414 protein-coding genes, 1 tRNA gene, 2 other RNA genes, 3 pseudogenes and 1 riboswitch (2 of these 421 running past the window's edge) are annotated in these 461373 nt (G+C 58.6%); of the genes and pseudogenes, 252 read left to right on the plus strand and 168 right to left on the minus strand.

Features of this window, described 5'->3' with window-relative positions:
* Positions 1–700, minus strand: partial view of a LysR family transcriptional regulator gene (locus AC1ME2_RS10865; RefSeq protein ID WP_480441045.1) — the 5' portion only. It extends 185 nt beyond the left edge of the window; only the first 700 of its 885 coding nucleotides appear in the window; it begins with the start codon at positions 698–700; the stop codon falls past the left edge of the window.
* 93 nt (positions 701–793) lie between these two features.
* Here AC1ME2_RS10865 and AC1ME2_RS10870 point away from each other — a divergent pair, with 93 nt between their 5' ends.
* The 4 genes from AC1ME2_RS10870 to AC1ME2_RS10885 all read left to right on the plus strand — a co-directional run bounded on the left by AC1ME2_RS10870 (position 794) and on the right by AC1ME2_RS10885 (position 4178).
* The gene (locus AC1ME2_RS10870; RefSeq protein WP_480441046.1) at positions 794–1126 is read left to right on the plus strand and encodes a DMT family transporter; all 333 of its coding nucleotides are present in this window, start codon (positions 794–796) and stop codon (positions 1124–1126) included.
* Positions 1127–1203: 77 nt separating this feature from the next.
* Positions 1204–2367 (plus strand): NAD(P)/FAD-dependent oxidoreductase, encoded by a 1164-nt coding sequence (locus AC1ME2_RS10875; protein WP_480442090.1) that lies wholly within the window; start codon positions 1204–1206, stop codon positions 2365–2367.
* Positions 2364–3173 (plus strand): aldo/keto reductase, encoded by an 810-nt coding sequence (locus AC1ME2_RS10880; RefSeq protein ID WP_480441048.1) that lies wholly within the window; start codon positions 2364–2366, stop codon positions 3171–3173. The genes AC1ME2_RS10875 and AC1ME2_RS10880 overlap by 4 nt, the downstream gene beginning before the upstream one ends.
* Positions 3174–3212: 39 nt before the next feature.
* Entirely contained in the window at positions 3213–4178 is a 966-nt protein-coding gene (locus AC1ME2_RS10885; protein WP_480441049.1) for a metal ABC transporter ATPase, read from the plus strand.
* A gap of 26 nt (positions 4179–4204) precedes the next feature.
* Here the strand turns inward: AC1ME2_RS10885 and AC1ME2_RS10890 are convergent, their stop codons facing one another.
* From AC1ME2_RS10890 to AC1ME2_RS10915, 6 genes and pseudogenes are all read right to left on the minus strand, one after another.
* Positions 4205–5023 (minus strand): hypothetical protein, encoded by an 819-nt coding sequence (locus AC1ME2_RS10890; RefSeq protein ID WP_480441051.1) that lies wholly within the window; start codon positions 5021–5023, stop codon positions 4205–4207.
* A 74-nt stretch (positions 5024–5097) separates the two neighbouring features.
* Positions 5098–5802 (minus strand): annotated as a pseudogene (locus AC1ME2_RS10895) (hypothetical protein).
* A complete protein-coding gene (locus tag AC1ME2_RS10900; protein WP_480441053.1) occupies positions 5802–6779 on the minus strand; it encodes a glycosyltransferase family protein in 978 nt (325 codons plus the stop codon). Before AC1ME2_RS10900 ends, AC1ME2_RS10895 begins: the two are co-directional and overlap by 1 nt.
* 83 nt (positions 6780–6862) lie before the next feature.
* Entirely contained in the window at positions 6863–8284 is a 1422-nt protein-coding gene (hldE, locus tag AC1ME2_RS10905; RefSeq protein ID WP_480441054.1) for a bifunctional D-glycero-beta-D-manno-heptose-7-phosphate kinase/D-glycero-beta-D-manno-heptose 1-phosphate adenylyltransferase HldE, read from the minus strand.
* Between the two features lie 335 nt (positions 8285–8619).
* Positions 8620–10428 carry a lipid A export permease/ATP-binding protein MsbA gene (gene msbA / locus AC1ME2_RS10910; protein WP_480442091.1) on the minus strand — a complete coding sequence of 603 codons (1809 nt, stop codon included), beginning with the start codon at positions 10426–10428 and terminating at the stop codon, positions 8620–8622.
* Positions 10429–10692: 264 nt separating this feature from the next.
* Positions 10693–11616: pseudogene (locus tag AC1ME2_RS10915) on the minus strand (O-antigen ligase family protein); the annotation flags it as partial.
* A gap of 110 nt (positions 11617–11726) precedes the next feature.
* On the opposite strand from AC1ME2_RS10915, the gene AC1ME2_RS10920 reads away from it, so the two are divergent.
* Entirely contained in the window at positions 11727–12338 is a 612-nt protein-coding gene (locus tag AC1ME2_RS10920; protein WP_480441055.1) for a BUD32 family EKC/KEOPS complex subunit, read from the plus strand.
* A gap of 18 nt (positions 12339–12356) precedes the next feature.
* Here the strand turns inward: AC1ME2_RS10920 and AC1ME2_RS10925 are convergent, their stop codons facing one another.
* The 14 genes and pseudogenes from AC1ME2_RS10925 to glnE all read right to left on the minus strand — a co-directional run bounded on the left by AC1ME2_RS10925 (position 12357) and on the right by glnE (position 28504).
* On the minus strand, positions 12357–13457 hold the full coding sequence (locus tag AC1ME2_RS10925; RefSeq protein ID WP_480441056.1) for a glycosyltransferase: 1101 nt from the start codon (positions 13455–13457) through the stop codon (positions 12357–12359).
* A gap of 55 nt (positions 13458–13512) precedes the next feature.
* Positions 13513–13767 (minus strand): hypothetical protein, encoded by a 255-nt coding sequence (locus AC1ME2_RS10930; RefSeq protein WP_480442426.1) that lies wholly within the window; start codon positions 13765–13767, stop codon positions 13513–13515.
* On the minus strand, positions 13740–14696 hold the full coding sequence (locus AC1ME2_RS10935) for a glycosyltransferase family protein (RefSeq protein ID WP_480441057.1): 957 nt from the start codon (positions 14694–14696) through the stop codon (positions 13740–13742). Before AC1ME2_RS10935 ends, AC1ME2_RS10930 begins: the two co-directional genes overlap by 28 nt.
* A gap of 95 nt (positions 14697–14791) precedes the next feature.
* Positions 14792–14944: pseudogene (locus tag AC1ME2_RS10940) on the minus strand (PIG-L family deacetylase); the annotation flags it as partial.
* A 2-nt stretch (positions 14945–14946) separates the two neighbouring features.
* Positions 14947–15819 carry a DUF6625 family protein gene (locus AC1ME2_RS10945; protein ID WP_480441059.1) on the minus strand — a complete coding sequence of 291 codons (873 nt, stop codon included), beginning with the start codon at positions 15817–15819 and terminating at the stop codon, positions 14947–14949.
* 171 nt (positions 15820–15990) lie between these two features.
* Positions 15991–17121, minus strand: coding sequence for a glycosyltransferase (locus AC1ME2_RS10950; protein ID WP_480441061.1), 1131 nt, complete (start codon positions 17119–17121; stop codon positions 15991–15993).
* On the minus strand, positions 17105–18862 hold the full coding sequence (locus AC1ME2_RS10955; RefSeq protein ID WP_480441062.1) for a carbamoyltransferase family protein: 1758 nt from the start codon (positions 18860–18862) through the stop codon (positions 17105–17107). Before AC1ME2_RS10955 ends, AC1ME2_RS10950 begins: the two co-directional genes overlap by 17 nt.
* Before the next feature lie 249 nt (positions 18863–19111).
* On the minus strand, positions 19112–20554 hold the full coding sequence (locus AC1ME2_RS10960) for a lipopolysaccharide kinase InaA family protein (protein ID WP_480441064.1): 1443 nt from the start codon (positions 20552–20554) through the stop codon (positions 19112–19114).
* Entirely contained in the window at positions 20554–21306 is a 753-nt protein-coding gene (locus tag AC1ME2_RS10965) for a lipopolysaccharide kinase InaA family protein (protein WP_480441066.1), read from the minus strand. Before AC1ME2_RS10965 ends, AC1ME2_RS10960 begins: the two co-directional genes overlap by 1 nt.
* A 72-nt stretch (positions 21307–21378) precedes the next feature.
* On the minus strand, positions 21379–22185 hold the full coding sequence (rfaP, locus tag AC1ME2_RS10970) for a lipopolysaccharide core heptose(I) kinase RfaP (protein WP_480441067.1): 807 nt from the start codon (positions 22183–22185) through the stop codon (positions 21379–21381).
* Positions 22182–23306 carry a glycosyltransferase family 4 protein gene (locus tag AC1ME2_RS10975; protein ID WP_480441069.1) on the minus strand — a complete coding sequence of 375 codons (1125 nt, stop codon included), beginning with the start codon at positions 23304–23306 and terminating at the stop codon, positions 22182–22184. Before AC1ME2_RS10975 ends, rfaP begins: the two co-directional genes overlap by 4 nt.
* Positions 23306–24367 carry a lipopolysaccharide heptosyltransferase I gene (waaC, locus tag AC1ME2_RS10980; protein WP_480441070.1) on the minus strand — a complete coding sequence of 354 codons (1062 nt, stop codon included), beginning with the start codon at positions 24365–24367 and terminating at the stop codon, positions 23306–23308. Before waaC ends, AC1ME2_RS10975 begins: the two co-directional genes overlap by 1 nt.
* A 1-nt stretch (position 24368) precedes the next feature.
* On the minus strand, positions 24369–25403 hold the full coding sequence (waaF, locus tag AC1ME2_RS10985; RefSeq protein ID WP_480441072.1) for a lipopolysaccharide heptosyltransferase II: 1035 nt from the start codon (positions 25401–25403) through the stop codon (positions 24369–24371).
* A gap of 155 nt (positions 25404–25558) precedes the next feature.
* Complete coding sequence (glnE, locus tag AC1ME2_RS10990) at positions 25559–28504, minus strand: bifunctional [glutamate--ammonia ligase]-adenylyl-L-tyrosine phosphorylase/[glutamate--ammonia-ligase] adenylyltransferase (RefSeq protein WP_480441074.1); 2946 nt, start codon at positions 28502–28504, stop codon at positions 25559–25561.
* 382 nt (positions 28505–28886) lie between these two features.
* Here glnE and aceE point away from each other — a divergent pair, with 382 nt between their 5' ends.
* From aceE to msrA, 5 genes are all read left to right on the plus strand, one after another.
* Positions 28887–31532, plus strand: coding sequence for a pyruvate dehydrogenase (acetyl-transferring), homodimeric type (gene aceE / locus AC1ME2_RS10995; RefSeq protein ID WP_480441076.1), 2646 nt, complete (start codon positions 28887–28889; stop codon positions 31530–31532).
* 154 nt (positions 31533–31686) lie between these two features.
* Entirely contained in the window at positions 31687–33321 is a 1635-nt protein-coding gene (gene aceF / locus AC1ME2_RS11000) for a dihydrolipoyllysine-residue acetyltransferase (protein WP_480441078.1), read from the plus strand.
* A 241-nt stretch (positions 33322–33562) separates the two neighbouring features.
* A complete protein-coding gene (locus tag AC1ME2_RS11005; RefSeq protein WP_480441079.1) occupies positions 33563–34999 on the plus strand; it encodes an alkaline phosphatase D family protein in 1437 nt (478 codons plus the stop codon).
* Positions 35000–35271: 272 nt separating this feature from the next.
* On the plus strand, positions 35272–37965 hold the full coding sequence (locus AC1ME2_RS11010) for a putative bifunctional diguanylate cyclase/phosphodiesterase (RefSeq protein WP_480441081.1): 2694 nt from the start codon (positions 35272–35274) through the stop codon (positions 37963–37965).
* Between the two features lie 152 nt (positions 37966–38117).
* Positions 38118–38765 carry a peptide-methionine (S)-S-oxide reductase MsrA gene (msrA, locus tag AC1ME2_RS11015; RefSeq protein ID WP_480441083.1) on the plus strand — a complete coding sequence of 216 codons (648 nt, stop codon included), beginning with the start codon at positions 38118–38120 and terminating at the stop codon, positions 38763–38765.
* Between the two features lie 92 nt (positions 38766–38857).
* Here the strand turns inward: msrA and AC1ME2_RS11020 are convergent, their stop codons facing one another.
* Complete coding sequence (locus tag AC1ME2_RS11020) at positions 38858–39694, minus strand: 23S rRNA (adenine(2030)-N(6))-methyltransferase RlmJ (RefSeq protein WP_480441084.1); 837 nt, start codon at positions 39692–39694, stop codon at positions 38858–38860.
* 285 nt (positions 39695–39979) lie between these two features.
* Here AC1ME2_RS11020 and AC1ME2_RS11025 point away from each other — a divergent pair, with 285 nt between their 5' ends.
* Positions 39980–40246, plus strand: a complete 267-nt coding sequence (locus tag AC1ME2_RS11025) for a hypothetical protein (protein ID WP_480441085.1) — start codon at positions 39980–39982, stop codon at positions 40244–40246.
* Between the two features lie 186 nt (positions 40247–40432).
* A complete protein-coding gene (locus AC1ME2_RS11030; RefSeq protein WP_480441087.1) occupies positions 40433–40891 on the plus strand; it encodes an REP-associated tyrosine transposase in 459 nt (152 codons plus the stop codon).
* Between the two features lie 121 nt (positions 40892–41012).
* On the opposite strand, the gene gbdR is transcribed toward AC1ME2_RS11030, so the two are convergent.
* Both gbdR and AC1ME2_RS11040 read right to left on the minus strand, forming a co-directional pair.
* The gene (gene gbdR, locus AC1ME2_RS11035) at positions 41013–42116 is read right to left on the minus strand and encodes a choline metabolism transcriptional regulator GbdR (RefSeq protein WP_480441089.1); all 1104 of its coding nucleotides are present in this window, start codon (positions 42114–42116) and stop codon (positions 41013–41015) included.
* A 481-nt stretch (positions 42117–42597) separates the two neighbouring features.
* Positions 42598–43974 (minus strand): L-serine ammonia-lyase, encoded by a 1377-nt coding sequence (locus AC1ME2_RS11040; protein WP_480441091.1) that lies wholly within the window; start codon positions 43972–43974, stop codon positions 42598–42600.
* A gap of 486 nt (positions 43975–44460) precedes the next feature.
* On the opposite strand from AC1ME2_RS11040, the gene AC1ME2_RS11045 reads away from it, so the two are divergent.
* The 13 genes from AC1ME2_RS11045 (at position 44461) to yccS (ending at position 62039) form a co-directional block, all read left to right on the plus strand.
* Positions 44461–45408, plus strand: coding sequence for a choline ABC transporter substrate-binding protein (locus tag AC1ME2_RS11045; RefSeq protein WP_480441093.1), 948 nt, complete (start codon positions 44461–44463; stop codon positions 45406–45408).
* Positions 45409–45475: 67 nt separating this feature from the next.
* Positions 45476–46321: a choline ABC transporter permease subunit gene (gene choW, locus AC1ME2_RS11050; protein WP_480441094.1), complete on the plus strand. Its 846-nt coding sequence runs from the start codon at positions 45476–45478 to the stop codon at positions 46319–46321.
* A complete protein-coding gene (gene choV / locus AC1ME2_RS11055; protein WP_480441095.1) occupies positions 46318–47496 on the plus strand; it encodes a choline ABC transporter ATP-binding protein in 1179 nt (392 codons plus the stop codon). Before choW ends, choV begins: the two co-directional genes overlap by 4 nt.
* 215 nt (positions 47497–47711) lie before the next feature.
* A complete protein-coding gene (gene betI / locus AC1ME2_RS11060; RefSeq protein WP_480441096.1) occupies positions 47712–48305 on the plus strand; it encodes a transcriptional regulator BetI in 594 nt (197 codons plus the stop codon).
* Positions 48306–48414: 109 nt separating this feature from the next.
* Entirely contained in the window at positions 48415–49887 is a 1473-nt protein-coding gene (betB, locus tag AC1ME2_RS11065; RefSeq protein ID WP_480441098.1) for a betaine-aldehyde dehydrogenase, read from the plus strand.
* Between the two features lie 126 nt (positions 49888–50013).
* Positions 50014–51717 carry a choline dehydrogenase gene (betA, locus tag AC1ME2_RS11070; RefSeq protein ID WP_480441100.1) on the plus strand — a complete coding sequence of 568 codons (1704 nt, stop codon included), beginning with the start codon at positions 50014–50016 and terminating at the stop codon, positions 51715–51717.
* A 273-nt stretch (positions 51718–51990) separates the two neighbouring features.
* Complete coding sequence (locus tag AC1ME2_RS11075; protein WP_480441102.1) at positions 51991–52644, plus strand: RraA family protein; 654 nt, start codon at positions 51991–51993, stop codon at positions 52642–52644.
* A 127-nt stretch (positions 52645–52771) separates the two neighbouring features.
* Positions 52772–54214: a TldD/PmbA family protein gene (locus tag AC1ME2_RS11080; RefSeq protein WP_480441103.1), complete on the plus strand. Its 1443-nt coding sequence runs from the start codon at positions 52772–52774 to the stop codon at positions 54212–54214.
* 8 nt (positions 54215–54222) lie between these two features.
* Positions 54223–55548 (plus strand): TldD/PmbA family protein, encoded by a 1326-nt coding sequence (locus tag AC1ME2_RS11085; protein ID WP_480442092.1) that lies wholly within the window; start codon positions 54223–54225, stop codon positions 55546–55548.
* A 7-nt stretch (positions 55549–55555) separates the two neighbouring features.
* Positions 55556–56992, plus strand: a complete 1437-nt coding sequence (gene mdtD / locus AC1ME2_RS11090; protein WP_480441105.1) for a multidrug transporter subunit MdtD — start codon at positions 55556–55558, stop codon at positions 56990–56992.
* Between the two features lie 54 nt (positions 56993–57046).
* Positions 57047–58426, plus strand: coding sequence for an ATP-dependent RNA helicase DbpA (gene dbpA, locus AC1ME2_RS11095; RefSeq protein ID WP_480441107.1), 1380 nt, complete (start codon positions 57047–57049; stop codon positions 58424–58426).
* A 126-nt stretch (positions 58427–58552) separates the two neighbouring features.
* A complete protein-coding gene (locus AC1ME2_RS11100; protein ID WP_480441108.1) occupies positions 58553–59731 on the plus strand; it encodes a BaiN/RdsA family NAD(P)/FAD-dependent oxidoreductase in 1179 nt (392 codons plus the stop codon).
* 124 nt (positions 59732–59855) lie between these two features.
* Positions 59856–62039: a YccS family putative transporter gene (gene yccS, locus AC1ME2_RS11105; protein ID WP_480441110.1), complete on the plus strand. Its 2184-nt coding sequence runs from the start codon at positions 59856–59858 to the stop codon at positions 62037–62039.
* Positions 62040–62057: 18 nt separating this feature from the next.
* Here the strand turns inward: yccS and AC1ME2_RS11110 are convergent, their stop codons facing one another.
* Positions 62058–62795, minus strand: a complete 738-nt coding sequence (locus AC1ME2_RS11110; RefSeq protein WP_480441112.1) for a substrate-binding periplasmic protein — start codon at positions 62793–62795, stop codon at positions 62058–62060.
* 436 nt (positions 62796–63231) lie between these two features.
* On the opposite strand from AC1ME2_RS11110, the gene AC1ME2_RS11115 reads away from it, so the two are divergent.
* Together AC1ME2_RS11115 and AC1ME2_RS11120 are read left to right on the plus strand one after the other, a co-directional pair.
* Positions 63232–63690 (plus strand): GNAT family N-acetyltransferase, encoded by a 459-nt coding sequence (locus AC1ME2_RS11115; protein ID WP_480441114.1) that lies wholly within the window; start codon positions 63232–63234, stop codon positions 63688–63690.
* Positions 63691–63863: 173 nt separating this feature from the next.
* On the plus strand, positions 63864–64067 hold the full coding sequence (locus AC1ME2_RS11120) for a hypothetical protein (protein WP_480441116.1): 204 nt from the start codon (positions 63864–63866) through the stop codon (positions 64065–64067).
* Between the two features lie 158 nt (positions 64068–64225).
* Here AC1ME2_RS11120 and AC1ME2_RS11125 read toward each other — a convergent pair whose 3' ends face one another.
* The 3 genes from AC1ME2_RS11125 to AC1ME2_RS11135 are packed head-to-tail and all read right to left on the minus strand — an operon-like array spanning position 64226 to position 67234.
* On the minus strand, positions 64226–64522 hold the full coding sequence (locus tag AC1ME2_RS11125; RefSeq protein ID WP_322177491.1) for a winged helix-turn-helix domain-containing protein: 297 nt from the start codon (positions 64520–64522) through the stop codon (positions 64226–64228).
* A gap of 20 nt (positions 64523–64542) precedes the next feature.
* Positions 64543–65064, minus strand: coding sequence for a M48 metallopeptidase family protein (locus AC1ME2_RS11130; protein ID WP_480441118.1), 522 nt, complete (start codon positions 65062–65064; stop codon positions 64543–64545).
* Between the two features lie 40 nt (positions 65065–65104).
* Entirely contained in the window at positions 65105–67234 is a 2130-nt protein-coding gene (locus AC1ME2_RS11135) for a putative bifunctional diguanylate cyclase/phosphodiesterase (RefSeq protein ID WP_480441120.1), read from the minus strand.
* Between the two features lie 316 nt (positions 67235–67550).
* Here AC1ME2_RS11135 and AC1ME2_RS11140 point away from each other — a divergent pair, with 316 nt between their 5' ends.
* Entirely contained in the window at positions 67551–68222 is a 672-nt protein-coding gene (locus AC1ME2_RS11140; protein WP_480441122.1) for a polysaccharide lyase family 7 protein, read from the plus strand.
* Between the two features lie 105 nt (positions 68223–68327).
* Here AC1ME2_RS11140 and putP read toward each other — a convergent pair whose 3' ends face one another.
* Positions 68328–69818, minus strand: a complete 1491-nt coding sequence (gene putP, locus AC1ME2_RS11145; RefSeq protein ID WP_480441124.1) for a sodium/proline symporter PutP — start codon at positions 69816–69818, stop codon at positions 68328–68330.
* Between the two features lie 457 nt (positions 69819–70275).
* On the opposite strand from putP, the gene putA reads away from it, so the two are divergent.
* The 5 genes from putA (at position 70276) to selO (ending at position 83237) form a co-directional block, all read left to right on the plus strand.
* Positions 70276–74229, plus strand: a complete 3954-nt coding sequence (putA, locus tag AC1ME2_RS11150) for a trifunctional transcriptional regulator/proline dehydrogenase/L-glutamate gamma-semialdehyde dehydrogenase (RefSeq protein WP_480441127.1) — start codon at positions 70276–70278, stop codon at positions 74227–74229.
* A 294-nt stretch (positions 74230–74523) separates the two neighbouring features.
* Positions 74524–76326: an acyl-CoA dehydrogenase gene (locus tag AC1ME2_RS11155; RefSeq protein ID WP_480441128.1), complete on the plus strand. Its 1803-nt coding sequence runs from the start codon at positions 74524–74526 to the stop codon at positions 76324–76326.
* Positions 76327–76584: 258 nt separating this feature from the next.
* Positions 76585–78327 carry a potassium/proton antiporter gene (locus AC1ME2_RS11160; protein WP_480441129.1) on the plus strand — a complete coding sequence of 581 codons (1743 nt, stop codon included), beginning with the start codon at positions 76585–76587 and terminating at the stop codon, positions 78325–78327.
* Between the two features lie 35 nt (positions 78328–78362).
* Positions 78363–81725 (plus strand): mechanosensitive channel MscK, encoded by a 3363-nt coding sequence (gene mscK / locus AC1ME2_RS11165; RefSeq protein ID WP_480441130.1) that lies wholly within the window; start codon positions 78363–78365, stop codon positions 81723–81725.
* 48 nt (positions 81726–81773) lie between these two features.
* Positions 81774–83237, plus strand: a complete 1464-nt coding sequence (gene selO / locus AC1ME2_RS11170) for a protein adenylyltransferase SelO (protein WP_480441132.1) — start codon at positions 81774–81776, stop codon at positions 83235–83237.
* On the opposite strand, the gene AC1ME2_RS11175 is transcribed toward selO, so the two are convergent.
* Together AC1ME2_RS11175 and AC1ME2_RS11180 are read right to left on the minus strand one after the other, a co-directional pair.
* On the minus strand, positions 83176–84003 hold the full coding sequence (locus tag AC1ME2_RS11175) for a hypothetical protein (RefSeq protein ID WP_480441134.1): 828 nt from the start codon (positions 84001–84003) through the stop codon (positions 83176–83178). The two genes, selO and AC1ME2_RS11175, sit on opposite strands and share 62 nt — an antisense overlap.
* 101 nt (positions 84004–84104) lie before the next feature.
* Positions 84105–84551, minus strand: coding sequence for a hypothetical protein (locus AC1ME2_RS11180; protein ID WP_480441136.1), 447 nt, complete (start codon positions 84549–84551; stop codon positions 84105–84107).
* 299 nt (positions 84552–84850) lie between these two features.
* Here AC1ME2_RS11180 and trxC point away from each other — a divergent pair, with 299 nt between their 5' ends.
* Both trxC and AC1ME2_RS11190 read left to right on the plus strand, forming a co-directional pair.
* A complete protein-coding gene (gene trxC / locus AC1ME2_RS11185) occupies positions 84851–85285 on the plus strand; it encodes a thioredoxin TrxC (RefSeq protein ID WP_480441138.1) in 435 nt (144 codons plus the stop codon).
* Between the two features lie 131 nt (positions 85286–85416).
* Positions 85417–85836 carry a PAAR domain-containing protein gene (locus tag AC1ME2_RS11190; protein WP_480441140.1) on the plus strand — a complete coding sequence of 140 codons (420 nt, stop codon included), beginning with the start codon at positions 85417–85419 and terminating at the stop codon, positions 85834–85836.
* Between the two features lie 37 nt (positions 85837–85873).
* Here the strand turns inward: AC1ME2_RS11190 and AC1ME2_RS11195 are convergent, their stop codons facing one another.
* A complete protein-coding gene (locus tag AC1ME2_RS11195; RefSeq protein ID WP_480441142.1) occupies positions 85874–86653 on the minus strand; it encodes a ParA family protein in 780 nt (259 codons plus the stop codon).
* Positions 86654–86986: 333 nt separating this feature from the next.
* Here AC1ME2_RS11195 and AC1ME2_RS11200 point away from each other — a divergent pair, with 333 nt between their 5' ends.
* The 19 genes from AC1ME2_RS11200 to AC1ME2_RS11290 all read left to right on the plus strand — a co-directional run bounded on the left by AC1ME2_RS11200 (position 86987) and on the right by AC1ME2_RS11290 (position 104433).
* Positions 86987–87706, plus strand: a complete 720-nt coding sequence (locus AC1ME2_RS11200) for a beta-ketoacyl synthase chain length factor (RefSeq protein WP_480441144.1) — start codon at positions 86987–86989, stop codon at positions 87704–87706.
* Positions 87682–88494, plus strand: a complete 813-nt coding sequence (locus AC1ME2_RS11205) for a lysophospholipid acyltransferase family protein (protein WP_480442094.1) — start codon at positions 87682–87684, stop codon at positions 88492–88494. The genes AC1ME2_RS11200 and AC1ME2_RS11205 overlap by 25 nt, the downstream gene beginning before the upstream one ends.
* Entirely contained in the window at positions 88469–88729 is a 261-nt protein-coding gene (locus AC1ME2_RS11210) for a phosphopantetheine-binding protein (protein WP_480441146.1), read from the plus strand. Before AC1ME2_RS11205 ends, AC1ME2_RS11210 begins: the two co-directional genes overlap by 26 nt.
* Positions 88730–88738: 9 nt before the next feature.
* Entirely contained in the window at positions 88739–89008 is a 270-nt protein-coding gene (locus AC1ME2_RS11215) for an acyl carrier protein (RefSeq protein WP_480441148.1), read from the plus strand.
* Complete coding sequence (locus AC1ME2_RS11220) at positions 89005–89550, plus strand: COG4648 family protein (protein ID WP_480441151.1); 546 nt, start codon at positions 89005–89007, stop codon at positions 89548–89550. The genes AC1ME2_RS11215 and AC1ME2_RS11220 overlap by 4 nt, the downstream gene beginning before the upstream one ends.
* A complete protein-coding gene (locus AC1ME2_RS11225) occupies positions 89547–91226 on the plus strand; it encodes an ApeI family dehydratase (RefSeq protein WP_480441153.1) in 1680 nt (559 codons plus the stop codon). Before AC1ME2_RS11220 ends, AC1ME2_RS11225 begins: the two co-directional genes overlap by 4 nt.
* Before the next feature lie 92 nt (positions 91227–91318).
* A complete protein-coding gene (locus AC1ME2_RS11230) occupies positions 91319–92056 on the plus strand; it encodes a glycosyltransferase family 2 protein (RefSeq protein WP_480441155.1) in 738 nt (245 codons plus the stop codon).
* A complete protein-coding gene (locus AC1ME2_RS11235; protein WP_480441157.1) occupies positions 92049–92999 on the plus strand; it encodes an LpxL/LpxP family acyltransferase in 951 nt (316 codons plus the stop codon). Before AC1ME2_RS11230 ends, AC1ME2_RS11235 begins: the two co-directional genes overlap by 8 nt.
* Positions 92980–94527 (plus strand): HAL/PAL/TAL family ammonia-lyase, encoded by a 1548-nt coding sequence (locus tag AC1ME2_RS11240; RefSeq protein WP_480441159.1) that lies wholly within the window; start codon positions 92980–92982, stop codon positions 94525–94527. The genes AC1ME2_RS11235 and AC1ME2_RS11240 overlap by 20 nt, the downstream gene beginning before the upstream one ends.
* Positions 94517–94942: an acyl-CoA thioesterase gene (locus AC1ME2_RS11245; RefSeq protein ID WP_480441161.1), complete on the plus strand. Its 426-nt coding sequence runs from the start codon at positions 94517–94519 to the stop codon at positions 94940–94942. The genes AC1ME2_RS11240 and AC1ME2_RS11245 overlap by 11 nt, the downstream gene beginning before the upstream one ends.
* Positions 94939–95541 (plus strand): outer membrane lipoprotein carrier protein LolA, encoded by a 603-nt coding sequence (locus AC1ME2_RS11250; RefSeq protein ID WP_480441163.1) that lies wholly within the window; start codon positions 94939–94941, stop codon positions 95539–95541. The genes AC1ME2_RS11245 and AC1ME2_RS11250 overlap by 4 nt, the downstream gene beginning before the upstream one ends.
* Positions 95525–97879, plus strand: coding sequence for an MMPL family transporter (locus AC1ME2_RS11255; protein ID WP_480441165.1), 2355 nt, complete (start codon positions 95525–95527; stop codon positions 97877–97879). The genes AC1ME2_RS11250 and AC1ME2_RS11255 overlap by 17 nt, the downstream gene beginning before the upstream one ends.
* On the plus strand, positions 97876–99036 hold the full coding sequence (locus AC1ME2_RS11260) for a cation:proton antiporter (RefSeq protein ID WP_480441166.1): 1161 nt from the start codon (positions 97876–97878) through the stop codon (positions 99034–99036). The genes AC1ME2_RS11255 and AC1ME2_RS11260 overlap by 4 nt, the downstream gene beginning before the upstream one ends.
* Positions 99023–100270 carry an NAD(P)/FAD-dependent oxidoreductase gene (locus AC1ME2_RS11265; protein WP_480441168.1) on the plus strand — a complete coding sequence of 416 codons (1248 nt, stop codon included), beginning with the start codon at positions 99023–99025 and terminating at the stop codon, positions 100268–100270. The genes AC1ME2_RS11260 and AC1ME2_RS11265 overlap by 14 nt, the downstream gene beginning before the upstream one ends.
* 82 nt (positions 100271–100352) lie before the next feature.
* Positions 100353–100841 (plus strand): DUF3261 domain-containing protein, encoded by a 489-nt coding sequence (locus AC1ME2_RS11270; RefSeq protein ID WP_480441170.1) that lies wholly within the window; start codon positions 100353–100355, stop codon positions 100839–100841.
* Positions 100838–102034, plus strand: a complete 1197-nt coding sequence (locus AC1ME2_RS11275) for a beta-ketoacyl-[acyl-carrier-protein] synthase family protein (protein WP_480441172.1) — start codon at positions 100838–100840, stop codon at positions 102032–102034. Before AC1ME2_RS11270 ends, AC1ME2_RS11275 begins: the two co-directional genes overlap by 4 nt.
* Positions 102031–102489, plus strand: coding sequence for a hotdog family protein (locus AC1ME2_RS11280; protein WP_480441174.1), 459 nt, complete (start codon positions 102031–102033; stop codon positions 102487–102489). The genes AC1ME2_RS11275 and AC1ME2_RS11280 overlap by 4 nt, the downstream gene beginning before the upstream one ends.
* Positions 102482–103210: a 3-oxoacyl-ACP reductase FabG gene (fabG, locus tag AC1ME2_RS11285; RefSeq protein WP_480441176.1), complete on the plus strand. Its 729-nt coding sequence runs from the start codon at positions 102482–102484 to the stop codon at positions 103208–103210. Before AC1ME2_RS11280 ends, fabG begins: the two co-directional genes overlap by 8 nt.
* The gene (locus tag AC1ME2_RS11290) at positions 103210–104433 is read left to right on the plus strand and encodes a beta-ketoacyl-ACP synthase (RefSeq protein WP_480441178.1); all 1224 of its coding nucleotides are present in this window, start codon (positions 103210–103212) and stop codon (positions 104431–104433) included. The genes fabG and AC1ME2_RS11290 overlap by 1 nt, the downstream gene beginning before the upstream one ends.
* A 641-nt stretch (positions 104434–105074) precedes the next feature.
* On the opposite strand, the gene AC1ME2_RS11295 is transcribed toward AC1ME2_RS11290, so the two are convergent.
* A complete protein-coding gene (locus AC1ME2_RS11295) occupies positions 105075–105731 on the minus strand; it encodes an XRE family transcriptional regulator (RefSeq protein ID WP_480441179.1) in 657 nt (218 codons plus the stop codon).
* A gap of 242 nt (positions 105732–105973) precedes the next feature.
* Here AC1ME2_RS11295 and AC1ME2_RS11300 point away from each other — a divergent pair, with 242 nt between their 5' ends.
* The 28 genes from AC1ME2_RS11300 to AC1ME2_RS11435 all read left to right on the plus strand — a co-directional run bounded on the left by AC1ME2_RS11300 (position 105974) and on the right by AC1ME2_RS11435 (position 121876).
* Positions 105974–106312, plus strand: coding sequence for a helix-turn-helix domain-containing protein (locus AC1ME2_RS11300; RefSeq protein WP_480441180.1), 339 nt, complete (start codon positions 105974–105976; stop codon positions 106310–106312).
* A gap of 2 nt (positions 106313–106314) precedes the next feature.
* Positions 106315–106755, plus strand: a complete 441-nt coding sequence (locus AC1ME2_RS11305) for a hypothetical protein (RefSeq protein ID WP_480441182.1) — start codon at positions 106315–106317, stop codon at positions 106753–106755.
* On the plus strand, positions 106748–108781 hold the full coding sequence (locus AC1ME2_RS11310; protein ID WP_480441184.1) for a Mu transposase C-terminal domain-containing protein: 2034 nt from the start codon (positions 106748–106750) through the stop codon (positions 108779–108781). The genes AC1ME2_RS11305 and AC1ME2_RS11310 overlap by 8 nt, the downstream gene beginning before the upstream one ends.
* Positions 108782–108804: 23 nt before the next feature.
* Positions 108805–109524, plus strand: coding sequence for an AAA family ATPase (locus AC1ME2_RS11315; protein WP_480441186.1), 720 nt, complete (start codon positions 108805–108807; stop codon positions 109522–109524).
* 2 nt (positions 109525–109526) lie between these two features.
* Entirely contained in the window at positions 109527–110162 is a 636-nt protein-coding gene (locus AC1ME2_RS11320) for a hypothetical protein (RefSeq protein WP_480441188.1), read from the plus strand.
* Complete coding sequence (locus tag AC1ME2_RS11325) at positions 110159–110539, plus strand: hypothetical protein (RefSeq protein WP_480441189.1); 381 nt, start codon at positions 110159–110161, stop codon at positions 110537–110539. The genes AC1ME2_RS11320 and AC1ME2_RS11325 overlap by 4 nt, the downstream gene beginning before the upstream one ends.
* The gene (locus AC1ME2_RS11330; protein WP_480441191.1) at positions 110523–110846 is read left to right on the plus strand and encodes a hypothetical protein; all 324 of its coding nucleotides are present in this window, start codon (positions 110523–110525) and stop codon (positions 110844–110846) included. The genes AC1ME2_RS11325 and AC1ME2_RS11330 overlap by 17 nt, the downstream gene beginning before the upstream one ends.
* Before the next feature lie 10 nt (positions 110847–110856).
* Positions 110857–111477: a DUF3164 family protein gene (locus AC1ME2_RS11335; protein WP_480441194.1), complete on the plus strand. Its 621-nt coding sequence runs from the start codon at positions 110857–110859 to the stop codon at positions 111475–111477.
* A 1-nt stretch (position 111478) separates the two neighbouring features.
* On the plus strand, positions 111479–111982 hold the full coding sequence (locus AC1ME2_RS11340; protein WP_480441196.1) for a hypothetical protein: 504 nt from the start codon (positions 111479–111481) through the stop codon (positions 111980–111982).
* A gap of 2 nt (positions 111983–111984) precedes the next feature.
* Positions 111985–112392 (plus strand): hypothetical protein, encoded by a 408-nt coding sequence (locus AC1ME2_RS11345; protein WP_480441197.1) that lies wholly within the window; start codon positions 111985–111987, stop codon positions 112390–112392.
* Between the two features lie 8 nt (positions 112393–112400).
* Entirely contained in the window at positions 112401–112622 is a 222-nt protein-coding gene (locus AC1ME2_RS11350) for a hypothetical protein (RefSeq protein ID WP_480441198.1), read from the plus strand.
* Positions 112621–112691, plus strand: an RNA gene (locus tag AC1ME2_RS11355) — hammerhead ribozyme type II. The genes AC1ME2_RS11350 and AC1ME2_RS11355 overlap by 2 nt, the downstream gene beginning before the upstream one ends.
* 286 nt (positions 112692–112977) lie before the next feature.
* A complete protein-coding gene (locus AC1ME2_RS11360) occupies positions 112978–113649 on the plus strand; it encodes a DUF2786 domain-containing protein (protein ID WP_480441200.1) in 672 nt (223 codons plus the stop codon).
* Positions 113648–113718, plus strand: an RNA gene (locus AC1ME2_RS11365) — hammerhead ribozyme type II. The genes AC1ME2_RS11360 and AC1ME2_RS11365 overlap by 2 nt, the downstream gene beginning before the upstream one ends.
* A complete protein-coding gene (locus tag AC1ME2_RS11370; RefSeq protein ID WP_480441202.1) occupies positions 113719–113994 on the plus strand; it encodes a hypothetical protein in 276 nt (91 codons plus the stop codon). It begins immediately after the preceding RNA gene.
* Positions 113994–114407 carry a gp16 family protein gene (locus tag AC1ME2_RS11375; protein ID WP_480441204.1) on the plus strand — a complete coding sequence of 138 codons (414 nt, stop codon included), beginning with the start codon at positions 113994–113996 and terminating at the stop codon, positions 114405–114407. Before AC1ME2_RS11370 ends, AC1ME2_RS11375 begins: the two co-directional genes overlap by 1 nt.
* Entirely contained in the window at positions 114407–114844 is a 438-nt protein-coding gene (locus AC1ME2_RS11380; protein ID WP_480441205.1) for a Mor transcription activator family protein, read from the plus strand. Before AC1ME2_RS11375 ends, AC1ME2_RS11380 begins: the two co-directional genes overlap by 1 nt.
* On the plus strand, positions 114844–115281 hold the full coding sequence (locus AC1ME2_RS11385; RefSeq protein ID WP_480441207.1) for a hypothetical protein: 438 nt from the start codon (positions 114844–114846) through the stop codon (positions 115279–115281). Before AC1ME2_RS11380 ends, AC1ME2_RS11385 begins: the two co-directional genes overlap by 1 nt.
* Positions 115282–115388: 107 nt before the next feature.
* Positions 115389–115730, plus strand: a complete 342-nt coding sequence (locus AC1ME2_RS11390; RefSeq protein WP_480441208.1) for a hypothetical protein — start codon at positions 115389–115391, stop codon at positions 115728–115730.
* Between the two features lie 38 nt (positions 115731–115768).
* Positions 115769–116020 (plus strand): putative holin, encoded by a 252-nt coding sequence (locus AC1ME2_RS11395; RefSeq protein WP_480441209.1) that lies wholly within the window; start codon positions 115769–115771, stop codon positions 116018–116020.
* Between the two features lie 65 nt (positions 116021–116085).
* Positions 116086–116643: a transglycosylase SLT domain-containing protein gene (locus AC1ME2_RS11400; RefSeq protein WP_480441210.1), complete on the plus strand. Its 558-nt coding sequence runs from the start codon at positions 116086–116088 to the stop codon at positions 116641–116643.
* Complete coding sequence (locus AC1ME2_RS11405; protein ID WP_480441211.1) at positions 116640–117275, plus strand: DNA-packaging protein; 636 nt, start codon at positions 116640–116642, stop codon at positions 117273–117275. Before AC1ME2_RS11400 ends, AC1ME2_RS11405 begins: the two co-directional genes overlap by 4 nt.
* A gap of 22 nt (positions 117276–117297) precedes the next feature.
* The gene (locus AC1ME2_RS11410; RefSeq protein WP_480442096.1) at positions 117298–117483 is read left to right on the plus strand and encodes a TraR/DksA C4-type zinc finger protein; all 186 of its coding nucleotides are present in this window, start codon (positions 117298–117300) and stop codon (positions 117481–117483) included.
* Positions 117480–117809 carry a hypothetical protein gene (locus tag AC1ME2_RS11415; RefSeq protein ID WP_480441212.1) on the plus strand — a complete coding sequence of 110 codons (330 nt, stop codon included), beginning with the start codon at positions 117480–117482 and terminating at the stop codon, positions 117807–117809. Before AC1ME2_RS11410 ends, AC1ME2_RS11415 begins: the two co-directional genes overlap by 4 nt.
* The gene (locus AC1ME2_RS11420) at positions 117809–118120 is read left to right on the plus strand and encodes a hypothetical protein (RefSeq protein WP_480441214.1); all 312 of its coding nucleotides are present in this window, start codon (positions 117809–117811) and stop codon (positions 118118–118120) included. The genes AC1ME2_RS11415 and AC1ME2_RS11420 overlap by 1 nt, the downstream gene beginning before the upstream one ends.
* Positions 118121–118123: 3 nt before the next feature.
* Positions 118124–118636 (plus strand): DUF3486 family protein, encoded by a 513-nt coding sequence (locus AC1ME2_RS11425; RefSeq protein WP_480441216.1) that lies wholly within the window; start codon positions 118124–118126, stop codon positions 118634–118636.
* Between the two features lie 130 nt (positions 118637–118766).
* Positions 118767–120320, plus strand: coding sequence for a hypothetical protein (locus AC1ME2_RS11430; RefSeq protein ID WP_480441218.1), 1554 nt, complete (start codon positions 118767–118769; stop codon positions 120318–120320).
* Positions 120320–121876: a DUF935 domain-containing protein gene (locus AC1ME2_RS11435; protein WP_480441220.1), complete on the plus strand. Its 1557-nt coding sequence runs from the start codon at positions 120320–120322 to the stop codon at positions 121874–121876. The genes AC1ME2_RS11430 and AC1ME2_RS11435 overlap by 1 nt, the downstream gene beginning before the upstream one ends.
* 11 nt (positions 121877–121887) lie before the next feature.
* On the opposite strand, the gene AC1ME2_RS11440 is transcribed toward AC1ME2_RS11435, so the two are convergent.
* Entirely contained in the window at positions 121888–122154 is a 267-nt protein-coding gene (locus tag AC1ME2_RS11440) for a hypothetical protein (RefSeq protein WP_480441221.1), read from the minus strand.
* A gap of 111 nt (positions 122155–122265) precedes the next feature.
* On the opposite strand from AC1ME2_RS11440, the gene AC1ME2_RS11445 reads away from it, so the two are divergent.
* The 22 genes from AC1ME2_RS11445 (at position 122266) to AC1ME2_RS11550 (ending at position 140690) form a co-directional block, all read left to right on the plus strand.
* Positions 122266–123534: a PBECR2 nuclease fold domain-containing protein gene (locus tag AC1ME2_RS11445; protein WP_480441222.1), complete on the plus strand. Its 1269-nt coding sequence runs from the start codon at positions 122266–122268 to the stop codon at positions 123532–123534.
* Between the two features lie 97 nt (positions 123535–123631).
* The gene (locus tag AC1ME2_RS11450; protein ID WP_480441224.1) at positions 123632–124201 is read left to right on the plus strand and encodes a phage virion morphogenesis protein; all 570 of its coding nucleotides are present in this window, start codon (positions 123632–123634) and stop codon (positions 124199–124201) included.
* 187 nt (positions 124202–124388) lie between these two features.
* The gene (locus AC1ME2_RS11455; protein ID WP_480441225.1) at positions 124389–124886 is read left to right on the plus strand and encodes a hypothetical protein; all 498 of its coding nucleotides are present in this window, start codon (positions 124389–124391) and stop codon (positions 124884–124886) included.
* Between the two features lie 125 nt (positions 124887–125011).
* Positions 125012–125983 carry a phage protease gene (locus tag AC1ME2_RS11460; RefSeq protein WP_480441227.1) on the plus strand — a complete coding sequence of 324 codons (972 nt, stop codon included), beginning with the start codon at positions 125012–125014 and terminating at the stop codon, positions 125981–125983.
* Positions 125984–126010: 27 nt separating this feature from the next.
* A complete protein-coding gene (locus tag AC1ME2_RS11465; RefSeq protein ID WP_480441229.1) occupies positions 126011–126904 on the plus strand; it encodes a Mu-like prophage major head subunit gpT family protein in 894 nt (297 codons plus the stop codon).
* Positions 126905–126913: 9 nt separating this feature from the next.
* Positions 126914–127399, plus strand: coding sequence for a hypothetical protein (locus AC1ME2_RS11470; RefSeq protein WP_480441231.1), 486 nt, complete (start codon positions 126914–126916; stop codon positions 127397–127399).
* Complete coding sequence (locus AC1ME2_RS11475) at positions 127396–127884, plus strand: phage protein Gp36 family protein (protein WP_480441232.1); 489 nt, start codon at positions 127396–127398, stop codon at positions 127882–127884. Before AC1ME2_RS11470 ends, AC1ME2_RS11475 begins: the two co-directional genes overlap by 4 nt.
* A complete protein-coding gene (locus tag AC1ME2_RS11480; RefSeq protein WP_480442098.1) occupies positions 127884–128435 on the plus strand; it encodes a phage protein Gp37 in 552 nt (183 codons plus the stop codon). Before AC1ME2_RS11475 ends, AC1ME2_RS11480 begins: the two co-directional genes overlap by 1 nt.
* Positions 128435–128650 carry a hypothetical protein gene (locus AC1ME2_RS11485; RefSeq protein ID WP_480441234.1) on the plus strand — a complete coding sequence of 72 codons (216 nt, stop codon included), beginning with the start codon at positions 128435–128437 and terminating at the stop codon, positions 128648–128650. The genes AC1ME2_RS11480 and AC1ME2_RS11485 overlap by 1 nt, the downstream gene beginning before the upstream one ends.
* Entirely contained in the window at positions 128647–129747 is a 1101-nt protein-coding gene (locus tag AC1ME2_RS11490; RefSeq protein ID WP_480441235.1) for a phage tail sheath C-terminal domain-containing protein, read from the plus strand. Before AC1ME2_RS11485 ends, AC1ME2_RS11490 begins: the two co-directional genes overlap by 4 nt.
* A 13-nt stretch (positions 129748–129760) precedes the next feature.
* Positions 129761–130132 (plus strand): phage tail protein, encoded by a 372-nt coding sequence (locus tag AC1ME2_RS11495; protein ID WP_480441237.1) that lies wholly within the window; start codon positions 129761–129763, stop codon positions 130130–130132.
* Between the two features lie 4 nt (positions 130133–130136).
* Positions 130137–130532: a hypothetical protein gene (locus AC1ME2_RS11500; protein WP_480441238.1), complete on the plus strand. Its 396-nt coding sequence runs from the start codon at positions 130137–130139 to the stop codon at positions 130530–130532.
* Between the two features lie 168 nt (positions 130533–130700).
* On the plus strand, positions 130701–132926 hold the full coding sequence (locus AC1ME2_RS11505) for a phage tail tape measure protein (RefSeq protein WP_480441239.1): 2226 nt from the start codon (positions 130701–130703) through the stop codon (positions 132924–132926).
* Complete coding sequence (locus AC1ME2_RS11510; RefSeq protein ID WP_480441240.1) at positions 132923–134248, plus strand: DNA circularization protein; 1326 nt, start codon at positions 132923–132925, stop codon at positions 134246–134248. Before AC1ME2_RS11505 ends, AC1ME2_RS11510 begins: the two co-directional genes overlap by 4 nt.
* On the plus strand, positions 134232–135350 hold the full coding sequence (locus AC1ME2_RS11515; RefSeq protein WP_480441241.1) for a phage baseplate assembly protein: 1119 nt from the start codon (positions 134232–134234) through the stop codon (positions 135348–135350). The genes AC1ME2_RS11510 and AC1ME2_RS11515 overlap by 17 nt, the downstream gene beginning before the upstream one ends.
* Complete coding sequence (locus AC1ME2_RS11520; protein WP_480441242.1) at positions 135350–135910, plus strand: phage baseplate assembly protein domain-containing protein; 561 nt, start codon at positions 135350–135352, stop codon at positions 135908–135910. The genes AC1ME2_RS11515 and AC1ME2_RS11520 overlap by 1 nt, the downstream gene beginning before the upstream one ends.
* Before the next feature lie 55 nt (positions 135911–135965).
* On the plus strand, positions 135966–136679 hold the full coding sequence (locus tag AC1ME2_RS11525; protein WP_480441244.1) for a hypothetical protein: 714 nt from the start codon (positions 135966–135968) through the stop codon (positions 136677–136679).
* Between the two features lie 82 nt (positions 136680–136761).
* Positions 136762–137112 (plus strand): phage GP46 family protein, encoded by a 351-nt coding sequence (locus AC1ME2_RS11530; protein WP_480441246.1) that lies wholly within the window; start codon positions 136762–136764, stop codon positions 137110–137112.
* Between the two features lies 1 nt (position 137113).
* Positions 137114–138181, plus strand: a complete 1068-nt coding sequence (locus tag AC1ME2_RS11535) for a baseplate J/gp47 family protein (RefSeq protein ID WP_480441247.1) — start codon at positions 137114–137116, stop codon at positions 138179–138181.
* Positions 138181–138756, plus strand: a complete 576-nt coding sequence (locus tag AC1ME2_RS11540) for a YmfQ family protein (protein WP_480441249.1) — start codon at positions 138181–138183, stop codon at positions 138754–138756. Before AC1ME2_RS11535 ends, AC1ME2_RS11540 begins: the two co-directional genes overlap by 1 nt.
* The gene (locus AC1ME2_RS11545; RefSeq protein ID WP_480441251.1) at positions 138756–140297 is read left to right on the plus strand and encodes a hypothetical protein; all 1542 of its coding nucleotides are present in this window, start codon (positions 138756–138758) and stop codon (positions 140295–140297) included. The genes AC1ME2_RS11540 and AC1ME2_RS11545 overlap by 1 nt, the downstream gene beginning before the upstream one ends.
* Positions 140298–140690, plus strand: coding sequence for a tail fiber assembly protein (locus AC1ME2_RS11550; RefSeq protein WP_480441253.1), 393 nt, complete (start codon positions 140298–140300; stop codon positions 140688–140690). It abuts the gene before it with no gap.
* A gap of 384 nt (positions 140691–141074) precedes the next feature.
* Here AC1ME2_RS11550 and AC1ME2_RS11555 read toward each other — a convergent pair whose 3' ends face one another.
* Positions 141075–141971, minus strand: coding sequence for a LysR family transcriptional regulator (locus tag AC1ME2_RS11555; RefSeq protein ID WP_480441255.1), 897 nt, complete (start codon positions 141969–141971; stop codon positions 141075–141077).
* A 151-nt stretch (positions 141972–142122) separates the two neighbouring features.
* Between AC1ME2_RS11555 and AC1ME2_RS11560 the strand changes: the two genes are divergently transcribed.
* The gene (locus AC1ME2_RS11560) at positions 142123–143361 is read left to right on the plus strand and encodes an MFS transporter (protein ID WP_480442100.1); all 1239 of its coding nucleotides are present in this window, start codon (positions 142123–142125) and stop codon (positions 143359–143361) included.
* Between the two features lie 69 nt (positions 143362–143430).
* Here the strand turns inward: AC1ME2_RS11560 and hemE are convergent, their stop codons facing one another.
* From hemE to AC1ME2_RS11615, 11 genes are all read right to left on the minus strand, one after another.
* Positions 143431–144498, minus strand: coding sequence for a uroporphyrinogen decarboxylase (gene hemE / locus AC1ME2_RS11565; RefSeq protein ID WP_480441257.1), 1068 nt, complete (start codon positions 144496–144498; stop codon positions 143431–143433).
* A gap of 131 nt (positions 144499–144629) precedes the next feature.
* A complete protein-coding gene (locus AC1ME2_RS11570) occupies positions 144630–146048 on the minus strand; it encodes an FAD-dependent oxidoreductase (RefSeq protein ID WP_480441259.1) in 1419 nt (472 codons plus the stop codon).
* 32 nt (positions 146049–146080) lie between these two features.
* A complete protein-coding gene (gltB, locus tag AC1ME2_RS11575; RefSeq protein ID WP_480441261.1) occupies positions 146081–150526 on the minus strand; it encodes a glutamate synthase large subunit in 4446 nt (1481 codons plus the stop codon).
* A 357-nt stretch (positions 150527–150883) separates the two neighbouring features.
* Complete coding sequence (locus AC1ME2_RS11580; RefSeq protein WP_480441263.1) at positions 150884–152482, minus strand: AAA family ATPase; 1599 nt, start codon at positions 152480–152482, stop codon at positions 150884–150886.
* 9 nt (positions 152483–152491) lie between these two features.
* Entirely contained in the window at positions 152492–153595 is a 1104-nt protein-coding gene (gene aroB, locus AC1ME2_RS11585) for a 3-dehydroquinate synthase (protein ID WP_480441265.1), read from the minus strand.
* 147 nt (positions 153596–153742) lie between these two features.
* Positions 153743–154261, minus strand: coding sequence for a shikimate kinase AroK (gene aroK / locus AC1ME2_RS11590; protein ID WP_480441267.1), 519 nt, complete (start codon positions 154259–154261; stop codon positions 153743–153745).
* A 4-nt stretch (positions 154262–154265) separates the two neighbouring features.
* Positions 154266–156353: a type IV pilus secretin PilQ gene (locus AC1ME2_RS11595; protein ID WP_480441269.1), complete on the minus strand. Its 2088-nt coding sequence runs from the start codon at positions 156351–156353 to the stop codon at positions 154266–154268.
* Positions 156354–156408: 55 nt separating this feature from the next.
* Positions 156409–156936 carry a type 4a pilus biogenesis lipoprotein PilP gene (pilP, locus tag AC1ME2_RS11600; protein ID WP_480441271.1) on the minus strand — a complete coding sequence of 176 codons (528 nt, stop codon included), beginning with the start codon at positions 156934–156936 and terminating at the stop codon, positions 156409–156411.
* Positions 156933–157556: a type 4a pilus biogenesis protein PilO gene (gene pilO, locus AC1ME2_RS11605; protein WP_480441273.1), complete on the minus strand. Its 624-nt coding sequence runs from the start codon at positions 157554–157556 to the stop codon at positions 156933–156935. Before pilO ends, pilP begins: the two co-directional genes overlap by 4 nt.
* Positions 157553–158119: a PilN domain-containing protein gene (locus AC1ME2_RS11610; protein WP_480441275.1), complete on the minus strand. Its 567-nt coding sequence runs from the start codon at positions 158117–158119 to the stop codon at positions 157553–157555. The genes pilO and AC1ME2_RS11610 overlap by 4 nt, the downstream gene beginning before the upstream one ends.
* Positions 158119–159183, minus strand: coding sequence for a pilus assembly protein PilM (locus AC1ME2_RS11615; protein ID WP_480441276.1), 1065 nt, complete (start codon positions 159181–159183; stop codon positions 158119–158121). The genes AC1ME2_RS11610 and AC1ME2_RS11615 overlap by 1 nt, the downstream gene beginning before the upstream one ends.
* A 208-nt stretch (positions 159184–159391) precedes the next feature.
* Between AC1ME2_RS11615 and AC1ME2_RS11620 the strand changes: the two genes are divergently transcribed.
* Positions 159392–161842, plus strand: a complete 2451-nt coding sequence (locus tag AC1ME2_RS11620) for a penicillin-binding protein 1A (RefSeq protein ID WP_480442102.1) — start codon at positions 159392–159394, stop codon at positions 161840–161842.
* 671 nt (positions 161843–162513) lie between these two features.
* Here the strand turns inward: AC1ME2_RS11620 and AC1ME2_RS11625 are convergent.
* From AC1ME2_RS11625 to rpmE, 3 genes are all read right to left on the minus strand, one after another.
* Positions 162514–163782 (minus strand): malic enzyme-like NAD(P)-binding protein, encoded by a 1269-nt coding sequence (locus AC1ME2_RS11625; protein ID WP_480441277.1) that lies wholly within the window; start codon positions 163780–163782, stop codon positions 162514–162516.
* Between the two features lie 179 nt (positions 163783–163961).
* The gene (locus AC1ME2_RS11630) at positions 163962–164765 is read right to left on the minus strand and encodes a thermonuclease family protein (protein ID WP_480441279.1); all 804 of its coding nucleotides are present in this window, start codon (positions 164763–164765) and stop codon (positions 163962–163964) included.
* A 23-nt stretch (positions 164766–164788) separates the two neighbouring features.
* Positions 164789–165025, minus strand: coding sequence for a 50S ribosomal protein L31 (gene rpmE, locus AC1ME2_RS11635; RefSeq protein WP_219063572.1), 237 nt, complete (start codon positions 165023–165025; stop codon positions 164789–164791).
* A 167-nt stretch (positions 165026–165192) separates the two neighbouring features.
* Between rpmE and AC1ME2_RS11640 the strand changes: the two genes are divergently transcribed.
* From AC1ME2_RS11640 to AC1ME2_RS11685, 10 genes are all read left to right on the plus strand, one after another.
* Entirely contained in the window at positions 165193–167412 is a 2220-nt protein-coding gene (locus tag AC1ME2_RS11640; RefSeq protein ID WP_480441281.1) for a primosomal protein N', read from the plus strand.
* Positions 167413–167639: 227 nt separating this feature from the next.
* Entirely contained in the window at positions 167640–169376 is a 1737-nt protein-coding gene (argS, locus tag AC1ME2_RS11645) for an arginine--tRNA ligase (RefSeq protein WP_480442103.1), read from the plus strand.
* A gap of 1 nt (position 169377) precedes the next feature.
* Positions 169378–170073, plus strand: coding sequence for an SPOR domain-containing protein (locus tag AC1ME2_RS11650; RefSeq protein ID WP_480441283.1), 696 nt, complete (start codon positions 169378–169380; stop codon positions 170071–170073).
* A gap of 220 nt (positions 170074–170293) precedes the next feature.
* Positions 170294–170824 (plus strand): ATP-dependent protease subunit HslV, encoded by a 531-nt coding sequence (gene hslV / locus AC1ME2_RS11655; RefSeq protein ID WP_480441285.1) that lies wholly within the window; start codon positions 170294–170296, stop codon positions 170822–170824.
* A gap of 72 nt (positions 170825–170896) precedes the next feature.
* Positions 170897–172234 carry an HslU--HslV peptidase ATPase subunit gene (gene hslU / locus AC1ME2_RS11660; RefSeq protein ID WP_480441286.1) on the plus strand — a complete coding sequence of 446 codons (1338 nt, stop codon included), beginning with the start codon at positions 170897–170899 and terminating at the stop codon, positions 172232–172234.
* A gap of 47 nt (positions 172235–172281) precedes the next feature.
* Entirely contained in the window at positions 172282–172665 is a 384-nt protein-coding gene (locus AC1ME2_RS11665; protein ID WP_480442104.1) for a gamma-butyrobetaine hydroxylase family protein, read from the plus strand.
* A gap of 339 nt (positions 172666–173004) precedes the next feature.
* On the plus strand, positions 173005–174684 hold the full coding sequence (gene phaC, locus AC1ME2_RS11670) for a class II poly(R)-hydroxyalkanoic acid synthase (RefSeq protein ID WP_480441288.1): 1680 nt from the start codon (positions 173005–173007) through the stop codon (positions 174682–174684).
* A 151-nt stretch (positions 174685–174835) separates the two neighbouring features.
* Complete coding sequence (gene phaZ / locus AC1ME2_RS11675) at positions 174836–175693, plus strand: poly(3-hydroxyalkanoate) depolymerase (RefSeq protein WP_480441290.1); 858 nt, start codon at positions 174836–174838, stop codon at positions 175691–175693.
* 39 nt (positions 175694–175732) lie between these two features.
* Positions 175733–177415 carry a class II poly(R)-hydroxyalkanoic acid synthase gene (phaC, locus tag AC1ME2_RS11680; RefSeq protein ID WP_480441291.1) on the plus strand — a complete coding sequence of 561 codons (1683 nt, stop codon included), beginning with the start codon at positions 175733–175735 and terminating at the stop codon, positions 177413–177415.
* A gap of 739 nt (positions 177416–178154) precedes the next feature.
* On the plus strand, positions 178155–178769 hold the full coding sequence (locus tag AC1ME2_RS11685) for a TetR/AcrR family transcriptional regulator (RefSeq protein WP_480441293.1): 615 nt from the start codon (positions 178155–178157) through the stop codon (positions 178767–178769).
* A 90-nt stretch (positions 178770–178859) separates the two neighbouring features.
* On the opposite strand, the gene AC1ME2_RS11690 is transcribed toward AC1ME2_RS11685, so the two are convergent.
* From AC1ME2_RS11690 to AC1ME2_RS11700, 3 genes are all read right to left on the minus strand, one after another.
* A complete protein-coding gene (locus AC1ME2_RS11690; RefSeq protein ID WP_480441294.1) occupies positions 178860–179609 on the minus strand; it encodes a phasin family protein in 750 nt (249 codons plus the stop codon).
* Between the two features lie 10 nt (positions 179610–179619).
* Positions 179620–180045, minus strand: a complete 426-nt coding sequence (locus AC1ME2_RS11695; protein ID WP_480441296.1) for a phasin family protein — start codon at positions 180043–180045, stop codon at positions 179620–179622.
* A gap of 186 nt (positions 180046–180231) precedes the next feature.
* Positions 180232–180510 (minus strand): polyhydroxyalkanoic acid system family protein, encoded by a 279-nt coding sequence (locus AC1ME2_RS11700; RefSeq protein ID WP_480441297.1) that lies wholly within the window; start codon positions 180508–180510, stop codon positions 180232–180234.
* 148 nt (positions 180511–180658) lie between these two features.
* Between AC1ME2_RS11700 and ubiE the strand changes: the two genes are divergently transcribed.
* The 11 genes from ubiE to AC1ME2_RS11755 all read left to right on the plus strand — a co-directional run bounded on the left by ubiE (position 180659) and on the right by AC1ME2_RS11755 (position 191057).
* A complete protein-coding gene (gene ubiE / locus AC1ME2_RS11705) occupies positions 180659–181429 on the plus strand; it encodes a bifunctional demethylmenaquinone methyltransferase/2-methoxy-6-polyprenyl-1,4-benzoquinol methylase UbiE (protein ID WP_219063685.1) in 771 nt (256 codons plus the stop codon).
* Entirely contained in the window at positions 181429–182052 is a 624-nt protein-coding gene (locus tag AC1ME2_RS11710) for a ubiquinone biosynthesis accessory factor UbiJ (RefSeq protein ID WP_480441300.1), read from the plus strand. Before ubiE ends, AC1ME2_RS11710 begins: the two co-directional genes overlap by 1 nt.
* Entirely contained in the window at positions 182049–183668 is a 1620-nt protein-coding gene (gene ubiB / locus AC1ME2_RS11715; protein WP_480441302.1) for a ubiquinone biosynthesis regulatory protein kinase UbiB, read from the plus strand. Before AC1ME2_RS11710 ends, ubiB begins: the two co-directional genes overlap by 4 nt.
* Before the next feature lie 69 nt (positions 183669–183737).
* Positions 183738–184139, plus strand: a complete 402-nt coding sequence (gene hisI, locus AC1ME2_RS11720) for a phosphoribosyl-AMP cyclohydrolase (protein ID WP_480441303.1) — start codon at positions 183738–183740, stop codon at positions 184137–184139.
* Positions 184132–184464, plus strand: coding sequence for a phosphoribosyl-ATP diphosphatase (locus tag AC1ME2_RS11725; protein ID WP_480441304.1), 333 nt, complete (start codon positions 184132–184134; stop codon positions 184462–184464). Before hisI ends, AC1ME2_RS11725 begins: the two co-directional genes overlap by 8 nt.
* 26 nt (positions 184465–184490) lie before the next feature.
* Positions 184491–184754 (plus strand): twin-arginine translocase TatA/TatE family subunit, encoded by a 264-nt coding sequence (locus tag AC1ME2_RS11730; RefSeq protein ID WP_480441306.1) that lies wholly within the window; start codon positions 184491–184493, stop codon positions 184752–184754.
* A gap of 10 nt (positions 184755–184764) precedes the next feature.
* On the plus strand, positions 184765–185265 hold the full coding sequence (gene tatB, locus AC1ME2_RS11735) for a Sec-independent protein translocase protein TatB (protein ID WP_480441308.1): 501 nt from the start codon (positions 184765–184767) through the stop codon (positions 185263–185265).
* On the plus strand, positions 185262–186065 hold the full coding sequence (gene tatC / locus AC1ME2_RS11740; RefSeq protein ID WP_480441310.1) for a twin-arginine translocase subunit TatC: 804 nt from the start codon (positions 185262–185264) through the stop codon (positions 186063–186065). Before tatB ends, tatC begins: the two co-directional genes overlap by 4 nt.
* Positions 186062–186769: a 16S rRNA (uracil(1498)-N(3))-methyltransferase gene (locus AC1ME2_RS11745; protein WP_480441311.1), complete on the plus strand. Its 708-nt coding sequence runs from the start codon at positions 186062–186064 to the stop codon at positions 186767–186769. Before tatC ends, AC1ME2_RS11745 begins: the two co-directional genes overlap by 4 nt.
* A 172-nt stretch (positions 186770–186941) precedes the next feature.
* Positions 186942–188858 carry a methyl-accepting chemotaxis protein gene (locus AC1ME2_RS11750; RefSeq protein ID WP_480441313.1) on the plus strand — a complete coding sequence of 639 codons (1917 nt, stop codon included), beginning with the start codon at positions 186942–186944 and terminating at the stop codon, positions 188856–188858.
* A gap of 258 nt (positions 188859–189116) precedes the next feature.
* Complete coding sequence (locus AC1ME2_RS11755) at positions 189117–191057, plus strand: methyl-accepting chemotaxis protein (protein WP_480441315.1); 1941 nt, start codon at positions 189117–189119, stop codon at positions 191055–191057.
* 158 nt (positions 191058–191215) lie between these two features.
* Here AC1ME2_RS11755 and mdoH read toward each other — a convergent pair whose 3' ends face one another.
* The 4 genes from mdoH to pip form a co-directional block, all read right to left on the minus strand.
* Complete coding sequence (gene mdoH, locus AC1ME2_RS11760; protein WP_480441317.1) at positions 191216–193795, minus strand: glucans biosynthesis glucosyltransferase MdoH; 2580 nt, start codon at positions 193793–193795, stop codon at positions 191216–191218.
* On the minus strand, positions 193788–195674 hold the full coding sequence (locus AC1ME2_RS11765; protein WP_480441319.1) for a glucan biosynthesis protein G: 1887 nt from the start codon (positions 195672–195674) through the stop codon (positions 193788–193790). The genes mdoH and AC1ME2_RS11765 overlap by 8 nt, the downstream gene beginning before the upstream one ends.
* Before the next feature lie 259 nt (positions 195675–195933).
* The gene (gene dtd, locus AC1ME2_RS11770; protein WP_480441321.1) at positions 195934–196371 is read right to left on the minus strand and encodes a D-aminoacyl-tRNA deacylase; all 438 of its coding nucleotides are present in this window, start codon (positions 196369–196371) and stop codon (positions 195934–195936) included.
* Positions 196372–196381: 10 nt separating this feature from the next.
* Complete coding sequence (gene pip / locus AC1ME2_RS11775; protein WP_480441322.1) at positions 196382–197353, minus strand: prolyl aminopeptidase; 972 nt, start codon at positions 197351–197353, stop codon at positions 196382–196384.
* Positions 197354–197590: 237 nt separating this feature from the next.
* On the opposite strand from pip, the gene AC1ME2_RS11780 reads away from it, so the two are divergent.
* From AC1ME2_RS11780 to AC1ME2_RS11810, 7 genes are all read left to right on the plus strand, one after another.
* On the plus strand, positions 197591–200044 hold the full coding sequence (locus tag AC1ME2_RS11780; protein WP_480441324.1) for a glycogen/starch/alpha-glucan phosphorylase: 2454 nt from the start codon (positions 197591–197593) through the stop codon (positions 200042–200044).
* Positions 200045–200235: 191 nt separating this feature from the next.
* On the plus strand, positions 200236–203022 hold the full coding sequence (locus AC1ME2_RS11785; RefSeq protein WP_480441326.1) for a DUF2339 domain-containing protein: 2787 nt from the start codon (positions 200236–200238) through the stop codon (positions 203020–203022).
* Between the two features lie 80 nt (positions 203023–203102).
* On the plus strand, positions 203103–204416 hold the full coding sequence (locus AC1ME2_RS11790) for a DUF3999 domain-containing protein (protein ID WP_480442106.1): 1314 nt from the start codon (positions 203103–203105) through the stop codon (positions 204414–204416).
* Between the two features lie 145 nt (positions 204417–204561).
* Positions 204562–205572: a class 1 fructose-bisphosphatase gene (locus tag AC1ME2_RS11795; protein WP_480441327.1), complete on the plus strand. Its 1011-nt coding sequence runs from the start codon at positions 204562–204564 to the stop codon at positions 205570–205572.
* A 4-nt stretch (positions 205573–205576) separates the two neighbouring features.
* Positions 205577–206179, plus strand: coding sequence for a DUF924 family protein (locus AC1ME2_RS11800; protein WP_480441329.1), 603 nt, complete (start codon positions 205577–205579; stop codon positions 206177–206179).
* A gap of 122 nt (positions 206180–206301) precedes the next feature.
* A complete protein-coding gene (gene bamE / locus AC1ME2_RS11805; protein ID WP_480441331.1) occupies positions 206302–206556 on the plus strand; it encodes an outer membrane protein assembly factor BamE domain-containing protein in 255 nt (84 codons plus the stop codon).
* A 178-nt stretch (positions 206557–206734) separates the two neighbouring features.
* Positions 206735–207304 (plus strand): lipocalin family protein, encoded by a 570-nt coding sequence (locus tag AC1ME2_RS11810; protein ID WP_480441333.1) that lies wholly within the window; start codon positions 206735–206737, stop codon positions 207302–207304.
* A 123-nt stretch (positions 207305–207427) separates the two neighbouring features.
* Here the strand turns inward: AC1ME2_RS11810 and AC1ME2_RS11815 are convergent, their stop codons facing one another.
* Entirely contained in the window at positions 207428–208792 is a 1365-nt protein-coding gene (locus AC1ME2_RS11815; protein ID WP_480441335.1) for a formimidoylglutamate deiminase, read from the minus strand.
* A 201-nt stretch (positions 208793–208993) separates the two neighbouring features.
* Here AC1ME2_RS11815 and hutC point away from each other — a divergent pair, with 201 nt between their 5' ends.
* From hutC to hutG, 15 genes are all read left to right on the plus strand, one after another.
* Entirely contained in the window at positions 208994–209704 is a 711-nt protein-coding gene (gene hutC / locus AC1ME2_RS11820) for a histidine utilization repressor (RefSeq protein WP_480442108.1), read from the plus strand.
* Complete coding sequence (locus tag AC1ME2_RS11825; RefSeq protein WP_480441337.1) at positions 209701–210270, plus strand: HutD/Ves family protein; 570 nt, start codon at positions 209701–209703, stop codon at positions 210268–210270. The genes hutC and AC1ME2_RS11825 overlap by 4 nt, the downstream gene beginning before the upstream one ends.
* A gap of 222 nt (positions 210271–210492) precedes the next feature.
* The gene (ctlX, locus tag AC1ME2_RS11830; RefSeq protein ID WP_480441339.1) at positions 210493–211410 is read left to right on the plus strand and encodes a citrulline utilization hydrolase CtlX; all 918 of its coding nucleotides are present in this window, start codon (positions 210493–210495) and stop codon (positions 211408–211410) included.
* Positions 211411–211431: 21 nt separating this feature from the next.
* Positions 211432–212478: an ornithine cyclodeaminase gene (locus tag AC1ME2_RS11835; protein WP_480441341.1), complete on the plus strand. Its 1047-nt coding sequence runs from the start codon at positions 211432–211434 to the stop codon at positions 212476–212478.
* 81 nt (positions 212479–212559) lie between these two features.
* On the plus strand, positions 212560–213339 hold the full coding sequence (locus tag AC1ME2_RS11840) for an ABC transporter substrate-binding protein (RefSeq protein ID WP_480441342.1): 780 nt from the start codon (positions 212560–212562) through the stop codon (positions 213337–213339).
* A gap of 81 nt (positions 213340–213420) precedes the next feature.
* Positions 213421–214146 (plus strand): ABC transporter permease, encoded by a 726-nt coding sequence (locus AC1ME2_RS11845; protein WP_480442110.1) that lies wholly within the window; start codon positions 213421–213423, stop codon positions 214144–214146.
* Entirely contained in the window at positions 214143–214856 is a 714-nt protein-coding gene (locus AC1ME2_RS11850) for an ABC transporter permease (RefSeq protein WP_480441344.1), read from the plus strand. Before AC1ME2_RS11845 ends, AC1ME2_RS11850 begins: the two co-directional genes overlap by 4 nt.
* Positions 214857–214859: 3 nt before the next feature.
* Positions 214860–215708: an ABC transporter ATP-binding protein gene (locus tag AC1ME2_RS11855; protein ID WP_480441345.1), complete on the plus strand. Its 849-nt coding sequence runs from the start codon at positions 214860–214862 to the stop codon at positions 215706–215708.
* Positions 215709–215720: 12 nt separating this feature from the next.
* Positions 215721–216218, plus strand: coding sequence for an Lrp/AsnC family transcriptional regulator (locus AC1ME2_RS11860; RefSeq protein ID WP_480441346.1), 498 nt, complete (start codon positions 215721–215723; stop codon positions 216216–216218).
* Between the two features lie 491 nt (positions 216219–216709).
* Positions 216710–218410 (plus strand): urocanate hydratase, encoded by a 1701-nt coding sequence (gene hutU / locus AC1ME2_RS11865; protein WP_480441348.1) that lies wholly within the window; start codon positions 216710–216712, stop codon positions 218408–218410.
* A gap of 138 nt (positions 218411–218548) precedes the next feature.
* The gene (locus tag AC1ME2_RS11870; RefSeq protein ID WP_480441349.1) at positions 218549–220018 is read left to right on the plus strand and encodes a purine-cytosine permease family protein; all 1470 of its coding nucleotides are present in this window, start codon (positions 218549–218551) and stop codon (positions 220016–220018) included.
* A gap of 203 nt (positions 220019–220221) precedes the next feature.
* The gene (gene hutH, locus AC1ME2_RS11875; protein WP_480441351.1) at positions 220222–221760 is read left to right on the plus strand and encodes a histidine ammonia-lyase; all 1539 of its coding nucleotides are present in this window, start codon (positions 220222–220224) and stop codon (positions 221758–221760) included.
* Positions 221761–221864: 104 nt separating this feature from the next.
* The gene (locus AC1ME2_RS11880; RefSeq protein WP_480441353.1) at positions 221865–223283 is read left to right on the plus strand and encodes an amino acid permease; all 1419 of its coding nucleotides are present in this window, start codon (positions 221865–221867) and stop codon (positions 223281–223283) included.
* Between the two features lie 15 nt (positions 223284–223298).
* Positions 223299–224504, plus strand: coding sequence for an imidazolonepropionase (gene hutI, locus AC1ME2_RS11885; protein ID WP_480441355.1), 1206 nt, complete (start codon positions 223299–223301; stop codon positions 224502–224504).
* A 16-nt stretch (positions 224505–224520) separates the two neighbouring features.
* A complete protein-coding gene (gene hutG / locus AC1ME2_RS11890; RefSeq protein WP_480441357.1) occupies positions 224521–225324 on the plus strand; it encodes an N-formylglutamate deformylase in 804 nt (267 codons plus the stop codon).
* A 93-nt stretch (positions 225325–225417) separates the two neighbouring features.
* Here hutG and AC1ME2_RS11895 read toward each other — a convergent pair whose 3' ends face one another.
* Positions 225418–227694: a heavy metal translocating P-type ATPase gene (locus AC1ME2_RS11895; RefSeq protein ID WP_480442112.1), complete on the minus strand. Its 2277-nt coding sequence runs from the start codon at positions 227692–227694 to the stop codon at positions 225418–225420.
* Positions 227695–227777: 83 nt separating this feature from the next.
* Between AC1ME2_RS11895 and cadR the strand changes: the two genes are divergently transcribed.
* Positions 227778–228224, plus strand: a complete 447-nt coding sequence (gene cadR / locus AC1ME2_RS11900) for a Cd(II)/Pb(II)-responsive transcriptional regulator (protein ID WP_480441358.1) — start codon at positions 227778–227780, stop codon at positions 228222–228224.
* Positions 228225–228344: 120 nt separating this feature from the next.
* On the opposite strand, the gene AC1ME2_RS11905 is transcribed toward cadR, so the two are convergent.
* Genes AC1ME2_RS11905 through AC1ME2_RS11915 form a run of 3 tightly spaced genes read right to left on the minus strand, consistent with a single transcriptional unit; the run spans position 228345 to position 231003 of the window.
* Positions 228345–229316 (minus strand): thymidylate synthase, encoded by a 972-nt coding sequence (locus tag AC1ME2_RS11905; protein ID WP_480441360.1) that lies wholly within the window; start codon positions 229314–229316, stop codon positions 228345–228347.
* A 52-nt stretch (positions 229317–229368) separates the two neighbouring features.
* On the minus strand, positions 229369–230181 hold the full coding sequence (gene lgt, locus AC1ME2_RS11910; protein ID WP_480441362.1) for a prolipoprotein diacylglyceryl transferase: 813 nt from the start codon (positions 230179–230181) through the stop codon (positions 229369–229371).
* Positions 230182–230217: 36 nt separating this feature from the next.
* The gene (locus tag AC1ME2_RS11915) at positions 230218–231003 is read right to left on the minus strand and encodes a sulfite exporter TauE/SafE family protein (RefSeq protein WP_480441363.1); all 786 of its coding nucleotides are present in this window, start codon (positions 231001–231003) and stop codon (positions 230218–230220) included.
* Positions 231004–231116: 113 nt separating this feature from the next.
* Between AC1ME2_RS11915 and AC1ME2_RS11920 the strand changes: the two genes are divergently transcribed.
* A complete protein-coding gene (locus AC1ME2_RS11920) occupies positions 231117–231863 on the plus strand; it encodes an NRDE family protein (RefSeq protein ID WP_480441364.1) in 747 nt (248 codons plus the stop codon).
* Positions 231864–231951: 88 nt separating this feature from the next.
* Here AC1ME2_RS11920 and ptsP read toward each other — a convergent pair whose 3' ends face one another.
* Complete coding sequence (ptsP, locus tag AC1ME2_RS11925; RefSeq protein WP_480441366.1) at positions 231952–234231, minus strand: phosphoenolpyruvate--protein phosphotransferase; 2280 nt, start codon at positions 234229–234231, stop codon at positions 231952–231954.
* Positions 234232–234253: 22 nt separating this feature from the next.
* Positions 234254–234733, minus strand: coding sequence for an RNA pyrophosphohydrolase (locus AC1ME2_RS11930; protein ID WP_400700387.1), 480 nt, complete (start codon positions 234731–234733; stop codon positions 234254–234256).
* Positions 234734–234875: 142 nt separating this feature from the next.
* Here AC1ME2_RS11930 and AC1ME2_RS11935 point away from each other — a divergent pair, with 142 nt between their 5' ends.
* Entirely contained in the window at positions 234876–235532 is a 657-nt protein-coding gene (locus tag AC1ME2_RS11935) for a histidinol-phosphatase (protein ID WP_480441368.1), read from the plus strand.
* Positions 235533–235617: 85 nt separating this feature from the next.
* On the opposite strand, the gene AC1ME2_RS11940 is transcribed toward AC1ME2_RS11935, so the two are convergent.
* Entirely contained in the window at positions 235618–236046 is a 429-nt protein-coding gene (locus tag AC1ME2_RS11940) for a DUF2269 family protein (RefSeq protein ID WP_480441369.1), read from the minus strand.
* Positions 236047–236109: 63 nt separating this feature from the next.
* Positions 236110–237681, minus strand: coding sequence for a threonine ammonia-lyase, biosynthetic (ilvA, locus tag AC1ME2_RS11945; protein WP_480442113.1), 1572 nt, complete (start codon positions 237679–237681; stop codon positions 236110–236112).
* A 230-nt stretch (positions 237682–237911) separates the two neighbouring features.
* Between ilvA and rpiA the strand changes: the two genes are divergently transcribed.
* Positions 237912–238583 carry a ribose-5-phosphate isomerase RpiA gene (rpiA, locus tag AC1ME2_RS11950; protein ID WP_480441371.1) on the plus strand — a complete coding sequence of 224 codons (672 nt, stop codon included), beginning with the start codon at positions 237912–237914 and terminating at the stop codon, positions 238581–238583.
* Between the two features lie 39 nt (positions 238584–238622).
* On the opposite strand, the gene AC1ME2_RS11955 is transcribed toward rpiA, so the two are convergent.
* Both AC1ME2_RS11955 and AC1ME2_RS11960 read right to left on the minus strand, forming a co-directional pair.
* Positions 238623–239288, minus strand: a complete 666-nt coding sequence (locus AC1ME2_RS11955; protein WP_480441373.1) for a fumarylacetoacetate hydrolase family protein — start codon at positions 239286–239288, stop codon at positions 238623–238625.
* A 43-nt stretch (positions 239289–239331) separates the two neighbouring features.
* Positions 239332–240726 (minus strand): FAD-binding oxidoreductase, encoded by a 1395-nt coding sequence (locus AC1ME2_RS11960; RefSeq protein ID WP_480441375.1) that lies wholly within the window; start codon positions 240724–240726, stop codon positions 239332–239334.
* Between the two features lie 160 nt (positions 240727–240886).
* On the opposite strand from AC1ME2_RS11960, the gene serA reads away from it, so the two are divergent.
* Positions 240887–242116, plus strand: coding sequence for a phosphoglycerate dehydrogenase (serA, locus tag AC1ME2_RS11965; protein ID WP_480441376.1), 1230 nt, complete (start codon positions 240887–240889; stop codon positions 242114–242116).
* 61 nt (positions 242117–242177) lie between these two features.
* Here the strand turns inward: serA and AC1ME2_RS11970 are convergent, their stop codons facing one another.
* Complete coding sequence (locus AC1ME2_RS11970; RefSeq protein ID WP_480441378.1) at positions 242178–242630, minus strand: DUF4399 domain-containing protein; 453 nt, start codon at positions 242628–242630, stop codon at positions 242178–242180.
* 138 nt (positions 242631–242768) lie between these two features.
* Between AC1ME2_RS11970 and AC1ME2_RS11975 the strand changes: the two genes are divergently transcribed.
* On the plus strand, positions 242769–243542 hold the full coding sequence (locus AC1ME2_RS11975; RefSeq protein WP_480441380.1) for a transporter substrate-binding domain-containing protein: 774 nt from the start codon (positions 242769–242771) through the stop codon (positions 243540–243542).
* A gap of 98 nt (positions 243543–243640) precedes the next feature.
* Here the strand turns inward: AC1ME2_RS11975 and AC1ME2_RS11980 are convergent, their stop codons facing one another.
* On the minus strand, positions 243641–244273 hold the full coding sequence (locus tag AC1ME2_RS11980; protein WP_480442114.1) for a 2OG-Fe(II) oxygenase: 633 nt from the start codon (positions 244271–244273) through the stop codon (positions 243641–243643).
* A 108-nt stretch (positions 244274–244381) separates the two neighbouring features.
* Between AC1ME2_RS11980 and AC1ME2_RS11985 the strand changes: the two genes are divergently transcribed.
* Positions 244382–245152, plus strand: a complete 771-nt coding sequence (locus AC1ME2_RS11985; protein ID WP_480441382.1) for a DUF2059 domain-containing protein — start codon at positions 244382–244384, stop codon at positions 245150–245152.
* Between the two features lie 735 nt (positions 245153–245887).
* Here AC1ME2_RS11985 and bipL read toward each other — a convergent pair.
* Entirely contained in the window at positions 245888–246838 is a 951-nt protein-coding gene (bipL, locus tag AC1ME2_RS11990) for a phospholipase BipL (protein ID WP_480441383.1), read from the minus strand.
* Between the two features lie 120 nt (positions 246839–246958).
* Between bipL and AC1ME2_RS11995 the strand changes: the two genes are divergently transcribed.
* The gene (locus AC1ME2_RS11995) at positions 246959–247546 is read left to right on the plus strand and encodes a DUF6436 domain-containing protein (protein ID WP_480441385.1); all 588 of its coding nucleotides are present in this window, start codon (positions 246959–246961) and stop codon (positions 247544–247546) included.
* Here AC1ME2_RS11995 and AC1ME2_RS12000 read toward each other — a convergent pair.
* Together AC1ME2_RS12000 and AC1ME2_RS12005 are read right to left on the minus strand one after the other, a co-directional pair.
* Positions 247540–248460, minus strand: a complete 921-nt coding sequence (locus AC1ME2_RS12000) for a ParB/Srx family N-terminal domain-containing protein (protein WP_480441386.1) — start codon at positions 248458–248460, stop codon at positions 247540–247542. The genes AC1ME2_RS11995 and AC1ME2_RS12000 overlap by 7 nt on opposite strands.
* Before the next feature lie 69 nt (positions 248461–248529).
* The gene (locus tag AC1ME2_RS12005; RefSeq protein WP_480441387.1) at positions 248530–249777 is read right to left on the minus strand and encodes an OprO/OprP family phosphate-selective porin; all 1248 of its coding nucleotides are present in this window, start codon (positions 249775–249777) and stop codon (positions 248530–248532) included.
* 70 nt (positions 249778–249847) lie between these two features.
* Here AC1ME2_RS12005 and AC1ME2_RS12010 point away from each other — a divergent pair, with 70 nt between their 5' ends.
* From AC1ME2_RS12010 to AC1ME2_RS12025, 4 genes are all read left to right on the plus strand, one after another.
* A complete protein-coding gene (locus tag AC1ME2_RS12010; protein ID WP_480441389.1) occupies positions 249848–250036 on the plus strand; it encodes a hypothetical protein in 189 nt (62 codons plus the stop codon).
* Between the two features lie 47 nt (positions 250037–250083).
* Entirely contained in the window at positions 250084–252483 is a 2400-nt protein-coding gene (locus AC1ME2_RS12015; RefSeq protein ID WP_480441390.1) for a penicillin acylase family protein, read from the plus strand.
* A gap of 768 nt (positions 252484–253251) precedes the next feature.
* Positions 253252–257220, plus strand: coding sequence for a DUF1592 domain-containing protein (locus AC1ME2_RS12020; protein ID WP_480441392.1), 3969 nt, complete (start codon positions 253252–253254; stop codon positions 257218–257220).
* On the plus strand, positions 257217–258578 hold the full coding sequence (locus AC1ME2_RS12025) for a DUF1552 domain-containing protein (protein ID WP_480441394.1): 1362 nt from the start codon (positions 257217–257219) through the stop codon (positions 258576–258578). The genes AC1ME2_RS12020 and AC1ME2_RS12025 overlap by 4 nt, the downstream gene beginning before the upstream one ends.
* Before the next feature lie 14 nt (positions 258579–258592).
* On the opposite strand, the gene etfB is transcribed toward AC1ME2_RS12025, so the two are convergent.
* The 6 genes from etfB to AC1ME2_RS12055 form a co-directional block, all read right to left on the minus strand.
* Positions 258593–259393 carry an electron transfer flavoprotein subunit beta gene (etfB, locus tag AC1ME2_RS12030; RefSeq protein WP_480441395.1) on the minus strand — a complete coding sequence of 267 codons (801 nt, stop codon included), beginning with the start codon at positions 259391–259393 and terminating at the stop codon, positions 258593–258595.
* Positions 259383–260603, minus strand: coding sequence for an electron transfer flavoprotein subunit alpha (gene etfA / locus AC1ME2_RS12035; RefSeq protein ID WP_480441396.1), 1221 nt, complete (start codon positions 260601–260603; stop codon positions 259383–259385). Before etfA ends, etfB begins: the two co-directional genes overlap by 11 nt.
* A complete protein-coding gene (gene dgcB, locus AC1ME2_RS12040; RefSeq protein WP_480441398.1) occupies positions 260603–262576 on the minus strand; it encodes a dimethylglycine demethylation protein DgcB in 1974 nt (657 codons plus the stop codon). The genes etfA and dgcB overlap by 1 nt, the downstream gene beginning before the upstream one ends.
* Before the next feature lie 177 nt (positions 262577–262753).
* A complete protein-coding gene (dgcA, locus tag AC1ME2_RS12045; RefSeq protein ID WP_480441399.1) occupies positions 262754–264814 on the minus strand; it encodes a dimethylglycine demethylation protein DgcA in 2061 nt (686 codons plus the stop codon).
* Positions 264815–264829: 15 nt separating this feature from the next.
* Complete coding sequence (locus AC1ME2_RS12050; RefSeq protein WP_480441400.1) at positions 264830–265360, minus strand: DUF5943 domain-containing protein; 531 nt, start codon at positions 265358–265360, stop codon at positions 264830–264832.
* 84 nt (positions 265361–265444) lie between these two features.
* Complete coding sequence (locus tag AC1ME2_RS12055) at positions 265445–266422, minus strand: dipeptidase (protein WP_480441401.1); 978 nt, start codon at positions 266420–266422, stop codon at positions 265445–265447.
* A 239-nt stretch (positions 266423–266661) separates the two neighbouring features.
* On the opposite strand from AC1ME2_RS12055, the gene AC1ME2_RS12060 reads away from it, so the two are divergent.
* On the plus strand, positions 266662–267054 hold the full coding sequence (locus AC1ME2_RS12060) for a lysozyme inhibitor LprI family protein (RefSeq protein ID WP_480441402.1): 393 nt from the start codon (positions 266662–266664) through the stop codon (positions 267052–267054).
* Positions 267055–267119: 65 nt separating this feature from the next.
* On the opposite strand, the gene AC1ME2_RS12065 is transcribed toward AC1ME2_RS12060, so the two are convergent.
* Positions 267120–268064 (minus strand): GlxA family transcriptional regulator, encoded by a 945-nt coding sequence (locus AC1ME2_RS12065; RefSeq protein WP_480442116.1) that lies wholly within the window; start codon positions 268062–268064, stop codon positions 267120–267122.
* A gap of 189 nt (positions 268065–268253) precedes the next feature.
* On the opposite strand from AC1ME2_RS12065, the gene choX reads away from it, so the two are divergent.
* The 5 genes from choX to AC1ME2_RS12090 all read left to right on the plus strand — a co-directional run bounded on the left by choX (position 268254) and on the right by AC1ME2_RS12090 (position 273055).
* Entirely contained in the window at positions 268254–269201 is a 948-nt protein-coding gene (choX, locus tag AC1ME2_RS12070) for a choline ABC transporter substrate-binding protein (protein ID WP_480441404.1), read from the plus strand.
* An 83-nt stretch (positions 269202–269284) separates the two neighbouring features.
* Positions 269285–270172, plus strand: a complete 888-nt coding sequence (gene cdhC, locus AC1ME2_RS12075) for a 3-dehydrocarnitine:acetyl-CoA trimethylamine transferase CdhC (RefSeq protein WP_480441405.1) — start codon at positions 269285–269287, stop codon at positions 270170–270172.
* Positions 270173–270303: 131 nt separating this feature from the next.
* On the plus strand, positions 270304–271269 hold the full coding sequence (locus AC1ME2_RS12080) for an L-carnitine dehydrogenase (protein WP_480441407.1): 966 nt from the start codon (positions 270304–270306) through the stop codon (positions 271267–271269).
* A 130-nt stretch (positions 271270–271399) separates the two neighbouring features.
* The gene (locus AC1ME2_RS12085; protein WP_480441408.1) at positions 271400–271870 is read left to right on the plus strand and encodes a thioesterase family protein; all 471 of its coding nucleotides are present in this window, start codon (positions 271400–271402) and stop codon (positions 271868–271870) included.
* A 24-nt stretch (positions 271871–271894) separates the two neighbouring features.
* The gene (locus AC1ME2_RS12090; protein ID WP_480442118.1) at positions 271895–273055 is read left to right on the plus strand and encodes a gamma-butyrobetaine dioxygenase; all 1161 of its coding nucleotides are present in this window, start codon (positions 271895–271897) and stop codon (positions 273053–273055) included.
* A gap of 168 nt (positions 273056–273223) precedes the next feature.
* Here AC1ME2_RS12090 and fba read toward each other — a convergent pair whose 3' ends face one another.
* From fba to tkt, 6 genes are all read right to left on the minus strand, one after another.
* A complete protein-coding gene (fba, locus tag AC1ME2_RS12095; protein WP_480441409.1) occupies positions 273224–274288 on the minus strand; it encodes a class II fructose-bisphosphate aldolase in 1065 nt (354 codons plus the stop codon).
* Between the two features lie 142 nt (positions 274289–274430).
* Positions 274431–274754, minus strand: a complete 324-nt coding sequence (locus tag AC1ME2_RS12100; protein ID WP_480441411.1) for an MliC family protein — start codon at positions 274752–274754, stop codon at positions 274431–274433.
* Positions 274755–274862: 108 nt separating this feature from the next.
* Positions 274863–275087 (minus strand): hypothetical protein, encoded by a 225-nt coding sequence (locus tag AC1ME2_RS12105; RefSeq protein WP_480441413.1) that lies wholly within the window; start codon positions 275085–275087, stop codon positions 274863–274865.
* A gap of 28 nt (positions 275088–275115) precedes the next feature.
* Positions 275116–276279: a phosphoglycerate kinase gene (locus tag AC1ME2_RS12110; RefSeq protein WP_480441415.1), complete on the minus strand. Its 1164-nt coding sequence runs from the start codon at positions 276277–276279 to the stop codon at positions 275116–275118.
* A gap of 15 nt (positions 276280–276294) precedes the next feature.
* Complete coding sequence (epd, locus tag AC1ME2_RS12115; RefSeq protein ID WP_480441418.1) at positions 276295–277344, minus strand: erythrose-4-phosphate dehydrogenase; 1050 nt, start codon at positions 277342–277344, stop codon at positions 276295–276297.
* 148 nt (positions 277345–277492) lie between these two features.
* The gene (gene tkt, locus AC1ME2_RS12120; RefSeq protein WP_480441420.1) at positions 277493–279490 is read right to left on the minus strand and encodes a transketolase; all 1998 of its coding nucleotides are present in this window, start codon (positions 279488–279490) and stop codon (positions 277493–277495) included.
* 278 nt (positions 279491–279768) lie between these two features.
* On the opposite strand from tkt, the gene AC1ME2_RS12125 reads away from it, so the two are divergent.
* From AC1ME2_RS12125 to AC1ME2_RS12140, 4 genes are all read left to right on the plus strand, one after another.
* Positions 279769–280764, plus strand: coding sequence for an ArsR/SmtB family transcription factor (locus AC1ME2_RS12125; protein ID WP_480441422.1), 996 nt, complete (start codon positions 279769–279771; stop codon positions 280762–280764).
* A gap of 19 nt (positions 280765–280783) precedes the next feature.
* Positions 280784–281974, plus strand: a complete 1191-nt coding sequence (metK, locus tag AC1ME2_RS12130) for a methionine adenosyltransferase (protein ID WP_480441424.1) — start codon at positions 280784–280786, stop codon at positions 281972–281974.
* Between the two features lie 178 nt (positions 281975–282152).
* Positions 282153–283835, plus strand: coding sequence for an NAD-dependent DNA ligase LigB (ligB, locus tag AC1ME2_RS12135; RefSeq protein WP_480441425.1), 1683 nt, complete (start codon positions 282153–282155; stop codon positions 283833–283835).
* Positions 283836–283906: 71 nt separating this feature from the next.
* The gene (locus AC1ME2_RS12140) at positions 283907–284320 is read left to right on the plus strand and encodes a DUF1090 domain-containing protein (protein WP_480441426.1); all 414 of its coding nucleotides are present in this window, start codon (positions 283907–283909) and stop codon (positions 284318–284320) included.
* Between the two features lie 408 nt (positions 284321–284728).
* Here the strand turns inward: AC1ME2_RS12140 and AC1ME2_RS12145 are convergent, their stop codons facing one another.
* The 3 genes from AC1ME2_RS12145 to AC1ME2_RS12155 all read right to left on the minus strand — a co-directional run bounded on the left by AC1ME2_RS12145 (position 284729) and on the right by AC1ME2_RS12155 (position 286503).
* On the minus strand, positions 284729–285178 hold the full coding sequence (locus AC1ME2_RS12145; RefSeq protein ID WP_480441428.1) for a c-type cytochrome: 450 nt from the start codon (positions 285176–285178) through the stop codon (positions 284729–284731).
* Positions 285179–285266: 88 nt separating this feature from the next.
* On the minus strand, positions 285267–285653 hold the full coding sequence (locus tag AC1ME2_RS12150) for an MAPEG family protein (protein ID WP_480441430.1): 387 nt from the start codon (positions 285651–285653) through the stop codon (positions 285267–285269).
* Between the two features lie 10 nt (positions 285654–285663).
* A complete protein-coding gene (locus AC1ME2_RS12155) occupies positions 285664–286503 on the minus strand; it encodes an EamA family transporter (protein WP_480441432.1) in 840 nt (279 codons plus the stop codon).
* A gap of 244 nt (positions 286504–286747) precedes the next feature.
* Here AC1ME2_RS12155 and AC1ME2_RS12160 point away from each other — a divergent pair, with 244 nt between their 5' ends.
* From AC1ME2_RS12160 to AC1ME2_RS12205, 10 genes are all read left to right on the plus strand, one after another.
* A complete protein-coding gene (locus AC1ME2_RS12160) occupies positions 286748–287911 on the plus strand; it encodes an MFS transporter (protein WP_480441433.1) in 1164 nt (387 codons plus the stop codon).
* A gap of 131 nt (positions 287912–288042) precedes the next feature.
* A complete protein-coding gene (locus AC1ME2_RS12165; protein WP_480441434.1) occupies positions 288043–288624 on the plus strand; it encodes an alpha/beta hydrolase in 582 nt (193 codons plus the stop codon).
* 129 nt (positions 288625–288753) lie between these two features.
* Positions 288754–289704 (plus strand): sigma 54-interacting transcriptional regulator, encoded by a 951-nt coding sequence (locus AC1ME2_RS12170; RefSeq protein ID WP_480441436.1) that lies wholly within the window; start codon positions 288754–288756, stop codon positions 289702–289704.
* 208 nt (positions 289705–289912) lie between these two features.
* A complete protein-coding gene (locus tag AC1ME2_RS12175) occupies positions 289913–290695 on the plus strand; it encodes a MetQ/NlpA family ABC transporter substrate-binding protein (protein ID WP_480441438.1) in 783 nt (260 codons plus the stop codon).
* Between the two features lie 231 nt (positions 290696–290926).
* The gene (locus AC1ME2_RS12180) at positions 290927–291823 is read left to right on the plus strand and encodes a TauD/TfdA dioxygenase family protein (protein WP_480441440.1); all 897 of its coding nucleotides are present in this window, start codon (positions 290927–290929) and stop codon (positions 291821–291823) included.
* A gap of 16 nt (positions 291824–291839) precedes the next feature.
* Complete coding sequence (locus AC1ME2_RS12185; protein WP_480441442.1) at positions 291840–292721, plus strand: ABC transporter ATP-binding protein; 882 nt, start codon at positions 291840–291842, stop codon at positions 292719–292721.
* Positions 292722–292790: 69 nt separating this feature from the next.
* The gene (locus AC1ME2_RS12190) at positions 292791–293645 is read left to right on the plus strand and encodes an ABC transporter permease (RefSeq protein WP_480441443.1); all 855 of its coding nucleotides are present in this window, start codon (positions 292791–292793) and stop codon (positions 293643–293645) included.
* A 52-nt stretch (positions 293646–293697) separates the two neighbouring features.
* The gene (locus AC1ME2_RS12195) at positions 293698–294717 is read left to right on the plus strand and encodes an ABC transporter substrate-binding protein (protein ID WP_480441444.1); all 1020 of its coding nucleotides are present in this window, start codon (positions 293698–293700) and stop codon (positions 294715–294717) included.
* Between the two features lie 87 nt (positions 294718–294804).
* On the plus strand, positions 294805–295833 hold the full coding sequence (locus AC1ME2_RS12200; protein ID WP_480441445.1) for an RHS repeat-associated core domain-containing protein: 1029 nt from the start codon (positions 294805–294807) through the stop codon (positions 295831–295833).
* Positions 295834–295904: 71 nt separating this feature from the next.
* A complete protein-coding gene (locus tag AC1ME2_RS12205; RefSeq protein ID WP_480441447.1) occupies positions 295905–296978 on the plus strand; it encodes an RHS repeat-associated core domain-containing protein in 1074 nt (357 codons plus the stop codon).
* A gap of 129 nt (positions 296979–297107) precedes the next feature.
* On the opposite strand, the gene AC1ME2_RS12210 is transcribed toward AC1ME2_RS12205, so the two are convergent.
* The 12 genes from AC1ME2_RS12210 to AC1ME2_RS12265 form a co-directional block, all read right to left on the minus strand.
* Complete coding sequence (locus tag AC1ME2_RS12210) at positions 297108–297734, minus strand: class I SAM-dependent methyltransferase (protein ID WP_480441449.1); 627 nt, start codon at positions 297732–297734, stop codon at positions 297108–297110.
* A gap of 63 nt (positions 297735–297797) precedes the next feature.
* Complete coding sequence (locus AC1ME2_RS12215) at positions 297798–298442, minus strand: methionine ABC transporter permease (protein WP_480441451.1); 645 nt, start codon at positions 298440–298442, stop codon at positions 297798–297800.
* The gene (locus tag AC1ME2_RS12220) at positions 298432–299553 is read right to left on the minus strand and encodes a methionine ABC transporter ATP-binding protein (RefSeq protein ID WP_480441453.1); all 1122 of its coding nucleotides are present in this window, start codon (positions 299551–299553) and stop codon (positions 298432–298434) included. The genes AC1ME2_RS12215 and AC1ME2_RS12220 overlap by 11 nt, the downstream gene beginning before the upstream one ends.
* Positions 299554–299555: 2 nt before the next feature.
* On the minus strand, positions 299556–300344 hold the full coding sequence (locus tag AC1ME2_RS12225; protein ID WP_480441456.1) for a MetQ/NlpA family ABC transporter substrate-binding protein: 789 nt from the start codon (positions 300342–300344) through the stop codon (positions 299556–299558).
* Positions 300345–300470: 126 nt separating this feature from the next.
* The gene (locus tag AC1ME2_RS12230) at positions 300471–301832 is read right to left on the minus strand and encodes an LLM class flavin-dependent oxidoreductase (RefSeq protein ID WP_480441458.1); all 1362 of its coding nucleotides are present in this window, start codon (positions 301830–301832) and stop codon (positions 300471–300473) included.
* On the minus strand, positions 301832–303037 hold the full coding sequence (locus AC1ME2_RS12235; protein ID WP_480441460.1) for an SfnB family sulfur acquisition oxidoreductase: 1206 nt from the start codon (positions 303035–303037) through the stop codon (positions 301832–301834). The genes AC1ME2_RS12230 and AC1ME2_RS12235 overlap by 1 nt, the downstream gene beginning before the upstream one ends.
* A 19-nt stretch (positions 303038–303056) precedes the next feature.
* Positions 303057–304298 (minus strand): SfnB family sulfur acquisition oxidoreductase, encoded by a 1242-nt coding sequence (locus AC1ME2_RS12240; protein WP_480441461.1) that lies wholly within the window; start codon positions 304296–304298, stop codon positions 303057–303059.
* A gap of 240 nt (positions 304299–304538) precedes the next feature.
* Positions 304539–305258, minus strand: coding sequence for a hypothetical protein (locus AC1ME2_RS12245; RefSeq protein WP_480441463.1), 720 nt, complete (start codon positions 305256–305258; stop codon positions 304539–304541).
* A 288-nt stretch (positions 305259–305546) separates the two neighbouring features.
* Positions 305547–306290, minus strand: a complete 744-nt coding sequence (gene tcyN, locus AC1ME2_RS12250; protein ID WP_480441464.1) for an L-cystine ABC transporter ATP-binding protein TcyN — start codon at positions 306288–306290, stop codon at positions 305547–305549.
* 3 nt (positions 306291–306293) lie between these two features.
* Complete coding sequence (tcyL, locus tag AC1ME2_RS12255) at positions 306294–306962, minus strand: cystine ABC transporter permease (protein ID WP_480441466.1); 669 nt, start codon at positions 306960–306962, stop codon at positions 306294–306296.
* The gene (gene tcyJ, locus AC1ME2_RS12260) at positions 306959–307756 is read right to left on the minus strand and encodes a cystine ABC transporter substrate-binding protein (RefSeq protein WP_480441467.1); all 798 of its coding nucleotides are present in this window, start codon (positions 307754–307756) and stop codon (positions 306959–306961) included. The genes tcyL and tcyJ overlap by 4 nt, the downstream gene beginning before the upstream one ends.
* Positions 307757–307989: 233 nt before the next feature.
* Positions 307990–308988, minus strand: a complete 999-nt coding sequence (locus AC1ME2_RS12265) for a D-cysteine desulfhydrase (RefSeq protein WP_480441468.1) — start codon at positions 308986–308988, stop codon at positions 307990–307992.
* 211 nt (positions 308989–309199) lie between these two features.
* Between AC1ME2_RS12265 and epsC the strand changes: the two genes are divergently transcribed.
* The 3 genes from epsC to AC1ME2_RS12280 all read left to right on the plus strand — a co-directional run bounded on the left by epsC (position 309200) and on the right by AC1ME2_RS12280 (position 311599).
* Positions 309200–310141: a serine O-acetyltransferase EpsC gene (epsC, locus tag AC1ME2_RS12270; protein ID WP_480441471.1), complete on the plus strand. Its 942-nt coding sequence runs from the start codon at positions 309200–309202 to the stop codon at positions 310139–310141.
* A 65-nt stretch (positions 310142–310206) separates the two neighbouring features.
* Positions 310207–310890: a Crp/Fnr family transcriptional regulator gene (locus tag AC1ME2_RS12275; RefSeq protein ID WP_480441472.1), complete on the plus strand. Its 684-nt coding sequence runs from the start codon at positions 310207–310209 to the stop codon at positions 310888–310890.
* Positions 310891–310927: 37 nt separating this feature from the next.
* Positions 310928–311599 carry a response regulator gene (locus AC1ME2_RS12280; RefSeq protein WP_480441474.1) on the plus strand — a complete coding sequence of 224 codons (672 nt, stop codon included), beginning with the start codon at positions 310928–310930 and terminating at the stop codon, positions 311597–311599.
* Positions 311600–311742: 143 nt separating this feature from the next.
* Here the strand turns inward: AC1ME2_RS12280 and AC1ME2_RS12285 are convergent, their stop codons facing one another.
* On the minus strand, positions 311743–312144 hold the full coding sequence (locus AC1ME2_RS12285; protein WP_480441476.1) for an acyl-CoA thioesterase: 402 nt from the start codon (positions 312142–312144) through the stop codon (positions 311743–311745).
* 216 nt (positions 312145–312360) lie between these two features.
* Positions 312361–312479: riboswitch (S-adenosyl-L-homocysteine riboswitch) on the plus strand.
* Between the two features lie 21 nt (positions 312480–312500).
* Between AC1ME2_RS12285 and AC1ME2_RS12290 the strand changes: the two genes are divergently transcribed.
* The 4 genes from AC1ME2_RS12290 to rhlE2 all read left to right on the plus strand — a co-directional run bounded on the left by AC1ME2_RS12290 (position 312501) and on the right by rhlE2 (position 318049).
* Positions 312501–313910 carry an adenosylhomocysteinase gene (locus AC1ME2_RS12290; RefSeq protein WP_480441477.1) on the plus strand — a complete coding sequence of 470 codons (1410 nt, stop codon included), beginning with the start codon at positions 312501–312503 and terminating at the stop codon, positions 313908–313910.
* Positions 313911–314084: 174 nt separating this feature from the next.
* Complete coding sequence (metF, locus tag AC1ME2_RS12295) at positions 314085–314930, plus strand: methylenetetrahydrofolate reductase [NAD(P)H] (RefSeq protein WP_480441479.1); 846 nt, start codon at positions 314085–314087, stop codon at positions 314928–314930.
* A gap of 178 nt (positions 314931–315108) precedes the next feature.
* Positions 315109–315939 (plus strand): substrate-binding periplasmic protein, encoded by an 831-nt coding sequence (locus AC1ME2_RS12300; RefSeq protein ID WP_480441480.1) that lies wholly within the window; start codon positions 315109–315111, stop codon positions 315937–315939.
* 223 nt (positions 315940–316162) lie between these two features.
* The gene (gene rhlE2 / locus AC1ME2_RS12305) at positions 316163–318049 is read left to right on the plus strand and encodes an RNA helicase RhlE2 (protein WP_480441481.1); all 1887 of its coding nucleotides are present in this window, start codon (positions 316163–316165) and stop codon (positions 318047–318049) included.
* Between the two features lie 118 nt (positions 318050–318167).
* Here the strand turns inward: rhlE2 and AC1ME2_RS12310 are convergent, their stop codons facing one another.
* Complete coding sequence (locus AC1ME2_RS12310) at positions 318168–318749, minus strand: YceI family protein (protein ID WP_480441483.1); 582 nt, start codon at positions 318747–318749, stop codon at positions 318168–318170.
* Positions 318750–318775: 26 nt separating this feature from the next.
* Positions 318776–319324, minus strand: coding sequence for a cytochrome b (locus tag AC1ME2_RS12315; RefSeq protein WP_480441485.1), 549 nt, complete (start codon positions 319322–319324; stop codon positions 318776–318778).
* A gap of 298 nt (positions 319325–319622) precedes the next feature.
* Between AC1ME2_RS12315 and AC1ME2_RS12320 the strand changes: the two genes are divergently transcribed.
* Positions 319623–321029, plus strand: a complete 1407-nt coding sequence (locus AC1ME2_RS12320) for an adenosylmethionine--8-amino-7-oxononanoate transaminase (RefSeq protein ID WP_480441487.1) — start codon at positions 319623–319625, stop codon at positions 321027–321029.
* 127 nt (positions 321030–321156) lie between these two features.
* Positions 321157–321876, plus strand: coding sequence for a 16S rRNA (uracil(1498)-N(3))-methyltransferase (locus AC1ME2_RS12325; protein WP_480441488.1), 720 nt, complete (start codon positions 321157–321159; stop codon positions 321874–321876).
* Between the two features lie 114 nt (positions 321877–321990).
* Here the strand turns inward: AC1ME2_RS12325 and trhA are convergent, their stop codons facing one another.
* On the minus strand, positions 321991–322608 hold the full coding sequence (gene trhA / locus AC1ME2_RS12330; protein WP_480441490.1) for a PAQR family membrane homeostasis protein TrhA: 618 nt from the start codon (positions 322606–322608) through the stop codon (positions 321991–321993).
* Between the two features lie 187 nt (positions 322609–322795).
* On the opposite strand from trhA, the gene AC1ME2_RS12335 reads away from it, so the two are divergent.
* The 3 genes from AC1ME2_RS12335 to AC1ME2_RS12345 are packed head-to-tail and all read left to right on the plus strand — an operon-like array spanning position 322796 to position 324871.
* On the plus strand, positions 322796–323368 hold the full coding sequence (locus AC1ME2_RS12335) for a chromate transporter (protein ID WP_480441491.1): 573 nt from the start codon (positions 322796–322798) through the stop codon (positions 323366–323368).
* A gap of 6 nt (positions 323369–323374) precedes the next feature.
* Complete coding sequence (locus tag AC1ME2_RS12340) at positions 323375–323917, plus strand: chromate transporter (RefSeq protein WP_480441493.1); 543 nt, start codon at positions 323375–323377, stop codon at positions 323915–323917.
* 27 nt (positions 323918–323944) lie between these two features.
* Positions 323945–324871, plus strand: a complete 927-nt coding sequence (locus AC1ME2_RS12345; RefSeq protein ID WP_480441495.1) for a LysR family transcriptional regulator — start codon at positions 323945–323947, stop codon at positions 324869–324871.
* Between the two features lie 99 nt (positions 324872–324970).
* Here AC1ME2_RS12345 and madM read toward each other — a convergent pair whose 3' ends face one another.
* The 16 genes from madM to pilG form a co-directional block, all read right to left on the minus strand.
* Positions 324971–325735, minus strand: a complete 765-nt coding sequence (gene madM / locus AC1ME2_RS12350; protein ID WP_480441496.1) for a malonate transporter subunit MadM — start codon at positions 325733–325735, stop codon at positions 324971–324973.
* 1 nt (position 325736) lies between these two features.
* The gene (madL, locus tag AC1ME2_RS12355; RefSeq protein ID WP_480441498.1) at positions 325737–326171 is read right to left on the minus strand and encodes a malonate transporter subunit MadL; all 435 of its coding nucleotides are present in this window, start codon (positions 326169–326171) and stop codon (positions 325737–325739) included.
* Between the two features lie 64 nt (positions 326172–326235).
* Positions 326236–327171 carry a malonate decarboxylase subunit epsilon gene (mdcH, locus tag AC1ME2_RS12360; protein WP_480441499.1) on the minus strand — a complete coding sequence of 312 codons (936 nt, stop codon included), beginning with the start codon at positions 327169–327171 and terminating at the stop codon, positions 326236–326238.
* Positions 327168–327812 (minus strand): malonate decarboxylase holo-ACP synthase, encoded by a 645-nt coding sequence (locus AC1ME2_RS12365; RefSeq protein ID WP_480441501.1) that lies wholly within the window; start codon positions 327810–327812, stop codon positions 327168–327170. The genes mdcH and AC1ME2_RS12365 overlap by 4 nt, the downstream gene beginning before the upstream one ends.
* Complete coding sequence (mdcE, locus tag AC1ME2_RS12370) at positions 327813–328616, minus strand: biotin-independent malonate decarboxylase subunit gamma (protein ID WP_480441502.1); 804 nt, start codon at positions 328614–328616, stop codon at positions 327813–327815.
* Positions 328613–329464 (minus strand): biotin-independent malonate decarboxylase subunit beta, encoded by an 852-nt coding sequence (locus AC1ME2_RS12375; RefSeq protein ID WP_480441504.1) that lies wholly within the window; start codon positions 329462–329464, stop codon positions 328613–328615. Before AC1ME2_RS12375 ends, mdcE begins: the two co-directional genes overlap by 4 nt.
* Entirely contained in the window at positions 329457–329756 is a 300-nt protein-coding gene (locus AC1ME2_RS12380) for a malonate decarboxylase subunit delta (RefSeq protein ID WP_480441506.1), read from the minus strand. The genes AC1ME2_RS12375 and AC1ME2_RS12380 overlap by 8 nt, the downstream gene beginning before the upstream one ends.
* A gap of 2 nt (positions 329757–329758) precedes the next feature.
* Complete coding sequence (locus tag AC1ME2_RS12385; protein ID WP_480441507.1) at positions 329759–330634, minus strand: triphosphoribosyl-dephospho-CoA synthase; 876 nt, start codon at positions 330632–330634, stop codon at positions 329759–329761.
* Positions 330634–332310 (minus strand): malonate decarboxylase subunit alpha, encoded by a 1677-nt coding sequence (gene mdcA / locus AC1ME2_RS12390; protein ID WP_480441509.1) that lies wholly within the window; start codon positions 332308–332310, stop codon positions 330634–330636. The genes AC1ME2_RS12385 and mdcA overlap by 1 nt, the downstream gene beginning before the upstream one ends.
* Before the next feature lie 221 nt (positions 332311–332531).
* Positions 332532–333686, minus strand: coding sequence for a Fic family protein (locus AC1ME2_RS12395; protein WP_480441511.1), 1155 nt, complete (start codon positions 333684–333686; stop codon positions 332532–332534).
* Between the two features lie 126 nt (positions 333687–333812).
* Positions 333813–334277 (minus strand): chemotaxis protein CheW, encoded by a 465-nt coding sequence (locus tag AC1ME2_RS12400; RefSeq protein WP_480441513.1) that lies wholly within the window; start codon positions 334275–334277, stop codon positions 333813–333815.
* Complete coding sequence (locus tag AC1ME2_RS12405) at positions 334270–340287, minus strand: Hpt domain-containing protein (RefSeq protein WP_480441514.1); 6018 nt, start codon at positions 340285–340287, stop codon at positions 334270–334272. The genes AC1ME2_RS12400 and AC1ME2_RS12405 overlap by 8 nt, the downstream gene beginning before the upstream one ends.
* Positions 340288–340324: 37 nt before the next feature.
* Positions 340325–342367, minus strand: a complete 2043-nt coding sequence (locus AC1ME2_RS12410) for a methyl-accepting chemotaxis protein (RefSeq protein WP_480441516.1) — start codon at positions 342365–342367, stop codon at positions 340325–340327.
* Between the two features lie 72 nt (positions 342368–342439).
* Positions 342440–342979 (minus strand): chemotaxis protein CheW, encoded by a 540-nt coding sequence (locus tag AC1ME2_RS12415; protein WP_480441518.1) that lies wholly within the window; start codon positions 342977–342979, stop codon positions 342440–342442.
* 12 nt (positions 342980–342991) lie between these two features.
* Positions 342992–343357, minus strand: coding sequence for a twitching motility response regulator PilH (pilH, locus tag AC1ME2_RS12420; protein WP_480441519.1), 366 nt, complete (start codon positions 343355–343357; stop codon positions 342992–342994).
* A gap of 51 nt (positions 343358–343408) precedes the next feature.
* Positions 343409–343819 (minus strand): twitching motility response regulator PilG, encoded by a 411-nt coding sequence (pilG, locus tag AC1ME2_RS12425; RefSeq protein WP_480441521.1) that lies wholly within the window; start codon positions 343817–343819, stop codon positions 343409–343411.
* A gap of 261 nt (positions 343820–344080) precedes the next feature.
* On the opposite strand from pilG, the gene gshB reads away from it, so the two are divergent.
* From gshB to AC1ME2_RS12460, 7 genes are all read left to right on the plus strand, one after another.
* On the plus strand, positions 344081–345034 hold the full coding sequence (gshB, locus tag AC1ME2_RS12430) for a glutathione synthase (protein WP_480441522.1): 954 nt from the start codon (positions 344081–344083) through the stop codon (positions 345032–345034).
* A gap of 192 nt (positions 345035–345226) precedes the next feature.
* On the plus strand, positions 345227–346126 hold the full coding sequence (locus AC1ME2_RS12435; RefSeq protein WP_480441523.1) for a TonB family protein: 900 nt from the start codon (positions 345227–345229) through the stop codon (positions 346124–346126).
* 65 nt (positions 346127–346191) lie between these two features.
* A complete protein-coding gene (locus AC1ME2_RS12440) occupies positions 346192–346761 on the plus strand; it encodes a YqgE/AlgH family protein (RefSeq protein WP_480441524.1) in 570 nt (189 codons plus the stop codon).
* Positions 346761–347198, plus strand: a complete 438-nt coding sequence (ruvX, locus tag AC1ME2_RS12445; protein WP_480441526.1) for a Holliday junction resolvase RuvX — start codon at positions 346761–346763, stop codon at positions 347196–347198. Before AC1ME2_RS12440 ends, ruvX begins: the two co-directional genes overlap by 1 nt.
* A 94-nt stretch (positions 347199–347292) precedes the next feature.
* Positions 347293–347808, plus strand: a complete 516-nt coding sequence (gene pyrR / locus AC1ME2_RS12450) for a bifunctional pyr operon transcriptional regulator/uracil phosphoribosyltransferase PyrR (RefSeq protein WP_480441527.1) — start codon at positions 347293–347295, stop codon at positions 347806–347808.
* Positions 347809–347831: 23 nt separating this feature from the next.
* Positions 347832–348836 carry an aspartate carbamoyltransferase catalytic subunit gene (locus tag AC1ME2_RS12455; RefSeq protein ID WP_480441528.1) on the plus strand — a complete coding sequence of 335 codons (1005 nt, stop codon included), beginning with the start codon at positions 347832–347834 and terminating at the stop codon, positions 348834–348836.
* Positions 348833–350104 (plus strand): dihydroorotase, encoded by a 1272-nt coding sequence (locus AC1ME2_RS12460; protein ID WP_480441529.1) that lies wholly within the window; start codon positions 348833–348835, stop codon positions 350102–350104. The genes AC1ME2_RS12455 and AC1ME2_RS12460 overlap by 4 nt, the downstream gene beginning before the upstream one ends.
* A 61-nt stretch (positions 350105–350165) precedes the next feature.
* On the opposite strand, the gene AC1ME2_RS12465 is transcribed toward AC1ME2_RS12460, so the two are convergent.
* Positions 350166–350585: an NINE protein gene (locus AC1ME2_RS12465; protein ID WP_480441530.1), complete on the minus strand. Its 420-nt coding sequence runs from the start codon at positions 350583–350585 to the stop codon at positions 350166–350168.
* 250 nt (positions 350586–350835) lie between these two features.
* On the opposite strand from AC1ME2_RS12465, the gene AC1ME2_RS12470 reads away from it, so the two are divergent.
* Positions 350836–351525 (plus strand): C40 family peptidase, encoded by a 690-nt coding sequence (locus tag AC1ME2_RS12470; protein WP_480441531.1) that lies wholly within the window; start codon positions 350836–350838, stop codon positions 351523–351525.
* Positions 351526–351606: 81 nt separating this feature from the next.
* Here the strand turns inward: AC1ME2_RS12470 and AC1ME2_RS12475 are convergent, their stop codons facing one another.
* The gene (locus AC1ME2_RS12475) at positions 351607–352641 is read right to left on the minus strand and encodes a type IV pilus twitching motility protein PilT (RefSeq protein WP_480441534.1); all 1035 of its coding nucleotides are present in this window, start codon (positions 352639–352641) and stop codon (positions 351607–351609) included.
* 55 nt (positions 352642–352696) lie between these two features.
* Here AC1ME2_RS12475 and AC1ME2_RS12480 point away from each other — a divergent pair, with 55 nt between their 5' ends.
* The 9 genes from AC1ME2_RS12480 to AC1ME2_RS12520 all read left to right on the plus strand — a co-directional run bounded on the left by AC1ME2_RS12480 (position 352697) and on the right by AC1ME2_RS12520 (position 359326).
* On the plus strand, positions 352697–353383 hold the full coding sequence (locus AC1ME2_RS12480; RefSeq protein WP_480441535.1) for a YggS family pyridoxal phosphate-dependent enzyme: 687 nt from the start codon (positions 352697–352699) through the stop codon (positions 353381–353383).
* 27 nt (positions 353384–353410) lie between these two features.
* Positions 353411–354229 (plus strand): pyrroline-5-carboxylate reductase, encoded by an 819-nt coding sequence (gene proC / locus AC1ME2_RS12485; protein WP_480441536.1) that lies wholly within the window; start codon positions 353411–353413, stop codon positions 354227–354229.
* A 27-nt stretch (positions 354230–354256) separates the two neighbouring features.
* A complete protein-coding gene (locus AC1ME2_RS12490) occupies positions 354257–354847 on the plus strand; it encodes a YggT family protein (protein ID WP_480441538.1) in 591 nt (196 codons plus the stop codon).
* A 102-nt stretch (positions 354848–354949) separates the two neighbouring features.
* Entirely contained in the window at positions 354950–356089 is a 1140-nt protein-coding gene (gene metX / locus AC1ME2_RS12495; protein ID WP_480441540.1) for a homoserine O-succinyltransferase MetX, read from the plus strand.
* Positions 356090–356096: 7 nt separating this feature from the next.
* Positions 356097–356717 carry a methionine biosynthesis protein MetW gene (gene metW / locus AC1ME2_RS12500; protein WP_480441541.1) on the plus strand — a complete coding sequence of 207 codons (621 nt, stop codon included), beginning with the start codon at positions 356097–356099 and terminating at the stop codon, positions 356715–356717.
* Between the two features lie 22 nt (positions 356718–356739).
* Positions 356740–357174, plus strand: a complete 435-nt coding sequence (locus tag AC1ME2_RS12505) for a DUF4426 domain-containing protein (RefSeq protein ID WP_480441543.1) — start codon at positions 356740–356742, stop codon at positions 357172–357174.
* Positions 357171–357767: an RdgB/HAM1 family non-canonical purine NTP pyrophosphatase gene (gene rdgB / locus AC1ME2_RS12510; protein ID WP_480441545.1), complete on the plus strand. Its 597-nt coding sequence runs from the start codon at positions 357171–357173 to the stop codon at positions 357765–357767. The genes AC1ME2_RS12505 and rdgB overlap by 4 nt, the downstream gene beginning before the upstream one ends.
* Positions 357764–358993 (plus strand): radical SAM family heme chaperone HemW, encoded by a 1230-nt coding sequence (hemW, locus tag AC1ME2_RS12515; protein WP_480441546.1) that lies wholly within the window; start codon positions 357764–357766, stop codon positions 358991–358993. Before rdgB ends, hemW begins: the two co-directional genes overlap by 4 nt.
* Before the next feature lie 9 nt (positions 358994–359002).
* A complete protein-coding gene (locus AC1ME2_RS12520; protein ID WP_480441548.1) occupies positions 359003–359326 on the plus strand; it encodes a DUF3392 domain-containing protein in 324 nt (107 codons plus the stop codon).
* Positions 359327–359474: 148 nt separating this feature from the next.
* Here AC1ME2_RS12520 and trmB read toward each other — a convergent pair whose 3' ends face one another.
* From trmB to AC1ME2_RS12540, 4 genes are all read right to left on the minus strand, one after another.
* Positions 359475–360122, minus strand: coding sequence for a tRNA (guanosine(46)-N7)-methyltransferase TrmB (gene trmB / locus AC1ME2_RS12525; protein WP_480442120.1), 648 nt, complete (start codon positions 360120–360122; stop codon positions 359475–359477).
* A 97-nt stretch (positions 360123–360219) separates the two neighbouring features.
* Entirely contained in the window at positions 360220–361014 is a 795-nt protein-coding gene (locus tag AC1ME2_RS12530) for a thiazole synthase (protein ID WP_480441550.1), read from the minus strand.
* A gap of 78 nt (positions 361015–361092) precedes the next feature.
* A complete protein-coding gene (thiS, locus tag AC1ME2_RS12535) occupies positions 361093–361293 on the minus strand; it encodes a sulfur carrier protein ThiS (protein WP_480441552.1) in 201 nt (66 codons plus the stop codon).
* Between the two features lie 116 nt (positions 361294–361409).
* Positions 361410–361787 carry a DUF423 domain-containing protein gene (locus AC1ME2_RS12540; protein ID WP_480441554.1) on the minus strand — a complete coding sequence of 126 codons (378 nt, stop codon included), beginning with the start codon at positions 361785–361787 and terminating at the stop codon, positions 361410–361412.
* An 81-nt stretch (positions 361788–361868) separates the two neighbouring features.
* Between AC1ME2_RS12540 and mtgA the strand changes: the two genes are divergently transcribed.
* Complete coding sequence (gene mtgA / locus AC1ME2_RS12545) at positions 361869–362579, plus strand: monofunctional biosynthetic peptidoglycan transglycosylase (RefSeq protein WP_480442122.1); 711 nt, start codon at positions 361869–361871, stop codon at positions 362577–362579.
* A 124-nt stretch (positions 362580–362703) separates the two neighbouring features.
* On the opposite strand, the gene rpoH is transcribed toward mtgA, so the two are convergent.
* From rpoH to ftsY, 4 genes are all read right to left on the minus strand, one after another.
* The gene (rpoH, locus tag AC1ME2_RS12550; protein ID WP_480441556.1) at positions 362704–363558 is read right to left on the minus strand and encodes an RNA polymerase sigma factor RpoH; all 855 of its coding nucleotides are present in this window, start codon (positions 363556–363558) and stop codon (positions 362704–362706) included.
* Positions 363559–363671: 113 nt separating this feature from the next.
* Positions 363672–364700, minus strand: a complete 1029-nt coding sequence (gene ftsX, locus AC1ME2_RS12555; protein ID WP_480441557.1) for a permease-like cell division protein FtsX — start codon at positions 364698–364700, stop codon at positions 363672–363674.
* Positions 364697–365365, minus strand: a complete 669-nt coding sequence (gene ftsE / locus AC1ME2_RS12560; protein ID WP_219062857.1) for a cell division ATP-binding protein FtsE — start codon at positions 365363–365365, stop codon at positions 364697–364699. Before ftsE ends, ftsX begins: the two co-directional genes overlap by 4 nt.
* Positions 365362–366864 carry a signal recognition particle-docking protein FtsY gene (gene ftsY, locus AC1ME2_RS12565; RefSeq protein ID WP_480441558.1) on the minus strand — a complete coding sequence of 501 codons (1503 nt, stop codon included), beginning with the start codon at positions 366862–366864 and terminating at the stop codon, positions 365362–365364. Before ftsY ends, ftsE begins: the two co-directional genes overlap by 4 nt.
* 288 nt (positions 366865–367152) lie before the next feature.
* On the opposite strand from ftsY, the gene AC1ME2_RS12570 reads away from it, so the two are divergent.
* From AC1ME2_RS12570 to AC1ME2_RS12595, 6 genes are all read left to right on the plus strand, one after another.
* On the plus strand, positions 367153–368508 hold the full coding sequence (locus tag AC1ME2_RS12570; protein ID WP_480441560.1) for a M16 family metallopeptidase: 1356 nt from the start codon (positions 367153–367155) through the stop codon (positions 368506–368508).
* On the plus strand, positions 368501–370027 hold the full coding sequence (locus AC1ME2_RS12575) for a M16 family metallopeptidase (RefSeq protein WP_480441561.1): 1527 nt from the start codon (positions 368501–368503) through the stop codon (positions 370025–370027). Before AC1ME2_RS12570 ends, AC1ME2_RS12575 begins: the two co-directional genes overlap by 8 nt.
* Positions 370027–370626: a 16S rRNA (guanine(966)-N(2))-methyltransferase RsmD gene (rsmD, locus tag AC1ME2_RS12580; protein WP_480441563.1), complete on the plus strand. Its 600-nt coding sequence runs from the start codon at positions 370027–370029 to the stop codon at positions 370624–370626. Before AC1ME2_RS12575 ends, rsmD begins: the two co-directional genes overlap by 1 nt.
* 162 nt (positions 370627–370788) lie before the next feature.
* Positions 370789–371823, plus strand: a complete 1035-nt coding sequence (locus tag AC1ME2_RS12585) for a hydrolase (RefSeq protein WP_480441564.1) — start codon at positions 370789–370791, stop codon at positions 371821–371823.
* A gap of 78 nt (positions 371824–371901) precedes the next feature.
* Positions 371902–372630 (plus strand): AzlC family ABC transporter permease, encoded by a 729-nt coding sequence (locus AC1ME2_RS12590; RefSeq protein ID WP_480441566.1) that lies wholly within the window; start codon positions 371902–371904, stop codon positions 372628–372630.
* A complete protein-coding gene (locus AC1ME2_RS12595) occupies positions 372627–372950 on the plus strand; it encodes an AzlD domain-containing protein (protein ID WP_480441567.1) in 324 nt (107 codons plus the stop codon). The genes AC1ME2_RS12590 and AC1ME2_RS12595 overlap by 4 nt, the downstream gene beginning before the upstream one ends.
* A 15-nt stretch (positions 372951–372965) precedes the next feature.
* Here the strand turns inward: AC1ME2_RS12595 and AC1ME2_RS12600 are convergent, their stop codons facing one another.
* Both AC1ME2_RS12600 and AC1ME2_RS12605 read right to left on the minus strand, forming a co-directional pair.
* Complete coding sequence (locus tag AC1ME2_RS12600; protein ID WP_480441569.1) at positions 372966–373820, minus strand: sulfurtransferase; 855 nt, start codon at positions 373818–373820, stop codon at positions 372966–372968.
* Between the two features lie 50 nt (positions 373821–373870).
* The gene (locus tag AC1ME2_RS12605; RefSeq protein WP_480441570.1) at positions 373871–374542 is read right to left on the minus strand and encodes a TetR/AcrR family transcriptional regulator; all 672 of its coding nucleotides are present in this window, start codon (positions 374540–374542) and stop codon (positions 373871–373873) included.
* Positions 374543–374734: 192 nt separating this feature from the next.
* Between AC1ME2_RS12605 and AC1ME2_RS12610 the strand changes: the two genes are divergently transcribed.
* The 6 genes from AC1ME2_RS12610 (at position 374735) to ggt (ending at position 381262) form a co-directional block, all read left to right on the plus strand.
* Positions 374735–376165: a coniferyl aldehyde dehydrogenase gene (locus tag AC1ME2_RS12610; RefSeq protein ID WP_480441571.1), complete on the plus strand. Its 1431-nt coding sequence runs from the start codon at positions 374735–374737 to the stop codon at positions 376163–376165.
* Positions 376166–376229: 64 nt separating this feature from the next.
* Complete coding sequence (locus AC1ME2_RS12615; RefSeq protein WP_480441573.1) at positions 376230–376775, plus strand: twin-arginine translocation pathway signal protein; 546 nt, start codon at positions 376230–376232, stop codon at positions 376773–376775.
* Positions 376776–376820: 45 nt separating this feature from the next.
* Positions 376821–378416, plus strand: a complete 1596-nt coding sequence (locus AC1ME2_RS12620) for a GMC family oxidoreductase (RefSeq protein ID WP_480441574.1) — start codon at positions 376821–376823, stop codon at positions 378414–378416.
* Between the two features lie 262 nt (positions 378417–378678).
* A complete protein-coding gene (coaD, locus tag AC1ME2_RS12625) occupies positions 378679–379158 on the plus strand; it encodes a pantetheine-phosphate adenylyltransferase (protein WP_480441576.1) in 480 nt (159 codons plus the stop codon).
* A gap of 82 nt (positions 379159–379240) precedes the next feature.
* The gene (locus AC1ME2_RS12630) at positions 379241–379492 is read left to right on the plus strand and encodes a YfhL family 4Fe-4S dicluster ferredoxin (RefSeq protein ID WP_480441577.1); all 252 of its coding nucleotides are present in this window, start codon (positions 379241–379243) and stop codon (positions 379490–379492) included.
* Positions 379493–379555: 63 nt separating this feature from the next.
* Positions 379556–381262, plus strand: a complete 1707-nt coding sequence (gene ggt, locus AC1ME2_RS12635) for a gamma-glutamyltransferase (protein ID WP_480441579.1) — start codon at positions 379556–379558, stop codon at positions 381260–381262.
* An 18-nt stretch (positions 381263–381280) separates the two neighbouring features.
* Here ggt and AC1ME2_RS12640 read toward each other — a convergent pair whose 3' ends face one another.
* The 3 genes from AC1ME2_RS12640 to AC1ME2_RS12650 form a co-directional block, all read right to left on the minus strand.
* Complete coding sequence (locus tag AC1ME2_RS12640; RefSeq protein WP_480441581.1) at positions 381281–381619, minus strand: multidrug transporter; 339 nt, start codon at positions 381617–381619, stop codon at positions 381281–381283.
* 126 nt (positions 381620–381745) lie between these two features.
* Complete coding sequence (gene mutM / locus AC1ME2_RS12645) at positions 381746–382558, minus strand: bifunctional DNA-formamidopyrimidine glycosylase/DNA-(apurinic or apyrimidinic site) lyase (RefSeq protein ID WP_480441582.1); 813 nt, start codon at positions 382556–382558, stop codon at positions 381746–381748.
* Positions 382559–382587: 29 nt separating this feature from the next.
* Positions 382588–383454: an HDOD domain-containing protein gene (locus AC1ME2_RS12650; RefSeq protein WP_480441583.1), complete on the minus strand. Its 867-nt coding sequence runs from the start codon at positions 383452–383454 to the stop codon at positions 382588–382590.
* Positions 383455–383616: 162 nt separating this feature from the next.
* Between AC1ME2_RS12650 and AC1ME2_RS12655 the strand changes: the two genes are divergently transcribed.
* Positions 383617–384813, plus strand: a complete 1197-nt coding sequence (locus AC1ME2_RS12655; protein ID WP_480441584.1) for a class I SAM-dependent rRNA methyltransferase — start codon at positions 383617–383619, stop codon at positions 384811–384813.
* Between the two features lie 44 nt (positions 384814–384857).
* Here the strand turns inward: AC1ME2_RS12655 and AC1ME2_RS12660 are convergent, their stop codons facing one another.
* The gene (locus AC1ME2_RS12660) at positions 384858–385598 is read right to left on the minus strand and encodes a magnesium transporter (RefSeq protein ID WP_480441586.1); all 741 of its coding nucleotides are present in this window, start codon (positions 385596–385598) and stop codon (positions 384858–384860) included.
* A gap of 518 nt (positions 385599–386116) precedes the next feature.
* Between AC1ME2_RS12660 and ilvD the strand changes: the two genes are divergently transcribed.
* Positions 386117–387964, plus strand: coding sequence for a dihydroxy-acid dehydratase (ilvD, locus tag AC1ME2_RS12665; protein ID WP_480441588.1), 1848 nt, complete (start codon positions 386117–386119; stop codon positions 387962–387964).
* 172 nt (positions 387965–388136) lie between these two features.
* On the opposite strand, the gene AC1ME2_RS12670 is transcribed toward ilvD, so the two are convergent.
* A complete protein-coding gene (locus AC1ME2_RS12670) occupies positions 388137–388649 on the minus strand; it encodes a dihydrofolate reductase (protein WP_480441589.1) in 513 nt (170 codons plus the stop codon).
* A gap of 87 nt (positions 388650–388736) precedes the next feature.
* Between AC1ME2_RS12670 and AC1ME2_RS12675 the strand changes: the two genes are divergently transcribed.
* The 3 genes from AC1ME2_RS12675 to AC1ME2_RS12685 all read left to right on the plus strand — a co-directional run bounded on the left by AC1ME2_RS12675 (position 388737) and on the right by AC1ME2_RS12685 (position 392024).
* Positions 388737–390116, plus strand: coding sequence for a DUF2868 domain-containing protein (locus tag AC1ME2_RS12675; protein WP_480441591.1), 1380 nt, complete (start codon positions 388737–388739; stop codon positions 390114–390116).
* Positions 390109–391482: a DUF3482 domain-containing protein gene (locus AC1ME2_RS12680; protein WP_480441593.1), complete on the plus strand. Its 1374-nt coding sequence runs from the start codon at positions 390109–390111 to the stop codon at positions 391480–391482. Before AC1ME2_RS12675 ends, AC1ME2_RS12680 begins: the two co-directional genes overlap by 8 nt.
* Before the next feature lie 107 nt (positions 391483–391589).
* Complete coding sequence (locus tag AC1ME2_RS12685; RefSeq protein ID WP_480441595.1) at positions 391590–392024, plus strand: YkgJ family cysteine cluster protein; 435 nt, start codon at positions 391590–391592, stop codon at positions 392022–392024.
* A 183-nt stretch (positions 392025–392207) separates the two neighbouring features.
* Here AC1ME2_RS12685 and typA read toward each other — a convergent pair whose 3' ends face one another.
* Both typA and thiI read right to left on the minus strand, forming a co-directional pair.
* Positions 392208–394028, minus strand: coding sequence for a translational GTPase TypA (typA, locus tag AC1ME2_RS12690; RefSeq protein ID WP_480441596.1), 1821 nt, complete (start codon positions 394026–394028; stop codon positions 392208–392210).
* Between the two features lie 140 nt (positions 394029–394168).
* Positions 394169–395623, minus strand: a complete 1455-nt coding sequence (gene thiI / locus AC1ME2_RS12695; protein ID WP_480441598.1) for a tRNA uracil 4-sulfurtransferase ThiI — start codon at positions 395621–395623, stop codon at positions 394169–394171.
* 331 nt (positions 395624–395954) lie between these two features.
* On the opposite strand from thiI, the gene glnA reads away from it, so the two are divergent.
* The 5 genes from glnA (at position 395955) to ntrC (ending at position 401514) form a co-directional block, all read left to right on the plus strand.
* Positions 395955–397361, plus strand: coding sequence for a glutamate--ammonia ligase (gene glnA, locus AC1ME2_RS12700; protein ID WP_480441599.1), 1407 nt, complete (start codon positions 395955–395957; stop codon positions 397359–397361).
* Positions 397362–397532: 171 nt separating this feature from the next.
* Positions 397533–398057 carry a DUF4124 domain-containing protein gene (locus AC1ME2_RS12705; protein ID WP_480441600.1) on the plus strand — a complete coding sequence of 175 codons (525 nt, stop codon included), beginning with the start codon at positions 397533–397535 and terminating at the stop codon, positions 398055–398057.
* A 1-nt stretch (position 398058) separates the two neighbouring features.
* On the plus strand, positions 398059–398700 hold the full coding sequence (locus AC1ME2_RS12710) for a DUF4124 domain-containing protein (RefSeq protein ID WP_480441602.1): 642 nt from the start codon (positions 398059–398061) through the stop codon (positions 398698–398700).
* Positions 398701–398992: 292 nt separating this feature from the next.
* Positions 398993–400078, plus strand: a complete 1086-nt coding sequence (gene glnL / locus AC1ME2_RS12715) for a nitrogen regulation protein NR(II) (protein ID WP_480441603.1) — start codon at positions 398993–398995, stop codon at positions 400076–400078.
* Positions 400075–401514 (plus strand): nitrogen regulation protein NR(I), encoded by a 1440-nt coding sequence (ntrC, locus tag AC1ME2_RS12720; protein ID WP_480441605.1) that lies wholly within the window; start codon positions 400075–400077, stop codon positions 401512–401514. The genes glnL and ntrC overlap by 4 nt, the downstream gene beginning before the upstream one ends.
* Before the next feature lie 449 nt (positions 401515–401963).
* Here the strand turns inward: ntrC and mgrA are convergent, their stop codons facing one another.
* The 8 genes from mgrA to dibA form a co-directional block, all read right to left on the minus strand.
* Positions 401964–403001 (minus strand): L-glyceraldehyde 3-phosphate reductase, encoded by a 1038-nt coding sequence (gene mgrA, locus AC1ME2_RS12725; protein WP_480441607.1) that lies wholly within the window; start codon positions 402999–403001, stop codon positions 401964–401966.
* A 49-nt stretch (positions 403002–403050) separates the two neighbouring features.
* On the minus strand, positions 403051–405051 hold the full coding sequence (gene betT, locus AC1ME2_RS12730) for a choline transporter BetT (protein ID WP_480441608.1): 2001 nt from the start codon (positions 405049–405051) through the stop codon (positions 403051–403053).
* Positions 405052–405275: 224 nt separating this feature from the next.
* Positions 405276–406244: a sulfate/molybdate ABC transporter ATP-binding protein gene (locus tag AC1ME2_RS12735; RefSeq protein WP_480441609.1), complete on the minus strand. Its 969-nt coding sequence runs from the start codon at positions 406242–406244 to the stop codon at positions 405276–405278.
* 3 nt (positions 406245–406247) lie between these two features.
* Positions 406248–407120 carry a sulfate ABC transporter permease subunit CysW gene (cysW, locus tag AC1ME2_RS12740; protein WP_480441611.1) on the minus strand — a complete coding sequence of 291 codons (873 nt, stop codon included), beginning with the start codon at positions 407118–407120 and terminating at the stop codon, positions 406248–406250.
* Positions 407121–407132: 12 nt separating this feature from the next.
* Entirely contained in the window at positions 407133–407951 is an 819-nt protein-coding gene (gene cysT / locus AC1ME2_RS12745; protein ID WP_480441612.1) for a sulfate ABC transporter permease subunit CysT, read from the minus strand.
* 91 nt (positions 407952–408042) lie between these two features.
* Positions 408043–409050, minus strand: a complete 1008-nt coding sequence (locus AC1ME2_RS12750; protein WP_480441614.1) for a sulfate ABC transporter substrate-binding protein — start codon at positions 409048–409050, stop codon at positions 408043–408045.
* Positions 409051–409126: 76 nt separating this feature from the next.
* Positions 409127–409309 carry a sulfur starvation response protein OscA gene (gene oscA, locus AC1ME2_RS12755; protein WP_322218840.1) on the minus strand — a complete coding sequence of 61 codons (183 nt, stop codon included), beginning with the start codon at positions 409307–409309 and terminating at the stop codon, positions 409127–409129.
* Between the two features lie 195 nt (positions 409310–409504).
* A complete protein-coding gene (gene dibA, locus AC1ME2_RS12760) occupies positions 409505–411424 on the minus strand; it encodes a phosphodiesterase DibA (RefSeq protein WP_480441617.1) in 1920 nt (639 codons plus the stop codon).
* A 156-nt stretch (positions 411425–411580) separates the two neighbouring features.
* On the opposite strand from dibA, the gene desA reads away from it, so the two are divergent.
* Both desA and AC1ME2_RS12770 read left to right on the plus strand, forming a co-directional pair.
* A complete protein-coding gene (desA, locus tag AC1ME2_RS12765) occupies positions 411581–412765 on the plus strand; it encodes a delta-9 fatty acid desaturase DesA (RefSeq protein WP_480441618.1) in 1185 nt (394 codons plus the stop codon).
* A gap of 140 nt (positions 412766–412905) precedes the next feature.
* Entirely contained in the window at positions 412906–413895 is a 990-nt protein-coding gene (locus tag AC1ME2_RS12770; protein ID WP_480441619.1) for a GGDEF domain-containing protein, read from the plus strand.
* A 76-nt stretch (positions 413896–413971) separates the two neighbouring features.
* Here the strand turns inward: AC1ME2_RS12770 and AC1ME2_RS12775 are convergent, their stop codons facing one another.
* The 3 genes from AC1ME2_RS12775 to gabD form a co-directional block, all read right to left on the minus strand.
* Entirely contained in the window at positions 413972–415183 is a 1212-nt protein-coding gene (locus tag AC1ME2_RS12775; RefSeq protein WP_480441621.1) for an HDOD domain-containing protein, read from the minus strand.
* Between the two features lie 133 nt (positions 415184–415316).
* On the minus strand, positions 415317–416597 hold the full coding sequence (gene gabT / locus AC1ME2_RS12780) for a 4-aminobutyrate--2-oxoglutarate transaminase (protein WP_480441623.1): 1281 nt from the start codon (positions 416595–416597) through the stop codon (positions 415317–415319).
* Positions 416598–416737: 140 nt separating this feature from the next.
* Entirely contained in the window at positions 416738–418180 is a 1443-nt protein-coding gene (gabD, locus tag AC1ME2_RS12785) for an NADP-dependent succinate-semialdehyde dehydrogenase (protein ID WP_480441625.1), read from the minus strand.
* 352 nt (positions 418181–418532) lie between these two features.
* On the opposite strand from gabD, the gene AC1ME2_RS12790 reads away from it, so the two are divergent.
* Positions 418533–418609 (plus strand) — tRNA-Arg (locus AC1ME2_RS12790).
* Positions 418610–418838: 229 nt separating this feature from the next.
* Here AC1ME2_RS12790 and AC1ME2_RS12795 read toward each other — a convergent pair.
* Positions 418839–419282, minus strand: coding sequence for a hypothetical protein (locus AC1ME2_RS12795; protein WP_480441627.1), 444 nt, complete (start codon positions 419280–419282; stop codon positions 418839–418841).
* 243 nt (positions 419283–419525) lie between these two features.
* On the opposite strand from AC1ME2_RS12795, the gene AC1ME2_RS12800 reads away from it, so the two are divergent.
* Positions 419526–420806, plus strand: coding sequence for a bifunctional O-acetylhomoserine aminocarboxypropyltransferase/cysteine synthase (locus tag AC1ME2_RS12800; protein ID WP_480441629.1), 1281 nt, complete (start codon positions 419526–419528; stop codon positions 420804–420806).
* Positions 420807–420927: 121 nt separating this feature from the next.
* On the opposite strand, the gene AC1ME2_RS12805 is transcribed toward AC1ME2_RS12800, so the two are convergent.
* The 5 genes from AC1ME2_RS12805 to AC1ME2_RS12825 form a co-directional block, all read right to left on the minus strand.
* Positions 420928–421116, minus strand: a complete 189-nt coding sequence (locus AC1ME2_RS12805; RefSeq protein ID WP_480441631.1) for a YgaP family membrane protein — start codon at positions 421114–421116, stop codon at positions 420928–420930.
* 13 nt (positions 421117–421129) lie between these two features.
* On the minus strand, positions 421130–421549 hold the full coding sequence (locus tag AC1ME2_RS12810; RefSeq protein ID WP_480441633.1) for a DUF6691 family protein: 420 nt from the start codon (positions 421547–421549) through the stop codon (positions 421130–421132).
* A 2-nt stretch (positions 421550–421551) separates the two neighbouring features.
* Positions 421552–421986 carry a YeeE/YedE family protein gene (locus tag AC1ME2_RS12815; protein WP_480441635.1) on the minus strand — a complete coding sequence of 145 codons (435 nt, stop codon included), beginning with the start codon at positions 421984–421986 and terminating at the stop codon, positions 421552–421554.
* A gap of 64 nt (positions 421987–422050) precedes the next feature.
* The gene (locus AC1ME2_RS12820) at positions 422051–422875 is read right to left on the minus strand and encodes a sulfite exporter TauE/SafE family protein (protein WP_480441637.1); all 825 of its coding nucleotides are present in this window, start codon (positions 422873–422875) and stop codon (positions 422051–422053) included.
* A 20-nt stretch (positions 422876–422895) separates the two neighbouring features.
* Positions 422896–423780: an MBL fold metallo-hydrolase gene (locus tag AC1ME2_RS12825; protein ID WP_480442124.1), complete on the minus strand. Its 885-nt coding sequence runs from the start codon at positions 423778–423780 to the stop codon at positions 422896–422898.
* A 242-nt stretch (positions 423781–424022) separates the two neighbouring features.
* Here AC1ME2_RS12825 and AC1ME2_RS12830 point away from each other — a divergent pair, with 242 nt between their 5' ends.
* The 6 genes from AC1ME2_RS12830 to AC1ME2_RS12855 all read left to right on the plus strand — a co-directional run bounded on the left by AC1ME2_RS12830 (position 424023) and on the right by AC1ME2_RS12855 (position 428801).
* Complete coding sequence (locus AC1ME2_RS12830; protein ID WP_480441639.1) at positions 424023–425339, plus strand: sigma-54 interaction domain-containing protein; 1317 nt, start codon at positions 424023–424025, stop codon at positions 425337–425339.
* Positions 425340–425496: 157 nt separating this feature from the next.
* Positions 425497–425658, plus strand: coding sequence for a cytochrome oxidase putative small subunit CydP (gene cydP, locus AC1ME2_RS12835; RefSeq protein WP_480442126.1), 162 nt, complete (start codon positions 425497–425499; stop codon positions 425656–425658).
* Complete coding sequence (locus AC1ME2_RS12840; protein WP_480441641.1) at positions 425655–427241, plus strand: cytochrome ubiquinol oxidase subunit I; 1587 nt, start codon at positions 425655–425657, stop codon at positions 427239–427241. Before cydP ends, AC1ME2_RS12840 begins: the two co-directional genes overlap by 4 nt.
* 11 nt (positions 427242–427252) lie before the next feature.
* The gene (gene cydB, locus AC1ME2_RS12845) at positions 427253–428395 is read left to right on the plus strand and encodes a cytochrome d ubiquinol oxidase subunit II (RefSeq protein ID WP_480442128.1); all 1143 of its coding nucleotides are present in this window, start codon (positions 427253–427255) and stop codon (positions 428393–428395) included.
* A 12-nt stretch (positions 428396–428407) separates the two neighbouring features.
* Positions 428408–428524, plus strand: a complete 117-nt coding sequence (gene cydX, locus AC1ME2_RS12850) for a cytochrome bd-I oxidase subunit CydX (RefSeq protein ID WP_219063702.1) — start codon at positions 428408–428410, stop codon at positions 428522–428524.
* Complete coding sequence (locus AC1ME2_RS12855) at positions 428514–428801, plus strand: cyd operon YbgE family protein (RefSeq protein ID WP_480441643.1); 288 nt, start codon at positions 428514–428516, stop codon at positions 428799–428801. Before cydX ends, AC1ME2_RS12855 begins: the two co-directional genes overlap by 11 nt.
* Before the next feature lie 753 nt (positions 428802–429554).
* On the opposite strand, the gene AC1ME2_RS12860 is transcribed toward AC1ME2_RS12855, so the two are convergent.
* Positions 429555–430508, minus strand: coding sequence for a threonine dehydratase (locus AC1ME2_RS12860; protein WP_480441645.1), 954 nt, complete (start codon positions 430506–430508; stop codon positions 429555–429557).
* A gap of 88 nt (positions 430509–430596) precedes the next feature.
* Between AC1ME2_RS12860 and AC1ME2_RS12865 the strand changes: the two genes are divergently transcribed.
* Both AC1ME2_RS12865 and AC1ME2_RS12870 read left to right on the plus strand, forming a co-directional pair.
* Positions 430597–431985 (plus strand): aminotransferase-like domain-containing protein, encoded by a 1389-nt coding sequence (locus AC1ME2_RS12865; protein ID WP_480441648.1) that lies wholly within the window; start codon positions 430597–430599, stop codon positions 431983–431985.
* A gap of 51 nt (positions 431986–432036) precedes the next feature.
* Positions 432037–432321 (plus strand): hypothetical protein, encoded by a 285-nt coding sequence (locus AC1ME2_RS12870; protein WP_480441650.1) that lies wholly within the window; start codon positions 432037–432039, stop codon positions 432319–432321.
* Positions 432322–432440: 119 nt separating this feature from the next.
* Here the strand turns inward: AC1ME2_RS12870 and AC1ME2_RS12875 are convergent, their stop codons facing one another.
* Positions 432441–433934 carry a YdgA family protein gene (locus AC1ME2_RS12875; RefSeq protein ID WP_480441652.1) on the minus strand — a complete coding sequence of 498 codons (1494 nt, stop codon included), beginning with the start codon at positions 433932–433934 and terminating at the stop codon, positions 432441–432443.
* Positions 433935–434046: 112 nt separating this feature from the next.
* Between AC1ME2_RS12875 and AC1ME2_RS12880 the strand changes: the two genes are divergently transcribed.
* The gene (locus AC1ME2_RS12880) at positions 434047–434733 is read left to right on the plus strand and encodes an HAD-IA family hydrolase (RefSeq protein WP_480441653.1); all 687 of its coding nucleotides are present in this window, start codon (positions 434047–434049) and stop codon (positions 434731–434733) included.
* A gap of 215 nt (positions 434734–434948) precedes the next feature.
* A complete protein-coding gene (locus AC1ME2_RS12885; RefSeq protein ID WP_480441654.1) occupies positions 434949–435341 on the plus strand; it encodes a hypothetical protein in 393 nt (130 codons plus the stop codon).
* An 85-nt stretch (positions 435342–435426) separates the two neighbouring features.
* On the opposite strand, the gene AC1ME2_RS12890 is transcribed toward AC1ME2_RS12885, so the two are convergent.
* From AC1ME2_RS12890 to AC1ME2_RS12900, 3 genes are all read right to left on the minus strand, one after another.
* Positions 435427–436920, minus strand: a complete 1494-nt coding sequence (locus AC1ME2_RS12890) for a TolC family protein (RefSeq protein ID WP_480441655.1) — start codon at positions 436918–436920, stop codon at positions 435427–435429.
* A gap of 32 nt (positions 436921–436952) precedes the next feature.
* Entirely contained in the window at positions 436953–445772 is an 8820-nt protein-coding gene (locus tag AC1ME2_RS12895) for an Ig-like domain-containing protein (RefSeq protein WP_480442130.1), read from the minus strand.
* Between the two features lie 160 nt (positions 445773–445932).
* Entirely contained in the window at positions 445933–446763 is an 831-nt protein-coding gene (locus AC1ME2_RS12900) for a sulfotransferase family protein (RefSeq protein ID WP_480441656.1), read from the minus strand.
* A 190-nt stretch (positions 446764–446953) separates the two neighbouring features.
* Between AC1ME2_RS12900 and AC1ME2_RS12905 the strand changes: the two genes are divergently transcribed.
* Genes AC1ME2_RS12905 through AC1ME2_RS12915 form a run of 3 tightly spaced genes read left to right on the plus strand, consistent with a single transcriptional unit; the run spans position 446954 to position 448561 of the window.
* Positions 446954–447550: a phage tail protein gene (locus tag AC1ME2_RS12905; RefSeq protein WP_480441657.1), complete on the plus strand. Its 597-nt coding sequence runs from the start codon at positions 446954–446956 to the stop codon at positions 447548–447550.
* A 48-nt stretch (positions 447551–447598) separates the two neighbouring features.
* On the plus strand, positions 447599–448195 hold the full coding sequence (locus AC1ME2_RS12910) for a phage tail protein (protein ID WP_480441659.1): 597 nt from the start codon (positions 447599–447601) through the stop codon (positions 448193–448195).
* Positions 448196–448249: 54 nt separating this feature from the next.
* A complete protein-coding gene (locus AC1ME2_RS12915) occupies positions 448250–448561 on the plus strand; it encodes a hypothetical protein (RefSeq protein WP_480441661.1) in 312 nt (103 codons plus the stop codon).
* Here the strand turns inward: AC1ME2_RS12915 and AC1ME2_RS12920 are convergent.
* Genes AC1ME2_RS12920 through AC1ME2_RS12935 form a run of 4 tightly spaced genes read right to left on the minus strand, consistent with a single transcriptional unit; the run spans position 448537 to position 453284 of the window.
* A complete protein-coding gene (locus AC1ME2_RS12920) occupies positions 448537–449058 on the minus strand; it encodes a GNAT family N-acetyltransferase (protein WP_480441663.1) in 522 nt (173 codons plus the stop codon). The genes AC1ME2_RS12915 and AC1ME2_RS12920 overlap by 25 nt on opposite strands.
* A gap of 30 nt (positions 449059–449088) precedes the next feature.
* Positions 449089–451185, minus strand: coding sequence for a site-2 protease family protein (locus AC1ME2_RS12925; RefSeq protein WP_480441665.1), 2097 nt, complete (start codon positions 451183–451185; stop codon positions 449089–449091).
* Positions 451186–452505, minus strand: coding sequence for an efflux RND transporter periplasmic adaptor subunit (locus tag AC1ME2_RS12930; RefSeq protein ID WP_480441666.1), 1320 nt, complete (start codon positions 452503–452505; stop codon positions 451186–451188).
* Positions 452502–453284 carry an efflux RND transporter periplasmic adaptor subunit gene (locus tag AC1ME2_RS12935; protein ID WP_480441667.1) on the minus strand — a complete coding sequence of 261 codons (783 nt, stop codon included), beginning with the start codon at positions 453282–453284 and terminating at the stop codon, positions 452502–452504. Before AC1ME2_RS12935 ends, AC1ME2_RS12930 begins: the two co-directional genes overlap by 4 nt.
* 177 nt (positions 453285–453461) lie before the next feature.
* Between AC1ME2_RS12935 and AC1ME2_RS12940 the strand changes: the two genes are divergently transcribed.
* Entirely contained in the window at positions 453462–454469 is a 1008-nt protein-coding gene (locus tag AC1ME2_RS12940; RefSeq protein WP_480441668.1) for an aldo/keto reductase, read from the plus strand.
* Between the two features lie 136 nt (positions 454470–454605).
* Here the strand turns inward: AC1ME2_RS12940 and AC1ME2_RS12945 are convergent, their stop codons facing one another.
* The 3 genes from AC1ME2_RS12945 to AC1ME2_RS12955 are packed head-to-tail and all read right to left on the minus strand — an operon-like array spanning position 454606 to position 459519.
* Positions 454606–455982, minus strand: coding sequence for an HlyD family type I secretion periplasmic adaptor subunit (locus AC1ME2_RS12945; RefSeq protein WP_480441669.1), 1377 nt, complete (start codon positions 455980–455982; stop codon positions 454606–454608).
* Complete coding sequence (locus AC1ME2_RS12950) at positions 455972–458125, minus strand: type I secretion system permease/ATPase (RefSeq protein ID WP_480441671.1); 2154 nt, start codon at positions 458123–458125, stop codon at positions 455972–455974. Before AC1ME2_RS12950 ends, AC1ME2_RS12945 begins: the two co-directional genes overlap by 11 nt.
* 47 nt (positions 458126–458172) lie before the next feature.
* Complete coding sequence (locus tag AC1ME2_RS12955; protein WP_480441672.1) at positions 458173–459519, minus strand: TolC family outer membrane protein; 1347 nt, start codon at positions 459517–459519, stop codon at positions 458173–458175.
* A gap of 418 nt (positions 459520–459937) precedes the next feature.
* Here AC1ME2_RS12955 and AC1ME2_RS12960 point away from each other — a divergent pair, with 418 nt between their 5' ends.
* A protein-coding gene (locus AC1ME2_RS12960) for a retention module-containing protein (protein WP_480441673.1) crosses the window boundary here: on the plus strand, positions 459938–461373 show its start. It continues 13027 nt past the right edge of the window; 1436 of the gene's 14463 nt are visible here — the first part of the coding sequence; the start codon lies at positions 459938–459940; the stop codon falls past the right edge of the window.

Here is a 461373-nt window from a genome sequence, read left to right on the forward strand (position 1 = left end):
AGCCGAGGCCACGCATGAGCAATTCGGCCATCACGTAAAAACTGTCGGCACGCCAGACCTGCGCACTGATTTGTTCGCCACCGGGATAGCCGCTTTGTTGAGGCGTGATCAATAGCTGCCGATGGCGGCCCAACTGTTGCCGACTGACCCGCGACGCGCTGACCAAGGGATGACCCACCGCGCACACCGTGACCATTTCGACACTGCCCAGCACCCGCCGCTCCAGAGCTTCGGGCATCTGCTCATGGTGAAACAGCAACCCCAGATCGGCGCGGCGTTCCACCAGTTTGCGCGCCACATCACCTTGGGCGCCGCTGGCCAGTTGCACCTCCAGGCCGGGAAACTGTTCAGCCAGCGCTTCGAGGCTGTCCAGCACCGGCTGATAAGGCATGGCTTCATCATGCGCCAGTCGCAAACGGGCTTCCTGCCCGCGCATCAAGGCCAGTGCCCGTCCGTCCAGGCGCTCACACTGGCGCAATAGCTCTCGTGCTTCTTCAAGCAACGCGCCGCCTGCTTCGGTCAAACGCGGTTGTCGGCCGCTGCTGCGGTCGAACAGGCTCACACCCAGGTCAGCCTCCAACAACGCAATACCATTGCTGACCGCTGATTGCGCGCGCTGCAGATCCCGCGCCACGGCCGAGAATGAGCGCTGTTCGGCGACGCTGACGAATAAACGGATTTGCTCGAGGTTCCATTGCAAGGCGCACCAACCTATCGAATAGAGAGATAGGTAATGACTTTACCCCATCTGATCGATCTCTAGAATGCGCGACTAACGAAGAGGATCACCATCATGACTGCCTACTACTACCTGGCCATTGCCATCTGTGCAGAAGTTATCGCCACTGTCTCGATGAAAGCGGTCAAAGGCATCAGCACGCCATTGCCGTTGCTGTTAGTGATCGTGGGTTACGGCATTGCGTTCTGGATGCTGACGCTGGTGGTGCGCAGTATTCCAGTCGGTGTTGCCTACGCTGTCTGGGCGGGGATGGGCATCGTCATGGTCAGTATTGCCGCGCTGTTCATTTACGGGCAGAAACTCGACGTGCCAGCGATGCTCGGCATGGGCTTGATCGTCCTCGGGGTGGTCGTGATTCAACTGTTCTCGAAAACCGCCGGGCATTGAAAATTCGATCCTCTATAATGGCGGCATCCGTTTAGCCACCGAGGTCGTCCATGCCATCTGTGCTCACTCCATCCCCCATGACCACTGACGTACTCATCGTCGGTGCCGGCGTTGCCGGCCTTTGGCTCAATGCGCGCCTGCAACGCCAAGGGTTCTCGACAGTATTGGTGGAAAGCGCCAGCCTCGGCGGCGGGCAAAGCACAAAGTCCCAGGGGATCATCCACGGCGGCGCCAAATACGCGCTGCACGGAGCACTGAGCGGCGCGTCCGAAGCGATCGCCGACATGCCCCGGCGCTGGCGTGATGCGCTCGCAGGTAAAGGCGAGCTGGACCTGTCCAGTGTGCGCGTACTGTCTGAAGCGCATTACTTGTGGTCGCCCGGAACCATCGCGGGCAACCTCACCAGCTTTTTCGCCAGCAAGGCCGTGCGCGGCAGGGTCGATCACGTCACCGGCGAAGACCTGCCACCGGCGCTGCAAAATCCCGGTTTCAAGGGCAAGGTCTATCGACTGGCCGAGCTGGTGATCGATGTACCCAGCCTGATCGAACGCCTCGCCGAGCTGTCGGGTGACAGCTTGCTGGCCGGCGAAAACATCGAACCGTTGCTTGAAGGCGAAGAGCTGATCGGCCTGCGGGTCGATGGCCGTGAGATTCATGCTCAGCGCGTGGTTTTAAGTGCGGGTGCGGGCAATGCGGAGCTGTTGAAATCCATGGGGGTGTCTCATCCCACCATGCAACGCCGTCCGCTGCACATGGTCATGGTCAAGGGACCGACCCTGAAGCCCTTGTATGCCCATTGTCTGGGCGGTGGGCCGAAACCCCGCGTCACGGTGACCACTCACCCGGCGGCCGACGGCCAATGGGTCTGGTACCTGGGTGGCGATCTGGCCGAAGCCGAGGGTGTCGCCCGTGAACCCGCTGCACAAATCGCGGCGGCAAAAAAAGAACTCGGCAATTTGCTGCCGTGGGTCGACCTGAGCCAAGCCCAGTGGGCCACCTTGCGTATTGATCGGGCAGAACCGGCACAGTCCGGCCTGGTCCGCCCGGACAACGCCTATCTGTCGGTGCAACAACGTCTGATGGTGGGCTGGCCGACCAAGCTGGCGCTGGCCCCCGATTTTGCTGATCGTGTATTGGCTGCACTGGTCCGAGATGACATTCATCCGACGCCGCAGTTGCCACTCGTCGGCCTGCCGAAGCCGCCCATGGCGCAACCGGTCTGGGATCAACTGCTGCCATGAATACCCTGCATGAACTGCATCGCCCGCTGGGCAGCACTGGCCTGCTTGTTTCACCCTTGGGGCTGGGCACCGTCAAGCTGGGCCGTGATCAAGGGGTCAAGTACCCCAGCGGCTTCACGATCCCCGATGATCGAGAAGCACAAATGCTGCTCAAGCTGGCCCGAGACTTGGGCATCAACCTGATCGACACCGCCCCGGCCTACGGCACCAGCGAAGAGCGGCTGGGCCCGCTGCTGCGTGGTCAGCGTCAAGAATGGGTGATTGTCAGCAAGGTCGGCGAGGAGTTCGAAGGGGGTCAGTCACGGCACGACTTCAGTGCCGAACACACACGCCTGTCAGTGGAGCGTAGCCTCAAGCGCCTGGAGACTGACTTCATCGACCTGGTGCTGGTCCATTCAGACGGCAATGATCTGGCCGTGCTTAACGACTCCGGGGTGTATCAGGCGCTGGCCGAACTCAAGCAGCAGGGCAAAATTCGCGGCTACGGTTTTTCTGGCAAAACGGTCGAAGGCGGCTTGCTGGCGTTGCGCGAAGGCGATTGCGCAATGGTCACCTACAATCTCAACGAACAAAGCGAAAAGCCGGTATTGGACTACGCCGCCCGCCATGGCAAGGCCATCCTTGTGAAGAAGGCGCTGGCCAGCGGTCACGTGTGCCTGAGCCCGGGCGTCGACCCGGTCCAGGCCAGCTTCGAGTTGCTGTTTGACCATCCGGGCGTCGCCAGTGCTATTGTCGGGACCATTAATCCGCTGCACCTGGCCCATAACGTGGCGACTGCCGCCGCCGTGATTCGCCGTCAAACCTGATTCAGGTGTCGGCCGTCGCCAACGCAAGAAGGAGCCGACATGCCGCGAACGTTGATTCGGAAAAACCCCAACAACTTTAAAACCCTGCCGCTGTCCGTCGAAGCCACACCCGAAGGCCTGAATTACCAGAGCGTCGGCATGCCGTTGAACTTCGCCCAGACCCTGCAACGTCGACGCAAGATCGAAGTGGCCGATGCAGAGCGCTTTTCTGTGGATCTGGCCAATCTCGGGGTGTCAGTGCGCTTGACCTTGAACTGGCAGAACCGCGATTACTGGGTGTTGGTCAGGCAGCGCCGGCAGGACCGTGGCGATGTGGTGCTGAAATTGATTTCCGGCTATGTCCCTGCGCATGAACTGAATCTGCCGCTGCACACCGCCATTCAGGAAGTCGCTGAAGAGTGCTTGATTGAAACGCCCCAAGGCTGGCTGAGCGGACGTTTCAACGGTGCCTGGCTCCCTGCGCCCTATGCCTCGGCGCTGCATTACCGTGAAGCCCTGCCCTTTTGTCTGACCCCGTTATCCGGCGCTGCCAGACCCGTACGCTGCGGGAGCATGACCCTGATGGAGCGCCCGCGCGCTTACGTGCACCTGCCTACGGCGTCTCTGCAACTGGTTTACGACTTGCGCTTGGAGGTGCCCAAAGAAGCAAGGCCACTGAGCCTGTTTCACGTTGATGAGCGCCTGGAAAACGATCAATTGGTCGCACGACTCAACCGCAGTCGTCCCGACCTGTATTTGATGCCTCTGGAAAATGGTTTACCCAAGCCCGAGCTGTACACGCTCAAACGCGACAAACTGCAACCCGCCAGCACCCGAGGTCTGTATCTGGCCGAGAGTTTTGCGCCACAGGAAGGCTGGATCGTGCGTGAAGAGCGGATTCGCTGGAAGGATTGGCTCAGGCAACAGGGGCTGGAGCTACCGAAAAAACCAAGGTCAGGACTAACTCGGTTGAAGGTCAAGGCGCGGCAATTGGTCCAACTGGTGCGAGGCGGACTGCAAAAATGACTGCGACCGCTCTTGCCTGAAGCCGTTTACCTCTCGGGCTTATCCGAGAGCTGCCTGTCCCTGAAGGTGCGCAACCGGGCAAACAGATGAAAGTAGCGATTCTCACGCTTGCCCATCCCGCGCTTAGGCGAGAAGGACTCTTCGGCAAATGCTCCGGTGATTCGAACACGCGAGGCCGTGGTGTCCATAGTGCAAACCTCGGCACCCGCCTGTTGCAGCACGTATTTGAGCAACCGCTCGGAATGCAGTTTTCTTCCCGTAGACTCACAGAAATCAAAGATGTGCTCGATACGCTTTCCATAAGCCTTGTAGGCATCACGGCCACAAATGGCAAATCGATCGTTCAGGCCGCCCCACCACTGCCAATCAGGGATGTAGACGTTGAAGCGTCTGGCCTTCGGGCGCTTGAACACATAGGGAGGGAGAGGTTTGTGAAAAAAATTATCGGGCCGCGCGAACACCACAAAGTCAGGCTCGAAGGATTCCATCATCGCGGTGACGCTGTGCAGCGAATTCAGCTGATAGATCAGATTCCTGAGCGATACGTGCTCATCGCCCCAGGTATCGCCGAGTGCTTTCACTCGCTCGAAGTCCCAGCGTTCAAGAACGCCTTCTGTTGAGTCAAGCAAGCCAGTCATCGGCTCGAAGACCTCGTAGTTATCCGCCTTCAGCTCTCCCTTTTCACCTGAGCGCTGGTTTTGGACTTCGTCGATTTTATAGAGGTGATAAAAACACTTTACGTTGCTGTTCGCAGGAAGCTGTGCAAGTAGATTCTCCTGGATCGAGGGAAAGCAGATTTCCGAGTTTCTTGGAATCCCAAAAAAAGCGACCGCGACATTTAACACTTGATTGCACCCTGGAAAAAAATAATCGAGCCCTGATTCCGCGCCCCGTCGACAACGGGCCGCAAACCGGAATTTCATTTGCGACTAAACAATGTCCGCCACCAACTGCGACACTGCAGACTTACGCTGACAACATCCGATTTGAGTAACCAGGCGCGCTCATAGCCCCAAGCGTGCCCACCCCAAAGCTTGCCCGCCTCATTGGAAAAACCCAATGTCAAAAGCTGATAGTTATAACCCGCATGGCCGCGCAGCCACTCGAACAGCACCAAGGCATTGAAGCCCGGTGGTAGGCCCGACATAGCGTTTTCCGCCCGGGCGATCGGTCGGGTAGTTCCACAGAGCTGATAGCGGGATGCGGTCCCAATAAAGAGCTACTTGAGGCAATGGGCACAACGCCTCGCTACAGCCCACCAGCACTGTGAAACAACGGGTGCCCGGTTGTTCAAACAGCTGTTGCACTTCAGCCCGGTAAGGAAGACCGAAAAAGTAGCAGTCCGGTGCGTTGAAACCGTGCACGAGCACGTTGACGCTGTCGGGCAGAGTAGCTCGAACTTCAAGCACGTGTTAAAGCCGACCACTACGTCATGGACGCCGATATTCAGTGCCTGGAAGTCCTCTCACGTGATGGCCGGATTATTGGCTACCAATACCACCCGCGTGGTCCTTTGCAAGCACGCCTTCAACTCCTCGGGCAGGCAATTGAGAACAATCTGATTACCGCCAGGCATCGCATCCAACGCCATTTCACTGGACGTTTCAACCTTGTCGTTACGCATCACTTCCTCAGCACATTCATTCCATAGCGCATCTTCACCCACAGTCGAGTGAGCGCTGAGGGCTGCTGCCAAGGGCGCATCTCACGCTGAATCTCGACAGCTAGGTCACGACCCACACGAGCAAAGGAATATTGGCTAACTGCGAACGCCTGCCCGCTATTGGCGATACGAGACGCCAGTGCTGGGTCGTTCTGCAGCAGCTTGAGCTTTTCCACGGCCTCATCTTCGGAGCGATAGAACACCACGTTGTGCATGTCCTGAAAGCCCAGCAAACTGTCTTCCTCACCCTGGCTCCACGCCAGCAGCACACAGCCACAGGCCATGGCTTCGAAGTTCTTGATCATGAATTCGCCCATACCGGCATCGGCGCTCACGAAAACCTTGATGCGATTGAGTGTTTGCAGATACTCGGCGCCGGACTCCGTGCGGGTCACCAACATGCCAGTACGTTGAGCCAAGGCTTCGAGGATTGCCTTGCGCTGCGCATACTCTCTGCTTTTCAGGCTACCCAGAAAACCGATTGGAATATCCCGCTCACCGCCAAAATTGCGCAGTGTCTGTTCGTCGTAACCCTTGGACACGAACACCGCGTCGATATCTTCGGCTTGCATCCGACGCGCAACGACGGCACCCGAAACCAGCGCACGAGACCATGGAAGACGCTTGTACAGGTGCGAATAAGCCTTGAAGTACTTACTGCTGGGCATGTAGTTCTGATAGGCGTCATGTTCCAGAAAAATCAGCCCCGGAATGCATTTCAATACCGAAAGTTGCGGAGCGAGGCGTTTGACCCTCGAGAAAATCACTACCCGATCAAAGTCATGATGATTGACCGACGCGAAAAACGGACCCAGATTCATGTGCTGATGTTTACTCAGCCGATAGATAACGCATTCATCGCAGTTCTGCTGCACGGTTTCATACAGGCGATCCAGGATGACTCGCTGTTCATCCATCACCAGTAGCATGACTTTCATACATTGACTTTCCCGAGTCACAACTGCACAAAAATGGCAGGTTCTCAGCGTGTGCGGAGTACCCGTAGAGAAATCCGTCTAAATTAACGGTTTCGGATTTTCTCCACAATTGCCGTAGTCGAACTGTTGGCCACCAGCCCCAGCACCTTCACCTTGCCACCATAAGCCTCAACGATTTCAGCACCGACCACTTGATCGATACCGTAATCACCGCCTTTGACCAGCACGTCAGGTTTGACATGGGACAGCAGGTTTTCCGGTGTGTCTTCAGTAAAGCTGATCACCCAATCCACGGCGCCCAACCCGGCCAGTACAGCCATGCGTCGGTCAACACTGTTGATTGGCCGTCCTGGCCCTTTCAAACGGCTGACGGACGCATCACCGTTGACCGCAACGATCAGTCGATCGCCTTGTGCGCGCGCCTGTTCCAGGTAGGTCACATGCCCGGCATGGAGAATGTCAAAGCAGCCGTTGGTGAAGACGATCGATTCGTTGTGCGCCCGCGCATCGTCGATTGCCAGCAGCAATTGATCAAGGCTCAACACCCCACGCTCCGAGCCCTCTTCACGCTGGATCGCACGACGCAATTCCGGCGCGCTGATAGCGGCTGTACCCAGCTTGCCGACCACGATGCCGGCAGCCAGATTGGCCAGCGCAACGGCGTGCGGCAGCTCTTCACCGGCAGCAATCGCCGCCGCCAGGGTTGAAATAACGGTATCTCCGGCACCGGTGACGTCAAACACTTCACGGGCGCGGGCCGGCAAATGCAGGGCCGGGCAGTCAGGGCGCAACAAGGTCATGCCGTGCTCGCCACGGGTCACCAGCAGCGCACCCAGTTCCAGCTCACTCATCAACTTAGCGCCCTTGGCGACCAGTTCAGCCTCATCGGCACAATGACCGACAATGGCTTCGAATTCACTGAGGTTAGGCGTGAGCACACTGGCGCCGCGATAGATCGCGAAATCCTTGCCTTTAGGGTCGGCGAGAACCGGGATACCCCGATCACGCGCAGCCTGAATCAACACTTGATGGTTTTTCAGCGCACCTTTGCCGTAATCGGACAGCACCAGCACCTTGATGCCGTCAAGCATGTCTTCTACATCTGCGCTGAGCGCCAAGGCATCGGTGGCGAACGGTTCTTCGAAGTCGATACGCAGCAATTGCTGGTGACGACTCATGACCCGTAGCTTAACGATGGTTGGTTGATGGGCGATGCGCTGAAAGCGCGCAGTCACACCCGCCGCTTTCAGGCTATTGGCCAGGCTTTCGGCCGCCTCATCTTCCCCGGTCACACCCACCAGCGAGGCTGGCGCACCCAGGGCAGCAATGTTCAAGGCAACGTTGGCGGCACCGCCTGGACGATCCTCTATCTGCTCGACCTTGACCACCGGCACCGGTGCCTCCGGTGAAATCCGGGAGGTACCGCCATGCCAATAACGGTCGAGCATGACATCGCCAACTACCAAGACAGGCGCTTGATCGAAACGCGGCATGGACAACTTCATCGAACAACCCGTAACTAAGAATGAACAGGGGCAGAATGTTAGCACAGGGTTGGCGTGCCACCATCTGTACAGGCTGTGTGAAAACGTAGCGAGCGAAGGCAAGACAAGGCAAAAACAGGCGAGGAAGCGGACTGGACTCGCATTTGTGTCTACGTGTTGTAAATGAGTATTCCGATCGGACTCGCGCGCGAGCCTGTTTTTAACGCAGTATTGTGTGCGTAGCGCCGAAGTCGCCCAGCCTGCAGTAGTTTTCACACAGCCTGTGTAGGTGCTGGCTTGCCTGCGATCCAGACGATGCGGCGTATTGATACGCCGCATCGCGGGCGAGGTGTGCGCTAGGCGATACCAGCGACCACAGGCTCATCCAGCCCCAAAGCATTCAATCGCGCGTAGTAGCCATTCTGAGCCAGCAGCTCGGCATGGGTCCCGCGCTCGACGATGCTTCCCTGATCCATGACCAGAATCAGATCGGCTTTCTCAATAGTCGACAGTCGGTGGGCGATGACCAGGGTCGTGCGGCCCTTCATGACTTGATCCAGCGCCGCCTGGATATGCCGCTCGGACTCGGTATCCAGAGCGGAGGTCGCTTCATCAAGGATCAACAGCGGCGCATCCTTGAGCAAGGCCCGAGCAATCGCCAGACGCTGACGCTGACCACCGGACAGCAATACACCGTTCTCGCCCACCTGAGTATCGAAGCCTTGCGGCAGCTGGGCGACGAAGTCCTTGGCATAGGCATCGGCCGCCGCTGCTTCGATATCGGCCCGTGGAGCGCTCGCCAGATCACCGTACGCGATGTTATTGGCAACACTGTCGTTGAACAGGGTCACGTGCTGCGTGACCTGAGCGATATGTCGACGCAGGTTGTTCAATCGGTAATTCTCGATTTCGACGCCATCGAGAAAAATTTCGCCTTCTGCATGGTGATAGAAACGCGGAATCAGGCTCGCCAAGGTCGACTTGCCGCTGCCAGAGCGGCCAACCAGCGCAACCATCTGCCCAGGCGCGGCGGTAAAGCTGACGTTGTTCAACACCTGCCGCTCGGTACCCGGATAAGTGAAGCTCAGATTGCGCACTTCCAGATGACCGGTAACACGGTCTCGCTCGACAGTTCCTGTATCGATTTCCGACTCGACATCCAACTGCTCGAAAATACTCTCCGCACCGGCCACGCCCTTCTGGATCGTCGAGCTGACTTCCGACAGCTGGCGGATTGGCTTGGGCAGCAGACCGGCAGCGGTGATGTAAGCCACCAAATCACCTGGCGTCGCATCGCCACGCAGATACAGCACAAGGAACATCAATACTGCCATCGCGGTGTAGATCACCAATTGCAGCATCGGCGTATACACCGCACTGGTCTTGGTCATTCTTAGCTGTTTGTCGGTGTTGCTTTGGCTGGCATTCGCAAACCGCTCCCGCTCGTAACGCTCGCCACCGAAGCTTCGCACCACGCGGTAGCCCTGAATGGTTTCCGAGGCCACATGCGTGACGTCACCCATCGCCACCTGAATTTTCTTGCTCTGCTTGCGGAATTTTTTGCTGGCACTGCTCACCATGATGGCAATCACCGGCAGAATCGCCAGCATCACTATGGTCAAGTGCCAGTTCATCCACAGCAGGTACATGAACAGAAACACCACGGTCAACCCTTCGCGAATCACGACTTTGATCGCGTCGGTTGCAGCGCCGGTGACCATGGTGACGTTGAAGGTGATGCGCGAAATCAAATGACCTGAGTTATGCGTATCGAAATAGCTGTTGGGTAGCACCAACAGCTTATTAAACAGCTCAACACGCAGGTCATGCACCAGCCCCAGCGAGACCCGGGCCAAAAAATAGTTGCCAAGGTACGAGCCCAGGCCCTGCCAAGCGGCGATCAACACGATCAGCAAGGGCACAGCCTGCAGCAATTGCAGGTCACGCAAATAGGGAACAGTGGGGAACAGCGCGGCTTCAGGGTTGCCTAGACCATCGACAAAATACTTGAGGATGCCGGCCAACATGGGCTGGGTCGAAGCGAAAATCACAAACCCGACAATGCTGAGTGCAAAGATACCGACATAAGGCATCACGTAAGTCAGCAGTCGGAAATAGATTTTCATACTGGAGCTTTGTCCCGCTTCGGACACTTTGTTACTCATCTTAAAGCTCACTGGGTTGAAAGAGCCCGGGATTTTATCACAGCCCATACCCTGAACCTTGACCCACACCAGAACACTGGCCAAACCGATCGGCAACCAGCTGATAAACCATTCCGCACGCGGAGAGCCCGTCAGACTGGCAGCATCGAACTGCATTGCCAGGGTCGAAAATAACCAGATACCTACGAATCCGCGGCCAAATATAGTGTTTCGCGCCTTCCATGCTTCACGCAAGATGGTGAACCAGACGCCAGCCCACAGCAACAACCCAGGTATACCCAGTTCGATTGCAGTATGGGTAAACAAGTTATGCGAATGATCGAACAGCATGCCGGAAGCCACTACTTTGTAATCGCTACCAAGCCCCAGGCCAGTAAAGGGATGGAGCATGATCATTTTCAAGCTTGCGGTGAAAATTTCCGGCCGGAAGGACGAACCACGAGACAATACGTAAGGCTCGAATAGCCAAAATCCAATCACGGCTACCAGCACAGCCCCACCAGCCAAGAAACAACTACGACGGTCACGACACCAGATAGGGGAGCATACAATGGTAAAAAACAGCGCGAGCACAGCGCCCCGACTTTGGGAAAGCATAACAAACGCACCGGTCGAAGCCAGCGCCAGCAACCAGACAACTATCAGCCAACGGTTGCGGGGAGGCCAAAACAACATCCAGACAGCGGCGACTCCCACGACATAAGCGCCCAGGATCGGATGAGAAAGCCCGCCAATCCCTTCAAGCCGTGCGCTCCACGCATTGCCACTGATGCCGAAAAATTTAACTATCGACACCAAGGCCGCCACCCCTAACCCAACGCCCCCCCACTGCATGAGGCGAATCACCCGTTCAGGCTGCCCAGCCGCCAAAATCGGAAAAAGCAACAAAAAAACAGCGATATACAGCATTCGCTTGAATTCATGGGAAGGATCTTCGGCCTGAGTCCAGAACAGACTCAACGCGGCCCATCCAGACAATAGAAGTAGCGCCAGACATAGCCCGCGCTGTCCACGCCAAAATTCGCCAAGCCGGACACGAGCAGACCACGCCAGAATCAGGCTCGGCAGCCAAACTAATACGACCAACCCTTGCTGATAAATTTTATTGGCGGGAGCAAACGCAATTGCCAGTAGAAACCACAACAATCCTGCGGACAACCAACCCTGCGCCCAACGACTTGCATACATCCCCAACCTCCAATAAATGGGTTATCTGACCAGCTCAGCATGGTGAAAGCTGAAATTTTTCGGCATTATTGCCAGTCAATTGCCAGCAATCCAAACAAGGCTTTCTATTGATGCAATGCTCTTGGCTCTCCAGAGCCGCTTTAAATCAACTGATTGTCGACTCCAAAATACTGGAGGCCGATAGCATTGGCGCGAAAGTGCACCTGCTGCAGGATGGAAAAATCCTTAAGCTCTTTCGCCGCAAGCGCTGGCTTTCGTCCGCGCTGCTGCGCCCTTACTCCAAACGCTTCATCGACAATGCCGCACAACTGGAAAAACTGGGGATACCAACGCTAACAGTCATCAGCTTCCATCGGCTTGAGACGCCCGGTATGACTGCGGTGCTGTACCGCCCTCTGCCTGGTGAAACCCTGCGCCAGCTCACCTACCATTCTGATTTCAGCTGGCAGCAAGCACTACCGGCGCTGATTGAATTGATCCGGCGCCTGCATGCATTGGGAATCTATTTCCGCTCACTACATCTGGGCAACATAGTCGTAACTCCAGAAAAAAAACTGGGATTGATCGATGTCGCCGACATGAGATTCTTCAAAGCTCCGCTGCCTGAGCGCTTGATTAGACGCAACCTGCAACATTTTTTCCGTTACATTGCTCGCGAAAATATCAATGAAGAATTTCCACTGCGCGCGCTGAAACAGGCCCTGCTACGCACTGGCGAGTAAATAACGGCCGGAAGTGCGTTATTTACCAGAAAATAAGGATCGAGAATCCTGACAAAACTGTTGCCATGCCTTTTCAGGGGCCAGAGCGTGATGCTGCGAGGCAGACACTCGCCCCACCTCCTGCTCAGTAAGCTGTTCAATTGCTTCGACCCAGGCGGCTACATCCGCAACGGGGGCATAGTGGCCAGAATCTCCAAGTTGCTCACGAAAAACAGCCAGATCACTAACCAGCACCGGCACGCCAGCAATGACGGCTTCCTGCAGCACTAGCCCAAGACCTTCTTCGCGGGACGGAATCACCACCCAGTCAAAAGCACGGTAAAGCTTGGCCAATCCTTGCTTGTGCCCCGGCAACAACACCTTTCCGACTAACCCCAGGGCTTTGACCTTGCGTTCCAGCATGGCTCGGTCCGGCCCTTCACCGATAATCAACAGAGAGAGATCAGGATACTGCTTGAGCGACTGAGCAAATGCGTCGAGCAGATAGTCGAACCCCTTATTTCTCACCAACCGCCCTACCGCCCCAAGTACGCGACCACTAGCAGCAGGCACATCTAAACAGACGCGCGCCTGTTCGCGACTCAGCAACTTTTGACAAAACGTTTCGGGTTCCAGTGCACTGCGTAAAGCCAGTACTGGAATTTTCAGGTCACAATGCAGTTCCGAAGCCAGGGTTTGCGACACCGCAACCACTGTAAGCCGCTCGGAGGGAAACTGTTGGAATAGGGATCGTAGCTCGGAGTGCCGGCGGGTGAGTCCATGAAAAACCACAACGACACGAATATTGGTCAGCTCTTTTAGAACCGGTAAAAGTACTCGCGCTACCCCCTGACCATCGAGCAGCACTACTTCAGCGGCGTCGTCTATCAGGGCTTTGCGAAAGCGCGCATGCATCCAAGGCGTGAACAAGCTCCAGGCATGACGCCCCTTGAGCATTCGCGACGAAAGCCGCCACTCAAGAACCTCATGGACGGGCTCGGAGCAATCACTTGCCTCGCCTTGGAGGAACCAGGTCTTAACTTTGGTTTGCGGACCGACCAGCGACACAATCTGTTGGTGCACTTTATGAACCGACGAAAACGGTGAGCCGCTGGCCCACATCACATTAATGATGCTCATCAGTTATTGAGATCCAATGCAAAAAAACGCACAACCTACACCAGCGACGGCACGATTAATAGACGAAAAAGCCGATCCACACTCCAAGCGTAGCGTAAGACCATGCTTCATTTGATCCTGGAACCACGCGCTGGCGATACTCCCAGGAACGCTCAATATGAAGCCAGAAAACAGGATCACCCTCAACGGCTATTCCTGTCAAACTCAATTGATATTGCCCTGAACAGCACTGCACTGCACAAAAAGTAGTGTGCGAAGCGGCCGGAATGATCTGCCAGCGCTTCAAACCCTCAATATGTTGCGCAGCCATTCCAGCCAGTTCAGCGGCGCGCGCTCACGCAACACTGGCTTGAGCTCCTGGACAATGCGCTGACCAATGGTGCCAAAGCTGAAGTGCGACACTGCCAGAGCCCGACCATTGACGGCAATACGCGCCGCCAGTTCTGGATCGGCCCGCAATATCGCGAGCTTTGCCTGCAATTGCGGGATGCTGCTGTAAAACACCACGTTCTGCATGTCCTGCAAACCGAGGGCGTGATTCTCGGCTTCGCCCTGATCGAACGCCAACAGCACGCAGCCGCAGGTCATGGCTTCGAAATTCTTGATCATGTACTCGCCCATGCCAACGTCGGCACTGGCGAAAAAACGGATCCGGCTCAGCGTGTCGCAATACTCTTCGCCCGACTTGGTGCGAGTCACCACCAGGTTTTCAACCTGCCCCAACTCATCGAGCAATGCCTTGCGCCCGCTGTAGGCCACTCCGTTGGTGCTGCCGACAAACGCCAACTCGATGTCCCGATCGCGCCCCAGATCCCGACACAGCGTCTGGTCGTAACCCTTGGGCACGAACACCGCATCGAAACCCTCGGCACGCAGCCGTTCGCTGACCATGAAACCCGAGCTGATCACCCGCACCCACGGCATCTTGCGGTAGTGTTCGCTGAACTTGCCGGTGTATTTACACGGGATGTAATTCTGATACGCGTCGTGCTCGAGAATCACCAGATTGGGGATCGTGCGAATGAAAGCGGCCTGACGAATTTCCTGCTTGAAGCGTAGGAAAAAGATGATTCGGTCGTAGCGAGTGACATCCACCTCTCGGCGAAAGTAGCCGCGCAGGTCACGCTGTTCATCGGAACTCAGCCAGCGCAGATCGCACTCGCAATGGGCAGCGATGCCTTCGTACAAGCGATCCAGAATGGCCCGTTGTTCCTTTTGCACCAAAAACAGCACTTTCATTGTTTTCCTCGCAGCACGGGAGCCTGCCGAATCAAATATCCCTGAGCCAGAACAATTCGTATCGGCGAACAGCCTTTCTGAAAAATTCGTTTTCGCCTTCTGTCGGCCAGCAGGTTATTCCAAGTCGGCGCGCCGTCAAAGTCGCCGGGCAAGGCCATCGGATTAAAGTGACGAAACAGCCGGGTATCGCTCAAATCGGCTTCACGCGATGCGACAGGCTGATCCCGTACGGCCTGCGTCGCCAGCAATTTCACTGAAAGCCATTTGCATCAATTACCCAGGCAGGCTCGGCGGCCAACCTCTTCATGCTCTCAGGATCGGGCTCCGGCAACTGAGGCCATTGATTGTATTTCCAGGAAACGAAGTGGAAATACGGAAACGAGCGGTCGCCATCACGGTCATTACTCAAGCGGCCATCACGCCAGTACCAGCGTTGGGGGAAATTGTCACTGCCGTCATGCCACTTGATCACGCCACCCGGCGTGCTGAACGCTTCCGTGAACTCGCTACTGCGCCGCCATGGATTGAACTTGCCGACCAGGTTGAACAACGGTTTGGGGAAGTTTTTACGCCAGAGAAATATCCGGCTGAACGCGCCTTCGTCTAACGCGTAATGTTCCTGATCAGCAAAGCGCGTACGCCAGCGCTCGATCCTCATGAACACCTCGCGCTGTCGCGCAGTGTTGCGTATCAGGCACAAATGACCCGCGACACGCCGCTCATGAGTCGAGAACAGGTCATAGCCTGCCAACCGCTCAGCCGTGAAATAGCTGCGTAAGTCGCCATACACCACATCGATATCACCGAACGCCCAAAAATCGTACCCTTCAAGGCGATCGACATGAATATAACCAAGCGCTGGCTTGATATCACACAGCTTATAAGGCGCCGTAGGTGCGAAATCGATTCCCAAACGCTGCGACACCAGTTGGCAATACTCAGTGAAGCTAATGTGCTCGATCTGAACATTAACTGGCAAGTTCTCCGGGATGCCACAGTCACTGAACAATAGCCAGTTGACATCCTGATTACGCCGGCAACTTTCAAGAAAAAACGGCATCCAGAAGGGCCATCGACCGAAGTACGGAATAATGAAAAGAATGCGAGGATTGTAATTGACCATTAAAGAACTCGACGTAAATTTAGAAAAACAGGGTCACATCACATCGCACTACAGTTTCATTTGTGCATCAGAAAGCAAAATATAGCAACTTTATGCAATAGCTCGGTCACCAGCCCGCCTCAACGGTTCATCCGAGCAGCAGGCTGGAGCATTGATCAAGCCATCCCCGCGCTACAACTCTGCCATCAGACGGGTCACTTGCGGCAGATGCCAGAAGACATCACGTACAGCTTGATCCGAAAAACGCTCGCGCAGGCGCTCCAACATTAATCTGGCACACGCCTCGCGCTGCTGAGCATCCAACGTAGCCAGATGACCGAGGCCCTGGGCCAACTGCTGGTCATCACCCAGCGGAAACAAAATACCGACGCCTTCGACCACTTCCTTGGCCCCACCCGCAGCGGTAGCCAATAGAGGAACACCTGCGGCCATCGCCTCAAGCAGGACCATACCGAACGGCTCGTGATCCGAACTCAAGGCGAAGACATCGAACGCCTTGAAATAGCGGCGCGCCTCGGGCATCTGGCCGAGGAACAGCACCTGAGAACCGATCCCAAGCTCAAGGGCCAGCGCTTTGAGTTCACGCTCCAGACGACCCTTGCCCAGAATCACCAGCTGGCTGTTCTCGGGCAGTACGGGCCGCGCAAGGGCAAACCCGCGCAGCAGTGTCGCCTGGTCTTTGTCCGGGTGCAGCCGCCCAACGTTACCGACGATAAAAGCGTCAGGCGACAGGCCCAGTGCCTCGCGAGCCTCGGCGGCAGGCAGCTGAGTCGCCTGTAACTGTTCGATATCGATGCGGTTGTACAGGGTTTGAATACGCTCGGCCGGCCACTTCGGCAGACTCTTGCGTACGTCATCGCGTACCGCATCGGACACACCCAGCAAGCTCAGGCGCTCGCGGAAGATATGCGCGAACAGCTTGCGAGTGCGACGTCGATAATCGCCAAACGCATGATGAACACCCATCACCGGCAGGCGAGTCGCCAGCATCGCGATGTACACCGGCTTGAAGCGATGGGCTATACAGAAGCTGAACGTACGGGTGGCGGCAATCTTGCGCAGATCGCGGATTGCCCCCAGCTTCAAGCCGCTTATGGCTTTGGAACTGTATTCGAGGAACAGCACTTCATCCGAGGCGCAACAGGCTGCGACGTTGGTATCAGCCGCCCCGGTCAGAAATACCGTGGTAACCCGGTACCCCTTGCCCGCAAACAGGCTGGCGTATTGCCGGGCGCAGTCGAGAAACGGCCCGTCATAGCTATGACAGAACTGCAATACATGGCGCTCAATCGAACGTGTCATAAGCCTCCACGCCGTCTTTGAGCACCAGAATGTCCTCCATAATCAGGTATTCCAGATCAGAACCGAAGAACATGTTCAGGGCGTCCGTAGGCGAGCAAATCATCGGTTCGCCACGACGGTTGAGCGAGGTGTTCAACGACACGCCGTTGCCGGTAAGGTCCTCCAGCGCTTTCATCATGTCGTAGTAACGCGGGTTGTACTTGCGCTCAAGCACCTGGGCGCGGGAAGTCCCGTCCTCATGGACCACTTCCGGCACGCGGGTTTTCCACTCGTCAGACACTTCAAAGGTGAAGGTCATGAAGGGTGCCGGATGATCGACCTTGATCATCTGCGGACCAACGGTGTCGAGCATCGACGGACAGAAAGGCCTCCAGCGTTCACGGAACTTGATTTGCTCGTTGATACGGTTGGCCACACCCGCAATGCTCGGGCAACCAATGATTGAACGTCCACCCAAGGCACGCGGACCGAATTCCATTCGCCCCTGGAACCAGGCGACAGGGTTGCCCTCGACCATGATTTTGGCGATGCGCTGTGGGGTGTTGTCGATCTTGCGCCAGACCGGTTTGCTCGGGTGGCGGGCGCAGGCGGCGATCACGTCTTCGTTACTGTACGACGGGCCGAGATAGACATGGTCCATCTTCTCCACGGGCACGCCGCGCGCGTGAGACACATAAGCGGCAGCGCCCACAGCGGTCCCGGCATCACCGGAGGCCGGTTGCACGAACAGTTCTTTGACTTCCGGACGCGCAATGATCTTCTGGTTCAATTTGACGTTCAGCGCACAACCGCCTGCGAAGGCCAGCTTGCCGGTCTCCTTGAGGATGTCGCCCAGGTAGAAGTCCATCATTTGCAGAGAAAGCTTTTCGAACAGCGCTTGCATGCTTGCGGCGTAGTGGATGTAAGGCTCGTCGGCGATGTCGCCTTCGCGCTTGGGACCCAGCCACTCGATGAGCTTTGGCGAGAAGTAGAAGCCTTTGCCCTTCTCTTTATAGCGACGCAGGCCAATGACGTTGGCGTAGTCAGTGTTGATCACTAGCTCGCCATTTTCGAACGTCGCCAAACGCGAGAAATCATATTTGCTGGCATCGCCATACGGCGCCATGCCCATCACCTTGAATTCGCCATCGAGCATTTCGAAGCCGAGGAATTCGGTGATCGCGCCGTACAGTCCGCCGAGGGAGTCCGGGTCGAAGAACTCTTTGATCTTGTGGATCTTGCCGTTTTCGCCATAGCCGAAGAACGTGGTGGCGTATTCACCCTTGCCATCGATGCCCATGATCGCGGTTTTCTCTTTAAAACCGGAGCAGTGGTAAGCGCTGGCGGCGTGAGCCAAGTGGTGCTCGACGGGCTCGATCTTGATTTTCTTCGGATCGAAGCCCAACTGCTCCAGGCAGAACACGATTTTGTTGCGATAGCGTTTGTAGCGGCGATTGCCCATCAGCAGCGCATCGAGCGCACGATCCGGGGCGTACCAATAGCGCTTGGCATAGTGCCAACGCGCCTTGCCGAACAGGCTGATCGGGGCGAAAGGAATCGCCACCACGTCAACGTCTGAAGGCTTGATGCCCGCTTGCTCCAGGCAAAACTTTGCCGACTCGTAAGGCATGCGGTTCTTTGCGTGTTTATCACGAACGAAGCGCTCTTCTTCAGCGGCCGCAATCAGCTTGCCGTCGATATACAGCGCAGCAGAAGGATCATGGCTAAGGGCGCCGGACAGGCCAAGAATCGTCAATGCCACAGGTGTCTAGCCTCTTTAGTCTGCATGCAGGCGGTAGACGCCTGAGAAAAATGTGCCCTCGCAAAAGACGCGAGGAACAGCTAAAGGGCGGGATTATAGCGTAATGAGGCTATGTGTGGTCGGGTGGCTGACAGCACACGGTCAATGATGATCATGGACCTGTCAGCGCAGGCGGCGGGGGTCGCCAGACACCTGACCCGCGCGAATCAAGCTGCGACTCAGGCCCCCGCGAACAAAAGGGGCCCGCATTTATATAGCGATTTTGGGCAAGCGCTGCTCCAGCGATTGACGCAGCACACTGCCGGCAGGCCAGTTACGCATGAACCGCGCACGGTCACGTTCGAACGCCTTCGCGAAGGATGATACTGACGTGTGCTGGCACATCGCATCGAGGTCGATCAACGCCCAGTGATCCTTGTGCCAGAGCACGTTGTGCCCTTTGAGATCGCCGTGGCTGATGTGCTCACGCAGCAGTTGTGCGAACAACAGATCCAGTGCCTGCAATTCAATGTCCGGGACATCACCCGATTCAATGTAGGGCGCAAATCGCTCGATGATATCCGGCCCTGGCAGGTACTCGGTCACCAGATAAGCCTTGCGTCGCAGCCAGAAAAATCGCTGCTCCAGCATCGCCAATGGCTTCGGTGTGGCAATACCCAAGAATGCCAATCGATTACCTTCGCGCCATGAATGCCAGGCACGACTCGGGCGCCAGAAACGCTTGAGCCAGTGAGCGAAATTTTTGATGTTGTAGCGTTTGACCACCAACGGCCGTCCGGCCACTTCCACCCGCCCCACACTGGCCGAACCGCCGGTCTTGTATAGATGCCCCTGATCGAGCAAGGCGTCGGCCTGCATCAGGACCGGCGTCATTACCGACTCTTCTTCGCGACGAATTGCACTCAAGGCAAAGGCGCTGGCCTTGACCCTGAACAGTGTGCAGTCACGACCGACCTTACCGAGGAAATCCTTCAAGCGCCAACCGCGACTCTTATCAATCTGCTTTTGCAGCGCTTCCACGGGCAAACCATGTTCACCGTTGCTCATCAGGTAATGCACCAGCAACTCTTCAGTAAATGGCTCGAAGGTCTTGGGCAACTGAGCGAAAAACACACCGAGATTTTCCAGCACCCGTGTTCGTGACAACGGCTTGCCAGCCTGTTCTGCGCGAATCCCGCCACCGTCAATCAAATACAACTGACCGTTGTGACGCAGCAGGTTGTCCAGGTGCAGGTCTTCTTGCCAGAGCCCTTTGCTGTGCAAGTGCGCGATGGCTGAAAGCGCATCACCCAGCACCGCCTGCTGCTCCTGAGCCAAGGCCGGCACGTTTTCAACTTCAGCCCAGGCCTCACCGAGGCTATGTGCGTGCTCCAGGTACTCGAACAATAACCAACCACCCTCGCCGTTTTGCAGGCCATCGGCCAACAGCAAGGGTGTAGTCATGCCTTGTTCGGCGAGCAGACGGGCGCCGGTCAGCTCGCGCTGAAAATGCCGCGCCGCTTTGGAGCCGACCAATAACTTTGCCAACACCGCACGCCCACGCCAGATACCGACGCCGACATAGCGTTGCCCCGGCAACACCCGCAACAAGGTCAACAGTTGCAACTCGGCCGGGCCTGCGGCATCAGCCAGTGCGAGGATTATTGGCAGTGCAGGCGTACGTCCCGCGTATTTGAGTTCAGACAAACGCATCAGTGAACCTCTTTATGACTGCGGCGCTTGGCCAGACGTCGCCACCACGTGTCGACCATCGCACTGGTGGCTGGCGCTTGCACGTACGCCGCCAAAAAATCACGCACCTCGGTTTCATTCCATATCGGCGCTTGACGCAGCAACGACTCAAGGTCTTTGATCCGATCACGCCAACCGAACAGTGCGGGCCGCGTTTTTTCCAGCCCCATCAACTGCGCCTGGTACGCATCAGATCGCGAACGCAGGAAGACATGCCTAGGGCAGAAACAGCCGTGAACCTGCCCGGCTGAGTGAAGGGTGCGCGCCAGTTGTCCACAGGACTGGAGGATCGCCAGGCGCTGGTGGGCATTGAGCGTCGGCCACTGCTGCAACAGAGTGTCCAGTTCGACCCAACCGTCCAGCGCCCGCGTCATCAGAATCGCCCGATGTTCGCCTTTTACTTTGCGCTCGCCGTAGAACACCGCATACAACGAGGGGATGCCCAATGACTGGTAGCGGTTGATCGTGCGAAATTCGCGAGCAAGCGTGGGCTCGCCGAACGGCCGACGCACGCTTCGGGTCAGGCAGTTGCTCTGGCGTTTCAGATAAAAACCGGACGCTTCCAGTTCCAGGCTAACCACGCCGCTCCAGCCGTCGCGCAGGGTCCCGGGCTCGTCGATGATGTCGCGTGGCACGTCCCACAACGCATCGAAATCAGCCAGACCATGGCGGTCAAGCAACCCGCGATCGGTTGCCCCTATGAAGTCAGTCATTCGCGTCCCTCGCAAAAAACGAGGATATAGCGGATGCTTTTTTGCCTAGGCGGCTCAACGTACAGCCCCCCATCAGAGCGCACCTCCGTAGCGCACTTTACGCGCGTACAGTTTACGGGCCTTGCTTTCCAGCCAACTGAGCAACGCCGATTCCCGAGCCAGTATCTGACGCAACGGTTGTTGGAAGTAACCGTGCAGAAAACGCAATGTGTCACGGCGGGTCAAGCCAATATCCAGCACCGAAAAATACAGCGCAGCCAGATCCTTGTTGCGCCAACGCATAGGGATCGTTGCCCGGACTTGAGCGCGGTGCAGGTCGATCACCGACAGCTTGAAGTCCTCAGCGGTCACTGGCTTGTCGGTGTGCAACAGAAAGTGACAGATGTAGCAGTCACGATGATTGACTCCGGCGCGGTGCATCATGCCGGTCATGCGCGCGACCTCGGCGATCAGTGCGCGCTTGAGCCTCGGCTGCGGAGGCTCCTGGCGCCAATGGATGCTGAAGTCTTCCAGGCTGACGGTCGGCGCCAATTCTTCGGTGATGATGAATGAATGCTGCGCGGCAGGATTACTGCCGCGCTCACCATAGGCGACGGCGGTCATCGTCGGCACACCGACTTCATGCAGGCGGTTGACCGCCCTCCACTCTTGACCGGCACCCAGTACCGGCAGTTTGGCGGTCATCAGGTTTTTCGCCACTTCGCCCCAACCGATGCCCCGGTGAATCTTGACGAAATACCCGCGCCCTTCAACTTCAGTACGCAAGGTGCGCCGACCTTCGAGCTCACGATAGACCTGGCCGTCCAAAGCCTCGACCTCGACGAACGCATCGCGTCCAGCCCACAGGCTTTTGAACGGTTCAGCGAGGATCAATTTCATGCGTGGTGCTCCACCAGAATCACATCAGCCGCGTGCTGCGGCATGCTATAGAGGTCCGCCGTATCGGCGAAGGCCAGACCATGACGGCTCCAGGCCGTACGTGCTGACTCATCCTTGAGCATCGTCACCAGGTAGTCATTGAGTTGCGCCTGTTCGAACGGGTCGTCCAGCACCAGCCCGCAATCAGCCTCGGTGATGTAATGCGCGTAACCACATACCGCACTGACCAGCACCGGCAAACCGGCCACCAGCGCTTCGAGTAAAACAGTGCCGGTGTTTTCGTTGTAGGCTGGGTGAATCAACAGGTCCGCACCCAACAGGAAGCGTGGAATGTCACTGCGCCCCTTGAGGAACTGCACGTGGTCGCCCAACCCCAGCGTGGCGCTTTGTAGCTGGAAAACTTTAGGGTCGTCCTGACCAATGATAAACAGCCGGGTACGCTTTTTCAGCTCCGACGGCAAAGCGGCCAGTGCCTTGAGGCTACGATCCACGCCCTTGGTCTTGAACCCCGAGCCGATCTGCACCAGCAACACGTCGTCATCCGCCAGGCCGAACTCGCGCCGGAACTCAGCCCGAATCTGCGGCGCATCGGCCGGTGCGCGACGGTCCTGAGCAATCCCCGGCGGCAACAGGTGGAAGCGTTCGAGCGGCGTGTCGTAGTGTTTGATGAACAACGGTTGCTGCACTTCGGAAATCATCAGGACTTCGGTTTTCGCATCTTTGGCGAACACCGCCCGCTCATATTCTGCGAAGTGACGATAGCGTCCCCAGCGGCGGTATAACGCGCTGCGCAAATTTTGCGCTTTGTCTTCGAAGCAACCATCTGCAGCGTAGTACACGTCCAGACCCGGCATCTTATTGAAGCCAATCAGGCGGTCCACCGGGCGCTTGGCCAGGTCCGCCTCCATCCACGCGCTGAGTTTTTCATTACGGCGATGGTTGAACAGGGCCTTGACCGGCGCCACCAACACTTCGAAGCCGGGCGGCACGTCGCCTTCCCAGATCAAGGTGTAGACGCGAATCTGATGCCCGCGCTGCTGGCATTCCAGGGCAATGCGCATGAAGTCGCGTTGCAGGCCGCCGAACGGGAAGTATTTATAGAGCACAAAAGCCAGTTGCATCAGCTTGGTTCCTTTGCCAGCAATAGCGCGCCCAATTGGCTCGCTACTCGCTCGGGATTCAAGCGAGTGAAACACAATGGCCACTCGCGGTTTAGATCGAAACGCCGCTGATCTTCAGCGGTCGGGCGATAGGTGCATTTTTTTTGCAGGCACGGCGCGCAAGGAAAATCGCTGGCGATGTGCACTTGCGACTTGCCGTATGCACCGGTCAAACCAGGGTTGGTCGGGCCAAACAGCGACAGGGTCGGCACATCCAGCGCGGCGGCCAAATGACCGAGGCCGGTGTCCACCGCCACACACGCTTGAGCGCCCGCCAATACCTTGGCAACGCCCGCCAGATTCAGCTTGGGCAGCACCTGCGTGTTATCCAGACCGTCAGCAATGCGCTCGGCACGCGCCAGCTCGGCCGGGTTGCCCCACGGCAGGCGCACCTGCATCCCACGTGCGCCCATCAGCTCAGCCAATTGCCGCCAATAGAGCTCCGGCCAGTGTTTGGTCGTCCACGTCGTGCCGTGCAAAAACAGCACGAACGGCTCGCTGGCGGGGGCATCCAGTAGCCGCGCACGATCCAGACCGTAATCGCCCAGACCGTCAGGCACCGGGTAACCCAGCGCTTGGGCGAACAACTGGCGTAAACGCTCTACCGCATGCTGCCCGCGCGCCACTGGATATTGTCGATCATAAAACCGACTGGCCAACGGCTCGCGTGCCGATTGCCGATCGAGGCCCACAATCGGGGCATGGACGTAACGCGTCAGCAACGCACTTTTCAGCAGCCCTTGAGCGTCGATGACCAGGTCGTAGTCGGTCTCGCTCAAGCGCTGTTTAAAGCGACGCCACTCCCCATTCTTGAGGGTTTGCCAAAGGTTCTTGCGCCAGCGCCGAATCGCCACCGGGATCACCTCGGCAACCGCAGGGTGCCAGGTCGGGATCTCGGCAAAGCCTTCTTCGACCACCCAATCGAACTGGATACCGGGCAGCGCCCGCGCGGCATCGGTCAGCGCGGGCAGCGTGTGAATCACATCCCCCAGCGATGAGGTTTTGATCAGCAGTACCCGCAACTCAGATAACCTCGACCGGTGTGCCGCCCAGACGCTCCAGCGCCTCGACCACAGGTGTTGGCTCCAACTGGCGCAGGCAGTTGTAATGGCCGAAGCGGCAGGTGCGGTCAAAACACGGGCTGCATTCGATGCCCAACCGGACGATTTCAACCTTGTCGGCCAATGGCGGTGTGAAGCTTGGCGACGTCGAACCGTAGACCGCCACCAGCGGGCGATTGAGCGCCGCGGCGACATGCATCAAACCCGAGTCATTGGACACCACGGCGTCAGCGCAGGACATCAGGTCAATCGCTTCGGCCAGGGACGTGTCGCCGCTGAGGTTGACCGCCTCTTCGCGCAAGCCTGGGATCAGTCGATCACGAATGGTCTCGCCCACCGCGTGATCATTTTTCGATCCGAACAACCAGACCTGCCAACCTTCGCGAATTCTGACTTCAGCGACCTTGGCGTAATGCTCGGCAGGCCAGCGCTTGGACTCACCAAACTCGGCACCGGGGCACAGCGCCAATACTGGGCGATCGAGGATCAAACCGAACTTGCTCAGCGCGACATCACGAGTGGCCGCATCGATTTGCAGGCTCGGTCGTGGATAGGGCTGGGGCAACTCGGCGCCCGCGTCATAGGCCAACGCCATGAAGCGCTCGATCATCAACGGGTAACGCTGCTTGTCCAGCGTGCGCACATCATTGAGCAGGCCATAACGGAACTCGCCACGCCAGCCCGTGCGTTTTGGAATGCCCGCGAAAAACGGTACCAGCGCCGACTTCAGCGAGTTGGGCAACAGAATCGCCTGGTCATACTGGCCCGCCAGCGATTTACCGATCCTGCGGCGGGTCGCCAGCTCGAGCGCGCCGTGGCCGAGCGGAAAACTCAAGGCCTTGCGCACTTGAGGCATGCGCTCAAGGATCGGCCGGCTCCACTCAGGCGCCAACACATCGATTTCGCACTGGGGATAACGCTGTTTCAGGCACTGGAACAGCGTTTGCGCCATGACCATGTCACCGACCCAGCTAGGCCCAACGATTAGAATTCTCATGCTTAATCCAAAAACGACCAGAAACGAGCAGGGAGGCTTATCAAATTGCGCGACCTCGCCACACAACCTGACGCCTCCCTGTCATAGCGTTATAAATTCTGCGTCACACGACGTTTAAGATCGCGAGCGCTCGCCGCATAACATTGACTCATACCTTAGCTCAAACCCAACTCAGCCCAGATCCGGCGCACTTCACGCCGTTCGGCCTGAAATTGATCACCGCTGATCACCCCAGCCTCTTTTTGCAAAGCTTGCCGGTGGGCTGCTACCCGGTAAGCTTTATAAGCCTCACGTAACAGGTCGGCATCCGTGCTGGGGATCAACCCAGCCTGCTCCAGACCTTCTAGAATGCGGATGTTATCGGTGTACCGCAGCAACGCCGGGTGCTCTCTGGACCACGCCAAGGCCGCGTATTGCACCATAAATTCGATATCGACGATACCACCGGCGTCCTGCTTGAGATCGAACGGCGCAGAGGCTTCGAACGCATTCGCGGCGGTTCCGGCGGCGGTCGACTTAGTGCCAAGATTGTCGCGCATCTTGGCACGCATCTCGCTCACTTCCAGACGCAGCGTGGGCAAATCACGCTCGCGTCCCAGCACGGCGGCGCGCACTTTTTCGAAAGCAACGCCTACCTCATGACTGCCCACCAATACACGGGCGCGCACCAAGGCCTGATGCTCCCAGGTCCAGGCTTCGTTTTCTTGATAACGCGCGAATGCCCCGAGTGAGCTGACCAGCAAGCCAGACGCACCCGACGGACGCAGGCGCATATCGACCTCATACAACTGACCGGAGTTAGTCTGGGTGGTCAGCAAATGGATAATCCGCTGGCCCAGTCGGGTGAAGAACTGCGCACTGTCTATAGGCTTGACCCCGTCGGTTTCAGCTTGCAGATCGCCATCATGAATGAACACCAGGTCCAGATCCGAACCATGACCGAGTTCAATCCCGCCGACTTTGCCGTACCCGACGATGATGAAGCCCGGATCGCACAGGCTGCCATCGGGGCGCGATGGCGTGCCGTGTTTGGCAACAGTATGGCGCCAGGCCAGGGCCAATACCTGTTCCAGAATCGCTTCGGCCAGCCAGGTCAGGTAATCGCTGACTTTCATCAAGGGCAAGCTGCCGGTGATTTCCGATGCCGCCACACGCAGCCGGTGGGCCAGTTTGAAGTGACGCAAGGCCTCCATCTGTTGCTCGAGATCGTCTTCGGGGATGCGGGTCAGCCGCTCGCGTAATTCCGCTGCCAGCTCCGGGGCCAACGGCGGGCTGAACAGGCGGCCTTCGTTGAGCAACTCATCGAGCAGCAGCGGGAAGCGTGCGATCTGTTCGGCGATCCACGGGCTGGCCGCACACAGCGTCAGCAAACGACGCAAAGCATTGGGGTTTTCCGTCAGGAGCACCAGGTAGGCGGAACGCCGGGCGACCGCCTCGACCAGTGGCAGCACCCGCTCCAACACCAAGTCGGGATTTTCATGTTCCACCACCTGCGCCATCAGCCGTGGAATAAAGGCGTCCAGGCGCTCGCGACTCAGGCGTTGCATAGAGCGCAATTGCGGACTGCCGCGCAGACCTGATAGCTGCTTCAGCGCCTTGGAGGCATCTACAAAACCGCCTTCCTGTAATTGGCGGCAGGCGGCGTCTTCGTCCTGGGACTCTTCCCACAGCGGCAACCATTCGCCGCCGACCACCATTTCACTTTCTTCGCCCTGCTCTTCATCGGGATCGGCGATCACTTGGCGGAAATGCCAATCCACCCGGCCACGCCAATGCATCAACTGTGCGTGGAAGCTCGGCCAATCGGGGAAGCCCAGCATAAAAGCGATGCGCGCCTGATCTTCCGGGCCATCCGGAAGCATCTGGGTTTGGCGATCGGCAATGGCCTGAATCGCGTGTTCGGTGTAACGCAAAAACTCATAGGCGTCGCGCAGTTCACCAATCACCGCAGGCGGCAGGTACCCCTGACCTTCCAGGGTGTGCAGCACTTTAAGCAACGGACGCTGCTGCAGGCTCAGGTCTCGACCGCCGTGAATCAGCTGGAACGCCTGGGCGATGAACTCCACTTCGCGAATCCCGCCAGAACCCAGCTTTATGTTCTCGGCCATGCCTTTACGTCGGACTTCCTGCTGAATCAGCTGCTTCATGGTGCGCAGCGCTTCAATCGCAGAGAAGTCCAGATAACGCCGATAAACGAACGGGCGCAGCATGTCGAGCAACTGCGCGCCGGCCACTTGATCACCGCCCACCACCCGCGCTTTGATCATCGCGTAGCGCTCCCAGTCACGGCCCTGATCCTGGTAATACTGCTCTAGCGCATTAAAGCTGAGCACCAGCGCACCGGACGAGCCGTAAGGCCGCAAGCGCATGTCGACGCGAAACACGAAGCCATCGACGGTAATCGGGTCCAGTGCCTTGATCAGCCGCTGCCCCAGGCGGATGAAGAACTCCTGATTGTCCAGCGGACGCTTGACCCCTTGGGTTTCGCCGCCTTCGGGATAACCGAAGATCAGATCGATGTCCGACGACAGATTGAGTTCGACCGCCCCCAGCTTGCCCATCCCCAGGATAACCATCTGCTGCGGCTCGCCACTGCGGCGCCCGGTAGGGACGCCGAACTGCTGACAATGGCGCTGATACAGCCATTTGTAGGCCAGATCGATGCAGGTGTCGGCCATGTCTGACAGGTCGCGGCAGGTTTCAACCAGGTCGGCCTGACGGGTCAGGTCACGCCAGACGATACGCACCTGATGCCGAGTACGCTGCCGACGCAGATGGTGACCCAACTCATCCTCAGTGCTGGCGAGCTGCACGGCGGCATCAATCTGCGCGCGCAACTCACCCACGCCAAAACTGCGCTCCAATTGGCCGGACGCCGCAAGGTCGAGCAGCATTTGAGGGTCACGGCACACCTGATCGGCGAAAAAGTCACTGGCCGCGCACACCCGGTCGAACGCAACGCGGCGCGCGGCGGGCCAGGTGTCCAGCGTGACGAGGGCATCGTCGGAGAGTGCGGCAACAGCGGCGCGCCACGACTGCTGCGCACGGCTGACAAAAGGCAGGAGGATGGCCGGCAGATCGGTCAGCGTTGGTAGGCTCATGGTCTATCCTTGATCGGCATGCGAAGGGTGGGCTGCCGTGATCGCAAGAAATACGCAGTGGAACGGATCGTCGAACAAAGGTTATAAATAGCTGAAAATTCATATTTCTTGGCAGCCAGCATCAAGCCATCCCTTGTTCTAGTTCACGTCACACCTACATTAACGATTTATCTCACAACACAACAGGAGCCAAAAAGTCGCTCTTCTGTAGTTTTACTACTGAGACCACTACTCGAAAGGCTGAAATGGCCGACGATTTGTAGTAAAACTACACGGCGCCGGTACAACCTCCGGTAATCCAAGAATTTATGCCGTCTGCCCACAAGGCCAGTCGCAAACTCAGGCAACCGATTCTGGAAGCCTTTCCGCCCTGGAGCAAGCCATGCAAGACCTCGATCCCGTCGAAACCCAGGAATGGCTGGACGCCCTGGAATCGGTTCTCGACAAAGAAGGCGAAGACCGTGCTCACTATTTGATGACCCGTATGGGCGAGCTGGCCACCAGAAGTGGCTCACAGCTGCCTTACGCCATCACCACGCCCTACCGCAACACGATCCCTGTCACCCACGAAGCACGCATGCCTGGCGACCTGTTCATGGAACGCCGCATTCGCTCGTTGGTGCGCTGGAACGCGTTGGCCATGGTTGTCAAAACCAATCTGTATGATTCTGACCTGGGCGGTCATATCTCCAGCTTCGCCTCCAGTGCGACGCTGTATGACATTGGTTTCAACTACTTCTTCCAGGCCCCGACCGACGAACATGGCGGCGACCTGATCTACTTCCAAGGTCACGCATCACCGGGCGTCTACGCTCGTGCGTTCATGGAAGGCCGCATCACCGAAGACCAAATGAACAACTTCCGTCAGGAAGTCGACGGCAAAGGCCTGTCGTCTTATCCACACCCGTGGCTGATGAAAGATTTCTGGCAGTTCCCGACGGTGTCCATGGGCCTTGGCCCGATCCAGGCGATCTACCAGGCACGCTTCATGAAGTACCTGGAGCACCGCGGCTACATCCCTGAAGGCAAGCAGAAAGTCTGGTGCTTCCTCGGCGATGGCGAAACCGACGAGCCTGAATCCCTGGGTGCAATTTCCCTGGCCGGTCGTGAAAACCTCGACAACCTGATCTTCGTCGTCAACTGCAACCTGCAACGTCTCGACGGTCCGGTTCGCGGCAACGGCAAGATTATCCAGGAACTCGAAGGCGTGTTCCGCGGCGCACAATGGAACGTGACCAAAGTGGTCTGGGGCCGTTTCTGGGACCCACTGCTGGCCAAAGACGTCGACGGTATCCTGCAACGCCGGATGGACGAAGTAGTCGACGGTGAGTACCAGAACTACAAAGCCAAAGACGGCGCATTCGTGCGCGAGAACTTCTTCAACTCGCCTGAACTCAAGGCGATGGTTGCAGACCTGTCCGACGACGAGATCTGGAAGCTCAACCGTGGCGGCCACGACCCGTACAAGATGTATGCGGCGTACCACCAGGCAGTCAACCACAAGGGTCAACCGACCGTGATCCTTGCCAAGACCATCAAGGGTTATGGCACCGGTGCTGGTGAAGCGAAGAACACCGCGCACAACACCAAGAAAGTCGATGTCGACAGCCTGAAAAGCTTCCGTGACCGTTTCGACATTCCGGTCAAGGATGATCAGCTCGACAGCCTGCCGTTCTTCAAACCCGAAGAAGGCAGCGCTGAAGCCCGTTACCTGAGCGAGCGTCGTGCCGCATTGGGCGGTTTCGTGCCTCAGCGTCGCGCCAAGAGCTTCACGCTACCGACCCCGCCACTGGAAACCCTCAAGGCTATCCTCGACGGTTCCGGCGATCGCGAAATTTCCACCACCATGGCCTTCGTGCGGATTCTGTCGCAACTGGTCAAGGACAAAGAGATCGGCCAGCGCATCGTGCCGATCATCCCCGACGAAGCCCGTACCTTCGGTATGGAAGGCATGTTCCGCCAGTTGGGCATCTACTCGGCCGTCGGCCAGCTCTACGAGCCAGTCGATAAAGAACAGGTCATGTTCTACCGCGAAGATAAGAAAGGGCAGATTCTCGAAGAAGGCATCAACGAAGCAGGCGCCATGTCCTCCTTCATTGCTGCCGGTACGTCCTACAGCACCCACAACCAGCCGATGATTCCCTTCTACATCTTCTATTCGATGTTCGGGTTCCAACGTATCGGCGATCTGGCCTGGGCCGCTGGCGACAGCCGCACCCGTGGGTTCCTGGTCGGCGGCACAGCCGGTCGGACCACGCTCAATGGCGAAGGTCTGCAGCACGAAGATGGTCACAGCCACATCCTGGCCTCGACCATTCCGAACTGCCGCACGTTCGACCCGACCTACGGCTATGAATTGGCGGTGATTATCCGCGAAGGCATGCGCCTGATGTTTGAAGAGCAGCAGGATGTTTTCTACTACCTCACCGTGATGAACGAATCCTACGTGCAACCGGCCATGCCGGCTGGCGTTGAAGACGGCATCATCAAAGGTATGTACCTGCTCGAAGAAGACACCAAGGAAGCGGCGCACCACGTCCAGCTCATGGGTTCGGGCACGATCCTGCGTGAAGTGCGTGAAGCGGCGAAGATCCTGCGCGAGCAGTTCAACGTTGGCGCTGATGTCTGGAGCGTTACCAGCTTCAACGAACTGCGTCGCAACGGCTTGGCCGTAGAGCGCAGCAACCGTCTGCACCCAGGTCAAAAACCTGCACTGAGCTACGTGGAAGAATGCCTCACCGGTCGTAAAGGCCCTGTGATCGCTTCGACCGACTACATGAAACTGTTCGCTGACCAGATTCGTCAGTGGGTACCCACCAAGGAATACAAAGTCCTGGGCACTGACGGCTTCGGCCGCAGCGACAGCCGCAAGAAGCTGCGTCACTTCTTTGAAGTCGACCGTAACTTCGTGGTGCTGGCAGCTCTGGAAGCCTTGGCTGATCGCGGCGATATCGAACCTAAAGTAGTGGCTGAAGCCATTGCCAAGTTAGGCATCGACCCTGAAAAACTCAACCCACTGGACTGTTAAGAGTCTGCTTTCAGATCGCACAGAGCACTGACCCGATGCGCGAAACAGCAGAGGATGCGGAATTTACATCGGTAAATGAGCATTCGACGCTGTTTTCGCCTCAACTGGAATCAGAGCAGTCGAGAGTGAACAGGTTCTCCGAAGGAGAGACATTGTGAGTGAGCTAATTCGAGTACCCGACATCGGCAACGGTGAAGGTGAAGTTATTGAGTTGATGGTCAAGGTCGGCGATCGCATCGAAGCCGATCAGAGCATCCTGACGCTGGAGTCGGACAAGGCAAGCATGGAAATCCCTGCGCCTAAAGCCGGCGTCATCAAAAGCATGAAAGTAAAACTGGGCGACCGCCTGAAAGAAGGCGACGAGCTGTTCGAACTGGAAGTCGAAGGCGAAGCAGCGGCTAAGCCTGCACAAGCCGCTTCCGCTGCTGCCGCCCCTGCCGCTCCAGAGAAAGCAGCTGCCGCCACGCCTGCACCGGCCGCGGCTCCAACTGCCGCTGCCAGCGAAACGGTTCAGGACATCCATGTTCCGGACATCGGTTCGTCGGGCAAAGCCAAGATCATCGAATTGATGGTCAAGGTCGGAGACACCATCGTCGCTGATCAATCGCTGATCACGCTCGAATCCGACAAGGCCAGCATGGAAATTCCTTCACCCGCTGCCGGCGTGATCGAAAGCATCAGCGTCAAGCTGGACCAGGAAGTCGGAACTGGCGACCTGATCCTGAAATTGAAAGTTACTGGCGCAGCCCCAGCCCCAGCGGCAGCTCCGGCAGCCGCGCCTGCTGCTCCGGCCAAGGCTGACGCAGCACCTGCACCTGCACCGAAAGCTGAAGCGGCACCGGTTGCTGCACCTCAGGCTCCGGCGAAAGACGGCGCCAAGGTTCACGCTGGCCCGGCCGTCCGCCAGTTGGCTCGTGAGTTCGGCGTAGAGCTGACGGCAGTGGGTTCAACCGGCCCACACGGTCGCGTGCTCAAAGAAGACGTGCAGGTTTACGTCCAGGCCATGATGCAGAAGGCCAAGGAAGCACCGGCCGCTGGCGCTACCGGGGGTGCGGGTATTCCGCCGATCCCGGTGGTCGATTTCAGCCGCTATGGCGAAACCGAAGAAGTGCCGATGACTCGCCTGATGCAACTCGGCGCGTCGAGCCTGCACCGCAGTTGGCTGAACATTCCACACGTGACTCAGTTCGACCAGGCCGACATCACCGAACTGGAAGCTTTCCGCATCGCCCAAAAAGCGGTTGCAGAGAAGGCCGGCGTCAAGCTGACCGTCCTGCCACTGCTGCTCAAGGCGGCTGCGCATTTGCTCAAGGAACTGCCGGACTTCAACAGTTCGTTGGCGCCAAGCGGCAAAGCGATCATCCGCAAGAAATACGTGAACATCGGCTTTGCCGTGGACACCCCGGAAGGTCTGCTGGTCCCGGTCATCAAGAACGTCGATCAGAAGAGCCTGCTGCAATTGGCCGCCGAGGCTGCCGTTCTGGCCGAAAAAGCGCGCTCCAAAAAGCTCTCCGCCGATGACATGCAAGGCGCCTGCTTCACGATCTCCAGCCTCGGCCACATTGGCGGCACCGGTTTTACGCCGATCGTCAACGCACCGGAAGTGGCGATCCTTGGCGTGTCCAAGGCCACCATCCAACCGGTCTGGGACGGTAAAGCCTTCCAGCCGAAACTGATGCTGCCACTGTCGCTGTCCTACGATCACCGCGTGATCAACGGTGCTGCGGCTGCGCGCTTCACCAAGCGTTTGAGCGAACTGCTGGGGGATATCCGCACGATGCTCCTGTAAAAAGGCCGGCAGGCCCATTTTCGCGGACCTGCCGAGCACTGTTTTCCGAGCTGCCACGCTCGTACCTCAACCCCGCCAACTTGGCGGGGCTTTTTTTTGCCCGCCGAACCAGTTTTCCTACAGCACGCATCGTCAGCGGCCGCACACGCTGGTGCCGTTGATGAGGCGATTTTTTTCCTGTCCACTCTAAAATCAAAGAGGCTCTACACACCCACCCAATTTGATTTGAACGGATTCAATCATGGAAATACTCAAGCCCACTGTCGGCCCTATCGTTGGCCATACCACTTCGCAACAATGCCGAATATTCCTTCGCAGCAAAAAAAACGACTCACAACCCCCTCACTTCAGCGTTATACGTTACCGAGTCAGACTCAGCACTGACTGGTCTGAGCCTGTGTTCAACCAACTGATGCCCTACAACGACATGACAGCGGTCATGATCCTCGATGGCCTCGATGACAACACGGTCTATGACTATCAGGCAGGCTGGTTCAGCGCCGAAACAACCCTGGACAATGTCGCCTTGCAAAGCCGCGGCAAACTGAAGTGGCCCAACAGCACCTATGCCTTCAAGACCGCCACCCGCGACCCAAAAGCCGAGCGCAACTTCATCATCGGCTCGTGCCGTTATATCCATACCCTGAGGGGCAGCGGTGGCATGGGCCTGTGGCCGGACCTGGGCGACCAGATGTTCAAAGTGATGTTCGACAAAGTCACCCGGAAGAAAATGCCCATTGATGCGATGTTCATGGTGGGTGACCAAATCTATGCCGACGACCTCAACCTGATCAACCCGGCAGCGGCGCAGGAAGACTTCTTCAGCCGTTACCGGGTCGCGTTCAGCCAGGAAGGTATCGGCAAAATGATGAACAACGTCCCCACCTACATGATCCTCGACGACCATGAGATCGAGGATAACTGGCCCGCCAAGGCTACCCCTCAGGACATAGAGACGCTCTACCCAGCGGCCATCAAGGCATACAGCATCTATCAATGCAGCCACAGCCCCCTGTACAACACCACGAAGAGCGAAAACATTTCCGGCGCTGTCATCCCGAAGAAGTTTTGGTACACCGTCACCAACGGCGTATCCGACTGGTTTGTCATGGACGTCCGAACCGAGCGCAAATTGCACACCACGCCACCCGAAATGATTGGCGCGGTGCAAATGACCGCCCTGCTCGACGGGTTGAAAACCAGTCAGGCGCGGGTCAAGTTCGTGGTCACGCCGGTCATGTTTTACCCAGACCTCCAATCAGACCATGGCGACAGCTGGAAATCGTTCCCGGAACAACGCAACCAGATTCTCGACTACATTCGCTTCAACAAAATCCAAAACGTCGTATTCGTTTCCGGTGACGTTCATTGTTCGCTGGTCAGCAAACTGACCCATTCGGCCGAACCCGACTTTAGCGTGCACACCATCGTTTCTTCGCCGCTGTACAAAATCCCGTTTTTGGCAACGTATGCTTACGCCCATAAATCGGATTTCATACTTAATGGGCCGATAAGCATTGTGGACGACGGTGCTTACAACAGCCAATTCGTCAGCAACGTTCACAGCGAAGACAACTTTGCCTACGTGAGCGCGAATGAAAAAGACGTTCAGGTGCAGTTCTTTGGCAAAAACGGCCAAGCGCTGGAAAAACAACCGGTAGTCATTGCGTTGAACTGACAGACCCCATCTGTCCTCTTTGCAGGCCCGTCCGCACCCACAGGCCAAGCGCCCGAGTGTATGCGGGCGGGCTTGCCGACCAAGGCATCAGGTCTGACACACCGCTGAAATCCCGGGTAACGCTGCAGATCCATACGCCAGCCGATAGTTTTTATAGCACTAAGCCACCGGCTCACTTGTCAGCCTGCGCTGCATGATGCAACCTTGCCGCACGCGACGTAAAAGAGGGCCTCAGCCCGTGCGTGATCAGCATCCTGAAAGCGAGCTTCTTAATGAAAAGCCAACCCGATGCCGCCGGTCGAACCGCGGTCGAGGTAGTGACGCAATTACCGGTGCCCTCGCGGCTCGGTATGCTGCGTTTCGAACGGCTTAATGAAGCTAACTGGGCGTTGCTGTACCTGGATCCCAATTGCGAAAAGCAGCTTGGCCTGCCGGCGGTAGACCTTTGCGCCCTCGTTGGCTCGCCTTATGCCAGCCTGATGGAGCCCGAAGCGCGCTATCAGATGCATGACGACATCCAGCGGCAATTGACCGACAGCCCGTTCTATCTGATCCGCTATACGCTGCACACCACCAAAGGCGCGATCAGCCTGCTGGAAATGGGTGAGGGTTATAAGCAACATAACCGCCCCCTGCTGCGCGGTTACATCATTGTGGTCGAGGGCCTGTTCGGTGACCACGAGCAAGCCTCAGGCGCGGATCTGGAAACCCAGAACAGCCGCCTGCAAACAGCCCTTGAACTCAACCAGCGTGCCCAGCATGAGCAATTGCTGCATCTGGAACGTGTTCGCGCCCAGCAAAGCCTGATCCTGCGCCTGGCCCGCCATCGCTACAGCAGCCAAAACTCGGTGCAGGAAGCGGCCCAACTAATCACCCAGAGCGCTTGCGAAATCTATGACATCGCCAGCGCCAGCATCTGGAACCTCAATGACCAACGCCTGGAGCCGATTGCTGCGTTCAATCGTGACACCGGCGACGTCCTGCTGCCGCAACCTATCGATGCCAGCGTGTTCCCGAACTACCTGGACGCACTGCACACCGGTCGAGCCATTGATGCCAATGACGTCTCGCAGGACCCACGCACCCGCGAGCTGGCCGAAACCCTGAAGCCTCGGGACATCAACGCGATGCTCGACGCCAGTATCCGCATCGATGGCAACGTCGTCGGCGTGCTGTGCCTGGAGCAAACCGGCATCGCTCGCCCTTGGCAGGCCGATGAAATCACCTTTGCCGGCGAGTTGGCCGATCAGTTTGCGCAGGTCATCAACAATCACAACCGACGCACCGCCACCAGTGCCCTGCATTTGTTCCAGCGAGCCGTGGAACAAAGCGCCAATGCCTTCTTGCTGGTCAATTGCGACGGGGTGGTTGAATACGTCAACCCGAGCTTCACCGCGATCACCCAATACACCACCGAAGAGGTTCACGGTCGTCGGCTGTCAGAGCTCACAGCGCTGGAAAACCTCAACGAATTGCTACTCGACGCCAACTCCAGCCTCGCCAAAAGCAACAGCTGGCAAGGCGAGTTCAAGAGTCGCCGCAAAAACCTGGAACCCTACTGGGGTCAGCTTTCGATCTCCAAGGTGTATGGCGATAATCGCGAGTTGACCCATTACATCGGCATTTACGAAGACATCACCCAAACCAAGCTCGCACAACAGCGCATCGAACGCCTGGCCTATACCGATAACCTCACCAGCCTGGGCAACCGTCCGGCGTTCATCCGCAACCTCGATGAACGCTTCGCCCGTGACAGCGACACGCCGATCAGCCTGTTGCTGGTGGACATCGACAACTTCAAGCGTATCAATGACAGCCTTGGCCACCAAACAGGCGACAAGCTGCTGATCAGCCTTGCCCGGCGCCTGCGCAACAGCCTGAGCCCCAGCGGCAGCCTGGCGCGGTTTGCCAGCAACGAGTTCGCGGTGCTGTTGGATGACACCGATCTAGAAGCAGGCCAGCGCATTGCTGTTCAGGTGTTGAAGACCCTGGACAAGCCGATGTTCGTCGACAACCAGTTGATCAGCGTCACCGGCTCCGTGGGCCTGGCCTGCGCGCCATTGCACGGCCGCGACCCACAAACCCTGATGAAGAACGCCGGCCTGGCGCTGCACAAGGCCAAAGCCAATGGCAAAGATCAGGTGCAGGTGTTCACCGAAGCACTCAACGCCGAGGCCAGCTACAAGCTATTCGTCGAGAACAACCTGCGACGTGCCCTGACCCAGAACGAGCTGGAAGTGTTTTATCAACCCAAGCTGTGTCTGCGCACTGGCCGACTGCTGGGGACGGAGGCGCTGCTGCGCTGGAATCACCCGGAAAAAGGCATGATCCGCCCGGACCAATTCATTAGCGTCGCCGAAGAAACCGGCCTGATCATCCCCATCGGCAAATGGGTCGCGCGTGAAGCGTGCCGCATGAGCAAAAAACTGACCGCTGCCGGACTGGGCCGTTTACAGGTCGCGATCAACCTGTCGCCCAAACAGTTTTCCGATCCGGATCTGGTGTCTTCGATTGCCAACATCCTCAAGGAAGAACGTCTGGCAGCACCGTTGCTGGAACTTGAACTCACTGAAGGTTTACTGCTGGAAGCGACCGAGGACACCCGACAGCAACTCGATTTCCTGAAAAGTCTCGGGCTGACCCTGGCCATGGATGACTTCGGTACCGGCTATTCATCGCTCAGCTACCTGAAAAAGTTCCCGATCGACGTGATCAAGATCGACCGCAGCTTCGTCAGTGACATCCCGGACAACCAGGACGATATGGAAATCACCTCGGCGGTGATCGCCATGGCCCACAACCTCAAACTCAAGGTCGTGGCCGAAGGTATCGAAACCGCCGAACAGCTAGCGTTCCTGCGTCGACATCGCTGCGACGTCGGTCAAGGTTACCTCTTCGATCGGCCGATTCCTGGCCAGGACTTGATCGATAAGCTCCAACGTTACCCTCGCGGTCCTCTGGCCTGATATCGCCGCGCGTCTCCCCTGCTGCCTCGCCTCTTCCCTCGACCCTGAACAGTCGGGCAAACTGTTGGCCTATCGTCACTCACCGCTATTAATCAGAAGCCCTCACTGACAACGCCTACCCGTTGTCTCCCTCTATTCAGAGAATATGGCTCATGGTTTTGCGCTCGGAGATACTTGTGAACAAAAACGAACTCCCTACCGCCTCGCAAGCACTGCCAGGCCGTGAAACACACATGACCGTGCCAGAAAAGCATTTCGTCAACGGCAACCCATTGCTCGGCCCGTTTCCTGGCACCGTGGATTTTGCAATTTTTGGTCTGGGCTGTTTCTGGGGTGCTGAACGGCGTCTATGGCAGCAACCGGGCGTGCACAGCACCGCAGTCGGTTACGCTGGCGGCATGACGCCCAACCCGACGTACGAAGAAGTCTGCTCCGGCCTGACCGGCCACAGCGAAGTGGTACTGGTGGTCTACGACACCGAACACACCACCTACGACGCGCTGTTGAAAGTGTTCTGGGAAGCGCACAACCCGACTCAGGGTATGCGTCAGGGCAACGACATCGGCACGCAGTATCGCTCGGTCATCTACTGCACCACCGAAGCACAACTCAAAGCGGCCCAAGCCAGCAAGGACGTGTTCCAGGCTGAGTTGGACAAAGCCAGGCTGGGCAAGATCACCACTGAAATCGAAGAAGCGCCGACGTTCTACTACGCCGAGGCGTACCACCAGCAATACCTGGCGAAGAACCCGCAGGGTTATTGCGGGCTGGGCGGGACTGGGGTTTGTTTACCCGCTTGAGGATTTGCACCCACAAGCCAGCATAAATCCCGTGGGAGCGAATTTATTCGCGAAGGGGCCAGATCAATCACCGACGATTGATCTGCCTCCCATTACTCCGCTATCAACCAATCCATGCGCCAATCACCTTGGGTTTGCCCCAATGTCTTGGCCAGCCATGGCATCAGCTCGCGCAGTTCTTCTTCCAGACCCCAAGGCGGGTTGGCGATGGCCAGGCCAGAGCCATTCAAGCTCTGCGGAGTGTCCAGCGGGTGCACGAACAGCTCCACCCGCAGCAACTTCGGCGCACCGGTCTCGGCCAGGTCTTGATAGAAGCGTTTCAACAGACGCTGGTCCTTGATCGGGTACCAGATCGCGGTCACGGTCTGACGCATGCGGCTGATGGCTTCTTTCAGCGCCACAGCACAGCGTTTCATTTCGTCGAGCTGTTCGAACGGCGGATCGATCAGCAACAGTCCCCGCTTCTCTGCCACTGGCAGCAGCGCACGCGGCACATGCCAGCCTTCGCCCAAGTGCACGGCTACTCGGCGATCGCCCCTCATGTTCTCTTTGAGCAAGCGCCCATCTTCAGGGTGTTTCTCATTGAGCAGAATGCGCTCGCGCTGGCGGGTCAGGCGACGCGCAATTTCTGGCGAACCAGGATAATAGCGCAGCTCGCCATCGGGGTTCATGTCGTGCAGTACTTGCAGGTAATCGGCCGTCAGCGCAGGCAAATCCGGCGCGTCCCAAAGACGACCGATACCCTCCAGCCATTCGCCCGTGCGGGTGGCCTGATCGCCTTTGAGGTCATACAGACCAATCCCGGCGTGGCTGTCGATATAGGCGAACGGCTGCTCCTTGCGCGCCATCAGGGCGATCAAGCGAGTCAGAATCAGGTGTTTGAACACGTCGGCATGGTTGCCAGCGTGGAAGGCGTGACGGTAATTCATGGCAACTCCTGGGTGGCAGCGAAGTTTACATGAGTTTTCGACAGACAAAAAAAAGCCCCGGTTAAGCCGTTACAAAACCGGGGCTGAGGTACTGCGCGATGCAGAGGGTGACCAAACCATGCGTCGCGCATTATCGAGTGACGCAAGTGTGCCTGCTGAGCTGAAGGGCGAGTTAGCCGAAAACGACCTGTTCATAGGTATACCGGACATTGCCGATCTGAGGCCTTGCCGACATTCGAGAGCGACACCAGAATCGACTCACATCCAATAACAGGAGCGGACGTGATGATGCATGCGGATTTGATTGACCAGGAGGACCTGATCGGCCACCTCCGGGCGCTGGGTTTCGAAATGCCAGCAGGCGCGACCGCCGAACAGGCCTGCACCCAAGCGGTCTGCGGCCTGACCGACGCCCGCGCCACGGCCCTGCGGCGCTTGATCGAACAACTACTGACAGGCAGCGCAACCATCCTGCCGGCGGTGCGCCAGGCGATTGATCAGCAATTATTGCCTGCGCTGGCGTTATACAAACAGAGCCGTGCACAGGGTTGAGCTACCGCCTATATCGTGAATAAATTCACTCCCACAACATGTGGCACCGATGCCCTCTGTGGGAGCCAATTCATTCGCGAAGAGGACCTGTCAGGTCCGACATATTTCGGCAAGCTTTAGGCCGACGCTTCGTCTTATACATGAGTAGATTCGAGCGCTGATATCCGCAATAGGGAGGGCAAAGGAATGCCCGATCACGCACGCTCCTGCCGTCTTCGCTCAGGTCGTTTTTCCAGGGTGGGGCACATTTATCTCGTAACTTCGATTGTGCAAAACCGCCGCCCTGTCTTCGATGATTGGCGTTTGGGGCGGTTAGTGGTCAATGAGTTCAGGTGTGCACAGCAGCAGGAACAAGCGCTGTCGCTGGCTTGGGTCGTCATGCCCGATCACTTCCATTGGTTACTGGAACTCAGGCACGGCTCTTTGGCTCAGCTCATAAAGCAGGTCAAGGCTCGCAGCGCCCTTGCTGTCAACAAAGCCACTCACAGCGGCGGAAGCCTTTGGCAACAGGGCTTTCACGACAAGGCGGTCCGTCGTGAGGACGACCTGCTTGGCCTGGCCCGCTACATCGTCGCCAACCCTTTGCGAGCCGGGTTGGTCAAGCGAGTAGGTGATTACCCGCTGTGGGATGCAATGTGGGTTTGAGGGGATTTACAAAATCACTGTGGGAGCGAATTCATTCGCGAAAGAGGCGTGTCTGACACACCGCCTTCGTGAATGAATTCACTCCCACAGGGTTGAGGGTTCCTACAATTTACCCTCTCAATCACAACCGCACACTCGCAAACGTCGATTCATTGCGCGCCTGGCTCAAGGCGGACAGCGGGCCGGACAGCGGTGCCAGTACCAGCGCTTGCGGGATTGGCATCATCGCTATTTGCTGAGCGGTGTTGGAGCCTACGCGTTCATCACGCGGCGGGATGCCAAAGTATTCGCGGTAGCACTTGGAGAAGTGCGGCGTGGACACGAAGCCACACACAGACGCCACTTCGATGATCGACATGGGCGTCTGCTTGAGCAGTTGCCGGGCACGGATCAAGCGCAGTTTGAGGTAATAGCGCGACGGTGAGCAGTGCAGGTATTTCTGGAACAGCCGCTCCAACTGACGCCGGGAAACGGTGACGTACACCGCCAGTTCGTCCAGATCGATGGGTTCTTCGAGGTTGGCCTCCATCAGCGCAACGATTTCCTGCAATTTCGGCTGATTGGTGCCGAGCATGTGCTTGAGCGGTACACGCTGGTGATCCTGCTCGTTGCGAATACGCTCGTAGACGAACATCTCGGAAATCGCCGCCGACAATTCGCGACCGTGATCGCGACTGATCAAGTGCAGCATCATGTCCAGCGGCGCGGTGCCGCCAGAGCTGGTAAAGCGGTTGCGGTCGAGGGTAAACAAGCGAGTGCTCATGGCGACGCGCGGGAAAGCTTCCTGCATAGAGGCCAGGCATTCCCAGTGCACGCTGCAATCAAAACCGTCGAGCAGACCGGCGCACGCCAATGCCCAACTGCCCGTGCAGACAGCGCCCAGACGACGCGATTGACGCGCCTGGCTTTGCAGCCAGCTGACGTGCTCGCGGGTCACGGTGCGCTGAATACCCACGCCGCCGCACACAATCACAGTGTCCAGAACAGGTGCTTTATGCATGGAAGCGTCGGGGGTGATCTGCAGACCATCACTGGCCCAGACTTGCCCACCGTCGACGGTCAGGGTGGTCCAGCGATACAACTCGCGACCCGACAGCTGGTTGGCCATTCGCAATGGCTCAACCGCCGAGGCGAGGGATATCAGTGTGAAATTGTCCAGCAGCAGAAAGCCGATGGATTGCGGCGCGCGGTTCTGGGGTTGGGCCCCGGAGTTGAACGAAGTCATCACGGTATCTCCTCACACAAAGCGGATAATGGCCTCAGACGAGGCTCTTGTTATTGCCCATGCGATTAGAGGGCTTAGTGATGACAACGCAATTGCCATGCCTAAAGTTGAATGGCCATTCAATAAAACCTGAAAACGACGTCGTGATGCGTCTATATAAGGACCGGTGACTAAAACGGTTATAAGCCGCAGACGCCTTATGCAGCGGGCTGATCCGGGAGATTGAGCACTTCGGTAGCACTTGTGTGAAGCCCGTGTCGAGCCAGACTAAAGGAGTGTCACTGCAGTGCACGAAGCGACCAACGGTAGGCGCTCAAAGCACCGCGCTCTAAAAGGTGGCGGTGCAAACGGACAGTGCCCACTGTAGGAGCAGGCCTACAACTACGCATCCGCTGCGATGGCAGTCTGCCTGACATACCCCGTCAAGCCAATCGCGGGCAAGCCCGCGCCTCCAAGATTTTGGCTCGCCGCAGAGGTTGTCTCAACACTCAATGGCACTGACAGCCAACCCGCCTCGCGAGGTTTCCTTGTACTTGTCGTGCATATCCGCGCCGGTATCACGCATGGTTCGGATCACTCGGTCCAGGGAGATGAAGTGCTGACCATCGCCCCGCAAGGCCATCTGCGCAGCATTGATTGCTTTGACTGCTGCGATGGCGTTGCGCTCGATGCACGGCACCTGTACCAGGCCGCCGACCGGATCGCAGGTCAGTCCCAGGTTATGTTCCAGACCGATTTCCGCCGCGTTGCACAATTGCTCCGGGGTCGCGCCGAGAATATCCGCCAGCCCGGCCGCCGCCATGGCGCACGCCGAACCCACCTCGCCCTGGCAGCCGACCTCGGCACCCGAGATCGACGCGTTCTTCTTGCAGAGGATGCCCACCGCTGCCGCCGCCAGGAAATAGTCGACCACATTGGCCTCGCTGACTTCTTCGCTGAACTTGACGAAGTAATGCAGCACCGCCGGAATAATCCCCGCCGCGCCATTGGTAGGCGCCGTGACCATGCGCCCACCGGCCGCGTTTTCTTCGTTGACTGCCAGGGCGAACAGGTTGACCCACTCCATGGCACTGAGGGTCGAACCGATCACGTTGGGTTTGCCCAACTCCAGCAAGCTGCGATGTAAACGCGCAGCGCGACGGCGCACGTTCAAACCGCCGGGCAGAATGCCTTCGTGTTTAAGGCCCTCCTCTACACACGCTTGCATGGCGCGCCATAAACGCATCAGCCCGGTGCGGATTTCTTCCTCACTGCGCCAGACCTTTTCGTTGGCCATCATCAGCTCGGACACGCGTAAGCCATGCTGCTGGCACAGGCTAAGCAATTCGGCCGCGCTGGAAAAATCGTACGGCAACACCGTGCGGTCCATGTCCAGCACGCCACTGGCAGCCTGGGCCTCATCAACGACAAAACCGCCGCCGACCGAGTAATACGTATCGCGGTGCAACTCGCCACCCTCGCCTTCGGCAATCAGGGTCATGGCGTTCGGATGGAACGGCAGGTTTTCATCGATGAGCAGCATGTCGCGCTGCCACTGGAACGGGATGGGCAGGTAACTGTCCAATAGCAGCGTATCGGTTTCCTTCAGGGCGGCGATGCGCGGCCCGATCTGCGACGGGTCGATGACGTCCGGCCATTCGCCCATCAACCCCATGATCACAGCATTGTCGCTGCCATGACCGATACCGGTGGCCGAAAGCGAACCGTAAAGCCGTACTTCAACCCTGAGCACCCGAGCCAGTTGCTCGCGTTCACGCAGCCCCTGAACAAAAAGCGCCGCGGCGCGCATGGGCCCCACGGTGTGTGAACTGGAGGGACCGATACCGATCTTGAACAGGTCGAACACACTGATAGCCATTACCGCAAACCCTCTGTAGTCGAGACTCCCGACGCCAAAAGCGCCTGGTGACGGAGCTGCTACGCTGAATCTGCTGTCCGCCGAGATGGGCGCATCATCAGGCTTTTATCGCGACGTGCGGCGTCTGACACCGACGTACCCATACCCACTAACGTCGCCATTGACAGGGAGCATCCTGGCAGGACGGTTTGTGATCGATTTGGCCATCAAGATGCCGTACCGACACCTGAAAAGTACCTTTTCGCCGGCTAAAAAATCTGTAAGCGACGTTGCCGACACTGGATACGACCCTGTATGTACTGGATGCGACGCCCCCTGTAGGCGTTTGTTTTTCCCTGTTACATGATCAGTCACGACTCGATTGCCAGGCGCAGCGGTAGAGCTGTTGCGTGAAACGCCTCGCCATTCAGCTGAATACGCTACACAACACAAACAGCGTCAGTCTTTACAGGCTGATGACGAGAAGAAAACACCAGGAGTCCATCAATGAAAGGTTCCCAAACGTTGCTGTTGGCCGCTGTGATGAGTCTGCCGCTGCTGGCGCAAGCTGCAGAGCCAGCGCAATGCTCGACCGTTAACTTCTCCGATGTCGGCTGGACCGACATCACCGTGACCACCGCGGTGACCAGTGCCGTGCTTGAGTCGCTCGGGTACAAGGCCAAGACCACCATGATTTCCGTACCGGTGACCTACAAGTCTCTGGCCGACGGCAAGAACATGGACGTGTTCCTCGGCAACTGGATGCCGACTATGGAAAACGACATCAAGGCCTATCGTGACGCGGGCACGGTGGAAACCGTTCGCCCCAACCTGGAAAACGCCAAGTACACCCTGGCCGTTCCCCAGGCGCTGTACGACAAGGGCCTGCATGACTTCGCCGACATTGCCAAATTCAAGAAAGAGCTGGACGGCAAGATCTACGGCATCGAACCGGGTAACGACGGTAACCGCCTGATCCAGTCCATGATCGACAAGGATGCGTTCGGCCTGAAAGCTGCGGGTTTCAAAGTGGTCGAGTCCAGTGAAGCCGGCATGCTGTCCCAGGTGGATCGCGCCGAGCGTCGCAACACCGACGTGGTATTCCTCGGCTGGGAACCGCACCCGATGAACACCCGTTTCAAAATGAAATACCTGACAGGTGGCGACGACTACTTCGGTCCTAACTTCGGCCAGGCCACCATTTACACCAACACCCGCAAGGGCTACACCCAGGAGTGCAGCAACGTAGGCAAGTTGCTGAAAAACCTGACGTTCACCCTGAACATGGAAAGCGCGCTGATGGGCAACGTCCTGGACGACAAGATGAAGCCTGATGTAGCAGCCAAAGCCTGGCTGAAGAAAAACCCACAGATACTTGATACCTGGCTGGCTGGCGTGACCACCATTGACGGTAAACCAGGCCTGGAGGCCGCTAAAGCCAAACTGACCCAGTAACCCGAGTGCAGGCGGGTTCGCCCGCCTGCAGTTGTAAATTTTCCCCCGCATGCGGACGTTCACTACCATGCTGACTGATCACAAAATCCCCCTTGGCCAGTACATCGCTGCCTTCGTTGAATGGTTGACGAAACACGGTGCCAACTATTTCGATTTGATCGCCTCGACACTGGAAACGATGATCCACGGCGTGACGTTCGCGCTGACCTGGTTCAACCCGCTGGCATTGATCGGCCTGATTGCTCTACTCGCTCACTTTATCCAACGCAAATGGGGCCTGACGGTGTTTGTGGTGCTGTCATTTCTGCTGATCCTGAACCTGGGTTACTGGCAGGAAACCATGGAGACCCTCGCACAGGTGCTGTTCGCTACTTTTGTCTGTGTGCTTATTGGTGTGCCGCTAGGTATCGTGGCCGCGCACAAACCGATGTTCTATACCCTCATGCGTCCGGTTCTCGACCTGATGCAGACCGTACCGACCTTCGTTTACCTCATTCCTACCCTGACCCTTTTTGGTCTGGGTGTAGTACCCGGTCTGATTTCCACGGTGGTGTTCGCGATTGCCGCGCCTATCCGCCTGACTTACCTGGGTATTCGCGATGTACCGCAAGAGTTGATGGACGCCGGCAAAGCCTTTGGCTGCTCGCGCCGTCAGTTGCTCTCGCGCATTGAACTGCCCTATGCCATGCCGAGCATCGCCGCCGGCATCACCCAATGCATCATGCTGTCCCTGTCGATGGTCGTAATCGCGGCACTGGTAGGCGCTGATGGCTTGGGTAAACCCGTGGTCAACGCACTGAACACTGCTGATATCGCCCTGGGCTTCGAAGCGGGCCTGGCGATCGTGCTGCTGGCGATCATGCTCGACCGTATCTGCAAACAACCCGACGCACAGGTAAGGGGTGACGCATGAGCATAATTAGCTTCGACAAGGTAGACGTTGTCTTCGCCAAAGATCCGCGTGAGGCCCTGAAACTGCTGGACCAAGGCCTGACGCGTGATCAAATCCTGAAAAAGACCGGCCAGATCGTCGGCGTGGAAAAAGCCAGCCTCAACGTCGAGAAAGGCGAAATCTGCGTGCTGATGGGTCTTTCCGGCTCAGGCAAATCCAGCCTGTTGCGCTGCATCAACGGCTTGAACACTGTCAGCCGTGGCGCACTGTTCGTCGAGCATGAAGGCGCGCAGATCAATATCGCGTCATGTACACCGGCCGAATTGAAACTGATGCGCACCAAGCGTATCGCGATGGTCTTCCAGAAATTCGCCCTGATGCCTTGGCTGACAGTGCGCGAGAACATCAGCTTCGGTCTCGAGATGCAGGGGCGTCCCGAAAAAGAACGTCACACGCTGGTGGATGAAAAACTTGAGCTGGTGGGCCTGACACAATGGCGCAACAAAAAACCCGATGAGCTTTCCGGGGGCATGCAACAGCGTGTCGGCCTGGCGCGTGCGCTGGCGATGGACGCCGACATTCTGTTGATGGACGAACCGTTTTCGGCCCTCGACCCATTGATCCGCCAAGGCTTGCAAGATGAGCTGCTGGAGCTGCAAAGCAAGCTGAACAAAACCATCGTATTCGTAAGCCACGACCTCGATGAAGCGCTCAAGCTCGGCAGCCGTATCGCGATCATGAAAGACGGTCGGATCGTCCAGTACAGCGTTCCCGAAGAAATCGTCCTTAATCCGGCTGATGAGTATGTGCGCACGTTCGTCGCCCATACCAACCCGCTCAACGTATTGTGCGGCCGCAGCCTGATGCGCACGGTGGACAACTGCACCCGCGTCAACGGCGAAATCTGCCTCGACCCGAGCGGTGATTCGTGGATTGGTCTGGCTGAAGGCAACACCATCAAGGGCGCACGCCAAGGCGCAACCAATCTGAACCTGCAAAACTGGACGCCAGGGCAATCCATGGAAGGCCTGGACCGTCGTCCGACACTGGTGCACTCAGACATCGGCATGCGCGACGCGCTGCAAATCCGCTATCAAACGGGCAATAAACTGGTCCTGCAAGAAAACAACCGCGTGGTCGGCATCCTCGGCGACAGCGAGTTGTACCACGCGTTACTCGGGAAGAATTTGGGCTGACACCCTCCTGTGTGGGAGCGGACGAGCCTGCTCCCACACAGCCTGCACAGCTTTCTTCCCCTTCATAGCCCAACCATCAAGAACATCAAGAGCATCACCCGATAGTCGCAGCGCCTGTTTTTTATTGATTGAACGTTCAATTAAAACAAAATAGACTGCACCCCCGTCGAATTGATCAAAACATGATCACTCGGCGACCTAAGGAGATGTTTGAAATGCCAAAGGTCGGTATGCAACCCATCCGCCGTCAGCAGTTGATCCAGGCCACGCTAGAGGCTGTCGATCAGGTTGGGATGGGAGACGCCAGCATTGCGCTGATCGCCCGCTTGGCCGGTGTGTCGAACGGCATCATCAGTCACTACTTTAAAGATAAGAACGGCCTGATCGCAGCGACCATGCGCCACCTGATGAATGCCCTGATCGTGAACGTCAGCGAGCGCCGCATGGCACTCAGCGATAACAGCCCACGGGCGCATCTTCAGGTGATAGTCGAAGGCAACTTCGACGCCAGCCAGGTCAATGGCCCGGCAATGAAAACCTGGCTGGCTTTTTGGGCCGCCAGCATGCACCAGCCGTCATTGCACAGGTTGCAGCGGATCAACGATCACCGCCTGTATTCAAACCTGTGCTGTCAGTTCCGCCGTGTGCTGCCGCTGACTCAGGCACGTAGCGCGGCCCGTGGCCTGGCGGCTTTGATCGACGGACTATGGTTGCGCGGGGCCCTGTCGGGAGATGCTTTCGACACCGGTCAGGCGCAGCAGATCGCTTACGAATATATGGACCAACAACTGGCAAAACAGGAGCGCTAGAGCACATAACAGCATCAGCCCCTGAACTGCCACTGACCCGCGCAGCCACAACTAGATGGCACCTGATCCAGTGGTAAGCGCCAAATCACACAGCACTTGCGAGGACACTATGGCCCGTTTCGAACTGCAAAAACTCTACATTGACGGCGGTTACGTCGACGCCAGTGGCGACGCCACTTTCGACTCTATCAACCCGGCTAACGGCGACGTCCTCGCCACGGTGCAGCGCGCGACCAAAGAAGACGTCGAACGCGCCGTTGTGAGCGCTGAAAAAGGTCAGAAAATCTGGGCCGCGATGACCGCCATGCAGCGTTCGCGCATCCTGCGCCGTGCCGTGGATATTTTGCGTGAGCGCAACGATCAACTGGCCGACCTGGAAACCCTGGACACTGGGAAATCAATTTCCGAAACCCGTTACGTCGACATCGTCACCGGCGCTGACGTCCTGGAATATTACGCAGGCCTGGTTCCGGCCATCGAAGGCGAGCAAATACCCCTGCGCACCTCTTCATTTGTCTACACCCGCCGCGAGCCGCTGGGTGTGGTCGCCGGTATCGGCGCCTGGAACTACCCGATTCAGATCGCCCTGTGGAAATCCGCACCGGCCTTGGCTGCTGGCAATGCAATGATTTTCAAGCCCAGTGAAGTCACGTCGCTAACCACCCTGAAACTGGCCGAAATCTATACCGAAGCGGGCGTTCCGGCCGGCGTGTTCAACGTGCTGACCGGCAGTGGCCGTGAAGTGGGCACCTGGCTGACCGAACACCCGCGCATCGAAAAGATTTCGTTCACCGGCGGCACTGATACGGGCAAAAAAGTCATGGCCAGCGCGTCGAGCTCTTCGCTCAAAGACGTGACCATGGAACTGGGTGGCAAGTCACCACTGATCATTTTCGACGACGCCGATCTAGACCGCGCGGCCGACATCGCGATGATGGCCAACTTCTACAGTTCCGGTCAGGTGTGCACCAACGGTACTCGGGTGTTCGTACCGAGTGCATTGAAAGCCGCCTTCGAAGCCAAAATCGTCGAGCGCGTCAAGCGCATCCGGGTCGGCAGCCCGCAGGATGAAAACACCAACTTCGGCCCACTGGTGAGCTTCGCCCACATGGAAAGCGTGCTGGGCTACATCGCCAAAGGCAAAGAAGAAGGCGCTCGCCTGCTGTGCGGCGGCGAACGTTTGACTGAAGGTGAATTCGCCAAAGGCGCATTCGTATCAGCCACTGTGTTTACCGATTGCACCGACGAGATGACCATCGTTCGCGAAGAAATTTTTGGCCCGGTCATGAGCATCCTCAGCTACGACACCGAGGAAGAAGTGATCCGCCGCGCCAACGATACTGAATTTGGCCTGGCCGCCGGGGTCGTCACCAAAGACCTGAACCGCGCCCACCGCGTCATTCACCAGCTCGAAGCCGGTATCTGCTGGATCAATGCCTGGGGCGAGTCGGCCGCAGAAATGCCGGTCGGTGGCTACAAGCAATCGGGCGTGGGTCGTGAAAACGGCATCAGCTCGCTGGCGCAGTACACCCGGATCAAGTCCGTACAAGTTGAACTGGGCGATTACACGTCGGTGTTCTGACATCCCACTGGCCGCTTCGCGAATAAATTCGCTCCCACAGAATAATTCTGTCCCCTGTGGGAGCGAATTTATTCGCGAAGGCGGCGTATCTGACACACCCCCGTCCATTAACAGAGGGTGCATTTAATGTCCCAAGAATTCGATTACATCATCATCGGGGCCGGCTCTGCCGGTAACACCCTGGCGGCCCGTCTGACTGAAGACCCAGGTGTCACCGTGCTGCTGCTCGAAGCGGGCGGCCCGGACTATCGCCTCGACTTCCGTACCCAAATGCCTGCGGCCCTGGCCTTCCCGCTTCAGGGCCGTCGCTACAACTGGGCATACGAAACCGATCCAGAACCGCACATGGACAATCGGCGCATGGAATGTGGTCGCGGCAAGGGCCTGGGTGGTTCTTCGCTGATCAACGGAATGTGCTACATCCGTGGTAACGCCATGGACTACGACGGCTGGTCGAAAACCCCAGGGCTGGAAGACTGGAGTTACCTCGACTGCCTGCCGTATTTCCGCAAGGCAGAAACCCGCGACATCGGCCCTAACGACTACCACGGTGGCGACGGTCCGGTCAGCGTGGCCACGCCTAAAGCCGGTAACAACCCCCTGTTCCACGCCATGGTCGAAGCGGGCGTGCAAGCCGGTTACCCGCGTACCGACGACCTGAACGGTTATCAGCAGGAAGGTTTCGGTCCGATGGACCGCACCGTGACGCCCAACGGCCGTCGCGCCAGCACCGCTCGCGGTTACCTCGATCAAGCCAAAAAGCGCCCGACCCTGACCATCGTTACCCACGCCCTGACCGACCGGATTCTGTTCAACGGCAAACGAGCGGTCGGCGTGTCTTACATGGTCGGCGACAGCGATACCCGCATCGAAGCCACCGCCCGCAAGGAAGTCTTGCTGTGCAGCGGCGCCATCGGTTCACCGCAGATTCTGCAGCGCTCTGGCGTCGGCCCGGCGGCACTGCTCAAGAGCCTCGACATCCCGGTGGTTCACGACCTGCCAGGCGTGGGCCAGAACCTTCAGGACCACCTGGAAATGTACCTGCAGTACGCCTGCACCCAGCCGGTTTCGCTCTACCCCTCGCTGTTGTGGTGGAACCAGCCGGCCATTGGCGCAGAGTGGATGTTCCTCGGCACCGGCATCGGCGCCAGCAACCAGTTCGAAGCCGGCGGTTTCATTCGCTCGCGTGAAGAATTCGAGTGGCCGAACATTCAGTACCATTTCCTGCCTGTCGCGATTAACTACAACGGCAGCAACGGCGTGAAAGAACATGGCTTTCAGGCGCACGTTGGCTCCATGCGCTCGCCGAGCCGTGGTCGCGTGCATTTGAAATCTAAAAACCCGCGCGAATACCCGAGCATCCTTTTCAACTACATGGCCACCGAGCAAGACTGGCAGGAGTTCCGTGACGGCATCCGCCTGACCCGGGAAATCATGCAGCAGCCAGCGCTTGACCCGTACCGCGGCCGTGAAATCAGCCCGGGCATCGAGGTGCAGACGGATGAGCAGCTCGACCAGTTCGTGCGTGAACACGCCGAAACTGCGTTCCACCCTTCCTGCTCGTGCAAGATGGGCACCGATGAGCTGGCCGTGGTCGATGGCAAGGGTCGCGTGCATGGGATGCAGGGTTTGCGCGTGGTCGATGCGTCGATCATGCCGTTGATCACCACCGGTAACCTCAACGCCCCAACGATCATGATCGCCGAAAAAATCGCCGACAAGATCCGTGGCCGTGCGCCCCTGTCCCGCAGCACCGCAGCCTACTATGTGGCCGGTGAAAAACCGGCACGCGGCAAACCGAAGCGTTTAGTGAGCCGTACTGCGCAGTAAGCCTGCCCGGCGCGGTGTGTCCTGCACACCGCGTCAAATCCTTCGCGAATAAATTCGCTCCCACGAGGATCGCGAAGGCTGCTTCTTTGGTACACCCACACTTCACAAACCCTTCCTGCACCTGACTGCGCTTGATCCTGACCTGTGCGCAGGCCTAATCTATCGCTACGCAAACGATCAACCCCTGCTTCAATCGACGCGCCGGCACTGACTGGCCACGAGGCTTTTTCCATGTTTGATGTAGTGTCTTCGAGCTTATGGCCCACGGGCTATATGATTAACCCAAACGCTGAACCCCTCGATCCAAAATGGCTGCAAGCCTTCAGCAAGATTCCGGCTGCAGCGGTCAGCGACTGCCTGGGTCGCAATGTCGGCGGCCTGGGGCTCAAAGCGTTCCACGGCAACACCCCAATGCTCGGCAGTGCCTTGACCGTGCGCGTTCGCCCTGGCGATAACCTGATGATCCTCAAAGCCATGCAAATGGCCCGTCCCGGCGATGTGCTGGTCATCGACGGCAGCGCCGACCTGACCCGTGCGGTGTTCGGCGGCATCATGCGCGCCATGGCACTCAAGGCCGGCATCGTCGGCGTGGTCATCAACGGCGCCCTGCGCGACCTTGATGAGTGGCAGACCGGCGAGCTTCCGGCCTACGCCATCGGCGGCGTACACCGTGGCCCGAGTACCGACGGTGGTGGCGAGATCAACGTACCGATTTCCTGCGCTGGCATGTTGGTAATGCCCGGCGACTTGATGATTGGCGACGGTGACGGCGTAGTCGCCGCAGCTCGCAATGAGCTGCCTGAACTGCTGGTGCGCTGCCTCGACCTGCTGGCCCGCGAAAAAGCGACGCTGGAATCGATCGAAGCCGGCACGCTGGACAAGGACCGCTTCGACGCGATCCTGCGCAGCAAGGGTTGCCCGGTTTAAGCACTTACCGCGTCAGGCCATTCGCGAATAAATTCGCTCCCACAGAAAAAATGAGATCTGCGTGGGAGCGAATTTATTCGCGAAGGCGTCAGTGCAAGCACCGCCCATTTACCAGGAGCTCCCCTGCATGTTCGATTTCTCCGCGCAGCTCAAGCAGCGGTTTGCCGCCTTGCAGAGTCGCGCCGAATTTTTCTCGCTGCGTTACGTCCGGCAAACCAGCCAGCATCTGTCAGTCCGCAAGAACGTCGCCGAGCCGCCACACCTGAGCAGCGACGAAGGCGCGATGTTGACGGTGCGGATCAAGGGTGTCGAAACCTACGCCGCGACTAACAATGTCTCGCAACGCGGGCTACAGGCCGCGCTGGAAAAAGCCGAGCAACATGCTCTGCGTCTGGCGCCACACGCCCTGCTGGATCTGCGCGATCAGCCCGTTTCCAGCAGCCGCGCCGATTACCTTTCGCCCAACCTCCGCGACGCCTTCCCATCGCTGAGCGAGTGCTACCAACTGCTGGGGGCCGAGTCCGCCGCCGTGCCCGCCGACAAACGCCTGGTGACCTGGCAGGTCAGCCTTGGCCTGGAGAACGTCGAACAGATTTACCTGAACAGCGCCGGTGCCGAGATTCGTCAGGCCCAACGTTATGTCTATCCGGGGATGAGCGTCACCGCTTACGACGGACAGGACAGCCAGACCCGCAGCCTCGGCCGCGACAACTTTGGCCAGCAAGGTGGCGCCGAAGTCATCGCCAACTGTGGGCTGATTGGCGCGGCAGCGCAGGTCGCCGATCAGGCGTTGCAACTGATCATGGCACCCAACACCCCCTCGGGACCGCGCGATCTGCTGCTGACCCCGGACCAGATGATTCTGCAAATCCATGAGTCAATCGGCCACCCGCTGGAGCTGGACCGTATTCTCGGCGACGAGCGCAATTACGCGGGCACCAGTTTTGTCAAAACCAGTGACTTCGGCAGCCTGCAATACGGCTCCGAACTGCTTAACGTGACCTTCAACCCGGACATACCTGAACAACTCGCCAGCTACGCGTATGACGACGACGGCACGCCCGCCAGCAAAGAGTTCCTGATCCGCGACGGCTTGCTGATTCGGCCATTGGGCGGCGCGTTGTCGCAATATCGCTCTGGCATGGAGGGTGTCGCCAACAGCCGCGCATGCAGCTGGAACCGTCCACCCATCGACCGCATGGCCAACCTGAATATCGAGCCCGGCGACCAACCGCTCGAACAACTGATCGGCGGCATCGAGCACGGCATCCTGATGTCGACCAACCGTTCCTGGTCCATTGATGACGCACGCAATAAATTCCAGTTCGGTTGCGAATGGGGTCAATTGATCGAAAACGGCGAACTCAAAGGGGTGGTAAAGAACCCGAACTATCGGGCCATTTCCGCGCATTTTTGGCGTAATCTCAGCGCCGTTGGCGACGCCAGCACCTTCAAGGTTCTGGGCACGCCCAATTGCGGCAAAGGCGAACCTAATCAGGTCGTGCGCGTAGGCCATGCCTCACCCGCCTGTGTATTCTCCCAGGTTGATGTTTTCGGAGGGGATGCGTGATGGCGCAGATGACTCAGCAACAGCAGTTCGAAGCGTTGGTCGAGTGGCTGCGCAGCGCGATCACCGGGCAAGAAGCCTTCACCCTCGGTTACAACGCCGAAGCGTCCGAGTTCATTCGCTTCAACCACGCCAAAGTGCGGCAGGCCGGGCATGTGCAGCAGGCCAGTCTGAACTTCAAATTGATCGACGACGGCCGTCATGCCGACCTGCACCTGACCTTGGCGGGTGATGCACAGGTCGATCAGGCGCGTTTGGCCGACGCGCTGCAACAATTGCGCGAAACGTTGGTGTTGCTGCCGCAGGACCCCTACCTGCTGCCCAATACCGACGCCTGGCAGATCAGCAACAGTCAGAACCCACCGCTGCCAGACACGGCGCGCGTGCTTGAGCACATCAGTGAACTGGCTGAAGGCCTGGACCTGGTGGGCTTCTACGCCGCGGGCCCGCTGTACCGTGGCTTCGCCAGTTCCTGGGGCGCGCTGGGCTGGCATCAGGCCAACAGCTTCAACTTCGACTGGAGCCTGTTCCACGCCAACGGTCAGGCCGTCAAAGCCAACTACGCGGGCCACGACTGGGACGATGCGACCTTCGCCCGACGCTTCCAGCAGGCACGCGAGCAACTTGAGTTTCTCGATCAACCCCTGCGCACCCTGGCGCCTGGCCAATATCGCGCCTATCTGGCCCCCGCCGCGCTCGATGAAATCATCGGCATGTTGTGCTGGGGTGGTTTTTCCGCCGAAGCGTTGGCCAGCAAGACCAGCCCGCTGCAACGGCTGTACAACGGCGATGCCCCTCTCAGCCCGCAGGTGTCTCTGGACGAACAGGTGACCGGCTCACTGTCACCGGCGTTCTCCCCCGAAGGTTACCCGCGTCGGGATCTTTCGTTGATCAACGCTGGCCTCGCCCAGGAGCAACTGGTCGGCTCACGTAGCGCAGCGGAGTATGGTCTGGCTGCCAACGGTGCCGGCTGGGGTGAAGCGCCGAGTGCATTGAGCATGGCGGCAGGTACGCTGGAGCTGGAGCAGGTACTCAAACAGCTCGGCACCGGGCTCTATATCAGCAACCTTTGGTACCTCAACTTCTCCGACCAGGCGGCCGCACGCCTGACCGGGATGACCCGCTTCGCCACGTTCTGGGTCGAGAATGGCAAGATTCAGGCGCCCGTCAGCACCATGCGTTTCGACGACAGTGCCTACAGCCTGCTGGGCAACGCCCTCGAAGCATTGACCCGCGAGCGGGAACTGATTCTGTCGGCCAGCACCTATAGTCAACGTCAGACAGCATCAAGCCTGCTGCCGGGCGCCTTGATCAGCCGATTGACCCTCACGCTCTAAGGATCGTATGCCGAACAGCACACCGCTTCTGGATGCCCGAACGCTGCGCTGGCTGCCGTGGGTCGTGGCCATTGCGTTTTTCATGCAAAGCCTCGACGGCACGATCCTCAACACCGCCTTGCCGGCCATGGCCCGGTCCTTGGCCGAAGACCCGTTGCGTATGCAGTCCGTGGTGATCGCGTACATGCTCACGGTGGCCTTGCTGATTCCGGCGTCGGGCTGGATCGCGGATCGGTTCGGCATCAAGCGGATTTTCTTTGGCGCGATCCTGCTGTTCAGCCTTGGCTCGCTGCTGTGTGCGCTGTCCAGCACATTGAGCATGCTGGTGGCCGCACGCGTGGTTCAGGGCTTGGGCGGTGCGTTGATGGTGCCCATCGGCCGCTTGATTGTGTTGCGCGCCTACCCCCGCTCGGAGCTGGTGCGGATCATGAGCTTCATCACGGTGCCCGGCCTGCTCGGCCCGTTGCTGGGGCCTACCCTGGGTGGCTGGATCGTCGAGTACCTGAGCTGGCACTGGATCTTCCTGATCAACCTGCCCGTGGGCCTGCTCGGCTGTTACGCGGTCAAAACCCTCGTGCCGGACCTGCAAGGCGGTGGTCGAACACGCTTCGATGGCGTCGGCTTTGCGCTGTTCGGTGCGTCGATGGTGCTGATCACCATCGCCCTCGAAGGCTTGGGCGAACTTCACCTGCCGCACATGCGCGTAGTGTTGCTGCTGTTTGGCGGCATGGCCTGTCTGGCAGCTTACTGGCTGCGGGCCGGGAATATCGATTACCCCTTGTTCGCGCCGGCGCTGTTCCGAACCCGATCCTTCGCCGTGGGGATTTTTGGTAATTTGTTCTCCCGCCTGGGCAGCGGCGCCCTGCCCTTTCTGGTACCGCTGCTGCTGCAAGTGGCCCTCGGCTACTCGCCCTCCAAGGCGGGGATGAGCATGATCCCGCTGGCGGTCGCCGCCATGATCACCAAGTCAGTGGCACGACCGCTGATTGAGCGCCTCGGGTATCGCATCGTGCTGACCGGCAACACGTTTCTGCTGGGTGCGCTGCTGGCGAGTCTGGCGCTGGTCGACGCACAGACTCAATATTGGGTGCTGCTGGTCCATCTCGGCTTGATGGGTGCGGTGAATTCGCTGCAGTTCACTGCGATGAACGCCGTGACCCTGATCGATCTCGATGATGCCAGCGCCGCCAGCGGCAACAGCCTGCTGTCCGTGGTGGCGCAGCTGTCCTTAAGCCTTGGAGTGGCCTGCGCCGCTGCGTTGCTGGGCGGTTTTACCGACGATGTGACCACCGGTGGCGGCGAAGTCACCAGTCTGTTGGCCACCTTCCAATTGACCTTCCTCAGTGTTGGCGTGCTGTCGATGCTGGCAGCGGGGATTTTTTTGCAGCTGCCACCCAAAGGGGAACAGAGTGTTCCTCGTCTGGAACCAGAGATCGAGCATTAAGGCGGGCCCGCGACCTGATACACTGCGCGACATTTTGTTTTGCAGGCCCGTCCCGTGACTAGCACCGCTTTTAACTCACTGCCTCTTTCCGCACCCATGTTGGCTAACCTGGAGTCCCTTGGTTATGCCGAGATGACGCCGATTCAGGCACAGAGCCTGCCGGTGATTCTCAAGGGTATGGACCTGATTGCCCAGGCCAAGACCGGCAGTGGCAAGACCGCTGCATTCGGCATTGGTCTGCTCAACCCGATCAACCCGCGCTTTTTCGGTTGCCAGGCGTTGGTGCTGTGCCCAACCCGTGAGCTGGCCGACCAGGTGGCCAAGGAAATCCGCCGTCTGGCGCGTTCCGAAGACAACATCAAGGTTCTGACCCTGTGCGGCGGCGTATCGTTCGGCCCACAGATCGGTTCGCTGGAACACGGCGCGCACATCATCGTCGGCACCCCAGGACGCATTCAGCAGCACCTGCGCAAGGGCTCGCTGGTACTCGACGGCCTGAACACGCTGATCCTCGACGAAGCCGACCGCATGCTCGACATGGGTTTCTACGACTCGATCGAGAACATCATCGAGCAGACCCCGAGCAAGCGTCAGACCCTGCTGTTTTCGGCGACCTACCCTGCCGGTATCAAGCAACTGTCCTCGAAGTTCATGCGCACCCCGCAAACGGTCAAGGTTGAAGCCTTGCACGCGGACAGCCAGATCGAGCAGCACTTCTACGAAATCACCCCGGAGCAACGTCTTGAAGCCGTGGTGAAGGTTCTCGGGCATTTCCGTCCTCAGTCCTGTGTCGCGTTCTGCTTCACCAAGCAGCAATGCCAGGAAGTGGTCGATCACCTGACCGCCAAAGGTATTTCCGCCGTCGGCCTGCACGGCGATCTGGAACAGCGTGATCGGGATCAAGTGCTGGCGATGTTCTCCAACCGCAGCACCTCGGTGCTGGTGGCGACCGATGTCGCGGCGCGTGGTCTGGATATCGACGCGCTGGACATGGTGCTCAACGTCGAACTGGCGCGGGACTCTGAAATGCACATTCACCGGGTTGGCCGTACCGGTCGCGCCGGTGAGAAAGGCTTGGCGATCAGCCTGGTCGCACCGTCCGAAGCGCATCGCGCACGGGCCATCGAAGACGTGCAGAAAGCTCCGCTGAAGTGGGAACAACTGGACGAACTGAAAAGCAAAGGCGGCGCACCGCTGCAACCGACCATGACCACGCTGGTGATCGGCGCGGGCCGTAAGGACAAGGTTCGCCCTGGCGACATTCTTGGCGCCTTGACCGGCGATGCCGGCATTCCCGGCACCCAGGTCGGTAAAATCGCCATTTTCGATTTCCAGGCGTATGTGGCCGTCGAAAGCGTCGTGGCCATGCAAGCGCTGGAGCGCTTGAACAACGGCAAAATCAAAGGCCGCTCGTTGCGCGTGCGGATTTTGTAAGAACCCAAAATCTTCGCGAATGAATTCGCTCCCACAGGGGTGTTGGGAACCTCTGTAGGACCGAATTCATTCGGGAAGGGGTTATGTCAGACCATAAAGATCTAACCGTTACTTGAGGATTCCGCTTTGCCCGTTACTGACGTTGTGATCATCGGCGCTGGCGCCGCAGGCTTGATGTGCGCGCTGACCGCCGCCAATCGTGGGCGCAAAGTGATGCTGATCGATCACGCGAACAAGGCCGGCAAAAAAATCCTCATGTCCGGCGGCGGGCGCTGCAACTTCACCAACCTGTACACCGAGCCCGACAACTTCCTCTCGCAAAACCCGCACTTCTGCAAATCCGCCCTGGCGCGTTATACCCAATGGGATTTCATCGCCCTGGTGGCTAAGCATGGCGTGGCGTACCACGAGAAAAAGCTCGGTCAGTTGTTCTGCGATAACAAATCCAGCGACATCCTCGACCTGCTGCTCAACGAATGCGAGCAGGCCGGCGTCAGCCTGCACCTGGACACGTCGGTGCAAAACATCGAAAAGACCGACACCGGTTACAGCCTGAACACCACGGCGGGCGTGTTGAATTGCCAGTCGCTGGTGATCGCCACTGGAGGTCTGTCGATCCCAACGCTAGGGGCTACCGGCTTCGGTTATCAAGTGGGCAAGCAGTTCGGCCATACCTTGCTGGCGACCCGTGCCGGATTAGTGCCGTTCACCATCACCGATCAGCTCAAAGTGCTGTGCACCGAGCTGTCCGGCACATCGGTGGATTGCCTGGTCAGCTGCAACGACGCCAGCTTTCGTGAAAACATCCTGTTCACCCATCGCGGCCTCAGCGGGCCAGCGATTTTGCAGATTTCTTCGTTCTGGCAACCGGGCGAAACGGTCGTCATCAACCTGATGCCGGACCACGACGTGCCTAGCTGGCTACTGCAACAGCAAGCCGAGCGGCCCAACAGCGAACTGAAAACCCTGCTCGGTGAAATATTCACCAAAAAAATGGCCAATTTGATCGCCGAACATTGGTTCGTCTCCAAACCGATGAAGCAATACACCCCGAGCGAACTCAGCGACATCGCTGAAAAACTCGCGTGCTGGCAGGTAGCGCCCGCAGGCACCGAAGGCTACCGCACGGCGGAAGTGACCCTCGGCGGAATAGACACCCGCGAGGTGTCTTCCAAGACCATGGAATCGCTGAAGTCGCCGGGCCTGTATTTCATCGGCGAAGTGCTGGACGTCAGCGGGCATCTGGGCGGTTTCAATTTCCAGTGGGCCTGGGCCTCGGCGTATGCGGCCGCGCAGTATGTTTGAAGGCAGCCCCTACTCCCACATCAGGTTGCAAGATTTTTGCTAGATCCCATGTACAGCCCGCACTTAGCGCTGTACATACTTAGCTGGATTTAGATCAATAGCGACCAAGGCCGTTAGCTCATTTATGTCATCGACTTCCTTTCGTCATACGCTCCGTCGTTTGTGGGCGCTGGATAAGTTCAGCTACAGCGTGCGGGTATTTATCGCGCTGACCGGCAGCATGGCGCTGTGCTGGTATCAGAATGAGATGGGCCTGCTGATCCCTATATTCCTGGGGATTATCGCCAGCGCCCTGGCCGAAACCGACGACAGCTGGGAAGGCCGTTTGAACGCGCTGGCGGTGACGCTGGTGTGCTTCAGCATCGCATCGCTTGCGGTCGAGCTGCTGTTCCCCTACCCCCTGATTTTTGTCTTTGCGCTGGCGCTGGCCGCCTTTGGCCTGACCATGCTCGGCGCCTTGGGCGAACGTTATGGCGCCATCGCTTCGGCCACGCTGATTCTGTCGGTGTACACCATGATCGGCGTCGATCAGCGCGGAGGCGAGGTCAGCGATTTCTGGCACGAACCCATGCTGCTGGTCGCTGGCGCCGCCTGGTACGGGCTGCTGTCGGTGCTGTGGCAAATGCTGTTTTCCAATCAGCCTGTGCAGCAAAGCCTGGCCCGACTGTTTCGTGAACTGGGGCTGTATCTGGAACTCAAGGCGACACTGTTCGAGCCAATCCGGCAACTCGACATCGAAGCCCGTCGACTGAAACTGGCACAGCAGAATGGGCGCGTCGTCGCAGCCCTGAATGCCGCCAAGGAAATCATTCTGCACCGCGTCGGCGATGGTCGGCCCGGCGCCAAAGTCAGCCGCTACCTGAAGCTGTACTTTCTCGCCCAGGACATTCACGAACGCGCCAGTTCGTCGCATTACCCCTACAACGCATTGGCCGAAGCGTTCTTCCACAGCGATGTGCTGTTCCGCTGCTTGCGCTTGCTGCGCCAACAGGGGGTCGCCTGCCGCTTGCTGTCGGAGTCGATCCAGTTACGTCAACCGTTCATCTACGACGAGGGCTTTGCCCACGCGCTGGAAGACTTGCACGCCTCGCTGGAGTACCTGCGCACCCAGAACAACCCGGCATGGCGTGGGCTCCTGCGTTCATTACGCGCTCTGGCCGCGAACCTGGGCACCCTTGATCGGTTGATCAAGGATGCCAGCAACCCCGACAGCCTGGCCGACGCAACCGACAGCAGCCTGCTCGACCGTTCGCCCCACACCCTCAAGGACGTATGGAATCGCCTACGCCTGCAAATGACCCCCACCTCGTTGCTGTTCCGCCACGCCTTGCGCCTGCCATTGGCGTTGAGCATCGGTTACGGCATGGTGCACCTGGTGCATCCGACCCAGGGTTACTGGATCATCCTGACCACATTGTTCGTTTGCCAGCCCAACTACGGCGCAACCCGGCGCAAGCTGGTTCAACGGATCAGCGGCACGGCAATAGGCCTGACCGCCGGCTGGGCGTTGTTCGATCTGTTCCCCAGCCCGCTGATTCAAGCGATGTTCGCGGTAGTGGCCGGTGTGGTGTTCTTCGTCAACCGGACCTCGCGCTATACCCTGTCGACGGCGGCAATTACCTTGATGGTGCTGTTCTGTTTCAACCAGGTAGGTGATGGTTACGGGCTGTTCCTGCCGCGGATATTCGACACCTTGCTGGGCAGCTTGATTGCTGGCCTGACCGTGTTTCTGTTCCTCCCGGACTGGCAGGGACGGCGCTTGAATAAAGTGCTGGCGAACACCCTGACCTGCAACAGCATTTACCTGCGCCAGATCATGCAGCAATACGCCAAAGGCAAAAGTGATGACCTGACGTACCGCCTGGCCCGGCGCAACGCGCACAACGCAGATGCCGCACTGTCCACCACCTTGGCTAACATGCTGATGGAGCCGGGGCATTTCCGCAAAGAAGCCGACGTGGGCTTTCGCTTTCTGGTGTTGTCACACACGTTGCTGAGCTACCTCTCAGGCTTGGGCGCACACCGCGAAACCCAGTTGCCAGCCGAAGTACGCGAGTATTTGATTGATGGTGCAGGGGCAAGCCTGGCAGCGAGCATCGATGAAATCGCACAAAGCCTGGCCAATAAACAACCGGTAGCGATCCAGAGCGACGCCGAAGAAGCGCTGGCCAGTGATCTGGAGCACATGCCCGATGAAGTGGACGAAAGTCAGCGACTGGTGCAAACCCAACTGGCATTGATTGGCCGTCAGCTAGGGCCACTGAGAACATTGGCTGCGCACCTGATCAAAGAACCCAGCGAAACCTGAAGCCCTCGAACCCGGGCTTTACAGCCCGTGCTGGTGAAGCATTCGGTCGTAACTGCCATCAGCTTTCATCGCAGCGATCTCCCTATCGAAGTTGGCAACAATCTGCGCATGATTGGGGTTCTTCAGACTGACCAGAATATGCAGGCTGTTCTCGCTCAATGACTTGGGCAGGAACTCAACGCTGTCGCGGACATGAGGCACTTCGCTTGCGAGGCTATAGCGAGCGACATATTCATCTTCCACGGTTAACGCCACCCTTCCTGCCGCCAGCATGCGCACGGCCATGGAAAAACTGTGCACAGGAATTTTTTGCAACTCGGGATCACTGTCGAAGGCAGGAGAATAGGCATAGCCGCGTACGACAGCAATCGGATAAGGATGCAAAGCCTGCAGGTCGTTGAACTCAATAGACGAATCCTTGCGCTTGAGAAAGCGCACCCGATTGAGCAGGTACTCGCTCGAAAACTCACCGATCAGCGTTCGCTCGTTATTGAACCAGGCGTTGACCAGCACGTCATAGCGCCCTTCGCCCACTCCCTGCAGCGCCCGTGCCCACGGCACTTGTTCGAACGCGGTGGTGTACCCGGCCCGCGCCAAGGCAGTACTGACTAGATCAGTCGCAAGCCCGCCGTTGACCAGATTGATGTCGGTGAACGGAGGCCAGGCATCGGCCACCAGACGTAGCTTCTCCGCTGTAGCGGCTTGCGCCAGCAACAACAAACCCAGTAAACCCATGGTTCGAAGCAGTCGCGGCATGCTCAAGATCCTGAGGCGGGCAGCTCGCCCGCCATATTGAGGGCCCGTTACGCACGGACTCTCATTAACATTGGCCCATAAGAGCCCGGAACCCAGAGGCTCGACGCAGATTACACAAATATGACATGGCAACCAATCCGAATGATTTCTACTGCCTTAATTAAGCCCTCATACCGGAGCAGACACCACTCATATGAGTGATTGACGTAAGCGCGAGATCAAGGATCTCTTTCTAACACGTTACTTGCCCACCAAGGACTGATCCCGTAGGCCATGCCACTGGATATATTGATTTTTTTTGCGCGGCGCTACTGATTTATCAAGGCATTCCGGCCTGAATCACCGCGACTGGCATTAAACCGCTACAGTTTTGTTTGGCCACCCGCACGATGCGGGCTTTAGTATTCGACCAGAATGTCTATTCAGAGTCTGCCACATGTCTATAAATTGGGTCTGCAAACATCACACCGATCTCAGCAAAGAGCAGCTATACGCCATTTTGAAACTGCGCGCCGAAGTATTCGTCGTCGAGCAAAAATGTTGCTATCAGGACGTCGACGGTCAGGATCTGGACGGTGACACCTGTCACCTGATGGCGTGGGAAAATGATCTGCTGGTGGCTTATCTGCGCCTGCTTGATCCCATCCAACAAGGCGGCGACGTAGTCATCGGTCGGGTTGTAACGGCCCCCGCTGCGCGCAATAGAGGCATGGGCCACGCGCTGATGATTCAGGCGCTGGAGCACGCTGAAAAGAAATGGCCTGACCAACCCATCTACCTTTCGGCCCAAGCGCATCTGCAAGGCTATTACGGGCGCTACGGTTTCACCCCAGTGGGCGAGGTTTATCTGGAAGACGACATCCCTCATATCGGCATGCGCCGCGACCTGGAATAGACACGCATTCGAGGATCAGGAGCAAGGAAGCACGAAAAATGCTGGAAACATGCCGCAAGACTCATGTGGCCTTAGCGGGGGACGCGACAACTATATACCGCACAGTAGGGGCCGACAGAGGTAAAAATAAGGGCGTCCAATAAGGACATCTCACCTACATAAGGAACATGTACATGACTAATCAAGAAGCCCTTCAACAGATCCAGCATTTGATCGGCAGCCGCTACGTGCCGACTGTCAAAGCCTACATCAGCGAACTGACCGGTCGACCTCGCGTGGTCGGTCTGAAGGAAGTTGCCACCCGAGAGTTTGATACACAGCGAATTGGCATGACCGGTGACGACGCAGGCATCATCACGGCTTTCAGTTTCGCCTAAGCAGGTACCCTTGAGCATTCAACTTTACCTTGGATGCTCATTGCTCCATTCGGCTTACTGACCGACACGCTCCAAAGATGAGAGCCAAACGCGATAGCGTTGGCTCTCATCTCCAATTGGCGGATGCTTACGATTGATACTCGCAGGCACATCGCGCCTCAGGGGTAACCCAACACCGTCTTGATCTGCACCAGATGCTGCGCAATCCAGTCTTTGTCGATCGCACCCCACTCGCGGATCTGATAACCGCCGGCATGATTGCGTGCGCCGTCCAACTGTTCAAACTCGCAGAGAATATCGAGATCGGCCAGGGCGGCAATGGTGTCCTGCGCCGTGCGACGCGGCATGCCGGTGGCCTCCATCAACGCGGGGACACTGCTGGCAATCCGGCTGTCTATCAAATACGCCACATACAACCGGCGATAGAAGCTGCTTTTAGTCTTGCTGACATCCATCGTCAGATCCTTGTCGATGCTCATTCGGCGGTTTTGCCTTGCAGGTCACGGTAGGTCAGGTAGATGCGCAGGTCGAACTCCAACTGGTGGTAGCCGGGCTGCATGTGCTCACAAAGCTGATAAAACGCCTTGTTGTGGTCGGACTCTTTGAAGTGCGCCAGTTCGTGCACCACGATCATTTTCAGAAACTCTGGCGCGGCCGACTTGAACAAAGAAGCAATGCGGATTTCTTTCTTGGCCTTGAGCTTGCCACCCTGCACACGGGATATAGCCGTGTGCAGGCCCAGCGCGCGATGCGTCAGGTCCAGACGGTTATCAAACAGCACCTTATCGATATTCGGTGCATTACGCAGATGCTCCTGCTTCAACGCCAGTGCATAGGCGTACAGCGCTTTATCGCTCTGCACGGCATGCCGTTCCGGGTAGCGTTGATTCAGGTAAGCCGCCAGCCGGTTCTGCGCAATCAACTGACGCACCTGCTCTTGCAGGGCAGGTGGATAGGCTTGCAGGTATTTCAAGGGCGATAGGGCTGGCGCGGTCATAAATAGCAACGAAGGTTTGGAAGCCACCAGTGTACCGAATTCAGTGGGTCTTGAGCCCAGGCCTATCGAGCGACTGCGCAAACTGTACGGCATGATCGGCGGTCAGCGGGTGCGCAACCAAGCCCCCCTGAACTAACTGACAACCGTTGTCTGCCAGCCATTGATACTGCTCGACAGTCTCCACCCCTTCGGCAATCACCAGCACCCCAAGCTGACGACACAGATCGATAATGCTGCGTGCCACCGCAGCATCACGCGATGAGGCGAGCAAACCGGCGACGAAGTAGCGGTCGAGTTTCAAGGTGTCCAGCTCAAAATTACGCAGAAGAGCCAGCGAACATTCGCCGACACCAAAATCATCCAGCGCAATACGCACCCCGATATCACGCAACGCCTGCAGTTGCTTGCGCGTGTGCCCAAGGTTCTGCATCAGCGAGTTTTCCGTGACTTCAACTTCAAGCTGGCGGGGCTGCACACCGTATTGGTTAATGGCGCGTTGCAGTTCCGATGCAAGATTGGGCATGCTGAACTGAGCGGTAGTGACACTCACCCCCAGCACTAACTCTGGAGAGAAGGTCGCGGTCCAGGCCTGACATTGAGCGGCGCCCTGCTCGAAGATCCAACTGCCCAACCGATTGATCAGACGGGTTTCTTCGAGCAGCGGAATGAACAGCGCCGGCGACACATCACCGGCGCTCGGATGCTGCCAGCGCAACAAGGCCTCGAAGCCCCGCAGACGGCCATCGGCGATGTACACCTGGGGCTGATAGACCAACGAAAAATCATTGCCTTCGACGGCGCTGCGCACGCTCTCTTCCAGCATCAGCCGCGAGCGGGCTCGGCCATTCATCTCTTGATCGTAAAATCGATATTGCTGACGGCCTGCGCGCTTGGCTTCGTACATGGCGATATCCGCCGCGCGTAGCAGGCCGTCCAGGTTCGAGCCGCACTCGGGGTAGGTGGCAATGCCGATGCTTGCGCCGAGGGCAATGTCCAGACCGTCGATCTGCTGGCGTGCCGATACGCGCTCGATCAGCTTTTCAGCGATGATCGCCGCCTGCTCCGGGTAGTCCAGCCCATCGATCACCACGGTGAACTCATCACCGCCCATGCGCGCCAGAATATCGTATGGGCGCAGGCACTCTTTCAACTGCTCGGCAACCCAGAGCAACACCCGATCGCCGATATCATGACCGTGGGAATCGTTGATTCGCTTGAAGCCATCAAGATCCAGGTACAGCACAACCAGTGGTATCCCGGAGAGCTCACTGCGCAACAATATGCCTTCGACCGCCTGATAAAACCCACGGCGATTGAGCAGGCCTGTCAGTGAATCGGTGACCGCCTGGTGCTCGAGTTGCTGATACAGACCACGGACCACTGACATGTCGAGAATGCTCAACACCATCGAGCACTGCTCGGCCGGCAGCGATGCACAGGACAATGCCACTGGAACTTGAAGGCCTTTGCCGGTGTGCAGGATCGCATCGTGCATCCGGTACGTGTCGGAGTTGCGATAGCTGCGGTAAAAATCCGATTCCGACCACTGCGCGATGTGGGGCTTGGATAGATGGTCGATCAGCCTCGTACCGCACAGCCCCTCGACAGTAGTATCGAGCAACAGGCAAATCGCCGGATTGGCAAAACTGATCACCCCCGCTTCGTCGACCACCAGAATGCCTTCGGCAACATTGGACAGCAACGACGCGTTGAAGGCGCGTGCAGCTTCAAGTTCGTGGGTCAATTTTTGCAGGGCACGACGGTTGCGCTGGTGTTCCAGCAACGCCTGAACCTTAGGCTTGAGAATGTGCGGATCGAAGGGTTTGAACAGGAAATCCACAGCGCCACTGGCGTAGCCTTTGTGCACGGAGGCTTGGGATTGTTCAGTCGCCGTGAGGAAAATGATCGGTGTCAATCGCGTGCGCAGACTTCCACGCATCAAGCGGGCAACTTCAAAACCATCCATATCCGGCATCTGCACGTCGAGCAAGACCAGATCGACATCCAGCTCCAGCAGTACATTCAAGGCTTCCACCCCGGAGCTGGCCGTAACCACATGCCAGTCCTGCCGTTGCAAGACCGCACGCATGGTGACCAGATTTTCCGGGTAATCATCTACTATCAACAGGACAGAGCTGCCGTCCAGTGGCTTTGATTGCACGCATTCCATGCTGCTTCTCTTCTGGATCTTACGGCCGGGCGCAGAGTGAGGCCCGAAGTCCCAATAGCAATTACTCTAGCCCTGCCGCGACAAAAGCAGAAGCTAGCCAATGAATATCCGACAACAAAAATCAACCTAAGCCGACTAACGGTAGTGCATTTGAGGGTGTCATACACCGGCTTTGGGGTCTAATACGGCACTTTGACGTTATCCATTCGACGAAACGGCATTAACAAACCATCGTCCGAGCTGTTTAAAGGTTGCCCCAAACGCTTGCGCTAGACACTTTTCTGCTGGCAATGAGACCTATTTGGAAAACTGAAAAATGATCGATCTGGCATCCTGGAACTTGAGCATCCCGGTGGGCTCGCCCCCGGCGACTATCGACACGCCCAAATTGGTCAACGGCTACAAAGGCAAATACTTCCACGCCGAAAGCGGCACCGTATTTTTCTGGTCACCCGTGACGGGCTCTCGCACCGCCAACGCCAAGTACCCGCGCAGCGAACTGCGTGAAACCTATTCCAATGGCACGCTGCATAACTGGTTGTACCCCAGCGGGGATCACTTTCTGCGTGCGACCCTGGAGGTCAATCAGGTGCCATCGTCGGGCAGAATCGTCATCGGCCAGATTCATGCTTACGAGAGCACCGAGCCGTTATTGAAGATCGAGTACCAGTACAAGGAAAGTACAAAAAGTGGCAAAGTCGTCGCCAAGGTTCGCAATCGGTTTGATGATAAAGAAAGCCGCGTGATTACCATCGCCGAGGACATACCGCTCAATGAACAATTCAAATACCTCATCCACCTGAGCCCGGGCGGTCAACTCGGCGTCAGCGTACGCGACTCGAACTGGAGCAGCCCGATAAGCGCGACCTGGCGCGACAAGCCGCTGTACTTCAAGGCCGGCGTCTACACTCAGGACAACGCTGGCTACACCAGCGAAGGCGGCAAAGCGACGTTCTATCAGTTGGACATCGATCACAATAAAACCTGAGCGCGCACACCTAAAGCGTCTCACCACAAAAACGGCCCGCCATCCTGAAGATGCGGGCCGTTTTTTTGAAACATGAGCCAGCCGAAAACCAGCCCATCCATTCACTTAGCGAGAAGCGTCGTTGAACTCCTTCTCGGCCGCATTGAAGCGCGTCAACATCCCAGCCGTCGGCCCCTTGCCGGTAAGGCTGAAGACCACGATGGCAATACTGGCAAAGAAGAAGCCAGGAATGATTTCGTACAGCCCCAGCAGACTGAAGTGCTTCCAGACAATAACGGTGATCGCGCCGACCAGAATACCGGCCAGTGCGCCGTTGCGCGTCATGCCCTTCCACAGTACCGAAATCAGCACCACGGGGCCGAATGCAGCACCAAAACCTGCCCAGGCATAACTCACCAGACCCAATACCCGGTTATCAGGATTGGAGGCCAGGGCAATGGCAATCATCGCGATCAGCAGGACCATGCCACGACCCACCCATACCAACTCGGCCTGCGAAGCGCGTTTGCGAAAGAAGGCTTTATAGAAGTCTTCAGTCAGCGCGCTGGAACACACCAGCAATTGGCAGCTCAGCGTGCTCATCACCGCCGCAAGAATCGCTGACAGCAACACACCGGCAATCCAGGGATTGAACAGGATTTTCGCCAACTCGATAAACACGCGCTCCGGGTTCTCGATGACCGGCCCGGCGAGATCAGGATGCGCCGAGAAGTACGCGATACCGAAGAAGCCCACCGCTACCGTGCCACCCAGGCACAGAATCATCCAGGTCATGGAGATGCGACGCGCTTTGGCAATCGACTTGACCGAGTCCGCCGCCATGAACCGAGCAAGGATGTGCGGCTGGCCGAAGTAACCCAAACCCCAACCCATCAACGAAATAATGCCGATGAGGCTGGTGTTTTTCAGCATGTCGAAGTTAGTCGGGTCTTGCGCTTCGATCGCCAGGAACGTGGTGTCGATCCCCCCCGTGGCCAGCAAGACGATAATCGGCGTAAGGATCAGCGCGAAGATCATCAGCGTGGCCTGCACGGTATCGGTCCAGCTCACAGCAAGGAAACCACCGATGAAGGTGTAGGCAATGGTCGCGGCAGCGCCGGCCCACAACGCAATCCCGTAGGGCATGCCAAAGGTGCTTTCAAACAATCGCGCACCGGCCACGATGCCCGACGCACAATAAATGGTGAAGAACACCAGAATCACGATCGCCGAGATAATCCGCAGCAACCCGCTTTTGTCTTCGAAGCGACCGGTGAAGTAATCAGGCAGGGTCAATGCGTCGCCATTGTGTTCGGTCTGCACCCGCAGCCGACCCGCGACGAACAGCCAGTTCAGGTAAGCACCGACAATCAGGCCGATGGCGATCCAGCTTTCCGACAGACCCGACATGTAAATGGCGCCCGGCAAGCCCATCAACAGCCAGCCGCTCATGTCCGATGCGCCAGCCGAAAGTGCGGTAACCACGCTGCCCAGACTGCGGCCGCCCAGAATATAGTCAGAAAGGTTGTTGGTGGAGCGGTAGGCCATGAGGCCGATCAGTACCATTACTACGATATAGATCACAAAGGTGATCAACGTTGGGTTGCTGACAATCATTGAGTTACGCCCGGCGTTGTTTGTATTTAGCGGCGGCTATCAAACACGCCAAAACGAGGGGTTCGCTTTGCATGCATGAACTACTAACCGCGCGTTTTTACTGAAATTTCCCCAGGAAAACGTCAGCTGATGAACCCCTATTAGCCAGGTTGCACCTCTAAGGAGGATCCTAGTGAACAATCCCCATACGGTGCAACCCGCCCTTCGAGAATAAGTTGCACCGTGGGGTGGTTTTGCGTGACAAGATATTTTTTGCTTCTTTTCGGAGCAAAGTCGAATTTTTACATAACAAAAAGCGCTATCAGGGGGAGCCCTATTTCTACGCCCTCGTTCTTTTTCAAGAAGATGTATTAATTTTCGATAAAAACAGGTTGCACTAGGTTGCACCTCACCAAACGCAAGGCTAATCTGAGTGCTAGCTGATGCCACACCGTGGTGGCGATAAAGAGGACCAAAAATGGCGACGACTACTTTGGGCGTCAAACTTGACGACCTGACCCGTGAGCGTTTGAAAGCCGCTGCTCAATCGATCGACCGCACGCCCCACTGGCTGATCAAGCAGGCGATTTTCAACTACCTGGAAAAGCTCGAAGGGGGTGCAACCCTGTCGGAATTGAACGGGCTGCCCCTTAAGGATGGCGACGACCACGTCGGCCTGCCAGCAGACATCGCCCACCAGTGCTTCCTGGAGTTCGCCGAGAGCATCCTGCCGCAATCGGTTTTGCGTGCTGCGATCACTTCCGCCTATCGCCGCCCGGAACCTGAAGTGGTACCGATGCTGCTGGAACAAGCGCGCCTGCCCGTGAGCATGGCTGAGGCCACCCAGAAGCTGGCCGCGAGCATCGCCGAAAAACTGCGCAATCAGAAAAGCGCGGGGGGCCGTGCTGGCATCGTCCAGGGCTTGTTGCAAGAGTTCTCGCTGTCCTCCCAGGAAGGCGTGGCACTGATGTGCCTGGCCGAAGCGCTGCTGCGCATCCCGGACAAGGGCACCCGCGACGCACTGATTCGCGACAAAATCAGCACCGGCAACTGGCAGCCACACTTGGGCAATAGCCCTTCGCTGTTCGTCAACGCTGCCACGTGGGGCCTGCTACTGACCGGCAAACTGGTCGCCACCCACAATGAAACGGGCCTGACCTCTTCGCTGAGCCGCATCATTGGCAAAAGCGGCGAGCCGATGATCCGCAAAGGCGTGGACATGGCCATGCGCCTGATGGGCGAGCAGTTCGTCACCGGCGAAACCATCGCCGAAGCCCTGGCCAACGCCAGCCGCTTCGAAGCCAAGGGCTTCCGCTACTCCTACGACATGCTCGGTGAAGCAGCACTGACCGAACATGACGCGCAGAAATACCTCGCGTCCTACGAGCAAGCCATCCACTCCATCGGCAAAGCGTCCCATGGTCGTGGCATTTATGAAGGCCCCGGGATCTCGATCAAACTCTCTGCCCTGCACCCGCGCTACAGCCGCGCGCAATACGAGCGGGTGATGGACGAGCTGTACCCGCGCCTGCTGTCGCTGACCTTACTCGCCAAGCAATACGACATCGGCCTGAACATCGACGCCGAAGAGGCCGACCGCCTCGAGCTGTCACTGGATCTGCTGGAACGCCTGTGCTTCGAGCCGCAACTAACTGGCTGGAACGGCATTGGCTTCGTGATTCAGGCCTACCAGAAGCGCTGCCCGTATGTGATCGACTACGTAATAGATCTGGCCCGCCGCAGCCGCCACCGCCTGATGATCCGCCTGGTGAAAGGCGCGTACTGGGACAGCGAAATCAAACGCGCCCAGGTCGACGGCCTGGAAGGCTATCCGGTGTATACCCGCAAGGTGTACACCGACGTTTCCTACATTGCCTGCGCACGCAAACTGCTGTCGGTGCCGGAAGTCATCTATCCGCAATTTGCCACGCACAACGCCCATACCCTGGCAGCGATCTACCATATCGCCGGCCAGAACTATTACCCCGGTCAGTACGAGTTCCAGTGCCTTCACGGCATGGGCGAACCGCTGTACGAACAAGTGGTGGGCAAGGTTGCCGATGGCAAGCTGAACCGCCCATGCAGGGTCTATGCACCGGTAGGCACCCACGAAACATTGCTGGCGTACCTGGTGCGTCGTCTGCTGGAAAACGGCGCGAACACCTCGTTCGTCAACCGCATTGCCGACCACTCCATCGCCATTCAGGAATTGGTGGCCGATCCAGTGAGCAGCATCGAGCAGATGGCGACGCAGGAAGGCGGTTTCGGCTTGCCACACCCGCGTATTCCACTGCCGCGTGATCTGTATGGCCCGTCACGCGCCAACTCCAGCGGTATCGACCTGGCGAACGAACACCGCCTGGCATCGTTATCCTCGGCATTGCTGGCCTCTGCACATAACGACTGGAAAGCCGGTCCGATGCTCGGCAGCCCTGCGAGCACCGGCGCTTCTGTTGCTGTGCTGAACCCGTCAGATTTGCGTGATGTGGTCGGTCACGTTCAAGAAGCCAATCTGGAAGACGTTGATAACGCCATCCAGTGCGCACTCAACGCCGCCCCTATCTGGCAAGCGACACCACCCGCCGAGCGCGCCGCGATCCTGGAACGTGCCGCTGATTTGATGGAAGGTGAAATCCAGCCGCTGATGGGCCTGCTGGCACGTGAAGCTGGCAAGACATTCGCCAACGCCATCGCAGAAGTGCGTGAAGCCGTGGACTTCCTGCGTTACTACGCAGTGCAGGCGCGCAACGATTTCACCAACGACGCGCACCGCCCCCTCGGGCCAGTGGTCTGCATCAGCCCGTGGAACTTCCCGCTGGCCATTTTCAGTGGTCAGGTCGCTGCTGCATTGGCCGCCGGTAACCCGGTGCTGGCCAAACCTGCCGAACAAACCCCGCTGATTGCTGCACAAGCGGTGCGCTTGTTGCTTGAAGCCGGTATCCCTGAAGGCGTGGTGCAACTGTTGCCGGGCCGCGGTGAAACCGTCGGCGCACGTCTGGTGGGTGATGATCGGGTCAAGGGCGTGATGTTCACGGGCTCTACCGAAGTCGCACGCCTACTGCAACGCAACATCGCCGGTCGCCTGGACGCACAAGGTCGGCCTATCCCGTTGATCGCCGAAACCGGCGGGCAAAACGCGATGATCGTCGATTCCTCCGCGCTGACCGAACAAGTGGTCATCGATGTGGTGTCCTCGGCTTTCGACAGTGCTGGTCAACGCTGCTCGGCGCTGCGTGTGCTGTGCCTGCAAGAAGACTCTGCCGACCGCGTGATCGAAATGCTTAAAGGTGCCATGGCTGAATGCCGCCTTGGCAACCCGGAGCGGTTGTCCGTGGATATCGGGCCGGTGATCGATGCCGAAGCCAAAGCCGGGATCGAGAAACACATCCAGGCCATGCGCGATAAAGGCCGCACCGTGTACCAGATGGCGATTGCCGACAGCACTGAAATCAAGCGCGGCACCTATGTGATGCCAACCTTGATCGAACTGGAAAGCTTCGACGAACTGCAACGAGAGATCTTCGGCCCGGTGCTGCACGTGGTGCGCTACAAGCGTAAAGAGCTGGACACCTTGATCGGCCAGATCAACGCCTCGGGCTATGGTCTGACGCTCGGTGTGCACACGCGCATCGACGAGACCATTGCCAAGGTCGTCGACAAGGTCAATGCCGGTAACGTCTACGTCAACCGCAACATCGTCGGTGCTGTGGTGGGCGTGCAACCGTTCGGGGGCGAAGGTTTGTCGGGCACTGGGCCGAAAGCCGGTGGGCCGCTGTACCTTTACCGCCTGCTGTCGACCCGCCCACTGGATGCCATCGAGCAATCCTTTGCTCGCGGCGACGCGCTGACTGCACCGGACACCCGGATGCGCGACGCCATGAGCAAACCGCTTGGCGCCCTGCAAACCTGGGCCAGCAGTCACCAGCAAGAAGCGTTGGGCGCGTTGTGCAACCAGTTCGCCGTGCAATCGCAAAGCGGCGTCATCCGCTTGCTGAACGGTCCGACCGGCGAACGCAACAGCTACAGCCTGCTGCCCCGCGAACATGTCCTGTGCCTGGCGGACATCGAAGCCGACCTGTTGACCCAACTGGCCGCCGTATTGGCCGTCGGCAGCACCGCCGTCTGGCCGGAAAACGAAGTGAGCAAACCGTTGCGCGCTCGCCTGCCTAAAGAAGTACAAGCGCGTATCCAGCTGGTTGCAGACTGGAACAAGGACGAAGTGGTCATCGATGCAGTCCTGCATCACGGCGACTCCGACCAACTGCGAGCGGTCTGCCAACACATCGCCAAACGTGCTGGCGCGATCATCGGGGTTCAAGGTTTGTCGCAAGGCGAAACCAACATCGCGTTGGAGCGTCTGGTGATTGAGCGAGCACTGAGTGTGAACACTGCGGCAGCGGGAGGGAATGCGAGTTTGATGACGATTGGGTAAGCGCTGATTTTCAGCGCCTGCGTTGCTCCCATAGATTTCAGAATCTGTGGGAGCAGGCTTGCCTGCGAAGGCGGCTTATCTGACACACCACCACCAATCACGACACACAAATCGCAACCCAGTTTGCTGCGCGACAGCCCAGCGTCGAAGACGCGGCGAGGCCTCCCACACAGCCTGCTCACTCGCTGCTGCTTAATCCCTACGCGTTACCCCTCCATCACCCACATCAATCTTGCTATTCAGCGGCGCGCACCACCGCCTAGACTCCAGGCACTCCAAAAAAGGTAGGCTGCCATGTCCGAGACGCTGCTCAGTTCCCGCAATTTGGCTTTCGAGCTGTATGAAGTGCTCGATGCCGAAGCCCTGACCCAGCGCGAGCGTTTCGCCGAGCACAATCGCGAGACCTTCGATGCGGCGATTGGTACGGCACGGACCATCGCTGAAAAGTATTTCGCCCCGCACAACCGCAAGGGTGACGAGAACGAGCCGCGCTATGAAAACGGCGAGGCAATCCTGATCCCGGAAGTCAAACCGGCGGTGGATGCCTTCCTTGAAGCGGGCTTTCTTAATGCCGCACGCAGCTTTGAGGCGGGCGGTATGCAGCTGCCTACGCTGCTGTCGCAAGCCTGCTTTGCGCACTTTCAATCGGCCAATGCCGCGTCGACGGCGTACCCGTTCCTGACCATGGGTGCGGCCAATCTGATTGAAAGCTTTGGCAGCGAAGAGCAGAAGCGGCGGTTTTTGCAGCCAATGATCGACGGGCGTTTTTTCGGCACCATGGCCCTGACGGAACCGCATGCCGGCTCCTCGCTGTCGGACATTCGTACCCGCGCCGAGCCTGCGGCAGACGGTAGCTATCGCCTGCGCGGCAACAAGATTTTTATCTCTGGCGGCGATCATTCGTTGTCGGAAAATATCGTGCACATGGTCTTGGCCAAGTTGCCGGACGCACCTGCCGGGGTGAAGGGCATCTCGTTGTTTATCGCCCCCAAGTTCCTGGTCAACGATGACGGCAGCCTGGGCACGCGCAACGACGTGTTGCTGGCCGGGCTGTTCCACAAAATGGGCTGGCGCGGTACCACGTCCACGGCGCTGAACTTTGGCGATAACGGCGAGTGTGTCGGCTATCTGGTGGGCAAGCCGCATCAGGGTTTGAGCTATATGTTCCAGATGATGAACGAAGCGCGGATCGGCGTCGGCATGGGCGCAGTGATGCTCGGATACGCCGGTTATCTGTACTCACTGGAGTACGCCCGCGAACGCCCGCAAGGTCGTTTGCCGGACAGCAAAAACCCCGAGACCGCACCGGTTGCGATCATTCAGCATGCCGACGTGAAACGCATGCTGCTGACGCAGAAAGCTTACGTGGAAGGCGCGTTCGACCTTGGCCTGTATGCGGCACGGTTGTTTGACGATACCACCACCGGAGAAACCGAAGAGGTCCGCAAGCAGGCCCACGAGTTACTCGATTTACTGACCCCGATTGTCAAATCCTGGCCTTCGGAGTTCTGCCTCAAAGCCAACGAGCTGGCGATCCAGATTCTTGGCGGCCATGGCTATACCCGCGAATACCCGGTGGAGCAGTACTACCGCGACAACCGCTTGAACCCGATTCATGAAGGCACCCACGGTATTCAGTCGCTGGACTTGCTCGGCCGAAAACTGGGGCAAAACGGTGGCGCCGGACTCAAGCAACTGATCCGCCTGATCGCCAACACAGCAGCACGTGCGCAGGCCCATGAAGGTTTAACGCCGCTGCGCCAACCGCTGGAGCAATTGGTGGCACGCCTGCAAACCGTGACCCTCGGTTTGTTGACCGACCTGGCTGAGGGCAAGGTCAACAGCAGCCTGGCCAATTCGGCTCTATACCTGAAAGCCTTCGGTCATACCGTGATCGGCTGGCGCTGGCTGGAACAGGCGATCCGCGCCGAAGAAGGCCTGGCAAAGGGTAACGAAGCCGACGTCAGCTTCTACAAAGGCAAGCTTCAGGCAGCCCGGTACTTTTTGACATGGGAAGTACCGGGCTGCCACCACGAGCTGGCTATTCTCGAAGCGCGGGATGACACCTGCCTGTCAATGCAGGATGAGTGGTTTTAACGGGTTGCCCGGCATTGAAATCAAGCGAGTTATTAATAGTCATGACTTCCTGTCTCTCGAATAATGGACGTCATGTACGTGAGCAGATCTAGGAAGCGCGTCAGGCTTAATTATTTATGACATCAGGTAAGCCATGACCGGTCATAAACAGTAAAGCTTTGACAGGCAGCCAATTCAACAGGTTAGAATCGCTTGGCACGCGGACTGCATGGTCAGTTCACGCCCAGCCTTTTGAATTTGCTTTCTGGAGTACCGCCCTTGGATGCAACAACCATCAACAGCCTGTTCTTGATCGGCGCGTTGCTGGTGGGTGCAAGCATCCTGGTCAGTTCTCTCTCATCGCGCCTCGGCATCCCTATTTTGGTGATCATCCTCGCCGTGGGCATGGCGGCCGGCGTTGATGGCGGCGGCATCATTTTCGACAACTATCCAACCGCCTATCTGGTCGGCAACCTCGCGCTTGCCGTGATTTTGCTCGACGGCGGTTTGCGCACGCGGGTCGCCAGTTTCCGGGTCGCGCTATGGCCTGCCCTGTCGCTGGCAACGGTCGGTGTATTGATCACGACCGGATTGACCGGGGTGGCGGCGGCGTGGCTGTTCAACCTGAATTTGATTCAGGGTCTGTTGATCGGCGCCATCGTTGGCTCCACCGATGCGGCGGCGGTGTTCTCACTGCTGGGCGGTAAAGGCCTGAACGAACGGGTCACCGCCAGCCTGGAAATCGAATCCGGCAGCAACGACCCGATGGCCGTGTTCTTGACCGTGACCCTGATCGACATGCTCGCCAGCGGCGAAACCGGTTTGCACTGGGGCCTGCTGGGGCATCTGATTCGTGAATTTGGTATCGGCGGGATTATCGGTCTGAGCGGTGGCTGGCTGATGCTGCAACTGGTCAACCGGATCAATCTGGCAAACGGCTTGTATCCGATTCTAGTGATCAGCGGTGGGTTGGCGGTGTTTGCCCTGACCAACGCCATCCACGGCAGCGGCTTTTTAGCGGTGTATCTGTGCGGCCTGGTGATCGGTAACCGTCCGATCCGCAGTCGCCACGGCATTCTGCACATGCTCGACGGCATGGCCTGGTTGGCACAGATCGGTATGTTCCTGGTGCTGGGTCTGCTGGTCACGCCACACGATTTACTGCCTATCGCCCTTCCCGCACTGGGTCTGGCGCTGTGGATGATTCTGTTTGCTCGGCCGCTGTCGGTACTGGCCAGCCTACTGCCATTCAAGGCGTTCCATGACCGGGAAAAAGCCTTTATCGCCTGGGTGGGTCTGCGCGGCGCGGTCCCGATCATTCTCGCCGTGTTCCCGCTGATGGCCGGGCTGCCCCATGCCCAGCTGTATTTCAACCTCGCGTTTTTTATCGTATTGGTCTCGTTGTTGGTCCAGGGAACCAGCCTGCCTTGGGTCGCCAAGCTGCTGAAAGTCACCGTCCCGCCAGAACCGGCGCCCATTTCGCGTGCTGCGCTGGAGGTGCATGCCACCAGCGAGTGGGAACTGTTCGTTTACCGCCTCGGCGCTGAAAAATGGTGCATCGGCGCGGCCCTGCGTGAACTGAAAATGCCCGAGGGCACCCGTATCGCAGCCCTGTTTCGCGGTCAGCAACTGCTCCATCCGTCGGGTAGCACCACCCTCGAAATCGGTGATCTGCTCTGTGTAATCGGCCATGAACATAACCTTTCGGCCTTGGGCAAGTTGTTCAGTCAGGCCCCTCAGCGCGGTCTGGATTTACGTTTCTTCGGTGACTTCGTCCTCGAGGGAGACGCTCAGCTCGGGGCTATCGCCGCATTGTACGGTTTGAAACTCAACGGCCTGGATCCGAATACGCCGCTCAGCCAGTTCATCATTCAGAAAAATCGTGGCGAGCCTGTGGTCGGCGATCAGATTGAATGGAACGGCACAATTTGGACCGTTGCCGTCATGGACGGGAACAAGATCCTTAAAGTCGGCGTCAAATTCCCCGAAGGGAGCCGCCCAGGTCCTGGGTTGTTCCTCTAAACTCCCTCTCTCTTCGATCAGTTCGACCGGTACTTATGCTCACCCTGCGCACTTTTTTTGTTGCCGCCCTGCTTGGGCTCTGCCTCTCTATCATTCCCGTTCAGGCTGCCGAGCCACCCGCACGCAGTGACGTGCAGCAAAGCCTGGATAAAATTGCCGACCGCAAGTTGGCCGATGCCGATCAAAAAATCCTGCAACAAGTGCTTGAGCAAACCCTGGCACTGATCGCGAGCACGGAAGACGCTGAAAAGCGTCTGACCGAACTCAAACAGCAATTGAGCCAGGCTCCGCGCCAGACCACGGAAAACCAGCGCGACCTGGTGCGCCTCAAAGCCAGCAAAGTCATCCCGACGACCCAGCGTTACGCCAACCTCGACGTGCCGCAACTTGAGCAATTGCTGAGTGAGCGCAGCGCTCAGCAAAGCGATTTGCAGAAAGCCCTGAACGATGCCAACAGCCTGACCATCACCGCCCAGACCCGTCCGGAACGAGCGCAGGCCGAGATCAGCAGCAATCAGACGCGCATTCAGCAAATCAACAATCTCCTTAAAGCGGGCAAGGACAGCGGCAAGCCCCTCAGTGCCGACCAGCGCAACCAACTCAATGCCGAACTGGCCTCGCTCAACGCCCTGACGGCACTACGACGTCAGGAACTGGCAGGCAACAGTCTGCTGCAAGATCTGGGCAGCAGTCAGCATGACCTGCTGACCGAGCGCGTCAGCCGGCAAGAGCAGGAGATTCAAAGCCTGCAAACCCTGATCAACGACAAGCGCCGTGCCCAGTCGCAACAAACCGTCACACAGCTGTCCATCGAAGCGCAAAAAGCGGGCAGCAGCAGCCTGCTGGCCACCGAAAGCGCGGCCAACCTCAAGCTCTCCGACTATTTGTTGCGCGGCACTGATCGGCTCAACGACCTGACCCAGCAAAACCTCAAGACCAAACAGCAACTGGATAGCGTGACCCAAAGCGACCAGGCGCTGGATGAACAGATCAGCGTACTCAAGGGCAGCCTGCTGCTGTCCAAAATTCTCTATAAGCAGAAACAGGCGCTACCGCACCTGACACTCGACAGCGGGCTGGCCGACGAAATCGCTGACATTCGCCTGTATCAATTCGAAGTCAATCAACAACGGGAGCTGATGAGCAGCCCCGGCGCCTATGTCGACAAGCTACTCGCCACCCAGCCGCCGGAGGATGTGACCCCGCTGCTGCGCAAGACCTTGCTCGACCTGGCGACCACCCGCAGCGACCTGTTGGAACGCCTGAACCGAGAGCTGAGCGCACTGCTCAATGAATCCATCACGCTGCAACTCAGCCAGAAACAACTCGTCAGCACCGCGCTGAGCCTGCGCTCGACCCTCGACGAGCAGATGTTCTGGATTCCGAGCAACAAGCCGCTGGACCTGGAATGGATAGAAGGCATCAAGCCGCGCCTGGAAAGACAGCTCACCACCCTCCCATGGACCTCAAGTGTCAGCGAACTGACAGACGGCCTGACGAGCAGACCGCTGCTGTTTCTGCCCCTGCTGGTGTTGATCGGCGCACTGGTGTGGAAACGCAAATCGCTCTATATCAAGCTGAACAAATTGCATTCGGACATCGGCCACTTCAAACGTGACAGTCAATGGCAAACGCCGCTGGCAATCCTGATCAATATTTTGCTGGCATTGCCAGTGGCGCTAGGTCTGGCGCTGTGTGGCTACGCCCTGCAAATCGACGCCCGGGGGCAGAACGCCAACCTCGGCTCGGCCTTGTTACAAATCGCCCTGGCCTGGCTGGTGTTCTATACCGCTTACCGAATTCTCGCGCCGGGAGGCGTCGCACAACTGCATTTCCGCTGGGAAAAACCACAGGTCGAATTCCTGCGTGGCTGGATTCGTCGTCTGGGCCTGGTGGTGCTGGCGTTGGTCGCAGTCGTCGCGATGGCAGAGCATCAACCTGCCGCGCTGGCCGACGACGTCCTGGGGATTGCCGTGGTTCTGACGTGCTACGCACTGATGACCTGGTTGCTAAGCCGTTTGCTGATCAGCAGCCCTACCCGCGAGAACGCGTCGTTTTTCCGCAAAACGGTCGGCGTGATCTTCACCGCATTGCCAATCGCCCTGTTCATCGCCGTGTGCTTCGGCTACTACTACACCGCACTGAAACTCAGTGATCGCTTGATCAACACCTTGTATCTACTGATGCTGTGGCTGGTCATCGAAGCCACCTTCGTCCGCGGCCTGAGCGTAGCGGCACGGCGCCTGGCCTACCATCGCGCCCTGAGCAAACGTCAGATGGCCAAGGAAAGTATTGATGGCGATGCGGTGGTCGAAGAGCCAACACTGGATATCGAACAGGTCAACGAACAATCCCTGCGCCTGATTCGCCTGGCCCTGCTCGGCGGCTTTATCGGCGCGCTGTATTGGGTCTGGTCCGACCTGATCACGGTATTCTCGTATCTGGACAACATTACCCTCTACGAATACACCAGCGGCACCGGCGCAGCCATGAGCATGGTGCCGATCAGCCTCGGTGACATGATTGGCGCGCTGATCATCATCTGCATCACTTTCGTGCTGGCCAGTAACCTGCCAGGCCTACTCGAAGTGCTTGTGCTGTCACGCTTGAGTCTGGCCCAAGGCAGTGCCTACGCGACCACTACTCTGTTGTCTTACGCGATTGCCGGAATCGGATTCGTTTCCACCCTTTCGGCGCTGGGCGTGAGTTGGGACAAGCTGCAATGGCTGGTGGCGGCGCTGTCGGTAGGTTTGGGCTTCGGGATGCAGGAAATCTTTGCCAACTTCATCTCGGGCATCATGATCCTGTTCGAACGTCCGGTGCGAATCGGCGATACGGTGACCATCGGCAACCTGTCGGGCACGGTCAGCAAGATCCGTATCCGCGCCACGACCATCACCGACTTCGACCGCAAAGACATCATTGTCCCGAACAAAACGTTCATCACCGGGCAACTGATCAACTGGTCGCTGACCGACACCATCACCCGCGTCACCCTGAAACTGGGTGTCGATTACGGCTCGGACCTGGAGTTGGTGCGCAGCCTGCTGCTCAAGGCCGCCCACGACAACCCGCGAGTACTCAAAGAACCAGCGCCTATCGTGTACTTCCTGAATTTCGGCGAAAGTACCCTTGACCACGAACTGCGCATGCACGTGCGAGACCTCGGTGACCGTAACCCCGTAGTCGACGAGATCAACCGCTTCATCAACCGCGAGTTCAAGAAGCAGCACATCAACATCTCGTTCCGGCAGATGGAGGTTTACCTCAAGAACATGCAGGGCCAGGAATACAAAATGGTGCCCATCGAAGCCGTAGACAAAACCGGTGCTCCGGTCCCGGCAACGCCCCCGGTAGCCCAGGACGTGCCCGAGCCACCGGACATCAGGCTCGACTGACACGCTTAATCCCAGCAGAATGGTCGGACATTCTGCTGGAGGTGGCCTTTGAAAGCCCTCGACGAACTGACCTTCGACAACCGTTTCGCCCGCCTGGGGGACGCGTTCTCCACTTCGGTGCTGCCCGAGCCCATCGCTGATCCACGCCTGGTGGTCGCCAGTACTGCCGCCTTGGCGTTGCTCGATCTCGATCCGGCACAGGCCGAACTGCCGGTCTTCGCCGAAATTTTCAGTGGGCACACACTCTGGGCCGACGCCGATGCGCGGGCCATGGTGTATTCAGGTCACCAATTCGGCTCCTATAACCCACGCCTGGGCGATGGTCGCGGCTTGCTGTTGGGCGAGGTTTACAACGACGCCGGCGAACATTGGGACTTGCACCTCAAAGGCGCCGGCCAGACACCCTACTCACGCATGGGCGATGGCCGGGCGGTATTGCGCTCATCGATCCGTGAGTTTCTGGCCTCTGAAGCCCTGCACGCATTGGGCATACCCAGCAGCCGGGCCGCCTGCGTCATCGGCTCAAGCACGCCGGTGTGGAGGGAGAAGCAGGAGCGTGCAGCGATGGTCCTGCGTCTGGCGCCGAGCCATGTCCGCTTCGGCAGCTTCGAGTACTTCTACTACACCAAGCAGCCGGAAAACCTGAAAGAGCTGGGTGAGCATGTGCTGGCGATGCACTTTCCCGAATGCCTGGAACAGCCTGAGCCGTACCTGGCAATGTTCCGGGAAATCGTCGAGCGCAACGCCGAGCTGATCGCCAAATGGCAAGCGTACGGCTTCTGCCATGGCGTCATGAACACCGACAACATGTCGATTCTGGGCATTACTTTCGACTTCGGCCCGTTTGCCTTCCTCGATGATTTCGACCAGAACTTCATCTGCAACCACTCCGATAACGAAGGTCGTTACTCGTTCAGCAATCAGGTGCCCATCGGCCAATGGAACCTCAGCGCCCTGGCTCAAGCCTTGACGCCGTTCATCAGCGTCGAAGCCCTGCGTGAAGCCCTCGGCCTGTTCCTGCCGTTGTACCAGGCTCATTACCTAGACCTCATGCGCCGCAGACTAGGCCTGACCAGCGCCGAAGAGGATGACGCCAAACTGATCGAACGCTTGCTCAAACTGATGCAGAACAGCGGCGTCGACTACACCCTGTTCTTCCGTCGACTGGGCGACGAGCCTGCTGCCCTCGCCGCCCCCCGCCTACGCGATGACTTTATCGACATCAAAGGCTTCGACGCTTGGGCCACTGACTATCAGGCGCGAATTGCCCGCGAAGACAACGGCACCGAGCAACAACGCCAAACCCGCATGCACGCGGTCAACCCGCTCTACATCCTGCGCAACTACCTGGCACAAAAAGCCATCGACGCCGCCGAAGACGGCAACTACGAAGAGGTGCGCCGTTTGCACACCGTGCTGTGCAACCCGTTCAAAGAACAGCCTGGCATGGCTAACTACGCGGAACGGCCGCCGGAGTGGGGGAAGCATTTGGAGATAAGTTGTTCGTCTTGAGGGCCGGGGCGGTTGGATCAGACTCTTTTCCAGGCTTCTGCATATTTGCCAACACTTCGAACAGCGTGAGGAGCCGGTCGTCCTTAGGTCGTTGAACACCCCCACCCTGACTGATCCTGCCCAGTAGACGGGTCTCGTAATCGACCGGATATTGGGCCTGCTCGATAGGGGGTAATGATTTGTAGTGGGCCAGAACATCGGTATAGAACTGAGGTGTATTAATATTGCTTTCACTTTCCTGCGACGATCGGGCAATCACCTCGACTCGCCATTTTTGTTCTATATCATTAGCGTCATACGAAGCGGCTCGTCTCTCATTCACGGTATACGAACCGCTGTCATCGTAAATGATCAGGGTGAGCTGTTCGGCTGACAGACCAGCAAAAGGACTTTTCGCACTTCTATCCCCCGTCGAAGCAAGGTCCACATACTTCGTAGCGTGCTGAGCCCTCGCCAATAAATCAGAATCATCGGTTTTAGGTTTTTCGCTGTCATGCTTGGCTCTTTGCGCATTGTAGCTATCCCCCAAAAAATCATCTTTCAGTTTGCGGGCCATATCACCAAGCTCGCGACGGCTCGTATTTTTATCACGCACCTCTGCTCGCGCGGCGCTTTCGCTCAACTGGCGAGACAACGTTGATACCTTCACCGTGTCGTTTGAAGCGATTGCAGACTTGGTCGGTTTGCTGTCACTCATTGATATCGGCTGGGTGAGCGTTGTCGTACTGGATGAACTTACCGGCGAAGCCTGTATATTACCAATCATATACCACCCCTATTAATCGATAAAAAACACGCCTTAACAGACTCTGCTCTGCACGCAGATATACCTGCAGAGCACATCCTGCAAACCTGATAACCAACGTGTTATTTCATTACGAATTCGACAGCCCATGCGTGAGTAGCAAAGTCAACGGACGTGATCTTTACGTCACACCGTGCGCCCCCACTGGCGACTGCGCTTTTATTCCATTTTGGCAGCTCAACGCCGCGCACGCGCGACTTGAGATACGTCGTTGTAAACTGACAAGACTTGGAACCTATCTGGTAATGCACAACGGCATAATTCACATCCGGCGAAAGATTACTGTGTACTTTATAACTATCGAAACTTCCCTTCTCTACCTTATCGCCGGGGGTGGGCGAAGCATTAGCTTTGGTACCCGCCCCATTCTTACCCACAGCACTGTATATCGCCACCGCTGTGCCGTTATTTTTAAAAGTAACGTTTACTGCAGGCCCGGCCTGCGCTATCGCTGAAGCAGTGACAGCCGCCAGCATGACCGAGAAAACCATTGGGTTAATAATGTGCACAGTGATATTCCATATTGAGTCGAGCGTATTATTTTTATATCGAACAACTGAGCACCTCTGATTCATTAACTGATCTGGGCAGATATCGAACCTCAACACTTATGGACATACTTTAATTCGAAAGGGACAACTGATTGATTGCTGTTACCAGAGACTATCGGGCTCGATTGCCGAGCACCACTCTCTGAACGGGTAGTTGACAATCCCACAGGGGCAGGTGTCTAACAACAGCCGACTTGATTCTTGACTCCCGCATCACCATCTATCTAATACGCACACTCAGCCCAACGGAGCCCCCCATGTCCGACCCCCTCATGATCCCTTGCCCGCACTGCAACGGGCTCAATCGCATCCCTGCCGATCGGCTTGGCGATCAGCCAAAATGTGGGCGTTGCAAGGCGCAGGTGTTGCTCACCAAACCTTTCGAACTGACTCAGGGCGACTACACCAGCCAGATCAAAGGCGATCTGCCGCTGCTGGTGGACGTTTGGGCCGCGTGGTGTGGGCCGTGCAAATCTTTTGCGCCGATCTTCGAGCAAGCGGCCAGCCAGTTGTCGGGGCGCTGCAGGCTCGCCAAGCTGGACAGTGAAGCCAATCAACAGCTGTCGGCACAGCTGGGCATTCGTTCGATCCCCAGCCTGATCCTGTTCAAGAATGGCCAGGAAGTCGCGCGTCAAAGCGGTGCCTTTCCACTGCCGCAGCTACTGGCCTGGTTGCAAAGCCAAGGGATTTAGAGGCTTTTCAACAACGGCGCACGCGCTGACTTTTCTGTAGGGCGATTCCGAAACAGGGTTTTCGTGCTCCTGCTGCCACGTTTTACTACTAGCCTTCCTTACTCCACTTGAACGACGGGTAAGGACTATCTATGACGTTTGTCATCAGGGAAGGTGATCTCACAACCACGGACGGTTTTGTCATAGCCGCTTCCGCCAAGGCCACCGTATTGCTTCGCAAACTGGCGAGGATGGGCGATCCCGTGTGGTGTCCGGCATGTGAAAGCGTCGGCTACATCGCGCAGGGCAATCCGACATTTGTCGATGAGTATGTCGCCGTTGCGACCCACGGCCAGGTCGTGCAATGCAGTTGCCCGCTCGGCAGCCATCGATTGTTGGCGACGCAAGACAGCATTCAGGCCGATATGGAGGCGACGATTTCTATCCCGTCGGACCTCGCCGACACCGCACGGGGCAAAGCCGAACAGTTGTCCCACGCCATCCACGAAGGCTCATTGCGCGAGAAACTGTTTTCACCACTGCGGCCACATCGTGCCGAACAGACCTGCTAACCCACCATGGATGGGCTCACGTGCATTGCTGCGGGGGTCAGTGCTGGGCACCAGACTCCAGCAGGTCATGCAGTTCGACGAACTGCAGCGTCAACTTGTGCCGTGGCTCAAGATGGATCAGCGGGATGTTGACCTGATGCGACTCACGCATTTTCACCGAACTATTGAGGTAAACCGGCAATACGGGCAAGCCTTCAGCAATCAGCTCATCAAGGATTTGCTGCGGCAGACTGGCGCGAGACTGAAACTGATTGACGATAATGCCTTCCACTTCCAGTCCCTCGTTGTGGTCTTCCTTCAGCTCTTCGATTTCCTTGAGCAGGCCATACAGTGCCTGACGCGAAAAGCTATCGCAGTCAAAAGGGATCAATACTTTATCGGCGGCGATCAGCGCCGAAACCGCGTAAAAATTCAGTGCGGGAGGTGTATCCAGGTAGATCCGGTCGTAGTCCTCATCCAGCTCGTCGAGGAGTTTTCGCAGCTTATTGATTTTGTGCTTGGCCTCAAGTTTTGGCTGCAAATCGGCCAGCTCAGCCGTGGCCGTCACTACATGCAGATTGTCGAATGGCGTTTCGTAGATATCGACCTTGTTTTTCTTGGCGAAAGGGCCAGACGACAGGGTTTGTTTGAAGAAGTCGGCAATCCCCATAGGGATGTCGTCGCCGGTCAAACCGGTGAGGTACTGCGTAGAGTTGGCCTGTGCATCCAGATCGATCAAAAGCGTCCGATACCCTTCGTGAGCGCTGACAGCCGCCAAGTTGCAGGCGATGCTCGATTTGCCCACCCCACCTTTCTGATTAAACACCACGCGCCGCATGAAAAAACCTCCTTGGTTCTGTAAATGACCCTGATGAATGGCCCCGAGTCTAAGCAAAGCGCGTGACGAGGGCGAGGGCTTCATCTAAAGACTTCACTGATAGCGGATCCAGGCTTACACCAGTAACAGCCGCTTTCTTACATGGCAAAGTCAAAATTAAAAACACCCATCGTAGGAACTTTCTTCTATAACTAGACTATTTATAACAGCATTTGCTACTCGTCAGCCCCATCGGGATAATGCGCACCTCTCGATCTAAAGTGTCGCACCATGGTGGGTGTCGTGCGGGAGACCGCAGCGAAAGGTAAGCCCGCAGGGGCGGGAAGAAAACTCGTGATTACGTTCAATATTGCACAATGGCGCGCCTGGGCTCCCGGCCTGGAAACGGTCGAGGACTGGCGGCAGTGGAGCCTGAGCCCGTCGCCAGTGGCTAATGGCGATGCAGCGCCCGATGTCTCGTTTTTGCCGGCAATGCAGCGCAGACGCCTGAGCCGCCTGGCACGGATGGCCTTTAGCGTCGGCTGGCCATTGGCCGAAGGTCGTGAGCAGTTGCCGCTGGTGTTCGTCTCGCGTCATGGCGAAACGCCGCGCACCTTCGACATCCTCAGTGACCTCGCCACCGATCAACCGCTGTCACCCACCCAGTTCAGCCTGTCGGTGCACAACGCGGTCATTGGCTTGTGGTCCATCATGCGCGGAGAAACCAGTGAAATGACTGCGCTGGCCGCCGCCGGTGATGGCTTGGAACATGGCGTCTTCGAGGCCTGTGCCCTGCTCGCCGAGGGTGCGCCAGCCGTACTGCTGATCGTTTCCGAGGAGCAGCCACCGGACGCTTATGCCAACTGGATCGACGATGTGCCCTTCCCTTATGCCGTCGGCCTGTTACTGACCCCTGGCACGGACTGGCAATTGTCCCTTGGCCCTGATAGCGAAGGTTTGCCCCGCGCGAAATGGCCACATGCCCTCGACCTGTTGCTCACGTTATTGAGCGAGCAGACCACCTGCCAACATTCATGGAAGAACCGGTTGTGGAGTTGGCGACGACTTCCCTAAACAAACGCCGCGACGCCTATTACTGGCGCCTGCTGGCTACCGCACTGAGCTTTGCCCTCTTCGGGGTTGCCGGACTGTGCCTGCGACTGGTGATTTTCCCGTTGTTAAGCTGCCTGCCCGGTGATGCGCACAGCCATAGGCTGCGGGCTCGACGCACCATCGGCCAACTGTTCTGGCTGTTTATCCGCATCATGGCGCGCACCGGCGTCCTGACCTACGAAATCCAGGGCGCGGAAAAGCTCGGCCGCCCGGGGCAGATGATCATCGCCAACCATCCGTCGCTGATCGACGTGGTGTTTCTGATCGGGCTGGTGCGCGATGCCAACTGCGTGGTCAAACAAAGCCTCTGGCAGAACACGTTTACCCGAGGGCCGGTACGCTCCGCTGACTACATCAGCAATGACGGCAGCATGGACATGCTCGATACCGCCGCAGCCGCTCTACAATCGGGACAGACGCTGATCATCTTCCCCGAAGGCACACGCACCTCGCCTGGGCAGGTGCCTGCCTTTCATCGTGGCGCCGCCGCAATTGCTCTTCGGGGTGCGAAACTTGTTACCCCGGTCACGATCCAAGTCAGGCCCAGCACCCTGACCAAGGCTGAACCCTGGTATCGCATCCCTCAGCGCCGCGTGCATTTCAGTTTGCGCGTGGGCGCCGATATAGACCCACAAGCCTTTGCTGCACTTGGCCCTGCCCCTATGGCCTCGCGAAAGCTCAACGATTATCTACACCACTACTTTATTAAGGAGCTCGCCAAAGATGAGCGATCTGCACCAGGAAATTAAGCAACTGATCATCGACTCCCTGGGTCTCGAAGACATCAGCACCCATGACATCGGCAACGACCAGATACTATTCGGCGAAGGCCTGGGCCTGGACTCGGTGGACGCCCTGGAGCTGGGTCTGGCCATCCAGAAACGCTATGGCATCAAGATCGACGCCGAAACCAACGACACCCGCAATGACTTCACCAGCGTGGACAGCCTTGTGGCATTCGTCAGCGCCAGACGAGCGGCCTGAGGAGTGACCATGCAAGACGGTACGGTACAAACCCGCGAAGACATCTTCGACACCCTGCGCAGTGCGCTGGTTGAGTTGTTCGAACTTGAACCCGAGCGTATCAGCCTGCAATCCAACCTGTATCAGGACCTCGAAATCGACAGCATCGATGCCGTGGACCTGATCGACCACATCAAGCGCAAGACCGGCAAAAAAATTGCCGCTGAGGACTTCAAGTCCGTACGCACTGTCAACGACGTGGTCGATGCGGTCTACCGCCTGGTCACCCCGGTCGCATGAGTCGGCTGATCGGCCTGGGCCTGTTGCTGGCGGGTGCGCTGTACCCCTTTGCCGTGTATTTCGGCACCGGACACTTGGCCCCCTGGCAGTTTGCCCTGTTACTCGGAGGCCTGTGGGTGGGTCGGGCACTGACCGCCGAAAGGCGACCCGGCAGCCTGTGGATCGCCATTTCCGCCATTGGTTTCTGCCTGTTGCTGGGGCTGCTCGACAGCCCGCTGCTACTGCGCTGGTACCCGGTGCTGGTCAGCGGCTTCATGTTGAGCCTGTTCGGCTTCAGCCTGGTCTATGGCCCACCGATCGCCGAGCGATTGGCGCGCTTGAGTGAGCCCGACTTGCCCGAGGTCGCCATCCGCTACACCCGACAGGTGACCCAGGTCTGGTGCCTGTTTTTTCTGTGCAACGGCCTGCTCGCAGCGGCTTTGACCCTGTGGGCGCCGTTGAGTTGGTGGACGCTGTACAACGGCTTGATCGCTTATGGCCTGATGGGCCTGCTGTTTGCCGGTGAATGGCTGTTGCGCCAACGTGTACGAGGTCGCGCATGAATTGGATACCACTTGAGCATCTGTTGCTCGAGGCTTTGCCGGCCCGCGAACTGACGATGGCCCCCTCCCTTGATCACGCCCAATTTTGCGAGCAGGCCCTAAGCGTCGCCGCAGGCCTGCAGGCCCGAGGCATCAAGCGCCTGGCGGTGCATCTGGAGGATGCCAGCGAGCTGGCCGTGGCCTTGTTTGGCGCATGGCGCGCCGGAGTCAGCGTGTTGTTGCCCGCCGACCTGCAAGCACAAACCCGTGAGCGCTGGTCGAGCGAAGTCGACCTGTGGCTCAGCGATCAGCCCGGCGACCTCCAACTGGATGACGTGCAGGCCGCGCCGCTGTCGCCCGCCGCACTCGATCTCGACACCTGCCGACTGAGCCTGTGCACGTCCGGCTCCAGTGGCGAGCCGAAGCTGATCGAAAAGCGCCTGCGGCAACTGGCCAATGAAGTCGATACGCTGGAGCGCCTGTGGGGCGCTGACCTCGGCACAGCCTGCATCATCGGCAGTGTTGCCACCCAACATATCTACGGCTTGCTGTTCCGGGTGCTGTGGCCGCTGTGTGCGGGACGCAGCTTTGTCCGCAAACAGCTGCCATTTCCCGAAGAACTGCAGCGAGCCAGTCGCGAACAGCCGATCTTTGCCTGGGTCGCCAGCCCGGCGCTGCTCAAACGCATGAGCGACAACCTGGATTGGCCAGCATTGAGCCGTGTGCGGCGCGTGTTCTCCTCGGGCGGCGTGCTGCCCGCTGAGGCTGCACAAAGCCTGCAGCAGCGTCTGGGCCAATGGCCGACCGAAATCCTCGGCAGCTCGGAAACCGGCGGCATCGCCTGGCGCCAGGGCGACAGCCTGTGGCAGGGTTTTGAGGGGGTGCAACTGAGCCAGGACAGCAACGGCGCGTTGTGCATCGAATCGCCTTACCTGCCCCCCGGCCATGTCGAACACACCGCCGATGCTGCCCGTTTCGGCACCGAGGGTCGTTTCGAATTGCTGGGACGCCTGGACCGCATCGTCAAACTAGAAGAAAAACGCATTTCCCTGCCGCAGCTGGAACGCGCGCTGGAGACTCATGACTGGGTCAACGAAGTGCGCCTGGGCGTGGTTCAGGAAAACCGGGCATCCCTGGGGGCCTTGGTGGTACTCAGTGACAGCGGCCTGGACACCCTGCTCAATCAAGGTCGGCGCGCGCTGACCCACCAACTGCGCGAGTATTTGCGCCCGCATTGCGAGGCCATCGCCCTGCCACGGCGCTGGCGGTTGTTGCGTCAGCTGCCACTCAACGCCCAAGGCAAACTGCCGCAGGCCGAGGTCGAAGCCCTGTTGCTCGCCCCTCGCACTCAAGAACCGGAACTGCTCAGCCAGCAGCACGTCGATGGTGAGTGGCGCCTTGAGTTGATCGTTCCGCCGGATCTGGCTTATTTCAGCGGACACTTCCCACAAGCCCCGGTACTGCCGGGCGTGGTGCAGGTCGACTGGGCGTTGAGCCTGGGCCAACGTTTGCTGGATCTGCCACCGAGGTTTGCAGGCATGGAAGTGCTGAAGTTCCAGCAACTGGTGCGCCCTGGCGATCAGGTTACGCTGACCCTGCGTTTCGATGCCGAACGCAGCAAACTGCATTTCGCCTACCGCAACGCCGAAGCCGCCTGCTCCAGTGGCCGGATTTTGTTGGAGGCTGCGCATGCATGACCTATTTCTTGCGCCTGACACGACGCTTTCGCAGGGGCTCGGGTATACGGTCTTCTTCTGTGGGAGCAGGCTTGCCTGCGAAAAGGCCGCCCATGCATAAGCCCTGCGCTGTGATCCCGGTCTATGACCACGAACGGGCGGTGCCTGCGGTGGTGCATGAACTGCTGAAGGCGGGCCTGCCCTGTCTGTTGGTGGACGACGGCAGCAGCCCGAGTTGCGCCGCTGTACTGCAAGCACTGGCTGGGCAAGAGAACGTTTATTTGGTGCGCCTGCCGAACAACCAGGGCAAAGGTGGCGCGGTAATGGTCGGTTTCCGCGAAGCCGTGCGTCTGGGTTTCAGTCATGCGCTGCAAGTGGATGCCGACGGTCAGCATGACCTGAAGGACGTCACCCTCTTTGTCGACGCCTCGCGCAGTCACCCGCACGCCTTGATTTGCGCCTATCCGCAATACGACGCCAGCGTGCCCAAGCTCCGCCTGTATGCACGCTACCTGACCCACGTCTGGGTCTGGATCAACAGCCTGTCGTTACAGATACGCGATTCAATGTGTGGCTTCCGGCTCTACCCCCTGGCACCGACCCTCAAGCTGATCGACGCTGTACAGGTGGGCAAACGAATGGACTTCGACTCGGACATCATCGTGCGCCTGTCCTGGCGCAATCAGCCAATGCTCTGGTTGCCGATTCGGGTTCACTACCCGCAAGACGGCGTGTCGCACTTCCGGCTGTTCCAGGACAACGTACTGATCACGAAAATGCACGCCAAGCTGTTTTTCGGCATGTTGGCGCGCCTGCCGCTGATCCTGTGGCGACGGTGGCGGCATGAGTAAACCAACCAACGACTCAAAAAAGCATTGGGCAGCCCATCAGGAGCGAGGCAGTTTTCTGCTGATGAAACTGATGGCCTGGGGCGTGCGTCATCTCGGGCGACGGCTGCTGACTCCGGTGCTGTACGGCATCGTCCTGTACTTCTTTGTGTCTGGCCGTGGCGCCAGGCGGAGCGCCTGGCAGTATCAGCAGCGCCTGGCCGACTGGAGCGGGCAATCGATGCTACGCCCCACGCGCTGGCGCGTGTTCAAGCAGTTCATGGCCTTTGCCGACGCACTGCTGGACAAGCTCGACGTATGGAACGGCAAGCTGCGACTGGAGCAGATCGATATCGTCGATCACGCCCGGCTACGCCCGCAATTACGCAGCACGCGCGGGCAAATGCTGGTGGGCACGCACCTCGGCAATCTGGAGGTCTGCCGCGCGCTGGCCGAGCTGGGTGAAAGAGTCGTCATGAACGTGCTGGTGCACACCAAGCATGCCGAACGGTTCAATCGCCTGTTGGGCGAGGCTGGCGCGACCAATCTGCGTTTGATTCAGGTCAGCGAGCTGGACCCCGTCGTCATGCTGCAATTAAGCCAACGCCTGGATCGCGGCGAATGGCTGGCCATCGCTGGCGACCGCGTCGCGCTGCATGGCGGGCGCAACGTGGAAGTGGACTTCCTTGGCCACCCAGCCGCCTTCCCACAAGGCCCATGGCTACTGGCCGGCTTGCTGAAATGCCCGGTAAACCTGATTTTCTGTCTGAAAGGCGCGAGCGGTTATCGCGTCATTCTCGAGCCCTTTGCCGAAGCCATTCAATGGCGCCGCAGCGATCGCCAACAGGTGGTCGCCGAACACACTCAGCGCTATGCCACACGCCTCGCCCACTATTGCCTGGAGGCGCCGCAGCAATGGTTCAACTTCTACCCATTCTGGAAAACCAATGACGACCCAAGCGCTTGAACCGATAACCTTCGGCGAACGGCCGTTGCAGATTGAAGAGGTGTTGGCACTGGCCAATCGCCAAGTGCCGACGCAGCTACAGAGCGACGCCACGTTTCGCCAACGCATCGCCAAAGGCGCGCAATTTCTTGATTCCCTGCTGGACAAGGAAGGCGTGATCTATGGCGTAACCACGGGTTATGGCGACTCCTGCGTGGTCGCGGTGCCGTTGCAGCACGTCGAAGCGCTGCCGCGTCATTTGTACACCTTCCACGGCTGCGGCCTCGGCAAAATGCTCGATGCGCAGGCTACTCGCGCGGTACTAGCGGCACGTTTGCAGTCCCTGTGCCAAGGCGTTTCCGGGGTCCGCGTGGAGTTGCTGGAACGCCTCCAGGCCTTTCTCGATCAGGACATCCTGCCGCTGATCCCGGAAGAAGGCTCGGTGGGCGCCAGCGGTGATCTGACGCCGCTGTCGTACGTTGCCGCAACCTTGTCCGGCGAGCGCGAAGTCATGTTCCGGGGCGAACGTCGCGAAGCCTGCGACGTGCATCGTGAGTTGGGTTGGGACCCGCTGGTCCTGCGCCCGAAAGAAGCGCTAGCCTTGATGAACGGCACCGCCGTGATGACCGGCCTCGCGTGCCTGGCGTTCGCCCGCGCCGATTACCTGCTGCAATTGGCAACCCGCATCACCGCGATGAACGTGGTCGCCTTGCAGGGAAATCCCGAGCATTTCGATGAGCGTCTGTTCGCCACCAAACCCCACCCGGGTCAGATGCAAGTCGCCGCCTGGTTACGCCAGGACCTGGCCATCGACGCACCTACCGCGCCGTTGCACCGCCTGCAGGATCGTTACTCGCTGCGCTGCGCACCGCATGTGCTGGGCGTATTGGCCGACAGCCTGAACTGGCTGCGTTCGTTCATAGAAATCGAGCTGAACAGCGCCAACGACAATCCGATCATCGACGCTGAAGCCGAGCGCGTGCTGCATGGCGGCCACTTCTATGGCGGCCACATCGCGTTCGCCATGGATAGCCTCAAGACCCTGGTGGCCAACGTCGCCGACCTGCTGGATCGGCAACTCGCGTTGCTGGTAGACGTGCGCTACAACCACGGTCTGCCCAGCAACCTGTCAGGCGCCAGCGCCGAGCGGGCGATGCTCAATCATGGCTTCAAGGCGGTGCAGATAGGCACCAGTGCCTGGACCGCCGAAGCCTTGAAAAACACCATGCCTGCCAGCGTGTTCTCACGCTCCACCGAATGCCACAACCAGGACAAGGTCAGCATGGGCACCATCGCCGCCCGTGACGCGATCCGCGTACTGGAGCTGACGGAACAAGTCGCCGCTGCCACCTTGCTCGCCGCCAATCAGGGCGTGTGGCTGCGCAGTCAGGCAGAAGATGCGCGACCACTGCCGCCTGCGCTGGCCGCCATGCACGAACTGCTGAGCGAGGACTTCCCGCCCGTGATCGAAGACCGCGCATTGGACGGCGAACTGCGTCTGTGTCTGCAACGCATCGCCGATCGCCACTGGAGGCTGCATGCGCAGTAAAGGCCTGATCCACGCGGACACTGAAGTGCTGGTACCGTTTTTCGACATCGACATGATGAACGTGGTCTGGCACGGCCATTACATCAAGTACCTGGAAATCGCCCGCTGTGCATTGCTCGATCAGCTGGGCCACAACTACACGCAGATGCGTGAGGCCGGTTACGCGTGGCCGGTGATCGACCTGCAACTGCGTTATGTGCGCGGCGCAGTGTTCGGTCAGCGGCTGAATGTACGCGCCAGTCTGGTCGAATGGGAGAACCGCCTGAAGATCAATTACCTGATCAGTGACGCTGTCACGGGCGAACGCATGACCCGTGCCACCACCATTCAGGTGGCCGTGACCCTCGCCAGCCGCGAGATGCAACTGGTGTCGCCTAGCGTGTTCATCGATGCGGTACAGAGTGCCTTACCATGAGCCGCCTTTCTAGAATGTTGTGCGCCTTTGCGCTGATTGGCCTCTCATCGCTCGCCAACGCCTTCGATCTGCAACAACTGAGCGCGCAGCTCGCGAAGCCCTCGGTGATCCATGGCGATTTCATTCAGGAAAAACACCTGCGTGCCCTGCCCCGGCCACTGACCAGCAAAGGCACGTTCATCCTTGCCAAAGACTATGGCCTGCTTTGGCTGCTGGCGACGCCGCTGAAACAGGACTACCGGATCAACACTGCCGGCATCGCCCGACGTGACCCAAGCGGCTGGCAAATGCTGCCGAACAAGAGCGCAGGTGCCGAGCAAAACCGGTTGTTCCTCGCCGTACTGCAAGGCGACAGCAGCGGCCTGCAACGTGATTTCGACCTGCAACTGACAGGCGATGCACAGGCGTGGCAACTGACCCTGACCCCGCGCTCGTTGATGCTGCAACAGGTGTTCAAGCACATCAATATCAACGGCGGCGAGCTGGTTCAACGTATCGAGCTGCTTGAAACCCAGGGTGACAGCACCCTGTTACGCATGATCAACAGCAGCGCCGCCGGTACGTTGAGCGATGCGGAGCGCCATGACTTTGTTGACTAGACGCCAGTCGATTGAACGCTGGGCGCCGCGCCTGTTTTTGCTTCTGCTGCTGGCCATGCTGGCCTTGGCGGGCTGGCAATGGCGCAACGGTCCACCGCTGTCGGCCAACTTGATGGAACTGGTGCCCGGCTCAACCCCGGATGCGCTGGAGCTGCGCGCCGAAGAGCGCATGCAGGAACCCCTCAACCGCGAGATGCTGGTGTTGGTTGGCCACGCGGATCGCCAGCACGCCATCGATCTGGCCCGGCAACTGGGCGAACAATGGCAAGCCAGCGGGTTATTCGAGAAGGTCCAGTGGAACCTGCAAGCCGACATCCCCGGTCTGCGCCAGCAACTGCTGCAGGGTCGTCTGTCGATGTTGTCGGTGGCGGATCGCAGCCAGTTGATCGAGCAGCCTCAAGCGTTCATTCAACAACGCGTGCAAAGCCTGTTCGACCCCTTCGCCGGTTTCAGTCTGGTGTCCAGCCAGGATGACTGGCTCGGCCTGACAGGGCGTATTCAAAACAGCCAACCGCAGCATGGCTCGGTGCAGCTGGATATAGGCAGCGGCGCATTGATTGCCACCGCCGATGACAAAAGCTGGGTACTGCTGCGCGCCCGGACCAAAGGCAATGCGTTCGACATGCACCTGCCAACGCAGGTGGCAGACCTGCTCAGTGGTGCGCGCGAACAAGCCCATCAGGCAGACGCGCAATTACTGGCCGCCAGCGGCTTGCTGTACGCCGCCAGCGCTCAACGCCAGGCCTCCCAAGAGATCACATGGGTCGGCGGCGGGGCCACGCTGGGCATTCTGTTGTTGCTGTTGCTGGCGTTCCGGCGTTGGCGCGTGCTGCTGGCGTTCGTGCCAGTGGTAGTGGGCATGTTGTTCGGCGCGGTGACCTGCGTGGCCCTGTTCGGCCGTCTGCATGTAATGACACTGGTGCTCGGCTCCAGCCTGATCGGTGTGGCGGTGGATTACCCGCTGCATTACCTGTCAAAAAGCTGGAGCATGAAATCCTGGCGCAGTTGGCCAGCCTTGCGCCTGACCTTTGCCGGCTTGAGCCTGAGCCTGGCCACCAGTTGCATCGGCTATCTGGCCTTGGCCTGGACGCCTTTTCCGGCCTTGACCCAGATTGCGGTGTTCTCCGCAGCCGGTCTGGTCGGCGCCTATTTGACCGCCGTGTGCCTGCTGCCGGCGATGCTCAACACCATGACGCTGCGCCCGGCCCAATGGCCGCTGCGTATCGCCGCGCGCATGGTGAGCTGGCGTGAAGCCCTGATCGGGCGCGTGGGCACACCCGTGTTGCTGGGGGCGTTGCTCATATTCTGCGCCGCCGGGCTGTGGCAACTGACCAGCAAAAATGACATTCGCCAATGGATCAGTGCGCCACCGCAATTGATGGCCGAAGCCCAAGCCGTTGCCCGCATCACCGGTTATCAGCCAACCAGTCAATTTTTCCTGGTGCGCGCCGCCGATCAACAACAATTGCTGGAACGACAGACCGCACTGAGCCAGCGTCTCGACCAACTGATCAGCCTCGACAAACTGCAGGGTTACCTGGCGCTCAACCAATTGCTCAGCCCCCCCGTCGAACAACGCCGCGTGCGTGATGCGCTGAACAAGCTGCCGTCGTATTGGCAGCCGTTGATCGAGCTGGGTGTACCGGCCACTGCATTGCAAGCAGAGCTGGCAAGCTTGCAGGCATTGCCCATTGAGGACATCGACATGGCCTTGGCCGGCCCCTTGGGCGAACCGTGGCGCGGACTGTGGCTGGGCCCTACCGCTGACGGCGTGGCAGGCATGGTCAGCCTCCAGGGATTGAACAATGCGGCGTTATTACGCGTACAGACACTGGACCTTGCGGGCGTGCAACTGGTCGATCGCCTCGGCGACTTGAACACTGTATTCGCCGCCACCCAAATCAGCGCTGCAGAGCTCAAGCTGCTGTCCTGTGGCCTGATCGTGGTGTTGTTGATTCTGCCCTTCGGCCTGAGTGGCGCAGTGCGGATCGTCGCCCTGCCGCTGCTGGCGGCACTGTGCAGCCTGGCAAGTCTCGGGTGGCTGGGCCAGCCGCTGACCTTGTTCAGCCTGTTCGGGCTACTGTTGGTCACGGCCATCAGCGTCGATTACGCGATTTTGATGCGCGAGCAGGTCGGCGGTGCGGCGGTCAGCCTGCTCGGCACCTTGCTTGCGGCTATCACTACCTGGCTGTCATTTGGACTGCTGGCGGTTTCCAGCACGCCTGCAGTGAGCAATTTCGGCCTGTCCGTGAGCCTCGGTCTGGCCTTCAGCTTCATGCTCGCGCCCTGGGCCGGTCGCCACCCGCAGGCGCACCCCCTCACCGAGTCGGCGGCATGATGGTCGCTCTGTTCTGGTTGCTCGCCCTGCTGCTGTTTGCGCTTGCGACACGCCTGGGGCGTTACGTTGGCCTGATCCCCATCGTCAGCCAGTTGCTGCTGGCGACGTTCGGCCTGCCGTTGCTGATGCTGTTCTGGATTGAGCCGCAATGGCAGCTTAGCGGGGCGCAACTGGTGGCGCCCGTGTGGCTCAAGACCCTGTATGGCCTGAGTTTCGCCCTGTTGCTCGGGCATATCCTGAGCGACGTGATCGACCTGCGCATGGACCGACAAAGCCTGAAAATCGCCATACCCAGCTTTTGTGTACCGTTTTGCTGCGGGCTGGCTTGCGCACTCTGGCTGCTGCCGGAGCAAGCGTGGCTGAGTTCACTGGCGGTGGGGCTGGTGTTTGCCATCACCGCGATTCCTGTGCTGTATCTCTATCTGCGCCACATCGACTACCCGCCTGCGGCCACCCGGCGACTGGTGCAGACCGCAATCCTGATCGACCTGACCTGCTGGAGCCTATTCGCCATCGCGCAAGGCAGCCTGCACCTGAGCAGTCTGTTGCTGCCAATGCTCGGCGCCTGCGTGCCGTTACTCTTCAGGGCTCTTCGCCTGCGCCAACCCCTGGTGTACAGCCTGACTTTTTTTGCACTGCTGGTGGTCGCCGAACACTACAAGCTCAACGCCCTGATCCTGGGCATTGGCTACCTGTTTTGCATGGCGTGGCTCAAGCAATCCTTTGTATTACCGTTAAACCCCGAACTGTTCAAACGCTTGCAAAACTACCTGGCGATCCCTCTGATCATGACGTTCGGCATCGTACAGATCGACGTACACAGCGCCGTGAGCAGCCTTAGCTGGCCACAACTGGGTGCACTGCTGGCGCTGCCAATCGCCAGCAAAGTACTCGGTAACTGGCTCGGTCTGCGCTGGGCCACGCCTTCGTTTACAGGCGCCGGTCGCTGGCGTGAAAGCCTGCTGCTCAATATTCGCGGTTTGAGTGAGATCGTTTTCCTCAACCTGCTGCTGCAACAACAGCTGATCAGCCCGGCGCTGTACTTCGCGCTGATGCTGATGGGCTTGATCGCAACCCTGATGCCGGCACTCGCGGGCATGAACAGAATGATTGTTAAACCTGCCGAACAGGCAAGGAGCCCTTGTGCCAATAGCTAACATGGAACGACGCCAAGTGGTGGTGATTGGCGCAGGCCCTTCCGGCTCCATCGCCGCGGCTTTGCTCAAGCGTCAAGGGCACGACGTGCTGATCATTGAGCGCCAGCTTTTCCCACGATTTTCCATCGGCGAAAGCCTGCTCTCGCACTGCCTGGATTTCGTCGAAGAGGCCGGCATGCTTGAAGCAGTGGAGGCCGCAGGTTTTCAAGTAAAAAACGGTGCGGCCTTCGCCTGGCGCGAGCGTTACACCGATTTCGATTTTGGCGACACCTTCAGCAATGGCAAGCCGACCACCTTTCAGGTGGAGCGCGCCAGTTTCGATAAATTGCTCGCCGATCAAGCCGAACTGCAAGGCGTGGAAATCCGTTATCAGGAAACCATCACCGCCGCCGACTTCGATGGCCCGCAGCCACAGCTACGCGTAAGCCGTGAAGATGGCAGCGAGTACACCCTGGAAGCGGATTTCGTCCTCGACGCCAGTGGTTATGGCCGTGTACTCCCGCGATTGCTGGACCTCGAAGCACCCTCGAATTTCCCGATTCGCCAAGCGGTGTTCACCCACGTCGAAGACCACATCGATGATCCGCGCTTCGACCGCAACAAGATCCTCATTACCACTCACCCCGAACACCGCGACATCTGGTTCTGGCTGATCCCCTTCAGCAACGGCCGCTGTTCACTGGGGGTCGTCGCCTCGGTTGAGCGTTTCAAGGACAAACCGCATGACCTTGATGCTTGCCTGCGTGCATTCATCGACGAAACGCCGAACCTCAAAAATGTGCTGCACAGCGCAGTGTGGGACACCCCGGCGCGGACCATCGGCGGTTATTCGGCTAACGTAAAAACCCTGCACGGCCCAGGCTTCGCACTGCTGGGTAACGCGGCAGAATTCCTCGACCCTGTATTCTCTTCCGGCGTCACCATCGCCATGCGCTCTGCGAGCATGGCCGCGGGCCTGCTGCATCGTCAGCTCCAGGGCGAAACCGTCGACTGGCAAACCGAGTTCGCCGTGCCGCTAAAACGTGGCGTGGACACGTTCCGTGCTTACGTCGAAGGTTGGTACGAAGGCGGTTTTCAGGACGTGATCTACCATTCCGGCAGCTCGCCGGAGATCCGTCGCATGATCAGCTCTATCCTCGCCGGTTATGCCTGGGATGAGCGCAACCCCTTTGCCAGCGAGGCCAAGCGCCGTTTGCGGGTGCTCGCTGAAGTCTGCGCGAGTTCTGCCGAATGAATGCTGAGTACCTGAGCGACAGCTACGTCGAGGAAACCCAGGTCAACGTTGTCGCACGCAAACCTGTACACGGTGGCGCGCTATGATTCGCGGCCTGCTGCTGAGCGCCTGCCTTCTATTGCTGTGCGCCTGCGCCAGCCGGGCACCGTTACCGGAAGGCTCGCCCCATCTGCCGTTGCCGCTGCAACTGCATATCCAGCGCGAACAAGGCGAACAGCGTCAGGACTGGTTGCTGGTCATTCAGCAGGAAGACGCCAGCTTGCGTTGGTCGCTGATGGACCCGCTGGGCATTCCCGTTGCCCGCCAGCGCTTGAGTGGCGGAACATGGCAGGCAGACGGCTTTCTGCCACCTAACCCGCAAGCCCGAGAATTGTTCGCCGCGCTGCTGTTCGCCCTGACGCCCGCAAATGAGCTGCCCGGCAATTATCCTGCGGCGCAGGTTCAATCCGGACAACGCACGCTCGGCACACGCTGGCGCGTCGAGTACCGCCAGCCCCAGGTCTTCAGCGTGCGGCTCGAACAAGGCCTGAGCTATCACGTCAGCCCCTTGAATGATGAGATCACCCCATGACCGCTTACCTCAACGCGCTGGGAGTGATCTGCGCCCTGGGCAATGACAAAACCGACGTCGCACGCACGCTGTTTGCGGGCGATTGCTCGGGCATGATCGAAGACGGTGGCCAGGTTGCGGAACGACGTTTTCCCGTCGCTGCCGTGCAAGGCAAGTTGCCCCCCATTCCGGTCGAACTGAGTGAGCACAGCAGCCGCAATAATCAGCTGCTGCTGGCCGCCGCACTGCAAATAGAAGGTGATATCCAGCAGGCCATCAATCGCTATGGCCCCGCACGGGTCGGCGTGATTCTGGGTACCAGCACCTCAGGGATCGATGAAGCCAGCCGTGGCCTTGCAACCTACCTACGCGACAAGCAATTCCCCGACGACTACGACTATCAGCAACAGGAGCTCAGCGCCCCGGCTAATTTCCTTGCCGCGTGGCTGAACCTCACCGGCCCGGCTTACGTGATTTCCACCGCCTGTACCTCAAGCGCCCGAGCGTTGCTCAGTGCGCGACGCTTGCTCGATATGGGGGTGTGCGATGCGGTGCTGTGCGGCGGCGTGGACAGTTTATGCAAGCTGACGTTGAACGGGTTTTCCGCGCTGGAAGCGGTCTCTGAGCAGCGCTGCAATCCGTTTTCGCACAATCGCAATGGCATCAATATCGGCGAAGCCGCGGTGCTGTTTTTGATGACCCGCGAAGCCAGCGGCACTACCTCGATTGCCCTGCTCGGCGCCGGTGCCAGCTCCGACGCCCACCACATTTCCGCACCCGAGCCCAGCGGCCGAGGCGCACGCGAGGCCATGCAGAAAGCGCTGAACAACGCCAACCTGCAAGCGCCGGATATCAGCTACGTGAACCTGCACGGCACCGCCACACAACTGAATGACGCGATGGAAAGTTTCGCCGTGCAAGCCGTCTTCCCGAATGGCGTGCCCTGCTCGTCGACCAAGCCATTGAGCGGCCACACCCTCGGTGCAGCCGGAGCGCTGGAAGCTGCATTCTGCTGGCTGAGCCTGGCGCCAGAAAATACCGGACAGGCGCTGCCGCCGCACAGGTGGGACGGTCAAGCGGACGCACAATTGCCCGCCCTGAACTGGGTCAAGCCGGGCGAGCGCCTGTTACAAACCCGGCCACGCCGACTGATGAGCAATTCCTTCGCCTTCGGTGGCAACAACGTCAGCTTGATTATCGGAGACGCCCCATGATCGACTGGCCGCTCGCCGAACTGCTGCCGCACGCAGGAAACATGATCCTCATCGATCAAATCCTGGCGTTCGATGAAGAGCACGTTTATACCCGTTTGAACGTACGCCCCGGCGGCCTGTTCAACCGTGCCGACGGCAGCCTGCCAGCCTGGGTCGCAATCGAACTTATGGCCCAGAGCATTGCCGCTTACGCGGGTTGCCAAGCGCGTTTAAAAGGCAATCAGGTCCAGCTCGGATTTTTGCTGGGCTCGCGCAAGTTCGAATCTAACGTCGAGCACTTCCCCGTTGGCAGCGAGTTGACTATCCACGCCCTGCGCTCGTTTCAGGATGACAATGGCATGGGTGTTTTCGAATGCAACCTGACCGGCCCCGGCATTCAAGTCATGGCACGGCTGAACGTATACTGCCCGCCCAAGGTCGCCGACTATCTCGCAAAGGACTCCACGCATGACTGAATCCATACTGGTCACCGGCTCCAGCCGTGGCATCGGTCGCGCCATCGCCCTGCGCCTGGCCCAGGCTGGCTATGACCTTATTTTGCATTGCCGCAACGGTCGCACCGAAGCCGAAGCCGTGCAACGTGAGATCCAGACCCTCGGCCGACAGGCGCGCATTCTGCAATTTGACGTGGCCAACCGCGCCGCCTGCAAAGCGATTCTCGAAGCAGACGTGGAAACACACGGCGCTTATTACGGCGTAGTCTGCAATGCTGGCTTGACCCGAGATGGTGCATTCCCGGCGCTGACCGATGAAGATTGGGATGTGGTCATGCGCACCAACCTCGATGGCTTCTACAACGTCCTGCACCCGGTCATGATGCCGATGATTCGACGTCGCGCCGCCGGGCGAATCGTGTGCATTACCTCGGTCTCGGGCTTGATCGGCAATCGCGGCCAGGTCAATTACAGCGCGTCCAAGGCGGGGATCATTGGCGCCGCCAAAGCCCTGGCCATCGAACTGGGCAAACGCAAGATTACGGTCAACTGCGTCGCGCCTGGTTTGATCGATACGGCAATGCTTGACGACAACGTGCCGGTGGATGAGCTGATGAAGATGATCCCGGCACAACGTATGGGCACCCCCGAAGAAGTCGCCGGTGCCGTGAATTTCCTGATGTCGGCCGAAGCGTCCTACATCACCCGTCAGGTTCTGGCGGTTAACGGAGGCCTGTGCTAATGAAGCGCGTAGTGGTTACCGGCATGGCCGGTATTACCTCGCTGGGCAGTGACTGGACCAGTATCGAAGCCAACTTCAACGCCAACCGCAGCGGCATTCGGCGGATGGATGAGTGGGACCGTTTCACCGAACTCAACACCCGCCTCGCCGGCCCCATCGACGATTTCGCGGCGCCCGCACACTGGACCCGCAAGCAGTTGCGCAGCATGGGACGCGTGTCTCGACTGGCAGTGAGCGCCGCCGAGCAAGCATTGCTCGACGCCGGCCTGCTGAACGATCCGATCATTCGCGACGGGCGCATGGGCGTATCCTGTGGCTCATCCACCGGCAGCACGGATGAGATCAAAGCGTTTGGCAACATGCTGATCAATTCGGTCGCCGAAGGCCTGAACGCCAACTCCTATGTGCGGATGATGCCGCACACGACGGCCGCGAATATCAGCATCTTCTTCGGCCTGACCGGGCGCTTGATTCCTACGTCCAGCGCCTGCACCAGCGGCAGCCAAGGCATCGGTTATGCCTACGAATCGATCAAGTTCGGGCGCCTGCCGCTGATGCTGGCCGGTGGCGCTGAAGAACTGTGCCCGACCGAAGCCATGGTCTTCGATGCGCTGTACGCCACCAGCCTGAAAAACGACGCGCCGCACACCACCCCTCGCCCCTACGACAGCGACCGCGACGGCCTGGTGATTGGTGAAGGCGGCGGCATTCTGGTCCTCGAAGAATTGGAACACGCCCTGGCCCGGGGTGCACATATCCACGCCGAGATCGTCGGCTTCGGCTGCAACGCCGATGGCGCACACGCCACCCGCCCGGAGCAGGTCACCATGCGCCGCGCTATGGAACTGGCTCTGGAGGACGCCGGACTGGCACCCGAGGCCATCGGCTACGTCAACGGTCACGGTACTGCCACGGAACAAGGCGACATCGCCGAGACCCTGGCCACCAGCAGCCTGTTCGGCGCACGGATGCCCATCAGTTCTCAAAAGAGCTTTCTCGGCCATACCTTGGGCGCCTGCGGTGCGCTGGAGTCATGGTTCTGCATTGAGATGATGAACCGCGACCGCTACATCCACACCCTCAACCTCGACGCCGTCGACCCGCGTTGTGGCGAACTGGATTATTTGCGTGGGGAATCGCGCCAGATGAGCCACCAATTCGTGATGAACAACAACTTCGCGTTTGGTGGCGTGAACACGTCGCTGATCTTCCGCCGTTGGTAGAACCCCCAAAACACCCTTCGGCAGCTCCTATCAAACTGATTTTTAATCTTTTAAAAACAATGTGTTGGCGCTGATCTTGATGTGTATATCCGGCATTTTGGTGTGCTGGAAATATGGTTTCGCTCTTACAGCGAGGAACCTTTTACAAACGTCGGAACGCCGAACCGCAAAAAGGTCCCGCCAAAACGCTTGCCCCTCCATACGGGTCCTCGCTGGGGCGAGGACTGCCCTCGCTCCGGCATTGCTCCGGGGGGTGCCGCAAGGGGCCGTCCCTGGCCCCGTGCGGCTTACTCGGCGTCCTTGCCTCGTTACCCCCTGCGCAACGCCTGCGCTCGGCCTTCTGGAAAAGGGGCCTGGCCGTAATTCGGCAGTCAATTCACTCCAAATCCCAAAGGCAGTGTGAGGAGGTTCTAGGTATGGCACTGGTAGGAAGTCAGTGGGATGAGCCGGGACAAAGCGGGAGGAATAGCGACAGGCCACGCCCGATAAGCTTTCCAGAGAAATCCTTGGACAGAAACCAGTGCCAAAGCGTCGCGAAGAAATAAACAGCCCAAATCACGCTTTGAAGTTCGGGTGGCGCCAATTAAGCGAAACCTTTGGCACCGATCACCAATGACACTGCGGCACGGCACGGTCCTGACTTACATCCAGCCGCCAGCCCAAACCACTCGCCCAATGATATGCAGGTCGTTCAGACTTTCCCTGGGGACGATCATGTCTCGGTAGACCTTGTTCTCGCTGATGATGTGAATCGAGCCATCGAACTGGCGCTGTAGCCGCTTGGCGTAGAGGTGGTCATCTAGGCGGATAACATAGACAGCCTCACCCTCAAGCGCATTGCGGCTGTGGTCGATCATGACCGTGTCGCTATCACTCAATAATCCTTCCATGGAATCGCCGTCCACGCGGATTGCAGACAGTTTCACCGGATCTAAGCCCTGCTTGCGGAGGGAGTACGCAGTGAACGCAAGCATTGTGAGGATCTTGGCACTTTCGTTCAAAGCCCCATGGCCAGCACTGCAACGAGCATCGTACAACGGCACGTAGGCGTACTTATCCTCTTCTAGGGGCTGCATGGCTGTGCCCCGGCGCATGTCGCCCTCTCCCGATGCCAGCCAGCCGATATCGACCCCAACGGCTTTAGCTATGTCTACACAGCGCGCGACTTTGGGCTCTCGCTGCCCTGTCAGGTAGTACTCCAACGTGCGGCGTGGAATAGCCGTTAGGCGCGAAAGCTCATCGCCGCTTCCGGCTATGTCCGCGCATGCCCTGATCCTTGCAGCCAGCGCTTCACTCATTTCGCTTTCTCCACTTGAGAAAACGAAATGCTATTCACCGAGAAAGCGAAATTTCGCTTTTCATAAAAATCCTTTAAAAACAATGACATAAGACCACTCCTTGAAAATTAGCCGGTTCTGGCAAAGCGAAACGCCGCTTTTCGCTTTACCGCAAAGAACAAAGCGGCTATGTTTATGCCGTAAGTGACGTTAGACACCCCGAAAAAACCACCCCGTCAGGTGGTTAGGAATGGACGTTAGGCATGAACAAAACCGAAATCCCGCTTGACCCAACCCTGCGATGGGAATGGATCAAGTATCAGCTCCGCACTAAAGGCACGTCGCTCGCCCAGTTAGCACGCGAGCTGGAAGTCTCTGACACCGCCGTGAAGAACGCCAAGCGAACCGCTTATCCCCGTATGGAAAGGGCTATCGCAAAAGCGCTCGACCTCAAACCTATTGATCTTTGGCCAGAGCGCTGGAACTCAAACGGCACCCCTCACCGTATTCGGTCACAACGGGCAGAAAAGAACGCAACTTATAGCCAAGAGCATAACTCAGCTTATGCCCTTCGGCACCGTAAAACCGGTACAGAGGGCTAAACATGCGCAAGGTAAATGACGACCGGACGTTAGACATCTTCTGCGTTCCCCAGCCAGTTCTGACTATCCCTGGTAACGGCAACAACGCCGCCCAAGTAAGCGAACTGGTCAGCGAAATTCTGAAAGGCTCCGATCTGGACCGCAACGAGATCGCCGCCCGCATGTCCCGCCTTTCAGGTGATGACGTTAGCAAGCACATGCTTGATGCCTGGTCGAGCCCAGCTCGCGCTGATCACAACCTACCGTTCTATAGGGCCGCGTTGCTGGAAGAGGTTTGCAGTTGTCATGCCTTGACCAATTGGCTGGTGGAGCAACGCGGCGGGCGTGTGGCTTACGGTCGTGACGCTCTTAATGCCGAATTGGGAAGACTTGAGCGTCTGCGCGACGACGCCGGACGTAGGGCTCGCGAACTTAAGCGCGTGCTGGGTGACCGTAATGCGTAGTTGGTATTCCGCCCGCGAGCTAGCAGGTTTGCCTGGCATGCCGGGAACCGAGCGTGCCATCCAGATCAAGGCCAAACGCGAAAGCTGGGAAGGTCAAAGCCGCCTCGGTAGCAAAGCCATCGAATACGCGTTTGCCATCCTCCCTAAAGAAACTCAAGCGGCACTGATTGACGCGTCTGTGAGCGTCACGCAGCCCGAACCTCTTGCTGAAGTCCTGCTAATTAATGCAGAGCGTGACACTATTTCTTCGTCACGCTTGAGCGAAGATCAGCGTTCAGTCATGACCGCTCGACTGGCCTTTGTGCGGGAAATCGAGCGCATGAGCCAGGCGGTAAGCCAACAACGCGCCATCGACTCACTGGTCGCCCTCGCCAGGGCTGACCAGCTCAGCCCCTATTTGACCGACCGAGTCATGCGGGCGAATGACCGCAAGACCGGCGACCGTTCCCTGAGCGTGCGCACGCTCAAGCGCTGGCTGGCCGACTATCGCCAGCAAGGCGAAACGGGTCTGGCGCCAGCTCGTCGTCAGAAAGACATGAGCTTGCCTGCCTGGTCGGTGTCGTTTCTCACCTGCTACCAGCGCCCTACCAAGCCCAGCGTCGAAGCGTCCTATGCTGAGTTCGCTCTAAAGCATCCCGCAGAGCGCCCGAGCATTCACGTGGTCCGCCGCTTCCTTAATAAGCTGAGCGCCGAAGCCCGCGAACGCGGCCGTCGTACCCCGCAGGAACTCAAAGCCCTGCAACCGTTTAAGCGCCGCACCACCAAAAATCTGTATCCATGCGATGTCTTCACTGCTGACGGTCACAAATTCGACGCCGAAGTACTCAACCCTCGCACCGGTAAACCCTACCGGCCAGAGACCACCACCGTCCTCGATGTAGCCACCCGTAAAGCTGTGGGCATTTCCATCGGCGAAGCCGAGTCCACCATCGGCGTATTGGACGCCCTGCGTGATGCGGTGCAGCACGGCATGTTCGCGATGTTCTATGTGGATAACGGATCGGGCTTTGCCAACGACACCGTGCGTGAAGTGGTTGACCGCATAGGCGGCACCATGACCCATGCGCTGCCTTACAACAGCCAAGCGCGTGGGCTGATCGAGCGTTCCCACCAGACTATCTGGGTCAATGCGGCGAAAAAGCTGCCGAGCTACATCGGCGCCGACATGGATAAACATGCAGGCACCAAAGTCCACCGCATCAGCCGTAAACAACTGCGCGAGACCGGCACTACTCGCCTGATTCCTACCTTCGCCGAGTTTATGGCGGGCGTTGAGTACGAAATCGAGACCTACAACAACAGTCCACATCGCGGCCTGGAAAAGATTCGTGATCCATTGACCGGCAAGCTGCGCCATCTGAGCCCCAACGAGGCATGGGATGCCGCAATCGTTGAAGGCTGGGAGCCGATAGTGGCCTCGGCGGAATTGCTGAACGACCTGATGCGTCCGCAAGTGATCCGCCCAACCCGGCGTGGCGAAGTCACTTGGGCTGGTGAGCGCTACTTCCTCAACGCCTTGCGCGACTTTCAGGGCAACGACATCAGCTTGGCCTACGACGTACGCGACGCGTCCCGTGTATGGGTGCGCACCCTGGAAGGCGAGTTCCTGGGCGAAGCACTGCTCGACGGCAACGCATGCGATTACATGCCTAAAACCATGATCGAGCAGGCCTATGAGAAGCGCGAACAAGGCCAGATGAAACGGGCCGTGGACAAGTTGGAGACTCTGACCGGTAAGCGTGTGGAACTGAACGCCCCAAGCCGCGCACCTTCTGCTCATCTTAGCGCCGACCAACTAGCCGAAGCCCAGCGCTTCGCCCAACTCGCAGCCCCGCAGGTTCCAACCTTTGAACTGCCGTCCGATCCCACTGCCCGTTATCACTTCTGGCATCTGCTAGATGCACGTATGAACAACGGGGAAGCCTTGGCGAAAGAAGAAACCCAATGGCACTCCCGATATCCGAAACACCCGGACTTCGCCTCCATTCGCCGGATGTTCGAATTCGCCGAACAAGCAAGCGCGTAAAAAATGACCTTTAGGAGCAGTAAATGAGCGTAACCAAGATCGTTCCCCTAACTAACGTCGGCCTGTTGTCCGCCGCCATCGAGCGCGCCCATTCGCGCCCTCTAGGCCTGCCAGGTTTGGTCGTCATGTACGGCGCAAGCGGATTGGGTAAGAGCGTTGGTGCTGCCTTCGCCGCCAACCTGCACCGCGCCTACTACGTGGAATGCCGCGACACCTGGAGCAAAAAGGCTTTCCTACAGGCTATTTTGCGTGAAATGAGCATCGTCCCTGATCGCACGCTGTCGCAGATGGTTGACCAGATCGCTGAACAACTGTCCCGCAGCGGTCGTCCGTTGCTGATCGACGATGTCCAATATCTGTTGGAAAAGGCGGTAGCCAACGTACTGACCGACATCTACAACGCAAGCCAAGGCACCATCGTCCTGATCGGTGAAGAGCGTGTGCCAAGCAGCCTTGCCAAGCTGGAACGCCTGCATAACCGCGTGCTGGAGTGGGTGCCAGCGCAACCCGCCACCCTCGACGATCTGCGCAATCTGGCTAAGGCCAGCTATCCAAATCTGCACATTGCTGATGACCTGCTTGATGACCTTCGGCGGCAGGTCCGTGGCTGCCTGCGCCGCGTAGCGGTCAACCTCTATAAGGTTTATGGCGAAGCCCAAGCGATGGCCATGGACAGCATCGACCTTGCTGGATGGGGAAAGCGCGGCTGGTTTACCGGCGAAGCTCCAACACGGAGAGCTTGAAGATGATTGCATCTAAAGCTGCGCACTTGGCCATGGTTGGCGGCAAGTCCTCACGACAGCACATTTGGGAGGCCATTCGGGCAATCAGTGTCGGTCCGAAAGCACTCACAACCTACCTGGTGGCTCGCCGCTCCGGTCAAGACGATCAAGCTGTTCGCTCTTATTTTATGGCCCTAGCCAAGGCTGGCATTGTCAGTAAAGTCCGCAACTTGGATCGCCGTGATGCTGAGTGGGACTTGATCAAAGACCAAGGCGTCGAGGCACCTCGGATCACCAGAAACGGACAACTTTCCACGCACGCGGCGGGAGCCGAAAACATCTGGCGTACCTTGCGCATCCTAGGCGCAGTCACTGCTGCGGAGGCTTCAGCCAGTGCCAGTGTGAATGGTGTAACGATCAGCGAGCATGGCGCCCGCGTGTATTTGAACGGCCTCTTTCTTGCCGGGTATGTGACACGTAGCGGCGGCACGCCGGGAAACAGAGCCCGTTTCTGCTTGATCCCTACCCGGTACACCGGCCCAAAACACCCGATCTACCAGCGCAACAATTTCGCGCAGGTGTATGACGCAAACCTTGACGAAGTGGTTTGGCGCAAGGCTGACAGCTTGGCGATACCAAGACAGGCGGTGATCGAATGAGTCAGATCAACCTGTCCGCGTGGGGCTCCGAGCCACCGCTGTTCGTGCGTCTGCTGGCTGCCGAAGTCGCCGTCAGCAACAAAACCAAAGCCAGTCAGCGCATAGGGATGAGCCGTACCGCCGTCAGCCTGATTCTCGACAACCGCTACAGCTCACCCAGCACTGCCGGGGTAGAGCGTCGAGTTATGGAAACCCTCGGCCGTATCGAGTGCGTTGCTCTGGACGAAGAGATCACAAGCGACCAATGCCAAAGCTACCGCGAAAAACCTGCACCAACTCACAAGCCACAAGCCATGCAGCACTGGCGCGCCTGCCAGCACTGCCCGATCAACCCCAACTGCTGCAACCAGGAGAACGCCATTGTTCGCCTCCACTAATAGCACCACGTTGAAAATATTGACCCCGACCCTGGCCGAGCGCCTACGAGTGTTCAATCAGGCCGCTCGTGCGTTGCAGCAACAGGGCATCCGCCTACTGCGGTTCGAACCGACTGAAAACCGCCTGACCGTCTCGCCAGAGGTCGGGGCGCAACTGCTCTCCAGTCGCCAAGTCATTGGCTACCAGCGCCATGCAAGCGCAGGCAGCACGCGTTTTCTCGTGCAGTTTCAGGGCGTGACTCTGGAATGGCGTACTCCCATCAGTTCGGCCCGTCCTGAGGACTGGGCACTCTCAACGTTTCACTAAGGAACCTGCAATGAACACACAACAACAGATCCCCGAAGGCTACCGGATCGACGCTCAGCAGCGACTGATTCCTGAGGTTTTGATCAAACCCATTGATCTGGCACGGGACGCGCTGGTTCTCGAACTGGTTGAAAAAGCCCGCTCTGCCAGCGTAGTGCTGGCCAAGTTCAAGGCCGCTGCATTTGGCGACATAGAAGCGTTTGTCGAACTCAGCGCCGAGCAATATGGGGCGCAGCTGGGCGGCAAGAAAGGAAATGTCAGCCTTATCAGCTTCGACGGTCGCTACAAGATCCAACGCGCAGTACAGGAAAACATTGCTTTCGATGAGCGCCTACAGGCCGCCCGAGCGCTGATTGATGAATGCCTCCAGGACTGGACCACCGGCGCCCGTCCAGAACTGATGACCTTGGTCAATGATGCCTTCCGCACTGACACCAAAGGGGACATCCGTACCGCTCGCGTTTTGGCGTTGCGCCGTCTGGATATCGTCGACGAGCGTTGGCAGCGCGCCATGCAGGCCATTGGCGATGCGTGCCAGGTGGTTAGCTCCAAGTCCTATATCCGCGTCTATGAACGCGTGGGCGACACCGACCAATACAAACCAATCAGTCTTGATATCGCGGGGGTGTGACATGGCATATATCGACATCAAAATTCGTTACAGCACCGGGGCTTACCATGCCTCAGCCTCAGGTCATAAAGGTGCGGCTTCGTCTGCTATGAGCGGCGAAGAGGCCGGGGCGCGGCTACTGAAAAAGCTCGCCCCTGGCGTCCTGCTGGATCATACCGAGCTGCTCAAACCAGGCGCATACCCAGAGGCCACCGTTGTCCGATATCACCTGAAGTCCCTTGAAAATGCGCAACCACAGACGACCGCCTATTGCTTTGGCTCTGGGCATATTCAGTTTGGCGTCACAGTTCCCGAGGGTGCTATCGCTCTGGCGATTGGCAATGGGGAAAAAGTGAGGGAGATCATCGGCGTTACCGCTCAGTTGTCCCGGCAGGACAACGAAACGTTGTTCGTTCCTGGTGTGCTGGACGCGATCAATCAGCGTGAAGGCCTGACCGCGCTGGCTCGCTATATCCAAGGATTGGGCCAACGCAACCAACCAGGCTTCCGGGCATTGGGAGTCTGACCATGCAGCGCTATCACGACATCAGTACAGACCCGCTGCCGATGAATTCACCTCTGCATGACGCCGCTCGCGCCGCCATGGATCAACAGACCGTCGAGTTTCTGGCTAACGGAGGCCAGATCGAGCAGATCGGTTTTCAGATGAGTACCGCACCCGCGACGTTCGCTATCAATCCTGAGCGCTCGCCCGTGTATGCCCATCTGTTTCAACCATCAGTAGAGACACCCGAAGCGCCTGTTATCACCCCTGTGGTCATCGAGCGTCCGAATCAAAGAAATGCCGCCTTGGTCATGGCAGCGGCGGCCCTGGGCGATTCCCCCAAGTGGATCGCCCGAAAGCTCCATATGACCGAAAAAGAAGTGCGGCAGAGCGGCCGCGATTATCGAATCACCTTTCACAAACAACGATAGGAACCCCCATGGCCAAGGTCATCATCACCCTCGAAGACCGCCGCGACGGTAGCGACAACATAACTGTTTCACTCGACATCGGCGGCGCACCCGTCAACGCATTCGGTCACCCACACCAGACCCCGGCTGTGTGTATGTCCCAAACCTTGTTCGGGTTTGCCTCAATGGATGAGCGAGTGGGTTCCCTGCCTGCCCACCGTAAGCAGCCGTGCAGCCTGACGATCCACTGAGCGAAACCACCCCGGAATTCCGGGGTGGTCTGCCAGGCGTGGTTGCCTGGTACTGATGAGCAGCCGAGGAAAAGATGGAGAGAGTCATGAGCGAGCAACGAGATCCGTTACGGCGGTCGGTAAGCGACGAAGACCAAATGAATTTACCCGAGGGCAAGACTTGCGGCGACTGCGTTCACTGCCGCCGATGCACGTTGATGTTTGGCCACATCCCAACTGATGAGGCTTGCGACTGGAGCCCTTCGCGCTTTCGGGAAGCTGTATCAACTGCCGTTATCGCCTAACTGATGAGCAACCGAAGACAGAAGACTGACGAACAGCACCAACATCACCCGCATCATTGAGAACTGACCTTATGGACCACAGCAAAGCCCTAGACAAAATCAAGAAGCTACTGCGCCTGGCAGCGAGCGATAACCCCTACGAAGCTGCCGCAGCCATGCGCCAGGCACGCGCCCTGATGGAAAAGTACCGCCTGGAAGAATCGGACATTCAGCTTTCCGAGGTATTCGAATGCGCCGCCCGCAGTGGTTCAAAGATGACTCCGCCGCAATGGGAAGCCAACATGGTTGGGGTCGTGAGCAAGGCTTATGCCTGCAAGGTTCTGTTCATGTCTGGCATTGGTGAGTGGCGCTTCATCGGCGAAATGGCGGAGCTGGCCAGCTACACCATGACCTTGCTACTGCGTCAGGTGCGTCAGTCTCGGCGCGACTATATCAGCACCAAACTGAAGCGCTGTAAGACCTCCACCAAGACCTTCAGAGCCGACGTTTTCTGCTCGGCCTGGGTGTCGGCTGTACTTAAACAAGTCGCGGTCTTTGCAGGCAACGATGAACCATCTCCAGCTACAGCCGCGTACATGCTCAAACACCACGCTGACACGGAAAAGCTCGACTGTCGCAACCGTAACGCGAACAAAGGCACGGGCATGCGAGCCATGACCGACGCTATGCACGGATTTATCGCGGCGGGTGATGTGCGCTTGAATCACGGTGTGAACGGCCAAGAACAACTCGCCCTGCATTAAGCGAAACCGCCCCGGCGTGCTGGGGCGATCTGCCGGACATGGTTGTCCGGTACTGATGAGCAGCCACCCATGACAGACGAAACACCCAAACAGCGCAAAACCCGCCTGGCACGCGAGCGTAAACGTGCCCAGCGCAAGCGCGACAGTGACAAGCGCCTGGCCATGGGTGCCAGCAAACTCAAGATGGAAATGTACAGCGGCACCCAAAACGAGTTGGAGCAAATACGCACCGCCGGGAATTTCGATGAATCAGCCCATGCGCTGACCATGATAATTCACGGTGTAGCCGAGCTGTCCCGACGTGACCCGGTAGCATTCCGCGCCCTGGTAAAAGCGAGAAAGTGATGAATAGACGGAACCTGCAACTGAGCAAGATCCACATAGCGAAGAAAGACCTCCGCATGGACGACGACACCTATCGTGCCCTGCTGGCCCGAGTATCAGGTGTGCGTTCGGCCAAGGATTTGAACCCGCGTCAGATCGGCACCGTTTTGGCCGAATTTGAGCGACTGGGTTGGACTTCAACAACCGCAAAGAAGGTTGGTCGCATGGCGCCGAGCCCGGCATTGGACCGGGAGAAACTGGTGGGCAAGATCGAGGCCTTTCTCTCCGAGGCCAAGCGCCCATGGGAGTATGCCGACAGCATGGCTTCTCGCATGTTCGAGGTCGAGCGTGTGGAATGGTTGGACCCGGAGCAACTTCGGAAGATGGTCGCAGCGCTGACCTATGATGCACGTCGCCATGGGAGGCCTGAGTGATGACAAATACTTTGTTCCCGGACGACAGCGACCACCTTGACCCGGCCAAGGTTTTGGCCCACATGGCAGATCCTACTGTACTGGCCCGTTGGGAGGGCACAATTCGGGAGATGGTCGAAATCGCCGAAGCCAAACTATTAGCCGAAATGGCGGATGACCCGCGAGTGCCCGAATTGGCCAGGCACGTAGTCTTTGCGATTTGCGACACCTTAGGCGGAAGTGTTGTTTACCTCCCCCGTGGTGAAACGTTGAAAAGGGCTATGCGCGACGCCGCAATTTTCCATGAGTGGCGGGAAAAAGGGGTGCAACCTGCCGACCTGGTGCGTAAGTACCGCCTTGCCAACCAAACCATTTATGAGATCATCGCCAGACAACGGGCGCTGCACCGTCAGAGTGAGCCCGACCTATTCGGTTTTGATCAAGGGACGGTTCACTGATGAAAGGAAAAGCGGTTTGCTCGGCGCTCATGCTTTTGGTTGGGTTGAGTGCGTTTAGCAGCGGTTATGCGAATGAAACCATAGAGAGGCAGGCAACACAGATACTGCTAAATGCCTGCCCGCGATTGGCACAGGTTAAAGCCGCATCTGAGATATCCAGCCTGGTAGCAACCCGTAAACCGGCCGAAAGCCTGGATGAGCAAAATATGGGTTGGCAGGAAATCGTCCAGGTAATGGTTAAGCTGACATCTCCAGTAAAGAGCCTGCCCCATGACTTCTATGCATCAGGCCAAACCTGCCAGTACGATGTCGGCCACGGTGGTGTTGTCACGGCTAAAGCGTCCTGCAAGAAAATTTGTGATTTAGACGTGTCGAGCAAAGGACCAACATTCCTGCCCATCCCAGCTACAGAGGCTTTGCAATTAGTCGCTGAATAATCCCAAGCCCCGCCGAGCGGGGCTTTTTTCTTACGCTCCCCTGAAACTCTGGCATCCCCCTCTACGCGCGAAGCTTGTTCCGTTCTCCCCAACGGCAGGTTCGCACCATGCGCTCAGATCCCGCTCCTTCGAAAGTCTCCAGGCCCCAATGGCCACGCCAACATGCGCGGCTCATTCTTGCCGCTGGGGATGACCTTGCCCGTAGTGTCTTACTGGCCAAGGTTCCAGCCGACTGGCTGGCCATGGTGCAGGCGCATGTCTCCCAAGGCGAAGAGCGCAGCCACCAGCATGTCTGTCAACGGGAAAAGCTTCGCCCGCCTGTAGCCGCCCCAGCTTTAGCCTTTGCCGAATACCGTGCGCCAACCTATGTGCCTGGCAACGCTGTGGTCGCAGCCCGACACCTGGCCGCCTTACGCGCCTCCATCCAATCACCGCGAGTATCCCAATGACCCCTCATGTTCCGAAGCGGCGCCCCCATGCGCCACGTATGACCGACTGGACCTTGATCACCATCGCATTGCTGTTGTGCCTGGCCATCGTCGCTCCGACTAAATTGCCGGTCGTGTTGTACAAAAGCGGCTTGGTCACCCTGGGCGGTGTACTCGGTTACTGGATCGACCGGGCGCTGTTCCCCTACGCCCGCCCTGATAAGGTCGCCAGTGCAGAACGTCCAATGGCCGGTATCCGTCGTGCGCTGGTCGTATTGGCCTGTGTCCTCGGCCTCACTCTGGGGCTCTGACGATGCGGCGAACTCTTCTATATATAGGTGCCCTGGTCTTGGGTCTCGCTGCCTGCATGCCAGCAATGGCAGAAATCCCAGCACAGGCCGACCATTACCGTCGTGACCTGACGCGGATTGCCCAGGCTGAGTGGGGGCTGGATGCTCCGGTGGCAACCTTCGCCGCACAGATCCATCAGGAAAGCCGTTGGCAGTTCAATGCGAAATCATCCGTCGGTGCGCAAGGCTTGGGTCAAGTGATGCCCTCGACCGCCGCTTGGCTCGCCGAACTCTTTCCCAAAGCCCTCGGCAAGGTCGAGCCCTATAACCCGGTTTGGTCCATGCAAGCGCTGGTCAGCTATGACCGCTGGCTGGCGGATCGTATCCAGGCCCGCAGCCCCTGCGAACAAGGGGCGTTGATCCTTTCTGCCTATAACGGCGGCTTGGGCTGGGTCATCCGTGACCTCAAGTTGGCATCGGCTAAGGGGGCCGATCCGCTGACCTGGTTCGGTTCTGTCGAGCGGTACAACGCTGGCCGCTCCACCGCTGCCTTTACGGAAAACCGCCAATACCCACGGGTGATCCTTCGCCAGTGGGAGGCCCTGTATGCCACCGATGGTTGGGGTTCTGGAGTCTGCCAATGAGTCGCCTACTTGACCAGATCAGCCCGATAGTTTGGTACGTCGCCGTAGTTGCAGCGGTCGTGTTTGGTCTTCATTTGAACCACCAGGACGGCTATGACGAAGGCTTCAGCGCCGCAACTACCAGTGGAGATCTAGCTGTTTCCGCGCTGCGCGAGACGTACACCCAGGAAAAACTGGACGCTGCTATGGCCGCGACTGCCAGCGCGAACAAGTCCATAGCCGATTTGCGCGAAGAGCAGGCCAAAGGCAACCAGCTTGCCAGCCAGCTTGCCGATGCCAAAGAGCAGCTACGCAAAACCACCGACACACTCACCGGGGAGATTGTTCATGTCACCACCCTTTACCGGCGCTCCCTCGATGCGCAAGCCGAACCGTTACCTGTTGCTGTGTTCACTGCTGGCTTTGTCCGCGTGTGGAACACCGCCAATGGCATCAGCTCCACAGTGCCAGCCCACTACAGCACCAGCGGATCTGCTGCGCCGTCCAGCGGAGCCGGAGCCGCTGATGACCTCGACTCCGGCCTTTCCCAGGATCAACTCCTGACTAACCAGGTACGAAACGGAGAGCTGCATGGAACCTGCAGGGCTCAGCTCAACCGCTTAATTGATTGGACTCTCAATGGACGACAGTGATTACGCCAGCGTGCAGGAAGCCATGCATCACGCCAGCGCTTTAGCGGAACATTTGGCACAACGAAAGACTCCACTTGGTCCTTCGGCCGAGTTTTGCCAAACCGCCGATTGTGAAGTGGCTATCCCTGAAACACGGCGCCGAGCCGTACCAGGCGTGCAGTTCTGCTCTCAGTGCCAAACACGACGCGAAAAACGGGGTGGCCGATGACGATGATCGAAATGCCTGCGTGGCAATTGTTGAGCATTGCCATAACCATCCTGGGTGGCTTCGCCGGTTTGCTCAAGCTGTTGCTGCATCAGACAGAAGGCCGTCTGGATCAACGCTTTGCGGTGATGGATGAGCGCTTCGCTGCCGTCGCCAGAGACAGCGATCGCCTGCGCCAAGTCGAGTTAGGGCTGGAGCGACTACGCGGTGAAATGCCTTTGCACTATGTCTGGCGTGAGGACTATGTGCGCAACCAAACCGTTATTGAGGCCAAGCTCGATGCCCTGGCCCTCAAATTAGAAAATGTTCAGCTCAAAGGAATACGCTAATGCACATAGATCCTGCCAAGGTGCGCCGGGAATCCCTGCGCTGGTACATCCTTCTCACCCTCAACACCTCGCGGCCGGTAGACCCACATGAGGCTGTGGTGCTTTCGACCATTCAGGGCATCTATCCAGACTCAACCGTGATGGAGGTCCGGCGCGAACTTGACTACCTGTCTGATCGCAGTTTGGTCACCCTCAAGAAACAACCGACCGGTGTATGGATCTGCGGCCTGACCCACTACGGCGTCGATATTGCCGAGTACACCATCGATTGCAATCCTGGTATCGCCCGCCCAGAAAAATACTGGAGCTGAGCCATGCCCCCGCGTAGCAAAGTCGCCAGCCTGCCCAAAGCGGTCAAGACCTGGCTAGACAAGGCCCTGGCTGAGAACAACTTCAGTGACTACGAAGCGCTGGCCACCGAGCTATCAGGCCAAGGCTTTTCGATCAGCAAGTCAGCGCTGCATCGCTATGGCCAGGACTTCGAGTCCAAGCTGTCTGCCCTCAAGATGGCCAGTGAGCAGGCCCGTGCCGTTGTGGCCGCTGCTCCAGATGAGGAAGGCGCAGTCAATGAGGCGCTGATGCGTCTGGTCCAGGAACACTTGTTCAAGCTGCTGATGGCTGACGACAAACCGATAGACCTTCCCAAGGTGGCCAAGGCAGTGGCTGAACTCGGGCGGGCATCGGTAGTGCAGAAGAAATGGCAGGCCGAGTTCCGCGACAAGGCCGAGGCGGCTGCTTCCCGTGTCGAGAAAATCGCCAAGAAAGGCGGATTGAATGCGGCGACCGTAGACGAAATTCGCCGTGAAATATTGGGGATGGCATCGTGAGTATTGGCTGGGCGATGCGCGCAATGAGCCTTAGCACGGCACTAATCTGGATATCGATGGGTAACTGGGTCTGCGTTGCGATAACAGCTCTATTCCATGGCTGGGTTGAATATAAGATTTGGAGACAAGCATGAGCCTGCCTGTCATCTTGGAAAACTCCGCCACTTTCAGCGCTCCAGCGGTCCTGCTCGACTATCAGAAAGAATGGATCGGCATTCGCGCCCCACTCAAGGTCGGCGAGAAATCCAGACGAATTGGCCTCACCTGGGCGGAGGCTGCGGACAACGTCCTGGTCGCCGCTGCCGAAAAGCCAGCGGGCGGCCAGACCGTGTATTACCTGGGCTACAACCAGGACATGACGGTTGAGTACATTCAGGCCTGCGCCATGTGGGCTCGGGTCTACAACTATGCTGCGGAGGAAATCGAGGAAGGAATCTGGCCGGACAGCGATCCTGACAAGCACATCAAGACCTACACCATCGGCTTTCCCAGCGGTCACCGCATCGTTGCGCTTACCAGCCGACCGTCCAACCTGCGGGGACGTCAAGGCGTGGTCGTCATCGACGAAGCCGCGTTTCACCAGGACTTGGCCGAACTGTTGAAAGCGGCACTCGCCTTGCTGATCTGGGGCGGTGAAGTCCATGTGATCAGCACCCACGACGGCACCGAAAATGCTTTCAACGAGCTGATCAACGACATTCGTGCGGGTAAGCGCAAGGGCGCGCTGTTCCGTTGCCCGTTCCGCGAGGCGGTGGAGGACGGTCTGTACCACCGGGTATGTTTGCGCAAAGGCATTGCCTATGAGCCCGACGCGGAGGCCGCTTGGGTCCAGGACGTTTACGACTTCTACGGTGATGCGGCGGACGAGGAACTAGATTGCGTGCCTTCCCAAGGCGGCGGCGCCTTTCTCAGCCTGGCCCTGGTCGAGCAACGCAGCAGCCGCGATGTGCCCGTGCTGCGCCTGGCGTACCCTCAAGGCTATGAAACCATCGCCGAGCACATGCGACTTGCCGAATCGCTGGAGTGGTGCGAAGAGCATTTGAAGCCGCTGCTAGAGGCCATCCCACTCGATGTGCAGAGCTTCTACGGCATGGACTTTGGTCGCAGCGGTGACCTGTCTGTGATCTGGCCCTTGCTCAAAGAACAGAACCTGCGCAGACGCACCCCCTTCGTGGTCGAACTGCGCAACGTACCGTTCAAGCAGCAGCTTCAGATCCTGTTCTACATCCTGCGCCGCCTGCCGAACTTCCTCAAAGGCGCGAACGACGCCAGGGGCAACGGCTCGCAGCTCGCCGAAGATACCGCCGTCGAGTTCGGCTTCAACCGCATCGAGCGCGTGATGCTGACCGAGGGTTGGTATCGCGACAACATGCCGCCGTTCAAGGCGGCACTGGAAGATGACACCTTCTACAACATCCCAGCCGACAAGGACGTGGTCAGCGACGTGCGCGCCTTCCGCCTAATCAAGGGCGTGGCCCGCATCCCGGAAAAGCGCACCACCGAAAAAGGCGAGAAGACAGGAGGCAAGCGCCACGGCGATGCCGGTATTGCGGCCGTGCTGGCCGATTACGCCTCTCGACAAGAAACCGAAATATTCGAATACCACCGAGTTCAACCCATGGCTCAGCATGATCGTGAGATCAAGCTAGGTGCTGGTTGGCGCTCCACGAAAGGCATCTGGTAATGGCTCAGTCTAAAATCGTCGACCAGTACGGTCGGCCGATCCAATACGACAAACTCACTGAAGAACTAGCCGCTGCCCGCACGACCGGCATTCGCCAGGTCTGGCACCAGTCTGTGGCCAGTGGGCTTACACCAGGGCGTCTAGCCAACATCCTGCAAGCCGCCGCCGATGGTTCGGCGCATGACTACCTGACCCTTGCTGAGGAAATGGAAGAACGCGACCTGCATTACGCTTCAGTACTTGGCACCCGTAAGCTGGCGATATCTGGTCTTGCCATTCGTGTCGAAGCTGCCACTGACGATCCAGAAGACGTACGCCGGGCGGCCCAACTCAAGGAAGTGGTGGACTCACCCGAGTTTGGCGAACTGCAAGCCGATCTGACCGATGCCATGGGCAAGGGCTATGCCGTCTCCGAAATCATGTGGGACCGCAGTGGCAAGACTTGGAATCCGTTGCGCTTCGAACCTCGCGACCAGCGCTTCTTCCAATTCGACCGCGACACCGGCCGCGAACTGCGTCTACTTGATGAGGCTGACCCGGTGTTCGGCGTTGCTTTGGCGCCTTACAAGTTCATCATCCACTTACCGCGCATCCGGTCGGGCCTGCCTATCCGGGGCGGTCTGGCTCGGCTCGCGGCCGTGGGTTATATGTGCAAAGCATGGACGTGGAAGGACTGGATGGGCTTTGCTGACATCTTCGGCATGCCCATGCGTGTGGGCCGTTATGGGCCGGGCGCCAGCAAGGATGATATTTCCACGCTGATGTCGGCTGTGGCCAATCTGGGTAGCGATGCAGCAGCCGTTATACCCGATAGCATGCGCATCGACTTTACTCAGGCAGCCAACGTCAGCGGCGCGGGTGAGTTCTTTAGGGGCTTGGCCGAGTGGTGGGATAAGCAAGTCAGCAAGGCCGTTGTCGGGCAAACCATGTCCACCGACGACGGTTCTAGCCAGGCACAGGCGACGATTCATAACGAGGTCCGTATCGACCTGTTGCAGGCCGATGCCAAAGCCGAATCCAACACCCTGAACCGCTACTTTGTCCGGCCCTGGTGCGATCTGAACTTTGCACCGGGTCGGCCTTACCCAAAGCTGATCATCGACGTGCCGCAGCCGGAAGACATCAAGATCCTAGTCGATGCTCTGGAAAAGCTGGTGCCGCTCGGGTTGAAAGTCGAACAGTCAGTGATTCGCGACAAGCTCAATATTCCCGCTCCCGCCGAGGGTGCCGAGCTGCTGGGCATTCCTGTGCCCGTTGCCACTCCAGCACTGGCACAGGCGACCAACAGCGAGCAGGTACGTGCGAAACCGGTAGTGCAGCCGGACATCGTGGATAACCAGGTGCAGACAATGGAGAGGACGGTTGGGGTTCACCTGGATGACATGGTCGAGCAGATCAAAGAGATGCTCGACTCAGTCAACAGCCTTGAGGAATTCCGGGATCGGTTGATTGAAACCTATCCGGCGATGACTACCAATCAGTTGGCGGATGCTATTGCCGATGGGCTGGCGGCTGCCAGCTTAGCGGGACGCGATGACATTTTGCGGGGGCTGTAATACGTCCGAACTCAAGGAAGAACCTTGTGCAGTACAGCCGCAGCACCTCCCCAAGCGAGAACGTAAAGCGCTTTGGAAATAAGCAGAGTGAAGTTATTTGCTATCCCTGCGAGGTCCGGCGCGGCTTGGGGCGATGGAAACACGAAGGACACGATCAAAAAGCCAACGATGGCGGTGACCACCCAGGCAATACCTTTGTCTTTCTTCGCCAGAAGCCAAGTCCCAAAAAACAATGCTGCACCGAGAAGAAACGAATAAAACACAAACTCATTAATCATCTGAAACCTACTTCCTCAAAAGCTACGGGATTAAGAACACATGATCGGCAGCTGGAGAAAAATGTTTAGGCCCGCATCGGGGTTACACATCATCAACTGGGCATATCAATAATGGCTACGTCCCATGGCTCGCTGCCGTTCCCAGAACAAATCGACTACTTCCGTGGCAAGGTCAATCTACCGACCCGTTCCTGGACAGACATCTACAACGCCGAGCATGACTATGCGTTCGTCGTGGCTGGCGCGGTCAAGCGGGATCTGCTGGCCGATCTGCGCGGTGCTGTTGAGAAGTCCATCACCAACGGCACCACCCTGGAACAGTTCCGCAAAGACTTCGACCAAGTCGTCGGTAAACATGGCTGGCAGTACCAGGGCGAACGTGGCTGGCGTACCAATGTCATTTGGGAAACCAACCTGCGGCAGTCGTACAATGCTGGCCGTGAAGCACAGATGGCAGACCCGGAGCTGCGTAAGCAACGTCCTTACGGTCTGTATCGGCATGGCGATAGCGCGCATCCTAGGCCCGAACATTTTTCCTGGAACGGCACCACCCTGCCGCTTGATGACGCATGGTGGGTAACCCACACCCCGCAAAACGGCTGGGGCTGCAAGTGCAAGAAGTTCATGCTCAGCCAACACGACGTAGACCGCCAAGGTTTGAAGGTCGGCGATGCTCCACCCATTGAATGGGAGGACCGAGTCATTGGCCAGAACAGTCCCAACGGTCCGACCACAGTGCGCGTACCCAAAGGTATCGACCCTGGCTTCGAATGCGCACCTGGTCGTTCCAGGTTGACCGATGCGGTTCCACCCTTACGTGCTCATGACCCGCTTCCCAAGGTGGGCACCAAACCTTCCAGCGCCCACGGCGCAGGGTTGCCCAACCGGCGACCAAGCACTCCTTTACCACCACCCCGCACGGTTCCGGCCAGCCAACTATTACCAGCTGGTTTATCTGATGATGCCTACGTAAATCGATTCCTGAGCGAGTTCGGTGCCAATCAGACAGCTCCGGCCGTGTTCAAAGATGTAACGGGCGATGCCGTGGTGATTGGCCGGGACATGTTCACGGTCAAACATAGCGGCCAGCTCAAGGTGCAAAAGCGCGGGCGTGAACAAACCTTGCTCCTGGTCGCACAGGCGTTACGTGAACCGGACGAAGTATGGGTAAGGCTGGAGTGGATCTATGCGCAGCAAAAGGCGGTAGTGCGCCGCCGCTACTTAGCACGCTTCGAAGTCGAGGGTAAGGCCGCGCCAGCATTGGCTGTGTTTGAGGTGGGAAGCGATGGTTGGGATGGTGTGACGGGATTTGTCGCCGACAGCGAAGACTATCTGGACGATTTACGCCTTGGTGTAAGGCTGTACCAGCGTCAGAAATAAAAAAGCTCCGACGCTGTCACACCGGGGCTGCCCCGGATGTAGGCATGGAGGCCCTGACAGGGGCTGCTCATCCGATGGGGGAATTCAATAATAGGAGATGATGATGGCCGGTGCAATGCTGGACGTAACCCTAGATCAAAGCCAGGTTGGCAAAGCCCTGGACGATCTTATCGAGCACCTGGGCAACCTGCACACGCCGCTCAACGACATTGCCGAGTATCTGCATCAATCCACAAATGACCGGTTTATTCGGCAGGTTGCACCGGATGGCTCGCCGTGGGCGCCACTAGCTGCCTCAACGCTGGCTCGTAAGAAAGGTGGACGTATCCTGCGCGACAAGGGAACACTCCAGGACACGATGCGCCACAGCGTTAGCGGTAACGAGTTGGTCTTCGGTACTGATCGCCCCTACGGCGCTATCCACCAGTTCGGTGGCAAGGTCGAACATGCCGTCAGGTCACAGCAGGTTTACTTTCGCCAGGGCAAAAACGGCTCGGTGGGCAATCGCTTCGTAAAGAAACGCCACTCGAACTTTGCACAGTGGGTTACCCATGGTGCGCACTCATTGGAAATGCCAGCGCGGCCATACCTTGGACTGTCATCAGAGGACGAAACCGAGATCGTGTCTATCGTTCAGCATTATCTTATGGCGCAGTTGAATCGTTGACCTTGTAAAATGCTGCTGACGGCGTGTTAGACGGCGATTGATACATCCGTCACCCGCACTCTGATCTGACACCGTTAGACCTGCGTTAGATTGGCTTCCCGCGCATATTACGCCAAGATGTCTAGGTTGGTTCCGCAGCAAAGATCTGCCCACCGTAATCGTCGAATCAATAAATGGATGATGTTTTATGGATCTCTACACCCTTCAGGTTTTTACCCCCACAACCGCAGCGATACCCATTCACTGGACAGCTTATGTCACAAGCCTAATGACACCTGTGATCGCTTTGATTGCTGTCTGGGTAGCTTTCATGCAGTGGCAAACCGCTAAGAATAAATTGAAGCTCGATCTTTATGATAAGCGGATAGTTGTTTACGAAGCAGCGAGGCATGCAATAGGTGATTTTTTGATCTACGGCAAAACCGATCAAGATCTCAACAGGGATTATCTAATTGGTATCGCGGGGTCAAGGTGGCTTTTCAATGAAGAAATGGCGACATATCTACATGATGAGCTATGGGAGCTACTCTCCGAGCGAGTGACTAACCAATCGATGGTGTACGGGGAAGAAGCGGAAAAAGCAAACTCAAAATCTAAAAAGCAATCGTCCATTACGTCTGATCTCAACACACATTTTATGAGTCTCGATAAGCGGTTTTTCCCTTTCCTGTCAATAAGTCATTGATCAAGAAAAACGTATAAACATATGCTTGGACTTATTCAACAAGCTGTTGTTAATAATGACTTGTCTACATAAACCTTAAACCCCACTGAAACTCCCCTCGCGTGACATGCCGCCATCATTGCGGCATGAAAACTCAACTCGCACTCAACACTGACCTGTCCGCCACCGTTTCCGACGGTCAGGCGCCTGAGTGGGTCGAACTGATCCCTGCCGGTCCCACCGTAACCGGTCGTGATGGCCGTCAGTGGCTTTTCGATCAGCCCGCAGAGTCTATGGTGCAGTCCACCTTTGTCGCTCGCTCCATTGATCTGCCGATTGATTGGGAGCATGCGACCCAGCATCGCGCCATCAACGGCGAAGACGCTCCCGCCGCAGGCTGGATCAAAGCCTTGGAGATTCGCGATAACGCGCTCTGGGGCCGCGTGGACTGGACACCCCGTGCCGCCGTCCAAGTGATCAATCGCGAGTACCGCTTCCTTTCCCCTGTATTCGACTTCGACCCCGAGACCGGCCGCATTGCGCGCCTGGTTAGCGCGGGCCTGACCAACAAGCCGAATTTCCTGCTGACCGCCCTCAACCAAGAAAACCCGGAGAACACGCCAGTGAAGCTTTCTGCTGCGCTTTTGGCACTGCTCGGCCTGCCCGACACCGCCACTGAAGACCAGGCCATTGCGGCCACCAATCAACTCAAGGCCACCGCTCAGGCGACCAATGCTGAGCAGCAACCCAGCCTGGATCGCTACGTGCCACGGGGTGACTACGACGCTCTTCATACACGTGCGACCAACGCCGAGCAGGGGCTGGCCACGCAGAAGAAGACGGAGCACAACAAGGAAGTCGATGCACTTATTACGTTGGCAACGCAGGCCGGGAAGATCACCCCGGCGACGGTCGATTACCACCGCGCAGCCTGCCAGGACGAAGAAGGGTTGATCCGCTTCAAGGCTTTTGTGGCAGCGGCGCCAACCGTGGCCGACCCCACCAACCTCGGCGAGCGTAAGCAGGATAACACCGGTACGGCTCTGAACACTGAAGAACAACAGGTCGCCAAGCTGCTCGGTATGAGCCAGGACGAATTCATCAAGGGCAAGGCGTAAGCCCGCCTCTCTATATAGGAAGCTCTCATGATCATCACTCACGCCTCCCTGACCGCGCTGTTTACCGCGTTCAGGGCCGAGTTCCAGAATGCCCAGGGCGCGACGCCTACCGATTGGCAGCGCCTTGCTACCTTGGTGCCATCCTCTTCGGCCAGCAACACTTACGGCTGGCTGGGCCAGTTCCCGACCTTCCGTGAGTGGATCGGTGACCGCGTCCTGAAGAACATGGCCGCCCATGGTTACTCGATCACAAACAAGAAGTTTGAATCGTCGGTCGGCATTCCACGTGACGCCATCGAAGACGACGAAATCGGCGTCTATAAACCGTTGTTCGCTGAAATGGGCCGTGCTTCCAGCGCCCACCCTGATGAGTTGGTGTTCAACCTGCTCAAAGCGGGCCTGACCAGCCTCTGCTACGACGGCCAGAACTTCTTCGATACCGACCACCCTGTTTACCCGAGTACCGATGCCACCGGCACAGCCGTCTCGGTCAGTAACTATCAGGACGGCACTGGCCCGGCCTGGTACTTGCTCGATGTCAGCCGCGCGATTAAGCCAATCATCTTCCAGAGCCGTCGTGCTTACGCGCTCAAGGCAATGGTCAGCATGGATGACGAAAACGTCTTCATGCGCGACGAATACCGCTATGGCGTCGACGCTCGGGTAAGTGCCGGTTTCGGCTTCTGGCAGTTCGCTTACTGCTCGAAAGCCCCGCTGACTGCCGAAAACTATGGGTTGGCCCGTGCCGCAATGAAGGCATTCGCCGCAGACGGTGGCCGTCCACTGGGTATCCAGCCAGGTTTGCTGGTCGTGCCATCTCAACTGGAAGGCGCCGCTCGCAAGATCCTGGTCAAAGACGCCTACAACGGCAACGAATGGGCTGGCACCGCCGAAGTTCTGGCGCCGAGCTGGTTGGGCTAAGGGGGCGCTATGACCATCATTATTGCGGCAAAACGCGACGGCTTTCGACGGTGTGGCATCGCACACTCCAGTACTCCAAAGCCCTATGCGGACGATCACTTCACGGAAAAAGAGTTGGCGGCTCTGCTCGTAGAGCCTCAATTGATCCTCTCTTATGCGGCCAACAAGCTGGATTCGGAACAGGAGCTGTCGCATGCACACCAGTCGGAAACAGCGCTATCGGAAGCGCCCGGCTCCCTGTCAGTTGCCCAGCCGCAAGAGGCTGAAACAATCCCTGCGCTTGTGGTTGATGCGCTGCCCAGCGGCCAACCAGAGTTCTTCGGGGTGGATCTGGCCGGACCTGACTTGGGAGCAGGCCTTGCACAGTCGAAGGGTGACACCCATCAACTGACGGGTCAGCAACAAGACCAGGACGATGGTGAGCTGGACCGTGCCAAGGCATCTGCCGAACCGCAGAAGGCTAAGGCCGACAAGCCAAGGGGTTCGAACAAATGAATATCTCGCTGCCGAGTGCCGTGCAGTTGATGAGCCGCTTTGGTGAAGAAGAAATCACCCAGTTGGCCGTTAAGTCGCCACGTGTGCCTATCGAATCGGATTTGCTGATGGCGGCTGCCAAAGGGGAACCGCTTGACGACTGGTCCCCGGAGGATCTGGCCACCGCCGTGGACGCATTGGCCAGGATCGCCGACGCCATCAGCCGCGCTCGCAGCGAAGTATCGTTTTACCTGCGTTTTCGCAAGACCGGTGAGGATGCGCCGGATTGGGTCACGGATGACCTCCCCGAATTAGCGCGTTACCACCTGCAAGGCACGGCCGTAGAAGAGTCGACGATGCGTCTGCGGTATCGCGACATCATCAAGCGCCTGGAAAAACTGGCGACCGAAGATGAGGCAAGAGGCGCTTCCGAGGCGGGTGACTCGGGCTTGCAGATTCAGCACGCGCCTCGGCTATTCAACCGTAAAACTTTGGGCCAACTGTGATGTTAGGTGATCTGGAAGATGCTGTGTTGGCCAGGCTGAAGGCTCTGCAAGTGACCGTTCCGCGTTTGCGCCTCGACACCTATGGCGGTGAGTTGAGTGACCCTGACTTGCTGGTAGGTCTGCTTTCGGGCGGTCCTTCAATCTTGATCACCACTCCCAAAATCACTTTTATCAGACGCTCTACTCGACGTTACGGCGCGGCCTTGGTGTTTCGCCTAGTCATCGCATCGGGCAGCGAGCGGAGACCGACGCCCAAAGCTAGCGACCCTGGCAGCTACTGGCTTTGGGAGTCATGCATGGCCTTGCTCACCGACTGGGGACACAAACCGGACGGCGCACAGGTCAAGCCCACCGAGTTTGCCAACCTGGTCAGCGGCAAGTTCCAGTCTCAGCACCTCTCGGTGCTGGGTCAGTCCTTCGCCATTGAACTGGAGTGGCGTGTACCCGAACCGGATTGGCCAGAGCTGACCAGCATTGGCCTGGACTACCACCTTCCGGCTGATAACGCCGAACCGGTGGTCACCGATAATATTGAACTGAGGAACGTGTAATGCGTGTTATCGCCGCCCCCGACCTTCGGGTGCCTATGGAAGAAGATCTGCATCAGTACATCGAAGCCGAGCCCGACGGCTCGGTCGAGGTGCCTGACACCTCCTACTACCGTCGCCGGATCGCGGCCGGTGAACTGCTACTCATAAATGATGAGTCGCTCACCACGAACAAGCGCGGCAGTGCCAATCAACCCGCACAGGAACCCGTCGAATGACCATCGCCTTTGACACCATTCCGGCCTCGATCCGTAAGCCGGGCGCTTACTTTGAGTTCAACACCAGCCTAGCTGTGCGGACACTGCCCACCAACAAGCAGAAAATCTGCCTGATTGTTCCCTTGGGCGCAGGGTCCACTGTCGTAGCAAACATACCGACTTCAATTTACAGTGCGGTCCAGGCCACCACGCTATTCGGCGGCACCATTGCCGCCGAGATGGTTGCCGCCATCATTGCAACCAATCGCTATGCGGACATCTCGGCCGTAGGCGTGGTGGTGGTCGGTTCAACTGAACCCGTCATAGCTTCCGCACTGGACTCGACCGCCCTGGGCGGCTTTACCATCCTTGTGCCTGCATGGTTCAGCACGGTGGCGTTGACAGCCCTGCGCACCCACATCCAGACCTACACCAGTTCAATTGAGCAACAGGGCATCATCGGCGTTGGCGCGGTAATTACTACCTCGGCGGCAGCGACCACATTGGCCGCAACGCTTAACTCAGGCGCCATCAGCTTGGCAGTATTGCCCGGCACCCCATCGACGGACCGCCAGGTTGCCGCTGCCTACGCGGGCATGATCGCCTCCGAAGAAGACCCGGCACGACCTCTTAACACGTTAGTGCTTTCCGGCATTCAGGTTCCAGCCATCACCCAGCGCATGGGGCGAACCGAACAGGAGGCCGCCCTGGCCAACGGCGTCACCCCACTGGAAGTTGGAGCCGGTGATGTTATCCAGATTGTCCGTGCCATCTCGACCTACACCAAATCAGCCGCAGGTTCCCCGGACATATCCCTGCTTGATCTGACGACCATGCGCACTCTGTACTACGTACGAAATGCTTGTCGCGAGCGAATCCGTCTGCGCTTCCCTCGTTCGAAACTTGCCACCAAAACCCCTGCTGCGGTGCGTGGCGAATTGCTCGACGTGCTCAAAAAACTGGAAGAGTTGGAAATCGTCCAGTCCGTAGACGCCAACGCGGATGGTTTGGTGGTCGAGGTTTCGCTCCAGAACGCAAGCGGCCTGAACGCCAGCATCCCAGCCGACGTCGTCAACGGCCTGCATGTGTTCGCAGGCCGCATCGATCTGCTCTTGTAAGAGGTGACCTTAAATGTCCGATAGCTACGTAGGCCAGATCGTTCTGGAAATCAACGGCACCGATTACGAGGTGACCAGTGTCGAGCCGAGTCTGAAAACCGGTCGCAAGGTCGTGAAAACCATGAACCGTACGGGTCGTGCAACAGGGACGGCGAAAGGCATTGAGGAACATGAACTCAAAATCGCAGTACCAATCCCGAAAACAGGCGAGCCGGACTGGCGTGCCTTGATGGATGCCAAGCTGACTATTTATCCCCAGGACGGCGGTAGCAAGCGCCAGACCTGGACGGGCTGCTCGCTGATGGAGATGGGTAGCAAATACCAAGTCGAGGGTGAGGCTACCCGCGATCTAACCGTCGCCGCCTTGAACTACTACACGGAGTGATGCAATGACCGCGCAAGATAATAAAAAATGGGATGGTCTGACCATCACCCGTGAACTGCCCATCGGCGTGTATTTCGCAGGTATTCGTCACAAGTGCTTCACCTTGCGGGTCGGTTTGGCGGGCGACTTGATCGCTGCCCAGGAACAACACCCTGAGGGTCCGTTGCAACTGGTCACACTGGAAGTGTACCGCCGCCAGTTGTTGTCCTTGGGCGATATCCCAGCCGAGTCGCTGACTACTGAACTGCTCCGTGACGCGCTGACCGAAACCGACCTGGGCTTCATCGCTACAGCCGATGAGTCGTTGGAAAAAAAGCTCATGCCGCAGAGCGCGGCATCATTGACTGGCGCCGTATCGAGCACGCCTTCGTCCGACACGGCTACCGACTCGACGAAATAGGTCGGATGACCAAGGCCGAGGTCGATGCCCGAATCGGGCTGATCATCGGCAAGCCTAAAGGCACACGTTACGTCAGCAACCGCCAGCGTAAGAAAGGGCAAAAAACCGCATAACTCCAGGCCCGACGCAGGGCCTTTCTTTTAGCTGCAAGACCTTCTGGAGTATCTGATGAGTTCCGATCTGCGCGTCGCGCTTCGCTTCCAGGCACATGCGGGCAACAGCCGCCGCGAGATCGAGCAGATCAACCGCGACCTGCGCAAGGCCGGTAAGGAAGGCGCCAAGTCCTTGGCCGATGAAAGCTGGAAGGCTGGCACGGCGATCTCCAAGGTGGGTCAAGTCGGTGCAACCAGCTATAAGGTAATCCGTAACGCAATGCGCGAGACGGCCAAAGCTGGCGCTGACACGCGAATCGAATTGAGCAAGACCGAAGCTGAATTCAAGGCGTTGGCCGAGGCGGGTCGAAAAGCTGCACGTGATGCGAAAGCAGAGCTGGCCAACACCGACCGCCAAGGTGTTCAACCACTACGACAAAGCGTTGAGAAAACCGAATCATCCTTTCGCCGTATGGCTCAGAACAGCGGCCGTCATCTACGCACCCTTAAAACGATTGCCACAGGTGTCCGTCAGGAGTTCGACCGTATCAAGGGGCTTGGATCGAGCGCACAAGGTCAGCTTGCTGGTTTAGGCGTAGGTCTCGGAGTGGTGGCTGGATTGTCCGGTAATGCTCGGCTGGATCGTCAGTTGATCCGAACTAAGCAAACAGCAGATATGACCCCAGCGCAGAAAGACGAGTGGCGGGACGAAGGGTGGCGGATCGCAAAAACTTACGGTGTAAGTCGTGAAGACGTAGACAGTGGTTTCAACACGCTGATCGCATCTGGTGTGAAGTACGAACCGGCCAAGAAGACAGCCGATGCTATTGGCCAGGCGACAGCTGTGACGGGCGCGGACTCGGCAGTCCTTGGTAAAGCGGTGGTAGCAGGCGCCAGTGCATTTAACATCGACTTGAACAAAGATGGCGCAGCTCTGGAACTGCTGCAAAAAATGACCGTTGCCGGTCGGCTGGGCAATGCTGAACTGGAAAACCTAGCCGACCTTTTCCCCAAAATCGGCGGTGCGGCAGCCGCTGCGGGCATGTCCATTGCTCAAGCCTTGGCCTTTACCGAGACGCTGTCTACGGTCGAGATGCAACCTGATCGCCTGGGCACTCTTGCCGAATCTACATTGCGTGTATTCAGCAACAAGCAGTATCGAGATCAGATAAAAAAATCCAGCGGAGTGAAGTTCTTCAATAAAGACGGAAGTTCAAGAAATCCCCAGGACGTATTCGGTGATTTAAAGCGTAAGTACGACAAGATGGACACCGATGAGAAGCGTGCCAAGTTCATGGGCGTCGTCTTTAAAGGTATGGACCAGGACACCGTGCGCGGTATGCGAATCATGTTGGGCGGCGACCACCTGAATACGTTCGCCAAACAGTCGAAGGAAATCAAAGATTCAGGTCCTGTCCTCGGTCGTGACTTAAAGGAAAACACCGAAAGTGCCAGCGGCACCGCTTCGCGTGTTAAGGCTACTCTCAGCCAGGCTATTGATCGCATGGCCACTCCTCTCAATAAAGGCTTTGCGGACTTGGGTAGTTATCTGCTCGATGACCTGAACTTGTCCGGTGAACAGATGCTGGCCGGTGGTGCAGCCATCGGCGTGGGTGGGTACTACGCAGGCCGTGGTGCCAAGGCAGGTGCGGGTGCCTTATTGAACAAGTTTATGGGTGGACCTGAAACCCTAAAAAACATCGCCGTGGGCAAGGTTCTGCAAGAAGCCACAGGCGTGACATCGGTGTTCGTTACCAACTGGCCCGGCAATCTCGGTGGTGGCGGCGGTCTCCAAGACTTACCGTCCGGGCCACCCTCCAAGGGCAAACCGGGAGGCTTTCTTGCTCCGTGGTTCGCCCCTCTGGCACTGGCGGCCAGCACCGCTCAAATAAGTGGTTCCACGGGTCAGAATACAGACACAGACCGGATGGAACTGCTGTCCCGCAATAAGCTGCTGGACGATGGTCAGCGCACCTATCAGACGGCGTTCTATAGAAACCGTATTGCCCTAGCTGAACAGAACCCCGGCCAAACATCTGATTGGTTGTCATCGCAAGCGCAACGCCTGGCGCACCAGGACACGGGATTAACCGCATCTGGTAAATCCGTTGATGGTGCGAACGATTGGGCTGCGGGTGTGGCTAATCGTGCTGTCGGGGCGGGTGCAGAAACCCAGGCGGCAGCGGCGCGTTTGCAAGCACTACTGGCCAAACCGTTGATCATCGAAGTACGCACGGATTCACGCATGATCACGGCCGAGGTCGAACGTCGAACTGACATTCAAATGAGGCGCGGCCAATGAGTTGGTCTGAAACCCTACTGGATGCGTCCTTCCGTGGCGTGCCTCTCCAGGTCGTAGAAGAGAACCATCAGGGGCAACGCGCTCTGGCCGAACACGGCACGCCTTTCAAGGATGGCGATAGAGTCGTTGACCTCGGTCGTGGTGCCCGACGTTTCCCGATGCAGGTCGTGGTATTCGGCGTTAACTACGAGATCGAGCTACAGAACATCCTGGGCGCTCTGGACACCATGGGTCCCGGCGAACTGATCCATCCGATCTATGGCAGTCTCAGCGTTGTATGTCATACCTGGGATATTAAGCACAGCGCCGAAAACCCCGACTCTGCCCAGGTCAGCTTGTTGTTCCTGGAAAATACCCCGGACCTACCATTCTTCGTCCGACAGTTTGAGTTCGTCGATATCGGAGTCCTTGAATCGGAGGACGAATACACCTGGCAAGACGGGGTCTTCGATCTATTGGGTAGGGTCGACTCGCTAGTCAGCGAGATACAGTCGTGGATCGGCGGCGGCTGGGTCGGCCTTATAGAAAAGGCACTGGGCTTGCCGGGTATTTTTCTACGCGTACAGCAGCTGCGCTCGCAGATCCTGGGAGTAATCTCCGGCGTAGCATCCATGCTGAGGAATCCATCAGCGGCGTTTGATCCGTTGATTGATTTGTTCCGCACCCCAACGGAAATTCGCAGTGCTATCCAAGGCAGCACACCCAGTTCGTCCACCAATCTACTGTCCAGGTCCGGCGTTCCGAGCAGTATGCCGGGCGGCGCAAGTTTGACCGCTGATGCAGTCCGCGCAGGCAATGCCTTTTTAATCAGTGCTCGACAGGGTCTCGCGCCTAACTCCGATCTGCTGCCAAATGGCATGCCAGATGATCCTGTCGCAGCCAGCGGCTTTGCATTGGTGGTCCTGGTCATCACTGAGTTGGCTCTGGCTCACGCGCAGGCGGTGGCCATCGTCATAGAGGACGAAGGAAAAGCGCCGACGCTAAGTCCGATAGAGCTGGAGGGCCTGGTTAATTTGGTTCGCTCGCTCGTGCAGGCAGCCATCCTGCTGCATCGTCGGCTGTATGACGTGGAAACCTCGCGGCCGATCATCGAAGCGTTGCGCAATACCGCAGCACTGATCCAGGCCGGTGCCCGACAGGTCATCTTGCAGAGCCCTCCAATGATTGACCGCGTAGTGGAAACCCCTGCCAGCCTGCGTCTTTTAGCCCACCGCTGGTACGGAGACCACGCCCGCGCCCTGGAGCTAATTCGTCTGAATCCCGACTTAAAGACGCCGCACAACATCCCGGCCGGTGAGGTGCTTCGTGCCTACGCAGAGTGAACCCATACGGCTGTCAATTGGTGGTTTGGTCCACGACGCCTGGGATGGCTGGTCCATTGAATCCGATCTGTTAACCCCCTCCGACGGCTTCGAACTGGAGCTGTATACCAAGGACGCCACTCGCCTGCCCAGCGTACTTAAAGAAGGCGCGCCGTGTTCTCTGACCTTAGGCCGTGACCGGGTGCTGACCGGGCAGATTGATGAGTTTGAACACGACATCTCGCGCCAGGGCATTTCCATGCGTATCACCGGCCGTGACCGGGCGGCGCCCTTGGTTGACTGTTCGGCTCCCTTCGTGTCGATGCGTGAAGCCACCTTGGCTCAGATACTTGACCAGGTCGTAAAACCTTTGGGCATCTTCCAAGTCGAGATCCGCGCTGACAAAGCCAAGACCCGTCGACGTGTCCAGGTCGAGCCAGGCCAAAGTGCCTGGGAAGCATTGTTGCAAGTGGCCGAGGCAAACGGCTTATGGCCATGGATCGAGCCGGACGGTCGCTTGATCATTGGCGGGCCTGACTACACCGCCGCCCCGGTAGGCACGCTGATCCTGCGTCAGGACGGTGTGGGCAACAACGTTCAGCGCCTGAGCGTGCGCCGTTCTATCGCCAACCGCTTTAGCCAAATCACCGTGCTCGGCCAGCACGGTCAGTATGACAATGATGGGCTCGACACCAAGCGCGCCCACCTACGTTCGGTCATTCATGACGACACGCTGGCTCGCAGAGGAATCTTTCGCCCAAAGGTGGTGGTCGATAGTTCCAGTGAGAACCAGGACATGGCCACAACCCGAGCCCGTAAGCTGCTGGCCGATAGCCGCTTGGAAGGTTTCGAGATCCGCGCCATCGTTCAGGGTCACCGTGCAAACAATGGCCAAGTCTGGAATCCAGGGCAACGCGTCATCGTCCGCAGTGAGCCGCACGAACTCGACGGCATCTATTTCCTAATGGCCCGTACATTAAGACTTTCCCGTGGAGAAGGTGAGATCACCGAGTTGCGTTTGCGGGAAGACAAGATGTGGATATTGGATGGCAACAAACTGAAAAAACACAAAGGCAAGTCCAACCCGGACGCGGCTTTTATAGAACAGATCAAGGGGCTTTGATGAGTACTATGGCGCGTCTGGTCCGCGAACAGGTCACGCGGGTAATGAGCAACTTCCGGCAGGCGTTCCGTGCAACTGCTGCGCGCAACACCCACGGCAAATTGATCGGCGCCGAGATGGAAGGTTTGGCGGGCGAGTCTGTATCAGGCGAACTTTTCCAGCATTACGGCTTCAGCTCGGCGCCATTACCTGGGGCCGAATATCTCGCCATTCCCGTAGGCGGTAATAGCAAGCACACCGTCGTGGTGGCCAGCGAAGACGGCCGATATCGGCTCACGCTCCAGGACGGTGAAGTTTCGTTGTACACCGACGAAGGTGACTACGTGCATATGAAACGTGGTCGGGTGGTTGAGGTCGTGACCGATACGCTGGTGGTCAAGGCCGGGATCAAGGTGCGCTTTGAAACGCCGCTGTTTGAAATGACGGGGGATCAGCACATTGATGGAAACATTAAGGCAGAAGCAGAAATCGCCGACCATGCGCGGAGCATGCAGGCGGATCGGGATATTTATAACGGGCACAACCATGGCAGCGGCCCGCCGCCATCGCAAAACCAATGAGTTTCTGGTATTGCTCTGAAGCGATTCCCTCTCTCGAATTTATGGATAAACAATCATGGCGAAAAGCCTTTATGTCTTCGTCCGCTTCTTTAAAACGGAAGCACATCGTAATTCTTTCTTGCGCGGTGATTTGTACATGAACCGCTTGAAGTTTTTTAAGGAGTATGAGGAACAGGACGCATGCAATGTTGGTGACAAGCACGAGGGGACGTCTGGCTGGTATCAGCCTGATCAGATAAGTATGACTATTCAAGATCCGGTTACCGGTAAGGACCATCTGATACAAGGCTTCGCAGGACCTGTTTTGTTTGCTCAAACACGCCACGATGACTATCACGTCTACTGTATGTCAGCTATTTACGGTGATGACGACTTAAAGTTTGAGACGTTTGAGGATCTGAAGTCCAGCATGATGCTGGACGTCGAGAAGGGAGATTTGGGTGACTATTGCTCAATAATTGAGGCTCGTGTTTTCATCGAACGTCTGGACAAAGTGCTGAAGATGGAGGTGCAGGCAGGTAACACCGTCGGGCGCGGTTTGGTTGAGTATTTTGATCCTGAAACCTTCAGCGGTTCGTTTGATGAGGACCAAGCGATAATGCGGAAAAAGAACTGCTTTAGTCATCAGAGCGAATACAGAGTTTTTGTCTACAACGGAACTTCAGGTGAAGACTACCGCGCAATTAATATTGGCGACCTGTCGGACGTTGCACTCAATTGCCGCAAAGCAGACGTCAACAAGCACATGATTTTCAGCCAAAAGCATTGATTTTCTGTTCCATCCCAGACTGGTCAAGCCTTAAACCATCCTGAAATACACTCTCCGCGTGTACCTCTGCACCATGTATCCCATGGACGCAGGCATAAACCCAACCACTGGCGACTTGACGGGCCAGCGTATTAATACGCTGGCAAACGCCGTCTACATCCGCCTCATGACTCCCCTCGGTAGCTGGTGGCGTGACCCCACGCTGGGCTCCCGACTGCACGAACTTCGTCGCGAAAAAGACCTTCCCCGAGTGGGCGTCCTTGCCAGGCAATATGCAGAGCAAGCACTCAAGCCATTGCTCGACGATGGCCGCGCCAAAAAGATCACCGTCACCGCCGAGCAGCCGCACAACGGCTGGCTCAACCTGCTTATCGACATTATCGACGCCACCGGCAATCCGCAGGTGTTTCGCCAACCTGTAAGGGTGATCTGACATGGCCTTCTCCTCCCCATCATTGGAAATCATCCTCGCGGGCATCCTGAGGGATATTCGCAACGTCCAGAGCGAAGCCGATATCGGCATCGACAGCGACCACTACATTCGTTCGTCGGCTGTTGCTGCTGCCATTGAAGGCCTTTATCAGAAGCTGGCCTGGCTGTACCGTCAGATCTTCCCGGACACCGCCGACGATGACGAAGTGGTCCATGCCGCCGCGATTCGTGGCGTACCTCGAAAAAACCCCGTTTCAGCCACTGGCACAGTGGGGCTGACCGGTGTCGCGGACGTCGGACTGCTGCAAGGTTCCACCTTGACGCATGTCACCTCTGGTGAGCTATTCAATGTAATGGCTAGCACGACACTTGGCACCGATGGCACCGCTTCGGTATTGGTCGAAGCGCAAAGCGTTGGTATCACACTTAACAACCTGACTGGCGACCTGGTACTCACCAGTCCGCCTCTGGGAATGGATCCAGCAGCCACCTTTATTGGCAGCACCACTGGGGGTGAAGACCTGGAAAAGATTGAGTCCTTGTTGGCTCGTCTTCTCGACATCATCCAAAAGCCACCCGCAGGCGGTGCCTCATATGACTTCGAGCGCTGGGCCAAGGAAGTGGACGGCGTAACCGACGCCCTGGCATTACCCAATCGCCGAGGCGGTGGGACTGTCGATGTGGTTATCACCGCCAGCACAGGCATTCCCTCGGTAGAAGTGATTGCCAACTGCCTCGCGCACATCCTGGGTCAGTGTTCGGTCTTCGCCGACGTTTGGGTCTATGCGCCAACCGTCAGGCTTGTCGACTCTACCGCTAAGGTCGAACTCGCCACTGGTTACCTGATGGTCGATGTACAGGCAACCGCACAGACCGCTTACAACGCTTTGCTAGGAGCATTAAAACCTCGTGACACTCTAAAACGTTCGCAGATCGAGGCCATGATCAACAACCTGGCGGGCGTCACAGATCGCTCCGTCACTACGCCGGTTGGCAATGTAAACGCCTCCGACGACGTGGCCCTGGTTGGTTGGATTCGTCCAGGTGTCATCACCTTGAGCCTGCTGTGATGACCACGCTCGCCGATCAGCTCAGGTTGCTATTGCCACCCGGTTCCTACGACGGCACTGCGCCGAATCTCTCCGCTACCATCGAGGCCGAAGCAAACGCTTTGACCTTTTCGGATACACAAGCGGATGCGGTCTACAGCGCCATATTCCCAGACTCGGGCGATGGGCTGATTGACTGGGAGCGTGTTCTGGCATTGCCCGACCCCTGTTTGACCGGTGTTCCCCAGTCCGTTGGCCAGAGAGTCCAAGCGATTGTCAGCAAGCTGCCAGGACGTGGAGGCCAGAGCAAAGCCTTCTTTATCGCCGTGGCCAAGACCCTGGGCTACGACATCACCATCACCACTTTCCGGCCAGCCCGCGCCGGTATAGCGCGGGCTGGCGACCCTATCTACGGCGGCGATTGGGCGTTCACCTGGCGCGTCAACGCCCCGACGACGACCATCAGCCATGCCGTTGCTGGAATTACCGGAGCTGGAGACCCGCTGGCTGCGTGGGGCAATAAATCCCTTGAATGTCGGCTTAGCCAAATGAAACCGGCTGAATCCATCTTGCTGTTCGGTTACGGAGACAACTAATGCAAAAGATCGGGAGCAGTACCACCTCGGCGACCGCTGCGGGTGAGTACACCGAAGGTAATCCGGGGGCGGGCGTCAGTCCCACGCTACTCAAAGCGGTCTGGTTAAACAGCATTCAGCGCGAGCTGGTTGCTGTTGTCGAAGGGGCTGGCCTTGTTTTAGATCCTACCCACGACGACCAGTTATTGAGTGCTTTGCAAATTCTTGGTCGGCAAAGTGCTAGCGCTTATGCGGCAGACACCGGGGTTGCGAACGCTTACGTTGTCGCTTATGCGCCAGCAATAGCAGCCTTGACCGACGGCCTGACCCTGAAATTCAAGGCCAAAACCGCGAATACTGGGGCTAGCACCTTTAGTCCTAACGGCTTGCCAGCAGGACCAATCGTTGGTGGAGCGAATTCTGCTCTTCAGGGCGGAGAGATAGTCCCTACGGGTGAGGTATGGGTGCAATGGAACAGCACTGTCGGGACTGGCTCGTGGGTGATGATCGACAGTTCTGGTGGTGCCACTCAGGTTACCGCTGGTACGAAAAGCCAGCATGCGGCGACAATGGCCCAGCTTCAGTCTGGTGCCTCATCGTTCGCCCTGGACACCGGAACGGCCAACACCTACGTCTGCGCCTTTCTGCCCGCAATCATTGCTCGCACCGAAGGCCTACCAATCCGATTCAAGGCCAAGACCGCCAACACTGGCGCATCGACACTCAATGACGGGCTGGGCGTCGTAGCACTGGTTGGCGGTGCTCATTCGGCGCTACAGGGCAGCGAGATCGTTGCCAATGGTGATTGCTGGGTGCAATGGAACACCTCAATCGGTGGCGGCGCTTACATCCTGCTGTTTTGCACGGGGGCGTCCGAGCAAATCGGTCCCGGAACGAAAAGCCAGCACGCGATGCAGCTCGGCCAGGCCGTCGGCCGCCTGCTGAATATCCAGGTGATTACGGCGAGCGGAACCTACGTACCCACGCCCGGTATGAATAACGCTCGTGTGCGAGGCGCAGGAGGCAGCGGCGGCACTGGTAGCGCGAGTGCTACCACGTCAACACAGTCATCGGCACCAGGCGGAACCGCTGCAGGCAGCAACTTCGATGCATGGTTATCGGCTGCAACAATTGGCGCAAGCCAAGCGGTGACTATTGGTTCCGCTGGCATTGCTGGCGTTGCTGGTGGTGCTGGTGGGGCTGGAGGCGCAACCACCTTTGGTGCGTTACTTACTGCGCCTGGCAGCAACGGCGGGGTGGGGTGCCCAGCAGTATCCACAGCTGTATCTGGCTTATGCTCCGCTGGTCAACCGGGAAGTATAGCTACAGGCGGAAATATTATTAATGCAACGGGAAGCCCTGGAACCGTTGGCATCATGGCTAATGGGTCGACAATATCCGGTACGGGGGGCAGTTCACCCTTTGGTGCAGGAGGGCCAGCATCGACACCGGGTTCGGGCTATGGCGCAGGCTCAGGAGGGTCGCCCAATAGTATTTCTTCCGCTGCCAGAGTTGGGATCGTTGGAACCCAAGGCGTTTTAGTTATCGAGGAGTATGCATAAATGGGAACTTACGCACTGATCAATAGCGCGACGGGCCTGGTCGAAAACACCATCATTTGGGACGGCGTGTCCGACTGGTCACCAGCGGACGGCTATAGTGCGGTCGCGACAGAGGCCGCGAGTATCGGCTGGAGCTATGTGGATGACGTGTTTGTCGCGCCTGCGATTGTTCCTCCCGCCCCCGAAGACATTCTGCTGGCCAACACGGTCACCCGTGATTCGCTGCTTTCGCGGGCGGCGCTGGCCATTGCCCCGCTTCAAGATGCCGTGGATCTGGATGACGCCACCCCGGACGAAGCGGCGCTGCTGAAAAAATGGAAGCAATACCGGGTGGCGGTCAATCGCATCGACCTGATGCCACTTGCTCCCGCCTGGCCTAGCGCACCCGAGTGATTCGAGGAATTCAGCGCCGCCTTCGGGCGGTTTTCTTGTTGGTGCGGTAGCCGCTTCACGTGACAATTGAGTTGAGCACGATTTTGGAAATCGGGCCGCCCACGGCCTGCGCTTTTTGAGGAGGTGATGATAAGCGTGGGTAGTGCCAAGCACCGCGCTAATTACCAAGGACATTCATCGTGCGTATCTGTGCCAAATATCGCGTTAAGCGGTGCCAATTCCGGCGCGCGCTTACAGGCAGATCAAAATCTCTGTAGGAGTAACCGGGACGCGCAGTCTTGTTCGCGAAGGCGGCTTATCTGACACACCGCCACCGATCACGACACACAAATCAAAACCAGTTTTCTGCGCGACAGCGCGGCGTCGGAGACAAGGCGGGGCCTCTTACAGCGCTACCGCCTGCTTGGTCAACAACTCGACAAATGCCTTGGCCATCGGTGAGTGCTGGTCCCGGCGCTGCACCAGCCACACTGCGGTATTGGCGTCGGCATCGAGCAAGGTGCGGTAAACCACGCCATCGATGCGCATGCGCTGGTAAGACGCAGGCAACACCGTCACGCCCAGCCCCGCTGCGACCAACCCGATAATCGTCATCGCCTCGCCCGCCTCTTGAGTGATCAGCGGACTGAAGCCGGCCTCGCGCGCCAGGTTCAATAGTTGCGCGTACAAACCGCTGCCGTATGAGCGCGGGAAGAATACGAAAGGCTCAGCCGCCAGCGCCGACAGCTGCAGGCCTTTCTCACTGCCCACGGCCAACGGATGGTCAGCCCGGATAATCGCCACCAGAGGCTCGCGGAACAACTCCACGGCGACCAACGATTCCGGCAAGGGCAGCGGACGCATGATGCCGACCTGCACCGATTCATCCACCAGTGACTCGGCCACTTCCTTGCTGCTCATTTCCTGCAACGCCAGGTGAACCGCAGGGAAAGCCTGACGGAACGCAAAAATCGCCTGTGGAATGCTTGAGTTGAAGGGCGCCGATGAGGTGAAACCGATTTTCAGCTCACCTAACTGCCCCAACTGCGCACGCCGCGCCACGTCGGCGGCTTTGTCGACTTGGGCCAGCACCAGACGAGCCTCGTCCAGAAACAGCCTACCGGCTTGGCTAAGCTCAACCCGACGATTGGTGCGTTCGAACAAACGCGCCCCTACCTCATGCTCCAGAGCCTGAATTTGCTGGCTCAGCGGCGGCTGGGAGATACCCAGTGCCTGCGCGGCCCGGCCGAAATGCAGTTCTTCGGCCACCGCGATGAAATACCGAAGATGACGCAATTCCATGAATTCACCATTAGGTCGTTTTAGATATTAAACAGGTCGAACAATATATTGGAAAGGATCATTAGCAAGCTATATTCTTTTTCACATTGTCCGACCCGCCGCCCCACTGAGGTCCATTGTGAAAACTGCTGCTGCCCCGTTCTCTAAACATATCGAGCCATCGCCCACCAGCGATGTCGCGATGGCGTTGAGCGATATCTTCATCGAAAAAGGCACGCCGATGTTCATGCGCACGGTGCTGGCATTGTTCTCTGGCGGCTTTGCAACCTTTGCCCTGCTGTATTGCGTGCAGCCGATGATGCCAGTCCTGTCCCATGAGTTTTCGATCAACGCGGCGCAAAGCAGCCTGATTCTTTCGGTGGCCACTGGCATGCTCGCCATCGGTTTACTGATCACCGGGCCCATTTCGGATCGGCTTGGGCGTAAACCTGTGATGGTGACGGCACTGTTTTGCGCGGCGCTGTTCACCATGATCAGCGCACTGATGCCGACGTGGGAGGGCATCCTGTTGACACGCGCCTTAGTCGGCCTGTCGCTCAGCGGCCTGGCAGCGGTAGCGATGACCTACCTCAGCGAAGAAATTCATCCGCAGCACATCGGCCTGGCCATGGGCCTGTACATCGGCGGCAACGCCATTGGCGGCATGAGCGGCCGTCTTATCACAGGGGTCCTGGTCGACTTTATTAGCTGGCATACGGCGATGCTGATCATTGGCGGTTTGGCAATGATCGCCGCGACAGTGTTCTGGAAGATCCTCCCGGAATCACGCAACTTCCGTCCTCGCTCGCTGCACCCTCGCAGCCTGCTGGATGGCTTCATCCTGCAGTTTCGCGATGCCGCTCTGCCGTGGCTGTTTCTCGAAGCCTTCCTGCTGATGGGCTCTTTCGTCACGTTGTTCAACTACATCGGCTATCGCTTGCTGGCTGAGCCCTACCACCTGAGCCAATCGCTGGTTGGACTGTTCTCCGTGGTGTACCTATCCGGTATCTACAGTTCGGCGAAAATCGGTGCGCTGGCCGACAAACTCGGTCGGCGTAAAGTCTTGTGGTCGGTGATTGTGCTGATGCTGGCGGGTATAGCCCTGACGATGTTCACCCCGCTGTCGTTGGTGATCGTCGGCGTACTGCTGTTCACGTTCGGCTTTTTCGGCGCCCACTCGGTCGCCAGCAGCTGGATCGGCCGCCGTGCGCTCAAGGCCAAAGGCCAGGCTTCATCGCTCTATTTGTTCTGCTACTACGCAGGCTCCAGCGTGGCCGGTACCGCAGGTGGGATGTTCTGGCACTACGCGGGCTGGAATGGCATTGGCCTGTTCATCGGCGTATTGCTGCTGATCGCCCTGGCGGTGGCTGTTCGTTTAGCCAGGTTGGCGCCACTGGTGACTCCCTACTGAAAGCGTCGCGGGCAAGCGCGCGCCTACGCACGCTTGCCCGCGATGGGTCGCTAAGCGGCCGCAGACAGCTTACTGGTGATATTGCGCCGACAGTTCGTGCACAGCTTCCATGAAGACGCCTGCGTTGGCTGGGTCGACTTCTGGGGTGATGCCATGACCGAGGTTGAAGACGTGGCCCGTGCCGCTGCCATAGCGGGCGAGGATGCGGGCGACTTCGGTGCGGATGGCGGTAGGGTTAGCGTAAAGCACGGTAGGGTCCATGTTGCCTTGCAACGCGACTTTGTTGCCGACGCGTCGACGTGCTTCTCCGATGTCGCAGGTCCAGTCCAGGCCCAAGGCATCAGCACCGGCGTCGGCGATGCTTTCAAGCCACAGCCCGCCGCCTTTGGTGAACAGGATGACCGGCACTTTGCGCCCGTCGTGTTCACGGATCAGGCCGCTGACAATTTTACGCATGTAGGCCAGGGAGAACTCCTGATACGCGGCGTCCGACAGGCTGCCACCCCAACTGTCGAAGATCTGCACCGCTTGCGCGCCCGCGAGAATCTGGCCGTTGAGGTACGAGGTCACCGACTGCGCCAGTTTATCCAGCAGCAGGTGCATGGCTTGTGGGTTGTCGTAGAGCATAGCCTTAGACTTGCGGAAGTCTTTCGACGAGCCGCCTTCGACCATGTAGGTCGCCAGGGTCCATGGGCTGCCGGAGAAGCCGATCAGCGGTACACGGCCGTTGAGTTCACGGCGGATGGTGCTGACCGCGTCCATCACATAACCCAGGTCTTTCTGCGGATCAGGAATCGGCAGGGCTTCGATATCGGCCAGGGTGGAGACGGTTTTTTTGAAGCGCGGACCTTCCCCGGTTTCGAAGTACAGGCCCAGGCCCATGGCGTCGGGGATGGTCAGAATGTCAGAAAACAGGATCGCCGCGTCCAGTTGCGGGTAGCGATCCAGCGGTTGCAGAGTGACTTCGCACGCGAACTCCGGGTTCATGCACAAGCTCATGAAATCACCGGCCTTGGCCCGACTGGCGCGGTATTCCGGCAGGTAGCGACCGGCCTGACGCATCATCCACACCGGGGTGACATCGACGGGTTGCTTGAGCAGGGCACGAAGGAAACGGTCGTTCTTCAGGGCAGTCATGTCGGCATCCGGTTAAAAAGTGCGGGTATTTTCTCAGAGCGCAACGCAAAAGGCACGGCATGAGCCGTGCCTTTTATATATTGAGGCAATTTGTCGCAGAAATCAGAGGCCACGCCACCCTGTCGGGGTGATCACAGCCCCAGGTAATCCAGAATCCCTTCGGCAGCGTTGCGGCCCTCGAAGATCGCTGTCACCACCAGGTCAGACCCGCGAACCATGTCGCCACCGGCGAAGATTTTCGGGTTGCTGGTCTGGTGCTTGAACTGCGCCTGTTCCGGGGCAATGACGCGACCCTGGCTGTCAGTCTGGATGCTGAACTCCTCAAACCACAACGACGGGCTTGGACGGAAACCGAATGCGATGACCACGGCATCAGCCGGGATGATTTCTTCGGAGCCCGGGATTGGCTCGGGGCTGCGGCGGCCGCGGGCGTCTGGTTCGCCGAGACGGGTCTCGACCACCTTAACGCCTTCGACCCGATCTTCGCCAACGATAGCGATGGGCTGACGGTTATAGAGGAATCTCACCCCTTCTTCCTTGGCGTTCTTCACTTCTTTGCGCGAGCCGGGCATGTTCGCTTCGTCGCGACGATAAGCACAGGTCACCGATTTGGCGCCCTGGCGGATCGCGGTGCGGTTGCAGTCCATCGCGGTGTCACCACCGCCGAGCACCACAATCTTCTTGCCCTTCATGTCGACGAAATCTTCCGGCGACTTTTCGAAGCCCAGATTGCGGTTGACGTTGGCAATCAGGTAATCCAGCGCATCGTGCACGCCTGGCAGGTCTTCACCGGCAAAGCCACCCTTCATGTAGGTGTAGGTGCCCATGCCCATGAACACGGCATCGTATTCTTCAAGCAGTTGATCGATGGTGACGTCTTTGCCGACTTCGGTATTGAGGCGAAACTCGATACCCATGCCGGTGAAGACTTCGCGGCGATTGCTCAGCACGCTTTTTTCCAGCTTGAACTCCGGGATGCCGAAGGTCAGCAGACCGCCGATTTCCGGGTTCTTGTCGAACACCACCGGGGTCACGCCACCGCGCACCAGCACGTCGGCACACCCCAGGCCCGCAGGCCCGGCACCGATCACCGCAACACGTTTGCCGGTCGATTTGACCTTGGACATGTCTGGACGCCAGCCCATGGCAAAGGCGGTGTCGGTGATGTATTTCTCCACCGAACCGATGGTGACCGCGCCAAAACCGTCGTTAAGGGTGCAGGCACCCTCGCACAGACGATCCTGAGGGCAAACCCGGCCGCAGACTTCCGGCAGGGTGTTGGTCTGGTGCGACAGCTCTGCGGCCGCCAGGATATTGCCTTCGGCCACCAGCTTGAGCCAGTTGGGAATGAAGTTGTGCACCGGGCACTTCCATTCGCAATACGGGTTACCGCAACCCAGGCAGCGGTGGGCCTGATCGGCCGACTGCTGGGGTTTGAACGGTTCGTAGATCTCTACGAACTCTTTCTTGCGTTGACGCAACAGTTTCTTCTTCGGATCTTTGCGCCCGACCTCGATGAACTGGAAGTCATTATTCAGACGTTCAGCCATGTTAAAACCTCATCAAACACTTCAGGCGCATATCACTGCGGGTTGGCACGGGTGCTGGAAAGCAACGATTTCAAGCTGGCAGCCTTAGGCTTGACCAACCAGAACCGACGCAGGTAGTCGTCGAGGTTTTCGGTGAGGTGGCGACCCCACTCACTATTGGTTTCCTCGACGTATTCGGCCAGCACGCGTTGCAGGTGACTGCGATAAGCCTCCATCGTTTCGCCGCTGATCCGTTGGATTTCCACCAGTTCGTGGTTGACCTTGTCAACGAAGGTGTTGTCCTGGTCCAGCACGTAGGCGAAACCACCGGTCATACCGGAACCGAAGTTGTAGCCCGTTTTACCCAGTACACAGACGAAACCGCCTGTCATGTATTCACAGCAGTGATCGCCCGTGCCTTCCACGACGGTGTGGGCACCGGAGTTTCGCACGCCAAAACGCTCGCCAGCCGTACCGGCCGCGAACAGTTTGCCGCCGGTTGCGCCATACAAACAGGTGTTGCCGATGATGGCGCTGTCCTGGGACTTGTACGCGCTGCCAATGGGCGGAACGATGACCAGCTTGCCGCCGGTCATGCCTTTGCCGACGTAGTCGTTGGCGTCGCCTTCCAGGTACATGTTCAAGCCACCGACGTTCCACACGCCGAAACTTTGCCCGGCCGTGCCTTTGAAGCGGAACGTGATCGGCGCCTTGGCCATGCCCTGGTTGCCGTGCAGCTTGGCGACTTCGCCGGAAATCCGCGCGCCGATGGACCGGTCGCAGTTGCAAATATTCATCGAGAAGTCCGCACCGCTGAGGCCAACGATTGCAGGTTTGGCCATCTCGACCATTTCCTCGGCCAGCAAGCCTTTATCAAACGGCGGGTTGCGCTCCACTTTGCAGAATTGGGGCTTGTCCGCCGGGATGTAATCGCTACCCAACAGCGGCGTCAAATCCAAGTGCTGCTGCTTGGCGGTTTCGCCTGGCAGGATTTCCAGCAGGTCGGTACGCCCGATCAGTTCTTCGAGGGTGCGAACGCCCAGTTTGGCCAACCACTCACGGGTCTCTTCGGCGACGAAGGTGAAGAAGTTCACCACCATGTCGACGGTGCCGATGTAGTGATCTTTGCGCAGCTTCTCGTTCTGCGTCGCCACGCCGGTGGCGCAGTTGTTCAGGTGGCAGATGCGCAGGTATTTGCAGCCCAGGGCGATCATTGGCGCGGTGCCGAAGCCGAAGCTTTCAGCGCCAAGAATGGCCGCCTTGATCACGTCCAGACCGGTTTTCAGACCCCCATCGGTCTGCACCCGGACTTTGCCGCGCAGGTCGTTGCCGCGCAGAGTCTGGTGCGTTTCGGCCAAGCCGAGTTCCCACGGAGCGCCCGCGTATTTGATCGAGGTCAGCGGCGAAGCACCGGTGCCACCGTCGTAACCGGAGATGGTGATCAGGTCGGCGTAAGCCTTGGCCACACCGGCCGCGATGGTGCCAACGCCCGCCTCTGCCACCAACTTGACCGAAACCAACGCAGCAGGGTTGACCTGTTTCAGGTCAAAAATCAGCTGCGACAAGTCTTCGATGGAGTAGATGTCGTGATGCGGCGGTGGTGAAATCAGGGTCACGCCAGGCACCGCATAACGCAGCTTGGCGATCAAACCGTTGACCTTGCCACCGGGCAACTGCCCGCCTTCGCCGGGCTTGGCGCCCTGCGCGACTTTGATCTGCAGCACTTCGGCGTTGACCAGGTATTCAGCGGTAACACCAAAACGGCCGGTCGCTACTTGCTTGATCTTCGAGCTTTTCGCCGTGCCGTAACGCACAGGGTCTTCGCCGCCCTCACCGGAGTTAGAGCGTGCGCCCAAGCGGTTCATCGCTTCGGCCAAGGCTTCGTGCGCCTCGGGTGACAGCGCGCCGAGGGAAATCCCCGCGGAGTCGAAGCGCTTGAGGATTTTCTCCAGCGGTTCGATTTCTTCAATCGCCAACGGCTGATCGAGGGTCGTGACCTTGAGCAGGTCGCGAAGCATCGACACCGGACGGTTGTCCACTAACGCCGTGTATTCCTTGAACTTGCTGTAATCACCTTGCTGCACGGCGGCTTGCAAGGTGCTGACAACGTCCGGGTTGTACGCGTGGTATTCACCGCCATACACAAACTTGAGCAGACCGCCCTGCTGGATCGGCTTGCGCGGGCTCCAGGCTTCGAGGGCCAACAGCTTCTGTTCGGCTTCGAGGTCGACGAAACGCGCACCCTTGATCCGGCTTGGCACGCCACGGAAGCTCAGGTTGACGATTTCATCGGCCAAGCCAATAGCTTCGAACAACTGCGCACCACGGTAAGACGCGACGGTCGAAATACCCATCTTCGACAGGATTTTCAGCAGCCCTTTGGAGATGCCTTTGCGGTAGTACTTGAACGCTTCGTCCAGGTCCGCAAGCACTTCGCCGGTACGGATCAAGTCGGCCAGCACTTCATAAGCGAGGTACGGGTAGATCGCCGACGCGCCGAAGCCCATCAACACTGCAAAGTGGTGCGGGTCACGAGCGGTGGCCGTTTCAACTAGGATGTTGCTGTCGCAACGCAGGCCACACGCGGTCAGACGGTGATGCACGGCACCCACCGCCAACGAGGCGTGAGCAGGCAACCTGCCTGGCGCGATGTTACGGTCACTCAGCACCAGTTGGGTCTTGCCGGCACGCACGGCTTCTTCGGCCTGATCGGCGATGTTGCGCACTGCGGCTTCGAGCCCGAGGCTCTCGTCATAGTTGAGGTCGATGAAGTGACGCTCGAAACCTGGACGATCCAGGGTCATCAACGCGCGCCATTTCGCAGGAGAGATGACCGGCGTGCTGAGGATCACGCGTGAAGCGTGCTCAGCCGATTCCTGGAAGATGTTGCGCTCGGCACCCAGGCAGATCTCAAGCGACATGACGATCGCTTCACGCAGCGGGTCGATGGGCGGGTTGGTCACCTGCGCGAACTGCTGACGGAAATAATCGTAAGGCGTACGTACACGCTGGGACAACACGGCCATTGGCGTGTCATCACCCATCGAACCAACGGCTTCCTGACCCTGTTCGGCCAACGGACGCAGCACCTGATCACGCTCTTCGAAGGTGACCTGGAACATTTTCATGTATTGCTTGAGCTGGTCAGTGTCGTAGCTGGCCACGCCTTGGTCGTCGGCCAGCGTCGCCTGGATACGCAAGGCGTTCTTGCGCAGCCACTGCTTGTACGGATGACGCGACTTCAAGCGGTTGTCGATGGCGTCGGTGTCAAGGATCTGACCGGTCTCGGTGTCTACCGCGAAGATCTGCCCTGGGCCGACACGGCCCTTGGCGATGACGTCTTCAGGCTGGTAGTTCCACACGCCAATCTCTGACGCCAAGGTGATGTAGCCATTCTTGGTGGTGACCCAGCGTGCCGGGCGCAGACCGTTACGGTCGAGCAGGCAGACCGCATGGCGACCATCGGTCATGACCACGCCGGCCGGGCCATCCCACGGTTCCATGTGCATGGAGTTGTATTCGTAGAACGCGCGCAGTTCGGCGTCCATGGTCTCGGCGTTCTGCCACGCAGGCGGAATGAGCATGCGCACGCCACGGAACAGGTCGATACCACCAGTGACCATCAGCTCAAGCATGTTGTCCATGCTCGAAGAGTCGGAGCCCACGCTGTTAACCAGCGGGCCCAGTTCTTCCAGATCGGGGATCAACTCATTGGCGAACTTGGTGCGACGGGCCTGTGCCCAGTTGCGGTTGCCCGTGATGGTGTTGATCTCGCCGTTATGGGCAAGGAAACGGAACGGCTGAGCCAGCGGCCATTTCGGCAGGGTGTTGGTGGAAAAGCGCTGGTGGAACACGCAAATCGCAGTTTGCAGGCGTTTGTCACTGAGGTCCGGGTAGAAGGCCGTCAGGTCCGCCGGCATCATCAAGCCTTTATAGATGATGGTCTTGTGCGAAAAGCTGCAGATGTAGTGATCGGTGTCCGCGGCGTTAGCTACCGATGACCGGCGACGGGAGCTGAACAGCTTGATCGCGAACTGCTGATCGCTCAAACCTTCGCCACCAATGAACACCTGCTCGATTTGCGGCAGACGCTCCAGGGCCAGGCGGCCGAGCACGCTGGTGTCGATGGGTACTTTGCGCCAACCGATCAGTTGCAGGCCTGCGGCCAGGATTTCGCGATTCATGTTCTCGCGCGCTGCTTCTGCCTTGGCGGTGTCCTGATTGAAGAACACCATCCCGACGGCGTACTGCTTGGGCAAATCGCTGCCGAAGTGTTCGCTGGCGATTGCGCGCAGGAACAGATCCGGTTTCTGTATCAACAGGCCACAGCCGTCGCCGGTCTTGCCGTCGGCGTTGATCCCACCGCGGTGGGTCATGCAGGTCAGGGCTTCGATAGCCGTTTGCAACAGGTTATGACTGGGTTCGCCCTGCATATGCGCAATCAGGCCGAAACCACAGTTATCCTTGAATTCATCTGGATGGTACAGACCTGCTTTCATAGACACTTTCTCACCAGGCTGCCTCTTGTCGAGGCAAATTTCTCTTCAATTCAAACACTTACCATCCGCGCCGGACGTGTGCCAGCTTTGCGGGGGCAAATGGGAGGTCATTGTACACACCGACACAAAGGCTCACAAATTTAACGACCAACAGCCGTAAATCTATGTCGCATTAATGAAAGGTTTAAAGCCAGATAATGTGCTAGCTCAAGCATTTTTACGAGCCCAGCCTGCGCGCCCCAAAACATTTATGACGTCTGGGACGCAGACACCACAAGGCGCGCTGCTCGAAAGCAGCACGCACATGCGATATTCCGGGAGTGCAGTGCCAGCGGCCTGGATAAGGCCGCTGCGACTTCAGTGCGTTGCAGCCAGATCCTGTTGGACGCTGGCGACAGTACGAGGCCAAGGTTTACCAGCCTGAACCTTGGCTGGCAATACCTGGATGGCTGCAAGAGCAGCAGCGCGGTCAGGAAAACTGCCGTAGGTCACGACATACAGGGGTTTGCCCTGCAGGGTTTTCTTGAAGTACCGGTACTCGCCACCTTGCTCTTTTACGAACGTCTGGGCAGTGGCTTCCGAGCTGGTACCTAGGATTTGCACGACATAGTGGGCAGGTGCCTGGCCGGCATACCAGCTACCGGTCGAAGCCGGCTTGGCAGCGGCAACAGCTGGTTTCTCCACAGCCTTGGGCGCTGGCTTGGCCGTCGCGACCTGGACTGGCGCCGGTTTGATCGCTGGCGCTAGAGGCTTGGCGGCGACAACAGGACGGGGGGCTGGCGTCGGTGCAGGCGTCGGTACCGGGCCTGCTGGCACGCCCACCGGCGGAGAAGTGGTCGTAACAGTCGGCGGCTGGAGGCCGCTTACGGGACCACCCTCATCGCTATCGCCATCGCCTCCAGCTTCGGCCAGAGGGCCACGCATGACAGGTTGCGACTTGCCGACCAGAGGCAAAGGCATCGGCTGCGAGTTACCGGCAAACTCAATGGCCGGGCCACCCTGATTATTCGATTGTTGAGCACTTGGCTGCCCCTGACCCAGCGGCAGTTGTGCTTGCGCATTCGCCGGTGGCGTAGCAGGCGCGGTGGCGCTGTTATTGCTGCTGCGGCCTGGCATCAGCCATGCGGCCATTATCCCGACCACGACTACTGCACCCAAAGCCAACACATGTTTCTTCGGCATTTTGAACCCCATACTTGGACGCTTGACCGCTGTGCGGCTGGCGATCATCGCTTCGATCATTGCATCGCGGGCGACCTGGTTGATCGCGCCCGGCCAACCATCGGAGTGCTCATGTATCTCGGTGATCTGATCAGCCGTGAACAACTCGATGCCTTGACCTGCACCGTCCAGGCGCTGAGCCAGGTACTCGCGGGTTTCTTCTTCGGTGTACGGTTGCAGCTCAATGACGTGGAAACGTTCTTCCTCGGCGCTGAGCTGATCCAGACGGTCGATCAATGACGACTCGCCGAACAGGAACACATGCGGGCGACCTTCCGGCGTGCCTGCTGCCAATCCGAGCAAAGCTTCGAGTGCGGATTCGCCAAGTTGTTCGGCGTCGTCCACCAATAAGTAGACCTCCTGTCCGGTCAGCGCCAATTGCACGACCTGAGACAAGATGGCGCGCATTTCCGCCTGAGCCACATTCAGCGCCTGAGCCACCTGGCGCATGACGCCCGCAGCGTCGCTGGCGCCACGCGCAGAAACCACCACACTCTGCACTGATTGCTTGTTGGTGCTGGCGACCAACGCCTGACGCAGCAACGTTTTACCGCTGCCTTGGGGGCCCGTGACCACTAACAGCAATTGGCTATAGCGTGCCAAATGATGAAGCTGACCGAGCACCGGTTTACGCTGAGCCGGGAAGAACTTGAAGCCAGGTACCCGCGCAGCAAAGGGGTCATGACTCAACTGGAAATGGCCGAGAAAGGCCTCGTCGGCGTGCAAACTAGTCATGGATTCTCATTAACCTCTAAGCTGATCCACCAAGGCGCGGTAGTCCGCTCCCAGCGTGGCCTGTAATACTTCTTTTGGATAATCGGCAGTCACAACGGCCTCGCCGATCCGCCGTAGCAGGACCAGACGCAAGCGACCATCGATCACCTTCTTGTCGATTGCCATGTGCTCAAGGAAGTCATCCTCGGTCATCTCTTCTGGCGGCACGACCGGCAGCCCTGCGCGCTGAAACAGACGAATCCCGCGATCACGCTCCTGCGAGGTGATCCACCCCAGACGCGCAGACATTTCAAGCGCCATCACGGTGCCCGCCGCCACGGCTTCACCATGCAGCCAGACGCCATAACCCATGTGGGTTTCGATAGCATGACCAAAGGTATGGCCCAGGTTCAGGGTCGCACGCACACCCGTCTCACGCTCATCGGCACCGACCACCGCAGCCTTGGCCGCACAAGAGCGCTCAATGGCAACCGTCAGGGCCGCTTGATCAAGGGCCCGCAACTGATCGACGTTTTCTTCCAGCCAAACCAGGAACGGCTCATCGCAGATCAGGCCGTATTTGATGACCTCAGCCAGACCCGCCGACAACTCGCGCGCAGGCAAGGTATTGAGCGTGGCGGTGTCGATCAGCACCACATTGGGCTGATAGAAAGCGCCCACCATGTTCTTGCCCAGCGGATGGTTGATCCCGGTCTTGCCACCCACCGACGAGTCCACCTGGGACAGCAAGGTGGTCGGCACCTGGATGAAGTCCACGCCGCGCTGATAACAGGCCGCAGCAAAACCGGCCATGTCACCAATAACCCCGCCGCCCAAGGCGATAACGGTGGTGCGGCGATCATGCCGAGCCGTGAGCAAGGCGTCGAAAATAGTTTGCAACGTTTCCCAGTTTTTGAAGGCTTCACCATCGGGAAGTATCACTGGCAGCACGTTGTAAGCGCTCAGCGTGCGGGTCAATCGTTCAAGGTAGAGAGGCGCAACGGTCGCATTGGAAACAATCGCCACCTGCCGTCCGGCGATGTGCGGCGCCAGGAGATCAGGCCGATCCAACAAGCCTTCGCCAATGTAAATCGGGTAGCTTCGCTCGCCCAGATCGACCTTAAGTGTCTGCATGTGTCCCCACGTTGATTAACAAATGCGCATGCCGCGCCATCGCTGAATTCAGGTTATAAAATCATGGTGGTGATAAAAATCATGGCCTTACGCCACTTGTCGACGCGGCAGTAATGCGCCGGAGGATAACGCATTTCCGCACGCACATTAACGGGGAGCAAGCTCGGCCAGGCGGATGAGAATGTCCAGAACGACCATCCGCGGCGGTCGCTCATCGGTTTCCACCACCAGATCGGCGATTTCCCGGTAGAGCGGATCACGGATTGCCAGTAGTTCGCGCAACACGCGCGCAGGGTCGGCGTTACGCAGCAAGGGCCGGTTGCGATCACGGGCGGTACGTCCGACCTGCTGCTCCACCGAGGCATGCAAATACACCACACGCCCACCAGCATGCAGAGCCTGACGGTTTTCACTGCGCATCACAGCGCCACCGCCAGTCGCCAGCACGATACCGTCGGATGCGCACAGCTCAGCGATCATCGCCTGCTCGCGGTCGCGAAAGCCCGGCTCGCCTTCCTTATCGAAAATCCACGGGATATTGGCGCCGGTACGCAGTTCAATTTCCTTGTCGGAATCTTTGAACGGCAATCGCAGCTCTTTGGCCAGCAAACGACCGATGGTGCTTTTGCCTGCCCCCATCGGTCCAACAAGTATCAAATTTCGCACAGAATCAACGACTCACAGCAATCGCCTGGTTGTTCATGATACGCGGAGTCAGGAATACCAGCAGCTCGGATTTTGCCTCTGAAACCACGTCACGCCGGAAAAGCCGGCCAACATACGGGACATCGCCGAGAAATGGCACCTTGTCGACGGTTTTAGTTTGCGTATTGGAAAATACTCCGCCGATGACGATGGTCTCACCGTCGGAAACAAGCACCTTCGCATTGACCTCGTTTTTGTTGATAGGCGGCTGGCCGAGGACAGCATTGGCGTAATCCGGCTGATCCTTGGTGACCTTGACCTCCATGATGATACGGTTGTCCGGGGTAATCTGCGGAGTCACTTCCAGCGAGAGGACCGCCAGTTTAAATTCAATGCTCGTCGCGCCGCTGGAGCTGGCTTGCTGATACGGAATTTCAGTACCTTTGAGAATTTTCGCGGTCTCTTTGTCGGAGGTCACAACCTTGGGCTGGGAGACGACTTCACCGTTGCCGGTTTTTTCCATGGCACTGAGCTGAAGGTCCAGCAGCGTGTTATCGGTCAAGAATGAGATACCGATCGCCGAGGTTGCATTGGCCGCCCCCATGTCGACATACGGGGAGTTGAGGTTAGGTGTCGTGCCCGTAGCCGTAGTCACCAACCCACGCCCGCCGGCAGTGAACTTGCCGTTACCGCTAGCATTCGTCGAGCCACCCCATTGCACGCCCAACGCTTTGTCGTAACCGACGTTAGCTTCGACGATGCGGGCTTCGATCATCACCTGACGCACCGGTATATCCAGCTGCGAGACGATCCGGCGCAGCTCATCGAGACGGTCCTGAGTCTGGTAGGCAATGATGTTGTTAGTGCGATCATCAACGGTGATCGAGCCGCGCTCATCGGTTTTCGCATCGGCGTTGGTGACCGACTGGAACAGCTTGGCGATGTCTGCAGCCTTGGCGTAGTTCACTTGCAGCAGCTCGCGACGCAACGGCGCCAACTCGGCAATCTGCTTCATTGACTCCAGCTCCTGACGTTCGCGGGCGGCGATTTCATCCGCTGGCGCAACCAACAGGACATTACCAATTTTACGTTTATCCAAGCCTTTGGTTTTCAGCACCAGATCCAGCGCCTGATCCCACGGCACATTCTGCAAGCGCAAGGTAATCCCGCCCTGCACCGTGTCACTGGCAACCAGGTTGAGGTTGGTGAAATCGGCAATCAATTGCAGGACCGAGCGAACGTCGATTTCCTGGAAGTTCAGCGACAGTTTTTCCCCGGTGTAGACGGGCTTGTCTGCGTTGCGTCGGTCCAGGTCCTCAGTCGTCAGCGGCCGCACACTGATGGTCAATTTGTTGTCCGTTTGATAGGCAGAATAATCAAATGCCCCTGTCGGCTCGATGCTGATACTGGCTTTGTCCCCCACTGTGCTGGAATTGACGAACTGCACAGGTGTGGCGAAATCCTTGACGTCCAGTCGAACGCGCAAAGGCTCCGGCAACTGGGTTTTGGCGAAATCCACGCGAATCTTGCCGCCCTGCTCCTGAATGTCCGGAGCGATGCCCGGGTCGCTCAGCTCGATGACGACATTACCCTCGCCCAACGCACCGCGCTGGAAATCGATGTTCCTGATCGCCTTACCCATGGACACGTAGGGCTTGGCAGGCGCTGAAGCCGGAACTGAAACCCGTGCAGCGCCCTTCGCAGCGACTGGCTGGGAACCCTGAGCAGACGCCGCCCCCTTGCCCACGACGACGAACAGGTTGTTACCCTCGACCCGCGAGCTGTAAGGCGCCAATACCGTCATATTAATAATCACGCGCGTACGGTCTTTGGCCTCGACCACTACCACGCTACGCGCATTACCCATGCCCAGGTCGCGACTTTTGGTCGCCAGTTGACTGGTCACACCGGGCAAATCCAGGGCAATTCGTGCCGGCTGCTCGGTGGTATAGCCGTGCGGTGCGGCGATAGGGCCGTCGAAGGTCAGCTTCAACTCGACCCGATCTCCTGGCAAAGCGGCGACATCCAGCGCTTTCAAATTAGCTGCCTGGAGCATCGGCGAAGCCATCGCTATCCATAGCGAAACACCGATAACCGAGAAAATCCTAGTCATTATCAATTTCCGTTGTGCTGAGCCGAGGGTGTTGTACATGCTTGACCCTGCCCGTTTAAGAGCGTTCTTTGAGGGAAATACTGCGTGGCCGTTCGAGCCAGGCACCCTCTCCATCAGGAACTATTTCGACGACATCGACCTGCGAATCGCTGATTGAAACGATGCGCCCATGATTGCGTCCCAGATAATCGCCGACTTTCATTCGGTACACACCACCGCCACCGCGCATCAGGGCAAACGTCCCCGAAGCGTTGGCCATGGTGCCGACCATTTCGAATTGCTCGATATTGAATCCTTCGAGGAATTGCTTGACCCGTGTTTCATCTGGCTTGACCTGCTGCGAGCCCTTCTGCCGGCTGACCAAACTAACCTTGATCGGCGGCTGAAACGGGCTGCGCAACGACGCAGCGCTGTATGTGAACGCCTCGTAAGCGCGGAACTTAGGTAATGGCTCGATCACGCCGGTGGGCCGTAGGCGAACTTCATCCATATAGCCCTGCAAGTCGCCAAACGGGTTGCCATTATCGCAACCGGCCAGACTGATCAAGGCCAAACTCATGCACAGCAGTCGAGTGGCCCTCATGGCTGCAGCCCTTTATCGTTGTAGCGGTAGGTCTTGGCCAGAATGGTCATGCGCAGCTTTTGCGTACTGCCGGGGTCCACTGGTTTGATCTCGAAATCATGCAGGGTCACGATGCGCGGCAGACTGGCCACACCACTGACGAAGGTCGCCAGGTCGTGATAGGCACCGACCACGGTGATCTGGATCGGCAATTCGATATAGAACTGCTGGGCCGCTTCCGGCAGCAACTTGATCTCTTCGAACTCAAGACCACTGCCCAGTCCGGTGCGGGTGATGTCTTCGAGCAACCCCGGGACTTCAGTGTCGCTGGGCAATTGCCGCAACAACGCGCCAAAGGAAGTTTCCATCTCGGTCATCTGCGCTTTGTAGGCGTTCAGATTCGCCGCCTTGAACGCCTTCGTAGCAAATTGCTCTTTGAGCGTGACTTCGTTCGCCCGCGATTGATCAAGCTGATCCTGCAGGTCTTTAAGGTAAAAGTTGTAGCCCAGCGCCAGCACGACGATCAGCAACAGCGCCCCGGACATGAATTTGACCGTTGCTGGCCATGAGCCAAGGTTGTGCACGTCCAGGTCGTTGAAGTCGATCTTGCGAAGGCTCTCCAGCCACTCCCTTGGATTCATGGTTTGGCCCCTTCAACCACCGGTTGGGTCTGACGCACCGTTAACTTGAAGGTGTTTGCTTGATCCACCGTCCCCGCCGTGGTGGCTTTGACCTCGGTAAGGCTCGGCGCCTCCAGCCAATCGGAGGCCTCGAAGTTACGCATCAGGTCCGAAACACGGTTGTTCGATTCAGCAACGCCGCCAATGCTAATAAGCTTGCCAGCCATTTTTACGTCCGTGAAATACACGCCATCAGGCAAAGTACGCGCCAACTGATCGAAAATCCGCCCGATGATCGGGCGATTGCCTTGCAGGTCCTGGATGATTTTCATCCGTTCCAGCAATTGCTTGCGCCGCGCCTTGAGCTCGCTGATTTCTTTTATCCGGTCATCGAGCTGGGCAATTTCTTTTTGCACATAGGCATTGCGCGATACTTGGTGATCGACGGCATTGCTGATGTATTGATCGCCGAGGAAGATCACGCCAACGGCAATGACCAATACCCCGGCGAGCGCCGTCAGGAACTGCTTCTTGCGCTCTTCGCGCAGTTGTTCGCGCCACGGTAGCAGGTTGATCCGCGCCATCAGTCAAAGCTCCTTAGCGCCAGACCGCAGGCAATCATCAAGGCCGGTGCATCGCTTGCCAGCGCCCCCGCATTGACCTTGTTGCCCAGTGCCATGTCGGCGAACGGGTTGGCCACGAGCGTGGGCGTACCAAGGCGTTGCTGAATCAAATGGTCCAGACCTGCGATGGAGGAGGTACCGCCCGCCAGCATGATGTAGTCCACGGCGTTGTACTGCCCCGCCGCAAAGAAGAACTGCAGTGAGCGCGTTACTTGCTGAACCACAGCGTCCTTGAACGGTTGGAGCACCTCGCTGACATAGTCATCCGGCAAACCGCCCTGCTTCTTCGCCAGGCCCGCCTCTTCTACCGCCAGGCCATAACGGCGCTGAATTTCTTCGGTCAATTGCCGGCCGCCGAACAATTGCTCCCGGGTGTAGATAATCCGGCCGTTGTGCAGCACGCTCAGGGTGGTCATGGTGGCACCGATGTCGACCACCGCCACGGTCAACTGCTCGTGGTCGTTGCCCAACTGCGCAGAGAGCAAGCCGAAAGCACGTTCCAGCGCATACGCTTCGACATCCACGACCTTGGCAGTGAGGCCCGCCAGCGCCAGGGCGGCTTCGCGAACCTCTACGTTTTCCTTGCGGCAGGCGGCGAGCAGGACATCGACACGCTCTGGGTTGCGCGCGGAATAACCCTGCACTTCAAAATCGATGGCGACTTCTTCGAGGGGGTACGGAATGTACTGGTCAGCTTCAATCTTGAGCTGGCTTTCCATATCGTCGTCTGACAGGCCGGCGTCCATCTCGATGGTCTTGGTGATCACGGCGGAACCGGCCACCGCCACAGCGACGCTCTTGACGTTAGTCTTGGCCTTGATCAGCACGCGTGACAACGCATGACCCACGCCCTCGAGATCAGCGATGTTTTTTTCGACTACAGCGTTGGCTGGCAGCGGCTCGACCGCATAGGACTCAACTTTGTAGCGGGTGCCGGAGCGACTCAATTCAAGAAGCTTTACCGAGGTGGAGCTAATATCGATCCCTAGAAGGGCATGAGCCTTCTTACCGAAGAGTTCGAACACATCCGTTTCCCTATGAGTTTCCGTCACTTACGGATTATTTAATGTCCAAAGCCAGTACCAGCCGTCTTGACAGTAGCTCAAATAACGCTCGGACACGAAAAATGCTTATAATGCCGAGCGTTTTTTCGTAAAGCCAAGCTTCAAGCCGTGTTCATTTGTAGATGCCTGCGCTTAACTCATTCTTTTATCTGGAAATCCAAAAGCCTTGATACGCCTGCTGAAGTTTTTCTGGTGGTCTTTCGTCGCTGTGTTCTGCGGGCTGCTGCTCGTTTTGAGCGGTGCGTTCCTGTATCTCAGCCCGGGGCTACCCTCCGTCGACTCGCTGAGAAGCATCCAATTGCAAATTCCCCTGCGGGTTTTCAGCAGCGACGGCAAGTTGATTGCGGAGTTCGGCGAGATGCGCCGCTCACCTATTCGCTTCGCCGACATTCCACCCAGCTTCATTAACGCCCTGTTATCGGCCGAAGACGACAACTTCGCCAACCACTATGGCGTCGACCCCAGCAGCCTGATGCGCGCTGCGTCCCAGTTGGTGAAAAGCGGCCATATCCAGTCCGGCGGCAGCACGATCACCATGCAAGTCGCGAAAAACTTCTTTTTGACCAGCGAAAGAAGCTTTTCCCGTAAAACCAATGAAATCCTTCTAGCCCTGCAGATCGAGCGCGAACTGAGCAAGGACGAAATCCTTGAGCTGTACGTCAACAAGATCTATCTGGGCAACCGCGCGTATGGTATCGAAGCCGCGGCACAAGTCTATTACGGTAAATCGATCCGCGACCTGAGTATTGCGCAGATGGCGATGATCGCCGGCCTGCCCAAGGCGCCTTCGCGCTTCAACCCACTGGCCAACCCGGTGCGCGCCAAAGAGCGTCGCGACTGGATTCTGGGCCGCATGTACAAATTGGGCAAGATCGATCAGAACGCCTATCAAACCGCTTTGGCTGAACCGATCAACGCCAGCTATCACGTACAAAGCCCAGAAGTGAACGCGCCATATATCGCTGAAATGGCCCGTGCCGAAATGGTCGGCCGTTATGGCAGCGAAGCGTACACGGAAGGTTTCCGCGTCACCACTACAGTGCCAAGCAATCTTCAAGACGATGCAAATACCGCCGTACAGGAAGGCTTGATCAGCTATGACCAGCGTCACGGCTACCGTGGCCCAGAAAGCCGCCTGCCCGGCAAGACCCGCGAAGCATGGGCACTGGAGCTGACCAAGCAGCGCCCAATCAGCGGCCTTGAGCCGGCCATCGTCACTCAGGTCGAGAAAACCGGCCTGCACGTGTTGACCCGCAATGGCGAAAAAGAAGAAACCGTGGCTTGGGACAGCATGAAGTGGGGTCGGCCGTACCTCAATACCAACAGCCTGGGCAAAGTTCCGGCACAGCCGTCCGATGTTGCACAAGTCGGCGATCTGATTCGGGTGCAGCGTCAAGCGAACGGCTCGCTGAAGTTCAGTCAGCTTCCGGCCGCACAAAGCGCGCTCGTATCGCTGGACCCGCAAAACGGTGCAATTCGTGCACTGGTCGGTGGTTTCGCGTTTGAACAGAGCAATTACAACCGCGCCCTGCAGGCCAAGCGTCAACCGGGCTCAAGCTTCAAACCGTTCCTGTACAGCGCCGCGCTGGATAACGGCTTCACGGCCGCCAGCCTGGTCAATGACGCACCTATCGTGTTCGTCGATGAGTACCTGGACAAGGTCTGGCGTCCGAAAAACGACACCAATACCTTCCTCGGTCCGATCCGCTTACGCGAGGCCTTGTACAAGTCGCGCAACCTGGTGTCCATCCGCCTGCTACAAAGCCTGGGCATCGATACCGCGATCAACTACATCACCCGCTTCGGCTTCAATAAACAGGACCTGCCACGCAACCTGTCACTGGCCCTAGGCACCGCGACCCTGACGCCGATGGAAATCGCCACCGGCTGGAGTACCTTTGCCAACGGCGGCTACAAGGTCAGCCCGTACCTGATCCAGCGCATCGAGAACCGTGACGGCGCCACAATATTCGTCGCCAATCCGCCGAGTGTACCGGCCAATGACGCCAAACCCGCAGCCAACACCAACGCCACGACCTTTGCTATCAATGACAGCCCAAGCGTGGTGCCCGCCTCGGCACCCGTGACCACTGAGCCGCCGGCTCCAGCAGTCGCCGAGCGCATCGTCGATGGTCGCACCACCTACATCCTCAACAGCATGCTGCAGGACGTGATCAAGCGCGGTACCGGCCGCCGCGCCCTGTCGATGAATCGTCCCGACATCGCGGGCAAGACCGGTACGACCAACGACTCTAAGGACGCCTGGTTCACCGGCTACAACGCGGATTACATCACCACTGTCTGGACGGGCTTCGATCAGCCAGAAAGCCTGGGTCGTCAGGAATTCGGCGGCACAGTCGCCCTGCCGATCTGGATGAACTACATGAGCGCTGCGCTGAAAGACAAACCGCCGCACGTTCAAGCCGAACCGGAGGGCATCCTCAGCCTGCGAGTCGACCCGATCAGCGGCCGCGCCGCGACGCCGAGCACGCCCAACGCGTACTTCGAGCTGTTCAAAAGTGAAGATACGCCGCCCAGCGTGAACGAAGTGGGTGGTGGTGGTAATGCACCCAACAGCCCACTACCTGCGGACGAATCGGCGCCAATCGATTTGTTCTGATGACCCCATCACTCTAGGAGCGGGCCCGCGATGGCGGCCCGCCTGACACACCGAGTCAAGCTGATCGCGGGCAAGCCTGCTCTCAAACTGATTTTTAATCCTTTTAAAAACAATGTGTTGGCGCTTTATCTTGGGTGTATATCCGGCATATATGGTTGCTGGAATTATGGTTCCGCTCTTACAGCGGGTTACCTTTTACAAACGCCTAAAAGGTAACCCAAAACGCTTGCCCCTCCATACGGGTCCTCGCTGGGGCGAGGACTGCCCTCGCTCCGGCGTTGCTCCGGGGGTCGCCGCAAGGGGCCGTCCCTGGCCCCGTGCGGCTTACTCGGCATCCTTGCCTCGTCACCCCCTGCGCAACGCCTGCGCTCGGCCTCCTGGAAAAGGGGCCTTGCCGTAATTCGATACTCAATTCACTTAAAAATCAATGGCAAATCAAGACCCCGGTGGGAGCGAATTTATTCGCGAAGGCGTCTTATCTGACACACCACCACCGATCACGACACACAAATCGTAACCCAGCTTGCTACGCGACAGCGCAGCGTCGAAGACGCGGCGGGGCCTCCTACAGGGGACGGCAATTGACACATTCCCACAGATGATCGTCAGGATTCTCACCCACAAAAAAACCCTGCATCGCTGCAGGGTTTTTTGTGTATCGCGATCAGGACTTAGCCGTTGAAAACGTCATCGACGCTTTTGAGCGGGTAGTTCTTTGGATACGGCAGGGTGGCGACGCCGGTCTCGATGGCGGCTTTAGCCACGGCATCGGAGATCACACCCAGCAGGCGCGCATCCATTGGTTTCGGAATGATGTACTCACGACCGAATTCCAGTTTGATACCACCGTACGCGTCGCAGACTTCCTGAGGAACCGGCAGCTTGGCCAGTTTACGCAGGGCGTGGGCGGCAGCGATTTTCATCTCTTCGTTGATACGCTTTGCACGAACATCCAGTGCGCCACGGAAGATGAACGGGAAGCCCAATACGTTGTTGACCTGGTTCGGGTAGTCCGAACGGCCAGTGGCCATGATCACGTCATCGCGAGTGGCATGAGCCAGTTCTGGTGCGATTTCCGGGTCCGGGTTCGAGCACGCGAACACAATCGGATCCTTGGCCATCAGCTTCAGGTTATCAGCGCTCAGCAGGTTTGGACCCGACAGGCCAACGAACACGTCAGCGCCGTGCAGGGCATCAGTCAGCGTGCGTTTTTCAGTCGCGTGGGCGAACACGGCCTTGTACTGGTTCAGATCGTTACGGCCGGAGTGAATCACGCCGGTACGGTCGACCATGAAGATGTTTTCGATCTTCGCACCCATGCTCACCAGCAACTTCATGCAGGAGACGGCTGCTGCGCCTGCGCCCAGGCAAACGATTTGGGCGCTGTCCAGGCTTTTACCAACAATTTCCAACGCGTTGATCATGCCGGCCGCGGTAACAATCGCCGTGCCGTGCTGGTCATCGTGGAACACCGGAATGTCACATTGCTCGATCAGTGCTTTCTCGATCTCGAAGCACTCTGGCGCCTTGATGTCTTCAAGGTTGATGCCGCCAAAGGTGATGGAGATGCGTTTAACGGTGTCGATGAACGCTTGTGGGCTTTCTGCATCGACTTCGATATCGAAAACGTCGATCCCCGCGAAACGCTTGAACAGTAAGCCTTTACCTTCCATCACGGGCTTGGAAGCCAATGGACCAAGGTCACCGAGACCAAGAATGGCGGTGCCGTTGGAAATGACCGCGACCAGATTACCCTTGCCGGTGTACTTATAGGCAAGTTCAGGATCACGGGCAATTTCACGCACCGGCTCGGCAACGCCAGGGCTGTAAGCCAAGGCTAGATCGCGAGCAGTGGCGGTAGGCTTGGTTATCTCGACGCTCAGTTTCCCTGGGCGAGGCTTGGCATGATATTCGAGAGCGGCAGTTTTCAAATCTGACATGTGGGCATTCCGCTTTTTACTGTTGGACTGACGGACCGCCGAGGATACGCAAGAAGGAAAGTCCTAACAAGACTGTCCAGTCACTTGTGTCAAGGGCCGGCCACTACGACTTTACGCCAAGGGGTGTGGAACACAAGGCCATGTCTGTCCACAATTAACAAATAAACTGTCTACAGTTTTTATCGATCAGGAAGGTTCAGCATCGCAGGATGAGTGATGGGTAACATCCAGCGCGCCTGCCCGGACTTCAATCCGCCACGACGCGAACGATCAATCACCCAACCACGGGCTTCGATGGACCGGCCTTTAAGGCGCTCCAGTCGAGAGACGTCGAACTGGCTCACAAGATTCGGTGCAATCCGCAACACCAGCGAGCCCTGCAGCTCGATCCACACGCCGCCAGCATTGCGCTGCACGTCGCTGACCTGCCCGGAGACCAGGGCGAAACCGCCGCTATTGATGTGCCCGACAGGCTGTACCGGCGACGTACGCCACACCCCGAGGCCGGCCTGTCGGGCGCTGCGTTCCGCCGCCTGCTGACAGTCGAGCAAGGCGACATTGGGCGCAATTGCCACGTGATAGGCCAAGCCCTCGACCAACAGCTGCGCCTCAAGATTTGCACCCTGACGACCATAGACATTGGCCAGCGTACGGCCGTAATGATCTTTTGGCGCTTGACCCACCAGCAGACTGACCCGACCGTCATTCTCGTCGACCAGACGTTGCAGGCGGCGTTTGGCGGCTTCGGCGAAGGGCTCGGCTGAACGAGCTTTTTTGCCGGTCTCCGGCGCATTCAGGCCAATCAGCCGCACACTGCGACCATCGCTCAGGCGCAGGGTGTCACCATCCACGACGCGCTGTACCGCGAAAACAGGCAGGGAGTCGGGTGCCGGGCATAAGGCCTGTGCCGCAGTCAGCCAAATCGCGGACATAAAAAAAGCGCCCACGAGGGACGCCCTTTTAAGCAGCCTGGAGCAGTCCATCGGACCTTCCAGAACGGCCAATCTTACTCAGCAGCAGCTTCAGGAGCTTTAGCTGCGCCGAAAGCGCCGAAACGCGATTTGAACTTGTCGACACGGCCGCCGATATCAAGAGTCTTCTGCTTGCCGGTGTAGAACGGGTGGCACTCGTTGCACACGTCAAGGCTCAATGGCTTGGCGAGGTTGGAACGAGTGTGGATCACGTTGCCGCAGCTGCAAGTGGCGACAATGGCTTCGTAAACTGGATGAATATCAGCTTTCATGGGTATTTCTCCGGGCTAGCGTGCCGCCGCGCAACACTATTGTTGAACACCGCACGTAATAAGGCTGCGGATACTACCAGACATCGCCAATGACGCAAGCGAACGTTCAAACCGGTCGTCTGCTAAGATCGCCGCTTCGTCACAGACCGTTACAGAGAACCCTCCGCGTGCCCGACGCCATTTTGCGCCTCGCTCTGCCCTCGCCGCTCAGACGCTTATTCGACTATCGCGCTCCCGCTGGGGTGCTGCGCAGTGCGTTGCAGCCAGGCATGCGCGTGCGCGTGCCGTTCGGTCGCCGCGAGATGATTGGGATTTTGGTGGAAATCACTGATCACAGTGAAGTCCCGGCCGAAAAACTCAAACCGGCCGTGGCCATCCTCGACGAGCATCCGCCGCTACCGCCTTCGCTGTTCAAGCTGTGCCTGTGGACGTCGCAGTATTACCAGCACAGCCTCGGCGACACCTTGAGCTGGGCCTTGCCGGTACTCCTGCGCCAGGGCGAGCCCGCCGAAGCGCGCCAGGAGCGTTTCTGGCAAGTGGCCCCCGGCGCAAAACTCGATGACCCACGCATCGCCCGCGCGCCGAAACAGCGCGAGGCCCTGACCACGCTCGCCCAGCATCCGCATGGCGTGGCAAATCAGTTGCTCAGCAAACTGATGCTGAACCGGGAAAGCCTGAACCTGCTGCTGGCCAAGGACATGGTTCAGGTCGAAGTCCGCCGCCACGCGCCCAGCGAACGCCATGAACGTTGGCTGGCGCAACCGGAGTTGCCACTCAACCCCGAACAACGCGCCGCATACGAAGCCATTCGTGCCGGCTTCGACACCTTTCATGCGTTTCTGCTGGCAGGTGTCACCGGCAGCGGCAAGACCGAAGTCTATTTACAGCTGATCCGCGAAACCCTCGAAGCCGGCAAACAGGCGCTGGTGCTGATCCCGGAGATCAACCTCGGCCCGCAAACCCTGGCGCGTTTCGAACAGCGATTCAATGCGCGCATCGCGCTGGTGCACTCGGCGGTCAATGACCGCGACCGCCTGGATACCTGGCTGGCCGCGCGCGATGGCGAGGCTGACATTATTATCGGCACCCGCTCCGCGCTGTTCACGCCGATGAAAAATCCCGGCCTGATCATCATTGATGAAGAGCACGACGGCTCCTATAAACAGCAGGAAGGTCTGCGCTATCACGCCCGAGATCTGGCGCTGGTACGTGCCCGGCAGGAAAACATTCCGATTGTGCTCGGCTCGGCCACGCCGTCGCTGGAAAGCCTGCACAACGCCTACACCGGTCGCTATGGCTTGCTACGCCTGAACCAGCGCGCAGGTAGTGCGCAACAACCGCGCTTCCTGCGGCTGGACGTAAAAAGCCGGCCATTGGACAGCGGCATTTCCGGGCCGATGCAGCAAGCCATCGCTCAGACCCTTGCCGCAGGCCAACAGGTCTTGGTGTTTCTTAACCGCCGCGGCTTTGCGCCAACCTTGCTCTGTCACGACTGCGGCTGGCTCTCGGAATGCCCGCGCTGCGATGCGCGCATGACCGTGCACCAGCGTTCCGGCGAACTGCGCTGCCACCATTGCGGCCATGTCGAGCGTGTCCCGCGCCATTGCCCGGCGTGCGGCAAGGTCGATCTGCGCCCAGTGGGTGCAGGCACAGAACGCGCTGAAGAGCGGCTGGGCATTTTGTTCCCCGACTTCCCCGTGCTGCGGGTCGACCGCGACAGCACCTCACGCAAAGACGCGATGAACCAACTGTTTACCACCATTCAGCGCGGCCAGCCGTGCATTCTGGTCGGCACACAAATGCTCGCCAAAGGGCACCACTTCCCGCGCGTGACCCTGGTTTCGATTCTGGATGCCGACGGTGGTTTGTTTTCCGGCGACTTCCGCGCCAGCGAGCGCATGGCGCAGTTGATCGTTCAGGTCGCAGGGCGTGCAGGACGGGCCGAAGAGCCAGGAAAAGTGATCATCCAGACCCATCTGGCCGACCACCCCCTGTTGATCCAGCTGACCGAACAGGGCTACTTCGCCTTCGCCGAACAAGCGCTGAGCGAACGCCGTGCGGCCGGCCTGCCACCGTTCTCCCATCTAGCACTCCTGCGCGCCGAAGCGCACAAACCGGGGCAGGCCGAAGGCTTTCTCGACAACGCCTGTGCCGAGGCCGAACGCTTGCTGGCTGAAATGAATCTGGGCGCGATTGAACTACTGGGCCCGGTTCCGGCTCCGATGGAACGGCGAGCCGGTCGTTACCGTGCGCAGTTGTTGCTGCAAGCCAGTGCCCGAGCACCTCTGCACCGGTTGCTCAGTGCCTGGTTGCAGGTGCTTGAAAACATGCCCAGCGGACGCCAGGTACGCTGGTCGCTGGATGTGGACCCGGTGGATTTGTATTGACGGATGCCGATGAATCTATGCTGGCCCCTTCACGAATGAATTCGCTCCCACAGAAAAATCGCGTATTTCAATGTGGGAGCGAATTCATTCGCGAATGATTAAAACGCCGGCATCTGCGAGACCGCATGTCCATCATGGTTGGCAAGCCTGCCATCGCAACGGATAATGCCCAGTTTTTCCACCAGCGCACCCAGGCGCCGCCGCGTTTGCGGTCGAAAGAGAAGACCATGAAAGACACCATTCGCCAGCTGATCCAACAAGCCCTGACCCAACTCGTCAACGAAGGCGTCTTGCCTGAAGGGCTGACGCCGGCGATTCAGGTGGAAAACGTGCGGGACAAAACCCACGGCGACTTCGCCAGTAATATCGCGATGATGCTGGCCAAGCCTGCTGGCCTGAAACCCCGTGATCTGGCGGAAAAACTGGTCGCTGCGATGCCCGCCGATGCTCAGGTCAGCAAAGTCGAAATCGCCGGCCCCGGCTTTCTCAACTTCTTCCAGAACACCCAGGCCCTGGCGGCGCGCCTTGATGCCGCGCTGATCGACCCGCAGCTGTCGGTCCGCAAGGTCGGTCCTGTACAGCGCGTGGTGGTCGACCTGTCCGCGCCCAACCTGGCCAAAGAGATGCACGTCGGCCACCTGCGCTCGACCGTCATTGGCGACGGCGTGGCCAATGTGCTGACGTTCCTTGGCGACACCGTGATTCGTCAGAACCATGTGGGCGACTGGGGCACCCAATTCGGCATGCTCCTCGCGTACCTGCAGGAAAAGCCGACGACCAGCGATGAGTTGTCGGACCTGGAGAATTTCTACCGTGCAGCCAAGCAGCGCTTCGACGAATCCGAAGAGTTCGCTGAGCGCGCCCGAGGCCTGGTGGTCAAACTGCAAGCCGGTGACCCGGAATGCCTGGCGTTGTGGGAGCATTTCAAAAACATCTCCCTGTCCCACTGCCAAACGATCTACGACCGCCTGAACGTCAACCTGACCCCGGCCGACGTCAGAGGCGAAAGCGCCTATAACGATGACCTGGCCACGGTGGTCAGCGACCTCAAGACCGCAGGCCTGCTGGTCGAGAGCAACGGCGCCCAGTGCGTGTTCCTCGAAGAATTCAGAACTGCTGAAGACACGCCTCTGCCGGTGATCGTGCAAAAGGCGGGCGGCGGTTATCTGTACGCCACCACCGATCTGGCTGCCATCCGCTACCGCAGCAATGTGTTGAAAGCCGACCGCGCGCTGTACTTTGTCGATCAACGTCAGGCCCTGCACTTCCAGCAGGTGTTCGAAGTCGCTCGCCGTGCCGGTTTCGTGACCAACGGCATGCACATGGAACACATGGGCTTCGGCACCATGAACGGCGCTGATGGCCGCCCGTTCAAGACCCGCGATGGCGGCACCGTCAAGTTGGTTGACCTGCTCGACGAAGCCCAGGAGCGCGCCTACACCCTGGTGAAAGAAAAGAACCCGGAAGTCGCCGAAGCCGAACTGCGCAGCATTGCCAAGGCCGTGGGCATCAGCGCGGTGAAATACGCCGACCTGTCAAAACATCGCACCAGCGACTACAGCTTCAACTTCGATCAGATGCTCAGCTTCGAAGGCAATACCGCGCCGTACCTGCTCTACGCCTATACCCGTGTGGCCGGTGTGTTCCGCAAGTTGGGCAAACCGTTCGACGTCACCCAGGGGCACATTGTGCTTGAGACGCCGCAAGAGCAAGAATTGGCAGCCCGGCTGGCACAGTTTGGCGAAACCCTGAACAACGTCGCGGAAAAAGGCACGCCGCATGTGCTGTGCGCCTACGTCTACGACCTGTCGGGCCTGTTCTCCAGCTTCTACGAGAACTGCCCGATCCTCGGCGCCGACAGCCCGGAACAACAGCAAAGCCGTCTGCGCCTCGCCGCACTGACCGGCCGCACCCTCAAGCAAGGCCTGGAACTCTTGGGTCTGGAAACTCTGGAGCGTATGTAAGTTGGCCGTAAAGAAAAAACCTGCTCCCAAGCGCGGCGCCAGCCGTTATCAGGCACCCGCAAAGAAGCCGATTCCAGGATGGTTGTGGCTGGCGATTGGTCTGTCGGTGGGTGCCTTCGTCGTATTTTTGATGAAGCTCGAACCGGGCGGCGCTGACGTCAAGCGGGTCAAAGAGGACGCCAAGGCCGCAAAAGTCGCCGAAGCGAACAAGACGGCGCCCAGCCCGCAGGCGCCAGCGAAACCGAAATACGACTTCTATACCTTGCTGCCGGAGTCCGAAGTCATTGTGCCTAATGAAGCCGTGCCCGAGAAAACGCCGCCCGTTGTCGCGCCAGTCGTTGCACCTGTCACGCCCGAGCAAGCGGCGAAGATCGACACGGCGCGTGCTCAAGCGGCGCTCAGCGGGGTAACACCTCCGCCCGCGCCGCCCGTGGCCAAACCTGCGCCGGCTGCGGTGACAAAGTTCTTCTTGCAGGCCGGTTCGTTCCGCAAGCAAGTCGACGCGGACAAGGTCCGGGCGCAGATTATTCTGCTGGGGCAAGCAGTGCAGGTTGAGTCCGGCACTGTGAAGGATGAAATCTGGTATCGGGTGCTCGTCGGCCCGTACAGCAACCGCGAACAATTGACCATCGCGCAGAAACAACTGGCGGGCAGCGGCTTCAGCAATTTGCTGTTACAACAGCGCCAGGGTAAGTGACTTCCGCCTGACACACGTCCTGTGGGAGTCAGGCTTGCCTGCGAATAGCGTGACACGGCGCCACTGACATACCGCGTCGTACCGTTCGCAGGCAAGCTGCTCCTACACGATCATCATCGGCGTCGGTCCATCATTCATCCCCCATGGTTGAAATGTCAGCCACCACCCCCATATGAGTTTCCATTAGGGCATTTTCGCCCCGCTGCGTGGAGACGCTCCCTTGACCACCATCGTTTCAGTGCGCCGTAACGGCAAAGTCGTCATGGCCGGCGACGGCCAGGTTTCTCTCGGCAATACCGTCATGAAAGGCAACGCGAAAAAAGTGCGTCGGCTGTATCACGGCGAAGTGATCGCCGGTTTCGCCGGGGCCACCGCCGATGCCTTCACCCTTTTCGAGCGTTTCGAAGGCCAACTTGAAAAACACCAGGGTCATCTGGTTCGCGCGGCCGTTGAACTGGCTAAAGAGTGGCGCACCGACCGATCCCTGAGCCGCCTCGAAGCCATGCTGGCGGTCGCCAACAAGGATGCATCGCTGATCATCACGGGTAACGGCGATGTCGTTGAACCTGAAGACGGCCTGATTGCCATGGGTTCCGGTGGCCCCTACGCTCAAGCTGCCGCCCGCGCCTTGCTGATGAAAACCGAACTCTCGGCCCGTGAAATTGCCGAAACCGCATTGGGCATCGCCGCCGACATTTGCGTATTCACCAACCACACCATCACTATTGAGGAGCAGGACCTCGCCGAATAAGCCGCTCCCCATGCCGTTTGCATAAATAAACAGCCATGCGCGCTTTTTTTCAGCTAGAGGACCGCCACTATCATGTCTATGACTCCCCGTGAAATCGTCCACGAACTCAATCGCCACATCATTGGCCAGGACGATGCCAAACGCGCCGTCGCCATCGCCTTGCGTAACCGCTGGCGCCGGATGCAGTTGCCTGAAGAGCTGCGCGTCGAAGTCACACCAAAAAACATTCTGATGATCGGCCCGACCGGTGTCGGTAAAACCGAAATCGCCCGTCGCCTGGCCAAACTGGCCAATGCGCCTTTCATCAAGGTCGAAGCGACCAAATTCACCGAAGTCGGCTATGTGGGTCGTGACGTCGAGTCGATCATTCGTGATCTGGCCGACGCGGCGATCAAGCTGCTGCGCGAACAGGAAATAACCAAGGTCCGCCATCGCGCTGAAGACGCTGCCGAAGAGCGCATCCTCGATGCCCTGCTGCCGCCCGCACGCGTGGGCTTCAACGAAGACGCGGCACCGAGCACAGACTCCAATACCCGTCAGCTGTTTCGCAAGCGCCTGCGTGAAGGTCAACTGGATGACAAGGAGATCGAGATCGAAGTCTCCGACTCAGTCGGTGTCGATATTTCCGCCCCACCGGGCATGGAAGAGATGACCAACCAGCTGCAAAGCTTGTTCGCCAACATGGGCAAGGGCAAAAAGAAAAGCCGCAAGCTCAAGGTCAAGGACGCACTGAAGCTGGTCCGCGACGAAGAGGCCGGGCGCCTGGTCAACGAAGAAGAACTGAAAGCCAAGGCGCTGGAAGCGGTTGAACAGCACGGCATTGTGTTTATCGATGAGATCGACAAGGTCGCCAGGCGTGGTAACTCCGGCGGCGTCGACGTGTCCCGCGAAGGCGTGCAACGTGACCTGCTGCCCCTGATCGAAGGCTGCACCGTGAACACCAAACTGGGCATGGTCAAGACCGACCACATCCTGTTCATTGCTTCCGGCGCGTTCCACCTGAGCAAGCCGAGCGATCTGGTGCCTGAGCTGCAAGGTCGTCTGCCGATCCGCGTTGAACTCAAGGCCCTGACACCGCAGGACTTCGAACGCATCCTCAGCGAGCCGCACGCTTCGCTGACCGAGCAATACCGCGAACTGCTCAAGACCGAAGGCCTGAACATCGAGTTCTTGCCCGACGGCATCAAACGCATCGCCGAGATTGCCTGGCAGGTCAACGAGAAGACCGAGAACATCGGTGCGCGTCGTTTGCACACCCTGCTCGAGCGCCTGCTCGAAGAGGTGTCATTCAGTGCTGCTGACCTGGCCAGCGCGCAAGATGCAGAGACCATCCTGATCAACGCCGACTACGTCAACAGTCACTTGGGCGAACTGGCCAAGGATGAAGACCTCTCGCGGTATATTCTTTAACACGCACTCAACTGGAACCGGCAGGGCCGTTCGTGGCCCTGAACCTCATGGCGAATACCAAGCTCCCCAGCGCAATCAATCTGCACAAAGCTTCGAAAACCCTGACGCTGAAATACGCGCCCGGTGAGGAGTACCACCTGAGCGCCGAGTTTCTGCGGGTGCATTCGCCCTCCGCAGAGGTTCAGGGTCACGGCAAGCCGATCCTGCAATTCGGCAAGCTGGGCGTGGGCTTGAGCAAAATCGAACCGGCCGGGCAGTACGCACTAAAATTGACCTTCGACGACGGCCATGACAGCGGATTGTTCACCTGGGACTACCTGTACCAATTGGGGCAACGCCAGGAACAGCTATGGGCCGATTATCTCGCCGAGCTGAAAATCGCTGGCAAGTCCCGAGACCCCTCCGAGCAAATCATCAAGCTGATGCTCTAGCACAGCCGTCTGGCCTTTTAGGGCGACCTTTCTAATTCTGTTTGTTTCAATATCCCTCGCAGAGGCCAACGGCTGGCCCTGCTTGCGATTTTTTGAAATCTCGGGTAACCAATAGATCTGGCAAGTTCCCTGCATTTAATTCATGCAGCGTCGACGCATGCGATTACGTAACAGATGAGATCCCGCTGCCAGAAAAGGTAGGACTCACCGTTGCGTAAACACCGCCGGGAACATGTGGTTTAGCCATCATCGGTCACCCGAGCGACAGTACTGCCAACCGCCTGTGTTACTGATTCACAGGGATGTCAGTGGTCGTCTCAGGACAATGGAGCGTCATAGATGAGTAACCCGAAAAGCGATGACCTGCAGCGTCAGGCCTCTGAAAATACACTGGGGCTAAACCCGGTCGTGGGTTTGCGAGGTAAAGATTTACTGACCACCGCTCGCATGGTTCTAAGACAAGCCATCAGGCAACCCTTCAACAGCGTCAAGCATGTCGCTCATTTCGGTATCGAACTGAAGAATGTCTTGCTGGGAAAATCCAGCCTGCAACCTGCAAGCGACGACCGTCGATTCGCTGACCCTGCCTGGAGTCAAAACCCGCTGTATCGCCGTTATTTGCAGACGTACCTGGCCTGGCGCAAGGAACTGCACGACTGGATCGGTGACAGCAACCTGTCTGAACAAAACATAAATCGTGGTCATTTCGTGATCAATCTGATGACCGAAGCCATGTCGCCGACCAACAGCGCCGCCAACCCCGCTGCGGTCAAACGTTTTTTCGAAACCGGCGGCAAAAGCGTTCTCGACGGCCTGTCACACCTGGCCAAGGACATCGTGCATAACGGCGGCATGCCGAGCCAGGTCAATATGGACGCCTTCGAAGTCGGCAAAAGCCTCGGCACCACCGAAGGCTCAGTGATCTTTCGCAACGACGTGCTGGAACTGATCCAGTACAAACCGATTACCGAACAGGTGCTTGAGCGGCCGTTACTGGTCGTTCCACCGCAGATCAACAAGTTCTATGTGTTCGACCTGAGCCCGGAGAAAAGCCTGGCGCGCTTCTGCCTGCGCGGTGGCGTGCAGACCTTTATCGTCAGTTGGCGCAACCCGACCAAGGCGCAGCGCGAGTGGGGACTGTCGACCTATATCGACGCGCTCAAGGAAGCGGTGGACGTCGTCCGCGCTATCACGGGCAGCAAAGACATCAACATGCTGGGCGCCTGCTCCGGCGGCATCACCTGCACCGCCCTGCTGGGCCACTACGCCGCGCTGGGCGAGCAGAAGGTCCATGCCCTGACCTTGCTGGTCAGCGTGCTGGACACCACCCTCGACAGCGAGGTCGCGCTGTTCGTCGACGAAAAGACCCTGGAGTCGGCCAAGCGTCACTCCTATCAGGCGGGCGTGCTGGAAGGCCGTGACATGGCCAAGATTTTCGCCTGGATGCGCCCCAACGATCTGATCTGGAACTACTGGGTCAACAATTACCTGTTGGGCAACGAACCACCGGTGTTCGACATCCTGTTCTGGAACAACGACACCACCCGTCTGCCGGCCGCGTTCCATGGCGACCTGATCGAGATGTTCAAGAGCAACCCGCTGATCCGCGCCAACGCCCTGGAAGTGAGCGGCACGCCGATCGACCTGAAGCAGGTCACCAGCGATGTGTTTTGCCTGGCGGGGACCAACGACCACATCACGCCATGGGGCTCGTGCTACAAGTCGGCACGACTGTTCGGCGGCAAGACTGAATTCGTACTTTCCAGCAGCGGTCATATCCAAAGCATTCTCAACCCGCCTGGCAACCCAAAATCACGCTACATGACCAACCCCGAGATGCCGATCGATGCCAAAGAGTGGCAAGAGAACGCGACCAAACACACCGACTCCTGGTGGCTGCACTGGCAAACCTGGCAGGCCGAACGCTCAGGGAAATTGAAAAAGGCGCCGAGCGTTCTCGGTAACAAAGCCTACCCGGCCGGTGAAGCGGCACCCGGCACTTACGTACACGAACGCTAGATAACAAAACAGGGTGCTGATGGATATCTGGAAATGCCATCAGCCTCCGACGCGCGATCACGTGACGAGCAAGCAACATGAGGATGACCTCGACCTGTCTGGAAAAGCTCAGGACGGCTTTCGCCAGCGGTTTAACCCATAGGGCCCGCGCATGTCGCAACCGTTTGTTTTTCGTACCATCGACCTGGATGGCCACACCATCCGCACGGCCGTCCGCCCAGGCAAGGGTGATATGACACCGCTGCTGATTTTCAATGGTATCGGCGCCAACCTGGAGCTGGTCTTTCCGTTCGTCGACGCGCTTGATCCGGACATGGAAGTGATCGCCTTTGATGTGCCGGGGGTCGGCGGCTCTTCCACGCCCAGTCGCCCCTTTCGCTTTCCCGGGTTGGCCAAACTGACGGCGCGGATGCTTGATTACCTGGATTACGGCCAGGTCAATGTGATCGGCGTGTCGTGGGGCGGCGCACTAGCGCAACAGTTCGCCTACGACTATCCCGAGCGCTGCAAAAAACTGGTGCTCGCCGCGACAGCCGCCGGTGCAGTCATGGTGCCGGGCAAGCCTCGCGTGCTATGGCTGATGGCCAGCCCACGGCGTTATATTCAGCCGTCCCATGTCATTCGCATCGCCCCAGAAATCTATGGGGGCGCCTTTCGTCGGGACCCTCACTTGGCCGCCAGCCATGCCGCCAAGGTCCGGTCATCGGGCAAGCTAGGCTATTACTGGCAGCTGTTTGCCGGGGTGGGCTGGACCAGCATCCATTGGCTGCACAAGATTTGTCAGCCGACATTGATCCTCGCGGGCGACGACGATCCGCTCATTCCTTTGATAAATATGCGCCTGCTGGCTTGGCGGATACCCAATGCCCAGCTACACATAATCGACGATGGTCATTTATTTTTGATCACCCGCGCCGAAGCGGTGGCGCCCATCATCATGAAGTTTTTACTGGAAGAGCGGCAGCGCGCGGTCATGCACCCACATCCCGCTCCGGCTCACCGATGGTAATAGGTTTTAGTCATGGCCTGACGAAGGAGTGTTGCCCCCATGCAAGACAAGCCAGTGAAAGGCTCTGCGCCCACCCCGGCCACGTTCATCAATGCGCAAAGCCCCATAGCCGGTTTGCGCGGGCGAGATGTGTTCTCCACGCTGCGCAGCGTGGCCGCCCAAAGCCTGCGCCACCCGATCCACAGCGCCCGCCATGCGCTGGCACTCGGCGGGCAATTGGGTCGCGTATTACTGGGTGACAACCTCCACACGCCCAACCCCCGTGACGGCCGCTTCGCTGATCCTACGTGGCTGCAAAACCCCCTCTATCGACGCGGCTTGCAGGCCTACCTGAGCTGTCAGCATCAACTCAAAAGCTGGATCGATGACAGCGACATGTCCAAGGACGATCGCGCCCGTGCACACTTTATCCTCTCCTTGCTCAGCGATGCCCTGTCACCCTCCAACACCCTGCTCAATCCGCTGGCGGTCAAGGAGCTGTTCAACTCCGGCGGCAGCAGCGTGTTCAAGGGCATCAGCCACATGGTCGATGACCTGATGCACAACAACGGCCTGCCCAGCCAGATCACCAAAGATGCGTTCGAGGTCGGCAGGACTGTCGCAACCACCCCTGGAGCGGTGGTGTTCCGCAACGAACTGCTGGAGCTGATCCAGTACAAGCCGATGAGCGAAAAGCAGTACGCACGGCCACTGCTGATCGTCCCGCCGCAAATCAACAAGTACTACATTTTCGACCTCAGCCCGGCCAACAGCTTCGTCCAGTACGCGCTGAAAAACGGCCTGCAAGTGTTCATGCTCAGTTGGCGCAACCCGGATGTGCGTCATCGCGAGTGGGGGTTATCCAGCTACGTCGAAGCCCTTGAAGAAGCGATGAACGTATGCCGCGCCATTACCGGCAGCCGCGAAGTAAACCTGTTGGGCGCCTGCGCCGGTGGCCTGACCATGGGCGCGCTGCAAGGCCATCTCCAGGCCAAGCGGCAACTGCGCCGAGTCTCCAGTGCGACCTATCTGGTCAGCCTGCTGGACAGTCAGATCGACAGCGCGGCGACCCTGTTCATCGATGAACAGACCCTGGAAACTGCCAAGCGCCGCTCTTACCAGCAAGGCGTGCTGGATGGCCGCGACATGGCCAAAGTCTTCGCCTGGATGCGCCCCAACGACTTGATCTGGAATTACTGGGTCAACAACTACCTGCTGGGCAAGGCGCCACCGCCGTTCGACATTCTCTACTGGAACAACGACAACACTCGCCTGCCCGCCGCGCTACATGGCGACCTGCTGGACTTCTTCAAACACAATCCGCTCAGCCACCCCGGCGGCCTGGAAGTCTGCGGCACACCGATCGATATGCAGAAAGTCACGGTGGACAGCTTCAGCGTGGCCGGGATCAACGACCACATCACACCGTGGGACACGGTCTATCGCTCGACCTTGCTGCTCGGTGGCGACCGGCGCTTCTTGCTGGCCAACAGTGGCCATGTGCAAAGCATCCTTAACCCACCTGGCAACACCAAATCGAACTACATCGAAAACAGCAAACTCACCAGCGACCCCCGGGCCTGGTACTACGATGGAAAAACCGTCGAAGGCAGCTGGTGGCCGAACTGGCTGAACTGGATTCAACAGCGCTCCGGCGCGCAACGAGAAACCCTCGTGGCCCTCGGCAACCAGAACTACCCACCGATGGAGGCCGCGCCTGGAACCTATGTGCACGTTCGTTAACGTCTTGTCTTCACCCGAACCTGTGGGAGGCTTCGCCGCGTCTTCGACGCTACGCTGTCGCGCAGTAAACTGGGTTGTGATTTGTGGGTTGTTATCGGTGGTGGTGTGTCAGATGAGCCGCCTTCGCGAATAAATTCGCTCCCACCGCAGGCTGTGTGAAAACCTTGGAGACCGAGTGGCCGGCTAAAAAACGTACTAAAAATCGCGCCCCTACGTGAATTCTAGGTCTGTATACCAGACGAGCTTTTTCAGAATTCACGTGAGAGCGCGCAGTTCATTTTCTGGCGAGGGTTTTCACACAGCCTGCACCGGGATCTTGATTTGTTTCTAAAGTGTTGTGTGAATTGAGTATCAAATTACGGCAAGGCCCCTTTTCCAGGAGGCCGAGCGCAGGCGTTGCGCAGGGGGTAACGAGGCAAGGATGCCGAGTAAGCCGCACGGGGCCAGGGACGGCCCCTTGCGGCGACCCCCGGAGCAACGCCGGAGCGAGGGAAATCCGAGCCTAGGCGAGGATCCGCATGGAGGGGCAAGCGTTTTGGAGTACCTTTTTGGCGTTTGAAAAAGGTTCCTCGCTGTAAGAGCGAAACCGTAATTCCAGCACACGCCAATGCCGGATATTCACACAAATACAAGCACCAACTCATTGTTTTTAAAGGATTAAAAAGCAGTTTTATGAGAGCAGGCTTGCCTGCTCCTACAAGTTGACGTGTATTCCTGAAACCCCAAACAAGAAGACTGGATGAAAACCCGCGACCGCATCCTTGAATGTGCCCTGCACTTGTTCAACCAACAGGGCGAACCCAACGTCTCGACACTGGGCATCGCTAACGAACTGGGGATCAGCCCCGGCAACCTTTACTACCACTTCCACGGCAAGGAACCGCTGGTAATGGGCTTGTTCGAGCGCTTTCAAACAGAACTGTCGCCGCTGCTCAACCCACCCGCCGACGCGCAACTGGCGCCGGAAGACTACTGGGTGTTCATGCACTTGATTGTCGAGCGCCTGTCCCATTACCGTTTTCTGTTCCAGGACCTGTCCAACCTCGCTGGCCGCCTGCCAAAACTGGCACGCGGTATCCGCAACCTGCTCAACGCACTAAAACGCACCCTGGCATCGTTACTGGCGCAGTTGAAAGCACAGGGGCAACTGGTCAGCGAAACACAAGCACTGGGGCAACTGGTAGAACAGATCAGCATGACCCTGCTGTTTTCCCTGGACTACCAACGCATCCTCGGCAAAGAAGGCGAAGTCCGCGTCGTCGTCTACCAGATCATGATGCTGGTCGCGCCCCACCTGATCCCCGAATCTCGGCAGGGGGTAGAGAAATTAGCGATGCATTATCTGGAGGAGTAGTCGAATCCGACCACGCCGTCCCCCTCATCGGTAAAGCACAAACAAAAAAAAGCCCGACCTTGCGGCCGGGCTTTTGGCAGTCCGTAAAAGTCAGGACTGGCTGGCTGGCGTCGACGCAGGCGTCGTTGCTGGCGCAGGGGTTGCTGCCGGAGCAGGTGTAGCGCTCGGAGCAGCGGCTACTGCCGGCATTGCCGGTTTGGGCGCTGCGGCTTTTGGCGTCGCAGGCTTTTTAGTGGCTGCGGCTGGCTTGGCTGCTGCTGCTGCTGGTTTCGCAGCTGGCTTGGCCGGTGCTTTAGCTGCAACGGGTTTGGCCGCAGGTTTAGCAGCAGGCTTGGCCGCCGCCGTTTTGGCCGGTGCTTTAACCGCAGGTTTTACCGCGGCCTTAGCCAATGGTTTTGCAGCGGCTTTGGCCGATACAGGGGTCACCGACGCACCGGTCAGTTTCTCGATTTGCTTGGTCAGGAGATCGACCTTGCTGTGCAGCGCTTTGACTTCATTGCGGCTCGGGACACCAAGGCGCGAGATGGCGCTGTTCAGGCGCTTGTCGAAAGCACCTTCGAGTTCGCTCCACTTACCCAGTGCAAGGTCCTTGACGTCGCCCACTCGGGATTTTGCCGATTGCGCCTTTTCCTTCGCTGCATCGACTTGTTTGCCGACGTCGCTCTTGGTTTGTTTTTCGGCTTTCTCGCCGTCTTTGACCAAGTTTTCGAAAAGCTTACTGCCGTCATTGCTGATCTTGGAGTAAGCGCCTAAACCAGCCAGCCAGATTTGACGGGAGTATTTTTCAACCTCGCCAATCCAGGAGCTGCCTTCTTTTTCGATTTTCTTTTTGCCAGCCATCCCGCTCTCCTTATTGTTTACGCGCGACACGTTCAAGCAATGTCGTCAGCCCATCGAGCTTAGCAGAGAGTGTCTCAACATCCTGTTTAGACGCAATGCCAAAGCGATTCAAGGCGCTGGCAACACGGCGATCAAAAGCCTTCTCGACTTTGATGAGTTGCACTTCGAATTTGCCCTTGACGCCTGTCACTTCTTTTTTGATCGTGTCGATCTCACTGTTGGCAGCTTCGATCTGTTTATCGACGACTTTCTTGCCCTTCTTTTCAGCTTCTTCGCCGGTCTTGATCAGGTCTTTGACGTACTCGGCGCCTTCTTGACCGGCCTTGGCGTAGGCACCCAGGCCAGCCAGCCAGATCTTGCGGGCATAAACTTTTACTTCAGAAAGAGCCGTGGTTTGCTCGACTTCAACTTTCTTCTTCAAGGCTACTTTGGCCATGGTGCACCTCACGCTCAAAAAGGTAGGAGGAACTGCCCACTGTGTTTATGGGCATGAGCACAAAGTAATCAGAAAAATTAGAATGATCACCCTAGGTTGGTGACAATGTTGAACAGCATCGGGCTGTGGGATGGGCGACGTGTTTAATCCATAAACATCACACCGCCGCGAGAGGACGCAGGCCACTCAAGCCTGCAGTTCTTTGTCCAGGACCCTTTCAACCTCTGACTTGATGGTGCCGCTCATGGCCGACAGGAAGAAGTTAAGCTCGATACTGACCCTAATCAGCGTGTCTTCGACCTCGATTTTCCCTTTGGCGCCCTTGCCCTCGAGTTCGACCACATCGCCTGACCATGTCGGTTTCAGCGAAAATTTCTCAGCCAGCTTCAGCACCAAATGTTCTGCCTTTTCCCGCGCAGCTTCGCGGCCAAGGGTGTGTTCACGTTCAACAGTTATATGGGCCATGCAAGGATTCCCTGGTCGGTTTCAAGCCACATTCTATAGCGCGCCACTATAGCAGCGAGGCCAAGAGGAAACGTCAACCGTGAGCCTTGTCAAGACAAAGGCTCCCCCGACGATTAGAATGGCCGCACTTTATTCCGGTGACAGCGATATGAACGATCCGCGCAAAGGCAGCGATGCCGAACCCACCACTCATTTCGGCTACAAAAACGTGCCGGAAAGCCAGAAAGCCGAGAAAGTCGCTGAGGTTTTCCACTCCGTTGCGGCCAAGTACGACTTGATGAACGACCTGCTGTCCGGTGGTATGCACCGACTGTGGAAGCGTTTTGCCATTGAGCTGTCCGGCGTACGCACGGGCAACCGCGTGCTGGACATTGCCGGCGGTACTGGGGACCTGGCGAGAAAGTTTTCGCATCTGGTCGGCCCGACCGGCGAAGTGGTGCTGGCGGATATCAACGCGTCGATGTTGAAAGTCGGCCGCGACCGTCTGCTGGACCTGGGTGTGGCGGGCAACGTCAAGTTCGTCCAGGCCGACGCGGAAAAGCTGCCGTTCCCGGACAACCATTTCGACTGTGTGACCATTGCCTTTGGCCTGCGCAACGTGACGCATAAAGAAGACGCCCTGCGTTCGATGCTGCGCGTACTCAAGCCCGGCGGTCGCCTGTTGGTCCTGGAGTTCTCCAAACCGACCAACGCGCTGATGTCCAAGGCCTATGACGCTTACTCGTTCGCGTTCATGCCGCTGATGGGCAAACTGATTACCAATGACTCGGAAAGCTACCGCTATCTGGCGGAGTCGATCCGCATGCACCCGAATCAGGAAACCCTCAAGTCGATGATGGTAGAAGCCGGTTTCGACCGTGTGACTTATCACAACATGACCGCAGGCATCGTTGCCCTGCATCGCGGCATTAAACCCTGATGCTACTCAGCGGCTTGCTCGCCAGCATCGAGCTTGGCATCAACCGTGTGCTGCGCATGGACAGCACCGCCCTGCCACGCCTGGAGCGTCTGGCAGGCAAGGTGATTGCGGTCGATTGCCGTAATCCTGCCTTGCAGCTGTTCATTATGCCCAGCGACGAAGGCTTGCTGTTGGCGGCCCACTGGGCTGCTGAAGCCGACTGCACGTTGCGTGCGCCGGCGTCGAGCTTGCTGCGCCTGGCCTTGAGTCAGGACAAAACCGCCGTGCTGCATGGCCCTGAAGTCGAGCTTGAAGGCGACAGTGGCGTATTGCTGGAGCTGGTCGGCGTGCTGCAAGACCTTGAGCTGGATTGGGAGTACGAACTCTCACGCTGGCTCGGTCCGGTTGCCAGCCCGTTGCTCGGAGGTCATCTGCGCAGCAGTGCCCGCTGGACCCGCGACAGTCTTGCCCAGCTCACGCACAACCTCGCCGACTACCTCAGTGAGGAGTCGCGCGCACTGGTCGGTCAGCGTGAGGCCGAAGCCCGCTTCGCCGAACTGGACCAGACCAAGCTTGACCTTGAACGTCTCGAGGCGCGCTTCGAGCGCCTTGCCCTCGCCCTCAAACCCAGCGATAACGCATGAAGCTGCTTGCCGTCCGCCGTCTGTTTCGTATCCAACGCGTCGTGATCCGCTACCGTCTCGATGACCTGTTGTTTGCCCTGCCGCTGCCTTGGTGGATGCTCGCCCTGCGTTATGCCATGCCGTGGCGCTGGTTTCCGCGCAAAACCCTGGCGCTGAGCCGTGGCGCACGATTACGCCTGGCCTTGCAAGACCTGGGTCCGATTTTCATCAAGTTCGGCCAGTTGCTCTCCACCCGCCGCGACCTGCTTCCCGAGGACATCGCCGACGAGTTGATGCACTTGCAGGATCGCGTGCCACCGTTCGACTCGCAGTTGGCCATTGACCTGATCGAAGCGCAGCTCGGCGCAAAGATCAGCGACGTGTTCCGCCGCTTCGATGTCGCCCCGCTGGCCTCCGCCTCCGTGGCGCAAGTACACGCCGCGCAGCTCAAAAGTGGCGAAGAGGTGGTGGTCAAGGTCGTGCGCCCAGGCCTCAAGCCGATCATCAAACAGGATCTGGCATGGCTGTTTATTCTGGCCCGCATAGCCGAACGGCTCTCGGCCGATGCACGCCTGCTGCACCCGGTGGAGGTGGTCATCGATTACGAAAAGACCATCTACGACGAACTCGACTTGTTGCGCGAAGCGGCCAACTCCAGCCAGCTGCGACGCAACTTCGAAGGCTCGCCGCTGCTTTACGTACCGCAAGTCTATTGGGACTGGTGCCGCCCAAGCGTGCTGGTGATGGAGCGTATCTACGGCATTCAGGTCACCGACCTGGCGACCCTGGCCGATCAGCGCACCGACATGAAAATGCTCGCCGAACGCGGCGTGGAGATTTTCTTCACCCAGGTGTTTCGTGACAGCTTTTTCCATGCCGACATGCACCCAGGCAACATTTTCGTCAGCACCGTGCAGCCCTGGAGCCCGCAATACATTGCCATCGACTGCGGCATTGTCGGCAGCCTGACACCCGAAGATCAGGATTATCTGGCGCGCAACCTGTTTGCATTCTTCAAACGCGACTATCGCCGCGTGGCACAGCTACATATCGATTCGGGCTGGGTACCGGCGCACACCAAACTCCACGAATTCGAAGCGGCGATCCGTACCGTTTGCGAACCGATTTTCGAGAAACCGCTCAAGGACATTTCCTTCGGCCAAGTGCTGATGCGCCTGTTCCAGACCGCGCGCCGCTTCAATATGGAAGTCCAGCCGCAACTGGTGCTGTTGCAGAAAACCCTGCTCAACATCGAGGGACTGGGGCGTCAACTGTACCCGGAGCTGGATTTGTGGAGCACCGCACAGCCGTTTTTGGAGCGCTGGATGCGCGAGCGCGTCAGCCCGAAAACCCTGCTGCACAACCTGCAAACGCAGGTCGAACAGATACCCCACCTGGCCAGCATGACCCGCGACCTGCTGGAGCGTGCGTCCCAGTCCCAAACCGCCGACTCGCCACCCCCCTGGCGTGAGCGTAGCGACGGCTGGGCGCTGCGTCTGATCGGCGCAGGCTTGCTGGCCGGTGGCGCGGTATTGGCCTCGACCCTGGCCGCCGGCAGCACAGCATTGGTCACGCTGACAGCGTGGCCGGCGTGGATCATGCTGGCGGCAGGTTTGTATCTTGTCGTGCGCCGATAGCCAGCAGCCTGGGCCGCTGGCACACTATTCAATCCGCCAGAGCTACACGCCTGGCTGCCGGAGTCGACGATGAAAGACTGGCTGGACGAGATTCACTGGAACAGCGATGGTTTGGTACCTGCGATTGCTCAGGACCATATAACCGGGCGCGTGTTGATGATGGCCTGGATGAATCGCGAAGCCCTGAGCTTGACCGCGACCGAGAACCGGGCCATTTATTGGTCGCGTTCCCGTGGCAAACTTTGGCGTAAAGGTGAAGAATCAGGGCATGTGCAAAAGCTCCATGAATTGCGCCTCGACTGCGACGCTGACGTGATTATCCTGAAGGTCGAACAGATCGGCGGGATTGCCTGCCACACCGGTCGTGAGAGCTGCTTCTACCGGGTGTATGACGACGCTGGCTGGAAGGTCGTCGACCCCGTACTCAAGGACCCGCACGCTATCTATCAGGCAGGACACACACATGACTGACACCCTGACCCGCCTGGCCGAAGTGCTCGAAGCACGCAAGGGCGCCGCTGCTGACAGCTCTTATGTCGCCAGCCTGTATCACAAAGGTTTGAACAAGATTCTGGAAAAGGTCGGTGAAGAATCGGTCGAAACCATCATTGCCGCCAAGGATGCCGCTATCAGCGGTGACTGCAGCGATGTTATCTACGAGACTGCCGACCTGTGGTTTCACAGTCTGGTAATGCTTGCAGCATTGGGTCAGCATCCGCAGGCTGTGCTCGATGAACTGGATCGTCGCTTCGGGCTGTCAGGGCATACTGAAAAAGCCTCACGCTCAGCCGACTAAACACGAACTTCTAGGAGGAACGCTTCATGGGTATTTTTGACTGGAAACACTGGCTCATCATTTTGGTTGTCGTTGTCCTGGTGTTCGGCACCAAGAAACTCAAAGGTCTTGGCACTGATGTCGGTGAGTCGATCAAGGGTTTTCGCAAAGCCATGAACGATGAGGAAAAACCTGCCGAACAACAGCCGCCGATGCAGCCGCCACAAGCGACTCCGGGCTCGACGTTGCACGAGCCACACACCATCGACGCGCAAGCACATAAAGTCGAAGAGCCAATCCGCAAAGACTAGGTCGTGTTGAATGTTTGGTATCAGCTTCTCTGAACTAATGCTCGTCGGTCTCGTCGCCCTGCTGGTGCTTGGGCCCGAGCGCCTGCCCGGTGCGGCGCGCACCGCTGGCCTTTGGGTCGGGCGGCTGAAACGCAGTTTCAATGCGATCAAACAGGAAGTTGAGCGAGAAATCGGCGCCGACGAAATTCGTCGGCAGCTGCACAACGAGCACATTATGTCGCTGGAGCAGGAAGCCAAAAAGATCTTCGCCCCGCAAGAGGCACCGGTCGAACCCGTCGCTACGGTCAGCCCGCCTGTGGAAGCGCAATCCATCGCGCCACCTGCACCTGTACCCGCAACGCCCGTCACCTCGACTGAGCCCGCTGCCGTTGTCTCGGACCCCGTCGTTCCGGCAGCACCAGCACCAGCACCAGCACCAGCACCAACTGAGACTGCACCGGTCGCACACGTCACTGCGGTGCCGAATGCACCGTCCGTCAACGATTCATCTTTGCCACCGCGAGCCCCATGAGCGCTGATATCCCGGAAAACGATCAGCAAATGCCGCTGATCTCGCACCTCACCGAGCTGCGCACACGCCTGTTGCGTTGCGTTGTGGCGATATTTTTGATCTTTGCCGGGTTGTTTTACTTCACCCAGAAGATCTACACCCTGGTCTCCGCGCCATTGCGGGTGTACTTGCCCGAAGGCGCGACGATGATCGCGACCGATGTGGCCTCGCCGTTCCTGACGCCCTTCAAGCTGACCATGATGTGCTCGCTGTTTCTGGCGATGCCGGTGATCCTGCATCAGATCTGGGGCTTTATTGCACCGGGCCTGTACAAGCATGAAAAACGTGTCGCCGTACCGCTGCTGGTGTCGAGCATCATCCTGTTCTATTCAGGCATGGCCTTCGCGTACTTTTTGGTGTTCCCGCTGATTTTCCACTTCTTCGCCAGCGTGACCCCGGAAGGCGTTTCAATGATGACCGACATCACCAGTTATCTGGACTTTGTCATGACCCTGTTCTTCGCCTTCGGTGTCGCTTTCGAGATCCCGGTGGCAGTGGTGTTGCTGGTGTGGATCGGCATCGTCGACGTCAAATACCTGAAAAAAATGCGCCCGTACGTGATCATTGGCTGCTTCGTGGTCGGCATGATTCTGACCCCACCGGACATCTTTTCGCAGACATTGCTCGCGGTGCCGATGTGGCTGCTGTTTGAGATTGGCGTGTTGTGCAGCGGCATGATCGTCAAGCGTGGCGATCACCCGGATGACCAGCCAAACGATGACACCGACAAACACGATCAACCACCTGCGACCCAGCCGTGAATCTGCTGTTGCTCGAAGATGCCGACTTTATCGCGGCTGACCGAGTCATCCTGCGCGACCGCCGCCTCAAGCACATGCAAGAGGTGCATCGCGCCGTGGTGGGTGACACCCTGCGTGTGGGCCGCATCGGTGGCTTGCTCGGTACTGCCGAGCTCCTGCGCCTGGAAAGCCACGAAGCCGAATTGCAGATCAGCCTTGATCGCGCCCCACCGGCCAAACTGCCCCTGACCCTGTTGTTAGCCTTGCCCAGGCCGAAGATGCTGCGCCGGGTATTCCAGACAGTGGCAACCATGGGCGTGCCCAGGGTGATTCTGCTCAACAGCTATCGGGTGGAAAAAAGCTTCTGGCAAACACCCTTCCTCGAGCCCGAAGCGATCCGCGAACAACTTATATTGGGCCTGGAACAGGCGCGCGACTGCGTACTGCCGGAGATCCTGATCGAAAAGCGCTTCAAACCCTTCGTCGAAGACCGTCTGCCTCAGTGGGTTGAAGGCAGCCTCGGTCTTGTCGGTCATCCCGGTGACTACCCTGCCTGCCCGCGTGGCATAGAACAGCCAGTGACGCTGGCCATCGGGCCGGAAGGCGGCTGGATCCCCTACGAAATCGACCTGCTGGGCAAGGCGGGCCTACAACCTGTCCAGCTCGGCGAACGCATCCTGCGGGTCGAAACTGCTGTAACGGCCCTGCTCGCCCGGCTTTTCTAACGCAGCAGCCGTATCAATCCGCGCGACTGAATGGGCAACGCCGAGTCGAACAATGGCTGAAATTTCCTACGAGACCCGTCCGACTTTATCAGCCAGCACACTTCAGTTCCAAGCCGTGCCGCCGATGTATGGGTACTCTCTATAAATAATAAATTCACCCCAAGGAGCCGCCATGTACAGCTGGTTAGTCCGATGCCTCGGAAATGTAAGCGTCAGCCTGAAACTGGGCTTCGGTTTCGGTCTGGTGCTATTGATGACGCTGCTGATCACCCTTACCGGCTGGCTGAGCATCACGTCGCTGATTGATCGGGGTGACAAGCTGGCATCGATCACGCAAATCAATGACCTGACCAAAGACCTGCGTGTCGCTCGGCAACTTTACGAGGTGCAACTCAACGCTGACTCAGCAGCGGGAGTCAGCAGTGTTATCGACAAAATCGAGCAGAGCCTGCGCACCGCAAGCAGCAAGGTCCAGGACAAAGCGAACAAAGATATGCTCGACGAGCAGATCCAGGCCAACGACAGTTACCGCCGCGCTTTCGCCGACATGACTCAAGCCATTCAAACCCGCGAAGCGAGTCGCGTGAACCTGGGTGCTACCGCCGACCGCGCCGTGGAGCAAGTTTCCGGCATCGAGGAATCACTGCTTAAGGGCGATAGCATTCTGGCGTTCAACAATGTTGTGGAACTGAGCAAACTGATCCAGCAGGCACGCTTTCAGGTGGCGGGCTACACCTACAGCGGCAAGCCTGAATACGAACAGAACGCCAACGCTGCTATCGACGCAGCGCTGACCGGGCTTAACACCCTGCCCGGTTCGATACCGTCCGAGTATCTGGGCAAGCTCAAAGACGCCAGCGATGCCCTCAAGGCCTATCGCAGTGCCGTGGGCCAATACCGCGACGCCCAACTGCTGAGCCAGCAAGCGACGGCTAAAATGTCTAGCCTGGGTGATCGCTTGCGGGCCCTCAGTGTCCAACTGTCTGCATCGCAAAACCAAATGCGTGATGCCGACAGCGCTGAAGCCCGCTCCACGCTCAGCATCGCCACTGTCCTGGCACTGCTCCTGGGTGCCATTGCCGCCTGGGCTATCACCCGCCAAATCGTCATCCCGCTGCTACAAACACTCAAAGTCGTGGAGCGCGTCGCCTCCGGTGACTTGAGCCAGGATTTACACGTCGAGCGCAAGGATGAGCTGGGGCAGTTGCAGCGCAGCATTCAACGCATGACCAGCAGCCTGCGCACCTTGATTGGTGGCATCAGCGACGGTGTAACGCAAATCGCCAGCGCGGCTGAAGAACTGTCCGCCGTGACCGAACAAACCAGCGCCGGGGTTAACAGCCAGAAAGTCGAAACCGATCAGGTGGCCACTGCCATGCACGAAATGACGGCCACCGTTCAGGAAGTCGCGCGCAATGCCGAAGAGGCGTCCGAAGCCGCTGTCGCCGCCGATCAACAGGCGCGGGAAGGCGACCGCGTGGTCAAGGAAGCCATCGCCCAGATCGAACGTCTGGCCCGTGAAGTGGGCAACTCCACCGACGCGATGACTGAACTCCAGCGTGAAAGCGACAAGATCGGCAGCGTGCTCGACGTAATCAAATCCGTTGCCCAACAGACCAACCTGCTGGCGCTCAACGCGGCCATTGAAGCCGCGCGTGCAGGGGAAGCTGGTCGTGGTTTCGCCGTGGTTGCCGATGAAGTGCGCAGCCTGGCCCAGCGCACACAAAAATCCACCGAAGAGATCGAGGAGCTGATCGCAGGCCTGCAAAAAGGCACCCAGCAAGTCGCGACGATCATGGACAGCAGCCGCAGCCTGACCGTCAGCAGTGTAGAACTGACGCGCAGCGCCGGCAGCTCGCTGGAGAATATTGCTCGCACCGTCTCGGCGATCCAGGGCATGAACCAGCAAATCGCCGCCGCTGCCGAGCAACAAAGCGCCACCGCCGAAGAGATCAACCGCAGCGTGTTGAACGTCCGCGACGTCTCCGAGCAAACCGCAGCGTCCAGTGAAGAAACCGCAGCATCCAGTGTCGAACTGGCACGCCTGGGTAGCCATCTGCAAACGCTGGTGGCCAAGTTCAGAGTGTAGAACCGCACATCCCTGTAGAAGCTGCCGCAGGCTGCGATCGACCGCAAAGCGGACGTTCTCTTGAGATCGCTGAAGGCCGTTCCGGCCTTATCGCAGCCTGCGGCAGCTCCTACATTAGTTTTGTAATTGCCCCTCCCCCTCGATTTTCAGACTTTTCCTACGACCTATTCAGGTCCAGCGAGCCCTTCCCCTGCCGATGCGTTAACCAGGCACAACGATGTTTTGCCCACTTTTCGTATCCCTTGCAGGAGAACTCTCATGTTCCGATCCCTGACCCAGGCTCTGGGCAATACAAGCGTGAAACTTAAACTTGCACTGGGCTTCGGCCTGGTCTTACTGCTAACTCTGGCGATCACTCTGACAGGCTGGCATGCACTGGACACGATGATCGAGCGCTCCGAAAAGCTGACGGCAATCGGCCAGTTGAGCAACGCGAGCAAGGATCTACGTATCGAGCGGATCACGTTTCGCGTGGAAAATACGCCGGAAAACGCCGCAGCAGTGGTTAAGCGCCTTAACGAACTCGAAGCGCAGCTCAATGCGCTACGCAGCACCATGAGTGACCCAAACAACCTCACGCAGCTATCAGATCAGAGTGAAACGGTACGCACGCTTGAAAGAACGTTCACCGAACTCGGGCAAACATTGAAGGCTCGCGACAAAACCCGTGAACAGCTTGAGCAGCAGTCCGAGCAGGCCATGAAAACCGTAGCACAGGTGGAAACCGAGGTGCTGAAGGCGGTCAGTCAGGAGCAGGACAGCAGCGAACGGCTGGGTGAATTCACCAACATTTCGCAGCTGCGTCAGCAGATCGAGACTGCCCGCTATCACGTGCAGGCTTATACCTTCAGCGGTCAGGAGCAGTACGAACTGGCGGCGATTGCAGCCATTGATGAGGCACTCAAAGAGGTCAGCCAGATAGCCGAGGATCAGGCCGACGCCAATATCTCCGGGCTGCAACAGGCAAATCAGACTTTACAGAACTATCGCGAAAAACTAGGTCAGTTCAAAGACACTCAGATCAAGGCCGAAGCCGCGCAAGAGACCATGGAAGCGCTGGGTAACCATTTGCTCGCCTCAAGCGCCGAGTTGAGTAACCTCCAGACCGCCCAGCGCGATACCGAGGCGGCGCGGGCGCGCACCACCTTGACCAGTGTTGCCGCTCTTGCGCTGCTTCTTGGACTCTCGGCTGCCTGGATAATCACCCGGCAGATCATCGTCCCCCTGCAGCAAACACTGATAGCCGCCGGACGCATCGCTCAAGGCGACTTGAGCAAAGACCTGATTGTTGAGCGCCGCGATGAAATGGGCCAACTGCAAACCAGCATGCAGCAAATGACCCTGAGCCTTCGCGAGCTGATCGGTGGGATTGGCGACGGCGTTACGCAGATCGCCAGCGCGGCAGAACAGTTGTCTGCGGTGACGGAGCAGACCAGCATCGGCGTGAACAGCCAAAAAGATGAAACCGATCAGGTCGCCACGGCCATGAACCAGATGACCGCCACCGTCATGGAGGTTGCGCGCAATGCCGAGGAAGCGTCGAACGCAGCAGTCCAGGCCGACCTGCAGGCGCGCGAGGGCGATAAAGTCGTGGCTGAGGCTATCGCCCAGATTGAGCGTCTGGCGGTTGAGGTCGGCAATTCAACCCAGGCGATGAATCAGCTCAAACTGGAAAGCGACAAGATTGGCAGCGTGCTCGATGTGATCAAATCAGTGTCGCAGCAAACCAATCTACTAGCCTTGAACGCCGCCATCGAAGCGGCCCGAGCCGGTGAAGCCGGGCGCGGTTTTGCGGTGGTTGCCGATGAGGTGCGTAGCCTGGCGCAACGCACCCAGCAATCCACAGAAGAAATCGAAGAACTGATCGCCGCCTTGCAGAACGGGACCCAGCAGGTTGTCACCACCCTCGACAACAGCCGCACCCTGTCGGACAACAGCGTCGAATTGAGCCGTCGGGCCGGCAGGGCGCTGGAACACATCACGCTCACCGTCTCGAGCATCCAGAGCATGAACCAGCAAATCGCGACCGCCGGAGAAGAACAAAGCGCCGTTGCCGAGGAAATTACCCGCAGCGTACTGAACGTACGCGATATCGCCGAGCAGACGGCGGCGGCCAGCGAGGAAACGGCAGCCTCGAGTATCGAACTGGCGCGGTTGGGGAGTCATTTGCAGGGATTGGTGGGGCGGTTTCGGGTGTAGTCAGTGAGACCACACTGAATCCTTCGCGAATAAATTCGCTCCCACAAAAAACTGTGTACGTGGGAGCGAATTTATTCGCGAAGGGGCCACTACATCCCATGCAAAAACGCCCCTGAGTTAATCCTCAAGGGCGCTTTCTTATCTCACTACGCGAACAACTATAAGGCGCTAGCCAGTTGGTGCGGGGCAACGTGAGTGGCAGGTTGCAACGGCAGCAGAGGCGCATGCGGATCGGCGTCGACCGACTGGCGCCAAGCGGCAAGCCACTCGGGATGCCCTTCGCTCCAGACTTGCTCATGCAGACGCGCCAGCGCTACCGGGTCACTCAGCAGCATCAGACGTTCCTGGTTACTGAGTTTTTCCGGTCCGACGCTCATCGCCTGACGAACCCGCTCGACACGCGTCCATTCAATCGGCTCGGATTGCATGTGCCGCGAGGTGGCCAAGGCGCATGCCAAGGCATTCTGCTGCGGATCGACCACGGCCCGAATGAAGCCCTGTTTCAATGCATGCCAACGGTTTTCATGGGTGTAGTGATCGGTTGCGACCAGCTCTTTTGGCGGCGCGTACTCTTCAGGGATCAGGAAGAGTTTCTCGTCCCGCGCCTTGAGGCCCAAACCGACGCGGCTGGAAATCACCGAAACCGGAATCGACAGCATCAACGAACCGACAATCGGCGCCAGCCACCAGAGAAAGCTCGGGTTCAACGAGGCGACCAACAGGCCCCAGCACAAACCCAGAAGCGTTTGCGGACCGTGGCGTTTGACCGCTTCACCCCATGACGTGGAGTCGTCGTCACGTTGCGGCGAGTTCCAGGTCGCGGCCCAGCCGAGGAACGCGGCCAGTACGAAGCGCGTGTGGAACAGCATGCGTACCGGCGCCAACAGCACCGAGAACAGCATTTCCATCAGCATCGACAGGGTTACTTTGATGCGTCCGCCAAAGCCTACTGAACCCTTGGCCCAGATCAGAATGATGCTGAGCAGTTTGGGCAGGAACAGCAACACGATGGTGGTCGAGAACAGCGCGACCGCCTTATCCGGATGCCATTGCGGCCACAACGGATACAGCTGGCGTGGCTCCATGAAGTACTGCGGTTCCATCAGTGTGTTAACCGCCAACAATGCGGTCGACAGCACCAGGAAGAAGAACCATAACGGTGCCGACAGGTACGACATCACCCCGGTCAGGAACACCGCACGGTGAACCGGGTGCATGCCCTTGACCAGAAACAGCCGGAAGTTCATCAGGTTGCCGTGGCACCAGCGGCGGTCACGTTTGAGTTCGTCCAACAGGTTAGGTGGCAACTCTTCATAGCTGCCTGGCAGATCATAAGCAATCCACACGCCCCAACCGGCACGGCGCATCAACGCGGCTTCAACGAAGTCGTGGGACAGGATCGCACCGGCGAAAGCACCTTTCCCGGGCAACGGCGCCAAGGCGCAGTGCTCGATGAACGGTTTCATGCGAATGATCGCGTTGTGCCCCCAATAATGGGATTCGCCCAACTGCCAGAAGTGCAGACCAGCGGTAAACAGCGGCCCGTATACACGGGTGGCAAATTGCTGCATGCGCGCATACAGCGTGTCCATGCCCGATGCGCGTGGCGCAGTCTGGATAATGCCGGCGTCCGGTGTGGCTTCCATCAAGCGCACCAGACTGGTCAGGCATTCACCGCTCATAACGCTGTCGGCATCAAGCACGACCATGTAACGGTATTCGCCGCCCCAGCGACGGCAGAAGTCGTCGAGGTTGCCGCTTTTGCGTTTTACCCGACGGCGACGGCGGCGATAGAAAATCTTGCCGAAGCCTTTGCTCTCACGACAAACCTCAAGCCAGGCCTGCTGTTCGGCGACGGCGATATCCGTTTCGTTGGTGTCGCTAAGGACAAAAAAGTCAAAGCGATCCAGATCACCCGTGGCGGCTACCGACTCGAAGGTGGCGCGCAGACCGGCAAACACACGAGGGACGTCTTCGTTGCAGATCGGCATCACGATGGCGGTGCGAGCACCGGCTTCGATCGGCTCGTTACCTGCGCTGGCACCGGAGATACGGTATTTGTCGTGCCCGGTGAGCAACTCGAGAAAGCCCATCAGCGCGGTCCAGAAACCCGCCGAGACCCAACAGAACAGAATCCCGAACAGCAGCAAAATGCTGGTCTGCAAGGCATAGGGCAGCACTTGCACCGCAGTCTGGAACAACGTCTGGTGAGTGATTTCATCCAGTGAAACGAAGGACCAGCCTTGATAAGGCATGATCCCTTTCATGTACCAGGTGGCAACGACGGTTTGACCCAGCATCAGCACCAGCAAGATGTAACGGCGCAATGAGCCGACAAAACGCCAGCGTGCCGAGGGCAGCTCGCGCTGGGGCGGTGCAGGAAGGGTCTTGCGTCCCATCAGGCGGCGCCAGCCACGCACCAGGATATTGGTGCGCCATGGCTCAGGGATGACTTTGGTACGACGAATAGGCGGCGTGGCTTTCAGGCAGACCCGACCATTGGCGTCGAGGACGAGCATTTCAGCTTCTTCTAGCTCGTCAGCGGTTGTCAATGTCAGGCGACGGCCAACCGAAGCCTGAGCGGCCTCGGCGCTGTCGGTGAACGGCTGCGTAGAAAGACGCTGGTGCAGCTCGGTGAACGAGGTGCAGCTGGCGAGTTCCGCCCGCTGCTCATCGCTCATCGGCAAATGTGCCAGGTACTCGGTCAGAGACTCTGGCACGGACTGGGAATTACTCATCGGCAGGCAACTGATAGCTCCAGGTCTCGGTCAAGACTTGTACATTCTTGGCCGGTTCCGGATTAGTAGGGGCAGTCTCGGCGTCAGGCTGCGGGGTCTGTTTGCCATCTTTGTCTTTCGCGACATCGGCCTTCGCTACTTCTGCTTTTGCAGCGTCTGCTTTTGTCGAGTCGCCTTTCGCGTCAGCGGGTTTAGCCGCATCGGTTGGCTTAGCCGTGTCAGCCTTGACTATGATGGTGTTCTCTTCTTTCGGAGCCACTTTGCTCTCGGCTTTCTTTTCTACCTTCTTATCTGCTTTGTCAGCAACAATCGCCGCAGGTTCCTTGCCAGGCTCAGCAGGGACTTCACGAAGCAGGTAAGCGCGCATGTCAATCGACTTGCTCGCATCCTTGGCTTTCAGGCGCAACGTCAGACGCCAGCCTTTGGTCACCGGGTTGTAGCGCAGGTTATTTTCTACCAACTCGGTGTTGTCGTCAGTGGTCACTTGGCTGCGGATCGCCGGGTCTTCACCCAATTTTGCGAGCACCGGGCCTTCAAAGTCGACCAGGAACGCCACGCTGCCGTCAGGCTGACGGATCAGATTGGACTGTTTGACGTCACCTGTGGAGCGCAGGGTCTGTTTGACCCAGCCCAGATCAGGTGAATGGATGGAGTTTTCGTCCATGGTCCAGTGCAGACGATAGTTGAACTCCATCGGCTGGCCTGGTTCAGGAATGACCGCGGGCTTCCAGAACGCAACGATATTGTCGTTGGTTTCGTCGGCAGTCGGGATTTCTACCAGATCAACGGTGCCTTTGCCCCAGTCGCCTTTCGGTTCGATCCAGGCACTTGGGCGTTTGTCGTAGCGATCATCCAGGTCTTCGTAGTGGCTGAAGTTGCGGCCACGCTGAAGCAGACCAAAGCCACGCGGGTTTTCCACCGAGAAGCTGCTGACCGCGAGGTGTTTCGGGTTGTTCAACGGACGCCAGATCCACTCGCCATTGGCGGCCTGAATCGACAGACCACTAGAGTCATGCAGTTCGCGGCGATAGTTCAGTACTTTGGAAGGCTGGTTGGCGCCGAACAAATACATGCTGGTCAGTGGAGCGACGCCCAGCTTGCCGACCTTATCGCGCAGGAACATACGCGACTTGACGTCGACGAGGGTGTTGGTGCCCGGACGCAAGGTCAGTTGATAGGCGCCTGTCGCACGTGGAGAGTCCAGCAGCGCAAAGATCACCAGATGGTTGTCGTCCGGCTGAGGACGCTCGATCCAGAACTCGGTAAACCGCGGAAACTCTTCACCCGATGGCATCGCGGTGTCGATCGCCATACCGCGCGCAGACAGACCGTAGACCTGACCTTTGCCGATCACGCGGAAGTAACTCGCGCCCAGCATCGTCATGATCTCGTCGCTTTTATCATCGCTGTTGATCGGATAAAGCACGCGAAAGCCTGCGTAACCGAGCTTTTCGGTGGATTTCGGGTCGAACTTCAAGTCGCCAAAATCGAAACGGCTAGGGTCGTACTTGAATTCCTGCACGTCATTAGCCGTGACTTCATTGATTTTGACCGGGGTATCGAAGTGCATGCCCTGGTGATAAAAGGACAACTTGAAGGGCGTCTTTTCCCCAGCCCAAACGCCCTTGTCTTGAAGAAACCGGATTTTTTGATAATCCGCGAACTTCATGTCGCGAAATTCGTTCGGCAGGTTGCTCTTCGGCGCTTCGTACTTCTGCCCGGCCAGGTCTTTAGCCTTGGTCGCAACATCGTCAAGACTGAACGCCCAGAGCTGGCTTGCACTGAACAGACAGATCAGCGCCGAGCCCGCCAACAGGGCGTTACGTAACCGTTTAGAAGGTGTTATTGGAGTAATACAGGGACTAACAATCACGAGCAACCCTCGCCGAAAAACAGATCATAAAACCAACGGCCAGCTATCAAGTGCCGGGTTGGCGAGCATTGTTCCGACTCCGAAAGGGTCTAATGATTCCCTAAACGGCGACGGACCGGCCTCTGGCCATATCAATTGGATCAACGAACGCTGATCCCCGTAGCGCGCGATTATCTAGCAGGCAGCGTTACAACGCATCAGGTCCGATGAAGTATTTATTGCTTTTTCACCTAATAAATCCGGGCGACCCATGGCAAACGACCGTTTAGCTCTCAAGCAAAAATGTCACAGGGCCATCATTGACCAAATGAACTTGCATATCCGCACCAAATTGGCCCGCCGCCACATTATCGTGCACGCGTCTCGCCTGCTCTAATAGATAGCTGAACAATTCAGCACCGAGCGCGGGCGGTGCGGCTTTGGAAAAACTCGGGCGCAAGCCGCTTTTGGTGTCAGCAACCAACGTGAATTGCGACACTAGCAGCAAACCACCCCCGACATCCTTGAGCGACAGGTTCATTTTGTCTTCGGCGTCGCTGAACACCCTGTAGTTCAATAGTTTGTTCAGCAACTTATCGGCACTGGCGCGCGTATCTTGCGGCTCGACGCCAATCAATACCAACAAGCCCTGATCAATGGCACCCACAATCTCGCCCGCCACTTCGACCCGTGCGCCACTCACGCGCTGGAGCAAACCCTTCATACCGGGCCTTTCACGCTTCTTCGGGCGGCAAATCGAGCAAACGACGGGCAATCTGGCTCGCCGCACGCACCAGCGCATCAGTGATGCCCGGTTCAGACGCCGCATGTCCAGCATCGCGGATCACCTGCAGTTCGCTGTTGGGCCAGGCTTGATGCAGCTCCCACGCGTTGTCCAGCGGGCAGATCACGTCATAGCGGCCATGCACGATGATGCCTGGCAGATGGGCAATCTTGGGCATATCCCGAATGAGCTGATTCTCTTCAAGGAACGCATTGTTGGTGAAGTAATGGCACTCGATGCGGGCGATAGACAATGCGCGCTGCGGTTCAGAGAAGCGATCGACCACCATCGGATTGGGCCGCAGCGTCGCGGTGCGCCCTTCCCACGTGGACCAGGCTTTGGCCGCATGCATCTGAGCGATCTGGTCCGCGCCAGTCAGGCGTTTGTGGAAAGCGCCCAGCAAGTCGTGGCGCTCATCCAGCGGGATCGGCGCCAGATAGTCTTGCCAATAATCAGGAAAAAGACGGCTGGCACCGGCCTGGTAGAACCAGTTGATTTCCTGCGGCCGGCACAAAAATATGCCCCGCAGGATCAATGCATGGACACGCTCGGGATGGGTCTGAGCGTAAGCCAGCGCCAGGGTCGAACCCCAGGAGCCGCCGAACAGCACCCATTTTTCGATCCCCAGGTGCAGACGAATCCGCTCCAGGTCTTCGACCAAATGCCAGGTCGTATTATTTTCCAGGCTGGCGTGCGGAGTGGAGCGCCCACAGCCGCGCTGATCAAAGGTAATGATGCGGTACATATTCGGGTCAAAAAAACGACGACTCTGGATATCGCATCCCGCACCGGGCCCGCCGTGAATGAAAACCACTGGCAAGCCTTCGGGCGAACCACTTTCATCAACGTACAGCACATGAGGCTTTTCCACGGCCAGATCGTGCCGGGCGTAAGGTTTGATCTGCGGGTACAAAGTCTGCATAGGTGCTCCATAGGGGCGTGTTCAGGGGCTTCTATTTATTTTGCCGTGGGGCATCATAAACCCGAATCGGGGAATGATCATGCCCTTAGATAGAAGGGTGGTTCGCAATGGAACGATCGATGCAAGTATTTTACCCATTGCAATTACTCGCGAACCAGATAGCCGGACCTGTGTCGAAGCGTTTAGAGTGAAACATCCCCGCTCCTTATCCATCTGCTCGTTTAGAGGTCGTATTTGATGTCAGAGGAACCGCTTGTTCGTGACGCCGAGGTGGCCGCTTTCCGTGCCGCTGTACTCGAAAAACTCACTTATGCGGTGGGTAAAGATCCAGATCATGCGTTTGACCATGACTGGTTCGAAGCCATTGCCTTGGCCGCCCGCGACCATATGGTCGAGCATTGGATGGACCATACCCGGCAGATCTACCGCAAAGGCCAGAAACGGGTTTACTACCTTTCTCTCGAGTTTCTGATCGGCCGACTGCTCTACGACAGCCTGAGTAACCTTGGGCTGCTGGACATCGCCCGTGAAGCCATGACCGAGCTGGGTGTGGACATGGAGCGCATTCGCTTGCTCGAACCTGACGCCGCGCTGGGCAATGGTGGCCTCGGTCGTCTGGCCGCCTGCTTCATGGAAAGCATGTCGACCCTCGGTGTCGCCGCCCATGGTTACGGTATTCGTTACGAGCATGGCTTGTTCCGTCAGGCGGTGGTCGATGGCTGGCAACAAGAACAGACCGAGAACTGGCTGGACTTCGGCAACCCTTGGGAATTCGAACGTGCGGAGGTGATCTACCCGATCGGCTTCAGCGGCAGCGTCGAGACCCTGGTCAATGAAGCCGGCGAACAACACCAGGTCTGGCGTCCGGCGGAAGTTGTGCGCGCGGTTGCTTACGACACCCCCGTGGTCGGCTGGCGCGGATCAAGCGTCAATACCCTGCGTTTGTGGCGGGCACGGGCGGTCGAAGACCTGCACCTTGAGCGCTTCAATGCTGGCGACCACTTTGGTGCCGTGGCCGAAGTCGTCCGTGCAGAAAGTATTTCCCGTGTGCTGTACCCCAACGACAGCACCGAAGCCGGTCAGGAACTACGTCTGCGCCAGGAATACTTCTTCGTTTCCGCGTCGTTGCAGGATTTACTGCGACGCCACCTGAACATGCACCAATCCCTGCTCTCGCTGGCCGATCACGCCGCGATCCAGATGAACGACACACATCCCTCGATCGCCGTCGCCGAGTTGATGCGATTGCTGATCGATACCCACGGCATCCCGTGGGACACTGCCTGGCAAATCACCGTCGACACCCTGGCCTACACCAACCACACCTTGCTCCCCGAGGCGCTGGAGACTTGGTCGGTGGGTCTTATGGAGCGGATGCTGCCGCGACACATGCAGATCATTTACCTGATCAATGCCCTGCACATCGATGAATTGCGCGCCAAAGGTGTCCATGACTTTGATGTACTGCGTGCGGTTTCGCTGATCGAAGAAGACAACGGCCGCCGCGTGCGCATGGGTAACCTGGCATTTCTGGGTTCACACAGTGTCAACGGCGTGTCGGCATTGCACACCCAACTGATGCGCAAGACCGTATTTTCCGAATTGCACAAGCTGTACCCCGAGCGAATCAACAACAAAACCAACGGCATCACCTTCCGGCGCTGGCTGCATCAGGCAAACCCGCCACTGACCCGCATGTTGGTCGAAGCCTTGGGCGTAGACATTCTGGACAACGCCGAATCACGCCTGATCGAGCTTGAGCCATTCGCCGAGCGTCCCGAGTTCCGCACACAGTTCGCCGAGCAACGCCTGAAAAGCAAAAAGGCCTTGGCAACCATCATTCACGAACGTCTGGGAATTCTGGTCAATCCGGAAGCGATGTTCGACGTTCAGGTCAAACGCATCCACGAATACAAACGCCAATTGTTGAACCTGTTCCACACCATCGCCCTGTATCAAGCGATGCGCGCTGACCCGAGTACTGACTGGGTGCCCCGGGTCAAAATTTTTGCGGGCAAGGCGGCCGCCAGTTATCACACGGCCAAGTTGATCATCAAACTGACCAATGACATCGCCCGTACCGTGAACAACGACCCAACCGTGCGTGGCATGCTCAAAGTGGTGTTCCTGCCCAACTACAACGTCAGCCTGGCAGAAAGCATCATCCCGGCCGCCGACCTGTCGGAGCAGATTTCCACCGCAGGCCTGGAAGCCTCAGGCACCAGCAACATGAAATTCGGCCTTAACGGCGCCCTGACTATCGGCACCCTTGATGGTGCCAACGTAGAAATGAGCGAGCAGGTCGGTCTTGAGCACATGTTCATCTTCGGTCTGACGTCGCAACAGGTCGAAGCGCGCAAACGCATCGGCGACTACAGCGCCACAGGAGATATCGCCAACTCACCGCGACTCAATGACGTGCTGGAAGCGATCCGGGGCGGCGTGTTTTCACCGGATGATCCAAACCGCTATGCCGGTTTGATCGACCAATTGATCGCTTACGATCGCTTTTTGGTGTGCGCCGACTTCGAATCCTATTGGGAGGCTCAAGGCAAGGTCCAGGCACTGTGGCACGACCCTAAACAATGGTGGCGCTCGGCGGTACTCAATACCTCACGGATGGGCTGGTTCTCATCAGACCGAACCATTCGGGAATACTCGAACGACATCTGGAAAGCGTTGGAGGAATAACCAGCTTCGCAGAGAAGAACCAGGCGCCCTCCTTCTCCATCAAACAGAAGATAACCAATTGTTTTTAAATGATTATTTTCTGACGTAGCAGATCAACTGTGGGAGCAGGGCGCGCGCCCAGTGCTTGCCTGCGAAGGAAGTGCCGCGATATACCTGACACCCCATCGGGTCGTTTCAAGGGATGACAACGCGTGCAATGGATTCTTCTGCTGGTCGGGCTCGTGCTGGGCGGTTTGCTGGACGAGTCTTTGCGGGGCGCCCTCGTCGGTGTGCTCGTGGGCCTCGGGCTGGGGCAGGCTATTCGCTTGTCGCTGCTCAGCCGCCGCCTCGACACCACTCAGCGATCGCTTGACGCCATTCAGCAACGCCTGACGTTGCTCGAACCTGCTGCCGACATTCATGAGCCCGCCGCGCCCGCCGTCGAACCCGCTCCCGAATTGACGTGGGATCTACCCGTCGACGACGAACGGGCCGCGCCGGCCGCACCGCCAACCCCGGTTTTCTCACCCGCCTCCCCAACCATGATCGAGCGCGCACTGGCTAGCGCCCGCGACTGCCTACTGGGCGGTAATACCGTGCTACGGGTCGGCGTGCTGCTGCTGTTCCTCGGGCTGGCCTTTTTGCTGCGCTACGCCACTGAAGGCGTGGTTATTTCGCTGGAAGCCCGCTACGCCGCTGTTGCCGCCAGCGCCCTGGCATTGCTGGCGTTAGGCTGGTGGCTGCGATGGCGTAACCGCAATTACGCACTGATGCTGCAAGGCGCAGGAATCGGCGTGCTGTACCTGACGGTATTTGCCGCGATGCGCTTGAATGCGTTGCTCGACCCGAGTGTGGCGTTCGGCCTGCTGGTAGCGGTGACGCTGTTCTCAGCGATCCTGGCGGTAAAACAGGACGCCCTGGGGCTGGCTGCGGCGGCGGCACTCGGCGGATTTGCCGCCCCGCTGCTGACCTCCTCCGGCGCAGGCAGCCATGTTGTCCTGTTCAGTTACTTCGCACTGCTCAATACAGGGATTTTTGCCATCGCCTGGTTCAAGGCTTGGCGCCTGCTGAACCTGATCGGGTTTGTCGGCACCTTCGGCATCGGTTTCACCTGGGGCCTACAGGCCTACACCCCCGCGTTGTTCTGGAGCACCGAGCCGTTTCTGATTGTGTTTTTCCTGATGTATCTGGCGATTGGCCTGCTGTTCGCCCGACGCAAACTGCTGGAACTGAGCACCGCCCCCGACGATGACAGCCGCGAAGCGATGTTGCGCTGGTCGGCCCGCCAGGGTGACTACGTCGACGGCAGCATACTGTTTGGCCCACCGATTGCCGGTTTCGGCCTACAGTTCGCGCTGGTTCAGCACATCGAGTTCGCGCCCGCCTACAGCGCGCTGGCATTGGGAATGCTCTACATGGGCCTGGCACGCCTGTTGTCCGGTCGAGCGCCAGGGCGCGCCTTGCTGTTAGTGGAAACCTGCCTGGCCTTGGGCATGGTATTCGCTTCGCTGGCGATCCCCCTCGGGCTGGATGCACGCTGGACCTCGGCCGCGTGGGCGGTGGAAGGCGCGGCCGTGTTTTGGCTGGGCTTGCGTCAGCAACGACCCCTGGCGCGTGCTTTCGGCCTGCTGTTGCAGACGGCTGCGGGCATTGCGTTGTTCGGCGACCTGCAAGACGACCTGTATAGAACCGACACCACCTTGCTGGCTCATCGCGATGTCTGGACGCCGATGGTCGTCGCGCTGGCCGCGATGCTCAGCGCGTGGCTCCAACTGCGCTTGAGTCCTGTCGATGTGAGTCCCATGAGGGCCGTAACCATGCGGCGCCTGGGCGCATTACTGCTGGCATGGGGCACAGGTTGGTGGGCCATGGCGCTGGTCAATGGCGTGCAACGATTCGCTACGGCCGAATTGCAGATACCGTCGTTGCTATTGCTTGCGGCTGTCAGCGTCGTACTGTGGACGGTCCTGGCCCAGCGCCTGCGCTGGTCGGCGCTGGCGGTGCTGTGCACACTGCTGACCCCGGCCTGCACCGTGCTATTGCTGGCTGCGCTGAACGAAAACTATCACCCGGCAGCCCAGTGGGGTTGGCTGGCGTGGGGTACAGTATTCGTGGTGCATCTCCTGTCGCTGCGGCACCTGGACCGCACGCTGCCAGGCTGGGCGCTCAGCGCGGCGCATGTACTGGGTTGCTGGCTGATCATCAGCGTGTTGGCGCTGGAGTTGCGCTTCGGCTTGATGACCTTGTCCGAACATTACAACGCGTGGCGCTGGCTGGGCTGGGCGTTGCTGCCGAGTGCCTATTTACTGGTGATGGCCGCGCCCCGTGCGTTGCCCTGGCCAATCGAGGCCTATTCTCGAGAATACCGGGTCTGGGCCGCCGCCCCCTTGGCGCTGCTGATGTTGATCTGGTTCTGGCTGGCGAACATTGTCAGCGATGGCGCCGCAGCACCGTTGTCCTACCTGCCGCTGCTCAACCCGCTGGAGTTGGGCTTGCTGTTCGCACTGGCCGGGGTGTTCGTCTGGGCGCGTAGCCGATTATCCCAGCTCGGTATCGCCCATGATCACGCACAACGGGTGGCGCAATCAGTGGCCGGGGTTGGCCTGTTCGCCCTGCTCACCGCCATGGTCATGCGCACCGCCCATCACTGGAGTGGTGTGCCCTATCAACTGAACGACTTGCTGGACTCGATGAAGGTCCAAGCCGGTCTGTCCATCGTCTGGACCTTGATGGCCCTGGCGTTGATGGTCGGTGGACACCTGCGGCAGCGGCGCGAAGTCTGGATCGTCGGTGCCACGCTGATCGGCGTGGTGGTCGCCAAGCTGTTCTTCATCGAATTGAGTAACCGGGGCGGACTGGCGCGGATCGTGTCGTTCATCGGGGTTGGCGTGCTGCTGTTGATAGTGGGATATTTCTCTCCCTTGCCGCCCAAGTGTTCGCCGCCACTGCCTCCGCCCTCCAAAAAATCGACGCCCGATCCGACCACGACCATCGTATGAGGAACACGTTCTTGAGCTGTCAGTTGACCTTCACCCGCGCCGTATTCGGTGCGGCGTTATGCGCAGCCCTCTTCACCACGATGTCCGCCAATGCGCAGGACAAACCGGCCGATTTCGCCACCCAGGTGCCGTTGACCCTAAGCGGCGAAGGCCCCTGGTATCGCATCGAGCTGCCGCTGGCGGTGCAACTGGGTGCGCGCCAGACCGGTCTGGGCGACGTGCGCGTATTCAACGCCGAGGGCCAGGCGCAAGCCTACGCCCTGACCCAGGGTGAGGCTCCGCGCAGGGAAAACCAGACGCCGATTCCGGTGAAGTGGTTTGCCCTCTACAACACCGTCGATACTCGCGATGCCGTGCCGAAGATTCGGGTCGAGCGCACCGCCAGCGGCACGCTGGTCGAGGTGCAACCGCAAGGCGAAATCGAAGCGGGCGAAGAAGTGCTGCGCGGCTGGCTGCTCGACACCAGCGCGATCAAGACCCCGTTGGAGCAATTGATCCTTGACTGGAGTACCGAACGCGAAGGTTTTCAACGCTTCAGTATCGAGGCCAGTGACGACCTGCAGCACTGGCAATCCTGGGGCGAGGGCCAGGTCGCACGGCTTTCATTTGCCGACGAAGTAGTCGAGCAACGCGAAATCGCCCTGCCCAGGCAAACCGCGCGCTACCTGCGTCTGCTCTGGAACACCCCACATTCCGCCCCGACATTGACCTCGGCGCAACTGATCAGCGCCAGCCCCGACAGCCTGCCGTTGCCCCTGGTCTGGTCACAACCGCTGGCTGGCAGCACCGTGAAGCCGGGCGAATACAGCTGGCAATTGCCCAACGGCCTGGCCGTGGAAAAGATAAAAGTGGATATCAGCCAGCCTAACAGCCTGGCACCGGTCACTTTGTCGGGTCGTCTCGACACCAACGCCCCGTGGCAAACCATGGGTGGCGGCCTGCTGTATCGGCTGAACCAGAACGGTCAGGACGTTCTGCAAGATGAGTTGCAACTGCCCGGCCGTACCGTGCAGCAACTCAAACTCGATGTGGATGAGCGTGGCGGTGGCTTGGGCACTGCCGCGCCGCAACTGCGTTTCGCGGTTCGCGCCACACAGTTAGTGTTCCTTGCCAAAGGTGCGGGGCCGTATACCCTTGCTATCGGCAGCTCAGCGGCGAAAGCGGCGGACTTGCCGCTGTCCACCCTGATCCCCGATTATCGCCCTCAGGTGCTTACCTCAATGGGCACTGCACAATTGGCGACCACCCCCGTGGTCATCGCAAGTCCACCAACACCTACCTCGACAGGCCCGGACTGGAAGCGCATCGGCTTATGGGCCATGTTACTGCTAGGCGTGGCTTTCCTTGGCTGGATGGCAGTAAGCCTGTTGCGCACACCCTCGGCAAAATCTTGAGCAGGGTTACCTGCTCCTCGCCGTTTTGAGGCTACGCTCAACAGGCATATGAACTCTATCGGCCAGAACCCGGTCTGACTGGAGTATTACGTGGCCACTCGCGCTAAACTGCGCGGGTCTTTATCCCCCATCTTCGGAGCTCTCCATGTCCCGCGTTACCTTAAGTCGCTATTTGATTGAGCAGACCCGCAGCAACAACACTCCTGCCGATCTGCGCTTCCTTATCGAAGTGGTAGCACGCGCATGCAAAGAAATCAGCCACGCCGTATCCAAAGGCGCGCTGGGCGGTGTGCTTGGCAGCATGGACACTGAAAACGTACAGGGCGAAGTCCAGAAAAAACTCGACGTAATCTCCAACGAAATCCTGCTTGAAGCCAACGAATGGGGCGGCCACCTGGCTGGCATGGCGTCCGAAGAAATGGACAATGCTTACCAGATCCCCGGCAAGTACCCAAAAGGCGCGTACCTGCTGGTATTCGACCCGCTGGACGGCTCGTCGAACATCGACGTCAACGTATCGGTCGGCACCATTTTCTCGGTACTGCGTTGCCCGGAAGGCCACCTGAGCCAGAACGACAACCTGAGTGAGCAGGCTTTCCTGCAGCCAGGCACCAAGCAGGTCGCTGCCGGTTACGCGATCTACGGCCCGCAAACCATGCTGGTGCTGACCCTGGGCGACGGCGTCAAAGGCTTCACCCTCGATCGGGAACTGGGCAGCTTCGTGTTGACCCACGAAGACATGCGTATCCCTGAGACCACTCAGGAATTTGCGATCAACATGTCCAACTCGCGTCACTGGGAAGCACCGGTCAAACGCTACGTCGACGAGCTGCTGGCTGGCGAAGACGGCCCGCTGAAAAAGAACTACAACATGCGCTGGATCGCAGCCATGGTTGCAGACGTGCATCGCATCCTGACCCGTGGCGGTATGTTCATGTACCCGCGTGACAGCCGTGACCCAGCCCGGCCAGGCAAGCTGCGCCTGATGTACGAAGCCAACCCGATGTCGTTCATCGTCGAACAGGCGGGCGGCATGTCCACCGACGGCCATCAGCGCATCCTCGACATCCAGCCCGAAGGCCTGCACCAGCGTGTAGCGGTATTCCTGGGTTCCAAGGAAGAAGTCGAGCGCGCAACGTCGTACCACAAGGCCTAAAACCATGTACGCGCCCTGGCAGCCGTTGCTTGAATGGTGGTTCGGTTCAGCCGAGTCACCGTCCGAGGTAGCGAAAGCCAAGGGCACGCTCTGGTTCGGCAAGAAAAAAAGCCAGGACCGCGACGCGCGCGAGCGTTTCGCGGGTCAGGTCGAGCAGGCACTGGCGGGAGGGTTGTCCGACTGGGCCGAAAACCCACAAGGCTGGCTTGCGTTGGTGCTGCTACTCGATCAACTGCCCCGTATGATTTATCGCGATACGCCCAAGGCGTTTGCGGGTGATCAACGCGCCCAAACATGGGTCGAGCATGGCCTGAAACTGGGCCGCGACCAGCATTTGCTACCGATCCAGCGAGCGTTCATCTACCTGGTGCTCGAACACGCCGAACAGGTTGAGATGCAGGATCAAGCCGTTGTCCACTTTACCGAACTGCTCAATCTACACCCCGCCACTGATCGCGAAGTCTTTGCCGACCAACTCGATTACGCCAAAAAACATCAACGCGTCATCACTCGTTTCTCACGCTTCCCCCATCGCAATGAAATCCTTGGCCGCACATCCACCGCTGAAGAACTCGCGTTTTTGAAAACGCCTGGGTCGCGGTTTTAAGCGCGGCATAAATCCTTGCGTCCTGCGGGAACCAGATCGCCTATTTCTCTTCTAACCTATTGGCAATTCGCCAGCGTCCTACACGCTGTGGCGCCGCACCCTACTGTTCAGGAGCTTCATTCATGTCTCTGCGTACCCTCGCGTTATTGTCGTTTTGTGTGCTGTTGGCCGCTTGCAGTAAGGTCACGCAGGAGAATTATTCGAAAATTTCGACGGGAATGTCCAAGGCCGAAGTCGAGAGACTGCTGGGCAACCCGACCGACTGTTCCGGTGCAATGGGCATGTCCAGCTGTACCTGGGGCGATCAGAAGAGCTTTATCAGCGTGCAGTATGCCGGTGACAAGGTGTTGATATTTTCGGGCCAGGGCCTGAAGTAAGTTTGATACAGGCTGCGTGAAAACGTAGCGAGCGAAGGCAAGACAAGGCAAAAACAGGCGAGAAAGCGGACTGGGCTCGCACTCGAGTCTACGGGTTGTAAATGAGCATTTTGAGCCTGTTTTTAACGCAGTATTGTCGAGCGCAGTAGTTTTCACACAGCCTGGACGGGAGAGCGTTATGCGTTTATTGATAGGGACGTTGGCAATTTTGTTGCTGGCAGGGTGTGCCAACTCTTCGAGCGAGCTGATCGAACCCAAGACGGTCGACACTGTTGACCTCAAGCGTTACCAGGGAACCTGGTACGAACTGGCGCGGATGCCGATGTTTTTCCAGCGCGATTGTGCGCAGTCCGAAGCCCGCTATATCCTTAAAGACAACGGCAAAGTCGGTGTGACCAACCGCTGCCGGACGACTGAGGGCAAGTGGGAAGAAGTCACGGGCACGGCAGCGCCGCAAATCCCGGACAAAACCGACAAACTGTGGGTGGAGTTCGATAACGGGTTATCCCGACTACTGCCGGGCGTTGCCAAGGGCAATTACTGGGTGCTGTACATCGGCGACGGCTATAAAACCGCGCTAGTGGGTAACCCGAATCGTAAATACCTGTGGCTACTGTCGCGTACCACGCGGGTGTCTGATGCGACCCGCGAGGAGTTGCTGGCCAAGGCCCGTCAGCAGGGTTACGACACCACCAAGCTGATCTGGCGCGTGGATGATTCGAAAATCGCCAAACCTGTCGTCAACTAAACTGCGTGCATTTCTTCGCAGGCAAGCCTGCTCCCACAGTGGATCGCGCAAAAGCAGTGTGATTTTCTGTAGGAGCCAACTTGTTGGCGAAGGCGACATATCAGACGAATAAGATCCGCCTGACTACCCCAACAATTCGCGCAACACCTGCGCAAACGCCCTGCTGCTTTCTTCTTCACCCGCATGATGACCGTCACGCACCACCCAGCGACCATTGACCATCACATCGCGGATCTGCCGATCACCGCCCGCGAACAGCCAACGATTGAGAATCGCGTCGCCACTGGCCGTTGCCAGGTAGGGATCGTTGCCGTCCAACACCAGCCAGTCCGCACGCTGGCCAACCTGCAGCGAGCCAATCGCCTGCCCCAAGGCCTGGGCACCGCCGCCAAGCGCCGCATCGTACAAGGTCCGCCCAACCATCGGCTGATCGCTGCGATACAGCCGATTACGCCGCTGATCGCGCAGACGCTGGCCATATTCCAGCCAACGCAATTCCTCGACCACGCTCAGTGACACATGGCTGTCCGAACCAATGCCCCAGCGCCCACCCTGCGCGATGAAGTCCACCGCAGGGAAAATCCCGTCGCCCAAATTTGCTTCAGTGGTCAGGCACAAACCAGCCACTGAGCCGCTTTCAGCCATCAGCGCAACTTCATCCGGGTCCGCATGGGTGGCGTGTACCAGGCACCAACGCGGGTCCACCGTGACATTTTCGTACAGCCATTGCAGCGGACGAAGCCCGCTCCACCGCAGGCAGTCTTCGACTTCTTTCTGCTGTTCGGCGATATGGATGTGCACGGGACACTGCTTGTCGCTGGCCGCCAACACATCACTGATCTGTTGCGGGGTGACGGCGCGCAGCGAGTGAAAACACAACCCCAATGCCTGCGCGGGCTGCCGAGCCAGAACTGGGCTCAAGCGCGCCTGTAGATCCAGATAACTGTCGGTGCTATGGATAAACCGGCGCTGACCTTCGTTAGGCGCCTGGCCACCGAACCCGGAATGGCTGTACAGCACCGGCAGCAGCGTCAGGCCAATACCTGCAGCGCTGGCCGCCTGGCTGATTTGCAGGGCCAGTTCAGCGGGGTCAGCGTAAGGTTTACCGGACGTGTCCTGGTGTACATAGTGGAATTCAGCGACGGACGTAAAACCGCCTTTGAGCATTTCGATGTACAGCTGACGAGCAATGACGCCGAGCTGCTCCGGGCTGATCTGCCCGACCAGACGGTACATCAGGTCGCGCCAGGTCCAGAAACTGTCGTTCGGATTACCGGCCACCTCGGCCAGACCGGCCATGGCGCGCTGAAAGGCGTGGGAATGCAGATTAGGCATACCCGGCAACAACGGCCCCTTGATAAACTCGGCACCCTGCGCGTCAGCATCGGCCTGGACATGGGTCAGCAGGCCATCGGCGCTGACGTCGAAACGAACATTGTTGGCCCAGCCACTGGGCAGTAATGCGCGTTCGGCAAAAAAGGCAGACATGGTTCCACACCCCATCGTGTTTATTTGTATATACATATACAGACGTTTGCCCGCTCGGTAAACTGCGGCAAGCTTGTCGTCGGTCGGATCAATGGTTAGCTTGAGCGCATCTGCGCCATCGACCCACTCCCGAATCATCACCTATCGAACAAGGATTTCACTGTGCCGACTCCGCCTGCCATCTCGTTGCTGGCTGCCCAAATGGGCGACAGTCCGGCGCCTCTGTACGCCCGCGTGAAACACATGATCGCCCAGCAGATACAGAGCGGAACCTGGGCGCCACACCATCGTGTGCCGTCAGAAAGCGAACTGGTAACCCAGCTGGGTTTCAGTCGCATGACCATCAACCGTGCCTTGCGCGAACTGACCGCCGAAGGGCTGTTGGTACGCATGCAGGGCGTGGGCACATTCGTCGCCGAGCCCAAAAGCCAGTCGGCGCTGTTCGAAGTGCACAACATTGCCGATGAGATCGCCTCACGCGGCCATCGCCACACCTGCAAGGTCATCACCCTCAATGAAGAGGCCGCAGGCTCCGAGCGCGCACTGGCGCTGGACATGCGTGAAGGTCAGCGGGTGTTTCATTCGCTGATCGTGCACTTCGAAAATGATATTCCCGTGCAAATCGAAGACCGCTTCGTCAACGCCTTGGTCGCGCCTGACTACCTCAAGCAGGACTTCACCCTGCAAACGCCCTACGCCTACCTGTCGCAAGTCGCACCGCTGACCGAAGGCGAGCACGTCGTCGAAGCGATTCTGGCCGAGCCACTGGAATGCAAACTGCTGCAAATAGAACCCGGCGAGCCCTGCCTGCTGATTCGCCGTCGGACCTGGTCCGGGCGCCAGCCAGTCACTGCGGCACGCCTTATTCACCCAGGCTCCAGGCATCGACTGGAAGGACGCTTCAGCAAATGAGTCAGCTCACTGTTTTACGGGCCGCCCACTACCCGCGCATGCCGTGGAAAAATGGCGGCGGCAGCACTGAGGAAATCACCCGCGATGCAGGTGTCGGCCTGGACGGCTTCGGCTGGCGCCTGTCGATTGCCGACATCGCCGAGTCCGGCGGCTTTTCCAGCTTCGCCGGCTATCAACGCATCATCACCGTGCTCCAAGGCCCGGGCATGACCCTGCACGTGGACGGTCAAACCACTCGGCCCCTGCTGCCCTTCGACCCCTTCGCGTTCAGCGGCGAAAGCCAAGTGGCCTGCACCCTGCTCGGTGGCGCCATTCGTGACTTCAACCTGATCTATGCGCCGGACCGCTACACCGCCCGCTTGCAATGGATCGACGGCCAGCAGCGGCTTTTCAGTTCGGCAGGTACCCTGTTGGTGTTCAGTGGGGTTGACGGTTTGAGCGTCAGCGTAGGAACTACCACCGAAACGCTCGGCAAACATGACTGCCTGCAACTGAACGACAATCCCGAATTGCTGGAAATCTCCGTCAGCGGTTCGTGCTGTTTGATTGAACTGACAGCGATCTGATTTAAATCTGCGTCGCCTTCTTCGCGAATAAATTCACTCCCGCACAGGCTGCATGCATAACCGGTGGGAGCGAATTTATTCGCGAAAAGGTCGACGCAGCCGAATCGGCTGTAGCACCGCCTTTTTCGGCCATCCCCGCTGGGCAACCCAGCCAGGTCAGCAAGAATTACAACGCTGCCGCGCACAAGATGGACGCATAGCCAACCCTTGGATGCGCGCTCCATGCAAACTACCAATAGCGTCTTGATGATCCGCCCGGCGCGGTTCGCCTTCAACCCGGACACCGCCCTCAACAACCGCTTTCAGCGGGCACCGCTCGACCCTGAACAGGCACAGCATAAAGCGCTGGAAGAGTTCGACGGTTATGTCGAGACCTTGCGTCAATACGGTGTCGAGGTGTTGGTGGTGCAAGACACACCCGCGCCGCACACCCCGGACTCGATCTTCCCGAACAACTGGTGGAGCAGCCATGCCGATGGCAGCCTCGTGCTCTATCCCATGGAAGGCCAGAATCGACGTCTGGAGCGGCAAAAAGGGGTATTGAATGCGCTCGACCAACATTACGCCATTCGCGAAACCATCGACTTCAGCCCGCTGGAGCAGCAAAACATCTTCCTTGAGGGCACCGGCAGCATGGTGCTTGATCGCGAGCATCGGATTAGTTATGCCTGCCATTCTGGACGGACACATGCGGATGCCCTGCGCCAATTCGCCGAGCGCCTGAACTACACGCTGTGCCTGTTCCATGCCGTCGACCGCCATCAATCACCGATCTACCACAGCAACGTGATGATGAGTGTCGGCCGCCACCTTTCGGTGGTCTGCCTGCAAGCACTGCCCGACCTCGATGAGCGCACAGCGCTGCAAAACTCCCTGCATGACACCGACAAAGAGATCCTCACGTTGAACTGGGATCAGTTGGAGTCCTTCGCCGGCAACATGCTTGAACTGCACGACAAGCACGGTCAAGCGTTGCTGGTGATGTCCCGCAGTGCCTGGCAATCGCTCGAACCCGCCCAGCAACAGCACATCGAGCGACACACCCAGCCCGTGGTGGTGAACATCGACCATATCGAAAGCATTGGTGGCGGCAGCGCTCGCTGCATGCTCGCCGAAATTCATCTGCCGACCCGCAACTAATCCAAAAAAAAGGAGGTCCCCATGACCCGTTATATCGACGTCAACGATTTGAGCCATCTGGTTGCGCGTAAAGGTCTGGCCCAGTGCCTGACCGAAATGGTCGAGTACATTCGCGAGGATTACCTGCGCTGGCCAGCCTTTGAAAAGTGCCCTCGCCTGGCCAACCACTCGCCCGAAGGTGTGATCGAGTTGATGCCGGTGTCTGACGCGTCGCTGTATGCCTTCAAATACGTCAATGGTCACCCGAAGAACACCCAGAGCGGCATGCTCACCGTCATGGCATTCGGCGCCTTGGCTGACGTGGACAGCGGTAAACCGCTGCTGCTCAGCGAAATGACCCTGACCACTGCAATCCGCACCGCCGCCACCTCGGCCCTGGCTGCGCGCTATATGGCGCGACGCACTGCGCGAAGCATGGCACTGATCGGTAACGGTTCGCAGAGTGAGTTCCAGGCGCTGGCGTTCCATACCGTACTGGGCATCAATGAAGTGCGCTTGTTTGACGTCGACTCGATGGCCACGCAAAAGCTCGCCGCCAACCTGGCCAACTTCCCCGCGATCAAGGTCATCATTGCCCGTTCGGTCGCCGAGGCAGTACGCGGCGCTGATATCGTCACCACCGTAACCGCCGACAAAACCAACGCCACCATCCTGACCCCGGAGATGATTGAACCCGGCATGCACCTCAATGCCGTGGGCGGCGATTGCCCGGGCAAAACCGAACTGCATCGCGACATCGTCGAGCGCGCACGGGTGATCGTCGAGTACGAACCGCAAAGCCGCATCGAAGGCGAAATCCAGCAGATGCCAGCCGACTCACCAGTCACTGAGTTCTGGCGTGTGGTCAACGGCGAAGTCGCGGGCCGTGACAATGATCAGGAAGTCACCCTGTTCGATTCGGTGGGCTTTGCCCTGGAGGACTACTCGGCCTTGCGCTATGTCCTCGACGTCGCCACCGCACTCGACCTAGGCAGCGTGATCGAGCTTGTTCCCGACCTCAAAAATCCGAAAGACCTGTTCGCCAGGCTTCAACCGCCAACACGAATCGCCCAGAAAAAACGCGCCTGATCCTTGCTCCACCTGCCACGCAGCGGCGTGGCGAAACCTTTGCTGCCCTTAATTCAACAACAAGACACAGGGACACTTCATATGACTCCGATTCGTAAGCTGTTAACCGTGCTGCTTCTTCCTCTTTGCGCGAGCGCGGCCCAGGCCCAGGAATGGAAAGAAATCCGCTTGGGCGTTTTCCCCGATTACCCGCCCTTCGAAAGCGTAGCGGCCGACGGCAGCCTGCAAGGTTTCGACATCGAGCTGGGCAACGCGATTTGCACCAAACTCGACGTCAAATGCACATGGGTCACCAACGACTTCGACGGCATGATTCCGGCGCTGCGTGCACGCAAATTCGACGCGATCATATCGTCCATGACGGCCACCCCCGCCCGGGAAAAGCAGATCGACTTCAGCGACAAACTGATCCTCAGTCCGACCTCCGTGGTGACCCGCAAGAACGCGACGTTCGGCGATACGCCAGAGTCCCTCAAAGGCAAACACGTCGGTGTGCTGCAAGGTTCTCTGCAAGAGGTCTACGCCCGCACCAAGCTGGCCCCGCTGGGCGTCCAGGTGAAGGCTTATCAATCCCAGGACCAGAACTACGCTGACCTGACCAACGGACGGCTCGATGCCATCGTCACCGACAAACTGGAAGCCGAACTTAACTTCCTGTCCTCCGCCAAAGGTGCCGACTTCAAGAGTGGCCGGGGCATTCAAGACCCTGGCCTACCCTCCGTCATCGCCGTGGGACTGCGCAAAGATGACAGCGAGCTAAAGGCACTGATCAACAAGGGCATCGCCGCTCTGCATGCTGACGGCACCTATTTGAAGATCCAGAAAAAATACGTCGGCGACCTGAACATCTACAACGAGTGATCCTCTTGCCACTGGCCCGTTCCCTACAGCAGGGTCGGGCCCATGCAGGTTTTCGACTCACGTCTTACCGAGATTTCTCCCGTGAATGACTTCCTCAACTGGACAGGCCTGCACGCCTTCAGCCTGCAGGGCTTCGGCCCCATGCTCGCCCAAGGGACCTGGATGACGATCAAGCTGGCCTTGATCTCTCTGTTGCTGAGCCTGACGCTCGGGCTGATCGGTGCCAGCGCCAAACTGTCGTCGGTGCGCCTGTTGCGGGTGCCCGCGACGATGTACACCACACTGGTGCGCAGCGTTCCGGATCTGGTGCTGATCCTGCTGATCTTCTACAGCCTGCAACTGTGGCTCAACGACCTGACCGAAGCACTCGGCTGGGGTTACCTTGAAATCGATCCGTTCAGCGCCGGGGTTATCACCTTGGGCTTTATCTATGGCGCCTATTTCGCCGAGAACTTTCGTGGGGCGATTCTCAGTGTGCCCAATGGTCAACTTGAGGCCGCAACGGCTTACGGCCTGAGCAAGGCGCAACGCTTCAGCCTGGTGATGTTCCCGCAAATGATGCGCTTTGCCCTGCCGGGGCTGGGCAATAACTGGCTGGTGCTGCTCAAGTCCACCGCATTGGTCTCGATCATCGGCCTGTCGGACCTGGTCAAGGCCGCGCAAAACGCCGGCAAGTCCACCAACAACACCCTGTACTTCCTGATCATTGCAGCGCTGGTCTATTTGCTGATCACGACCTTCTCCACCCGGATCTTCAAGCGCCTGGAGCGACGCTACAACCTTGGCATCAAGGGGCTGACACGATGATCGAATTACTTCAGCAATATGGGCAGGCGTTTCTCTGGAACGATGGCAACGGCTTGTCAGGCCTGGCCATGACGCTCTGGCTGTTCATCATCACCATCGTGCTCGGATTTTTCATCTCTATCCCGTTAGCCGTCGCACGGGTTTCAGAACACGTCTGGCTACGCTGGCCAGTGGAGTTCTATACCTGGCTGTTTCGCGGCACGCCGCTGTATATCCAATTACTCATCTGCTACACCGGCATTTATGGCCTGGAGGCCGTGCGCGAAAACGCGTTGCTCGACAGTTTCTTTCGCGATGCCCTCAATTGCACGCTGCTGGCGTTCGTCCTCAACACCTGCGCGTACACCGTGGAGATTTTCGCCGGGGCCATTCGCAATCTTTCCCATGGCGAGATCGAAGCCGCTCGGGCTTATGGACTCTATGGCTGGCAACTGTACCTCTTCGTGCTGATCCCGGCCGCTTTACGCCGTGCGTTGCCCGCCTATGGCAATGAACTGATCCTGATGCTGCATGCCACCTCACTGGCCTTTACCGCGACCATCGCCGACATTCTCAAGGTGGCCCGGGACGCCAACGCAGCGACCTTCTTGACCTTCCAGTCATTCGGGATCGCCGCCCTGCTGTACATGGTGCTGTCCTTCGTACTGGTTGGCCTGTTTCGCCTGGCCGAACGTCGCTGGATGCGCTTCCTGATCCCTAGCCGAGGCTAACCCATGAATAATGCTGTCCAGACCCTCTTGCCTCAGATAGGCGCCACACTCAGCCCTCTCCCGACAACCAAAGGTCACGCGGCCAGCGAGACGGTCAAGCTCAAGGTCGACGCGCTGTACAAACACTATGGCGACCATGAGGTGCTTAAGGGCGTCTCGTTGCAGGCCAGAAGCGGTGATGTCATCAGCATGATCGGCGCCAGCGGTTCCGGGAAAAGCACCCTGCTGCGCTGCATCAACTTTCTTGAGCAACCCGATGCTGGCAGCATCACCCTTGATGGCCAGACCATTGAGATGCGCCAAGGCAGGGGTGGAACCCGGTCCCCGCACCAGGCTCAATTGCAGAATTTGCGCACGCGCCTGGCGATGGTCTTTCAGCACTTCAACTTGTGGAGCCACATGACCGTGTTGGAAAACGTCTGCATGGCGCCACGTCGCGTGCTAGGGGTCAGCCAACAAGTGGCTGAAGCACGCGCACGTGCCTACCTGGACAAGGTAGGGTTGCCGTTGCGGGTCGCCGATCAGTACCCGGCGTTTCTCTCGGGAGGCCAACAGCAACGCGTCGCCATCGCCCGCGCTCTGGCCATGGAACCGGAGATCATTTTGCTCGACGAACCGACTTCCGCCCTCGACCCAGAACTGGTGGGTGAAGTCCTCAAGGTCATACAGACGCTGGCGGAGGAAGGTCGTACCATGGTGATGGTCACCCATGAAATGGGATTTGCGCGGCAAGTCTCAAGTCAGGTGCTGTTCCTCCATCAAGGCCGGATAGAAGAACAGGGCGGGGCTGAAATCCTGGATCACCCGAGCAGCGAACGACTTACGCAGTTTCTGTCCAACCGATTGAAGTGAAAAGAAAAACCAATGGCTACGAAAGATAACGAACCTCTTGGCGCAGCCCCTCTGGATCGCATCGACGAAGCCATTCTCGAGGTCCTGCGGCATAACGGACGGATCACCTACGAGAAGCTTTCATCGCTGGTTCACCTGACCCCCAGGCCTTGTCTGGAGCGGGTGCGCAAGCTTGAACGACGCGGTGTGATTCGTGGCTACAGCGCCATCATCGATGTCAAAGTCGTTTCGCCGGGCCTGTCACTGCTGGTGCTGGTCGCCCTGTCCAACCAGAGCGGGCGGGCCGCCCAAAAAGCCTTCGAAGCGTGCGTCAAAAAGTGCCCGCAAGTGTTCGAATGCCAACTCATCAGCGGCCCGTTCGACTACAGCTTGCGCATGCGCTGCAGGGACATGGAGCACTACCGCATACTCACCGAGACCTGGCTGAACAACGACGAACTGCACATCGACAAACTGGTCGCTCACCCAGAGCTGGCCGACGTGAAGAACACCGCCAGTCGCTGTGATTAAACGTCGCAAACACGCAGTGGAGGACGCAAGGTCCTCCCCAGCAGCGCAACGGCGAAGACAAGGCGAAAACACTGCAATCGACCTGTAGAGCAACTCCTTTCAAACCGTTTCTCTTCGCGCACCTTTCTCTCGCACGTTGTTACCGAACGCCCCACTACCGCGCAAAAACGCCTCGCGACAGCAGCCCCACGTCCTGACAAAAAAACCACTCATCACTTTTCGTATCCACAAACCCCCTCTATTTCAGGGCTCACAGCGCTTTTATAAATTTATTGCCGACCCGCAAAGCAAACTGGTCCTTTGCTTGCATATGCTTGTATGTACAAGTAAAGGTGTGTGCATAGGAGAGCATCGGTAACCATCCCCAGCCCCTTGCACCCGACTTGCCCCACTTACCTGCTAAACCTGTTTCGTCTGTTTCGAGATGCTCGATACAGACCTGCTTGCCCACTGCCTGGGCTGGTTTGGATTGATCGCTGAGGAGTTTTTTCGTGACTGAGAATACCCAACACTGGACCCCGGAAAACTGGACCAAACACCGTGACGTCGAAGTCCGCGCTGCCCGTGGCACCAAGCTGACGGCTAAAAGCTGGATGACCGAAGCACCGCTGCGGATGTTGATGAACAACCTCGACCCCGAAGTCGCCGAGAACCCGAAAGAACTCGTGGTTTACGGTGGCATCGGTCGCGCAGCGCGCAATTGGGAGTGCTACGACAAGATCGTCGAAAGCCTGACCAACCTGAATGACGACGAAACCCTGCTGATTCAATCCGGCAAACCAGTCGGCGTGTTCAAGACCCACAGCAACGCCCCGCGCGTCCTGATCGCCAACTCCAATCTGGTACCGCACTGGGCCAGCTGGGAACACTTCAACGAACTGGATGCCAAGGGCCTGGCCATGTATGGCCAGATGACCGCCGGCAGCTGGATCTACATCGGCAGCCAGGGCATCGTGCAAGGCACCTATGAAACCTTCGTCGAAGCCGGTCGCCAGCACTACAACGACAACCTTACCGGTCGTTGGGTACTGACCGCTGGTCTGGGCGGCATGGGTGGCGCTCAACCACTGGCGGCGACGCTGGCCGGTGCCTGCTCGCTGAACATCGAATGCCAGCAGGTCAGCATCGATTTCCGCTTGAACAGCCGTTATGTCGATGAACAAGCCACCAACCTCGACGACGCTCTGGCCCGCATCGCCAAATACACCAAGGAAGGCAAGGCGATTTCCATTGCCCTGCTCGGCAACGCGGCTGAAATCCTTCCAGAACTGGTCAAGCGCGGCGTGCGCCCGGACATGGTCACCGACCAGACCAGCGCCCACGATCCGCTCAACGGCTACCTTCCAATAGGCTGGACCTGGGACGAGTACCGCGCTCGCGCCAAGACCGAGCCTGCTGCCGTCGTGAAAGCTGCCAAGCAATCGATGGCTGTACACGTTAAAGCCATGCTCGACTTCCAGAAGATGGGCATTCCGACCTTCGACTACGGCAACAACATCCGTCAGATGGCTCAAGAAGAAGGCGTAGAAAACGCATTCGACTTCCCGGGTTTCGTACCGGCCTATATCCGTCCGCTGTTCTGCCGTGGCATCGGTCCGTTCCGTTGGGCGGCGCTGTCGGGCGATCCGCAAGACATCTACAAGACTGACGCCAAGGTCAAGGAACTGATCCCGGACGATGCCCACCTGCACAACTGGCTGGAAATGGCCCGTGAGCGCATCGCGTTCCAGGGTCTGCCGGCACGTATCTGCTGGGTCGGTCTGGGCCAGCGCGCCAAGCTGGGTCTGGCGTTCAACGAAATGGTCCGCAGCGGCGAGCTGTCGGCACCGATCGTGATTGGTCGCGACCACCTGGACTCCGGCTCGGTCGCCAGCCCGAACCGTGAAACCGAATCCATGCAGGATGGCTCCGATGCCGTGTCTGACTGGCCATTGCTCAATGCCTTGCTCAACACCGCCAGCGGCGCGACCTGGGTGTCCTTGCACCACGGCGGCGGCGTCGGCATGGGCTTCTCTCAACATTCGGGCATGGTGATTGTTTGCGACGGCACCGATGAAGCGGCCGAACGCATCGCCCGCGTACTGCACAACGACCCGGCCACCGGCGTCATGCGTCACGCGGATGCGGGCTATCAGATTGCGATTGATTGTGCCAAGGAGCAGGGTTTGAACCTGCCGATGGTTAACCGCTGATCGCATAAACCTGTGGGAGCAGGCGTGCAACTAAGCGTCCCGCTGCGAAGGCGTCTGGCCTGATACACCGAGCCAACCCATTCGCAGGCAAGCCTGCTCCCACAGAGATCTTCGCATTCCCCCATAGAAGGTGGTCGCATGGCTGTTCCAAATGATCGTGTTGCAAACAAATCAATGATCGAAAGGCGTTCGATCGATTACATCCCCGACGGGGAAAGACATGGTCGTCTGTTCAGTCAATTTACGTTGTGGTTGGGTGCCAACCTGCAAATCACGGCGATTGTCACCGGGGCATTGGCCGTGGTGTTGGGCGGTGATGTGTTCTGGTCGTTGATTGGCTTGCTGGTCGGGCAACTGCTGGGCGGCGTCGTCATGGCGCTGCACGCTGCGCAAGGTCCGAAGCTGGGCCTGCCACAAATGATCTCCAGCCGCGTGCAGTTCGGCGTGTATGGCGCGGTGATCCCACTGGTGTTGGTGTGCCTGATGTACATCGGTTTCTCAGCCAGTGGTTCGTTACTGGCGGGGCAGGCGCTGGCGCAGTTGCTTCATGTGCAGGACTGGCAAGGCATCGTGATCTTCGCGGGGCTGATCGTAGTGGCGACTATCTTCGGTTACCGGGCCATTCACGCGATTGGCCGCGTGGCGAGCGTGATCGGGGTGATCGCGTTCATCTACCTGTTTGGCGCCTTGCTGGAAGGCAATGATGTCGGCGCGCTGCTGGGCAACAAGCACTTCTCATTGAGCAGCTTTCTGTTGGCGATTTCGCTGTCGGCCTCCTGGCAGATCGCGTTCGGCCCATACGTGGCGGACTACTCCAGGTACTTGCCGCGCAGCATCTCGGCGGTCAAAACGTTCTGGGCAGTCGGCCTGGGTTCGATCATTGGTGCGCAAGCATCGATGGTGTTCGGTGTGTTCGCAGCCGCATTGGCGGGTAAGCAATTCGCCCACCACGAGGTGTCGTTCATCGTCAGCCTCGGCGGCACTGGCGTTGTCGCAGCCCTGCTGTATTTTAGCGTGGCATTCGGCAAAGTCACCATCACGACCCTCAACGCCTACGGCAGCTTCATGTCGATCGCGACCATCGTCAGTGGCTTTCGTGGCAACCGGCATATCTCCAGCGGTCTGCGACTGACGTACATCTTCGCCATGGTCGGCGTAGCAACGTTGCTGGCCTTGCTGGGCAAGGACACGTTCCTCAAGGACTTCTCGGCGTTCATCCTGTTCCTGCTGGCGTTTTTCACGCCCTGGAGCGCGATCAACCTGGTGGACTTCTACTGCATCACCAAAGAGCGTTACGACATCCCGGCGCTGTCGAACCCGGATGGCCGCTACGGTCGCTGGAACTGGATCGGTATCAGCGTCTATGTGTTCGGCGTATTGATTCAAATGCCGTTCATTTCCACCCACTTCTACACCGGCCCCTTGGTCGAGCGCTTGGGCGATACCGATATCTCCTGGATCATCGGTCTGGTGGTGCCTGCCGTCGCGTACTACTTGATCGCAAAAAAATGGCACAGCGCAATTCCAGATCGCCTGATTTTGCCGGTAGACAACGACACGGCCGAAGGGATGCCATCGGATTTGCAATCCCAGGCCGCACTGAACTGACGGTCGCCAATGCACTCGTTAGTGGGAGATACCGTGAAAACTGAAGCGCGGCGATCCTCAAGAACAATGAACACCTACAGCCGATGTTCGCGAACTTATTGTGAACACCGCCTTTCTAAAATAGCCGATGCACACGCCCACAAGGCCCAGCCGACAAGCGTTGGCTTCAAGCAACCGGCATTAATCAACACCCACAAGGGAGTATGAATGTGACTGAGTTAAACCTGACCCCCGGTCAACTGTCCCTGGCGCAACTGCGAGCGATTTACCACCATCCGGTAACCCTTCGCCTGCATGAAAGTGCCTCACAACAGATTGAAAACAGCGTGGCCTGCGTCGAGCAGATCCTCGCCGAGAACCGTACCGCCTACGGCATCAATACCGGTTTCGGCCTTTTGGCGTCGACACGCATTGCCAGCGAAGACCTGGAAAACCTCCAGCGCTCGCTGGTGCTGTCCCACGCAGCCGGGGTCGGTCAGCCGATTAGTGATGAGCTGGTGCGTTTGATCATGGTGCTCAAGGTCAACAGCCTGAGCCGTGGTTTCTCCGGCATTCGCCGTCAGGTGATCGACGCTTTGATCGCGCTGATCAATGCCGAGGTTTACCCACACATTCCGCTCAAAGGCTCAGTCGGCGCGTCTGGCGACCTTGCACCGTTGGCGCACATGTCCCTGGTATTGCTCGGCGAAGGCAAAGCCCGTCATAAAGGCGAATGGCTGCAAGCGACTGACGCCCTGGCCATCGCCGGTCTGAAACCGCTGACACTGGCGGCCAAGGAAGGTCTGGCACTGCTCAACGGCACTCAGGTCTCCACCGCGTTTGCCCTGCGTGGCTTGTTCGAAGGCGAAGACCTGTTCGCCGCTGCGCTGTCTTGTGGCTCGTTGACGGTTGAAGCGGTGCTGGGTTCGCGCGCACCGTTCGATGCCCGGATTCATGCCGCTCGCGGTCAACGCGGGCAGATCGACGCCGCCGCCTGCTACCGCGACCTGCTGGGTGAAAGCAGCCAGATCTCCAACTCACACATCGACTGCGACAAGGTTCAAGACCCGTACTCGCTGCGCTGCCAACCGCAAGTCATGGGCGCATGCCTGACCCAACTGCGTCAGGCCGCCGAAGTGTTGGCGGTTGAATCCAACGCTGTTTCCGACAACCCACTGGTGTTCGCCGCTGAAGGCGAAGTCATCTCGGGCGGTAACTTCCACGCCGAACCGGTCGCCATGGCGGCGGATAACCTGGCCCTGGCCCTGGCGGAAATCGGCGCCCTCAGCGAGCGTCGTATCTCGTTGATGATGGACAAGCACATGTCGCAATTGCCGCCGTTCCTGGTGGCCAATGGCGGCGTGAACTCCGGTTTCATGATCGCGCAGGTGACCGCTGCCGCATTGGCCAGCGAGAACAAGGCGTTGGCCCACCCGCACAGCGTCGACAGCATCCCGACCTCTGCCAACCAGGAAGACCATGTGTCCATGGCCCCTGCTGCTGGCAAGCGTCTGTGGGAAATGGCTGAGAACGTTCGTGGCATTCTCGCCGTAGAATGGCTGGCGGCCTGTCAGGGTCTGGATTTCCGCGATGGCCTGAAAACCTCGCCTAAACTCGAACAAGCCCGCACCGCTCTGCGCAGCAAAGTGCCGTTCTACGACAAGGACCGCTTCTTTGCGCCGGACATCGAAGCCGCCAGCCAATTGCTGGCATCCAACTGCTTGAACACGCTGGTCCCCGCCAATCTGTTGCCAAGTCTGTAAATCACTGCCGAACCTAGTCTGGTTCGGTATGGGAAAAGTCGTGCGAACCCGGAGGCCGGGATTCGCACCGCTTTTCGCCATACAAAAACAATAAGGGATGCGAGATGAAGCAACGCCCTACAGGCCTGAAGCGAGGACTCTCCGCTCGGCACATTCGATTCATGGCCCTTGGCTCAGCCATCGGTACCGGTTTGTTCTATGGTTCCGCGTCGGCGATCCAGATGGCGGGTCCAGCCGTGTTGCTGGCCTATCTGATCGGCGGCGCTGCGGTGTTCATGGTGATGCGCGCCCTCGGCGAAATGGCCGTGCACAACCCTGTGTCTGGCTCATTCGGCCAATACGCCAGCACTTATCTTGGTCCTATGGCAGGCTTTGTCCTGGGCTGGACCTACGCCTTTGAAATGATCATCGTCTGCCTCGCCGACGTGACCGCATTCGGTATTTATATGGGGTTCTGGTTCCCCGATGTACCGCGCTGGATCTGGGTGCTGAGCATCGTGTTCCTGATCGGCGCGCTCAATCTGTGCAGCGTCAAAGTCTTCGGTGAAACGGAGTTCTGGCTGTCGCTGCTCAAGGTCAGCGCCATTGTCGCGATGATCCTCGGCGGTCTGGGCATCATGCTGTTTGGCATCAGCTCGTCCGGCGCCTCCTCGCCTGAGACAGTCGCAGGCATCAGTAATCTTTGGGCCCATGGCGGCTTCATGCCCAACGGGATCGGCGGCCTGATCGCCTCGTTCACGGTGGTGATGTTCGCCTTCGGCGGCATCGAAATCATCGGCATCACGGCAGGCGAAGCCAAAGACCCACAGCACGTGATCCCCCGAGCGATCAATGCCGTGCCATTGCGCATTCTGTTGTTCTACGTGCTGACACTGTTCGTGCTGATGTCGATTTACCCTTGGCCACAGATCGGCACCCAAGGCAGCCCGTTCGTGCAGATTTTTGACAAACTGGGCATTTCCTCGGCCGCGACCATCCTCAATATCGTGGTGATTTCAGCCGCAATATCGGCGATTAACAGCGACATTTTCGGTGCTGGACGCATGATGTACGGCCTCGCCGAGCAAGGCCAGGCGCCGAAAAGCTTTGCCCGACTGTCCCGGCAGGGCGTGCCATGGATGAGCGTGCTGGTCATGGGCGCAGCCCTGCTCGGCGGCGTGGTCCTCAACTATGTGATCCCGGAAAATGTGTTCTTGGTGATCGCGTCCATCGCGACCTTCGCCACGGTCTGGGTGTGGCTGATGATCCTGTTTACGCAGGTCGCCATGCGCCGTTCGATGGACAGCAAACACATCGCGCAACTGAAATTCCCGGTGCCGTTCTGGCCCTATGCACCGGCAGCAGCGATCGTGTTCATGCTGTTCATTTTTGGCGTGCTGGGTTACTTCCCGGACAGCCGGGTGGCATTGGTCGTTGGCGCGGTATGGATCGTGCTGCTGGTGATTGCCTACCGGATCTGGGTCAAACCGGGTACACCGACACCGCAATCAGTGTCCGAACCCTCTTCTTTCTCAGCTCAATAACCTCGGAGGCCGTAGATGAAAACGCTCTGGCAACACTGTCACGTTGCGACCATGGCGCAAGGTAAGTACTCGATCATCGAGGATGCCGCGATCGTGACGTCAGGCGAGTACATCGAGTGGATTGGTCCGAAGGCTAAACGACCGGTATACGACTATGCCAGCATCGTGGACCTGGGCGGCACCTGGGTCACGCCAGGCCTGATCGACTGCCACACGCACACCGTCTTTGGCGGCAACCGCAGCGGCGAGTTCGAGCAGCGCTTGCAGGGTGTGAGCTACGCAGAGATTGCGGCGGCCGGCGGCGGCATCGCCAGCACCGTGCGCGCCACCCGTGCCGCCAGCGAAGATGAACTCTTCGCCAGCGCCGAGCAGCGTCTCAAGCGGTTGCTCAGCGACGGTGTGACCACGGTGGAAATCAAATCCGGCTATGGCCTGGACCTGGCCAGTGAACGCAAGATTCTGCGGGTGATCCGACGGCTGGGTGCGGTACTCCCGGTCACAGTACGCAGCACCTGCCTGGCCGCCCACGCCCTGCCGCCGGAATACGCCAATCGCGCTGACGACTACATCGACCACATCTGCCACGAGATGCTGCCCGCACTGGCGGCGGAAGGTCTGGTGGATGCGGTGGACGCGTTCTGTGAATACCTGGCGTTCTCGCCCGCGCAGGTCGAGCAGGTGTTTATCACCGCCGGCCAATTGGGCCTGCCGGTGAAACTGCATGCAGAACAACTGTCATCACTGGGCGGCTCCAGCCTCGCGGCGCGCTATCACGCCTTGTCGGCGGATCATCTGGAGTTCATGACCGAAGACGATGCCATCGCCATGGGCGCCGCTGGCACCGTCGCGGTGCTGCTGCCGGGTGCGTTCTATTTTCTGCGCGAAACCCAGTTGCCCCCCATGGATGCACTGCGCAGGCAGGGGGTGAACATCGCCATCGCCACCGACCTGAACCCTGGCACGTCGCCTGCCCTGTCGCTACGCTTGATGCTGAATATGGCGTGCACGCTGTTCCGCATGACCCCGGAAGAAGCGCTGGCGGGCGTCACCCTCAACGCCGCCAAAGCGCTGGGGCTGGGCGATACACATGGCTCGCTGGAAGTGGGTAAAGTAGCCGACTTCGTGGCGTGGAAAATTGAACGGCCAGCGGATCTGGCTTACTGGCTGGGCGGTGATCTGGACAAGCGGATCGTGCGTCACGGCGTTGAATCACAGATTTGATACACAGGAGGTCTAGGTGAATAAGGTTCTGAATTTCAAACGTGGCCGGCTGCCGTTACTGGTCAGCATGCCCCATGCCGGATTGCGCCTGACCCCAGTGGTCGAGGCGGGCCTGGTGGACGCAGCGCAAAGCCTGCCAGACACCGACTGGCACATCCCGCAGCTGTATGACTTCGCCAGCGAACTGGGAGCCAGCACCTTGGCGGCCGAGTATTCGCGTTTCGTCATCGACCTCAATCGTCCGTCCGATGACACGCCACTGTACGTCGGCGCAACCACTGGGCTGTTCCCGGCGACACTGTTCGACGGCGCACCGCTGTTCCGCGAAGGCCTGGTGCCTAGCGCAGAAGAGCGCGCCCGCTATCTGGCGCAGATCTGGACGCCCTATCACCAGACGTTGCAGCAGGAACTGGCACGGCTGCGTGACGAATTCGGCTATGCGCTGTTGTTCGATGCACATTCCATTCGCGGTCAAATTGCGCATCTGTTCGAAGGCCGCCTGCCTGACTTCAACCTCGGGACGTTCAACGGTGCCAGCTGCGACACAACACTGGCTAACGAGCTGGAAGCGATCTGCGCGTCAGCCACCGATTACACCCACGTCCTGAACGGACGCTTCAAGGGCGGCCACATCACCCGCCATTACGGCGACCCCGCGAACAACATCCATGCCGTGCAACTGGAACTGGTGCAAAGCACCTACATGGAAGAGTTCGAGCCCTTCAAGTACCGCGAAGACCTGGCCCAGCCAACGCAGAAGGTGCTGAAAAATCTGCTGCAAGCGGTGATTGCGTGGGGGCAGGAGCGGTATCCAGGCTGACACCGCGTCAACTTCTTCGCGAATAAATTCGCTCCCACGCAGTTCATTCTGTAGGAGCGAATTTATTCGCGAAGGCATCATGTCAGGCGACCGCTACTTCCTCAATAACCGCAACCCGTTGAACACCACCAGCAAACTGACGCCCATGTCGGCAAACACTGCCATCCACATGGTTGCCATGCCAGCGAAGGTGACGATCAGGAACACTGCCTTGATCACCAGCGCCAGAATAATATTCTGTTTGAGAATCGCCGACGTCTGACGTGACAGGCGAATAAAGGCCGGGATCTTGCGCAGGTCGTCGTCCATCAAGGCGACATCGGCGGTTTCGATTGCAGTGTCAGTCCCCGCCGCAGCCATCGCAAAACCAATCTCGGCGCGGGCCAGGGCTGGCGCATCGTTGATGCCATCACCGACCATGCCCACACGATGACCCTGAGCGTAAAGCGCTTCGATGGCCTGCAGTTTGTCAGCCGGCAACAGGTTGCCCTGCGCCTGATCAATACCGACCACATCAGCAATCGCCTTCGCGGTATGCGGGTTGTCGCCGGTCAGCATCATGGTTTTGATGCCCAGTGCGTGCAATTCACGAATCGCCTCACGGCTGCTTTCCTTGACCGTATCGGCGACTGCGAACAGCGCTATCGGGCCCAGTGAATCACACAGCAGGACCACGGTTTTCCCTTGGATTTCCAATGCGTCGAGCTTTAGCTCCAGCACCGGCGAACACAGGCCAAGCTCCTCCACCAACCGGTGGTTGCCCAAGTGATAAAGCTGACCGCCCACCTCACCCCGCACGCCACGTCCGGCCAGGGCTTCGAACGCCTGGACATCATGCCGCGTCAGTTGCTGCTCGGCCGATGCTTTGGCAATGGCCTGGGACACGGGGTGGTCGGAACGGCTGGCCAGACTGGCAGCGATGCTCCGCGTGATGTCGCTGATGCCTGGGTCATCGGTGCCCAACGCCAGGTAGTCCGTCTGCACTGGCTTGCCGTGGGTAATGGTCCCGGTTTTATCCAGCGCCAGGTAATCGAGCTTGTACCCGTTTTCCAGGTACACCCCGCCTTTCACCAGAATGCCCTTGCGCGCTGCGGCCGCCAGCCCACTGACGATGGTCACCGGGGTGGAAATCACCAGCGCACAGGGGCAAGCCACGACCAACAACACCAGCGCGCGGTAGATCCAGTCGAACCAGACAGCGCCCATCAACAGCGGCGGAATCAGCGCCACGGCCAAGGCCAGCAGAAAGACCGCTGGCGTGTAGATTCGGGCGAAGCTGTCGACAAACCGCTGAGTCGGTGCTCGCGAGCCTTGAGCCGCTTCGACCGCGTGAATGATCCGCGCCAGCGTCGAGTCGTTCGCCGCCGCCGTAACCCGATATTCCAGCGAGCCCGCCTGATTGATGGTGCCTGCAAAGACTTTGTCCCCTGCGGCCTTTTCCACCGGCAGGCTTTCCCCGGTAATCGGCGCCTGGTCGATGGTCGAGTTGCCCGAGACCACCTCACCGTCCAGCCCGATCCGTTCGCCCGGCCGCACACGCAACAGCGCGCCCAACTCGACGCTTTTCACCTCTTGCTTGACCCACGTGCCGTCGGCTTGCTGCACCGTAACCGACTCTGGAGTCAGCTGCATCAAGCCGCCGATGGCGTTGCGTGCCCGATCCAGAGACTTGGCTTCGATCAACTCAGCCACGGTAAACAGGAACATCACCATGGCCGCTTCCGGCCATTGACCGATCAACACTGCACCGGTCACGGCAATGCTCATCAGTGCATTGATGTTCAGATTGAAGTTCTTCAGGGCAATCCAGCCCCTTTTGTAGGTGCCTAGGCCGCCACTCAAAATCGCGACCAACGCCACCAGCGCTACCAGCCAGCTGGGTGCCAACTGGGCAAAATGGATCACTTCTGACGTCAACGCCGCCACACCCGACAACGCCAGCGGCCACCACGGTTTTTTCACCGGCGCAGGTGCAGTTGCATCAGCACGGGCGCCTTTCTCGACGGGCTCGGCGTGCATGCCCAGTGAGCTGATCGCTTCGCAGATCGGATCGGTAGACGGCAATTCATGCCAGACGCCCAACAGGCGATTGATCAAATTGAACTCAAGTTTGTGCACGCCTACGAGTTTGCCCAGCTTGTTCTGGATCAGCGTTTGCTCGGTCGGGCAATCCATTTGTTCGATGCGAAAGCTGCTGAACTGCGCTGAGGACGAGGTCGATTCGCTGAACTGGACGACCGCAGGCGCGCTGTCTGACGAGCAGCAGGTGTGCGCACGATCATCAGCCGTCTGGGGCTTGGCGTGATGATGTTCAGAATGGTCGTGTTCGGAGTGGCTGTGTTCGGAATGCGTAGGTTCAGAGTGGCTCATCATCGAGTCCTTGAAGGTGCTTGTTGCCAAGTGAACACCCTGTAGCCACTATAGGGTCAAGCACGTAAACGAGATTAATCCTCATGAAGATTGGAGAGCTGGCGAAACTGACGGATTGCCAGGTAGAAACCGTCCGCTATTACGAACGCGAAGGCCTGCTGCCACCGCCCGCACGCAGCGACGGCAACTACCGGGTCTACACCCAGGCGCATGTCGAACGGCTGACGTTCATCCGCAACTGCCGCAGCCTGGACATGACCCTCGAAGAAATCCGCAGCCTGTTGAGCTTGCGCGACAGCCCGCAAGACCAGTGCGAGAACGTCAATGCGTTGATCGACGAACACATCCAGCACGTCAACGCCCGGGTGGCGAGCCTGCAAGCGTTGCAAACGCAGCTACTGGAGCTGCGTCAGCGCTGCATCGATGGCACCTTGGAGCATTGCGGGATCTTGCAGCAGTTGGAGGCCAGCGGAGGGGTAGTAGCGCCAGAGAGTGAACACTCTCATGTGGGAAGGAGTCATGGGCATTGATGGCGTTGCTTCAAAACGCACCGCGTCGGGACATTCGCGAATGAATTCGCTCCCACAAAGGTCTCGAAAATCCTGTGGGAGCGAATTTATTCGCGAAGGCTTCGGGTCAAGCACAACGCATCACACCGCCATCGGCGCCGTCATTGCAGGGTGATGCTCATACCCCTCCAGCGTAAAGTCGCCTGGCTCGATCAGCTCCAGCCACTCGGGCTGATACACACCGGTCTGAGCGAACGCGGGTACACGCTCTGAAATCACCAATTGCGGCGCCGGGAATGGCTCGCGCTTGAGCTGTTCGTTGAGCATGTCCAGGTGGTTTTCATAGACGTGGGCATCACCGATGAAATAGGTGAACCAGCGCGGCGTGTAGCCGGTCAGGCGACCGATCAACGACAGCAATGCCGCGCCTTCGGTCAGGTTGAACGGCGTGCCCAGCCCTAGATCGTTGGAGCGAATGTACAGCGTCAGGGAGATCTCACGGGTCTCCTGGTTCGGGTGGAACTGATAGAGCAGATGGCACGGCGGCAACGCCATTTCATCGAGCTGCGCGCAGTTCCAGCCGTGGAACAGAATCCGTCGGCTGCCGGGGTCTTTGATGATGGTGTCGACGCACTGGCGAATCTGGTCGATGGCCTTGTACAGCACGACGTAGGCCTGGCCGTCTTCTTCGGACTGGGCAATCTGCCGGTAGCCTTGGCCGAGAGCCAGTTCGATGGCCGCAGGGTTGTTAGTCTCAATCCTTTTGTAGGCCGGCCACTTGCGCCACTGCACACCGTAGATTTCGCCCAGGTCGTCTTCGCCCTTACGGAACGGGTTGTCCAGCCACTGCGCGTTTTCGTTGGCGTTCTGGTCCCAGACCTTGCAGCCCAGCGCGCGGAATTCGGCGGCGTTGTTCACGCCACGCAGGAAACCGACCATTTCGCCGATGGCCGATTTGAAGGCCATGCGCCGAGTGGTGATCGCCGGGAAACCTTCCTTGAGGTCATAACGCAACATCGCGCCGGGAAAACTGATGGTTTTCACCCCGGTACGGTTGGCCTGCAAGGTCCCGTTCTTGATCACATGGGCGACTAAATCCAGATATTGCTTCATAAATTACCTGCATCGGTGAACTCGCCGGGCAGTAGCCCCCGGCGTTTCAGTATTAAATCGCAGCGTTTTTGGCAGCGGGTGCGCGGTGATAAGCCAGCCAGATCAAAAACAGACCACCGATAATCATCGGCAGGCTCAGGATCTGACCCATGGTGACCCAGCCCCAGGCCAGATAGCCCAGCTGCACATCCGGCACGCGGACGAATTCGACGACAAAGCGGAAAATCCCGTAAAACAGAGCGAACATCCCCGAAACGGCCATGGTCGGGCGTGGTTTGCGCGAGAACAGCCAGAGAATCAGGAACAGCGCCACGCCTTCCAGGGCGAACTGATACAACTGCGACGGGTGACGTGGCAACTGCGATGGATCGCTGAACGGAGGGAAGATCATCGCCCATGGCAAATCGGTCGGTTTGCCCCACAACTCGGCGTTGATGAAGTTGCCAATCCGCCCGGCGCCCAATCCAATCGGCACCATGGGTGCGATGAAATCCATCAGCTCGAAGAACGACTTACCGTTGCGTTTGCCGAACCACCAGGCCGCGAGCATCACACCGATAAAGCCGCCGTGGAACGCCATGCCGCCTTTCCAGACTTCGAAAATCAACAGTGGATTGGCGATATACGCGCTCAAATCATAGAACAGCACGTAACCCAGTCGACCGCCGACGATCACGCCCATGGCGAGCCAGAAGATCAGATCGGAGAGCTTTTCCTTGGTCCAGGTCGGGTCGAAACGGTTCATTCGGCGCGAAGCGAGTAACCATGCACCGCCAATACCGACCAGGTACATCAAACCGTACCAATGGATTTTCAACGGGCCAATGGCCAATGCAACCGGATCAATCTGCGGGTAAGGCAGCATTGCGACTCCTCAAATATAACGCTCTAGTCACTAGAGCTACTGAACCAGAAAGCTTATACCCACGCACAGCAGCAGCGCGGCGAACATTCGTTTCAACAAGCGTGGCGACACTTTATGCGCCAGTCGCGCGCCGAAGCGCGCAAAAATCATACTGGTCAGGGCAATGCCCAGCAGCGCCGGCAAATAGATAAAGCCCAGACTGTGCGCTGGCAACAGCGGATCATGCCAGCCCAGCACCATGAAGCTCAGGGCGCTGGCCAATGCGATAGGGAATCCACAGGCCGACGACGTCGCCACCGCCTGCCGCATCGGCACGCTGCGCCAGACCAGGAACGGCACAGTCAGCGATCCGCCACCGATACCAAAGATGGCCGAAGCCCAGCCAAGAAAAGTACCCGCCAGTGTCAGACCCACCTTGCCCGGTACGCCGCGACTGGCCTTGGGCTTGAACTCGGTAAGCAGCTGCAAGGCCACCAACACGGCGAACACGCCAATGATCTTTTGCAGGTGCGGGCCGGCGATGGCTTTTGCCGTCAACGCACCAAAACCGGCGCCCACGAGAATACCCACGGTCATCCAGATGAAAATCGCCCAACGCACCGCCCCAAGACGGTGATGCTCTCGCACCGCATTGATTGAGGTAAAAATGATGCTCGCCAGCGATGTCCCGACCGCCAGGTGCGTCAATATCAACGGATCAAAGCCTTGCAGTGTGAAACTGTAGACCAGTACCGGAACAATGATAATCCCGCCACCCACACCAAACAGTCCCGCCAACACGCCGGCGCACGCGCCCAATAGCAAATAGAGCAGGAATTCCATGGGTGCTCCTCAAATCAGTCCGGCATGGTAACGGAAGCACAGCACTCAGCTCTACCGGTGAGCGATGGATGTCCGATTGATCTATGGGTAGAGTAAGGAAAAAGGAGTCCCGCATGTGCCTGATTGTCTTCGCCTGGCGCCCTGCCCACCGCCAGCCATTGATCGTCGCCGCTAATCGCGACGAGTTCTACCCACGCCCGACCCTGCCGTTGGCTCAATGGCCCGAGGCACCCGACGTGTATGCAGGACGCGACCTTGAGGCTGGCGGGACCTGGCTGGGCATCGGTGCCCACGGTCGCTTTGCCGCCTTGACCAATATCCGCAACCCGAATCAGCCGCTGGGGCGTCGCTCCCGAGGCGAACTGGTGGCGCAATTTTTGTGTGGCGAGCAATCGCCCGAGGACTATCTGGCCGACGTGGCGGGCCGCTCCGATGAATACGCAGGCTTCAATCTGTTGCTCGGAAACGCCGAAGCGCTGTATTACCTGAGCGCCGTGAACCCGCACCCGCAGCGCCTGGAAGAAGGCCTCTATGGCGTGTCGAACGCAGGCCTGGATACGCCGTGGCCGAAACTGCTAAAAGCCAAGGCCGCCCTCGCCGCGCAGCTGGATGACCCTCAGCCGTCGGGGCTTCTGACGTTGCTGCGGGATCCCGCGACAGCGCCGCTCGCAGAACTGCCCGATACCGGCGTGGGCCTGGCCACCGAGCGTTTGCTGTCGAGCATATTCATCGCCAGCCCCAGCTACGGCACCCGCGCCAGCAGCGCACTGATTGTCAACGCCGACGGCACCCGCCATTTCATCGAGCACAGCTTCGGGCCCTATGGCGGGCACTTGGGTGAGGTTGAGTTGCGGGTGTGATTTAGCTGTGAAGGCGGTGACGCCCTATTCGCAGGCAAGCCTGCTCCCACAGAAGATCTCATACCCCGTGGGAGCAACGCGATGAATACTAGTGCCCTTTCACCGAAGCCGGGTTGATCATCCGCGACAGGCCCAGGTTTTTCAGGGCCAGTTGCAGGGAGCTGTGGATCACTTGCGGGTTGTCGATGGTCATCAACTGCGCGAGCAATTCCTTGGCTTTGCTCAGGTTGATCTGACGCAACATCCACTTCACTTTCGGCAAGTTGGTGGCGTTCATCGACAGGCTGTCGAAGCCCATCGCCATCAACAGTACGGCTGCAGCCGGGTCGCCGGCCATTTCACCGCAAATGCTGACCGGCTTGCCTTCGGCGTGGGCATCACGCACCACGTTTTGCAGGGCTTGCAGCACGGCTGGGTGCAGGTAGTCATACAGGTCGGCAACCCGCGGGTTGTTACGGTCGACTGCCAGCAGGTATTGAGTCAAGTCGTTGGAGCCCACGGACAGAAAGTCCACCTGGCGCGCCAGTTCGCGCGTCTGATAAACCGCTGCCGGGATTTCGATCATCACGCCAATGGGCGGCATCGGCACGTCGGTGCCTTCGTCGCGCACTTCACCCCAGGCACGGTGGATCAGGTGCAGTGCCTCTTCCAGCTCATGGGTGCCCGAAATCATCGGTAGCAGGATTTTCAGGTTGTTCAAGCCTTCGCTGGCCTTGAGCATCGCACGGGTCTGCACCAGGAAGATTTCCGGGTGGTCTAGGGTGACGCGAATCCCGCGCCAGCCGAGAAACGGGTTGTCTTCCTTGATCGGGAAGTACGAGAGCGATTTATCGCCGCCGATGTCCAGGCTGCGCATGGTGACCGGTAGCGGGTGGAAGGCTGCCAGTTGTTCGCGATAAATCGCCAGTTGTTCTTTTTCGCTCGGGAAGCGCTCATTGATCATGAACGGCACTTCGGTGCGGTACAGGCCAACGCCCTCGGCGCCACGCTGTTGAGCGCGGGCGACATCAGCCAACAGGCCGGTGTTGACCCACAGCGGCATGCGATACCCGTCCAGGGTCACACACGGCAGCTCACGCAGGGAATCAAGGCCCTGGGACAGTTGCCGCTCTTCTTCAACCACCTCAGCGTACTGCTTGCGCAGGATCTCGCTGGGGTTGGTGAAGACTTCGCCGTGGTAGCCGTCGACGATCAACTGAATGCCGTCGACCTTGGAATACGGCAGGTCGACCACGCCCATGACCGTAGGAATACCCATGGCCCGCGCCAGAATCGCAACGTGGGAGTTACCGGAGCCCAGTACCGAGATCAGGCCGACCAGCTTGCCTTCGGGTACTTCACCGAGCATGACCGGCGACAGTTCCTCGCTGACCAGAATGGTGTTGTCAGGGTAAACCAGGGTCTGTTGACGCGCTTCCTGCAGATAGGCCAACAGACGGCGACCCAAGTCTTTGACATCGGACGCGCGCTCACGCAGGTAATCGTCGTCCATCAACTCGAAACGTTTGACGTGTTCGCCGACCACTTGCCGCAACGCGCCTTGTGCCCACTGCCCGGTCTTGATCACGTTGGTCACTTCGCTGCCCAGCGAAGCGTCATCGAGCATCATCAGGTAAACGTCGAACAGCGCCCGCTCTTCGGGGCGCAATTGGGTGGCAAGCTTGGCCGACAGCGAGCGCATGTCGCCTCGCACACCTTCCAGCGCATTCTGGAACAACGCCAGTTCAGCGGTGATATCGCTGACACTTTTGTCCGGCACCACTTCAAGATCGGCCGGAGGCAACATGACCACGGCCGTTCCGACCGCAGCGCCCGGAGAACCTGCGACACCGACAAACCTGGCTTCCTGAATACCTTTGCCCTGACGGCCCAACCCACGGATCGAGCCAGTGGCCTCAGCGTGGGCAATAACACCCGCCAATTGGGCGCTCATGGTCACCAGGAAGGCCTCTTCGCCCTCGTCAAACTGACGCCGCTCCTTTTGCTGGATCACCAATACGCCGACCACACGACGGTGGTGGATGATCGGTGCGCCCAGGAACGACGCGTAACGCTCTTCGCCGGTCTCGGCAAAGTAGCGATAACGCGGGTGATCGGCAGCGTTTTCGAGGTTCAGCGGCTCTTCGCGGGTGCCCACGAGACCCACCAGGCCTTCGTTCGGCGCCATGCTGACCTTGCCGATAGAGCGCTTGTTCAGGCCTTCGGTAGCCATCAGTACGAAGCGGTTGGATTCAGGGTCGAGCAAATAGACCGAGCATACCTGGCTGCCCATGGCCTCCTTGACGCGTAACACAATAATCCCCAACGCCGCCTTGAGATCCTTGGCGGAGTTAACTTCCTGGACGATCTTGCGCAGCGTATTGAGCATGGCTCGGGGTCGAACTCCGTGGTCAGTCGCGCGCTAGCAGGCGCGGGGCAAGTTCTTTAAGGGCGCGTCGATACACTTCGCGCTTGAATGTCACAACCTGGCCCAACGGATACCAATAACTGACCCAACGCCAGCCATCGAATTCCGGTTTACCGGTCAAATCCATCCGCACCCGCTGCTCGTTGGAGATCAGGCGCAGGAGAAACCACTTCTGTTTCTGGCCGATGCACAGCGGTTGGCTGTGCGTTCTGACCAAACGTTGCGGCAAACGATAACGCAACCAGCCCCGGGTGCAGGCGAGAATTTGCACATCTTGCCGTTCCAGCCCGACTTCTTCATTCAATTCGCGGTACAAAGCGTCTTCCGGCGTCTCCTGAGGGTTGATTCCACCTTGAGGAAACTGCCATGCATCTTGGTTGATTCGCCGAGCCCATAAGACCTGGCCAGCATCATTTGTCAGAATAATCCCGACATTAGGGCGGAAACCATCGGGGTCGATCACGGCAACAACCTCGTAAACGCATGTTGCCGCATTGTTCCACAAAGATTATGAAAGCAGCAACGAGGCTGCACAGCTTATGTGCACTCTTGTGAAAACGCCGTATTCTGGTGGCCTTTTTTCAGCTAATTCAGTGAGTAACTCCATGCGCCTGGCTTTATTCGACCTTGATAACACACTTCTGGGTGGCGACAGCGATCACGCGTGGGGCGATTACCTGTGCGAGCGCGGCATTCTTGACGCCATCGCCTACAAAGCGCGCAACGATGCGTTTTACCAGGATTACCTGGCCGGCACCCTGAACCTGACCGATTACCTGAACTTCAGCCTGGAAATCCTCGGCCGCACCGAGATGGCCCAGTTGAACGAGTGGCACCGCGACTTCATGCGCGACTGCATCGAGCCGATCATTCTGCCCAAAGGCGAAGCCTTGCTGGCCAAACACCGTGAAGCGGGCGACAAACTGGTGATTATCACCGCCACCAACCGTTTTGTTACGGCGCCGATAGTGACGCGCCTCGGTGTGGATACCCTGCTTGCCACCGAGTGCGAAATCATCGACGGTCGCTACAGCGGCCGTACCACCGATATACCCTGCTTTCGTGAAGGCAAAGTGACGCGCCTTAACCTATGGCTGGACGAAACCGGCTTAAACCTCGACGACAGCTATTTCTACAGCGACTCGCTGAACGACCTGCCATTGCTGGAGCAAGTCGCCAATCCGGTGGCCGTCGACCCCGATCCGAAATTACGCGCCGAAGCGGAAAAGCGTGGCTGGCCGGTGATTACGTTGCGTAAGTAAAACGCGCCGCAGTTTCACTGTGGGAGCGAATTCATTCGCGAATGAATTCGCTCCCACAGTGAGGCGCGATAAGCGATGCCGAGGGTCAGACCGGTTTGGCGCCCATCAACCCAGCTATCGCAATGAAACACACACCGCTGAACACCGCGAGGGCCAAGGTAAACTTTGGACTGCCCATGGCCGTTGGCACACGCAGGCGGTTGAGTCTCACCAACAGCCACAACCAGCTCAGGCTACCGAACAGGTACAGCACCTCCGCCGCGAGCAGCCAGGTCTGGCTCAGCGGCCAGCCGCCGTAATGCACCAGCCACCAACCGCTGATTGGCAGGGTCAACAGACACAAGCCCATCAAGACCCAAACGAGCGCCCCAGGCAGTTGCAGCGTACGGTTCTGGACCAGCGTGTCACCCGCAAGACGACCGCGAATGACCCAGCCCGCAAGCCCCAAGGCACTGAGTACAAACAGCACTGTTGCCACGCTGTGTACGATTTTTAGGGCGGTGAAAATTCCCATATTTTTCGAATCCCTGTCAGTCGATGTTCATCAGCGTAGCAGCGGGCCCATTAGCCCAGCCCTTTATCCCAGGAAGAGCTTGTACGCCGGGTTGTCGCTTTCATCCCAATACGGATAGCCAATCTCGGCCAGCGCGGCTGGGATCAGGTGGCGCTCGTCTTCTGGCACCACCCACCCGGCCATGACCCGGCCATCCGCCGCGCCATGGTTGCGGTAGTGGAACATCGAGATATTCCACTGGCCGCCGAGCTTGTTGAGGAAGTTGAACAGCGCACCGGGGCGTTCGGGGAACTCGAAGCGGAACACCACTTCATCGCTGACCCGCGCCGCATGGCCACCGACCATGTGACGGATATGCAGCTTCGCCAGCTCGTTATCGGTCAAGTCCAGCACCGGAAAACCCTGCTCGGCCAGGCTGCTAAGCAGCACGGCGCGCGGGTCGTTTTCCGGGTGGGTCTGCACCCCGACGAAGATGTGCGCTTCGCGATCGGTGTGGTAGCGGTAGTTGAATTCGGTGATCTGGCGCTTGCCGATGGCTTTGCAGAAAGCTTTGAAGCTGCCCGGCTTCTCGGGAATGGTCACCGCGATGATCGCTTCGCGGCCTTCGCCCAGCTCGGCGCGTTCGGCGACGTGGCGCAGGCGGTCGAAGTTGACGTTGGCGCCCGAGTCGATGGCCACCAGGGTCTGACCGCTGACGCCGTACAGCTCAATGTATTTCTTGATCCCGGCCACGCCCAGCGCGCCGGCAGGCTCAGTGATCGAGCGGGTGTCGTCGTAGATGTCCTTGATCGCCGCACAGATTTCATCGGTGCTGACGGTGATCACTTCGTCGACATAGTCCTTGCAGATATCAAAGGTGTGCTGGCCGATCTGAGCCACCGCCACGCCATCGGCGAACAGCCCGACCTGGCTCAATACCACACGCTCGCCTGCGGCCATGGCCGCTTGCAGGCAGTTGGAATCGTCCGGCTCGACGCCGATCACCTTGATCTCCGGGCGCAGGTATTTGACGTACGCCGCGATGCCAGCAATCAAGCCGCCGCCGCCCACCGGGACAAAAATCGCGTCCAGCCGCCCCGGATGCTGACGCAGGATTTCCATCGCCACAGTGCCTTGCCCAGCAATGGTGTCGGGGTCGTCATAGGGGTGGACGTAGACGTAGCCTTTTTCTTCGACCAGCTTCAGGGAAAACGCCAGGGCTTCGGGGAACGAGTCGCCGTGCAGCACCACTTTGCCGCCGCGCGAACGCACACCTTCGACCTTGATCTCGGGGGTGGTTTTGGGCATGACGATGGTGGCTTTGACCCCCAACACTTTGGCCGCCAGCGCCAGACCCTGCGCGTGATTGCCGGCCGACGCGGTGACCACGCCCTTGGCCCGTTCGGCTTCGCTCAGCTGCGTCAGCTTGTTGTAGGCGCCGCGAATCTTGAACGAGAACACCGGCTGCAAGTCTTCGCGCTTGAGCAACACCTGATTGCCGAGGCGTTCGGATAGCTGGCGGGCCCGCTGCAAGGGGGTTTCAACGGCCACGTCGTAAACGCGCGAGGTGAGGATTTTCTTGACGTACTGTTCGAGCATCGGGAAAGCATCACTGGCGAATGAGGACGAGGTCGCGAAGTTTAACCCAGCGCTCAGATGCACGCCCACACGAATGACAGGGTTTTACGTCTGCCATGCCGCTATAATGCGCGTCCTTTTGCATACCCTGCCTCAACTGTAGGAGCTGCCGAAGGCTGCGATAGGCCGGAGTCGCGGGCGACCGGCACGACCTTCATAGGATCAGAAGATCACGTCCGCTTTGCGGTCGATCGCAACTTTCGGTAGCTCCTACATGAATTGAGCACATTTCACACCGTGGAGCGCGCATGACCCAGGATCAACTCAAACAGGCCGTGGCCCAAGCCGCTGTCGACTTTATCCTTCCGAAACTCGATGACAAGAGCGTTGTGGGTGTGGGTACAGGCTCCACGGCCAACTGCTTCATCGATGCGCTGGCCAAACACAAGGGCGCGTTCGACGGTGCTGTCGCCAGTTCCGAAGCCACTGCGGCACGCCTCAAGGGCCATGGTATTCCGGTGTATGAACTCAACACCGTCAGTGATCTGGAGTTTTACGTCGATGGTGCTGACGAAGCCGATGACCACCTGCACCTGATCAAAGGCGGCGGCGCTGCGTTGACCCGGGAAAAAATCGTTGCCGCCGTGGCCCAGACTTTCATCTGCATCGCCGACGGCAGCAAGCTGGTGTCCGTGCTGGGCGCCTTTCCGCTGCCCGTCGAAGTGATCCCTATGGCGCGCAGCCATGTGGCCCGTCAGTTGGTGAAACTGGGCGGTGATCCGGTGTATCGCGAGGGCGTGTTGACCGATAACGGCAATATCATCCTCGACGTATACAACATGAACATCACCCACCCGGTGGAACTGGAAAGCCAGATCAATGCCATCGTCGGCGTGGTCACCAATGGCCTGTTCGCGGCGCGTCCGGCTGATCTGCTGTTCCTGGGTACTGCTGAAGGCGTGAAGACACTTAAACGTTGAGACTGCATTCGCAGCGGGACGCGTCCCGCTGCGAATGGTTTAACGCACGCTGCTTTCGAAACGACTCTGACCGGTTAACTCCAGGACGATTTCATCGCCCGCGTTAAGCGGACCGACGCCAGCAGGGGTTCCGGTCATGATCACGTCACCGGCTTGCAAGGAAAAGTGCGACGCCATGTGCTGAATCATCGGCACGATAGGGTTGAGCATCGCGCTGCTGTTGCCGTCCTGGCGTACTTCACCGTTGATGGTCAGGCGAATGCCGATATCAGTCAGGTCTTCATAGGCGTCAGCCGATACGAAAGGCGCCAACACTGCGGCACCGTCGAATGACTTGGCGATTTCCCATGGCAGGCCCTTTTCCTTGAGCTTGGACTGAACGTCACGCAAGGTCAGGTCCAGACCCGGAGCGAAACCGGTAATCGCATCCAGCACTTCTTCGCGCGACGGGTTCTTGGTCAGCGGCTTGCCGATCAACACCACGATTTCGGCTTCGTAGTGCACCGAGCCACGGTCAGCCGGAATAGTGAAACCGCCTTCCAGAGCGACCACGCAACTGCCGGGCTTGATAAACAACAGCGGCTCGGTCGGCACGGGGTTATCCAGTTCCTTGGCATGTTCGGCGTAGTTACGACCGATACACACCACTTTGCCCACTGGAAAGTGAATCCGCGTACCGTCTACATACTGGTGCTGATAGCTCATGGACGACTCCTGGGTCTCTATACGGCCCATTCAGGCCAACGGATCAAACAGCGAAAATCTTGCCAGGGTTCATGATCCCGTTCGGGTCGAACACTGCCTTGACCGCTTTCATGTATTCGATTTCTACCGGCGAACGGCTGTACGTCAGGTAGTCACGCTTGGTCATGCCCACGCCGTGTTCGGCGGAAATCGAGCCGTTGTACTTCTGCACGATCTCGAACACCCATTTGTTGACCGTAGCGCATTTGGCGAAAAACTCATCCTTGCTCAGGTCGTCTGGCTTGAGGATGTTCAAGTGCAGGTTGCCGTCGCCAATGTGGCCGAACCAGACGATTTCGAAGTCCGGGTAGTGTTCGCCGACGATGGCGTCGATTTCCTTGAGAAAGCCTGGCACTTTCGACACAGTAACCGAGATGTCGTTTTTGTACGGTGTCCAGTGTGAGATGGTCTCGGAGATGTATTCGCGCAACTTCCACAGGTTTTGCAACTGCTGGTCACTCTGGCTCATCACGCCATCGAGTACCCAGCCTTCCTCAACGCAATGCTCGAAGGTTGCCAATGCATCATTGGCCACTTCTTCGGAAGTCGCTTCGAATTCCAGCAACGCGTAAAACGGGCAATCGGTCTCGAAAGGCGCTGGCACATCACCACGCGCCAGCACTTTGGCCAGCGCTTTGTCGGAGAAAAACTCGAAAGCCGTCAGGTCGAGCTTGTTCTGGAAGGCATGCAGCACCGGCATGATCGCATCGAAATCACTGGTACCCAGGACCATGGCGGTCAGGTTTTTCGGCGCACGATCAAGGCGCATGGTGGCTTCGACGACAAAACCGAGCGTGCCTTCAGCGCCGATGAACAGCTGACGCAAGTCATAGCCGGTGGCGTTCTTGATCAAGTCTTTGTTGAGTTCGAGGAGATCGCCTTTGCCGGTGACGACTTTGATGCCCGCCACCCAATTGCGCGTCATGCCGTAGCGAATGACCTTGATCCCGCCGGCATTGGTGCCGATATTGCCGCCAATCTGGCTGGAGCCGGCGGAAGCGAAGTCGACCGGGTAATACAAGCCCTTTTCTTCGGCAAGTGTTTGCAACTGTGCAGTAACAACACCTGGCTGGCAGGTCGCCGTACGGTCGGTGATGTTGAATTCCAGCACCTGGTTCATGTAGTCGAACGCAACGACCACTTCGCCATTGGCCGCCACGGCAGCAGCGGACAGCCCGGTCCGTCCGCCGGACGGTACCAGCGCGACGTGGCGCTCATTGGCCCAACGGACGATGGCTTGCACCTGCTCGGTGCTCTTGGGAAAAACAATGGCCAGCGGCGCGGGCGCGAAGTGCTTGGTCCAATCCTTGCCGTAAACGTTGAGGGAGTCGGCATCGGTCAGCACCTTGCCAGGCTCAACCAGGGTCTTCAGCTCATCTATCAAAGCAGGATGGGTCATCGACGGAACTCTCGAACAATTCATGGTCATCCTGAGAACGCTTCACGTCCAGGAATGGGGGTTTCGCGGGGTGCATATGCTAGCATACGCCCCCCGCTAATCGTGCCTACGGCCGATTTTGCGACCCCTGCCATTTTCTCCGGGACACAGGTTTACGCAGATGAGCAAGACTTCTCTCGATAAGAGCAAGATCAAGTTCCTTCTTCTCGAAGGCGTCCACCAATCCGCTGTGGACGTCCTCAAGGCCGCCGGGTACACAACTATTGAGTACCTCACCGGCTCTTTGCCGGAAGCCGAACTGAAGGAAAAGATCGCCGATGCACATTTCGTTGGCATCCGCTCTCGCACCCAACTGACTGAAGAAGTATTCGATTGCGCCAAGAAACTGGTCGCTGTCGGCTGTTTCTGCATCGGTACCAATCAGGTCGATCTCAATGCTGCCCGCGAACGCGGCATCGCTGTTTTCAATGCCCCCTACTCCAACACCCGTTCGGTGGCAGAGCTGGTACTGGCTGAAGCGATCCTGTTGCTGCGCGGCATTCCGGAGAAAAACGCTTCCTGCCACCGTGGTGGCTGGATCAAAAGCGCGGCCAACTCCTTCGAAATTCGCGGCAAGAAACTGGGCATCGTCGGCTACGGCTCGATCGGCACTCAGCTTTCGGTGCTGGCTGAAGGCCTGGGCATGCAGGTGTTTTTCTACGACACCCTGACCAAGCTGCCGTTGGGCAACTCGACTCAGGTTTCCAGCCTGAACGAACTGCTGGGTCTGGCTGATATCGTCACCCTGCACGTTCCGGAAACCGCTGCGACCCAGTGGATGATCGGCGAAAAAGAAATTCGCTCGATGAAAAAGGGCAGCATCCTGATCAACGCCGCTCGTGGCACCGTGGTCGAACTCGATGCTTTGGCAGACGCCATCAAAGACAAGCACTTGATCGGCGCGGCCATCGACGTTTTCCCGGTCGAGCCTCGCTCGAACGACGAAGAGTTCGAAAGCCCGCTGCGTGGCCTGGATAACGTGATCCTGACCCCGCACATCGGCGGCTCGACTGCTGAAGCCCAAGCCAACATCGGTCTGGAAGTGGCAGAAAAGCTGGTCAAGTACAGCGACAACGGTACGTCGGTGTCCTCGGTCAACTTCCCGGAAGTGGCGTTGCCGGCTCACCCTGGCAAGCACCGTTTGCTGCACATCCACCAGAACATCCCGGGTGTGATGAGCGAGATCAACAAGGTCTTCGCCGAAAACGGTATCAACATCTCCGGTCAGTTCCTGCAGACCAACGAGAAAGTCGGTTACGTGGTGATCGATGTCGACGCCGAGTATTCCGATCTGGCGCAAGAAAAACTGCAGACCATCAACGGCACTATCCGTAGCCGCGTGCTGTTCTAGGTTTTTCTGACGTACAAAAAAGGAGACCTTCTGGTCTCCTTTTTTTGGTCTTGATTAAGTGTTACTTGACGGTCACGGTGATTTTCTTCGACTCGACCGGCGGGTTCAGCGGGATGTGGCTCTTGTCGCCCACCAGCAATTGCAGAGTGTGCTTGCCCGGCGTCAGGGTCAGTTCGGTTTCGGTCTGGCCTTTGCCGAAGTGCTTGATGTTATCGGTCACCGGCAGCGGTGCATCCATCGCAGGCTGGTCTTTCACGTCAATCAGCAGGTGGTGGTGGCCGGTATCAGGCATATCGACACCTGCCGGCGCAACACCCATGCCTTTGAGACCAAACTGAACCTTGAAGGTCTTGCCCACGGTGGCGCCATCTTTGGGCGAAATAATGTACACCTCGGCGCCCGCAGGCGAGGCGGTGCGTGGAACATCGGCAGCGTTAGCCAATACAGAAGCGCCCAACAAAGAGCCCCCTAACAACAACCCAGCGATAGCCGCTCTTGAAAATAAAGTCTTCATGTTTTCTCCAGGTTTTTTTGCAAAAAAATCGGATATGAAACAACAACTTTGAATCATTTGAGTGTCCAAAGCTGTGACCGACTACGCTAAACACCATAGAGCATAGCGGTTGTGATTTCTTTTATCTTAGGAGCGCCCATGCGTTTTGTGCCTGGCCTGTTACTTTTATCTGCCTTTTTAAGCCCCTTGGCTCATGCCGACTTAATCGACGAAGTGAATGATCGTGGCGAGTTGCGTATTGCCCTGGAGGCAAATTTTGCACCGTTCAACTTCATGCAAGACGGCAAACTGACGGGCTTCGAAATCGAGCTAGGGCAACTGCTGGCTGATGAGCTGGACCTGCGCGCTTCGTTTATCACCACGGATGCGACCACCCTCCTACAGGGTGTCGAAGGTGACAAATATGACATCGCCTTGAACCACATCGCGGTAACCCCAGAACTCAAAGAGCGCTTCGATTTCAGCGAGCCCTACAGCTATTCCAGTGCGCAACTGATTTTGCGTAATAAGGAAAAGCGTCCGCTGCAAACCTTGGGCGCGCTCAAAGGCCTTTCGCTGGGCGTCGCCCAGACCAGCCAGTTCGCCGAAGAGGCTCGCACCAGTGAAGGGATCGACCTGCACAGCTATCCTGACGCGCAGCAGCCATTGAAGGCGCTGGCCGACAAGCAGCTCGACGCAACCATCAGTGATCGCCTGCTGGTGCCTTTTGCGATTCGTGACAGCCATCTGCCGGTCAAACCCGGCAATGACGTCGGACCGCTATTGCCCCTGGCAATCCCGTTTCAGAAAGGTAATCCGGCATTTCAGGGCGTACTGGACGGGGCATTGCAGCGAATCAAAGGCGATGGCCGGTTAAGCGCGCTGTCTGAAAAATGGTTCGGCATCGACGCGAGCAAGCCGCCTAGGCCGTGACCAGGGCTATTCGCTCCTACAGATTATATGGCGGTATCTGTGGGGGCGACTTCATTCGCGAAGACGTCAGATCAGGCACCCAAGAGCCTGAGACAGCATCAGAACGGCTCATTCCCCCGCCGCCGAAACCAGCCCGTCAGGGACAGGCGTTCGCGAGTAGAAGGCAATACCTCATGGGGCATTTCGCCAGAGAGAAACACCAGCAGACAGCCGCCCGTAGGCTGTACGTCATGTTCGACGCCCTCTTTTAGAAACATCCGCAGCTGACCACCGTGTTCGGGCAACCAGGCCTGATTCAGGTAAAGCACTGCCGAGATCGTGCGTCGGTCATCGTCGCGAAAGCGGTCGACGTGCTTTTGGTAAAACGCGCCTGGGGGGTAGAGCGCGAAATGGCTCTCGTAATCTTCCAACCCAAGAAACAACCCGCGATTGAGTGCCAGTCGCAGGCTGTCCATCAGCGCCAGATAACGATCACAGGCCGCGACCTCACCCGCTTCTAGCCACTGAATATGGTCACCGCGAACCCCTTCTCGCACTTCCTGGGCCGAGCCCCGCCCCACAGCCGCTGGCGACAGTTCGCCCTCGGCCGCACGCCGACGGCACTCTGCGGCCAACTCGAGGGTCAGAGTTTCTGGCAGGAAAATATTTTGCTGTGACCAACCGTGAGCGGCCAGATCATCGACAATTCGTAATAGCAGCGGGTGATCAGAGGGTATTTGCATGCTGCGCATAGTATCCATACGGCTTGAAAACCGACAGCACCACCGAGCGACCGAAGTGTTAACTCGACAAATCCACGCCACCGCACTGAGAATAGCGGCCTGCTGACAGGAGTCCCTATGCGCCGTTTGTTTGTTTTGCTGTTGATGTTCTGCACGATGCCCGCTTGGGCAGACGGCCACGACCAGTTGTACACGGTCGCCGGTTGGCCAGAACAACGCGCGCATTTCACCGCCGCCTTGACCGCTGCTCAACAACGCTATCGCAACAACCTGCCGCCAGCGGTGTATCAAGCGTTGGTCGATAACAGCAACCAGCGCTTCGCCCCGCAGGCCATGGATCAGCGTGCCAAGCAACACTTGCGCCAGACCCTGAAAGACCCGGCGCCTGCACTGCAATTTTTCCAATCGCCGCTGGGGCGCAAAATCGTCACCGCCGAGCTGACCGCGACCCGTCCGGATCAACTGGCAAAAAACGCTCAGGGCTTGCCGCATATTGAAGCCAGCGCGACCCGTCAATTGTTGATCGGCCATCTGGCCCAAGACCTGCCGGTCCGTGAAGCGGGGGCCGAGGTCAGCCTCGCCATCGCTGGCGTTGCAGCCGACAGCCTCAGTCAGATGATCCCCGGCCTTCTGGGCGGTGGTCAGGCCCAAGGCATGCTCGATGGCCAACGCGAGCGCTTGATGGCGCAGATTGGCAACGACATGAACAACACTCTGCTCTACGTCTACCGTGACCTTTCAGACCCGGAACTGGACGAGTTCGTCACCTTCGCCGAGTCCCCTGAGGGCAAGGCGTATTACCAGGCAGCACTGGCAGCGATTCGCGCCGGGCTGGCGGTTGGACAAAGCCCATCGAGCCTGGCGCCCGCAGGGCAGCCGGGGAATTAACCTGCAGGATGCCGCGCTGTCGCGCAGCAAACTGGTTTTGATTTGCGTGGTGTGATGGTTTAGTGGTGTGTCAGATAAGCCGCCTTCGCGAACAAGTTCGCTCCTACAAAGATTTTGATCTGCCGTTGGGATTTGGAGTGAATTGAGTATCGAATTACGGCAAGGCCCCTTTTCCAGGAGGCCGAGCGCAGGCGTTGCGCAGGGGAGTACGAGGCAAGGATGCCGAGTAAGCCGCACGGGGCCAGGGACGGCCCCTTGCGGCGCCCCCCGGAGCAACACCGGAGCGAGGGAAATCCGAGCCTAGGCGAGGATCCGTATGGAGGGGCAAGCGTTTTGGCGGGACCTTTTTGCGGTTCGGCGTCCCGACGTTTGTAAAAGGTTCCTCGCTGTAAAGGTGAAACCATAATTCCGGCAACCACACATGCCGGATATACACCCAATACACAGCGCCAACACATTGTTTTTAAAAAATTAAAAGTCTGTTTGATAGGAGGCCTCGCCGCGTCTTCGACGCTGCGCTGTCGCGCAGCAAACGGGTCCCTGTAGGAGCTGCCGAAGGCTGCGAAAAGGTCGGCACGACCTTCAGCGGTCTCAAGAAAGCGACCGGTTCCCGGTCGATCGCAGCCTTCGGCAGCTCCTACAGGGGATCAGCGTTTGGTTGAAAATTTAATAAGATTTATTCTTTATTTTTCAATGCGTTATTTTTTGTTTGATGAGAGACGGGGGCGGAATCTCCTACAGAGTCTCATCAAACTTCGTGTTCAAAAACGCAAAATAACGCTGACGTAGCGCGGGCAGTTCATTGGCCAGGTGATGTCGTGCCTCGCTCAGCATCAATATCTGCGGCTGGGCGAATTTATCCTTGAGCACTTCAAGGTTGTGGCCCCAGTCGACGGTCATATCCGCCTCACCCTGAACGATCAACGGGCTGCGCGTGCTGCGTGGCGCGGCCTCGATCCGTGTGATCCACTTGGCCAAGGCACCGACCCAGGCGGTCGGCAAGCGTTGCGGCTGGAGCGGATCCGCTAACAGAAACGGCAGGAAAGCCGGGTCATTGGAGTTTTCGCTGAAGCGCCGGGCGATGCCTTTGACGAAGGGGCTGAGCAGGTAATAGCTTAACTTCGACCAGCCCCAGGCCTGCGGTCGAATCAACGGCGCCAGCAGGATGGCCTGCCCTTGTGCAGGGCTGTCGATGCCATGGTTGAGCAGATGATCGATCACAATCGCCCCGCCCGTACTTTGTCCGCACAGATGCCAGGGTTGCGGCAGTTGCAGCCCCAGCGCTTCGGCGAACAACCCTTGCAGCACAACCTGGTACTCGTCGAAGTCATGGATGCTCGCGCGAACCCCGCTGGACAAGCCATGCCCCGGCAGATCACAGGCAATCACTGCAAAATTCTGATCCAGCGCCCACTCGATGACATGCCGATACAGACCCATATGGTCGTAGAAACCGTGGATCAAAAATAAGGTCGCGACTGGCTGTTCAGGCAGCCAGACCTGACTGACCACTTCATAACCACCGACATCGAAGCGCCCCAATCCACTGCGGACCGACGCAGCACGCCCGACAAACTCAAGACCATAGAAGCGCTGATACGCCAGCCCTTCGCCGGACATCGGCTGTGCGGCGAGCAAAGGTAGCAGGCTGGATCGTAAAGAGTCAGGGTCAAACGCGGCAGACATAGGGCTTCCAGGCAAAAACGGAGGTCATTTTCATCCGAACATGACAATGAGTTGGGCTGCGATATTCATCTGTCTCGTCAGGCATGGCAAGCTACGCTCCCCAAAACAGAACCCATCGGCATGAACTCACTCAATCGCCCTACCCTCCTCGCGTGCCTGCTTGCCCTCGTTTGCGCGGCCGGGCTGTGGGTGGCTTACGATTGGTTCCAGGGGCGCTATATCCGTCCGTTCAGCGATCAGACGGCGCTGTTCGCCGGTGACATGCTGAGCCTGCCCACCGACCTGGCCGGACCGGGGCGAATCCGCCTGGTGCATTTCTGGGACCCGGCCTGCCCATGCAACGTCGCCAATCAGCAGCACCTGGCCGAATTGGTCGAACACTACGGCGGTGGCCAGGGCGTGGACTTCTACTCGGTGCAGAAACCTGGCACCCACGGCCAATTACCCAGCACACTCAACGCGATCAAACCACTGGTCAGCCTCCCCGGCGCCGAGCGCATCACCGCCAGTCCCGCTGTAGCGATCTGGGACCGTGAGGGCCACCTGGCCTATTTCGGCCCCTACAGCGAAGGCGCCACCTGCAATTCCGGCAACAGTTTTATCGAGCCGATTCTCCAGGCCCTCGGCGCCGGTCGCGCCGTCAATGCCACACACACCATGGCGGTCGGTTGTTATTGTCCTTGGCTAACAACGCCGTCCAGTCAGTGATGAGCCGCCTTGTAGTCGATGACGTAAGGCAGTTTGTTACGGACGGTCTTGCGCAGCTCTTTGCTGTTTACTGACGAAAAGCCGCCCAACTGTCGAGCAGTGAACCCGCTGTCGCCAACCAACGCAGTGCCCGGCAGCGCCACCATCAAATCGCTCGCAGCCTCTAGCGCCTTGCGATAGCCGCTGCGCTCACCCAAGTCGAAAGACTCGATATCCAACTGCCCGCGCAGCCAGTTGCCCCAATAAAACTCAAGAAACTCCGGCGCAATACCCGCTGCACCCGGCTTGCCGAACGCCGCCCTGCGAGTGAAATAGACGAGGCTGCGAAACGGGTCGTTCTGCATATTCGTCAGGCCGAGCTGCTCAGGCAGCTGCGAAGGGTTGATCGATTGACCGGTGCCGTCCTTCAGCCAGGTTTTGTGTGCCTTCTGCATGCGCGTCCAAAACGTAATGCTGTCGGCACTGTCGCTGAAGTCATCGGTCACCTTGACCCACATCTTCAACTGCGAGCCGGCGCCCGGCTGATCCCACAGCGCAGTGAACGTGTGATGACCATCGGTGAGGTATAACGTCCCCTCAGGGCCCCTCACGACTGTTTTCATGTCGTTGAGGCGGGTGCCCACGGGGCTCTGGCAGTCGAAGGTCGCGGGGCGAAGCACGTCCGCATCATCAGGCACCCGACTCGACTCGCCTTGGCCATTGGCCTCACAGTATTCATCGAACAACTTAGAGCGCTGACCTGCGAAACGCTCGAGCTTGTAGTAGATCTGATCAAACCCGACCACCGCCTGGGTCGGGTGCAATTGATCGAGACTGACTTCGACCAGATTGCCCGGTTTGTGCGTAGACGGCGCGTGGACCTGAAGCGTGAATACACCCAACAATATGACGAGCAGCCATGAACTCATACGCATCGTCGAACCCTTTCAAACAGTGAGGCCCCCGCCTGTAGCAGGGGCCGAATCAGCTTCTGACAGCCCCCGTTAGAAAACGTATTGCAGGCGCAAACTCAGTGCATCGCCTTGTTCATCGCCATTGCCGTTCGAGACGTTGACCGTTTTGGCCTTCAAATAATTGGCGGAAACTTTAACCGCTTGGTTGGCGTACCAGTTCACCCCCACGCTTTGCACCTTAGCGGTGTTGTCGAGAAAACCGCTCTCCTCGACGTTGGCGTGATCAAAACGATAGAACACCTCCCATGCGCCCAACTGCTTGTTCTCAGGCTTGATTTGATCGAATTTGCCACCGTTGAGTTTGTAGCCACGGGACTCGCCCGTCAGGGTGTAGGCGACTTGTCCGTAATAACCGGTGACGTCGCGATTATTGCGCACCGACTCAGACTTGGCGTCGACAGTACGACGCAGGTATTCGCTTTGCAGCGAGAACGGGCCAGTCGCGTAGGCGAACTCAAGGCCCAACGCGGCGTCCCCGTCAAATGCGCCAGCGACCTTCGGCGCGAGGTCCGGACGATTGCCGTTTTCGCCAACCTCAGTGGTACCACGCACATCAAGACGCGTACGCACTTGCCCGTTCGCCTGATCAGCTCCGCTGAGCGCATAGTTGATGCCGAAATGCAGGACATTCCCCGACTCGGCGAATGGCGCAAAGACACCGCGCAGGTTGTAGTTATTCCGCGTCCTGCCGTTTTCGTTTTCGTTCGAAGACGGCCGGAGGATACCTGCCGAGCCATAGAACATGTCGGTCGTACCGCGTAGCTGCACACCCATGCCCTTATCGCGGTCGTTCACCCACGGTGCCAGGTCCGTCAGCATGCTGCGTTCGATGGCGGTGATCCATTTCGAACTGGTGGCATTTTCCAGACCGAAATCCGGATCGAAGCGGCCAAATTTAAGCGTCACTGGCTGGAAGCCCACGTAGCTGACCGACGCCTCTTTGAGGAGTGAGTTGGCATCATTCAAATCCATTGCCAGGTCATAGCCCCAAACGCCATACGCCTTGCCAGATAATTCCAGGCGGGCGCGGCGCAGATAAGCACTGTCAGCGGTCTTGCCATTCTGTGAATAGACGCCATCGAACTGGTCGAAATCCGCCTGTATGCGTCCGCCAATACGAAAACTGAATTGATCGTCAGCGGTGGCGAGTTCCAATCCGCCTTTGGTTTTAACGACAATATCGGTGCCGTCGGTCGTAACGGTTCCGGCCACTGTTTCAGCGGAAATCGCTAGCATCAGCGCGCCCACAGTGAAGCCGGCGTGGTACTTGCTGAACATCGGTGTATCCCCTTTGAAAAACGGCTTCGAGCGTCTTGCCTAAAGCCTTCCATTTGAGGGGTGCATCCTGATGAGCGAAAAAGTCAGAACCATTTCTATTGGCTGGGGTTTTATTACAAGAAAATTCACAATCGCTAACGGGCTCGCGCCCACAGCGGTCCGCCGGTTCATGGGCAAGTGTTACTCGATGTTATTACTCACCATTCACACCCCGTTCAGTGGCGTCGATGGTGCAGACGACTACACGCTGGCGGCGTAAAAATCTGTAGCCTGCTAGCCCGGACTGAATCAATGACAGGACTTCAGATGAAACGCGGCCTAACCGTTCTCGCCATCCTTCTCGCGGTTGTCATTTTCATCCTGGCGGGCGGGGGATTTTGGTATATCCACAGCAAGCAGCCCGTGCGTCAGGGCGAGATGCCCCTTGCCCACCTGCAAGCGCCGGTCACCGTGCGTTACGACGAGCGCGGCGTGCCGCATATCCGGGCCGAGAATGAGGCTGATCTGTATCGCACCCTGGGCTATGTCCACGCTCAAGATCGGCTGTTCCAGATGGAAATGCTGCGGCGTCTGGCGCGTGGCGAACTGGCCGAGGTGCTGGGCCCCAAGCTGGTGGACACCGACAAACTGTTCCGCAGCCTGAGGATTCGTGAGCACGCCGACGCCTACGTTGCCCGCCAGGATAAACAAACACCCACCTGGATGGCCCTGGAAGCGTATCTGGACGGCATCAATCAGTATCAGAACACCCACGCGAAACCTATCGAGTTCGACCTGCTGGGCATCCAGAAGCGACCGTTCACCGCCGAAGACACCCTGAGCGTCGGCGGCTACATGGCGTACAGCTTTGCCGCCGCCTTTCGTACCGAGCCGCTGCTGACCTATGTGCGCGACCAGTTGGGCCCCGACTACCTGAAAGTCTTCGACCTCGCCTGGCAGCCGCAAGGTGCACTGGGCCAGGCGCCAGCACTCGCCAGTGCCGACTGGAAAGGCTTGAACGACCTGGCTTGGCTGAGCCAACACGCACTGGAAGAGGCTGGCTTGCCGCAGTTCGAAGGCAGTAACGCCTGGGTGATCTCCGGCAGCCGCACCCAAAGTGGCAAGCCGCTGCTGGCCGGTGATCCGCACATTCGTTTTGCCGTGCCATCAGTGTGGTACGAAGCGCAATTGTCGGCGCCGGGGTTCGAGCTGTACGGCCATCACCAGGCACTCAACCCGTTCGCATCGCTGGGGCACAATCGCGACTTCGGCTGGAGCCTGACCATGTTCCAGAACGACGATGTGGACCTGATCGCCGAGAAGACCAACCCGGACAACCCCGATCAGGTCTGGTACCACGGGGCCTGGGTCGACATGACCCACAGCGAGCAGCAGATTCTGGTCAAAGGCGCACCGGCCGTGACCCTGAGCCTGCGTCAGTCGCCTCACGGCCCGATCATCAACGATGCGTTGGGCACGACCGCAGCTACAGCGCCCATTGCGATGTGGTGGTCATTTCTGGAGTCCGAGAACCCGATTCTGCAAGGCTTTTATGAAGCCAATCGCGCCGACACCTTGAGCAAAATGCGTGCGGCGGCAGAGAAAATTCAATCGCCAGGACTGAATGTGGTCTGGGCCAACGCCAAAGGCGACATCGGCTGGTGGGCCGCCGCGCAATTGCCCATAAGGCCTGCAGGCGTGAACCCCACCTTCATCCTCGACGGCAGCACCGCGCAGGCGGACAAGGAAGGCTTTTACCCCTTCAGCGCCAACCCACAGGAAGAGAACCCGGCACGCGGCTACATCGTCTCGGCCAACTTCCAGCCGGTGTCGCCAACGGGCATGGAAATTCCCGGTTACTACAACCTCGCCGATCGTGGCCAGCAACTGAACAAGCAGCTGAGCGACCCGGCCGTGAAGTGGGACCTGGAGAGCAGCAAAAAGCTGCAACTGGACACGCAGACCGGCTACGCAGCACGGGTGTTGAAGCCGCTGATTCCGGTATTGCGCAGCGCCGTGAAAGACCCGGAAGAACGGGCACTGGTCGAGCGCCTGGCCAACTGGAACGGCGACTACTCGCTGGACTCAGTCGGGGCGACGCTGTTCAATCAGTTTGTGTCGGACCTGATCCAGGAAGCGATGCACGATGAACTCGGCGATGGCTTTTTCGACACGCTGCTCTCGACCCGCGTGATCGACGCTGCCCTGCCGCGACTGGCCGCCGATGCTGATTCACCGTGGTGGAAAAACCGCAACCCACCCTTCGAAAAGAACCGCGCGGAGGTGGTCAATGTTGCGTGGCACGCCAGCGTCTCGCACCTCAAATCCCTGTATGGCAGCAACCCGGATGAATGGCGCTGGGGCAAGGCGCATACCTTGACCCATGGTCACCCGCTGGGCATGCAGAAGCCGTTGGACAGGCTGTTCAACGTCGGCCCGTTCCCCGCGCCCGGCACCCATGAGGTGCCGAACAACCAGTCCGCACGCATCAGTTCAGCGCCTTGGCCAGTGACCTATGGCCCATCAACCCGACGCTTGATCGACTTCGCCGACCCGGCCCACAGCCTGGGCATCAACCCGGTTGGGCAAAGTGGCGTGCTGTTTGATGAACATTATTCGGACCAAGCCAAAACCTACATCGAAGGCGGCTATGTACCGGAGCATTTCGACGAGGCGGATGTCGCGACGAATACGCGGGGAACGTTGAGATTGGTGCCAGCCAGATAGATTTAGCTGGCGCTGCCGACGTCTTCGCACGCGTGCCTGCGAAGACGTCTTGAGACGTGCAACACCTCCAGCAGATCAAAATCTGATCAACCTCTGCCAACACCAATCCCGCAACACCTCACAGCCTTCGACCAACAACTTACCCACAGGGCCACCCACAGCAATTGTGGGCAAGTCAGCCAATGCCCTGTGGAAAACTCAAAAAAACCGCTGCTTATGCAAAAACCATCTTTTTCGACGCCATTGATCAGTTTTTGATCATATGCCACAAACGTAAGCAGGCCGGGGCCTGCAACGGATGACGAACACCTTATCCACAGGAGCGCTAACAGGGATTGTGGGCAAGTTATCCAGTGATAAAGGCGTTTACAAACCGCGCTGCAAGTGCATGCCTGAAGTATTTGTCAAGGTTAAAAACCTAGTAGAACTGCTAGTGACGGGAGGTATTAAAGGTTTGTTAGGGTGAGTGAACGAACGAGTTAGCAACCGTAAAGTTGCTGTTCGCACCAGCGCCGATGCACAGGAGCTTTTCACTCCGCGAGGGAGGCCCGCACCATGTCCCCATATCCGATACTGCGTCTATTGCCTTTTATAATTCTCCTGCTATTCATTGCAATACTGTATTGCATGTTCCCGTCGATTGCTTATGCAAACAGCACTGCGCAAGACACCCTTTACCCGCGCACTGTTAACACCTCATCTCAAGGAAAAGCGGCGTGCACTTCGCCCCAATACACAGCGAATACGCCTTATACCGCAGACTTTGTCGTGCAAAACAAGGGGTGGGAATACAAGTGTAAAAACGACGCCGAGGGCGGCATAGGCAGTTGGCAGTGGTGCTCACAGGCAGCGTATGAGCCCGGCTTATCCACAAACACCTGGAAAGATGCCTGGGTCGAACTGAGCGAGTGCGGCGCCACCGCGCCAGAGCCAAAAGGTAATAGCCTCAGCCTGAACTTCGCTGTCCTTGACGCCGCCAGAAAGCTAACACCCCTGACCCCGGGTGCGGGTAAAGAAGTGCCCGCCCCCCTCTCTGGCGTATTGCGTTGCAAGGACGAATCGCACCCTATCAGTTCTGTAGGCATGCCTATTCGTATCGAAGGCCTCAAACGTTGCGATTATCAATTGATCATGGAGGCTTCCGAACATTATTCACCGTTGTCCACGCCTCAAATCATCAAGTTTTCAGGTGATGACGGAGAACATCAGGACGTCGATGTCGTCTACCGTCATAAGGTCGATGTGAGCAAGTTAAGTACCTTGCCGGGTTATAAAATCGAACTGTTTGCCGAGGGCTTGATTCAACCCAGGCAGATGGCCATGGGCAATAACGTACTGTATGTCGGGTCCAGTGCCCTCCCGACCTATGGTTATCAAGGCGCCATTGCCGATTTCATCTATGCACTGCCCCTTGACGCCGCCGGCAAGCCGACGGGCCTCTACGTGGTGGCATCGGGACTTGAGGAACCCCATGGCGTCGCTTACCGCGACGGCGACCTGTTTTACTCGACGACAGGTGGGCTCTACCGCATCCGCAACGTCGACACGACCTTCAAAGATGCCAAACCAGAGTTGATCGCCAAGTTTCCTGCCGACGACTATCTGTTCCCTTTACCGTCCCTGGAAACAGGTTCCATGACACGCATTTGGCACCAGAAGCATCCGCTGCATTTCAACCCGACCGACCCGAACGATAAAGGCCTGTATACCGCCGTCGGGATACCTTGCAATATTTGCATGATCCCGGCAGACCCTCGTTATGGCTCGATTTTGCGGTATGACATCGACACCGGGACGTCGACTATTATCGCCAAGGGCATACGCAACTCCGTCGGATTCGACTGGAACCCTGTGTCTAAGGAGATCTGGTTCAGTGACAACAACCGCCAGGGCATTACGAACCCTGATGAAATCAACCGTATTTCAGCGCCGGGTCAGCATTTTGGTGTGCCGTATATATTCGGCAAACAGATACCGGGTTTTACCCAGCAAGAGTTCGATAACCCCAACGAATACGTAACACCTACATTGGTGACCGGCGCGATCGTTTCTGATTTATCAATCGATCAGATCGACCCGAAGAAGTACGTGCCTGCGGCGTTTGATTTAGGCAATGGCCTGGCCCCGTTAGGGGTTAAATTCTGGAGTCCGCGTCCTGCCACCGATGGCAGCCAGGAACTGCTCGTTGCGACCCATGGCGCCAGCTCTCACTTAACACCGGGCCTGGATGTGCGGCGGATGTCGATCAAGAATGGCAAAATCGTTTATCAACTTCCGTTGATCAACGGTTGGGTACAAAACCCGGAACAGTTAGATGCTTATTGTTTAAGTGACCATTGCATCGGCCGTCCGACGGACTTTCTCACGTTACCCGATAACAGTTTATTGATCTCGGACGATGTGGCAGGCGTGATCTATCGCGTCACCTTTGATGCCAGCGCCCTGAAGAAAACCAATCTGGTGTTTCACGCCAGCACCACCCCGCCAGTGGCGCTGGCCGACGAGATGATCAGTGGCTACCTGATTGACACTCACGGTAACTCGCGGGCGTTTAATGTCGGCTGGGGCTCCGCAGTCATGACACTTGAAGGCCTGGACTACGGCAGTTATGAAGTGAGGCTGAATGACGTCGACAACTGGCTGCCCACGAAACGAACAGCCACGTATGTGCTTTCTGAGCAGACGCCCAATCAAGTGATCGACATGAGCTACAAAGAGCGGGATGAGAATGTGACGGCTCAGGTCACCTTCATCGCCCCGGCAAAACCAGTCTCTGTCAGCGCCCCAAACTGGGCTGTCGAGTTAGTTGATTTGGCAGGCCACATAGCTTCTCGGGTCATTCAGGTACCGTGGGGCGGCCGCGTCACCGAAACGCTGAAGTATGGTCAGTACGAGGCTCGCTATCCTTACTTTACCCAGGAACTACCAGAGCCCACGGTAGGTGCCATTGATATCAACGAGAGCAGTACCGATTTCGCCATGCCCCCCGTGACCTATCGGGCAGTAGAGAACCTTGGCAGTACCGTCATCGAAGAAAAATGCAGCAAGTGCCATAGCGCTGAGTATTTTCAGAATGCGAGCATGGCCAATAGCTGGAGCAATGCCACCCACGACAGTTTTGTTCAGTGGATCAGAAGCATGAAAATCACCGGGCATTGCGATCAGCGTTGCGGCGAACAGGTGGCCGATCATTTGATCAATACCGTGTGGGCACCGTATCTGAACCCGGCAGAATCGGTCGGTACCCGGCAACTGCGATTGCTGACGCGCTCGGAATACGTCAACACGATTAAAGACATCTTCACGCTGGACATCAACCCAGGTAAGTTGCCCGCGGATAAATCCGATAGCAAATTTAAATACCCCGGTGAAGCCGACCTCGGGATTGTCGAAGCTGAAGACGCCAAACTTTTCTACGACATGGCCATTTCTATCGCTGACCAGGCGCCCCCTCAACGGTTGGAACCTTTCAAGAAAGCCAACGCGAAAACGGCGGTGATTACCCTGGGGCACCAACTGTTCCGGCGCCCGATGACGGCGCCTGAAACAGAACGTTATACCCTACTGCTGAATGAACACGGAACGCAGGGACTTATCACCGGCATGCTGCTCTCGCCGTATTTTCTCTATCGCTCGGAACTGGGCGCCGAAGTGGCGGGCGAGCCAGGCGTTTACCGACTGACGGCCAATGAGCTCGCCACGGCGCTTTCCTATGCCTTCCTGGGCACTACGCCCAATCAGGCACTGATGGCCAAAGCCGAGGCGGGATTGCTGAGTACGCCAGCGCAAATCGGTGCTGAAGTCGACGCCATGATGCTAACGCCTCAAGGACTTGAGCAATTCAATCGTTTCATTCAGTACTACACCAAAACCGCGCGTGACCTGCAGGAGAAACCGGGACTGACCCCAGCCCTCATCGAGGACATGAGGAAGGAGCAGCGCTTGTTTGTCGAGTACGTGATCAAGGAAGGGAATGGCACGCTGGATCAGCTGTTCAACCCAGGATTCACGTTCCTCAATCAACCACTCGCCGAGCAATACGGCATCACCGGGGTTAACGGCGCGAACATGGTCAAGGTAGCGGTCGATGCCACGCGCGGGGGCTTACTGCATCAGGGCGTCACTCAGGTTGCCACCTCTGACTATCAAGCGACGTCACTGGTCAAGCGCGGAATAATGGTTCGGGAGCAGCTGTTCTGTAAGGAATTCGGCGCGCCGGTCGAGGCCGATCCGACCGAGCCTCACTTCCCTGACAGGGCCATTACCACCCGCGAACGTTGGGACCTGGTAAACGGCGAACATGCCTCCAACGGAAACTGCTGGAAATGTCACCAGTACATGAACGACACCGGTGGTTCCATGGAAAACTACGACGCTTCCGGCCGTTATCGCCAACAGGAGAATGCCTATAACTACGCGGCCTTCCCACAGGTGCTGCCGATCTACGCAGGCGGTCCGTTCATTGATAACACCGGCTCGCACAAACTCGCGGACGTACATAACGTGCGGGATATCGCTGCATTGATTCCGCATAACCCGGACGCCCAGCGGTGCATGGCCGACAGTTATTTCCGCTTTACCTTTGGCAGCCCGGCCCAGGCGCACACCGCGGGCATCATCAATGCGCTGAGTAAAGGTCTCGCAGAGACAGGTTCCCTGCGCGACATGATGCGCACCGTGGCGACATCGCACGCCTTCCTCTACAAGCAGTCCCCGGACGCAAGGAAACAGCCATGAACTTACTCACAAGTCGTCGCCGTTTTTTAATGGGGTTGGCCGCCGCTGGCGTCGTACTGCCCCTGAGCAGCAGCGGCCTGGTGCGCATGGCACTGGCTGGCGAAAAGCAGCAAGCCAAGTTGAAGGTCGTATTCTTCGTGGTTCCCGACGGTCTGGCGGTCGACTCCTTTACCGGGGGAGGTTTCGGGGATGGACGAGGGCTTTGGCACCCTGCGGTGACAGCAGGCCTCGTAGACACCGCCGAATTCCACTTGGGTGCCGTCAGCCAGGAACTGACAGCCTATCGCGATCAGTCTCTGTACATTCGGGGGACGATGAGCGGGGTGGGAAACGGAGGCCATGCCGGGTGGATGAATATCTTGCGGGACAAGGGTCAGAGCATGAGTTCTATCGATGTCTTGCTGGGAGACCATATGCCGGGTACTTCACAGCGAGCCGTGTTTGCCGGTCCCCATGCTGGAATCGATGGCTCCCACTGGTACGTCTCCTGGAAAGACGCCAGTATCAGAACCCCCCAACAAAACCCGGTGCTGCTTTACGAGTCGCTGTTTGGCATCACCAGCAGCGCGGTGCGCGAGCAACAGGTGCGCAACAAACATGCCTTCGACCCCATCCTGACCGATATTCAGGAAATCAAAGGGCAGCTGGCGGGCGCACAACGACAAAAACTCGACACACACCTGGACTCAGTCGAACAGGTCATCGCCGACCTGGATGACTCATTGCCCCCCATTACTGAATGCCAGACGCTGAGCCTGGAAAACCACCCCATCACATCGGCAATGTTCCGCAATGAAGTGCAACACGCGCACAGCCAGGTTGTTGCAACCGTATTGAGTTGCGGCATCACCCGCGTTGCAACGATTCAGGTGGGGCGATCCGCTGAATCGCTGAATATCCTGGACGTCAGCAGCACGACAAACCCACACGATTGCGCGCACCGCTCCACCGAAGAGGTGTGGCGAGGATCACGCCAGTGGTACGCGAGAAAGGCCAAGGAGTTCATGGATGAACTGGCCAAGTTCTCCGACCCCGATGTACCCACCGACAGCCTGCTGAAACACACGCTGGTCGTCGTCACCAGCGAGATGGCCGACGGTGCTCCCGAGCACACGATTGACATGCCGTTACTGCTGATGGGCGGCGCCGGGGGCCTGTTGAGGACGGGCACAGACAAAGGCCGTTACCTTAATATCGCGTCCCAGTTCGATGAAAACCACCACTCAGGGAACCCGGTCATCGGTAAAAAATTCGTTGGGATGCAACGCATCTGGGCAACCATCGCCGCCGCCGCCGGAACCACCGTGCCCTACGGCGGCAACGTCAGTCCGGTCACGGGGATATTCACCAACGTTTAAGGGGTGTCTGCGCGTTAACGCACCACGCCTTCCTCAATCAATAGCTTCAAAATCGCCTCGGCGCCTTCTTTGGCGCCGAGGCCCTTGAGCACTTGCCCACCGCCGCCGCTGGCCTTGGCCGTTGCGGCTTTCATGCGGTCGGCGCCGCTTTTGCCCTTGATCACTTTCAAACGCTTGGGCCGGGGCTTGGCCGGTTGCAGCGCGGAACGTGCCAACAGCTCATCCACCACCACGTCGACCTCCTCCACCGCGAGCATTCCGCGTTGTGCCGGACCATAGGCGCTCTGCCGGGACTTGGGCGCGGCGTTATCCACTGTGGCGAGAAACGGCAGGCGGACCTTCAGCCGACGACGCTGACCGCGTGGCAGCGCTTGCAGAACATGGGCCACGCCGTTGTCCAGCGATTCGACCTGCGCCAGTCCGACCACCAGCGGCCAACCCAGCTTTTCCGCCAACAGAAACGGCAACATGCCCGAGCCTTCGCCGGTTTCCGCCTGACTCCCGGTCAGCACCACCTGCACATTGGCTTCACGCAGGTAGTCAGCCAGCGCTGGCAAGGCATCGGCGCCTTGGGGCTGTTCCAATACATGCAGTTCCTCCAGGCCCATGCCCAGATAAGCCCGCAGCGCAGGCTCGTCGACATTGCCGGCGTGCAGCACCTGCAAGTTATCCCCAGCCAGTTGCAGGCCCAGTTCGACGGCGCGCGCGTCCTGCTCGGCGCGACGTGGCCGACCGGAAGTCGGGTGCGCGCCGATGGACACCAGGCTGATCACATGGGGTTTGTTTACCGGGGGACTCTCAAGATTAAGCGGCATCACGTTTCGCCTCATTGCGGTAAACCTCAATGGCAGCAATCAGCGCCTTGAGTATGTCCGCGCTTTCACCGATCACCGACAGGTCGGCACGTTTGATCATGTCGCACCCCGGATCAAGGTTGATCGCCACCACCTTGTCGCAGGCACCAATGCCTTGCAGATGCTGGATCGCGCCAGAAATACCGACGGCCACATAGACCCGGGCCGTGACCCAGGTACCACTGGCACCGACCTGGCGACCACGCGCCATGTAGCCATCGTCCACCGCCACACGCGAGGCACCTTCGGTGGCGCCCAGCGCTGCGGCGGTGCGGTGGAACAAGTCCCAGTCCTTCACCCCATTGCCACCCGAGAAGATGAACTCCGCTTCGGCCATGGGAACGGCTGCCGGGTCCACGGCCACCGCGCCAAGGTCTTCGATACGCGACAGACTGCGAGCGACGGCTGTGGATAACTCTACGGGCAATGCTTCGTGACGGGTTTCGCTGACCGGTTCCGCACATTCGACGGCGGCCAGAATCAAGCGCGCCAATGGACGCGCCAAGTCTTCACGACCCGCACCCGCGCGGCCGATGCACTGATCGTCAGTCACCTGCCAGACACGCGTTGCAGGACGTTCGCCCAGGCTTGCGGCAAAGCGTCGACCCAGCTCGCCGCCACCGCTGCGGCTGTCAGGCAGCAGCCAATGGCGCGGATTGAACTGGTTATCCACAGCCCGTAGACCCTGAACACGCTGTTCCGGTGAATAACCGCTGAACTCGCGGCCCTCAAGCAGCAACAGACGGTCGACGCCCGCGGTGGCAAACGTCGTTTCCTTATGCTCGCCGAATACCACGGCCAGCACTGCGCCATCTTTGCCGGCCAATTGATGAGCCAGGCCCAACACGTCGCGGTCGTGGCTGCTCAAGCGGCCGCCGACCATGTCCGGCGCCACACAAATGTAGAACGCCGGTTGCGCGATGACATGCAGCGGCAGTTGCACTGCGGCAACGGCGGAGCGTTTGACCACCCCACCCTGTTGCGCGCCGCTGCGGTCAATACGCTTGATCCCGTTGGGACCGATAAAGCCGACGTTGTGCACATCTTTGCGCACGATGCCGTTGGGCCCCATCCAGCTGGTTTGCGCTGGCTGCATGGCTGCGTGCAGCGGGTGCAGGCGGTTACGGGCGATCCATTCGGCGCGTGGGTCGCGGCGGATAATGTCGCTCATCAATGCACCTCCGCAGGTTGGCGCTTAACGGGTACTGGTTTGCTGGCGACGACGTCTTCCAGCAACGCATCGGCGACCAGTTCGGCAATGTCTTTGATCAGTGGCCGAGGTTCGACCACGCCTTCAAGCATCGCAGTGCACTGCGGGCAACCCACGGCCACCAGCTCGGCACCGGTTTCGCGGATGTCTTCCATACGCATGTCGGGAATCCGCTGCTTGCCAGGAATGTCGGTGATCGGTGCACCGCCACCACCGCCGCAGCAACGGGAACGGAAGCCGGAGCGCTGCATTTCCTTGATCTCGATACCCAGTGCGCGCAATACCTCACGCGGCGCCTCGTATTCGCCGTTGTAGCGACCGAGGTAGCACGGGTCGTGATAGGTCACGCTGGAGCCTTTGTGCTGACCAAGGTTCAACGCGCCCGCCTGGATCAGCTCAGCCATGTAGGTGCTGTGGTGCTGCACCTGATAGTTGCCGTCAAAAGCACCGTATTCGTTTTTCAACACATGGAAGCTGTGCGGGTCGCAAGTGACGATACGCTTGAAGGCGTACTTGGACAGGGTCTGGATATTGCGCTTGGCAAGCATCTGAAACGTCGCTTCATCACCCAAGCGGCGCGCCACATCGCCACTGTCACGCTCTTCGAGGCCCAACACCGCAAAATCAACATTGGCGGCTTTCAGGACTTTGACGAACGCGCGCAAGGTCCGCTGGTTACGCATGTCGAAGGCGCCATCACCCACCCAGAACAGCACGTCGGCGGTCTTCTTTTGACTATGGAGCTCGCTGAACAGATTGAGGTTCAGGTCCGCCGCCCAGTTCATCCGCCCGCCCGGTGCAAAACCGCCGGGGTTGTCGGTGGCGATCAGGTTGTCCAGGACTTCGGCGCCCTTGTTCGGCGTCGCACCTTTCTCCAGGGTCAGGAAGCGGCGCATGTCGACGATGGCATCAACGTGCTCGATCATCATCGGGCACTCTTCCACGCAGGCGCGGCAGGTGGTGCAGGACCACAGGGTTTCGGCGTCTACCAAACCGTTGACGATCGGCTGATGGGCATTGCCGCCGTGTTCGCCGATAGGCTTGCCCCTGCCGTCAGGGGATGGGTAGGGGCTGCCGGCGAACTTGGCGTCGGTGCCACCGGCCAAGCCGACCACCATGTCTTGAATCAGTTTTTTCGGGTTCAGCGGCTGGCCGGCAGCGAAGGCCGGGCAGGCAACTTCGCACTTGCCGCACTGCACACAGGCGTCGAAGCCCAGCAGTTGGTTCCAGGTGAAATCCTCGGGTTTTTCCACGCCCAGAGGCGCGCTGGTGTCACTTAGGTCCAGCGGTTTCAAACCGGTGGAACGACCGCCACCAAAGCGCTCGGCGCGACGGTGCCAGGCCAGGTGCAAGGCGCCCGCAAAGGCGTGCTTCATCGGCCCGCCCCAGGTCATGCCGAAGAACATTTCCGACACGCCCCACGCCGCGCCCAGGCCCAGCAGTACGACGAGAACCCAACCGCCAAAGTGCTCCGGCAGGATGCCCGCCACTGGCAGGGTCACCAGAAAGAAGCTGACGGAAAATGCCATCAAGCTTTTCGGCAAGCGCATCCATGGGCCTTTCGACAAGCGCGCAGGTGGGTTGCGCCGACGCAATGCCATGAAAATCGCGCCGACAAACATGATCGCCGACGCCAACAGCAAGGCGTAGCCGAGGATGCGGTTATGCAGGCCGAAGCCGTGTACCAGAATCGCCAACACGGCTGCCAGCACAAAGCCGCCAGCGGTGGCGACGTGGGTGTTGGCGATGTATTTGTCCCGCGCCACGACGTGGTGCAGGTCGACCATATAACGCTTGGGCATGGCCAGCAGGCCACCGATCAGGTCGACCTTGGCCGCCCGGCCCTGGCGCCACAGCATCATCCGCCGCACTGCGCCCAACACAGCCAAGGCCAGGGCGACAAACAACAGGATGGGAAGAAGGGTGTTCAACATGTGGAGCTCCCAAAAGACACTTCAGGTCTTGCAAGGGGACATACCTGGATGCCTTGCCCGATCTCTGTGGGAGCAGGCTTGCCTGCGAAGGGGGCTTGGCTGACACACCGCGTCGCCATCTTCGCAGGCAAGCCTGCTCCCACAAGGGATGCAACAATCCAAGGATCAGTCAGCGGCTTAAAAATCCTTACACAACCGCAATGCGTCGTAGATCGCCGCATGGGTGTTGCGCTGGGCCACACAGTCGCCGATGCGGAACAGCAGGTAACCCTCGCCCGTCTGGCTCAGCGAAGGTTGCGGCTGGATAGCGAACAACGCTTCGATGTCGATCTGGCCCTTGTTGCGTGAGGCTTCTTTCAGCGCGTAGTAGATTTCTTCATCTGGGCGCACGCCGTTCTCGACCACCACTTGATCGACCACCCGCTCCTCTTTGGCGCCGGTGTATTCGTTCTCCAGCACCGCGACCAGCTTGTCGCCCTCGCGATAGACCTTCTCCAGCATCAGGTCGCCGGTCATGATCACTTCTTTGGGGTACATGCTGCGGTAGTACGTCGGGAACGACGTTCCGCCGATGGCCACGCCTGGCTTGATGTCGTCAGTAACGATCTCGACCTGGCTGCCTTTGTCCGCGAGGAAGTCAGCGGTCGACATCCCGGTGAATTCACAGATGGTGTCGTAGACCAACACGTTCTTGCCCGGCGCAACCTTGCCGTCAAGAATATCCCAGCTACTGACGACCAACCCTTCGGCCGCGCCCCAGTGCTCGTTCTGCTCAATGAAGGGGTGTCCGCCCACTGCCAGCACCACCACATCGGGGCGCAGGTCGAGGATGGTCGCTGCATCGGCAGCCGTGCCAAGGCGCAGATCGACTTTCAAGCGCGCCAGTTCCAGCTGGAACCAGCGCGTAATCCCGGCAATCTGGTCGCGCTGCGGTGCTTTCGAGGCGGTGGTGATTTGCCCGCCGATGAATTCTTTTTTCTCGAACAGGGTCACGTCATGCCCCCGCTCGGCGGAAACCCGAGCGGCCTCCATGCCCGCAGGACCGGCACCGACGACCACCACTTTGCGTTTCACGCCGGTGGTTTTTTCGATGATATGCGGCACGCCCATGTACTCACGAGACGTCGCGGCGTTCTGGATGCACAGCACGTCCTGCCCTTGGTACTGGCGGTCGATGCAATAGTTGGCGCCGACGCACTGCTTGATCTGGTCGATCTGGCCCATCTTGATCTTGGCGATCAGGTGCGGGTCAGCGATGTGAGCACGGGTCATGCCGACCATGTCGACGTAACCACCGTCCAGAATCCGTGCGGCCTGGTTCGGGTCCTTGATGTTCTGCGCGTGCATCACCGGCGCCTTGACCACTTCCTTGATACCGGCCGCCAGGTGCAGGAAGGGCTCCGGTGGATAGCTCATGTTCGGGATAACGTTGGCCAGGGTGTTGTGGGTGTCACACCCCGAGCCGATGACGCTGATGAAGTCGATCATGTCGGTGGAGTCGTAATACTTGGCGATTTCCTTCATGTCCTCGTGGCTCAAGCCATCGGGGTGGAATTCATCACCACAGATACGCAGGCCGACACAGAAATCAGGCCCTACTTCCTTGCGCACAGCCTTGATCACTTCCATGCCAAAACGCATGCGGTTTTCGAAGCTGCCGCCCCATTCATCGGTGCGTTTGTTAACCCGAGGGCTCCAGAACTGGTCGATCATGTGCTGGTGCACGGCAGACAGCTCAATGCCATCCAGACCACCGGCCTTGGCCCGCCCGGCAGCGCTGGCGTAGTTGCCGATCACCCGCCAGATTTCTTCCGGCTCGATGGTTTTGCAGGTCGCACGGTGTACCGGTTCACGGATGCCCGACGGTGACAACAGCACCGGCCAGTTATCGCCGTCCCAACGAGAACGACGGCCCATGTGAGTAATTTGAATCATGATCTTGGCGCCATGCTTGTGCATGGCGTCGGCCAGATTCTGGAAGTGCGGGATGATTCTGTCCGTCGCCAGGTTGACCGACTTCCACGGGCCTTGCGGGCTGTCGATGGCCACGCTGGAGGAGCCGCCGCAGATAGCCAGGCCGATACCGCCCTTGGCTTTCTCCTCGTAGTACTTCACATAACGCTCGGTGGTCATGCCGCCATCGGTGGCATAAATTTCGGCGTGCGCAGTACTGAGGATGCGGTTGCGGACAGTCAATTTGCCGAGCTGGATCGGCTGGAACAGTGATTCGAAAGCCATGACGGATACCTCGACTTACAACGGCTTGACGATGAACAGGCCGTCGTCGTGGCCTTCTTCAGAACCACCGTAAACCTGCTCGGCCACAGTGCGGATCGGACTGCCTTTGGCGGCCAGGATTTGATCCATGGCACCGGCGAACCAGCCGGTGAACATGTAATCGACCTTGCGCCCGACCTTGCCGTACACATAGACGAAGCAAGAGTGTTCCAGGCGGATGCTGGCGGTGCCATTTTCCAGGTCGATGGCTTCGATCTTGAACAGACCCCAGCCTCGTTGCGACAGGCGCTTCATGTAGTGCTCGAATACCGCGACGCCTTCCAGGCCGTGGCATTCAGCTTCCTTCTCGCACCAGTGCCAAGCGGATTTGTAGCCGGCCTTGTAGAGGATTTCGGCGTAGGCGTCAGCGCCCAACACTTCTTCGATGCCCATGTGGTTATTGACGAAAAAGTGACGTGGCACGTAGAGCATCGGCAGCGCATCAGAGGTCCAGACACCGGTTTCGCTGTCGACTTCGATAGGCAGTTGCGGGGCGATTTTAGCCATGGGGTAACACTCCAGAAATTCGGGTTACGCCCACTGCGCGAATGGCAGTGGGGTTAGCTGTTCAATGTAGATACGGCGTGAGCGTTACTCGCCCCAAACATCCTTCAACACGTTGACCCAGTTCTCGCCCATGATTTTGCGTACCACGCGCTCGGGGTGGCCGCGTTTGAGCAGGGTTTCAGTCAGGTTGGGGAACTCACCCACGGTACGAATACCCAGCGGGTTGATGATCTTGCCGAAGCTGGTCAGACGACGCGCGTAGCCCTTGTCGTGGGTTAGGTATTCGAAGAAGTCCTGACCGTGACCCTGTGTGAAGTCAGTGCCGATACCGATGGCGTCTTCACCGGCAATGTTCATCACGTACTCGATGGCCTCGGCGTAATCGTCGATGGTCGAATCGATGCCCTTGGCGAGGAATGGCGCAAACATGGTCACGCCGACAAAACCGCCGTGGTCAGCGATGAACTTCAGCTCTTCATCGGACTTGTTGCGCGGATGTTCTTTCAAGCCGGACGGCAGGCAGTGCGAGTAGCAAACCGGTTTTTTCGATTCGAGGATGACTTCTTCGGAGGTTTTCGAACCCACGTGAGACAGGTCGCACATGACACCGACGCGGTTCATTTCGGCAACGATCTCGCGACCGAAGCCCGACAGGCCGCCGTCACGTTCGTAACAGCCGGTACCGACCAGGTTTTGCGTGTTGTAGCACATCTGCACGATGCCAACGCCGAGCTGCTTGAAGATCTCGACGTAGCCGATCTGGTCTTCATAAGCGTGGGCGTTCTGGAAACCGAAGAGAATGCCGGTCTTGCCTTGTTCTTTGGCCTTGCGGATATCCGCCGTGGTGCGCACGGGGATGACCAGGTCACTGTTTTCACGCATCAGCTTCTGGCTGGTGCAGATGCTATTGATGGTCGCCTGGAAACCCTCCCACACCGACACGGTGCAGTTGGCTGCAGTCAAGCCGCCTTTGCGCATGTCTTCGAACAGCTCACGGTTCCACTTGGCAATGATCAGCCCGTCAATAACGATGCTGTCGGCGTGCAATTCGGCTGGGCTCATCAGGCTGTCCCCTCTGGGTGATTCATGCGCCGAATCGTCTGCCGGCGCTTTGGGGCCAGCATATGCCTGAGGGTTGAGCGAGCCGGGTGCAAAAACGACAGGGGGTTTGCCGAAAGCGTCAAGAAGCGACAAAGGGTAAGCGACGCCCGCCCAGATAGACCGCGTGGCCCCTGTTCTTTAGCCGTCGGCTGGGGGAAAATCCCGGCGATTGTTATGAACAACCGACGAGGATGTCGTAAATGAGGTCAATGTTATTGGTTTTGGCAGTGCTGGCAGCCAGCGCTCAAGCGGACGAAAGCACTCCCTGCGACAACGTGGAAACCACCCAACAAAGTTTCGAGTGCTCCGCCTTCAACAAAACCACCTCCGAGCACGAGTTGGATAACGCTTATAAAGACCTGATCGATCGCATCAGCTCACAGTACGGCAACCACCCGGCGCAACTGAGCGACTACATCGCCAAAATAAAAGATGCCCAACAGATCTGGACCAAACTGCGCGAAGCCGACTGCTCGGTGCAAACGTTCCTGAGCGAAAAAGGCAGCCAGACCCTCGAAATCGGGCAAAACGATTGCTTCTCGCAGATGAGCGATGAACGATCGGAGTATTTGCAATCGATCGGGATTGAGTGATTCGCGCGCCTTGACACCCGCGATCCCTGTGGGAGCAGGCTTGCCTGCGAAGAGGCCAGTAGCCCTCACGCATCCGACCGCTGCCGATCCTCTCTCGGACAGCGCGCAAACCGTGCGCGGTAACTGCGCGTGAAGTACGACGGTGATTCAAAGCCGCAGGCCAGGCTGACTTCCAGCACACTCATGTCGGTCTGGCGCAGCAGTTGCCGCGCCTTCTCCAGACGCAGCCCGAGATAGAAATTGCTCGGGGTGTCTTTCAAATGCAGGCGAAACAGTCGCTCTAGCTGACGGCGGGTCACTTGAATCCCGTCGGCCAGGTCCAGGGTGCTGAGCGGTGGTTCGGTGTGTTGTTCCATTTCGCCGATGACCTGCACCAGTTTTTTGTTGTTGATGCCATAACGCGTGGCGATCTGCATGCGTTGGTGGTCTTTGCGCGGGCGAATCCGGCCGAGCACGAACTGTTCCGACACCTGAATCGCCAGCTCCGACCCGTGGGCCTGGCCGATCAGGTCGAGCATCATGTCGATGGACGCCGTGCCGCCTGCGGAAGTGATCCGGCGGCGGTCGATTTCGAACAACTCCTGAGTCACTGCCAGCTGTGGATAAGACTCCTTGAACGCCCCCAATGCCTCCCAATGCAGGGTCAGGCGATGGCCGTCGAGCAGGCCTGCCTGCGCCAGCACGAAGCTGCCGGTGTCGATGCCGCCAAGGGTCACGCCTTCGTGGTCGAGTCGACGCAACCAGTGCTCCAGCGCTGGGGTACAGAACTTCAAGGGCTCAAAACCCGCCACCACCCACAGCGTCGTGCCTTTCTTCAACGGCTCCAGCGCGGCATCGGCGTTGACCGACATGCCATTGCTGGCGACCACCGCCCCGCCATCGACACTCAGCACATGCCAACGATACAGCTCGCCGCCGAAGCGATTGGCGACGCGCAGCGGCTCGACGGCCGAGACGAAGCCCATCACCGAGAACCCGGGCATGAGCAAAAAGTAATAGTCCTGGGACATCGGCGGTACTCGCAGGGTCAGCATCACTCACCACATACGCCAGTTGAATGAGGACAGCAAGAGAACAGGTCGCTGCTGTGCAAGAGCTAGTCGCCGCTGTGCGTTTTCCGGGGGCTGCGGCTGCGTAACGTTGCATCACGGCGCGCAGACGTCGGAACCCCACAATAACGACTGCCGAGGGAATCCACCATGAAACGACTGATCAGCTGTTGTTTGCTGGCACTTACCGGAACCACCTTCATCGCCAACAGCGCCAGTGCAGCTGAACCGGCAACTTGTCAGAACGTGCGCTTGGGCGTGGTCAACTGGACCGACGTTATGGCCACCAGCGCCATGACCCAAGTCTTGCTCGATGGCCTGGGCTACAAGACCAAACAGACCAGCGCCTCACAGCAAATCATCTTCGCCGGTATCCGCGACCAGCGTCTGGACATGTTCCTCGGCTACTGGGACCCGTTGATGACCCAGACCATCACCCCGTTCGTGAAGCAAAATCAGGTGCGCATCCTGCCTGAGCCCAGCCTCAAAGACGCTCGCGCGACCCTCGCCGTCCCGACTTACCTTGCTGACAAGGGCCTGAAAACGTTCGCTGACATCGCCAAATTCAAGAAAGAGCTGGGCGGCAAAATCTATGGCATCGAGCCAGGCTCAGGTGCCAATACCCAGATCAAGGAAATGATTGCCAAGAACCAGTTTGGCCTCGGCGACTTCCAGTTGGTGGAGTCAGGCGAAGCCGGAATGCTGTCGGCCGTCACCCGTGCGGTCAATCGCAACGAAGCGATTGTGTTCTTCGGTTGGGCGCCGCACCCCATGAACGTCAATCAGAAAATGACCTACCTCACCGGCAGCGCTGACGCCCTCGGCCCGAATGAAGGCGCAGCCAAAGTCTGGACGGTGACCGCACCGGATTACGCCCAGCGTTGCCCGAACGTCGACAAGCTGCTGAGCAACCTGAGTTTCACCGCTGAAGACGAGAGCCGGATGATGCAGCCGCTGCTTGAGCACAAAGACGCACTGACATCCGCCAAACAGTGGCTCAAAGACCATCCGCAAGACCTGAAGCGCTGGCTCGCGGGGGTAAAAACCTTTGACGGCAAAGACGCCGCTGAAAACCTGCAACTGAGCAGCAACCCTTAGTCGACCCGAATCACCTGCCCGCAGCCTGATCGGGCTGCGGACGGGATGACCACACTCTAAAAACCGCCTGTAAGGAACCTGAAATGAATCATGACGTCATCATCACCTGCGCACTGACCGGTGCTGGCGACACTACCGGGAAGAGCCATCTGGTCCCGGTCACTCCCAAACAAATCGCCGCTGCCGCCGTTGAAGCCGCCAAGGCGGGCGCGACCGTGGTTCATTGCCACGTACGCAACCCGGAAACCGGCAAGTTCAGCCGCGACGTGGCCCTGTACCGCGAAGTGATGGAGCGCATTCGCGAAGCCGACGTCGACATCATCGTCAACCTCACCGCCGGCATGGGTGGCGACCTGGAGATTGGTGCGGGCGAGAACCCCATGGAGTTTGGTCCGAACACCGACCTGATCGGCCCGCTGAGCCGCCTGGCCCACGTCGAAGCACTGCTGCCGGAAATCTGCACCCTCGATTGCGGCACCCTGAACTTTGGCGATGGCGACACCATCTACGTGTCCACCCCGGCCCAACTGCGCGCTGGCGCCAAACGCATTCAAGAGCTGGGCGTGAAAGCCGAGCTGGAAATTTTCGACACCGGTCACCTGTGGTTCGCCAAACAGATGATTAAGGAAGGCCTGCTCGACGACCCACTGTTCCAGCTGTGCATGGGCATCCCATGGGGCGCGCCTGCTGACACCACCACCATGAAAGCCATGGTCGACAACCTGCCGGAAAACGCTGTGTGGGCAGCCTTTGGTATCGGCCGCATGCAGATGCCGATGGCGGCTCAGGCGGTGCTGCTCGGCGGCAACGTGCGCGTGGGTCTGGAAGACAACATCTGGCTTGATCGCGGCGTGTTGGCCAGCAATGGCGCACTGGTCGAACGCGCCTCGGAAATCCTCAGCCGCCTGGGCGCCCGTGTTCTGACCCCTGCCGAAGGCCGGATCAAGATGGGCCTCAAGAAACGCGGCTGATATCCATTGTGGGAGCGGATTTATCCGCGAAGACGTCGGCACATCCAACATCGTCAGTGCCTGATACACCGCCTTCGCGAATGAATTCGCTCCCACAGAATCACCTACAGATTTCTATTCAGGAAGTAACGATGACTTTTATCACTGACATCAAAATCTTCGCCGCACTCGGCAGCGGTGTTATCGGCAGCGGTTGGGTTTCCCGCGCGCTGGCCCACGGCCTGGACGTGATCGCCTGGGACCCGGCACCCGGCGCTGAAGCCGCCTTGCGCAAACGCGTGGCCAATGCCTGGTCCGCCCTGGAAAAACAGGGCCTGGCACCCGGTGCGTCGCAAAGTCGCCTGCGCTTTGTCGCGACGATTGAAGAATGCGTACGTGATGCTGACTTTATTCAAGAAAGCGCCCCGGAGCGTCTGGACCTGAAGCTGGACCTGCACAGCAAAATCAGCGCAGCGGCCAAGCCCAATGCCCTGATCGGCTCCAGCACCTCCGGCCTGTTGCCCAGCGAATTCTACGAAAGCGCCATCCACCCGGAACGCTGCGTGGTCGGTCACCCGTTCAACCCGGTTTACCTGTTGCCACTGGTCGAAGTGGTCGGCGGCAAGAACACCGCACCTGAGGCCGTACAAGCAGCGATCAAGGTGTATGAATCTCTGGGCATGCGTCCGTTGCATGTGCGCAAGGAAGTGCCGGGTTTTATCGCCGACCGCTTGCTCGAAGCGCTGTGGCGCGAAGCCTTGCACCTGGTCAATGACGGGGTAGCTACCACCGGCGAAATCGACGATGCGATCCGCTTTGGCGCTGGCCTGCGCTGGGCGTTCATGGGCACCTTCCTGACCTACACCCTGGCAGGTGGCGATGCGGGCATGCGCCACTTCATGGCGCAATTCGGCCCGGCACTGCAACTGCCGTGGACTTATTTACCGGCACCGGAGTTGACCGACAAGCTGATCGACGATGTGGTCGACGGCACCACCGACCAGCTAGGCAACCACAGCATCCAGGCCCTGGAACGCTATCGCGATGACTGCCTGTTGGCCGTGCTCGAAGCGGTGAAAACCACCAAAGCCCAGCATGGAATGGCGTTTAACGAATAACCCGATGCCTGATATTGCTGTGCTGACGGTGCTGTCCTCTTCGCGAATAAATTCGCTCCCACAGAATTCGCGAAGGCTGAATGTCAGGCGCAGAAAGTTTGCCAGACCACGTTGAGATAGAGCCCTACTCATGCCAACACTCACCACCTACAAAACCCCGGTCCTCGCGGACTGGGTCGATTACAACGGGCATCTGCGCGATGCGTTCTATCTGCTGATTTTCAGTTACGCCACGGACGCCTTCATGGACCATTTGGGCCTGGACAGCGACAACCGCGAAGCCAGTGGTCATTCGCTGTTCACCCTCGAATGCCATCTCAATTACTTGCATGAAGTGAAGCTGGGCGAAGACGTCGAAGTGCGCACTCAAGTCGTCGGCCACGACCGCAAGCGCGTGCACCTCTACCACAGCCTGCACAAACCCGGCAGCGACGAACCCTTGGCCGCCAACGAACAAATGCTGCTGCACGTCGACCTGGCAGGCCCGCGCTCGGCGCCGTTCAGCGAGCCGGTATTGAACACCCTACTGGCCTTGGTCGAAGCCCAAAAAGACCTGCCGTTGCCTGCCTACATCGGCCGCGTAATTGGCTTGCCCGCCTGATTCCACACTGAAAAGGAGATCACCATTAATACTCCAGCCGTCGCTGACTTTCGCAGCTACCCGTTAATCAGTGCGTTGACCTCCGTACAACCATTGGCGGACAGGCTGCACGTGCAATGGGCCGATGGGCGGCTCAGCCCGTTTCATCATCAATGGCTGCGGGATAACTGCCCGTGCCCTGAGTGCGTGTACAGCGTGACCCGTGAGCAGGTGCTGGAAATCGTCGATGTCGCTGAAGACCTGGTGCCCAACAACAGTCTGATCGACGTCCAGGGTTGCCTGCGTGTGGAATGGCAGGACGGCCATCAAAGCCGTTTTGATCCTGGCTGGCTGCGCGCCCATGCCTATGACGAAGCGTCGCGGGTCGAGCGGCTGGAAGCCAAGCCAAAAAACCAACTGTGGACCGCTGACCTGCAACTGCCGGTGTTCGAGTATCAAGCGGTCATGGAAGATCCGCAGACACTGCTCCAGTGGTTGCTGACGCTGCGTGACATCGGCCTGACGCAGGTGCGCGGCGTGCCGACGGAACCGGGCTCGTTGACCCAGATCGCCAAGCGGATTTCGTTTATCCGCGAGAGTAATTTCGGCGTGTTGTTCAATGTGCAATCAAAAGCTGATGCCGACAGCAACGCCTACACCGCTTTCAACTTGCCGTTGCACAGCGACCTGCCGACCCGCGAGCTGCAACCGGGGCTGCAGTTTCTGCATTGCCTGGTCAATGAAGCGGTGGGCGGCGAAAGTATTTTTGTCGATGGTTTTGCGATTGCCAATGCCCTGCGCCATGAAGACCCAGAGGCGTTTCGGAGTTTGTGCGAGATTCCGGTGGAGTTTCGCAACAAGGATCGCCACAGCGACTACCGCTGCCTCGCACCTATCATTGCGCTGGATACTTTGGGTCGAGTCCGTGAAATCCGCATGGCCAACTTTCTGCGCGGCCCGTTCGATGCACCCGCAGAGGAGATGCCTGCGCTGTATCGAGCCTATCGACGCTTTATCGCCATGACCCGCGAAGCGCGGTTTCGGGTGAGTTCGCGGCTGAGCCCCGGCGACATGTGGTGCTTTGACAACCGCCGCACCCTTCACGCCCGCAATGCGTTCGACCCGGCAACCGGTGCGCGGCACTTCCAGGGTTGCTACATCGACCGGGATGAACTGCTGTCGCGGATATTGGTGTTGCAACGGTAGACCGCAGCGCGGCCTTCGCGAATGAATTCGCTCCCACACAGGCTGCACAGTTAAACCCTGATCCACTGTGGGAGCGAATTCATTCGCGAAGGCATCAGACCAAACACAGCAAAATCATCAACCACAAAAAAACCCGCATCGCTGCGGGTTTTTTTGATCAACTCAAACTCAGTTGACCTTGGCGTTCAACTCGCCTTTGGCATAGCGCAGGTACATTTTTTCCAGCGACATCGGTTTGATTTTGGATGCCTGGCCGGCAGTGCCGAACGCTTCGTAACGCGCGATACAGATGTCACGCATGGCAACGATGGTTTCGCCGAAGAATTTACGTGGGTCAAATTCGCTCGGGTTGGTGGCCATCAGGCGACGCATCGCACCGGTGGACGCCAGACGCAGGTCGGTGTCGATGTTGACCTTGCGTACGCCATATTTGATGCCTTCGACGATCTCTTCGACAGGCACGCCGTAGGTCTCTTTAATGTCGCCGCCGTATTGGTTGATGATTTTCAACCATTCTTGCGGAACCGAAGACGAACCGTGCATCACCAAGTGGGTGTTGGGGATGCGCTTGTGGATTTCTTTGATGCGTTCAATCGCCAAGGTGTCGCCGGTAGGCGGCTTGGTGAACTTGTAAGCACCGTGGCTGGTACCAATGGCGATGGCCAGGGCATCGACCTGAGTTTTCTTGACGAAGTCAGCGGCTTCTTCCGGGTCGGTCAACAGTTGGCTGTGATCCAGCACGCCTTCTGCACCCACGCCGTCTTCTTCGCCGGCCATACCGGTTTCCAGGGAACCCAGGCAACCCAACTCACCCTCAACCGACACGCCGCAGGCATGAGCCATGGCCACGGTTTGCTGAGTTACGCGCACGTTGTACTCGTAATCAGTCGGGGTCTTGCCGTCTTCGGCAAGGGAGCCGTCCATCATCACCGAACTGAAGCCCAACTGGATCGAGCGCTGGCAGATATCAGGGCTGGTGCCGTGATCCTGGTGCATGACCACAGGGATGTGCGGGAATTCTTCGATAGCGGCGAGGATCAAGTGACGCAGGAACGGGGCACCTGCGTATTTGCGCGCACCGGCCGAAGCCTGAACGATCACCGGGGAATCGGTCTTGTCGGCCGCTTCCATAATGGCGCGCATCTGTTCCAGGTTGTTGACGTTGAAAGCAGGGACGCCGTAGCCGAATTCGGCTGCGTGGTCCAACAGCTGGCGCATGCTGATAAGTGCCATTTTAGGTCTCTCTCCCGGTAGGGTCGTTAATCGTGCAAGCCTGCCTTAACGGCGGCTGCTATTCAAATTTTGCGCATTGCATTAGAGCCAAGCGCGTGTAATAGACAGTCGCAACTTACTCGATCCAGCGGCTCAGCCCCCTCTAGGGAGCCTTGCACGCGCGACCGATCAAATCATTGGTGGCGACCCAGTAAACCAGGCCTTCGTCACCTTTTATGTGAAACGCCAATACACCGTCGCTGTACAACTCGCCGGAAGCGCCAGGCTCAGGCTTCAAACGATAGACCTGGTCTTTGCCGCCCAGGCGTACATCGACCTCTGCCTTGGTGCTATCAGTGAAATGCCACAGCACTTCAGCCTGACTGTCGCAGACCCACCGGGTCCAGGCGCTCTGTTGTTCCGGTGCCTTCATGCTGGCGCATCCGCCAAGCATTACAAGTGTCACAAGGGCGATTAAGCCTTTCATTACGTCTCCTGGCCCCCATGAAGCTCGGCAGATGCCAATCACTTCGGTCGATCAGGGGCAGTTTTGTTCCTGATCGTGATCATCGTCAGCTCAGCCGTACCCCAGGTATCAAGGACAGCCAGCCTTCACCACAGCAGGCATGAACTCGTACTTGTCCAGCGCACCCGGGCCGCCGCGGCTGTAGATGATTGGAACCGTTTCCGCCTGCCAGTCAGCCTGGTAACAGCTCACCCGAAGTACCTGAGGCGCGGCTTGCACCTCGTCGGCTTCCGGTTCACTGGCACACCCGGCCATCAGACCGGCGATGATAAACAGTGGTAACCGCTTGCCCATGTACATCCCCTTCACCGACACCGGATATTCAGGCCTTGGCCCTTTGTTCCAGCACTTCAACGGCTGGCAGCACTTTGCCTTCGACGAACTCAAGAAACGCACCGCCACCGGTAGAAATGTAGGAGATTTTATCCGCTACGCCATATTTATCGATGGCCGCCAGCGTATCGCCGCCGCCCGCGATGGAAAATGCAGAGCTGGCCGCGATGGCCTTGGCCAAGGTCTTGGTGCCTTCGCCGAATTGATCGAACTCGAACACGCCAACCGGACCGTTCCACAGAATAGTCTTCGAAGATTTCAACAAGTCGGCGAAATGTGCCGCAGTTTGCGGGCCGATATCCAGAATCATGTCGTCATCAGCCACATCGGCGATCAGTTTGACCGTCGCCACAGCGCTTTCGGCGAATTCCTTGGCCACAACGACATCCACCGGCAACGGCACGCTGACTTTGGCGGCGATGGCGCGGGCGGTGTCCAGCAGATCAGGCTCATACAGCGATTTGCCGACATTGTGCCCGGCCGCCGCGAGGAAGGTGTTGGCGATGCCGCCACCGACGATCAACTGGTTGCAGATCTGGCTCAGGCTGTTAAGCACATCCAGCTTGGTGGACACCTTGGAGCCCGCGACGATAGCCGCCATTGGCTGGGCCGGAGCGCTAAGGGCTTTGCCCAGCGCATCCAGCTCGGCAGCCAGCAACGGGCCAGCGCAAGCCACTTTGGCGAACTTGCTGACGCCGTGGGTCGAGCCCTCGGCGCGGTGAGCCGTGCCGAAGGCGTCCATCACGAATACGTCGCACAGGGCGGCATACTTTTGCGCCAGTTCGTCAGCGTTTTTCTTCTCGCCCTTGTTGAAGCGCACGTTCTCGAACAGCACGATGTCGCCAGCCTTGACCTCGACACCGTCCAGGTAGTCAGCGACCAGCGGTACGTCACGCCCCAACGCTTTGCTCAGGTAGTCGGCAACCGGTTTGAGGCTGTTTTCGGCGGAGAACTCGCCCTCGGTCGGACGGCCCAAATGCGAGCAAACCATGACGGCTGCGCCCTTTTCCAGCGCCAGCTTGATGGTCGGCAGCGAAGCAAGAATCCGCGCATCGCTGGTCACCACACCGTCCTTGATCGGGACGTTGAGGTCTTCACGGATCAATACACGCTTACCTTGCAAATCGAGGTCGGTCATCTTCAACACGGTCATGAGGCTGTCCCTGGTTTACTGTTGTTTGTGAGCAACGCGCAGATAGTGATCGGCGACGTCGAGCATTCGATTGGCAAAACCCCATTCGTTGTCGAACCAGGCCAGCAGGTTCACCAGCCGAGGGCCGGAAACGCGTGTCTGACTGGCATCGACAATTGCCGAATGAGGGTCATGATTGAAGTCACAGCTGGCATGCGGCAGTTCGGTGTACGCCAATAACCCTTTCAACGGGCCGCTGGTGGCAGCCTCGCGAAGTATCCGGTTGACCTCGGCAGCATCGGTATCACGCGCTGTTTGCATCGTGATATCGAGACACGAGACGTTAACGGTTGGGACACGCACTGCTTTGGCCTGAATTCGCCCGGCAAGTTCCGGCAAAAGCCGTTCGATACCACGCGCCAGACCAGTGGACACCGGAATGATCGACTGAAAGGCCGACCGTGTGCGACGCAAGTCTTCATGATGATAGGCGTCGATCACCGGTTGATCGTTCATCGCCGAGTGGATGGTGGTGATCGAAATGTATTCCAGACCGATGGCCTGATCGAGCAAGCGCAACAGCGGCACGCTGCAATTGGTGGTGCAGGACGCATTGGACACCAGTAACTCGGCGCCTGTCAGCTTTTGCTGATTGATGCCATACACGATGGTGGCGTCGACATCCGCTTCGCTGGCCATCGGCTGCGAGAACAGCACCCGGGGTGCGCCCGCATCGAGAAAGCGCTGGCCATCTTCCCGGGTGTTGTAGGCGCCCGAGCACTCAAGCACCAGATCAACGCCTAGCCCGGCCCAATCGATCCCTTCAGGGGTTGCGCTGCGCAGCACCTTGATGCCGTGCTCGTTGAGGTACAGGTATTCGCCTTCGACCCGCACTTCGCCAGGAAAGCGACCGTGGGTGGAATCGAAGCGCGTGAGGTATTCGAGACTGGCGATGTCCGCCAGATCGTTCAATGCAACCACTTCGAACCCGGCCTTCGCCCCTCGTTCACAGAGCGCGCGCAAGACGCAACGACCGATTCGGCCGTAGCCGTTGAGAGCAACTTTATAGAGGCGTGGCTGAGGCATGGGGTTCTCGCGTGAAGGATTGCAGAGAACCTGTAGGAGCTGCCGAAGGCTGCGATAAGGTCCGAAGGACCTTCTGTGCACCAAAAGCCACGACCGATTCTCGGTCGATCGCAGCCTTCGGCAGCTCCTACAGGGGACGCGTTACTTCTTAGTCTTCAAGCAGCTCGTCAGCTGTACCCAGGATGTTTTCCAGGGTGAAGCCGAACTCTTCGAACAAGGCCGGCGCAGGTGCCGACTCGCCAAAGGTGGTCATGCCGATGATTCGACCTTCCAGGCCAACGTATTTGTACCAGTAGTCCGCGTGAGCGGCTTCGATGGCGATACGCGCGCTGACTTGCAACGGCAGAACCGTTTGCTTGTACATCGCGTCCTGAGCGTCGAACACACTGGTGCACGGCATGGAAACCACGCGCACCTTGCGGCCTTGCTCGGTCAGTTTGTCATAAGCCAGTACGGCCAGACCCACCTCGGAACCGGTGGAAATCAGGATCAGCTCAGGCTCGCCCGCACAGTCGCGCAGCACGTAACCGCCACGGGCGATTTCCGCCAATTGTATGGCGTTGCGCGATTGATGGGTCAGGTTCTGCCGAGAGAACACCAGTGCCGATGGACCGTCGTTGCGCTCGATCGCATACTTCCAGGCCACTGCCGATTCCACGGCATCTGCCGGGCGCCAGGTATCAAGGTTCGGCGTGCCACGCAGGCTGGCCAGTTGCTCGATCGGCTGGTGCGTCGGGCCGTCTTCGCCCAGACCGATGGAGTCGTGGGTGTAGACGAACAGCACGCGTTTTTTCATCAGCGAGGCCATGCGTACTGCGTTGCGTGCGTATTCCATGAAGATCAGGAAGGTCGCGCCGTACGGTACAAAACCGCCGTGCAGGGCAATACCGTTCATGATCGCGCTCATGCCGAATTCGCGAACACCGTAATGCAGGTAGTTGCCGCCAAAATCTTCAGCCGTGATGCTCTTGCAGCCTTTCCATATGGTCAGGTTGGAGCCTGCCAGGTCAGCCGAACCGCCGAGGAACTCAGGCAGCAGCGGACCGAAGGCATTCAATGCGTTTTGGCTGGCTTTACGGCTGGCGATGGTTTCGCCCTTGGCATCGACTTCGGCGATGTAGGCTTCGGCTTTTTCGGCAAAATCAGCCGGCAGCTCGCCACTCATGCGACGGATCAATTCGTTGGCCAGTTCCGTGTGTTCGGCGGAGTAGGCAGCAAAACGCTGATCCCACTCGGCTTCTACAGCAAGACCCGCTTCCTTGGCGTCCCATTCGGCGTAGATATCTGCCGGAATTTCGAAAGGGCCGTAATTCCATTTCAGCGCAGCGCGGGTCAGCGCGATTTCTGCGTCGCCCAGTGGGGCGCCGTGGCAGTCTTCCTTGCCTTGCTTGTTCGGCGAACCGAAACCAATGGTGGTCTTGCAGCAGATCAGCGTGGGCTGTGCGCTTTTACGTGCGGTGTCGATGGCGATCTTGATTTCTTCGGCATCGTGGCCGTCAACGTTACGGATCACTTGCCAGTTGTAGGCTTCGAAACGCTTCGGCGTGTCGTCAGTGAACCAGCCTTCGACTTCGCCATCGATGGAAATGCCGTTGTCATCGTAGAACGCGATCAGTTTACCTAGACCCAGCGTACCGGCCAGCGAGCCGACTTCGTGGGAAATGCCTTCCATCATGCAGCCATCACCCAGAAACACGTAGGTGTGGTGATCGACGATGTTGTGGCCCGGACGGTTGAACTGCTCGGCCAGCACTTTTTCAGCGATGGCAAAACCCACGGCATTGGCCAAACCCTGACCCAGGGGACCAGTGGTGGTCTCGACGCCTGGGGTGTAGCCATATTCAGGGTGACCCGGCGTACGGCTGTGCGACTGGCGGAAATTTTTCAGGTCGTCGATGGACAGGTCGTAACCGGTCAGGTGCAGCAGCGAGTAAACCAGCATCGAGCCGTGGCCGTTGGACATGATGAAGCGGTCACGGTCGGCGAACGATGGGTTGCTCGGGTTGTGCTTGAGGTAGTCACGCCAAAGAACTTCGGCGATATCCGCCATGCCCATAGGGGCACCGGGATGGCCGCTGTTGGCTTTTTGCACAGCATCCATGCTGAGGGCACGAATGGCGTTGGCACGCTCACGACGGCTGGGCATCGCTGATCTCCTGGAACTGAAAGGATGGGATCGGAAAAAAGGTGAGCATTTTCCCTCAGGCACTGCTTCGGGGCAATGATAGATAGTCGTTGGAGGGCGTTTTTCCTGCGTTGCCCACGTTATTGCAGGGTCAAACCAGATATTCCTCAGACACAGATCTGTCTGGCGTACTCACGCGGCACCGAATGCGCCTGACGAGCGCCACCCATCGAGCAATATCAAAACTTTTTGATATTGCTCTTGCGAGACGATCGGGCGCTCTCTAGACTGCCAGCCCTATGAACCTTCGCATGCCTGCAATCCGCCATGATGACAGCGACGATCTGGCTGCCTTGTGCAAAGCCGGAGGCGATCCGCTGCGACTCAATGTGCTGCGCGCGCTGGCCAACGATTCGTTCGGGGTTTTGGAGCTGGCGCAGATTTTCGCTATAGGTCAATCCGGCATGAGCCACCATTTAAAGGTGCTGTCTCAGGCCGAGTTGGTCGCAACGCGCCGCGAAGGCAATGCGATTTTTTATCGCCGCGCCCTGCCCCACACGAAACAGCTGGGCGGCAGGCTGCACGCGGCGTTGCTCGATGAAGTGGATAACCTGAGGTTACCCGGCGATGTCCAGGCGCGTATTGGCCTGGTGCACCGGCAACGGGCGACGGCCAGTCAGGACTTCTTCGCGCGGGTCGCGGAAAAATTTCGCGCTCAGCAGGACTTGATCGCAGGTCTGGCGCAGTATCGAGAAAGCCTGCTGTCGCTTCTGGACAAACTGAGCTTTGGCAGCGACGCCACTGCGGTGGAAGTCGGCCCGGGCGATGGTGGTTTTCTACCGGAACTGGCACGGCGTTTTCGCCACGTCACCGCGCTGGACAACAGCCCGGCGATGCTGGAACTGGCCCGCCAGGTCTGCGAGCGCGAAGCGCTGGGCAATGTCGAGCTGCAACTGGCCGACGCCTTGAGCGACGCCACTGTGCGCGCCGACTGCGTTGTATTGAATATGGTGCTTCACCATTTTGCTGCACCGGCCGAAGCACTTAAACAGCTGGCCCACCTGGTGCAACCAGGCGGTAGCCTGTTGGTGACAGAGTTGTGTAGCCACGACCAGAGTTGGGCCAAGGAGGCCTGCGGCGATCTCTGGTTGGGTTTTGAACAGGATGATCTGGCCCGTTGGGCCACTGCTGCGGGACTCGTTCCCGGGGAAAGCCTTTATGTAGGGCTACGTAATGGTTTCCAGATCCAGGTTCGCCACTTTCAGCGACCGGCTGGCAACACTCACCATCGGTAAATTCAGGAAACCCGTCGATATGAGCGAATACTCACTTTTCACCTCCGAATCCGTGTCCGAAGGGCATCCGGACAAAATCGCCGACCAGATTTCCGATGCGGTTCTGGACGCCATTATTGCCGAAGACAAGTTTGCCCGCGTCGCCTGCGAAACACTGGTCAAAACCGGCGTAGCGATCATCGCGGGTGAAGTGACCACGTCGGCCTGGGTCGACCTGGAAGACATCGTCCGTAACGTTATTCTCGACATCGGCTACAACAGCTCCGACGTCGGCTTTGACGGCGCGACGTGCGGCGTGATGAACATCATTGGCAAGCAGTCGGTGGACATCGCCCAAGGCGTTGACCGCAGCAAGCCTGAAGATCAGGGCGCTGGCGATCAGGGCCTAATGTTCGGCTACGCCAGCAACGAAACCGACGTGTTGATGCCTGCACCGATCACCTTCTCCCACGCGCTGGTCAAGCGTCAGGCCGAAGCCCGTAAATCCGGCCTGTTGCCGTGGTTGCGTCCGGATGCCAAATCCCAGGTCACTTGCCGCTATGAAAACGGCAAGGTCGTGGGTATCGACGCGATCGTGCTGTCCACCCAGCACAACCCGGAAGTGTCCTACAAAGACCTGCGCGAAGGCGTGATGGAGCTGATCGTCAAACACGTACTGCCAGCCGAGCTGCTGCACAAAGACACTCAGTTCCACATCAACCCTACCGGCAACTTCATTATCGGTGGCCCCGTGGGCGACTGCGGCCTGACCGGTCGCAAGATCATCGTCGACACCTACGGCGGCATGGCCCGTCATGGCGGTGGCGCGTTCTCCGGCAAGGATCCATCGAAGGTTGACCGTTCCGCAGCGTACGCCGGTCGTTACGTGGCGAAAAACATCGTTGCCGCAGGCTTGGCTGAGCGTTGCGAGATCCAGGTGTCCTACGCCATCGGCGTTGCACAACCTACCTCGATTTCGTTGAACACGTTCGGCACCGGCAAGCTGCCAGACTCGAAAATCATCGCCCTGGTGCGTGAGCTTTTCGACCTGCGCCCTTACGCAATCACCACCATGCTCGACCTGCTGCACCCGATGTACCAGGCCACTGCTGCCTACGGCCACTTCGGTCGCACGCCAGTAGAAATGACCGTTGGCGATGACACCTTCACCGCCTTCACCTGGGAACGCACCGACCGCGCCGACGCCCTGCGCGCTGCTGCCGGTTTGTAATAGCGTCAGTTTTCAGGCTAGAAACAGCCCCCATCGACTTCGGTCGGCGGGGGCTTTTTTATGTCTGCTGGAAATCTCTCCGCCATCACGGGTACTGCAAAGTCCTGTAACCAGTCAATGCTCTTCCACCCAACGCAGCAGCTAGCCTCAAGGCATCCCTCCAAGCAAGGATGCTTCGATGCTGCCCTTTTTGCGTGTATTGACCAGCGCTGTTTTCGCCCTCGCCTCGTTAACCGTCAACGCCGATACCTGCCCGGACTGGCCTCCCACCAAGGTCCGAACCGAAACAGTCGCCCTGCAACAGCAAATCACTCAGTGGGACGATAGCTATCACCGCTTGGGGATTTCCCAGGTCGCGGATGAGCTTTATGACCAGTCTCGCGCACGTTTAACGCTGTGGCGTGGTTGTGTTGCGCAGAAGACGCCTGAAGATAATCCGCTGAAAACAGCGGCCGGTCCGCTCGCGCATCCCATCCCCCATACAGGGCTGAACAAACTGCGCGACGAACGCGCCGTGCACGCCTGGCTCAAGGACCGCGAGGAGGTGTGGATTCAGCCCAAGGTCGACGGGGTCGCGGTCACGCTGGTGTATGAAAATGGCCAACTGCAGCAGGTCATCAGCCGTGGCGACGGGCTCAAGGGGCAGGATTGGACCCATAACGCGCTCCAGTTACCCGCCATCGCGCAGCAGTTGCCCTGGCCGGAAAGTTTGGTGCTGCAAGGTGAGTTGTACTGGCGGTTGCAAGATCACGTGCAAGCCACTGCCGGCAGCCTGAGCGCTCGCAGCAAGGTCGCCGGGCTGCTCGCGCGCAAGGCAATCAGCGCAGACGAAGCCGCAAACGTAGGCCTGTTCGTCTGGGACTGGCCCAATGGACCGGAACACCTGAGCGAACGCCTCGCCGGGTTGAGCGCCATGGGGTTTACCGACAGCGCGCTGTATAGCAAACCTCTGCACAGCTTCGCTCAAGCACAAAAATGGCGCGAGTACTGGTACCGCAACGCCCTGCCCTTCGCCACCGATGGCGTGGTCATGCGCCAGAGCCAGCGTCCTTCTGCACAGCGCTGGCAAGCCAAGGCGCCTTATTGGATTGCCGCCTGGAAATACCCCTATGCCCAAGTGGTTGCTCAGGTGCGCAAAGTCAATTTCAATATCGGGCGTAGCGGTCGAATCACACCGGTACTGGACCTCGACCCGGTGCGTCTGGATGATCGGCACGTCAAACGCGTCAGCGTCGGCTCCTTGCCACGCTGGCGACAGTTGGACATTCGCCCCGGCGACCACATTGCAGTCAGCCTCGCAGGACTGACCATCCCGCGCCTGGACAGTGTGGTGTCACGCAACGTTGAACGGGCTGAGCTCAACGTGCCACTGGCGAGCGACTACCACCCCCTCAGTTGCTGGCAACGGAGCCCTGGATGCGAAAGCCAGTTTCAGGCGCGACTGGTCTGGCTCAGTGGCAAGCAAGGGTTGGCGTTACCCGGCGTGGGCCCCGGCACGTGGGATAAATTGCTCAGGGCCGAGCGTATTAACGGTCTGCTCGACTGGATGAACCTTGACGCAGCGCAACTTGCTAACATTCCCGGTCTTGCCGAGCGCAACAGCGCTAAACTGCTCAGCAGCTTTCAAAACGCCCGACAACAACCGTTTCATCGCTGGGTTAAAGCGCTCGGATTACCACCGACCGCGGAGGTCGACCTGGGTCACCAGTGGAGTGAACTGGCGACCAAAAGCGTCGAACAGTGGCGAAGTCAGCCGGGGATCGGTCCGGGAAGGGCCGTACAGCTCAATGCGTTTTTTCAAGATCCGCAGGTTCAGGCATTGAGTGAGCAATTGCGGATGCACGGGATAGAAGGGTTTTAGGTCAACGTTATTTTTCAGGGACAAGCGAGTCTTCGTTCGCTTATCGCGTCACTATTTTCAAAGGAGCCCCTATGAAGTGCTTGTCACCGCTGATCCTGTTCACGGCGTGCAGCCTGTTGGCCGCACCGCTGTTCGCCGCCGAAGAGGTCCCTCAATTGACAGGGTGTGCCGCCAAGCGTCAGGACATCAGCACCCAGATCGAACTCGCCAAGGCCAACGGTAACAGCGACCAGCAAGCCGGTCTGGAAAAAGCCTTGAGCGAAGTGACGGCCAACTGCACCGATGCCTCCTTGCTCAAACAACTCGAACAGAAAGTGCTGGATGGCAAGCACGACGTCAGCCGTCGCCAATCGGACCTGACCAAGGCGATGAGCAAAGGCGATCCGGACAAGGTCAACAAGCGCAAAGACAAACTCGCCCAGTCGCGCAAAGACCTGCAAGACGCGCAACTGGAATTGGAGAAGGTTGAGCCGAGCGATGATTGATAGGAGGCCTCGCCGCGTCTGCGACGCCGCGCTGTCGCGCAGCAAACTCGGTCCAGCTTCTGCCCGCAGGGCGTAGGAGCGACCGGGACGCGCAGTCTCGTAACTACGCGTCCCGCTGCGAAGGCCATGCGGCGCGGTGTGTCTGGTAGACCGTGTTGTAGCGTCTTCGCAGACAAGTCAGCTCCTACAGACTGTAGAAAACCCACCCTTATATTTCAATCAGTTACATCTAGCTTGATAAGAGATGTCGACCAACAAACTGGGTCTGTAGGAGTGAATTTATTCGCGAAGAGGCCAGCACATCCAACATCATGGGTGCCTGACCCAACGCATTCGCGAATGAATTCGCTCCCACTGAGGTCTTGATTTATCTTTGGTTTTTGAGTGAATAGCGCGTGCTGGGCTCAATCAATGATCGCGAAACGCTTTATGGCAAGCCTCGCACGCATCGTCGACTTTTTGCGCCGCCGGGTTGAGGGTGCTGGCCTTGAAGGGCTTGGCATTGGTGGCGAGAACCAGGCCCCCGGTTGCTGACTCAAGCGAGCGAGCCAGGTCCTGGAAATGTGCCTGCTGTTGCCAGACGTCATCCTTGGCGCTGCTATGGTCGGCTTCCTTGACCGCAGGGAAATGCTTCCATGGCTCATGAGCCAGGCTGTCGAGTTTGATCGCGCCGTCGGTAAAGCGCTGACCATCAAACGTCACGCGCCCACGCAGCATGCCACCCAGGTCTTCATTGATCTTGAGCATCTGTTTGAAAATCGCCTTGCGTTGACCCAACGGTGAATTCGGGTCGACGCCGCCGCAGGCGCTTAGAGTCAGGCAGGCCAACAATACAACGGAAAGTCTTTTCAAGGTCATGATGGCTACAGGCTGGGGAAAACGGCGGTCAGTATCCTCGGCTCATCGCAAAAGGCCAAGCGCACCGTTGCCGCAGTCAGTGCTGCATTCACGCCGAAACGATGAACAACGCCGCAATGATCCCCATGCCAATGGCCCAGGCCAGCGAGCGCAGAGCGGCCCAGTCCGCCAGATAACAAATGATGTACAACAGACGACTGGTAATGAACACCACAGCCAGCACGTCGATGGTGACCGCTTGGGCATTGCCCACGATATCGGCAATGATCACGGCTGCGGCAAATGCGGGCGTCACTTCAAAGCTGTTGAGTTGCGCCGAATGGGCGCGCTTGGCAACGCCTTCGAGGTTATCGAGAAAGGCGCGTGGGTCATGGTTCTCCCGCAGACCGAACTTGCCGCCGCTGAACTTGGCCACACCGGTACACAGGTAAGGCAGGAATATCGCGATCAATACGCACCAGAAAGCAGGAGTCATAAGCAGATCCTTATAGTTTCAGCTTCATCAGAAACATCCCGAGCAACACTAGCCCACACACTAAGAGCCTGGGCCGACCGAAAGGTTCTTTCAGATAGCGCATGCCGAACAGCACCACCAACACCACACTGATTTCACGCAAGGCCGCGGCCTCTGCCACCGACCCCAGTTGCATGGCCCATAGCACCAGAGCGTAGCTGAACAACACACACAGCCCGACGCTCAGCCCAAGCCGCCATTGTTCACGCCAAAACAAGGTAAATGCCTGACGCTTGTTGCACATCGCCAGCAACGGAAACGGCCAGGCACTGATCAACGTCAGCCATACCAGATAGTCCCATGGCTGCACGCCGAGCCTCAGTGCCTGGCCGTCGATCCACGTGTAGCAACCGATGCACAGGCCTATCAGCCCAACCACCGGCAGCATCGACCAGGGCAAACGCTCTCCACCACCGCCCTGCCACAGCAGGCAGGCCATGCCACACGGGATTAACAAAATGCCGAGGATTTGTTGCGCGCTCAATGACTCGCCGGCAAACATGAGCGTCAGCCCCAACACCACCACGGGTGAAAGCCCGCGCATCAACGGATAGACCAGGCCCAGATCGCCCACTCGGTACGCCCTGATCAGCAGGACACGATAGAGCAGTTCGAAAGCGGCCGAGGCCAGCATCCATGGCCAGACTTCAATGGGCAGCGGCGTCACGAAGCCAAACGCCAATACGGCGAAAACCAGCGCCACCCCATCCATGCTGGCGATGACCAACAGCCGTTCGCCACTGAATTTGATCAGGGTATTCCAGGTCGCATGCAAGAGGGCTGCAATCAACACCAAAGCCGTCGCCAGCACGGGGCACTTCCTTGCTCAAAAGGGTCGCTATCGGGAAGGTTACCGCTGGGGACAATTGATTCGCCATCTATCAGCAGCTGGATATACTGACACCGATTACGTCACACCCAGTTGCGCACCCTAACTATTCCAATAATTTTTGCTGCTACCGAACCCGGCCTTCACCGGATCGAGTTCTGTCGTTCGCCTGCGCATGCCTGATCGGGACGTCAAGACCCTATCCCTAAAGAAGGAGCCTCTACGCATGCCACTCGCCTTGCTTGCACTCGCCGTTGCCGCTTTCGGCATCGGCACCACCGAATTCGTGATCATGGGGTTACTGCCTGAGGTTGCCAATGATCTGAGCGTCAGCATTCCCCATGCAGGGTTACTGATCACCGGCTACGCGCTGGGCGTGGTGTTCGGTGCGCCGATCCTCGCCATTGCTACCGCGAACATGCCGCGAAAAGCCACGTTGCTGGGCATGACGCTGATGTTCATCCTCGGCAATATTCTCTGTGCACTGGCACCGACCTATGCCGCACTGATGGCCGCACGGGTGATTACCGCCCTGTGCCACGGTGCCTTCTTTGGTATCGGTTCGGTGGTTGCGGCAGGCCTGGTGGCGCCGAACAAACGCGCGCAGGCCATCGCGCTGATGTTTACCGGCCTGACCCTGGCGAATGTCTTGGGCGTGCCATTGGGCACGGCGCTCGGGCAATACGCGGGCTGGCGTTCGACCTTCTGGGCAGTGGCCGTGATTGGTGTGGTCGCGGTGATTGCACAAATGGTCTGGCTGCCCAAGGAAATCCCCATGGAAAAGAGCAATCTGGTCAGCGAATTCCGCGTACTGGGCAAACCCAATGTGTTGCTGGCACTGGCCATGAGCGTACTGGCGTCCACCAGCCTGTTCAGCGTGTTCACGTACATCGCGCCGATTCTGCGCGACGTCACCGGCGTCAGCCCACATGGCGTGACCATTATGTTGCTGTTGTTCGGCCTGGGCTTGACCGGCGGCAGCATGCTCGGAGGCCGACTGGCTGACAGTCGTCTGCTGCCCGCGCTGGTGGGTATGTCGATCGCCGTCGTACTGATCGTGGCGCTGTTTAGCCAGACCAGCCACTCAGTCATTCCCGCCGCTATTACCCTGCTGCTGTGGGGCGTGGTGGCGTTCGCGCTGTGCCCGATTCTGCAACTGCTGATCATCGACCAAGCCAGCGATGCGCCGAATTTGGGTTCAACCCTCAATCAAAGCGCCTTCAACCTCGGCAACGCGGCCGGTGCCTGGATCGGCGGCCTGGTGGTTGCCAGCGGCGCCGACCTCGCCGACCTGCCCTGGACCGGCGCTGCGGTCGGGGTTCTGACCGTGCTGACGGCGTTGTTCTATATCTATTTGCAACGGCGCCAGACCCAAACAGTCAACGCCTGAGCGATAGCTTGTACGCAGGCCGACCTTGTTATTCTTTTTAGAGCTTAATAAATAGCTTCTTATTCCTTAACGAATATATGCCGCGTCCTTATACTTTGCCCATGAACGCAAACAGGCAGGGGGCGCATCCCATGAGTAACGAGTCGATCCGCTATCTGATCGTGCCAGGCTGGCAAGGGTCGCCCGACGACCATTGGCAGTCGCATTGGCAGAACAGTTTGCCCAACAGCGCGCGCGTGGAGCAGGCCGACTGGCTTAAACCACGGCGCGAGGATTGGGTAGGTGAATTGCAGCGTTCGATTGCCGCTGACAGTACGCCGGTGATCCTGATCGCTCACAGCCTGGGGTGCATCACCGTTGCGCATTGGGCCGAACTTGCGCCGTTGCAGTCGCTGCGTCAGGTACGCGGTGCCTTGCTGGTGGCGCCGGCAGACGTTGAACGGCCGAACTGCTCGCCAGCGTTACGCAATTTCGCGCCGATTCCGGCGCACCTGCTGCCATTCCCGACCCAGGTGGTCAGTTCGGATAACGACGCAGCGGTCAGTACTCAGCGTGCGCTGGAACTGGCCCGTCACTGGGGCGCTGAAGCAGGCATTCTCAGTGGCGCGGGGCATATCAATGTGAAGTCTGGCCATCAGCGTTGGGAGCAGGGATTCGCCTATCTGTACCGTTTGCAAAACCGTATGGAACAACACGCTCGGCGTCGCGCTTAAATTCAATTGGCGCGGCAAGTGTCGCGCTTCACTCATCCATCGATCTCAATCATTTTTACGCCAGCCCCAGGGCCCTATTGTCTATTTTTAACGCATGAGTCGCCGCAAGGGCTCAGGCGGGAGTTTGCCATGAGCTTTCACGAAACCTTTGGTCTGCCGTTGTTGACCTTCCCCGATGCGGAAAAAAGCCCGCTGAGCATTCGCGCCAAGGCGCTGGTGTTCGTCGACCCACGCTCGCGTCAGTTGCGCGAAGCGCTCGAGCAACTGGCGCCGCGATCATTACCGGTGCTGATCCGTGGCGAGACCGGCAGCGGGAAGGAGTTGCTGGCCCGGCATATCCATCGTGCCAGCGACCGTGGCGGCTTATTCGTGTCAGTGAACTGCGGGGCGATCAGCCCGACGTACGCCGATGCCGAGTTGTTCGGTTATGCCGCTGGCGCCCACAACAGCTCCGCCAGCAGTCGTGCGGGATGGTTTGGCTCGGCCAACGGCGGCACCTTGTACCTGGATGAAATCGGCGATTTGCCATTGCCGATACAGGTCAAATTGTTAGCGGCACTGGAAACCCATGAAGTGACCCGCGTTGGCGCCCATCAACCCAGCCCGGTGGACGTGCGCCTAGTCGCCGCCACCAGCATCGATCTGGCACAGGCGGTGGCCGTCGGTAAATTTAACGAGCGGCTTTATCACTACCTCAGCGAAGGTCGACTGGACCTGCCCGCGTTACGCGAGCGAGTGGGTGACATCTTGTCATTGGCCGAGTATTTCATCGGCATCTACAGCCAGCGTTTGAGTTTGCCGGTGCCACTGATCAGTGAAGCCGCGCAACAGGTATTGGAGCGGCACAGTTGGCCGGGCAATACCCGCGAGCTAGAGAACGTTATCCACTTCGCGCTGTTGGTCAGCAGTGGTGATGAAATTCTCCCCGAGCATCTCAACCTGCCCGACAGCGTGAGCCCCCTGACGCAGATCGAGCAACAGGCGGAACAATTGCTCACTTCAGCACAACCCGGTCAGCTGTCTGAATTGCAACGATTGCTGGAGCGCCTGAGCCAACGTCTGTCGCAAACCCAGCGTTAGACGCCTGTGTCGCGTGCGGCTACTGGCGCTTAGCCGCACTCAGCACAAAAAAGCATAAGCAATCGCATAAAAAATATTGTCATGGAATAAGAAATGTCGGTAATGTCCGCTTCACGCCGCTGAATTCATAAGGTTTAACCAATGATCAGCGGCAACTCACTGATAAGCCGTCGTTTGTGACGATCGCGATTTTCGCTAAGGACACCGCATGAAAAAGACGTTGTTGTTGACCGCCCTCGCCGCTGCACTTTCGGTTGGCTTGGCCCATGCCGGTGAAAAACTGGTCGTCGGCGCTACACCTGTTCCACACGCCGAGATTCTTGAGCTGATCAAGCCTGAGTTGGCTAAAGAAGGCGTGGACCTGGAAATCAAAGTCTTCAACGACTACGTGCAGCCGAACCTGCAGGTTTTCCAGAAGAAGCTCGATGCCAACTACTTCCAGACCAAGCCGTACCTGGAAGGCTTCAACAAAGGCAAGAATGCTAATCTGGTCACCGTCGTTGGCGTTCACGTCGAACCGTTCGGCGGCTACTCGTCCAAATACAAATCCCTGGCTGACCTGCCAGACGGCGCGACCGTTGCCATTCCAAACGAAGGCAGCAACGCCGGCCGTGCACTGCTGCTGTTGCAAAAAGCCGGTCTGATCACCCTGAACAACCCGACTGACGCACTGGCAACGCCTAAAGACATCAAGACCAACCCCAAGAACCTGAAGTTCAAGGAGCTGGAGTCGGCCATGTTGGCGCGCGCTTACAACCAGGTTGATCTGGACATGATCAACACCAACTACGCGTTGGAAGCCAAGCTCAATCCGAAGAAGGACGCACTGATTCTCGAAGGCGCTGATTCGCCTTATGTGAACTTCCTGGTGGCGCGTCCAGACAACGCCCACAGCGACGCGATCCAGAAACTGGCCAAGGCGCTGACCAGCCCTGAAGTCAAAGCGTTCATTGCCAAGAAGTACGACGGCGCGGTGCTGCCGGCGTTCTGATCTGAATTCAAGCGTTAACGTTTTTTTACGCCGGCGGCTTTCATTTGCGTCGGCGTTTTTGCATCTGCAGGGTTTTCGTCTGCAGGGGTATCAAACGCCAAGGCCTGACGGCCATCCTGGCCGCTAGCGTAATCAGCACTATCTATATTCTTTAACGATATTTAAATTAAGTTTCTTATACCTATAAAGTCATGGCTCTTATTTCCCAGCACACCTGGAGTCGGAGTTCTCATGCCAGCAGTCTCCCAAACGTCCTCATTCGCTCACATCGCCGATCAACTCTTCGATATACGGCCTTTGCCCGGAAACGTGGGCGTGGAGATCGTAGGGCTGGATTTATCCCGGCCACTCAATGACACGGACTTCGCTCGCGTTCATCAGGCACATCTGGACTACCACGTTGTCGTGTTCCGCGATCAGCACATCACCCCGCAACAGCAGATTGATTTCAGTCGGCGTTTCGGCGTCCTGCAAATCCATGTGCTCAAGCAGTTCCTGCTAAAAAATCACCCGGAAATTCTTATCGTTTCGAACATCGTCGAGGACGGTCAGCCGATTGGCCTGGGCGATGCCGGCAAGTATTGGCACTCGGACCTGTCCTACAAGGAACTGCCGAGCCTCGGTTCGATGCTGCACGCCCAGGAGCTGCCTGACGAAGGCGGTGACACGTTGTTCGCCAATCTGCACCTTGCCTGGGACACCTTGCCGCAAGCATTGCGCGATGCGGTCGAAGGCCGCTCGGCGGTGCATTCCTACACCTCGCGCTACAGCGAAGGCAAAAACGCCGTCAACTGGCGCCCGGCGCTGACGTCCGAGCAGCTTGCACAAGTGGCCGAAGTGACTCACCCGATTGTGCGCACCCATCCAGAAACCGGGCGCAAGGCGTTGTTCGTCAGCGAAGGATTTACCACACGCATCGTCGGCCTGCCGGAAGACGAAAGTCGCCGGTTGCTGGATGAGCTCTACGCCCACAGCGTGCGTCCAGAGCATGTCTATCGTCACCAATGGCAGCCCCATGATCTGGTGTTCTGGGACAACCGCTCGCTGATCCATTTGGCTGCAGGTTGCCCCACTGAACTGCGCCGCAAGTTATTCCGCACCACCATTCAAGGTGATGCGCCGCTCTGATCGAGGTAGCTGTTTCATGAATGCTCTTTTGCAGGGCCACACGGCCAGCGATAGCTCAATCGCGCAACAGGTCAATCAGCTGACCGCTGAGCCCTTGTTGCAAGTCCAGGGTGTGAGCCTGGAATACCGCACCCCCGAGCGGGTGGTGCGGGCGACCCATCAAGTGAGTTTTGAAATCGACCCGGCGGATCGTTTCGTGTTGCTCGGCCCCTCGGGCTGCGGCAAATCCACCTTGCTCAAGGCGGTGGCTGGCTTCATTCAGCCCAGCGAAGGGCAGATCCGTCTGGCGGGCGTGCAGATCAAAGAGCCCGGCCCGGACCGGATCGTGGTGTTCCAGGAGTTCGACCAACTGCCGCCGTGGAAAACCGTGATCCAGAACGTGATTTTCCCGCTGGTGGCTTCCCGCACCCTCAAGCGTCGCGAGGCCGAAGAGCGGGCGCGTTATTACCTGGACAAAGTCGGCCTGAGTGCCTTTGCCGATGCGTACCCGCACACCTTGTCTGGTGGGATGAAAGCGCGGGTGGCGATTGCTCGCGCCTTGGCCATGCAGCCAAAAATCCTATTGATGGACGAACCCTTCGCCGCCCTCGATGCGCTGACCCGACGCAAGATGCAGGAAGAGCTCCTGGAGCTGTGGGACGAGGTGCGCTTCACCCTGTTGTTTGTCACCCACTCCATCGAAGAAGCGCTGGTGGTCGGTAATCGGATTTTGCTGTTGTCGCCCCACCCGGGCCGGGTACGCGCTGAAATCAATAGCCATCAGTACGACCTGAAAAGTCTCGGCGGTGTGGGTTTTCAGAACACCGCGCAACGCATTCATCGCCTGCTGTTCGATGAGGCTGGGACCGAGCCGGTGGACCGCAAACTGGCCTTCCAGGATGTGCGTATCGCGTACTGAAACGCCGAACCCCTTCGGCAGCTCCTACACATGATCGCCACAGGGCACTGAACCCAAGAGAATTCGAGCATGAGTATCCGACAGGAATATGAGGTCACGCTGGCGCCTTTCACACAGGCAGCTCTGGTACGTGATATCCCGCTGGCGCAACGCGTCTGGCAACTGAGCTGGGTGCGCAAAAGCGTGATCATGATCGCCCTGGCGGTGATCTGGGAACTGGCTGCGCGAGTGCAAAATAATGACCTGCTGCTGCCGAGCTTTTTGCAGACCGCCGCCGCTTTCTACGACGGCATCATCACCGGTGAACTGCTGAGCAAGGTGTGGATTTCCCTGACCGTGTTGATCAAGGGCTACCTGATCGGCATCGTCCTTGCGTTCGGCTTGACGACGCTGGCGGTGTCGACGCAATTGGGCCGCGACCTGCTCAGCACGCTGACCGCAATGCTCAACCCGCTGCCTGCGATTGCCTTGCTGCCGTTGTCGCTGCTGTGGTTCGGCCTGGGTGAGAAGAGCCTGATTTTCGTGCTGGTGCACTCAGTGCTGTGGGCGTTGGCGCTGAATACGTACGCGGGTTTTCTCGGTGTCTCGGAAACCCAGCGCATGGCTGGGCGCAATTACGGTCTCAAGGGCCTGCGCTTCGTCTGGTTCATTCTGATCCCCGCCGCGCTGCCGTCGATTCTGGCCGGGCTGAAAATTGGCTGGGCCTTCGCCTGGCGCACGTTGATCGCGGCAGAGCTGGTGTTTGGCGCCTCGTCGGGTAAAGGCGGCTTGGGCTGGTACATCTTTCAGAACCGCAACGAGCTGTACACCGACAAAGTATTCGCCGGGTTGGCAGCGGTGATTTTGATCGGCTTGCTGGTGGAAAACCTGCTGTTCAACAACATCGAACGCCTGACCGTAAAGCGCTGGGGCATGCAGCGCTGAGGCTGACACGTGTCGCCCTTTTCATCACGTCCCTCTTCATTGTGAGCATTTCATGACCCCTTCTTTCAAACGTCCGGCGCTGACAACGCTCGCTGCAGCGTTCGGCTTACTCGGTGCGTTGCTGAGCAGCGGCGCGCAAGCAGAAGGCAGCATCAGCATCGCCCAACAATTCGGTATTGGTTACCTGATTCTCGATGTGGTGCGCGATCAGCAGTTGATCGAGAAACACGGCAAACAGCAGGGCCTGGACATCAAGGTCGACTGGAACAGCATCTCGGGGTCTACGGCCATGAACGAAGCATTGCTGGCCGGCGCGCTGGACGTGGTATCGGCCGGGGTTCCTCCGATGTTGACCCTCTGGGACCGCACCAAGGGCAAACAGAACGTCAAGGCCATCGCTTCGCTGGGCTCGATGCCTAACTACCTGCTCAGCAACAATCCGAACGTGAAGTCGTTGAAAGACTTCACTGACAAGGATCGCATTGCGGTGCCCGCCGCAGGTGTCGGCTTCCAGTCGCGCACGTTGCAGATCGAGACCGCCAAAGTGTTTGGCGATGCTGATTTCAAACGCTTCGATACCATTTCCGTCAGCTTGCCGCACCCGGAAGCCACCTCGGCGTTGATCGCCGGTGGATCGGAGATCAATTCGCACTTCTCCAGCCCGCCGTTCCAGTATCAGGAGCTGGAAAACCCGAACGTCCACAAGGTGCTCAGCTCCTATGACGTGCTCGGCGGCCAGGCCACGTTCAACGTGCTCTACACCACCGAAAAATTCCACGACGAAAACCCCAAGACCTACAAGGCTTTCTATGACGCATTGGCTGAAGCCGAGCAAATCATCAAGGCCGACAAGCCCGCCGCTGCCCAAACTTACATCCGCCTAGAACAATCGAAACTGCCCCTGGCCTTCGTCGAAAAAATCGTCGAAGCCCCGGAAATCGAATTCACCATCACCCCTCAGCGCACCTTTATCTATGCCAGCAAATTGCAGGAACTGGGCGTGCTGAAAAACAAAGCTGACAGCTGGAAAGACTTCTTCTTCGAAGAGGCACAGGGCGCATCGGGGAGCTGAAAAACCTAGCAGTTCTGCTAGCTAGACAGCTTATCAAGGGCCGGGCACGCTAATGCCATGTTTCTCCGGTGGCGAAAGCAGATTGTCATGGCCGACCCGATCGAACACTGTCGCTATCACTACGATCCGCTGGATCGCCTGGCGGCTCGTGCGCCATTGGCGCAGGCAATCGCGCAGCGTTTTTATAAGGGCGCTCAACAGGTCACCGAGATTCAGGGCGCCGAGCAGCACACGCTTCTGCACGCTGGCGGCCACGGGTTGGCGCAGATAAACCAGGCGGGGGATCGGGTCAGCAGCGTATTGACGGCCACTGATCAGCAGAGCTCTGTGCTGAACACGGTGACAACAGAACAACACCTGGGCATGGTCTATACCCCTTACGGCCATCGCGACGTTGTCGACGCAGTGCCAGGCCTGCCCGGCTTCAACGGCGAACAACCCGATCCCATGACGGGGCACTATTTGCTGGGCAATGGCTATCGCGCCTACAACCCGGTGCTGATGCGTTTCAATAGCCCGGACAGTTTGAGTCCGTTTGGAGAAGGTGGATTGAATCCTTATGCTTACTGCATTGGAGATCCGATCAATAACCGCGATCCGACCGGGCATAAGGCCGACAGGAACCAAATCCTGGGGTTTGTCTGGCTTGGTCTGGGATTCGCGGGGGCAGCGCTCGGTCTTTATTCGGCGGTGCCCGCCATGAAAGCAGTCACGAAAACACTAAAAAGCGGGGCTGCCATCCCTACTGCGCCGATGCTGACCGCTGTGGGGGCGACGGCACAGGTGGTGGCCAGCACTGCGTTTACGACGCGCCAGATTATTGCTGCGGTGAACCCTGACTCTCCTGCGCTGGAGCCGCTCATGTGGGTCGCGGTAGCTGCAGGCATTCCGTCCTTGGGATTGCGTACTTCAGCGCAGGTGGTCACCAAAGTAGCGCAAAGGGCAGCAGCAGCGCAGGCCAGGATCGCGACAAGGAAGGTAATGGACGAAAGTGCACGGCGGGCATTTGAACGGATGTCGAACATGGCCCAAGGGCTGGTGAAATCTAGAAGCTCTGCTGGCGATGCCGCAGGACACGCCCACAACATCAGAGGAATCGAGATATCCCGACTTTAAGGCTTTCCCCTCATGCCTGCTAAGCGGTTCAGGCTAACACGATAGTTCTTCAACGATAGGTGAGTGCAGTCATGGCAGATCAAGTTTTGCTGTGTCGTTACCAATACGACCCGTTGGATCGCCTTGCGGCTCGCACGCCTTTGGCGCAAGCGCTTTCCCGACAGTTCTATAACGGCACCCAACTGGCTGCGGAAGTTCAAGGCGATGAGCAGCGCAGATTCCTGCAGGCGGGCGATCAGTTGCTGGCGCAAAAAAAGCAGACAAAGGCCGTGGTCAGCAACGCGTTAATCGCCACGGATCAGCAGAATACCGTGTTGCACGCGATCTCTCCGGAGCAACACCACCCAATCGTTTATTCCCCTTACGGCCACCGTAAACTATTCAATGCGCTGTCCGGCTTGCTCGGTTTCAACGGTAAACAACCCGATCCGGTGACCGGGCATTATCTGCTGGGCAACGGCTATCGGGCGTATAACCCGGTGCTGATGCGCTTCAACAGCCCGGACAGTTTGAGTCCGTTCGGCAAGGGCGGCCTGAATCCGTATGCCTACTGTGCGGGCGATCCGGTTAATCGGAGTGATCCGAATGGGCATATTTTTAGAACCATACAGGTTCTCAAAACCAGGCCAAGAATGCGCCCTTCGGTGGCCAGCAGAGGAGCGCGTATACCCGTAAATCGCCAGCTTTCAATACCAGAGGTAACGTTACGTCCCGCCCAACTTTCCGATACCGAGGCCCTCGTGAGTGTGGGCAGGCAAAGGGCTGACAATATGGACTTAGGAGGCCTTGGGAATCTTAATAAGTTTGCAGGAACACCTCATGTTCTCGATCGTATTGTGTCCAATTTACCCAGTGATGATCTCATTAGGTTTTCACTGGTTTCCCGCTCCACAAAAAATCTTGTGGCTGCTAACTTCAAACCCTTAGTTGTCACTGAAACGTTCGACGAGTTATCCAGCGCCACGATTTATAAATTACGCGCCATTGCAGTTGGAGAGGCGCCCGGGTATTCATCCTTTCAGGTGCTTGGGTACGAAAATTTAAAAGGTTTTGCTTCCGCAAGACCACTCGAAGGAGATCCTAGCGGCGAGCATCAGAAGCTGATGGATTACATTGGCAAATTGATGACAAGGGCTCGTACTTAAGCCTGCACCCTGTGCTGCATCCGAGTCCCGCTAGTGTCTTGTGCCCTCGACATGAAACTCACGCGCGACAAAAACTCTGTGTGGGAGCGAATTTATTCGCGAAAGCGTCCACTCAAGCGCCGCAATACCTCATACCTTACGCCACACACTCGCCAACCAGGGCTGCTTCTCACGGGGTAGGCCCTCGGGGCGGTAGTAGTGTTCGAGTTCGGTGAAGCCTGCGTCAGTGAGCAACACGCGCCATGTTTCCAGGTCGTGATAAGCGCCATAGCGGCTGCCGTTCCAGCCTTCCTGGTTCTCGCCCCTTGGATTCGAGCTGAATAACACCCCGCCCGGTTTCAGCGTTGCGTGCAGTTCGCGCAAGACCCGTGGCAGTTCCTGGCGGGGGACGTGGAACAACACCGCATTGGCGAAGATGCCGTCGAAGCGCTCGGCCGGCAGGTCGAGTTCGAGAAAGTTCTGCTGCAAGACTTCGCAGCCGGTCTCGGCGCGGGCCATGTCGGCGAAACGCTCGGCGCCGTCCAGGCCCACTGCAACATGACCCATGGCGCTAAAGGTTTTCAGGTCGCGTCCCGGCCCGCAGCCGAAATCCAGAATCTGCCACGGTGCTGCACCTTCGATATGCCGCAGCAGCGCGGCAATGTTCTGGCTCACGTCGTGGTCACGGGTGCCTTCGCGGAAGTCGTCAGCCACTTCGTTGTAGTGGCCGACCGTGGTGGCGGTGATCTGAGCGAGGTCCTGCGGGTCGAGTTTCATTGCGGGTCTATTTGGCCGGGGGTAAGTGACGAATATACCCCCGCCCAGCCGTTGTTCAATCACTCAACGTTTGTTCAGCACCTGAGCCAGCCGGTCGCCGCCAAACTGAATCACTGCGACCAGCACCACTAACAACGCAATCACGGTGAGCATCACCTGGCTGTCGAAGCGCTGATAACCGTAGCGGTAGGCGATGTCGCCCAATCCACCTGCGCCGATGGCACCGGCCATGGCTGACGAGTTGATCATCGTCACCAGCGTGATGGTGAAGCCGCCGACGATGCCCGGCAGGGCTTCGGGCAGCAGCACATGCCAGATGATGTGCCACCGGCGACAGCCCATGGCTTGCGCGGCTTCGATCAGGCCTTGGTCGACCTCGCGCAGGCTGACTTCAGCGATGCGCGCAAAGAACGGCGTCGCCGCGATGGTCAGTGGCACCACGGCGGCCCAGACTCCGTAGGTGGTGCCGACGATCAGGCGGGTGAACGGAATCAGCGCGACCATCAGGATCAGGAACGGAATCGAGCGGAACAGATTGACGAAGCCGCCCAACACGCGATTCAGAGTGGGCGCTTCATAGATCCCGCCTTTGGCGCTGGTGACCAGAATCACCGCCAGCGGAATGCCCAGCAGCAAGGCAATTAATGACGAGACACCGACCATCAAAAACGTATCGATGACGCCTTGAAGCAGTCGATCAAACCACATAACCCAATACCTCCGCGCGTTGCGCCAGCCTGCGGGCGCGACTGAGTAATTCGTCCCGGTCGTGGGGCGAGTGGGCGACCGCGATCACCAGATGACCCTGTGCGCGGCCCTGGATGCGCTCAACCCCGCCCTGCAACAGGCTGACCCGCCCGCCGAGGGAGCTGAACAGCGCTGCCAGGTCCGGTTCTTCGCCGCTAACGCCAGTGAAATGCAGGTCCAGCACCACAGCAGCAGTCGGTTGTTGTGGCTGGGGCGTCAAGCGCGCTTGCACATCCTCGGGCAACCCGTGTTGCAGCGGCGCGAGCAAGGTTTTGCTGACCTCGTGCTGGGGGTTGCCGAACACTTGCCACACGGGACCTTGCTCGACGACTTGACCGTGTTCAAGCACCACCACCCGGTCGCAGATATCGCGGATGACGGCCATTTCATGGGTGATCAAAATGATGGTCAGGCCCAACCGTTTATTGATCTCACGCAGCAGACCGAGGATCGACTGCGTGGTCTCCGGGTCCAGCGCCGAGGTGGCCTCGTCGCACAGCAGAATCGCCGGATCATGGACCAGCGCGCGGGCAATCCCGACACGCTGTTTTTGTCCACCGGACAGTTGCGCCGGGTAAGCCTTGTGTTTGTCTTGCAAGCCAACCAGTTCCAGCAGTTCGGTGACTTTGCGCTGGCGCTGTTCACGTGGCACGCCAGCGACTTTGAGCGGTAGTTCGACGTTCTGCCACACGGTCTTGGCCGACATCAGGTTGAAGTGCTGAAAGATCATGCCGATGCGTCGCCGCAGCTGCACCAGATGGTCTTCGTCGAACTCGCTGATGTCCACCTGATCGATTAGCACACGGCCGCTGCTCGGGCGCTCCAGTCGGTTGATGGTACGAATCAGAGACGATTTTCCCGCGCCACTGCGGCCGATGATGCCGAACACTTCGCCGCGTTGAATCGCCAGATCGATGTTCTGCAGCGCATCCACCGGCCCGTGCTGGCTGTCGTAGGTTTTGCCCAGGTTGATGAAACGCACGTGGGCACGATTCAGCTCCGGGTGCAGCTCTGCTGCATGGGCCGTGCCCGGGGATTCAGGCGACCATTGGCGTTGGGCGGTTGCGCTCATATTCAATTTTCCCAACCGGCCTGATAAAGCTTGCCGTGGGCTTTATCCAGGGCGGCGCGCACCACAGGCGAGTGCTGGTAGATGCCGACGAATTTGGCCAAACGTGGGTCGTCTTTGTTCTCGGGCTTGATCACGAACTGGATCACGTATTCCTTATGATCCAGACCGTCGAACAGCAACGCAGAACCGGCATCGAAGGTTTTCGACAGGCGAATGTAGGCCGGGTAGCCCTGCACCAGATCGGCGTCATCGTAGGCGCGCACCAGTTGCACGGCCTCGACCTGAATCAGTTTTATTTTTTTCGGGTTGGCAATGATGTCTTCTTCGGTGGCCTTGTAGCCAACGCCAGGTTTGAGGGTGATCAGCCCGGCCTTGGCCAGCAGTTGCAGACCGCGTCCGCCGTTGATCGGGTCGTTGGCGATGGCCACGGTGGCGCCGGTAGGGAGTTCATCGAAGCTTTTGTACTTCTTCGAATACAGCCCGACGTTGTTGATGATCCCGGACGCGTAAGGCACCAGATGGAAGCCCGCTGCAGCGTTGGCGTTTTCCAGGAACGGAATGTGCTGGAAGTAATTCACGTCGATATCGCCAGCCGCGAGGCTGACGTTCGGGGCGATCCAGTCGCTGAATTCCACCAGCTCGACTTTCAGGCCTTGCTTGCCGGCTTCTTCGACCGCCGCTTCCAGCGGGATGGCAAAGGCTGCCGTGGTGCCGACTTTGAGTGGTTTGTCGGCAGCGTGGGCGTTGAGGGTGAGGAGCGCAAGGGCCAGGGTGATTATTGTTTTGGTCATGGGTATGTTCCAGAAAAGTTGATGTTGTTTGTCAGGCAGTCTTCGCGGGCAAGCCTGCTCCCACAGATTTTGTGAGCGCCGCAATTCCCTGTGGGAGCAGGCTTGCCTGCGAAGAGGCCAGCAGCTTCAATCTGATACGTGCCGATACCCCGCCCCCGCATGCGTTTCTGGCAAGCGCGGGCCTTCGCGGAACAACTTCTCCCGCAGGGTGCCGCTGTCGTATGCCGTTTTATACGAGCCACGGCGTTGCAGCTCCGGGACCACCAGATCGATGAAGTCGGCATAGCTTTCCGGGGTCACGGTGCGGGTCAGGTTGAAGCCGTCGAGGCCGGTTTCGGCGATCCAGGATTCCAGTTCATCGGCAACCTGTTCAGGCGAGCCGATCAGAGTGACATAGCGCCCGCCCAGTGCGTGTTGATCGAGCAGTTTGCGGCGAGTCCAATCATTGTTTTTCAGGTTCTTGGTCGCCGACTGGATCGCGTTGCTTTTGACGTACTGGATCGGCTCGTCCAGTTTGTATTCCGCGAAGTCGATCCCGGTCGAGGCTGCAAAGTGCGCGACACCGGCTTCGGCGCTGGCGTATTCCAGATACTCCCGCTGTTTGGCGCGGGCCAGTTCCTCGGTGGCGCCGACGATCACGTTCAAGCCCATGAACACCTTGATGTCCTCGGGGTTACGCCCGGCGGCCTTGGCGCTGGCGCGAACCTTGTCCACTTGCTCGCGGGTCGCGACCTTGTTTTGTCCGCTGATGAACACGCACTCGGCATGGCGCCCGGCGAACTCCACGCCGCGATCAGAAGTACCTGCCTGAAACAACACCGGGGTGCGTTGCGGCGACGGTTCACAGAGGTGATAACCCTCGACTTGATAGAACTCGCCTTTGTGCCGAACCTTGTGCACTTTTTCGGGCTGGGCATAGATCCGTTGCTGGCGATCATTGATCACCGCGTCATCTTCCCAGCTGCCTTCCCAGAGTTTGTACAGCACCTCCAGGTATTCATCGGCCTGATCATAGCGACGGTCGTGTTCGACCTGTTCGGTCAAGCCAATGGCCTTGGCCGCACTGTCCAGATAACCGGTAACGATGTTCCAGCCCACTCGGCCACGGCTCAGGTGGTCGAGGGTCGACATGCGTCGGGCGAACAGATAGGGCGCCTCATACGTGAGGTTGGCGGTCAGGCCGAACCCCAGGTTTTTGGTGACCGCTGCCATGGCCGACAACAGCATAAGCGGGTCATTGACCGGCAACTGGATCGACTCTTTGAGCGTTACATCCACCGAGTTCTGATACACGTCGTACACGCCGGTGATATCGGCGATGAACAAACCATCAAACAAGCCCCGCTCCAGCAGTTGCGCCAGTTCAGTCCAGTACTCGAGGGTTTTGTACTCGGTGGAATTGTCTCGCGGGTGCGTCCAGAGGCCATGGTTGATATGGCCAATGCAGTTCATGTTGAACGCATTGAACAGGATTTTTTTCTGGGTCATCAGATCGTCCCCCGCAACGGCGGATTTTCATCGTTGAGGTAGTAATTGCCGATGGCGTGGTACTTCCAGCGCACCGGGTCGTGCACGGTATGCACGCGGGCGTTGCGCCAGTGACGGTCCAGACCATGTTCGGCCAGGGTCGCCTGGCTGCCGGCCAGTTCGAACAGGGTGCTGCCCGCTGCAAGAGAGATCTCGGTACTGATCGCTCGCGCTTCGGCCACGGCAATGGATGCGGCGGCGACGCTTGCGGCAGTGCTGTCGGCCTGGGCGCGGTCAAGGAACTCACCGGCGCGTTCCAACAGGGCTTCGGCAGCGTGCAGGCGAACGCCGAGCTTGCCGAAACTGTGCAGGGTCAATGGATCGTCCACGGCTTTTTCGATACCGGAGTCAATCCATGGCCGGGTGCGAGTGCGGACGAAATGCAGGGCGTCCTGATAAGCCGCGCGGGCGATGCCGGTGTCGATGGACGCATGAAGAATCTGCGCCAGAGGGCCCACGGTAGTCGGGCGTTCGAAGGCGGTTTGAAACGGCACCACGTCATCGGCGCTGACAAACACGTTATCGAACACCACAGAGCCGCTGCCGGTGGTGCGTTGACCAAAACCGCTCCAGTCGTCAATCACCGTCAGGCCTACGCTGTCACGCGGGACGAAGACCAGGTGTTGCACACTGTGTTCGTCCACCACCGACGTCGGTACGCGCTGCGCATACAGCGCACCGGTCGCGTAAAACTTGCGACCATTGATGCGATAGCCATCACCCTCCGGGCTCAGGCGCGTGGTGCGGTCGTGAGCGGTTTTGTTGCCTAGCTCAGCCAACGCATTGCCGAAGCGTTGCCCGGCCAGAACCTCTGCGTACAGTCGTTTCTGCTGTTGGACGCTGCCATTCACGCGCAGCACTTCAAGGGCGTAAAAATGGTTCTGCGGAATTTGCCCCAGAGACGAATCGGCCTCGGCGATCAGTGTTGTGACCTTGGCCAGGGTGACGCTGGAAACACCCGCGCCACCATACGCCTTGGGCACGCTGATACCCCATAGACCCGAGGCGGAAAACAGCTCAAGTTCAGCGTGGGGCAGGCGTCGCTCCTGATCACGCAGGGCGCTGTCACGTTTGAAATATTCAGCCAGCTTGGCGGCCACTTGCAGGGCCTGGGCGTCGCTGTGAATCACTGCCGCCGTTTGCGGCAGGGAAGCTATAGAAGTCATACGTTCTCCAGTGGTCTGGTCAGATCCAGGAATGCCGGGCAGGCAGGGTGCCGTTCAGGTGATAGGCGCCCACGGCGTGGTATTTCCAGCGCACCGGGTCGTGGAGGGTGTGAACGCGTGCGTTGCGCCAATGGCGGTCGAGGTTGAACTCGGCCAAGGTGGCGCGGCTGCCCGCCAGCTCGAACAGCTTTTCGCTGGCGAGCAGAGAGATTTCAGTGGTCAGTACTTTGGCTTCAGCCACCGCAATCGAGGCGCGAGCTGCCGAAGCGGCATCCACAGGCGCGGCATTGACTTCATCAAGCACTTGGCCGGCCTTGCGCAGCAGTGCTTCAGCGGCATGCAGTTCGAGTTTCAGCTTGCCGATGTCGGCGATCACGTACAGATCATCGCTGGCGCGTTCGACGTTGGCATCGATCCACGGACGCGAACGTTCGCGAACAAAACCAATGCTGTCGTCAATCGCTTCGCGGGCGATCCCGACATCGATGGCCGCCTGGATCAATTGCGACACTGCGCCCTGAATATTGGGCGCTAGCGCCAGGCGCCAGTTATCAATGATGTGCTCGGCTTCGACCTGCACGTTATTGAGCAGCACAGTGCCACTGGCGGTGGTGCGTTGACCAAAGCCGGACCAGTCATCGACGATGCGCAAACCTGGCGTGCCGCGCTGGACGAATGCCAGCACTTGCTGCCCGTCATCGTTCAGCGCCTTGACTGCGATCCAATGCGCGAACAGTGCGCCAGTGGAGTAGAACTTCTGGCCGTTGAGGACAAACTGGTCGCCTTGGGCGGTGAGCCTCGCTTTGATATCCAGGGTGTTTTTGGTGCCCCGCTCAGGCCCGGCATTGCCGATGCGCCAGCCGTCTAGCACGCTTTGAAATAATTGCTTCTTTTGCGTTTCGTTGGCGCTGCCCAGCAACGAATTGAGGATACCGACCTGGTTCTGCGGGATCTGCCCCAGCGCCGGGTCCGCAGCGGAAATAATCTTGAACACTTCGGCCAAGGTGACGAACGAAACCTGCGGGCCACCGTATTCCCGGGGGACGGAAATGCTGCCCAGCCCGCTGCGGGTAAAGTGTTCGATTTGGGCCCACGGCAGTTTGCGCTGACGATCACGCTGTGCCGCCTGCAAGCGCGCGAGCTGTGCCAATTCATGGGCAGCGGCGAGGGCTTGGGCGTCGTTACTCAGAACCTTCGCTGGCAATAGCAGCGGGGCGATGTCCAGATCGCTCTGGAGGGGTGCCGCCGAGAGATCCGACATCAGCACCGCTCCGTGGCGGTACGCAATGCCCTGGCGATCTGCACGGGGGTGATTGTGAAAATGACCATTCCAAACCTCACATCGACATAAGCCGCGTCTCTGCGGCGAAAACAAACTGACGGTGGTCCGGTGGTCCGGTCTATATACCCTAAGCGCGTATAAAAATTAAATAAACATCCTTTTAGGAATAAGCATAGAAGGGAGGATTGCAGATCGGCATTTAAGGCTCACGCGGTTTAGCTAATCGGTGACGGTACTGACGTTAAGTGCACGCGGCGGAGCCCAGCGTGAGGTGTTGCCCACCTGGTCGATAATGCAGTAAGTGACTTCCAGTTGTTGGTCTTCGCCGCCTTCCTGAATCAATGCGGGCGGAACATTCAATGTAATGGGCTTGCCAACATCCGTGGCATTGATGGCCGGCAGATCCATGCGCATATCCCCCCAACGTAGCGTGATTTCATCTTTGGCGGCCATGTTCTGGTACGCCTCAATGGTCAGTTCAACGCCACAACGCCACTGTTTTGCGGTCAATCCCTGATGCAGTAGCGCGTCAGGTACAGCCAAGGGCGCAAGGCTCTGGTTTTCTTCCGCGCTCAGCGGCGAGGGGTGTCCGCCGGGGCAATCGAGTTTGACCCATACATCCTTGCTCGCGGAGAGCGACGGTGTACTGCCCACCTTCTGGATTTGGTACCAGGTTTTGACCGTGCCGCTCTGTAAAAAGCTTTCCGGAACACGCAAGGCCAGGGTCTGGCCGACATCCGCAGCCGTCAGCAACTTTGATACAACGTAACGGCCGCCCCAAAACAGCTCGATCAGATCGCCTTCATCCATGGCGGCATAAGGCTCGATGGTGACCAACAGATGCGCGGCGGCACTCACGCCGATACCGTGCTTGTTTGCCTGGGGCAAATAAGGCGCACGCAGTTTGCTTTGATGGGGCGCCGGGGTCGCATAAGCCATGTTCCGTACTCCTTATGATCAGCGGCTAATAAGCGGTGCCGCGGATACCTCAATGAATGGGTGTTGATGAATCCTGATAGCCAGCTAAGAGAGGATAGGAACGGGTGTCAAGCCAGCGGGTGGGGTGAAGTGCAAGCCTCGGACGGAATCAGAGAGTTCCTACATTTATAAGGCCAGGGGGTTACCTGAACCTCAGCATTGCGTCCTACTCAGCAACAATATGAAATGTCAGAGGCGAAAAAAAACAGCGCCGGGTGAGCGCTGTTTTTTTGTTATCTATAGCGTTATTCAGTGCCGGCTTCGCTCCAGAAATTGGCGAGTACGCTCTTCCCGAGGATTGGCAAACAGCGCCTTGGCTTCTCCTTGCTCAACGATCACGCCCTTGTCGATAAAGATCACCCGGTTGGCCACATCCCGCGCAAAGCTCATCTCATGAGTGACGATGACCATCGTGCGCTTCTCTTCCGCCAGCGCCCGGATGGCCGTCAACACTTCACCCACCAATTCCGGGTCCAGCGCAGAGGTGGGCTCATCGAACAGAATCACCTCAGGCTCCATGGCCAAGGCGCGGGCAATCGCCACCCGCTGTTGCTGGCCGCCGGACAGTCGTCGCGGATACGCGTCTTCCTTACCGGCCAGGCCGACCTTGGCCAGCAGCTTGCGCGCCAGCGCCTCGGCTTGCGCTCGTGGCATTTTTTTCACCACCAGCGGGCCTTCCATCACGTTTTCCAGCGCGGTGCGATGGGGGAACAGATTGAAGTTCTGAAAGACAAAACCGACGTGCTGGCGCAGTTGCCGAATCAAGCCTTGCTGCTGACTCAGCGGGCGACTGCCATCGATCTCGATATCACCCACGATGATCTTGCCGCTGGTGGGCTCTTCAAGAAAATTGAGGCAACGCAGTAAAGTGGTTTTGCCGGAACCGCTGGGACCAATGATGGCCACGACCTCACCGGCTTCGACCTTCAAATCGATGCCATTGAGCACCGTTTGCCCTTTGAATTGTTTGGTCAGTTTTTCAACCACGATCATGCTTCAAGACTCCAGATCATGTCGGTTGACCCTCGCTTCCAAACGGTGCTGCAGGTGCGCGAGCAGGCTGGCGAGTATCCAGTAGATCAGTGCGGCGGCAAGGTACATGGTGAAAATTTCAAAGGTTCGCGCGGTGATCAACTGCGCCTGACGAAACAGCTCTGGCACCTGAATGGTCGCCGCCAACGCGGTGTCCTTGACCAGCGAAATGAAGCTGTTGCCCAACGGCGGCAAGGCGGTTCTCGCGGCTTGCGGCAGAATCGCCCGCCGCATGGTTTGCGCACGGGTCATGCCGATGCTGGCCGCCGCTTCCCATTGGCCGCGATCCACTGCACCAATGGCTGAACGCAAAATCTCGCAGGCATAAGCGCCCATGTTCAGGGAGAAACCGATCAGCGCTGCCGGCAATGGGTCCAACTCAATCCCCAACTGCGGCAGGCCGTAATAGATCATGAACAACTGGACGAGCAAGGGTGTGCCGCGAAAGAACGACACATACACCCGCGCAATGCCGCTCAGCAATTTGAGGTGCGACAAACGCATCAACGCCAGGCCGAAGCCCAGCAGCAAGCCGAAAAACATCCCGCCCAGACTGAGGATGACCGTGAAATACGCGCCCTTGAGCAGAAAGGGCGCAGAGTCCAGCGCGAGCTTCAGACTCTCTGAAATCATTGGGTCACGTCAGAGCCGAAGTACTTCTGCGACAACTTGGCGAGGGTCCCGTCGGCACGCAGTTTGTCGATGGCTTTGTTGATTGCAGCGACCAGCTCAGGCTCACCTTTGCGTATCGCGATACCGGCTTCCTGGCGGGAAAAAGGCGCGCCGGACACGGCTAGCTTGTCATTGGTTTTTTTGACCATTTCGAGAGCGGCAAGACGATCGACAAGAATGGCGTCAGTGCGGCCAGCGAGCAGATCCTGGAATTTGGTAGGGTCATCGTCATAGGTTTTGACGATGGCTTTAGGCACGTTTTCCTTGAGCCACTGCTCGTAGTTGGTGCCCAGGCCGACACCAACTTTCTTGTCTGCAAGGGAATCGGGCGTCGGAAACTTGCCCGCGTCTTTTTTCTGGGTCAGTGCCTGAATCCCGGAGATCGTGTAGGGCTCGGAAAAGTCGTACTTCTTCTTGCGCTCTTCGGAGATGGTCACCTGGTTGATCACCACGTCGAGACGTTTGGATTCCAGTGCCGCGAGGATACCGTCCCATTTGGTCGGCTGAAGTTTGGCTTTCACCCCCAGTTCTTTGGCCAGGGCTTCGGAGAATTCGACTTCAAAACCGCTGAGTTTGCCGTCTTCACTCACGAAGCTGAACGGTGGATAGGTGCCTTCAAGGCCGACATTGATCGTGCCGCTACTTTTTATTTTTTGCAGTTGATCTCCGGCGACGGCTTGCCCGATCAGGCTGGAGCCGAGCACAAGGCTCAACGTGGAGAGCAGAAATGTCCGGCGGATAGCAGCAATGTTCATGACGAGCCCCTTATGTTGTTTTTAAACGTCAGGCAAGAATCAGACCCAACGAAAGCTACTGCGGCCTTGAAACTAAATCCAGCTATTTCAGGCGGCGATATTCCTTTTGTAAACCTTCACGTGGCGTGGCTAATCCTTCACGCCGCGTGACTATAGAGGCTGCCGCATATGAATTAAAATAATTAGAAACGATTTATATATTTCTAATTAATATATATCGACTGACTGGAAACTCAGCTCGAAAAGACACCGGGGTACGCGAACAATGCCGGGGCGCCACCCGTGTGCAGGAAGATGATCGGGCCCTCATTGAAACGCTGGCGACCGATGCCGTCGAGCAGGCCCGCCATGGCCTTGCCGGTGTACACCGGATCGAGCAACAGACCTTCCTGGCTGGCGACAAGCTTGATCGCGGCCAAGGTACCCGCGTTGGGGGCGCCGTAACCTGGCGCGAAATATTCATCCCACAGCTCGACCTTGAAGCTGCTCGGCAGGGTAATGCCCAACAACTCGGCGGTTCTCTCAGCCAGCCCCTCGACTTTCGGCCGCTGGGCTTCTTCGCTGCGTGACACGGTGATGCCCACCACCGGCAAATGAGGCAACGTTTCGCTGAGCCCCAAGGCCAGGCCGCTTTGGGTGCCAGCACTGCCCGACGCAAGGACCACGGCAGCGAACGTCAGTCTGGTCTGTTCGATTTGCTCGGCCAATTCCAGCCCTGCACGCACGTACCCTAGCGCGCCCAACGCATTGGAGCCCCCAATCGGCACCGAATAAGGCTTTTTACCGCCAGCGCGCAGACGGGCGGCGAGGGCATGCAGTTGCTCATCGGCGTTATCCAGGTTCTCGACCAGCTCGACCTTGGCGTCGAACAGGTCCAGCAACAGACGATTGCCGTTGCTCAGGTAACTGGTGTCGGTGCTTGCGATCGGATTTTCCAGCAGCGCGACGCAACCCAGGCCCAGGCGTGCAGCCAGCGCGGCCGTTTGGCGGACGTGGTTGGACTGGATGCCCCCAGCGGTAATCAACGTATCAGCGCCTTGCGCCAACGCATCGGCGGCCAGGTATTCGAGCTTGCGGACCTTGTTGCCGCCCAGCGCCAGTGTTGTGGTGTCGTCGCGTTTGACATAAATGTCCCGGCCGACCCAGGCGGACAGACGCTCCAGTTTCTCCAGTGCGGTGGGGGCGCCGAGTAATTCCAGACGGTTAAAACGAGTGAGCTGTTGTTTGATCATGATGGTTAATAAGCCGGGAAGTGAGTCGATGGACTATAGGCAACCCGCTGAACCCTGTGCAACATTTGCAGGAATGGACGCTGCTCGGCAAAGGCCCTACGGAAATTGTTAATTTTTCGTCGTAAATGTTTGCCGTAGAGTAGACGCATCAGCGGCCGTCATCTTGACCGCGATCCTGGCTCTTACCTTGAAAGCAGAAGGAGTAGTGAGCGTGAGCGATATTCCAGAGGCATCGGCCGATAACTGGCAGTTGCAGCAAATCGTCAACCAATTGCGCACAGCCCGTGATGACTGGCGTACACGTAACGGGCGTGTGAGTGGTGAGCATGGCGGTCGTGAACTGCCTTCACGAGCGGCCATGCGCGACATTCTCGAAGCACTGTGTGGGGCGTTGTTCCCGATGCGCCTGGGCCCGGTGGACTTACGCGAAGAGAGCGAAGATTTCTACGTCGGCCATACCCTCGACGTATCCCTCAATGCGTTGCTGACCCAGGCTCGTCTAGAGTTGCGTTACGTGGCGCGTCAGCACGGCGAGAACGTTAGCGCGGCAGACACGCACGCGGTGCAGCTGGTTCAGGACTTCGCCAGCGCCTTGCCCGCGATTCGTCGCATGCTGGACACCGACGTACTGGCCGCCTACCACGGCGACCCGGCGGCACGCAGCGTCGATGAAGTGTTGCTGTGTTATCCCGGCATTCTGGCGGTCATTCATCACCGCTTGGCGCACCATCTGTATCGCGCCGGTCTACCCCTGCTGGCACGGATCAGTTCGGAGATCGCGCATTCGGCCACGGGCATCGACATTCACCCCGGTGCGCAGATTGGCCAGAGCTTCTTTATCGATCACGGGACAGGTGTGGTCATCGGCGAAACCGCGATCATCGGCGAACGTGTGCGCATCTATCAGGCCGTGACCCTGGGCGCGAAACGCTTCCCGGCAGACGAAGACGGCCAATTGCAGAAAGGCCACGCCCGTCACCCGATAGTCGAAGACGACGTGGTGATCTATGCCGGCGCGACGATTCTTGGGCGAATCATCATTGGCAAAGGCTCGACCATTGGCGGCAACGTCTGGCTGACCCGCAGCGTACCGGCCGGCTGCAACCTGACCCAGGCCAACCTGTTGCAACAAGATGATGGGTGTCAGAAATAGGGTAGATCCCTTATCTGCACAGGCGGTGTCAGACAGACGACAAAGCCAGCAATCAAGGAGTTCACATGAATGGAGCTGTATGGCGTTCGCGGCTGCTCTCGGGGCATTGGTTCAGCGGTCTACCTGCGGGTTTACAAGATGGCCTGCTCGATGCCGTGAAGCTGCGGAGGCTGACGCCGGGTAGAAATCTGTTCCGACGCGGCGATGCACCGTGTGGGTTGTATGTGGTGGTTGAAGGGGTGATTCGGATAGGTGAGAGCGACGAACAGGTCAAGCCGACGTTGCCTTCGTCTATTGAGTTGCCTTACTGGTTTGGCGAGGTGTCCCTGTTCGACGGCTTGCCGCGTACCCAGAATGCTTTTTCCCGCGCGCACAGCATTGTGCTGCACGTGCCACAAACCGAACTGGCGCATTTGCTGGAAAAGCAGCCGACGTATCGGCGCCAATTCGCCTCATTGCTGAAGCAGAAGCTGCTCTTGAGCAACGAACAACTGGAACAGCACAGCCAGCTATCCACCGCCGCTCGCGTGGCCTTTTGTTTGCTGCTGATCGCCCAGGGCTATGGCGCGATCAATTTCTCGCCACGGCTGATTGGGTTGCCCGCGACGCAGTTGGCCCGGTGGTTATCGATCTCCAGGCCAACCATGCACAGCGTCCTTCTGAATTTACAGGCAAAGGGTGTGTTGAGCGTGAGTGAGTGCGAGATCAGGATTCTCGATCTGGATAAACTGCGTGCGGCGGCAACATAATCAGCCTAGCCTAGCGGCACGATAAATGAGGTGCACCATGCGTTTGCTGTTAGTGGAATACGATCTCAGTACTGCCAATCTACTGGCCAAGGGGCTTGGCGAGTCGGGGTTTATGGTAGACGTTGCGGATAACGGCCTGGCTGGCCGCCACTTCGTTGAAGAGAAGGCTTACGACCTGATCATCCTCGATGTCATGTTGCCGGGCCTGAATGGCTGGCAACTGCTGCAACTGATCCGTCAGCGCGGCAACACGCCCGTATTGTTCCTGACCGCCCGCGATGCTATCGAAGACCGGCTGCGCGGGTTGGAACTGGGCGCCGATGATTACCTGCTCAAGCCCTTTACCTTAGAGGAGCTGTTGGTGCGGGTGCGTACCTTGCTGCGCCGTGGGCCAACCGGCACCGCCGACAGCTACGCCATCGCCGATCTGGAAATGGACGTGCCACGCCAGCGGGTGAGTCGCGGAGGGCAACGGATATCCTTGAGCGATCAGGAATTCGAACTGCTGCAATTGCTGGTCAGCCGTCAGGGCGACGTGATTTCACGCACGCTGATCGCTTCGCAGGTGTTCAACAATGACACCGACAAGGTCGAAATTGCCATCCATCGCCTGCGCTCGAAGATCGATGAGCGTTACCTGCCCAAACTGATCCATACCGTGGGTGCGGTGGGTTATCAGTTGGCGGTGCTTGAGGTGGCGAAAGAGTGAGTTAGCACACCCCCAGTGGGAGCGAATTTATTCGCGAAGGCGTTGGGTCAGGCACCGATGATGTTGGATGTGCTGGCCTCTTCGCGAATAAATTCGCTCCCACATTGTCCACCTGCCTGATCCCTGCCCCCTACCCCCTGCCCTCAGTCAATCACATCGGCCTTGAACTGGTCCTTCACGTAAGTGATTTCGGTCTTGCCGTGCGGGGCTGGCAGGCCGTCTTCACCGAGGTTGACGAAGACCATCTTCTCCACCGTCAGAATGCTTTTGCGCGTGATTTTGTTGCGCACCTGACAGGTCAGGCTGATCGAGGTACGACCAAACTCGGTGGCGGTAATGCCCAGCTCGATGATGTCACCCTGACGCGAGGCGCTGACGAAGTTGATCTCGGAAATGTACTTGGTCACCACCCGTTGGTTTCCCAACTGAACGATGGCGTAGATTGCGGCTTCTTCATCGATCCAGCGCAACAGGCTGCCGCCGAACAGGGTGCCGTTGGGGTTGAGGTCTTCGGGCTTAACCCACTTGCGGGTGTGGAAATTCATGCTCACTCCTGACCGTTTTGCCAATTGATGGCTCTAATCATGGCAGACCCGGCGCGTTACCTCTATCGGGCATCGGCCAGGGTGATGATTAGTTTTTGGGCATCTATGCGATGGAAAGGTCTTGGGCAACGCCTCAAGCACGGCTATAATCGCCCAGCTTCAAAAACGGTCACCGTCGGCTCGATTGTCTAAACAGCCCATGACCGTTCCCGCCACCTGTCCGAGGGGCGCTGCAGCAGGCTTGTCCTGTCAGGCTCGGATGGGGCGTTGCTTGATCGGCTGATTTACTGAATCAGCCCGGATAAGCCTTAAACGCACAACGGCGCCCATTCGCACACTACGAATGGAGACTCTAAATGAGTGCTGTAATCACGCCTGCAGATTTTAACGACTACAAAGTCGCCGACATGTCCCTGGCTGCCTGGGGTCGTCGCGAAACCATCATCGCTGAATCCGAAATGCCTGCCCTGATGGGCCTGCGCCGCAAATACGCTGGCGAGCAACCGCTCAAGGGCGCGAAGATTCTCGGCTGCATCCACATGACCATCCAGACTGCCGTGCTGATCGAAACCCTGGTTGCCCTGGGTGCCGAAGTACGTTGGTCGTCTTGCAACATTTTCTCGACTCAAGACCAGGCTGCTGCTGCTGTCGCTGCTGCCGGCATCGCGGTTTACGCCTGGAAAGGCGAGACCGAAGCAGAGTACGAGTGGTGCATCGAGCAAACCATCCTTAAAGATGGCCAGCCTTGGGACGCCAACATGATCCTCGACGACGGCGGCGACCTGACCGAGATCATCCACAAGAAATACCCGGCGATGCTGAGCAAGATCCATGGCGTCACCGAAGAAACCACCACCGGCGTACACCGCCTGCTGGACATGCTGGCCAAGGGCGAACTGAAAATCCCGGCCATCAACGTCAATGATTCGGTGACCAAGAGCAAGAACGACAACAAGTACGGCTGCCGTCATAGCCTGAACGATGCGATCAAGCGCGGTACCGACCACCTGCTGTCCGGCAAGCAAGCGCTGGTCATCGGCTACGGCGACGTGGGCAAGGGCTCTTCGCAGTCGCTGCGTCAGGAAGGCATGATCGTCAAGGTTTCCGAAGTCGACCCCATCTGCGCGATGCAAGCGTGCATGGACGGTTTCGAACTGGTTTCGCCGTTCATCGACGGGATCAACGACGGCACTGCCGCCAGCATCGACACTGCACTGCTGGGCAAGATCGACCTGATCGTGACCACCACTGGTAACGTCAATGTCTGCGACTCGAACATGCTCAAGGCCCTGAAGAAACGCGCGGTCGTGTGCAACATCGGTCACTTCGACAATGAGATCGACACCGCTTTCATGCGCAAACACTGGGCATGGGAAGAAGTGAAGCCACAGGTGCATAAAGTTCACCGCACCGGCGCTGGCACTTTCGATCCGCACAACGATGACTACCTGATCCTGCTGGCCGAAGGCCGTCTGGTGAACCTTGGCAACGCCACTGGTCACCCGAGCCGGATCATGGACGGTTCGTTCGCCAACCAGGTACTGGCGCAGATCTTCCTGTTCGACCAGAAGTACGCCAACTTGGCACCTGCCCAGAAAGCCGAACGTCTGACGGTTGAAGTGTTGCCGAAAAAACTCGACGAAGAAGTGGCGCTGGAAATGGTCCGTGGTTTCGGTGGCGTGGTCACTCAGTTGACCAAGCAGCAAGCCGACTACATCGGTGTGACCGTTGAAGGCCCGTTCAAGCCGCACGCCTACCGCTACTGATTGATCAGGCAGCCCGCTCCCCTGCAGGAGCGGGTTTGGTCTGGGCCGCATTCGGACGATCGGCCGCGCAGCGGTCGTCGTGATCAGACACGTGAACCGATGTGGTTTCAGCATTTTGAAGGTCGTTCCGACCTTATCGCGGGCAAGCCCGCTCCTACAATGAGATCGGCGTCCATGTCTAACGACCGTCGCTTCAGCTTCGAATTTTTCCCGACCAAGACCGATGCAGGGCATGAAAAACTGCTCAACACGGCCCGTCAGTTGGCCAGCTACAACCCTGATTTTTTCTCCTGCACCTACGGTGCCGGTGGCTCGACCCGCGACCGCACGATCAACACCGTGCTGCAGCTCGAAAGCGAAGTCAAAGTCCCTGCTGCTCCGCATTTGTCCTGCGTGGGTGACAGCAAGGCTGACCTGCGCGCCCTGCTCACGCAGTACAAGGACGCCGGGATCAAACGTATTGTCGCCCTGCGCGGTGACCTGCCCTCGGGCATGGGCATGGCCAGCGGTGAATTGCGCCACGCCAATGACCTGGTGAGCTTCATTCGTGAAGAAACCGGCAGCCACTTCCATATCGAAGTTGCCGCGTACCCGGAGATGCATCCGCAGGCACGCAATTTCGAAGACGACGTGCAGAACTTCGTCCGCAAGGCCCAAGCCGGTGCCGACAGCGCCATCACCCAATATTTCTTTAACGCCGACAGCTACTTCTACTTCGTCGACCGCGTGAGGAAGATGGGTATCAACATCCCGATCGTGCCAGGCATCATGCCGATCACCAACTACAGCAAGCTGGCGCGGTTCTCCGACGCCTGCGGTGCTGAAATCCCCCGCTGGATTCGCAAGCAGCTGGAAGCCTACGGTGATGATGTGCAAAGCATCCAGGCGTTTGGCGAACAGGTCATCACCCAAATGTGTGAACGTCTGCTGCAAGGCGGCGCTCCGGGGCTGCACTTCTATACCCTTAACCAGGCAGAACCCAGCCTGGCCATCTGGAATAACCTCAAGCTTCCACGTTAATCACATTCAACACACACTGTCGTCCTGGCAGGTTTTCGCGCAAGCGAGAACCTGCCGACACCATGGTGTATCGGGTGCCTGTCTGATTTTCGTGCGGACATCGACCCAAATCATCCATTAGCCGAAGAAGCCTGATCCAGAGCTTCTATTTAGGCCTCGCCCGTCGTAACCTCAGGTCATGCCTGTCATTATCCGATTTCTGACTACCGTCCTACTCACGTGCCTGAGCGCTACTGCTTTGGCCGAAAAACTGCGTATTGTCACCGAGCCTTGGGCACCTTACGTGTATACCGAAAATGGCCAGCCGCGTGGGCTCGACTACGAAACCACGGCCATTATCTTCCAGCGCCTGGGCATCGACGTTGAGTGGCATTTCCTGCCCTGGAAGCGTTGCCTGTCAATGCTTGAGCAAGGCCAGGCGGACGGTGCACTGGATATTTTCCAGAACGCCGAGCGCGACAATTCGTTGCTGTACCCCAGCGAGCCCCTATCCACCGTCGAATTCGTGCTGTTCTACGCCAACGCCCATCCTCATCCGTTTCAGACCTTCGAAGACCTGAGGGGCCTGACCGTAGGGGTTTCGCCCGGCTATCTGTACAGCCCGGACTTCATGGCCTCACCGCTATTTACCCGCGAAGCGGCGCCCAGCCATGAAGCCAACTTCGGCAAACTCCTGCGCGGGCGAATCGATCTGGTGATTACCGACCGCCGTGTCGGCCAGTATTTGCTCGATCAATTAAAGGTTCGCGAGCAGATCAGCCAGTTGCCAACCGTCATCAGCCATGAGCCGCAATACCTCGCGCTGCGCAAAAACGTAGGCATGGACCTGCTGGTGCAGCGCTTTAGCGCCGAGCTAAAACGCTTCAAGCGTGAGCCAGCGTACGCAGCGCTGAGTGCCCGTTACGCCAACGAAACGCCGCAACAGACCGCCCCCTTGCCCGCCAGCCCCGTGCAACCGGCGTCTGTGCTTTTAAAAACCGTTGAGCAGCAGGAAAGCAGCGCGCGGTGATTGCTCTGTTATACTCCGACCTTCCCGCCAGGCTCACGCCCGGACGCTCGGCCTTGCAAAAGGCATCTCGATCACGTCAGTCGCGCCATTTCTTTCCCGCGCCGATATGCCGAGACGTACTTTAAGACCCAGCAGGACCGGACGGGATTGCGTCTTCTAAACGCCATTCACGCCAGGCAAGATCATCCCATTGGGCGAAGCCCTAACTAAAACAGGATTACTCATGTCCTTTGCTTCCCTCGGTCTCTCCGAGGCTTTAGTCCGCGCCATCGAGGCAGCGGGCTATACCGAGCCTACTCCGGTGCAACAGCGGGCTATTCCCGCCGTGTTGCAAGGTCGCGACCTGATGGTCGCGGCTCAGACAGGTACTGGTAAAACCGGCGGCTTCGCCCTTCCGATTCTGGAGCGGTTGTTCCCCAACGGTCACCCGGACAAATCCCAGCGTCACGGCCCGCGCCAACCGCGCGTTTTGGTCCTGACCCCAACCCGCGAACTCGCGGCGCAAGTACACGAAAGCTTCAAGGTGTATGCCCGGGATCTGAAGTTCGTCAGCGCCGTTATTTTTGGCGGTGTCGGTACGAACCCGCAAGTCCAGGCCATGGCTAGAGGCGTTGACGTGTTGGTGGCCTGCCCAGGTCGCCTGCTCGATCTGGCCGGCCAGGGCAGCGTCGATCTGTCCCGCGTTGAAATCCTGGTGCTTGATGAAGCCGACCGGATGCTCGACATGGGCTTCGTGCATGACGTGAAGAAGGTCTTGGCTCGTCTGCCAGCCAAACGCCAGAACCTGCTGTTCTCGGCGACCTTTTCCAACGACATCACGTCCTTGGCCGGCAAGCTGCTGCACAACCCGGAACGCATCGAAGTCACGCCGCCGAACACCACGGTCGAGCGTATCGAACAGCGCGTATTCCGTCTGTCTTCGAGCCATAAACGCTCGTTGCTGGCGCATTTGATTACCGCAGGCGCCTGGGAACAGGTACTGGTTTTCACCCGGACCAAGCACGGTGCCAACCGTTTGGCCGAGTACCTGGACAAACACGGCCTCGCCGCTGTGGCTATCCACGGTAACAAGAGCCAGAACGCCCGAACCAAAGCCCTGGCTGACTTCAAGGCTGGTCAGGTACGGATCATGGTTGCGACAGATATCGCCGCTCGCGGTCTCGATATCGATCAACTGCCCCACGTCGTCAACTTCGAACTGCCGAACGTCGACGAAGACTACGTACACCGTATTGGCCGTACCGGCCGTGCGGGCCGTAGCGGCGAAGCGATTTCACTGGTCGCGCCGGACGAAGAAAAGCTGCTCAAAAGCATCGAGCGCATGACCAAACAGAAAATCGCCGATGGCGACCTGATGGGCTTCGATATCACAACGGTTGAAGCCGAGAAGCCAGAAGTACGTGAGCGTCCGGATGTGCGTAACCCACGCGCACCCCGTGGCCCTCGCGGCGATGGTCCGACCGGCAGTGGCGGTGGTGGTGGCCGTAAGGATAAAGGTAAGGACAAGGGTCAGGAAAAGCCGGCAGCCGCCGCACGTCCTGAGCGTCCAGCCCAGAAGCCGCGCGAGGGCACACCTGCCCGCGAGCAGCGTCAGGCAACACCGCGTGCCGACCGTGCCCCGGATGAGTTCCTGGATGACGAAGTGGATAACTTCGGCAACCGCGATGATTACGTGAGCCCGTACCCGAATAAAGGCCAGAGCCGTGGTCGTCGTCCAGGCGCTCCGGCACCTGCGGCCGCCGCCGGCGGTGCAGCGCCGGCTGCTCGCGCGCCAAACCCAGGCCGCCCAAGCGGTTCTCGCGCCGGCTCCGGTTCAACCACCGGCACACCACCCGCTGCCCGCTCCGGCCCACGTAACGGCGCACCACGCGACGGCGCGGCCCGTCGTGACGACGCACCGCGCAATCGTCGCCCTGCGGCCGCTCGCGATGACCAGCCAGCTCGTCAGGAACCTGCGGTCAGAGGCCCTCGCGAGGGAGCACCTCAGCCGAAGATCGTGCACAAAGAGTCAAAAAGCGATCGCTTTCCGTCGGCCGATCAACTCGACCAACTGCCAAGCCGTCCACGTGGTGAAAAACCCGCGTTGCTGACCCGCAACCGCGAAGGTTAAGCACGCGGCATAAAAAACGCCCCGACTGGTTCGGGGCGTTTTTTTTGTGTGGCAATAAAGCGATTTCAGACAAAAAAACGCCGACCCTGAGGCCGGCGTCTGATGTTGCGAGCAAACCTTACTTGGCTTGAACGCCTTCAAACGAAATGATCAATTCAAGTTCTTGGGTTTTAGGGCCAAGATCTTTCTGAATAGCGAAGTCTTTCAGCTTGATAGTGGTGGTGCCTTCAAAGCCTGCACGGTAGCCGCCCCATGGGTCTTTGCCTTCACCCAGGAAGTGCGCAGCGACCACAACCGGTTTGGTGACGCCGTGCAGTGTCAGGTTACCGGTCACGTCAGCCGTGTCGGTGCCAGTCGATTTGACCGAGGTCGACACGAACTTGGCTTCCGGAAACTTCGCTACGTCCAGGAAATCAGGGGTACGGATGTGCTTGTCACGTTCAGCGTGGTTGGTGTCGACGCTGGCAGTTTTCAGCGTGACATTAATCTTGCTGGCTTCCGGGTTCTTGGCGTCGAAGCTGAAGGTGCCGTCCCAGTCTTTGAACGTGCCGTAGATGTAGCTGAAGCCCAAATGACTGATCTTGAAGTTTACAAAGGCGTGATTGCCTTCCTTGTCGACTGTGTAATCAGCGGCCATCGCCTGTCCGGCGGACAACAGGGCAGTACCCAGGGCCAGAGCGGCGAGTGTCTTCTTCAACATGCTTTCATTCCTGTTTAGGTTGAACATTAGTCGCGACCCAACATGCGCGTAAGGGTCGCATCGCGATTAATAAAGTGGTGTTTCAATGCTGCCAAGGCATGAAGTCCAGCGAAAATCACCAGTATCCAGGCCAGGTACAAATGAACAGCGCCCGCGACGTCTGCCTGATCGGGAATGCTGGAAATCAACGCCGGCACCTCGAACAGATCAAACACCGGAATCCCCACACCGTCAGCGGTGGAAATGAGGTAACCGGCAAACATCACGGCAAACAAACTGACATAAAGAAACAAATGACCGAACTTCGCACCCCATTGGACGAGCCGACTCTGAGTGGACAGTGCTGGAGGTGGCGGGCTGATGAAACGCCAGACCAGCCTGACCGTCATCACCGCGAACAAGGTAAGACCGATGCTCTTGTGCAGGTCCGGCGCCGCTTTGCGCCAGGTATCGTAGTAATCAAGCCCTACCATCCACAAGCCCAGTGCGAACAAACCAAAGACAACAAGCGCCACACCCCAGTGCAGCACGATGCTGACCAGACCGTAACGAGAGGAGGAGTTGCGTAGCTGCATTACCGTTACCTTCAAGAGTGGGACTCAGACTAACTTTTTATCTATCGAATGAAAGCGCAAAATTTCGCTTTGAAATATCGAGAAACACGATCATAGGCTGATTCCTTTCAGCCGGATGCCAGCATCCCGCTAATGTCTGACCGACAATACTGCACCGTAATAATCGGACATTCGATCCCGATGAGTGGCACCGCATTGTCATTCTGCGTCACAAGAGGTTGTTCCGCAGCCACGCATTGCATAGGCTTGCGCGATTGTTTGCCCTCGCGCCATGCGAGTCGCCACCCGGAGATAGCCAATGGGCCTTAATAACCAGTGGATGCAACGCGACCTAGCGGTGCTATGGCATCCCTGCACCCAAATGAAAGACCACGAAAGCCTGCCGTTGATCCCGATCAAGAGCGGTAAAGGCGTCTGGCTCGAAGATTTCGAAGGCAAGCGTTACCTGGATGCCGTGAGTTCCTGGTGGGTAAACGTGTTCGGCCACTCGAACCCGCGCATCAATCAACGGATCAAGGACCAAGTCGACCAGCTGGAACACGTGATCCTTGCCGGCTTCAGCCACCAACCGGTGATCGAACTGTCCGAGCGTCTGATCAAAATGACGCCCGAAGGCCTGACCCGCTGCTTCTACGCCGATAATGGTTCGTCCTGCATCGAAGTCGCGCTGAAAATGAGCTTTCACTACTGGCTCAACCGCGGCCAGCCGAATAAAAAGCGCTTCGTTACCCTGACCAACAGCTACCACGGCGAAACCATGGCGGCGATGTCAGTGGGCGACGTGCCGCTGTTCACCGAGACATACAAGGCGCTGCTGCTCGACACCATCAAGGTGCCGAGCCCGGACTGCTACCACCGCCCGGAAGGCATGAGCTGGGAAGAACACTCGCGCAATATGTTCGCCTCCATGGAACAGACCCTGGCCGAGAACCACGAGACTGTCGCGGCCGTGATTGTCGAGCCGCTGATTCAGGGCGCGGGCGGCATGCGCATGTACCACCCGGTGTACCTCACGCTGTTGCGCGAGGCCTGTGATCGTTATGGCGTGCATTTGATTCACGACGAAATCGCCGTCGGCTTCGGGCGCACCGGGACGATGTTCGCCTGCGAACAGGCGGGCATTCGTCCGGACTTCCTCTGCCTGTCCAAAGCCCTGACCGGTGGTTATCTGCCATTGGCGGCGTGCATCACCACCGATGACGTGTACAACGCGTTCTACGATGACTACTCGACCCTGCGCGCCTTCCTCCATTCGCACAGCTACACCGGCAATCCGCTGGCGTGTGCGGCAGCGCTGGCGACGTTGGATATCTTCGAGCAAGACAACGTCATCGAGAACAACAAGGCCCTGGCGCAACGCATGGCCAGCGCGACTGCGCACCTGGTCGACCACCCTCATGTCGCCGAAGTGCGTCAGACCGGCATGGCGCTGGCCATCGAGATGGTGCAGGACAAAGCCACTAAAGCCGCTTATCCGTGGCAAGAACGACGTGGTTTGAAGGTGTTCCAGCATGCCCTCGAACGGGGTGCCCTATTGCGACCACTCGGCAGCGTGGTGTATTTCCTGCCGCCGTATGTCATCACCCCGGAAGAGATTGATTTTCTCGCCGAAGTGGCAACAGAAGGCATCGATATTGCGACCCGCACCAGCGTCAGCGTTGCGGTGCATGAAAACTTTCATCCAGACTTTCGAGATCCCGGCTGATAGACCGCATAAAGCCATTCGCGAATAAATTCGCTCCCACTGAAGATCCCGTATCCCGTGGGAGCGAATTCATTCGCGAAGGCGCCATGACAGGCGCCGACAAACCTACTGATTTCAGAGATGCCACATGAGACTGTCCCGCTTTTTTATCGACGCGCCCTTGAGCCTCGGCGAACACGAACTGCCAGAAGCCCAGGCGCACTACATCGGGCGCGTACTGCGTATGGCCGAAGGTGACGCGCTGCAAGTATTCGACGGTTCGGGCAGTGAGTTTCGCGGCAGATTGCTCGAAGTGGGCAAGAAGCGCGTACGCGTGCAGCTGGATGAACAATTCGCCGGGCAAATCGAATCGCCGTTGCGGATTCATTTGGGTCAGGGGCTGTCACGCGGCGAACGCATGGACTGGGCGATTCAAAAGGCGACCGAGCTGGGTGTCAGCGAAATCACACCCATTGTCAGTGAGCGTTGTGAAGTTCGCCTCAAAGATGAGCGTGCCGAAAAACGCCAGGCCCATTGGCAACAGATTGCAGTCAGCGCGTGCGAGCAGTGTGGTCGCTCAGTGGTGCCGGTGATCCACCCACCCACGGCCCTGGCTGACTGGATCAAAAAGACCGAAGCCGACTTGAAACTGGTTCTGCACCCGGTTGCAGAACCGCTGACCAGCCACGACAAACCCGGCACCCTGGCCTTTTTGATAGGCCCGGAAGGCGGGCTTAATGATGCCGAGGTTGATCAAGCCCAGGACGCCGGCTTCCACGCCGCCCGCCTCGGCCCGCGGGTACTGCGCACAGAAACCGCACCCGTGGTGGCGCTGAGCGTGGCCCAGCAATTGTGGGGAGATTTCTAAACCGTCGTACCACGCCATCCTGTAGGAGATGTCGCCCCGTCTGCGACGCCGCGCTGTCGTGCAGCAAACTGGGTCCTACAGGTTTCGTATCAGTCTTGGCTCCTGCAGCTGACCTCAAAGCACATAAAACATGATCGCTACAAAGTGCATCAAGCTGCCGGCGATCACGAACAAGTGCCAGATGCCATGCCAATGCCGAAAACGGGTATCGAAGGCGAAGAAGATAATCCCCACGGTATATAGCACACCGCCCGCGGCCAGCCAGGTAAAGCCCACCGTTCCCAGTGCGGCCATCAGCGGCTTGACTGCCACCAACACGATCCAGCCCATCACCGCGTATATCACAATGGACATCACGCGCGCCTCGGAGCGTGGCTTGATCTCCTGCAACATACCGATCACTGCCAGCCCCCAGACAATCCCAAACAATGTCCAGCCCCACGGGCCGCGCAACGTCACCAGGCAGAACGGTGTATAGCTGCCCGCGATCAGCAGATAGATCGACAGATGATCGACCTTTTGCATAATCACCTTCGCCCGCCCCCGGACGCTGTGATAGACCGTCGATACGCTGTACAGCAGCAGCAATGTCACGCCGTAAATTGCCATGCTGACGATCTTCCACACGTTGCCGTCCATGCTCGCCAGCACCAGCATCCAGACCGCACCGATAAATGCCAGCACCGCCCCAACCAGGTGAGTCCAGGCGTTGAATCGCTCTCCGTGATACATATTCGCACACCTCAAAATCCCACAACGACTGCAAGGCTCAGGGTTATGCGCGAAAAGCGCAATGCCTGGAACGTAGATCCAGCACAGCGCCGCCCCATAAAAAAGTGCGATGAGCGCTGGAGCAATCGCCCACCCACCGCTCACACTACCCACGCTTGAGCCGCACCCGTTTTTTCCAGGAGTCGCCATGGAAGTACCCAACCGCATACGCCCCACGCTGTGGCAGTTGTTTTTCAACTTCGCCATGGTTGGGTTGTTTGGTTTTGGCGGTGTGATGCCTTGGGCACGGCAGATGATGGTAGACCGTCGCCAATGGGTCGATGACGCCGAGTTTTCCGAATTACTGACCACGGGCCAGTTTTTCCCCGGACCGAACATCGGCAACATCTGCATCATCTTCGGCAGCCGGCAACAGGGGCTCGCAGGCGCCTGGGTCTCTATCATCGGGCTTTACCTGTTCCCGACATTCGTCACCATCCTGGCCGGTTTTGCCTACACCAAGTGGTGGCATGTGTACGCGGTGCAGCAGGTCTTCGGCGCGGTGATGCCTATCGCCACGGGGTTGATGCTGGGCACCACCCTGCGGTTGTTGAAAGGCATGCCGCGCAACGTGCACACCGTGGCGGTGTTCGTCATCACATTCGTGCTGACCGGGCTGTTGGTCTTGCCGTTGTGGACGGTGCTGCTGATCTGCATTCCGCTGTCACTGATGCTCAGTTTTCTCACGCCGAGCATGCGCGCCCATCAAGACGGAAACTGAGGCACCATGCAGACCGTGCTCCTGCAACTGATGTTCAACTGCGCGCTGTGGTCGCTGATGGCGATTGGCGGCAATAGCGTGGCGATCAGCGATATTCACCGCTATACGGTGATGCAAGCGCATTGGGTGACCGATGCGCAGTTCGTGGCCTTCTTTGCCATGGCCCAGGCGTTACCAGGGCCTAACGGCATGTTTCTGGTATTTATCGGGCAACAGGCGGCAGGTATTCCGGGGGCGATGACGGTGATGGTTTCCCAGTTGCTGCCCTGCTCAATGATCACTTACTACGGCGCCGCCTGGCTGGAGCGTCAGGCGCATCGGCAATGGGTACAGCGGGTCAAGCGCTCGCTATTGCCGGTGACCATCGGCCTGATTCTGGCGGCCTCGTTCGTGCTGATCAAAAGCATGAAAAACGGCTGGGCGCAGGTATCGTTGACCCTCTTGAGTGCCGCGATCATCTATTTCTCCCGAATCAACGCAATCTGGCTGATCCTGATCGGCACGGCACTAGGATTAACCAGCGGCTTGCTCGGCGCCGACTGGTTTTAATTTTCTGTTCGAATAAGAGTGCCCACCATGCTGATCGACGAAGAACTGACCCTCAAGAAGCTGGAAATTTTTCTGGCGTTTATGCGTACCGGCAACCTGGCGCGGGCGGCGGTGGAGTTGCAGACCAGCAATGTCAGTGTGCATCGGGCCATCCATTCACTGGAAAGTGCCCTGCGCTGTCCGCTGTTCAAGCATGAAGGACGCAACCTGACGCCACTGGAAAGCGCTTACGTACTGGAAGAGCGCGCGCAGAAGCTGATTCAGGACGTGGTCGCCACCGTGGAGTTGACTCGCCAGGCCGCAGGGTTTTCAGCGGCACGATTCAAGTTGGGCTCACTGTACTCGCTGACGATCAAGACGGTCCCGCAGCTGATCATGGGGCTGAAACTGCGTCGCAGCGAGCTGAACATCGATTTGATTCTGGGCTCCAATATCGACCTGTTCTACAAACTGAAGAACATGGAAGTGGACGCGATTCTGGTGTCGCTCAATGAAAGCGTCAGCGATCCGGACTGCGAACAGCTGCCGCTGTTTTCCGACGATATTTTCCTCGCAGTGCCCGCAGAGTCGCCGTTTTCAAAACAAAGCGAGGTGGACTTGAGCGACCTGCGCGAAGCGACGTTCATTACCCTGACACAGGGTTTCGCGACCCATCAGGACGGGGTTCGGGTGTTTCAGCAGGCGGGCTTCGAGCCAAAGGTGGCGATGCAGGTCAACGACATATTTACCCTGCTGAGCATGGTCAGCTCCGGGGTCGGCTATGCATTGCTGCCAGGGCGAGTGGCTGCGGTCTACGAAAACCGGGTGCGCCTGATCCCGTTGCAAGCGCGCTATCGAATGCAGCAGCACATTGGTGTCGTGTTCCTCAAATCGAAGGAACGCGACCCCAACCTGCTGGCATTGGTGGCCGAATGCCGGATGTACGCGAATCGGCATTCACAGCCTGAATCCTGAATCCTGAAAAGCTTCGCAGCGGGACGCGTAGTTGCAAGCCTGCTCCCACAGGTGATATGCAATCTGTGGGAACAGTTCCGCTGCGAATGGCTTGATCGACTACCCCATAATCCCGCGCACGATGAAGTACAACACCGACGGCCCCAATAGGCAGCCGAGCCCGGTATGGAAGGTGGCGGTCAGGGCGCCGTAAGGCACCAGCCGACGGTCCGTCGCGGCCAGGCCTGCGGTCACACCGCTGACCGTGCCAGCCAGGCCGCCGAACACCATCGCCGAGCGAGGATTATCCAGGCCCATCCAGCGTGCGGCCATCGGTGTGCCCACCATCACCAGAATCGCTTTGATCAAGCCGGTGGCAATAGACAACGCCATCACATCGGAGCTGGCGCCAATGGCAGCCCCAGTGACCGGCCCGACGATGTAAGTCACCGCACCTGCGCCGATGGTGGTCATGCTGATCGCGTCGCGATAACCGAACATCCAGGCGATGCTCGCGCCAACAATGAACGGCAGTGTGGTGCCTAACAGCAAGGCAACGATCCCTATCAATCCGGCCTTGCGCGCTTCACTGGCTTGCACTTCGAACGCCGTAGCGACGATGGCGAAGTCACGCAACATGGCGCCGCCCATCAGCCCGACCCCTGAAAATAACGTGATGTCCGCCAGACCTTTCTCGCCGCCGGTCATGGTGCCACCGACCCACGCCAGAACCAGACCGATCACAATGGCGATCGCCGAACCGTGAATGCGACCAAACGTCAGGCGCTTTGAGATAACAACGGAAATCCACATCACGATGCCAACGAAGGCGAACGCGGTTACCAGACCATATTGGCCGAGGTCTTTCGCAAGTAGAGGCCACATATCATCGCCCCCCTACAGGGGTCGTAGTCGATGTCGCAACAGGCAGGATGCCCGAAGGCTCTTCTTCCTTGGGCAACGGTTCACCTCTGTTGATTCGGCTGATCAGCGCAATAGCACACGCACAAACCACCACCGAGCCAATGGCCGCCAATATGGCAACCGGTCCGCCATGCAAGGCGGCGACTACGTTCTGTTGCGCGGCCATGGCGACCACCACAGGGATGTACATGGCGCCCCAAAAACCCACGCCCAATTCGCAATCCTTGGTCATGCCGCCGCGTTTCTGCATCCACAAGCGGGCACAGATCAACAGAATCATTGCAATACCGACCCCGCCCACATTGGATTTAACGCCCAGCAGCACGCCGAACATATCGCCGAGAATGACGCCTGCCAGGGTACAGATGGCCAGTAAGGCCACACCATAAATAATCATTATTTTTATCCTCAAATTGCGTTGCCGAAGTTGTTGTTTTTATCCTTCGCAGCAGCCACTCGGTCTAAGGGTTGCGGGTGTCCTCCTCTCGCAGCAGCGCACTCAGCGTATCCAGGCGAGCCCCTTGAAAGGCGACTGCCGCTCCTTGTTCGAACACTTTTCTGGCCAGGCCCGTCAACACGGTGCCTGGCGGTAACTCGATCTGTAGGCGTACGCCGCGCTCATACGCACTTTGCACGGTGCCGCGCCAATCGATCACCCGGCACATGTTGAACGCCAGGTCGTCGCGCACTTTGTCGGCGGTCAGCACCAACCGCGCAGTACTGCCGCTGAGATAGCGCAGGGTCGGTGCCTGCATCGACACCTTGGCAAAGGCCTCGGCCAACGCTGCGGCAGGTTGCTCCAGCAAAGCACAATGGGATGGCACGCTGACCGCCAAGCGCTTGACCGCCGAAGCACCGTTGTTTTTCGCACGCTCGGCGACCGCTGCCATCGCACCCTCGCTGCCCGCGATCACCAACTGGTTATCAGCATTGATGTTGGCCAGATAAACCGGCGTGACAGGGCTGTGAACCTGCTCGATCAGCGCTTCGACGGCGGCCTGATCCAGCCCCATGATTGCGGTCATGCCGTAACCATGAGGATAAGCGCTCTGCATCAGTTCGCCGCGCAAGGCCACCAGACGCACCGCATCGCCAAACGCCAACGACCCTGCGATCACCGCCGCTGGATAGGCGCCGATAGACAGACCCGCCACATAGTCGGGGGCACTTGCGCGTTCGATCAGCACGCGGGCACAGGCCACGCCGGCAATCAATAAACACAACTGCACGGCACGGCTATCGGCCAGGGCTTCGACCGAATCGAGTGCCAGTACCTCTTCACCCAGTTCGTCGCTGGCTTGGCGCAGGCAATCGCGGACCAGCGCTTCATCCGGCAAGCGATGCAGCATCTGCGGCTGTTGCGCGCCCTGGCCAGGAAACACCATGAGGCTGCTCATGCGGCGTACTCGGTCAACCGCCAAGGATCGCTGAGCAGGCACGCGCCCTCAGAGGTTTTGAGCAGTACTTGCCGCGCCGCACCGGCCCACTCGCGCAAGGCCACGCCACCGCGAGGGGTTTGTAATTGCAGATCGATCCGGCAGCCCGTCCGCACCGTTGCCGCATCCAATACGCGGACCAGATCGGCCGCCTGCTCGCGACTGAAAAACTGTGGCGTGCGCAGAATCAAATCAAGGTCGCTGTCACGATGCAGCGCAGCAAACCCACTGGCCAGTTCAAAACCAGCGCTGCCGCTAATGCCCCACACCAGCCCCAGGTCCTCCATCAGCGGCCGAATCTGACGCAATGCTCGCAGTGCCGGCCAGTCGCGACCGCCTTTGTTCTCCCCATGAATGAGTTGCTCCGGCTGCACCTGCCGCTGAACATCAGTGCACTTGATCAGCGTGGCGTAGCGCTGCTCACGCTGCTGACCGCGAACACCGACCGCGATCTGATCCGCCGCGCACACCGCGCGACGCACCACCACCGGATGGCCAAGGCTCAACACCTCGGCGACCCAACTCGGCGCATCGTCAGCCAGCGCATACACAGGCAAACCCCAGAGCAAGTCGTGGGGCCGCACAGCGACAAGGGCGTTCATTTACCACTGCGCCCGCAGCAATTCACGCACCTTGGCAGACGCCGCACGATTGCTCGCACCCAGGCGACTGCTCAGGTCAGTGCCGGTCGCCTGCACGTCCTTGATCGCCCGCGCCAGGCACGCCTGAACATGATCGATGTCTTGCGCGGTCGGTTGCTCGATCTGGCTGACGGACAGGCTCTCCCACAGCAGGCCGAGGGTCGCGTAACTGTCGATGTCGTAGGCCATCGGCGGCACGTTGGCGGCCAGTTTTTCCAGCTCTTCAACCGTACGCAGGGTGACGCGAGCGGCTGAAGCCTTGCCCATCGCATGCACCATCACGCCGGGATCGCGCAGGGCAATCAGGCGGTTGGCCTGATAACCGTGGGCCAGAAATGCACCGGACATGGCCTTGCCCACCAGCAGAGCTATCACCGGATGCCCCGCCAGACGCGCACGCGCATAGCTGTCCACCGCACCGGCGAGGGCTTGATGAATGCCCAACGCTTCTTCGCGTCGACCGTACGCCTGGCTCGGCACATCAACGATGACGATCAAGGCGCGTTTGTGCTCACTGCGCTGATCCAGCGTTATGGCGTCGTCCACCGCCTTGGCCAAACCCCAGCCTTCGAGCAACCCGACTTCGCCGTTGCGCGCCCGAGGGAAACGGTTTTCAGGATCAGCGACCACCGCCAGAAAACGCACCGGTTGATCGCCCAGCACGCCGTCGGCCACTTTGAGCGAGGCCGGTAAACCCGCGATCTCAGACGCTGCGCCACTCAGGGCCAAAAACCAATTTAAGCCACGTTTCGAGTACTCGCTCATGGCTGTTCTCCTTGATAAAGGGTACGCACCGTCTGTGGATCGATTTGTGGCGTTGTATCCAGCTGCGCCAGGCGCTGCAGAAACAGCGTGTATTGACCGCTGCGTTGCTGTTCAGGCAAACCCTGCATAAGCCAGGTATCGACCTGGCGCTGAATGCTCGTCACATCGTCGATCGCAAAACCGTCCGCCAAGCCGCTGGCGAAACGTTGCTCACCTCCGGTCAGGCTCCAGATAAAAGGCCGGTTGCGCGAGTCGTACTCTTCGATGCCCGCTTCCTGCTCAATCACCTGTGGTCCGTTCAAACCCAGACGCGCCTCGCGAGTCACTAACAAATAGCTGCACAAACCCGCCGCGATGGACATCCCGCCGAAGCAGCCAACGCTGCCGGCAATCACACCGATCACGGGCTGGTACCGGCGCAGATCGACAATCGCCGCATGGATATCGGCAATCGCCGCCAGCCCCAGGTTGGCTTCTTGCAGGCGCACACCGCCGGTTTCCAGAAGCAACACGGCGGCGGTTGGAATGCCGTTTCGGTTGTCTTCAGCTGCCAGCTCCAGCGCCCCTGCAATCTTGGCGCCGCCGACTTCGCCGAGGCTGCCACCCTGAAACGCGCCTTCAATGGCTGCGATGACCACGGGCAAACCGCCGATAGAGCCCTTGGCAATCACTACGCCATCGTCGGCCTGCGGCACAACGCCTTGCTTGGCCAACCAGGGCGACATCATGCGAGCGAAGGGGTCGAGCAACTCACGAAAGCTGCCGGCATCCAGTAGCGCACGGGCACGCTGGCGAGCATTGAGTTCGACAAAGCTGTGCTGACTCAATAAACGGGCGTTGTCAGTCATGGCCGATCTCCTCGAAACCTTGCTCCAGACGCAACCGCACCACACCCGGTGTCGCGCCGAAATCATGAATATCGATGGACAGCGCTGGCGGCAATTGCCCGTCGAACATGCGCTCGAACAAGTGCTGCCAACGGGCGGCACTGCCGTTGACTGACGTCACGACCTGTATCGATAGCTTGCCCGGCTGACCCGGCTCAAGCAGGGCTTCCAGATCACCCGAACCGACACAACCCACCAACGCGCGCCTCAGGGGCGGTTGCCCGGCAGGGAATTCAAAAGACAGGGTTTCCATGATCAAAAATTCCTCGATTGATCGCCGAGCCCAGGCTCAAGGCTATCGATAAACAGGCAAGCAGCGAGCAAGTCCGCAGCGCCACCGGGCGATGCGTTCAGGCTCAACAGCTGTTGATCCAGTTCATGCAGGCAACGCCGACCGCCGAGGCTGGCACTGCCACCGGCATCCAGAACCTTCTGCGCGCCGAGTTGCATGGCTTCAAGACCGGGTTGACCGGCGCGGTACAGCACGCAGGTGTCGGCCAGGGTGGTCATGATCGCCAGCAGCGCATCGAGTCGAGCGTTCTGTTCGCCGTGCCCAGCGGCGCGACTGCGTTGCAACTGGGGCAAACCGTGTTGCGTCACTGCCGGGAAGCCTAGCTGCGCCTGCTCCCGAGCGCCGCGTGCGCCATAACGCTGGGCGACTTTGGCGCCGTGGCTGTTCTGCAACGGCGAGTGGCGGTCATCGATCAACGCCAGTTTCGCTGCCCGCAGGCTCACACCCGCCGCCGTGCAATGGCCCGGTTCCAGCGCCACTGCCGCCACCAGCAGGCCCAAAGCCCAGATCGCCCCGCGATGGGTGTTCACGCCTCCGGTGGTGTGCAGCATCGCCACTTCACCTTCACGACCGATACGGCCCACGGCTTCGCGCAGTGGCTGACCTACGACGCCAAACTCAAGGGCGGCTTCGGCCATGTGCTTGAACGCAGGCCACAATGACAGCGCTGAAGCGTGCATTAAGCCCAAGTGCAGATCCTGATGCGCGCCGCTGCCGCGACGGTCGACCAACGCCGGTTTCGGCGACAGCTCTGCTTCATCGATCAGCGCATCCACGGCCAGGTCAGCCAAGCGGTCGGCCAACGAAACAACGACAGGTTGCAGGTTGAGTGCGCGCATCACCAGCTCCTGAATTGGGCGGGCGGGTTGTAGAGGCCGCCGGACCACTCGACCAGATCGGCAACGCTTTTCGCGGCCAGCAATTCGCGGCTGGCATCGGTGCGGCGGATGCCCAAATCTTCAGGCAAGGCGATCAAGCCTTCGCGACGCATCCGCGCGGTGTCTTTGGGGTTGTGACGCATGCCAATGGCAGTGACGCCCGCTACCGCCGCGATCATCGCCTGGCGCTCTTCCAGGGTCCGCGCCTTGTACAGGTAAGCAATGCCCTCTTCAGTGAGCAAGTGTGTGACGTCATCGCCGTAAATCATGATCGGCGCCAGTGGCATGCCGCTTTTTTTCGCCACGTCGATCGCGTCCAAGGTCTCGACGAAGGTCGGTTTGCCGCCTTCCTGGAAGGTTTCGACCATCTGCACCACCAGCTTCTTGCCGCGTTCAAGGTAGGCGGCCGGGCCATCGCCGGTCTGCTGACGCATGTCCAGCCAGGCCGGGGTCGCATGGCGGCGGCCGTGCGGGTCGTGGCCCATGTTCGGTGCGCCGCCGAAACCGGCCAGGCGCCCACGGGTAACGGTCGAGGAATGGCCATCGCCATCCACTTGCAACGTCGCGCCGATAAACAGGTCCACCGCGTACTGACCAGCCAATTGGCAGATCATCCGGTTGGAGCGCAGCGAGCCGTCACGCCCGGTAAAGAACACGTCCGGGCGCGCCGCGATGTAGTTTTCCATGCCCAACTCAGTGCCGAAGCAATGGATGCTTTCGACCCAGCCACTTTCGATGGCCGGAATCAGCGTTGGGTGCGGGTTGAGGGTCCAGTTGCGGCAGATTTTGCCTTTCAGCCCCAGGGACTCGCCGTAGGTGGGCAAAATCAGCTCAATGGCGGCCGTGTTGAAACCGATGCCGTGGTTCAGCGACTGCACATTGTGTTTTTCATAAATGCCGCGAATCGCCATCATCGCCATCAACACATGTACCGGCTTGATGTGGCGCGGGTCGCGGGTGAACAGTGGCTCGATGTAAAACGGCTGATCAGCCACCACCACGAAGTCGACCCAGGACGCTGGAATGTCGACCCGCGGCAGGTCGCTGACATCGTCCACCAACTGATTGACCTGGAAGATCACGATGCCATCGCTGAACGCTGCCGGTTCGACCAGTGCGGGCGTGTCTTCGGTGCTGGGGCCGGTGTAAATGTTACCGGCACGATCCGCCATGAAGCCGGCCGCCAACACTACGTTGGGGATCAGATCGACCACCAGGCGTGAGTAAAGCTCGATATAGGTATGGATGGCGCCGATTTCCAGCAAGCCATCTTCCAGCAACTGGCTGATGCGCAGGCTTTGCGTGCCCGCGAAGGAAAAATCCAGCTTGCGGGCGATGCCGCGTTCGAACAGATCCAGGTGCTCGGACCGGCCGACGCTGGGCATGATCATGTGCAGGTCATGCAGCTTGGCTGGATCGACTTTGGCCAGGGAACGGGAAAGAAAATCCGCCTGCTTCTGGTTGTTGCCTTCCAGCACCACACGGTCACCGGGGGCCAACAAGGCTTCCAGCGCGGCGACGATGTTATCAGTCGGCAATACCACGCCATCGGCGAGAGACCGCACCTGCTCGAGTCGCCGCTGCTTTTCGCTGCGCCGACGCGACCAGCGCGGATCGGGTGTATTTATTGTTGTCATGCTCACTCCACGCGTTTTCGCTGTCGTGAGCCACCTTATGAGCGAATGGTGAAGCGCATCAATCAAGCAACGGACGAAATCGTTACGGCTGGAGTAATGATTTCAGCCAAACGCTGATCTCTTCCTTGCCTCGTACCGTGGGAGCGAATTCATTCGCGAAGGCATCGGCTCAGGCACCGATAATGTTGAATGTGCTGGCCTCTTCGCGAATAAATTCGCTCCTACAGGGATCCCGCCCAGTTGATCTGATACCGAGTGCTACGCCCGCCGCCCGGGAGTTTCTCCAGACAGCCTTTTTCCAACAGATCACTGAGATGCCGGGTGGCGGTGGCCTTACTCACTTTCGCAACGGCCTGATACTGCGCAGCGCTAATGCCCGCGTCGAAACCCGCGCCAGGTTTATCAACCAATACATCCCCGTCGAGTAAACGGTTGAGCACTTTAATTTGCTCCGCAGAAAGCCCGTCCTCGCGATGTTGCTGCCAATAGCGGGCTTTGGCCAACACTCGATCAATGCGTTTTATCGCCTGCTCCAGCGTATGCAGCAGAATCTGCAGAAACCATTCCAGCCATGGCGTGATATCCAGCGTGGCCTTCTGACTGTCTTCGAGAATGCGGTAGTAGGATTGCCGCGCACCGAGGATGCTTGCCGACATCGCATAAAAGCGGATGGCCTGATCTTCGTCTTGAGCTAAAGCGAGGTCAGTAATCGCGCGCGTCAGGCGACCATTTCCATCATCAAACGGGTGCAAGGTTACGAACCAGAAATGCGCGATGCCCGCTCGCAACAAAGGGTCAAGACTGGCGTCTGCGCGGCTGCTGTTGAACCACTCGAAAAAACGGGTGAGCTGCGCGTCCAGCCCGGTTCGCGGTGGCGCCTCAAAATGCACGGTCGGCCGATCCAGCCTTCCAGACACCACTTGCATCGCCTCTTCGCCGCGCAAGGTGCCGACGCGGATGCCATGCCCCAGCACCGTTTCTCCCTCAGGAAAGAGCAGCGTATGCCAATGCAATACACGCTCCAGAGTCAAGGGCAGCAGATGTTGCCGGGTGGCATCGAGCATCAGCTCAGCCAGCCCCTCGCTGCGTTGACTGACCCGCTGATCCCCCACCAAACCCAGACGCCGCGCCAGAGAAGAGCGTACCGATCCTGCGTTCAACTGCTCACCTTCAATGGCCGATGAGGTAATGATGTTCTGCAGCAACGTATCCAGTTCGGTCTGCGCGCTGGCATCTACTCCCGCGGCACCGATCATCCCCAGCAACCGCCCCTGAGCCTGAGAACAACTCCGCAACAACGGCGCCAGCCGATCAACCTGCCACGTGAAATGCGGCCAGTCGGATTGCTGCCAGATCCAGTCGGTGGGTTCGTTCATGGGCGTCCTGAAACGTGTGAGCCGAATAAAAGCGCTATTCGGCTCATTAGGTGAGCCGATTGTGCGATTTATTAGGCTCATCGTCTATGTCGGCGCTGGAGATGTGCACTGTAAAACGTAGATCGATCAAACCAGCCCTGCCTCCACCAGCAAGTCTTCCAGGCCCACCAGGTCCGGGATTTTCGCGAGGGTGTCTCCGACTTGCACCGCCGCCAGTTCCAGTTCGGCCAAGGGGACGTCGACGTAGCTGAGTTGGCTGTCGAGCTTGCAGGAACGGGGAATGCCTTGGGTCAGCAGGGCGATGAATTTGAGGTCGGCACGGCCGCCAAGGGCGTTGAGGACGACGATACGAGCACGGCCACCGACGCGGGTGCGGCTGCCGCAGGTGGCTTCGAAACTGAGCAGCGGTAAGGTGCGATTGCGCCAGTAGATCGGCCCCAGGTACCAGTTGGGCGCATCGGGTTCGGCTTTGCTGTCCTGGTAGTCGATCAACTCCGCAACGGCGACGTTGGGCACAAGCAGGCTGCGGTCGCCCAAGGGCAGCAGCAACCCTGTCAGGGTGGTCAGGTGGCTGGGGGGGGCGCTAGACATGAACCGGACTCCATTGGGCGATGCTTTCCAGCAATACTGATTCCTGATAGGGCTTGCTCAGGTAGTCGTTAACGCCAATAGCCATGGCATGGTCGCGGTGTTTTTGCCCGGAGCGGGACGTGATCATGATGATGGGCAGGTCTTTGAGCCGGTCGTCATTGCGGATCTTGCTGGCGACTTCGAAGCCGTCCATGCGTGGCATTTCGATGTCCAGCAGCAGGATGTCTGGGGTGTTTTCCTGCAACAGCGCCATGGCATCGATCCCGTCTTTGGCCGTCAGCACGTTCATGCCGTTGCGCTCAAGCAGGCGGCTGGTGACCTTGCGCACCGTCACCGAGTCGTCCACCACCATCACCAACAACGGACGGGCTTGTTCGACCTCGATGAACTTCGGTGCGTTTTGGCCGGCGGCTTGCTGCGCCTGGAGACGACCATGCAAGGCGCGGATATGCGCCGGCAAATCAAGAATGAACACCACGCGACCATCGCCAAGAATGGTCGCGCCGGAGATCCCCTGCACCCCGGCGAATTGCGCGCCGAGGCTTTTCACCACGATTTCCCGCGAGCCTGCCAGCGCATCTACTTGCACAGCTACCCAATGATCGTGCACATGCACCAACAGTACGGGCAACGGTTGGGTCTGGCCGAGCAGTTTGGGGGGCAGGCCGTTATTGAGCAGCTCGCCGAGGTAGCGCAACTCGTAGCTCCGCTCGGCGAACTCGTAGCGTGGCGGGCTTGACTGGTAACAGGCTTCCAGTTCGTTGGGCATAACCCGCACGATGCCTTCGACCGTATTGAGCGGGACGGCGTATTGTTCTTCGCCGCACTGCACCATCAGCGCCCGGTTGACCGATACGGTAAACGGCAAACGGATTTGAAAGCACGTGCCCTGCCCCGGCGTTGAATCAATGACCATCGTGCCACCGAGCTGTTTGACTTCGGCGTGCACCACGTCCATGCCAACCCCGCGACCTGAGATCTGGGTGACTTTCTCGGCGGTGGAAAACCCGGCCTGGAGGATAAACTGGAGCAGCTCGTAATCCGTCAGTTCGGCGTCCGCGTCCATCAAGCCACGCGTTATCGCTTTGCGGCGCACGGCCCCGAGGTCGATACCGCCACCGTCATCGCGCATTTCTATGACGATATCGCCGCCTTCGTGAATCATGCTCAGGCTGATCTTACCCTCTTGCGGCTTACCTGCGGCGCGGCGCTCTTCGGTACTTTCCAGACCATGGTCGATGGCGTTACGCATCATATGTTCCAACGGCGCGACCATGCGTTCCAACACGCTACGGTCCATTTCGCCGTTGGCGCTGCCCACTTCAAAGCGCACCTGTTTATCCAGCTCACCGGAGACCTGGCGCACGATCCGCCGCAAACGCGGGAGCAGGCGCTCGAACGGCACCATACGCGTACGCATCAGGTTTTCTTGCAACTCGGTGTTGACTCGCGCCTGCTGCGACAACAGCGCTTGCGCGTCGTGGTAGCGAGTGTCGAGGGTTTCTTTGAGGTCGAGCAAGTCGGACGCGGATTCGAACAATGCCCGGGACAACTGCTGCAACTGCGAATGATGGTCCATTTCCAGCGGATCGAAATCTTCGTAGCCCAATCGCTCGGCTTGCACCTGTTCGCGACTCAGGATTCGCCCTTGAGTTTCACTGTCCAGACGCCGCAACTGATCGCGCATGCGTTCGATGGTGGTTTCCATCTCAATCAGCGTGACTTGGGCGTCGCTGACTTGCTGTTCGATACGCCCCCGGAAGATCGAGGTTTCGCCTGCCAGGTTGACCAGACTTTCTAGCTGTTCGGCCGCCACCTTGACCATTTCCGGCGGGGTGCGCTCGGCCTCGGCTTCAGTCGCCGAAGGCAGTGCCGTTAGACTGGCCGGCGTTGACTGAAGGGACGTATCGCCCAGCGTCGCATTGGCGGCGAGGTCACTCACACTGCCAGGGCTGCTGAAACGACGGATACTCTCGATCAACAACGTGGCGCAGGGCAACGGCCGCTCCGCACGCACGGCGTCGAGCATGCCCGCCAAAAGATCGTGCCCGCTTTGCAGCAGGCTGATCAGCAGTGGATTACTGTGCAGCAGCCCAGCCGCCAGGCCTTCGTAGAGAAACTCCAACTCATGGGCGAGGTCGCCGATCGGGGTGATTTCCACCATGCGTGCGCCGCCCTTGAGGGTGTGCAGATCACGCAGCAGGTTTTCCACTTCAACCGTGTTTTGCGGCTCATCCTGCCAACGGGTCAAGGCACCGCCGGAGCTTTCGACAATATCGAAGCCTTCTTCGAGGAAGATCTCCAGCAATTCAGGGTCGCGTTCTTCGAGGACTTCAACCGCTGACTTGCCGGGTTTCAGCTCGATGTCAGGGTTTGATACTTGACCGCTGCCCTGCCGAAAATCACGAATGGCCTCGATCAGCTCAGCAGGATCGCTGAGCGGCTGATGGTCTTGCAATTGCTCCAGCAGGGCCGCCAGATGATCATGGCTTTGCAGCAGCAGATCGGCCAATACGGGCGAGTGACTGTAGCGGCGGTCGATCAAGCCTTCATAAAGGGATTCCAGCTCATGGCCCACATTGCCCACGGGGTCGATACCCGCCATGCGCGCGCCCCCTTTGAGGGTGTGAAGATCGCGTTGCAGTGAGGACAACGGCAACGGATTTTCCGGATCGTCCAGCCAACGGTGCAAGGCCTGCCCGGCGCTGTCGAGGATGTCCACCGCCTCTTCGAGGAAGATTTCCACGATCTCGTCATCGAGGCCGCTCAACGGTGCTGAGGTTTTGCCGTGCGCCTCAATAGGAAGCTGAGTGGCAAGCTGATCGGTCGCTGCATTTAACTCAGTAATACTCAACGAACGGCTACCGTCACTTTTGATCAGGCCCGTAGCCCTTGGGTCGAGGGCTTGATCAAGCAATTCACGCAACGCCTTGATGCGTTCGGGACAGGCATCGACCTCTTGCCCCGCCGCCACTTGGTCGAGCATGTTGATCAGCGCTTCGTGTGCGCTTTCAGCCTCATCAAAGAACCGCTCGCTGACCGCCAGGCTGCTTTCTTCAACAGCGCCATACAGGTCCAGCAACGCCTCGCACAGCTCATCCACCTGCGGCAGATCGGCCATGTGCGCGCCATGACCCAGGGTGGTCAACTCGTCCAGCAGGGCACTTAATTCCTGGCGATCTCCGGGACGCTGCCGCCAGCGCTCCAACAGGCTTTCAGCATCGAGCAAGATGTCCATGCCCTCGGCCAGAAAGGTCGCGATCAATTCCGGGTTGCGCTTGATTCGCAGGCCATTTCTCGGCGCACTCAGTGCAGACGTCAAACGTACGTCCAGCAACGAATGCGCCTCTTCGATCAGCGCCGCAGCGCCCTTGATGGTTGCCAGCGGGTCGCTGTCGAGCTGTACCAACCCCCCACGAAACAGGGGTTCTGCGGCCTTCAGCAGCTGAATTTCTGCCTGCCCCAGCGGGATCAGGTTGGATTTGAACTCCCGGATCAGCTGATCCAGCGGGCTGGCCAACTCGGCAATCGGCAACACGCCGGCCATATAAGCGCTGCCTTTGAGTGTGTGCAGAGCGCGCTGCAGGTCATCACTGATCGGCGGCGACACAGCTTCGTTGGCGCTGTCGAGAAAACGGTTGAGCGCGTCGAGATGGCTTTGCGCTTCCTGACGGAAAATCTCCAGCAGTTGCGGGTCCAGCGCTTCATTTTCGTCAACCGCATAAAGCATGACCGCAGTGCTCGGCATCTCCTCATCCTTGGCCAGCGCGTGGGCACGCCCGGCCAACAGGTCGACATCATCACGCTGACGCTGGGTATTGTCGGCGAACTCGTGAATAACCTCAGGCAACAACGCCAGCACTTCAACCAGTAATTGCTGAACGCGCTGATCGAATTTGACGCTGTTCTCCATGATCCGATTGAGCAGGTTCTCCGCTGACCAGGCCAACTCACCGAGGATCAACGCGCGGACCATCCGCCCGCTGCCCTTGAGGGTGTGAAACGCCCGACGCACTTCGGTCAACGCGGCCGTGTCCTGAGGGGCCTCGAACCATTGTGGCAAGTACTCGTGCAGCGCCACCAAGACTTCATCGGTCTCTTCAAGAAAGACCTCAAGCAGCTCGTCATCCACCAGCGCTTCATCGGCTGGCGGGGGCAGCAGGCTGTCAGGTACGTGGCGGGCAGGCGGATTCACCGCTGAAACCGGGCTGGCAAGTACTTGGGCGATGGTCTGCGTCGGGCTGACCAGTTCCTGACGGGCCTGTAGCTCAAGCAACTCGTCCTGACTGACCACTTCTTCGAGCAGCGGCACCTCGACAGAGGCGTCCGGCGTCGGCGAATACCCCAGGCTCGCCAGGCTGGCCTGAGCCTTGTCCAACACCTGCTCACCTGGCGCTTCGTGATCCTGGCCCAAACGCTCCAGGTAATACTCGATGCTGGTGAGAGCGTCCGCCAGGCTATCGAGCTGGGGCCACGCTGGCGGTGTGTTGCCCGCCAACAAATGCGCCTGAATGTAATCGTTGCAAGCCGCGAGCAGGCTGGCGGCGCGCGCCAGCGGAATCATAGCCAACGCTCCGCGAATCTGCACCAGTAGCGCCGGCAAAGGTTCCAGCCGCAGTTGATCCCAGGGACCGTCGATGTACTCGATGATCATGTCCTTGGCCTGCTGCAAACCGATGCGCGCCTCTTTAATCACCAGTTGGTGGATCTGGGTCAGGTCCGTCGTCGGCAGTCGGCTATCTTCGCGGCGGGCCTGCTCCACTGTGCCGACCATCCCGGCCAGGGTCGCTTCGACGTACAGCAGCGCGCCGGCGACATCCATCAACGCCGAGTCATCCGCTTCACGTTGACCCTGGGCCAGGCCCAGGACCACCGCCAACTGGTCGATGATGACTTTGCGCGGCTGACCAAAGCCAAGGACGGCCAGCGTATCGGCAATCTGCCGCAGTGGCGGCAGCAGGCTGTTGAGTTCGCCAACGTGCTTGCGGTCGCTGCGCACGAATACATCCAGGCGCTCTTTAACCCTGACCAGCTCCTCGCATAACGCGACCACCACCGAACGCATCGCATCACGATCCGGGCCCGCCAGCCGCGCACGTTCTTCATCGACAAGCGCAGTATCGGGCAGGGATTCGGCGAGGCCGTACTGATCTTTGAGCAATAGCATAGGTGGCGCCTGACTGTCGGACTTGGCGATATAGAACAACAAGCTCTTGAGCAGCTCATCGGGCGCGGGCTGATTGATTGCGCTGATGCCCTCCTCGAGCATGCGCTTGAGCTCTTTGTCGGACTCCTTGAGCAGACCGCGCAACGCTGGGCTATTGGTGAACTGGCCGTCAGCCATGGTCTCGACCAGCGCCGACGCGACCTGCCACAGCAGACCGAGCGGTGCGCCTCTGCACAACGCCTCAAGGCGGGTAAACACTTTGGCCATATAACCGAGGTTGGTCTGCACCTCCTGCTCACGCAGCAAACCGATCAACGCCGCTTGCAGCATCTGCCGCAATTTGCGCAGCAAAACCATCAAGTCAGGGCTGTCGAGCCTGGCCAATGCCTGGGCGTCGAGTTCGGGAATGGAGAGCAGTTGCGGGGCGAACAGGCTGGTTTCCGACAGCAGGCTTTCGCCTCGGGCGCTGCGCAGATCATTGAGCAGCGGCAGTACCACAAGCGGCAAATCACGTCTGGCGGTATGGATGCGGTCCAGGTAAACCGGCAATTGCACCATGGCCTGCATCAGCAAATAGATCGCTTCGGACTGTTGCGCCACGCGCCCTTGTTGCAACGCCAGAGCAAGCTGCTCGATCTCTTCGGCGAGCAAGGCGGCGCCATAGAATTCAATCATCTGCAGGCTGCCATGCACCTGATGCACGCAGTTCAGGCACTCAACCATCGAGGTCGGGTACTGGGGGTGCGCAACAAACGCTTCGAGGGCTTGGCGAGCCTGTTTGAGCGTTTCGGCAATTTCGCCCTTGACCCATTCGAGGGCCACGTAGTCGTGCCGATCAGCCATAACAACTCCAGTCATTGCTTATTATTAACCCAGGCGTTCAACCAAGGTCTTGCGACGGAGGCAACGTAAAACCAGACACCGAGCGGCGCATCTCGCTGGCCATTTTCGCCAGATTGCCGATGCTTTCCGCAGTGGCTGCCGTGCCAGACGTCGTTTGCGTGGTGGTCTGCTGAATCACGGTCATTGTCCGGGAAATCTGCCCTGCAGATGAAGCCTGTTGTTGCGCGGCGTTGGTGATGCTCTCGATCAATGCCGCCAGGGTTTTCGAAACACCCTCGATTTCCTCCAAGGCCACCCCTGCATCCTGCGCCAGTCGGGCGCCGCGCACTACTTCGCTGGTGGTCTGTTCCATGGAAATAACGGCCTCATTGGTGTCGTTCTGAATCGCCCGAACCAGGGTTTCAATCTGCTTGGTCGCCGACGACGAGCGCTCTGCCAGCCGCTGCACTTCATCGGCAACCACAGCAAACCCGCGCCCGGCATCCCCTGCCATGGAGGCCTGGATCGCCGCATTGAGCGCCAGGATGTTGGTCTGATCGGCAATATCATCGATCAAGCTGACAATGTCACCGATCTCCTGGGAAGACTCGCCCAAACGTTTGATCCGCTTGGAGGTGTCCTGAATTTGCTCACGGATGTTGTCCATGCCGGTGATGGTGTTATGCACCACTTCGTTGCCTTTGTTGGCAATGGCCACCGACCGCTCCGCCACCGCCGACGACTCCGATGCATTGGCCGAGACCTGATCGATGGACGTCGCCATGTTATTGATCGCGGTCGACGCTGCAGCAATTTGCAACGCCTGATGCTCGGACGCCGCCGCCAGTTGCATGGCCGTGGTCTGAGTGTCTTCGACGGCTGATGCAACCTGCTCCGCCGTCAGGTTGATCGTGCCCACCAGATCGCGCAACTGGTCGATGGAGTAATTGATCGAGTCGGCAATCGCCCCGGTGAAGTCTTCGGTCACGGACGCGGCGACCCTCAGATCACCATCGGCGAGGTTTTCGATCTCATCGAGCAGACGCATGATTGCATTCTGATTACGCACATTTTTCTCGGCGGTTTCACGCAACTGGCGGTTGGTCTCACGCACCATCACGATGCTGATCAGGATGATCGACATCAACGCCAGCAGGCCCAGCAGGTAGCCGCCGATGCTGTACATCGAACGCCCACCGGCCAGGTGCTCGAAACGGTTGGCCAACACCGACGCTTCATCGAGCAAGGTCTGCGACGTGGTAAAGATATTGCCTGCTGATTCGCGCACCTGAAACAGCTCGGGCGAGGTTTCAAGTATTTCATCCACGGAGCCGGATACAAACTGGAACAGCTCGGCAATTTCGGTCAGGCGCGCACGGGTATCGTGATCCTGAACCTGGGTGATTTTCATCGCCGCATTGCCTTCAATCATGCCGTTGAGCACTTGGCCAAACAGGTTCGCATCGCGACGGAATGCGTCGGCGGCCTGCACAGCGGTGTCATCCCCGGACAGCACGGTCTTGACTGAACCGAGAATCCGCTCAGCCAACAGCGATTGACGCTGGGCAACGGCAACCTGGTTGGCCGGCGCGTGATTTCGCAGGAGGCTGTCGACGACTTTTTCATACTCGACCTGCAACTGCGGGATGGTTTCGGACAGCGTCGCAGCCACCTGGTGAAGGGACAGTACAGTCTGTTCGCTGGCGACAATGACGTCTGTGCTCTTGCGCAGACTCTCCCAGTCGTCCTGCACTGCCTGCATTTCTTTGCTCACCGTTGAGGGGGCCGACGGCAACCCGGTGGCCTTGTCACCTTTTTTCAGGAAGCCCCAACGCAGCTCAAAATCGTTGCGTGCATCCGCCAGCAACTTGAACGCAAGCGCTTTGCCCGCAGCGGCTTCGGAGGCGTTTTTGGCGATTCGCTGAGACAAGACACGCAGCTCACCCGCGTGGCCGATGTACTGTTTGTCGTAATTCGACTGAGTGTTGATATAGGCGAAGTTACCGAACAACAACATGATGAAAATGATCAGGGCGACAAACAGCACAACGATCTGCGACCGACTGCGTGCACCCTCCAATGACCTACCTGTCTCACTCATTATCAGGCCCCCGCCCGGACTCACTGTGTGCGTTCATCCCTGATTAAAAAAGGCCCTAAGGCCGCGTGATAACTACTGCGCTACCTCCATGAAACCCGGAGATAACGCCAGCGCGCGCGGGCTGAATACCAACCACGCCTGCTCGCGCAAAAACTGTCCCTGAATGAACGGAGCGACACCGGCTTCGAACGCTACCAGTGGCTCAGGCATCAAACTGCGTTGATTGAAATGCTGCATACCCAGCACTTCATCAATCATCAATCCGGCGAACACGTCTTGATGGTCGACTACCAGTACCCGCCGCTGCTTGCGCAAAGGCGACAGCTCATGACCAAAAAACGCACACAAATCCATGATCGGCAGCAACCGCCCCCGCAGATTTGCCACGCCCTTGACCCAGGGCTTTACCCCTGGCAGTACGGCATAACGCGGCTCATGCAGGATTTCGCTGATTTCACCCAAGGGCGCAACGTAACACTGCTCGCCCATGCGAAAGCCGATCCCGCTCCAGTCTTGCAGGCGGGTTTCCTGCGAAGGCAGGCCCGCCGCGAGCGAGCGACAACGTTGATCGATTTCAAGCAGCAACTGGAAGGCGGTTTGCGGCTCAGCCATGACTGCGGCCCCTCAGCCAGCCAGCACCGAATTCAAGGTCTTCATCAGGGTCTCTTCGTCCACCGGCTTGGTCAGGTAGTCACGTGCGCCCTGGCGCTTGCCCCAGACTTTGTCGGTTTCCTGATCCTTGGTGGTGATGATAATCACCGGGATCATATTGGTATCAGCGTCTTTGGTCAGTTGGCGTGTCGCCTGAAAACCATTGAGACCGGGCATCACGATATCCATCAACACCGCATCGGGTTTCTCCTGGCGAGCCAGGGCAACGCCATCAGCGCCATTTTCGGCTTTCAAGACTTGATGACCATGTTTTTCAAGCATGCCGGTCAACTTGTACATCTCAGTCGGCGAATCATCGACGATCAAAATTCGAGCCATGGTGTTCTCCATACGCAATGGATGCTCTCGACCCGCCAGGGTCATAGGGCATCAAGATACTTGTTGTTCTACTGCAACGAACTCCGGCACATGGGCCTTGATCGCGCTCAGTAGCTCTTCCTTGCTAAAAGGCTTGGTCAGAAACTGATCCGAGCCGACGATCCGGCCCTTGGCCTTGTCGAACAGGCCATCCTTGGAGGACAGCATGATCACCGGCGTAGACTTGAAGGCCCGGTTATTCTTGATCAGTGCGCAGGTCTGATAGCCATCCAGGCGCGGCATCATGATGTCGACGAAAATGATTCGCGGGTGGTTATCGGCGATTTTTGCCAGCGCATCGAATCCATCTATTGCCGTGATAACGTCGCAACCGACGTTCTTCAGCAGCGTCTCTGCGGTACGGCGAATTGTCTTCGAATCGTCGATAACCATTACTTTTAAAGCTATGGGATGCTGTTCCATGTTTGCTCTACCATCGCCGCGGCGAGTCGATTTGCTGCGTTGTGCCCGGCGCCTTCAGGCTGACATGGAGCTACTGCGTGCCCCCAGCCCCCTTAATATCAGGGCTTAAAGCCAAGTGCCGAGCCTTTTTAGCACACTCTCCAGACGCAATCCATAAAGCCCGATGCTACGCGCTTACCCCTTGACCCAAAGCATACACGGCGCCACCCTGACGCCTATTTTCAGGCCATAGCGGCCCTTACCGACCAGAGGATATTGCCCATGAGCGTTCGCCTAGGGATTGTCATGGACCCCATCGAGGACATCGCCTATAAAAAGGACAGCTCGCTGGCCATGCTCCTTGCCGCCCAAGACCGCGGCTGGTCGCTGTTCTACATGGAACAGCACGATTTGTACCAGAACGCCGGCCAGGCACGCGCCCGGATGAAACCGCTGAAAGTTTTCGCCGACCCTGCGCACTGGTTCGAACTGGAAGCCGAAATCGACAGCGGCCTGGATGACCTGGACGTGATCCTGATGCGCAAGGATCCGCCGTTCAACATGGAGTTCGTTTACTCCACGTACCTGCTCGAACAGGCCGAGCGCGCCGGGGTGCTGGTGGTCAACCGTCCGCAGAGCCTGCGCGACTGCAACGAGAAACTGTTCGCCACGCTGTTCCCGCAATGCACACCGCCGACCCTGGTCAGCCGTCGCATGGACATCCTGCGTGAATTTGCCGAGCTGCACGGCGATGTGATTCTCAAGCCTCTGGACGGTATGGGCGGCACTTCAATCTTCCGCCATCGCGAAGGCGATCCCAACCTGTCGGTGATCCTCGAAACCCTGACGGCCAACGGCTCGCAGCAAATCATGGCCCAAGGCTATTTGCCCGCGATCAAGGACGGCGACAAACGTATCCTGATGATCGACGGCGAGCCCGTGCCTTACTGCCTGGCGCGCATCCCGGCGATGGGCGAAACCCGTGGCAACCTTGCTGCGGGTGGTCGTGGCGAAGCCCGTCCCTTGACCGCGCATGACCGCTGGATCGCGGCCGAAGTCGGCCCGACACTGCGTGAAAAAGGCCTGCTGTTCGTAGGCCTCGACGTCATCGGCGAGCACCTGACCGAAATCAACGTCACCAGCCCCACCTGCATCCGCGAAATCGACAACGCGTTCGGCACCAACATCGGCTCGCTGCTGATGGATGCGATCGAGGTGAAGCTCAAGGCCAGGTAAGCGTTAGCCCTGGCTCAATTCCGTGGGAGCGAATTCATTCGCGAATAAATTCGCTCCCACAAAGTGCGGTTCACCTGTGTGGAGGTTTTCCCGCATGAGCCAGGCCGATCCAGCCCGCTCCAGACCAGAGCACGCCGCAGTATTTGCAACAGTGCGCTATCATGCGCGGCTTGTGAAAATGTTGGACTGTTGATGAACGCTTTGGCCGACGACCTGCCCCCTGAATTCACCCGTACCGGCGTGCGCCCGGCTGATCGGCTCGGGTTTACCCTGATGATTGCCGCGCTGATCCACGTAGCGCTGATCCTGGGTGTGGGCTTCGCCTACGTCAAACCGCAAGAAATCAGCAAAACCCTGGAAATCACCCTCGCTACCTTCAAAAGCGAAGCTGTGCCGAAAAAAGCTGACTTCCTCGCCCAGGACAATCAGCAGGGCAGCGGCACACTGGACAAGAAGGCGATCCCCAAGACCACCGAACTGGCGCCTTTTCAGGACACCACGATCAATAAAGTGACGCCTCCACCCGCCGCCAAGCCGGTGGAAAAGCAGGTAGCACCGAAAACAGCCGTCGCGACCAAAGCGCAGAAGACCCAGAAAACCGTGACCAAACGCGAAGAGGTCAAGCAGGCGCCCGCCACCAAAGCGGCGCCCACCTTCGACAGCTCGCAGCTGACCAGCGAAATCTCCAGCCTGGAAGCCGAACTCTCCAACGAGCAACAGCTGTACGCCAAGCGACCGAAGATCCATCGACTCAGCGCTGCGTCGACCATGCGCGACAAAGGCGCCTGGTATAAAGAAGACTGGCGTAAAAAAATCGAACGGGTAGGCAATCTCAACTATCCGGAAGAAGCACGACGCAACCAGGTGTACGGCAATTTGCGGATGATGGTGTCGATTAACCGCGACGGTTCGCTGTACGAAATATTGGTGCTGGAGTCCTCCGGTCAGCCACTGCTGGATGAAGCGGCGCAGCGTATTGTGCGATTAGCGGCGCCTTTTGCGCCGTTCACCGGCGATCTGGCTGACATCGACCGCCTGGAGATTATTCGCACCTGGCGTTTCGCTCGTGGCGACAAGCTGTCCAGTAACTAATAGACCTGAAAACCTATCACATTAGCCAGTTGTCAGGTCCGCCGGCCGGCGCCACACTAGGGCTCATGAAAAACGTCCCCGCAAGCTACCTCAAGCATCACTTCCTGATTGCCATGCCGCACATGGCCGATCCGAATTTTGTGCAAACCTTGACCTACATCGTCGAGCACAACGCAAATGGCGCCATGGGCCTGGTGATCAACCGTCCGCAGGGCCTGACGCTGGCAGACATTCTTGAGCAACTGCGCCCCGAAACCGAACCGTCATTGCGCTGCCAGCAGATTCCGATTCATGTCGGTGGTCCGGTGCAGACCGATCGCGGTTTTGTCCTGCACCCCAGCGGACAGGTGTTCCAGGCGACGGCCGAACTCGGCGGCCTCGCGCTGTCGACGTCTCAGGATGTGCTGTTCTCTATCGCCGACGGCCACGGCCCGGACCAACATGTGATCACCCTCGGGTACGCGGGCTGGGAAGCCGGGCAACTGGACGCCGAACTGGCCGCCAACGTCTGGCTGACCTGCCCGTTCGATCCGGCCATCCTGTTCGAGATACCGAGTGAACATCGCCTTAATGCGGCGGCGGCACGTCTGGGTGTCAATCTCAGCTTGTTGACCAGTCAGGCGGGCCACGCCTGATGGCTTTACGTCTTTTGCTGGGTTTCGATTACGGCACCAAACAGATCGGCGTGGCCGTCGGCCAGGTGATTACCGGCCAGGCCCGCGAGCTGTGCATTCTGAAAGCACAGAATGGCATCCCGGACTGGGACAAGGTTGAAGCGTTGATCCGCGAATGGAAGCCCGATGCGATTGTCGTCGGTCTGCCGCTGAACATGGACGGCACGCCGAGCGACATGAGCGCCCGTGCTGAAAAGTTTTCGCGGCGACTCAACGGTCGCTATAACCTGCCGGTGTATACCCACGATGAACGCCTGACCACCTTTGAAGCCAAGGGCGAACGCCTGTCCCGTGGCGGCCAGAAAGGCAGCTATCGCGACAACCCGGTAGATGCCATTGCCGCCGCGCTGTTATTACAGGGCTGGCTGGATGCCAACGGCGCCCTGTTCAACACGTGATGGCTTGATTGATCTCTTTATCGAAAGAACCGGAATCCAAGTTTCAGCCTGAGCAACCCGCGTGAACGACGCTCAGGCCCCTGAAGGAGCAACCATGAGCCTGCCCAATCCCGCCGTACTGATCAGCCAGATGGCCATTGATCTCACGGCCCACCTGAGCCAGCGCAACATCACTGAGCCGCGCTTTATCGGCATCCGTACAGGCGGCATCTGGGTCGCGCAGGCATTGCTCGACGCGCTGGGCAGCCAGTCGCCGCTGGGTACGCTGGACGTGTCCTTCTACCGCGATGACTTCAGCCAGAACGGCTTGCACCCGCAAGTTCGCCCCTCGGCCCTGCCGTTCGAAATTGAAGGCCAGCACCTGGTCCTGATCGATGACGTGCTGATGAGCGGTCGGACGATCCGCGCCGCCCTCAACGAACTGTTCGATTACGGCCGCCCAGCCAGTGTGACCCTGGTTTGCCTGCTCGACCTCAACGCAGGGGAACTGCCGATTCACCCCAACGTGGTCGGCGCCACCTTGTCGCTGGCGCCCGATGTACGGGTAAAACTGCTCGGCCCCACGCCGCTCGCGCTTGAGTACCAAAATCTTTCCGACGCCGCCCTCTAGCCCTTTTATAAAGAGTCCTTGCAATGACGCCTCTCGACGTTAAGCGCCCGCTGCAGCTCAATCATCAGGGCCAGCTGCGCCACTTCCTTTCACTCGACGGCTTGCCCCGCGAGCTGCTCACTGAAATTCTCGACACCGCCGACTCCTTTCTCGAAGTCGGTGCCCGGGCGGTCAAGAAAGTCCCGCTGCTGCGCGGCAAGACCGTGTGCAATGTGTTCTTCGAAAATTCGACCCGCACCCGCACCACATTCGAACTGGCGGCCCAACGGCTGTCGGCCGACGTGATCACCCTGAACGTCTCGACCTCGTCCACCAGCAAGGGCGAAACGTTGTTCGACACCCTGCGCAACCTCGAAGCAATGGCCGCCGACATGTTCGTCGTGCGCCATGGCGACTCGGGCGCCGCGCACTTCATCGCTGAACATGTCTGTCCGGAAGTCGCGATCATCAATGGTGGCGACGGCCGCCATGCACACCCGACCCAGGGCATGCTCGACATGCTGACCATCCGTCGGCACAAGGGCGGCTTCGAAAACCTGTCAGTGGCCATCGTGGGCGACATCCTGCACTCGCGGGTGGCACGCTCGAACATGATTGCGCTCAAAGCCCTCGGCTGCCCGGACATCCGCGTGGTCGCGCCGAAAACCTTGCTGCCGGTTGGCATCGAGCAATACGGGGTCAAGGTCTACACCGACCTGGCTGCCGGCCTCAAAGACGTCGACGTGGTGATCATGCTGCGCCTGCAGCGCGAACGCATGCAGGGCGGCCTTTTGCCCAGCGAAGGTGAGTTCTACCGCCTGTTCGGCCTGACCACTGCGCGCCTGGCCGGCGCCAAACCGGACGCCATCGTCATGCACCCAGGCCCGATCAACCGCGGCGTGGAGATAGAGTCGGCAGTGGCCGATGGCGCCCACTCGGTGATCCTCAATCAAGTCACCTACGGCATCGCCGTCCGCATGGCGGTGCTGTCCATGGCCATGAGCGGACAAACCGCGCAACGTCAATTCGAGCAGGAGAACGCCCAGTGAAGCTCAGCATCCTTGGCGCGCGCGTCATCGACCCCACCAGCGGTCTGGATAAAGTCATTGATCTGCACTTGGAAGCCGGGAAGATTATCGCCCTCGGCGCAGCACCCGCCGGCTTCGTCGCCAGCCAGACGATCGAGGCCAAGGGCCTGGTCGCCGCACCTGGCCTGGTCGACCTCAACGTAGCCCTGCGCGAGCCCGGTTACAGCCGTAAAGGCAACATCGCCAGCGAAACCCAAGCAGCAGTAGCCGGGGGCGTCACCAGCCTGTGCTGCCCGCCACGGACCAAACCGGTGCTCGACACCCCGGCAGTGGCCGAGTTGATCATCGACCGCGCCCGTGAAGCAGGCAATTGCAAAGTGTTCCCTATCGGCGCCTTCAGCAAGGGCCTGGAAGGCGAGCAACTGGCCGAACTGATCGCCCTGCGCGATGCAGGCTGTATTGCCTTCAGTAACGGTCTGGACAGCTTTCGTAACACCCGGACCCTATGCCGGGCACTGGAGTACGCCGCGACCTTCGATCTGACGGTGATTTTTCACTCTCAAGACCGTGATCTGGCTGAAGGGGGCCTGGCCCATGAAGGCGCTACCGCCAGTTTCCTCGGTTTGCCGGGCATTCCCGAGACCGCCGAAACCGTCGCTTTGGCCCGTGATCTGCTGTTGGTGGAACAAAGCGGTGTACGCGCACACTTCAGCCAACTGACCAGCGCACGTGGCGTGGCCCTGATCGCTCAGGCGCAGGCCCGCGGGCTGCCGGTAACCGCCGATGTGGCGATGTATCAACTGATCCTCACCGACGAAGCATTGATTGATTTCTCCAGCCTGTACCACGTCCAGCCGCCGCTGCGCACCCGCGCCGACCGCGATGGCCTGCGTGAAGCGGTGAAGTCTGGCGTGGTTCAAGCGATCTCCAGCCATCACCAACCCCATGAACGCGACGCCAAGCTGGCGCCGTTTGGTGCAACCGAACCGGGCATCAGCAGCGTTGAGCTGCTACTGCCGCTGGCGATGACACTGGTAGCCGACGGCTTGCTCGACCTGCCGACCCTGCTGGCGCGCCTCAGCGCCGGTCCTGCGGCGGCCTTGCGCCTGCCTGCCGGTCAATTGAGTGTCGGTGCGGCGGCGGATCTGGTGCTGTTCGACCCGGCCGCGTCAACGGTTGCTGGCGAGAAGTGGCTGTCCAAAGGCGAAAACTGCCCGTTCCTCGGCCATTGCCTGCCGGGAGCCGTGCGCTACACCGTGGTGGATGGACGGATCAGCTACAGCGCCTGATTAATCGCTCGCCAACAAGTTGGCTCTACAGAGTGAACTTGTTGGCGAGGATTCCCTGACCCTACCCCTGCCGTGCATTCTCGATAGAAATCTGGTCATTCAGTGTCCAGAAGTCATACAACACGCCCAGCAGAAAAAACCCGCCGGTGAATAGATAGATGATCCCGGTGATCCATTTGCCTTGATACATCCGGTGCACGCCGAACACGCCAAGGAATGTCAGCAGGATCCAGGCGACGCTGTAATCAATGGAACCGGCGTTGAAACGCAAATCTGCCTCGCGATCCATGCTCGGGATCAAAAACACGTCGATCAGCCAGCCGATACCCAACAGACCCAACGTGAAAAACCAGATAGTTCCGGTCACGGGCTTGCCGTAATAAAAGCGATGCGATCCGGTAAAACCGACAATCCATAGCAGGTAGCCGAGAATTTTGCTGTGGGTGTCCTGTGGTTGGACATCATGACGATAGCTGTTCATTCACTGCCTCTTTTAAGCTGATAGAAAAAAATATCCGTAAATATTGTGACTTTAAGGTGACGCTCCGACGTATGGCCGGTGACTTCAAGCTCGCCGCAAGCCCTTGTAATTAACGGCTTTGCCGAAATCCATGCGACACATTACCGCAATAATGAGGACGATCGTTCCGTAATTGTTTCGACAAACGGGGTTAGAAACACGCAAAAAGCTGTTATAAAGTTGCGCGCTGTCCCATAAGAGCCCTGCCTATATGCGTTTATTTTTCAAGACATGGCTAACCATTTGCCTATTTATGCCCCTGGCCGCCCACGCCACCAACCGTGAGCAACATTTACCGCCAAGCTTCCATAATGGCACTGCGAAATCCCATTCTTCGCCAGCACCGATAGTCACCGCGTCCAAAGAGCCAACGGCGCCTACCCGGACAACCCACCGTCCCGCTCACGGAAAATCGTCGAGCAAAGCCACCGTTAAAAGCAAAACCAAGAACAAAAGCAAAACCGGCACCGTCGCACAAATGCCGGTCAAGCAGAGCAGCGCTGTATTAAGCCGGGCCGTAAACGTCCTTGGCACCCCTTATCGTTGGGGCGGCAGTAGCCCAAGCAAAGGGTTCGATTGCAGCGGTCTGGTCAAATATGCATTCCGCGATGTGAACCAAGCCGATTTGCCGCGTACGTCCAATGCCATGGCTGAAGGTCACGGGCAAAGGGTAGAACGCAAGGATTTGAAGCCGGGCGATTTGCTGTTCTTCACGATAAAGAGCAGCAAGGTCAATCATGTTGCCATTTACCTGGGCAATGACCGCTTCATCCATGCCCCGCGCCGCGGTAAAGCAGTGTCGATCGACACGCTGAAGAAGCCTTATTGGGACGACCATTACGTGCTCGCCAAACGGGTCCTGCCAAAGAACGACCCCACCCTGCGCATCTCTCAGCGCTAATGGCATAGCCTGCGTTCGCGCAGGCGATACGCCGGAGTCTCCTTCGGCGCATCGATCTTCCCCCTCGCACACCTCACATGCTTAGAAATTTTCTGGCGTCTTGGCCTTCTCCCGAGCGCCTTCGCGGGTGATCAGGCCTCTGGTCACCAGCGCCTTCAAACTCATGTCCAATGTCTGCATGCCCAACGAGCCACCTGTCTGGATCGATGAGTACATCTGCGCGACCTTGTCCTCGCGGATCAGGTTACGGATCGCCGGCGTACCAATCATTATTTCGTGCGCAGCAACCCGTCCGCCGCCCACCTTCTTGATCAGCGTCTGTGAAATAACGGCTTGCAACGACTCGGACAGCATGGAGCGCACCATCGATTTGTCTTGTGCAGGGAACACATCGACTATCCGGTCGATGGTTTTCGCTGCAGACGTGGTGTGCAGCGTGCCAAACACCAAATGCCCGGTTTCAGCAGCGGTCAGCGCCAGGCGGATGGTTTCGAGGTCGCGCATTTCACCCACCAGAATGATGTCCGGGTCTTCACGCAGAGCCGAACGCAAGGCCTCGGCGAAGCCCAGTGTGTCACGATGGACTTCACGCTGGTTGACCAGGCATTTCTTCGATTCGTGGACGAACTCGATCGGGTCTTCAATCGTGAGGATGTGGTCATGCTTGTTACTGTTCAGGTAATCAATCATCGCAGCCAGGGTCGTAGACTTCCCTGAACCGGTCGGGCCGGTGACCAATACCAGGCCGCGCGGCACGTCGGCAATCTTACGAAACACTTCTCCCATACCGAGATCGTCCATGCTCATGACTTTCGACGGAATGGTCCGAAAGACCGCACCGGCGCCCCGATTCTGGTTGAATGCGTTAACCCTGAACCGCGCAACGCCCGGTACTTCGAAGGAGAAGTCAGTTTCCAGAAACTCCTCGAAGTCCTTGCGCTGCTTGTCGTTCATGATGTCGTAGATCAGTTCCTGGACCTGTTTGTGGTCCAGCGCCGGCAAGTTGATCCGCCGCACATCGCCATCGACTCGAATCATCGGTGGCAGTCCGGCGGAGAGATGCAAGTCCGACGCGCCTTGCTTGGCACTGAAGGCCAGCAGCTCGGTAATATCCATAGGGCTCCCCAATCACATAGAATGCCGCAGACTTTAGCCCTGCTGGCGCAAATCAATGTCCACGATAGCAGACAACGTTTCCCAAGTTGATGAGCGAATTCGCGCAGCAGCCCTTGCGGCGCAACGCGATCCATCGACCATCGGCTTGCTGGCCGTAAGCAAGACCAAACCTGCCACTGCGTTGCGCGAGGCGTTTGCCGCCGGACTGCGCGACTTCGGCGAAAACTACCTGCAAGAGGCCTTGAGCAAACAGCTCGAATTAACCGACCTGGCCTTGTGTTGGCATTTCATCGGCCCCATTCAGTCAAACAAGACTCGTGCTATCGCCGAGCACTTTGCCTGGGTGCACTCAGTGGATCGTTTGAAAATCGCTCAACGCCTGTCCGAACAACGCCCCGCCGAGCTGCCGCCACTCAACATCTGCATTCAGGTCAATGTCAGTGGCGAGGCGAGCAAATCTGGCTGCACCCCCGCCGACTTGCCCGCCTTGGCAGCCGCCATCAGCGCTTTGCCGCGCCTGAAGTTACGCGGGCTGATGGCGATTCCCGAACCCACCGAAGACCCAGCCGAACAAAACGCTGCTTTTGCGGCGGTGCGCAGCCTGCAAGACAGCCTGAACCTGCCACTGGACACCCTCTCCATGGGCATGAGCCACGACCTGGAAGCCGCCATCGCGCAAGGCGCGACGTGGGTCCGGATCGGAACGGCTCTTTTTGGTGCCCGCGATTACGGCCAGCCATAAACCCATTTTGCTAACAGGAACTCAGTCATGAGCAAGACTCGTATTGCCTTTATCGGTGCCGGAAACATGGCCACCAGCCTGATCGGCGGGCTGCGCGCCCAAGGGGTGGACGCGGCACTGATTCGTGCCAGCGATCCGGGCGAGAAGCAACGTGCCAAAGTCGCCGCCGAGCATGGCATCGAGCTGTTCGCCGACAACGCCCAGGCCATCGAAGGCGCGGACGTCGTGCTGATCGCGGTCAAGCCACAAATGATGAAGGCCGTATGTGTAGCATTGCGCCCGAGCCTCAAGCCTCATCAACTGGTTGTGTCCATTGCCGCCGGTATCACGTGCGCTAGCATGAACACATGGTTGGGTGAACACCCGATCGTGCGTTGCATGCCCAACACGCCAGCATTGCTGCGCAAGGGCGTCAGCGGCCTGTACGCCACCGCAAGGGTTTCCAGCGCACAACGCGAGCAGGCCGAGCAACTGCTGTCGGCCGTCGGTATCGCGCTGTGGCTGGACGATGAAAAGCAGCTGGACGCAGTCACCGCAGTGTCCGGCAGTGGCCCGGCGTATTTCTTCCTGTTGATCGAAGCCATGACCGCCGCCGGCGAAAAACTCGGCCTGCCACGGGAGACTGCCGCTCAACTGACACTGCAGACCGCCTTGGGTGCCGCGCTAATGGCCACTGGCAGCGATGTTGACGCTGCTGAGCTGCGCCGCCGCGTAACCTCCCCTGCGGGCACCACAGAAGCTGCCATCAAATCTTTCCAGGCTGGTGGCTTCGAAGCCCTGGTCGAAACAGCACTCACTGCTGCCGCGCATCGTTCGGCAGAGATGGCCGAACAGCTGGGCCAGTAATCTTTTAGGCCATTGAGGAGCAGACCGATGATCGGACTGAACACCGCTGCAATTTATGTTCTGCAAACCATCGGCAGCTTGTACCTGCTGATCATTCTGCTGCGCTTCGTGCTGCAACTGGTTCGTGCGGATTTCTACAACCCCCTGAGCCAATTCGCCGTGCGCGCCACCCAGCCGCTGCTCAAGCCGCTGCGGCGGATCATTCCAAGCCTGTTCGGGCTAGACATGTCTTCGCTGGTGCTGGCGATCCTCGTGCAGTTTTTGTTATTCGCCCTGATCTTCCTGCTGGCGGTGGGGTCTGTCAGCAACCCGCTGCTTCTGCTGGTTTGGTCGGTGATTGCAATCACTTCACTGTTCCTGAAGATTTTCTTCTATGCGTTGATCATCAGTGTGATCCTGTCCTGGGTCGCACCGGGCAGCCACAATCCTGGCGCAGAACTGGTCAATCAAATCTGCGAGCCCGCCCTGGCGCCATTCCGCAAGATCCTGCCAAACCTCGGCGGCCTGGATATCTCGCCGATCCTCGCGTTCATGGTGCTCAAGCTGCTGGACATGCTGGTGATCAACAACCTCGCCGCCATGACCCACATGCCTGAAGCCCTGCGTTTGCTGATCTAAGCCTTACTCCGCCACAGGCAGACACTGGCGGGTCCGGTGTTTGCTTGCCGCTAGGGGCGGCGGTCTTTAGACTTACGCCTCATTTATGCGAGAGCAGGGTCGATGCCCACGGTCTTTCCCCACGATTCTGTCGGTCTGGTCACGCCACAACGGGTGCACTTCAGCGAACCGCTGGCCTTGGCCTGCGGTCGTTCGCTACCTGCCTACGACCTGATTTACGAAACCTACGGCCAGCTCAATGCCGCCGGTAGCAACGCCGTGCTGATCTGCCATGCGCTTTCCGGGCACCATCACGCGGCAGGTTTCCACAGTGCCGATGAGCGCAAGCCCGGTTGGTGGGACAGCTGTATCGGTCCCGGCAAGCCTATCGATACGAGCAAGTTCTTTGTCGTCAGCCTGAACAACCTTGGCGGCTGCAATGGCTCGACGGGCCCCAGCAGCATCAACCCCGAGACCGGCAAGCCTTTCGGCGCCGATTTTCCGGTGCTGACCGTCGAAGACTGGGTCAACAGTCAGGCACGCCTGGCCGACACCCTCGGCATCCAGCAATGGGCTGCCGTGGTCGGTGGCAGCCTGGGCGGCATGCAGGCGTTGCAGTGGACCATCAGCTACCCGGATCGGGTCCGCCACTGCCTGGCGATCGCCTCGGCGCCCAAGCTGTCGGCGCAGAACATCGCCTTCAACGAAGTGGCGCGGCAGGCCATCCTGTCCGACCCGGAGTTCCATGGCGGCGATTTCCAGGAATACGGCGTGATCCCCAAGCGCGGCCTGATGCTGGCGCGCATGGTCGGGCACATCACGTACCTGTCCGATGACTCCATGGGCGAAAAATTCGGCCGGGGCCTGAAGAGCGAAAAGCTCAACTATGACTTCCACAGCGTCGAGTTCCAAGTCGAAAGCTATCTGCGCTATCAGGGCGAAGAGTTCTCTGGCCGCTTCGATGCCAATACCTACCTGCTGATGACCAAGGCTCTGGACTACTTCGACCCGGCCGCCAATCACGGCGACAACCTGGCGTTGACCTTCGCCGGGGCCAAGGCCCATTTTTGTGTGATTTCCTTCACCACCGACTGGCGCTTCTCGCCGGCCCGCTCGCGGGAGCTGGTGGATGCGCTGATGGCGGCGAAAAAGAACGTCTGCTACCTGGAGATCGATGCGCCGCAAGGCCATGACGCCTTTCTGATTCCGATCCCGCGCTACTTGCAGGCCTTCACCAGCTACATGAACCGAATTGTATTGTGAGGACACCATGAGAGCCGACCTGGAAATCATCCAAGACTGGATCCCCGCCGGCAGCCGGGTGCTCGACCTCGGCTGCGGCGATGGCGAACTGCTTGCCTGGCTGCGCGATCACAAGCAAGTCACGGGTTACGGCCTGGAAAACGACGCCGACAACATCGCTCACTGCATCGCCAAGGGCGTTAACGTCATTGAGCAGGATTTGGACAAAGGCCTGGGCAACTTCGCCAGCAACAGCTTCGATGTCGTGGTCATGACGCAGGCCCTGCAAGCCGTGCATTACCCTGACCGGATTCTCGACGAGATGCTGCGGGTCGGTCGTCAGTGCATTATCACCTTCCCTAACTTTGGCCACTGGCGCTGTCGCTGGTACCTGGCCAGCAAGGGCCGGATGCCGGTTTCCGACTTTCTGCCGTATACCTGGTACAACACGCCGAACATCCATTTCTGTACATTCGGCGACTTCGAAGAGCTGTGCCGTGGCCGCGAAGCACGGGTCATCAACCGGCTGGCCGTCGATCAACAACATCGGCATGGCTGGGCCAGCAAGCTATGGCCTAATCTGTTAGGTGAGATCGGGATCTATCGTGTCAGCAGCCCTGGCCTGCAAGATCACCAGATCGCGATTTGAATCACTGCCCAAGGAGAAGATCATGCGTCGCTTAGCTCTGTTTCTATGTGCTCTATGCCTGGCCATACCGGCCATCGCAGCTGATTACGCCAAGCCCGACCGCAAAGAAGTGTTCGGCGATACGACGGTGCATTACAGCGCGTTCACGTCCAGTTATCTGCAACCTGACATTGCCAAAGCAACCGGCCTTGTCCGCAGTAAGAACCAGGGCGTCATGAACATCGCCGTGCTCAAGGCCGATAAACCCAGCGCAGCCAGCGTCACCGGCACGGTGAAAGACCTGACCGGCCGCGAGAACACCCTGACCTTCAAGCAGATCAGCGATCAAGGTGCGGTGTATTACATCGCGCAATTCCCGATCGACCAGCAAGAAACCTTTACCTTCACCATTAACGTTCAAGCTGGTGGCGACACCAACAGCTTCAGCTTCAACCAGGAACTCTTCCCAGGCGAATGATGACGTTCACGCAACTTGTACTGGCCAGCCATAACGCCGGCAAACTGAAAGAACTCCAGGCCATGCTTGGCGATTCCGTGCACCTGCGCTCCATCGGTGAGTTCAGCAGCGTCGAGCCGGAAGAGACTGGCCTGTCATTCGTCGAGAACGCGATCCTCAAGGCACGCAATGCCGCCCGGATTTCCGGGCTGCCGGCGCTGGCCGACGACTCCGGGCTGGCGGTGGACTTTTTGGGGGGGGCGCCAGGCATTTACTCGGCCCGGTACGCCGACGGCCAAGGTGACACGGCGAACAACGCCAAACTGCTGGAGGTGTTGAAAGATGTGCCTCCAGAGCAGCGTGGCGCGCAATTTGTTTGTGTTCTGGCACTGGTGCGGCATGCCGATGACCCGCTGCCGATCCTCTGCGAAGGACTGTGGCACGGGCGCATTCTGAGCGCCGCAAGCGGTGAACACGGTTTTGGCTACGATCCGCTGTTCTGGGTGCCCGAGCGCGACTGTTCGAGTGCAGAACTCAGCCCCGTAGAAAAGAACCAGCTTAGCCATCGCGCCCGCGCCATGGTGTTGCTGCGTCAGCGCTTGAGCCTGCAATGACACCGGACACGCCCGTACAACCGCTGTTTCTGGGTGAGACCGGTTTTTCCTCGGCCGACCCTTCCGCACAAAGCCCTAGGGCAGGCCTGCCACACCTGCCGCCCTTGGCGCTGTACATCCATATCCCGTGGTGCGTGCGCAAATGCCCGTACTGCGACTTCAACTCGCACACAGCCAGCCCGGTCTTGCCGGAGCAGGAATACGTCGATGCGCTGCTGGCGGACCTTGATCAGGACCTGCCGCACGTTTATGGCCGCGAGCTGAGCTCGATTTTCTTCGGCGGTGGCACGCCCAGCCTGTTCAGCGCCGAGGCGTTGGGTCGCTTGCTCAAGGGCGTGGAACAGCGCATCCGTTTTGCCAGTGACATCGAAATCACCCTGGAGGCCAACCCCGGCACCTTTGAACAAGCCAAATTCAGCGCTTATCGCGGACTTGGCATCAATCGGCTGTCGATTGGCATTCAGAGTTTTCAAGAAGAGAAACTCAAGGCGCTGGGCCGCATCCACAATGGCGACGAAGCGATTCGCGCAGCCGACATGGCGCGCCAGGCTGGCTTTGACAACTTCAATCTGGACTTGATGCACGGTTTACCGGACCAGTCGCAGGAAGACGCACTGGGCGATTTGCGCCAAGCCATCGCGTTAGCGCCGACGCATCTGTCGTGGTATCAACTGACGCTGGAACCGAACACCGTGTTCTGGAATCAGCCGCCGACCCTGCCAGAGGACGATATCCTGTGGGATATTCAAGAAGCGGGGCAACTTCTGCTCGCCGAACACGGCTATGCGCAATACGAAGTATCGGCCTACTCTCAACCCGGCAGGCCCGCGCGGCATAACCTCAATTATTGGGGCTTCGGCGATTTTATCGGCATCGGTGCCGGCGCGCATGGCAAGCTCAGCCATCCAGACGGGCGCATCGTGCGCACCTGGAAGACGCGCTTGCCCAAGGACTACCTGAATCCAAACAAGGCGTTCAAGGCTGGCGAGAAGCTGATCAGTAACGAAGAAATGCCCTTTGATTTCCTGATGAATGCCTTGCGCCTGACAAATGGAGTCGACGCGGAGCTATTTTGCCAGCGCACAGGTCTAAGCCTCGACACGCTGGCCAGCGCCCGGCAACAGGCCGAAAAGCGCGGCCTTTTGGACACAGACCCAACACGGCTGGTCGCCAGCGCCCGGGGTCAGTTGTTCCTTAACGACTTGCTGCACTATTTTTTGATCTAAGGATTTTGCATGGACCTTGTACTCGACCTGCTCGCCACCGTCTCGCGCTGGAGCCGCAGCAACCTTTCCGAAATCGCCCTGGCGTTGGTCGGCTGTCTATTGGTGTTGTTTGGCGCCGATATCAAAGGCTGGCTGGAAGGACGCATCGGCGGCCTTGCGGGTGCCTTGCGCATACCGGTCATGGCCCTGCTGTGCACAATCGGCAGCGGCGCTGCACTGATCTATGCCACCCCGTGGGTCATCCGCGGACTGAGCCAGTTCAACAACTACAGCCTGGCGCCCGTGTTGTTGGTGGTGTTGATCTTGATCGGGGTTGTAGCGGATAGGCGCTGAACTGAAGTCACCCGGGTTTCCGTGCAGACTCTGTGGGAGCGAATTCATTCGCGAAGGGCTTAACGAGGTGTGCCTGACACACCGCCTTCGCGAATGAATTCGCTCCCACACAGGCTGCACAGAGTTTCAGTCAGTCTTGAAGCCTGTATCAGGCCAGCTTCTCGAACTTCAAATCCCACACGCCATGCCCAAGCCGCTCACCGCGGCGTTCGAACTTGGTGATCGGGCGTTCGGTCGGACGAGGCACGCATTTGCCGTCTTCGGCCTGATTGCGATAGCCCGGCGCGACGCTCATCACTTCCAGCATGTACTCGGCATAGGGTTCCCAATCGGTGGCCATGTGCAGAATACCGCCAACCTTGAGCTTGCTGCGCACCAACTCGGCGAATTCCGGCTGGACGATGCGGCGCTTATGGTGACGGCTTTTGTGCCACGGGTCCGGGAAGAACAGCATCAAACGGTCGAGGCTGTTGTCGGCGATGCAACGGTTAAGCACTTCGATAGCATCGCAATCGTAGACGCGCACGTTGCTCAGCCCTTGGGTCAGCATGCCGTTGAGCAGCGCGCCGACCCCCGGATAATGCACTTCGACGCCAATGAAATCGTGCTCAGGCGAGGCAGCCGCCATTTCCAGCAGCGAATGGCCCATGCCAAAGCCGATTTCCAGGGTCCGCGGCGCAGAGCGACCGAACACCTGATCGAAGTCCACGGGCGCATCAGCCAGCGGCAGGACGAACAGTGGCCGGCCTTGATCGAGGCCGCGCTGCTGGCCTTCGGTCATACGCCCGGCGCGCATCACGAAACTCTTGATGCGGCGGTGCTGGCGCTCTTCGCCCTCTTCAGGAACAGACGGCTCTTGGTTGGAAACGTGCGAATCAGTCATCAACGGGCTCTTACTTGATCAGACCATCCAGCGGCGAGGAGGCGCTGGCATAGAGTTTCTTCGGCATACGGCCGGCGAGGTACGCCAGACGGCCGGCGACAATCGCGTGCTTCATGGCTTCAGCCATCATCACCGGGTTTTGCGCGTGGGCAATGGCCGAGTTCATCAGCACCGCTTCACAGCCCAGCTCCATCGCGATGGTGGCGTCGGACGCAGTACCGACTCCCGCATCGACCAAAACTGGCACTTTGGCTTCTTCGAGGATGATCTGCAGGTTGTAGGGATTGCAGATACCCAGACCGGTGCCGATCAGGCCCGCCAGCGGCATGACCGCGATGCAACCGATTTCTGCCAGTTGGCGCGCAATAATCGGGTCATCGCTGGTGTAGACCATGACGTCGAAGCCATCTTTGACCAGGATTTCAGCGGCCTTGAGGGTTTCGATCACATTGGGGAACAGGGTTTTCTGGTCGGCCAGTACTTCCAGCTTGACCAGATTTTTACCGTCGAGCAGCTCACGGGCCAGGCGGCAGGTGCGCACGGCTTCGATGGCGTCGAAACAACCGGCGGTGTTGGGCAGAATGGTGTAACGATCCGGCGGCAGGATGTCGAGCAGGTTCGGCTCACCCGGGTTCTGCCCAAGGTTGGTCCGACGCACGGCGACTGTGACAATCTCGGCGCCCGAGGCTTCGATGGCCAGGCGGGTGGATTCCATATCCGGGTACTTGCCAGTGCCGACCAGCAGGCGCGACTGGAAAGTACGACCGGCCAGGATGAAAGGCTTGTCGGTGCGAACGTTGCTCATCGGAAATCCTCTTTAAGGTTGAGGTTCTTGCAGATTTGAATCGAAGTACTGTCCGGCCACGGGATCGACCGAAGCGGCTTAGCCGCCACCGATGGCGTGCACCACTTCAACCTGATCGCCTTCGCGCAGGGCCGTGGAGACGTGCTGGCTGCGCGGAACAATATCCAGGTTGAGTTCAACCGCCACTCGACGCCCGGTCAGGTCCAGACGGATCAGCAACGCCGCGACGGTTTCACCGTCGGGCAGTTCAAATGAGTCACCGTTCAACTGAATGTGCATGCGATAAGCAGCCATCATTTTTAGGGGTCAGCATTCTAGCCCGATCAGTACGTATGACCAAGGCAAAGCCACGCCATTCGTCTCAAGTTGGACCCTGGAGTCAGAACTGTAACGCGTCAGGCCGCGCCCAGGCGCCATGCCGCCAGACCCAGCATCAGCCAACCAATCAGGAACGCCAGCCCGCCGAAAGGGGTGATGATCCCCAGTTGGGTGACACCGGTCAGGGTCAACAGGTACAGGCTGCCGGAAAACAACAGAATGCCGATAACAAACGAGATACCTGCCCAGGTCATTAAACGGCCAGGGATCTGCACGGCGAGCAAGGCGACGGCCAGCAGGGCCAGGGTGTGGACCAGTTGGTACATCACGCCGGTATGAAAAATAGCCAGATACTCTGCGCTAAGGCGGTTTTTCAGGCCATGAGCGGCAAATGCGCCGAGGCCTACACCGGTAAAACCAAAAAAAGCAGCCAGCATCAAGAAGCCACGAAACATTTCAAACTCCAGTCAACGATCATTCAATTGCCCATGGTCTGTATAATGGCCCGCTCGACTGCTCCGGCCAAGCCATCTCTTATGCTGCGTTTCCTCTTCAACCGTGTCCTCAAAGCCCTGTTCTGGTTCGCAGCGGCCAGCGTTGTGCTGGTGTTGATCTTTCGTTGGGTGCCGCCACCAGGCACCGCGCTGATGGTCGAGCGCAAGATCGAATCCTGGACGGAAGGCCAGCCTATCGACCTGCAACGCACTTGGCAGCCTTGGGATAAAATCTCCAACGATCTAAAAGTCGCGGTGATCGCGGGTGAAGACCAGAAATTCGCCGAGCATTGGGGTTTTGATGTCGACGCTATTCAGGCAGCTCTGGCCCATAACGAGCTTGGCGGTTCGGTACGCGGCGCCAGTACGCTAAGCCAACAGGTGTCCAAGAACCTGTTCTTGTGGTCTGGCCGCAGCTGGGTGCGCAAAGGGCTGGAAGTCTGGTTTACCGGTTTGATCGAGGTGTTTTGGTCCAAGCAGCGGATTCTTGAGGTGTACCTCAACAGCGCCGAGTGGGACGACGGCGTGTTCGGTGCCGAAGCGGCAGCGCGGCATCACTTCGGTGTGAGCGCGGGCGGGCTCTCGACGCAGCAGGCCAGCTACCTGGCGGCCGTGCTGCCCAACCCTCGCCAATGGAGCGCCAGCCATCCCAGCAGCTATGTGGCGCGCCGTGCCGGCTGGATTCGCCAGCAGATGCGTCAGTTGGGTGGGGATGAGTACCTGGTGGGGTTGAACCATAGCCGGAAGTTTTGATTCAGGATCGTTGGTGTCTGGACTGGCCTCTTCGCAGGCAAGCCTGCTCCCACAGCTGGATCGAATGGCCTGACGCGGTTCACCTGACACAATGAAAAACGCCCCGATCATCGGGGCGTTTTTTTTAAGCGGCGATCGACAATTTCAGCTTGTTCATCGCGCTTTTTTCAAGCTGACGAATACGCTCGGCGGAGACGTTGTACTTCTGCGCCAGGTCGTGCAACGTGGCTTTCTCTTCAGATAACCAGCGCTGATAGAGAATGTCGCGGCTACGCTCGTCGAGGACATCCAGCGCCTGGTGCAGATTGGCAGTGGAGTTATCGGTCCAGTCGGAATCTTCCAACTGACGGGCCGGGTCGTAACGGTGGTCTTCCAGATAATTGGCGGGCGACTGGAAGGCACTGTCGTCATCCGCTTCGGCAGCCGGATCAAACGCCATGTCATGGCCGGTCAGCCGGCTTTCCATTTCACGCACTTCGCGCGGCTCTACGCCGAGGCTTTCCGCCACACGATGAACTTCTTCATTGTTCAGCCAGGCCAGACGTTTTTTCTGGCTGCGCAGGTTGAAGAACAGTTTGCGCTGCGCCTTGGTCGTGGCGACTTTGACGATGCGCCAGTTGCGCAGAATGAATTCGTGAATTTCAGCTTTGATCCAGTGCACAGCGAACGACACCAGACGCACACCCATTTCCGGGTTGAAGCGTTTGACGGCTTTCATCAGGCCAACGTTACCTTCCTGAATCAGGTCAGCCTGTGCGAGGCCATAACCGGAATAGCTGCGTGCGATATGCACAACAAAACGCAGGTGGGCGAGCACCATCTGCCGAGCCGCCCCTAGATCCTGCTCATAATAGAGACTCTCGGCCAGTTCACGCTCCTGCTCGGGCGTCAGCAAAGGAATGCTGTTGACCGTGTGCACATAGGCCTCCAGGTTTGCGCCTGGGGCTAATGCATAAACAGGTTGCAAAGAAGTGGTCATACGACAAAAACCTCCGACTCACATGACTCGTGCAGTTCAGCACTGCGAAATTGACCGGAAACCGATAGACAAGTTCCCTAAACCGCTGAAAGTGCCAATGGAAAAAATTGATTTTAACGAGGTGCCAGCTCTCTCAAGTGGCGTGCGACCGCAATCCAAGCACCGATATACCCTAACAAGACCGCTCCAAGCAAGAGCGAAAGACCGTCGGCAAGCGGCACGCCAGCCAACGAGAAGTCGCTCCCGTACAAGCCAGCCAGCTCAACCACCGCATCGTTGAGCCAGTCCAGACCAAAGGCGAGCACGCCCCAGGACAGAAAACCGGCCCCCAGGCCATACAGGGCGCCCATATACAGAAAAGGCCTGCGCACATAAGCATCAGTGCCGCCCACCAGTTTGATCACTTCAATCTCGGTGCGACGGTTCTCGATGTGCAGACGTATCGTGTTACCAATTACCAGCAGCAACGCCAGCACCAGCAGGACGGTCAGGCCGAAGACAAAACGGTCACCCAGCTTGAGGATCGCAGCCAGACGTTCGACCCATACCAGATCGAGCTGAGCCAGTTGCACCTTAGGCAGCTCTGCCAGACGCATGCGCAAGGCTTCCAGGGCAGGCTTGTCCACTTCATTCGGTGTCACCAGCACAACGCCTGGAAGTGGGTTCTGCGGCAGCTCCTTTAACGCGTCGCCGAGCCCGGATTGCTGCTGAAACTCTGCCAGAGCCTGATTTTTGCTGATGTATTCGGCATCTGCCACGCCGGGCATCTGCTTGATCTGCTCACGCAGAGCGTCGCCCTCGGTGGCGCTGGCGTCCAACTCCAGGTAAAGCGAAATCTGCGCCGCACGCTGCCACGAACCGCCCAAACGCTCGACGTTGTTCAGCAACAACGACAGGCCCATGGGCAAGCTCAAGGCGATGGCCATCACCAGACAGGTGAAAAAGCTGCCAATGGGTTGTTTGCCCAAACGACGCAAGCTGTCGAATACGCTGGAGCGATGGGCTTCCAGCCAAGCATTCAGCAAGGTGCTGAAATCCGGGCCGTCATCGTCGTCCCGTGGCTTTTTCTTTTTCTGCGGCGTCGGCTCGGCGGCTTTGGGCGCGACGCGCTCCGAGACTTTGGGGCTACGGGTGGCGCTCATACAGCCTCCCCGTCGCCGATCAAGCGGCCGCGTTGCAAGGTCAGCATGCGATGGCGCATGCGCGCAATCAGCGCCAGGTCATGGCTGGCGATCAGCACGCTGGTGCCCAAACGGTTGATGTCTTCGAACACACCCATGATTTCCGCTGCCAGACGTGGGTCGAGGTTACCGGTCGGTTCATCCGCCAGCAGTAACGCCGGACGGTGGACGATGGCCCGAGCGATGCCCACACGCTGTTGCTGGCCTGTGGACAAGTCACCCGGGTACAGATCGGTCTTGTCCGAGAGCGCCACGCGTTCCAGGGCCGAGTCGACGCGCTTGGTGATTTCCGCCTTGGACAACCCGAGGATTTGCAGGGGCAAGGCGATGTTGTTGAATACCGTGCGATCGAACAGCAACTGGTGATTCTGGAACACCACGCCTATCTGGCGCCGCAGGAACGGGATTTGCGAGGTACTGATCTGTCCCAGATCCTGACCGGCCAACAACAATTTGCCAGTGGTCGGTCGCTCCATGGCCAGCAGCAGCCGCAACAGCGTGCTTTTACCGGCGCCGGAGTGGCCAGTGACAAACAAAAACTCACCACGACGCACTCGAAAGCTCAGCTCATGCAAGCCGACGTGTCCGTTCGGATAGCGTTTACCAACCTGTTCGAAACGAATCATGTGCGCTCCCGCTCGGCGAACAGAGCTTGAACAAAGGGTTCTGCTTCAAAGGTACGCAAATCATCGATGCCTTCACCCACGCCGATATAACGGATCGGCAGGCCAAACTGCTTGGCCAGGGCGAAGATCACGCCGCCTTTGGCAGTACCGTCGAGCTTGGTCAGGGCCAGACCGGTCAGGGTCACGGTCTGATTGAACTGCTTGGTCTGATTGATTGCGTTCTGCCCCGTGCCCGCGTCCAGCACCAACAGCACTTCGTGCGGCGCGTCGGCATCGAGCTTGCCAATGACCCGGCGAACTTTTTTCAGTTCTTCCATCAGGTTGTCTTTGGTGTGCAACCGACCGGCGGTGTCCGCGATCAGCACATCGATACCACGCGCCTTGGCCGCCTGTACCGCATCAAAGATTACCGAAGCCGAATCTGCACCGGTATGTTGGGCGATGACCGGAATGTGATTGCGCTCACCCCAGACCTGTAACTGCTCCACCGCCGCCGCACGGAAGGTGTCGCCCGCCGCGAGCATGACCTTTTTACCTTCGAGTTGCAGCTTCTTCGCCAGCTTGCCGATGGTCGTCGTTTTGCCTGCGCCGTTGACGCCCACCACCAGAATCACGAACGGCTTGTGCTGTGCCGTGATGACCAATGGCTGTTCGACCGGCTTGAGCATAGCCGCCAGTTCCGCCTGCAACGACTTATAGAGTGCATCGCTGTCGGTCAACTGCTTGCGCGCGACCTTCTGAGTCAGGCTCTGGATGATCACCGACGTTGCTTCGACGCCTACATCGGCCGTCAGCAGTCGGGTTTCTATTTCTTCGAGCAGGTCATCGTCGATGGCCTTTTTGCCAAGAAACAGACTCGCCATACCCTCGCCCAGGCTGGCGCTGGTTTTCGACAGGCCTTGCTTGAGACGAGCGAAGAAGCCGGCTTTACTGGCTTCTGTCGGCGCGGGGCTGACCGGAGCGGGAGCGACTTCAACCACTGGAACCACTGGCGCGACCGGCTGGGATGCAGGCACTAAAACGGGTGCCGGCGCGGCCATTGGCTCAGGGACTACAACCGGCTCAGCCACAACAACCGCTACAGGCACGACAATAGGCGGCAGCTCGGCAGGTGCCGGCGGCATGATCGGCGCGCTGAGCACGGGGATCGTCGGCGTAACGTGTAGTTCGAGCTCATCGATCAGCGCCACGGACTCTTCGGCCACCGGCAAGATCAGCCAAGGCTCGGACACCGGACTGACCAACGGCGATGACTCAAAGGCTGGCTGGGGCACAGACGCGGCCACTGTCTCAGGCCGAGGCTCTGGTGCCAATTGCGGCACGAATGATGGCTCAACAGCTGCCGGAGCAGGGTCGATGACCACCTCGGGCGCTGCTGTGGATAAGTTTTGTGGCGGCTCGGCAACGGTTTCCTGCGGCTTCTTGCGCAGCCATCCGAACAGGCCTTTTTTCTCTACAGCCGGAGCTGGGGTCTTCTTGTCGTCGTTGGAACCAAACATGGAGGACGGCTATCTCAAGGTAGCGACGCGCCAGAGCGGCGCCTCTGAAAAAATCTGTCAATGCGAAACAGACTGCTTTTGACCCGGCTTGTTCATCCGCGGCCCAGAAATTGTAGGTATTTACCGGTACACAAACGTCATTTCAATCCGTTTCGACCACGTCAGAGCAGAACCGATAGTTCACGTTACAGTTCTAACCGTGGCCGCCGGTCAAACGGCCCCGTATCCTAACACCCCCGCGCCCGCCGACGCTAAGTTCAAGCAGGCCGCCTTACAGGTTCAAAACGAATGAATGCTCTAGCCCGCCGTGCCGTAGGCCTGCTACTCAGCACCGTATGTCTGCCACTGTCAGCATTGGCTGCAGACCCGCAGCCTACTCATGAGTTCACCCTGGACAATGGCCTGAAAGTCATTGTCCGCGAAGACCATCGCGCCCCCGTGGTGGTTTCGCAGGTTTGGTACAAAGTCGGCTCCAGCTATGAAACCCCTGGCCAGACCGGGTTGTCCCACGCCCTGGAACACATGATGTTCAAAGGCAGCAAAAACGTAGGCACGGGCCAGGCCTCGCTGATCCTGCGTGATCTGGGCGCTGAAGAAAACGCGTTCACCAGTGACGACTACACCGCGTATTACCAGGTCTTGGCCCGTGATCGCCTGGGCGTAGCGTTCGAGCTGGAAGCCGACCGGATGGCCAGCCTGCTCCTGCCCGCTGACGAGTTCAGCCGCGAAATTGAAGTGATCAAGGAAGAGCGCCGCCTGCGCACCGACGACAAGCCCAGCGCCAAGGCCTATGAACGCTTCAAGGCCATGGCTTACCCCGCCAGCGGCTACCACACGCCGACCATTGGCTGGATGGCCGACCTGGACCGGATGAACATTGAAGAGCTGCGCCATTGGTACAACGCCTGGTATGTGCCGAACAACGCCACATTGGTGGTGGTCGGCGATGTGCAGCCCGATGAAGTGAAAGCCCTCGCGCAACGCTATTTCGGTCCGATCCCTCGGCGCGAAGTGCCGCCGTCGAAGACCCCGCTGGAGTTGGCCGAACCCGGTGAACGAAAAATCATCCTGCATGTGCAGACTCAATTGCCCAGCCTGATGTATGGCTTTAACGTGCCAAGCCTGGCCACCGCCAAAGACCCAAGCTCGATCAATGCCCTGCGCCTGATTTCCGCCCTGCTCGATGGCGGCTACAGCGCACGCATTCCGACCCGCCTGGAGCAAGGTGAAGAACTGGTGTCTGGCGCCTCGTCGAGTTACGACGCCTTCAGTCGTGGCGATAGCCTGTTCATGATCAGCGCAACCCCCAACACGCAGAAGAAAAAAACCCTCGCGGATGTTGAAGCCGGTATTTGGCGCCTGTTGAATGAGCTGAAAACCACGCCACCCTCCAATGAAGAGCTGGAACGGGTTCGAGCGCAGGTGATTGCGAGCCTGGTCTACGAGCGTGATTCGATTACCAGCCAGGCCAACACGATCGGCCAACTGGAAACCGTCGGCCTGTCGTGGAAGCTGATCGACGAAGAACTCAATGCGCTGCAAAGCGTGACACCGGCAGATATCCAGAAAGCCGCACGCACCTATTTCATCCGCGAACGTCTCAGCATTGCGTACGTTTTGCCCGAGGAGACTGCACATGAGTGAGCCAAAGGGTCCACGTTACGCCCTGCTCGGCTTGGGAGCCCTGGTCCTGGTGATCGTGCTCGGCGTCTTTATCGCTCGCCCGGCCGAGCCTGATAGCAGCGCCACGGACACCACCACGCTGACGAATACCCCCCCAGCGCAGCCTGAGTCAGGCAAACCCACCAACAACCTGCAATCCCTGAAAGAGCTCGACGGCAAGCCGCCAGCAAGGCGTACATTGAATATCAAGACCTGGAAAACCGCCGAAGGCGCCAAGGTGATGTTCGTCGAATCGCGTGAATTACCGATGTTCGACATGCGCCTGACCTACGCTGCGGGTAGCAGCCAGGATCAAGGTACACCCGGCATCGCTGTGCTGACCAACGCCATGCTCAATGAAGGTGTGGCGGGCAAAAATGTGAGCGCCATCGCTGAAGGTTTCGAAGGCTTGGGCGCCGAGTTTGGCAATGGTGCTTATCGCGACATGGCCGTGACGTCCCTGCGCAGCCTCAGTGCAGTGGATAAACGCGAACCCGCGCTGAAGTTGTTTTCCGACGTGGTAGGGAAACCGACATTCCCCGCCGACTCGCTGATGCGGATCAAAAACCAGTTGCTGGCTGGCTTCGAATACCAGAAACAAAACCCCGGCAAACTGGCCGGCAATGAGCTGTTCAAGCGCCTCTATGGCGACCACCCTTACGCACACCCTAGCGAAGGGACAGCCAAAAGCATTGCACCGATTACCATCGCCCAGCTCAAGGCGTTCCATGCCAAGGCGTATGCCGCAGGCAATGCGGTGATCGCATTGGTGGGCGACCTGTCCCAATCAGAAGCAGAGGCGATTGCCGCTCAGGTTTCCGCTGCCCTGCCGAAAGGCCCGGCGCTGCCGAAAATCGAACAGCCGGCTGAACCAAAACCCGGTAAAACCCACATCGAGTTCGCGTCCAAGCAGACGCACTTGATGCTCGCTGAACTGGGGATCGACCGCAATGATCCGGACTACGTCGCGCTGACACTGGGCAACTCGGTACTCGGCGGTGGTGGCTTCGGCAGTCGCTTGATGACGGAAGTGCGGGAAAAACGCGGCCTGACCTACGGTGTCTCTTCGGGCTTCACCCCGATGCAGGTGCAAGGTCCGTTCATGATTGCCCTGCAGACCCGCGCGGAACTCAGCGAAAACACCCTGAAACTGGTTGAGGACATCACGCGTGACTTCCTCATCACAGGCCCCACCCAGAAAGAACTGGACGACGTCAAGCGTGAGTTGTCCGGCAGCTTCCCGCTGTCCACGGCCAGCAACGCGAGTATCGTTGGCGAGTTGGGCGCTATTGGCTTCTATGACCTGCCACTGACGTACCTCGAAGACTTCATGCAACAGGCGCAAAATGTGACCGTCGAGCAAGTCAAAGCCGCCATGAACAAACACCTGAACGTGGACAAGATGGTGATCGTCACTGCTGGCCCTACGGTGCCGCAAAACCCGTTGCCGCCACCCACTGACAAACCCACTGAACAACCTCTCGGGGTCCCGGAGCACTAATGGCTAATCCAAGACCAAAGGGCCACAACGGCCTGGGTCAACTACGCATCATCGGTGGAGAATGGGGTAGCCGTCGCCTGACCTTTCCCGACGCACCAGGCCTGCGCCCAACACCGGACCGCGTGCGCGAAACGCTGTTTAACTGGCTGGCGACGCACATCGAAGGCGCACGCGTGCTCGATGTGTTCACTGGCAGCGGCGCGCTTTATCTGGAAGCCCTGTCACGCGGCGCGAGCATGGCCCTGGCCCTGGACAACAACGCCGAGGCCCTCGCCAGCCTGCGGCGGAATCTGGACATGCTCGGGTGTGCAGTCGGCCAGGTCTCACACACCGACAGCCTGCGTTATCTGGAAACCCAGACGCCGGTTCAGTTTGACCTGGTCTTTCTCGACCCACCCTTCCACCAAAGCCTGCTGCCGGCAGCCTGCGCCCTGCTCGAAGAGCGCCAGTGGCTGGCCGACAGCGCGTGGATCTACACTGAAAGCGAAACCCCGCCGTCATCTATCGGCTTGCCAGGCAACTGGCGCCTGCACCGGGAGAAAAAAGCCGGGCAGGTGTATTACGCGCTGTGGCAGCGGAGTGCCGAGATAGAGGGCTGATAGAAGCATCAACCCTTCGCGAATAAATTCGCTCCCACGGGGTTCGCGCAGTCCCCGTGGAGCTTCAACCCCTACCGCTGAAGAAAAACCCCGGCACGTCGCTCCCCAGTTGTGGCAACGTAACGCTTATGCAGTAAACATGAATTGCAGACGAGTTCGAACGTGCCTAGCCAACCTGTTACGCCCACGCTTCCAGAGCCGTTTATTCCCGCTTTAGGATTGGGTAACCCGCACCTGCAAACGTTGTGGGGCCCCCTGTGGCGCAAGAAAGCCCGGCTTGAGCGACAGCGTGAACGGATTTGGTTGGACGATGGCGACTTTCTTGATCTGGACTGGCACGGCCCACATGAGGCCGACACGCCCTTGGTCCTGGTATTGCACGGTCTGACCGGTTCGTCGAACTCGCCTTACGTGGTGGGTTTGCAACAGGCGTTGGCGAAGCAGGGTTGGGCCAGCGTGGCATTGAACTGGCGTGGTTGCTCGGGCGAACCCAATCTTTTGCCGCGCAGCTACCACTCCGGCGCGAGTGAAGACCTCGCCAGTGTGGTGGCCCATCTGCGTACCCAGCGACCTTTGGCGCCGCTGTATGCGGTGGGCTATTCGCTGGGTGGCAATGTGTTGCTCAAGCATCTGGGCGAAGTGGGCAGCAGCAGTTCGCTGCTGGGGGCCGTCGCGGTGTCGGTGCCGTTCCGGCTGGATCAGTGCGCTGATCGCATTGGCCAAGGCTTTTCCAAGGTGTATCAGGCGCATTTCATGCGCGAAATGCTGGCGTATATCAAAGATAAACAACAGCGTTTCCAGCATGAAGGCCTCAGCGAAGGCCTGGCGGAACTGGCGGCACTCGGTTCGCTGGAGAACATGCGCACATTCTGGGATTTCGATGGCCGGGTCACGGCCCCCTTGAATGGCTTTGCCGACGCCAAGGACTATTACCGTCGCGCCTCCAGCCGGTATTTTCTGGGCGAAATTCGTACGCCGACACTGATCATCCACGCCGCCGACGATCCGTTCGTATTCCCTCACAGCCTGCCCGAAGCGGACGAACTGTCGTCCAGTACCCACTTCGAGCTGCAAGCCCATGGCGGTCACGTCGGATTCGTTGAGGGGTCGCTGAAAAACCCGAGTTATTACCTCGAACGGCGCATCCCCCATTGGCTGAATACTGCCCATCGCTTGACCTTCGCCCTGAGTGGGTGACGACTTCAGCGTCGTTGCACAATCCTTCAAGACAGTCTCTCCCTGACTATTTAAGATGCGGGCACAAAGGAGAGACTCATGTCCCGCTATCAGCTTTATACCCGTGGCATACGCGACAGCGTGCCTATGTTGGTCGGCATCGCGCCGTTCGGCATTATTTTCGGCACCTTGGCGGGCGCGGGCGGTTTATCGTTATGGCAAGCGCTCGGGATGTCGATGTTCGTGTACGCCGGTTCCGCGCAATTTATCGTCGTCAGCCTAATGGGCACCGGTGCCAGCGCGGTGGTGATTCTGCTGACCACTTTTATCGTCAATCTGCGTCACGTGCTGTACAGCGCCACGCTGCAACCCCAGGTGAACGAGTTGCCGCAACGCTGGCGGGTGTTGCTGGCGTTCTGGCTGACCGATGAGACATTCGCCGTGGTTCAGCGCTTTTATATCGTGCACGGACGTACGCCGCTGGCGCATTGGTATTGGCTCGGTGTCGCCAGCGCGTTGTATGCCTGCTGGGTGAGCAGCTCGGTGGTGGGTGTGCTGTTTGGTCAGGCGGTGCCGGATCTGGCTGGCTGGGGGTTGGAGTTCGCCATGCTCGCGACCTTTATTGGCATCGTCGTGCCTTTATTGCGCAATCAACCGCAAATAGCGGCGGCACTGGCGGCTGGCGCGGTCGCGTTGCTGACGTTTACCTGGCCCTACAAACTCGGTCTGATGGCGGCGGCCTTCAGCGGGATCGCCGTGGGTGTCTTGCTTGAGCGCCTACGCTCGGGTGCCCGCAACGAAGCGTCGAGCAACGAGGTGCACTCATGAATTACTGGTGGCTGATTCTCGGCATGGCCGTTATTACGTTTCTGATGCGCTACAGCCTGTTCGCCTGGCCGCATTTGCGCTTTCCGTCCGTGGTGCGCCAAGGGCTGCACTATGTGCCGACGGCGGTGCTGACCGCGATTGTGGTACCCGGCATGCTGCTGCCCGATGGCGAACATTGGCAATTGAGTCCAACTAACGCCTACTTGCTGGCGGGCCTCGCAGCCATCGCCATCGCCGCCTTCAGTCGCAACTTGCTGGCGACCATCGGCGGCGGCTTGCTGGTGTTCTTTCTGCTGCGCTGGGCGCTGGGGCAGATTTAGCGCTGAGGCTCAACGTCAGGGGCCTGTGGCAATAGCGCGCTTCGGATCGGTAATCCATTCGCTCCACGATCCGGCGTACAGCGAACCCAGTGGATACCCCGCCAGACACAGCGCAAACAGGTTATGGCAGGCTGTGACGCCTGAGCCGCAATAGGCCACCACATCATTCGGCGAACGATCACCCAACGTTGTCGCAAAGCGTTGCTTGAGCTGATCCGCGGGCAGAAAGCGTCCATCGGCACCCAGGTTTTCGTTGAACGCAGCACATTGCGCACCCGGGATATGCCCGGCGACCGGATCGATCGGCTCCACCTCGCCACGGAAGCGCGGTGCGGCGCGGGCATCGAGCAGCGTCATTTCCGGCTGACCAAGACGCGCTTGCAGCGCTTGGGCGCTGAGCAGCATCGAATCATCCGGCTCACCGGTGAGCGTCCCTTTCTTGTTTTCCGGCGCATCCAGGCTCAACGGCAAACCCGCCGCGTGCCAAGCCTTGAGACCGCCATCGAGCAGATATACGCCCTCGCGCTTGCCCAGCCACGCCAGCAACCACCAGCCACGGGCCGCAAACGCGCCGGGGCCGTCGTCGTACAGCACAACATTGCTGTCCTGACTGATACCCCACTCCTGCAATCGCTGGATCAGCACGTCCGGTTTTGGCAAAGGATGGCGCCCTGTCACGCCCTTAATCACCTTGCCGCTGAAATCACGCTCCAGATCAGCGAACCTGGCCCCGGCGATATGCCCTTCGGCATAACTGCGCTGGCCATAGTCGGGGTCTTCCAGAGTGAAGCGACAATCGAGAATCACCCACCCCGATTGCTGTTGACGAGCAGCCAGTTGTTCCGGACTGATCAGTTGCGCGATGGACATGGCAGGCTCCTGTGAGAAAAATTCGGATCGTTCTTATGACAAAGCAGACGTCAGGGCGTTTCCTCCAACGCTCGACCCAGTGGCACATAAAATTCGTCGCACAGTACATTCACTGCGTCACGGGCTTCTGGCGTGACGTAGCCCAACTCCAGCATCAGCACCTGATACACACCTCGGCGCATGGCGTCTTCACTGAGTCGCGTGGCGTCTTCGCGCGTGGTGCACAAGAACCGCACCCATGACGTAAGGATAATCCAGACATTGAGGGTCAATGACTCGATCTGCACCTTGTCCATACACAAGATACCCGCCTCGACGAAGCCGCTGTAGATGGCCATGCCCTGAATCAGGCAGTGCAGGGAAAACCGTCGATAGCGCGCGGCCAATTCTGGATCGGCGTCGAGCAGATGCTCCAGATCGCGATGCAGAAAACGGTAGCGCCACATGCCGTCGAGCAGCTCCATCAAATAGAAACGCTTGTCCTCAACGCCCGGCAGACGCCCCTTGGGCGGACGCAAAAAGCTGTCTACCAAGGTTTCGTACTCGGTGAACAGTTCGGCGATGATCGCCTGCTTATTGGGGAAGTGGTAGTACAGATTGCCCGGCGAAATGTCCATGTGCGCAGCAATGTGGTTGGTGCTGACACTGCGTTCGCCCTGCTCGTTGAACAGCTCCAGGCTGTTATGCACGATGCGCTCGCGGGTTTTGATGCGTGGGGCCATGTTCAACTCGACGGCTTAAACGTGTGGAGAATGTGCAGCATCTTAGCGCAGGCGGTGTCGGGTATATCCCACAGAATTGCGAGGAATCTGTGGGAGCGAATTCATTCGCGAAGAGATCAGCACGGTTCTGGATTTGACTTTATAGAGCAATAACTCTAAAAATATAGCATAACGCCAATAAGAGCCACGACCATGCCTGCCGAAATCGCCTATCAGCAAGAGTCCGAGCACGCCTTCAATGAGCTTGAGCAACTGTTCAACCGCCAGCGCAAGGCTTTCGCGGCCAATCCGATGCCGCCCGCCGGGCAGCGCCTGCAATGGCTCAAGGCCTTGCGCACGCTACTGAGCGATGAGCGGCAAGCATTGATCGACGCCATCAACAGTGATTTCAGCCACCGCAGCGCCGATGAAACCTTGCTGGCAGAGTTAATGCCTAGCCTGTTAGGCATCCAGTACGCCAGCAAGCACCTGAAAAAATGGATGAAGCCTTCGCGGCGACACGTCGGCGTGGCGTTTCAACCGGCGTCGGCCAAAGTGATCTATCAACCGCTGGGTGTGGTCGGGGTGATCGTGCCGTGGAATTACCCGTTATTCCTCGCCATCGGCCCACTGGTCGGCGCGCTGTGTGCGGGTAATCGGGTGATGCTCAAGCTCAGCGAGTCGACGCCAACCACCGGCCAGTTGCTCAAGCGCCTGTTGGCCCAAGTGTTCCCGGAAGATCTGGTCGCGGTGGTGCTGGGCGAGGCCGACGTCGGCATGGCCTTCTCGACATTGCCTTTTGATCATTTATTGTTCACCGGCTCTAGCAGCATCGGTAAGCACGTGATGCGTGCCGCTGCCGAAAACCTGACCCCGGTTACCCTGGAGTTGGGTGGGAAATCTCCGGCCATCGTGTCCAACGATGTGCCGCTCAAGGATGCCGCCGAACGCATCGCTTTTGGCAAAACCCTGAATGCCGGACAAACCTGCGTCGCACCCGACTATGTGCTGGTGCCTGAAGATCGGGTCGACGGGTTTGTCGACGCCTATCGAAACGCGGTGCAGAAGTTTTATCCGACGCTGGCCGACAACCCGGACTACACCGCGATCATCAACGACCGACAGTTGGCCCGGCTCAACCGTTACCTCGACGACGCCAGCAGTAAAGGCGCGCGGGTGATTCCGCTGTTCGGCCAAGGCCAGGGACGACGGATGCCGTTCAGTCTGCTGCTCAACGTCAGCGATGACATGACCGTGATGCAGGACGAAATTTTCGGCCCGTTGCTGCCCATTGTTCCGTACAGCCGTATTGATCAGGCGTTTGCCTACATCAATCAGCGCCCGCGCCCGTTGGCGTTGTACTACTTTGGCTACAACAAGGCCGAGCAGCAGCGCGTACTGGAACAGACTCACTCCGGCGGCGTGTGCCTGAACGACACGCTGATGCATGTCGCCCAGGATGACATGCCCTTCGGCGGCGTCGGCCCGTCCGGTATGGGCCACTACCATGGCCATGAAGGCTTCCTGACCTTCAGCAAAGCCAAGGGCGTCTTCATCAAACAGCGTTTCAATGCGGCCCGGTTGATTTACCCGCCGTATGGCAAAGCGATCCAGAGGCTGGTGTACAAGCTGTTCATTCGCTAGCCCTGACAGCCTCCATAAAACAGGTCCATAAAAGCTGGTCTATAAAAACAGGTCCATAAGAACAATGAACAACAGCCTGTCTGAAAACCCTCGCCTGTCACGTCGGGGCTTACTGAAAGTCGGCCTGTGTGCTGGCGCCTTTCTGTCCACTGTCGGGCTCACGGCGAGCCTGACCGGTTGTTCGGCCAGCACGTCTGCCAGCGGTTTCGCCGTATTGCGCAGCTGTGATCTGCCCTTCTTGCGCGCGCTGATTCCGGTGATGCTCAAGGGCGGCATGGGTGATGTTGCGCTACCGAATGCCATTGCCGGCACCCTGCAAAGCATTGACGCCAGCCTTGATCGACTGTCACCGGAAATGCTCAAACTGACGCAGCAATTATTCGATGTGCTGGCACTGCCGGTCACCCGAGGTCCGTTGACCGGCGTCTGGGGCGGCTGGGAAAACGCCAGCCCACTACAGATGACAGCCTTTCTCGATCGCTGGGAAAACAGCGCGTTGAGCCTGTTGCGCATGGGCCATAGCGCCCTGCTGCAACTGGTGACGATGGCGTGGTACAGCCGCCCGGAATCTTGGGCACATTGCGGTTATCCCGGCCCGCCGACTGTTTGAATCGCACACGCCCCCAGCAAATAAAAATAAATAGATCGAGGTCCTATGCCCGTTCCTGATGTGTTTCGAGAAGGCCTTGCCCGTGGCTGGAAAACCTACAACGGCGCGCAATTGACCCAAGACCTGACGCTGGAGGCGGATGTCGCGATCATTGGCAGCGGTGCCGGTGGCGGTACCACGGCGGAAATTCTCAGTGCGGCCGGCTACAAGGTATTGCTGATCGAAGAAGGCCCGCTGAAAACCAGCAGCGACTTCAAAATGCTCGAAGATCAGGCTTATTCCAGCCTTTATCAGGAAGGCATAGGCCGCATGAGCAAGGACGGCGCGATTACCATCCTGCAAGGCCGCGCGGTCGGCGGCACCACATTGATCAACTGGACGTCGAGCTTTCGCACCCCCGAACCGACCCTGGAACACTGGGCCAAAGAACACGCGGTCAAAGGCCACAGTGCAGCCGAAATGGCACCGTGGTTCGCCAAAATGGAGCAACGTCTGGGCGTTGCCCCGTGGGCCATGCCACCCAACGCCAACAACGACGTGATCCGCCGCGGTTGCGAACACTTGGGTTACAGCTGGAAAGTCATCCCGCGCAATGTGCGCGGCTGCTGGAACCTGGGGTATTGCGGCATGGGCTGCCCGACCAATGCAAAACAATCGATGCTGGTCACGACCATCCCCGCGACCTTGGATAAGGGCGGTGAATTACTGTATCTGGCCCGCGCCGAACGCTTGATGATCAAGGGCGATAAGGTCGTCGGCCTGCAATGCCTGGGTATGGATGAGCGCTGCGTGGCGCCCAACGGCCGCCGTATCACGGTCAACGCCCGGCATTACATAGTGGCCGGTGGCGGCATCAATAGCCCCGCCTTGCTGATGCGTTCCGAAGCCCCCGATCCTCACAAACGCGTGGGCAAGCGCACGTTCCTGCACCTGACGAGCTTTTCTGCCGCGCGGTTCGATCGAGTGATCAATCCGTTTTATGGCGCGCCGCAGTCAATCTATTCCGACCATTTCCAATGGACCGACGGCACCACCGGGCAGATGTCTTACAAACTCGAAGTGCCACCGCTACAACCGGCGCTGGCCAGCACCCTGCTCGGCGGCTTCGGCCAGGAAAACGCGGAACGCATGGCGCAGCTGCCTAACACCCACATGATGTTGGCCCTGATGCGCGACGGTTTCCACCCGGACAGCCCTGGCGGTAGCGTACAACTGCGCGGCGACGGCACGCCGGTGCTTGACTATCAGGTGTCGTCTTACGCCTGGGACGGCATTCGCCGGGCCTATCACAGCATGGCCGAGATCCAGTTTGCTGGCGGGGCCAAGGCGGTGATGCCGGTACATGAAGACACTGGTTACGTGAAAACCCTGGCCGAGGCGCGATCGGTCATCGACGGTTTGAGCCTGGAAACGTACCGCACTCGACTGGGGAGCGCTCACGTGATGGGTGGTTGTGCCATGGGCGAAGAGCAGAAAACAGCGGTGTGCGACAGCCTCGGCCGGCATCATCAGCTGAGTAATCTGTCGATCCATGACGGCTCTTTATTTCCCACCAGCATCGGTGCCAACCCGCAGCTGTCGGTCTACGGCCTGACCGCGCAACTGGCGACTTTACTGGGCGAAAGGCTGAAATCAGCTTAAAATTTGCGTCATGCACGGACCACCGTAGGAGCTGCCAAAGGCTGCGATAGGTCGGGGTCGCGGGCGACCGGCACTACCTCAGAAAGACCAAGAAAACGGCCGCTTCGCGCCCGATCGCAGCCTTCGGCAGCTCCTACAACAACCGACGCAACCGGCCCTTCGCATAAATAATAGTGCCCCCACCATCCATAAGGCGACTTGGCCCGCCGGGATTGCTGCGATACCATCCGAGTCCCCAACGGACTCCGACAAGGACGACGCGATGAACCGAGTGTTGTACCCAGGCACCTTCGACCCTATCACCAAGGGCCATGGCGACCTGGTCGAACGTGCCTCGCGCCTGTTCGACCAAGTGGTCATCGCTGTCGCCGCCAGCCCGAAGAAAAACCCGCTGTTTTCCCTGGAACAGCGCGTCGAGATGGCCCGCGAGGTCACCAAACATCTGCCCAATGTTGAAGTGGTAGGTTTTTCCAGCTTACTGGCACACTTCGCCAAAGAGCAGAACGCCAATGTGTTCCTGCGTGGGCTGCGGGCGGTATCGGACTTCGAATACGAGTTCCAGCTGGCCAACATGAACCGCCAATTGGCGCCGGACGTGGAGAGCCTGTTCCTTACACCCTCCGAGCGTTATTCGTACATTTCCTCGACACTGGTCCGTGAAATTGCAGCGCTGGGCGGTGATATCACCAAGTTTGTACACCCTTCAGTGGCTGCGGCATTGAACGAACGGTTCAAACGCTAAGGTGCATCCCGAACACTAATGCGGCACAATTCACCGCATTAGTTTTCATATGCCCCGGCGCTGACCGCGGCAGGAGTGTTCCATGTCCCTAATCATCACCGACGATTGCATCAATTGCGACGTCTGCGAACCCGAGTGCCCGAACGAGGCGATTTCTCAAGGTGAGGAGATCTACGTGATCAATCCAAACCTGTGCACCGAATGCGTTGGCCATTACGACGAACCGCAGTGCCAGCAAGTCTGCCCCGTGGATTGCATCCCGCTGGATGAAACCCACGTCGAGAGCAAAGATGAGCTGATGGCCAAATACCTGGTTCTGACCAGCAAAACCTAACCCCTCGACACTCCTGCACTCGCCAGCCGGGCTGCACTGCCTGTCGATAAAAGCGAGTTCTGGATGCCCCGCAAGCTGAATCGCCTCTCGTCCCTGCTCGGCGCCCTGCTTCTGCTGTGCGCCCTCGTCGCTCAGGCCAAGGCGCCGCAATACGCCGCCATCGCCAGTCCCCATCCGCAGGCAACCGCCGCGGGTCGAGAAATATTGTTCGTGGGTGGCAACGCGTTCGACGCTGCCGTGGCGGTCAGTGCCGCGTTGGCCGTTGTTGAGCCTTACGCTTCCGGGCTGGGCGGTGGTGGATTCTTCCTGCTACGGCAAAACGGTGAACCGACTCGCTATCAGTTCCTTGATGCCCGCGAACGTGCGCCGCTCAACGCCAGCCAGAACATGTATCGCCGCGATGGCAAAGTGCAACCCGCACTGTCGCTCAACGGGCCATTGGCTGCCGCCATTCCAGGCTTACCCGCAGCGTTGGTCGAGTTGGCCGAGCACTACGGCAAACTGCCGCTGAAGACCTCGCTGGCGCCGGCCATCCGCTTGGCGTATCAGGGTTTTGCGGTCGACCCGGTGTATCAGGAGCGCGCTGGCTGGCGCTTGTCCGCCTTGCGCGACAACCCGGAGAGCGCCCGGCTGTTCCTGCGCCACGGGGAAGTCCCGGCGCTGGGCGAGATCATCAAGCAACCGGAACTGGGGTTGACCCTTGATCGCCTCGCCGACAAGGGACGCGCCGGTTTCTACGAAGGCCTGATCGGCCAAACGCTGGTCAACGGGGTCAGGTCCGCTGGGGGAATCTGGGTAGCCGACGATCTGGAGCGCTATCGAATCATCGCCCGCGAGCCGCTACGCTTTCAATTAGCGGATAACCGCGAGCTGATCAGCGCCCCGCCACCGTCCGCAGGTGGCGTCGCACTGGCCCAAAGCCTGACGATGCTGCAGCAGTTGCCGTGGCGTGAGGCCGACAAGGTGCAGCGTGCCCACTACGTGGTGGAAGTGCTACGCAGGGCTTACCGCGACCGGGGTTTGCTGGGCGACCCGGATTTTGTCCACAACCCGTTGGCCCATGTGCTGGATAGCGACTATTTGAAACACCTGGCCAGCAGCATCGACCCGCGCAAGGCAACGCCCAGCGCCAGCCTGCCGCCTGCGCCCAAGTGGCGAGAGGGCGATCACACCACTCATTTCGCCATTCTCGACAGCGATGGCAATGCGGTCGCTGCGACGCTTTCGGTGAATCTGCCGTTTGGTTCAGCGTTTAGCGTGCCCGGCACCGGTGTGATACTTAATAACGAAATGGACGACTTTGCCGCAGACCCTCAGGGCAGCAATGCCTATGGCCTGGCTGGCAGCCAGGCAAATTCAATCGCGGCGGGCAAACGGCCGCTGTCGAGCATGAGCCCAAGTTTTATTGAAAGTCCGACGGAGTTCAGCGCATTCGGCACGCCGGGCGGCAGCCGTATTCCGAGCATGGTGCTGTTGTCGATGCTGCAATACCTGGACGGCCAGCCCGTGGCGACGTGGCCCGCCGTGCCGCGCTATCACCATCAGTACCTACCGGACGTTATCGAGTACGAGCCCGACGCCTTCACCCCGGAGCAACTGACTGAGCTGCAAACCCGCGGCTACAGCCTCAAGGACACCCAGCGCGCCTATGGTAATCAGCAGGTACTGCTCTGGAACAAGGACACTGCCAAGGTCGAAGCCGCCAGTGATCCTCGCGGGCTGGGGGTTCCAGCGGTCTTTGATCCGAAGGTCAGGCAAGCAGCGCCTTAGCGCTCATCGCCACACCGCTTATTCGCGTTTGTTGTAGCCATTACCCGTGCAACCCAGGCAGCGCACGAACGCTGCTTTGCCAGGGTCCACCACCAGCGCCTTGCCCGCGTCGCCAATGCCACCGCCAGCTGCGGCAAACGGTAGCGCCACCACGAACACCACGGCACCCACCGCTGTTGCCGCAATCAGCAAAGGGCGGGCAATCAACAGGTCGGCGATCATGGCGTAGGCCGGGGGCGCTTCGAGGGAGTAAGTTGGATCTCCGCTCCCGTGTGACTCTGCTTCAGCCTGTGCAGGCAGCACCTGCAAGCCGAACAGCATGGCCAACGCAACAGCAAGGGTACGGAACGGACTCATGGCGTGATCCTTCAAGCTCAAAGGTAGTAATGCTCGTCACTATAAACAGCAACGCCGGTTTCGCAAGGTTTGCAGCTATTAGATACAACTTCATGCACGCACAGACTTGCCGCGCCTACGTGACCTCTACGTCTGGCAACGCGGGCAGTACACGCTGGTACGTTGACCGAGCTTTATTTCGCGCAACTCAGTGCCGCAGACCTTGCACGGCTGATGGCCGCGACCGTAGACGAACAACTCCTGCTGAAAGTAGCCCGGTTGGCCATCGCCGCCAATAAAGTCCTTGAGCGTCGTGCCGCCGCGCTCGATGGCGTGGATCAGAATCCGCTTGATCTCGATCGCCAACTTCACATAGCGCGCCCGGGAGATGCCTTTGGCCTCGCGACGCGGGTCGATACCGGCGGCAAACAAGGCTTCAGTCGCATAAATATTGCCGACCCCGACCACCACCGCGTTGTCCATGATGAAGGGTTTTACCGCCATGGAGCGCCCGCGAGAGCGTTCGAACAAACGCTCGCCATCGAACAAATCGGTCAACGGCTCCGGCCCGAGACGAACCAGCAATTCGTGATTGAGCGGGTCGAGGCTCCAGAGCATCGCGCCAAAACGGCGTGGATCGGTGTAGCGCAGGGCCATGCCCGACTCCAGTTCGATATCCACGTGTTCATGCTTGGCCACAGGCAATCCGGCTTCGACCAGACGTAAATTACCCGACATGCCCAAATGGCTAATCAACGTCCCGACTTCGGCATTGATCAACAGGTACTTGGCGCGACGCTCCACCGATACGATCCGCTGCCCGGACAGGCGCACATCGAGGTCTTCGGGGATTGGCCAGCGCAAACGCCGGTCACGAACGATCACTCGACTGACGCGTTGACCTTCCAGATGCGGCGCGATGCCTCGGCGAGTGGTTTCGACTTCAGGTAATTCAGGCATGGACGACCCAGGCAAAGGAGCGGAGCGAGCTAGCGGGCGCCCAACTCGTGAATGGATTCTTTGAGGTTCTCGAAATCGTAATCGGACAGCCCGACGTAATCCAGAATCAGGTGGCCGATGCTGTCCCACTCATGGTCTTCACCCTGATTGCCCAGCACCCGATAGGACCCACACACATGTTCTGCCATTTTCAGGATCGCCAGCAGGTTTTTCAGTTGGCTGTGGTGACCTGACTCGTTCTGGAAAATCGCCAGGGCATTGTGATGGTTGGCAATGGCGTTGCTGACATACTCCGGCAAACGCCAGGACTTGGCAGTGAAATAGCCGACCACGGCATGATTGGTATTGAAGGCATGGTTCTCTGTGTCAACCACACGGCAGGTTGGGCTGGCCTTGGCGTAACCGTCTTCGAGCACACTCATGTAGTTGGGGAACCGCTTGAGCATCAGCGGAACGCCGCAATCATGGAACAACCCCAGCGCATACGCCTCGTCCACCGCCTGCGAGCCAGTGCGCTTGGCCAGCGTCAGGCAGGTCATCGCCACATCCTGCGCCGTGTCCCAGAAACGGTTGAGGGTAACAATGGTTTCGTCGGTCATTTCGCCCTTGATCGACTGCGCGTTGATCAGGTTGATGATCGAACGACTGCCCAACAGGTGCACCGCGCGCTGAATCGAGGCAATTTTATTGGTCAGCCCGTAATACGGCGAGTTGACGATTTTCAACAATGCGCCGGACAAGCCTGGATCCTGCGCAATCAACCGGGCGATTACCTCCAGATCTGGATCAGGCATGTATTGCTCCATCTGCAAATCCACCATGATTTGCGGCTGAGGCGGTACGCTGATGCCTTGCAGGGCCTGCTGAAACTGCTCGGAGGTTAACTCTTGTGGCATAAGGACATACTCTGGACTAGGCGGCGATTCTAACCTCTGCGCAGGTGCATCCGACAATCCTCAGAACAATGCCATGGACTCAACCCGTGGTTTATTCGAGTGATCGGGGCCCCGAGCCTGGATGACGCGTTATAATCTCGCTCTTTTTTCAGGAGCGACGTCATGTCCCTGCCTAGCTTGCGCCTCAAAGCCAATGCCGACCGTCGCTTGCGCGCCGGCCACTTGTGGGTCTACAGCAACGAAATCGATGTAGCCGCCACCCCACTCAACGGCTTTGCTGCGGGCGATCAAGCCATTCTGGAAGCGGCCGGCGGCAAACCATTGGGTATTGTGGCCATGAGCCCCAACAACCTGATCTGTGCTCGCCTGCTGTCCCGCGACATCAAGGTGCCGTTGGACAAATCGTTGCTGGTGCATCGCTTGAACGTGGCGCTGTCGTTGCGTGAACGCCTGTTCGACAAACCTTACTACCGCCTGGTCTTCGGCGACTCCGACCTGCTGCCAGGTCTGGTGGTCGATCGTTTTGGCGACATCCTGGTGGTGCAACTGGCTTCCGCCACCATGGAAAACCACAAGGAAGACCTGCTCGCGGCCTTGATTCAAGTGATCAAGCCGAGCGGTGTCCTGTTCAAGAATGACTCCGCCGCGCGCGATGCCGAAGGCCTCAACCGTTACGTCGAGACCGCCTTCGGCCTGGTACCTGAGTGGGTTGCGCTGGAAGAGAACGGGGTGAAGTTCGAAGCGCCAGTCATGGCCGGACAGAAAACCGGCTGGTTCTATGACCACCGCATGAACCGTGCGCGCATGGCACCGTACGTCAAAGGCAAACGCGTCCTGGATCTGTTCAGCTACATCGGCGGTTGGGGCGTGCAAGCGGCCGCATTCGGCGCCAGCGATGTGACCTGCGTCGACGCATCCTCTTTCGCGCTGGACGGCGTCGAACGTAACGCAGCACTCAACGGTTTCACCGACAAAGTGGCGTGCATCGAAGGCGACGTGTTTGAAGCATTGAAGGAACTGAAAAACGGCGAAGAGCGTTTCGACGTCATCGTCGCTGACCCACCGGCCTTCATCAAACGCAAAAAAGACCTGAAAAACGGCGAAGGCGCTTACCGCCGTCTCAACGAACAGGCCATGCGCCTGCTCAGCAAAGACGGGATTCTGATCAGCGCCTCCTGCTCGATGCACCTGCCGGAGGACGACCTGCAAAACATCCTCCTGACCAGCGCCCGCCACCTGGATCGCAACATGCAGTTGCTGGAACGCGGCGGCCAAGGCCCGGACCACCCGGTGCACCCGGCGATTGCCGAAACGCGGTACATCAAGAGCATGACCTGCCGGTTGCTGCCGAACAGCTGATCCTGATTGCCCCGCGGGTAAACACCTGCGGGGCACTGCTCGGTTCAGAGCTCCAGCACGTGCGTCGCGATACCGAAATACACCAGGACCCCGGCCGCATCTGCGATAGATGTGATCAGGGGGCCGCTGGCGGTAGCGGGGTCCAAACGCATGCGGCTGAGCAGGAACGGAAGGCTCATGCCGATCAGACTGCCGATCAATACGATGATCAGCATGCTGCTGGCGACCACCAGTGCAATATCCTGACCTCCCCGCATCATCCCCAGCGCAGCAACCGCGACCGACATCGTCACTCCCAACCCCAGCGCCACACCGCATTCACGACCCAACAAGCGCAACCAGTCGCTCATCACCACATCGCCCGTGGCCAATGCACGGACCATCAACGTGGCCGACTGAGCACCGGCATTGCCGCCGCTATCGACCAGTAATGGAAGAAAAAAGACGAGCACGATATTCGCGGCAATAGTGTCTTCGAACGCAGCGATCCCAGCGCCTGAGAACAGGTTGCCAAAGACCAGTAGCACCAGCCAGAGTACCCGTTTGCGGTACAACAGACTGATGGTCGCGTTTTTAAGACTGCCAATAGGCGTACCGATCAAGGCACCCTTGTGGAAGTCTTCGGTCGCTTCGTCGCGTTCGGCCTGAGCCAGGGTTGGCAGACGACGAAGCAGATGCGCCCGCTCTTCGGTGGACATCGCTCCAATCCGCTCGACCAGCTCGCTATTGGTGACGTTATTTTCCAGGGAGACACGCAGAGACTGCGCGAAGTTGAGTTCAGTCATTTTTTGCTCCAGCTATCACGGCGGATGGCTGGAGCACAAAAAAGCGTTAGCTGATCCGGCTCACAGACGAATCCACCGACGACGCGGTAAATACCCGTGTGAAAGTTCGTGGGGAACTAAAACTGGGAAGGTCCATGAAGGGGATATCTCGTGAGCCGCACATGCGGCGGGGGAATTTTAGAAAGAAGACGGGCGTGAAAACAAGCCAAAACGCTGATCCTTCATGAATTACAGAAACGTCCCACAGGGGGCCACGTGAGATTGCACATGACCAAGGAGCAAGCTTGCCCGCGATAAAGGTCGGAACGACCTTCGGCATTCCTTCCTGGCGCTGCAGGTGTAGAATCGCCTCTATTCATCGCCAGTCATCCCCGGCGGGTTTATGAGCTCAGGCCGAGCGCGCGGCGATCCCGTGACGTTATCGGTTCACCGCAGCATCCGGTCACTGCCGGGTGTTTGTGTCGTTAATAGAAGCTCTCCCCCCTTTCCTGATACCTGATTGCCGCCAGGAGTGCCCCATGCCTGATTACCGCTCGAAAACGTCCACCCACGGCCGCAATATGGCCGGCGCTCGCGCTTTGTGGCGTGCCACCGGGATGAAAGACGCCGATTTCAAAAAACCGATCATCGCCATCGCCAACTCGTTCACCCAGTTCGTGCCCGGCCATGTGCACCTCAAAGACATGGGCCAATTGGTTGCTCGTGAAATCGAGCGCGCCGGTGGCGTGGCCAAGGAATTCAATACCATTGCCGTGGATGACGGCATCGCCATGGGCCACGACGGCATGCTGTATTCACTGCCGAGCCGCGAGATCATCGCCGACTCCGTGGAATATATGGTCAACGCCCACTGCGCCGACGCCATCGTTTGCATTTCCAACTGCGACAAAATCACCCCAGGCATGTTGATGGCCGCCTTGCGCCTGAATATCCCGGTGATCTTCGTGTCCGGTGGCCCGATGGAAGCTGGCAAGACCAAACTGGCCAGCCATGGCCTGGACTTGGTCGACGCGATGGTCATCGCCGCCGACTCCGAAGCCAGCGATGAAAAAGTCGCCGAATACGAGCGCAGTGCGTGCCCGACATGCGGCTCTTGCTCCGGCATGTTCACCGCCAACTCGATGAACTGCCTGACCGAAGCCCTGGGCCTTGCGCTGCCGGGCAACGGTACGCAACTGGCGACCCACAGCGACCGCGAACAGCTGTTCCTGCAGGCTGGCCGCACCATCGTCGATCTGTGTCGCCAGTACTACACCGAGAACGATGAGTCGGTGCTGCCACGTAACATTGCCAACTTCAAAGCCTTCGAAAACGCCATGACCCTGGACATCGCCATGGGTGGCTCAACCAATACCATCCTGCATTTGCTCGCGTCGGCACAGGAAGGCGAAATCGATTTCGACTTGAAGGACATCGACCGCCTGTCGCGCAAAGTGCCCCAGCTGTGCAAGGTCGCGCCGAATATCCAGAAGTACCACATGGAAGACGTGCACCGCGCAGGCGGGATTTTCAGCATCCTCGGCGAGCTGGCTCGCGGTGGCTTGCTGCACACCGACCTGCCGACCGTCCACAGCAAGACCCTGGCCGAAGGCATCGCCAAATGGGACATCACCCAGACTGACGACGAAGCCGTACACACCTTCTTCAAGGCAGGCCCTGCCGGTATTCCGACCCAGACCGCATTCAGCCAGTCGACCCGTTGGGAAACCCTGGATGACGACCGTGAAAACGGCTGTATCCGCAGCGTCGAGCACGCGTATTCGCAAGAAGGCGGCCTGGCCGTGCTGTACGGCAACATCGCGCTGGACGGCTGCGTGGTGAAAACCGCGGGCGTCGATGAGTCGATCCATGTCTTTGAAGGCAACGCGAAGATCTTCGAAAGCCAGGACAGCGCCGTACGCGGCATCCTTGCCGACGAAGTGAAGGCCGGCGATATCGTGATCATCCGTTACGAAGGCCCGAAAGGCGGACCGGGCATGCAAGAAATGCTCTACCCAACGTCGTACCTGAAATCCAAAGGTCTGGGCAAAGCCTGCGCCTTGCTCACCGACGGTCGTTTCTCGGGTGGTACCTCGGGCCTGTCCATCGGCCATGCGTCACCGGAAGCGGCGGCGGGCGGTGCGATTGGTCTGGTGCGCGATGGCGACAAAGTGCTGATCGACATTCCGAACCGCTCAATCAACCTGTTGATCAGCGATGAAGAAATGGCCGGACGTCGCGCCGAGCAAGACGCCAAAGGCTGGAAGCCGGTCGAGAAGCGTCCACGTAAAGTGACCACGGCTCTGAAAGCCTATGCCCTGCTGGCGACCAGCGCCGACAAAGGTGCTGTGCGTGACAAGGCGATGCTGGATAAGTTGATGCCTTAAGCAGGACCTATTCGCAGGCAAGCCTGCTCCCACAGGGATCTGTGCCAGACACACAATCTGTGCCTGACACTGAATCTGTGGGAGCAGGCTTGCCTGCGAAGCTTTTGCAGCCTTACTGAATCTCTTCCGGTTTCACCATCACCCAATTCTTGTACGCCGTCACGGCCAGGCCTCAGATCCGTTCCCACACCTCAAAGCTGTAAGCCGGCTTGTCGTCCTGCGCCGGATTAGGGGTGTTGGACACCAGCGTCCACTGCGCGGTATCGAACTCGGGGAACCAGGCGTCGCCTTCGGGGCTGAGCGCCACGCGGGTCAGGTACAGACGGTCCGCCTGTGCCAAACCTTGCACATACAACTGCGCCCCGCCAATCAGCATCACTTCATCGACCCCCTGCTCCCGCGCCCATTGCTCGGCACGAACCACGGCGGCATCGAGCGAGGTAAACACCTCCGCGCCGTCGAGCTGCAGATCGGCCTGGCGACTGACCACCAGATTCAACCGTCCCGGTAAGGGCCGGCCCAGCGAATCCCAGGTCTTGCGGCCCATGATGATCGGCTTGCCGAGGGTCGTCGCCTTGAAGTATTTGAAGTCCCCCGGCAAATGCCAGGGCATGGAATTGTCGACGCCGATCACTCGGTTTTCACCAAGGGCGGCAATCAGGCTGAGAGGGAGATGAGTTTTCATGGGCGCGAGGATAGCAGAAGCGAGTGTTTGCCCCGAGCCCGGCCACAGAGGTTATGCTCACGGCTGACTTTATCGACGAGACGACGCGTGACTGCTCTGACCCCTCTGGATAGCCTCTGGCTGACTGAAACCGTGCGCCTGCGTGAAGAACACGCGGGCCCTCTGGAAGACCTGGAGGCCAATCGCCGCGCCCGCGCCACCGCAGGCGACCTGCCGACACGGATCAAGAACCGTGCCCTGTGGCTGGCCGAGCGCGACGGCTTGCTCAGCGCCCTGCATCACTGGAAACAAGGCGCACGACTGGCGCTGGTTGTCCTGGCCATTGTGCTGGTGATCACGGGTGCAGGCCTGGCGTTTGCTGCGTTGGGCAACGGGCAAGCGCCGGTCAATGTGTTCTGGGCGTTGGGCAGCCTGCTGGGGCTCAATTTGATTCTGCTGCTCAGTTGGGCAATGGGTATGCTGTTCGCAGGGGAAAGCACGGCCAGCCTTGGCCGGCTGTGGTTGTGGCTGAGTGAAAAGCTCGCCCGCGACGCCCAGGCCGCGCAACTGGCCCCCGCGCTGATCTTGTTGCTGCAACGCCAACGGCTGAACCGCTGGGCGTTGGGTATGGTGGTCAACGGTGCGTGGGTTCTGACGTTGTTCAGCGCATTGGTGATCCTGCTGATGCTAATGGCGACCCGGCGTTACGGTTTTGTCTGGGAAACCACTATTTTGCGTGGTGATACGTTCGTCAGCGTCACCCAAACCCTAGGCGCACTGCCCGCGTTGCTGGGGTTTAGCGTGCCGACTGAGGCCATGATCCGCGCCAGCGGCGATACGGCATTGAGCATCGAAAGCGCGCGCCAGGCCTGGGCGGCGTGGTTGGTCGGCGTATTACTGGTCTACGGTATCGTCCCGCGCTTGCTGCTGGCGCTGGTCTGCCTGTGGCATTGGCGACGTGGGCGTGCCGCCCTCAGTCTCGACCTGAGCCTGCCCGGTTACAGCCAGCTCCGCGAACGCTTGATGCCCAGCAGCGAGCGCCTGGGTATCAGCGATGCCGCGACCGAGCAACTGCATAGCGTGCAATCAGGCACCCCCGTGCTCGACAGCCAAGGCGCGCTGCTGGTCGCCATCGAGCTGGACGATCAACGCCCATGGCCGCCCAATCTGCCAAAGAACGTAATAGACGCGGGGATTCTCGACAGCCGCGTATCCCGACAAAAGCTGCTCGATCAACTGACCCGTTTTCCCCCGGGCCGCCTGGCCATCGCCTGCGACCCGCGCCGTTCGCCAGACCGTGGCAGCCTGGCACTGATTGCAGAACTCGCCCGTTGTGCCGGAGCGACACGGATCTGGCTGCTGCAAGCGCCACCCGGCCAGGCACTGGACGCAGAGCGTTTGGGTGACTGGCATTGCGCGCTGCAACAGCTGGAAATAACCTACGCTGACAGCGCCCCGCTCAAGTGGCTGGAGACCGGTCATGACTAAAGCGCTCAAGCTCGCCGTGGTGGGTCATACCAACGTCGGTAAAACCTCGTTACTGCGCACCCTGACCCGCGACGTCGGCTTTGGTGAAGTCTCGCACCGGCCCAGCACCACCCGGCATGTAGAAGGTGCTCGGCTTTCGGTGGACGGCGAAGCCTTGATGGAGCTTTACGACACGCCAGGCCTGGAAGATGCCATCGCCCTGCTCGACTATCTCGAGCGCCTGGACCGTCCCGGTGAACGGCTTGACGGACCGGCACGTTTGGCGCGTTTTCTCGATGGCAGCGAAGCTCGCCAGCGCTTCGAGCAGGAAGCCAAGGTGCTGCGCCAGTTGCTCGCCTCGGATGCCGGGCTGTATGTGATCGACGCACGCGAACCGGTGCTGGCCAAATACCGTGACGAGTTGGCGGTGCTGGCCAGTTGCGGCAAACCTCTGCTGCCGGTGCTGAATTTTGTCAGCAGCGCCGAGCATCGCGAAGCAGACTGGCGCGAAGCCCTGGCGCGCCTGGGTCTGCACGCGCTGGTGCGATTTGACAGTGTCGCGCCGCCGGAAGATGGCGAGCGGCGCTTGTATGAGAGCCTAGCCCTGCTGCTGGAAAATTCCCGCGCGCAATTGGAGCGGCTGATTCTCGATCAACACGCGCAACGCCTGGCGCGCCAGCAAAGTGCAGCCCGCCTGATCGCGGAGTTGTTGATGGATTGCGCCGCCTGCCGTCGTAGCGTGCCCACTGGCTCGGGCCAACAGCAAGTCGCCGTCGATACGCTGCGTAAGGCCGTTCGACAACGCGAGCAACGCTGTGTCGAGGCCCTGCTCAAGCTGTATGCCTTTCGCCCGCAGGATGCGGCTGCCACCGACTTGCCGCTGCTGGATGGGCGCTGGGGTGACGACTTGTTCAACCCGGAAACCCTCAAGCTACTGGGCGTACGCCTGGGCGGAGGGATAGCTGCAGGGGCCGCAGCCGGGGCAGGCGTTGATTTGTTGGTGGGCGGTATTACTTTGGGGGCGGCGGCGTTGGTCGGGGCCATTGCCGGTGGCGCGCTGCAAACGGCCCGTAGCTATGGCTCACGCCTGCTCGGCAAGCTCAAGGGTCAGCGCGAGCTGACGGTCGACGACGCGGTGTTGCGCCTGCTCGCCCTGCGTCAGAGGCAATTGTTGCAAGCGCTTGCCGTACGCGGCCATGCGGCCATGGACAGCATCACCGTGAGTACGCCACAAGACAAAGCCTGGCGCGCAGGCAAACTCCCCGACGCCCTGCACAAAGCCCGCGCCCACCCCCAATGGTCATCCCTCAACCCCCACCCGCGCCTGAGCCAGGCCGAGCGGCAGGAGCAGATTGAAGTGCTGGCCACGTTGCTGACTGAGGCCTGATAACAACCACTCAAACGGTGCCGACAGTCGTATAGGTAATTTTTACTTACGCGAATTCGGCCAGCCCCGGTATCATCCCGCGCCCGATACACCCGGAACTTGAGCACATGAAGCCCAACCTGATCGCCGCCGCAGAAATCGACCGAATCGATACCTGGGCCAAATACTCCAGCACCATGTGCGGTGGCTGCGTATCCAGCTGTTGCACCTTGCCGGTGGAAGTGAAGATCAAGGATTTGATCCGCATCGGCATCGTCGACGAATTCGAGCGCGGCGAACCGGCGAAGAACATTGCCAAGCGCCTGCAAAAGGAAGGGATCGTCGAGCGCTATAACCAGAAGTCGGAAATCTTCACGCTGCAGCGCATGAGCAACAACGACTGCCTGTACCTGGATCGCAAAAGCCGGTTGTGCACCATCTACGAAAAACGCCCCGACACCTGCCGCAACCACCCGAAAATCGGCCCGCGGCCTGGGTATTGCGCCTACGTGCCGAAAACCCCTGAGCGCAAGGCGATCGACAACACTCTGTACATTTTTTGATCTGAATCATCGAGTAGCTGTGGGACCGAATTCATTCGGGAAAGCGTCGGAACAGATAAATATTTTGCGGATGTGAAACCGATTCCCGAATGAATTCGGTCCCACAGATATCTCGGCACCACACAAACAAAAACGCCCCCGACATCGCTGTCGGGGGCGTTTTTTTAACAGCTAACTAATAAATCAGTTGCCGCTTTTCTTGGCAGCGCGAGTACGCTCGCTTTCGCCAAGAATTTTCTTACGCAGGCGGATCGACTTTGGAGTCACTTCGCAGAGTTCGTCTTCTTGAACGAATTCCAGCGCTTGTTCCAGAGTGAAACGGATAGGCGGAACCAGAGCAATGGTTTCGTCTTTACCGGAAGCACGCATGTTGTCGAGCTTCTTGCCTTTGGTTGGGTTAACGCCCAGGTCGTTGTCGCGGCTGTTGATGCCGACGATTTGGCCTTCGTACACGTCTTCACCGTGACCCAGGAACAGCTTGCCACGCGCCTGCAGAGTTTCCAGCGAGTAGGTCAGAGCCTTACCGGTAGCAACCGAAACCAGTACGCCTTGTTGACGACCGGACATGTCGCCGGACTTCATTACGTCGTAACGGTCGAAGATGCTGGTCAGGATGCCGGCACCGGACGTCAGGGTCAGGAACTCGTTACGGAAACCGATCAAGCCACGCGCCGGGATGTTGTACTCAAGGCGAACGCGCCCTTTGCCATCCGGAACCATGTTGGTCAGGTCGCCTTTACGGATACCGATCTGTTCCATGATCGCGCCTTGGGCGGCTTCCGGCAGGTCGATGGTGACGTTTTCGTACGGTTCGTGCTTCACGCCGTCAACCAGACGGATGATCACTTCTGGACGACCAACACCCATTTCGAAGCCTTCGCGACGCATGGTTTCGATCAGTACCGAGAGGTGCAGCTCACCACGGCCAGATACTTTGAACTTGTCAGCCGTGTCGCCTTCTTCAACGCGCAGTGCAACGTTGAACAGCAATTCTTTGTCCAGACGTTCCTTGATGTTACGGCTGGTGACGAACTTGCCTTCTTTACCGCAGAAAGGCGAGTCGTTTACCTGGAAAGTCATGGAAACGGTTGGTTCGTCAACGGTCAGCGGCTTCATCGCTTCGACGTTCTGTGGGTCGCACAGAGTGTCGGAGATGAACAGCTGATCGAAGCCGCTGATGCAGACGATGTCGCCGGCAGCTGCTTCTTCAACGTCGATACGGTGCAGGCCGTGGTGACCCATCAGCTTGAGGATACGGCCGTTACGGCGCTTGCCGTCAACGTCGATCGCTACAACCTGGGTGTTCGGCTTGACGCGACCGCGAGCGATACGGCCAACACCGATGACGCCCAGGAAGCTGTTGTAGTCCAGTGCCGAGATTTGCATCTGGAACGGACCGTCACGGTCAACCTTTGGTGCTGGAACGTGGTCAACAATGGCCTGGTACAACGGCGTCATGTCTTCAGCCATGTCGGTGTGTTCAAGACCGGCGATACCGTTCAATGCAGAGGCGTAAACAACCTGGAAGTCCAGTTGTTTTTCAGTCGCGCCCAAGTTGTCGAACAGGTCGAAGATCTGCTCCAGAACCCAGTCCGGACGTGCGCCTGGACGGTCAACCTTGTTGATCACGACGATCGGACACAGGCCAGCTTCGAAAGCCTTTTTGGTCACGAAACGGGTTTGCGGCATAGGGCCGTCTTGAGCGTCAACCAGCAGCAGAACGGAGTCAACCATCGACATTACGCGTTCAACTTCGCCGCCGAAGTCGGCGTGGCCCGGGGTGTCCACGATGTTGATGTGGTAGCCGTTCCAGTTGATAGCGGTGTTCTTGGCAAGAATGGTAATACCGCGTTCTTTCTCCTGGTCGTTGGAGTCCATCACGCGTTCGTCGTTGAGCTCGTTGCGCTCCAGGGTACCGGATTGACGCAAGAGTTTGTCTACCAGGGTGGTTTTACCATGGTCAACGTGAGCAATGATGGCGATGTTACGTAGATTTTCGATCACTTGTGTATCTCGATCAGAGGATTCGGTCAGCTGACTAATTGTAGGCAGCTATTTACATAGAGTCGGCGAAAGCCATGACGGCTTGACGACTGGCGTCGGGGGGCCGGTGACGCAAGCCACAGGCAAACAGCCCCGGGCACTTAGCTCGGTCGATAAACGCGCACATTGGCATGCCCCTCACTGAGCAAATGGTGGGCATGCAGGCGACTCATCACGCCTTTGTCGCAATACAACAGGTACTGGCGAGTCTCATCCAGTTCCTTGAAGCGGCTGTTCAATGCATAGAACGGCAGCGTCTGTATTTCAATGCCAGGCAACTCCAGCGGTTCGTCATGCTGAACATCCGGATGACGGATGTCGACGATGACCTGACCAGCCAGTGCTTCACTGACTTCCTCGATTTCAATGTCCTGGCCCAACTCGTCGATAACGCGATCGATCGGTACCAGTTTGGCTCGCTCAAGCGCACGCTCGAGTACCGCCATATCAAACTGTTGTTCTTCATACTCCACGCGGTTGCGCTTGGCGTGGGTCTTGGGGTTGACCGAAATCACCCCACAATACTCGGGCATATGCTTGGCGAAGTCGGCAGTGCCTATATGGTAAGCCTGATCGATGATGTCCTGCTTGTGGCTGGCGATCAGTGGACGCAATACCAGCTTTTCCGTGACCGAATCAATCAGCGACAGATTGGGCAGTGTCTGGCTGGAGACCTGAGAGATCGCCTCGCCGGTTACCAGCACATCGATCTCGAGCCGATCAGCGATACGGGTCGCTGCGCGCAACATCATACGCTTCAACACCACGCCCATATGACTGTTATCGACTTTACCGAGAATTTCTCCCAGTACTTCTTCAAACGGGACACTGACAAATAGCACCCGTTGCGAGCTACCGTACTTCTTCCACACGAAATGAGCGACTTCCATCACCCCTAATTCGTGGGCGCGGCCACCGAGATTAAAGAAGCAGAAATGGCTCATCAGCCCACGGCGCATGATCTGGTAGGCCGCGACAGTGGAATCGAAACCACCGGACATCAGCACCAGCGTCTGCTCAAGCGCGCCCAGCGGATAACCGCCGATGCTGTTGTGCTGACCGTGGATCACAAACAACCGTTGGTCGCGAATTTCCATGCGCACTTCGATTTCGGGTGCTTTCAGGGAAATTCCGGCAGCGCCGCACTGTTGGCGAAGCTGGCTACCGACGTATCTTTCGACATCCATGGAACTGAAACTGTGCTTGCCGGCACGCTTGCAACGCACCGAAAACATTTTGCCGGCCAGCGATGCGCCGACGTGTTCTTTACACTTGGCGAGGATGTCGTCCATATCGCCCAGCGGGTATTCATTTACCTGCAAAAAATGTGCAATGCCCGGCATGCAGCTCAGGCGCGCAATCATCTCCTGCAAGGCTTTCGGCTCGCTAACCTGGGTCTCGACCTCAAGATTGTCCCACACGCCGCCCACCACCAATGCCGGGTCCAGATCACGGAGCACGGTACGGATGTTTTTGGCCAACTGGCGGATGAAACGCTTACGCACCGGCCGGCTTTTGATAGTGATTTCGGGGAAGACTTTTACGATTAGTTTCATGTAAAAACGCGCGAGGTGCCAGCCGAAAAATAGGGGGCAGGATTATAGCGGAAATTGTTCAAGGTTTAACCAGTTATCGTATAGCTCTTATTGCACGCACCAAAAAAGACCGCCATCCCGACAATAAGCATCATATCGGTGCATCAAATTTTCGAATTATCAGCTTTAATGCCCGCGACGCTTGCGTTTGGCGCGCAAAACCCAACTCGGGGCACTGGCATGCAATTTGCTCCCTTGTGAGGCAGGTTGCCTTGGCAGAGTATTCGCGCCGGCATCACCAAAATTCTAAGGGCCAAACCACTACGTGGCCCGAAGCCACCCGGAGGACACCATGTCGAAGTCGGTTCAACTCATCAAAGATCATGACGTTAAATGGATTGATCTGCGCTTCACTGACACCAAAGGCACTCAGCACCACGTGACCATGCCGGCTCGCGACGCGCTGGATGAAGATTTCTTTGAAATCGGCAAAATGTTCGACGGCTCCTCTATTGCTGGCTGGAAAGGCATCGAAGCGTCCGACATGATCCTGATGCCTGACGATAGCACTGCCGTGCTCGACCCGTTCACCGAAGAGCCAACCATCATCCTGGTTTGCGACATCATCGAACCTTCGACCATGCAAGGCTATGACCGCGACCCACGCGCCATTGCCCGCCGCGCCGAGGAATACCTGAAGTCCACGGGCATCGGCGACACCGTTTTCGTTGGTCCAGAACCAGAATTCTTCATCTTCGACGAAGTGAAGTTCAAGTCCGACATCTCCGGTTCCATGTTCAAGATCTTCTCCGAACAAGGCTCCTGGATGTCTGACCAGGACGTGGAAGGCGGCAACCGTGGCCACCGTCCAGGTATCAAAGGCGGCTACTTCCCTGTTCCACCGTTCGACCACGACCACGAAATCCGTACCTCCATGTGTAATGCCATGGAAGAAATGGGCCTGGTGATCGAAGTTCACCACCATGAAGTGGCGACTGCTGGCCAGAACGAAATCGGCGTGAAATTCAACACCTTGGTTGCCAAGGCTGATGAAGTTCAGACCCTGAAATACTGCGTACACAACGTAGCCGATGCCTACGGCCGTACCGCTACCTTCATGCCTAAGCCTCTGTATGGCGACAACGGTTCAGGTATGCACGTACACATGTCCATCTCCAAAGATGGCAAGAACACCTTCGCAGGCGAAGGCTATGCCGGCCTGTCCGATACTGCCCTGTACTTCATCGGCGGCATCATCAAGCACGGTAAAGCACTGAACGGCTTCACCAACCCGTCGACAAACTCGTACAAACGTCTGGTCCCAGGTTTCGAAGCACCAGTAATGCTGGCCTACTCGGCTCGCAACCGTTCCGCTTCGATCCGTATTCCTTACGTGTCCAGCCCTAAAGCTCGCCGTATCGAAGCTCGCTTCCCGGATCCAGCAGCTAACCCGTACCTGGGCTTCGCTGCACTGTTGATGGCTGGCCTGGACGGCATCCAGAACAAGATCCACCCAGGCGACGCTGCTGACAAAAACCTGTACGACCTGCCGCCTGAAGAGGCGAAAGAGATCCCACAAGTTTGCGGTAGCTTGAAAGAAGCCCTGGAAGAGCTGGACAAAGGTCGCGCGTTCCTGACCAAAGGCGGCGTATTCAGCGATGACTTCATCGACGCTTACATCACCCTGAAAAGCGAAGAAGAAATCAAAGTACGCACCTTCGTACACCCACTGGAATACGAGCTGTACTACAGCTGCTAATCCAGTTACGTCAGCAGCATCGACGTAATAGAGGCCTCCTTCTGGAGGCCTTTTTTTATGCCCGAGATTAAAGTTTTGTCACATAGCACCTGCATCACAGACCACAAGACGGCTATGCTGGCGGCTCTAGACGCCGTTGCGTTCTATCGCGTTATGCCATTGGAATACGCCATGCATCGAAGCCTTATTTTTCTGCTGCTGGTGATCGCCTTGCCCGCCGCAGCGCAGATTTATAAATACACTGACGCCAATGGCAATCCCGCGTACAGCAATCAGCCACCCAACGGCACGCCCAGTGAAACCATACAGTTACCACCGCTGAACAGTGTCGACGCCCATAAACCGGCGATACTGCAAAACAACGGGCCCGCGGCCACCAAACAGGATGTGGCAGCAGCCGCCTATAGCGTGCTGGCGTTGGCCGATCTACCCACCGGCGAGGCGCTGCGCGCCAACAACGGCACCTTCACGATTGGCGTCCAGCTGCAACCGCGCTTGCAACCCGGACACCTCTTGCAACTCGTGGTCGATGGCAACCCTTACGGGCAGCCCAGCAACGTGCCACGGCTACAGGCCGTAAACCTCGACCGCGGGGAACACAGCCTGGCGGTCCGCGTAGTAAACGATCAGCAGATCATCCAGCAGAGCCCGACAGTCACGATTACCGTGCAGCGCGTCCATCTCGGTAAACCTTAAAATGCCCTCCTGGCCAACCCCTGTACGCAGCCTGCTACTGCTGTGCCTGCTATTGATCACGTGGCCCGCAGCGGCCGACGTTTATACCTACGTCGACCCACAGGGCAATCGGGTATTCACAGACCAACCGCACCCTGGCAACGCGCGTCGCGTCGATATCCCGCCCAGCAATATAAGCTCCCAACCGCCCAAGCACGTGGTGCAGAAAAATCCTGCCCCCGCAAAGCCCAAGGCCATGTTCCGTTATCAACTGCTGCGGATCCTGGTGCCCGAGCCAGATGCAACGGTGCGCAGCATGACGGGTGAACTGATCGTCAGTGTCAGCAACGACCCCGTCCTGCAGAACGGTCACACTTATCGCCTACTGGTCGACGACCAACCGTATGGTCAAGCCGGTCGCAGCCCGGTATTCCCACTGATCAACATTGATCGCGGCACGCACCAACTGGCCGTCGAGATTCTGGATGAGACGGGGCGGATCCTGGAGCGAACGCCCAACCAGCCCTTCCACATGCTGCGCATCAGCCTGGCGCAAAAACGTCTGGCCCAGCCCTGCACGGAAACGGATTACGGTGTACGCCCCGAATGCGCCCTTGCTGATAAGCCTGCAGAGAAAAAAAGCAGCTTCCTGCCTTTCTTCTGAACGCCCGGCCGCACAAGGCACTATATTGGTGCGACAACCTGAGCGTTGCTCGACGAACTCACCTATTTTGGTTCAAAAATACCCGCAGGTTGTGCTTCACGGCGACCCGCTGTCCGAAAAAAGCCCCATTTTGCAGGTTTAGCGCTTCTTTTCGGAGCCTTGGTTTGGTTTTTGCAGATTTGCACTATCAGCACCGTATCTGCGGCGTAAAAAAATGCTCGCGATGCCCTATCAGCGCTGCGATTCGGGGCCTGTCAGGGTTGCAATGTGCCAAAAAGGTCAACGACGACTTATGACTATCAGTGATGCGCTGCACCGGCTTTTACTCGATAACCTGACCACTGCCACCATTTTACTCAACGCGAACTTACGTCTTGAGTACATGAACCCGGCAGCCGAAATGCTGCTGGCCATCAGTGGTCAGCGCAGTCACGGACAATTTATCAGCGAGCTGTTTACCGAGTCGGTTGAAGCGTTGAATTCGCTGCGCCAGGCAGTCGAGAAAGCCCACCCGTTCACCAAGCGCGAAGCGATGCTCACCGCGTTGACCGGGCAAACCTTGACCGTCGACTACGCCGTCACGCCGATCCTCTGCAATGGCGAAACCATGCTGCTGCTGGAAGTCCACCCGCGTGATCGCCTGCTGCGGATTACCAAGGAAGAGGCCCAGCTGTCCAAGCAGGAAACCACCAAAATGCTGGTGCGCGGCCTGGCCCACGAAATCAAGAACCCCCTCGGCGGGATTCGCGGCGCCGCCCAACTGCTGGCGCGAGAGCTGCCCGAAGAAAGCCTCAAGGACTACACCAACGTCATCATTGAAGAGGCCGACCGCCTGCGTAACCTGGTCGATCGCATGCTGGGCTCCAACAAGCTGCCTTCGCTGGCAATGACCAACGTGCACGAAGTGCTCGAACGCGTGTGCAGCCTGGTGGATGCCGAAAGCCAAGGCTGCATCACGTTGGTGCGCGACTACGACCCGAGCATCCCGGACGTGTTGATCGACCGCGAGCAAATGATTCAGGCCGTCCTCAATATCGTGCGCAACGCCATGCAGGCCATCAGCGGTCAGAACGAGTTGCGCCTGGGCCGGATCAGCCTGCGCACCCGCGCCTTGCGCCAATTCACCATCGGCCACGTCCGCCACCGTCTGGTGTGCAAGATTGAAATCATCGACAACGGCCCCGGCATTCCGGCCGAGCTTCAGGAAACCATTTTTTACCCCATGGTCAGCGGCCGCCCAGATGGCACCGGGCTCGGCCTCGCGATTACCCAGAACATCATCAGTCAGCATCAGGGACTGATCGAGTGTGACAGCCATACTGGCCACACCACCTTCTCGATCTTCCTGCCGCTAGAACAAGGAGCCGCTTCGACATGAGCCGTAGTGAAACTGTATGGATCGTCGATGACGACCGCTCTATCCGCTGGGTGCTGGAAAAAGCCTTGCAACAAGAAGGCATGACCACCCAAAGCTTCGACAGCGCCGATGGGGTAATGAGCCGCCTGGCCCGCCAGCAGCCGGATGTGATCATTTCGGACATTCGCATGCCTGGCGCCAGTGGCCTGGAGTTACTGGCCAAGATCCGCGAGCTGCATCCGCGCTTGCCGGTGATCATCATGACCGCGCATTCGGACCTCGACAGCGCGGTGGCGTCGTATCAAGGCGGTGCGTTCGAATACCTGCCCAAGCCGTTCGATGTCGATGAAGCCGTATCGCTGGTCAAACGCGCCAATCAGCATGCCCAGGAACAACAAGGCATGATGCAGGTCGCGCCCACCTTGACCCGCACCCCGGAAATCATCGGCGAAGCCCCGGCGATGCAGGAAGTGTTTCGCGCCATTGGGCGTCTGAGCCATTCCAACATCACCGTGCTGATCAACGGCGAGTCCGGCACCGGCAAAGAACTGGTCGCCCATGCGTTGCACCGCCACAGCCCGCGCGCCGCATCGCCGTTCATTGCGTTGAACATGGCAGCGATCCCTAAGGATTTGATGGAGTCCGAGCTGTTCGGCCACGAAAAAGGCGCCTTCACCGGCGCGGCCAACCTGCGTCGCGGCCGTTTCGAACAGGCGGACGGCGGCACCCTGTTCCTCGATGAAATCGGCGATATGCCCGCAGACACCCAGACGCGCTTGCTGCGGGTACTGGCTGATGGCGAGTTCTACCGTGTCGGTGGGCATACCCCGGTCAAGGTCGACGTACGGATCATCGCCGCGACTCACCAGAATCTGGAGATCCTGGTGCAAGCGGGTAAATTCCGTGAGGACTTGTTCCACCGTCTCAACGTAATCCGCATTCACATTCCACGGATGTCCGACCGTCGCGAAGACATCCCGACCCTGGCCAAGCACTTCCTCGCCAGTGCCGCGCAAGAATTATCGGTCGAGCCGAAACTGCTCAAAGCCGAAACCGAGGAATACCTCAAGCACCTGCCATGGCCGGGCAACGTCCGTCAGTTGGAAAACACCTGCCGCTGGATCACCGTGATGGCGTCCGGACGCGAGGTGCATGTCAGCGACCTGCCGCCGGAACTGCTGAGCCTGCCGCATGACGCCGCACCGGTTACCAACTGGGAACAGGCGCTGCGCCAATGGGCCGATCAGGCGCTGGCACGCGGGCAGTCAAGCCTGCTAGACAGCGCGGTTCCGACGTTCGAACGGATCATGATCGAAACCGCCCTGAAGCACACCGCCGGTCGCCGTCGCGATGCCGCTGTGCTGCTGGGCTGGGGCCGCAATACCTTGACGCGCAAAATCAAGGAATTGGGCATGAAGATCGACGGTGGTGACGACGACGAAGGCGACGACGCCTAAATTGCTTCGCAGGCAAGCCTGCTCCCACAGTAAATCGTGCCTACCTGTGGGAGGCCTCGCCGCGTCTTCGACGCTGCGCTGTCGCGCAGAAAAGGGGGTAACCATAGATGTAGGAGCTGCCGAAGGCTGCGAAAAGGTCGGCACGACCTTCAGCAATCCAGAGTTTACGACTGCTATGGTCGGACGCGACCCCGGACCGATTCGCAACCTTCGGCAGCTCCTACAGGGGGTTAGCGTTTGGCTGAAAATTAAATAACATTTATGCTTTATTTTTCAATGAGTTACAGGTTGTTTGATAGGAGCCAACTTGTTGGCGAGGCAATCAACGTCTCGCCAACAAGACTGCGCGTCCCGGTTGCTCCTACAGAAGGTTCTTAGCCTGTGTGGGACCGAATTCATTCAGGAAACAGGCGACGCGGTGTGTCAGACACACCGCTTCACAATCCCCGTCACTGATCAGTCGACGGCTTTTCCCAAAGATTGATTCCGCCTTCAACAGCGAAGCGGTCGATTTCGGCCAGCTCTTCGCTGCTGAACGTCAGGTTTTTCAAGGCCCCGACGTTTTCGATGATTTGCTCTGGGTGACTGGCGCCGATCAGCGCCGAGGTCACGCGTGGATCACGCAACGTCCAGGCCAGCGCCATCTGCGCCAGACTCTGGCCACGACGCTGGGCGATTTCATTGAGGGCACGCACGTGAGCGATATTGCTCTCGGACAGGTGCGATGCCTGCAATGATCCACCGCCCGGGCGGTTGACCCGCGAATCCTTCGGCACGCCATTCAGGTATTTGTCGGTTAACAAACCTTGCGCCAGTGCCGTAAAGGCGATGACGCCAGCACCGAGTTCTTCGGTGGCGTCCAGCAGATCCTTTTCTACCCAACGGTTGAGCAGGTTGTAGGACGGCTGATGAATCAACAGCGGTACTTTCCACTCGTTGAGTAACGCCGCCATTTCGCGGGTTTTCGCTCCGGAATAAGACGATATGCCGATATACAGCGCCTTGCCTTGCTGCACCGCGGTGGCCAGTGCGCTGGCAGTTTCTTCCAGCGGGGTCAGCGGGTCGAAACGGTGCGAGTAAAAGATATCGACGTATTCGAGCCCCAAGCGCTGCAAGCTCTGATCGAGGCTGGCCAGCACGTATTTACGCGAGCCACCGCCCTGTCCGTAAGGCCCTGGCCACATGTCCCAGCCGGCTTTGCTGGAGATGATCAGCTCATCACGGTAGTGCTTGAAGTCTTCGCGCAGCAGGCGCCCGAAGTTGATCTCGGCGCTGCCGTAGGGCGGCCCGTAGTTGTTGGCCAGGTCGAAGTGGTTGATGCCCAGATCGAACGCAGTGCGCAGCAGTGAGCGTTGAATGTCCATCGGCGTGCTGTCGCCGAAGTTGTGCCACAACCCAAGGGATAAGGCAGGCAGAACCAGCCCGCTGCGGCCAACGCGGCGATACGGAATAGCGTCATAACGGTTTTCGGCAGCGATATAAGTCATGGAATCCTCTCTCGTTAAAGGTGCAAGGGGGGCGCAGGCGTTTTCTGCCTCAACGCACCAAATGCAGGAACTGCATGTGTCGCTCGTACTGGTCGAGAATGTCGTTGATCACTTGCTCCTTGGTGTAGCCCACCAGATCGTAATCCTGGCTGCCCTCACTCAAGTGAACCTCGGCGCGGTAGTAGCGCCGGTTATTCGAGTTCTTCGAGCCCATGCCCGCTCGGGCGAACGACGGCGTGAAATAGCCGCGCATCATCACTTGATAGATGAAAGGGTGCTCTTCGCCATGGCCGATCTCCAGGCTGACGCTGTCGTTGCTCGGATCGGGTTGAGCCATTACCTTCAGGCCCTTCTCGACGAACACCGCCGTCACCTCTTCGATAGCCGGGCGCACCGTCTGTTCAAGGAAACGATAGACCTCATCGCGTGACGGAAAGTGCACCGCCTGGCTCAAACGCTGTCGCCATCCACCACGCCCGAGGCGCGAACCGGACACCGGCGCCAGGGAGTGCAACTGGGCGATTTGCCGCTGCGACTCCAGATAGAAAGCCTTGTGCAGCCCCCACATCATCAGCAGCAGAATCAGCGAAAACGGCAGCGACGTCAGCACCACCGCCGATTTCAGCGAGTCGATACTGCCGGCAAATAATAACCCGCTGGTAATCAACGCCGTCGCCACGCCCCAGAATACCCGCAGCCATTTCGGCCCATCCTCGTCGGCATTACCGCCACGCGCGGACAGGGTCGACAGCACCACGGTGCCGGAATCCGCCGAGGTCACGAAGAACACAAAACTGATGAACACCGTCACGGCAATAACGGTTTTACTCCACGGGTAGTTTTCCAGCAGCAGGTAGAGGGTCATCGAAGGGTCGTCGATGGCAGATTGCCCAAGTGCGACCATGCCGTGATTGAGCACCTGGTCGATGGCGCTGTTACCGAAAATCGACATCCAGGCCAAGGTGAAACCCAGCGGAATCAGGAGCACGCCGCAAACGAATTCGCGGATGGTGCGGCCACGGGAAATACGCGCAATAAACAGCCCGACAAAGGGCGACCATGCAATCCACCACGCCCAATAAAATACCGTCCAGTTACCCAGCCAGTCGCCGGTTTTGTCGTAGGCGTAAACATCGAAACTCTTGGCGGGCAACGCGCCCAGGTAATCGCCGATGTTCTGCACCAGAGTGTTTAGCAAGTGCTGGGTGGGGCCGGCAAACAACACAAACAGCAGCAGCGCGCAGGCCAGCAACATGTTGATGTCAGACATGACGCGCACGCCTTTGTCCACGCCCGCGATGGCCACCAGAATCGCAGCGCCCATCATCAGGGTGATCAAACCCACCTGAATCCATTGGGTATGCGGCACACCGAACAGGTAGTCGAGGCCTGAATTAAGGTGTAATACGCCGAAGCCCATGTCGGCGCCCAGCCCGAACACCGTGGCAATGATGCCGAAGCCATCCACCGCATAGCCAATCGGGCCGTTGATACGTTTACCGATCAGCGGATACAGCGCAGAGCGCAAGGCCAGCGGCAGGTTGTGCCTATAGGCGAAATACGCCAGCGCCATGCCAACGAACGCGAATACGCCCCAACCATGCAAACCCCAATGCAGAAACAGCAGTTGCATGGCCTGCCGCGCCGACTCCGTGGTGCCGCCCTCGCCCTGCGGCGGTTGCAGCATGTGGGTCAGCGGTTCTGAAACGCAGAAGAAGAACAGGGTGATGCTGATCCCGGCAGCGAACAACATGCCCGCCCAGGACAAATAACTGAACTCGGGCTCGTCGTGGTCGGCACCGAGCTTGATCTTGCCGTAGCCAGACAAGGCGGTAACCACCACGAAGACCAGATACAGGGTCATCGCCAGCATGTAGTACCAGCCGACCGTGTTGGCCGCCCAGTTTTGCGCCGCCAGCAACCACTCGCCGGAGCGCTGCGGGAAAGCAATCACCAACACCCCAAACAGCAAAATGAAACTCGCCGCGAAGTAAAAAACGGGCGGATTCATCCGGACTTGGCCGCTGGCTTGCGGGGTAGGCGCACTCATAGGGACTGCGCCTCATGAGGGAGGGAAGTAACGGGGGAAAACGAACTCAAGGGGTAAGCCTCCTGTTGTGAGCGGGCAGCGAACCACCAGTTTTAACTTGAACGAACGGTCAAGTTAAACATGAATGGTCTTGCGAGGACTAATCCGCAGGCCAACTGCCGCTCGCTCACATAGAGGTATGACGCAGGGTTGACGGTGATCGTTCCGCCCACCCTCCGTCGCTGTCAGACCTTAGGCTTGAAGAATACAGTCTCGCCACGGGCCAGACCGATCAGGCTGTCGTGGTCTTTTACCACCTCGGCTTCGATCAACTCGTTTTGGCCTTCGACCTTCAAGGTCACGCGAGTGGTGGCGCCCAATGGACGTATATCTCGGACTTCGGCCGCGTGATGGTCTTCCAGCTCATGCCGCGACAACGACACCTCATGCGGACGGAACAGCACGTGGTTATCGTCGCCCAGGTGCAAGCGGTTCGAGTCGCCCAGGAAGTGGTAGACGAAATCGCTGGCCGGGTTTTCATACACCTCGCCCGGTGAGCCGATTTGCTCGATCACGCCCTTGTTCATCACCACGATGCGGTCTGCCACTTCCATGGCTTCTTCCTGGTCGTGGGTCACGAAGACCGAGGTCAAGTTGATGTCTTCGTGCAGGCGCGCCAGCCAGCGGCGCAGCTCTTTACGAACCTTGGCATCCAGCGCGCCGAACGGTTCATCGAGCAGCAGCACTTTAGGCTCGACCGCCAACGCACGGGCCAGCGCGATACGCTGACGCTGACCGCCGGACAACTGCTCCGGATAACGGTCCGACAACCAATCGAGCTGCACCATGTTCAGCAGTTCGTGAACTTTGACCGCGATCTGACTTTCAGTCGGGCGCTGGTTTTTCGGTTTCATGCGTAGACCGAACGCGACGTTGTCGAACACCGTCATATGGCGAAACAGTGCGTAATGCTGGAACACGAACCCGACATTGCGATGACGCACATCGTGCCCGGAGACGTCTTCTCCGTGGAAAGCGATGGTGCCCTGATCGGGGGTTTCCAGGCCGGCAATAATGCGCAGCAAGGTGGTTTTGCCACAGCCTGACGGACCCAGCAGGGCCACCAGTTCACCGCTTTGAATGTCCAGATTGATTGAGTTCAGAGCCTGGAAGGCGTTGAAACGCTTGCTGACATTACGGACTTCGATCGACATGAATTATTCCTCCGCCGCACTTTGGCGCAGACGGGTAATGCGCGATTCGCTCCACTGCTTGAGCAGCAGGATGAACAGCGCCAGGATCAGCAACAGGCTCGCCACGGCAAACGCTGCGACGTGGTTGTATTCGTTGTAGAGGATCTCGACGTGCAGCGGCAGGGTATTGGTGACCCCGCGGATGTGCCCGGAAACCACCGAGACCGCGCCGAACTCACCCATGGCCCGGGCGGTACACAGCACCACGCCATAGATCAAACCCCACTTGATGTTCGGGATCGTGACATGCCAGAACATCTGCCAGCCGTTTGCGCCCAACAACCGCGCCGCCTCTTCTTCCTGCGTGCCTTGTTCCTGCATCAACGGGATCAGCTCGCGAGCAACGAACGGCACGGTGACGAAAATCGTCGCCAGCACGATGCCTGGCAAGGCGAACACGATCTGGATGTCATGGTCCTGCAACCACGGCCCGAAAAAGCCTTGAGCGCCAAACATCAGGACGTAGACCAGACCTGCAATCACGGGCGACACCGAGAACGGCAGGTCGATCAGGGTGACCAGCATACTTTTGCCGCGGAACGAGTACTTACTCACGCACCAGGCCGCGCTGACGCCGAACACGACGTTGAGCGGTACCGAAATCAGCACGGCGATCACGGTGAGCTTGAGCGCCGACAACGCGTCCGGCTCAAAGATCGCAGAGAAGAACGCGCCCAGTCCGTTTTTCAGCCCTTGGGACACCACGATAAACAGCGGCAGCCCTAGAAACAGGATAAAAACCAGCCAACCGAGGCCGATCAGAATCCGCCGCGACACGGCATTGCCACGACGGGCAGCGTTAGCGGAGGCGGCGGCAGAAACAGTTGAGTAGGACATGCTGTGCCTCCTTTAAGGGGTTTCGATGCGGCGCTGCAGCAGGTTGACCAACAGCAGCAGGACGAAAGAAACCACCAGCATCATCACGCCGATGGCCGTGGCGCCGGTGTAGTCGTATTGATCAAGCTTGACCATGATCAACAGCGGCAGGATCTCGGTTTTCATCGGCATGTTGCCGGCAATGAAAATTACCGATCCGTACTCGCCGACACCCCGGGCAAAGGCCAGGGCGAACCCGGTCAGCCATGCGGGGAGCAGGACCGGCACCAGAATATAACGGAACACCTGCAACGGCCTCGCGCCCAGGCAGGCGGCGGCCTCTTCGACTTCACGCGGGAAATCGGCCAACACCGGCTGCACCGTGCGCACCACGAACGGCAGCGTGACAAAGGTCAGGGCCAATGTGATGCCTATCGGGGTGTAAGCGATCTTGAAGCCCAAGTCTGTGGCGAACTGCCCTATCAGCCCCGTCGGCGCATACAGCGCAGTCAGGGCGATACCGGCGACAGCAGTAGGCAGCGCGAATGGGAGGTCGATCATCGCGTCGATGATCTTGCGGCCAGGGAAGGTGTAACGCACCAGCACCCAGGCCAGCAGTGTGCCGATCACGCCATTAATAATGGCGGCGTAGAGCGCGGTACCAAAACTCAGCTTCAGGGCCGCAATCACCCGCGGTGCGGTGACGATGGCCCAGAATTGATCCCATGTCAGTTGGGCGGCATGGATGAACATGGCCGACAACGGGATTAGCACAATCAAGCTGAGGTACACCAAGGTGTAGCCCAGTGTCAGCCCGAAGCCGGGTATGACGGGGGAAATACGACGCGACATAGAAGTCCTTGGTTAACGCACGAAGCCCGGAAACGAATCCGGGCTAAAGGCCAAACTCGGCGACACGCTTTTCAACGCATCGCTGCACAGGTTATTGCGCCTGGTAAATTTGGTCGAACACGCCACCATCATTGAAAAATTTCGGTTGCGCAGTTTTCCAGCCACCGAAGTCTTTGTCGATAGTCACCAAGTCCAGTTTCGGGAACTGCTTGGCGTATTTGGCCGCAACCTCAGCGTTACGTGGACGATAGAAATTTTTTGCGGCAATTTCCTGACCGGCCGGGCTGTAGAGATGCTCCAGGTAAGCGGTGGCGATTTCGCGGGTGCCTTTCTTGTCTACGTTTTTGTCGACAATCGATACGGGCGGTTCGGCCAGAATCGACAGCGAAGGTACGACAATGTCGAACTTGTCCGCGCCGCCATCTTCCTTCAGGGCCAGGAAGGCTTCGTTTTCCCAGGCCAGCAACACGTCACCCTGACCGTTGTTGACGAAGGTAATGGTCGAGCCACGAGCGCCAGTGTCCAGAATCGGTACGTGTTTGAACAAGGTCTGTACGTATTCCTGCGCCTTGGCTTCGCTACCACCGGCCTTTAGGCCATAAGCCCACGCGGCCAGAAAATTCCAGCGAGCGCCACCAGAGGTTTTCGGGTTCGGGGTGATCACCGAGACGTCCGTCTTGATCAGGTCGCCCCAGTCCTTGATGCCTTTGGGGTTGCCCTTGCGTACCAGAAACACGATGGTCGACGTGTAGGGCGTGCTGGCATCTGGCAGGCGGGTTTGCCAGTTTTCGGGCAGGCTCTTGCCGATCCTGGCTATTTCGTCGATATCCCCGGCCAAGGCCAGGGTCACTACGTCAGCACGCAGACCATCGATCACCGCACGTCCCTGCTTGCCCGAGCCGCCATGGGATTGCTGGATCTTCACGGTGTCATCTGCATGGGTTTTCTTCCAGAAGCTGATGAACTCAGCGTTGTAATCCTGGTACAGCTCACGCGTCGGGTCGTAGGACACGTTGAGTAGCTCAATGTCCTTGGCAACGGCAGAACCTGCAAAAACAGCACTGGCGAGCGCGACCAAGGCAAAACGACGGATACGCATGATGAAGCTCCTGGACAATTTTTTGTATTGGCTTTTTTATGGGTCGAGCTCATCTCCCTGCTCTTACATCCGCAGATCAACTGGTCTTGTTGCTCGGGGTCTGCAGGCGGAATTTTTCTTTGCGCTCGATCTGTACCACTTGTGCGTTGTGCACAGTGATTTCCACTGCACCGAAGCGCAGATCGCGCAATGCACTCTGAATTTCGCGCAGGATGCTTGCTTCGTCCTGGCCGTCAACGCTACGTAGAGATGCGCTCATGGTCCTGCTCCTAGATAAGAGGTGCCTGCAGTGGCAAGTCGCGGGCGACTGCGTGTGGCGTGGAGGCAATCTTAAAGAGGCGCGGTTATTCTTAAAAATACTATTTAAGAATGCAGATATAACAAAAAGGCATTAATGGGCTTTTCCCTGCACTGGAGCGCATTGCGCGGTTCCAGTAGCCTGAAACCCGGGGGTTCAGGACAACGTCAATACGTGTTGCAAATCCAGCTGTTCCGCCGACTGCGGACGGCCAAACCAGTAGCCCTGCCCCAGTTCACAATGGTTTTCCAGCAAAAAACTCGCCTGCTCGGCGCGCTCGATACCTTCAGCCAACACGCGCATACCCAAGGTATTTGCGAGTGCAATGATCGCCCGAACAATGGCCACGTCATCTTCGTCATGGGGTAACCCGGCGACAAAACCCTGATCGATTTTCAGCATTTGAACCGGCATGCGTTTGAGCCGAAGTAGCGATGAATAGCCCGTACCGAAATCATCGATGGCCAGTCGCAGGCCCAACTCACGCAGGCGATGTAGCTGTTCGATGGCTGAGTCCGGGTCTTCCATTACCGCGCTTTCAGTGACTTCCAGTTCCAGGCAGCTCGGATCAAGCCCCGTATCATGCAGCACCTGCGCGACGTGCTGGTATAGATCCGCACGACCAAACAACCGGCTGGAAACATTCACCGCGATGAAGTCGAGGCCGACCCCTGCTGTGCGCCACTGACTCATCTGCTCGCAGGCATGCGTCAACACCCACGCGTCAATATCGCCGATCAATCCGCTCTGTTCGGCAATCGGAATAAACTCCCCGGGCGACACCAACCCACGCTCGGGATGCTCCCAGCGTACCAACGCTTCGACCCCCACCATACCGCCGCTGTGGAGGTCATGTATCGGCTGATAAAATACCCGCAGCTCGTCGTGGTCGATGGCACGACGGAGTTCGCTGGCCAACTCGACCCGCTGCTGCGCATGCGCTGTCAGCTCTTCGGTATATAAGGCATAACCTTCCCTACCTGCGCTTTTGGCCTTGAAGAGTGCCGAATCTGCGTTACGCAACAGCTGTTCGGCATTCAATGCGTCATTGGGAAACAGGCTGATACCCACGCTGGCGCTGATAAACAGCTGATGCCCCTCAAACACGAACGGCTTTTTCAAACCCTCGATCACGCTCTGAGCCAATGCTGCGGCCTGCGCCACCTGCTGACAGTTCTCTGCCAACACGGCGAACTCATCTCCCCCCAGTCGAGCCAGGGTAATGCCACTGCTGAACAACGTAGTCAGCCGCTCAGCAACAATTTTGAGCACCTGATCGCCGATACCATGCCCAAGGCTGTCGTTGATGTTCTTGAAGTGATCCAGATCGATCAGCAATAACGCACAGCCGCGCTTGCTGGCCTGGGCGTGCGCCAAAGCCTGCTCGGTACGGTCGGTAAACAACAGGCGATTTGGCAAACCGGTCAAGGGATCGTAGTGCGCCAGATGCACCAATTCGCGCTGCGAACGCTTGATGGCGGTGATGTCTGAAAACACGGCCACGTAATGGCTGATTTCGCTGTTCTCATCCTTGATGGCGCGGATGCTTTGCCATTGCGGAAAAATTTCGCCGTTTTTACGACGGTTCCAGATTTCACCGCTCCATTGGCCGCTGGCGTGCAGCGCCTGAAACATAGTCTGGTAGAACTCTGGCCCGTGGCGGCCAGACTTGAATTTTTTCGGGTTAATCCCGAGCACTTCTTCTTCCTTGTAACCGGTAATCTCCATGAAGGCCCGATTCACATGGACGATCGAACCGTGACTGTCAGTGACCACGACACCTTCGCGCGTGCAATCAAATACCGCTGCTGCCTGGCTCAAGCGCTCCTGGTCCTGCTTTTTCAGCCCTGCTCGAGCAGCTGCGGCCATACAGCCGAGGAGCCGGGTGCGGGCGAAAAAAATCAGCACAGCGCTGAAAATCAGCCATACATAGCCATTTACCAACTGCCATTGGTCGAAACGAGCCTGATCCTGAATCAGATGCCGGAGCGAGGCATTGCTGATCTCAAGCCACAAAGCCGACACCAGCGCGTAAAGCAGGGCCGTGCGCAACGCATTGCGAGAAGAAACTGACATAAAAATAGAAAAACCTTACTAAATGCGCGGATTATAGAGTAGAAACATTCAGCGACTCTTATCTAAAAGCGCGACTGGTTTTATCGGCTGGGTCGGTGATAATGCGCTGCTGCTTTTATATTCATCGAGCATTTTTTATCGAGGGCAACACATTTTATGTGGAACAACGGTCTACTTGATCTATCAGTGTGGCAACTGGTAGCAACCACTTTGTTGATGACCCATGTGACCATTGTCGGCGTCACGGTCTATCTACACCGCTACTCCGCCCACCGTGCGCTAGAACTCAACGCGGGGCTCAAACATTTTTTCCGCTTCTGGCTGTGGCTCACCACGGCCCAGAATACGCGTGAGTGGACCGCCATTCATCGCAAGCATCACGCGAAATGCGAGACCGTCGACGATCCGCACAGCCCTGTGATCAAAGGTCTGTCTACTGTACTGCGCAAAGGCGCTGAGTTGTATCGCGCCGAAGCGCAAAATCCGGACACACTTCGCATCTACGGCAAAAACTGTCCCGAGGACTGGATCGAACGCAACCTGTACAGCCGCTTCCCGACCTTGGGGGTCTCCATCATGGCGGTGATCGACCTCGCATTGTTCGGCGTGATCGGTATCACCGTATGGGCGATCCAGATGATGTGGATTCCCTTCTGGGCCGCCGGCGTCGTCAATGGTCTTGGCCATGCCGTGGGCTATCGCAATTTCGAATGCCGTGATGCGGCGACCAATCTGGTGCCGTGGGGCATCCTGATCGGCGGTGAAGAACTGCATAACAACCATCACACCTACCCGAACTCCGCCAAGCTGTCGGTCAAGAAGTGGGAATTCGACATGGGCTGGGCCTGGATCAAGGTCTTCAGCTTCTTCCGTCTGGCCAAAGTTCAGCGGGTGGCGCCTATCGCCCACCGGGTCGAGGGCAAGGGTCATGTGGACATGGATACTGCCATGGCTATTCTCAACAATCGTTTCCAGATCATGGCCCAGTACCGCAAGCTGGTAATCGCGCCACTGGTCAAGCAAGAGCTGTCCAAGGCCGATGCGTCGGTACGCCATCAGTTCCACCGCGCCAAGCGTCTGCTTTCCCGAGAAACCAGCCTGCTTGATGACAAGCATCATCTGCACATTCAAACCATGCTCGAACACAGCCAGGCATTGAGAGTGATCTACGAGAAGCGTTTGGCGTTGCAACAGATCTGGCTAAAAACCAGCAGCAACGGTCACGACATGCTCGCGGCAATCAAGGAGTGGGTTCACGAGGCCGAAGCCAGCGGCATCCAGTCCCTGCGCGAGTTCGCCAACCAATTGAAAACCTACTCGTTGCGACCTGCCGCCGTCTGACACCGTTGATCGGCGCGCCCCGTCCGGGAGCGCGCCAGCCGGAACTTCATCCCCTTCTTTGCTCTCTGTATAAGCAGCTCACTATGGTGGTGGGTGCAGTTGTGGCTGTGCGCCGCACATCTTCTTGAGATGCAGTGCCCATGGACAAACAGACGCCCCTTAGCCAGACACCCCCTGCCAATCTGCCGCCCTCTGCGGAAATTCTCCTCGCGCTGATGCATGCCCAAGCCGAAGTCGCACGCCTGAGCGAGCGCGAAAAGCTTTTCAGCGCTCTGCTGGTCAGTGTCAATGCGGTGCTATGGGCGTTCGATTGGGAAACCCAGCAGATGATTTACGTCAGCCCGGCCTATGAGCGGATTTTCGGTCGTTCGGCAGGTTTGTTGCTGGCCGACTACAACGAATGGCGCGACAGCATCTACCCCGATGACCTCGACTATGCCGAACGCAGCCTGACTCAAGTGCTGGACAAGGGCTCCATCGAAGACCGCGAATACCGGATTATCCGTTCCGACGGGCAGGTTCGCTGGCTGAGCGACAAGTGTTTTATCAGTCGCCAAGAGGTCGGGCAGCGCCTGATCGTCGTGGGCATCGCCGAAGACATCACCGAGAAAAAGCAGCTTGAAGGCGAACTCCAACGTCTCGCCACCACCGACGTGCTCACCCAGAGCAGCAACCGCCGCCACTTCTTCGAATGCGCCCAGCGTGAGTTCGAACAGGCGCGTTTGCAGGACTTGCCCTTGGCGTTTTTGCTGCTGGATATTGATGATTTCAAGCGGGTCAACGATACATACGGCCATCAGGAAGGCGATCAGGTGCTGCAACGTATCGCCGAGAGTGGACGTTCGGCCCTTCGTCGGGGCGATGTGTTCGGACGTATCGGAGGGGAAGAGTTTGCCGCCGTGCTCCCTGGCTGCACACCGGACATGGCCAAGCAAATCGCCGAGCGGCTGCAACGGGAAATCCAGCGATTGAGCTTTCAGTGCAACAATCAGGCATTCGGCATCACCATAAGTCAGGGCCTGACCAACCTGCGCGACGACGACCTCGGCCTGGAAGTCCTCTACGCACGGGCCGATGCCGCGATGTACCAAGCCAAGCGTCAGGGCAAGAATCAGATTGTTTGGGTCTGAGCAGCCCCCACAGAAAACCTGCAAACCCTGTGTGAGCGAATTTATTGCCGAAAACGGTCTGTCGGCCAACGAAGACTTATATCTTGCGCAACCGCACCAGCTCCGGCGTCCCGATTTTCAATAGCCGGGACGCTTTACTGTTGGCCAGCGCCTCGACGCCCTCTTCCGACCCGAGCAGTGCCAATTGCGCGGCCACGTTCATCGCCAGTGCCTCGCGCGAGTACACACCGCCGCCGAAGTGATAGGCCGCCGCAATCAACTCCCGCAGTTCCAGCGGCAAGCGCCAACGCGTGCGCAGTGCCGAGCCGAATCCAGCACCGAACTGCTTCAGCGACTCGCTCACCGCCGGCTCATCCAGTTCACCGCCAGCCAGCATCCAGTCCTGCAAACAACGCAACACTGTCAAATCGCCCAGACTGTAGAGCAAACCCGCACAAAAGCAGCGCTCCTGGTCCAGCCCCAGCGAGCGCGCAATAGAGCGGGCGTATTCAGCGGTGCTGCGCGACAGCGCCCAAAAGTGTTGAGCGTGGGTGATCAGCCTTTCGTCCGTCAGCCCCGCATTACGCTTCATGACCAGACCGAGGAGCAGATTGACGCTCTGCGTAGGGCCTAACGCCTGCAGCGCCTGCGGCAAGGTCTGCACGGTTGTACCCAAGTGCTGCGCCGCACTGTTGGCGGCAGCGATCAAGACTGCGGTGACGTGTGGGTCAAAACGCAGCTCCTGCTCCAGCAGTTTCAAATCCACGCCCGTAGGCCCCTGACTGCGACTCAGCGCTTGATGCACATCCACCAGCAAGGGTGCGCCTTCCGCGATTTCCCGGCGACTGTCGAGAAAACTCGACAGGCTCAAGCCAGGTGCCAGCGCAGGAACTTTATAGACGATTGGCCCGCTCGCGCTAAGCAACAAATCCTCCAGGCGCTGGCGCAGGCTGTCCATGTTCAGGGGCTTGGTCAAGTAAGCAGTAGGCGCCAGCGGCAATGCCTCGCGCACGCTTGCACTGTCACTGCGGCTGCTGAGTAGAAAAAATGGCAAGGCAGGCTGCTGCCGTTGTTGGCGCACGCCCCACAACAGGCTCAAGCCATCTGTACCCGGCAGCTCCCAAGCGGCGATCACCAGATCGGGTTGCTGTTGATTCAACCAGTCCTGCGCCTGCTGCCCGTCACTGCACACTTTCAGATCAGCATCACAGCGCACGCTCAGGACTAAGTCGGTCAGCATGTCGCGCACCCAGGGGTCCGCCTCGGCGATCAAAACGCGGGGTGCAACAGGTAATTCAACAACGCTCATTCCGAGCTCTCCGACAGCGATACCCGCACTTTATCCAAACAATCCGTGGGGATATAGGCGCTAAGCGCAAATGCTTGTCCTAAAACGAAAAAAACCCGCCGAAGCGGGTTTTTTCTGTCTACTTACTCACATTCTATGCGAGTTCGGCGAAGCACTCTTCGATGATCGCCAGACCCTTGTCCAACAGCTCATCAGGAGCCGTCAGCGGTACCAGAACGCGCAATACGTTGCCGTAAGTACCGCACGACAGCAAGATCAGACCCTTGTCGCGCGCTTTGGCTACAACCTGAGCCACCGCCGCAGCGTTCGGCTTGTGCGGGTCGCCGCCTTCGAACAGCTCGACCGCAATCATCGCACCCAGGGCACGAACTTCACCGATCACCGGATACTTGGCTTGAATCGCACGCAGGCCAGTCACCAGATGCTCGCCAACCGCTTTGCAACGGTCCAGCAGGTGCTCTTCTTCAAACACTTCCAACACGGCCAGCGCCGCTGCGCAAGCAATCGGGCTGCCAGCGTAAGTGCCGCCCAGGCCACCTGGAATGATGGCATCCATGTATTCGGCTTTGCCGCATACGCCAGCCAGTGGGAAACCGCCGGCGATGGACTTGGCGAAGGTGGTCAGGTCGGCAGAAACGCCCATCTGTTCCATCGCGAAGAACGTACCGGTACGGCCAGCGCCAGTCTGCACTTCGTCCGCGATCAGCAGAATGCCGTGCTTGTCGCACAGGGCACGCAAACGAACCATGAACTCTTTCGGCGCGACGTAGAAACCGCCTTCGCCCTGAACGGGTTCGATGATGATTGCAGCGATATCACGTGGCTCGGCATCGTTCTTGAAGATGCGTTCGATGCTGGCGATGGAATCGTCAACGGTCACGTCATGCAGTGCACACGGGTACAGTGCGCGGAAGATACCGCCTGGCATCAGGCCCATACCGGCCGAGTAAGGCACGACTTTACCGGTCAGACCCAAGGTCATCATGGTACGGCCGTGGTAAGCGCCCGTGAATGCGATGACGCCGGCACGGCCAGTGGCGGCACGGGCGATTTTTACAGCGTTTTCTACCGCTTCGGAACCGGTGGTCACCAGCAGGGTTTTCTTCTCGAAATCACCTGGCACCTTGGCGTTGATCTTTTCGCACAGCTCAACGTACGGTTCGTAGGCCAATACCTGGAAGCAGGTGTGAGTCAGCTTGGTCAGTTGCTCTTGCACGGCCGCGATAATTTTCGGGTGCAGGTGACCGGTGTTCAGTACCGCGATACCGCCAGCGAAGTCGATGAACTCACGACCTTCAACGTCGGTAACAGTAGCGTTCTTCGCGGAAGCCGCGAAGATCGGGTGGATCTGGCCCACGCCGCGCGGAACAGCGGCATTGCGGCGTTTCATCAAGGATTCGTTGGTCTGGCTCATGATTTCCTCATTCACCGCTCATCGGGCGGCGCAGTTCAAGGATTAAGCAGTCGGGTGGCAGTTGCAGCAGCATACGATGATCGACTGCTGCAACGTTCCAACTACAGGTGGAATTACGTGTCGCTACTGTGCTGACAGAATTAGATGCCCAGGCACAGGTACTTAATTTCCAGATAATCTTCGATGCCGTACTTGGAGCCTTCACGACCCAGACCCGACGCCTTGATGCCGCCAAACGGAGCGACTTCGTTGGAGATCAGGCCCGTGTTGACGCCGACCATGCCGTATTCCAGCGCTTCAGAAACACGGAACACGCGGCTAAGGTCACGGGCGTAGAAGTACGACGCCAGACCGAATTCGGTGTCGTTGGCCATCGCAATCACTTCAGCTTCATCTTTGAAGCGGAACAGTGGAGCCAACGGGCCGAAGGTTTCTTCCTTGGAGACAGCCGCATCTTTAGACACGTTGACCAGAATGGTCGGCTCGAAGAAGTTGCCTTCCAGGCTGTTGCCGCCAGCCAGCACGGTTGCGCCTTTGCTGATGGCGTCAGCAATGTGTTCCTTGACCTTGGCCACGGCTTTTTCGTCGATCAGCGGACCCGTAGTGGTGCCCTCTTCCAGACCGTTACCGATCTTGAGCTTGGACACCGCGACTTTCAGCTTCTCGGCGAACACGTCATAGACGGCGTCCTGCACGTACAGGCGGTTGGCGCAGACGCAGGTCTGGCCGTTGTTGCGGTACTTGGAGATGATCGCGCCTTCGACGGCCTTATCCAGGTCGGCGTCGTCGAACACGATGAACGGCGCGTTGCCGCCCAATTCCAGGGACACTTTCTTGATGTCCTTGGCGCATTCAGCCATCAGTTGGCGACCGACTTCAGTCGAGCCAGTGAAGGACAATTTACGCACAATCGGGTTGCTGGTCAGTTCGCCGCCGATGTCGCCAGCACTGCCGGTGACAACGCTGAACACACCATTCGGGATGCCCGCACGGTGTGCCAGTTCAGCCAACGCCAAGGCCGAGAACGGAGTTTGCGAAGCCGGTTTCAGAACCATGGTGCAGCCAGCAGCCAACGCTGGACCCGCTTTACGGGTAATCATCGCTGCCGGGAAGTTCCACGGCGTAATCGCGGCGGTCACGCCGATTGGCTGTTTGATCACAATCAGACGCTTGTCTGGCTGGTGACCAGGAATCACATCGCCGTAGATGCGCTTGGCTTCTTCAGCGAACCACTCGATAAAGGAAGCCGCGTAAACGATCTCACCCTTGGCTTCAGCCAGCGGCTTACCCTGTTCCAGGGTCATCAGGCGAGCGAGGTCGTCCTGGTTTTCAATAATCAGCTCAAACCAGCGACGCAGCTTGTTCGCACGATCCTTGGCGGTCAACGCACGCCAGGCCGGCAGCGCCTTGTTAGCAGCTTCGATCGCACGACGGGTTTCAACTGCGCCCATCTTCGGAACAGTCCCGAGGATCTCATTGGTAGCCGGGTTGTTCACTTTGATCGTCTGACCATTGTCCGAATCCAGCCAAACGCCATCGATAAAGGCTTGCTGACGGAACAATTGGGTGTCTTTAAGCTGCATGTCGGTCTCCTAAACAGCACCGCGCACGCGCGGAGCGAATTTTTTTGTTTGTTCAAAGGCGCCTATATAAGGCTGCCGTCAGGAAATCATTCACCGTACTCAAGCACAAATAGCGCACTGATCGTAGAACGTGCGGTTGAGCACTCAGCCAAAAGCGTTTGAAATCTCAAACGAATCCTAGGGTCTGCGGGGGTAAAGGACAATAGTCTGTTCGAAAAAAAGAACGAAAACGGAGTTTAGGTGATTAATTTCAGATCAACGTCACGTTCACACCCGGTTACGTGCAAAATCAACAACAGCGCTCACCAGCATGGACGCCCGGCAGCCAGATGAGTATCATGGCGCCCGCATTGCACCAGTAGCTCAGCTGGATAGAGTACTGCCCTCCGAAGGCAGTGGTCGTGGGTTCGAATCCCGCCTGGTGCACCAAATTGATGTTTCGACCTGTCATTGACAGCCTACGAAACACCCCGAGAAGCCCGCCTTGTGCGGGCTTTCTTGTTTTTGCCTTGCCACCGATTGACTGTAGGAGCTGCCGAAGGCTGCGATCAGTCGATATCGCGAAGGTCGTTCCGACCTTATCGCAGCCTTCGGCAGCTCCTACCATTTAGGGTGGGAGTAGCATTGAGTTCGCCTCGCGAGGAGATTTATTCGGAAATCAAACGCTGGACGACGCCAACGCGTCCCACGTCTGAATGAGGCCGAGCAGATGAATCAGGCCAAAGGCCAAACAAACCGCAGAGCTGACCACAATGAACCGGGTGCTGCGGCCCGTGCCTGCCAACGCGAGCGGCCCCACAATCCCGCGCAGTAAATACACCAGAGTAATGGCACATAACGCCGGGCGCAGTAACGGCAATTGGTCGATCACGCCAGCGCCGGACAAGGCATAGGCGGCCCAACAGAACAGTACGAGAGAGATGGCTGCCGTGACCACGGCCGGATAAATTCGCCCAGCTTGAGCTGCACGCACGAAACGATTGCCTGCACCAAACAACCGGTACCATCGCGGGCCTGCAATGATGACGCCGATATGCAGCGCCGCTGCGGCCGCGCTAAGTCCCGCGCCGATCATGAAAGCCAGATTATGTCCGTTACCCACCTTACCGCTCCTGGATAGACGCAGCCTTCTAAAAACAACCTTCCGGGAGTTTCTAGCAAAGTGCGATAGTTCATCAATAACAGTCACAGATTCCCGTGCACGCTTGAGCATACCCGGGCAGGCTTCGGCACGCTTGCCAATACCTTCCAGACCTACGCTGTCCGTTCTCCCCTCAGCTTGACTACCGCTCTAGCTCAACACATTCTCCGGGTCCACCTACGACTCCTGAAGGAACGAGAGAGCATGAAACTGGAAACCATGGCTATCCACGCTGGCTATAGCCCCGACCCGACAACAAAGGCAGTAGCGGTACCGATCTACCAAACCGCGTCCTACGCATTCGATGATACCCAGCATGGTGCCGATCTGTTTGACCTGAAAGTCGCAGGCAATATTTACTCGCGCATCATGAACCCTACCAACGACGTGCTCGAAAAGCGCGTTGCAGCCCTGGAAGGGGGTGTCAGTGCCTTGGCGGTCGCCTCGGGTATGGCGGCTATTACCTATGCGATCCAGACCGTGGCCGAAGTGGGTGACAATATCGTCTCGGTGGCCAAGCTTTATGGCGGGACTTACAACCTGTTGGCGCATACCCTGCCACGCTTTGGTATCCAGACGCGTTTCGCAGCCCATGACGACATCGCGGCGCTTGAGGCGCTGATCGACGACAAGACCAAGGCGGTCTTCTGCGAGTCCATTGGCAACCCGGCTGGCAATATTATCGACATCCAAGCACTGGCCGATGCCGCCCACCGGCATGGTGTGCCGCTGATCGTCGATAACACCGTTGCCACGCCCATCCTTTGCCGCCCCTTCGAGCACGGTGCCGACATCATCGTGCACTCGCTGACCAAGTACATCGGCGGACACGGCACCAGCATCGGCGGGATCGTCGTCGACTCCGGCAAATTCCCATGGGCGGACAACAAGGAACGTTTCCCCCTGCTGAACACGCCCGACCCGTCCTACCACGGCGTGACCTACACCGAAGCCTTCGGCCCAGCAGCTTTCATCGGGCGCTGCCGGGTAGTGCCACTGCGCAATACAGGAGCGGCATTGTCGCCATTCAACGCTTTCCTGATCCTGCAAGGCCTGGAAACGCTTGCGCTGCGCATGGAGCGCCATACAGAGAATGCACTTAAAGTCGCGCACTATCTCAATGCTCATGACCAAGTAGCCTGGGTGAAATACGCCGGGTTACCCGACCATCCAGAGCATGCACTTGCCTTGCGTTATACCGGCGGCAAGCCCGCATCGATCCTCTCGTTTGGCATCAAGGGCGGACAGGAAGCCGGCGCACGCTTTATCGACGCCTTGAAACTGATCGTGCGTCTGGTCAACATCGGTGATGCCAAATCCCTGGCCTGCCATCCTGCTTCCACCACTCATCGCCAGTTGAACGACGAAGAGCTGGAAAAAGCCGGCGTACCCAGGGATATGGTCCGACTCTCGATCGGCATCGAGCATTGCGATGACATCCTCAGCGACATCTCCCAGGCCCTGGAGGCCGCGGTTCTCCGGTAACCGTTTCAAGCTGAAGACTGATGTTTAGCGTAAGTCCCGGAGCTCAAAATCGAATAAATCCCATCAAGGCAGCTTGAGTCGTTCAAGGCCTGATGGGATTCCTGTCTCAGCGGACGAAGCATCAATCACGCTTGCAGGTTTTGATGCCCAGCAGTGAATAGGCTGGGCAGAAGCGGAAGACGCCGGTCGCCAGAGGCACGATGCCAATCCAGCCCCATGCGCCAATGATGCCGAACACTGCCAGTCCGATGAGAATAACGCCCAGTGCGATGCGCAAGGCACGGTCGAGGGTTCCAACGTTTGCGTTCATGGTGATCTCCCGATCAATGTGCGCGCCGAGCTTCCAGCGCGGTGAATAAAAACATGCCGACCAGCATGGCCAACACGAAAACAAACGCTTGCCAGTGGGCCGTCAGCAGAAGGACGACTGCCGGTCCCGGGCATATCCCGGCGATGCCCCAACCAATGCCAAACAGCAGGCTCCCGCCGATCAAGCGCACATCCAGGTCGCGTTTGACGGGCAGTTGCATCGGGGCACCCAGCAACGATTTCGATTGTTTGCCGGCCCAGTTGAACGGCACGCTGGCCACGGCGATGGCGCCGACCATTACAAACGCCAGCGACGGATCCCACACGCCAGCCAGATCGAGAAAGCCCAGTACTTTGGCTGGGTTGGCCATACCGGCGAGCAAGAGGCCGAGACCAAATAGCAGGCCAGCAATGAATGCAGTCAGTTTGCGCATGGTTAGCTTCCGAGAAGATGGCGCAGGACAAAGACGGTAATAAATCCCGCAAACATGAACGTAACGGTGGCCGCGATGGAGCGCGGGGAGCGTCGAGAAATCCCACACACCCCATGCCCACTGGTGCAGCCCGAACCGTAGCGGGTGCCTATGCCTACCAGCAGACCGGCCACTGCCAGGCCAAACCAACCGCTTTTGAACTGTATTAACGGCAAGGCGGCAAACAGCCCCCACACCAGCGGCGCAATCAATAGGCCGAGCAGGAAGAGCGCCTTTTCGCTTCGACCTTCACTGCCGAGCTGTAGAAGGCTGCCGAGCAGACCGCTGATCCCGGCAACCCGTCCATTGGCCAGAACAAACAGGCTGGCGGCCAGCCCGATCAATGCACCGCCCGCCAACGAAGCCCAGGGCGTGAAATGTAACCAGTCGATCATCATTGCGCCTCCCCGATGCAGCAGGCTGTATAAGCCGTGTTGCTACTGCCCATTACTCTGAATGGTCTCAATGAAAAATCCCCACTGCAGTGAGCGCCAGCATCAGTGCGGCGATCCCCCCAACGATTGCAAACATCTGCTGCAGCCGCGGCCCGGCAAGGTAACCGGCGATCTGGCGACCGCCCATCAGGCCGAGCACCGCGCCACCCGCGAAAGGTGCCCCGACGGACCAGTACATCACGCCAGCCAACGTGGCCGTTGCTACGCTGCCCGCCGAGACCAGTGCGATAACGGCCAGGGAGGTGGCGATGACGCTTTTCATGTCCAGATCGGTGTAACGCGTCAACGCCGGGATGATCACAAACCCCCCGCCCACGCCCAGCAAACCTGACAGCAGCCCCGAGAGGATTCCGGTAAACGCCAATGCGCGGGCGCACGGCAAGGTCCAGCGCAGGCGACCTTGCAGAGGGTTGAGCACGCACGGCAGGACATCGGCTCGCGGTGCGGCATAACCATGACGTAGCTGGCGTAGGGCGGTAGTGAATATGCGTGCGCTGACATAGAGCAGCAGCGCAGAAAAAGCCAAGGTCAGCGGCAGGTTTGGCAGACGATGCGCCAGCCATAGGCCTAACGGCGCCACAACAATACCGATGCCCGCGATAAACGCGGCGGCTCGGTACCGAACCAAACCTTGGCGCAAGCCCAGCAATGCACCTACCCCAGCGGCCAGACCTACGGCCAGCAAGCCGACCGGCGCGGCTTGCACCATCGACAGGCCGAGGCCGAAGACCAGAAGGGGTACAGCCAGAATGCCGCCACCGGCCCCGGTCAACGCCAAAATCGCCCCGATGATTGCGCCCAGCCCAATCTCTAGCAGCGTGTGATCATTCATTGTTCTGCCTTAGTACGTATTCAAAGCGCGTTGAGCGGAATTTTCAGGTAGCGGACGCCGTTGTCTTCTGGCTCCGGCAGATGGCCGCCGCGCATATTGATCTGTACTGACGGCAAGAGAAGGACGGGCATTTCCAGGGTGGCGTCGCGTGCTTCGCGCATCTTCACAAAGGCGTCTTCATCGATGCCCTCGTGTATGTGGATATTGCTGGCGCGTTGCTCAGCGACGGTCGTCAGGTACTTAAGTTCGCGGCCATTGGGTAGGTAGTCATGGCACATAAACAGATGTGTTTGTGGAGGTAAACTCAGGATCTTTTTTATCGAGCGGTACATCGTTCGTGCGTCGGCGCCAGGAAAGTCACACCGCGCGGTACCGTAGTCCGGCATGAACAGGGTATCGCCCACGAAAGCGACGGTTTCGCCCTCGACTTCGACGACATAGGTCATGCACGCCGGTGTATGCCCCGGCGTGTGCATCGCCCGAGCCTGCAGCGAGCCAATGCTGAAGTGCGCGCAATCCTCGAGCAGAACGTCGAACTGGCTTCCATCGCGGGCAAAATCGCCGCCCTGATTGAAGAGTTTGCCAAACACGTCCTGGACGACGGTAATCCGGCTACCAATGGCGACTTTCCCCCCGAGCGTTTCCTTCAGGTAGGCCCCGGCGGAAATATGATCGGCGTGCACATGGGTTTCCAGTATCCACTCTACCGATGCACCCAGCTCACGAACCCGTGCGACCAATTGATCGGCCGAATCGGTACGGGTGCGTCCTGACGCGGGGTCGTAGTCGAGCACGCTGTCGATCAGCGCACAGTGATTCGTCGCACGATCCAGCAGCAGGTAACTGACCGTCCACGTATGACGATCAAAAAACGCTTCCACCTGTAGCTGGGCACCGATGATCACTGTTGCGCTCCTGATGATGGGGTGACACATGACTGGCCACCTGTATTCATCTCAATAAGCATGCCAATCTTCTTTTACCTGAAGCGACTTACAACAGACTGTTTTTATTGAATTTTATTTATACGCCAGCCTAGGAATGGCACGAACTGGCAGTGCCTATGGCAGTCTTTTGGCAGTCAGTGGCAGCTTATGGCAGTATCTTGCGCAGTACGCCGATCCTGCGCTCGACTGAAGGGGCTGACATGTCCACATCCCGCACTGATATTTCCAGCCCGCAAGTGCAAGCGCTGGTGTCGTACCTTGAACACGAAAAACAGCCGACCATTGTTCTGGATACCGACTACAACATCATAGCCGCCAACCCGGCTTATCAGCGCCAGTTCGGCGTCCAGGGCAGGCCTCACATTGGCGCCAAGTGCTATCGCGTCTCCCATCAGTTCTCGGTTCCCTGCGATCAGGCCGGCGAACATTGTCCGATGCGCAAAGCCCATGCGTCTCGCGCCCCGGAGCGCATGTTGCACATCCACCACACGCCGCGCGGCCCGGAACATGTCGATGTCGAACTGCGCCCCATTAGTGACGAGCAGGGCGATGTGGTTGCTTATGTCGAGCGCCTCAGTACTGTCGCTGCAGCCTCAGTCCAGCCGCAACAGAACGGTCTTGTCGGCAGTTCGGGTGCGTTCAAGGAAGCGTTGACTGCATTGCAACGTGCAGCCCCGTCGCAAATCCCGGTATTGCTCCAAGGGGAATCGGGCACGGGCAAGGAGCTTTTTGCCCGCGCGCTGCACGCTGGCAGTCCACGCGCCAACGGCCCGCTGGTGGTGGTCGATTGCACCGGGCTTACCGAGTCACTCCTCGAAAGCGAGCTGTTCGGTTATGAGAAAGGTGCGTTTACCGGAGCCACGCAACGCAAGATTGGCTTGGCGGAAACAGCCCATGGCGGCACGCTCTTCCTCGACGAAATCGGTGAAGTACCGTTGGCGATGCAGGTCAAACTTCTACGATTGATTGAGTCCGGCAGTTTTCGTCCGGTCGGTAGTTTAAGAACCGTGCATTCTGATTTTCGGCTGGTCTCGGCCACCCATAAACCGCTCAAGGAAATGGTCGCGGCAGGCAGCTTTCGGCAGGACCTCTACTACCGGATCAGTGCCTTTCCGATTCACTTACCGTCGTTGCGAGAGCGCCGCGAAGATTTGCCGCTGTTGATCAACACTCTGTTGCAGCGACTGGCCGGGGTGGCGGCGCCCACTGTCGATGATCAGGCGATGCAACTGCTGAGCCGCTACGACTATCCGGGCAACATTCGGGAGTTGCGCAATATTCTCGAGCGGGCGCGACTGTTCACCGATGACGGTGTGATACGGGCTAAAGACTTGCCAGCGGAACTGCGCAACCCTGACGAGAAAACAGTACCCGTCATGCGCCGCCGTGGGCATGCGGACCTGGAACGGCTGGCGCAGGTGGCCAGCGCCTTTCAAGGTTCTCGCAGTGAACTGGCCCAGGCGCTGGGGTTGAGTGAGCGAACGCTCTATCGCCGTCTTCGCGCCTGGCATGAGTGAACACTGCCGCCGTCTGGGTGTGACGTTCCGTCACTCCCATCGCAGTTGAGAGTATTGATCTGGATCAACGTTAGTCGTCTTTACCGTCGGGACAATTCCGCCATCCCTGCGAGTACCCGTCATGCCAGGCCCCTTCGATTTTCTAAAAAAACCATTAATGAAGGAAATTGGCCTGATATTGCTTATCAAGCTCGTCTTGTTGTTGGGGATCCGCAGCATCTGGTTCAGCGCTCCGCTTGAGGTCATGGATGACGGTCTCAAAGTAGGCCAACACATGCTTGGCCCCCCTCCCGCACTTCCTGAGAAGAGCCCCCCATGATCTCGGAATCAGTCGTCGACTTATCTCGACTGCAATTCGCAATGACCGCCTTGTATCACTTTTTATTCGTGCCTTTAACCCTCGGTTTGACCTTCCTGCTCGCCATCATGGAGTCGGTCTATGTGATGACCGGCAAGCAGGTCTATAAGGACATGACCCGGTTCTGGGGCAAACTGTTCGGCATCAACTTTGCCTTGGGTGTCACCACCGGCCTGACCATGGAGTTCCAGTTCGGCACCAATTGGGCGTACTACAGCCATTACGTCGGTGACATTTTTGGTGCTCCGTTGGCGATTGAAGGCTTGATGGCGTTCTTCCTGGAATCGACCTTCATCGGCCTGTTCTTTTTTGGCTGGGATCGCCTGACCAAAGTCCAGCATCTGGGGGTTACCTGGCTGGTCGCGATCGGCTCGAACATGTCGGCATTGTGGATCTTGATCGCCAACGGCTGGATGCAGAACCCTGTCGGCGCAGAGTTCAATTTCATCACCATGCGCATGGAGCTGACCAGTTTCAGCGCCTTGCTGTTCAACCCCGTGGCACAGGTCAAGTTCGTGCACACCGTTGCGTCCGGTTACGTGACCGGCGCGATTTTTGTCCTGGCTATTTCGAGTTGGTACCTGCTCAAGGGCCGCGATATCGGGTTCGCGCGGCGCTCTTTTGCCATCGCGTCGGCGTTCGGCATGGCGTCGATTCTTTCGGTGGTCATTCTGGGCGATGAGTCTGGCTATGAGATCGGCGATGTTCAAAAAACCAAGCTCGCGGCGATAGAGGCCGAGTGGGATACCGAGGCCGCACCTGCAGCCTTTACGTTGTTCGGGCTGCCGAATCAGGCCGAGCAACGTACTGATTACGCCGTGAAAATCCCTTATGTCATGGGGATTATTGCCACGCGCTCGCTGGATACCAAGGTGACAGGCATCAAGGATCTGATCGCCCAACATCAGGTGCGGATCCGCAATGGCATGGTTGCTTATGACCTGCTTCGGCAACTGCGCGCAGGGGATAAAAGCGAACAGACAGTCGCTGCCTTCAACGCGGTGAAAAAGGATCTGGGCTACGGTCTGCTGCTCAAGAAATACACGGACAAAGTGGTCGATGCCAGCGACCAACAAGTCAAACAGGCTGCGCTGGACTCCATCCCCGGTGTGGCTTCGATTTTCTGGACCTTCCGCCTGATGGTGCTCAGCGGCTTCCTGATGCTGGCCTTGTTCGTCTGTGCGTTCTGGGCGTCTACCCGCAAGAATGAAATGAGCAAACCCTGGCTGCTCAAGTGGGCCCTGTTCAGCCTGCCGCTGCCGTGGGTTGCCACGCAGACCGGCTGGTTTGTCGCGGAGCATGGTCGTCAGCCCTGGTCCGTCGGTGAAATACTCCCGACCCATCTGTCCGCTTCAAGCGTTTCGACCGGTGATGTCTGGGGTTCTCTGCTGGCGCTGATAGCGTTCTATAGCGTGCTGTTGGTGATCGAGATGTACCTGATGATCAAGTTCGCCCGGCTTGGCCCGAGCAGTTTGCACACCGGGCGCTATCACCTGGAACACGAGGCAACATCCGCCCACGCCACACAGCCGACCCTGGTCTGAGGAGCACAATGATGTTCGACTATGAAAGCCTCAAACTGATCTGGTGGGTACTGGTTGGCGTCTTGCTGATCGGCTTCGCCCTGACCGATGGTTTCGACCTCGGCGCCGCCGCGCTGATGCCCTTCGTTGGCCGCAGCGACAACGAACGACGCGTGGTGATCAACACCATCGCGCCGCACTGGGATGGCAACCAGGTCTGGCTGATTACCGCTGGCGGTGCGTTGTTCGCCGCCTGGCCACTGGTGTATGCCGCCGCGTTTTCGGGCTTCTACTGGGCCCTGCTGCTGGTGCTGTTTGCCTTGTTTGTTCGCCCCGTGGGCTTCGATTATCGGAGCAAACTGAGCAACACCCGCTGGCGGCAAAGCTGGGACTGGGGCCTGTTTGTTGGCGGTGTGGTGCCTTCGCTGGTCTTCGGTGTGGCGTTCGGCAACCTGCTCCTGGGCGTGCCCTTCCAGTTTGATGACACACTGCGCTCCAGCTACCACGGTAGTTTCTGGCAACTGCTCAGCCCATTCGGGTTGCTCGCTGGCGTCGTCAGCTTGAGCATGCTCTGCCTGCACGGCGGCACGTGGTTGATGATGCGTACGGAGGGTGACATCGCCCGGCGTTCACGCAACGCGGCTCAACTGTTCGCGGCGGTTTACCTGCTGGCCTTCATCGGTGCCGGTGCGTGGCTCTTGCTGGGCAGCATCGAAGGACAAACCATCACGTCAACCTTCGAACCCGGTATCGCCCTGAATCCGCTGAGCAAGACCGTGGCCATGAGCAACCCTGGCTGGATGGCGAACTACGGGAAATACCCGCTGACCATCATCGCCCCTGTATTGGGGATATTCGGGGCGCTATTGGCCCTGTTCTCGGCCACTGGCAGTCACAGTCGCTGCGCATTCCTGGGCAGCAGCCTGGCCATCGTTGGCACCCTCTGCACCGCCGGCTTTGCGCTGTTCCCTTTTGTCATGCCGTCGAGTATCGACCCGGCTTCCAGCCTGACCGTGTGGGATGCTGTTTCCAGCCGCATGACACTCAACATCATGCTGGTTGCCGCAGCGATATTCGTGCCGCTGATCCTCTGCTACACCCTTTGGTGCTACGCCAAAATGTGGGGCAAAGTGACCACCCAGCACATCGACGCCAACCCCCACAGCCTTTACTGAGGAGCACACACTATGTGGTATTTCGCCTGGATCCTCGGCGTCTTGTTGGCCTGTAGCTTCGGCATCATCAACGTCATGTGGCTCGAAGCCACCGACACGCTGGATAAGGAGCCAGCGGGTGACCTCTGAAGCCACACCACGGTTGCGACGCGCCAGCAGCAGGGCCTTGTCCCTGCTGCTGGCCATTCCGTTGAGCCTGATTCTACTGATCCACCCCATCACCATCCTCAACGCCCAAGGTCACTACAACCACAACCTGCTGATGCTGGTCATGTGGGGCGTGGCTGCGGGGTATGTGCACGGCGTGGGCTTCGACCCGCGTGCACGCGTGTGGCAAGTGGTGTTTCATCCGCTGGTGGCCTGGGGTCTGATGACCTTGGGCTATGCGGTGATGTGGGTGTATTAGGACAGAAGCACGTCCTCTTTATGATTCGTTCGGTTGAACGCTGATCCCCTGTAGGAGATTTCACATCGCCTTCGACGCCGCGCTGTCGCGCAGCAAACTGTAAGCGCGCTTGCCCGCGATCGCTTCGGAGTCGCGCTCGACCGCAGCAGTCGTAAATCAGCTCGCTCGACTCTACCAGTGAGAACTGTATTCAGCGTTTTGGGACCGCTTTGCGCTCCATCGCGGGCAAGGACTGGGCGTCCCCCACGCTCCTACAAATACCGTTCTATTTCAAATAGCTATCTGTTGTTTGATGGGAGGCCTCGCCGCGTCTTCGACGCTGCGCTGTCGCGCAGCAAACTCGGTCCTTGTAGGAGCTGCCGAAGGCTGCGATAAGGTCGGCACGACCTTCAGCGGTATCAAGAAAGCGACCGGTTCCGTCGGACGCGACCCCGGGGCGATCGCAGCCTTCGGCAGCGCCTACAAATCTACGTTTTGCTGAAAATATAATGACATTTATATTTTATTTTTCAATGAGTTATCTTCTGTTTGATAAGAGCTGACTTGTAACTGCGCGTCCTGCTGCGAAGACCATACGGCGCGGTCTACCTGCCGCCCCTCGATCCAGATCATGGCTATAGGTCAAACCCAAATCTGTCGGAAGCCCGTGCCGGGCTTATTCGCAGACAAGTCAGCGCCTACAAATAATGTTCTATTTCAAATGGTTATCGGTTGTTTGATCGGAGCAAGAAGAAGGAGTTTCTGACTGAAAACTCACCCCCCAAGCACTCGCCCATAAACCTGCCGATCAATATTCGCCCCGCTCAAAATCACCGCCACTTTCTTACCTTGCTGCCGCTCACGCTCTTTGATCAGTGCCGCCAGGCCAGCAGCGCCGGCGCCTTCGGCGGTGTTGTGGGTGTCTTCGTGGAAGATGCGGATCGCGCTGGCGATTTCGTCGTCGTTGACCCGGACGATTCGCGCCGCGCCGTGGCGGATGATGTCGAAGGCTTGGGGCAACGGCATGCGGCAGGCCATGCCGTCGGCAAAGGTGTTGGCGGTTTCGGTGGTGATGATTCGACCTTGCTCGAAGCTCTGGGCGAAGGCGTCGGCGTGTTCGGATACGACGCCGACGATGTCTGTTTTCAGCCCCAGCAAGTCGCGGGTCTGGATCAGGCCGCAAATGCCAGTACCCATGCCGATGGGGACGTAGACAGTCTGCAGACCCTGCACCGCTTCCAGCAATTCCAGCGCGTAGGTCGCGACGCCTAAAATCAGGTCAGGATGAAACGCCGGGACACTCTCGTAGCCCAGTATTTCGGCCTGGCGTGCGGCTTCGGTGCGGGCCTCGTCGAAGTCTTGACCGCACTCGATCAGTTGCGCACCCATGGCCCGCATCGCGGCATTTTTTTCCTGCGAATTACCGAGGGGCACGACGATGATAATCGGCAGCCCAGCGTTGCGTGCGGCCGTCGCAAGGCTCTGCCCATGATTGCCTCGGGTGGCGGTCACCAGTCCGGTCACCTGCGGCTTGCGCTTGAGTAAACCCTGTACGTACAGCAGGCCCCCACGAACCTTGAAGGCGCCGGTCGGTGCATGGTTTTCGTGTTTGACCCAGACCTCGCAACCCAGGCGCTCGGCCAAACGTGGCCAGCCATATTGCGGGGTAGGCGGAATCAGTGGGCGAATGGTTTGCGCGGCGTGGCGCAACGAAGCGAGGTCAAACATCAGGGCACCGGGCTGTGGGTGGGTTTGACCTGATCTTAGGGCCGGAGCATTGTATGGGTTAAACCTTATATTGCATGAGCAACAATAAATGTGGACGCCGACGCTCAAAGATACTGCACAGCCAAAGTACCTGGCCCTGGTGGATGCGATCACTCACGCGATTGAAAGCGGCGAGCTAAAAGTCGGCGAACGGTTGCCACCGCAGCGACGTCTCGCCTGGAACCTGGGCCTGAACCCGAGTACGACGATGCAGGCCTACCGCGAGGCGGCACGCCGGCATCTGGTTTCAGGTGAAGTGGGACGGGGCACTTACGTATTGGCCGGGAGCAAAGAAGCGACGCTGTTCCGGCTCAAGCAGCCAAGTGAGCGCCCCGCCCTGATTGATCTTTCCACGAATGTGCCGGTCACCGATGAGGACAGTCAGGACGAAGTCTCGGCACTCGCCACGCTGATCAATAACGGACAAGCACAGCGACTGCAACGCTACCTCACGGCTGACGACCTGGCGGCTGGCCGGGCTCAGGGTGCAGCCTGGCTGCAAGCCCGAGGCCTGAACGTGCCCACGGAAAATATCATGCTGTGCACCGGCGCCCAGCAGGGGCTGTTCGCTGCGCTACTGTCCCTGTGTCAGCCCGGCGAGCCGGTCATCGTGGAAGCCTTCACCGCGCCGGGGATCAAAGCGGCTTGCCGCCAGTTGCGCTTGCCCCTGCATGGCGTTGCGCTTGATCGTTACGGCATCCTCCCCGACGAACTCGACAGGATGGCACGAGCCACGGGGGCAAAAATCGTCGTGCTGACGCCTACCCTGCAAAACCCGACATCGACCATCATGTCGCCCCAACGGCAACTCGAGATCGCTGAAGTCGCAAGACAGCATGACCTGTTGATTATCGAAGATGACGTCTATGGCGCGCTGACCTCCTCACCTCCACTGACGCGACTGCTGGGCAAGCATGGCCTGTTGGTGACCAGCCTGTCGAAAACGGTCGCCCCCGGTCTACGGGTCGGCTGGATCACCGCCGATCCATCCGTGCTCGAACGTATCGACCCACACGCTCAGGCCACGCATTGGGGCGTTTCACCGCTGTGCCTGACTATCGCCTGCCAGTGGATAAACGACGGTACCGCACAACGCCGCCTGGCGTGGCAGACCGAAGAAACTACCCAGCGCTGGCGCTTGTCAAAGAAGATGCTCGGCGCGGCGTTGTACCAGACACAAAACCCGTCGCCTCACATCTGGGTCACCAGCTCGCAGCCTTCCATGGCGCTGGCTCAGGCGTGTCGTGCGGCACAGGTCGATGTAGTGCCTGCGGAGGTTTTCGCGGTCAAGGACCACGGTACCCATGCCATACGCATCAGCCTGTGTGCAGCCAGTAATCGGACGCAGCTGAAAATCGCATTGGAGCGGGTTGCACAGATTGTTAACTTCAACGGTACGTTGCAAATAGAAGAAGACGGATCTATTTTCAATAGGTAAACCCGTCTTGTTTTACTCCTGCACCGCAACCACTGCGAAGGAGATTTACCGATGGTTATTCACTACAGGCTCGCCGGGCACCTCGCCTGCGGCCGCCATGGCGACAACATCACCTCCACCACTGAACTTGGACGCGTGAAGTGTCGCAACTGCCGTAACACCGATGCCTTCAAGGAGGCGAGGAAAACCGCGCGAAATGCAGCACGCAGAGCCGCGAGGAAGGCGAAGAGTGCTCATGTATCGAACGACTGGCGTGCCTCCTGGCAACAGCGGCTCACGGATATGCCCGGACCGCAGCGACTCCCACGTGGGTTTCATGGTCAGCCCTTCGTTTAACCCTATGGAATGGCATACATCGGATCGCTGATTTCGTCGGCATCGCTGACAGTAAAAACGCAAAAAAAGGGCGAGTTTATTGTCGATAAATAAACTCGCCCCCCTTTGTGCTTGAGGACCTACTGGCGTGCGCCGCCCAACCCGCCAAGCTTGCTCGTTACCATGTTGAAGAACTGAGGCACGGTCATTTTCTGGCCGTTGAAATCGACGATGTCGTTGGCGTAGTGAAGGCCCGAGACGACGTTTTCGCCTTCGACCTTGGCCAATTGGGTCATCACCGCCATACCACTGACCATATCGCTCGCGCCTTGTGCCTGTTCAGCAATGGCTTTGGGGTCGGTCAGACCATTGAGGCCGGCCTGCAGGGTGGCGACGTCCTTGATCATCGGTTGAGACAGCAACAGCTTGGCATCTAGTTCGCCGATCATTTTCCTGCCCACCTCGGCAGGAGGCTGGTCGAATGGGCCTGGGTTGTTCAGGTCCACAGCGAAGCTGAAGTGACTTTCGCCGTTGGCGGTCTTGAGCGAGATTTTTTCCAGTTCGATGTGAGGCTTGGCGGTCAGCAGTTTCGCCAGGTCGGCGTTCATCTGCGCCTGATCAACGTCGCTCAGTTGCAGCTTGAACGGTTGACCAGCCCGCAGGGCTGCCTGTTGTTGCGGTTGGATTTTTTCCTGGAAAAACTTGACGAGTGCTTGGGTAGACACGACGTCGAAATTGCCGAACTTCCACAGCATCTGCGCAGCGCCAACGTCCTTGCCGTTGTAGTTGATCATGCCAATGTCGTAGGTCGCTTGAACCGAAAGGTTACCCTCCGCCTCTTGCGTCATGCTGGTGGTTACAAAGTCCTTGAGCAGCACCGGCGGTTTGTCCCCGATCTGGAGCATCGCGCGGGCCATTTTAACGGTGCTATGCCCGAGGTATAAACCAGAGGCGCCTTTGGTGCCGCCAGTGTCGAAAGTCATGCCGTGGACTTCAACGCTCACGGGGCCTTGATCTGAAGATGCTCTGAGTTGCAGATTGTCCAGGTTACCGGTGACCTTGAGCTTCTCTGCATCGGCACTGGCCTCCATGTCGAGGTTAAGGCCGGAGAACTTGAACGTGCCGTCCTTCTCATTGACGTCCAGCGGTAACAATTGCAGCGAGCCCGCAGTAGCGCGATCGTAGCCGAGGCTCCCCTGTCCTTTGAGCGGCGCGGCGCCATTGGTCAGGGTAAACCATTTTTCGGAGAAGGCGTTTTTCTCGATTTCATAGTTGCTGGTGGCCATGACGGGCAGCAGTTTCAACGATTTCAATCGCGACCACGGCAGTGGGCCATGCTCGATGTTATCAACGAACAGCAATTCGATATTTTCGTTATCTTTGCCCAGCTTTTTGCTTTGAATGTTCACACGATAGTGCGCGGTGCTGGTGAACAGATGGCGTTCGAGCGACACCAGTTCGACGGTCACGTGGTCGTCGGTTCCACCCAAAGACGATTTGATTTGCCGGTTGGTGTTCTCAATCGACTCGTGCAAAACACCTTCCAGTTGGGTGCCGGTGTACCACGCCCCGGCGGTACTCAGTGCCGCCACTGCAATGATGACTCCCATTGCAACATTTGCTGACTTTTTCATCTGTCGCCCTACTTCGCTGTCCATAAGCGGCAAAGGTTATCACCAGCGACTAGCCACGGTCTTCCCTCAGACGGTAGGCTGATGTTCGAATTTGAAAGCGGGATCAAACGAGATGGCTAAGCAGCGCAACGACTTGGGCCCGATCAAGGCCGTTATTTTCGATATGGATGGCTTGTTGTTGGATACCGAGGGTATCTACACCGAGGTCACTCATATGATTGCCAGTCGTTACGGTCGGACGTTTGACTGGGAGGTCAAGCAGAACACTATTGGCCGTGGGGCACCGGACTTTGCTAGTTACGTGATCGGCGCGCTGGAGTTGCCGCTGTCTGTCGATGAGTTTCTGGCCACTCGCGAACCTTTGCTGAATGAGCGTTTTCCGCGTTCGCCAGCGATGCCGGGCGCCGAGGCATTGGTCCGGCATTTGGCCGCGCACAATATTCCCATCGCCGTGGGCACCAGTTCTTCGATCCACTACTTCAAGGCCAAAACCACCCTGCATCGGGCATGGTTCGAGTTGTTTGATACCGTGGTAACCGCTGACGACCCAGAGGTGGGGGCCGCCAAGCCCGCACCGGATATCTTCCTGGTCGCAGCTCGCCGCCTAGGCGTTGAGCCAAGGGACTGCCTGGTGTTCGAAGACTCCCCCTTCGGCGTAACGGCGGCCAAAGTTGCAGGTATGTACGCCGTGGCCGTGCCGGATGCTCATATGCCCATCGAGCAATACAGTCACGCCGATCTGCGCCTTGAATCGCTGGTGGATTTCCCGCTTGAGGCGTGGGGTTTGCCAGCGTTTTGACCGTTGATTGCTGCGTCTGCGAGGGCCTTTTTTGCGAGTAAAACTGCGCCCAGCGACCCTAAAAATCCATTAACTATTTGATCTGTATTATTTTTTCATACTATTAATTTCAGCGATAATCGTTAGCAGCCTAATTAACTTCTTAATAAAAGAGAGCCGCGTAAAATTCACTCCACAGCAACAGACAACCTAATAAGCCTTGTGGAGCAAACATCATGAAAACTTCAAAACTGATCTTCGGCCTGGCATTCTCGGTACTGGCCAGCAGCGCTTTCGCCCTTCCTGCTTATGCAGAAAACGGTTCGGCTCACACCAGCGCTACTCATGTAGCCGCTGATGGTGCTGATCACGTTGGTGCAAACCGCCTAGCCGCTGATGGCGCTGACCACGTTGGTGCAAACCGTGTAGCCGCTGATGGTGCTGACCACGTTGGTGCAAACCGCGTAGCCGCTGATGGCGCTGACCACGTTGGTGCAAACCGTGTAGCCGCTGATGGTGCTGACCACGTTGGTGCAAACCGCGTAGCCGCTGATGGCGCTGACCACGTTGGTGCAAACCGTGTAGCCGCTGATGGTGCTGACCACGTCGGTGCAAACCGCGTCAGCTAACACCTTACGACTGTTCCTTTCAGCCCGGCTTTGGCCGGGCTTAATTTTGGGCGACAGGAAAGTGCAGGGGTCGAACGTACCCCACTTATGGCGTCGAGATATTACCCTGTGCCCAGTCGTCTTCACGGACGGCCAAGGCGCTGGCAATGGCATTGATTTCAGTCGACTTCAACGTGACCGGCAGCGGGTCAAGACCGGCACTGGCGAAAATCTGCCCATAGGCATTGCGCAGGTCGGCATAGGACAAATCACGGCGCAAATCGGCTTGCAGGGTGTTGAGTTCACCCTGGATCAAGTCGAGTTCGCCAATGCTGTTGGCCTTATAGCGATTGCGCAGTTCGCCGACGATTTGCCCGTCGAGATTCGACAATTGCTGGCTGGTCTTGAACTGGCGCAGGGCCTCTTGGTAGTTAGCATTGGCGACATACAACTGCGCCAGAATCGCGATCGACATGGCCTGACGACGAGCGGTGGCCACGGCTTCACCCGCCTTGGCAACGTTGATGGTGGCGGGTGCCGAAATCACGTTGAACAGGTTCCAGGTGACTTTCACGCCATAATCGGCCCAGGTCTGGTTGACCAGAAAGGAGTTACTGTCGTAATGCCCGCCAGCAGAGAACTCAAGCCCCGGTAACATGCGTAGCATGGCTTTGCGGGTTTCTGCGGCGCTGATGCGGGTCTGATAATCCTGTTCGCGCAGTTCCGGACGGCTGGCCAACGCCTCGTCTTCCAAACGAGCGAAATCGACTTTCAATACCGGAACGTCGTAATCGCTTTGCGGGGCCAGCTTCAGGTCGGAACCCAACGGCAGGTTGATCAGGGTGGCGAGTTCGGTTTTAGCCAGAGACAAGGCGCGGCGCTGATCTTCCAATTGCCGGGTCGCTTCGATCAAGGCACGCTGATAGCTCAGGGCCTGAACCGGATCGCCGACGCGCAGGTTGCTCATGGTCTCGCTGTCGGTCTGGGCCTTTTCTACCCGCGCCATCAGGCTGTCGATTTGCGTGAGCAAGCGTTCAGCAGCCAAGGCACGCCAGTAAGCAGAACGCACGTCCTGGACGATGGTGTTAACCACCTTGCGTCGACGCTCCTGCACGATCAGGCGCTGGTCGCCCTGCTGTTTGGCACTGATGTAGCTGACGCCAAAATCGAGCACGTTCCAGACCATGGTCAGGTCAGCAACCCGGCGGTCGCGGTCCTGGGAGGTCGAGGGCTCCAACGACTGGGTACCGCTCTGGACACTTTGGCTACTGGAGGCCCCGACGTTATTACGCCCGGCGTAACCGGCACTCATCGCCATGCGTGGCAGCATGTCAAAGCTGGCCAGGTCGACCTGGCGCTGAGCCATGGCCTCTTCCATGATTTTAAGGCGAGCTTCGAGGTTGTATTTCACCGCGCGCGCCATGGCTTCATGCAGGGTCAACGGGCCGCTGAGGGGCTCCTGATCCTTATACATGCCGACCAGATCGCTCTTGGCGCGCTGCTCGCTTTCACTCCGATCAATCGGTTTGCTGGTGACCGCGCATCCACTCACAATCAACGCCAGCAGGCTGACGCTGAACAACTTCTGAGCCTTCTTCATCCTAACCCCTAGTACGGCAAACAGCTTTTTTGTTAGGCCTGCGCTTCACTCGCGCCGATCTGCTCAAGTGCCAGCGCCAATTCATGGATCTGGCGTCGCTCATTTTCTTTAAGTTGATGCAATTGCTGGCTCAGTGTCGGCGCGCCGAAGACTCCACGCGCCCCGTCACCTGCATCTTGACTACTGCCGTGCCATTGTTTGCCGTCGAACACGTTCAGCGGCGAAACATCAGGCACTGATGCATGACCAAACGCAGCGGCGAACGTACTGCTTCCGAATACGCCCGTGTCCCCGCCGACGAAACCAAAGCGACCGCTACTGGTGCTGGCGCTGCCGACGCTGTCACTGCTGCTGAACACCTGCGCGATGAAGCTCGACGCCAGCGCCTGATTGTTGATGAAGATGTTGCCCACAGGCGGCACGCCGTTGCCCAATGTGGGTTGTTCAAACAATGACGGTGTGATGAGCGGCGAACTGAACACAGACGTCGGCGCAACAGTGGCCAACAGTTGAGTCGGTACACCCGCAACAACCGACGTCACAGTAGGCGGCGTTGACACGCGGAATTGCGGGTCTCCGACACTGATGTTTGCAGGCGCGACCACGAAGGCATCGCTGTTGAAATTACTCGCCAAGGTATTGCCTGCGCTATCGCTGACACCCGTCGCCTTGAGGCTCAAACCGATCGTACCGGTGCCCGAGACGCCCGTGACGACGACTTGATAGGTCTGTGCATCGAGCTGTACCACCGACTGCACCGTACCGACCGCGCTGCCACTGGTCAGCACGGCAAAATCGCTGGCATGGGCGCCCGACACGGCTTCGCTGAAGGTCAGGTCAAAGGTGCTGGTCCCCGTCGGCGCGGAGGGCGTATCGACCTTGACCACGCTGGTCACGGTGGGCGCGACGGTGTCGATCACATAGTTGTGCGAGTCGGTGGTGCCGGTACCTGCGCTGCCCGCTGCGGTCTGTACGCCTGAATTGTTCAGCGTGATCAGGTTGCTGCTGTCGCTGATGTGGGTGCTCGGGGTGAACGTCGCGGTCCAGGTCACGCCGCCATCGCGGGTACCGAGGTTCGACAAGGTGCCGTTGCTGACGCTCAAGTCGCGGAGGTCGAAACCTTGCACGGCTTGCGAGAAAGTGATCGTCACCTGCGACGTTTCGCCGATTTTCAGCGCGGTGTCAGACAGCACGATACTCGCTGTAGGCCGCACGGTGTCGATGGCGTAGTTACCCGAATCGGTGCTGCCACTGCCGGCGTTGCCCGCCAGATCGGCCACGCCGCTGTTGTTCAGGGTGATGACATTGACGCTGTTGCTGAGCTCGGTCGTTGGCGTGAAGGTGGCGGTCCAGGTGACGCCACCGTCGTGGGTGCTGACGGTACTGAGGGTGCCGTTGGCCACGCTCAAGTCGCTGTTGTCGAAACCGTTCACTGCCTCGGAGAAGGTGATGGTCACCAACGAGGACTGCCCGGCCGCCAAGGCAGGCTGAGCCATGACAATGGTCGCCGTAGGGGCCTGACTGTCGATTGCATAATTATTGGAATCGGTGATGCCCGTGCCAGCGTTACCCGCCGCATCAGACACGCCGCTGTTGTCCAGATGGATGAGGTTGCTGGTGTTGGTGATACCGGCTGTCGGGGTCAGCGTCGCAGTCCAGGTCACGCCGCCGTCGGTGGAGCTGACGGCGCTGAGGGTGCCGTTGGCAACACTGAGGTCGGTATTGTCGAAGCCCGTCACTGCTTCGCTGAAAGTGATCGTGACCAACGAAGTTTGGCCGATGGCCAGCGCGTTATCGGCGACGACAATGGTCGCGGTCGGGCGCTGGGTATCGATGGCGTAGGTGTTGGAGACGGTGCTGCCGATGCCGCTATTGCCCGCCGCATCCTGCACCCCGGCGTTGTGCAGGGTGATGAGATTGGCGCTGTTGGTGATGTCGGCCGCCGGGGTGAAGGTCGCGGTCCAGGTCAGGCCGCCATCGAGGGTGGCGAGGCCCGACAGGGTGCCGTTGCTGACGTTCAAACTATTGAGGTCAAGCCCGCTTACCGCTTCGGAGAAGGCAATCGTGACCTGCGAGGTGTCGCCAATTTTCAGCGCTGTGTCGGCCAGGGTGATAGTGGCCGTCGGTGGCTGGGTGTCGATGGCGTAGTTGCCCGAATTGGTGCTGCCGCTACTCGTATTGCCCGCCAGGTCAGTCACGCCGCTGTTGTGCAGGGTGATGATGTTGGTGGTGTCAGTCACCGCCGCCGTTGGCGTCAGGGTGGCGGTCCAGGTGATACCGCCGTCGCTGGAACTGACGGCGCTGAGGGTGCCGTTGGCCACGCTCAAATCGCTGTTGTCGAAACCGTTCACTGCTTCAGAGAAGGTGATGGTCACCACTGAGGTTTCGCCCGCCTTCAACGCTGAGGCGCTGAGCGCGATGGTCGCCGTCGGACGCTGGGTGTCGATGGCGTAGTTATTGGAGTCAGTGGTGCCCGTGCCGGCGTTACCTGCCGTATCCGAGACACCGGTATTGTCCAGGTGGATGAGGTTGCTGGTATTAGTGATACCGGCGGCCGGGGTCAACGTTGCGGTCCAGGTCACGCCGCCGTCGTCGCTGCTGACGGCGCTGAGGGTGCCGTTATCGATGAGCAGGTCGGCGTTGGTGAAACCGGTCACGGCTTCGCTGAAGGTGATCGTGACCAACGAGGTCTGGCCGATAGCCAAGGCATTTTCAGCGACCACAATCGTCGCGGTCGGGCGCTGGGTGTCGATGGCGTAGTTGTTGGAGTCGGTGCTGCCGCTGCCCGCATTACCCGCCGCGTCCTGCACCCCAGTGTTGTCCAGAGTAATCAGGTTGCTGGCGTTTGTGGTACCGGCAGTTGGTGTCAGGGTGGCGGTCCAGGTGATGCCGCCATCGCTGGAGCTGACCGCACTGAGCGTGCCGTGGGCCACGCTCAGGTCCGCGTTGGTAAAACCGCTCACCGCTTCGCTGAAGGTAATAGTCACCAACGAGGTCTGACCGATGGCCAGCGCGTTATCGGCGACGACAATGGTCGCGGTCGGGCGCTGGGTGTCGATGGCGTAGTTGTTGGAGTCGGTGCTGCCGCTGCCGCTATTGCCTGCCGTGTCCTGCACCCCGGTGTTATCCAGGGTAATCAGGTTGCTGGCGTTAGTGGTGCCGGCGGTCGGCGTCAGGGTGGCGGTCCAGGTGAGACCGCCATCACTGGAGCTGACCGCACTGAGCGTACCGTGGGCCACGCTCAGGTCGGCGTTGGTAAAACCGTTCACTGCTTCAGAGAAGGTGATGGTCACCAGTGAGGTTCCACCGATGTTCAGCGCGTTATCGGCGACCACAATGGTCGCGGTTGGACGCTGGGTGTCGATGGCGTAGTTATTGGAGTCGGTGCTGCCGCTGCCGCTATTGCCCGCCGTGTCCTGCACCCTGGTGTTGTCCAGGGTAATCAGGTTGCTGGCGTTGGTGGTGCCGACGGCAGGGGTCAGGGTGGCGGTCCAGGTGATACCGCCATCGCTGGTGCTAAGGTTGCTCAGGGCGCCACTGGCCACGGTCATATCGGCGCTGGTGAAACCGGTCACGGCTTCCGAGAAGGTGATGGTCACCAGCGAGGTGGCGCCAATGTTCAGCGCATTCTCGGCCACCACAATGCTCGCGGTCGGGCGCTGGGTGTCGATGGCGTAGTTGTTGGAAAGGCTGCTGCCGATGCCGACGTTGCCCGAGCTGACGGCCTGGACCCCGCTGTTGTCCAGGCTGATCAGGTTGCTGGCGTTGGTGGTGCCGACGGCCGGGGTCAGGGTGGCGGTCCAGGTGATGTTGTCACTGGTACTGAGGTTGCTCAGGGCGCCGTTGGTCACGGTCATATCGATGCTGGTGAAACCGGTCACGGCTTCGTTGAAGGTGATGGTCACCTGCGAGGTGGCGCCAATGTTCAGCGCAGTGTCGGCCACCACGATGGTCGCGCTCGGCCGCACGGTATCGATGGCGTAGTTGTTGGAGACGGTGCTGCCGCTGCCGGTATTGCCGGCCAGGTCGGCCACCCCGGTGTTGGCCAGGCTGATCAGGTTGGTCGCGCTGGCGACCCCGGCCGTCGGCGTGAACATTGCGGTAAAGGTGATACCGCCGTCGCTGCTGCTCACCGCGCTGAGTGTGCCGTTGGCGATGGTCAAATCGCTGTTAGTGAAACCGCCCACCGCTTCGCTGAAGGTAATCGTCACCAGCGAGGTTTCACCTGCGGTCAGGGCTGAGTCAGCTAGCGCAATGGTGGCGGTCGGGCGCACGGTGTCGATGTTGTAGCTGTTGGAATCGGTGCTGCCACTGCCCGCGTTACCCGCCGTATCCGAGACGCCGGTGTTGTCCAGGGTAATCAGGTCGCTGGTGTGGGTGATATTGGCTGTCGGGGTAAAGGTCGCCGTCCAGGTGACGCCACTGTCACTGGTGCTGACCGCGCTCAACGTACCGTCGGCGATGGTCAGGTCAGCGTTGGTGAAACCGGTCACCGCTTCGCTGAAGGTGATGGTCACCAGCGAGGTGTCGCCGATCTTCATCGCGCTGTTCGCCACCACGATGGTCGCGGTCGGACGCACGGTGTCGATGGCGTAGGTGTTGGAGACGCTGGTGCCGTTGCCCGCAGTGCCGGTGGTGTTCTGCACGCCGGTATTGTCGAGGGTGATCAAGTTGCCGGCGTGGGTGATCGCGGCGGTCGGGGTCAGGGTAGCGGTCCAGGTGATCCCGCTGTCACTGGAGCTGACGGTGCTGAGCGTGCCATTGGCAATCGTCAAATCGCTGTTGCTGAAACCGGTCACCGCTTCGCTGAAGGTGATGGTCACCAGCGAGGTGTCACCGATTTTCATCGCGCTGTCCGCCACCACGATGGTCGCGGTCGGGCCTGTGGTGTCGATGCTGAAGTTGGCGCTGTTGGTGGTGCCAGAGCCCGCATTGCCGGCCAGATCGGCCACGCCGGTGTTGGCCAGGCTGATCAGGTTGGTCGCGCTGGCAATGTTCGCCGTTGGCGTGAAGGTCGCGGTCCAGGTGATGCCGGCATCGCTGGAGCTGACTGCGCTGAGCGTGCCATTGGCGATGGTCAAATCGCTGTTGGTGAAACCGCTCACCGCTTCGCTGAAGGTAATGGTCACCAGCGACGTTTCGCTCCCGGTCAACGCCGAGTTGCTGAGCGCAATGGTGGCGGTCGGACGCTGGGTGTCGATGGCGTAGTTGTTGGAATTGGTACTGCCGCTGCCCGCGTTACCCACCGTGTCCGCGACGCCGGTGTTGTCCAGAGTAATCAGGTTGCTGGTGTGGGTGATATTCGCAGTCGGGGTAAAGGTCGCGGTCCAGGTGACGCCACTGTTACTGGTGCTGACCGCGCTCAACGTACCGTCGGCGATGGTCAGGTCAGCGTTGGTGAAACCGGTCACCGCTTCGCTGAAGGTGATGGTCACCAGCGAGGTGTCGCCGATCTTCATCGCGCTTTTCGCCACCACGATGGTCGCGGTCGGACGCTGGGTGTCGATGGCGTAGGTGTTGGAGAGGGTACTGCCGGTGCCGACGTTACCCGAGCGCACGGCCTGGACCCCGGTGTTGTCCAGAGTGATGTGGCTGGCGGCGCTGGCGATATTCGTTGTCGGCGTAAGGTTCGCTGTCCAGGTAATGCCGCCATCGCTAGAGCTGACCGCGCTCAACGTACCGTTGGCAATCGTCAGATCAGCGTTGGTGAAACCGGTCACCGCCTGAGCGAAGGTAATGGTCACCAGCGAGGTGTCGCCGATCTTCAGTGCGTTATTGGCCACCGCTATGGTCGCGGTCGGCAGCACGGTGTCGATGCTGAAGTTGGCGCTGTTGGTGGTGCCAGAGCCCGCATTGCCCACCAGGTCGGCTACGCCGGTGTTGGCCAGGCTGACAAGGTTGGTCGCACTGACGATCCCTGCCGTCGGCGTGAAGGTCGCGGTCCAGGTAGTACCACCATCGCTGGTGCTGACCGTGCTCAACGTGCCATTGCCGATGGTCAGGTCGGCGTTGGTGAAGCCGGTGACGGCCTCAGAGAAGGTGATGGTCACCAGCGAGGTTTCGCCTGCGGTCAGTGCTGTGTCAGCCAGCGCAATCGTGGCGGTCGGGCGCTGGGTGTCGATGCTGTAGTTGTTGGAGTTGGTGCTGCCACTGCCCGCATTACCCGCCGTATCCGAGACGCCGGTGTTGTCCAGGGTAATCAGGTTGCTGGTGTGGGTAATACTGGCGGTCGGGGTAAAGGTCGCGGTCCAGGTGACGCCACTGTCACTGGAGCTGACCGCGCTCAACGTACCGTCGGCGATGGTCAGGTCGGCGTTGGTGAAACCGGTCACCGCTTCGCTGAAGGTGATGGTCACCAGCGAGGTGTCGCCGATCTTCATCGTGTTGTTCGCCACCACGATGGTCGCGGTCGGGCGCACGGTGTCGATGGCGTAGCTGTTGGAATGGGTACTGCCCACCCCCGCATTCCCTGACAGATCCTGGACCCCGGTGTTGTCCAGGGTAATCAGGTTGCTGGCATTGGTGGTGCTGGCGTTCGGGGTCAGAGTGGCGGTCCAGGTGGTGCCGCCGTCCGCAGTGCTGACAGCGCTCAGCGTACCGTTGGCAATCGTCAGGTCAGCGTTGGTGAACCCGGTCACGGCCTCGGAAAAGGTGATGGTCACGGGTGACGTGACGCCGATTTTGAGTGCATTGGCCGCCACCACGATGGTCGCCGTTGGCGCCACGGTGTCGTGGATCACGTAGTTGTTGGAGGTGCCGGACCCCGTGCCGACGTTACCCGCCAGGTCTTGTACCCCAGTGGTGTTAAGCGTAATGGCGTTGGTGGGGGCATTGATATTGCCCGCCGCCGTCAGGGTGGCTGTCCAGGTGGTACCGCCATCGCTGCTGCTGACTGCGCTGAGCGTGCCGTGGGCCACGGTCAGGTCAGCATTGGTGAATCCCGTTACGGCTTCACTGAAGGTGATGGTCACCAGCGAAGTGCCGCCGGAGTTCAGCGACGACGTGGCCACCACGATGCTGGACACGGTCGGCGGGGTCACGTCGGGCGCGTAGTTGTAAACAGTTGTGCCGGTGCCGTCATTGAAGATGTTATTTTTCAATGCCGCACTGGCGCCGGTACCACCGGTGCCGGTCCCGGCAATCCCGCTGCCCCCTACGTTGCCGAAGAAGGCTGCAACTGCATAGTTGGCGGTGGTTATCTGCACCGTGCCTTTGTTCCAGATTGCGCCAACGCCTTTGCCGGCATCACCACCCTTGGCAGGGGTGTATCCAGCACCGTTGCCATGAATAGTGCCGCCACCACCACCGCCACCTGCCCCAAGGTTATTGGAAATGACCGAGGTGCCAATAATCGTCAGCGTCCCGGAGCTGCCGTTATAAATACCCCCTGCTGCATTGCCGCCATTCCCGCCTTTGAGATCTTCGCCAGCACCACCACCACCGCCACCGATGGACAGACTGCCGCTGGTCGCCGTGCCGCCTGCTGAGCCAATGTGGTAACCGCCACCTGTGCCTCCCGCCCCGCCGGTGGCCGAGCCGCCGCGGCCGCCCATATTAATACCGTCATAAGAGCCACCATAGCCGCCGTGGTTGGCGCTTCCGGCCCCGCCCGCAGAAGTGGCATATGTTCCAACACCATTAGGAACGCTACCGCCATGCCCTCCCCTGCCTCCGCCTATACCACCGCCACCGCCACCACCACCGCCTGAATAGACAGTGCTGATACCGCCGCCACCGCCGCCACCGGAGGCGGCGTTGGCGGTGACCGTGACGTTCATCAAGGTCAGATTGCCTTGGTTGGAAATACCACCCCCCATGGCGGCGGCGGCGTTCGCCCCGACATCGTTGACGCTGTTGACATCTCCACCATTGCCACCGTTTCCAGCCACCAGCCCATGGGTAATCGTCAGGCTTTCAAGGGTCGCGGTGACCCCCGCATTGACCTGGAGCACCTGGGACTTGTATTGCCCGTCCAGAATTACATCCGGGACACCGCTGCCGTTCAGGTGGCCGTCAATGGTGACGTTTTTGCTGATTACCAGCACTGAATCGAGCAGGACGGTTACCGGGGCGCTGAACATGACAATGTCGCCGTTCTGGGCCAGGGCCAGCTCCGCGCGCAATGAGCCCACGGGGGGGGTCGCCGGGTTGACAGAGTCGAAGCCGTTGGTGACCGTCCAGGTCGCCAAGCCCCACTGATAATCCGCCATGGCCTGTTGCGACAGCACGTTGTGGCTCTCGATCACCCCGGTGGCAATTTCCAGGGTCCAGTCGCCGCCCACACCCGTGCGGTTGGTCGACGCGGCAATATCACGCCCGGTCAACTGCGCCAGCGAGTCGACGAAGGCCATACCGCGTGCGCCCTCGGCGGTGTTGCAGGCATAGATCGAAATATCGCCGCCGGTGTTCATGTCCTTGCCGATTTCGGCCAACACCGCGCTGCGTGCGGCCACGTTATCGGCGGAAAGGTAGGTGTTGCCCAGCCACAGCTCGCCCTCGTTGCCGTGAGCCAGAATCTCCACCGAGCTCACGCCATGGTGCTGATCCAGGTAAGCGGCAATTTGTTGCAAGCCGTCTTTGCTCGCGTCCAGGGCAACCACCTGGGTGCCGGCCGCGATGCCTTTGAGCAGGCTGTCGGAATCCTTGACCCGCGAGTCGATGAACACCACGGTCTGCCCAGGGATCGCAGGCGGCGTCGGGGTTGGCGTGGCGGCAATATCGCTCTGCGGATGGCTGTCGTTGCTGGCGGCATGGTCGGTCGCCGCCGCTGGCTTGGCGGTGTCCGTGGTGGCATGGCTGTCGGCGTGCGCGGTGTCCGCCACGGTCGCGGCGACCGCGCCGTCGAACAGCATTCGCGGTTCAAGCGAGATGATCAATGGCGCAGCCAAAGCTTTCGCTCGCGGGGCTACCTGTCTTGCACTCGACGACTTAGCTTTGTTCCACCACATGATACTCACCTGCGCTCGACACTCAGACTCTCAAACGAATGACCGCTATCTGTTGATAGCGACTTCAGTTTTTTATACGGATGACGTTGGCGGCGCTGGACCGACCATCGTTCCAAAAGGACAACTCTGCGTACTTCTCGAAAATATCCGGCGGCAGGATCGTACGCCGTGGTGTCAGCTCAACCTTGGACCTGACTGTGTGCAGGCCCCTCACGCCTAAATCTTGATCGAACTCAGGCGCGTCATAGATCAGGTTGTCGAAGTCATGCTCGAACCAGGGCTCGCCGATAAAGTCGTAGACCAGGCGCATGACCCGCTCTGGCGCTTGGCTCAGCAGGTCGTAATCGACAATCAACAGCGAGTCGGCCTGTTCACCGTAATAGGCTTCTTTGAGCGCAGCCCAAGCATAACCCACCAGGCGATTGCGCTGGGCCAGAGTCTCGACGCGGCTCTCGACGGTATTGCGCTCGGTGGCATCGGAAAACAGCTTGGTGTTCTCGAACGGGTTGGCGCGGTACAGCCGCTCGATGCTGTCCATGACCCAGGCGACGTTGCGCACACAAGCAATGGTCTTGGCCTGAGGGAACAGTTCTTTGAGGGCAGGCAAGCGCGCGCACCATTGACGATTGGTGTCGAAGATCACCGGCTTGTCGGCTTTGTCGGCGTAGTAGGAATCGAACAAGCCGCGCAGCAGACGCCTGCGCATGGAGGTGTCAATCACCGAACCGAATTCACTGCCCGCGCTGCACTGCTCGAGCACACCGGAAAACAGCGAGCCGAGTGGGCTGGTCATGCCGGCATGAAATTTCGGGTTTTGTAGAAGGATAGCGGAGAGCAGAGTGGACCCTGAGCGCGGCAAACCCGAGATGAAATGAAAATGTGGCAATCCGTTCACCCACTGCTGAAGTCCATTTTTGTAGGGCAAGACTACGGCATCGACACCCGGCGGCATAGTATTGTTTTGATATCACCGAGCACTGCTTTAGGATAAAAAACCAGTCAATACAAGCCCCTACGGCAATTTACTGGCACCTCAAATAGCTCACTCGTAGCCCCCTCGTAACAACATGAAAGGATGAGGATTTATGGATGTTTTTGTCGGTACGATTCAGAGCTTTGCGTTCGACTATGCCCCTTACGAGTGGCTGCTGTGTAATGGACAGACCCTCCCTTTAAATCAATACGAACTCCTTTACGCGCTGATTGGCGTGAGATACGGGGGCAATGGCTCAACAAACTTCATGCTCCCTAACCTGCAATGCAGGACGATGATAGGTCAAGGCAGCGCTATGAACTTCACGCCCCGGGTCATAGGCCAAGCCCTGGGAGCCGAGAGCGCGACACTGATCATTGACAACCTTCCGGCGCACACTCATGCGATCACTTCGGCCGCGACGGTCACGACCGCCATCAGCCTGGCCGCTACGGCCAGCAATCCTGTCACAACACCGACCACCAACAACGCCTTCCTGGGCGCGTCAGGCACCGGTTCGGGCAGCGCAAGCATCTACTCCGATCAACAGGGCACCTCGCCAGTAACGCTCAAAGGCGTTACCAGCAACGTCACTAACACGAGCACGGCCGCCATCACCGGCGAAGGCGCACCCGTGAGCGTGATGAACCCCTTTCTGGCGATCAACTTCAGTATTGCCATCACCGGTCTTTTTCCGTCGCGAGACTGATTACTGACGCGTAGCCCCCCTCGTAACAACATGAAAGGATGAGGATTTATGGAAGTTTTTGTCGGTACGATCCAGAGCTTTGCGTTCGACTATGCCCCTAGAGACTGGATGCTGTGTAACGGGCAGTCCCTGACAGTCAATCAATACCAAGCCCTTTACGCGTTGATTGGCCTGAAATATGGGGGCAGTGGCACAACAAACTTCCCGCTCCCCAACCTGCAATGCAGAACGATGATCGGTCAAGGCACCGCCACGAACCTCACGACCCGGGTCATAGGCAACACCGGAGGAGCCGAGAGCGCGACACTGATCATTGACAACATTCCGGCGCACACTCATGCGATCACTTCAGCCGTGACGGTGACTACCGCTATCAGCCTGGCCGCTACGGCCAGCAATCCTGTCACGACACCGACCACCAACAACGCCTTCCTGGGTGCGTCAGGCACCGGTTCGGGCAGCGCAAGTATCTACTCCGATCAACAGGGCGCCTCGCCAGTACCGCTCAAAGGCGTTACCAGTAACGTCACCAACACGAGCACGGCCGCCATCACTGGCAAAGGCGTACCCACGAGCTTGATGAACCCCTTTCTGGCGATCAACTTCAGCATCGCGCTGGTCGGTCTTTATCCGTCGCGAGGCTGATTAATGCGGGGGCGGCCAACGCCCCCGTCTCGCCCAACTATTCGGAGTAACACCATGCTGCGGCGTGTCGAGCACGAACACTTTCAACCCCTGGTGGGTAATCTCAGCCAGCTGTACCTGCCCGATGGCAGCGCACTGTCGGTGATCATTGAGTCCAGCCGATTGCACCCCAAAAGCCGACTACCAGAAAGCGAGCGCATGCCTTTCACCGTGGCGTTGCGCACACTGGAACCAACGCTATTCGTGGATGGGCCGTGCAGCATTGAGCTGCCTGACCTGGGACGTCTGGACGGTATGTTTGTGTCTCGTGAGCCTGCGATGGGCCGCGACGCAACACTGGGTTATTTCAACATCGCGTTCAACTGAACCTGCCCCGGATACCAAACCAACCGCTCGGCTGCCGGGTTGCGTTCCTCGACCTGAAAACCCAGCGCCAGATAATGTCGGCGCGCATGGGGGTTGTTGGACCAGACCACGGCAGCCACCGGGCAGTGGATCTGCTCAGCGGCTTTCTGTACGCCTTGTAGCACGCTTCTGCCCAACCCTCGGCCTCGCGCGGCGGGGATGAAGGCCAGGTACACCACGCGAATCTCGTTATGGCCGAAGTCGGTGATCAGCGCGCCAATGGGCGTGTCGAGCTTTTCGATGACGTAATGCATGGCATCGGGATACGTCTCACCGGCGCCCTGTTGCTGAACCTGGAATTGTTGCGCGGCGATGCTTTCGACCAGCTCTTCATCGCCGTCGATCCATTGCAGGTCGGCGCGGGCCGAATGATAAAGCGTCTCCAGAAACGGACTGTCGCTAGGGCGTGATGGACGTACCGTCAGGCCGTCTGCCAGGGCTGAGCTGTTATTGAGCATCGGCGTCTCTCGATGAGTGTTTCGTTGTTTTTAGAAACCGCTTTCCCGCACACCCAAGGCCGCCAGTCGGCGCCAGGCATTGCCCAGCAGCGACTCACTATGACCCTGCAACACCACCAGGCCGCGCAGAGGCTGGCTGGGGGTGGGCGTGGGTTGAAGAATTTTCAAGCGGGCCCCGTATTGCGCCTGCACCGGTTCGGCTCGGTGATTTTCATCGCGGCGCACGGCAATCGGCCCATGGTGATCGGAGGCCAGGGCCTCCAGGTCCAGATAACTCACGCCGTTAACGTCCACTTCCAGCAGCTCTACAGGGATGGCCCGGCGCATGGGATCGTCGGCAATAAAAAGTCCGTCCGCACCCGGTGCTACGCGCCACAACGCATCCTCAGCCAGATAGCCTCGCAGCCGGACGCCGTCCTCCACCACTCGTGCCAATGGCAGCTTGGTCGAGACCCAGCGCCCGACGCTCAGTTCTGGCAACAGATCACGCACTTGTCCGGCCTGTGGCGCACGCACCAGCAGACGCTCACGCTGCGCCGCCAGCCCACGATACTCAGCCACGGCTTCGGCCAGTCGCTGCTCCAGGATGCCGACGTCGGCCACCGTTTCGCTGCGCCCGGCCTGACGCCGCAATTGCAGCTGAAGGATGTCTATCTCCCGGCGCACGATGAGCTGGCGTGAGTCCAGGTCCGGTGACTCCAGTTCGATCAGAATCGCCCCAGCGTCGACGCGCTGGCCGTCCTGCACGTTCACCTGTTTGACCCGTGCTGCAATGGGGGTGTGCAGGGCGCTGACGCGCCCGGCTTCGAGCATCGCCGGCAGCTCGACACTGCTGCGCCATGGCACCACCAGCACGGCAATAACCGCCAGCAAACCCAGCAAACTGAACAGGGCCCGAGCGCTATGGGCTTGTTCGCGATTTTTCCACCAAATGCACATTTCTTTCCAAATTGGCAGGAAGATGAACCACACCAGCTCAACCATCATCAGGAAGATGCCGAGCAGCTTGAAAAACAGGTGATAGACCGCCAGCGCAATGCCAAAGAACAACGCCGCACGCCACAACCAGGAGAAATAACCCCACCACAACAGCCGCCGCTGCATGGCTGGCGACCACGGCTCCGGCGCCGGTTGCCCATAACCGAACAGGGCTTCACGCAGGCGCCAGCGACACAGGGCAAAGGCCCGGCCTTGCAGGTTGTCCACCTGCCACAAATCGCTGAGCAGAAAATATCCATCAAAGCGCATGAACGGGTTGAGGTTCACCGCCAGGGTGGTCAACCAGGTCGCGCTGGCGAGCATGAATGCAGCGGTGCGCGCCGGGCCGTCGGGCAGCAGCGACCAGACCAGCAACGCGATGCAGGCCAGCACCAATTCAGCCAGCACGCCACCCGCGCCGATCAATAACCGCGAGCGCCGATCATTGACCCGCCAGGCGTCGCTGACGTCGGTATAAAACAACGGCAGCATGACCATGAACGCCACGCCCATGCTTTGCACCCGGCAACCGGCGCGCTTGGCCATGAACGCGTGACCAAACTCATGGCACAGCTTGGCGAAAAACAGCGCGATGCCGAACGACATCGCGCCACCGAGGCTGAACAGGTGCGGAAACGTCGACAGAAATCGATCCCAATCACGCGCCACCAGAAACACGCCGGTTCCCAGCGTCAGCGGTAAGCCATAGCGCAACAGGCGCGAGCCATAACGCTCGAGCCACGGCCAGACACGATTGAGGAACGCATCAGGACGCCACAGCGGAATGCGGAAAAACAGGTATTGATGCAGCAGCATTTGCCACACGCCCTGACGCTGGGCCGCAGCCTTGCGCATGTAACTGTCACGCTGCTCCTGATCCAGCGCGGCGATCAGATCATGGGCGCGCAGAAAGCTCAGCAGCTCGTCAAGCTCATGCCCGGCCAGCGCAAGACCAGGTTCCTGATTGGCTGCAGCCAGGACTTTTTCAGCGTCGCCCAATGGCCAATGACGCAGCAAGCGAATCGCCGCAGCACCAAGCTTGAAGTAACGCCCGCGCACGGGGTCAGCCAGGGTCCAGCGCGGCGAACCGTCGAGCGCCGGGGCGGCCGCCGACAGTTGCAAATCGGTTCGCAGGGCGGGCAAGGCCATCTACAGGCCTACGCTTTGACGCAACGCCGCCAACGGCCGGCGTAACAGGTAGAGCCCCACGGGCGCGCGCTCACCGAAGAGCTTGGCAGTGCCGCGCAAGCCAATACGCGGCGGCGCTTCGCTGAAGCTCGCGTCCAGCCGGTAGGCCAATTGCCCCGCTGGGGTAGGTTGCGCCTCGTAGGCAGCGCGTTCCAGGGTTGCCTCATAGCGGTGCAACGGATCGCTGTCGAGAAAGAGTGCCACCTTTGCGCCAGGCTCAAGCTCAATGGCATCGCCAACCGCCAGTTCGATACGCAGCTCCGCCTGGGTCGGATCGGCGATATCCAGGAGGCGCTCGCCCGTCTGTACCGGTTTGCCGGTCCAGCGCTCAGCGTCGGCAAACACCGCAATACCGTCGCGCTCGGCACGCACCTCGCTACGTTTGAGCAACTCACGGGCGTAGTCACGTTCGGCGCGCTTTTGTTCGGCACGCGCTGCCAGCAGGTCAATACGCGAACTGGATTCGGCGTCGGCGAAGGCCCGCTGTGCGTTGGCCTTGAGCTCAGCTTCAGCCACACCCAGTGCTCGCTCAGCGACATCCGCCTGCGCTTTGAGCGTGGTGCTTTCGAAGCGCAGCAGCAGGTCGCCGGTTTTTACGGGCTGATTGGGCTTGACCAAAAACTCGGCGATCACGCCATCCAGCGGCGCAGCGACCACTCGGCCACCCAGCGGCACCACTTCGGCGGGCGCCAGCACTGATTGGCGCACCGGTATCAGCAGGCACAGCAATAACGCGCCGACCAGTACCAGTGGTTTTTTCCCTGACCAGTGCAAGCGCCACGGTTTGCGCGGTTGCAAGGCCAGCCAGGCATGACTGAACGTGTCGCTCAGCCGCGCCAGAAGCATTTGCTCAGGCTGCGTCCAGGGGTGTTCGCGGGCCAACCACAACCCACCAAACACCAAGCCTTTGCGATCAAGCAAGGGAAGCCAGAACACTTGGGTCGCCGACAATGCGTGCACATCCGCTTGATCCTGCCCGCCCAATTGCTCGATGGCGACTGTGCCCGGCTGGTTCAGTTGGTTTTTTTTGAACATGTCGGCCACGGCGTGCTCGACGAAGGCGACAAAGGGCGCATTGGGTTCGACCATGCTGACGCCGGTCACCGACCGCACTTTGCCGGCGATCAGCAGCGCCGCGTGGCGAAAACCGAACAACGCCTGGCTGTCATTGACCAGGCTGTACGCCAGTTGATCAATATCGTTGGCGGCGCGGGTTTGACGCTCCAGATCAAGAAATTGCGCAAAAACCCGTTCGGCGACGCCAGACGCTGCCGCAGTCACTTGGCCGACGCCAAGTGCGCAGTACCGCTCATGCCTGCCAGTAATCCCTTGGCATCGGTCAGCGAGGCGACCAGCAGCAGCGTTTGGCTGCCTTCATCGATACGGGCACCCAGGCGTTTGACCGTCGCTGTCAGCGGCTGGCCGGTTTCATCGGGGGTAAAGCTAAAGGTTTGCCCGGGCTTGAGACGCGACATCCAGCGCGACGGCACCAACAGGTGAATTTCCAGGGTGCGGTTGTCGACAATTTCCATCAGCGGCGCGCCAGCCGAAACGCTTTCATAGCGCTGAGCCTTACGGAGCACGACCTGGCCGTCATACGGCGCGAACACGCTGCAGCGCTTGACCTGAACCTGATACACCTGCGCTTGAGCCTGCGCCTCAGCCAGCTTGGCTTCAGCACGCGCCACTTCAAAACGGCCGACGGAGTTGAGCGACTCCAGCTGTTTGTTGTGCGCCAACTCTTCGCTGGCGCCACGGCTGCCTGCCTGGGCCGCATTCAGTTGAGCCTGATACGCGGAACAGTCGAAACGCGCCAGGGTATCGCCCTTGTTAAAGGACTCGCCTTCGCTGAACGGCATGTCGACGATTCGTCCAGACAACTCGCTCGCGAGCATTGCCTGATCACGGGCCCGCAACACGCCACGGGCTTCGCCGTTGGTCGCGGCCTGCGCGCTTGGGGGAACACTGTCCAATAATGGATCATTCGATTGGGAAGTGTCCGCCTGTGCCAAGCCAGCAAGACAGGCAAATCCGTAAGCCCAACAACGCAAGTGGCGCATAGCCTTTACTCCCGACTGAAGTCGGCAGTCTACGGTAGCGGGGCTGGCCGTCAAGAGTGTCGAATGGCCCAGCGCTACTCAAAATACCCTGCATTTGTAATGGACCTCGACGTGGGGAGGTTCTATGTTTGGAAACGTTCTGTTTTCCCCTTCCTCTCATTGAAAAGGATATCGAGCATGACTTATCGCATTCTTGGCCAATCCGGCCTGCGGGTTTCTACGTTGACTCTCGGCACCATGATGTTCGGCGAGCAGACGAGTACAGAAGAGTCCCTGCGCATCATCGACAAGGCTTGGGATCAGGGTGTCAATTTCATCGACACGGCGGATGTTTACAGCGGTGGGCGCTCCGAGGAAATCGTCGGGGAAGCCATCGCGTCACGGCGCAGTGACTGGGTGCTGGCGACCAAAGTGGGCTATGGTCCCGCCAAGGGTGCGCCCAACTCCAGCGGGCTGAGTCGCAAACATATTTTCAACGGCATTGAGGCCAGCCTGAACCGCCTCGGTACCGATTACGTGGACATCTATTACCTGCACCGCGAAGATCACGATACGCCGCTGGAAGTGACCGTATCGGCCATTGGCGACCTGCTGCGCCAAGGCAAGATTCGCTATTGGGGCCTGTCGAACTATCGCGGTTGGCGCATCGCTGAAGTGGTGAATGTCGCCCGGCGTCTGGGGGTGGATAAACCCGTGATCAGTCAGCCTCTGTACAACATCACCAACCGTACGGCGGAAGTCGAACAAATCACCGCCGCCGCCTTCCATGGTTTGGGCGTGGTGCCTTACAGCCCTCTGGCGCGCGGCGTGCTCAGCGGCAAATACGCACCCGACGTTACCCCCGACAGCAACAGCCGCGCCGGGCGCCAGGACAAACGTATTCTGGAAACCGAATGGCGAGTCGAGTCCCTGCGTATCGCGCAGAAGATTCAGGAGTACACCCAAGCCAAAGGCGTGGGCATCGTCGAGTTCGCTATCGCGTGGGTGCTGAACAACCAGGCTGTCACTTCCGCAATCGTCGGGCCGCGCACCGAGCAACAGTGGGACGGCTACATCAAAGCCATGGACGTGAACATCACCGCCGAAGACGAAGCGTTTATTGATTCATTGGTAACACCGGGGCACTCATCCACACCGGGTTACAACGATATCGCGCATTTTGTTTCAGGGCGGGTGGTGCGCTGACGCACAGCAAACTGGGCCCATGTAGGAGTGAATTTATTCGCGAAGAGGCCAGCACATCCAACATCATGGGTGCCTGACCCAACGCATTCGCGAATGAATTCGCTCCCACCGGGATCTTGATAGGTCAGCAGAAACGCTACCGTTCGTGCATTGCTTCAGCGCGTGCTTTAAGGACGGGCTTTAGCAAGTAGCTGAGGACGCTTTTCTTGCCGGTGATGATATCGACTGAAGCAACCATGCCGGGAATGATCAGCAGCGGGTGCTCATCGCTGCCCAAGTGGCTGCGATCAGTGCGCAGCTTGATGACATAGAAGGTATTTTTCTTCTCTTCATCCTGGATGGTGTCGGCACCGATCTGCTCAAGCGTGCCTTTCATCCCCCCGTAGATGGTGTAGTCATAGGCAGAGAACTTGATCATTGCCTCTTGACCCGGGTGCAAGAAGGCAATGTCTTGCGGGCGAATGCGGGCTTCAACCAGCAGGGTGTCGTCCAGCGGGACGATTTCAGCCAGATCGCTGCCCGGCTGGATGACGCCGCCCACGGTATTGACCATCATTTGCTTGACGATACCGCGAACCGGCGAGGTCACCATGGTGCGGTTGACCCGGTCTTCGAGGCCCTTGGCGGTGGACTGAGTCTTGCTCAGGTCGGTGCGGGCCTCGTTCAGTTCAGTCAATGCTTCGCTGCGGAACTTGCCGCGGGTTTCGTCGATTTTGCGCTGCACCTCATTGATCGCCGCTTGCGCCCGAGGGATAGCCAACGTGGTGCCGTCGAGCTGGCCACGGGTTTCCACTTCCGAGCGCTTGAGGCGCAAGACTTCCACAGGCGAAATAGCGCCCTGCTTGACCAGCGGTTCGGACATGCCGATCTCTTCGCGCAGCAGGCTCAGGCTGCTGCGGTACTGCTCTTGCTTGGCGCTGTACTCGCGCAACTCTTGCTGGCGCTGGATGAGTTGTTGCTGCAAGCCACCCACCTCGTCAGCCAGTTGCTGACGACGGCTCATGTACAGCGACTCTTCGTTAGCGGCCTGATTGGGTACTGCCTTGCGCGCCGCAGGGGTGATGTTCAACGGTCGGTCATCCACTACCGCGCTCAAGCGCTCTACGCGCAGCTCCATCGAGACCCGATCAGCCTCGGTTTCGCCCACGTTGGAGGCAAAGCGTGTGTCGTCCAAACGTACAAGCGGCGCACCTGCTTCGACGATCTGGCCTTCGTGAACATAGATCTGCGCGACGATACCGCCCTCAAGGTTCTGGATTTTCTGGATCCTGGAGGATGGAATCGCCTTGCCCTCGCCCTTGGTCACTTCATCAATGATCGCGAAGTGCGCCCATAGAAGAAGAAAGACGAAAAACGCGATGATCCCCCAAATGGTCAGCCGAACGATGCGCGGGGCATCATCGATCAGGGCCTTTTCGACCTCTGGCAACAGTTGTCCGTCAAGAGAGTCAGTCCCCTTGAAGTAACGAAAAATGGCGTCTTTGAAGCGGCTTGGACCGGACTTAAGCAACACTGATCTGCCCCTTTTTCAACGCTTCCATGACCGCGTTTTTAGGGCCATCCGCGAGAATCTGGCCACGATCGATGACCAGCAGTCGATCAACCAGGCTGAGCAGTGAGGCACGGTGTGTGACAAGAATCACGGTCTTGGTCTCGATGACGGCTTGCAGGCGCTGTTTCAAGCGTTCCTCGCCGGTGTTGTCCATAGCGCTGGTCGGTTCGTCCAGCAATAGAATCGGTGGATTGAGCAGCAATGCGCGGGCCAACGCAACGTTCTGCCGCTGGCCACCGGAAAGGTTCTGACCGCGCTCGCCGACTTGAAGCTCATAGCCTTGCGGGTGCAATCGGGCGAACTCATGCACGCCTGCCAGCTCTGCGGCTTGCAGCACCATTTCATCGTCGACATAGCGAGCGCCCGACACCAGGTTGTCGCGCAAGGTACCTGCCAACAACTGAATGTCCTGCGCGACATAGCCAATGTTGTGGCGCAGTTCGCTCACGTCAATCTGGCGAATGTCCACGCCGTCTACCAGCAAGGAGCCAGCGTCAGGCTGATACAACCCGACCAGCAGTTTTGCCAGTGAGCTTTTGCCCGAGCCGCTGCGGCCAATGATGCCGATTTTTTCGCCAGGGCGAACCACCAGGTTGATGCCGCGCAAGGCAAGCGTTTGCTGGTTGGGGTACGTGAAGTCCAGGTTGCGAAACTCGATGGCACCCTGCAAGACCTGACGGCTGAACGGGCGCTCGTCGAAGTTGCGCTCTTGCGGCAGCTCCATCATCTGGTCCACGGAAACCATGGTGACCTTGGCCTGCTGATAGCGGGTCAATAATCCCGACAGCTGCGCCAAGGGGCCCAATGCGCGGCCACTGAGCATGTAACAGGCCACCAGACCACCCATGCTGAGGTGGCCGTCAATGATCTGGTAAACGCCGAAAATGATCATCGCCACGCCAGCGAGTTGCTGGATCAACAAGGTGATGTTCATGGCCAGACCCGACAGAACCTTGACCCGCAGCTCCAGGCGGCTGAGGGTGCCGATGGTTTGCTCCCACTGATACTGGCGCTCGCTTTCGGCATTGTTGACCTTCACCGCATCCAGGCCAGCAAGGGTCTCGATCAGGCTCGACTGGCGCTCGGCGCCCAGCGCCATAGTGCGTTCCAGGGTTGCCGTTAACGGCTTCTGCAAAAAGTGACCGATACCCAACGCCAGCGGAAACGCGACGATGGGGATCCACACAAGATTCCCGCCCAGCAGCGCGATCACCAGCAGGATAATGAGGGTGAACGGCAAGTCGATCAGGCTGGTCAGGGTCAGTGAGGTCAGGAAGTCACGCATGCCCTGAAACTCATGAATATTCTGGGCAAAGCTGCCCACACGGGCTGGGCGAAACTTCATGGACATGCCGACAATGCGCTCGAACAGCGTTGCCGAAATGATCAGGTCAGTCTTCTTGCCTGCCAGGTCCAGGCACAGGCTGCGCAGCCCCTTGAGCAACAGGTCGAACAGGTAGGCGCCGCAGATACCGGCGGCCAGCACCCACAAGGTCGTGGTTGCCTGATTGGGCACAACGCGGTCGTAGACGTTCATCACGAACAAGGGCGCGGCCAAGGCGATCAAGTTGATCACCAGGCTGGCGGCAATCGCGTCGGCATACAGCCAGCGCGAACGCTTGAGTGTGTCGCGAAACCAGGAGCGCGCCCGAGGAATGAGCGAGCCATTGGTCACGTCGAACTTATGCTGCGGTTGGGCAAAGAACACCCGGCCACTGTAATCGTCAGCCAGTACATCACGGCTGACGCGCACCTCGCCGCCGTCGCTTTCGCTCAGCAGCAGGCGCGCAATATCGCCTTCCCAGCCCACCAGGACCGCGCAGCGCGCATCCTTGAGCAACAGCATGGCAGGCAAGGCAATAGACGGAATCTGCTCAAGTTTGCGCTGCAGCACGCGCCCCTGCAAACCGGCTCGAGCGGCTGCGCGGGGTAGCAAGTCGACACTCAGCCGCTGCGACGGCAATGGCAGGCCGGTGGTCAACATCGCACGGCTGGCAGGCTTGTGGTGCAGAGAGCAAAGTGTCAGCAGGCCGTCCAGCAACGGGTCATCATGCTGGCTACGGGGATCATGGCTGAGTTGAACTGAACTTAATTCCGAATCCAAGCTGACACTCTCTTTTAAGCAATGGAATAACCTGACTCAGTCAAGAATCAGTTCATGCCTGGCAGGTTTATCGATGGTTTTATATCGTTTTGCACAACCGACGCCATGGGCGCTACGACACCCTGACTTCTGAGCAACTGGCCCATATCGGCTTTGATGCGGTACTGAGTGTAAAGCTGCTGGTTTTTGATTTGCACCAAACGCTGCTGAGCGGTAAATAACTCGTTTTCGCTGTCGAGCAAGTCAAGTAAGGTACGCTCACCCAACGTGAACTGCTGCTGGTACGAGATGCGCACACTGTTGCTGCGGTCAACATATTGCTGGGCAATCGGCAACTGCGCGTTGGCGTTGTTGTAGGCGTTCCAGGCCAGGCCCACTTCTTCATTCAACTGGCGCAGGGCGTTGTTGCGGATGTCCAGCGCCTGAGTGGTCTGATAGGACTTGGATTCGAGGTCGGCTTTATTGCTGCCACCCGAGTACAGGTTGAACCGCATGCGGACCATCGCCTCCCAGCCATCGCTATGGCCTACTTCGCCGCCAACATTATTGTCGGCATTGCGACCAAGCTCTGCATCAAAGCGTGGGTAGAAACTCGACTTCGCGGACTCGTATTGCTTCTCGGCTGCGGCAATGTCCGACTCAGCAGAGCGCAGAACAGGGCTGTTCTCAATCATTTGCTGGCGCGCTTCGTTCAGAGTGGCCGGCATCAAGGCCATGAAACCTTGTGGCAGCGTAAGTTCATCAGGCATTTCGCCGACGGCACTCAGGTAGTTGGTCTGGGCATCGGCCAAGTTGGCCTGTTCTGTCAGCAGGTTGTTTTGTGCCTGAGCCAGTCGCGCGTCGGCCTGGTCCATGTCCGCCATTCGTCCGACGCCACGGTTTGTGCGCAATTTAATCTGATCGAAGATCCGCTCGTGGTTTTTAAGGTTATCTTCCGCCAAGTGAACCATCTCGCGACGCATCAGAACGTCCAGATAAACTTGTGCAACGGTCAGTGCTGTACGCTCAGAGGTATTCAACAACGAATAGGCGCGAGAGTTAACAGTGGCTTGTTGACGGCCTACTTCGTTGCTCGTCGCAAAACCATCAAACAGCATCTGCTGTAAGCGTACGCTGGACTCCCCTCGATTCAAGGTGTCCCAGCCGTTCACGACGGTACGCGAAGTGGGGGTGTCCGAACCTTCCTTTCCGTAACCCGCCAACACGTCCACACGCGGCAAATAGCCACCTTTCGCGGCCCGCAAGTTGTAGTCAGCGGCAATTCGGCTGTTAACCCCAGCCTGAACTTCCGGGTGCACGTCCAACGCTTTCTGCATGGCCTCCGGCAGACTTTGTGCTTGGACGAAACTGGCGGTCAGAACGAAAGGAAGAGCCTTAAAGAAGTACGCACGCATGGGGGTTGTATCCCGAGGACTTTCTGGTTTTAAAACACAGCAAAAACCGACCGCTGCATCGGAAAAATGGCAATCGAATGGAGCGTTGTTGGGAGGTTCTGAAGGGAGTTGGATCACACAACAGAAAGCCGCGACGCCATCTAAATATCAATGTGACTTTAGGAGGCGGATTGTTTAGGATGGCGCCGAATAGGTCAATAGTTTGGCACAAAGTTAATTTTCGCAACAATGAAAGATAATAATTTGACGCCAAATATTCATTGAGTACGATTGCACGCTATTGAATGCATATCAGAAACCATTGAACGCTATTGAACGCTATTGCACTTTTTAAGTACTCCACGTTACGAAGCGGCATGTAAAAAGCCGGTCGGCATAATGGATACCCACTGACGGTAAACCCGGAGAGTCCCCCTAAATGAGCAGTGTTGTTGCCATCGTCAAAAGCATTGTTGGCCAAGTAATCGCAGTTTCCCCTGAGGGGATTTGTCGTGTGCTCATCGAAGGGGATCGGCTGTTTGCCGGGGAACAAGCACTGACAGGCCCTGAAGGTGCCGTGACACTTGAACTTGCGGATGGCCGCAGCATTGACTTGGGCCGCGACACGGAGTGGAGTGCCGATGCTCCGGACTCCGCCACCAACCTGGCCGAAGCCACCGCGCAAGCCGCGCCTTCGGTTGCAGAGTTGCAACAGGCCATCGTCGCCGGCGCTGACCCGACGCAAGACTTTGAAGCGGCTGCTGCCGGGCCGACCCCAGCAGGCGTTGGCGGGGCTGCCGGTGGTGGCCACAGTTTCGTCGTGCTTGATGCTACGGCGGGCGTGGTCAACCCTACAATCGGTTTTCCCACTGCAGGCCTTGGCCTCTCTACGCTGGCAGCCACCCAGAACACTGGCGCCTTAGCGGATACCAGCACACCCCTGCACGCCTCGACCTTGACCGTGACCGCCACACCGACGTTGACCGAGGCTGGCGGGGCTCTGGTGTATACCGCAACCGTCACTCAGGCACCGCTGACCGACCTGACCGTGACCTTGTCCAATGGCCAGAGCATTGTGATTGCTGGCGGCCAGACCACTGGCAGCATCACCCTCCAGCTTCCGGACAACAACACGCCCTATATAGATCCGAGCCACCTATCGACCACCGTGACCGGCACCACCGGCGGCGCAGGCGTGGTACTGACCATCGACCCGACGCCTGCGGTCACGCAGATCACCGACACCATCGACTCCACGACGGTAACCCTGACGGCAGGCAGCGACACGGCCACCGAAGGCACGTCAATCACTTACACTGCCACGCTGACCAACCCGGCACAAACACCGGTGACCGTGACGCTGTCGGACGGCTCGACCATTTCCATTGAGGCAGGCCATTCAACCGGCAGCATCAATGTTCCCGCCCCGGCCAACGACGTCTACAACACCCATACCACTATCAGCACCACTATCACTGGCGCCACCGGCGGCAACTTCGAGAATCTGGCACCGAACCCCGCGCCAGCGGTGGTGACCGTAACCGATTCTATTGACACCACCCACTTGACCCTTTCTGCCACCGATTCGGTGCCCGAAGGCGGCACGATCACCTACACCGCGACCCTGGACAATGCGGCCGGTTCTGACGTGACCGTCACCCTGGAAAACAACCAGTCGTTCGTGATCAAGCAAGGCACCACCACCGGTTCGATCACCCTCGATGCCCCGGCCAACGACGTCTACACCGACGCCGGCACCGTGAGCCAGCACATCGTCAGCGCCACCGGCGGCAACTTCGAAAACCTGGTGCCGAACACCACACCCGTCGTCACCCACGTGACCGACACCATCGACACGTCCACCGTGACCCTGAC

The organism is Pseudomonas sp. ASL9 (assembly GCF_056680335.1).

Bases quoted from the DNA above. Each gene is read 5' to 3' on its own strand.
- AC1ME2_RS11085 (WP_480442092.1), top strand. From the start codon at position 54,223: ATGACTCAGCAACAGCAGTTCGAAGCGTTGGTCGAGTGGCTGCGCAGC.
- mscK (WP_480441130.1), top strand. From the start codon at position 78,363: ATGCTCACCCTGCGCACTTTTTTTGTTGCCGCCCTGCTTGGGCTCTGC.
- AC1ME2_RS11300 (WP_480441180.1), top strand. From the start codon at position 105,974: ATGAACAAAACCGAAATCCCGCTTGACCCAACCCTGCGATGGGAATGG.
- betA (WP_480441100.1), top strand. From the start codon at position 50,014: ATGTCCCAAGAATTCGATTACATCATCATCGGGGCCGGCTCTGCCGGT.
- AC1ME2_RS12410 (WP_480441516.1), bottom strand. From the start codon at position 342,367: ATGAGTGAGACAGGTAGGTCATTGGAGGGTGCACGCAGTCGGTCGCAG.
- AC1ME2_RS10950 (WP_480441061.1), bottom strand. From the start codon at position 17,121: ATGACACGTTCGATTGAGCGCCATGTATTGCAGTTCTGTCATAGCTAT.
- AC1ME2_RS11520 (WP_480441242.1), top strand. From the start codon at position 135,350: ATGAGTACTATGGCGCGTCTGGTCCGCGAACAGGTCACGCGGGTAATG.
- AC1ME2_RS12600 (WP_480441569.1), bottom strand. From the start codon at position 373,820: ATGTCCATCGCGCAACTGATCAGTCCGGAACAACTGGCTGCTCGTCAA.
- cydX (WP_219063702.1), top strand. From the start codon at position 428,408: ATGTGGTATTTCGCCTGGATCCTCGGCGTCTTGTTGGCCTGTAGCTTC.
- AC1ME2_RS11425 (WP_480441216.1), top strand. From the start codon at position 118,124: ATGCCCCCGCGTAGCAAAGTCGCCAGCCTGCCCAAAGCGGTCAAGACC.
- oscA (WP_322218840.1), bottom strand. From the start codon at position 409,309: ATGAGCGCATCTCTACGTAGCGTTGACGGCCAGGACGAAGCAAGCATC.
- AC1ME2_RS12670 (WP_480441589.1), bottom strand. From the start codon at position 388,649: ATGAAAACTCATCTCCCTCTCAGCCTGATTGCCGCCCTTGGTGAAAAC.
- AC1ME2_RS12325 (WP_480441488.1), top strand. From the start codon at position 321,157: ATGAGACTGTCCCGCTTTTTTATCGACGCGCCCTTGAGCCTCGGCGAA.
- AC1ME2_RS12810 (WP_480441633.1), bottom strand. From the start codon at position 421,549: ATGCGCAAACTGACTGCATTCATTGCTGGCCTGCTATTTGGTCTCGGC.
- AC1ME2_RS11020 (WP_480441084.1), bottom strand. From the start codon at position 39,694: ATGAATTACCGTCACGCCTTCCACGCTGGCAACCATGCCGACGTGTTC.
- AC1ME2_RS11465 (WP_480441229.1), top strand. From the start codon at position 126,011: ATGATCATCACTCACGCCTCCCTGACCGCGCTGTTTACCGCGTTCAGG.
- AC1ME2_RS11030 (WP_480441087.1), top strand. From the start codon at position 40,433: ATGCCCGATCACGCACGCTCCTGCCGTCTTCGCTCAGGTCGTTTTTCC.
- AC1ME2_RS11975 (WP_480441380.1), top strand. From the start codon at position 242,769: ATGCGTTTTGTGCCTGGCCTGTTACTTTTATCTGCCTTTTTAAGCCCC.
- proC (WP_480441536.1), top strand. From the start codon at position 353,411: ATGAGCAAGACTCGTATTGCCTTTATCGGTGCCGGAAACATGGCCACC.
- AC1ME2_RS11375 (WP_480441204.1), top strand. From the start codon at position 113,994: ATGAATAGACGGAACCTGCAACTGAGCAAGATCCACATAGCGAAGAAA.
- hslU (WP_480441286.1), top strand. From the start codon at position 170,897: ATGTCTATGACTCCCCGTGAAATCGTCCACGAACTCAATCGCCACATC.
- gltB (WP_480441261.1), bottom strand. From the start codon at position 150,526: ATGAAAGCAGGTCTGTACCATCCAGATGAATTCAAGGATAACTGTGGT.
- AC1ME2_RS12025 (WP_480441394.1), top strand. From the start codon at position 257,217: ATGAACTTACTCACAAGTCGTCGCCGTTTTTTAATGGGGTTGGCCGCC.
- mgrA (WP_480441607.1), bottom strand. From the start codon at position 403,001: ATGACTTATATCGCTGCCGAAAACCGTTATGACGCTATTCCGTATCGC.
- AC1ME2_RS11840 (WP_480441342.1), top strand. From the start codon at position 212,560: ATGACTCCGATTCGTAAGCTGTTAACCGTGCTGCTTCTTCCTCTTTGC.
- AC1ME2_RS11630 (WP_480441279.1), bottom strand. From the start codon at position 164,765: ATGGACTGCTCCAGGCTGCTTAAAAGGGCGTCCCTCGTGGGCGCTTTT.
- AC1ME2_RS11115 (WP_480441114.1), top strand. From the start codon at position 63,232: ATGTCTATAAATTGGGTCTGCAAACATCACACCGATCTCAGCAAAGAG.
- AC1ME2_RS11695 (WP_480441296.1), bottom strand. From the start codon at position 180,045: ATGGCCAAAGTAGCCTTGAAGAAGAAAGTTGAAGTCGAGCAAACCACG.
- AC1ME2_RS12210 (WP_480441449.1), bottom strand. From the start codon at position 297,734: ATGAAACTCGACCCGCAGGACCTCGCTCAGATCACCGCCACCACGGTC.
- AC1ME2_RS12570 (WP_480441560.1), top strand. From the start codon at position 367,153: ATGAATGCTCTAGCCCGCCGTGCCGTAGGCCTGCTACTCAGCACCGTA.
- AC1ME2_RS12220 (WP_480441453.1), bottom strand. From the start codon at position 299,553: ATGAGCGCAACCGCCCAACGCCAATGGTCGCCTGAATCCCCGGGCACG.
- AC1ME2_RS12490 (WP_480441538.1), top strand. From the start codon at position 354,257: ATGATCGGACTGAACACCGCTGCAATTTATGTTCTGCAAACCATCGGC.
- glnL (WP_480441603.1), top strand. From the start codon at position 398,993: ATGACTATCAGTGATGCGCTGCACCGGCTTTTACTCGATAACCTGACC.
- trhA (WP_480441490.1), bottom strand. From the start codon at position 322,608: ATGTATCACGGAGAGCGATTCAACGCCTGGACTCACCTGGTTGGGGCG.
- AC1ME2_RS11625 (WP_480441277.1), bottom strand. From the start codon at position 163,782: ATGTCAGATTTGAAAACTGCCGCTCTCGAATATCATGCCAAGCCTCGC.
- bamE (WP_480441331.1), top strand. From the start codon at position 206,302: ATGTCTCTGCGTACCCTCGCGTTATTGTCGTTTTGTGTGCTGTTGGCC.
- AC1ME2_RS12180 (WP_480441440.1), top strand. From the start codon at position 290,927: ATGCCAGCAGTCTCCCAAACGTCCTCATTCGCTCACATCGCCGATCAA.
- rpiA (WP_480441371.1), top strand. From the start codon at position 237,912: ATGACCCAGGATCAACTCAAACAGGCCGTGGCCCAAGCCGCTGTCGAC.
- AC1ME2_RS11135 (WP_480441120.1), bottom strand. From the start codon at position 67,234: ATGGAATGCGTGCAATCAAAGCCACTGGACGGCAGCTCTGTCCTGTTG.
- fabG (WP_480441176.1), top strand. From the start codon at position 102,482: ATGACTGAATCCATACTGGTCACCGGCTCCAGCCGTGGCATCGGTCGC.
- rsmD (WP_480441563.1), top strand. From the start codon at position 370,027: ATGGCTAATCCAAGACCAAAGGGCCACAACGGCCTGGGTCAACTACGC.
- AC1ME2_RS11485 (WP_480441234.1), top strand. From the start codon at position 128,435: ATGCGTGTTATCGCCGCCCCCGACCTTCGGGTGCCTATGGAAGAAGAT.
- AC1ME2_RS11730 (WP_480441306.1), top strand. From the start codon at position 184,491: ATGGGTATTTTTGACTGGAAACACTGGCTCATCATTTTGGTTGTCGTT.
- AC1ME2_RS12340 (WP_480441493.1), top strand. From the start codon at position 323,375: ATGCAGACCGTGCTCCTGCAACTGATGTTCAACTGCGCGCTGTGGTCG.
- AC1ME2_RS11860 (WP_480441346.1), top strand. From the start codon at position 215,721: ATGGCTACGAAAGATAACGAACCTCTTGGCGCAGCCCCTCTGGATCGC.
- AC1ME2_RS11440 (WP_480441221.1), bottom strand. From the start codon at position 122,154: ATGATTAATGAGTTTGTGTTTTATTCGTTTCTTCTCGGTGCAGCATTG.
- AC1ME2_RS12750 (WP_480441614.1), bottom strand. From the start codon at position 409,050: ATGCGTATCCGTCGTTTTGCCTTGGTCGCGCTCGCCAGTGCTGTTTTT.
- etfA (WP_480441396.1), bottom strand. From the start codon at position 260,603: ATGAGCGACATTATCCGCCGCGACCCACGCGCCGAATGGATCGCCCGT.
- AC1ME2_RS12015 (WP_480441390.1), top strand. From the start codon at position 250,084: ATGAAACGCGGCCTAACCGTTCTCGCCATCCTTCTCGCGGTTGTCATT.
- cysT (WP_480441612.1), bottom strand. From the start codon at position 407,951: ATGTCGCGTCGTATTTCCCCCGTCATACCCGGCTTCGGGCTGACACTG.
- AC1ME2_RS11970 (WP_480441378.1), bottom strand. From the start codon at position 242,630: ATGAAGACTTTATTTTCAAGAGCGGCTATCGCTGGGTTGTTGTTAGGG.
- AC1ME2_RS11235 (WP_480441157.1), top strand. From the start codon at position 92,049: ATGAGTAAACCAACCAACGACTCAAAAAAGCATTGGGCAGCCCATCAG.
- AC1ME2_RS12540 (WP_480441554.1), bottom strand. From the start codon at position 361,787: ATGTTTCGTGGCTTCTTGATGCTGGCTGCTTTTTTTGGTTTTACCGGT.
- AC1ME2_RS11595 (WP_480441269.1), bottom strand. From the start codon at position 156,353: ATGACTAGGATTTTCTCGGTTATCGGTGTTTCGCTATGGATAGCGATG.
- AC1ME2_RS11905 (WP_480441360.1), bottom strand. From the start codon at position 229,316: ATGAAGCAATATCTGGATTTAGTCGCCCATGTGATCAAGAACGGGACC.
- AC1ME2_RS10870 (WP_480441046.1), top strand. From the start codon at position 794: ATGACTGCCTACTACTACCTGGCCATTGCCATCTGTGCAGAAGTTATC.
- AC1ME2_RS11255 (WP_480441165.1), top strand. From the start codon at position 95,525: ATGACTTTGTTGACTAGACGCCAGTCGATTGAACGCTGGGCGCCGCGC.
- AC1ME2_RS12595 (WP_480441567.1), top strand. From the start codon at position 372,627: ATGAATTACTGGTGGCTGATTCTCGGCATGGCCGTTATTACGTTTCTG.
- AC1ME2_RS12925 (WP_480441665.1), bottom strand. From the start codon at position 451,185: ATGGCCTTGCCCGCCCTGCGAACCGATTTGCAACTGTCGGCGGCCGCC.
- AC1ME2_RS11360 (WP_480441200.1), top strand. From the start codon at position 112,978: ATGGACCACAGCAAAGCCCTAGACAAAATCAAGAAGCTACTGCGCCTG.
- AC1ME2_RS10935 (WP_480441057.1), bottom strand. From the start codon at position 14,696: ATGAAAGTGCTGTTTTTGGTGCAAAAGGAACAACGGGCCATTCTGGAT.
- AC1ME2_RS12150 (WP_480441430.1), bottom strand. From the start codon at position 285,653: ATGACTCCTGCTTTCTGGTGCGTATTGATCGCGATATTCCTGCCTTAC.
- aceE (WP_480441076.1), top strand. From the start codon at position 28,887: ATGCAAGACCTCGATCCCGTCGAAACCCAGGAATGGCTGGACGCCCTG.
- AC1ME2_RS11855 (WP_480441345.1), top strand. From the start codon at position 214,860: ATGAATAATGCTGTCCAGACCCTCTTGCCTCAGATAGGCGCCACACTC.
- AC1ME2_RS12710 (WP_480441602.1), top strand. From the start codon at position 398,059: ATGCCCTCCTGGCCAACCCCTGTACGCAGCCTGCTACTGCTGTGCCTG.
- AC1ME2_RS12195 (WP_480441444.1), top strand. From the start codon at position 293,698: ATGACCCCTTCTTTCAAACGTCCGGCGCTGACAACGCTCGCTGCAGCG.
- AC1ME2_RS11580 (WP_480441263.1), bottom strand. From the start codon at position 152,482: ATGACTAGTTTGCACGCCGACGAGGCCTTTCTCGGCCATTTCCAGTTG.
- AC1ME2_RS12520 (WP_480441548.1), top strand. From the start codon at position 359,003: ATGGACCTTGTACTCGACCTGCTCGCCACCGTCTCGCGCTGGAGCCGC.
- AC1ME2_RS12055 (WP_480441401.1), bottom strand. From the start codon at position 266,422: ATGAGCCCAGCCGAATTGCACGCCGACAGCATCGTTATTGACGGGCTG.
- AC1ME2_RS11810 (WP_480441333.1), top strand. From the start codon at position 206,735: ATGCGTTTATTGATAGGGACGTTGGCAATTTTGTTGCTGGCAGGGTGT.
- hutI (WP_480441355.1), top strand. From the start codon at position 223,299: ATGAAAACGCTCTGGCAACACTGTCACGTTGCGACCATGGCGCAAGGT.
- AC1ME2_RS12895 (WP_480442130.1), bottom strand. From the start codon at position 445,772: ATGCTGTTCGACGGCGCGGTCGCCGCGACCGTGGCGGACACCGCGCAC.
- AC1ME2_RS12230 (WP_480441458.1), bottom strand. From the start codon at position 301,832: ATGACCCAGAAAAAAATCCTGTTCAATGCGTTCAACATGAACTGCATT.
- AC1ME2_RS11075 (WP_480441102.1), top strand. From the start codon at position 51,991: ATGATTAACCCAAACGCTGAACCCCTCGATCCAAAATGGCTGCAAGCC.
- AC1ME2_RS12480 (WP_480441535.1), top strand. From the start codon at position 352,697: ATGTCCACGATAGCAGACAACGTTTCCCAAGTTGATGAGCGAATTCGC.
- AC1ME2_RS11755 (WP_480441315.1), top strand. From the start codon at position 189,117: ATGTTCCGATCCCTGACCCAGGCTCTGGGCAATACAAGCGTGAAACTT.
- AC1ME2_RS11295 (WP_480441179.1), bottom strand. From the start codon at position 105,731: ATGAGTGAAGCGCTGGCTGCAAGGATCAGGGCATGCGCGGACATAGCC.
- hemW (WP_480441546.1), top strand. From the start codon at position 357,764: ATGACACCGGACACGCCCGTACAACCGCTGTTTCTGGGTGAGACCGGT.
- AC1ME2_RS11275 (WP_480441172.1), top strand. From the start codon at position 100,838: ATGACCGCTTACCTCAACGCGCTGGGAGTGATCTGCGCCCTGGGCAAT.
- AC1ME2_RS12105 (WP_480441413.1), bottom strand. From the start codon at position 275,087: ATGGGCAAGCGGTTACCACTGTTTATCATCGCCGGTCTGATGGCCGGG.
- AC1ME2_RS11895 (WP_480442112.1), bottom strand. From the start codon at position 227,694: ATGAGCCACTCTGAACCTACGCATTCCGAACACAGCCACTCCGAACAC.
- AC1ME2_RS11710 (WP_480441300.1), top strand. From the start codon at position 181,429: ATGCTACTCAGCGGCTTGCTCGCCAGCATCGAGCTTGGCATCAACCGT.
- AC1ME2_RS11155 (WP_480441128.1), top strand. From the start codon at position 74,524: ATGTCCGAGACGCTGCTCAGTTCCCGCAATTTGGCTTTCGAGCTGTAT.
- trmB (WP_480442120.1), bottom strand. From the start codon at position 360,122: ATGCGCGCCGGGCGTATGACCGAAGGCCAGCAGCGCGGCCTCGATCAA.
- tcyN (WP_480441464.1), bottom strand. From the start codon at position 306,290: ATGATCGTGGTTGAAAAACTGACCAAACAATTCAAAGGGCAAACGGTG.
- AC1ME2_RS12060 (WP_480441402.1), top strand. From the start codon at position 266,662: ATGAGGTCAATGTTATTGGTTTTGGCAGTGCTGGCAGCCAGCGCTCAA.
- AC1ME2_RS11610 (WP_480441275.1), bottom strand. From the start codon at position 158,119: ATGGCGCGGATCAACCTGCTACCGTGGCGCGAACAACTGCGCGAAGAG.
- AC1ME2_RS12860 (WP_480441645.1), bottom strand. From the start codon at position 430,508: ATGTTTGACCTCGCTTCGTTGCGCCACGCCGCGCAAACCATTCGCCCA.
- hldE (WP_480441054.1), bottom strand. From the start codon at position 8,284: ATGAAGTTGTCCATGCCGCGTTTCGATCAAGCGCCTGTCTTGGTAGTT.
- AC1ME2_RS11120 (WP_480441116.1), top strand. From the start codon at position 63,864: ATGACTAATCAAGAAGCCCTTCAACAGATCCAGCATTTGATCGGCAGC.
- serA (WP_480441376.1), top strand. From the start codon at position 240,887: ATGAGCAAGACTTCTCTCGATAAGAGCAAGATCAAGTTCCTTCTTCTC.
- AC1ME2_RS10960 (WP_480441064.1), bottom strand. From the start codon at position 20,554: ATGCGTTTGTCTGAACTCAAATACGCGGGACGTACGCCTGCACTGCCA.
- AC1ME2_RS11010 (WP_480441081.1), top strand. From the start codon at position 35,272: ATGAAAAGCCAACCCGATGCCGCCGGTCGAACCGCGGTCGAGGTAGTG.
- AC1ME2_RS11510 (WP_480441240.1), top strand. From the start codon at position 132,923: ATGAGTTGGTCTGAAACCCTACTGGATGCGTCCTTCCGTGGCGTGCCT.
- AC1ME2_RS12385 (WP_480441507.1), bottom strand. From the start codon at position 330,634: ATGCGCGCACTCAACCTGCAACCTGTCGTTGTTTCGTTGGCCGACCGC.
- AC1ME2_RS12145 (WP_480441428.1), bottom strand. From the start codon at position 285,178: ATGACCTTGAAAAGACTTTCCGTTGTATTGTTGGCCTGCCTGACTCTA.
- AC1ME2_RS12890 (WP_480441655.1), bottom strand. From the start codon at position 436,920: ATGAAGAAGGCTCAGAAGTTGTTCAGCGTCAGCCTGCTGGCGTTGATT.
- AC1ME2_RS12840 (WP_480441641.1), top strand. From the start codon at position 425,655: ATGATCTCGGAATCAGTCGTCGACTTATCTCGACTGCAATTCGCAATG.
- pilO (WP_480441273.1), bottom strand. From the start codon at position 157,556: ATGAATCCAAGGGAGTGGCTGGAGAGCCTTCGCAAGATCGACTTCAAC.
- AC1ME2_RS12170 (WP_480441436.1), top strand. From the start codon at position 288,754: ATGAGCTTTCACGAAACCTTTGGTCTGCCGTTGTTGACCTTCCCCGAT.
- ftsE (WP_219062857.1), bottom strand. From the start codon at position 365,365: ATGATTCGTTTCGAACAGGTTGGTAAACGCTATCCGAACGGACACGTC.
- AC1ME2_RS12110 (WP_480441415.1), bottom strand. From the start codon at position 276,279: ATGACCGTGTTGAAGATGACCGACCTCGATTTGCAAGGTAAGCGTGTA.
- AC1ME2_RS11405 (WP_480441211.1), top strand. From the start codon at position 116,640: ATGAGTCGCCTACTTGACCAGATCAGCCCGATAGTTTGGTACGTCGCC.
- AC1ME2_RS12280 (WP_480441474.1), top strand. From the start codon at position 310,928: ATGCGTTTGCTGTTAGTGGAATACGATCTCAGTACTGCCAATCTACTG.
- AC1ME2_RS12365 (WP_480441501.1), bottom strand. From the start codon at position 327,812: ATGAACGCCCTTGTCGCTGTGCGGCCCCACGACTTGCTCTGGGGTTTG.
- AC1ME2_RS11685 (WP_480441293.1), top strand. From the start codon at position 178,155: ATGAAAACCCGCGACCGCATCCTTGAATGTGCCCTGCACTTGTTCAAC.
- AC1ME2_RS11270 (WP_480441170.1), top strand. From the start codon at position 100,353: ATGATTCGCGGCCTGCTGCTGAGCGCCTGCCTTCTATTGCTGTGCGCC.
- AC1ME2_RS10945 (WP_480441059.1), bottom strand. From the start codon at position 15,819: ATGGTCAATTACAATCCTCGCATTCTTTTCATTATTCCGTACTTCGGT.
- AC1ME2_RS11080 (WP_480441103.1), top strand. From the start codon at position 52,772: ATGTTCGATTTCTCCGCGCAGCTCAAGCAGCGGTTTGCCGCCTTGCAG.
- ilvD (WP_480441588.1), top strand. From the start codon at position 386,117: ATGCCTGATTACCGCTCGAAAACGTCCACCCACGGCCGCAATATGGCC.
- AC1ME2_RS11870 (WP_480441349.1), top strand. From the start codon at position 218,549: ATGGCTGTTCCAAATGATCGTGTTGCAAACAAATCAATGATCGAAAGG.
- AC1ME2_RS11980 (WP_480442114.1), bottom strand. From the start codon at position 244,273: ATGCGCAGCATGCAAATACCCTCTGATCACCCGCTGCTATTACGAATT.
- hutC (WP_480442108.1), top strand. From the start codon at position 208,994: ATGGGCGACAGTCCGGCGCCTCTGTACGCCCGCGTGAAACACATGATC.
- AC1ME2_RS11310 (WP_480441184.1), top strand. From the start codon at position 106,748: ATGCGTAGTTGGTATTCCGCCCGCGAGCTAGCAGGTTTGCCTGGCATG.
- AC1ME2_RS12640 (WP_480441581.1), bottom strand. From the start codon at position 381,619: ATGAGTCCGTTCCGTACCCTTGCTGTTGCGTTGGCCATGCTGTTCGGC.
- AC1ME2_RS11570 (WP_480441259.1), bottom strand. From the start codon at position 146,048: ATGGCTGAACGTCTGAATAATGACTTCCAGTTCATCGAGGTCGGGCGC.
- AC1ME2_RS12615 (WP_480441573.1), top strand. From the start codon at position 376,230: ATGAACAACAGCCTGTCTGAAAACCCTCGCCTGTCACGTCGGGGCTTA.
- tatB (WP_480441308.1), top strand. From the start codon at position 184,765: ATGTTTGGTATCAGCTTCTCTGAACTAATGCTCGTCGGTCTCGTCGCC.
- AC1ME2_RS11210 (WP_480441146.1), top strand. From the start codon at position 88,469: ATGAGCGATCTGCACCAGGAAATTAAGCAACTGATCATCGACTCCCTG.
- metX (WP_480441540.1), top strand. From the start codon at position 354,950: ATGCCCACGGTCTTTCCCCACGATTCTGTCGGTCTGGTCACGCCACAA.
- AC1ME2_RS11385 (WP_480441207.1), top strand. From the start codon at position 114,844: ATGAAAGGAAAAGCGGTTTGCTCGGCGCTCATGCTTTTGGTTGGGTTG.
- waaF (WP_480441072.1), bottom strand. From the start codon at position 25,403: ATGAGAATTCTAATCGTTGGGCCTAGCTGGGTCGGTGACATGGTCATG.
- AC1ME2_RS12805 (WP_480441631.1), bottom strand. From the start codon at position 421,116: ATGAACGCAAACGTTGGAACCCTCGACCGTGCCTTGCGCATCGCACTG.
- etfB (WP_480441395.1), bottom strand. From the start codon at position 259,393: ATGCCGCTTAATCTTGAGAGTCCCCCGGTAAACAAACCCCATGTGATC.
- AC1ME2_RS10930 (WP_480442426.1), bottom strand. From the start codon at position 13,767: ATGGCTGCGCAACATATTGAGGGTTTGAAGCGCTGGCAGATCATTCCG.
- AC1ME2_RS11045 (WP_480441093.1), top strand. From the start codon at position 44,461: ATGAAAGGTTCCCAAACGTTGCTGTTGGCCGCTGTGATGAGTCTGCCG.
- hisI (WP_480441303.1), top strand. From the start codon at position 183,738: ATGAAAGACTGGCTGGACGAGATTCACTGGAACAGCGATGGTTTGGTA.
- AC1ME2_RS11915 (WP_480441363.1), bottom strand. From the start codon at position 231,003: ATGGAATTCCTGCTCTATTTGCTATTGGGCGCGTGCGCCGGCGTGTTG.
- AC1ME2_RS11470 (WP_480441231.1), top strand. From the start codon at position 126,914: ATGACCATCATTATTGCGGCAAAACGCGACGGCTTTCGACGGTGTGGC.
- AC1ME2_RS11290 (WP_480441178.1), top strand. From the start codon at position 103,210: ATGAAGCGCGTAGTGGTTACCGGCATGGCCGGTATTACCTCGCTGGGC.
- AC1ME2_RS11195 (WP_480441142.1), bottom strand. From the start codon at position 86,653: ATGCGGCGCGTGGTGTTTAATCAGAAAGGTGGGGTGGGCAAATCGAGC.
- AC1ME2_RS12375 (WP_480441504.1), bottom strand. From the start codon at position 329,464: ATGACTGACAACGCCCGTTTATTGAGTCAGCACAGCTTTGTCGAACTC.
- AC1ME2_RS12605 (WP_480441570.1), bottom strand. From the start codon at position 374,542: ATGGCCCCACGCATCAAAACCCGCGAGCGCATCGTGCATAACAGCCTG.
- yccS (WP_480441110.1), top strand. From the start codon at position 59,856: ATGTCATCGACTTCCTTTCGTCATACGCTCCGTCGTTTGTGGGCGCTG.
- cdhC (WP_480441405.1), top strand. From the start codon at position 269,285: ATGAATCATGACGTCATCATCACCTGCGCACTGACCGGTGCTGGCGAC.
- AC1ME2_RS12815 (WP_480441635.1), bottom strand. From the start codon at position 421,986: ATGATGATCGACTGGTTACATTTCACGCCCTGGGCTTCGTTGGCGGGC.
- AC1ME2_RS11040 (WP_480441091.1), bottom strand. From the start codon at position 43,974: ATGGCTATCAGTGTGTTCGACCTGTTCAAGATCGGTATCGGTCCCTCC.
- AC1ME2_RS12885 (WP_480441654.1), top strand. From the start codon at position 434,949: ATGAAAACTTCAAAACTGATCTTCGGCCTGGCATTCTCGGTACTGGCC.
- AC1ME2_RS11175 (WP_480441134.1), bottom strand. From the start codon at position 84,003: ATGATTGGTAATATACAGGCTTCGCCGGTAAGTTCATCCAGTACGACA.
- AC1ME2_RS12680 (WP_480441593.1), top strand. From the start codon at position 390,109: ATGACTAAAGCGCTCAAGCTCGCCGTGGTGGGTCATACCAACGTCGGT.
- AC1ME2_RS12650 (WP_480441583.1), bottom strand. From the start codon at position 383,454: ATGCCACAAGAGTTAACCTCCGAGCAGTTTCAGCAGGCCCTGCAAGGC.
- cydP (WP_480442126.1), top strand. From the start codon at position 425,497: ATGAAGGAAATTGGCCTGATATTGCTTATCAAGCTCGTCTTGTTGTTG.
- AC1ME2_RS12175 (WP_480441438.1), top strand. From the start codon at position 289,913: ATGAAAAAGACGTTGTTGTTGACCGCCCTCGCCGCTGCACTTTCGGTT.
- AC1ME2_RS11800 (WP_480441329.1), top strand. From the start codon at position 205,577: ATGTACGCGCCCTGGCAGCCGTTGCTTGAATGGTGGTTCGGTTCAGCC.
- AC1ME2_RS11215 (WP_480441148.1), top strand. From the start codon at position 88,739: ATGCAAGACGGTACGGTACAAACCCGCGAAGACATCTTCGACACCCTG.
- AC1ME2_RS11995 (WP_480441385.1), top strand. From the start codon at position 246,959: ATGAACTCACTCAATCGCCCTACCCTCCTCGCGTGCCTGCTTGCCCTC.
- AC1ME2_RS12310 (WP_480441483.1), bottom strand. From the start codon at position 318,749: ATGTTGAAGAAGACACTCGCCGCTCTGGCCCTGGGTACTGCCCTGTTG.
- AC1ME2_RS12235 (WP_480441460.1), bottom strand. From the start codon at position 303,037: ATGACTTCTATAGCTTCCCTGCCGCAAACGGCGGCAGTGATTCACAGC.
- AC1ME2_RS12590 (WP_480441566.1), top strand. From the start codon at position 371,902: ATGTCCCGCTATCAGCTTTATACCCGTGGCATACGCGACAGCGTGCCT.
- ptsP (WP_480441366.1), bottom strand. From the start codon at position 234,231: ATGCTCAATACGCTGCGCAAGATCGTCCAGGAAGTTAACTCCGCCAAG.
- gshB (WP_480441522.1), top strand. From the start codon at position 344,081: ATGAGCGTTCGCCTAGGGATTGTCATGGACCCCATCGAGGACATCGCC.
- AC1ME2_RS11430 (WP_480441218.1), top strand. From the start codon at position 118,767: ATGAGCCTGCCTGTCATCTTGGAAAACTCCGCCACTTTCAGCGCTCCA.
- metW (WP_480441541.1), top strand. From the start codon at position 356,097: ATGAGAGCCGACCTGGAAATCATCCAAGACTGGATCCCCGCCGGCAGC.
- AC1ME2_RS12080 (WP_480441407.1), top strand. From the start codon at position 270,304: ATGACTTTTATCACTGACATCAAAATCTTCGCCGCACTCGGCAGCGGT.
- gabT (WP_480441623.1), bottom strand. From the start codon at position 416,597: ATGAGCCAGACCAACGAATCCTTGATGAAACGCCGCAATGCCGCTGTT.
- choX (WP_480441404.1), top strand. From the start codon at position 268,254: ATGAAACGACTGATCAGCTGTTGTTTGCTGGCACTTACCGGAACCACC.
- AC1ME2_RS12050 (WP_480441400.1), bottom strand. From the start codon at position 265,360: ATGGCTAAAATCGCCCCGCAACTGCCTATCGAAGTCGACAGCGAAACC.
- AC1ME2_RS12875 (WP_480441652.1), bottom strand. From the start codon at position 433,934: ATGAAAAAGTCAGCAAATGTTGCAATGGGAGTCATCATTGCAGTGGCG.
- tatC (WP_480441310.1), top strand. From the start codon at position 185,262: ATGAGCGCTGATATCCCGGAAAACGATCAGCAAATGCCGCTGATCTCG.
- desA (WP_480441618.1), top strand. From the start codon at position 411,581: ATGTGGAACAACGGTCTACTTGATCTATCAGTGTGGCAACTGGTAGCA.
- AC1ME2_RS12685 (WP_480441595.1), top strand. From the start codon at position 391,590: ATGAAGCCCAACCTGATCGCCGCCGCAGAAATCGACCGAATCGATACC.
- AC1ME2_RS11240 (WP_480441159.1), top strand. From the start codon at position 92,980: ATGACGACCCAAGCGCTTGAACCGATAACCTTCGGCGAACGGCCGTTG.
- AC1ME2_RS11815 (WP_480441335.1), bottom strand. From the start codon at position 208,792: ATGTCTGCCTTTTTTGCCGAACGCGCATTACTGCCCAGTGGCTGGGCC.
- phaC (WP_480441291.1), top strand. From the start codon at position 175,733: ATGCAAGACAAGCCAGTGAAAGGCTCTGCGCCCACCCCGGCCACGTTC.
- AC1ME2_RS12345 (WP_480441495.1), top strand. From the start codon at position 323,945: ATGCTGATCGACGAAGAACTGACCCTCAAGAAGCTGGAAATTTTTCTG.
- glnA (WP_480441599.1), top strand. From the start codon at position 395,955: ATGTCGAAGTCGGTTCAACTCATCAAAGATCATGACGTTAAATGGATT.
- AC1ME2_RS12630 (WP_480441577.1), top strand. From the start codon at position 379,241: ATGTCCCTAATCATCACCGACGATTGCATCAATTGCGACGTCTGCGAA.
- AC1ME2_RS12870 (WP_480441650.1), top strand. From the start codon at position 432,037: ATGGTTATTCACTACAGGCTCGCCGGGCACCTCGCCTGCGGCCGCCAT.
- phaZ (WP_480441290.1), top strand. From the start codon at position 174,836: ATGTCGCAACCGTTTGTTTTTCGTACCATCGACCTGGATGGCCACACC.
- AC1ME2_RS12285 (WP_480441476.1), bottom strand. From the start codon at position 312,144: ATGAATTTCCACACCCGCAAGTGGGTTAAGCCCGAAGACCTCAACCCC.
- AC1ME2_RS12530 (WP_480441550.1), bottom strand. From the start codon at position 361,014: ATGAGCAACGTTCGCACCGACAAGCCTTTCATCCTGGCCGGTCGTACT.
- AC1ME2_RS11220 (WP_480441151.1), top strand. From the start codon at position 89,005: ATGAGTCGGCTGATCGGCCTGGGCCTGTTGCTGGCGGGTGCGCTGTAC.
- AC1ME2_RS12275 (WP_480441472.1), top strand. From the start codon at position 310,207: ATGAATGGAGCTGTATGGCGTTCGCGGCTGCTCTCGGGGCATTGGTTC.
- AC1ME2_RS12335 (WP_480441491.1), top strand. From the start codon at position 322,796: ATGGAAGTACCCAACCGCATACGCCCCACGCTGTGGCAGTTGTTTTTC.
- AC1ME2_RS11535 (WP_480441247.1), top strand. From the start codon at position 137,114: ATGGCCTTCTCCTCCCCATCATTGGAAATCATCCTCGCGGGCATCCTG.
- AC1ME2_RS11985 (WP_480441382.1), top strand. From the start codon at position 244,382: ATGCGCCGTTTGTTTGTTTTGCTGTTGATGTTCTGCACGATGCCCGCT.
- AC1ME2_RS12415 (WP_480441518.1), bottom strand. From the start codon at position 342,979: ATGGCTGAGCCGCAAACCGCCTTCCAGTTGCTGCTTGAAATCGATCAA.
- betB (WP_480441098.1), top strand. From the start codon at position 48,415: ATGGCCCGTTTCGAACTGCAAAAACTCTACATTGACGGCGGTTACGTC.
- AC1ME2_RS12005 (WP_480441387.1), bottom strand. From the start codon at position 249,777: ATGTTCAGCAAGTACCACGCCGGCTTCACTGTGGGCGCGCTGATGCTA.
- AC1ME2_RS12820 (WP_480441637.1), bottom strand. From the start codon at position 422,875: ATGAATGATCACACGCTGCTAGAGATTGGGCTGGGCGCAATCATCGGG.
- AC1ME2_RS11110 (WP_480441112.1), bottom strand. From the start codon at position 62,795: ATGCCGCGACTGCTTCGAACCATGGGTTTACTGGGTTTGTTGTTGCTG.
- AC1ME2_RS11850 (WP_480441344.1), top strand. From the start codon at position 214,143: ATGATCGAATTACTTCAGCAATATGGGCAGGCGTTTCTCTGGAACGAT.
- AC1ME2_RS11125 (WP_322177491.1), bottom strand. From the start codon at position 64,522: ATGGATGTCAGCAAGACTAAAAGCAGCTTCTATCGCCGGTTGTATGTG.
- ubiB (WP_480441302.1), top strand. From the start codon at position 182,049: ATGAAGCTGCTTGCCGTCCGCCGTCTGTTTCGTATCCAACGCGTCGTG.
- AC1ME2_RS11450 (WP_480441224.1), top strand. From the start codon at position 123,632: ATGATGATGGCCGGTGCAATGCTGGACGTAACCCTAGATCAAAGCCAG.
- lgt (WP_480441362.1), bottom strand. From the start codon at position 230,181: ATGCTGCCTTACCCGCAGATTGATCCGGTTGCATTGGCCATTGGCCCG.
- AC1ME2_RS11250 (WP_480441163.1), top strand. From the start codon at position 94,939: ATGAGCCGCCTTTCTAGAATGTTGTGCGCCTTTGCGCTGATTGGCCTC.
- AC1ME2_RS10925 (WP_480441056.1), bottom strand. From the start codon at position 13,457: ATGAGCATCATTAATGTGATGTGGGCCAGCGGCTCACCGTTTTCGTCG.
- mdtD (WP_480441105.1), top strand. From the start codon at position 55,556: ATGCCGAACAGCACACCGCTTCTGGATGCCCGAACGCTGCGCTGGCTG.
- AC1ME2_RS11325 (WP_480441189.1), top strand. From the start codon at position 110,159: ATGAGTCAGATCAACCTGTCCGCGTGGGGCTCCGAGCCACCGCTGTTC.
- AC1ME2_RS11230 (WP_480441155.1), top strand. From the start codon at position 91,319: ATGCATAAGCCCTGCGCTGTGATCCCGGTCTATGACCACGAACGGGCG.
- AC1ME2_RS12200 (WP_480441445.1), top strand. From the start codon at position 294,805: ATGGCCGACCCGATCGAACACTGTCGCTATCACTACGATCCGCTGGAT.
- AC1ME2_RS11305 (WP_480441182.1), top strand. From the start codon at position 106,315: ATGCGCAAGGTAAATGACGACCGGACGTTAGACATCTTCTGCGTTCCC.
- tcyL (WP_480441466.1), bottom strand. From the start codon at position 306,962: ATGATTTCAGAGAGTCTGAAGCTCGCGCTGGACTCTGCGCCCTTTCTG.
- AC1ME2_RS11315 (WP_480441186.1), top strand. From the start codon at position 108,805: ATGAGCGTAACCAAGATCGTTCCCCTAACTAACGTCGGCCTGTTGTCC.
- AC1ME2_RS11225 (WP_480441153.1), top strand. From the start codon at position 89,547: ATGAATTGGATACCACTTGAGCATCTGTTGCTCGAGGCTTTGCCGGCC.
- AC1ME2_RS12100 (WP_480441411.1), bottom strand. From the start codon at position 274,754: ATGAAAGGCTTAATCGCCCTTGTGACACTTGTAATGCTTGGCGGATGC.
- AC1ME2_RS11475 (WP_480441232.1), top strand. From the start codon at position 127,396: ATGAATATCTCGCTGCCGAGTGCCGTGCAGTTGATGAGCCGCTTTGGT.
- AC1ME2_RS11400 (WP_480441210.1), top strand. From the start codon at position 116,086: ATGGCAGAAATCCCAGCACAGGCCGACCATTACCGTCGTGACCTGACG.
- AC1ME2_RS11540 (WP_480441249.1), top strand. From the start codon at position 138,181: ATGACCACGCTCGCCGATCAGCTCAGGTTGCTATTGCCACCCGGTTCC.
- AC1ME2_RS12620 (WP_480441574.1), top strand. From the start codon at position 376,821: ATGCCCGTTCCTGATGTGTTTCGAGAAGGCCTTGCCCGTGGCTGGAAA.
- putA (WP_480441127.1), top strand. From the start codon at position 70,276: ATGGCGACGACTACTTTGGGCGTCAAACTTGACGACCTGACCCGTGAG.
- AC1ME2_RS12000 (WP_480441386.1), bottom strand. From the start codon at position 248,460: ATGCGTATGAGTTCATGGCTGCTCGTCATATTGTTGGGTGTATTCACG.
- pyrR (WP_480441527.1), top strand. From the start codon at position 347,293: ATGAGCCTGCCCAATCCCGCCGTACTGATCAGCCAGATGGCCATTGAT.
- betI (WP_480441096.1), top strand. From the start codon at position 47,712: ATGCCAAAGGTCGGTATGCAACCCATCCGCCGTCAGCAGTTGATCCAG.
- AC1ME2_RS10975 (WP_480441069.1), bottom strand. From the start codon at position 23,306: ATGCAACTGGCTTTTGTGCTCTATAAATACTTCCCGTTCGGCGGCCTG.
- AC1ME2_RS11790 (WP_480442106.1), top strand. From the start codon at position 203,103: ATGTCCGCCAATGCGCAGGACAAACCGGCCGATTTCGCCACCCAGGTG.
- AC1ME2_RS11025 (WP_480441085.1), top strand. From the start codon at position 39,980: ATGATGCATGCGGATTTGATTGACCAGGAGGACCTGATCGGCCACCTC.
- ubiE (WP_219063685.1), top strand. From the start codon at position 180,659: ATGAACGATCCGCGCAAAGGCAGCGATGCCGAACCCACCACTCATTTC.
- metF (WP_480441479.1), top strand. From the start codon at position 314,085: ATGTCTAACGACCGTCGCTTCAGCTTCGAATTTTTCCCGACCAAGACC.
- AC1ME2_RS11690 (WP_480441294.1), bottom strand. From the start codon at position 179,609: ATGGCTGGCAAAAAGAAAATCGAAAAAGAAGGCAGCTCCTGGATTGGC.
- AC1ME2_RS11700 (WP_480441297.1), bottom strand. From the start codon at position 180,510: ATGGCCCATATAACTGTTGAACGTGAACACACCCTTGGCCGCGAAGCT.
- AC1ME2_RS12065 (WP_480442116.1), bottom strand. From the start codon at position 268,064: ATGTCCCAGGACTATTACTTTTTGCTCATGCCCGGGTTCTCGGTGATG.
- AC1ME2_RS12440 (WP_480441524.1), top strand. From the start codon at position 346,192: ATGAAAAACGTCCCCGCAAGCTACCTCAAGCATCACTTCCTGATTGCC.
- AC1ME2_RS11320 (WP_480441188.1), top strand. From the start codon at position 109,527: ATGATTGCATCTAAAGCTGCGCACTTGGCCATGGTTGGCGGCAAGTCC.
- AC1ME2_RS11340 (WP_480441196.1), top strand. From the start codon at position 111,479: ATGGCATATATCGACATCAAAATTCGTTACAGCACCGGGGCTTACCAT.
- AC1ME2_RS12205 (WP_480441447.1), top strand. From the start codon at position 295,905: ATGGCAGATCAAGTTTTGCTGTGTCGTTACCAATACGACCCGTTGGAT.
- AC1ME2_RS12865 (WP_480441648.1), top strand. From the start codon at position 430,597: ATGTGGACGCCGACGCTCAAAGATACTGCACAGCCAAAGTACCTGGCC.
- fba (WP_480441409.1), bottom strand. From the start codon at position 274,288: ATGGCACTTATCAGCATGCGCCAGCTGTTGGACCACGCAGCCGAATTC.
- AC1ME2_RS11525 (WP_480441244.1), top strand. From the start codon at position 135,966: ATGGCGAAAAGCCTTTATGTCTTCGTCCGCTTCTTTAAAACGGAAGCA.
- AC1ME2_RS12405 (WP_480441514.1), bottom strand. From the start codon at position 340,287: ATGGCTGATCGGCACGACTACGTGGCCCTCGAATGGGTCAAGGGCGAA.
- AC1ME2_RS11500 (WP_480441238.1), top strand. From the start codon at position 130,137: ATGACCGCGCAAGATAATAAAAAATGGGATGGTCTGACCATCACCCGT.
- ftsY (WP_480441558.1), bottom strand. From the start codon at position 366,864: ATGTTTGGTTCCAACGACGACAAGAAGACCCCAGCTCCGGCTGTAGAG.
- rpoH (WP_480441556.1), bottom strand. From the start codon at position 363,558: ATGACCACTTCTTTGCAACCTGTTTATGCATTAGCCCCAGGCGCAAAC.
- dtd (WP_480441321.1), bottom strand. From the start codon at position 196,371: ATGAAGGGTTTGCTCCAGCGCGTGAGTGGCGCACGGGTCGAAGTGGCG.
- gabD (WP_480441625.1), bottom strand. From the start codon at position 418,180: ATGCAGCTTAAAGACACCCAATTGTTCCGTCAGCAAGCCTTTATCGAT.
- AC1ME2_RS12905 (WP_480441657.1), top strand. From the start codon at position 446,954: ATGGATGTTTTTGTCGGTACGATTCAGAGCTTTGCGTTCGACTATGCC.
- AC1ME2_RS12400 (WP_480441513.1), bottom strand. From the start codon at position 334,277: ATGTCTAGCGCCCCCCCCAGCCACCTGACCACCCTGACAGGGTTGCTG.
- AC1ME2_RS12245 (WP_480441463.1), bottom strand. From the start codon at position 305,258: ATGGCTTATGCGACCCCGGCGCCCCATCAAAGCAAACTGCGTGCGCCT.
- AC1ME2_RS12655 (WP_480441584.1), top strand. From the start codon at position 383,617: ATGTCCCTGCCTAGCTTGCGCCTCAAAGCCAATGCCGACCGTCGCTTG.
- AC1ME2_RS12775 (WP_480441621.1), bottom strand. From the start codon at position 415,183: ATGAGCGTTGTTGAATTACCTGTTGCACCCCGCGTTTTGATCGCCGAG.
- AC1ME2_RS11530 (WP_480441246.1), top strand. From the start codon at position 136,762: ATGGACGCAGGCATAAACCCAACCACTGGCGACTTGACGGGCCAGCGT.
- AC1ME2_RS11920 (WP_480441364.1), top strand. From the start codon at position 231,117: ATGTGCCTGATTGTCTTCGCCTGGCGCCCTGCCCACCGCCAGCCATTG.
- dgcA (WP_480441399.1), bottom strand. From the start codon at position 264,814: ATGGCTTTCGAATCACTGTTCCAGCCGATCCAGCTCGGCAAATTGACT.
- AC1ME2_RS11555 (WP_480441255.1), bottom strand. From the start codon at position 141,971: ATGGAATTGCGTCATCTTCGGTATTTCATCGCGGTGGCCGAAGAACTG.
- AC1ME2_RS12935 (WP_480441667.1), bottom strand. From the start codon at position 453,284: ATGCGCCACTTGCGTTGTTGGGCTTACGGATTTGCCTGTCTTGCTGGC.
- AC1ME2_RS12225 (WP_480441456.1), bottom strand. From the start codon at position 300,344: ATGACCAAAACAATAATCACCCTGGCCCTTGCGCTCCTCACCCTCAAC.
- AC1ME2_RS12125 (WP_480441422.1), top strand. From the start codon at position 279,769: ATGAACCTTCGCATGCCTGCAATCCGCCATGATGACAGCGACGATCTG.
- AC1ME2_RS12660 (WP_480441586.1), bottom strand. From the start codon at position 385,598: ATGACTGAACTCAACTTCGCGCAGTCTCTGCGTGTCTCCCTGGAAAAT.
- AC1ME2_RS11410 (WP_480442096.1), top strand. From the start codon at position 117,298: ATGCATCACGCCAGCGCTTTAGCGGAACATTTGGCACAACGAAAGACT.
- AC1ME2_RS11190 (WP_480441140.1), top strand. From the start codon at position 85,417: ATGACGTTTGTCATCAGGGAAGGTGATCTCACAACCACGGACGGTTTT.
- pilH (WP_480441519.1), bottom strand. From the start codon at position 343,357: ATGGCTCGAATTTTGATCGTCGATGATTCGCCGACTGAGATGTACAAG.
- AC1ME2_RS12910 (WP_480441659.1), top strand. From the start codon at position 447,599: ATGGAAGTTTTTGTCGGTACGATCCAGAGCTTTGCGTTCGACTATGCC.
- rdgB (WP_480441545.1), top strand. From the start codon at position 357,171: ATGATGACGTTCACGCAACTTGTACTGGCCAGCCATAACGCCGGCAAA.
- hemE (WP_480441257.1), bottom strand. From the start codon at position 144,498: ATGACTGCCCTGAAGAACGACCGTTTCCTTCGTGCCCTGCTCAAGCAA.
- AC1ME2_RS12265 (WP_480441468.1), bottom strand. From the start codon at position 308,988: ATGATCAAACAACAGCTCACTCGTTTTAACCGTCTGGAATTACTCGGC.
- mdcE (WP_480441502.1), bottom strand. From the start codon at position 328,616: ATGAGCGAGTACTCGAAACGTGGCTTAAATTGGTTTTTGGCCCTGAGT.
- AC1ME2_RS11280 (WP_480441174.1), top strand. From the start codon at position 102,031: ATGATCGACTGGCCGCTCGCCGAACTGCTGCCGCACGCAGGAAACATG.
- AC1ME2_RS11245 (WP_480441161.1), top strand. From the start codon at position 94,517: ATGCGCAGTAAAGGCCTGATCCACGCGGACACTGAAGTGCTGGTACCG.
- msbA (WP_480442091.1), bottom strand. From the start codon at position 10,428: ATGAGTAACAAAGTGTCCGAAGCGGGACAAAGCTCCAGTATGAAAATC.
- ruvX (WP_480441526.1), top strand. From the start codon at position 346,761: ATGGCTTTACGTCTTTTGCTGGGTTTCGATTACGGCACCAAACAGATC.
- AC1ME2_RS12575 (WP_480441561.1), top strand. From the start codon at position 368,501: ATGAGTGAGCCAAAGGGTCCACGTTACGCCCTGCTCGGCTTGGGAGCC.
- aroB (WP_480441265.1), bottom strand. From the start codon at position 153,595: ATGCAGACACTTAAGGTCGATCTGGGCGAGCGAAGCTACCCGATTTAC.
- AC1ME2_RS11140 (WP_480441122.1), top strand. From the start codon at position 67,551: ATGATCGATCTGGCATCCTGGAACTTGAGCATCCCGGTGGGCTCGCCC.
- AC1ME2_RS11005 (WP_480441079.1), top strand. From the start codon at position 33,563: ATGGAAATACTCAAGCCCACTGTCGGCCCTATCGTTGGCCATACCACT.
- AC1ME2_RS11750 (WP_480441313.1), top strand. From the start codon at position 186,942: ATGTACAGCTGGTTAGTCCGATGCCTCGGAAATGTAAGCGTCAGCCTG.
- AC1ME2_RS11480 (WP_480442098.1), top strand. From the start codon at position 127,884: ATGTTAGGTGATCTGGAAGATGCTGTGTTGGCCAGGCTGAAGGCTCTG.
- AC1ME2_RS11725 (WP_480441304.1), top strand. From the start codon at position 184,132: ATGACTGACACCCTGACCCGCCTGGCCGAAGTGCTCGAAGCACGCAAG.
- AC1ME2_RS12735 (WP_480441609.1), bottom strand. From the start codon at position 406,244: ATGTCGATCGAAGTCCGTAATGTCAGCAAGCGTTTCAACGCCTTCCAG.
- AC1ME2_RS12290 (WP_480441477.1), top strand. From the start codon at position 312,501: ATGAGTGCTGTAATCACGCCTGCAGATTTTAACGACTACAAAGTCGCC.
- AC1ME2_RS11795 (WP_480441327.1), top strand. From the start codon at position 204,562: ATGTCCCGCGTTACCTTAAGTCGCTATTTGATTGAGCAGACCCGCAGC.
- AC1ME2_RS11780 (WP_480441324.1), top strand. From the start codon at position 197,591: ATGTCAGAGGAACCGCTTGTTCGTGACGCCGAGGTGGCCGCTTTCCGT.
- glnE (WP_480441074.1), bottom strand. From the start codon at position 28,504: ATGAGCCTACCAACGCTGACCGATCTGCCGGCCATCCTCCTGCCTTTT.
- AC1ME2_RS12705 (WP_480441600.1), top strand. From the start codon at position 397,533: ATGCATCGAAGCCTTATTTTTCTGCTGCTGGTGATCGCCTTGCCCGCC.
- cysW (WP_480441611.1), bottom strand. From the start codon at position 407,120: ATGTCCTACTCAACTGTTTCTGCCGCCGCCTCCGCTAACGCTGCCCGT.
- rfaP (WP_480441067.1), bottom strand. From the start codon at position 22,185: ATGAAATTGATCCTCGCTGAACCGTTCAAAAGCCTGTGGGCTGGACGC.
- ftsX (WP_480441557.1), bottom strand. From the start codon at position 364,700: ATGAGCGCCACCCGTAGCCCCAAAGTCTCGGAGCGCGTCGCGCCCAAA.
- mutM (WP_480441582.1), bottom strand. From the start codon at position 382,558: ATGCCTGAATTACCTGAAGTCGAAACCACTCGCCGAGGCATCGCGCCG.
- AC1ME2_RS11880 (WP_480441353.1), top strand. From the start codon at position 221,865: ATGAAGCAACGCCCTACAGGCCTGAAGCGAGGACTCTCCGCTCGGCAC.
- AC1ME2_RS12830 (WP_480441639.1), top strand. From the start codon at position 424,023: ATGTCCACATCCCGCACTGATATTTCCAGCCCGCAAGTGCAAGCGCTG.
- AC1ME2_RS11960 (WP_480441375.1), bottom strand. From the start codon at position 240,726: ATGACCCATCCTGCTTTGATAGATGAGCTGAAGACCCTGGTTGAGCCT.
- putP (WP_480441124.1), bottom strand. From the start codon at position 69,818: ATGATTGTCAGCAACCCAACGTTGATCACCTTTGTGATCTATATCGTA.
- AC1ME2_RS11935 (WP_480441368.1), top strand. From the start codon at position 234,876: ATGCGCCTGGCTTTATTCGACCTTGATAACACACTTCTGGGTGGCGAC.
- AC1ME2_RS11505 (WP_480441239.1), top strand. From the start codon at position 130,701: ATGAGTTCCGATCTGCGCGTCGCGCTTCGCTTCCAGGCACATGCGGGC.
- AC1ME2_RS11420 (WP_480441214.1), top strand. From the start codon at position 117,809: ATGCACATAGATCCTGCCAAGGTGCGCCGGGAATCCCTGCGCTGGTAC.
- cadR (WP_480441358.1), top strand. From the start codon at position 227,778: ATGAAGATTGGAGAGCTGGCGAAACTGACGGATTGCCAGGTAGAAACC.
- choW (WP_480441094.1), top strand. From the start codon at position 45,476: ATGCTGACTGATCACAAAATCCCCCTTGGCCAGTACATCGCTGCCTTC.
- msrA (WP_480441083.1), top strand. From the start codon at position 38,118: ATGGTTTTGCGCTCGGAGATACTTGTGAACAAAAACGAACTCCCTACC.
- AC1ME2_RS12165 (WP_480441434.1), top strand. From the start codon at position 288,043: ATGAGTAACGAGTCGATCCGCTATCTGATCGTGCCAGGCTGGCAAGGG.
- mdcH (WP_480441499.1), bottom strand. From the start codon at position 327,171: ATGAGCAGCCTCATGGTGTTTCCTGGCCAGGGCGCGCAACAGCCGCAG.
- AC1ME2_RS12215 (WP_480441451.1), bottom strand. From the start codon at position 298,442: ATGTGGTTTGATCGACTGCTTCAAGGCGTCATCGATACGTTTTTGATG.
- AC1ME2_RS10900 (WP_480441053.1), bottom strand. From the start codon at position 6,779: ATGAAAGTCATGCTACTGGTGATGGATGAACAGCGAGTCATCCTGGAT.
- AC1ME2_RS11940 (WP_480441369.1), bottom strand. From the start codon at position 236,046: ATGGGAATTTTCACCGCCCTAAAAATCGTACACAGCGTGGCAACAGTG.
- AC1ME2_RS11130 (WP_480441118.1), bottom strand. From the start codon at position 65,064: ATGACCGCGCCAGCCCTATCGCCCTTGAAATACCTGCAAGCCTATCCA.
- AC1ME2_RS11370 (WP_480441202.1), top strand. From the start codon at position 113,719: ATGACAGACGAAACACCCAAACAGCGCAAAACCCGCCTGGCACGCGAG.
- AC1ME2_RS11955 (WP_480441373.1), bottom strand. From the start codon at position 239,288: ATGAGCTATCAGCACCAGTATGTAGACGGTACGCGGATTCACTTTCCA.
- hutH (WP_480441351.1), top strand. From the start codon at position 220,222: ATGAATGTGACTGAGTTAAACCTGACCCCCGGTCAACTGTCCCTGGCG.
- AC1ME2_RS12880 (WP_480441653.1), top strand. From the start codon at position 434,047: ATGGCTAAGCAGCGCAACGACTTGGGCCCGATCAAGGCCGTTATTTTC.
- AC1ME2_RS11455 (WP_480441225.1), top strand. From the start codon at position 124,389: ATGGATCTCTACACCCTTCAGGTTTTTACCCCCACAACCGCAGCGATA.
- AC1ME2_RS12240 (WP_480441461.1), bottom strand. From the start codon at position 304,298: ATGTCGGATCTCTCGGCGGCACCCCTCCAGAGCGATCTGGACATCGCC.
- epd (WP_480441418.1), bottom strand. From the start codon at position 277,344: ATGCCTCAGCCACGCCTCTATAAAGTTGCTCTCAACGGCTACGGCCGA.
- AC1ME2_RS10885 (WP_480441049.1), top strand. From the start codon at position 3,213: ATGCCGCGAACGTTGATTCGGAAAAACCCCAACAACTTTAAAACCCTG.
- AC1ME2_RS11495 (WP_480441237.1), top strand. From the start codon at position 129,761: ATGTCCGATAGCTACGTAGGCCAGATCGTTCTGGAAATCAACGGCACC.
- rhlE2 (WP_480441481.1), top strand. From the start codon at position 316,163: ATGTCCTTTGCTTCCCTCGGTCTCTCCGAGGCTTTAGTCCGCGCCATC.
- dibA (WP_480441617.1), bottom strand. From the start codon at position 411,424: ATGTCAGTTTCTTCTCGCAATGCGTTGCGCACGGCCCTGCTTTACGCG.
- AC1ME2_RS11835 (WP_480441341.1), top strand. From the start codon at position 211,432: ATGACCCGTTATATCGACGTCAACGATTTGAGCCATCTGGTTGCGCGT.
- ligB (WP_480441425.1), top strand. From the start codon at position 282,153: ATGCTGCCCTTTTTGCGTGTATTGACCAGCGCTGTTTTCGCCCTCGCC.
- AC1ME2_RS11350 (WP_480441198.1), top strand. From the start codon at position 112,401: ATGGCCAAGGTCATCATCACCCTCGAAGACCGCCGCGACGGTAGCGAC.
- thiS (WP_480441552.1), bottom strand. From the start codon at position 361,293: ATGCACATTCAGTTGAACGGTGACTCATTTGAACTGCCCGACGGTGAA.
- madM (WP_480441496.1), bottom strand. From the start codon at position 325,735: ATGTGGCCTCTACTTGCGAAAGACCTCGGCCAATATGGTCTGGTAACC.
- AC1ME2_RS12160 (WP_480441433.1), top strand. From the start codon at position 286,748: ATGCCACTCGCCTTGCTTGCACTCGCCGTTGCCGCTTTCGGCATCGGC.
- AC1ME2_RS12185 (WP_480441442.1), top strand. From the start codon at position 291,840: ATGAATGCTCTTTTGCAGGGCCACACGGCCAGCGATAGCTCAATCGCG.
- ctlX (WP_480441339.1), top strand. From the start codon at position 210,493: ATGCAAACTACCAATAGCGTCTTGATGATCCGCCCGGCGCGGTTCGCC.
- coaD (WP_480441576.1), top strand. From the start codon at position 378,679: ATGAACCGAGTGTTGTACCCAGGCACCTTCGACCCTATCACCAAGGGC.
- AC1ME2_RS12955 (WP_480441672.1), bottom strand. From the start codon at position 459,519: ATGCGTGCGTACTTCTTTAAGGCTCTTCCTTTCGTTCTGACCGCCAGT.
- AC1ME2_RS10920 (WP_480441055.1), top strand. From the start codon at position 11,727: ATGCAATGCTCTTGGCTCTCCAGAGCCGCTTTAAATCAACTGATTGTC.
- pip (WP_480441322.1), bottom strand. From the start codon at position 197,353: ATGCAGACTTTGTACCCGCAGATCAAACCTTACGCCCGGCACGATCTG.
- AC1ME2_RS10965 (WP_480441066.1), bottom strand. From the start codon at position 21,306: ATGACTGACTTCATAGGGGCAACCGATCGCGGGTTGCTTGACCGCCAT.
- AC1ME2_RS11260 (WP_480441166.1), top strand. From the start codon at position 97,876: ATGATGGTCGCTCTGTTCTGGTTGCTCGCCCTGCTGCTGTTTGCGCTT.
- tkt (WP_480441420.1), bottom strand. From the start codon at position 279,490: ATGCCCAGCCGTCGTGAGCGTGCCAACGCCATTCGTGCCCTCAGCATG.
- mdcA (WP_480441509.1), bottom strand. From the start codon at position 332,310: ATGACAACAATAAATACACCCGATCCGCGCTGGTCGCGTCGGCGCAGC.
- tcyJ (WP_480441467.1), bottom strand. From the start codon at position 307,756: ATGAACATTGCTGCTATCCGCCGGACATTTCTGCTCTCCACGTTGAGC.
- rpmE (WP_219063572.1), bottom strand. From the start codon at position 165,025: ATGAAAGCTGATATTCATCCAGTTTACGAAGCCATTGTCGCCACTTGC.
- AC1ME2_RS11395 (WP_480441209.1), top strand. From the start codon at position 115,769: ATGACCGACTGGACCTTGATCACCATCGCATTGCTGTTGTGCCTGGCC.
- trxC (WP_480441138.1), top strand. From the start codon at position 84,851: ATGTCCGACCCCCTCATGATCCCTTGCCCGCACTGCAACGGGCTCAAT.
- argS (WP_480442103.1), top strand. From the start codon at position 167,640: ATGAAAGACACCATTCGCCAGCTGATCCAACAAGCCCTGACCCAACTC.
- AC1ME2_RS11390 (WP_480441208.1), top strand. From the start codon at position 115,389: ATGCGCTCAGATCCCGCTCCTTCGAAAGTCTCCAGGCCCCAATGGCCA.
- AC1ME2_RS12190 (WP_480441443.1), top strand. From the start codon at position 292,791: ATGAGTATCCGACAGGAATATGAGGTCACGCTGGCGCCTTTCACACAG.
- AC1ME2_RS12940 (WP_480441668.1), top strand. From the start codon at position 453,462: ATGACTTATCGCATTCTTGGCCAATCCGGCCTGCGGGTTTCTACGTTG.
- AC1ME2_RS12915 (WP_480441661.1), top strand. From the start codon at position 448,250: ATGCTGCGGCGTGTCGAGCACGAACACTTTCAACCCCTGGTGGGTAAT.
- AC1ME2_RS11825 (WP_480441337.1), top strand. From the start codon at position 209,701: ATGAGTCAGCTCACTGTTTTACGGGCCGCCCACTACCCGCGCATGCCG.
- AC1ME2_RS12010 (WP_480441389.1), top strand. From the start codon at position 249,848: ATGAGCGAAAAAGTCAGAACCATTTCTATTGGCTGGGGTTTTATTACA.
- AC1ME2_RS12465 (WP_480441530.1), bottom strand. From the start codon at position 350,585: ATGAACAGCTATCGTCATGATGTCCAACCACAGGACACCCACAGCAAA.
- pilP (WP_480441271.1), bottom strand. From the start codon at position 156,936: ATGAGGGCCACTCGACTGCTGTGCATGAGTTTGGCCTTGATCAGTCTG.
- AC1ME2_RS12470 (WP_480441531.1), top strand. From the start codon at position 350,836: ATGCGTTTATTTTTCAAGACATGGCTAACCATTTGCCTATTTATGCCC.
- bipL (WP_480441383.1), bottom strand. From the start codon at position 246,838: ATGTCTGCCGCGTTTGACCCTGACTCTTTACGATCCAGCCTGCTACCT.
- ntrC (WP_480441605.1), top strand. From the start codon at position 400,075: ATGAGCCGTAGTGAAACTGTATGGATCGTCGATGACGACCGCTCTATC.
- AC1ME2_RS11345 (WP_480441197.1), top strand. From the start codon at position 111,985: ATGCAGCGCTATCACGACATCAGTACAGACCCGCTGCCGATGAATTCA.
- AC1ME2_RS12085 (WP_480441408.1), top strand. From the start codon at position 271,400: ATGCCAACACTCACCACCTACAAAACCCCGGTCCTCGCGGACTGGGTC.
- AC1ME2_RS11415 (WP_480441212.1), top strand. From the start codon at position 117,480: ATGACGATGATCGAAATGCCTGCGTGGCAATTGTTGAGCATTGCCATA.
- betT (WP_480441608.1), bottom strand. From the start codon at position 405,051: ATGAGTGCGCCTACCCCGCAAGCCAGCGGCCAAGTCCGGATGAATCCG.
- dgcB (WP_480441398.1), bottom strand. From the start codon at position 262,576: ATGTTGAACACCCTTCTTCCCATCCTGTTGTTTGTCGCCCTGGCCTTG.
- AC1ME2_RS11545 (WP_480441251.1), top strand. From the start codon at position 138,756: ATGCAAAAGATCGGGAGCAGTACCACCTCGGCGACCGCTGCGGGTGAG.
- gbdR (WP_480441089.1), bottom strand. From the start codon at position 42,116: ATGACTTCGTTCAACTCCGGGGCCCAACCCCAGAACCGCGCGCCGCAA.
- AC1ME2_RS11550 (WP_480441253.1), top strand. From the start codon at position 140,298: ATGGGAACTTACGCACTGATCAATAGCGCGACGGGCCTGGTCGAAAAC.
- AC1ME2_RS11445 (WP_480441222.1), top strand. From the start codon at position 122,266: ATGGCTACGTCCCATGGCTCGCTGCCGTTCCCAGAACAAATCGACTAC.
- AC1ME2_RS12800 (WP_480441629.1), top strand. From the start codon at position 419,526: ATGAAACTGGAAACCATGGCTATCCACGCTGGCTATAGCCCCGACCCG.
- AC1ME2_RS12475 (WP_480441534.1), bottom strand. From the start codon at position 352,641: ATGGATATTACCGAGCTGCTGGCCTTCAGTGCCAAGCAAGGCGCGTCG.
- AC1ME2_RS12320 (WP_480441487.1), top strand. From the start codon at position 319,623: ATGGGCCTTAATAACCAGTGGATGCAACGCGACCTAGCGGTGCTATGG.
- AC1ME2_RS12435 (WP_480441523.1), top strand. From the start codon at position 345,227: ATGAACGCTTTGGCCGACGACCTGCCCCCTGAATTCACCCGTACCGGC.
- choV (WP_480441095.1), top strand. From the start codon at position 46,318: ATGAGCATAATTAGCTTCGACAAGGTAGACGTTGTCTTCGCCAAAGAT.
- AC1ME2_RS11460 (WP_480441227.1), top strand. From the start codon at position 125,012: ATGAAAACTCAACTCGCACTCAACACTGACCTGTCCGCCACCGTTTCC.
- AC1ME2_RS11665 (WP_480442104.1), top strand. From the start codon at position 172,282: ATGGCGAATACCAAGCTCCCCAGCGCAATCAATCTGCACAAAGCTTCG.
- AC1ME2_RS12140 (WP_480441426.1), top strand. From the start codon at position 283,907: ATGAAGTGCTTGTCACCGCTGATCCTGTTCACGGCGTGCAGCCTGTTG.
- mdoH (WP_480441317.1), bottom strand. From the start codon at position 193,795: ATGAGTAATTCCCAGTCCGTGCCAGAGTCTCTGACCGAGTACCTGGCA.
- mtgA (WP_480442122.1), top strand. From the start codon at position 361,869: ATGCTGCGTTTCCTCTTCAACCGTGTCCTCAAAGCCCTGTTCTGGTTC.
- AC1ME2_RS11380 (WP_480441205.1), top strand. From the start codon at position 114,407: ATGACAAATACTTTGTTCCCGGACGACAGCGACCACCTTGACCCGGCC.
- madL (WP_480441498.1), bottom strand. From the start codon at position 326,171: ATGATTATTTATGGTGTGGCCTTACTGGCCATCTGTACCCTGGCAGGC.
- pilG (WP_480441521.1), bottom strand. From the start codon at position 343,819: ATGGAACAGCATCCCATAGCTTTAAAAGTAATGGTTATCGACGATTCG.
- AC1ME2_RS12395 (WP_480441511.1), bottom strand. From the start codon at position 333,686: ATGAACGAACCCACCGACTGGATCTGGCAGCAATCCGACTGGCCGCAT.
- phaC (WP_480441288.1), top strand. From the start codon at position 173,005: ATGAGTAACCCGAAAAGCGATGACCTGCAGCGTCAGGCCTCTGAAAAT.
- AC1ME2_RS10875 (WP_480442090.1), top strand. From the start codon at position 1,204: ATGACCACTGACGTACTCATCGTCGGTGCCGGCGTTGCCGGCCTTTGG.
- metK (WP_480441424.1), top strand. From the start codon at position 280,784: ATGAGCGAATACTCACTTTTCACCTCCGAATCCGTGTCCGAAGGGCAT.
- AC1ME2_RS11490 (WP_480441235.1), top strand. From the start codon at position 128,647: ATGACCATCGCCTTTGACACCATTCCGGCCTCGATCCGTAAGCCGGGC.
- AC1ME2_RS11435 (WP_480441220.1), top strand. From the start codon at position 120,320: ATGGCTCAGTCTAAAATCGTCGACCAGTACGGTCGGCCGATCCAATAC.
- cydB (WP_480442128.1), top strand. From the start codon at position 427,253: ATGTTCGACTATGAAAGCCTCAAACTGATCTGGTGGGTACTGGTTGGC.
- AC1ME2_RS12770 (WP_480441619.1), top strand. From the start codon at position 412,906: ATGGACAAACAGACGCCCCTTAGCCAGACACCCCCTGCCAATCTGCCG.
- thiI (WP_480441598.1), bottom strand. From the start codon at position 395,623: ATGAAACTAATCGTAAAAGTCTTCCCCGAAATCACTATCAAAAGCCGG.
- AC1ME2_RS12300 (WP_480441480.1), top strand. From the start codon at position 315,109: ATGCCTGTCATTATCCGATTTCTGACTACCGTCCTACTCACGTGCCTG.
- AC1ME2_RS12380 (WP_480441506.1), bottom strand. From the start codon at position 329,756: ATGGAAACCCTGTCTTTTGAATTCCCTGCCGGGCAACCGCCCCTGAGG.
- AC1ME2_RS12505 (WP_480441543.1), top strand. From the start codon at position 356,740: ATGCGTCGCTTAGCTCTGTTTCTATGTGCTCTATGCCTGGCCATACCG.
- AC1ME2_RS11335 (WP_480441194.1), top strand. From the start codon at position 110,857: ATGAACACACAACAACAGATCCCCGAAGGCTACCGGATCGACGCTCAG.
- AC1ME2_RS12610 (WP_480441571.1), top strand. From the start codon at position 374,735: ATGCCTGCCGAAATCGCCTATCAGCAAGAGTCCGAGCACGCCTTCAAT.
- AC1ME2_RS10880 (WP_480441048.1), top strand. From the start codon at position 2,364: ATGAATACCCTGCATGAACTGCATCGCCCGCTGGGCAGCACTGGCCTG.
- ggt (WP_480441579.1), top strand. From the start codon at position 379,556: ATGCCCCGCAAGCTGAATCGCCTCTCGTCCCTGCTCGGCGCCCTGCTT.
- AC1ME2_RS12315 (WP_480441485.1), bottom strand. From the start codon at position 319,324: ATGCAGCTACGCAACTCCTCCTCTCGTTACGGTCTGGTCAGCATCGTG.
- AC1ME2_RS12455 (WP_480441528.1), top strand. From the start codon at position 347,832: ATGACGCCTCTCGACGTTAAGCGCCCGCTGCAGCTCAATCATCAGGGC.
- AC1ME2_RS12920 (WP_480441663.1), bottom strand. From the start codon at position 449,058: ATGCTCAATAACAGCTCAGCCCTGGCAGACGGCCTGACGGTACGTCCA.